This window comes from Halanaeroarchaeum sp. HSR-CO, from assembly GCF_024972755.1.
Lineage (GTDB): Archaea > Halobacteriota > Halobacteria > Halobacteriales > Halobacteriaceae > Halanaeroarchaeum.
The window spans coordinates 113714-556742 of the sequence record NZ_CP087724.1 but is presented as its reverse complement, the minus strand read 5'-3'; the positions used below and the strand labels follow the sequence as shown (position 1 = coordinate 556742).

General features: G+C 65.7%; 476 protein-coding genes, 7 tRNA genes, 1 other RNA gene and 2 pseudogenes (2 of these 486 cut by a window edge). 244 read left to right on the top strand and 242 right to left on the bottom strand.

The genetic code is table 11. The features are described from left to right. Positions 1–786 carry the 5' portion of an NUDIX domain-containing protein gene (locus HSRCO_RS02980; RefSeq protein WP_259518916.1) on the bottom strand. The gene continues 483 nt to the left of window position 1, outside the view, so the window shows 786 of its 1269 coding nt (coding positions 1–786); the start codon lies at positions 784–786; its stop codon lies off the left edge, out of view. A 180-nt stretch (positions 787–966) separates the two neighbouring features. On the opposite strand from HSRCO_RS02980, the gene HSRCO_RS02975 reads away from it, so the two are divergent. Both HSRCO_RS02975 and HSRCO_RS02970 read left to right on the top strand, forming a co-directional pair. Beyond that, entirely contained in the window at positions 967–1728 is a 762-nt protein-coding gene (locus HSRCO_RS02975) for a coenzyme F420-0:L-glutamate ligase (protein ID WP_259518915.1), read from the top strand. Next, on the top strand, positions 1715–2698 hold the full coding sequence (locus HSRCO_RS02970) for a 5,10-methylenetetrahydromethanopterin reductase (RefSeq protein ID WP_259518914.1): 984 nt from the start codon (positions 1715–1717) through the stop codon (positions 2696–2698). Before HSRCO_RS02975 ends, HSRCO_RS02970 begins: the two co-directional genes overlap by 14 nt. On the opposite strand, the gene HSRCO_RS02965 is transcribed toward HSRCO_RS02970, so the two are convergent. Then, on the bottom strand, positions 2695–2871 hold the full coding sequence (locus tag HSRCO_RS02965) for a hypothetical protein (RefSeq protein WP_259518913.1): 177 nt from the start codon (positions 2869–2871) through the stop codon (positions 2695–2697). The two genes, HSRCO_RS02970 and HSRCO_RS02965, sit on opposite strands and share 4 nt — an antisense overlap. Before the next feature lie 72 nt (positions 2872–2943). Between HSRCO_RS02965 and HSRCO_RS02960 the strand changes: the two genes are divergently transcribed. Further along, positions 2944–3219 (top strand): hypothetical protein, encoded by a 276-nt coding sequence (locus HSRCO_RS02960; protein ID WP_259518912.1) that lies wholly within the window; start codon positions 2944–2946, stop codon positions 3217–3219. Between the two features lie 142 nt (positions 3220–3361). Next, on the top strand, positions 3362–3655 hold the full coding sequence (yciH, locus tag HSRCO_RS02955) for a stress response translation initiation inhibitor YciH (RefSeq protein WP_259518911.1): 294 nt from the start codon (positions 3362–3364) through the stop codon (positions 3653–3655). A 48-nt stretch (positions 3656–3703) separates the two neighbouring features. Here yciH and HSRCO_RS02950 read toward each other — a convergent pair whose 3' ends face one another. From HSRCO_RS02950 to HSRCO_RS02930, 5 genes are all read right to left on the bottom strand, one after another. Beyond that, positions 3704–4027, bottom strand: a complete 324-nt coding sequence (locus tag HSRCO_RS02950) for a rhodanese-like domain-containing protein (RefSeq protein ID WP_259518910.1) — start codon at positions 4025–4027, stop codon at positions 3704–3706. 90 nt (positions 4028–4117) lie between these two features. Further along, positions 4118–4651, bottom strand: a complete 534-nt coding sequence (locus tag HSRCO_RS02945; RefSeq protein ID WP_259518909.1) for an NUDIX hydrolase — start codon at positions 4649–4651, stop codon at positions 4118–4120. A 32-nt stretch (positions 4652–4683) separates the two neighbouring features. Continuing rightward, positions 4684–5118, bottom strand: a complete 435-nt coding sequence (locus HSRCO_RS02940) for a DUF5809 family protein (RefSeq protein ID WP_259518908.1) — start codon at positions 5116–5118, stop codon at positions 4684–4686. Positions 5119–5142: 24 nt separating this feature from the next. After that, a complete protein-coding gene (locus tag HSRCO_RS02935) occupies positions 5143–5493 on the bottom strand; it encodes a DUF5810 domain-containing protein (protein ID WP_259518907.1) in 351 nt (116 codons plus the stop codon). 32 nt (positions 5494–5525) lie between these two features. Next, positions 5526–6053: a GNAT family N-acetyltransferase gene (locus HSRCO_RS02930; protein ID WP_259518906.1), complete on the bottom strand. Its 528-nt coding sequence runs from the start codon at positions 6051–6053 to the stop codon at positions 5526–5528. 238 nt (positions 6054–6291) lie between these two features. Here HSRCO_RS02930 and HSRCO_RS02925 point away from each other — a divergent pair, with 238 nt between their 5' ends. The 6 genes from HSRCO_RS02925 to HSRCO_RS02900 all read left to right on the top strand — a co-directional run bounded on the left by HSRCO_RS02925 (position 6292) and on the right by HSRCO_RS02900 (position 10831). Then, positions 6292–7737: a methyl-accepting chemotaxis protein gene (locus HSRCO_RS02925; protein ID WP_259518905.1), complete on the top strand. Its 1446-nt coding sequence runs from the start codon at positions 6292–6294 to the stop codon at positions 7735–7737. Next, positions 7730–8932, top strand: a complete 1203-nt coding sequence (locus tag HSRCO_RS02920) for a GAF domain-containing sensor histidine kinase (protein ID WP_259518904.1) — start codon at positions 7730–7732, stop codon at positions 8930–8932. Before HSRCO_RS02925 ends, HSRCO_RS02920 begins: the two co-directional genes overlap by 8 nt. Next, entirely contained in the window at positions 8929–9438 is a 510-nt protein-coding gene (locus HSRCO_RS02915; RefSeq protein WP_259519766.1) for a deoxyuridine 5'-triphosphate nucleotidohydrolase, read from the top strand. Before HSRCO_RS02920 ends, HSRCO_RS02915 begins: the two co-directional genes overlap by 4 nt. Positions 9439–9492: 54 nt before the next feature. Next, on the top strand, positions 9493–9660 hold the full coding sequence (locus HSRCO_RS02910) for a hypothetical protein (RefSeq protein WP_259518903.1): 168 nt from the start codon (positions 9493–9495) through the stop codon (positions 9658–9660). After that, positions 9657–10640, top strand: a complete 984-nt coding sequence (gene corA / locus HSRCO_RS02905) for a magnesium/cobalt transporter CorA (RefSeq protein WP_259518902.1) — start codon at positions 9657–9659, stop codon at positions 10638–10640. Before HSRCO_RS02910 ends, corA begins: the two co-directional genes overlap by 4 nt. A 68-nt stretch (positions 10641–10708) precedes the next feature. Then, positions 10709–10831 (top strand): hypothetical protein, encoded by a 123-nt coding sequence (locus HSRCO_RS02900; protein WP_259518901.1) that lies wholly within the window; start codon positions 10709–10711, stop codon positions 10829–10831. Here HSRCO_RS02900 and HSRCO_RS02895 read toward each other — a convergent pair whose 3' ends face one another. Together HSRCO_RS02895 and HSRCO_RS02890 are read right to left on the bottom strand one after the other, a co-directional pair. Next, positions 10832–11131 carry a hypothetical protein gene (locus HSRCO_RS02895; protein WP_259518900.1) on the bottom strand — a complete coding sequence of 100 codons (300 nt, stop codon included), beginning with the start codon at positions 11129–11131 and terminating at the stop codon, positions 10832–10834. A 441-nt stretch (positions 11132–11572) separates the two neighbouring features. After that, positions 11573–12151 carry a mechanosensitive ion channel family protein gene (locus HSRCO_RS02890; protein WP_259518899.1) on the bottom strand — a complete coding sequence of 193 codons (579 nt, stop codon included), beginning with the start codon at positions 12149–12151 and terminating at the stop codon, positions 11573–11575. Positions 12152–12303: 152 nt separating this feature from the next. On the opposite strand from HSRCO_RS02890, the gene HSRCO_RS02885 reads away from it, so the two are divergent. The 3 genes from HSRCO_RS02885 (at position 12304) to HSRCO_RS02875 (ending at position 17142) form a co-directional block, all read left to right on the top strand. After that, on the top strand, positions 12304–15429 hold the full coding sequence (locus tag HSRCO_RS02885) for a right-handed parallel beta-helix repeat-containing protein (protein ID WP_259518898.1): 3126 nt from the start codon (positions 12304–12306) through the stop codon (positions 15427–15429). Between the two features lie 395 nt (positions 15430–15824). Continuing rightward, positions 15825–16181, top strand: a complete 357-nt coding sequence (locus HSRCO_RS02880; protein WP_259518896.1) for a nuclear transport factor 2 family protein — start codon at positions 15825–15827, stop codon at positions 16179–16181. An 85-nt stretch (positions 16182–16266) separates the two neighbouring features. Then, a complete protein-coding gene (locus tag HSRCO_RS02875; protein ID WP_259518895.1) occupies positions 16267–17142 on the top strand; it encodes a type II CAAX endopeptidase family protein in 876 nt (291 codons plus the stop codon). Positions 17143–17209: 67 nt separating this feature from the next. Here the strand turns inward: HSRCO_RS02875 and HSRCO_RS02870 are convergent, their stop codons facing one another. The 6 genes from HSRCO_RS02870 to HSRCO_RS02845 form a co-directional block, all read right to left on the bottom strand. Next, positions 17210–17584: an iron-sulfur cluster assembly accessory protein gene (locus tag HSRCO_RS02870; protein ID WP_259518894.1), complete on the bottom strand. Its 375-nt coding sequence runs from the start codon at positions 17582–17584 to the stop codon at positions 17210–17212. Positions 17585–17671: 87 nt separating this feature from the next. Continuing rightward, a complete protein-coding gene (ilvD, locus tag HSRCO_RS02865; RefSeq protein WP_396266407.1) occupies positions 17672–19420 on the bottom strand; it encodes a dihydroxy-acid dehydratase in 1749 nt (582 codons plus the stop codon). Between the two features lie 67 nt (positions 19421–19487). After that, the gene (locus tag HSRCO_RS02860; RefSeq protein ID WP_259518893.1) at positions 19488–20060 is read right to left on the bottom strand and encodes a rhomboid family intramembrane serine protease; all 573 of its coding nucleotides are present in this window, start codon (positions 20058–20060) and stop codon (positions 19488–19490) included. A gap of 72 nt (positions 20061–20132) precedes the next feature. After that, positions 20133–20462: a carboxymuconolactone decarboxylase family protein gene (locus HSRCO_RS02855; RefSeq protein WP_259518892.1), complete on the bottom strand. Its 330-nt coding sequence runs from the start codon at positions 20460–20462 to the stop codon at positions 20133–20135. A 57-nt stretch (positions 20463–20519) separates the two neighbouring features. Beyond that, positions 20520–21509, bottom strand: a complete 990-nt coding sequence (locus HSRCO_RS02850) for a sulfite exporter TauE/SafE family protein (RefSeq protein ID WP_259518891.1) — start codon at positions 21507–21509, stop codon at positions 20520–20522. 2 nt (positions 21510–21511) lie between these two features. Then, complete coding sequence (locus tag HSRCO_RS02845; RefSeq protein WP_259518890.1) at positions 21512–21661, bottom strand: hypothetical protein; 150 nt, start codon at positions 21659–21661, stop codon at positions 21512–21514. Positions 21662–21934: 273 nt separating this feature from the next. Between HSRCO_RS02845 and HSRCO_RS02840 the strand changes: the two genes are divergently transcribed. After that, positions 21935–22243, top strand: coding sequence for a helix-turn-helix transcriptional regulator (locus HSRCO_RS02840; protein ID WP_259518889.1), 309 nt, complete (start codon positions 21935–21937; stop codon positions 22241–22243). A gap of 19 nt (positions 22244–22262) precedes the next feature. On the opposite strand, the gene HSRCO_RS02835 is transcribed toward HSRCO_RS02840, so the two are convergent. Beyond that, on the bottom strand, positions 22263–22826 hold the full coding sequence (locus tag HSRCO_RS02835) for a hypothetical protein (RefSeq protein ID WP_259518888.1): 564 nt from the start codon (positions 22824–22826) through the stop codon (positions 22263–22265). A gap of 175 nt (positions 22827–23001) precedes the next feature. Here HSRCO_RS02835 and HSRCO_RS02830 point away from each other — a divergent pair, with 175 nt between their 5' ends. The 6 genes from HSRCO_RS02830 to HSRCO_RS02805 all read left to right on the top strand — a co-directional run bounded on the left by HSRCO_RS02830 (position 23002) and on the right by HSRCO_RS02805 (position 26907). Continuing rightward, positions 23002–23223 (top strand): hypothetical protein, encoded by a 222-nt coding sequence (locus HSRCO_RS02830; RefSeq protein WP_259518887.1) that lies wholly within the window; start codon positions 23002–23004, stop codon positions 23221–23223. Beyond that, complete coding sequence (locus tag HSRCO_RS02825) at positions 23216–23602, top strand: hypothetical protein (protein WP_259518886.1); 387 nt, start codon at positions 23216–23218, stop codon at positions 23600–23602. The genes HSRCO_RS02830 and HSRCO_RS02825 overlap by 8 nt, the downstream gene beginning before the upstream one ends. Positions 23603–24002: 400 nt before the next feature. Then, a complete protein-coding gene (locus HSRCO_RS02820; RefSeq protein ID WP_259518885.1) occupies positions 24003–24902 on the top strand; it encodes a thiamine pyrophosphate-dependent enzyme in 900 nt (299 codons plus the stop codon). After that, positions 24899–26071, top strand: a complete 1173-nt coding sequence (locus HSRCO_RS02815; RefSeq protein ID WP_259518883.1) for a transketolase C-terminal domain-containing protein — start codon at positions 24899–24901, stop codon at positions 26069–26071. Before HSRCO_RS02820 ends, HSRCO_RS02815 begins: the two co-directional genes overlap by 4 nt. Beyond that, a complete protein-coding gene (locus tag HSRCO_RS02810) occupies positions 26068–26619 on the top strand; it encodes a 2-oxoacid:acceptor oxidoreductase family protein (RefSeq protein WP_259518882.1) in 552 nt (183 codons plus the stop codon). Before HSRCO_RS02815 ends, HSRCO_RS02810 begins: the two co-directional genes overlap by 4 nt. Positions 26620–26622: 3 nt before the next feature. Further along, the gene (locus HSRCO_RS02805; protein WP_259518881.1) at positions 26623–26907 is read left to right on the top strand and encodes a 4Fe-4S binding protein; all 285 of its coding nucleotides are present in this window, start codon (positions 26623–26625) and stop codon (positions 26905–26907) included. Positions 26908–26926: 19 nt separating this feature from the next. On the opposite strand, the gene HSRCO_RS02800 is transcribed toward HSRCO_RS02805, so the two are convergent. From HSRCO_RS02800 to HSRCO_RS02770, 7 genes are all read right to left on the bottom strand, one after another. Next, positions 26927–27169: a hypothetical protein gene (locus HSRCO_RS02800; RefSeq protein ID WP_259518880.1), complete on the bottom strand. Its 243-nt coding sequence runs from the start codon at positions 27167–27169 to the stop codon at positions 26927–26929. 7 nt (positions 27170–27176) lie between these two features. Beyond that, positions 27177–28001, bottom strand: a complete 825-nt coding sequence (locus HSRCO_RS02795) for a M48 family metallopeptidase (protein WP_259518879.1) — start codon at positions 27999–28001, stop codon at positions 27177–27179. A 444-nt stretch (positions 28002–28445) separates the two neighbouring features. Then, positions 28446–28517: transfer RNA gene (locus HSRCO_RS02790), tRNA-Ala, on the bottom strand. A 74-nt stretch (positions 28518–28591) separates the two neighbouring features. Next, on the bottom strand, positions 28592–28900 hold the full coding sequence (rpsJ, locus tag HSRCO_RS02785; RefSeq protein ID WP_259518878.1) for a 30S ribosomal protein S10: 309 nt from the start codon (positions 28898–28900) through the stop codon (positions 28592–28594). Between the two features lie 3 nt (positions 28901–28903). Continuing rightward, on the bottom strand, positions 28904–30169 hold the full coding sequence (tuf, locus tag HSRCO_RS02780; protein ID WP_259518877.1) for a translation elongation factor EF-1 subunit alpha: 1266 nt from the start codon (positions 30167–30169) through the stop codon (positions 28904–28906). Between the two features lie 184 nt (positions 30170–30353). After that, positions 30354–31295: a homoserine dehydrogenase gene (locus HSRCO_RS02775; RefSeq protein ID WP_259518876.1), complete on the bottom strand. Its 942-nt coding sequence runs from the start codon at positions 31293–31295 to the stop codon at positions 30354–30356. Between the two features lie 2 nt (positions 31296–31297). Next, positions 31298–31828: an amino acid-binding protein gene (locus HSRCO_RS02770; RefSeq protein ID WP_259518875.1), complete on the bottom strand. Its 531-nt coding sequence runs from the start codon at positions 31826–31828 to the stop codon at positions 31298–31300. Positions 31829–31974: 146 nt separating this feature from the next. On the opposite strand from HSRCO_RS02770, the gene HSRCO_RS02765 reads away from it, so the two are divergent. Next, on the top strand, positions 31975–32529 hold the full coding sequence (locus HSRCO_RS02765; protein ID WP_259518874.1) for a response regulator: 555 nt from the start codon (positions 31975–31977) through the stop codon (positions 32527–32529). Here the strand turns inward: HSRCO_RS02765 and HSRCO_RS02760 are convergent. Then, positions 32526–32882, bottom strand: coding sequence for a DUF5518 domain-containing protein (locus tag HSRCO_RS02760; protein WP_259518873.1), 357 nt, complete (start codon positions 32880–32882; stop codon positions 32526–32528). The genes HSRCO_RS02765 and HSRCO_RS02760 overlap by 4 nt on opposite strands. 155 nt (positions 32883–33037) lie before the next feature. Between HSRCO_RS02760 and HSRCO_RS02755 the strand changes: the two genes are divergently transcribed. The 4 genes from HSRCO_RS02755 to HSRCO_RS02740 all read left to right on the top strand — a co-directional run bounded on the left by HSRCO_RS02755 (position 33038) and on the right by HSRCO_RS02740 (position 36440). Then, positions 33038–34048, top strand: coding sequence for a thiamine pyrophosphate-dependent dehydrogenase E1 component subunit alpha (locus HSRCO_RS02755; RefSeq protein WP_396266420.1), 1011 nt, complete (start codon positions 33038–33040; stop codon positions 34046–34048). Next, entirely contained in the window at positions 34045–35064 is a 1020-nt protein-coding gene (locus HSRCO_RS02750) for an alpha-ketoacid dehydrogenase subunit beta (RefSeq protein WP_259518871.1), read from the top strand. Before HSRCO_RS02755 ends, HSRCO_RS02750 begins: the two co-directional genes overlap by 4 nt. Next, positions 35061–35315: a lipoyl domain-containing protein gene (locus HSRCO_RS02745; protein WP_259518870.1), complete on the top strand. Its 255-nt coding sequence runs from the start codon at positions 35061–35063 to the stop codon at positions 35313–35315. Before HSRCO_RS02750 ends, HSRCO_RS02745 begins: the two co-directional genes overlap by 4 nt. Before the next feature lie 81 nt (positions 35316–35396). After that, positions 35397–36440: a Cdc6/Cdc18 family protein gene (locus tag HSRCO_RS02740; RefSeq protein WP_259518869.1), complete on the top strand. Its 1044-nt coding sequence runs from the start codon at positions 35397–35399 to the stop codon at positions 36438–36440. 21 nt (positions 36441–36461) lie between these two features. Here HSRCO_RS02740 and HSRCO_RS02735 read toward each other — a convergent pair whose 3' ends face one another. Together HSRCO_RS02735 and HSRCO_RS02730 are read right to left on the bottom strand one after the other, a co-directional pair. After that, the gene (locus HSRCO_RS02735) at positions 36462–37559 is read right to left on the bottom strand and encodes an iron transporter (protein ID WP_259518868.1); all 1098 of its coding nucleotides are present in this window, start codon (positions 37557–37559) and stop codon (positions 36462–36464) included. 52 nt (positions 37560–37611) lie between these two features. Next, a complete protein-coding gene (locus HSRCO_RS02730; protein ID WP_259518867.1) occupies positions 37612–38904 on the bottom strand; it encodes a Tat pathway signal protein in 1293 nt (430 codons plus the stop codon). Positions 38905–39160: 256 nt separating this feature from the next. On the opposite strand from HSRCO_RS02730, the gene HSRCO_RS02725 reads away from it, so the two are divergent. The 3 genes from HSRCO_RS02725 to HSRCO_RS02715 are packed head-to-tail and all read left to right on the top strand — an operon-like array spanning position 39161 to position 41394. Beyond that, positions 39161–40300, top strand: a complete 1140-nt coding sequence (locus HSRCO_RS02725; protein ID WP_259518866.1) for a hypothetical protein — start codon at positions 39161–39163, stop codon at positions 40298–40300. A 60-nt stretch (positions 40301–40360) separates the two neighbouring features. Then, positions 40361–41014 carry an MBL fold metallo-hydrolase gene (locus tag HSRCO_RS02720; protein WP_259518865.1) on the top strand — a complete coding sequence of 218 codons (654 nt, stop codon included), beginning with the start codon at positions 40361–40363 and terminating at the stop codon, positions 41012–41014. Between the two features lie 56 nt (positions 41015–41070). Then, positions 41071–41394 (top strand): DsrE family protein, encoded by a 324-nt coding sequence (locus tag HSRCO_RS02715; RefSeq protein ID WP_259518864.1) that lies wholly within the window; start codon positions 41071–41073, stop codon positions 41392–41394. A gap of 29 nt (positions 41395–41423) precedes the next feature. On the opposite strand, the gene HSRCO_RS02710 is transcribed toward HSRCO_RS02715, so the two are convergent. Next, the gene (locus HSRCO_RS02710; RefSeq protein ID WP_259518863.1) at positions 41424–43589 is read right to left on the bottom strand and encodes a thioredoxin domain-containing protein; all 2166 of its coding nucleotides are present in this window, start codon (positions 43587–43589) and stop codon (positions 41424–41426) included. 131 nt (positions 43590–43720) lie between these two features. Between HSRCO_RS02710 and HSRCO_RS02705 the strand changes: the two genes are divergently transcribed. Together HSRCO_RS02705 and HSRCO_RS02700 are read left to right on the top strand one after the other, a co-directional pair. After that, entirely contained in the window at positions 43721–43945 is a 225-nt protein-coding gene (locus HSRCO_RS02705; RefSeq protein ID WP_259518862.1) for a hypothetical protein, read from the top strand. A gap of 65 nt (positions 43946–44010) precedes the next feature. After that, entirely contained in the window at positions 44011–44664 is a 654-nt protein-coding gene (locus HSRCO_RS02700) for a MarR family transcriptional regulator (protein WP_259518861.1), read from the top strand. Between the two features lie 269 nt (positions 44665–44933). Here the strand turns inward: HSRCO_RS02700 and HSRCO_RS02695 are convergent, their stop codons facing one another. After that, positions 44934–45608, bottom strand: coding sequence for a helix-turn-helix domain-containing protein (locus tag HSRCO_RS02695; RefSeq protein WP_259518860.1), 675 nt, complete (start codon positions 45606–45608; stop codon positions 44934–44936). 168 nt (positions 45609–45776) lie between these two features. On the opposite strand from HSRCO_RS02695, the gene HSRCO_RS02690 reads away from it, so the two are divergent. The 3 genes from HSRCO_RS02690 (at position 45777) to HSRCO_RS02680 (ending at position 47920) form a co-directional block, all read left to right on the top strand. Beyond that, a complete protein-coding gene (locus HSRCO_RS02690; protein ID WP_259518859.1) occupies positions 45777–46751 on the top strand; it encodes a metal-dependent hydrolase in 975 nt (324 codons plus the stop codon). A gap of 96 nt (positions 46752–46847) precedes the next feature. Further along, the gene (locus HSRCO_RS02685) at positions 46848–47414 is read left to right on the top strand and encodes a hypothetical protein (protein WP_259518858.1); all 567 of its coding nucleotides are present in this window, start codon (positions 46848–46850) and stop codon (positions 47412–47414) included. 170 nt (positions 47415–47584) lie between these two features. Continuing rightward, positions 47585–47920 (top strand): SHOCT domain-containing protein, encoded by a 336-nt coding sequence (locus tag HSRCO_RS02680; protein WP_259518857.1) that lies wholly within the window; start codon positions 47585–47587, stop codon positions 47918–47920. 27 nt (positions 47921–47947) lie between these two features. Here the strand turns inward: HSRCO_RS02680 and HSRCO_RS02675 are convergent, their stop codons facing one another. Next, the gene (locus HSRCO_RS02675; RefSeq protein ID WP_259518856.1) at positions 47948–48679 is read right to left on the bottom strand and encodes an NAD(P)/FAD-dependent oxidoreductase; all 732 of its coding nucleotides are present in this window, start codon (positions 48677–48679) and stop codon (positions 47948–47950) included. Between the two features lie 69 nt (positions 48680–48748). Next, complete coding sequence (locus HSRCO_RS02670) at positions 48749–49651, bottom strand: COX15/CtaA family protein (protein WP_259518855.1); 903 nt, start codon at positions 49649–49651, stop codon at positions 48749–48751. A gap of 98 nt (positions 49652–49749) precedes the next feature. Here HSRCO_RS02670 and HSRCO_RS02665 point away from each other — a divergent pair, with 98 nt between their 5' ends. Further along, positions 49750–50301 carry a plastocyanin/azurin family copper-binding protein gene (locus HSRCO_RS02665; RefSeq protein WP_259518854.1) on the top strand — a complete coding sequence of 184 codons (552 nt, stop codon included), beginning with the start codon at positions 49750–49752 and terminating at the stop codon, positions 50299–50301. A 28-nt stretch (positions 50302–50329) separates the two neighbouring features. Here HSRCO_RS02665 and HSRCO_RS02660 read toward each other — a convergent pair whose 3' ends face one another. The 11 genes from HSRCO_RS02660 to HSRCO_RS02610 form a co-directional block, all read right to left on the bottom strand. Then, on the bottom strand, positions 50330–50695 hold the full coding sequence (locus HSRCO_RS02660) for a DUF5518 domain-containing protein (RefSeq protein WP_259518853.1): 366 nt from the start codon (positions 50693–50695) through the stop codon (positions 50330–50332). A 56-nt stretch (positions 50696–50751) separates the two neighbouring features. Then, the gene (locus tag HSRCO_RS02655; RefSeq protein ID WP_259518852.1) at positions 50752–51201 is read right to left on the bottom strand and encodes a universal stress protein; all 450 of its coding nucleotides are present in this window, start codon (positions 51199–51201) and stop codon (positions 50752–50754) included. 68 nt (positions 51202–51269) lie between these two features. Beyond that, positions 51270–52031 carry a ZIP family metal transporter gene (locus tag HSRCO_RS02650; RefSeq protein ID WP_259518851.1) on the bottom strand — a complete coding sequence of 254 codons (762 nt, stop codon included), beginning with the start codon at positions 52029–52031 and terminating at the stop codon, positions 51270–51272. A gap of 125 nt (positions 52032–52156) precedes the next feature. Next, positions 52157–52357 carry a ferredoxin gene (locus HSRCO_RS02645; RefSeq protein WP_259518850.1) on the bottom strand — a complete coding sequence of 67 codons (201 nt, stop codon included), beginning with the start codon at positions 52355–52357 and terminating at the stop codon, positions 52157–52159. 114 nt (positions 52358–52471) lie between these two features. Then, positions 52472–52900 (bottom strand): GtrA family protein, encoded by a 429-nt coding sequence (locus tag HSRCO_RS02640; protein ID WP_259518849.1) that lies wholly within the window; start codon positions 52898–52900, stop codon positions 52472–52474. A 25-nt stretch (positions 52901–52925) separates the two neighbouring features. Then, positions 52926–53177 (bottom strand): hypothetical protein, encoded by a 252-nt coding sequence (locus tag HSRCO_RS02635; RefSeq protein ID WP_259518848.1) that lies wholly within the window; start codon positions 53175–53177, stop codon positions 52926–52928. A gap of 196 nt (positions 53178–53373) precedes the next feature. Then, a complete protein-coding gene (locus HSRCO_RS02630) occupies positions 53374–54126 on the bottom strand; it encodes an energy-coupling factor transporter transmembrane component T (protein ID WP_259518847.1) in 753 nt (250 codons plus the stop codon). Positions 54127–54129: 3 nt separating this feature from the next. Continuing rightward, positions 54130–54888 carry an energy-coupling factor ABC transporter ATP-binding protein gene (locus tag HSRCO_RS02625; RefSeq protein ID WP_259518846.1) on the bottom strand — a complete coding sequence of 253 codons (759 nt, stop codon included), beginning with the start codon at positions 54886–54888 and terminating at the stop codon, positions 54130–54132. Continuing rightward, positions 54885–55649, bottom strand: a complete 765-nt coding sequence (locus HSRCO_RS02620) for an energy-coupling factor ABC transporter ATP-binding protein (RefSeq protein ID WP_259518845.1) — start codon at positions 55647–55649, stop codon at positions 54885–54887. Before HSRCO_RS02620 ends, HSRCO_RS02625 begins: the two co-directional genes overlap by 4 nt. Next, positions 55646–56149 carry an ECF transporter S component gene (locus HSRCO_RS02615; protein WP_259518844.1) on the bottom strand — a complete coding sequence of 168 codons (504 nt, stop codon included), beginning with the start codon at positions 56147–56149 and terminating at the stop codon, positions 55646–55648. The genes HSRCO_RS02620 and HSRCO_RS02615 overlap by 4 nt, the downstream gene beginning before the upstream one ends. Positions 56150–56226: 77 nt before the next feature. Then, entirely contained in the window at positions 56227–57828 is a 1602-nt protein-coding gene (locus HSRCO_RS02610) for an aldehyde dehydrogenase family protein (protein WP_259518843.1), read from the bottom strand. A 78-nt stretch (positions 57829–57906) separates the two neighbouring features. Here HSRCO_RS02610 and HSRCO_RS02605 point away from each other — a divergent pair, with 78 nt between their 5' ends. Continuing rightward, complete coding sequence (locus HSRCO_RS02605; protein WP_259518842.1) at positions 57907–59280, top strand: nicotinate phosphoribosyltransferase; 1374 nt, start codon at positions 57907–57909, stop codon at positions 59278–59280. Between the two features lie 25 nt (positions 59281–59305). Here HSRCO_RS02605 and HSRCO_RS02600 read toward each other — a convergent pair whose 3' ends face one another. Then, positions 59306–60148, bottom strand: a complete 843-nt coding sequence (locus HSRCO_RS02600) for a deoxyribonuclease IV (protein WP_259518841.1) — start codon at positions 60146–60148, stop codon at positions 59306–59308. A gap of 145 nt (positions 60149–60293) precedes the next feature. On the opposite strand from HSRCO_RS02600, the gene HSRCO_RS02595 reads away from it, so the two are divergent. The 11 genes from HSRCO_RS02595 (at position 60294) to HSRCO_RS02545 (ending at position 71736) form a co-directional block, all read left to right on the top strand. Beyond that, positions 60294–60998: a hypothetical protein gene (locus tag HSRCO_RS02595; RefSeq protein WP_259518840.1), complete on the top strand. Its 705-nt coding sequence runs from the start codon at positions 60294–60296 to the stop codon at positions 60996–60998. Between the two features lie 203 nt (positions 60999–61201). Beyond that, positions 61202–62215, top strand: a complete 1014-nt coding sequence (locus HSRCO_RS02590; RefSeq protein ID WP_259518839.1) for a hypothetical protein — start codon at positions 61202–61204, stop codon at positions 62213–62215. Between the two features lie 90 nt (positions 62216–62305). Beyond that, entirely contained in the window at positions 62306–62821 is a 516-nt protein-coding gene (locus HSRCO_RS02585) for a CoxG family protein (protein WP_259518838.1), read from the top strand. Between the two features lie 36 nt (positions 62822–62857). Further along, complete coding sequence (locus tag HSRCO_RS02580) at positions 62858–63835, top strand: 4,5-dihydroxyphthalate decarboxylase (RefSeq protein WP_259518837.1); 978 nt, start codon at positions 62858–62860, stop codon at positions 63833–63835. A gap of 131 nt (positions 63836–63966) precedes the next feature. Then, positions 63967–64743, top strand: a complete 777-nt coding sequence (locus HSRCO_RS02575) for an ABC transporter ATP-binding protein (protein ID WP_259518836.1) — start codon at positions 63967–63969, stop codon at positions 64741–64743. A 15-nt stretch (positions 64744–64758) separates the two neighbouring features. After that, the gene (locus HSRCO_RS02570; protein ID WP_259518835.1) at positions 64759–66195 is read left to right on the top strand and encodes a UbiD family decarboxylase; all 1437 of its coding nucleotides are present in this window, start codon (positions 64759–64761) and stop codon (positions 66193–66195) included. Positions 66196–66271: 76 nt separating this feature from the next. Continuing rightward, positions 66272–67492, top strand: coding sequence for an ABC transporter substrate-binding protein (locus HSRCO_RS02565; RefSeq protein ID WP_259518834.1), 1221 nt, complete (start codon positions 66272–66274; stop codon positions 67490–67492). 74 nt (positions 67493–67566) lie between these two features. Next, entirely contained in the window at positions 67567–68322 is a 756-nt protein-coding gene (locus tag HSRCO_RS02560; protein ID WP_259518833.1) for an ABC transporter permease, read from the top strand. Further along, positions 68319–68855 carry a hypothetical protein gene (locus HSRCO_RS02555; RefSeq protein WP_259518832.1) on the top strand — a complete coding sequence of 179 codons (537 nt, stop codon included), beginning with the start codon at positions 68319–68321 and terminating at the stop codon, positions 68853–68855. Before HSRCO_RS02560 ends, HSRCO_RS02555 begins: the two co-directional genes overlap by 4 nt. 179 nt (positions 68856–69034) lie before the next feature. Then, a complete protein-coding gene (locus HSRCO_RS02550; RefSeq protein ID WP_259518831.1) occupies positions 69035–70729 on the top strand; it encodes a histidine kinase N-terminal 7TM domain-containing protein in 1695 nt (564 codons plus the stop codon). A gap of 227 nt (positions 70730–70956) precedes the next feature. Next, positions 70957–71736 (top strand): SagB/ThcOx family dehydrogenase, encoded by a 780-nt coding sequence (locus HSRCO_RS02545; protein ID WP_259518830.1) that lies wholly within the window; start codon positions 70957–70959, stop codon positions 71734–71736. A gap of 98 nt (positions 71737–71834) precedes the next feature. Here the strand turns inward: HSRCO_RS02545 and HSRCO_RS02540 are convergent, their stop codons facing one another. The 3 genes from HSRCO_RS02540 to HSRCO_RS02530 all read right to left on the bottom strand — a co-directional run bounded on the left by HSRCO_RS02540 (position 71835) and on the right by HSRCO_RS02530 (position 74319). Next, positions 71835–73286 (bottom strand): hypothetical protein, encoded by a 1452-nt coding sequence (locus HSRCO_RS02540; protein ID WP_259518829.1) that lies wholly within the window; start codon positions 73284–73286, stop codon positions 71835–71837. Between the two features lie 110 nt (positions 73287–73396). Continuing rightward, positions 73397–73564 (bottom strand): hypothetical protein, encoded by a 168-nt coding sequence (locus HSRCO_RS02535; protein WP_259518828.1) that lies wholly within the window; start codon positions 73562–73564, stop codon positions 73397–73399. Positions 73565–73695: 131 nt separating this feature from the next. Continuing rightward, the gene (locus tag HSRCO_RS02530) at positions 73696–74319 is read right to left on the bottom strand and encodes a helix-turn-helix domain-containing protein (RefSeq protein ID WP_259518827.1); all 624 of its coding nucleotides are present in this window, start codon (positions 74317–74319) and stop codon (positions 73696–73698) included. Between the two features lie 188 nt (positions 74320–74507). On the opposite strand from HSRCO_RS02530, the gene btuC reads away from it, so the two are divergent. From btuC to HSRCO_RS02470, 12 genes are read left to right on the top strand one after another with little or no spacing between them, the layout of a single operon-like run. Next, a complete protein-coding gene (btuC, locus tag HSRCO_RS02525) occupies positions 74508–75599 on the top strand; it encodes a vitamin B12 ABC transporter permease BtuC (protein ID WP_259518826.1) in 1092 nt (363 codons plus the stop codon). After that, positions 75596–76924, top strand: coding sequence for a heme ABC transporter ATP-binding protein (locus tag HSRCO_RS02520; protein WP_259518825.1), 1329 nt, complete (start codon positions 75596–75598; stop codon positions 76922–76924). Before btuC ends, HSRCO_RS02520 begins: the two co-directional genes overlap by 4 nt. A 53-nt stretch (positions 76925–76977) precedes the next feature. Beyond that, positions 76978–78102: a PGF-CTERM-anchored ABC transporter substrate-binding protein gene (locus HSRCO_RS02515; protein ID WP_259518824.1), complete on the top strand. Its 1125-nt coding sequence runs from the start codon at positions 76978–76980 to the stop codon at positions 78100–78102. Positions 78103–78117: 15 nt separating this feature from the next. Beyond that, complete coding sequence (locus HSRCO_RS02510; RefSeq protein ID WP_259518823.1) at positions 78118–78792, top strand: HAD family hydrolase; 675 nt, start codon at positions 78118–78120, stop codon at positions 78790–78792. Next, entirely contained in the window at positions 78789–79691 is a 903-nt protein-coding gene (gene cbiB / locus HSRCO_RS02505) for an adenosylcobinamide-phosphate synthase CbiB (RefSeq protein WP_259518822.1), read from the top strand. Before HSRCO_RS02510 ends, cbiB begins: the two co-directional genes overlap by 4 nt. Next, positions 79688–80425, top strand: a complete 738-nt coding sequence (cobS, locus tag HSRCO_RS02500; RefSeq protein WP_259518821.1) for an adenosylcobinamide-GDP ribazoletransferase — start codon at positions 79688–79690, stop codon at positions 80423–80425. The genes cbiB and cobS overlap by 4 nt, the downstream gene beginning before the upstream one ends. Beyond that, entirely contained in the window at positions 80410–80958 is a 549-nt protein-coding gene (locus HSRCO_RS02495) for an NTP transferase domain-containing protein (protein WP_259518820.1), read from the top strand. The genes cobS and HSRCO_RS02495 overlap by 16 nt, the downstream gene beginning before the upstream one ends. Beyond that, complete coding sequence (locus tag HSRCO_RS02490) at positions 80955–81956, top strand: nicotinate-nucleotide--dimethylbenzimidazole phosphoribosyltransferase (RefSeq protein ID WP_259518819.1); 1002 nt, start codon at positions 80955–80957, stop codon at positions 81954–81956. Before HSRCO_RS02495 ends, HSRCO_RS02490 begins: the two co-directional genes overlap by 4 nt. Next, entirely contained in the window at positions 81943–82953 is a 1011-nt protein-coding gene (locus HSRCO_RS02485) for an aminotransferase class I/II-fold pyridoxal phosphate-dependent enzyme (RefSeq protein WP_259518818.1), read from the top strand. Before HSRCO_RS02490 ends, HSRCO_RS02485 begins: the two co-directional genes overlap by 14 nt. Then, entirely contained in the window at positions 82946–83653 is a 708-nt protein-coding gene (locus HSRCO_RS02480) for an adenosylcobinamide amidohydrolase (protein WP_259518817.1), read from the top strand. The genes HSRCO_RS02485 and HSRCO_RS02480 overlap by 8 nt, the downstream gene beginning before the upstream one ends. 28 nt (positions 83654–83681) lie before the next feature. Further along, entirely contained in the window at positions 83682–84401 is a 720-nt protein-coding gene (locus HSRCO_RS02475; protein WP_259518816.1) for a cob(I)yrinic acid a,c-diamide adenosyltransferase, read from the top strand. Beyond that, positions 84401–85900 carry a cobyric acid synthase gene (locus HSRCO_RS02470; protein ID WP_259518815.1) on the top strand — a complete coding sequence of 500 codons (1500 nt, stop codon included), beginning with the start codon at positions 84401–84403 and terminating at the stop codon, positions 85898–85900. Before HSRCO_RS02475 ends, HSRCO_RS02470 begins: the two co-directional genes overlap by 1 nt. Positions 85901–85933: 33 nt before the next feature. Here HSRCO_RS02470 and HSRCO_RS02465 read toward each other — a convergent pair whose 3' ends face one another. The 3 genes from HSRCO_RS02465 to HSRCO_RS02455 are packed head-to-tail and all read right to left on the bottom strand — an operon-like array spanning position 85934 to position 89245. Further along, positions 85934–87130 (bottom strand): ABC transporter permease, encoded by a 1197-nt coding sequence (locus HSRCO_RS02465; protein ID WP_259518814.1) that lies wholly within the window; start codon positions 87128–87130, stop codon positions 85934–85936. Beyond that, positions 87123–87809, bottom strand: a complete 687-nt coding sequence (locus HSRCO_RS02460; RefSeq protein ID WP_259518813.1) for an ABC transporter ATP-binding protein — start codon at positions 87807–87809, stop codon at positions 87123–87125. Before HSRCO_RS02460 ends, HSRCO_RS02465 begins: the two co-directional genes overlap by 8 nt. After that, positions 87806–89245 carry a CARDB domain-containing protein gene (locus tag HSRCO_RS02455; RefSeq protein ID WP_259518812.1) on the bottom strand — a complete coding sequence of 480 codons (1440 nt, stop codon included), beginning with the start codon at positions 89243–89245 and terminating at the stop codon, positions 87806–87808. The genes HSRCO_RS02460 and HSRCO_RS02455 overlap by 4 nt, the downstream gene beginning before the upstream one ends. A 102-nt stretch (positions 89246–89347) precedes the next feature. Here HSRCO_RS02455 and HSRCO_RS02450 point away from each other — a divergent pair, with 102 nt between their 5' ends. After that, positions 89348–90127: an HpcH/HpaI aldolase/citrate lyase family protein gene (locus HSRCO_RS02450; protein WP_259518811.1), complete on the top strand. Its 780-nt coding sequence runs from the start codon at positions 89348–89350 to the stop codon at positions 90125–90127. A 28-nt stretch (positions 90128–90155) separates the two neighbouring features. Here HSRCO_RS02450 and HSRCO_RS02445 read toward each other — a convergent pair whose 3' ends face one another. Further along, a complete protein-coding gene (locus HSRCO_RS02445; protein WP_259518810.1) occupies positions 90156–90533 on the bottom strand; it encodes a 4-oxalocrotonate tautomerase family protein in 378 nt (125 codons plus the stop codon). A gap of 588 nt (positions 90534–91121) precedes the next feature. Between HSRCO_RS02445 and HSRCO_RS02440 the strand changes: the two genes are divergently transcribed. Together HSRCO_RS02440 and HSRCO_RS02435 are read left to right on the top strand one after the other, a co-directional pair. After that, positions 91122–91499, top strand: coding sequence for a DUF393 domain-containing protein (locus HSRCO_RS02440; protein WP_259518809.1), 378 nt, complete (start codon positions 91122–91124; stop codon positions 91497–91499). A gap of 97 nt (positions 91500–91596) precedes the next feature. Further along, positions 91597–92295, top strand: coding sequence for a TVP38/TMEM64 family protein (locus HSRCO_RS02435; protein WP_259518807.1), 699 nt, complete (start codon positions 91597–91599; stop codon positions 92293–92295). A gap of 118 nt (positions 92296–92413) precedes the next feature. Here the strand turns inward: HSRCO_RS02435 and HSRCO_RS02430 are convergent, their stop codons facing one another. The 3 genes from HSRCO_RS02430 to HSRCO_RS02420 all read right to left on the bottom strand — a co-directional run bounded on the left by HSRCO_RS02430 (position 92414) and on the right by HSRCO_RS02420 (position 94137). Next, positions 92414–92755 carry a hypothetical protein gene (locus HSRCO_RS02430; protein ID WP_259518806.1) on the bottom strand — a complete coding sequence of 114 codons (342 nt, stop codon included), beginning with the start codon at positions 92753–92755 and terminating at the stop codon, positions 92414–92416. 164 nt (positions 92756–92919) lie between these two features. Beyond that, positions 92920–93198, bottom strand: a complete 279-nt coding sequence (locus tag HSRCO_RS02425) for a hypothetical protein (protein WP_259518805.1) — start codon at positions 93196–93198, stop codon at positions 92920–92922. A gap of 120 nt (positions 93199–93318) precedes the next feature. Next, on the bottom strand, positions 93319–94137 hold the full coding sequence (locus HSRCO_RS02420) for an aldo/keto reductase (RefSeq protein ID WP_259518804.1): 819 nt from the start codon (positions 94135–94137) through the stop codon (positions 93319–93321). A 167-nt stretch (positions 94138–94304) separates the two neighbouring features. On the opposite strand from HSRCO_RS02420, the gene HSRCO_RS02415 reads away from it, so the two are divergent. After that, positions 94305–95273: a D-2-hydroxyacid dehydrogenase gene (locus tag HSRCO_RS02415; RefSeq protein WP_259518803.1), complete on the top strand. Its 969-nt coding sequence runs from the start codon at positions 94305–94307 to the stop codon at positions 95271–95273. Between the two features lie 486 nt (positions 95274–95759). On the opposite strand, the gene HSRCO_RS02410 is transcribed toward HSRCO_RS02415, so the two are convergent. From HSRCO_RS02410 to HSRCO_RS02395, 4 genes are read right to left on the bottom strand one after another with little or no spacing between them, the layout of a single operon-like run. Continuing rightward, positions 95760–96503, bottom strand: a complete 744-nt coding sequence (locus HSRCO_RS02410) for a M48 family metallopeptidase (protein WP_259518802.1) — start codon at positions 96501–96503, stop codon at positions 95760–95762. Further along, a complete protein-coding gene (locus HSRCO_RS02405; protein WP_259518801.1) occupies positions 96500–99469 on the bottom strand; it encodes a type I restriction endonuclease subunit R in 2970 nt (989 codons plus the stop codon). Before HSRCO_RS02405 ends, HSRCO_RS02410 begins: the two co-directional genes overlap by 4 nt. Before the next feature lie 2 nt (positions 99470–99471). Continuing rightward, entirely contained in the window at positions 99472–100797 is a 1326-nt protein-coding gene (locus HSRCO_RS02400; RefSeq protein WP_259518800.1) for a restriction endonuclease subunit S, read from the bottom strand. Continuing rightward, positions 100794–102356, bottom strand: a complete 1563-nt coding sequence (locus HSRCO_RS02395) for a class I SAM-dependent DNA methyltransferase (protein WP_259518799.1) — start codon at positions 102354–102356, stop codon at positions 100794–100796. The genes HSRCO_RS02400 and HSRCO_RS02395 overlap by 4 nt, the downstream gene beginning before the upstream one ends. A gap of 207 nt (positions 102357–102563) precedes the next feature. Between HSRCO_RS02395 and HSRCO_RS02390 the strand changes: the two genes are divergently transcribed. After that, positions 102564–103190: a hypothetical protein gene (locus HSRCO_RS02390; RefSeq protein ID WP_259518798.1), complete on the top strand. Its 627-nt coding sequence runs from the start codon at positions 102564–102566 to the stop codon at positions 103188–103190. A gap of 565 nt (positions 103191–103755) precedes the next feature. Here HSRCO_RS02390 and HSRCO_RS02385 read toward each other — a convergent pair. The 3 genes from HSRCO_RS02385 to HSRCO_RS02375 all read right to left on the bottom strand — a co-directional run bounded on the left by HSRCO_RS02385 (position 103756) and on the right by HSRCO_RS02375 (position 105637). Then, positions 103756–104106, bottom strand: coding sequence for a hypothetical protein (locus HSRCO_RS02385; protein ID WP_259518797.1), 351 nt, complete (start codon positions 104104–104106; stop codon positions 103756–103758). 136 nt (positions 104107–104242) lie between these two features. Beyond that, positions 104243–104662, bottom strand: a complete 420-nt coding sequence (locus HSRCO_RS02380; protein WP_259518796.1) for a hypothetical protein — start codon at positions 104660–104662, stop codon at positions 104243–104245. 147 nt (positions 104663–104809) lie between these two features. After that, positions 104810–105637, bottom strand: coding sequence for a hypothetical protein (locus tag HSRCO_RS02375; RefSeq protein WP_259518795.1), 828 nt, complete (start codon positions 105635–105637; stop codon positions 104810–104812). Positions 105638–105885: 248 nt separating this feature from the next. On the opposite strand from HSRCO_RS02375, the gene HSRCO_RS02370 reads away from it, so the two are divergent. From HSRCO_RS02370 to HSRCO_RS02360, 3 genes are read left to right on the top strand one after another with little or no spacing between them, the layout of a single operon-like run. Beyond that, the gene (locus HSRCO_RS02370; RefSeq protein WP_259518794.1) at positions 105886–106227 is read left to right on the top strand and encodes a winged helix-turn-helix domain-containing protein; all 342 of its coding nucleotides are present in this window, start codon (positions 105886–105888) and stop codon (positions 106225–106227) included. Next, complete coding sequence (locus HSRCO_RS02365) at positions 106224–106553, top strand: hypothetical protein (protein WP_259518793.1); 330 nt, start codon at positions 106224–106226, stop codon at positions 106551–106553. Before HSRCO_RS02370 ends, HSRCO_RS02365 begins: the two co-directional genes overlap by 4 nt. Beyond that, positions 106550–106843: a hypothetical protein gene (locus HSRCO_RS02360; protein WP_259518792.1), complete on the top strand. Its 294-nt coding sequence runs from the start codon at positions 106550–106552 to the stop codon at positions 106841–106843. The genes HSRCO_RS02365 and HSRCO_RS02360 overlap by 4 nt, the downstream gene beginning before the upstream one ends. Here HSRCO_RS02360 and HSRCO_RS02355 read toward each other — a convergent pair. After that, positions 106835–107476, bottom strand: coding sequence for a YIP1 family protein (locus HSRCO_RS02355; RefSeq protein ID WP_259518791.1), 642 nt, complete (start codon positions 107474–107476; stop codon positions 106835–106837). The genes HSRCO_RS02360 and HSRCO_RS02355 overlap by 9 nt on opposite strands. 163 nt (positions 107477–107639) lie before the next feature. Between HSRCO_RS02355 and HSRCO_RS02350 the strand changes: the two genes are divergently transcribed. The 3 genes from HSRCO_RS02350 (at position 107640) to HSRCO_RS02340 (ending at position 110814) form a co-directional block, all read left to right on the top strand. Then, positions 107640–108293, top strand: coding sequence for an AIM24 family protein (locus HSRCO_RS02350; RefSeq protein ID WP_259518790.1), 654 nt, complete (start codon positions 107640–107642; stop codon positions 108291–108293). A gap of 651 nt (positions 108294–108944) precedes the next feature. Further along, positions 108945–109856 (top strand): S49 family peptidase, encoded by a 912-nt coding sequence (locus HSRCO_RS02345; protein WP_259518789.1) that lies wholly within the window; start codon positions 108945–108947, stop codon positions 109854–109856. After that, complete coding sequence (locus HSRCO_RS02340; protein WP_259518788.1) at positions 109843–110814, top strand: DUF4350 domain-containing protein; 972 nt, start codon at positions 109843–109845, stop codon at positions 110812–110814. The genes HSRCO_RS02345 and HSRCO_RS02340 overlap by 14 nt, the downstream gene beginning before the upstream one ends. Positions 110815–110980: 166 nt before the next feature. On the opposite strand, the gene HSRCO_RS02335 is transcribed toward HSRCO_RS02340, so the two are convergent. Further along, positions 110981–112765: a PAS domain S-box protein gene (locus HSRCO_RS02335; RefSeq protein ID WP_259518787.1), complete on the bottom strand. Its 1785-nt coding sequence runs from the start codon at positions 112763–112765 to the stop codon at positions 110981–110983. Positions 112766–113340: 575 nt separating this feature from the next. Continuing rightward, a tRNA-Arg gene (locus HSRCO_RS02330) sits at positions 113341–113413 on the bottom strand. A gap of 860 nt (positions 113414–114273) precedes the next feature. On the opposite strand from HSRCO_RS02330, the gene rdfA (HSRCO_RS02325) reads away from it, so the two are divergent. From rdfA (HSRCO_RS02325) to HSRCO_RS02310, 4 genes are all read left to right on the top strand, one after another. Then, positions 114274–114888, top strand: a complete 615-nt coding sequence (rdfA, locus tag HSRCO_RS02325; protein WP_259518786.1) for a rod-determining factor RdfA — start codon at positions 114274–114276, stop codon at positions 114886–114888. Positions 114889–114956: 68 nt separating this feature from the next. Then, entirely contained in the window at positions 114957–116882 is a 1926-nt protein-coding gene (locus HSRCO_RS02320) for an archaea-specific SMC-related protein (RefSeq protein ID WP_259518784.1), read from the top strand. Positions 116883–117096: 214 nt separating this feature from the next. After that, the gene (locus tag HSRCO_RS02315; protein ID WP_259518783.1) at positions 117097–117867 is read left to right on the top strand and encodes an IclR family transcriptional regulator; all 771 of its coding nucleotides are present in this window, start codon (positions 117097–117099) and stop codon (positions 117865–117867) included. A 68-nt stretch (positions 117868–117935) separates the two neighbouring features. Continuing rightward, positions 117936–119156 carry an acyl-CoA dehydrogenase family protein gene (locus HSRCO_RS02310; protein WP_259518782.1) on the top strand — a complete coding sequence of 407 codons (1221 nt, stop codon included), beginning with the start codon at positions 117936–117938 and terminating at the stop codon, positions 119154–119156. On the opposite strand, the gene HSRCO_RS02305 is transcribed toward HSRCO_RS02310, so the two are convergent. Next, positions 119153–121120: a 3-hydroxyacyl-CoA dehydrogenase/enoyl-CoA hydratase family protein gene (locus HSRCO_RS02305; protein ID WP_259518781.1), complete on the bottom strand. Its 1968-nt coding sequence runs from the start codon at positions 121118–121120 to the stop codon at positions 119153–119155. The genes HSRCO_RS02310 and HSRCO_RS02305 overlap by 4 nt on opposite strands. A 66-nt stretch (positions 121121–121186) precedes the next feature. Continuing rightward, positions 121187–122257, bottom strand: a complete 1071-nt coding sequence (locus HSRCO_RS02300; protein WP_259518780.1) for a phosphotransferase family protein — start codon at positions 122255–122257, stop codon at positions 121187–121189. Between the two features lie 130 nt (positions 122258–122387). Between HSRCO_RS02300 and HSRCO_RS02295 the strand changes: the two genes are divergently transcribed. From HSRCO_RS02295 to HSRCO_RS02275, 5 genes are all read left to right on the top strand, one after another. After that, positions 122388–124040, top strand: coding sequence for a long-chain-fatty-acid--CoA ligase (locus tag HSRCO_RS02295; RefSeq protein WP_259518779.1), 1653 nt, complete (start codon positions 122388–122390; stop codon positions 124038–124040). An 86-nt stretch (positions 124041–124126) separates the two neighbouring features. Continuing rightward, positions 124127–124831 carry an HAD family hydrolase gene (locus HSRCO_RS02290; protein ID WP_259518778.1) on the top strand — a complete coding sequence of 235 codons (705 nt, stop codon included), beginning with the start codon at positions 124127–124129 and terminating at the stop codon, positions 124829–124831. A 49-nt stretch (positions 124832–124880) separates the two neighbouring features. Then, positions 124881–125948: a zinc-dependent alcohol dehydrogenase family protein gene (locus HSRCO_RS02285; RefSeq protein ID WP_259518777.1), complete on the top strand. Its 1068-nt coding sequence runs from the start codon at positions 124881–124883 to the stop codon at positions 125946–125948. A 225-nt stretch (positions 125949–126173) separates the two neighbouring features. Continuing rightward, positions 126174–126509, top strand: a complete 336-nt coding sequence (locus HSRCO_RS02280) for a PaaI family thioesterase (protein WP_259518776.1) — start codon at positions 126174–126176, stop codon at positions 126507–126509. 109 nt (positions 126510–126618) lie between these two features. Then, the gene (locus HSRCO_RS02275; RefSeq protein WP_259518775.1) at positions 126619–127398 is read left to right on the top strand and encodes an SDR family NAD(P)-dependent oxidoreductase; all 780 of its coding nucleotides are present in this window, start codon (positions 126619–126621) and stop codon (positions 127396–127398) included. Positions 127399–127479: 81 nt separating this feature from the next. Here HSRCO_RS02275 and HSRCO_RS02270 read toward each other — a convergent pair whose 3' ends face one another. After that, entirely contained in the window at positions 127480–128007 is a 528-nt protein-coding gene (locus tag HSRCO_RS02270; RefSeq protein WP_310795444.1) for a MaoC/PaaZ C-terminal domain-containing protein, read from the bottom strand. A 436-nt stretch (positions 128008–128443) separates the two neighbouring features. Here HSRCO_RS02270 and HSRCO_RS02265 point away from each other — a divergent pair, with 436 nt between their 5' ends. After that, on the top strand, positions 128444–129373 hold the full coding sequence (locus HSRCO_RS02265; RefSeq protein WP_259518774.1) for a hypothetical protein: 930 nt from the start codon (positions 128444–128446) through the stop codon (positions 129371–129373). On the opposite strand, the gene HSRCO_RS02260 is transcribed toward HSRCO_RS02265, so the two are convergent. Beyond that, the gene (locus tag HSRCO_RS02260; protein WP_259519764.1) at positions 129370–130755 is read right to left on the bottom strand and encodes an MATE family efflux transporter; all 1386 of its coding nucleotides are present in this window, start codon (positions 130753–130755) and stop codon (positions 129370–129372) included. The two genes, HSRCO_RS02265 and HSRCO_RS02260, sit on opposite strands and share 4 nt — an antisense overlap. A gap of 451 nt (positions 130756–131206) precedes the next feature. After that, entirely contained in the window at positions 131207–131449 is a 243-nt protein-coding gene (locus HSRCO_RS02255) for a sulfurtransferase TusA family protein (RefSeq protein ID WP_259518773.1), read from the bottom strand. Between the two features lie 159 nt (positions 131450–131608). On the opposite strand from HSRCO_RS02255, the gene HSRCO_RS02250 reads away from it, so the two are divergent. Further along, on the top strand, positions 131609–132184 hold the full coding sequence (locus HSRCO_RS02250) for a DJ-1/PfpI family protein (protein ID WP_259518772.1): 576 nt from the start codon (positions 131609–131611) through the stop codon (positions 132182–132184). Between the two features lie 34 nt (positions 132185–132218). Here HSRCO_RS02250 and HSRCO_RS02245 read toward each other — a convergent pair whose 3' ends face one another. After that, positions 132219–133412, bottom strand: a complete 1194-nt coding sequence (locus tag HSRCO_RS02245; RefSeq protein ID WP_259518771.1) for an ABC transporter ATP-binding protein — start codon at positions 133410–133412, stop codon at positions 132219–132221. A 261-nt stretch (positions 133413–133673) separates the two neighbouring features. Next, on the bottom strand, positions 133674–134570 hold the full coding sequence (gene gnd / locus HSRCO_RS02240) for a phosphogluconate dehydrogenase (NAD(+)-dependent, decarboxylating) (protein ID WP_259518770.1): 897 nt from the start codon (positions 134568–134570) through the stop codon (positions 133674–133676). A 164-nt stretch (positions 134571–134734) separates the two neighbouring features. Here gnd and HSRCO_RS02235 point away from each other — a divergent pair, with 164 nt between their 5' ends. From HSRCO_RS02235 to rdfA (HSRCO_RS02225), 3 genes are all read left to right on the top strand, one after another. Beyond that, positions 134735–135271: a helix-turn-helix domain-containing protein gene (locus tag HSRCO_RS02235; protein WP_259518769.1), complete on the top strand. Its 537-nt coding sequence runs from the start codon at positions 134735–134737 to the stop codon at positions 135269–135271. Positions 135272–135576: 305 nt separating this feature from the next. Then, entirely contained in the window at positions 135577–137496 is a 1920-nt protein-coding gene (locus HSRCO_RS02230) for an archaea-specific SMC-related protein (RefSeq protein ID WP_259518768.1), read from the top strand. Further along, positions 137493–138092, top strand: coding sequence for a rod-determining factor RdfA (rdfA, locus tag HSRCO_RS02225; protein WP_259518767.1), 600 nt, complete (start codon positions 137493–137495; stop codon positions 138090–138092). The genes HSRCO_RS02230 and rdfA (HSRCO_RS02225) overlap by 4 nt, the downstream gene beginning before the upstream one ends. A 381-nt stretch (positions 138093–138473) precedes the next feature. Here the strand turns inward: rdfA (HSRCO_RS02225) and HSRCO_RS02220 are convergent, their stop codons facing one another. The 9 genes from HSRCO_RS02220 to HSRCO_RS02180 form a co-directional block, all read right to left on the bottom strand. Then, positions 138474–139241: an IclR family transcriptional regulator gene (locus HSRCO_RS02220; protein ID WP_259518766.1), complete on the bottom strand. Its 768-nt coding sequence runs from the start codon at positions 139239–139241 to the stop codon at positions 138474–138476. 129 nt (positions 139242–139370) lie between these two features. Further along, positions 139371–141011 (bottom strand): thiamine pyrophosphate-binding protein, encoded by a 1641-nt coding sequence (locus HSRCO_RS02215; RefSeq protein WP_259518765.1) that lies wholly within the window; start codon positions 141009–141011, stop codon positions 139371–139373. A gap of 71 nt (positions 141012–141082) precedes the next feature. After that, positions 141083–142432 (bottom strand): thiamine pyrophosphate-dependent enzyme, encoded by a 1350-nt coding sequence (locus HSRCO_RS02210; RefSeq protein WP_259518764.1) that lies wholly within the window; start codon positions 142430–142432, stop codon positions 141083–141085. Further along, positions 142432–143583, bottom strand: a complete 1152-nt coding sequence (locus tag HSRCO_RS02205; protein WP_259518763.1) for a 2-oxoacid:acceptor oxidoreductase subunit alpha — start codon at positions 143581–143583, stop codon at positions 142432–142434. The genes HSRCO_RS02210 and HSRCO_RS02205 overlap by 1 nt, the downstream gene beginning before the upstream one ends. Continuing rightward, positions 143576–143809 carry a ferredoxin family protein gene (locus HSRCO_RS02200; RefSeq protein WP_259518762.1) on the bottom strand — a complete coding sequence of 78 codons (234 nt, stop codon included), beginning with the start codon at positions 143807–143809 and terminating at the stop codon, positions 143576–143578. Before HSRCO_RS02200 ends, HSRCO_RS02205 begins: the two co-directional genes overlap by 8 nt. 264 nt (positions 143810–144073) lie before the next feature. Then, positions 144074–144835: an ABC transporter ATP-binding protein gene (locus HSRCO_RS02195; protein ID WP_259518761.1), complete on the bottom strand. Its 762-nt coding sequence runs from the start codon at positions 144833–144835 to the stop codon at positions 144074–144076. A 2-nt stretch (positions 144836–144837) separates the two neighbouring features. Further along, positions 144838–145887, bottom strand: a complete 1050-nt coding sequence (locus tag HSRCO_RS02190; RefSeq protein ID WP_259518760.1) for a branched-chain amino acid ABC transporter permease — start codon at positions 145885–145887, stop codon at positions 144838–144840. After that, positions 145884–146765 carry a branched-chain amino acid ABC transporter permease gene (locus tag HSRCO_RS02185; protein ID WP_259518759.1) on the bottom strand — a complete coding sequence of 294 codons (882 nt, stop codon included), beginning with the start codon at positions 146763–146765 and terminating at the stop codon, positions 145884–145886. Before HSRCO_RS02185 ends, HSRCO_RS02190 begins: the two co-directional genes overlap by 4 nt. Positions 146766–146780: 15 nt before the next feature. Continuing rightward, the gene (locus HSRCO_RS02180) at positions 146781–148157 is read right to left on the bottom strand and encodes an ABC transporter substrate-binding protein (RefSeq protein WP_259518758.1); all 1377 of its coding nucleotides are present in this window, start codon (positions 148155–148157) and stop codon (positions 146781–146783) included. 231 nt (positions 148158–148388) lie between these two features. Here HSRCO_RS02180 and HSRCO_RS02175 point away from each other — a divergent pair, with 231 nt between their 5' ends. Next, the gene (locus tag HSRCO_RS02175) at positions 148389–149090 is read left to right on the top strand and encodes an ABC transporter ATP-binding protein (protein ID WP_259518757.1); all 702 of its coding nucleotides are present in this window, start codon (positions 148389–148391) and stop codon (positions 149088–149090) included. A 7-nt stretch (positions 149091–149097) separates the two neighbouring features. On the opposite strand, the gene HSRCO_RS02170 is transcribed toward HSRCO_RS02175, so the two are convergent. Beyond that, complete coding sequence (locus tag HSRCO_RS02170; protein WP_259518756.1) at positions 149098–150249, bottom strand: FAD-binding oxidoreductase; 1152 nt, start codon at positions 150247–150249, stop codon at positions 149098–149100. 126 nt (positions 150250–150375) lie between these two features. Here HSRCO_RS02170 and HSRCO_RS02165 point away from each other — a divergent pair, with 126 nt between their 5' ends. The 13 genes from HSRCO_RS02165 (at position 150376) to HSRCO_RS02105 (ending at position 167597) form a co-directional block, all read left to right on the top strand. Further along, the gene (locus tag HSRCO_RS02165; RefSeq protein WP_259518755.1) at positions 150376–151359 is read left to right on the top strand and encodes an ornithine cyclodeaminase family protein; all 984 of its coding nucleotides are present in this window, start codon (positions 150376–150378) and stop codon (positions 151357–151359) included. A gap of 164 nt (positions 151360–151523) precedes the next feature. After that, the gene (locus HSRCO_RS02160) at positions 151524–151931 is read left to right on the top strand and encodes a universal stress protein (RefSeq protein ID WP_259518754.1); all 408 of its coding nucleotides are present in this window, start codon (positions 151524–151526) and stop codon (positions 151929–151931) included. Positions 151932–152964: 1033 nt separating this feature from the next. Beyond that, positions 152965–155604: a valine--tRNA ligase gene (locus HSRCO_RS02155; RefSeq protein WP_259518753.1), complete on the top strand. Its 2640-nt coding sequence runs from the start codon at positions 152965–152967 to the stop codon at positions 155602–155604. A 399-nt stretch (positions 155605–156003) separates the two neighbouring features. Then, complete coding sequence (locus tag HSRCO_RS02150) at positions 156004–158955, top strand: molybdopterin-dependent oxidoreductase (RefSeq protein ID WP_259518752.1); 2952 nt, start codon at positions 156004–156006, stop codon at positions 158953–158955. Then, the gene (locus HSRCO_RS02145) at positions 158952–159506 is read left to right on the top strand and encodes a 4Fe-4S dicluster domain-containing protein (RefSeq protein ID WP_259518751.1); all 555 of its coding nucleotides are present in this window, start codon (positions 158952–158954) and stop codon (positions 159504–159506) included. The genes HSRCO_RS02150 and HSRCO_RS02145 overlap by 4 nt, the downstream gene beginning before the upstream one ends. Positions 159507–159529: 23 nt before the next feature. Then, positions 159530–159817: a hypothetical protein gene (locus tag HSRCO_RS02140; protein ID WP_259518750.1), complete on the top strand. Its 288-nt coding sequence runs from the start codon at positions 159530–159532 to the stop codon at positions 159815–159817. Then, positions 159814–160761, top strand: a complete 948-nt coding sequence (locus HSRCO_RS02135; protein ID WP_259518749.1) for a cytochrome b/b6 domain-containing protein — start codon at positions 159814–159816, stop codon at positions 160759–160761. The genes HSRCO_RS02140 and HSRCO_RS02135 overlap by 4 nt, the downstream gene beginning before the upstream one ends. After that, positions 160758–161366, top strand: coding sequence for a molecular chaperone (locus HSRCO_RS02130; protein ID WP_259518748.1), 609 nt, complete (start codon positions 160758–160760; stop codon positions 161364–161366). Before HSRCO_RS02135 ends, HSRCO_RS02130 begins: the two co-directional genes overlap by 4 nt. Continuing rightward, positions 161363–163363, top strand: a complete 2001-nt coding sequence (locus HSRCO_RS02125) for a 4Fe-4S binding protein (protein ID WP_259518747.1) — start codon at positions 161363–161365, stop codon at positions 163361–163363. Before HSRCO_RS02130 ends, HSRCO_RS02125 begins: the two co-directional genes overlap by 4 nt. Continuing rightward, positions 163344–165212 (top strand): aldehyde ferredoxin oxidoreductase family protein, encoded by a 1869-nt coding sequence (locus HSRCO_RS02120; protein WP_259518746.1) that lies wholly within the window; start codon positions 163344–163346, stop codon positions 165210–165212. The genes HSRCO_RS02125 and HSRCO_RS02120 overlap by 20 nt, the downstream gene beginning before the upstream one ends. Next, positions 165205–165825: a molybdenum cofactor guanylyltransferase gene (locus tag HSRCO_RS02115; protein WP_259518745.1), complete on the top strand. Its 621-nt coding sequence runs from the start codon at positions 165205–165207 to the stop codon at positions 165823–165825. The genes HSRCO_RS02120 and HSRCO_RS02115 overlap by 8 nt, the downstream gene beginning before the upstream one ends. 40 nt (positions 165826–165865) lie before the next feature. After that, a complete protein-coding gene (locus tag HSRCO_RS02110) occupies positions 165866–166966 on the top strand; it encodes an aminopeptidase (protein ID WP_259518744.1) in 1101 nt (366 codons plus the stop codon). A gap of 58 nt (positions 166967–167024) precedes the next feature. Then, positions 167025–167597: a hypothetical protein gene (locus tag HSRCO_RS02105; protein ID WP_259518743.1), complete on the top strand. Its 573-nt coding sequence runs from the start codon at positions 167025–167027 to the stop codon at positions 167595–167597. Positions 167598–167963: 366 nt separating this feature from the next. On the opposite strand, the gene rnpB is transcribed toward HSRCO_RS02105, so the two are convergent. Further along, an RNA gene (gene rnpB / locus HSRCO_RS02100) (RNase P RNA component) lies at positions 167964–168291 on the bottom strand. Between the two features lie 166 nt (positions 168292–168457). Between rnpB and HSRCO_RS02095 the strand changes: the two genes are divergently transcribed. From HSRCO_RS02095 to HSRCO_RS02080, 4 genes are all read left to right on the top strand, one after another. Further along, positions 168458–169399, top strand: coding sequence for an extracellular solute-binding protein (locus tag HSRCO_RS02095; protein ID WP_259518742.1), 942 nt, complete (start codon positions 168458–168460; stop codon positions 169397–169399). Beyond that, a complete protein-coding gene (locus HSRCO_RS02090; RefSeq protein ID WP_259518741.1) occupies positions 169396–170229 on the top strand; it encodes an ABC transporter permease in 834 nt (277 codons plus the stop codon). The genes HSRCO_RS02095 and HSRCO_RS02090 overlap by 4 nt, the downstream gene beginning before the upstream one ends. Position 170230: 1 nt before the next feature. Continuing rightward, positions 170231–171262, top strand: a complete 1032-nt coding sequence (locus HSRCO_RS02085) for an ABC transporter ATP-binding protein (RefSeq protein WP_259518740.1) — start codon at positions 170231–170233, stop codon at positions 171260–171262. Positions 171263–171331: 69 nt separating this feature from the next. Then, complete coding sequence (locus HSRCO_RS02080) at positions 171332–171964, top strand: TIGR00296 family protein (RefSeq protein ID WP_259518739.1); 633 nt, start codon at positions 171332–171334, stop codon at positions 171962–171964. 1 nt (position 171965) lies between these two features. On the opposite strand, the gene HSRCO_RS02075 is transcribed toward HSRCO_RS02080, so the two are convergent. Beyond that, the gene (locus HSRCO_RS02075; protein WP_259518738.1) at positions 171966–173120 is read right to left on the bottom strand and encodes a nicotinate phosphoribosyltransferase; all 1155 of its coding nucleotides are present in this window, start codon (positions 173118–173120) and stop codon (positions 171966–171968) included. A gap of 75 nt (positions 173121–173195) precedes the next feature. Continuing rightward, a complete protein-coding gene (locus HSRCO_RS02070) occupies positions 173196–174689 on the bottom strand; it encodes an Hvo_1808 family surface protein (RefSeq protein WP_259518737.1) in 1494 nt (497 codons plus the stop codon). Between the two features lie 79 nt (positions 174690–174768). Between HSRCO_RS02070 and HSRCO_RS02065 the strand changes: the two genes are divergently transcribed. Continuing rightward, positions 174769–175341, top strand: coding sequence for a cysteine hydrolase family protein (locus tag HSRCO_RS02065; protein WP_259518735.1), 573 nt, complete (start codon positions 174769–174771; stop codon positions 175339–175341). A 13-nt stretch (positions 175342–175354) separates the two neighbouring features. Here HSRCO_RS02065 and HSRCO_RS02060 read toward each other — a convergent pair whose 3' ends face one another. Beyond that, positions 175355–176209, bottom strand: a complete 855-nt coding sequence (locus HSRCO_RS02060; RefSeq protein ID WP_259518734.1) for a hypothetical protein — start codon at positions 176207–176209, stop codon at positions 175355–175357. A gap of 53 nt (positions 176210–176262) precedes the next feature. On the opposite strand from HSRCO_RS02060, the gene HSRCO_RS02055 reads away from it, so the two are divergent. Together HSRCO_RS02055 and HSRCO_RS02050 are read left to right on the top strand one after the other, a co-directional pair. Next, the gene (locus HSRCO_RS02055; RefSeq protein ID WP_259518733.1) at positions 176263–176940 is read left to right on the top strand and encodes a lipoyl protein ligase domain-containing protein; all 678 of its coding nucleotides are present in this window, start codon (positions 176263–176265) and stop codon (positions 176938–176940) included. A 24-nt stretch (positions 176941–176964) separates the two neighbouring features. Further along, positions 176965–178260 carry a dihydroorotase gene (locus HSRCO_RS02050; RefSeq protein ID WP_259518732.1) on the top strand — a complete coding sequence of 432 codons (1296 nt, stop codon included), beginning with the start codon at positions 176965–176967 and terminating at the stop codon, positions 178258–178260. 1 nt (position 178261) lies between these two features. Here the strand turns inward: HSRCO_RS02050 and HSRCO_RS02045 are convergent, their stop codons facing one another. Together HSRCO_RS02045 and HSRCO_RS02040 are read right to left on the bottom strand one after the other, a co-directional pair. Continuing rightward, positions 178262–179146 (bottom strand): DUF5806 family protein, encoded by an 885-nt coding sequence (locus HSRCO_RS02045; RefSeq protein ID WP_259518730.1) that lies wholly within the window; start codon positions 179144–179146, stop codon positions 178262–178264. A 43-nt stretch (positions 179147–179189) separates the two neighbouring features. Further along, positions 179190–182303: a PAS domain S-box protein gene (locus tag HSRCO_RS02040; protein WP_259518729.1), complete on the bottom strand. Its 3114-nt coding sequence runs from the start codon at positions 182301–182303 to the stop codon at positions 179190–179192. 194 nt (positions 182304–182497) lie between these two features. Between HSRCO_RS02040 and HSRCO_RS02035 the strand changes: the two genes are divergently transcribed. Both HSRCO_RS02035 and HSRCO_RS02030 read left to right on the top strand, forming a co-directional pair. After that, a complete protein-coding gene (locus HSRCO_RS02035) occupies positions 182498–182866 on the top strand; it encodes a universal stress protein (protein WP_259518728.1) in 369 nt (122 codons plus the stop codon). Beyond that, entirely contained in the window at positions 182863–183399 is a 537-nt protein-coding gene (locus tag HSRCO_RS02030) for a GNAT family N-acetyltransferase (RefSeq protein ID WP_259518727.1), read from the top strand. The genes HSRCO_RS02035 and HSRCO_RS02030 overlap by 4 nt, the downstream gene beginning before the upstream one ends. A 43-nt stretch (positions 183400–183442) precedes the next feature. On the opposite strand, the gene HSRCO_RS02025 is transcribed toward HSRCO_RS02030, so the two are convergent. Further along, entirely contained in the window at positions 183443–183886 is a 444-nt protein-coding gene (locus HSRCO_RS02025; protein ID WP_259518726.1) for a universal stress protein, read from the bottom strand. Positions 183887–183962: 76 nt separating this feature from the next. On the opposite strand from HSRCO_RS02025, the gene HSRCO_RS02020 reads away from it, so the two are divergent. Both HSRCO_RS02020 and HSRCO_RS02015 read left to right on the top strand, forming a co-directional pair. Then, a complete protein-coding gene (locus HSRCO_RS02020; protein ID WP_259518725.1) occupies positions 183963–184400 on the top strand; it encodes a universal stress protein in 438 nt (145 codons plus the stop codon). Positions 184401–184441: 41 nt separating this feature from the next. Next, positions 184442–185512 carry a DHH family phosphoesterase gene (locus HSRCO_RS02015; protein WP_259518724.1) on the top strand — a complete coding sequence of 357 codons (1071 nt, stop codon included), beginning with the start codon at positions 184442–184444 and terminating at the stop codon, positions 185510–185512. A 15-nt stretch (positions 185513–185527) separates the two neighbouring features. On the opposite strand, the gene HSRCO_RS02010 is transcribed toward HSRCO_RS02015, so the two are convergent. Together HSRCO_RS02010 and HSRCO_RS02005 are read right to left on the bottom strand one after the other, a co-directional pair. Beyond that, positions 185528–185974 (bottom strand): DUF5807 family protein, encoded by a 447-nt coding sequence (locus HSRCO_RS02010; protein ID WP_259518723.1) that lies wholly within the window; start codon positions 185972–185974, stop codon positions 185528–185530. A 231-nt stretch (positions 185975–186205) separates the two neighbouring features. Further along, positions 186206–186604: pseudogene (locus HSRCO_RS02005) on the bottom strand (30S ribosomal protein S6e); the annotation flags it as partial. A 293-nt stretch (positions 186605–186897) separates the two neighbouring features. Between HSRCO_RS02005 and HSRCO_RS02000 the strand changes: the two are divergent. Continuing rightward, complete coding sequence (locus HSRCO_RS02000) at positions 186898–188442, top strand: PAS domain-containing sensor histidine kinase (protein WP_259518722.1); 1545 nt, start codon at positions 186898–186900, stop codon at positions 188440–188442. On the opposite strand, the gene msrA is transcribed toward HSRCO_RS02000, so the two are convergent. Then, on the bottom strand, positions 188439–188966 hold the full coding sequence (msrA, locus tag HSRCO_RS01995; protein ID WP_259518721.1) for a peptide-methionine (S)-S-oxide reductase MsrA: 528 nt from the start codon (positions 188964–188966) through the stop codon (positions 188439–188441). The genes HSRCO_RS02000 and msrA overlap by 4 nt on opposite strands. Before the next feature lie 119 nt (positions 188967–189085). Here msrA and acnA point away from each other — a divergent pair, with 119 nt between their 5' ends. Next, positions 189086–191866 (top strand): aconitate hydratase AcnA, encoded by a 2781-nt coding sequence (acnA, locus tag HSRCO_RS01990; RefSeq protein ID WP_259518720.1) that lies wholly within the window; start codon positions 189086–189088, stop codon positions 191864–191866. Between the two features lie 179 nt (positions 191867–192045). Here acnA and HSRCO_RS01985 read toward each other — a convergent pair whose 3' ends face one another. The 3 genes from HSRCO_RS01985 to HSRCO_RS01975 all read right to left on the bottom strand — a co-directional run bounded on the left by HSRCO_RS01985 (position 192046) and on the right by HSRCO_RS01975 (position 196779). Continuing rightward, positions 192046–194505 carry an RND family transporter gene (locus HSRCO_RS01985; protein WP_259518719.1) on the bottom strand — a complete coding sequence of 820 codons (2460 nt, stop codon included), beginning with the start codon at positions 194503–194505 and terminating at the stop codon, positions 192046–192048. A 4-nt stretch (positions 194506–194509) separates the two neighbouring features. After that, entirely contained in the window at positions 194510–196186 is a 1677-nt protein-coding gene (locus HSRCO_RS01980) for a COG1361 S-layer family protein (protein ID WP_259518718.1), read from the bottom strand. 296 nt (positions 196187–196482) lie between these two features. Next, positions 196483–196779 (bottom strand): hypothetical protein, encoded by a 297-nt coding sequence (locus HSRCO_RS01975; protein WP_259518717.1) that lies wholly within the window; start codon positions 196777–196779, stop codon positions 196483–196485. Between the two features lie 112 nt (positions 196780–196891). Here HSRCO_RS01975 and HSRCO_RS01970 point away from each other — a divergent pair, with 112 nt between their 5' ends. The 3 genes from HSRCO_RS01970 (at position 196892) to HSRCO_RS01960 (ending at position 199223) form a co-directional block, all read left to right on the top strand. Beyond that, positions 196892–198121, top strand: coding sequence for an MBL fold metallo-hydrolase (locus HSRCO_RS01970; protein WP_259518716.1), 1230 nt, complete (start codon positions 196892–196894; stop codon positions 198119–198121). 66 nt (positions 198122–198187) lie between these two features. Beyond that, positions 198188–199093 (top strand): alpha/beta hydrolase, encoded by a 906-nt coding sequence (locus HSRCO_RS01965; RefSeq protein WP_259518715.1) that lies wholly within the window; start codon positions 198188–198190, stop codon positions 199091–199093. 56 nt (positions 199094–199149) lie between these two features. After that, positions 199150–199223, top strand: a tRNA-Lys gene (locus HSRCO_RS01960). 752 nt (positions 199224–199975) lie between these two features. Here HSRCO_RS01960 and HSRCO_RS01955 read toward each other — a convergent pair. From HSRCO_RS01955 to HSRCO_RS01945, 3 genes are all read right to left on the bottom strand, one after another. Continuing rightward, complete coding sequence (locus HSRCO_RS01955) at positions 199976–201637, bottom strand: ATP-binding protein (protein ID WP_259518714.1); 1662 nt, start codon at positions 201635–201637, stop codon at positions 199976–199978. 132 nt (positions 201638–201769) lie between these two features. After that, positions 201770–204013, bottom strand: coding sequence for a PAS domain S-box protein (locus tag HSRCO_RS01950; RefSeq protein ID WP_259518713.1), 2244 nt, complete (start codon positions 204011–204013; stop codon positions 201770–201772). A gap of 247 nt (positions 204014–204260) precedes the next feature. Beyond that, a complete protein-coding gene (locus tag HSRCO_RS01945; RefSeq protein WP_259518712.1) occupies positions 204261–204953 on the bottom strand; it encodes a DUF4013 domain-containing protein in 693 nt (230 codons plus the stop codon). A 667-nt stretch (positions 204954–205620) separates the two neighbouring features. Here HSRCO_RS01945 and HSRCO_RS01940 point away from each other — a divergent pair. Both HSRCO_RS01940 and HSRCO_RS01935 read left to right on the top strand, forming a co-directional pair. Beyond that, positions 205621–206082 (top strand): hypothetical protein, encoded by a 462-nt coding sequence (locus HSRCO_RS01940; RefSeq protein ID WP_259518711.1) that lies wholly within the window; start codon positions 205621–205623, stop codon positions 206080–206082. 43 nt (positions 206083–206125) lie between these two features. After that, positions 206126–207385, top strand: coding sequence for a PQQ-binding-like beta-propeller repeat protein (locus HSRCO_RS01935; RefSeq protein ID WP_259518710.1), 1260 nt, complete (start codon positions 206126–206128; stop codon positions 207383–207385). Positions 207386–207429: 44 nt separating this feature from the next. On the opposite strand, the gene HSRCO_RS01930 is transcribed toward HSRCO_RS01935, so the two are convergent. Continuing rightward, entirely contained in the window at positions 207430–207633 is a 204-nt protein-coding gene (locus tag HSRCO_RS01930; protein ID WP_259518709.1) for a hypothetical protein, read from the bottom strand. 161 nt (positions 207634–207794) lie between these two features. Between HSRCO_RS01930 and HSRCO_RS01925 the strand changes: the two genes are divergently transcribed. Then, positions 207795–209129 carry an MFS transporter gene (locus HSRCO_RS01925; RefSeq protein ID WP_259518708.1) on the top strand — a complete coding sequence of 445 codons (1335 nt, stop codon included), beginning with the start codon at positions 207795–207797 and terminating at the stop codon, positions 209127–209129. Positions 209130–209143: 14 nt separating this feature from the next. Here the strand turns inward: HSRCO_RS01925 and HSRCO_RS01920 are convergent, their stop codons facing one another. Next, positions 209144–209311, bottom strand: coding sequence for a hypothetical protein (locus HSRCO_RS01920; RefSeq protein WP_259518707.1), 168 nt, complete (start codon positions 209309–209311; stop codon positions 209144–209146). 118 nt (positions 209312–209429) lie between these two features. Between HSRCO_RS01920 and HSRCO_RS01915 the strand changes: the two genes are divergently transcribed. Genes HSRCO_RS01915 through cruF form a run of 5 tightly spaced genes read left to right on the top strand, consistent with a single transcriptional unit; the run spans position 209430 to position 215129 of the window. After that, on the top strand, positions 209430–210830 hold the full coding sequence (locus tag HSRCO_RS01915) for an NAD(P)/FAD-dependent oxidoreductase (protein ID WP_259518706.1): 1401 nt from the start codon (positions 209430–209432) through the stop codon (positions 210828–210830). 55 nt (positions 210831–210885) lie between these two features. After that, positions 210886–211893, top strand: coding sequence for a phytoene/squalene synthase family protein (locus tag HSRCO_RS01910; RefSeq protein WP_259518705.1), 1008 nt, complete (start codon positions 210886–210888; stop codon positions 211891–211893). Continuing rightward, complete coding sequence (locus HSRCO_RS01905; RefSeq protein ID WP_259518704.1) at positions 211890–213422, top strand: NAD(P)/FAD-dependent oxidoreductase; 1533 nt, start codon at positions 211890–211892, stop codon at positions 213420–213422. Before HSRCO_RS01910 ends, HSRCO_RS01905 begins: the two co-directional genes overlap by 4 nt. A 2-nt stretch (positions 213423–213424) precedes the next feature. Further along, the gene (locus tag HSRCO_RS01900; RefSeq protein WP_396266438.1) at positions 213425–214255 is read left to right on the top strand and encodes a prenyltransferase; all 831 of its coding nucleotides are present in this window, start codon (positions 213425–213427) and stop codon (positions 214253–214255) included. Then, a complete protein-coding gene (cruF, locus tag HSRCO_RS01895; RefSeq protein WP_259518702.1) occupies positions 214248–215129 on the top strand; it encodes a bisanhydrobacterioruberin hydratase in 882 nt (293 codons plus the stop codon). Before HSRCO_RS01900 ends, cruF begins: the two co-directional genes overlap by 8 nt. A gap of 35 nt (positions 215130–215164) precedes the next feature. Here the strand turns inward: cruF and HSRCO_RS01890 are convergent. The 5 genes from HSRCO_RS01890 to citZ form a co-directional block, all read right to left on the bottom strand. Then, a tRNA-Ser gene (locus tag HSRCO_RS01890) sits at positions 215165–215246 on the bottom strand. Positions 215247–215273: 27 nt separating this feature from the next. Beyond that, a complete protein-coding gene (locus HSRCO_RS01885) occupies positions 215274–215477 on the bottom strand; it encodes a hypothetical protein (RefSeq protein WP_259518701.1) in 204 nt (67 codons plus the stop codon). A 4-nt stretch (positions 215478–215481) separates the two neighbouring features. After that, complete coding sequence (locus HSRCO_RS01880) at positions 215482–215865, bottom strand: Rid family detoxifying hydrolase (RefSeq protein ID WP_259518700.1); 384 nt, start codon at positions 215863–215865, stop codon at positions 215482–215484. 39 nt (positions 215866–215904) lie between these two features. Next, the gene (gene ilvA / locus HSRCO_RS01875; protein ID WP_259518699.1) at positions 215905–217116 is read right to left on the bottom strand and encodes a threonine ammonia-lyase; all 1212 of its coding nucleotides are present in this window, start codon (positions 217114–217116) and stop codon (positions 215905–215907) included. Between the two features lie 218 nt (positions 217117–217334). Beyond that, positions 217335–218486 (bottom strand): citrate synthase, encoded by a 1152-nt coding sequence (gene citZ / locus HSRCO_RS01870; protein WP_259518698.1) that lies wholly within the window; start codon positions 218484–218486, stop codon positions 217335–217337. Positions 218487–218724: 238 nt separating this feature from the next. Here citZ and HSRCO_RS01865 point away from each other — a divergent pair, with 238 nt between their 5' ends. The 4 genes from HSRCO_RS01865 to HSRCO_RS01850 are packed head-to-tail and all read left to right on the top strand — an operon-like array spanning position 218725 to position 223251. Next, positions 218725–219882, top strand: coding sequence for a citrate/2-methylcitrate synthase (locus tag HSRCO_RS01865; protein ID WP_259518697.1), 1158 nt, complete (start codon positions 218725–218727; stop codon positions 219880–219882). A gap of 60 nt (positions 219883–219942) precedes the next feature. Next, positions 219943–221154: a potassium channel family protein gene (locus HSRCO_RS01860; RefSeq protein ID WP_259518696.1), complete on the top strand. Its 1212-nt coding sequence runs from the start codon at positions 219943–219945 to the stop codon at positions 221152–221154. 58 nt (positions 221155–221212) lie between these two features. After that, on the top strand, positions 221213–222169 hold the full coding sequence (locus HSRCO_RS01855; protein ID WP_259518695.1) for a succinylglutamate desuccinylase/aspartoacylase family protein: 957 nt from the start codon (positions 221213–221215) through the stop codon (positions 222167–222169). After that, entirely contained in the window at positions 222169–223251 is a 1083-nt protein-coding gene (locus HSRCO_RS01850; protein WP_259518694.1) for a pyridoxal-phosphate dependent enzyme, read from the top strand. The genes HSRCO_RS01855 and HSRCO_RS01850 overlap by 1 nt, the downstream gene beginning before the upstream one ends. 12 nt (positions 223252–223263) lie before the next feature. On the opposite strand, the gene HSRCO_RS01845 is transcribed toward HSRCO_RS01850, so the two are convergent. Beyond that, on the bottom strand, positions 223264–224523 hold the full coding sequence (locus tag HSRCO_RS01845) for a tRNA(Ile)(2)-agmatinylcytidine synthase (protein ID WP_396266406.1): 1260 nt from the start codon (positions 224521–224523) through the stop codon (positions 223264–223266). 252 nt (positions 224524–224775) lie between these two features. Beyond that, a complete protein-coding gene (locus tag HSRCO_RS01840) occupies positions 224776–225645 on the bottom strand; it encodes a ZIP family metal transporter (RefSeq protein WP_259518693.1) in 870 nt (289 codons plus the stop codon). 236 nt (positions 225646–225881) lie between these two features. On the opposite strand from HSRCO_RS01840, the gene HSRCO_RS01835 reads away from it, so the two are divergent. Beyond that, positions 225882–226844 carry a transcriptional regulator gene (locus HSRCO_RS01835; RefSeq protein ID WP_259518692.1) on the top strand — a complete coding sequence of 321 codons (963 nt, stop codon included), beginning with the start codon at positions 225882–225884 and terminating at the stop codon, positions 226842–226844. Here the strand turns inward: HSRCO_RS01835 and HSRCO_RS01830 are convergent. The 5 genes from HSRCO_RS01830 to HSRCO_RS01810 form a co-directional block, all read right to left on the bottom strand. After that, positions 226841–227092, bottom strand: a complete 252-nt coding sequence (locus HSRCO_RS01830; RefSeq protein ID WP_259518691.1) for a glutathione S-transferase N-terminal domain-containing protein — start codon at positions 227090–227092, stop codon at positions 226841–226843. The two genes, HSRCO_RS01835 and HSRCO_RS01830, sit on opposite strands and share 4 nt — an antisense overlap. 71 nt (positions 227093–227163) lie before the next feature. Continuing rightward, the gene (locus HSRCO_RS01825) at positions 227164–228609 is read right to left on the bottom strand and encodes an NCS2 family permease (protein WP_259518690.1); all 1446 of its coding nucleotides are present in this window, start codon (positions 228607–228609) and stop codon (positions 227164–227166) included. A gap of 102 nt (positions 228610–228711) precedes the next feature. Continuing rightward, the gene (locus HSRCO_RS01820) at positions 228712–229425 is read right to left on the bottom strand and encodes a phosphoribosyltransferase family protein (RefSeq protein ID WP_259518689.1); all 714 of its coding nucleotides are present in this window, start codon (positions 229423–229425) and stop codon (positions 228712–228714) included. Between the two features lie 104 nt (positions 229426–229529). After that, positions 229530–230057, bottom strand: a complete 528-nt coding sequence (pyrE, locus tag HSRCO_RS01815) for an orotate phosphoribosyltransferase (protein ID WP_259518688.1) — start codon at positions 230055–230057, stop codon at positions 229530–229532. 45 nt (positions 230058–230102) lie between these two features. Then, a complete protein-coding gene (locus tag HSRCO_RS01810; protein WP_259518687.1) occupies positions 230103–230648 on the bottom strand; it encodes a CDP-2,3-bis-(O-geranylgeranyl)-sn-glycerol synthase in 546 nt (181 codons plus the stop codon). 104 nt (positions 230649–230752) lie between these two features. Between HSRCO_RS01810 and HSRCO_RS01805 the strand changes: the two genes are divergently transcribed. Further along, entirely contained in the window at positions 230753–231340 is a 588-nt protein-coding gene (locus HSRCO_RS01805; protein WP_259518686.1) for a DUF502 domain-containing protein, read from the top strand. Here the strand turns inward: HSRCO_RS01805 and HSRCO_RS01800 are convergent, their stop codons facing one another. Further along, complete coding sequence (locus HSRCO_RS01800; protein ID WP_259518685.1) at positions 231341–232270, bottom strand: branched-chain amino acid transaminase; 930 nt, start codon at positions 232268–232270, stop codon at positions 231341–231343. Positions 232271–232431: 161 nt separating this feature from the next. Here HSRCO_RS01800 and HSRCO_RS01795 point away from each other — a divergent pair, with 161 nt between their 5' ends. After that, positions 232432–232854, top strand: coding sequence for an OsmC family protein (locus HSRCO_RS01795; RefSeq protein ID WP_259518684.1), 423 nt, complete (start codon positions 232432–232434; stop codon positions 232852–232854). Between the two features lie 11 nt (positions 232855–232865). Here HSRCO_RS01795 and ribB read toward each other — a convergent pair whose 3' ends face one another. The 3 genes from ribB to twy1 all read right to left on the bottom strand — a co-directional run bounded on the left by ribB (position 232866) and on the right by twy1 (position 235254). After that, the gene (ribB, locus tag HSRCO_RS01790) at positions 232866–233537 is read right to left on the bottom strand and encodes a 3,4-dihydroxy-2-butanone-4-phosphate synthase (RefSeq protein ID WP_259518683.1); all 672 of its coding nucleotides are present in this window, start codon (positions 233535–233537) and stop codon (positions 232866–232868) included. After that, positions 233521–234228, bottom strand: a complete 708-nt coding sequence (locus HSRCO_RS01785) for a CTP-dependent riboflavin kinase (protein WP_259518682.1) — start codon at positions 234226–234228, stop codon at positions 233521–233523. Before HSRCO_RS01785 ends, ribB begins: the two co-directional genes overlap by 17 nt. Before the next feature lie 81 nt (positions 234229–234309). Next, a complete protein-coding gene (twy1, locus tag HSRCO_RS01780; RefSeq protein ID WP_259518681.1) occupies positions 234310–235254 on the bottom strand; it encodes a 4-demethylwyosine synthase TYW1 in 945 nt (314 codons plus the stop codon). A 135-nt stretch (positions 235255–235389) separates the two neighbouring features. Between twy1 and HSRCO_RS01775 the strand changes: the two genes are divergently transcribed. Continuing rightward, positions 235390–235821, top strand: a complete 432-nt coding sequence (locus tag HSRCO_RS01775) for a universal stress protein (RefSeq protein WP_259518680.1) — start codon at positions 235390–235392, stop codon at positions 235819–235821. A gap of 93 nt (positions 235822–235914) precedes the next feature. Further along, positions 235915–237675 carry an arginine--tRNA ligase gene (gene argS, locus HSRCO_RS01770; protein WP_259518679.1) on the top strand — a complete coding sequence of 587 codons (1761 nt, stop codon included), beginning with the start codon at positions 235915–235917 and terminating at the stop codon, positions 237673–237675. A gap of 16 nt (positions 237676–237691) precedes the next feature. Here argS and HSRCO_RS01765 read toward each other — a convergent pair whose 3' ends face one another. Then, the gene (locus HSRCO_RS01765) at positions 237692–238972 is read right to left on the bottom strand and encodes a P-loop NTPase (RefSeq protein ID WP_259518678.1); all 1281 of its coding nucleotides are present in this window, start codon (positions 238970–238972) and stop codon (positions 237692–237694) included. A 76-nt stretch (positions 238973–239048) separates the two neighbouring features. Next, positions 239049–240203, bottom strand: a complete 1155-nt coding sequence (locus tag HSRCO_RS01760) for an acyl-CoA dehydrogenase family protein (protein WP_259518677.1) — start codon at positions 240201–240203, stop codon at positions 239049–239051. A 121-nt stretch (positions 240204–240324) separates the two neighbouring features. Between HSRCO_RS01760 and prf1 the strand changes: the two genes are divergently transcribed. Further along, positions 240325–241572, top strand: a complete 1248-nt coding sequence (gene prf1, locus HSRCO_RS01755) for a peptide chain release factor aRF-1 (protein WP_259518676.1) — start codon at positions 240325–240327, stop codon at positions 241570–241572. Positions 241573–241750: 178 nt separating this feature from the next. On the opposite strand, the gene HSRCO_RS01750 is transcribed toward prf1, so the two are convergent. From HSRCO_RS01750 to ahaH, 10 genes are read right to left on the bottom strand one after another with little or no spacing between them, the layout of a single operon-like run. Continuing rightward, positions 241751–242143 carry a DUF6276 family protein gene (locus HSRCO_RS01750; protein WP_259518675.1) on the bottom strand — a complete coding sequence of 131 codons (393 nt, stop codon included), beginning with the start codon at positions 242141–242143 and terminating at the stop codon, positions 241751–241753. Positions 242144–242173: 30 nt separating this feature from the next. Next, on the bottom strand, positions 242174–242860 hold the full coding sequence (locus tag HSRCO_RS01745; protein ID WP_259518674.1) for a V-type ATP synthase subunit D: 687 nt from the start codon (positions 242858–242860) through the stop codon (positions 242174–242176). Between the two features lie 10 nt (positions 242861–242870). Further along, positions 242871–244292 carry an ATP synthase subunit B gene (locus HSRCO_RS01740; protein ID WP_259518673.1) on the bottom strand — a complete coding sequence of 474 codons (1422 nt, stop codon included), beginning with the start codon at positions 244290–244292 and terminating at the stop codon, positions 242871–242873. Then, positions 244289–246040: an ATP synthase subunit A gene (locus HSRCO_RS01735; RefSeq protein ID WP_259518671.1), complete on the bottom strand. Its 1752-nt coding sequence runs from the start codon at positions 246038–246040 to the stop codon at positions 244289–244291. Before HSRCO_RS01735 ends, HSRCO_RS01740 begins: the two co-directional genes overlap by 4 nt. Beyond that, positions 246037–246375 (bottom strand): V-type ATP synthase subunit F, encoded by a 339-nt coding sequence (locus tag HSRCO_RS01730; protein ID WP_259518670.1) that lies wholly within the window; start codon positions 246373–246375, stop codon positions 246037–246039. Before HSRCO_RS01730 ends, HSRCO_RS01735 begins: the two co-directional genes overlap by 4 nt. Next, entirely contained in the window at positions 246372–247421 is a 1050-nt protein-coding gene (locus HSRCO_RS01725; protein ID WP_259518669.1) for a V-type ATP synthase subunit C, read from the bottom strand. Before HSRCO_RS01725 ends, HSRCO_RS01730 begins: the two co-directional genes overlap by 4 nt. Further along, on the bottom strand, positions 247418–248002 hold the full coding sequence (locus HSRCO_RS01720; protein ID WP_259518668.1) for a V-type ATP synthase subunit E: 585 nt from the start codon (positions 248000–248002) through the stop codon (positions 247418–247420). The genes HSRCO_RS01725 and HSRCO_RS01720 overlap by 4 nt, the downstream gene beginning before the upstream one ends. Positions 248003–248020: 18 nt before the next feature. Continuing rightward, positions 248021–248269, bottom strand: coding sequence for a hypothetical protein (locus tag HSRCO_RS01715; protein ID WP_259518667.1), 249 nt, complete (start codon positions 248267–248269; stop codon positions 248021–248023). Positions 248270–248275: 6 nt separating this feature from the next. Further along, positions 248276–250432, bottom strand: coding sequence for a V-type ATP synthase subunit I (locus HSRCO_RS01710; protein ID WP_259518666.1), 2157 nt, complete (start codon positions 250430–250432; stop codon positions 248276–248278). Next, positions 250419–250751 (bottom strand): ATP synthase archaeal subunit H, encoded by a 333-nt coding sequence (gene ahaH, locus HSRCO_RS01705; RefSeq protein WP_259518665.1) that lies wholly within the window; start codon positions 250749–250751, stop codon positions 250419–250421. Before ahaH ends, HSRCO_RS01710 begins: the two co-directional genes overlap by 14 nt. 102 nt (positions 250752–250853) lie before the next feature. Here ahaH and HSRCO_RS01700 point away from each other — a divergent pair, with 102 nt between their 5' ends. Further along, positions 250854–251474: a methyltransferase domain-containing protein gene (locus HSRCO_RS01700; RefSeq protein ID WP_259518664.1), complete on the top strand. Its 621-nt coding sequence runs from the start codon at positions 250854–250856 to the stop codon at positions 251472–251474. Here HSRCO_RS01700 and HSRCO_RS01695 read toward each other — a convergent pair. Then, the gene (locus HSRCO_RS01695; protein ID WP_259518663.1) at positions 251436–251945 is read right to left on the bottom strand and encodes a type IV pilin; all 510 of its coding nucleotides are present in this window, start codon (positions 251943–251945) and stop codon (positions 251436–251438) included. The genes HSRCO_RS01700 and HSRCO_RS01695 overlap by 39 nt on opposite strands. Positions 251946–251972: 27 nt before the next feature. Next, a complete protein-coding gene (locus tag HSRCO_RS01690) occupies positions 251973–253193 on the bottom strand; it encodes a hypothetical protein (RefSeq protein ID WP_259518661.1) in 1221 nt (406 codons plus the stop codon). A gap of 118 nt (positions 253194–253311) precedes the next feature. Here HSRCO_RS01690 and HSRCO_RS01685 point away from each other — a divergent pair, with 118 nt between their 5' ends. The 4 genes from HSRCO_RS01685 (at position 253312) to HSRCO_RS01670 (ending at position 257204) form a co-directional block, all read left to right on the top strand. Next, positions 253312–254385 (top strand): hypothetical protein, encoded by a 1074-nt coding sequence (locus tag HSRCO_RS01685; RefSeq protein ID WP_259518660.1) that lies wholly within the window; start codon positions 253312–253314, stop codon positions 254383–254385. Positions 254386–254490: 105 nt separating this feature from the next. Next, positions 254491–255285 carry an electron transfer flavoprotein subunit beta/FixA family protein gene (locus HSRCO_RS01680; protein WP_259519813.1) on the top strand — a complete coding sequence of 265 codons (795 nt, stop codon included), beginning with the start codon at positions 254491–254493 and terminating at the stop codon, positions 255283–255285. Then, a complete protein-coding gene (locus HSRCO_RS01675) occupies positions 255282–256232 on the top strand; it encodes an electron transfer flavoprotein subunit alpha/FixB family protein (protein WP_259518659.1) in 951 nt (316 codons plus the stop codon). Before HSRCO_RS01680 ends, HSRCO_RS01675 begins: the two co-directional genes overlap by 4 nt. Positions 256233–256310: 78 nt before the next feature. Continuing rightward, positions 256311–257204, top strand: coding sequence for a polyprenyl synthetase family protein (locus tag HSRCO_RS01670; RefSeq protein WP_259518658.1), 894 nt, complete (start codon positions 256311–256313; stop codon positions 257202–257204). Here HSRCO_RS01670 and HSRCO_RS01665 read toward each other — a convergent pair whose 3' ends face one another. Beyond that, positions 257205–258278, bottom strand: coding sequence for a DUF373 family protein (locus HSRCO_RS01665; RefSeq protein ID WP_259518657.1), 1074 nt, complete (start codon positions 258276–258278; stop codon positions 257205–257207). A gap of 503 nt (positions 258279–258781) precedes the next feature. On the opposite strand from HSRCO_RS01665, the gene HSRCO_RS01660 reads away from it, so the two are divergent. Then, the gene (locus HSRCO_RS01660) at positions 258782–259777 is read left to right on the top strand and encodes a radical SAM protein (protein WP_259518656.1); all 996 of its coding nucleotides are present in this window, start codon (positions 258782–258784) and stop codon (positions 259775–259777) included. A 198-nt stretch (positions 259778–259975) separates the two neighbouring features. Here HSRCO_RS01660 and HSRCO_RS01655 read toward each other — a convergent pair whose 3' ends face one another. Continuing rightward, positions 259976–260431, bottom strand: coding sequence for a 30S ribosomal protein S19e (locus tag HSRCO_RS01655; RefSeq protein ID WP_259518655.1), 456 nt, complete (start codon positions 260429–260431; stop codon positions 259976–259978). 157 nt (positions 260432–260588) lie between these two features. Here HSRCO_RS01655 and thiL point away from each other — a divergent pair, with 157 nt between their 5' ends. Further along, the gene (gene thiL / locus HSRCO_RS01650; RefSeq protein ID WP_259518654.1) at positions 260589–261470 is read left to right on the top strand and encodes a thiamine-phosphate kinase; all 882 of its coding nucleotides are present in this window, start codon (positions 260589–260591) and stop codon (positions 261468–261470) included. Between the two features lie 28 nt (positions 261471–261498). Here the strand turns inward: thiL and HSRCO_RS01645 are convergent, their stop codons facing one another. The 16 genes from HSRCO_RS01645 to HSRCO_RS01570 form a co-directional block, all read right to left on the bottom strand. Next, entirely contained in the window at positions 261499–262614 is a 1116-nt protein-coding gene (locus HSRCO_RS01645; protein ID WP_259518653.1) for a site-2 protease family protein, read from the bottom strand. A 94-nt stretch (positions 262615–262708) separates the two neighbouring features. Further along, positions 262709–263065: a hypothetical protein gene (locus tag HSRCO_RS01640; RefSeq protein ID WP_259518652.1), complete on the bottom strand. Its 357-nt coding sequence runs from the start codon at positions 263063–263065 to the stop codon at positions 262709–262711. Next, positions 263065–263613, bottom strand: coding sequence for a molecular chaperone (locus HSRCO_RS01635; protein ID WP_259518651.1), 549 nt, complete (start codon positions 263611–263613; stop codon positions 263065–263067). The genes HSRCO_RS01640 and HSRCO_RS01635 overlap by 1 nt, the downstream gene beginning before the upstream one ends. After that, on the bottom strand, positions 263613–264899 hold the full coding sequence (gene nrfD, locus HSRCO_RS01630; RefSeq protein WP_259518650.1) for an NrfD/PsrC family molybdoenzyme membrane anchor subunit: 1287 nt from the start codon (positions 264897–264899) through the stop codon (positions 263613–263615). The genes HSRCO_RS01635 and nrfD (HSRCO_RS01630) overlap by 1 nt, the downstream gene beginning before the upstream one ends. Beyond that, positions 264899–265657 (bottom strand): sulfate reduction electron transfer complex DsrMKJOP subunit DsrO, encoded by a 759-nt coding sequence (gene dsrO / locus HSRCO_RS01625; RefSeq protein WP_259518649.1) that lies wholly within the window; start codon positions 265655–265657, stop codon positions 264899–264901. The genes nrfD (HSRCO_RS01630) and dsrO overlap by 1 nt, the downstream gene beginning before the upstream one ends. Beyond that, entirely contained in the window at positions 265654–268137 is a 2484-nt protein-coding gene (locus HSRCO_RS01620; RefSeq protein WP_259518648.1) for a molybdopterin-dependent oxidoreductase, read from the bottom strand. Before HSRCO_RS01620 ends, dsrO begins: the two co-directional genes overlap by 4 nt. Continuing rightward, positions 268134–268397 (bottom strand): 4Fe-4S ferredoxin N-terminal domain-containing protein, encoded by a 264-nt coding sequence (locus tag HSRCO_RS01615; RefSeq protein WP_396266437.1) that lies wholly within the window; start codon positions 268395–268397, stop codon positions 268134–268136. The genes HSRCO_RS01620 and HSRCO_RS01615 overlap by 4 nt, the downstream gene beginning before the upstream one ends. A gap of 15 nt (positions 268398–268412) precedes the next feature. Further along, positions 268413–268676: a 4Fe-4S ferredoxin N-terminal domain-containing protein gene (locus HSRCO_RS01610; RefSeq protein ID WP_259518645.1), complete on the bottom strand. Its 264-nt coding sequence runs from the start codon at positions 268674–268676 to the stop codon at positions 268413–268415. Between the two features lie 161 nt (positions 268677–268837). Further along, complete coding sequence (locus HSRCO_RS01605) at positions 268838–269485, bottom strand: helix-turn-helix domain-containing protein (protein ID WP_259518644.1); 648 nt, start codon at positions 269483–269485, stop codon at positions 268838–268840. Between the two features lie 224 nt (positions 269486–269709). After that, entirely contained in the window at positions 269710–270096 is a 387-nt protein-coding gene (locus HSRCO_RS01600) for a hypothetical protein (RefSeq protein ID WP_259518642.1), read from the bottom strand. Positions 270097–270101: 5 nt separating this feature from the next. Next, positions 270102–270647 carry a molecular chaperone gene (locus tag HSRCO_RS01595; RefSeq protein WP_259518641.1) on the bottom strand — a complete coding sequence of 182 codons (546 nt, stop codon included), beginning with the start codon at positions 270645–270647 and terminating at the stop codon, positions 270102–270104. Then, positions 270644–271990 carry an NrfD/PsrC family molybdoenzyme membrane anchor subunit gene (nrfD, locus tag HSRCO_RS01590; protein ID WP_259518640.1) on the bottom strand — a complete coding sequence of 449 codons (1347 nt, stop codon included), beginning with the start codon at positions 271988–271990 and terminating at the stop codon, positions 270644–270646. The genes HSRCO_RS01595 and nrfD (HSRCO_RS01590) overlap by 4 nt, the downstream gene beginning before the upstream one ends. Next, positions 271987–272715 carry a 4Fe-4S dicluster domain-containing protein gene (locus HSRCO_RS01585; protein WP_259518639.1) on the bottom strand — a complete coding sequence of 243 codons (729 nt, stop codon included), beginning with the start codon at positions 272713–272715 and terminating at the stop codon, positions 271987–271989. Before HSRCO_RS01585 ends, nrfD (HSRCO_RS01590) begins: the two co-directional genes overlap by 4 nt. After that, positions 272712–275180, bottom strand: coding sequence for a molybdopterin-dependent oxidoreductase (locus tag HSRCO_RS01580; RefSeq protein WP_259518638.1), 2469 nt, complete (start codon positions 275178–275180; stop codon positions 272712–272714). Before HSRCO_RS01580 ends, HSRCO_RS01585 begins: the two co-directional genes overlap by 4 nt. Next, a complete protein-coding gene (locus HSRCO_RS01575; RefSeq protein ID WP_259518637.1) occupies positions 275173–275433 on the bottom strand; it encodes a 4Fe-4S ferredoxin N-terminal domain-containing protein in 261 nt (86 codons plus the stop codon). The genes HSRCO_RS01580 and HSRCO_RS01575 overlap by 8 nt, the downstream gene beginning before the upstream one ends. Before the next feature lie 128 nt (positions 275434–275561). Continuing rightward, positions 275562–276197, bottom strand: a complete 636-nt coding sequence (locus HSRCO_RS01570; RefSeq protein WP_259518636.1) for a helix-turn-helix domain-containing protein — start codon at positions 276195–276197, stop codon at positions 275562–275564. Positions 276198–276620: 423 nt separating this feature from the next. On the opposite strand from HSRCO_RS01570, the gene katG reads away from it, so the two are divergent. Continuing rightward, positions 276621–278765, top strand: a complete 2145-nt coding sequence (gene katG, locus HSRCO_RS01565; RefSeq protein WP_259518635.1) for a catalase/peroxidase HPI — start codon at positions 276621–276623, stop codon at positions 278763–278765. Between the two features lie 49 nt (positions 278766–278814). Here the strand turns inward: katG and tsaA (HSRCO_RS01560) are convergent, their stop codons facing one another. The 5 genes from tsaA (HSRCO_RS01560) to HSRCO_RS01540 form a co-directional block, all read right to left on the bottom strand. Next, a complete protein-coding gene (gene tsaA / locus HSRCO_RS01560; RefSeq protein ID WP_259518634.1) occupies positions 278815–279258 on the bottom strand; it encodes a tRNA (N6-threonylcarbamoyladenosine(37)-N6)-methyltransferase TrmO in 444 nt (147 codons plus the stop codon). Positions 279259–279405: 147 nt separating this feature from the next. Then, complete coding sequence (locus HSRCO_RS01555) at positions 279406–279546, bottom strand: hypothetical protein (RefSeq protein WP_259518633.1); 141 nt, start codon at positions 279544–279546, stop codon at positions 279406–279408. 75 nt (positions 279547–279621) lie between these two features. Then, a complete protein-coding gene (locus tag HSRCO_RS01550) occupies positions 279622–280413 on the bottom strand; it encodes a phosphatase PAP2 family protein (RefSeq protein ID WP_259518632.1) in 792 nt (263 codons plus the stop codon). Next, complete coding sequence (locus HSRCO_RS01545; protein WP_259518631.1) at positions 280410–282143, bottom strand: ABC transporter substrate-binding protein; 1734 nt, start codon at positions 282141–282143, stop codon at positions 280410–280412. Before HSRCO_RS01545 ends, HSRCO_RS01550 begins: the two co-directional genes overlap by 4 nt. Positions 282144–282179: 36 nt before the next feature. After that, positions 282180–283274, bottom strand: coding sequence for a hypothetical protein (locus tag HSRCO_RS01540; RefSeq protein WP_259518630.1), 1095 nt, complete (start codon positions 283272–283274; stop codon positions 282180–282182). A gap of 101 nt (positions 283275–283375) precedes the next feature. On the opposite strand from HSRCO_RS01540, the gene HSRCO_RS01535 reads away from it, so the two are divergent. The 3 genes from HSRCO_RS01535 to HSRCO_RS01525 all read left to right on the top strand — a co-directional run bounded on the left by HSRCO_RS01535 (position 283376) and on the right by HSRCO_RS01525 (position 286348). Beyond that, entirely contained in the window at positions 283376–283999 is a 624-nt protein-coding gene (locus HSRCO_RS01535) for a hypothetical protein (protein ID WP_259518629.1), read from the top strand. Further along, the gene (locus HSRCO_RS01530) at positions 283996–285297 is read left to right on the top strand and encodes a hypothetical protein (protein ID WP_259518628.1); all 1302 of its coding nucleotides are present in this window, start codon (positions 283996–283998) and stop codon (positions 285295–285297) included. Before HSRCO_RS01535 ends, HSRCO_RS01530 begins: the two co-directional genes overlap by 4 nt. A 163-nt stretch (positions 285298–285460) precedes the next feature. Further along, positions 285461–286348: a sulfurtransferase gene (locus HSRCO_RS01525; protein ID WP_259518627.1), complete on the top strand. Its 888-nt coding sequence runs from the start codon at positions 285461–285463 to the stop codon at positions 286346–286348. 34 nt (positions 286349–286382) lie between these two features. Here HSRCO_RS01525 and HSRCO_RS01520 read toward each other — a convergent pair whose 3' ends face one another. From HSRCO_RS01520 to HSRCO_RS01510, 3 genes are all read right to left on the bottom strand, one after another. Beyond that, positions 286383–287456, bottom strand: coding sequence for a sensor histidine kinase KdpD (locus HSRCO_RS01520; RefSeq protein WP_259518626.1), 1074 nt, complete (start codon positions 287454–287456; stop codon positions 286383–286385). 123 nt (positions 287457–287579) lie between these two features. Beyond that, positions 287580–288590 (bottom strand): arsenic resistance protein, encoded by a 1011-nt coding sequence (locus HSRCO_RS01515; RefSeq protein ID WP_259518625.1) that lies wholly within the window; start codon positions 288588–288590, stop codon positions 287580–287582. A gap of 347 nt (positions 288591–288937) precedes the next feature. Then, positions 288938–289138 carry a hypothetical protein gene (locus tag HSRCO_RS01510; RefSeq protein ID WP_259518624.1) on the bottom strand — a complete coding sequence of 67 codons (201 nt, stop codon included), beginning with the start codon at positions 289136–289138 and terminating at the stop codon, positions 288938–288940. Between the two features lie 48 nt (positions 289139–289186). Between HSRCO_RS01510 and HSRCO_RS01505 the strand changes: the two genes are divergently transcribed. Further along, positions 289187–291235: an IucA/IucC family siderophore biosynthesis protein gene (locus HSRCO_RS01505; protein WP_259518623.1), complete on the top strand. Its 2049-nt coding sequence runs from the start codon at positions 289187–289189 to the stop codon at positions 291233–291235. A gap of 539 nt (positions 291236–291774) precedes the next feature. On the opposite strand, the gene HSRCO_RS01500 is transcribed toward HSRCO_RS01505, so the two are convergent. The 4 genes from HSRCO_RS01500 to HSRCO_RS01485 all read right to left on the bottom strand — a co-directional run bounded on the left by HSRCO_RS01500 (position 291775) and on the right by HSRCO_RS01485 (position 293580). Further along, the gene (locus HSRCO_RS01500; RefSeq protein ID WP_396266405.1) at positions 291775–292836 is read right to left on the bottom strand and encodes a tyrosine-type recombinase/integrase; all 1062 of its coding nucleotides are present in this window, start codon (positions 292834–292836) and stop codon (positions 291775–291777) included. Next, positions 292833–293069, bottom strand: a complete 237-nt coding sequence (locus tag HSRCO_RS01495) for a hypothetical protein (protein ID WP_259518621.1) — start codon at positions 293067–293069, stop codon at positions 292833–292835. Before HSRCO_RS01495 ends, HSRCO_RS01500 begins: the two co-directional genes overlap by 4 nt. 93 nt (positions 293070–293162) lie before the next feature. Continuing rightward, positions 293163–293351 carry a hypothetical protein gene (locus HSRCO_RS01490; protein WP_259518620.1) on the bottom strand — a complete coding sequence of 63 codons (189 nt, stop codon included), beginning with the start codon at positions 293349–293351 and terminating at the stop codon, positions 293163–293165. An 88-nt stretch (positions 293352–293439) separates the two neighbouring features. Beyond that, positions 293440–293580 (bottom strand): hypothetical protein, encoded by a 141-nt coding sequence (locus tag HSRCO_RS01485; protein ID WP_259518619.1) that lies wholly within the window; start codon positions 293578–293580, stop codon positions 293440–293442. Between the two features lie 124 nt (positions 293581–293704). Between HSRCO_RS01485 and HSRCO_RS01480 the strand changes: the two genes are divergently transcribed. The 3 genes from HSRCO_RS01480 (at position 293705) to HSRCO_RS01470 (ending at position 294647) form a co-directional block, all read left to right on the top strand. After that, positions 293705–293845, top strand: a complete 141-nt coding sequence (locus HSRCO_RS01480; protein WP_259518618.1) for a hypothetical protein — start codon at positions 293705–293707, stop codon at positions 293843–293845. A gap of 218 nt (positions 293846–294063) precedes the next feature. Continuing rightward, entirely contained in the window at positions 294064–294351 is a 288-nt protein-coding gene (locus HSRCO_RS01475) for a PhiH1 repressor (RefSeq protein ID WP_259518617.1), read from the top strand. 32 nt (positions 294352–294383) lie between these two features. Continuing rightward, entirely contained in the window at positions 294384–294647 is a 264-nt protein-coding gene (locus HSRCO_RS01470; RefSeq protein WP_259518616.1) for a hypothetical protein, read from the top strand. A 5-nt stretch (positions 294648–294652) separates the two neighbouring features. Here HSRCO_RS01470 and HSRCO_RS01465 read toward each other — a convergent pair whose 3' ends face one another. The 4 genes from HSRCO_RS01465 to HSRCO_RS01450 all read right to left on the bottom strand — a co-directional run bounded on the left by HSRCO_RS01465 (position 294653) and on the right by HSRCO_RS01450 (position 296106). After that, the gene (locus tag HSRCO_RS01465) at positions 294653–295132 is read right to left on the bottom strand and encodes a hypothetical protein (RefSeq protein WP_259518615.1); all 480 of its coding nucleotides are present in this window, start codon (positions 295130–295132) and stop codon (positions 294653–294655) included. Positions 295133–295138: 6 nt separating this feature from the next. After that, entirely contained in the window at positions 295139–295462 is a 324-nt protein-coding gene (locus tag HSRCO_RS01460) for a hypothetical protein (protein WP_259518614.1), read from the bottom strand. 14 nt (positions 295463–295476) lie between these two features. Continuing rightward, a complete protein-coding gene (locus HSRCO_RS01455) occupies positions 295477–295815 on the bottom strand; it encodes a hypothetical protein (RefSeq protein ID WP_259518612.1) in 339 nt (112 codons plus the stop codon). A 78-nt stretch (positions 295816–295893) separates the two neighbouring features. Next, on the bottom strand, positions 295894–296106 hold the full coding sequence (locus tag HSRCO_RS01450) for a hypothetical protein (RefSeq protein WP_259518611.1): 213 nt from the start codon (positions 296104–296106) through the stop codon (positions 295894–295896). A gap of 189 nt (positions 296107–296295) precedes the next feature. On the opposite strand from HSRCO_RS01450, the gene HSRCO_RS01445 reads away from it, so the two are divergent. The 22 genes from HSRCO_RS01445 to HSRCO_RS01340 all read left to right on the top strand — a co-directional run bounded on the left by HSRCO_RS01445 (position 296296) and on the right by HSRCO_RS01340 (position 306895). Continuing rightward, the gene (locus HSRCO_RS01445; RefSeq protein WP_259518609.1) at positions 296296–296496 is read left to right on the top strand and encodes a hypothetical protein; all 201 of its coding nucleotides are present in this window, start codon (positions 296296–296298) and stop codon (positions 296494–296496) included. Between the two features lie 451 nt (positions 296497–296947). Beyond that, positions 296948–297322, top strand: a complete 375-nt coding sequence (locus HSRCO_RS01440; protein ID WP_259518608.1) for a hypothetical protein — start codon at positions 296948–296950, stop codon at positions 297320–297322. Positions 297323–297449: 127 nt separating this feature from the next. Next, positions 297450–298208, top strand: a complete 759-nt coding sequence (locus HSRCO_RS01435; RefSeq protein WP_259518607.1) for a hypothetical protein — start codon at positions 297450–297452, stop codon at positions 298206–298208. Next, positions 298205–298414, top strand: coding sequence for a hypothetical protein (locus HSRCO_RS01430; RefSeq protein ID WP_259518606.1), 210 nt, complete (start codon positions 298205–298207; stop codon positions 298412–298414). The genes HSRCO_RS01435 and HSRCO_RS01430 overlap by 4 nt, the downstream gene beginning before the upstream one ends. Continuing rightward, entirely contained in the window at positions 298411–299202 is a 792-nt protein-coding gene (locus HSRCO_RS01425) for a hypothetical protein (RefSeq protein WP_259518604.1), read from the top strand. The genes HSRCO_RS01430 and HSRCO_RS01425 overlap by 4 nt, the downstream gene beginning before the upstream one ends. Continuing rightward, positions 299199–299714, top strand: coding sequence for a hypothetical protein (locus HSRCO_RS01420; protein ID WP_259518603.1), 516 nt, complete (start codon positions 299199–299201; stop codon positions 299712–299714). Before HSRCO_RS01425 ends, HSRCO_RS01420 begins: the two co-directional genes overlap by 4 nt. Then, positions 299707–300276, top strand: a complete 570-nt coding sequence (locus tag HSRCO_RS01415) for a hypothetical protein (RefSeq protein WP_259518602.1) — start codon at positions 299707–299709, stop codon at positions 300274–300276. Before HSRCO_RS01420 ends, HSRCO_RS01415 begins: the two co-directional genes overlap by 8 nt. A 1-nt stretch (position 300277) precedes the next feature. Beyond that, positions 300278–301051: an ATP-binding protein gene (locus tag HSRCO_RS01410; RefSeq protein WP_259518601.1), complete on the top strand. Its 774-nt coding sequence runs from the start codon at positions 300278–300280 to the stop codon at positions 301049–301051. Next, the gene (locus HSRCO_RS01405; protein ID WP_259518600.1) at positions 301051–301185 is read left to right on the top strand and encodes a hypothetical protein; all 135 of its coding nucleotides are present in this window, start codon (positions 301051–301053) and stop codon (positions 301183–301185) included. The genes HSRCO_RS01410 and HSRCO_RS01405 overlap by 1 nt, the downstream gene beginning before the upstream one ends. 85 nt (positions 301186–301270) lie before the next feature. Then, entirely contained in the window at positions 301271–301561 is a 291-nt protein-coding gene (locus HSRCO_RS01400; protein WP_259518599.1) for a hypothetical protein, read from the top strand. 2 nt (positions 301562–301563) lie between these two features. Continuing rightward, on the top strand, positions 301564–302067 hold the full coding sequence (locus tag HSRCO_RS01395; RefSeq protein WP_259518598.1) for a hypothetical protein: 504 nt from the start codon (positions 301564–301566) through the stop codon (positions 302065–302067). 3 nt (positions 302068–302070) lie between these two features. Next, positions 302071–302790, top strand: a complete 720-nt coding sequence (locus tag HSRCO_RS01390) for a hypothetical protein (protein WP_259518597.1) — start codon at positions 302071–302073, stop codon at positions 302788–302790. A gap of 3 nt (positions 302791–302793) precedes the next feature. After that, positions 302794–303006 carry a hypothetical protein gene (locus tag HSRCO_RS01385; RefSeq protein ID WP_259518596.1) on the top strand — a complete coding sequence of 71 codons (213 nt, stop codon included), beginning with the start codon at positions 302794–302796 and terminating at the stop codon, positions 303004–303006. A 79-nt stretch (positions 303007–303085) separates the two neighbouring features. After that, on the top strand, positions 303086–303451 hold the full coding sequence (locus HSRCO_RS01380) for a hypothetical protein (protein ID WP_259518594.1): 366 nt from the start codon (positions 303086–303088) through the stop codon (positions 303449–303451). Continuing rightward, positions 303452–303805: a hypothetical protein gene (locus HSRCO_RS01375; RefSeq protein WP_259518593.1), complete on the top strand. Its 354-nt coding sequence runs from the start codon at positions 303452–303454 to the stop codon at positions 303803–303805. It begins immediately after the preceding gene. A gap of 60 nt (positions 303806–303865) precedes the next feature. Continuing rightward, the gene (locus HSRCO_RS01370; RefSeq protein WP_259518592.1) at positions 303866–304132 is read left to right on the top strand and encodes a hypothetical protein; all 267 of its coding nucleotides are present in this window, start codon (positions 303866–303868) and stop codon (positions 304130–304132) included. A 2-nt stretch (positions 304133–304134) separates the two neighbouring features. Then, a complete protein-coding gene (locus HSRCO_RS01365) occupies positions 304135–304734 on the top strand; it encodes a hypothetical protein (protein WP_259518590.1) in 600 nt (199 codons plus the stop codon). Beyond that, positions 304731–304979 (top strand): hypothetical protein, encoded by a 249-nt coding sequence (locus HSRCO_RS01360; protein ID WP_259518589.1) that lies wholly within the window; start codon positions 304731–304733, stop codon positions 304977–304979. The genes HSRCO_RS01365 and HSRCO_RS01360 overlap by 4 nt, the downstream gene beginning before the upstream one ends. A 6-nt stretch (positions 304980–304985) precedes the next feature. Next, positions 304986–305198, top strand: a complete 213-nt coding sequence (locus tag HSRCO_RS01355; RefSeq protein WP_259518588.1) for a hypothetical protein — start codon at positions 304986–304988, stop codon at positions 305196–305198. Then, positions 305198–306157: a hypothetical protein gene (locus HSRCO_RS01350; RefSeq protein ID WP_259518587.1), complete on the top strand. Its 960-nt coding sequence runs from the start codon at positions 305198–305200 to the stop codon at positions 306155–306157. The genes HSRCO_RS01355 and HSRCO_RS01350 overlap by 1 nt, the downstream gene beginning before the upstream one ends. 2 nt (positions 306158–306159) lie before the next feature. Beyond that, entirely contained in the window at positions 306160–306636 is a 477-nt protein-coding gene (locus tag HSRCO_RS01345) for a hypothetical protein (RefSeq protein ID WP_259518586.1), read from the top strand. 1 nt (position 306637) lies between these two features. Next, positions 306638–306895 carry a hypothetical protein gene (locus HSRCO_RS01340; protein WP_259518585.1) on the top strand — a complete coding sequence of 86 codons (258 nt, stop codon included), beginning with the start codon at positions 306638–306640 and terminating at the stop codon, positions 306893–306895. A gap of 268 nt (positions 306896–307163) precedes the next feature. On the opposite strand, the gene HSRCO_RS01335 is transcribed toward HSRCO_RS01340, so the two are convergent. The 11 genes from HSRCO_RS01335 to HSRCO_RS01285 all read right to left on the bottom strand — a co-directional run bounded on the left by HSRCO_RS01335 (position 307164) and on the right by HSRCO_RS01285 (position 313417). Next, positions 307164–307760, bottom strand: coding sequence for a tyrosine-type recombinase/integrase (locus HSRCO_RS01335; protein ID WP_259518584.1), 597 nt, complete (start codon positions 307758–307760; stop codon positions 307164–307166). Next, positions 307757–307990, bottom strand: a complete 234-nt coding sequence (locus HSRCO_RS01330) for a hypothetical protein (protein WP_259518583.1) — start codon at positions 307988–307990, stop codon at positions 307757–307759. Before HSRCO_RS01330 ends, HSRCO_RS01335 begins: the two co-directional genes overlap by 4 nt. After that, positions 307987–308439, bottom strand: coding sequence for a DUF6884 domain-containing protein (locus tag HSRCO_RS01325; RefSeq protein ID WP_259518582.1), 453 nt, complete (start codon positions 308437–308439; stop codon positions 307987–307989). Before HSRCO_RS01325 ends, HSRCO_RS01330 begins: the two co-directional genes overlap by 4 nt. After that, on the bottom strand, positions 308432–309346 hold the full coding sequence (locus HSRCO_RS01320) for a hypothetical protein (RefSeq protein WP_259518581.1): 915 nt from the start codon (positions 309344–309346) through the stop codon (positions 308432–308434). The genes HSRCO_RS01325 and HSRCO_RS01320 overlap by 8 nt, the downstream gene beginning before the upstream one ends. Beyond that, entirely contained in the window at positions 309339–309668 is a 330-nt protein-coding gene (locus tag HSRCO_RS01315; protein ID WP_259518580.1) for a hypothetical protein, read from the bottom strand. The genes HSRCO_RS01320 and HSRCO_RS01315 overlap by 8 nt, the downstream gene beginning before the upstream one ends. Further along, positions 309665–309922, bottom strand: coding sequence for a hypothetical protein (locus HSRCO_RS01310; protein ID WP_259518579.1), 258 nt, complete (start codon positions 309920–309922; stop codon positions 309665–309667). The genes HSRCO_RS01315 and HSRCO_RS01310 overlap by 4 nt, the downstream gene beginning before the upstream one ends. Then, entirely contained in the window at positions 309915–310766 is an 852-nt protein-coding gene (locus HSRCO_RS01305) for an SWIM zinc finger family protein (RefSeq protein WP_259518578.1), read from the bottom strand. Before HSRCO_RS01305 ends, HSRCO_RS01310 begins: the two co-directional genes overlap by 8 nt. Further along, a complete protein-coding gene (locus HSRCO_RS01300) occupies positions 310763–311197 on the bottom strand; it encodes a ribbon-helix-helix domain-containing protein (RefSeq protein ID WP_259518577.1) in 435 nt (144 codons plus the stop codon). The genes HSRCO_RS01305 and HSRCO_RS01300 overlap by 4 nt, the downstream gene beginning before the upstream one ends. 452 nt (positions 311198–311649) lie before the next feature. Continuing rightward, positions 311650–311722, bottom strand: a tRNA-Pro gene (locus tag HSRCO_RS01295). Between the two features lie 49 nt (positions 311723–311771). Beyond that, the gene (gene trmY / locus HSRCO_RS01290; protein ID WP_259518576.1) at positions 311772–312368 is read right to left on the bottom strand and encodes a tRNA (pseudouridine(54)-N(1))-methyltransferase TrmY; all 597 of its coding nucleotides are present in this window, start codon (positions 312366–312368) and stop codon (positions 311772–311774) included. A 38-nt stretch (positions 312369–312406) separates the two neighbouring features. Further along, on the bottom strand, positions 312407–313417 hold the full coding sequence (locus HSRCO_RS01285) for a hypothetical protein (RefSeq protein ID WP_259518575.1): 1011 nt from the start codon (positions 313415–313417) through the stop codon (positions 312407–312409). A 91-nt stretch (positions 313418–313508) separates the two neighbouring features. On the opposite strand from HSRCO_RS01285, the gene HSRCO_RS01280 reads away from it, so the two are divergent. Beyond that, positions 313509–314789, top strand: coding sequence for a tRNA pseudouridine(54/55) synthase Pus10 (locus HSRCO_RS01280; RefSeq protein WP_259518574.1), 1281 nt, complete (start codon positions 313509–313511; stop codon positions 314787–314789). Positions 314790–314869: 80 nt separating this feature from the next. Then, entirely contained in the window at positions 314870–315511 is a 642-nt protein-coding gene (gene rnhB / locus HSRCO_RS01275) for a ribonuclease HII (protein ID WP_259518573.1), read from the top strand. Here the strand turns inward: rnhB and HSRCO_RS01270 are convergent. From HSRCO_RS01270 to HSRCO_RS01255, 4 genes are all read right to left on the bottom strand, one after another. Beyond that, positions 315508–315897, bottom strand: a complete 390-nt coding sequence (locus tag HSRCO_RS01270) for a methylated-DNA--[protein]-cysteine S-methyltransferase (RefSeq protein ID WP_259518572.1) — start codon at positions 315895–315897, stop codon at positions 315508–315510. The two genes, rnhB and HSRCO_RS01270, sit on opposite strands and share 4 nt — an antisense overlap. A gap of 209 nt (positions 315898–316106) precedes the next feature. Next, positions 316107–317660 (bottom strand): preprotein translocase subunit SecD, encoded by a 1554-nt coding sequence (locus tag HSRCO_RS01265; RefSeq protein ID WP_259518571.1) that lies wholly within the window; start codon positions 317658–317660, stop codon positions 316107–316109. Further along, on the bottom strand, positions 317657–318520 hold the full coding sequence (secF, locus tag HSRCO_RS01260) for a protein translocase subunit SecF (protein WP_259518570.1): 864 nt from the start codon (positions 318518–318520) through the stop codon (positions 317657–317659). Before secF ends, HSRCO_RS01265 begins: the two co-directional genes overlap by 4 nt. Before the next feature lie 138 nt (positions 318521–318658). Further along, positions 318659–319270, bottom strand: a complete 612-nt coding sequence (locus HSRCO_RS01255; RefSeq protein WP_259518569.1) for a metal-dependent hydrolase — start codon at positions 319268–319270, stop codon at positions 318659–318661. A 166-nt stretch (positions 319271–319436) separates the two neighbouring features. Here HSRCO_RS01255 and HSRCO_RS01250 point away from each other — a divergent pair, with 166 nt between their 5' ends. Continuing rightward, positions 319437–320018 (top strand): hypothetical protein, encoded by a 582-nt coding sequence (locus HSRCO_RS01250; RefSeq protein WP_396266436.1) that lies wholly within the window; start codon positions 319437–319439, stop codon positions 320016–320018. Here HSRCO_RS01250 and HSRCO_RS01245 read toward each other — a convergent pair. Beyond that, positions 320015–320479, bottom strand: coding sequence for a DUF5812 family protein (locus HSRCO_RS01245; RefSeq protein WP_259518567.1), 465 nt, complete (start codon positions 320477–320479; stop codon positions 320015–320017). The genes HSRCO_RS01250 and HSRCO_RS01245 overlap by 4 nt on opposite strands. An 84-nt stretch (positions 320480–320563) precedes the next feature. On the opposite strand from HSRCO_RS01245, the gene HSRCO_RS01240 reads away from it, so the two are divergent. From HSRCO_RS01240 to HSRCO_RS01230, 3 genes are read left to right on the top strand one after another with little or no spacing between them, the layout of a single operon-like run. Next, a complete protein-coding gene (locus HSRCO_RS01240) occupies positions 320564–321838 on the top strand; it encodes a glucose-6-phosphate isomerase (RefSeq protein WP_259518566.1) in 1275 nt (424 codons plus the stop codon). 48 nt (positions 321839–321886) lie between these two features. Next, on the top strand, positions 321887–322960 hold the full coding sequence (locus HSRCO_RS01235; protein WP_259518565.1) for a CPBP family intramembrane glutamic endopeptidase: 1074 nt from the start codon (positions 321887–321889) through the stop codon (positions 322958–322960). 47 nt (positions 322961–323007) lie between these two features. Then, positions 323008–323142 carry a CopG family transcriptional regulator gene (locus HSRCO_RS01230; protein ID WP_259518564.1) on the top strand — a complete coding sequence of 45 codons (135 nt, stop codon included), beginning with the start codon at positions 323008–323010 and terminating at the stop codon, positions 323140–323142. Here the strand turns inward: HSRCO_RS01230 and HSRCO_RS01225 are convergent. From HSRCO_RS01225 to HSRCO_RS01215, 3 genes are all read right to left on the bottom strand, one after another. Further along, entirely contained in the window at positions 323139–323597 is a 459-nt protein-coding gene (locus HSRCO_RS01225; protein WP_259518563.1) for an NOB1 family endonuclease, read from the bottom strand. The two genes, HSRCO_RS01230 and HSRCO_RS01225, sit on opposite strands and share 4 nt — an antisense overlap. Next, positions 323598–323840 (bottom strand): PRC-barrel domain-containing protein, encoded by a 243-nt coding sequence (locus HSRCO_RS01220; protein ID WP_259518562.1) that lies wholly within the window; start codon positions 323838–323840, stop codon positions 323598–323600. A gap of 118 nt (positions 323841–323958) precedes the next feature. Further along, a complete protein-coding gene (locus tag HSRCO_RS01215) occupies positions 323959–324876 on the bottom strand; it encodes a hypothetical protein (protein ID WP_259518561.1) in 918 nt (305 codons plus the stop codon). A gap of 307 nt (positions 324877–325183) precedes the next feature. Between HSRCO_RS01215 and infB the strand changes: the two genes are divergently transcribed. The 3 genes from infB (at position 325184) to HSRCO_RS01200 (ending at position 328841) form a co-directional block, all read left to right on the top strand. Further along, positions 325184–326986 (top strand): translation initiation factor IF-2, encoded by a 1803-nt coding sequence (gene infB, locus HSRCO_RS01210; protein ID WP_259518560.1) that lies wholly within the window; start codon positions 325184–325186, stop codon positions 326984–326986. Between the two features lie 219 nt (positions 326987–327205). Then, positions 327206–328504, top strand: coding sequence for an O-acetylhomoserine aminocarboxypropyltransferase/cysteine synthase family protein (locus HSRCO_RS01205; RefSeq protein ID WP_259518559.1), 1299 nt, complete (start codon positions 327206–327208; stop codon positions 328502–328504). Positions 328505–328586: 82 nt separating this feature from the next. Beyond that, positions 328587–328841, top strand: a complete 255-nt coding sequence (locus HSRCO_RS01200; RefSeq protein ID WP_259518558.1) for a hypothetical protein — start codon at positions 328587–328589, stop codon at positions 328839–328841. A gap of 100 nt (positions 328842–328941) precedes the next feature. On the opposite strand, the gene HSRCO_RS01195 is transcribed toward HSRCO_RS01200, so the two are convergent. The 3 genes from HSRCO_RS01195 to HSRCO_RS01185 all read right to left on the bottom strand — a co-directional run bounded on the left by HSRCO_RS01195 (position 328942) and on the right by HSRCO_RS01185 (position 331129). Further along, positions 328942–329310: a DUF5811 family protein gene (locus HSRCO_RS01195; protein ID WP_259518557.1), complete on the bottom strand. Its 369-nt coding sequence runs from the start codon at positions 329308–329310 to the stop codon at positions 328942–328944. A gap of 42 nt (positions 329311–329352) precedes the next feature. Continuing rightward, positions 329353–329826 (bottom strand): pyruvoyl-dependent arginine decarboxylase, encoded by a 474-nt coding sequence (locus tag HSRCO_RS01190; protein ID WP_259518556.1) that lies wholly within the window; start codon positions 329824–329826, stop codon positions 329353–329355. Positions 329827–329899: 73 nt separating this feature from the next. Then, on the bottom strand, positions 329900–331129 hold the full coding sequence (locus HSRCO_RS01185) for a proteasome-activating nucleotidase Pan2 (RefSeq protein ID WP_259518555.1): 1230 nt from the start codon (positions 331127–331129) through the stop codon (positions 329900–329902). 183 nt (positions 331130–331312) lie between these two features. On the opposite strand from HSRCO_RS01185, the gene HSRCO_RS01180 reads away from it, so the two are divergent. Then, positions 331313–332404 (top strand): radical SAM protein, encoded by a 1092-nt coding sequence (locus HSRCO_RS01180; protein WP_259518554.1) that lies wholly within the window; start codon positions 331313–331315, stop codon positions 332402–332404. A 23-nt stretch (positions 332405–332427) separates the two neighbouring features. Here the strand turns inward: HSRCO_RS01180 and pepF are convergent, their stop codons facing one another. Genes pepF through HSRCO_RS01155 form a run of 5 tightly spaced genes read right to left on the bottom strand, consistent with a single transcriptional unit; the run spans position 332428 to position 337413 of the window. Then, complete coding sequence (gene pepF, locus HSRCO_RS01175) at positions 332428–334242, bottom strand: oligoendopeptidase F (RefSeq protein WP_259518553.1); 1815 nt, start codon at positions 334240–334242, stop codon at positions 332428–332430. 37 nt (positions 334243–334279) lie between these two features. Further along, entirely contained in the window at positions 334280–335095 is an 816-nt protein-coding gene (truA, locus tag HSRCO_RS01170) for a tRNA pseudouridine(38-40) synthase TruA (protein ID WP_259518552.1), read from the bottom strand. Positions 335096–335111: 16 nt separating this feature from the next. After that, complete coding sequence (gene hisS, locus HSRCO_RS01165; protein WP_259518551.1) at positions 335112–336410, bottom strand: histidine--tRNA ligase; 1299 nt, start codon at positions 336408–336410, stop codon at positions 335112–335114. A 44-nt stretch (positions 336411–336454) separates the two neighbouring features. Continuing rightward, the gene (locus HSRCO_RS01160; protein ID WP_259518550.1) at positions 336455–337057 is read right to left on the bottom strand and encodes an asparagine synthase-related protein; all 603 of its coding nucleotides are present in this window, start codon (positions 337055–337057) and stop codon (positions 336455–336457) included. 5 nt (positions 337058–337062) lie between these two features. Beyond that, on the bottom strand, positions 337063–337413 hold the full coding sequence (locus HSRCO_RS01155) for a DNA-binding protein (RefSeq protein WP_259518549.1): 351 nt from the start codon (positions 337411–337413) through the stop codon (positions 337063–337065). A 599-nt stretch (positions 337414–338012) separates the two neighbouring features. On the opposite strand from HSRCO_RS01155, the gene HSRCO_RS01150 reads away from it, so the two are divergent. Further along, positions 338013–338483 (top strand): TRAM domain-containing protein, encoded by a 471-nt coding sequence (locus tag HSRCO_RS01150; protein WP_259518548.1) that lies wholly within the window; start codon positions 338013–338015, stop codon positions 338481–338483. Positions 338484–338541: 58 nt separating this feature from the next. Continuing rightward, positions 338542–339015 (top strand): Tfx family DNA-binding protein, encoded by a 474-nt coding sequence (locus HSRCO_RS01145; protein ID WP_259518547.1) that lies wholly within the window; start codon positions 338542–338544, stop codon positions 339013–339015. On the opposite strand, the gene HSRCO_RS01140 is transcribed toward HSRCO_RS01145, so the two are convergent. From HSRCO_RS01140 to HSRCO_RS01130, 3 genes are read right to left on the bottom strand one after another with little or no spacing between them, the layout of a single operon-like run. Continuing rightward, positions 339012–340154 carry an FAD-binding oxidoreductase gene (locus HSRCO_RS01140; RefSeq protein ID WP_259518546.1) on the bottom strand — a complete coding sequence of 381 codons (1143 nt, stop codon included), beginning with the start codon at positions 340152–340154 and terminating at the stop codon, positions 339012–339014. The genes HSRCO_RS01145 and HSRCO_RS01140 overlap by 4 nt on opposite strands. A gap of 47 nt (positions 340155–340201) precedes the next feature. Then, the gene (locus HSRCO_RS01135; protein WP_259518545.1) at positions 340202–341188 is read right to left on the bottom strand and encodes a mannose-1-phosphate guanylyltransferase; all 987 of its coding nucleotides are present in this window, start codon (positions 341186–341188) and stop codon (positions 340202–340204) included. Beyond that, positions 341182–341454, bottom strand: coding sequence for a hypothetical protein (locus HSRCO_RS01130; protein ID WP_259518544.1), 273 nt, complete (start codon positions 341452–341454; stop codon positions 341182–341184). The genes HSRCO_RS01135 and HSRCO_RS01130 overlap by 7 nt, the downstream gene beginning before the upstream one ends. Before the next feature lie 129 nt (positions 341455–341583). Between HSRCO_RS01130 and HSRCO_RS01125 the strand changes: the two genes are divergently transcribed. The 3 genes from HSRCO_RS01125 to HSRCO_RS01115 are packed head-to-tail and all read left to right on the top strand — an operon-like array spanning position 341584 to position 343587. Then, complete coding sequence (locus HSRCO_RS01125; protein WP_259518543.1) at positions 341584–342513, top strand: replication factor A; 930 nt, start codon at positions 341584–341586, stop codon at positions 342511–342513. Continuing rightward, positions 342514–343122 (top strand): RPA family protein, encoded by a 609-nt coding sequence (locus tag HSRCO_RS01120; protein ID WP_259518542.1) that lies wholly within the window; start codon positions 342514–342516, stop codon positions 343120–343122. It begins immediately after the preceding gene. Positions 343123–343170: 48 nt separating this feature from the next. Continuing rightward, complete coding sequence (locus HSRCO_RS01115; protein WP_259518541.1) at positions 343171–343587, top strand: CopG family transcriptional regulator; 417 nt, start codon at positions 343171–343173, stop codon at positions 343585–343587. Between the two features lies 1 nt (position 343588). Here HSRCO_RS01115 and HSRCO_RS01110 read toward each other — a convergent pair whose 3' ends face one another. Continuing rightward, on the bottom strand, positions 343589–344041 hold the full coding sequence (locus tag HSRCO_RS01110; protein WP_259518540.1) for a DUF5814 domain-containing protein: 453 nt from the start codon (positions 344039–344041) through the stop codon (positions 343589–343591). A 123-nt stretch (positions 344042–344164) separates the two neighbouring features. Between HSRCO_RS01110 and HSRCO_RS01105 the strand changes: the two genes are divergently transcribed. From HSRCO_RS01105 to HSRCO_RS01095, 3 genes are all read left to right on the top strand, one after another. Then, positions 344165–344237 (top strand) — tRNA-His (locus HSRCO_RS01105). A 250-nt stretch (positions 344238–344487) separates the two neighbouring features. Then, positions 344488–344739: a hypothetical protein gene (locus HSRCO_RS01100; protein WP_259518539.1), complete on the top strand. Its 252-nt coding sequence runs from the start codon at positions 344488–344490 to the stop codon at positions 344737–344739. 83 nt (positions 344740–344822) lie between these two features. After that, positions 344823–345623 carry an HpcH/HpaI aldolase/citrate lyase family protein gene (locus tag HSRCO_RS01095; RefSeq protein WP_259518538.1) on the top strand — a complete coding sequence of 267 codons (801 nt, stop codon included), beginning with the start codon at positions 344823–344825 and terminating at the stop codon, positions 345621–345623. Here the strand turns inward: HSRCO_RS01095 and HSRCO_RS01090 are convergent. Then, the gene (locus HSRCO_RS01090; protein WP_259518537.1) at positions 345615–346793 is read right to left on the bottom strand and encodes a site-2 protease family protein; all 1179 of its coding nucleotides are present in this window, start codon (positions 346791–346793) and stop codon (positions 345615–345617) included. The two genes, HSRCO_RS01095 and HSRCO_RS01090, sit on opposite strands and share 9 nt — an antisense overlap. Positions 346794–346869: 76 nt before the next feature. Between HSRCO_RS01090 and HSRCO_RS01085 the strand changes: the two genes are divergently transcribed. Both HSRCO_RS01085 and HSRCO_RS01080 read left to right on the top strand, forming a co-directional pair. After that, on the top strand, positions 346870–347238 hold the full coding sequence (locus HSRCO_RS01085) for a cupin domain-containing protein (RefSeq protein ID WP_259518536.1): 369 nt from the start codon (positions 346870–346872) through the stop codon (positions 347236–347238). Between the two features lie 42 nt (positions 347239–347280). Further along, positions 347281–349335: a DEAD/DEAH box helicase gene (locus HSRCO_RS01080; protein ID WP_259518535.1), complete on the top strand. Its 2055-nt coding sequence runs from the start codon at positions 347281–347283 to the stop codon at positions 349333–349335. Here the strand turns inward: HSRCO_RS01080 and HSRCO_RS01075 are convergent. After that, positions 349332–349607 carry a pro-sigmaK processing inhibitor BofA family protein gene (locus tag HSRCO_RS01075; protein ID WP_259518534.1) on the bottom strand — a complete coding sequence of 92 codons (276 nt, stop codon included), beginning with the start codon at positions 349605–349607 and terminating at the stop codon, positions 349332–349334. The genes HSRCO_RS01080 and HSRCO_RS01075 overlap by 4 nt on opposite strands. A 202-nt stretch (positions 349608–349809) precedes the next feature. Next, positions 349810–350754: a malate dehydrogenase gene (locus tag HSRCO_RS01070; RefSeq protein ID WP_259518533.1), complete on the bottom strand. Its 945-nt coding sequence runs from the start codon at positions 350752–350754 to the stop codon at positions 349810–349812. 126 nt (positions 350755–350880) lie between these two features. On the opposite strand from HSRCO_RS01070, the gene HSRCO_RS01065 reads away from it, so the two are divergent. Together HSRCO_RS01065 and HSRCO_RS01060 are read left to right on the top strand one after the other, a co-directional pair. Further along, positions 350881–350953, top strand: a tRNA-Pro gene (locus HSRCO_RS01065). An 82-nt stretch (positions 350954–351035) separates the two neighbouring features. Next, on the top strand, positions 351036–351281 hold the full coding sequence (locus tag HSRCO_RS01060) for a hypothetical protein (RefSeq protein WP_259518532.1): 246 nt from the start codon (positions 351036–351038) through the stop codon (positions 351279–351281). 426 nt (positions 351282–351707) lie between these two features. Here HSRCO_RS01060 and HSRCO_RS01055 read toward each other — a convergent pair whose 3' ends face one another. Continuing rightward, on the bottom strand, positions 351708–354284 hold the full coding sequence (locus HSRCO_RS01055; protein WP_259518531.1) for a BGTF surface domain-containing protein: 2577 nt from the start codon (positions 354282–354284) through the stop codon (positions 351708–351710). Between the two features lie 943 nt (positions 354285–355227). On the opposite strand from HSRCO_RS01055, the gene HSRCO_RS01050 reads away from it, so the two are divergent. After that, a complete protein-coding gene (locus HSRCO_RS01050; protein WP_259518530.1) occupies positions 355228–355488 on the top strand; it encodes a hypothetical protein in 261 nt (86 codons plus the stop codon). 243 nt (positions 355489–355731) lie between these two features. Then, positions 355732–357609, top strand: coding sequence for a PAS domain-containing sensor histidine kinase (locus tag HSRCO_RS01045; RefSeq protein ID WP_259518529.1), 1878 nt, complete (start codon positions 355732–355734; stop codon positions 357607–357609). A 13-nt stretch (positions 357610–357622) separates the two neighbouring features. On the opposite strand, the gene HSRCO_RS01040 is transcribed toward HSRCO_RS01045, so the two are convergent. After that, positions 357623–357826, bottom strand: coding sequence for a hypothetical protein (locus tag HSRCO_RS01040; RefSeq protein ID WP_259518528.1), 204 nt, complete (start codon positions 357824–357826; stop codon positions 357623–357625). 318 nt (positions 357827–358144) lie between these two features. On the opposite strand from HSRCO_RS01040, the gene HSRCO_RS01035 reads away from it, so the two are divergent. Next, the gene (locus HSRCO_RS01035) at positions 358145–358828 is read left to right on the top strand and encodes a TIGR00266 family protein (RefSeq protein WP_259518527.1); all 684 of its coding nucleotides are present in this window, start codon (positions 358145–358147) and stop codon (positions 358826–358828) included. Positions 358829–358984: 156 nt separating this feature from the next. Here HSRCO_RS01035 and HSRCO_RS01030 read toward each other — a convergent pair whose 3' ends face one another. After that, the gene (locus tag HSRCO_RS01030; RefSeq protein WP_259518526.1) at positions 358985–359209 is read right to left on the bottom strand and encodes a hypothetical protein; all 225 of its coding nucleotides are present in this window, start codon (positions 359207–359209) and stop codon (positions 358985–358987) included. Between the two features lie 108 nt (positions 359210–359317). Here HSRCO_RS01030 and HSRCO_RS01025 point away from each other — a divergent pair, with 108 nt between their 5' ends. From HSRCO_RS01025 to HSRCO_RS01015, 3 genes are all read left to right on the top strand, one after another. Further along, a complete protein-coding gene (locus HSRCO_RS01025) occupies positions 359318–360988 on the top strand; it encodes a PAS domain-containing protein (protein WP_259518525.1) in 1671 nt (556 codons plus the stop codon). Between the two features lie 176 nt (positions 360989–361164). Continuing rightward, entirely contained in the window at positions 361165–362004 is an 840-nt protein-coding gene (locus tag HSRCO_RS01020) for a hypothetical protein (RefSeq protein WP_259518524.1), read from the top strand. A 45-nt stretch (positions 362005–362049) separates the two neighbouring features. Then, positions 362050–362727: a PGF-CTERM sorting domain-containing protein gene (locus HSRCO_RS01015; RefSeq protein WP_259518523.1), complete on the top strand. Its 678-nt coding sequence runs from the start codon at positions 362050–362052 to the stop codon at positions 362725–362727. Between the two features lie 33 nt (positions 362728–362760). Here HSRCO_RS01015 and glmM read toward each other — a convergent pair whose 3' ends face one another. Beyond that, on the bottom strand, positions 362761–364137 hold the full coding sequence (gene glmM, locus HSRCO_RS01010; protein ID WP_259518522.1) for a phosphoglucosamine mutase: 1377 nt from the start codon (positions 364135–364137) through the stop codon (positions 362761–362763). Between the two features lie 76 nt (positions 364138–364213). On the opposite strand from glmM, the gene prs reads away from it, so the two are divergent. Then, positions 364214–365062 carry a ribose-phosphate diphosphokinase gene (gene prs, locus HSRCO_RS01005; RefSeq protein WP_259518521.1) on the top strand — a complete coding sequence of 283 codons (849 nt, stop codon included), beginning with the start codon at positions 364214–364216 and terminating at the stop codon, positions 365060–365062. 2 nt (positions 365063–365064) lie between these two features. Continuing rightward, the gene (locus HSRCO_RS01000) at positions 365065–365223 is read left to right on the top strand and encodes a hypothetical protein (protein ID WP_259518520.1); all 159 of its coding nucleotides are present in this window, start codon (positions 365065–365067) and stop codon (positions 365221–365223) included. Positions 365224–365252: 29 nt separating this feature from the next. On the opposite strand, the gene ileS is transcribed toward HSRCO_RS01000, so the two are convergent. After that, positions 365253–368501, bottom strand: coding sequence for an isoleucine--tRNA ligase (ileS, locus tag HSRCO_RS00995; protein WP_259518519.1), 3249 nt, complete (start codon positions 368499–368501; stop codon positions 365253–365255). Positions 368502–368600: 99 nt separating this feature from the next. Between ileS and HSRCO_RS00990 the strand changes: the two genes are divergently transcribed. From HSRCO_RS00990 to HSRCO_RS00980, 3 genes are read left to right on the top strand one after another with little or no spacing between them, the layout of a single operon-like run. Beyond that, positions 368601–368822, top strand: a complete 222-nt coding sequence (locus HSRCO_RS00990; RefSeq protein ID WP_259518518.1) for a hypothetical protein — start codon at positions 368601–368603, stop codon at positions 368820–368822. 57 nt (positions 368823–368879) lie between these two features. Beyond that, the gene (locus HSRCO_RS00985; protein WP_259518517.1) at positions 368880–369410 is read left to right on the top strand and encodes an HIT family protein; all 531 of its coding nucleotides are present in this window, start codon (positions 368880–368882) and stop codon (positions 369408–369410) included. Between the two features lie 46 nt (positions 369411–369456). Beyond that, positions 369457–370212: a ParA family protein gene (locus HSRCO_RS00980; protein WP_259518516.1), complete on the top strand. Its 756-nt coding sequence runs from the start codon at positions 369457–369459 to the stop codon at positions 370210–370212. 4 nt (positions 370213–370216) lie between these two features. Here the strand turns inward: HSRCO_RS00980 and HSRCO_RS00975 are convergent, their stop codons facing one another. Continuing rightward, on the bottom strand, positions 370217–370732 hold the full coding sequence (locus tag HSRCO_RS00975; protein WP_259518515.1) for a hypothetical protein: 516 nt from the start codon (positions 370730–370732) through the stop codon (positions 370217–370219). A gap of 173 nt (positions 370733–370905) precedes the next feature. Between HSRCO_RS00975 and HSRCO_RS00970 the strand changes: the two genes are divergently transcribed. Continuing rightward, the gene (locus HSRCO_RS00970) at positions 370906–371760 is read left to right on the top strand and encodes a transcription initiation factor IIB family protein (RefSeq protein WP_259518514.1); all 855 of its coding nucleotides are present in this window, start codon (positions 370906–370908) and stop codon (positions 371758–371760) included. Here the strand turns inward: HSRCO_RS00970 and HSRCO_RS00965 are convergent. From HSRCO_RS00965 to HSRCO_RS00940, 6 genes are read right to left on the bottom strand one after another with little or no spacing between them, the layout of a single operon-like run. Next, the gene (locus tag HSRCO_RS00965) at positions 371723–372397 is read right to left on the bottom strand and encodes a P-loop NTPase (protein ID WP_259518513.1); all 675 of its coding nucleotides are present in this window, start codon (positions 372395–372397) and stop codon (positions 371723–371725) included. The two genes, HSRCO_RS00970 and HSRCO_RS00965, sit on opposite strands and share 38 nt — an antisense overlap. After that, positions 372394–372804: a hypothetical protein gene (locus tag HSRCO_RS00960; RefSeq protein ID WP_259518512.1), complete on the bottom strand. Its 411-nt coding sequence runs from the start codon at positions 372802–372804 to the stop codon at positions 372394–372396. The genes HSRCO_RS00965 and HSRCO_RS00960 overlap by 4 nt, the downstream gene beginning before the upstream one ends. 34 nt (positions 372805–372838) lie before the next feature. Beyond that, complete coding sequence (locus HSRCO_RS00955; RefSeq protein WP_259518511.1) at positions 372839–373663, bottom strand: hypothetical protein; 825 nt, start codon at positions 373661–373663, stop codon at positions 372839–372841. Beyond that, positions 373660–373998: a hypothetical protein gene (locus tag HSRCO_RS00950; RefSeq protein WP_259518510.1), complete on the bottom strand. Its 339-nt coding sequence runs from the start codon at positions 373996–373998 to the stop codon at positions 373660–373662. The genes HSRCO_RS00955 and HSRCO_RS00950 overlap by 4 nt, the downstream gene beginning before the upstream one ends. Positions 373999–374049: 51 nt before the next feature. Next, positions 374050–374325, bottom strand: a complete 276-nt coding sequence (locus HSRCO_RS00945) for a hypothetical protein (protein ID WP_259518509.1) — start codon at positions 374323–374325, stop codon at positions 374050–374052. 54 nt (positions 374326–374379) lie between these two features. Beyond that, positions 374380–378621, bottom strand: coding sequence for an LAGLIDADG family homing endonuclease (locus tag HSRCO_RS00940; protein WP_259518508.1), 4242 nt, complete (start codon positions 378619–378621; stop codon positions 374380–374382). Between the two features lie 89 nt (positions 378622–378710). Between HSRCO_RS00940 and HSRCO_RS00935 the strand changes: the two genes are divergently transcribed. Beyond that, complete coding sequence (locus tag HSRCO_RS00935) at positions 378711–379403, top strand: ATPase domain-containing protein (protein WP_259518507.1); 693 nt, start codon at positions 378711–378713, stop codon at positions 379401–379403. After that, on the top strand, positions 379404–379832 hold the full coding sequence (locus HSRCO_RS00930; protein ID WP_259518506.1) for a hypothetical protein: 429 nt from the start codon (positions 379404–379406) through the stop codon (positions 379830–379832). Between the two features lie 28 nt (positions 379833–379860). Here the strand turns inward: HSRCO_RS00930 and HSRCO_RS00925 are convergent, their stop codons facing one another. The 3 genes from HSRCO_RS00925 to HSRCO_RS00915 are packed head-to-tail and all read right to left on the bottom strand — an operon-like array spanning position 379861 to position 382304. After that, positions 379861–380973, bottom strand: coding sequence for a hypothetical protein (locus tag HSRCO_RS00925; protein WP_259518505.1), 1113 nt, complete (start codon positions 380971–380973; stop codon positions 379861–379863). Continuing rightward, positions 380963–381331 carry a phosphoribosyl-AMP cyclohydrolase gene (gene hisI / locus HSRCO_RS00920; RefSeq protein WP_259518504.1) on the bottom strand — a complete coding sequence of 123 codons (369 nt, stop codon included), beginning with the start codon at positions 381329–381331 and terminating at the stop codon, positions 380963–380965. The genes HSRCO_RS00925 and hisI overlap by 11 nt, the downstream gene beginning before the upstream one ends. Positions 381332–381377: 46 nt before the next feature. After that, positions 381378–382304, bottom strand: coding sequence for a prepilin peptidase (locus HSRCO_RS00915; RefSeq protein WP_259518503.1), 927 nt, complete (start codon positions 382302–382304; stop codon positions 381378–381380). Between the two features lie 115 nt (positions 382305–382419). Here HSRCO_RS00915 and HSRCO_RS00910 point away from each other — a divergent pair, with 115 nt between their 5' ends. After that, positions 382420–384354: an ABC transporter ATP-binding protein gene (locus HSRCO_RS00910; protein ID WP_259518502.1), complete on the top strand. Its 1935-nt coding sequence runs from the start codon at positions 382420–382422 to the stop codon at positions 384352–384354. A gap of 32 nt (positions 384355–384386) precedes the next feature. Here the strand turns inward: HSRCO_RS00910 and HSRCO_RS00905 are convergent, their stop codons facing one another. After that, on the bottom strand, positions 384387–385145 hold the full coding sequence (locus tag HSRCO_RS00905) for a proteasome assembly chaperone family protein (RefSeq protein ID WP_259518501.1): 759 nt from the start codon (positions 385143–385145) through the stop codon (positions 384387–384389). 141 nt (positions 385146–385286) lie between these two features. Next, positions 385287–385676, bottom strand: a complete 390-nt coding sequence (gene fer, locus HSRCO_RS00900) for a ferredoxin Fer (protein WP_259518500.1) — start codon at positions 385674–385676, stop codon at positions 385287–385289. Between the two features lie 174 nt (positions 385677–385850). On the opposite strand from fer, the gene hisA reads away from it, so the two are divergent. The 3 genes from hisA (at position 385851) to HSRCO_RS00885 (ending at position 387742) form a co-directional block, all read left to right on the top strand. Then, complete coding sequence (hisA, locus tag HSRCO_RS00895; protein WP_259518499.1) at positions 385851–386588, top strand: 1-(5-phosphoribosyl)-5-[(5-phosphoribosylamino)methylideneamino]imidazole-4-carboxamide isomerase; 738 nt, start codon at positions 385851–385853, stop codon at positions 386586–386588. 63 nt (positions 386589–386651) lie between these two features. Further along, positions 386652–387239 (top strand): imidazoleglycerol-phosphate dehydratase HisB, encoded by a 588-nt coding sequence (gene hisB, locus HSRCO_RS00890; RefSeq protein ID WP_259518498.1) that lies wholly within the window; start codon positions 386652–386654, stop codon positions 387237–387239. After that, positions 387239–387742 carry an amino acid-binding protein gene (locus HSRCO_RS00885; protein WP_259518497.1) on the top strand — a complete coding sequence of 168 codons (504 nt, stop codon included), beginning with the start codon at positions 387239–387241 and terminating at the stop codon, positions 387740–387742. The genes hisB and HSRCO_RS00885 overlap by 1 nt, the downstream gene beginning before the upstream one ends. Here HSRCO_RS00885 and HSRCO_RS00880 read toward each other — a convergent pair whose 3' ends face one another. After that, complete coding sequence (locus tag HSRCO_RS00880) at positions 387743–388030, bottom strand: hypothetical protein (protein WP_259518496.1); 288 nt, start codon at positions 388028–388030, stop codon at positions 387743–387745. Between the two features lie 150 nt (positions 388031–388180). Between HSRCO_RS00880 and HSRCO_RS00875 the strand changes: the two genes are divergently transcribed. Beyond that, positions 388181–388801, top strand: coding sequence for a YigZ family protein (locus tag HSRCO_RS00875; protein WP_259518495.1), 621 nt, complete (start codon positions 388181–388183; stop codon positions 388799–388801). A gap of 270 nt (positions 388802–389071) precedes the next feature. Here the strand turns inward: HSRCO_RS00875 and HSRCO_RS00870 are convergent, their stop codons facing one another. Together HSRCO_RS00870 and upp are read right to left on the bottom strand one after the other, a co-directional pair. Continuing rightward, on the bottom strand, positions 389072–389293 hold the full coding sequence (locus HSRCO_RS00870; RefSeq protein ID WP_259518494.1) for a hypothetical protein: 222 nt from the start codon (positions 389291–389293) through the stop codon (positions 389072–389074). A 61-nt stretch (positions 389294–389354) separates the two neighbouring features. After that, entirely contained in the window at positions 389355–390032 is a 678-nt protein-coding gene (upp, locus tag HSRCO_RS00865) for a uracil phosphoribosyltransferase (protein WP_259518493.1), read from the bottom strand. Between the two features lie 109 nt (positions 390033–390141). On the opposite strand from upp, the gene HSRCO_RS00860 reads away from it, so the two are divergent. The 6 genes from HSRCO_RS00860 to HSRCO_RS00835 all read left to right on the top strand — a co-directional run bounded on the left by HSRCO_RS00860 (position 390142) and on the right by HSRCO_RS00835 (position 394681). Then, positions 390142–390468, top strand: a complete 327-nt coding sequence (locus tag HSRCO_RS00860) for a hypothetical protein (protein WP_259518492.1) — start codon at positions 390142–390144, stop codon at positions 390466–390468. A gap of 25 nt (positions 390469–390493) precedes the next feature. After that, a complete protein-coding gene (locus tag HSRCO_RS00855) occupies positions 390494–390901 on the top strand; it encodes an SRPBCC family protein (protein WP_259518491.1) in 408 nt (135 codons plus the stop codon). A 64-nt stretch (positions 390902–390965) separates the two neighbouring features. Continuing rightward, positions 390966–391184, top strand: a complete 219-nt coding sequence (locus tag HSRCO_RS00850) for a hypothetical protein (RefSeq protein WP_259518490.1) — start codon at positions 390966–390968, stop codon at positions 391182–391184. A 132-nt stretch (positions 391185–391316) separates the two neighbouring features. After that, the gene (locus HSRCO_RS00845) at positions 391317–391613 is read left to right on the top strand and encodes a hypothetical protein (protein ID WP_259518489.1); all 297 of its coding nucleotides are present in this window, start codon (positions 391317–391319) and stop codon (positions 391611–391613) included. Position 391614: 1 nt separating this feature from the next. Beyond that, on the top strand, positions 391615–392589 hold the full coding sequence (locus HSRCO_RS00840; protein ID WP_259518488.1) for an ArsA family ATPase: 975 nt from the start codon (positions 391615–391617) through the stop codon (positions 392587–392589). 313 nt (positions 392590–392902) lie between these two features. After that, the gene (locus HSRCO_RS00835) at positions 392903–394681 is read left to right on the top strand and encodes a carbon starvation protein A (protein WP_259518487.1); all 1779 of its coding nucleotides are present in this window, start codon (positions 392903–392905) and stop codon (positions 394679–394681) included. Between the two features lie 125 nt (positions 394682–394806). Here HSRCO_RS00835 and HSRCO_RS00830 read toward each other — a convergent pair whose 3' ends face one another. Then, a complete protein-coding gene (locus HSRCO_RS00830) occupies positions 394807–395388 on the bottom strand; it encodes a hypothetical protein (RefSeq protein WP_259518486.1) in 582 nt (193 codons plus the stop codon). A gap of 192 nt (positions 395389–395580) precedes the next feature. Here HSRCO_RS00830 and HSRCO_RS00825 point away from each other — a divergent pair, with 192 nt between their 5' ends. From HSRCO_RS00825 to HSRCO_RS00810, 4 genes are all read left to right on the top strand, one after another. Continuing rightward, positions 395581–395751, top strand: a complete 171-nt coding sequence (locus HSRCO_RS00825) for a hypothetical protein (protein WP_259518485.1) — start codon at positions 395581–395583, stop codon at positions 395749–395751. 41 nt (positions 395752–395792) lie between these two features. Further along, positions 395793–396494 carry a DUF5828 family protein gene (locus tag HSRCO_RS00820; protein ID WP_259518484.1) on the top strand — a complete coding sequence of 234 codons (702 nt, stop codon included), beginning with the start codon at positions 395793–395795 and terminating at the stop codon, positions 396492–396494. Between the two features lie 46 nt (positions 396495–396540). Continuing rightward, positions 396541–397713, top strand: coding sequence for an inorganic phosphate transporter (locus tag HSRCO_RS00815; protein WP_259518483.1), 1173 nt, complete (start codon positions 396541–396543; stop codon positions 397711–397713). Between the two features lie 133 nt (positions 397714–397846). Next, entirely contained in the window at positions 397847–398269 is a 423-nt protein-coding gene (locus HSRCO_RS00810; RefSeq protein WP_259518482.1) for an ester cyclase, read from the top strand. Positions 398270–398319: 50 nt separating this feature from the next. Here HSRCO_RS00810 and HSRCO_RS14565 read toward each other — a convergent pair. Then, positions 398320–398610, bottom strand: a pseudogene (locus tag HSRCO_RS14565) (hypothetical protein); the annotation flags it as partial. 182 nt (positions 398611–398792) lie between these two features. Next, entirely contained in the window at positions 398793–400145 is a 1353-nt protein-coding gene (locus HSRCO_RS00800; protein WP_259518481.1) for a hemolysin family protein, read from the bottom strand. A 181-nt stretch (positions 400146–400326) separates the two neighbouring features. Between HSRCO_RS00800 and HSRCO_RS00795 the strand changes: the two genes are divergently transcribed. Next, complete coding sequence (locus tag HSRCO_RS00795; RefSeq protein WP_259518480.1) at positions 400327–400911, top strand: L-threonylcarbamoyladenylate synthase; 585 nt, start codon at positions 400327–400329, stop codon at positions 400909–400911. Here HSRCO_RS00795 and HSRCO_RS00790 read toward each other — a convergent pair. From HSRCO_RS00790 to HSRCO_RS00775, 4 genes are all read right to left on the bottom strand, one after another. Continuing rightward, positions 400895–401569, bottom strand: coding sequence for a hypothetical protein (locus tag HSRCO_RS00790; protein ID WP_259518479.1), 675 nt, complete (start codon positions 401567–401569; stop codon positions 400895–400897). The two genes, HSRCO_RS00795 and HSRCO_RS00790, sit on opposite strands and share 17 nt — an antisense overlap. 54 nt (positions 401570–401623) lie before the next feature. Beyond that, positions 401624–402226 carry a conditioned medium-induced protein 4 gene (locus HSRCO_RS00785; RefSeq protein WP_259518478.1) on the bottom strand — a complete coding sequence of 201 codons (603 nt, stop codon included), beginning with the start codon at positions 402224–402226 and terminating at the stop codon, positions 401624–401626. Between the two features lie 108 nt (positions 402227–402334). Next, positions 402335–403108: a hypothetical protein gene (locus HSRCO_RS00780; protein WP_259518477.1), complete on the bottom strand. Its 774-nt coding sequence runs from the start codon at positions 403106–403108 to the stop codon at positions 402335–402337. Positions 403109–403111: 3 nt separating this feature from the next. Beyond that, positions 403112–403690 (bottom strand): hypothetical protein, encoded by a 579-nt coding sequence (locus HSRCO_RS00775; protein ID WP_259518476.1) that lies wholly within the window; start codon positions 403688–403690, stop codon positions 403112–403114. 245 nt (positions 403691–403935) lie between these two features. Between HSRCO_RS00775 and HSRCO_RS00770 the strand changes: the two genes are divergently transcribed. The 7 genes from HSRCO_RS00770 (at position 403936) to HSRCO_RS00740 (ending at position 410605) form a co-directional block, all read left to right on the top strand. Beyond that, positions 403936–404595, top strand: coding sequence for a hypothetical protein (locus HSRCO_RS00770; RefSeq protein WP_259518475.1), 660 nt, complete (start codon positions 403936–403938; stop codon positions 404593–404595). Positions 404596–404821: 226 nt separating this feature from the next. Then, a complete protein-coding gene (locus HSRCO_RS00765) occupies positions 404822–405502 on the top strand; it encodes a hypothetical protein (protein WP_259518474.1) in 681 nt (226 codons plus the stop codon). A 220-nt stretch (positions 405503–405722) separates the two neighbouring features. Then, complete coding sequence (locus HSRCO_RS00760) at positions 405723–406370, top strand: hypothetical protein (protein WP_259518473.1); 648 nt, start codon at positions 405723–405725, stop codon at positions 406368–406370. A gap of 231 nt (positions 406371–406601) precedes the next feature. After that, entirely contained in the window at positions 406602–407162 is a 561-nt protein-coding gene (locus HSRCO_RS00755; protein ID WP_259518472.1) for a hypothetical protein, read from the top strand. A gap of 197 nt (positions 407163–407359) precedes the next feature. Beyond that, complete coding sequence (locus HSRCO_RS00750) at positions 407360–408226, top strand: DUF1102 domain-containing protein (protein ID WP_259518471.1); 867 nt, start codon at positions 407360–407362, stop codon at positions 408224–408226. Positions 408227–408289: 63 nt separating this feature from the next. Further along, positions 408290–409480: a S26 family signal peptidase gene (locus HSRCO_RS00745; protein WP_259518470.1), complete on the top strand. Its 1191-nt coding sequence runs from the start codon at positions 408290–408292 to the stop codon at positions 409478–409480. Positions 409481–409510: 30 nt separating this feature from the next. Next, a complete protein-coding gene (locus tag HSRCO_RS00740; RefSeq protein ID WP_259518469.1) occupies positions 409511–410605 on the top strand; it encodes a DUF5305 domain-containing protein in 1095 nt (364 codons plus the stop codon). Here the strand turns inward: HSRCO_RS00740 and HSRCO_RS00735 are convergent. Continuing rightward, a complete protein-coding gene (locus tag HSRCO_RS00735) occupies positions 410602–410997 on the bottom strand; it encodes a hypothetical protein (RefSeq protein ID WP_259518468.1) in 396 nt (131 codons plus the stop codon). The two genes, HSRCO_RS00740 and HSRCO_RS00735, sit on opposite strands and share 4 nt — an antisense overlap. A gap of 153 nt (positions 410998–411150) precedes the next feature. Between HSRCO_RS00735 and HSRCO_RS00730 the strand changes: the two genes are divergently transcribed. From HSRCO_RS00730 to HSRCO_RS00715, 4 genes are all read left to right on the top strand, one after another. Then, positions 411151–411732, top strand: a complete 582-nt coding sequence (locus tag HSRCO_RS00730; RefSeq protein ID WP_259518467.1) for a biotin transporter BioY — start codon at positions 411151–411153, stop codon at positions 411730–411732. Next, positions 411729–412430 (top strand): energy-coupling factor ABC transporter ATP-binding protein, encoded by a 702-nt coding sequence (locus HSRCO_RS00725; RefSeq protein ID WP_259518466.1) that lies wholly within the window; start codon positions 411729–411731, stop codon positions 412428–412430. The genes HSRCO_RS00730 and HSRCO_RS00725 overlap by 4 nt, the downstream gene beginning before the upstream one ends. Further along, positions 412424–413128, top strand: coding sequence for an energy-coupling factor transporter transmembrane protein EcfT (locus HSRCO_RS00720; protein ID WP_259518465.1), 705 nt, complete (start codon positions 412424–412426; stop codon positions 413126–413128). Before HSRCO_RS00725 ends, HSRCO_RS00720 begins: the two co-directional genes overlap by 7 nt. 113 nt (positions 413129–413241) lie before the next feature. Beyond that, positions 413242–415356 (top strand): 4Fe-4S dicluster domain-containing protein, encoded by a 2115-nt coding sequence (locus HSRCO_RS00715; protein WP_259518464.1) that lies wholly within the window; start codon positions 413242–413244, stop codon positions 415354–415356. Positions 415357–415386: 30 nt separating this feature from the next. On the opposite strand, the gene HSRCO_RS00710 is transcribed toward HSRCO_RS00715, so the two are convergent. The 3 genes from HSRCO_RS00710 to HSRCO_RS00700 form a co-directional block, all read right to left on the bottom strand. Further along, positions 415387–415602: a hypothetical protein gene (locus tag HSRCO_RS00710; protein ID WP_259518463.1), complete on the bottom strand. Its 216-nt coding sequence runs from the start codon at positions 415600–415602 to the stop codon at positions 415387–415389. Between the two features lie 129 nt (positions 415603–415731). After that, a complete protein-coding gene (locus HSRCO_RS00705; RefSeq protein ID WP_259518462.1) occupies positions 415732–415902 on the bottom strand; it encodes a hypothetical protein in 171 nt (56 codons plus the stop codon). A gap of 106 nt (positions 415903–416008) precedes the next feature. Beyond that, positions 416009–416539, bottom strand: coding sequence for a GNAT family N-acetyltransferase (locus HSRCO_RS00700; RefSeq protein WP_259518461.1), 531 nt, complete (start codon positions 416537–416539; stop codon positions 416009–416011). A gap of 92 nt (positions 416540–416631) precedes the next feature. On the opposite strand from HSRCO_RS00700, the gene hemB reads away from it, so the two are divergent. Further along, positions 416632–417615, top strand: a complete 984-nt coding sequence (hemB, locus tag HSRCO_RS00695) for a porphobilinogen synthase (protein WP_259518460.1) — start codon at positions 416632–416634, stop codon at positions 417613–417615. On the opposite strand, the gene HSRCO_RS00690 is transcribed toward hemB, so the two are convergent. Then, a complete protein-coding gene (locus tag HSRCO_RS00690; protein ID WP_259518459.1) occupies positions 417604–418089 on the bottom strand; it encodes an SRPBCC family protein in 486 nt (161 codons plus the stop codon). The genes hemB and HSRCO_RS00690 overlap by 12 nt on opposite strands. A 106-nt stretch (positions 418090–418195) precedes the next feature. Here HSRCO_RS00690 and HSRCO_RS00685 point away from each other — a divergent pair, with 106 nt between their 5' ends. Both HSRCO_RS00685 and HSRCO_RS00680 read left to right on the top strand, forming a co-directional pair. Continuing rightward, entirely contained in the window at positions 418196–419521 is a 1326-nt protein-coding gene (locus HSRCO_RS00685) for an MFS transporter (protein ID WP_259518458.1), read from the top strand. Between the two features lie 281 nt (positions 419522–419802). Further along, complete coding sequence (locus tag HSRCO_RS00680) at positions 419803–421470, top strand: ammonium transporter (RefSeq protein ID WP_259518457.1); 1668 nt, start codon at positions 419803–419805, stop codon at positions 421468–421470. A gap of 191 nt (positions 421471–421661) precedes the next feature. Here HSRCO_RS00680 and HSRCO_RS00675 read toward each other — a convergent pair whose 3' ends face one another. After that, entirely contained in the window at positions 421662–422642 is a 981-nt protein-coding gene (locus HSRCO_RS00675; RefSeq protein WP_259518456.1) for a transcription initiation factor IIB family protein, read from the bottom strand. A 211-nt stretch (positions 422643–422853) separates the two neighbouring features. Between HSRCO_RS00675 and hemC the strand changes: the two genes are divergently transcribed. Genes hemC through HSRCO_RS00655 form a run of 4 tightly spaced genes read left to right on the top strand, consistent with a single transcriptional unit; the run spans position 422854 to position 426984 of the window. Next, on the top strand, positions 422854–423975 hold the full coding sequence (gene hemC / locus HSRCO_RS00670) for a hydroxymethylbilane synthase (RefSeq protein ID WP_259518455.1): 1122 nt from the start codon (positions 422854–422856) through the stop codon (positions 423973–423975). Continuing rightward, the gene (locus HSRCO_RS00665) at positions 423972–424697 is read left to right on the top strand and encodes a uroporphyrinogen-III synthase (RefSeq protein ID WP_259518454.1); all 726 of its coding nucleotides are present in this window, start codon (positions 423972–423974) and stop codon (positions 424695–424697) included. The genes hemC and HSRCO_RS00665 overlap by 4 nt, the downstream gene beginning before the upstream one ends. 52 nt (positions 424698–424749) lie before the next feature. Then, positions 424750–425520 (top strand): enoyl-CoA hydratase/isomerase family protein, encoded by a 771-nt coding sequence (locus HSRCO_RS00660; protein ID WP_259518453.1) that lies wholly within the window; start codon positions 424750–424752, stop codon positions 425518–425520. 27 nt (positions 425521–425547) lie between these two features. Next, positions 425548–426984, top strand: coding sequence for a DHH family phosphoesterase (locus HSRCO_RS00655; RefSeq protein WP_259518452.1), 1437 nt, complete (start codon positions 425548–425550; stop codon positions 426982–426984). Here the strand turns inward: HSRCO_RS00655 and HSRCO_RS00650 are convergent. Next, positions 426976–427143, bottom strand: a complete 168-nt coding sequence (locus HSRCO_RS00650; protein ID WP_259518451.1) for a hypothetical protein — start codon at positions 427141–427143, stop codon at positions 426976–426978. The genes HSRCO_RS00655 and HSRCO_RS00650 overlap by 9 nt on opposite strands. Before the next feature lie 60 nt (positions 427144–427203). Then, positions 427204–427851, bottom strand: coding sequence for a helix-turn-helix domain-containing protein (locus HSRCO_RS00645; RefSeq protein WP_259518450.1), 648 nt, complete (start codon positions 427849–427851; stop codon positions 427204–427206). Between the two features lie 390 nt (positions 427852–428241). Here HSRCO_RS00645 and HSRCO_RS00640 point away from each other — a divergent pair, with 390 nt between their 5' ends. The 4 genes from HSRCO_RS00640 to HSRCO_RS00625 all read left to right on the top strand — a co-directional run bounded on the left by HSRCO_RS00640 (position 428242) and on the right by HSRCO_RS00625 (position 432114). Continuing rightward, entirely contained in the window at positions 428242–428913 is a 672-nt protein-coding gene (locus HSRCO_RS00640; RefSeq protein ID WP_259518449.1) for a helix-turn-helix domain-containing protein, read from the top strand. A 983-nt stretch (positions 428914–429896) separates the two neighbouring features. Further along, entirely contained in the window at positions 429897–430181 is a 285-nt protein-coding gene (locus HSRCO_RS00635) for a NifU family protein (RefSeq protein ID WP_396266404.1), read from the top strand. 222 nt (positions 430182–430403) lie between these two features. After that, positions 430404–430904 (top strand): cation:proton antiporter regulatory subunit, encoded by a 501-nt coding sequence (locus HSRCO_RS00630; protein ID WP_259518448.1) that lies wholly within the window; start codon positions 430404–430406, stop codon positions 430902–430904. Position 430905: 1 nt separating this feature from the next. Beyond that, positions 430906–432114, top strand: a complete 1209-nt coding sequence (locus HSRCO_RS00625; RefSeq protein WP_259518447.1) for a cation:proton antiporter — start codon at positions 430906–430908, stop codon at positions 432112–432114. Between the two features lie 14 nt (positions 432115–432128). Here HSRCO_RS00625 and HSRCO_RS00620 read toward each other — a convergent pair whose 3' ends face one another. Further along, the gene (locus HSRCO_RS00620) at positions 432129–432827 is read right to left on the bottom strand and encodes a type 1 glutamine amidotransferase (RefSeq protein WP_259518446.1); all 699 of its coding nucleotides are present in this window, start codon (positions 432825–432827) and stop codon (positions 432129–432131) included. A 181-nt stretch (positions 432828–433008) separates the two neighbouring features. On the opposite strand from HSRCO_RS00620, the gene HSRCO_RS00615 reads away from it, so the two are divergent. Together HSRCO_RS00615 and HSRCO_RS00610 are read left to right on the top strand one after the other, a co-directional pair. Then, entirely contained in the window at positions 433009–433449 is a 441-nt protein-coding gene (locus HSRCO_RS00615) for a helix-turn-helix domain-containing protein (protein WP_259518445.1), read from the top strand. A 268-nt stretch (positions 433450–433717) separates the two neighbouring features. Next, positions 433718–435598, top strand: coding sequence for an FAD-dependent oxidoreductase (locus tag HSRCO_RS00610; RefSeq protein WP_259518444.1), 1881 nt, complete (start codon positions 433718–433720; stop codon positions 435596–435598). A gap of 104 nt (positions 435599–435702) precedes the next feature. Here HSRCO_RS00610 and HSRCO_RS00605 read toward each other — a convergent pair whose 3' ends face one another. The 11 genes from HSRCO_RS00605 to HSRCO_RS00555 all read right to left on the bottom strand — a co-directional run. Continuing rightward, positions 435703–436173 carry a NifB/NifX family molybdenum-iron cluster-binding protein gene (locus HSRCO_RS00605; RefSeq protein WP_259518443.1) on the bottom strand — a complete coding sequence of 157 codons (471 nt, stop codon included), beginning with the start codon at positions 436171–436173 and terminating at the stop codon, positions 435703–435705. A 143-nt stretch (positions 436174–436316) separates the two neighbouring features. Continuing rightward, the gene (locus tag HSRCO_RS00600) at positions 436317–436487 is read right to left on the bottom strand and encodes a hypothetical protein (protein ID WP_259518442.1); all 171 of its coding nucleotides are present in this window, start codon (positions 436485–436487) and stop codon (positions 436317–436319) included. Positions 436488–436572: 85 nt separating this feature from the next. Continuing rightward, positions 436573–436896 carry a hypothetical protein gene (locus HSRCO_RS00595; protein WP_259518441.1) on the bottom strand — a complete coding sequence of 108 codons (324 nt, stop codon included), beginning with the start codon at positions 436894–436896 and terminating at the stop codon, positions 436573–436575. Further along, the gene (locus HSRCO_RS00590) at positions 436893–437348 is read right to left on the bottom strand and encodes a hypothetical protein (RefSeq protein ID WP_259518440.1); all 456 of its coding nucleotides are present in this window, start codon (positions 437346–437348) and stop codon (positions 436893–436895) included. The genes HSRCO_RS00595 and HSRCO_RS00590 overlap by 4 nt, the downstream gene beginning before the upstream one ends. A gap of 1 nt (position 437349) precedes the next feature. Continuing rightward, positions 437350–438585, bottom strand: coding sequence for a nucleoside recognition domain-containing protein (locus HSRCO_RS00585; protein ID WP_259518439.1), 1236 nt, complete (start codon positions 438583–438585; stop codon positions 437350–437352). After that, positions 438582–439163, bottom strand: coding sequence for a FeoB small GTPase domain-containing protein (locus tag HSRCO_RS00580; RefSeq protein ID WP_259518438.1), 582 nt, complete (start codon positions 439161–439163; stop codon positions 438582–438584). The genes HSRCO_RS00585 and HSRCO_RS00580 overlap by 4 nt, the downstream gene beginning before the upstream one ends. Beyond that, positions 439126–439425: a FeoA family protein gene (locus HSRCO_RS00575; RefSeq protein WP_259518437.1), complete on the bottom strand. Its 300-nt coding sequence runs from the start codon at positions 439423–439425 to the stop codon at positions 439126–439128. The genes HSRCO_RS00580 and HSRCO_RS00575 overlap by 38 nt, the downstream gene beginning before the upstream one ends. A gap of 125 nt (positions 439426–439550) precedes the next feature. Beyond that, positions 439551–440336: an MBL fold metallo-hydrolase gene (locus tag HSRCO_RS00570; RefSeq protein WP_259518436.1), complete on the bottom strand. Its 786-nt coding sequence runs from the start codon at positions 440334–440336 to the stop codon at positions 439551–439553. Between the two features lie 40 nt (positions 440337–440376). After that, positions 440377–441375 (bottom strand): tRNA (N6-threonylcarbamoyladenosine(37)-N6)-methyltransferase TrmO, encoded by a 999-nt coding sequence (gene tsaA / locus HSRCO_RS00565; protein ID WP_259518435.1) that lies wholly within the window; start codon positions 441373–441375, stop codon positions 440377–440379. Continuing rightward, complete coding sequence (locus HSRCO_RS00560; RefSeq protein WP_259518434.1) at positions 441372–442250, bottom strand: ABC transporter ATP-binding protein; 879 nt, start codon at positions 442248–442250, stop codon at positions 441372–441374. Before HSRCO_RS00560 ends, tsaA (HSRCO_RS00565) begins: the two co-directional genes overlap by 4 nt. Continuing rightward, positions 442247–443029, bottom strand: partial view of an ABC transporter permease gene (locus tag HSRCO_RS00555; protein ID WP_259518433.1) — the 3' portion only. 63 nt of this gene lie beyond the right edge of the window; only the last 783 of its 846 coding nucleotides appear in the window; its start codon lies off the right edge, out of view; the stop codon is at positions 442247–442249. Before HSRCO_RS00555 ends, HSRCO_RS00560 begins: the two co-directional genes overlap by 4 nt.

The following is a 443029-nucleotide window of genomic DNA, read 5'->3' as shown; positions in this document are numbered from 1 at the left end:
CGTCTCTGGAGCCCCGGCACGGAACGCCTCCAGGACCGTCCCCGACCGGGAGAGCGTGACGACGCGTTCGCCCGCGACGTGTTCACACGCCGTCTCCGCGGCCCGCCGGTCAGCGGCCAGCGCCGCCTCGATGGCATCGCCGGCCGCTCGTTCGACCGCCTCCGGGGACCTGTCGGCGCTCGCGACGGCCATGACGCGGTTGACCCGATTGCGGACGGCCGCCATCGTCGGCCGCGCGTCCAGGAGGCCCTGCGCGGTCTTCGCCAGGTGGTCCCAGTCCGCCCCGCTCCCCTCGACACCGAGGGCGGCGGCATCGCGAAGGACCTCCAGCGACCGCAACGAGACGTACGCCGACCCGTGCTCGTCGTCGGCGCGAACCGTCTCGACCGTCGGGGCGACGCGCCAGTAGGATTCCCACAGGTCGGGCACCGTTTCGCGGCGCAAGATCGCCGTCGGCGGCGCCCACTCCACCGCCGTCGTCTCCTCGTTCGGAACCACGTCGCGGTGCGCCGCGTCGAACAGGTAGGGGGTGACGATCCAGCGCGTTCCGCGGGACTCGTCCTCGACCGAGAAGCGTTCGCCGCGGCGGACGAACGAGACCTCGGCCGGTTCGAGGCCCGTCTCTTCTTCGATCTCTTCGAGCGCTTTCGCATCCGGTGATCCCTCGGCGTGGCCGGCGACCGCGCCCCAGCGACCGGAGTAGGAGCCGACGGCGTCGCTTCGCCGGAACAGGAGGACGTCGGCCTCGTGCCGCAAGAAGACCGTGACGACCCGCGTTTCGTCCATGGGGACACTGACTGGGGCGGAGGATTTGCTTCTTTGGGATGGGCGGGTGGTGGGAACCGGTCGTACGGTGGTACCGCCAGCAATCGTCGCAGGACGACGTCCGTCCCCGACACTCCACCACCGGGACACCCATCTCCGGTACCGGTCGACCTTTTAGGCGACCGACGACAACTGGTGAGCATGCAGGCCTTCGCAGTCCCGGACCTCCCCGAGATACGACCGGGTGACGACCTAGGCGCCCTCCTCGCCGAGCGCGCCGACCTGTCCGATGGCGACGTCGTACTCGTCGCCAGCACGATCGTCTCGAAGGCGGAGGGGCGGACGGCCGACCTCGCCGACTTCGACCCGGGCGAGCGAGCCGTCGAGATCGCCGACGGAATCGCGGCCGCCACCGACGAACAGAAGGACCCGCGGTTCGCCCAGGCGATACTCGAGGAGTCCGCGGACCTCCTGCTGACGAGTCCGTTCGTCCTGGCCGTGACGCAGTTCGGCCACGTCGGGGTCAATGCGGGCATCGACCGGTCGAACACGGGCGGTGCCGAACTCCTTTTGCTGCCCGAAGACCCCCAGGCGAGCGCTGCGCGACTCCGCGAGGCCGTCGATGCGGAGGTCGCAGTCGTCGTGACCGATACCTCGGGACGACCGTTCCGGATCGGGCAACGTGGCGTCGCCATCGGCTGGTCGGGACTGCCCGCGACCCGCGATTGGCGGGGCGAGACCGACCGCGACGGTCGCGAACTCGAAGCGACGGTCGAGGCCATCGTCGACGAACTCGCCGCCACCGCGAACCTCGTCACGGGCGAGGGCGACGGGGGGAATCCCGTCGCCGTCGTGCGGGGATTCGATTTCGACGGGTTCGATGGGTCGGCGACGCTGTTTCGAGAACCGGAGACCGACTTCGTCCGCCAGGCCCTCGAGGAGTGGTCGTATGCAGGGCATTGAACTGACGCCCGAGATTCCCGTCGACGAGGTGGTCGAGCTCGGCCGTCGCGCGGAGGGCGAGGGGTTCGACACCGTGTTCGTCTCCTCGCATTACAACAACCGGGACCCGTTCCAGACGCTGGCGCGCCTCGCCGCGGAGACGGACCGGGTTCGTCTCGGCCCCGGCGTCGCGAACCCCTACGAGACCCACCCGGTGAAACTGACCTCGCAGGTCGCGACGCTCGCCGAGTCGAGCGACGATCGGGCCGTCTTCGGCGTGGGCGCCGGCGACCGGTCGACCCTGCGGAACCTCGGGATCGACCGAGAGCGACCGCTCCGGCGGGTCCTCGAGACGATGCGAGTCGCTCGGCGCCTCTTCGCTGGCGAGCGCGTGGACCACGACGGCACGTTCACCGTCCGGGACGCCGGGTTGAACTACGACGTGGGCGACGTCCCGGTCTACGTCGGCGCCCAGGGCCCACACATGCTTCGGATGGCCGGCAAGTACGCCGATGGAGTCCTGGTCAACGCCTCACACCCCACGGACGTCGCCTGGTCGAGCGATCGGGTGGCGGAGGGCGCCGACGACCGCGATCCATCGCTCGCCGACCCGGACGTCGCGGTGTACGCGAGCGTCAGCGTCGCGGAAGACGAGGCGGCGGCACGTGAAGCAGCGCGTCCCCCGGTCGCCTTCATCGCCGGTGGTGCGGACGAACGCGTCCTCGATCGGCACGGCATCGAGGTGGAGGCGGCGACGGCCATCGGCGAGGCCGTCGAAGCCGGCCGCTTCGATGCGGCCTTCGAGGCCGTGACGGACCCGATGCTCGACGCCTTCAGTGTGGCCGGTCGCGTCGAGACGGTCGCGAATCGGTTCGAGGCGCTCCTGGAACACGCGGATAGCATCGTCGTCGGCGCGCCGCTGGGCCCCGACAGGGCGGCCGCTATCGAATTGGCCGCCGACGCGTTCGACCGCGTCGCGGAGAATCGTTAGTTACCGGCGAGCACCGAGAGGATACCGCCGGCCGCTGACACACCGAACACGCCCAGGGCGACCGTCAGGACGCCGACTGAAGCGAGCAGCAGGAGCGGCGCGACGGGGTCGTTTCCGGCGACGCCGATGAAGAGGCTCACGACCTCTACCAGGTTGTCGATGATCCAGACCATGCCTGACAGTGTTTCCTGAGGTACCTTAGACCCTCCGGGACGATTATGAGCCCCGGGGTGCAATCGGCGTCCGTGACACGGGACGCGAGACTCGACGCTTTCGCCGCGAGAGGGGCGGCCACCGAGGATACGGACGGTGAGGGGGCGACCGAAGATGCTGCCGAGGACGGTGAAACCGAGGTGAGCGACGAGCGGGTAGCAGGCGAGGACCCTCCGTCACTCGTCACCACGAGTGAGTGGACGCCGGATGGGGAGGAGTGCCCCACGTGCGGGGAGGTCGTGGAACGTCGGTGGCGACAGAACGGGGCGCTCGTCTGCCCGGAATGTAAAAATTGGAGCGAACTGTGACAGAACCGTGCGAGCGCGGCCCGAAACCCACTGTCAGCGGGACGAGCGCAGCGATGGGGCTCGCTCTCGGCGAGGGCGACGACGGCGCTCGATTCGGGGTTGCGACAGTGTTTAATAGATTGCTTTCGTAGCACTCGGCGTAATGTCGGAAGTCTGCTCGACGTGCGGATTGCCCGAGGAACTCTGCGTCTGTGAAGACGTCGCCAAAGAGTCCCAGGAGATCACGATCCGCATCGACGAGCGCCGCTACGGAAAAGAGGTCACCGTCATCGAGGGGTTCGATCCGGACGACGTCGATCTGAGTTCGCTGTCCTCGGATCTGAAATCGAAACTCGCCTGCGGAGGAACCGTCGACGACGGCGAGATCGAACTCCAGGGGAACCATCTCGGCCGCGTGGAGGATTTCCTCCGCGATCGCGGGTTCAACGTCGCCTGACCGATTTTCCACCGACGCGATTGCGACGCACGATCACCGTCTCGTCGGTCACTCGCTTGGCTCGAGGTCGCCGTCCCACGCCTCCAGGCCACCCTCGAGCGAGGCCACGCGCGTCTCGGCGTCGATCCCTTCGTAGGAGACGATGAGGCGGACTGCCTGCTTGCTGGCCTGTCCGTGTGGACAGACCGTAACGACGGTCTCGGCCCCGTCGAGCTCCGGGACGTACTCGCTCAGCGAGTGCATCGGCATGTGCTCGCTGCCCGGGATGTGGCCCCGGTCGAAGGCCGGCTTCGTTCGAATGTCGACGATCCGCAGGTCCGCTCCCGACTCGCGTAGCGACGCGAGCTCCCCGGGAGAGATCTCCTCGACCATGGCCGCACTCGGTGGGCCGCGGACTAAAGCACCCCGACCGCGGGGGTCGCTGTCGGCGCGTGACCCGCGCGGGACGGTCCAATCGTCGACTCAGAGGTAGCCATCGGTCGCGGCGACGAGCAGACCCTCGAGGGTGGCGTCGTTCGCCGGCTCCGTGCGGGCGACCTCCACGGCGTCCGCCCTGGGAACCCGCGTGACGGAGAGGAACTCGTTTCGGTCCAGGTCGCGCTCGCCGGGCCGCAGGTCCGTCGCGACGACGTAGCCCCGCTCGTGTCGCAGCACGCCCGTCGCGACGTCGACCGTCTGGAGGTGCGTGACCGAGTCGGCCGTAAAGCCCGTCTCCTCGCGGAGTTCGCGGGCGCCGGCGGTCTCGTAGTCCTCGCCGTCCTCGACGATCCCCGCGGGCAGTTCGAGACAGTGGTCACGGATCGTCGGTCGGTACTGCTCGACGAACAGGACCTCGTCGCCGTCGATGGCCACGACCACGACCGCCGCCGGGAGATCGGCCCAGTAGTAGCGCTTGGTGGAGCCGTCGGGCTGTTCGACCAGGTCGTACCCGCCGTCGTACCAGCCGGTCTCGTACTCGGTCACCGATTCGCGGACCGACCACGCCGTATCCGTCATGGCTGGACGATGGACCGTCGAGTACTATGGCCTTATCCCTCGCCGTTGTCGCTAAAAAGGGTGCGGTAGTGCCGGCCGAATGCCTGGCGCTGGAGCGTGCCGACGGCCGCATCCGGTTCCTGCTGATAGGTCACGGCGGCGACGACCCCCTCGAAGGGGACCGGATGCCAGGCGACGCGGTCGACGTTCTCGTTGCCCTCCTCGTGGGCGTCGAGGTCGGGGTGGTCGTCGAGCCACGCCTCGTACTCCTCGCGCGTGCCGAGGGTGACTTCGAGCAACGAGGCGAAGAGGGCGTCGCGTGCGGTACCGACGACGTCGGTCGTGACGCGCTCCCGGTACTCCTCCCGGTCGAAGTCCATCGACTTCGCGACCTCCTTGGTCACGGTCTGGGCGGCCGGACCGAGCGTCTCGTACTGCTCGCGGGCCGCCGCTGCCGTCTCTGGGTCCAGCAATCCCCGGGTCTCCATATGCAGTCGTCGGTGTCGGGGGTTCTACTCGCTTTCGGAGTCCTCGAGCATCTGTCGGGTCAACTCGCGAGCCTCCTCCAGGACCGCGCGGTCGTCGGCGGACATGGCGTCGAGGTTCGTCCGTTGCTCGATGGCGGCCGAGCCACGGGTGCCGTGATCGTGTTCCGGCTCGGGCGCGTCGACGTCGACCGTCTCGGCGTGCTCGGCGACGAGCGGTCCGAGCGTCTCCGGGTTCATCGCACCCCAGTCCTCGACGCGCTCGTCGAGCCAGGATTCGTGGCCGTCGCCGTGAATCATGGCCGTGAACGCGAGGTGGTTCGCCAGGTGTTCGGCGTCGACCTGTGGTTCCTCGCAGACCGGACAGGCGTATCCCATGCCGTCAGGAAGGCGCGCCGCGGTAAAACGTATCACGGTCCACGGCGAGCGTGGAGGATCAACGCGTCCTCGCCGTCGGGGTAGTAGCCGGGATAGGTCCGTACCGGGGAGAAGTCGTGTCGTTCGTAGAGTGCGATGGCTCGTTCGTTGCTCTCCCTGACCTCGAGACGAACCGTGAAGAGGCCGTGCTCTTCGAGGACCGACAGCGCCCCTTCGAGCAGTTCGGACCCGATGCCCTCACCCTCTCGGTCGGGCGCCACCGCGAGGTCCTTCACGTGGCCCATCGGCTGTCCGTTCACCCGGACGCCAGTCGCGACGACGTGGCCGACGACCTCGGCGTCGAGCAGGTCGTCGTCGGTTCGCGCCTCGGCGACCAAAAAGCCCGGCTGGCCGAGGAACTGCTCGAATGCCTCCGTCCCCCAGGGGTGGGCGAACGCCGCTCGCTCGACGCGGAGGATCTCCAGCATGTCCGCACGGGCCGCCTGTCTGATCGCGATGGCGTCCGCGGGAGAGACGGTCGTCACGGTCCTGTCTTCGGTCGGGGCGGACAAGAGGGTCACGGACGAACCCCACGAAGCTACGACGTGGTATCGAGGGTCATACAGCCCGATGACCTGGAGTATCGGAGGGAAAATCGGAGGCGAACGAAGCGCCGACTGCGGCGAGAGTCTTGTACTGGCGTGGGGATATGGGTAAAACTTTTGAAGGTAACTGTACCCATCAGGCGATAATGTGTGATCGAACGAGCACGATCCAGCGAGTGACGGGCGATTTCGAGCGCTCGGACGGTGATTCCAGATGAGTACGGGGTCGGTCAGCGACTCGCTCGCGCAGTCGATCAGCACCCAGGGCGAGTACTCGGAGGCCGAACTCCGGGCATTCCTCGAAGAGAACGTCGAGAAGGTGATCGAATCCGCCGGGATCCCGATGCGCGTACTCAGTCCGGATTTCGAGGTGCTGATGGAGAACTCCCGGATGGAAGAGATGGGTGGAATCGACGCGGAGACGATGAACAACCAGGGGCTCCACTGCTACGACCAGTTTTCGAACGACGACGTCTGTGGCACCGAAAATTGCACGCTCAAGCAACTCGTCGACGATGACGCTGATAGCGTCACGGTGGAAGTCCCGAAAGAAGCCTACGACGGCGAGGTCTACCAGGTAGAGGTCATCGCCGAGCCAATCGAGGACGACTCGGGCAACGTCGTCGCCATCAGCGAGAGCTTCCGGGATTACACGGAGATCAAGCGTATCGTCACGGACGCGGAAGGGCTCTCCGAACGGATCCAGGACGGTGACCTCGACGCCAGGATGGACGTCGCCGACCTGGAGGACTACTATCTGGAGATGGGCGAATCGCTGAACGACCTGGTCGCGACGATCCAGGACGTCGTCGGGGACATCGAGGCGTCGGTGGCCGAACTCGTCGAGGTCTCCTCGGCGGTCGTGGAGAGCACCCAAGAGATTTCCGAACTGTCGGACGAACAGTCCCACGAGATCTCGACCGTCGCCGACGAGATCTCGGGGCTCTCCGCGACGGTCGAAGAAGTCGCCGCGAGCACCCAGGACGTCAACGACCGCGTGTCGACGATCGCCGAGCGCGCGAGCGAGGGACAGGGAGACGCCGAGGAGGCGCTCGAGATGATGGACGCCGTCGCCACGTCGATCGACGACGTCAACCAGCAGATCGCCGCCCTCCACGATGCGATCGGAGAGATCGGGGAGTTCGTCGAGCTCATCGACGACATCGCCGATCAGACGAACCTGCTGGCGCTGAACGCGAACATCGAAGCCGCGCGGGTGGACGAAGACGGTGGCGGGTTCGAAGTCGTCGCGAACGAAGTCAAACAGCTCGCCGAACAGACCCAGGACAACGCGGCGGAGATCGAATCGCGGATCGGCGAGATCCAACGACAGTCGGCGGAGACGACCGAGAGCATCGAATCGATGACCCACACCTTCGATCGAAGCCGCGAGCAGATCACCGGTTCGTTGGACACCCTCGAAGCGATCGCAGCAGACGTCGCCGAGGTCGCCAACAGCGTCGAAGAACTCTCGGACGCCGCCGACGACCAGGCCGCGAGCACCGAGGAGATCGCGGCGACGATCGACCAGTCCGCGGAGAAAGCCGCGGAGATCGCCGAGGAAGCCGAACAGATCGCCGGGATGAACGAGGAGGAGTCCGCGATGATCCAGCGGATCGATACCGCACTCGACCAGTTCTCGACGGACGACGATGGATGAACAGCGCACGCTCGAAGATCGAGAGTGTCCCCGTCTCCACGGGAACTGGAGCGCTGCGATGGAACTCGTGGACGTCAAATCCTCCCCCGAGTACGGATTCGAATCGGGAATCCGGCGGGGCCTGGAGATCCTGACCGATCGGTCGGGATTCCCGCTCGCCTACCTTGCACACATCGACGATGGACGACAGCAGTTCCGAGTCGTCAACGACGAACTCGGGGTCGAAGCGGTCGACGAAGGGCGAACCGACTCGTTATCGAATTCGTACTGCCGGTTCACGGTGGCTGGAGAACCGGGACTGACCGTTATCCGGGCCGGTCACGACGTGGGCCGTGATGACCCCGCTTACCAGGCATTTGGCTTCGAGGTGTACGTCGGAGTCCCGGTTCGCGTCGACGGCAACCTCTACGGGACGCTGTGTCTTGGCGACGTGGATCCCGATCGCGAGTCGCCGTCGACGGAACTCCGGTCGTTCGTCCAATTCGTCGCCGCGTGGATGGGCGCCCAGATTCAGCGACTCGAGCAGGCACGCCACACGGCGGTCCTCCAACGCGTCCTCCGCCACAATCTCCGCAACTCCCTCAACATCATCAGCGGCTACGCGGACACCCTGCCCGATATAGAACGGTGCTATCCCGCACTCGATATCATCCAGGAGGAGGCGTCCTCACTCGTCCGGTTGAGCCGAGAGGCACAACGCATGGAGGCGATCCTGCACGGGCACACCCAGCTCCAGCGAATCGACCTCGGATCAGCGCTTGCAACGCTCGTCGCGGACGTTCGTCGGAGCCACCCGAACGCCACTATCGAGCTGAACGGCACCGAACCGATCACCGTGTCGGCAATTTCACACCTACGATTCGCCCTGGAGGAACTCGTCCGAAATGCGATCGAACACGCCGATCGGCCGGATCCGACGGTCACGGTGACAGTCGACGAGGACGACGACAACGTCGGCGTCCGGGTCGCCGACGACGGCCCAGGCATTCCGGAAACGGAAGCGGAACCGCTCCGGGGACCGGACGACGTCGATCCCGTCAACCACGGTTCCGGACTGGGTCTCTGGCTCGTCCGACTGATCGTCCAGCAGTCGAACGGGTCGATATCGATCCGGACCGGCGACCCACGAGGAACGGTCGTCGTCGTCCGGCTACACCGATCCAATACGGGATCCGCCTCGAATGAAAACGCATAGGACCGTCGGTCACCGCCCATCAATCGATGTTCAGAAGCGGGGCATTCGTCGCCGACCACCTCGACGGCGTCGGCGAACAACAAATACAGCCCAACGGCGTCGACCTCACGCTCGACTGGATCCTCGAACAGCGCGAACCGGGCTACATCTCCCGGGACGGGACCGCCATCGGGGAACGACAGACCGTCAATCTGGACGAGCGCGACGACGAGCGCGAGACCTACTACCTCACCCCGGGGGGCTACGTCCTCCAGTACGCGGAGACGGTGTCAATCCCCGAGGAGCACGTGGGCTTCATCCTCCCGCGCTCCTCGTTGATGCGTAACTCGGCGATGCTCAACACCGCCGTCTGGGACGCCGGCTACACCGGTCGCGGCGAAGGGTTACTCCAGGTCCACCACGACATCGAACTGGAGCGGGGAGCGAGGGTGGCCCAGCTGGTCCTCGCCGCCGCGGACCACGAGGGGCTGTACGACGGGTCCTACCAGGGCGAACGGGTCGACTGACGGGACTGCTGTCCTGGGGGGACGATTTTTGGGAGTGGGCCGCGAGACGGTGGTATGCACGGTCGCCCGATGCGCCTCGGTCTGGTCAGCACGCTCGTCGGCATCGGTGGCTACGTTCTCGGCCTCGTCGTCGACTACCCGGGGCGAGCCTTCTCGGTCACGCTCGCGATGGTGGGGATCACGTTGCTCGTCATCGGTGACGACTGGGGTGATCGTGGATGACAATCCAGACGGTGGTGTACAGAGACGACGGGACGGCGTCCTTCGACGACCCACTCGCGGCCAAACGGGCGGACGGTACCACCTGGGTCCGCGTGGTCGATCCGACACCGGACGAGCGGGCGACCCTCGAATCGGCGTTCGGCCTCCATCCGCTGTCCCTCGAGGACGTCACCGAGGGTGACGGGCGCCCCAAGGTCGAGGAGTTCGACGATCACACCGTCATCCTGGTCAAGACCGCGCGGCTCCGGGGTGGCGACGTGAGCTTCGTGGAGGAACTCCGCGTCGGCGCGGTGGGACTGTTCGTAGGGGCGGACTGGCTCGTGACCATCGGCGAGCGCGAATCGACCGCCGTCCAGCGGATCTGGGACCGGGTCGTCCAGGGCGAACGACGCCTCCTGACCAGGGGGCCGGATTTCACCGCCTCGCGCGTCGTCGACGCCATCGTCGACGAGTACTTCGATATCCTCGACGAAATCGAATCCCAGATAGAGGTCGTCGAGGAGCAGGCCATCGCCTCACCCGATTCGACGACGCTCGAGCAGATCAACGAACTCCGCCGCGACCTGCTCTCGGTGCGCCGGCTGCTCTGGCCGACCCGGGACGCGCTCTCCACGCTGGCCCGCGGCGACCCGGAGTTCGTCCAGGCGGAGACGGAGAAGTATTTCCGGGACGTCGCCGACCACCTGATCCAGCTCGTCGAACTGGTCGAGACCTACCGCGACCTCGTCACCGGCACGCGGGACATCTACCTCAACTCCCTGTCGACGTCCACCAACGAGGTGATGAAGACGCTCACCGTCGTGGCGACCATCGTCCTCCCTCTGACCTTCGTCGCGGGCCTCTACGGGATGAACTTCGAGGCGAGTCCCTACAACATGCCCGAACTGACGTGGACGTTCGGCTATCCGGCGGCCCTCCTCGGGATGGCGGGAATCGCGGGCGTCATGATCGCGTACTTCCACCGCAAGGACTGGCTCTGAGCGGGGCTGGTCGGTCGAGGGGCCCGATACCCCGCGATTGAAATAGCGTTCGACCGTAGCCCCCGTCGATGACAGACGACGAACCATCCCTCCGAGAGCAGGCGAACGAACTGGCGGAGAACCTCGCGGAGAACGTCGAGGGCCCCGCCGACCGCGAATCGGGTGTCGGTTCAGCAGACGACGAGGAGTGATCAGACCGCGCGGAGACGCAGGAGTCGCGGTTCGTAACCAGCCGGATGGTCCGACAGCGGGAGCACCCGGGGTTCACCTCGGAGCGCGATGAACTTCGCCAGGTCGTCGTCGCCCACCCGGCGCGGCCGCACGATGTTGTACGACAGATAGCGCAGTTCGCCGTCCACCTCGGCGACGACCGGCATCCCCTCGCCCTCGAAGGCCAGGACCAACGGGTCCGTGTCAGCCCACGTGTCGGCGATGCGATCACGATAGCTGCCGACGCTGCTACTTCCTTCGACGTCCGTCTGTTCGTCCATATCCAGGGACACGGACTGCGACCGAAAAGACCCGAGCCAGACGCGGAGTGAAAGTGAAAGTGCGGGCACAGCGTACGGCCCGCGCTGGGACGTGAAAAAGCGGAAGTGGACCGGGTGACTGGCGGCCCGGTCCGCACGAGGTGACTACTGGTTCAGTGGCGCCAGTCAGTGGGATTCGGGTGCGGACTGGCCGCACTCCGGACACATGGATTGGCTCTGGATCGGTACCATCGTCGCGCCGCAGCGGTTGCAGTTCATGACACCTGATGCTGCGAGGCCCTAAAATAAATGTCTTTCTGTATAAGCCGTCATGGTTTGATACACTATGTCCTATTATGGATGCCCAATTCCTTGTATGCCGCGGGACGCGCTCACGCACCACTGACTGAGCGGCCGAGAGGCACGGGACGGGGGACGAGGATTTCGACGGAATCGTCGTCGTCAGTCCATCTCGTCGACGATCGGGGCGGAGTCCAGCCGACGCCACTTCTCGTCGACGTCGGCGTTCGCCAGAACGACCCGTTCCCCGTCGTCGGTCTCCAGGCGCGTCTTCCGCAGGCCGATGCTGGCGACGGTGCCGGTCACCGAGGCCGTCGTCACCTGATCGCCGACCTCGAAATCCGGGTCGCGCAGGAGGTAGACACCGGACACCGTGTCGGCGACGACGTTCGAGAGGGCGTAGGAGATACCCAGCGCGATGAACCCAGTCGCGGTCCCCAGACTCGCGGCGATCTCGCCCATCCCGAGGATGTCGAGGACGACGAGCACCGCGCCGAACCAGAGGAAGATCGTGACGACGAGGACCCCGAGATCCACGACGAGGTCCTCCTCGGACGGGAGGGTCGCGTCGATGGCCCGCCGGGTGAGCGCCCGAATGCCGGTGATTCCCACGGCTGCGACCAGCAGGAACGCGACCGCCGCCATGATCGATGGGAGCGCCTCGAGGACCGAAGCGACGAAGGTATCGACGGCCCGGACGACGCCAGCCACCAGAGCAAACGGTCCGACTGTCGCGATCATGTCAGAAACTCGTCTGAACGGTGGATAAACGTGTCGGCTACTGGACGGTATCGGACCGAATCGGGCCGGCGAGTGCCGGACGCGGAGACGGTCGCTACCTTTTTGATGAGTGCGGTCGGTCGTTAGGTATCTACAGCCAGGTAGCTACCCGTATGCAACCGGTTAACCGTCGTCTCCTCACGGTCGTCCTCCTCGTCGGTGTGGTGACCGCTGCAGCGGCCGGTATGACCGCCGTCGCGGGTGCCGACGATGGTGCCGACGTGACCTTCATCGAGGGGGACGTCACGGGAGACACCACCTGGACGCCCGAAGCAGGCCCCTATCGAGTGATTCGAGACGTCGACGTACAGGACGGCGCAACCCTCACGGTCGAACCGGGGACCGAGGTGCAGGTCGCCGACGGCCGAACGATAACCGTCGCGGGATCGCTCGTCGCGAACGGAACGGTCGCTTCGCCAGTCACGATACGCATGACCCCCGGAGCGTCCACGGCCGCGCGATGGTCGACGCTCCGCTACGAGGGGGCGGCGGACTCGACGCTCTCGCTCTCGAACACGACCGTCCAGGACGCTCGCGTCGGTATCACCGTCGCGAGCGACGCCGGCGACCTCTCGATACACGACGTGACCGTCCGAAACGTCGCAAACCACGGTCTCGCCGTCACTGACGTGACGAGCATCCCCGAGGTCGACGTCGAGGACTCGACGTTCGCGAACGTCGGCGGGCACGGGATCGCCGCGACCCCGGCGTCCGGGTCCCTGGAAGCCATCTCGCTCGGGACGAGTTCGAACGTGGTCGGCGAACGGGCCCGGCATACCCTGACGCTGGAACCCGGCGTCGAGGTGACCACGAACGAACTCCGACTCTCCTACGGCGAGCACGGTGACGTCTCGAGCGTCGATGCGGGCGCCATCCAGCGGTTCGGCGTCGATACCGACGAGGATGGCGCCATCGAGCGGTCGCTGACCCAGCACGTCGGGGCCGTCACTGCCACCGACGGCAGGATAGCCATCGACCTGTCACGCGCAGTCACGATCGAGGGTGACGAACGGCTGGTTCTCGCGGTCGACGGAGTCGGGAATCCCGAGACGCGAGGGATCTACCGGGTCGACGTCGCCGCCGACAGGGACGGCGTCTCACAACTCGCGGACGGCGTCCACGCGCCGCTCACTATCGGCGGTATCTCGAGTGACCACGCCGATACCGACGTAGTGACGCCGACGGCCGTCGAGTCGCTGTCGGTCCGGGAGACGACCTTCGAGGGGATCGGCGGTGCGGGCGTCCGCGTGGACGCGGACGAGCTCTCCCGCCTCCGGCTGGCGAACAACCGTTTCGACGCGGTCGACGGGGCGGGCGTCCACCTCCGAGGCCGGACCATCGACGCTCGCCTCCACGGAAACCAGATCAGTGCCGGGGACGCCGGCATCCGCGTGGCGGTGCGCGACCGGCTTGGCCACCTGACGGTTGCGAGCAACGCCGTCACCGAGAGCGAGAGCGGTCTCGCCATCCGCCAGTCGGGCTCCAGGGCACGCGCCTCGCTCGGTATGACGGTCGAGCGCAACGAGTTCGCGGACAACGACCGGTACGGCATCGACGTCGACGCAGACCGAGGTCGACTGAGTGGCGGGTCGGTGTCCTCGAACGAACTCGTGACGAACGGCGAGGGAGGGATCCGACTGGCGACGGACGGGATCCACGGCGTCACGGTCGCAGACAACCGGATCGCCGACAACGACGGCGACGGACTGTGGGTCCGTACCCGGCGACTCGAGTCGGTCTCCATCGCCGAGACCGCCGTTAGCGGGAACGCCGGCGATGGCCTGGCTATCCGGACGTACGCCTCCGCCAGGGACCTCTCGATCCGGAACACTACCGTCGTGGATAACGGCGGTCACGGCGTGTCGGTCCGGACCGACCTCGTCGCCCATGGCCTGACGGTCGCCGATAGTCAGTTCGCGAACAACGCCGGGGCGGGTATCGCCGTCACCAGCCCGCTGACACACGGCGGATCGGTCGACGTCACGGAGAGCGTCGTGGCCGCGAACAACTACGGGATACACGTTGCGGGGGCACTCCGGGCGAACGTCTCCGAGAACGACATCGTGTACAATACGAACGCCCACGCGAGTGCGGTCCCACTGGACGACGTCGAACCCGGAACCGCGATCAGCGTCACCGAGGGGTCGGCGGGCGTGGTCGTCGACCGCGGCGGCAGCCACGTCTCCCTGGACGACCTCGTCTCGGACCCCCGTATCGACGTGCAACTGGCCAGCGTCGGCCCGAACCCCGAGATAGCGGTGGTCCTCCGGACCGACGGCCAGGGGCACACCCGGTACCAGGAGGCGGCCGCCCTGCCGGTGGCGTCCATCCTCGGTGACATCCCGACGGGCGTCGCGCTGTCGACCCGCGAAACCGCGGGCGTGACCCTCGCCGAGAACGACGTGTACGACCACCCGCGCGGCCTGACGGTCGACGTGGCGCCGCTCATCGACACCAACACGACCGCGCGATTGCTGGTCGAGAACGTCCGGACGGTCTCCGCCGAGCGAACGTACTGGGGTGCTGAGACCGGTCCGTTCCACGACTCGATACTGCCGTCGGGGACCGGCGATCCGATCGTGACGCGAGCGGGCTGGGTCGACTTCGTCCCGTACGCCACCGAGGCGAACGGCGACCGGTACGAACGGCCCCAGCCCGCGCTCTCGGCGCCCGCCGAGGCGGTCCCGAACGAGACCGTCACCCTCGACGGCAGCCGATCGACCGCCCCGAACGGGACGATCGCTCGATATCACTTCGTCGTCGATGGAACGGCCCGGTCGAGACCGGCCGCCACCCACTCGTTCACCATGCCCGAATCGGCGGTGACGACCCGACTCGCCGTCGAGGACGAACTGGGCATCGATAGCGAGGGGGCAGCGACCGTGACCGTCGAACCCGTGGAGCCGGAGGAGACCACCACGGCGACGACGGCACCGGTCACCACGACGGGGCAACCGGAACCGGAAGACTCGGGGCTGCTCGGAACCGTCCTCGCCGTCCTCGGCGGCCTCTCCTATCTGGTGGGGGTGGTGCTCGGGACCTACGGCATGTGGTTGACACTTCGGCAGCGTAATCCCCCCTACGACGGACGGATCGTCCACGGGTTCGCTATCGGGGGTGTCGTGATCTGGGCCGTCGGTGGACTGATCGTCGGGGACGGTCTCTGGCGGCTGGCCGTCGCTGCCGGAGCGTTCTGGACACTCGCCACAGCCATCGCCTACGTACTCGCGAGTCGCTGATAGAGCGGAGACAGTCGCAGTTGCCGTCCGGGAAGTCCACACCCAGGGGGAGGAGAGAACGGATGTGGACCATGGCCCTTGCGGGCCATTTGACCTCTAGGCGAACGACGTTAGTATGTATTCCGGTTCGGAAGACGAGACACTAACTGGTAGCCGTCCGGCATAGCAAGCGGTGCCGTAGACCGATGGACGACGGGGTGGTGTGAACCCGCGAAGTGGAATCGGCCACGGCGTTTCACTGTATCTGCCCAGAATACTCAGTGTTCTGGAACGCCCAGCGGATTGAATCGCGTTGATCGACCGCACCGTCCAACGGGGTCGCCGGTGGTTGGTCGACCGCACCGTGCAACGGGGTCGCCGGTGCAATTTTCCGCGGGCACGGTGAAGCCATTTCCATGCCCGAAACACCAGCCGACGTGGTTCGATCGTACTACGACCGCGTCGACGCGGAGGATATCGACGGCCTGGTGGCACTGTTCGCCCCGGACGCGGTCTACGAGCGGCCGGGACAGAACCGACTCGAGGGTCGCGAGGAACTCGATCGGTTCTACCGCGATGAGCGACCACTCACGGAGGGCAACCACGAACTCCACGCTCTCGTGCACGACGAATCGGGGGTCGCGACCCGAGGGACGTTCACCGGACGCCAGGACGGCGAGGGCGTCAGCCTGGGCTTCGCGGATTTTTTCACCTTCGACGAGGCGGGGTTGATCGAGACGCGGCACACCTACACCGACCGCGATACCGTCTGAGACGAACCGGACAGCGTGGCGCCACGGGTGCCGGCCCGGAAATTGTCACAGAGATATTATTATCACTCACGACGTAGGTGGACGTATGCCGAACGGGACCGTCACGACCTGGATCGACCGGCACCGGATCGCTGGCTTTCTTATCGTGACGTACGCGTTCACCTGGACGATACAGGGACTCCTCGCCGTCTCCGGGATGGAGGCGTCGTGGACGCACTCTATCCTGATCGGATTCGGCGCGTTCGGGCCGCCCGTCGGGGCGGCGGTCGTCGTCTGGGCCAGTGGCGGGTCGCTCCGGACGTGGATATCGCAGATTTTCGCGTGGCGTATCGGTACACGGTGGTGGCTGGTGGCGTTCGGCCTCCCGGTCGTCATCCTCGCGGTTGGAAGTGCCATCTACGTGCTCGCCGGTGGGCCGGTCGACTTTGGAACGTTTCCCTCACCGCTCGTCCTGCTGTTCGTACTGGCCTGGGGCACCGTGTGGGGTGGCGGTCAGGAGGAACTCGGGTGGCGCGGGTTCATGCTCCCCGTCCTCCAGGAGAGATACAGCGCGCTCGCCGCCAGTTTCGCGGTTGGAGGTGCCTGGGCGCTGTGGCACCTCCCGCTCCTGTTGAACGCCACGACGACCCACGGTGGCTGGTCGCTCTCCCAGCAGCTCCTCTGGGGAGTCACCATCTTCGCGGGATCGATCCTCTGGACGTGGATGTACAACAGCAGTGGCGGGAGCGTCCTGGCGGTCGCCGTCTTCCACGCCGGCATCAACGCGATGGGGCTCTATCACCCCGCGGACCTCGCCACGCTCACCCAGGACGGGATTCCGGACCCGTGGCTCACCTTCCTCGCCGAGGCGACCGGTGCCATCCCGCTGGTGGCCACGGCCGTCCTCCTGGTCGTCGTCTACGGTGCCGACCGGTTGGCCAACCGCGAGGTGCCGGGTCCCGAGCACGTGGGACTCGACTGAACGACAGTGGTGTCCGTGGCGGTGACCGGAATGACCCGAAAACTGTGGGATGGTATCGACGGCTCGATCAGTGGTGATGGCCGCCGCAGCCACAGCCACCGCCGGTCTTGGCGACTGGTGGATCGACGGTGAAGCCCGCGCGACCTGTCTCAGAGACGTAGTCCACCGTCGCCCCCTCCACGTACTCGTAGCTCTCGGGGTCGACGAACACCTGAAGCCCATCGTAGCTACTCACCCGGTCCTCTTCGGCGGGTTCGGACTCGAAGCGCATCCCGTAGGACAGCGAGCCACAGTCGCAGTTCTTCTCCCGTGCCATGACGCGCAGACCGTTCTCCTCGGGGTCGAGGGACGCCGCCGCCATCGCCGCCCGTGCCTCCGCGAGTGCCGTCTCGGTGAACTCGATGGGGTTCGTCTCGGACCCGGACTCCGGTTTGCTACTCATACCCACTATATTTTGGATGGAGCCCCTTCACTGTATGGGACACACGTGAACAGAAGGAGTTACATCAGCGCGGCGGAGGCCGTCGAATCACTCGTCTCGTTTCACTGCTGGATTCGTGACGGCGCCGTTCGCTGCTGAGTCGAAGGCGTCCCCGTACTTGCGGAGGACGCCGCCGTCGTAGGGTGGTTCGAAGTCGGGGGCATCGGCGAGGCGGGCGTCGATTTCCGCGTCGTCGAGTGCAACCGAGAGTTCGCGGTTCGGGACGTCCACGGTGATACGATCGCCGTCTTCGAGCGCGGCGATGGGGCCGCCAGTGGCGGCCTCCGGCGCGACGTGGCCGATCATGGGGCCGCGAGTCGCCCCGGAGAAGCGACCGTCGGTTATGAGCGCCACGTCGTCCTCGTGGCCCTGGCCGACGACCGCCGCCGTGACGCCCAGCATCTCGCGCATGCCCGGCCCGCCTCGGGGGCCCTCGTTGCGGATGACGATGACGTCCCCGGACTCGATGTCGCCAGCCTGAACGTACGCCATGGCGTCCGCCTCGTTCTCGAAGATGCGGGCCGGCCCCTCGTGGAAGAGTTCGTCGTCGGCCGTTACCTTCAGGACCGAGCCGTCGGGAGCGAGATTCCCGGAGAGGATCTTGATCGCGCCCTCCTCGTGGAGCGGGTCGTCGACGTCGTAGAGATACTCGACGTCGATTGCCTCGTCGGCGGGGAGGTCGAGTCGTGCCAGTTCTTCGGCGATGGTGCGGCCGGTGACGGTCATGGCGTCGCCGTGGACGTAGCCGCCCTCGAGGAGGCGTCGAAGGACGACCGGCACGCCGCCGACCTCGTGGAGGTCGTTCATCACGCGGTAGCCGCCTGGTTGGAGATTCGCGATCTTCGGGGTTCGATTCGAGATGCGATCGAAGTCCGCCAAATCGAGGGCTACGTCTGCCTCCGCGGCAAGCGCTAACACGTGCAGGACGCCGTTCGTCGACCCGCCGAGTGCGACCTGAACTGCGATGGCGTTCTCGAAGGATTCCTTCGAGAGGATATCGGAGGGACGGCGGTCCGCCCCGACCACCTCGACGGCGAGTTCGCCAGCACGTCTCGCCACGTCGTAGCGCCCCTCGGACTCCGCGGGCGGGCTCGCACTCCCCAGGGGCGCCAGCCCGATGGCCTCGCTGATCGACGCCATCGTGTTGGCGGTGAACATCCCGCCGCAGGCGCCCGCGCCCGGACAGGCGGTCCGCTCCATCTCGCCGAGTTCGTCCACGCTCATGTCGCCCGAGGCGACCGCGCCGACCCCCTCGAAGACGTTCTGGATGGTGACCTCTCGGCCGTCGTGCCGTCCGGGCATGATGGACCCGCCATAGAGGAACACCGAGGGGAGGTCGGTCCGGATGGCGGCCATCATCATCCCGGGCAAGTTCTTATCGCACCCACCGATGGTGACCAGCCCGTCCATCCGTTCGCCGAAGGAGACCAGCTCGACGGAGTCCGCGATCACTTCCCGGGAGATGAGCGAGGCCTTCATCCCCTCGGTCCCCATCGAGATGGCGTCGGAAATGGTGATGGTGCCGAATTCGATTGGCATGCCCTCGGCCTCGTCGATGCCGTCGTAAGCCGATTCGGCCACCTGGTCGAGGTGGACGTTGCACGGGGTGATGTCGGCCGCGGGGTTCGCGATGCCGATCATCGGCGCGGCGAAGTCCTCGTCGTCGTAGCCCATCGCGCGGAACATCGCCCGGTGTGGGGCGCGTTCGACGCCCTCGGTGACGTCGTTCGAGGGGAGACTGGGGTCCTTGTCGTGGTGCATCCGCCCCTCGGCGTCGTTCGGGGACTGCTGGTTCATGGGTCGGACCTCGGTGCGGGGCCGTATAACTCCTTCAGATGTGGTAGCAACCCCCGCTTGTGTCGACTCAGTCGACCCGGAGCAAGCGATACCGTCCGGCGACGATGCCCATCGCGAAGCCGGTGGAGTGGGCGATCAGTGCCACGCCGCGCTCGGCCGTGGCGAGGGTCACGACCACTGCTGCAGCGACGATTAGTGCGAGTTTCGTCCGGTGGCCGAGGTGGAGCCGGGAAAAGAGTCCGTCGACGAGACGGTTGCCCGTGAGCACGTAGCCGAAGAGAGCGAGGATGGCCCCGCTCGCGCCGAGGACCGCGACGGTCCGACCGAGGACGCCAGCGACGAGAACTTCCGCGAGGGCCGCGAGACTGCCGGTGGCGAGGACGAAAGCGTGAAAGCGGAATCGTGTAGTGAATCGTTCGAGGGCGAACCCGACGAGGGCGAGGGAGACGGCGTTGGTCACGAGGTGCTGGATGCTGGCGTGGGCGTAGACGGTGGTGACGAGGGTCCAGGGGCGGACGAGCGGGGTGGCGAGGGCGAACCAGACCGACCCGATGCCGAACGCACCCGCGATCAGCTGGATCGCGTAGACCACGCCGAAGACGAGGAGGAGGTCGATCGTCGGACTGGTGGGGCGATCCATATCGTGGCGTCGGGGCCGCGTGGGCAAGACGTTCTCGGCCGCGGAACGGGCTATCCGCCGGGCCCGTAGTCGTTACTCGGCCAGGTCGTCGATCCAGCTCAGCGCGGCCATCGCCGCCGGAAACCCGATGGTCGGGATCGCGAGGATCGCGACCTGTCGGAGCGCCTCGGGGGAAATCCCTTCGTCAAGTGCGCGACGCACGTGCGAATGGACCGCACCCTCCGATTCGGCGGCGACCGCCAGCGCGAGCTTGACGAGCCGTTTTTCCTCCCCGTCGATCGGGCCCGCGTCCGCGGTCGCCCTGCCGAGGTCGGTGTACGCCGCCCACACGTCCGGGTGAGTGTCGGCGAGGTCACGGGGCGTCGACGGTAGTTCGTCGATGTCGGTGATTTCGTCGGCCATACCACCCACACGGCGCCCACCCGATTAATTGTTTTGAGAGTGACACCTATCGCCGGTTCACTCCGCCGACGGTGACACCTCCGGAGGCTGGCGCACCGCTTGAATCCCCGAATAGAGCACCGTTCCCGTGACAACGGCCGCGGAGCCGACGATCAACGCGACGCCCAGCACCCTGAGTGCTGGCACGTCGAGTCGGATCCCGACCTGTCGCACCGCGACGGCGACCGCGCCGAACAACAACATGACCCCGAAGTACAGCCGACCGGTCTCGGCGTCGACGAGGTCCGTCACGGCCGACCCCAGCCGCGCGCCGAACGCACTCCCGAGCAGCAGGGGCGCGACGACCGCGAGTTCGACGCCGCCGGCCTGCGCCCAGGAGAGACTCCCGATGCCGCCGGAGACCATGATGGCGAAGACGCTCGTGCCGACGGCGATCGGCATGGTCACGCCGACCAGATAGGTCAACGCCGGCACCCGGATGAATCCGCCACCGATCCCGAGAAGCCCGGCGGGCAACCCGGTCAGAAACGTCAGGGGAACGAGTGTCCACGCGGAGATGTTCACGCCGCCGCGCAGCGACAGACAGGGCCGCATCCCGAGCGTGGGGACCCATGGCAACCGCCCCGTACCGTCGCCGTCGTCGCCCGAGGAACCCTCGCCCAGCGCCTCCAGGATGACCATCGCCCCCACGCCCCCGAGTAACAGGACGTACGCAGCCGTCACGATTCCGTCGGCGAGGCCGATCGACCGGAAGTAAAGCAGCCCCCGTTTGCCGACCTCAATGCCGATCGTCGTTCCGACGATCGTGACGATCCCGAGCGTGTAATCGACCTGGCCCATCTCCCGGTGTTTCAGCGTCGCGATGACGGCCGTACCGAAGACGAAGGCGAGTCCACTCCCGACGGCGACTGTCGCGTCGTAGCCGAACACCAGCAGCGTCGGCGTCACCATGAACGATCCCATGCCGAAGTATCCGAAGATGACGCCCACGAGCACGCCGAAGAGACCAAAGCCCACGATGGAGAGCGTAGAGACCCCGCCGACCATCGTCACTCCGCTTTGATCGCGGCTTTGACGGTGGACCCGGTCCGATCGAAGAGGACGCCGGTCACGCCGTAGAGGACGAGCGCCTCGCCGAGAACGAAGGCGACTGGAGACACCGATCGGAGGAATTCGATCGTCGATGCGAGGTCGATCATTCGCGAGCGGCCCCGCAGTGAAGTCGACTCGTGGTCATGTTCTACTGATACCTCGGTATCCGACCACGGCAGATAACACTTTTGGGAATACTGCACAATACCATATCGTCGGTACCACCGGATAACCTATCCATAAGCAGGAGGAAGGTACGGGGTGAAATCCGGGTCGAATTCGGCGGTCGAGAGGGACGACGGCGGGTCCACCGCGACGGTGGGCGGCGTCCGTGCAGTAGCGAGCGAATCTTCTTTACAGCGAGTGATCCTAGGACCGCCATGAGCGAACTCGAAAGCGACGCGTTCTACGAGGCTCACGCAGAGTACTGTGGCATCTGTGCGAACGCGAATCGGCTGAAGATCCTGGACCTGCTCAAGTCCGGGGAGGCATACTCGGTCTCGACGATCGAAGAGAAGACCGACATCCCCCAGTCGACACTCTCCCAGCACCTGAAGATCATGCGTGATCAGGGGATGCTCACCCGCGAACGGGACGGTGTGCGGAACTTCTACTCCATCGCCGACGACAGGATCATCGACGGCATCGAAGTCATCCAGGGCGTCATCCGCGATCAGATGGACGAGTAGAACGGAACGGTGCGGCCGGTTACGCTGCGGTCCCCGCTCCGGGGCGCTCCCAGACGTTTGCCCCACGCCACTTCGAGATCGACCGGGCGAGGAAGATAACGGCCAGCAACGCTACGCCAGCCCCGCCCACGACGGCCCCGAGAGTGGCACCGATTACCGAGAGAATCATTCCCAGCCCGCCGACAGTAAGCAGGCACCCGGCGTATGTTCCCGGCCCACAGAGACAGATCCCATACTGGCCCAAGCCCAGACGCGTGCACGAGTTCTCCAGATCCGTCGCCGCGAGGACCGCGTTGCGAAAGGCGAGTTCGTCCAGTTCGTCGGTCGGAATTCGGACTTCTTCGCTCTCCGTTTCCAGGGAGACGGTACGACAGAGCAGTCCCTCACACCGTAAGGCGGTGACCTCCGCGAGCGAAATCGAGAAGTCCAGGGCGGAGTCGCTATCCACTCCCTCGAGCGGACGAGCGCGAACGCAGTCCCTGGTCACGACGAGTTCGGTATCGACCGTCGAGACGTCGTCGCTACTCCTGGTCCGTCCGGAAAACTGTACCTCCGTGTCGGCTGCGTGGTTGGATGGCGGCATCAGTGTTCGGCTCTAGACGATATTAGTATATCCAAATATTTGAATCTATGGTTGTTTTCCTCCGGGCGCGATCCCTTCGAGGACCTGACCGACCAAGGTCTGGCCCATCGCGCGATGACAGATTTGTTGGATATCCAAGGAGTCATATGACTGCAGGCCCTACGTTACGAAGACTATGTCCGAAACAACGGCCGAAGCGGAGAAAATCGAAGAACCATCTGAATGGTCTGACCTGGCGATGGGACTCTACGAACGGCTAACGGGCCGCCATGCAGAGATCGTTTACGAGTTCGAAGACATGGAGATTCAAGTACCCAATAAAGTCGGCGAGGACGCAGAACACACCCCCTGGCAAATCGACGGGACTGTCAGTATCACGACTCGCGAGCGTGACTGAAACACCGAAGCCTCGCGCGCCGCTGACGGTGACGACGGACCTCGAAATCACGGTCGGAACGGCTCGCATCGACGTGCGATCGACCGGCGATCGGCTATTCGTCGATTTCCCCTCGCTCGGGGCCCTCTCCCGAGCGAAGGGTGGGCTCTCCCGAAGAAGGGTCGAAGGGATATCCGCGCTGTTGGCCACGAGTGATCTTACCGTCGAAATTCGGGCTCGCGATCGGACGGTGTTCGCAGTCGGCGCAGACGCTCCGGCCGGTCCGGTGTCGCGTTGGGCGGGAACCGCTCCGGCGCAGGTTCGAGTTCTCGGCCTTCTCGCGGCTGTCGGTCAGGAACTCGCGAGCGGGGTTCGAGTCATTCGAGACCTGCTCAGATGAACAGCGACGCCACAGGTGCCAGGTTCTCGAACGCATCGCGCCAATCGATTCACCGCTGAACCGACGAAACCGAATTGGGCAGTAGCGACGATTCGGCGTATCGTCGAGGTCTTCGGGGCTCACGTCGGCGAGCCGCGCACACGCTCGTTGCATGGATTGACCGTCGGTGACGTTCGGGACCGTCCCGGCGGCCCATCGGACTGGATGACCTCGAGGTTCTCCTCCGCAACCGCCCCGCCAGTTCATCCCACCCACTGACCGACGGAAAATCGGTAAGTTTTACCACAAATTATGCAAAAGGGTGTACGTACGTAGGAGATGACGGCAAACAGTGGGCCGTCTGTAAGACAGTACGGCTGAGAGATTGACGACGACAAACAGGGAGACGTTACACAATATCATGTCATGGACTGGCGAAGACACCGGCCAGCAGATCAACGACGGGCACCCCGCCTGTTCGGGATGCGGGATGATTCTCGGCGTCCGACACCTCCTCGAGGAGGCGGGTGAGGACAGCACGCTCGTTATCCCGGCCTCCTGTGCGAGCGTCGTCCAGGGCGTGTATCCGTACACGGCCTTCGACGTCCCCGTCGTGAACACGGCGTTTGCGGCGTCCGCGAGCACCGCGAGTGGCCTTAGACAGGCGTACGAACAGCAAGACGAGGACACCAACGTCATCGTCGTTGCGGGTGACGGTGGGTCGACCGACATCGGCCTGGCGTCGCTGTCGGGCGCACTCGATCGCGACGATGACATCCTGTACGTCCTCTACGACAACGAGGCGTACTCGAACACCGGCTTCCAGAAGTCCGGGCGGACGCCCGGCGGCGCACAGACCACGACGACGCCGACCGGTCGCATCGGTCGACAGAAGGACATCGACGAGATCGTCTCTGCACACGACCCCGCGTACATGGCGACCGCGTCGCCCGGCTTCGTGCCGGGCCTCCGTCGCAAGGCCGAGAAGGGGCTGGCGGCCGACGGCATCTCGTTTCTGCACCTGCACGCGCCCTGTCCGCCCGGGTGGCGCATCGACACCGACGAGACGGTCGAGGTAGCGCGCACTGCCGTCTCGAGTGCCCTGTGGGTGCTGTTCGAGCGCGAACGCGGGGGTGAGTACACGCTCAACAACCCGAGCGTCTCCGCCTTCCGAAACCCCGATCCCGTCGCCGAGTACGTCGAAGGACAGGGACGGTTCGACACCGCGACGGACGCGGACGTCGAGGCGCTCGAAGAGCAAGCAGCGCAGAACATCGAGTACTTCGGTCAGTTCACCGATCGGGAGGTATCGCCACGATGAGCGCCGACCTCGACCGACCTGCCGAGCGGCCCGCGGGGACCGAGATCCTCTCCGGAACGGGAGCGGTCGCCCGGGCCGTCCGCGACGCGGGCGTGGACGTCGTGTCTGCCTACCCCATCACGCCACAGACCGAGATCGTCGAATCCATCGCCGAGTACGTCGAGACGGGCGAACTCGACGCGTCGTTCTCGCGCGTCGAGAGCGAGCACTCAGCGCTCTCGGCGGTCATGGGTGCGGCACAGGCCGGCAGTCGGACGTTCACCGCGACCGCCAGCCAGGGCCTCCTCTACATGAGCGAGATGGTGTGGTGGACGGCCGGTGCCCGCCTCCCGGTCGTCATGGCCATCGCCAACCGGGCGCTCGGGCCGCCCTGGAACATCTGGGGGTCGCACACGGACGCGTTGTCCCAGCGCGACGCCGGCTGGTCGCAGGTGTTCGCGGCGAGCGTCCAGGAGGCCTACGACCTCACGCTCGCCGCCTACCGGATCGCCGAGAACGAGGACGTCATGTTGCCGGCGATGGTGAACCTCGACGGGTTCACGCTCGCACACACGATGCAGCCACTCGAACTCGTCTCGGAGACCGCGGCCCACGAGTACCTCGGCGAGATATCGATTCCTCACGAACTCGACGTCGAGAATCCGCGCGGCTACGGGGCGATGACCGGCGGCGAGGATTTCTGGCGGTTCCGCAGACGGATGATGGACGCCATGGCGGCCGTCCCGGACGCCACCCGGGGCGCCCTCGACGACCTGGCCGACGTCACCGGGCGCGAGTACGACCTCGTGTACACCTACCGCACCGACGATGCCGACGTCGTCATCGTCGGTCTCGGAACGATGGCACGCGAGGCCGAGGTGGCCGCGGACCTCCTCCGCGAGGAGGACGGCGTCGACGCCGGGGTCGTCCGGCCAATACTGTACACGCCGTTCCCCGAGGACGAGTTCGCCGCCGCCGTCGGCGACGCGACCCCGGTCGTCCTCGACAGATCGACGTCCTTCGGCCGGGGCGGCATTTTGACCCGGGACGTCGTGATGGCGCTCGACCGCCCTGTCGCCTCGGTCATCGCCGGTATCGGTGGCCAGAGCGTCGACTACGAGGACATGGCCCGCATCGTTCGGCAGGCCGAACCCGGCGAGACCGCGTGGTTCGGAGGTGAGATCCAATGAGCACCGACGCACTCGACGTCACGGAGATTCGCTGGCACAGCCGCGGCGGCCAGGGCGGCATGACCGCGAGTCAACTGCTCGCGGCGGCCGCCTTCCGCGACGGGAAGGAGGCGACCGCCTTCAGTTTCTACGGGGCCGAGCGGCGTGGCGCACCAGTCACCTCGTACAATCGCCTCTCCACGGAGCCGATCAAACTGTACAGCCAGGTCGCCCGGCCCGACGTCGTCATCGTCCTCGACGACTCGCTGGTCGACGTCGAGTCGGTCACCGAGGGGCTCGCCGAAGACGGTGTCGTCGTCGCGAACACCACCGATCCCGAGCAGTTCGACGTCCCCGGACGACTGGTCAGGGTGGACGCGACGACGATCGCCCAGGACCACGGTCTCCAGGCCGACGGGTCGGCCATCGTCAACACGCCGATCCTCGGCGCGGTCGCTCGCACCGACCTGGTGACCCTGGAGACGCTCACGGACGTCATCGGCGAAGCATTCGGTTCGACGAACGCCTCGGCCGCACGTGCGGCCTACGACGACGCCACGGAGGAGTAATATATGGGAGCATTCGACACCGACATCGACACCGAGGTCGACGAACTGCTGGTCGCGGCCAGCCAACCGACCGAGGCGGCCGCGGGCAAAACCGGCGCGTGGCGCACCCACCGCCCCGAACTCGACCACGACGCCTGCATCGAGTGCGGTGAGTGTTACACGTACTGCCCGGACAGCGCCTTCGACACCGACCTGAACATAGACTTCGACTACTGCAAGGGGTGTGGCGTCTGCGCGAATATCTGCCCCGTCGACGCCATCGAGATGGTGCGCGAAGGGGCCGTCTGAGAGCGACGGCTCCGTCGACTCACGCGACGCCGACGGCGACCGCACCGAAGTAGACGCCGGCAATCAGCGCGCCGACGCCCAACAGTCGGATCGCCCATCGGACGCGGTTCGACGACCGCGAATCGGTCCCGTAGTCGCTGCCTCGATCGTGTGGGAGTTTACCGGCGGTCTGGATCCGCACGATGGCCTCGGGATAGACGACGAACAGCGCACCGAGACCGACACCGAGGACGGCCGCGAGAAGGGTTCGAAACTCGGCCATCGGCTGGCTAGCTCCGGAGGCGTTCGATGCGCTTCTCGACCGGCGGATGGGTCGCGAACAGTCGAGCCAGCCCGCGTTCCTCGCCGAAGATACATAGCGCGTTGACCTGCGCGTCGACCGCCGAGTCGCGGGCCCGCTCGGACCCGTGGCTGATCTTCTCGAGGGCTGACGCGAGGGGTTCGCCGCCACCAATCACGGCCGCGGCGTCGCGGTCGGCGACGTACTCCCGGTACCGCGAGATGGCGAAGACGAACACCATCACGAGCAACTGGACGACCTGGCCGACGACCAGCGCGAGGAAGAAGTCCGCGAGGTCGTTGTCGCCGGTCAGCAAGACCGCCCACTGGGCGACGATGGCGACGATGGAGGCCACGCCCTGGCCCAGCACCATCATCACGACGTCGCGATTGCGGACGTGCGCCAGTTCGTGGGCGAGTACGCCCTCGACCTCCTGGAGCGTGAGCGTCTGCAGGAGTTCCTCGGAGACGACGACCGTGCCGGCACCCTTGCGACCGACGGCGAACGCGTTGGGGACGCCCATCCGCGCGATCATGAGACGGGGTTTCTCGATGCCCATGTCCGCGGCGAGCGACTCGACGCGGTCGTGGAGTTCCGGGTGTTGCGTCTCGGACAGGTCCTCGGCGCCCACGCTCCGGAGTGCAGCCCACTTGCCGACCTTGTACTGCACGCCGACGAACGCGACGCTTCCGAGCAGCACGAGCCAGAGCGGCCAGCCGAACACGCCCATGACGACCACGGCGGCGATAGCGTAGAAGGCGAACAGGATCGACCCGACGAGCGCCATTCGGGCCTTCAGGCCTACGTGTCGCATGTCACGCCATATCCTCTGACGACACAAAACGTTGGTGAACCGGGCGATGGCGTCGGGGCCGTGGATCGTCGCCAGCATGAAATCACGGCGAGGAGCGACACGTCCGTTCTCATCCACGCACGATACCGACGATCGACCGGATCGAGTAGCATCGCCAGCGTCTGATTTACGCCAGCTTCTCCGCTGCTTCCTCAATGACGGCCTACCGATGCGCATAGTCGCCGTCAGTTCGGATTCGCATCGTTCACACGACCTCCAAAACGGGCCGATTCCCGCGGTACGAAGACGAAATTTCGAGGCCACGTTACGGAGCGGTACGCACTAGACGGTGCGCGGCCCGCGAGCCGCAGGCTCGCGGCTGCGGGTTTTTAGTGGAGGTTTTTGCGAGGAGGGTTCCCGCAGCGAACGAAGTGAGCGAGGAAACCCGACGAGTAAAAAAGTCCATGGACTCGCTGGGATTTGAACCCAGGGCCTCTTCCTTGCGAAGGAAGCGATCTGCCACTGATCTACGAGCCCGCATCAGGCACTATCTGCCTGCTGTATTTGTGTGTTCTGTTTCGGTCGAAAGACGGGGAGCGTCGAGCGCGTTGCTAGTCCTCGAGGACGATCTCGATGGAGACGTCGTTCGGGACCTGAATTCGCATGAGCTGGCGGAGGGCGCGTTCGTCGGCGTCGATGTCGATCAGACGCTTGTGGACGCGCATCTCCCAGTGTTCCCACGTGGCGGTTCCCTCGCCGTCCGGCGACTTGCGGGCCGGGACCTCGAGGGTCTTCGTCGGGAGCGGGACCGGCCCGCTCATGTTGACGCCCGTCTTCTCGGCGATCTCCCGGACGTCCGCGGTGATATCGTCGAGGTCTCCGGGGCTCACGCCGGCGAGCCGAACACGTGCTTGTTGCATGGATTAGGCTTCGGTGACGTCCAGGACCTTCCCGGCGGCGATGGTCTGGCCCATGTCACGCACCGCGAAGGAGCCGAGTTCGGGGATCTCCGAGGACGGCTCGATGGAGAGGGGCTTCTGCGGGCGCACGGTGACGACGGCGGCGTCACCGGACTGGATGAAGTCGGGGTTCTCCTCCTCGACCTCGCCAGTGGACGGGTTGATCTTCTGGTCGATGGCCTCGATGGTACACGCGACCTGTGCCGTGTGGGCGTGGAAGACCGGCGTGTAGCCAGCGGTGATAACCGAGGGGTGCTGCATGACGACCATCTGGGCCGTGAACGTCTCGGCGACCTTGGGCGGGTCGTCGGCGGGGCCGACGACGTCGCCGCGGCGGATGTCGTCCTTGCCGATGCCGCGGACGTTGAACCCGACGTTGTCGCCGGGGCCGGCCTCGGGGACCTCCTCGTGGTGCATTTCGATCGTCTTCACTTCGCCACCCACGTCGGAGGGCTGGAAGGAGACGTTGTCACCCGGGTGCATCATGCCCGTCTCGATACGTCCGACCGGGACCGTCCCGATGCCGGAGATGGTGTAGACGTCCTGGATCGGGAGGCGCAACGGTGCGTCGGTCGGCGGCGAGACCTCGGGCAGGCTGTTGAGTGCCTCGAGGACCGTCTCGCCGTCGTACCAGGGCGTGTTCTCCGAGTGGTCGGAGACGTTGTCGCCCTCGAACGCGGAGATGGGGATGAAGCTGGCGTCGTCCGTGTTGAACGCGACCTGCTTGAACAGGCCCTTTACCTCTTCGACGACTTCGTCGTAGGTGTTCTGCTCGTAGTCGACGAGGTCCATCTTGTTGACGCCGACGATGAGTTCCTCGATACCGAGGGTGCGAGCGAGGAAGACGTGCTCACGGGTCTGCGGCTGGACGCCGTCGTCCGCCGCGACGACGAGTACGGCGTTGTCAGCCTGCGACGCGCCCGTGATCATGTTCTTCACGAAGTCGCGGTGGCCCGGAGTGTCGACGATGGTGAAGTAGTAGGTGTCCGTCTCGAACTCCTGGTGGGCGATGTCGATGGTGACACCGCGCTCGCGCTCTTCGGCCAGGTTGTCCATGACGTAGGCGAACTCGAAGCCGCCCTTACCCTTCTCTTCGGCTTCTTCGCGATACTGTTCGATGACGTGCTCGGGGACGCTCCCCGTCTCGAAGAGGAGTCGACCCACGAGCGTACTCTTTCCGTGGTCGACGTGGCCGATAATGGCCAAGTTCTGGTGCGGTTTGTCGCTCATGGTGTGATATTCGCGCTGTAGACGCGCTCTGTGGGTTTCCTTCGGCAGTTAGTATTAAAACCATTTCGAAACCCGCTGAGAGCGAACCCGACGCCGTCTTGCGGTTTGTGAGAGAGGCTCGTGCGAACCGGCCCGGGCGAGCGCGGGCGGTCCGAACAGGTGTCAGTCGTGGCGGCGTACCGGGTCAGTCCAGGCGGTCGACGTCGGCAAGCACGGCGCTCGCCGTCTCGGGCCCGCCGGCCCCTCGACCGCTGATGTTGAGGCGGCCAGCGTGTTCGGTCTCGAGCTGGACGATGTTCATCGTTCCAGAGACGGCCAGGGTGTCGTGTTCGGGGACGAGACGGGGGCCGACGTGGACGCCGTCATCGGTGACCTCGACGATGAGGCGAACGGTGCGCCCGTCCTCCGCAGCCAAATCGAGCGCACTCGTCGGCAACTCGGTGATGCCCTCGACCGTCGCGTCCTCCAGCGTGTAATCGCCGCCGTCGAGGACGTTCGCCACGATGACTCCCTTGAGTGCGGCATCGGTCCCCTCGACGTCGAAGGACGGATCGGCCTCCGCCACGCCGAGGTCCTGGGCCTCCGCGAGAACGTGTTCGTAGGAGAGCCCCTCCTTCGCCATGCGCGTGAGGATGAAGTTCGCGGTTCCATTCAGGACGCCCCGAACCGCGGTCACCCGTGACGGGCCGACACCTTCGATGGTGGCAATGGCTGGAATGGCACCGCCGACCGTCGCCTCGAATCGGACCTCGCCCGCCGACTCGGCGGCGAGAGCCATCACCTCGTCGTACCGTTCGGCGACGGGGCCCTTGTTGGCGAGGACGACGTGCCGATCACGGTCGAGTGCAGTGACGAGGTTGCCAAAGCCTGGCTCGGCGTCGCCGAGGGTCGTCGGCGTCGCCTCGACCAGCACGTCGTAATCGGCCTGGAGGACGGCTGCAGAATCGGCCGTCCCGACCGTTCCGGTCTCGTCTTTGGTCGCGAAGACGTCGCCGATGGAGAGTCCGTTCTCGTCGACCACGCTACCACCGGAGTCGGCGATGCCGACGACGTCGTGACCGTACTCGGGGGCGAGTTCGGCGACCGAGCGGCCGACCGCGCCGGCACCCATGATTGCGAGCCGCATCGTCAGGCCTCCCCCACGAGCGGTTCGATGACCCGAAGGTCCTTCGCGGCAGCGACCCCCCGGACGTTCCCGATGGCATCCTCGATCCGGCCGGCCTCGGTGGCGAGTCGAATCCGGGCAGTACTCACGTGGTCGGTTCCCACCTCGCCCGACAGGGAGAGGTCGATCACCGAGACGTGGGCGTTCTCCTCGATGCGCTCGATGGTGTCGGAGAGGTCCGTATCGATGAGGTGGCCGACCAGGAGAAGCGTCACCTCCTCGGCGTAGCGTTCAGTACCCGCCTGGATGACGTTGACCCCCTGGTCGCGGAGTGCGTCGATGATCGTCTCGAACTGGTGAGCTGTCGCCTCCAGGTCGATCTCGACGGGAATCCGTCCCCGTGGCGTGAGCGATCCGCGCTCGTGGAAGATGCTGAGCAGGTTCCCCCCTCGGTCGGCGATCGGTTCGAGCGCCCGCAGGAGTTCGCCCGGCTCGTCGGTGAGTTCGAGCCGGACCGTGTGGGCCTGCCGTGGCCCTCCGGGTTCGTCGTCCATACCCATTCGTCGGTGGTCGCGGCGCTATAAGCCTTCGGCGCCGGAAATACTGTCCAAGAGAGCACGTAGGAGGTTTTATAATGGATACACGAAAAGCACCGCACAGCAGATGGTGCGAAGGGACCGCGGCAACGGGGTAATTTAGCATGTCCGATACGAAGGACACCGTGCTGCTCGTCGACGACGAGACCAACATCACCGCGCTGTTCGAGGCGTGGCTCGAGGGCAGTTACGAGGTTCGAACGGCCAACTCGGGGGCAGAGGCGCTCGAACAACTGGACGATTCGGTCGACGTGGCCCTCCTCGACAGGCGGATGCCCAACCTCTCCGGCGACGAACTCCTCCAGGAGATGCGAGAGCGGGGATTCGGGATCCGGGTGGCGATGGTGACTGCGATCGATCCCGACTTCGACGTCCTCGAGATGGGCTTCGACGACTACCTCACGAAACCGGTGTCGCGCGAGGACCTCGAGGCCATCGTCGACGACCTCCTGAACCGGAAACAGTACGACGAAGACGTTCAGCACTACTACTCGCTCGCCGCGAAGAAGGCGGCTCTCGAGACGTCGAAACCCGCCTCCGAACTCACGGAGAGCGAGGAGTACGAAACGCTCCTCGAGGAACTCGACGCGGTCGAAGAGCAGATGGACGAGCAGTTGACCGTCGACGAGGACTTCATCTCGGCGTTCAAGAACCTCTAACGGTACTCTTCTGCGATGTACGCGCCCAGATAGCCGCCGATCGCACTCAATCCTACGGTGTACACCAGGCCGACCCCCAGAGCGAAGAAGACGAACACGAACCCGAGGGCGGCGCTCGGTTCGAAGAGGGCGCCGAGGAAGAAGATACCGCCGAAGAGTACCATCCCGATGAGCAACGGTATCGCCGCGATGGCACCGGCGTACGCGCCGATCCGGAGTCCTTCCGAGCGGTCCCCACCCTGGAGATAGCCCGCGACACCGCCACCGAGGACGGTCGAGAAGGGCAGGAAGGCGAGGACCACGCTGACGATGGCACCGATCAGGGCGTTGAGGAGGGTGTCGTCTCGTGCCATGGTCCGTGATTCGTCCCGGATTCGGATGAACGTTCGGGCCAGGTTCGTTTCATTGTCAGAACAGTAAGATGGTAGACTGATTGATACGTTTATGGTGTCAGCTTATCAACTATTGGGCGTGGGTTGCGATGCCAACAGAACGACAGCTACGACAGATGTACGAGTGGATGGTAACGGCCAGATACTACGAGGAACGACTCCAGGAGGAGTATCTCGAGGGCAAACAGCCGGCGTTCGATATCTCGGCCGGCCCGATCCCCGGCGAGTTGCACCTCGCAGCGGGGCACGAATCGTCGGCTGCCGGCGTCGTGTCACATCTTCGCGACAGTGACACGGTCACCGCACCGCACCGGCCCCATCACGTGGCCATCGCGAAGGGCGTCGACCTGGATCGGATGACGGCGGAGATATTCGGGCGAGAGACCGGCCTCGGAAAGGGGAAAGGCGGGCACATGCACCTGTTCGACCCCGACGTGAACTTCGCCTGCAGTGGGATCATCGCACAGGGTGTCCCACCTGCCGTCGGGGCTGCGCTGGCAGCGAAGAAGCGGAACACGGACGACATCGCCGTTGCCTTCCTCGGGGAGGGCGCCATCGACCAGGGTGCCTTCCTCGAATCGCTCAACCTCGCGAAGGTCCAGGACCTGCCCGTGGTCTTCGTCATCGAAGACAACGACTGGGCGATAAGCATGCCGAAAGAGCGCATCACCGACGTCCAGGACGGCTCCCGGCGTGGAGAGGGTCACGACATCCCCCACGAACGCGTGGGACACGACGACGCCGTCGAAGTGTTCGAGGCCGCACGGGAAGCCATCGGACGTGCCCGTGACGACAACGGACCGAGCATCCTGGAGGTACAGGTGCACCGCCGGATGGGTCATTTCATGGGCGACGCGGAGGCGTACCGCCCCGAAGAGGATAAAGAGGCCGCACAAATGCGCGATTCGATCGAACGACTCGAGGCGACCATGGAGGACGCCGGAATTACCGCCGACGAACGGGACTCGATCAGGACCGACGCCCAGGAGCGCGTCGACGACGCTATCGCCTGGGCGAAAGATCAGCCCGAACCCGAACCCGACGCTGCCTACGAGGACGTCTTCACCAACCCGCCGTCCGGGGTCACGGACGCCGAACCGGCGACCGACGGAGGTGAAACCCAATGACCGATCGCGAACGCACGATGAGCAGAGCGATGGTCGACGCCATCGCCCACGAGATGCGCGAAAACGAGGAGGTCTTCGTGATGGGCGAGGACGTCGCCGATTACGAGGGCATCTTCGACAGCACGACCGGCCTCCGCGAGGAGTTCGGTTACGATCGGGTCATGGACGTCCCCATCTCGGAGACGGCGTTCATCGGGGCCGGCGTGGGTGCCGCTCAGTCCGGCATGCGGCCCATCGTCGAGTTGATGTTCGCCGACTTCTTCGGCGTCGCGATGGATCAGATCTACAACAACATGGCGAAGAACACCTACATGAGCGGCGGAAACGTCTCCGTCCCGATGACGCTCATGACCGCCGTCGGGGGGACCTACAACGACGCGGCCCAGCACTCCCAGACCCTCTACGGCACCTTCGCCCACCTGCCCGGCATGAAGGTCGTCGTACCGAGCACGGCCTACGACGCGAAGGGCCTCATGCACAACGCCATCCGCGACGACGACCCCGTCGTGTACATGTTCCACAAACGGCTCATGGGACTCGGCTGGATGCCGGCCCCCGACGGCCCGAAGACGCCGGTCCCCGAGGAGGACTACACCATCCCGTTCGGCAGCGCCGATGTGAAACGCGAGGGCGACGACGTGACCGTGGTCACCCTCGGTCTGCACGTCCACCGGGCACTGGAGGCGGCGGAAGAACTGGCCGACGAGGTCGACGTCGAGGTCATCGACCTGCGGACGCTCGTCCCCCTCGACACGGAGACGATCCTGGAGTCGGTCAGGAAGACCGGCAACCTGGTCGTCGTCGACGAGGACTACCAGTCGTTCGGAGTCACCGGCGAGATCACCGCGCGAGTCGCCGAGGCCGCACTCGAGGACCTCGAGGGCGTCAAACGACTGGCGATACCAGACGTTCCGATCCCGTACGCCCGGCCGCTGGAGAACGAGGTGCTGCCGGGAACCGACGACATCGTTCAGACGATCCGGTCGCTCGATCCGGTCCGCTCGCTGTCGCCATGAGCGGCGAACGGACCGCCGTCACCCCGGATGCCGTCTGGCCCGAGGACACCGACGAGGCCGAAGCAGTCCTCGTCGACTGGTTCGTCACCGAAGGGGCATCGGTCACCGAGGGCGAGACGCTCTGCACCATCCAGGTGGAGAAAGTAGATATCGACGTCCCCGCTCCGGCAGACGGCACCCTCGTCGAGATCGGGATCAGCGAGGACCAGGTCTGCGCGCCCGGCGACACGCTCGGCTGGATCGAGGGGTGAGGCCCGGTCGCCAGCAGCGGACCCTGCCCCAAAGCGCCGACCCGCCACAACCGCTTTCATCGCTCGGGACGAAACCCGGCCGTGATCGGAGACGGAACCCGCGGAGCCGTCGTCGCCGACGCGCGCGTCTTCCAGGAGGACTGGGTCCCGGGCGACATGCACCACCGGGACGCGGAGCTCAACCTGATGGCCTCGGCGCTCAAGCCGGTGGTCGAGGGCGACCCGGGCACCGAACTGCTCCTCACCGGACCGAGCGGGACGGGCAAGACGTGCAGCGCGAAGTACCTCCTCGGAAAACTGCGCGAGCGGGTCCTCGACATCGAGACGCAGTACGTCAACTGCTGGTCGGATTACACGCGGTACCGCGTGCTCTTCCGGATCCTCGACGGCCTGGACAGCGCGGAGGCCATCCGCAACCGGTCGTCGGCGAGCGACCTGCTGGAACGACTTCGCGAGGTCGATATCCCGGTTGTCGTCATCCTGGACGAGGTGGACCAGCTCGCTGAATCGGCCGTCCTCTACGAACTCTACGAACTCCCACACGTCGAGATGGTGCTCATCTCGAACGGGGAGGCCGAAGTCCTCGCCGGCATCGACGATCGACTTCAGAGTCGTCTCCGGACCGCGACCCGCGTGTCCTTCGACCGCTACGGGACCGACGCGCTCGTCTCGATCCTCGAACAACGCGCGCAGAAGGGGCTGCAACCCGACGTCGTCGGTCGGTCGGAACTCGAGGCTATCGCCAGGGCGGCCGACGGCAACGCCCGCAACGCCATCGCCGTCCTCCGGTCGGCGGCCCAGTTGGCCGAGAGCCGTGATCTAGACGGGATCGCCGAGGCGATCGTCGACGACGCGGTCAGCGATGCGCAGACACGGGTCAGGCGGACACTGCTCGAGAAACTCAACGACCACCAGCGCGTCCTCTACGACGTCATCGCGAGCGACGAACCGATCGCACCGGGCGACCTCTACGACGCCTACGAGGAGACCGTCGAGGAGCCTCGAACGAAGCGGACGCTCCGAACCTACCTGACCAAGATGGAACAGTACTCGCTGGTTGTCGCCGAGGGGTCTGCCCAGGGCCGGCGATATCGGACTGGCGACCCGGGGCCCGACGACCGATAGCCGCCTGTCGGTCGTGGCGGCCTACAGCGTGAACTCCACCGGCGGCATCTCCAGGAATGCCGTCTCGTATCCCTCGTGGCGGGATACCTGTGGTGGCGTCTCCACGGTGACCGTCAGGTCGGTGCCAGTCACCGGTTCGGCGACGACCGCACCGTAATGGAGGGAGAGCGCCGGGTCGAGGGCCGCGTCGAGGGAGACGTCTGTGGCGGAGCCGTCGCGGTCCAGAGACGCCGAGAGCGACATGAACGGGAGTCCGAACCGATTGTGTGGCGTCCGCGGCGACACCGACAGATAGGACTGGTCCGCCGACGCACCGAATCGGGCGGCGTCGTCGACGATCGTTACGGTGAAGGCGGCGTCCCCGCTCGTGGCCGACCCGAGCGTCCGCCCGGGGAGGTCTCCCATGGTTGGCACCGTCGACGTCGGCGTCATCGACATGTCCATCGCGGGCACCGCACCTGGGTCGCCCTGTCTGTCCGGGAACTCCGTGACCGATAGTTCGTCGCGTTCGGCCCGGGAGAACTCGAAGTCGACCGAGCAGGTCGTCCGCTCGTCGGGAGCGTCGGGCATGGACTCGGATCGGGGGAGCGAGGGCGGTGCGATCCCGATTTCGACGTCGTAGGACCCATCGCCTGGGAGAGTGACGTTGTCACCGAAGTGAAAGCCCATCTGCTGGGAGAGCATGGACCAGGGGTTGAGGGATGTGACCGTCTCTTCGCCGACGGATATCTCCACGTCGGGACTCGCGTCGGGCAGGACGATCCCGGACGCCCGGTCCCAGATCGTGGCCATCAGGTGGACCGAATCGTCCTCCCGGATCGAGACGCGTTCCGTGCGCGTCCCGGTCACCAGCCAGAACCGGTGTGGATACCCGTACGAGAGCGCACAGCCGTACGGTCCCGCCTTCTTCATCCCCGCCATCACCATCTCCTCGGTGTGCGTGGGATGATAGACGGCATCGGGTCGATCCTCGACGACCGGCGGTGCATATGGCGACTGCCACTGGAGGAGGTCCGAACAGCCGGCGAGGCTGGCGGTCCCGACTGCCCCGACCGTGCCGAGAAACGTTCGTCTATTCGTCGTCGGTTCGGACCGGCTGGGGTCGCTGTCTCGTGTCATTGGTTCGGATCCGGCTTCATCGCGTGGATGGCTCGGTTCGTCCTCCCTCGCGTCACTGGCTCACTTCCGTCCCCGGGTTCGCCGGTGGGAGCGCGCGCAAGGAGCGCGGTGGGACGAGGTAGTTCCCTCGGTGGTGGACCGCGATGTACTGGAGGAGGCCGTTGTTCGTGCGCGTCCCGACCGCCGTCTCGGCGGCGACGTCGGTCCCGTTCATCGCCGCCCGGGTCCTGACGAAGTCGTCGATGGTCTCCTGGAGGGCGAGAAAGTGCAGGCCGGGGCGGTCGCCGTCCGTCGAGTCGAAGTCGCGCCGGAGGATGATGGGCGAATCGTCCTCGCGAACCGAGAGCATCTTCTGGGAGTGGCCGGCGATTCCGTACTCCCGGGCGGCCGCTTTCGGATCGGCGCAGTCGTCCATCTTACTCGACGTGCCGAGGTTCTCGCCGACGCCCTCGACCGTCCCTGCTTCGGCGTGCCCCGGGCAGAACATCTTGGCCACCCGCTGGTATCGGTCGTCCTGTTCGTACCACTGTTCGAGGTCGATGGACATGGTCGAGAGGTGTTCGGTCGCCCCGCCGGCGAACGGTCCGGACTCGATGGTCACCCGGTCCTCGCTGGCCTGGTTCTTCTCGAACCCGGACTTGAATCCCATGAAGAACGGCGCCTCCTCGGGAATGGCTCCCTCGGAGACGTCGGCGACGTCCGTGTGTTCTGCGGGCAATCCAGCCCCCACGAAACCGGTTCGCCGGTCGACGGACTGGAGAACGTCTGTCACGCCCGCAGTCACCTCGACGCCGTTGATCCGTCGACTGTTCCCGCGGAGCGCCTGCTCGGCCCGCAACACGACCTCTGGCAGGTCGCTCGCGAGGTGCACGAGAACGTCCGCGTCGTCCATCTCCGGGTTCTCGAACGGCGCGAGGGGTTCGGGGTGGGGCAGGTCGACGCTTTCGGGGAGGGGATCGTCGAACCGGTCGAAATACGAACGGGAGTACCCGACCGTGAAGAGGAGTCCCCGGTTGCTCCTGGCGTACGCACGTTCCAGACTCCCAAACGCCGACGCGACGGTGGACCGCATCTCCTCGGTCGGTGGCCCGGGCTCGGGAAGGGAGAGCAGGACGAGGACGTGGTGGCGCGCGTTCAGGACGTTCCCCGCGTCGTCGGTCGCCAGCACGTCGTTCCAGGCGTGCTGACGCGCCGGCAGCGACGAGCGGTCCTCGGGACCACGAGGGACGTCGACCGTCCCCTCCTGTTCGACGCACGCCGAGAGCCCCACGGCACCGCCCACCGCGACGGCACGCTTGAGGAACGAGCGGCGGGAGACCCCATCGACGCTGTCGCCGGTCGTCATCTACACGTACTGGGAGCGGACGAGAAAAGGGGGTTCTGGTGCGAGTCTCGATACTGGCTTCGCGGTCCCGTCGCCGAGCGTCGTCCGATCCGGCGCACGGGCCCTTTACCGACACCCGACCAGAGCGAAAGCGCGCGAGAAGCAGCGACGATTGCCGAGAACTGGTCGTGGCGGTCCTGGAGCGCGTTCGGCACTTCGAACCGCACACCAGAACGCCGTTACCGTGACCGGTCGAAGTGACGGCCGAGCCGACCCCATGCACAGCGAATCGAGCCATTCCGTGATCGCACTCACCGGCGCCGTGAGTGTGGTAAGCCTCGCACTCGTCCCCGCCGCGTCGGCACACACGGGGACGACCCACGCGGGGACGCCGCACTGGCTGCTCCTCGGGCTCTTCGCCCTGGGGCTTCTCCTGCTCGCCGGTTCTCCGCTCGCTATCGCACGCGGGATGCTTTCAACACGGTGGGGTGCCCCAGCGATGCTGGTGGGCTTCGTCGTGGCCGGCCTCGGTGCCATCGGCCTGGTCGAGATCCAGGTCGTGGCGACCGTCGGCCCGTCGTTGAACCACCTCTATCCGCTCGCGAGTCTCCTCGTCGGCACCACCGTCATGATCGCCAGTCTCCTCGTCACCCGACGCTACTGGCCGGACCGCCCCCGATATGCCGCGCTGGGGACACTCCTCGGCGCCTGGATCGTCTATCCAGTCACCTTCGCGAACGACGGCATCACGAATCCACTGGGCTACGTCATCGTGGTGAGCCTCCCGCTGCTCGTCGGCTACGTCGTCTGGCGAGACGCCAAGCCGGTCCTCCGGTCGGCCTTCGACAGTTCGTTCTCGCGCCGCGTTGGCGTGGGTACCGCCATCTTCACGACCGTCGTCGTCGCGTTCTCCGCCGGCACGGTGACCGTGAACCCCGACCCGGGCGTCAACACCCCGACTGAGGGATTCGTCAAAGCGTTCCCCGTCGCCGACCCGCTGGTAACCTGGCCGGCAATCGAGTTCTTCGTCCCGGCGATTCCCCTGGCGGGGATGGTCTCGGTCGGGACGGTCATCCTCTTCGGGGTGCTCGGCGGGCTCGTCGGCCTGAACGCCGCCGTCATCACCGACCAGTGGCAGGCGGGCCGCGACCTCTCTCTACGGGGGTCGCTCGTCGGCTCGCTCACGACGACCGGCGCGACCGCCTGTTGTTGCTGTGCCCCGGCGATGTACGGCGTCGTCAGCGCCGTCTTCGGTACGGCGGCGACGCCAGTGTACTGGGCGTTCATGGACACCGCCTCGCCACTGAGTTCCGCGTTCCTCACCGCGAGCGTCATCCTCTTGACCGCCAGCCTGATCCACGCGGCGAGCGGCCCTGCCGGGACCGAAGACGACCTCGCAGCCAGCGTCTCGCTGTGAACGGTGAGCGTGGACGTCCCGTCACCGAACGAGGGTCGTTAAGTGTCGGTGGGACAATGTATGGACATGGACATTCGAGACGGCGTGTACGCGTACGACCTGCCGTGGGGATGGGGAGACATCGAGGAGCCACTCTCGGTCGCGATCGTCGAGACCGACGAGGCGACGGTGCTCTTCGGGACTGGCGACGACTCGACGGCCGACGACCTGCGAGCGGTGCTCGAAGACCACGACGTGGACGTCGCCGTCGCCGAGCACGGCGATATCGACCACTTCGGTGGGATCCCGGCCCTCAGGGAGCAGTTCGACCTGACGGTCGCGATTCCGGCCGGCGATACCCAGTTCCTCGACGACGCGGGGGTCCACTACGACGTCGAAATGGCGGCGGGCGAGACCTACTGGGGGTTCGAGACGATCGGGGTTCCGGGCCACACCCCCGACAACCTGGCCTACCTGTACGAGGACGTCCTCCTGGCGGGTGACGCGGTCTGTGGGAGCGACTCCGCGTTCGCCATGGACGGGGACTGGCCCGGTGCACTGGCGCCACTGGCAGACGAGTTGAACGCCGACACGGCCCAGACTCTCGAGAGCGTCTCCCTGCTCAGCGGCCACGACGTCGAGACGGTACTGACGGCTCACGGGCAGAACGTTCTCGAGGACGGCGAGGCGGAGATAGCGACGCTCGTCGAGGCCATCGACGCGATGGATAGATAGGAGAGGGGTCCGCCACGACCGATACACCTTCCAGGGACGTCCCCGTTCGGCCCAGCATGGAGATCGGCATCATCGTGGAGACGAACGACCCCGGAACGATCTGGAACGGGTTCCGCTTCGCGAACACCGCACTGGACGCTGGCCACGACGTGCGGACCTTCCTGCTGGGAGATGGCGTCGAGGCCCCCGACCTGCGAGGAGACGGCGTCAACGTTCACGGAGCCATGATCAAGTACCAGCGCAACGGTGGCGAACTCGACGCGTGCGGGACGTGCATGGACTCCCGCGACCTCGAACCGACCGACCTCAGACCACACTCGACGATGGACGACCTGCTCGACATCGTCGAATCGTCGACGAAGACGGTCACGTTCGGGTAGGAGCGTCGGCAGTCGGCCGGCCGTCCCCGTCAGCCGACCGGTCGGAACTCGTCGATCCACTCTTGGATATGGGCCACCTCCTGGAGCGGCGGTGAACAGGCCTGCCGGCAGACGAACGCGGTCGGGCCGTCTCGGGCCGCACGACCCGCCCAGATCGGCGGTGCCTCGTCGAGTGAGAGTGCTTCGAGCCACTCGGCGAGCGTCTCGTCGTCCGGGGGCCGCCGGGTGAGCAAGCGGGCCTGGACGTACTGCTCGCCAAGCATCTGCCGCCACCCGCGGGGGATGGTTTCGGCGGCAATCGTCACCTCGAGGTGGCCCAGTGCGTGGTCGTCCGCTGCGAGTGCCAGCGTCGAATACTGACCCGGGGCCTCCCGTATCGATTCGGCGTGTGTCCTGAGCACGCGCTCGGCCACCGAGGCGAAGCCGCCGTCGGGGTCGAAGGCGTCGAGCGCCGAGAGCACCGCGACCGCGACCCCGGTACTCGAGGGCGTCGACTGATCCGAGACCTCCTGGGGCCGAACCGGGAGCCCATCACCCTGCTCGGTCGTGAAGAAGAGCGTCTCCTGGGCATCGTCCCAGAAGCGGTCCCGAATGGCTCGGCCCAGGTCGAGCGCGAAGGCGAGCGGCTCGAGGTCCCCGGTCGCACCGTGGAGTGCGAGGGCGCCGCGGGCGAGGAAGGCGTAGTCCTCGAGGTAGCCCTCTCCCGTGACGTCGCCGTCCTTGTAGCGGTGCGCGAGCGTCTCGCCGTCCCAGAGGTGGTCGCGGACGAATGCGAGTGCCTGGGTCCCCATCCTCGCGTATCGCTCGTCGTCGAGTGTGAGTGCGGCCTCGGCGAGCGTGGTGATCAGCAGGCCGTTCCAGCCGGCCAGCACCTTCTCGTCGCGGGGTGGCCGTGGGCGGTCGTCCCGTGCGGCGCGGGCCCGCCCCGCCGCCACCGCCAGCAGTGACTCGACCGTCTCCTCGTCGCGGTCGAAGTCGTCCGCCAGTTCCGCGACGGACGTCGACTGCGTGAGAACCGACTGCCCCTCGAAGTTCCCCGTCTCGGTCACGCCAAAGCGTGCCGAGAACAGGTCGGCGAGCACTCCGGCCGCGGCGTCTGAATCGTCGATTGCGGCCTTCTCGTCCATCGCTACCGTGACCGACTGGGGCGTCCACGTGTAGAACACCCCTTCCTCGCCACGTCCCTCGGTTTCCCGGTCGCCCGGTGGGGGACTCCTGGCGTCGAGGGTGCTGTAGAAGCCACCGTCGGGGTGCCGGAGTTCGCGGTCGACGAAGTCCACGGTCTCCGCGACGACGTCGGCGTAGCGCTCCTCGCCGGTCAACTGATAACCGGCGAGGAAGGCCCGCGGAATCTCGGCGTTGTCGTAGAGCATCTTCTCGAAGTGCGGGACCGTCCAGTTCCGATCGACGCAGTAGCGGTGGAAGCCGCCCCCGAGCTGGTCGCGGAGTCCGCCCTCGGCCATGGCATCGAGGGATTCCGTTAGGACCGCTCGCGCCTCCTCGTCACCGGTCCGGTCGGCGACCCGCGCCAGGGCGAGGAGTCGGCCGACCTGGGGGAATTTCTGCCCCCGGCCGAATCCGCCGTAGGTTCGGTCGGCTTGCTGGACGAACGAATCGGCGGCTCGTTCGAGGAGGTCGCTGCCGGGCGTCTTCTCCGAGGGAATCGGCACGTCTTCGAGTTCACCCTTCGCTGCCGCCAGCCACTGCTCCGCCCGGGCTTCGAGGTCGTCACGGTCGGTCTCCCAGGACGCCGAGATATCGTCGAGGAGGTCACCGAATGCCGGACGGCCGTGTTGTGCCTCGTTCGGGAAGTACGTCCCGACGAAAAAGGGGCGGCCATCTGGGGTGAGCCAGACCGACAGCGGCCAGCCACAGCCACCCTGGGAGACCAGCCGACAGACGGTCATGTAGATGCTGTCGATATCCGGTCGCTCCTCGCGGTCGACCTTGATGGGCACGAACTCCCGGTTCAACCGTTCGGCGACGGCGGGGTCCTCGAAGGACTCCTCGGCCATGACGTGACACCAGTGACACGACGAGTAGCCGATGCTGAGAAAGATGGGAACATCCCGTTCGCGTGCGGCCTCGAGAGCCGCGTCGTCCCAGGGCTGCCAGTTGACGGGATTGTCGGCGTGGGCCTGGAGGTACGGGCTCTCCTCGTCCTCGAGGCGGTTCCGCTCCGTTGGATCGGTCATGGACCATCCTACGATCGCATGGGGTGAAACGGCTGGCCTGCCCGCGGGATTCGCCCCTTCGCGGGCGCCCGCTTGCGGCGGAAACCGAGGCGGTGGCAATCGGTATGTGGGCGGAGCGCGTAGCTGTCAGTATGCCAGAACATGCGCTCACCGCCGGCGACGAACTGTTCGACAAGACCGACGCGACGTTCACGGTCAGCGAGGTCCACGAGGACGGCAGCGTCACCCTCGAGATCGACGACGGCGATCGGATCCAGCGCACCGCCACCTGGGACGAGACGGAGATCACGACCGCCCTTCAGGAAGGGCTCCTGGAGACCAGCGATGGAAAGAGCGCCGAACTCGTTACCGCCTGAACGACGCCAGACCGACACATTGTAACCGCGGGACGGCCTACTGAAGGAGAACGAGGTAGCACACAGTGAAACGACGGACGGCCGACGTCGTCGTCGGTGGCGCCATCGCCCTGGTCGTCATCGCCGGTCTCATCGCCTCCTGGCAGGCCTGGCAGGCGTCCCAACGGGCCAGTTCGGGGATGATGATGAACGGCATGATGACCACCTCGATGTCCACCGGTCCCTCCCCCATCTGGATCCTCTTCGGGACCGTCGCGGTCGTCGCGATCATCGGGGTCGGGTACGTCGTCGTTCGCGAGGAGAGGACGCGACAGACCGCCCCGCGGTTCGAACGGTCACCGTCGGCGGCACACACCGCAACCGATGGCGTGGTGGATGGTGCCGAGAACGTCGCTGGAACAGGGTCCGAGACCGCCACGACCGAGGAGCAGGATGACGGTGCCGACTCCGAATCGACAGCGAATGGGCAGGAGTCGGCCGGGGTGTCGTCCCGGCCGTCGGTGCTGGACGTCCTCCCCGAGGACGAACGACGGATCCTCGAACCGGTGATCGAATCGCCCGGGGTGACCCAGATCGCACTCCGCGACCGCGCCGACTTCTCGAAGAGCAAGGTGAGCCAGACCGTGAGCGACCTGGAGAAGCGCGGCCTCCTCAGCCGCGAACGACAGGGACGGACCTATCGCATCTACCCGACCGACGAACTCACCAACCAGGGGTGAGGAGGCCACTCGACACGACCGGCGGGAAAATTGTCGCGGTTCCGTGATCGGCCGGCGAAACACGACCGTCGGCGGTGGGACGTACCCAATAGAGTCCACCGTCGGTCGTCACTGACGTAAACACCCTCGTGATTCAAGCAACCGCTTGTTGTGGCTGTACCCGAAATCCACGCTGGGGGAGCGCGGGAGGAGAGGATGCTCGCGAGACGAACCGACCGGTACCGGCCCCGTGTCGGCCCCACCGGTTCGGATTCTCATCGTTTTCCGGGTCATTGCCCCGATAGCTCGTCCGCTGACTCGATATCCGGAAGCACGACGTTGGTGATGAGCGACCGGGTCCCGCGTCGGATCCGCTCGGACGCCGCCGTGTCGGAGATATCGAGTTTTTCGCCCAGCGTCTCGAGTCCCTCCGTTCGCGGCACCTCGAAATACCCCAGTTCCAGCGCGGTGACGAGCGCCTCGCGCTGGGCAGCCGTCAGTCCAGTATCGAAGTCGTCGCTCCGCCGCGGTTCGTACACCCGGTCGATCTCGAAGTCGATCCCCTGCTCCCGAGCCGTATCGAAAAACCGGGCGATGGCTGCCGAATCGGCGAATCCGAAGTGACAGTCCCACCCATCGACGGTAACGGTGGCATCACGTACCACACTCGCGGTGTCGAGGAGGATGGGATAGAGGTCGGTGTCGGTACCCGACTCGGTCAGTTCGACCTGGCAGAGGTAGCGGTCGTCGACCGGAATCGTACGTACTACCTCCTCGACAGTCGGATCGTCGGCCACGGCCCGGCGGAAGGCGTCACCGTCCTCGACGGACGCCCAGAACAGGAGTCGAGACCCCGTAGACGTGGGAGTGTTTCGCACCCACTGGAGTTCCGCCTCGGGAACCTGTCGGAGGGTCTCCCGGAAGATGGGATGGTCGAGGCGGAATCTGACGTACACCATGCTCATCTATGGTACACACTCCGCTAGCCTGTATGCCAACAATCATGAAGGTTCTCCCCCGGTATCGGGGCTACCAGAGGTAATCTCCTGCACTCCCCTGGCCCCACCCCCCACCCCGACGAGTTGGACGGTACCCACAACACACACGTCGTCGCCCCGCGAAGGGGGGCATAGATGTTCGTCGGTCACGAGTTCGCCGCGTTCGCCATCGGGGTCGTGGTGGCCCGCCGTCTCGGCGCGAACGACGCGACCGCCCTCGCTATCGGTGTCGTGGCCGGTGCAAGCGCGATACTACCGGATCTCGACCTGCTCGTGGCGGCGGTCGCCTACGCCGACAGCCTCGGGGGACCGGCGACCGCCTCCTGGGACGGCCTGTGGAGCGCCTCGACCGCCATCCACCGTGGTCTCTCGCACACGCTCGTCGGTGGAGTGGGCGTCGCCGTCGTTCTCACGGCCGTCGTCCACGCTCGACGGACGGCGGGGGCTGGATCGAAGACGGGATCACTCGGGGCTATCGGAATCGGTCTCGTGGCGACGGTCGGCCTCGTCTCGGTGGCGCGAGTCGTCGGCGCAGCGAGCGAGATGCTCGCCATCGGGCTGGTCCTGCTGGGGGCCACCGTCCTCGGCCTCGTCGTCGCGGGTCGCACGTCGCTCGGAGTGCGAGCGATCCTCGGTGGAGCGCTCGTCGGCCTCCTCACGCACCCGTTCGGAGACGTCTTCATGGCGACGCCACCCGCCGTGTTCTACCCCTTCGAGGTCACCTTCCTGGCCGATAGTGTTCGCTTCGCCGCCGACCCGACGATGAACCTCGTGGGTATCGCGTTCGTGGAACTGGTGACGGTGTGGGCCGGGGTGGCTGCGTTCGCGAGCGTGACCAGCGTCTCGCTCCGACGGGCAGTCGACCCGCTGGCGGCACTCGGTCTCGCCTACCCACTCGTCATGGTGTTCGTCCCCCGCCCCACGATGGTCGATGCCCACTGGCTGGGGTTCACGCTCGCGCCGTTCGGCATCGTGGGAACCCTCACGCTCCTCGGGAGACACCACCGGCGCCGGGACAGGCTGCTGCGCGCGCTCGTCACCGGACTCGCGACGGTAACGCTCGCCGCCGGCTCGTACTCCTTCGCGTACCTGCTGTTCTTTCGCCCGTAGCCCTGGGCCGGACCCACCACCCGACCCCGTCCGGACGCCGCCGACCGGACGACCGGCCCACAAGGAATTTACCGGATTGTGGCCTTCCAACCTATCGTGCCCTCCACTCCGCACCTCTCCGCACATCTCGCCGTCCTCGTCGTCTCCCTGGTCCTGACGGTCGTCGCCACGGTGTGGGCGATGACCGAGCGGGGATTTCCGGGTGCGCCACTCCGCTGGCCGGTGGTATTCCTCCGCCGGGTCGCCGACGGGTTCCGGGCCGGTGGCCGTGAGACGGTCTACTGGGCCGGAATCGGCCTCTACGCCGTCATCGTGTCCGTCATGCACTTCGGCGGCATCCAGTACGACGTCTACACCACCCTCCACTGGTGGGACCTGCTCACCCACGCCCTGAGTGGCTTCGGCGTCGCCGTACTGTTGTACCTGACCTTCCATCAGCCAGCAACGGAAACGCACGCCCTCCGATGGCTCGTCCCGGCGGTGCTCGCGTTCGGGAGTGGCTTCGAGGTGTACGAGTTCGTGTTCAAGGACTTCTGGTACCGGTGGACGGTCGAGTTCTACCTCGTAGATACCCTCGTCGACCTCGTCGCCGGTGTCGCCGGGGCCGTCGTGTTCGTCGGCCTCGTCGCCGGCTATCGATTTCTCTCGCTCGAGCGGCGCTGAACGGCGGCCGAATGACCGGCGAATCCGGCGGCTCGCCCGAATCCGGGACGTGTGAACGGTCCGAGCGCTCGTGAACGATTAGAGCCGATTAGAAACCGTTTCGGGCAACCTCACCCGTTCGTTTACGCCCAAGGGAGTAATTCCTCCCCGGGCCAAACCCCGGCTGTACTATGAGCGCAGCCCAGATCGGAACGCTCGTCTTCCTCGCACTCGCGGGACTCCCCGTCCTCGCCGTCAGAACGGTGGCCGCCTACGGTAGCCCCGGCATGCCGGGTGGCGGGGGATACGGCATGACTGGAGGCACAATGTTCGGCGGGTTCCTCTGGCCGCTACTCCTGATCGGGGGCGTCCTCGCCCTGCTCTACTGGGCCGGCGATCGCGGTGGCGCGGACCACCACGGCGACGATCGCACGGATTCCGCGATGGAGACGCTCCGGCAGCGGTACGCCCGTGGCGAACTGACCGAAGAAGAGTTCGAAGAGCGCCGGCGTCGGCTGGAACGCTGAGCTTGCAACGAGCCGCGACGTCGACGACTAGTTTTCGACGCTCGGATGCTGGTCCGGTGTCTCCGAGTGCGGTTCCCTGGACGCCTCGGCCATCCACTCCAGCGACTCTCGTTCGCGGTCCAGCCGTTCGGAGTCGTCGATCTCCTCGACGCCCGGCGGGACGTCCCGACCGCGACCGGTGAAGTAGCCTTCCGGGGCGACCCAGTCGTGATAGAACGGCACGTCGGCCGCCTCGAGCAGCGTCACCGCGACCTCGGCGCCGTGGCCCGCCGCGACGACGGTCTGGTGCGGTTTTCCAGCGAGCCGACCGGCGGCGTAGAGGCCCTCGACACCGGTCCGTCCCCGTTCGTCGACAGCGACGAAAGACTTCCCCCGCTCGACGATCTCGACGCCCTCGATCCCCGACAGGTAGCCGGTCTCGGTCTTCGTCGCCGCGATGGCCCGCCGCGCGCGGAACTCCTCGCCCGCCGCGGTCTCGATGGCGAACCCGTCCTCGGTCTCTCGAAGATCGGTCACGGTCGCCTCGCGAAGCGTCGCACCGGCCCGTTCGGCCTGGTCGGCCATCGAATCGAGCAGGAGTCGGGCGTTGACGCCGGCCGGGAAGCCGGGATAGTTCTCGAGGTGGGCGTTGCGCCGGAGCAGCGGGGCACCCGCGTCGAGAACGATGGTCTCGAGGTCGTGACGAGCGGTGAAGATGCTGGCCGATCGGCCGGCGACGCCGCCGCCGACGATAGCGACGTCGTACTGTGGTTCGGTCATGACGGTGGGAACTGATCGGGCCGGAATCATAAACGCCGAGAAAGCGACCGCCGTCGCTGGTATCGACGGTTACAGTCGGGCTGCTGGCTGCCGGCGAGATGCGCGGGAGGCGACCCACACGAGCCACCCGAACGCGACGAGCTGGACGAACAACAGGACGTAGGTCACGACCTCGATAGAGGGGGTGATGATGAAGATGCCGATGACGAAGAGCGCGTTGCCCGTCCCGATGGTCGCGCCGAGGGTCCCGACGATGGCGGCATCGATAGTATCGAGTTCGCGGGCCCAGAGCGCCGCGGCGAGGAATCCGGCGACGGCGAGGTGACCCAGGAAGTGATAGACTGCCTGGACCGAGGGCCAGAACGTGAACACCAGGTCGCGGGCGAACACCGCCTGGATACCGGTGATCCCCACCCCCGCGACGGCGAGGAGATACAGCCGTTCGGTGCTCGCGCCGCGTCCTGTGCGCTGGTCCACCCAGACGAGTGCCGCCACGAGCGAGAGGAAGATGGCGAAGGCCACGACGAAGTGGAGCAACTGGACCGGCGGCGAGTATCCGCCCGGAAACAGCGTCGCGAAGGTGACCGTCACGCCGCCGACGACGACCTGGAACGGGAGCAACAGGGCGGCGAGCCAGGCGGCACGGGAGATACGCGTCCCGGGGTACGCCCGCCAGAGGACGAGAGCGTTCCCCAGGATGACGTACCCGGTGAACATCGCCACGAACCGGTGGAACCACTCGATGAACTGCGGGATGGACAAGCCGATGGGCGAGAGCTGTCCGGCACACCCGGGATAGGTGTAGTTACAGGTAGCGCCTGACCCGGTCGCGGCCGTGAACTCGCCCAGCAGGACGAGGAAGAAGGTGAGCCCGGCCGTGAAGAGGGCGACGCCCCTGGCGTGGTCGATCAGGTAGCCACCCACCCGGTCGAGGAGCGTCCAGCGCGGCAGGCGGTTCGCAAACGAGACCATCGTGACTCGATAGCAACCCACCCTACTTAGGCTCACGTGAAAGGGGCACCCGTCACGCCGAACCGAAGGGCTTTGTCACGGTGGAACCTGCCACTGGTATGGATCGCCGTACGTTCCTGGCGACGGGTGCCGCCACGATGGGGACGGCTCTCGCCGGGTGCCTGGGCCGGGCGGACGTCGGCTACGACGTCGCGATGGTCTCGAACGGCTTCGTCCCGGCGTCGGCCATCGAGGTACCCGACGACGCACCGGATTGGGTCCCCCCGGACGTGCCGACCGTCGAAGTCCGCGTTGGCGAACCACTCGTCTGGGAGAACACGGGGTCTCGCATCCACACGGTGACGGCCGCGACGCGGGCCCACCCCCACGCCCAGGACATGCTCGGAGCGGGCGGCCACGACGGCGGCGATGCCGCCAGCCACGCCGGTGGGGTGCCACGACTCCCCGACGGCGCGACCTTCTTCGCCTCCGGCCAGTTCGACGACGAACTCACCGCCGTGCAGTCGTTCATCGACGAACTCAACGGGGGTGGCGCCATCGCCCCCGGCGAGCGATACGCGCACTCTTTTCACACGCCTGGCTGGTACCACTACTACTGCATCCCGCACGAACCGGCCGGGATGGCGGGGAACGTCTACGTGAGAGAGTAGTCCGGGCGTCGTCCGAGACGACTGATTCTCAGGCCGATTTGATTGCCGCGCCCACGAGGCCGCCGATGGCGCTGTCCAGGGCGAACAGGACCGCGACCGCGAGCGCGACGAGGAACGTCGCACCGCCCAGGAGCGGGCCGAGTGGACCGGCGCCGATGCTGCCCACGAGCGTGACCGCGATTGCCAGGAACACCGAGATCACGATGCCGCCCAGGGCCCCTGCCAGGAGCCCGTGCCAGGCCCCCGTCCCGAGCGACCCGCCGGCGATGTATCCAGCGACGAACCCGCCGATGAGACCCGCGGCCGCGTGGCCGATACCGGGGGCGACCGTGGCGAGGAGGCCGAGGAGGACCTCGACGCCGAAGCCGATGAGGACTGCACGCCAGTTTGTCATACGACGGAATTCGCGCTCACGGCCGAAAAGCCCGCCGCATCGGCGCCACTGGACGCTCAGTGCACGACCGTGACCGGCACCGTCGCCCGCTCGACGACGGTCTTGGCGACGCTCCCGAGCAGCCCCTCCAGCCGGTCCGACATCCCCCGATGGCCGATGTAGATACCGTCCACGTCGTGGTCCTCGGCATACGTCACGATCTGTTCTGCGGGGGGACCGTAGAGGAGGTCGGCGTCCACGTCGACGCCGTGATCGGTTGCCACGTCCATGGCCTCCTCCAGGATCTCCGCGCCACGATCCTCGGCGGACTCGACGCTCTCGACGAGCAATCGATCGTCGGCGTCGCCGGGGCCCGCGAGGGGCTCCATGCCCCCGATCTCGTAGACGTCGGGGTTGACCGCGTGGACGAGGGTGATGGACGCACCGACCGGTTCGGCCACCTCGATGGCCCGTTCGAGCGCCTCCACCGACTCCTCTGACCCGTCGACGGCAACAAGGTACTGCATACGAGAACCTTCGGCCCGGAGCCGCTTAAATGTCAACGGCGGGATGTCACCTGGTCGGGTGGTGTCGGTCATCCGACCGAGTGGCGGAGAAGTTTGATCCCGAGCATGAGCGCGATACCGAGGACGAAGACGGCGAAGTACAGGGCGGCCTTGCCAGTGTCCTCCTCGTGTTTGATCTCCGGGATCAGGTCCGAACTCGCGATGTAAATGAAGTTCCCCGAGGCGAACGCCAGCAGGATGGGGGCCACGTCGGTGACGATGCCACCGAGGACGAATCCCACGACGCCACCGACGACGACACTGACCTGAGAGAGGTAGTTCAACACGAGCGCCCGAACGCGTCCGAATCCACCGTAGACGAGCACGCCGAAGTCGCCGATCTCCTGGGGAATCTCGTGGAGCGCGATGGCCGCGGTCGTCACGAGCCCGAGAGGGACGTCCACGAGGAACGCACCGGCGATGACGAGACCGTCGATGAAGTTGTGCAGGGTATCCGAGACCAGGACCAGGTAGGAGAACGGTTCGTGGTCGTGAGTCGTCCCGTGGTGGTGGTGCCAGTGGATGAACTGCTCGAGGACGTAGAACAGACAGAAGCCGCCGATGACCCAGAGAAACAGCGGGAGCAGCGACGCCTCCGGCCCGACCTCCTCGATGGCTCGGGGCAGGAGGTGCAAGAAGGCGCCGCCGATGAGACTCCCCGCCGCGAGCGCGACCAGAACGAGAAGGAGGCGGTCGAGCAGTGACTCGCGAACGAACAGCACGAGGACGCCGACCCAGGCCGTGAGACTGATACCGATCGTGGTGAGGAGAATCCAGGCCAGCGTGTTCATACCGTTATTGTCGATACGCTGTCATCCGATGTGAAGGTTTGCCTCCAGGGAGCCCCAGGACTGCTGGAGGTGAAGAACGCGGACAGCAGATGCCGACAGGCTGCCCGCTCGAGACGAACTGACGATTATTCGTCGATGGAGATGGCGTCGACGGGGCACGCGGCCGCGGCTTCGCGGGCCATCTCGAGGTCCGCGCCCTCGACCTCTTCCATGCCGTCGACGACGTATGCCTTGCCGTCGGCACCCATCTCGAAGACGTCCGGGGCCGTGGCCGCACACACTTGATCGGAGATACACGTATCCTGGTCGACTTCGACGTGAGCCATTGCAGTTCGTCGTTTTCGAACGATCACACATAAGGGGAACTATTCGCCGGTACTCCTGTACACTGGTAGCACGTGACGAGCCGGTGGGTCGGCGACGATCGGCCCGAGGACCGGTCAAGTCCCGCCCCACGTCCACCGTGCATCGAAGACGAACCGATAGATGCCGGTGAGGATGATAGCGATGGCGTTCGCGTACAGATACGGGACTGACCCCCAGGAGACCAGCGCGAAGAGGATGGCGAGCTGGATGGGGATGGCGCTGCCCCGGACGACGTTCGTCTTGACGAGCCCCGAGAGGAAGTCGGTGCGGCCGACGTTCTTCATCGCGGCGAAGGTCCAGCGGTTGTTGAGGACGTACTGAAGGAGGATGGTGATCTCGATGGAGATGGCCGCCGCGAGGAGGTAGTTCAGGCCCCCGTACTCGACGAACAACCACAGGAACACCAGCTGGACGCCGGACGCGACCGTCCCGACGACGACGAACTTCCTGAGTTGCGGGGCGATGGGGCCCTCGACCAGATTGCGGAGATAGGACCGTATCACGTTTACGTCACCCCACGTTTCGCGATTACGCCGAACCGTTCCCGACGGCACGAATCCGCGGCACCACTCGGCCATAGCCGACCAGATACAGGCCGACGAACAACGCCACGCCGCCCATCCAGACCTCCCACAGACCGATAGCCGCCTGTCCGGCGACCAGGTTCTGGACGCCTGCCCACTCGGCGAGCAGGCCCGCGACCGTGAGTGCACCCGACGCGAGGAGCGAGACGAACGCATCGAAGATGGCGAGGAGGTGCGAGGAGAGGTGGCCGTTCATGGCACGGTTGAGGGGGAAGCCACCCAAATCTCTTACGAACTGCCGATACCCTCGATATAGACTGTTTCAGGGCGTCGTTCATGGAACGAGTTGTCCGAGCCCGAGGTGGTTCGAGATAGTCCCCGTGTCCCCATAAACATTCGTTCGCTGATATGACTGGTCGCGTGGGAGTCGTCCCTGGTCGCGGCGCCGACCGTCAGGAGACGGTCGTCACGAACAGCCCCACCAGGACGACGCCGATGGCGAGCAGATACACGAGATAATCCGCCGAGCCGTGCTCCACGGAGACGAGCGACGTCCGACGGTCGATGCGGTCGAATCCTCTGGCAGTCAGGGCGTCGGAGAGTTCGTAGCCGTACCGGATGATAGCCGAGAGGAAGGGGACGAACATCGGGATACGGTCTCGCGCGTCGTCGACGACGCCACCGTCGAGGGTCAACCCCCGCGAGCGCTGGGCCTCCTCGATGACGGTGAACCGGTGACGCATCGTCGGCACCAGTCGCATCGAGAGCGAGAGCAGGAAGGCCATCGACCAGGGGACCCCGAGATGGACGAGGCCAGCTTCGAACCGCTCGGCGTCCGTCGTGGCGGCGAACCAGGCCGCGACCCCCGCGATGACGAGGAGCCGCAATGCGATGAGACCGGACGTCGCCACCCCGCCCGTGGTGACCCCGACCGTATAGCCGGCGACGGGCACGGTCCAGATGGACTCGCCCCCGGCGTAGAAGAGCGTGTTCAACACGAGCAACACGGGGAGCAAGTAGAGGATCGGGCCGATGGACCGGACCCACGCCACCGGGCCGTATCCCCGACCGAGCGCGACGAAGCCGAGGACGAACGCCAGCAGGCCCACGAGCGGGAGCCAGGTCCTCGCCGCCACCGCGACGACGATGACGGCCATCGTCAGCGCGAGTTTCGAGCGCGGGTCGAGTGCGTCGTGGGCGAACATCGGTCAGTCCTCCCGCTCCTCGGCGTCGAGTCGCGCTGCGGCCGCCGTGACCGTCAGCGCTGGATCGTCCCATCCGCGACCCCGTGCGAATCGAATCGCGCCAGGGGGCCGGATGCCGACGGCCTCGAAGTCGAAGGCGGGATCGGCGAGGATGTCGGACACGGCCCCGGTCTGAGCGATCCGTCCGTCATCGACGATGGCGACGCGGTCCGCGTGGTGCATCGCGAAATCAGCGTCGTGAGTCGCCAGGACGACCGTCCTGTCGAGGCGACCGATCGAATTGCCCAGGGCGTCGACGTGGTGGGAATCGAGCCCGCTCGTCGGTTCGTCGAGGGCGACGACGGCCGGGTTCCCGGCGAGGACGGCGGCCAGCGAGACCCGGCGCTTCTCGCCCGCCGAAAGGGTCTGTGGAACCCGCTCGCGGAGGGGTTCGACGTCCATCTCGGCGAGCGCAGCCTCGACACGGGTCGCGACGTCGAGTTCACGATTCTTCGGAAAGAACGCCACCTCCTTCGCGACCGATTCGGCGAAGAGACCGTCGTCGGGATTCTCGGGGGCGAAGCCCACGGCGTCACCCGCGATGTCGACGGCGCCGGCGTCGGGTTCGTACAGCCCCGCGATGCACTTCAACAGCGTCGTCTTCCCCGCACCGTTCGGCCCCATCAGCGCGAGGGTCTCGTCGTCGCCGACGTGCAGGTCGATCCCGTCGAGTGCAGGCGGCCCGTCGTCGTACGAGAAGACGAGCTTCCGGACGTCGATCATCGGTCCCTCGCGGATACTGTCGAAAGCGGAAGGCGTTCGGGCGATTGGCCCCGTTCGAGACCGACCCGGGTCGCGAAGGGGAGGGTGATCCCCAGGTCGGCCAGCCGCGCCAACTGTGTCGACGGCGACCCACCAGAGGTCACGCGCCCCTCTTCGAGGACGAGCACCCGGTCGGCGAGCGGGAGGACGTCGCGAAGGTCGTGTTCGGTCACGAGCAGCGTACTGCCGTGGTCTCGCAGGGTCTCGATGGCGTCGAGCACGAGTCTCCGGTTTCGGTCATCGAGCGGGGCCAGGGGCTCGTCGAGCACGACGAGGTCGGGTTCCGTGACGAGCGCACCCAGCAGGGCCACGACCGCAGTCTCGCCCCGTGACAGAGCGTCGACCTCGCGGTCGAGAAAGGGTGTCGCGTCGAGTCGCTCGGCCCACTGTTCGATACGGCGTTCCATCTCGTCCCGAGGGACGCCCTGGTTCTCGAGGTCGAAGGCGACGTCGTGGCGGACCGAACGGCGGACGAGCTGGGTGCGCGGGTTCTGGAAGAGAAACCCCACGTTTTCGGGACCGGACACCGTGCCCGCCGTTTCGATGTTGGGACGGCTATCGAGCAACCCGCCGATTGCCTTCGTCAGGGTCGTCTTCCCGCTGCCGGAACGGCCGGCCACCACGACCATCTCGTCGCGCTCGACCGAGAGGTCGACGCCATCGAGCAGCACGGCGCCGGTGGTCGTGCGGACCGAGAGAGCATCGGTGGCCAACAGGCTCATTGGAGTTCGGGGAGACGCGACTGAAGCGCCTGCGAGAGCGGCAGGGCGATGAGCAGCCCGACCACGGCCTGGAGGATGTCGATGGGGAGTTCCTGGAAGATAGCCGCCGGAATCCCCTCGAAGTAGGCGCGTGCCAACACGTACGCGACGATCATGAAGGGGGCGCCAGCTGCAACCGCGATCACCTTGCTCCGTGTCGACGCGCCGGCGAGGCGGCCCACCACGAAGCCCTCGGTCCCCTTCGCGACCAGGGTGATGGGAGCGTACATCGCGTAACCGAGGATGACGTCGGCCGCCGCGGCGCCGATGCCCCCGCCCAGCGCGCCCACGAGGTCCCCGAAGAGGAAAGCAGCAGTGTAGATGACGATCTCGCCGAAATTGAGGTAGCCGATCCCGACCGGAATCGATACCGCCATCGTGGCGACCGCAACGGCGGCGGCGACCACGGCACTCATCGCGACCACGGTTGCGTCGAGTCTGGGTCCGTCAGCGTTCGTCATTCGGCACTATATTGTGCCCCCCGGATACACTAGGTTTCGAAATCGGCACCGTTTGTCCGCGTCGAGCGAGCGCCGTGCTACGCTGTCGGGTCGCCGACGTCACCGACGACGGTCCGGGTCTGTTCACGCATGAACTGCGGCAGGTACCAGTAGCCGCCGGCGAACTTCCCGGTCGTGCCGGAGAACTTCCAGCCACCGAACGGCTGGGCCTGGACGAGTGCACCCGTCGTCGCGCTCTGCGACCGATTGACGTAGCACATGCCGGCCTCGATGCCGTCGAACCAGTCCTCGACCTCGCTCCCGTCCTCCGAGAACAATCCGGCACAGAGGCCGTAGTCGCTGTCGTTGGACTTCTCGAGGGCCTCCTCGAAGTCGGAGACCTCGTGGACGGTGACGAAAGGGAGGAAATGTTCCTCCCGGGCCAGTTCGTGCTCGTGTGGGACGTCGGTCACGACGGTCGGTTCGACGTAACGACCGTCGGGGAGATCCTCGCGTTCGACCTCGGTTCCACCGGTGCGGACGGTTCCGACCGATCGCGCTTGGTCCGTGATCTCCCGGTATCGCTCGAGGGCGCCGTCGTCGATGATCGGCGAGACGTCCGTCTCGCGGTCCCGGGGCCGGCCGATCTCGAGGTCCTCGGTCGCCTCGACGAGGGCCGTTACGAACCGGTCGTACAGCGACGCGTCGACGTAGACGCGCGAGGTCGCCGAACACTTCTGGCCGCTGAAGGAGAAGGCACCCCACAGCACCCCCGAGACCGCCTTCTCGAGGTCGGCGTTCTCGCTCACGATCACCGGGTTCTTCCCGCCGAGTTCGGCGATGACGGGGCCCCGCTTGCCCAACTCGAAGAACGTCTCCTGGATCCCCAGGCCGACCGCACGCGACCCGGTGAAGGCGACGCCAGCGACGTCTTCGTGCTCGACGAGTGGCTGGCCGACGTCGCGACCACCGCCGGTGACGAGGTTGACGACGCCGTCCGGAATACCGGCCTCTTCCAGGATGTCCACGAACTGATGGGCGATGAGCGGGGTGGTGCTCGCCGGCTTGACGACGACGGTGTTCCCCGCGAGCAACGCCCCGGAGGTCATGCCCGTCAGGATGGCCAGCGGGAAGTTGAACGGAGAGACCACGGCGAAGACGCCGTACGGGACGAGTCGGTTGCCGGTGTGCTGGTCCGGCGTCGGTTCGCCGGTGTCGTAGACGTAGCCCTCGTTGCGCTCGAGTTCGCGGCTGTAAAAGCGGAGGAAGTCGATAGCCTCGTCGACGTCAGCGAGGGCCTCGGTCCGGTTTTTACCGTTCTCTACCGTCATCGTCGCCGCGAGGTCGTACTTCCGGTCGCGCATGATCCCCGCAGCGGACCGGAAGATCTCCACGCGGCGCTCCCAGTCCCCGCGCCAGTCGTCGAAGGCAGCGCTCGCGGCGTCGACGGCCGATTCGACCGCGTCGGCGTCGCCGGCAGCGAACTCGCCGACGAGCTCGTCGTGGTCGCCGGGGCTGGTGACGGTGAACGTCTTTTCGCGCTCGACCGCCTCGCCACCGATGCGGAGCGGGTGGCTGTCACCGAGGTCGTACAGAAGCGACTCGACGGCGGATTCGTACCGGTCGTGGACCGACTCCTCGGCACCCTCGGCGCGGTGCGTCTGGAACGTGAGTTCGTTCTCGAAGGGGGCGGGCTCCATGCTACCACGGACGGTCGCCAGGCGGTTATACGTTGGTAAATGGGTAGAATTACAACATTTCTTCGAGACGTGTACCATATGGTAACGACGCCCACGTTCGGTCACCTTACGGACGAAACACTGGCACTGTTCACCGACCGCTACGAGATCCGGATGATGGAGGGGTACCTGGCCGCCGATCACACCCCCGAGGCGACGTTCAGCCTGTTCTTCCGGACCCTCCCACCGAACCGGGGGTACGTCGTCGCCGCCGGTCTCGAACAGGTCGTCGCGTATCTCGAGACGCTGTCGTTCGAGGAACGGGCGCTGTCCTATCTCGCCGACCTGGACGTCAGCGACGACCTCCTCGAGTTCCTCGCCGATTTCTCGTTCTCCGGCGAGGTCCGAGCGGTCCCCGAGGGAACTGTCGTCTTCCCCAACGAGCCACTGCTGGAGGTGACCGCTCCCATCGAGGAGGCACAACTCTTCGAGACCGTCGTCATCAACCAGATCGCCTACCAGAGTCTCATCGCGACGAAGGCCGCTCGCATGCGCGACGTCGTCGACCGAGAGGGAGAGGATCAGTCGCTCGTCGACTTCGGTTCCCGACGCGCTCACGGGACCGACGCCGGGATGAAAGCCGGGCGGGCGGCCTACCTCGGCGGCTTCGACGGTACCTCGAATCTCGCCGCCGGCGAGGCCTTCGACGTCCCGGTGTACGGGACGATGGCGCATTCCTGGGTCCAGAGCTTTCCGACGGAGGACGAGTCATTCGAGGCCTTCGTCGAGGTCGTCGGCGACGACGCCGTCCTCCTCGTCGACACGTACGACACGGTCAACGGGACGAAGACGGCGGTCACCGTCGCCGAGGAAGCCGGGGTCGACCTCGACGGCGTCCGCCTCGATTCCGGTGACCTCGCCGCGCTGTCGAAGGAGGTCGCCCCCATCGTCGGCGACACGGACGTCTTCATCTCATCGGGCATGGACGAGTACGCCATCGCCGAGTTCTTCGAGGACGGCGGCATCGGCGACGGCTTCGGTCCGGGGACCGCGCTCGTGACGAGTACCGACGCGCCGAAACTGGAGGGGGTGTACAAACTCGTCGCCGTCGAGGAGAACGGAGAGATCGTCCCATCGATGAAGCTCTCCACGGGGAAGGTGTCCTACCCCGGACAGAAGAGCGTGCGCCGCGTCGAATCCGACGACGGGTTCGAGCGAGACGTGCTCGCCGCTCGCGGGGAGCCGGGACCGGGCGAGGAGCAACTCGTCACCGTGTTCGAGGACGGCGAGCGTGTCCACTCGCTCCCGGACCTTGACGAAATCCGGGCACGCCGGGCCGAGCAGGTCGCGGCGCTGCCGCTGGGGGTCCGGGCGCTCAGGGACCCGACCGAGTACCCCGTCGCGGTGAGCGACGGGCTCGCGGAGACGACCGAATCGCTCAGGGCCGACCTGGAGGACCGCTATCTCCGGTAGGACGGCCCAACGGACGGTCGGCCGCTCACTCCTCGTCGCGGAGTTCGCGGGCCTTCTCGACGTTCCACGCGTACCCCTTCTCGTCCTCGGGCGTCTCGAGGACCATCGGTTTCTCGCGGAGCGCCGCGTGGTTGATGAACCGCCGGAAGCCCTCCTCGCCGATCTCGCCCTCGCCGAGGTGCTCGTGTTCGTCCTTCTCCGAACCGAGCGGGTGTTTGGAGTCGTTGAGGTGCAGGTAGTGGACGTTCTCGACGCCGATCGTCGCGTCGAGGTCCTCGATCATCTCGGCCATGCCGGCCTCGGTGGTGAAGTCGTAGCCGGCGGCGTAGAGGTGGCAGGTGTCCAGGCAGACGCCGAGGTCGTCGTAGTCGTGCGCGGAGACCGCGACCATCTGGTCCAGGTCCGCAAAGTGGGTGCCGACCGTCGTTCCCTTCCCCGCCGTGTTCTCCAGCAGGAGCGTGACGCCCGCCGGGACGTCGAGTTCGGAGAGTCGCTCGCCGACGTTCTGGATGCCGGTCTCCTCGCCGGCGCCGGTGTGGGCCCCGGGGTGAAAGACGTAGTAGGGAATGTCGAGCGCGGCGGCAGCGTCGAGTTCCGCCTGCACGGTATCGAGGGACTTCGCCGCGAGGTCGTCTTTCGGCGTCGCCAGGTTCACCAGGTACGTCCCGTGGACGATCCAGGGGCCGACGTCCTGCGCACCGGCGGCCTCGACGAAGGCATCGGCGTCGTCCTCGTCGACCTCGCTGACCGCCCAGCCACGGGGCGACCCGACGAATATCTGTCCACAGTTACCACCGACCTCCCGCTCGCGGTCGACCGCCTTCGCGACGCCCCCGCTGATCGAGACGTGGGCTCCGATTCGGAACATGGTCCGAAGTGTGACGCTCTCGTATATAAGAGTGGGCTCCAGGCCAGAACGGACGGGTGCGGCGATGGAGAAGCCGACTCCTTATAAATGACTGTATTTCTGAGGAACGAGTATACGGACTCCCGGACCCGATGAGCAGACGAGAATGAGTAACGAACACGAGCAGACGGCGGCAGATCGACCTTCGACCGAATCGGCGGATCGGGGTGCCAGGGACGAAGGGGCCGGGATGTCCCGTCGTCGAATGATGGCCGCAGGTGCCGCCGGCTGGGCGACCGTCGGCCTCGCGGGGTGTGCGTCGGTCAGCCCCGACTGCGATGCAGCAAACGACGGCGACGGAGCCGGTTCGAACGACGGATCGGATTCCGACGGCGGAGACGGTGACGACGGAGACGGTGATGGCGGCGACGGTGACGGTGGAGCGAACGTCACTGTGACCAGTCAGACGACGACCACCGAAGGCGACACCCCGACCGAAGACGGTGACGGGGGCGACGGCGGTGACGGGGCGACGACGACGGAGTGCGAACAGGCCAGCGTCTTCGCCCCCGGGATGGACGTCGGGTTCCTCGTCAGCGTCTACGACAACCTCACGGGAGACCTGCTGGACGACGAACGACTCTCGAAGGTCCAGATCAGCTTCCCGGAGACGGACCTCGATCCAATCGAACTCACGCCCTCCGGTCCCCACGAGCGACACGTCCGCGACAAGTGGGGCGGCAAGGCCAGTTTCGCCGCGGACGCCGAACCCGGGACCTACCGATACGAGATCGAAGTCGAGCGGGCGTCCGACAACGAGCCACGGGCGGTCGTCGTCGACGAACTGAAACTGGTCGAACCGCGGTACTGACCGACGGCGTTTCCGTTCAATCTTTCGTTATAAATTTACTGGTCACGCGGCGGGCGTCGTGCTCGTCCGAGCGGGGGATACTCGGTATCGATACAGCCCACACTGCGTCTGGGCATGAGAGGGCCTGACACGAGCCCCTATATAAACAACTGTATATCTTACAGGTGCTTTTAGTGTGCTATCCGCTCTGCCTTTGCTCGTAGATGAGTTCCGAGAAAATCGATTCAGAGGACGACACGGGCCCTGGAGCAAACACGACCCGACGCAAACTGATGGCTGCGGGTGCCGCGAGCTGGGCGACGGTCGGCCTCGCGGGCTGCTCCGGTAACGGCGGCGACCCGACGGAAGAACCGACCGACGAACCGACGACGGCCGAACCGCAGCCGGAGGACTTCGTCGTCACCGAGGACATGCAGACGGGCTCCGACGGCATCCCCGCGACCGCCGGCTTCGTCTCCGCGTGCTCGCCGACCCGCACCTTCTCCCCCGGCATGCTCGCGGTCTGGAACGTCGGTATCTACGACCCGGAGACGGGCGACGTCGTCGACGACGCGGAGATCGAGAGCGTGCAGGTGACGATGTCCAGCAGCGACGTCGCCGCAGCGGACGGTGAGAGCGTGGAGATCACCTGGGCGGGCGACGAAGACGAGAACCCACACGACTGGTGGAACGGCGCCTGGACGGTCCCGGAAGACGCCGCCGCGGGGACGGTCGAGTACACCGTCGAGATATCCACCACGGGTGCGGGGACGAACCTCGTCGGTGTCTCGGCAAACAGCTTCGAAATCGTCGAATTCCAGGACAACTACGTCGTCTCGGCGTACCCGAAATCCGTCTCGGACAACTCCACCGACGGCTATCAGAACGGCTGTGGCCCCGAGTGGCAGTTCGCCCCGGGGGAAACCGTCCACTTCGTCGCGGAGGTATTCAACCCGCGCGAGGGGGGGACCCACCTCGGTCCGGACAGTATCGAGAGCGCGACGCTCTCGTTCCCCGACGGCGAGTTCGACGACATCGAGATGGGGTGGCCGATCGAGGAAGATGCCGAAGACGTCGAGGAAGGAGACAGGGTCTGGGAGGCAGCACTCCAGCTCCCCGAGGACACCGAGGCCGGCTCCTACGACTTCGAGGTCACGGTCGAGCCCGCCGAGGGTGGAGCAGACGGCCTGCTCGAAACCACCAGCACCATCTCCAACTTCAACGTCATCGAAGTCTAAGCCCCCGAACTACCGGTTCACGCCACCCTCCACCGCCGCGCCGGTTCCCGCCGGTTCGCGTTGACCATCACTCGACATGGAACTACCAAAATGAGCGACGTCGACCCCACCACAGCGGATGACGCCAGCGACGATTTCGACGGCAAGCGACTCGAGTTCGCCGACACCGTCGCCATCGATACCACCAAGGACGCCCTCTGGGCGGCCATCTCGGACCCCGAGGTCCTGACGGTCGCCGTCCCGGGCGCCGAGAGCATCGAACGCGTCTCGAAGACCGAGTACACCGTCGACATCCGGATCGGCGTCAGCCACCTGAACGTCGCACTGGACGGCGACGTCGAGTTCGTCGAGATGAACGAACCCGACTGGATCGTCGCCAGCGGGTCGGCGTTCGACTCCACGACCGGCAGCGACTTCGACATCCTCGCCGCGATGGAGATGGCGGAGAACGGCGCGGGGACCGACCTCTCCTACACGGCCGAGGTCACCTACACGGGTGGGGTGGCCTCGCTCAGCCAGCGCCTCCTCCGCCCCATCGTCGAGAAGAACGTCAACGCGTACTTCGACAACATCCGTGACGAGGTCGAGTCGCGCGAGGCCGAGTAACGCACTCGACGTCGTGTTCCGCCCCGCACGCACGTCATGACACTCGACCTGACCTACGCCGGGTACGAGTACGAGTGGACCCGCCCACTCCGGGACGGCCGGGTCGCCCCACAGGGCGTCGACCTCACGACCGTCGACTACCCGAATCCCGAGCGATTCACCCGGATGGTCGACCTCGGGGAGTTCGACGCCTGCGAGCTCTCGACGGGAACCTATCTCGCCACGCGCGCGAGTCCGGACCGGTACCCGTTCACCGCCATCCCCGTCTTCCCCTACCGGAAACTCCGTCACTCCTACGTCTTCACCCGCCGAGACGGGGACGTCGAAACGGTGGACGACCTGAACGGGGGTCGCGTTGGCCTGATCAACTGGCAGACGACGACCGGCATCTGGCAACGTGGCATCCTCGCCGACCGCCACGGCCTCGACCTCGAATCCGTCGAGTGGGTCGTCGCTGGGACGGAGATCGTCGACGTCGACCCGGATGGCTACACCGTCACCGACCTGGACGGCGGAACCGGTTCGCCGGTTCCCGAACTCGCGGCCGGACTCGAATCGGACGATCTCGACGCGCTCTTCCTGCCGGTGGTGCCCGAATCCGACGGGGTAGTACGTCTGTTCGACGATGCGCTCGCGGTCGAGCGCGCCTACGTTCGCGAGACGGGCATCTTCCCGATCATGCACACCGTGGTGGTCCAGGATTCGCTGCTCGAGGCGAAGCCCTGGGTCGTCCAGAGCCTCTTCGACGCCTTCGAATCGGCGAAATCCCTCGCACTGAACGCACTCGAGGAGCCGCGCTGGATGCCCCTCGCACAGTCCCGGTTGCTCGTCGAACGCCAGCGCGAGTTCCTCGGCGAGGACCCCTGGCAGTACGGGCTCACCGACGGGAACCGACGCGTGCTCGACCAACTGCTCGAGTACGCGGTCGACCAGGGCGTGGCCGCCGAACGATACGACCTCGAGGAACTGTTCGCGACCGAGCACCTGAACGCCGACTGGTTCGGATCACCGTGACCGCGAACACCGACGCGGACGGAACCGAGACGGACCGTCGAACCAACGATTTGGCGCCAGAGGCCACCGAAAACACCAGTACTGGCGCCCGGTCGGGGCGTTTAGGTACCTCCACGGCGATTGCGGAGACGATGAAACGGTGCATCGACGTCATGAACGTCTCGAAGCAGTACGGGGAGCCACCCGATGGGGTCTCCGTCTTCGAGAACCTCTCCTTCTCCGTCGCCGACGAGGAGTTCGTGGTCATCGTGGGTCCCTCTGGCTGTGGGAAGACCACCCTCCTCGAGATGGTCGCGGGCATCACGTCGCCGTCCGCCGGAACCATCACCGTCGAGAGCACGCCCATCGACCGTCCCTCCCCCGAGGTCGCGATGGTGTTCCAGAACTTCGTACTGCTCCCCTGGAAGTCGGTCCTCGAGAACGTCGCGATGGGGCTCAAGGTCCAGGAGGGCATGGCGAAAGAGCCACGAGAGCGGATCGCCCGCGAGTGGATCGAGAAGGTCGGCCTCGCCGGCTACGAGGACAACCAGCCCGCCGAGCTCTCGGGCGGGATGCAACAGCGCGTCGGCCTGGCCAGGGCATTGGCGGTCGACCCGAAGATACTGCTCATGGATGAACCGTTCGGCGCGCTCGACGCCCAGACCCGCGACGGCCTCCAGAGCGAACTGCTCGAACTCTGGTCGAACGAGCAGAAGACGGTCCTGTTCGTCACCCACGACATCGAGGAGGCCATCTACCTCGCCGATCGCATCCTCGTCCTCTCGGAGAAACCCGCGACCATCGTCGACGAGATGACCGTCGACATCGACCGACCGCGCTGGGGCCGCCGTCTCGAGATCGAGTCGAGCCAGGAGTTCGAGCGGGTCAAGGCACGACTCCGCGAGGACCTGGGCCTCAGCCGGACGTAAGCACCATCACCGACCATGTACGACCTCCGCGACTACCTCGACCGACTGCGCGAGTACGACCAGCTGACCGAACTCCACGGCGCCCACTGGGACCTCGAGATCGGGGGCGTCTCCGACCTGGTCCGCCGGGACGGCCTCGAGACCGCCGTCCTCTTCGACGACGTCGTCGGCTACGAAACGGGGCTACGAGTCCTAACCAACGGGTTCGATACCCCACTCCAGGCCTCGCTCGCACTGGGGTACGACCCGACGACCAGCCTGCGCGAGGCGGTAAGCGCCCACAAGGAGCAAGGCACGTTGACGAAGGCGCTGGAACCCCGAACCGTCGACGCGGGGCCGGTCACCGACACCGTCATCGCGGGCGACGACGTGAACCTGCTCGACTTTCCCGTCCCCAAGTGGCACGCCGACGACGGCGGGCGATACATCGGGACCGCAGACGTGGTCGTCACCCGCAATGCCGAGACGGGCGCGCTCAACGCCGGCACCTACCGCGTCCAGATCCACGGTCCCGACGAAGCGACCGTGTACATCTCGCCGGGGAAGGATGGGCGACGTAACAGGGACTCGTATCTCGACGAGGACGAACCGTTCCCCGTCGTCGTCTCCGTCGGGCACGCACCGGACCTGTTCGCCGCCGCGAACGAGCGCCTCCCGGAGGACGTCGACGAACTCGAGTACGCCGGCGGGCGCCGCGGCGAGGCACTCGAGGTCGTCGAGGGACAGATGACTGGCCTCCCGATACCGAGCGCTGCGGAACTGGTCCTCGAGGGACACGTCTACCCGGAGACCGAACCGGTCGAAGAGGGACCGTTCGGCGAGTGGACGGGCTATTACGGGAGCGGAACGCAGTCGGTCCGCCCGATGACCGTGGAGCGAATCTACCATCGGCCCGACCCGATCATCTTCGGCTACAACGTCTCCATCGCCCCCTCGGCGCTCTCGGTCATCCGCTCGGCAGCACGCCTGTGGGACGAACTCGACCAGGCCGGAATCCCGGGGATCGAGGCCGTCAACGCGTTCATGCCGGGCCCGTACTTCCAGGTCGTCGCGGTCGACCAGCAGTACGCGGGCCACAGCACCCAGGTCGGGATGCAGGCCATCTCGCTACCAGCGGGGGCGTATCACGGCCGCTTCACGGTGGTCGTCGACGCCGACGTCGACGTCTTCGACTGGCAAGAGGTGCTCTGGGCGATCACGAGTCGGTGTGACCCCGAGGAGGACATCCAGATCGTCGCCGACACCTGGAGCACCCCGCTCGACCCCCGGATTCCGCCCGAGCGAAAGCAATCTGGAGACCTGACGAACAGTCGAGCGATCATCGACGCCACGCGACCGTACCACTGGCGCGAGTCGTTCCCCGAGGATTCGCGGATCACCGACGAACTGGCGGCGGCCCTCCGGGAGAAGTTCGGCGATGCGTTGTCCGGCGGAGACGGCGGCGTCCAGTGATACCGGCCCGCGAGCGCTCTTAAAGCCCTCAACATACTCGAAACGGGTGTAAGGTCTATCGGACCCGGTATACCGTATGGAGCGAGAGGATGGTTCGAAATGCCCGTCGGCGCGGGACGCGCCGATCTCGGAAGCCAGCGCAAGCAATCACTCGCGGTCGCGTCGGGCCGTTCTCGCCGCCGCAGGAGCCGGTCTGACGGGAGCGCTCGCGGGCTGTATCGGCGAATCTGCATCGGGTGACCCGACCACCACCGATGGCTCGACGACCACCCAGGACGACGAGCCAACGACGACGACCGAAGCGGACCGGCCCGACATCACGTACCGAGGCCGTTTCGACCGGGTCGGTCTTGCCCCGGCGGTCAACGACGCCGGCGTGGAGACCGGCACCTGGCGGGAAGAGGGGCTGGATGTCTCCTACGAGACGGCATCCGGCGGTCAGGCCGCCGCGAAGTCGGTCGCGAGTGGCAAAGACGAGTTCGGGAACGCCGACGTCGCCGCCGTTCTCCAGCTCATGGAGCAGGACGCCCCCCTCACTATCATCGGCAACATCGCGGGGCCGATGGACGGCATCGTCTCCCTCGAAGAGACGGAGATCACGTCCTGGACGGACCTCGAAGGGGCGGTCGTCGGGATGTACCCCTTCGGGAGCACCGGCCCGGCCGCCAAGGCCGCCATGCGCGAGAAGGACGTCGACGTCGACGCCGTGGAGTTCCGGAACATCCAGCCCGGTTCGGGGCAGAAACTCCTCCTCGACGGGTCCATCGACGCGGTCATTCGCTACTTCCCCCAGATGGTGACCCGCCTCGACGCGCAGGGCGAGTCGACGAACGTCCTGCGGACACAGGACGTCCTCGGTCACCTCGGCATCATGCTGTACGCCCACGACGACCTCGTCGAGAATCACCCCGACCGGGTGAACGGCTTCGTCCGCGGGTGGTTGAAGGCGTTCCAGGTCTGGGCGACCGACGTCGATCGCGTCATCGAACTGTACGAACCGCTCGCCGTCGGCGAGTTCGACGAGGAGCTCGAACGCCAGACGCTGCCCGCACTCTACGCCTCGCAGGCCCCCTCCCGGGACGTCGGCGAAGAGTACGGGAAGGGCTGGATCCGCACCGAGGACATGACCCGGACCATCGATGCCTTCGCGAAGACCGAGCTACTCTCGGGTGACCTCGACGCCGAGTCGACGTACACGATGGAGTTCATCGAAGCGAACCGGGACCTCGCCATCGAGACGGCCGAGGCGCTTTATGGGGCACTCGAGGACTACGACGTCGGTCCCGACTACCTCTGACGGTCTGGCGCCGACCGCCCGTTCGCCAACGACTACACTGATAATCCCCGACTGACTACCTCGACGCAGGATATATGGACGGATCCCCGATGTTCCCGCGAGAGTACGCCCTCCCTGCGGGCGTCTTCGTCGTCACCCTCCTCGCGTGGGAGTTTCTCGTTCCCTTCTTCGGCATCCAGTCGTATATCCTCCCTACGCCCTCGGCCATCGTCGCGGCGTTCGTCGACAGTCGGACGATCATCTTCGAACAACTCCAGATCACGATGATCGAGTTTCTCATCGGCTTCAGCCTCACCGTCCTCACGGGCTATCTCATCGCGCTCGCGATGTCGTACTGGCGGATGGTGGAGGTTACCTTCTACCCCTACGTGGTGATCGTCCGATCGATCCCGGTCGTCACCCTGCTGCCCCTGTTCATCATCTGGTTCGGGTTCGGGTTCAACTCCATCGTGATCATCAGCTACGTGATCAGCCTGTTCCCGATGGTCGTCAACTCGCTATCGGGGTTCAAGTCGACGGACCAGGAGACGATCGACATGCTCCGCAGTTTCTCGGCCAACAAGCGACAGCTCTACTGGAACGTCTACCGCTACTCCTCGCTTCCCTCGGTGTTCGCCGCGCTCAAGATCTGCATCATCCTCGCGTTCACGGGGGCCATCGTCGGCGAGTTCCTCGTCGGCAACCAGGGCATCGGCTACCTGATCCTCTCGTATAACTCCACGCTCGAGACGGCCAAGATGTTCGCGGCGATCTTGACGGTCTCGGTGACCGAACTGCTCATCTTCGGGGCCGTCTCCCGCCTCGAGACCACCATCGTCACCTGGCAATGACCGAGAACACTCACCCCTGGCCCGGGACCGACACACCACCCGCGACGGTCCGCGACGAGATGGTCTTGACGTACTATTCGCGGACGGGCACGACCGCGACCGTGGCGGCGAACCTCGCCGAGCGGTTCGAGGTCCCGACCGTCCAGCGGATCCGCCCGGACCGGGAGCGGCGGTACTGGAACTGGCTGGCGCGCTCGTTCGTTCCTGGGTCGACGGTCCCCATCGAGGGCGTCGAGACCGACCTCCGGGACGTGAACGCACTCGTCCTCGGGACGCCGAAGTGGACGCTCTCCTGCCCACCGGTCACCGGATTCGTGGAACGGGCACGCCTCGACGGCGTCCCGACGGGGCTGTTTCTCACCTACGGTGGCTTCGACGAGCGGCGGTACCTGCACCGCCTCGTTGAGCGAGTGGCGGACGCCGGGGCCGACGTCGTGGCGACCCTCCTCGTGAAACGCGACCGTGTGGGGTCACCGGCGTACCACGAGGCACTCGATGCGTTCGCCGCGGCTGTGCTGGACGAACGCCGCTAGGGACGCTACTCGTCGCGTCGAGGGCCGCGATGCGTTCGGAGTGATGCCGAATCGCGAGACGGTCTGCAGCCCAGGTCGACGACCACGCACAGGTCGTGTCGAAAGAATTTATACAGAATCCGAGAATTACCAACTCGATGTATGGTTTTCAGTTTCATCTACCACTAATCCTCATTCTGTTGGCAACTCTGGTGGGAATGCTGACGACGGTGTACGGGCTGTACTATCTGAGCAAATTCGGACGGACCCTGCAGGTGACGACCTTTACCATCCTGGCCACGACAATTACACTCTGGACGTTTTTCGCGATGGTACAGTTGACGGCGACGGGATTCACTCGGTCGTTCTGGGCGTACAAAATGCTGCACTTCGGCTCGTTCACGACGGCGCCAGCGGTATTCTTCTACGGGCTCTCGATGGGGACGGCTCGTCGCTGGGTGAACTGGAAGACTGGCACGGCGATCGTTCTGTGGTTGGTACCGGTGTTCGTCTGGCTGTTCACCGACCCGATTCCCGTGCTCCTCGAAGACCCACATCTCGTCTCGGTCGGTTCGTTCTCGGTCATCGCTCACGGCAATAGCCCGATCTACGTCGCATACCTCTCTGCGTTCTACGTCCTCGCCACGATAGGACTGTTCTACATCGTCTACCAGACGTGGTCGAATCGGAGTCTCAGCCGGAGCCAGGCGGTGATTCTCGTCCCAGCTATCTTTGCCCCGATGCTGTTGTCCGTCGCACAGACCTTCCAGTTGCTCCCCTTCGAGACGCCAGGCACGATCTTCACACCCGTCTCGTTTTCCGTCGGTATGGCCGGAATTGGCTACGCAGCGTTTCGCTACGAGACCTTCGACACGAAGGCACTCGCCCGTTCCAGGACGATCGAGTACATGCGGGAAGGGTACCTGCTTGCCGGAACTGACGGGGCAATCGTGGATGTGAACGATAGTGCTCGGTCGTTGTTAGCCACCGAATCCCGACTCGTTGGCGAAGGGGTCACAACCGTCTTTCCGTCCATAGCGACCGAACGACTAGACGATGGGGCGACGGTCCCACCGTTCGAGAAGACGATCGAATCGGACGATGAAACGCGGACACTCGAGGTCTCTCCTACGAATTTCACCGCTGGCACGGATCACAGGCTCGGAACGCTGTTCGTCATCCGTGATATCACGCCACGGAAAGCGGCCCAACAACAGATAGAAAGCCAGCGCGACGACATAGCACTCCTGGACCAGATGGTCCGCCACGACATCCGAAATCAGTTACAGGCCGTCATCGGCTGGGCGGACCTCCTCGAAGATGACGGCGAATTGTCGACAGCCGAACTCGAATACGTACACCGGATCACCGAAAACGCAGAACGGGCAGTCGAACTCACGAAATCGGCACGGGACCTCGCAAACGTGATGCTCGATTCGGAGTCCGAATACGAGTCCGTCGATCTGCGACGGATTCTTCTAAACGAGGTGGAGACCGTCCGAGGCTCCTTCGCCGATGCCTCAGTCACGATTGCGGGCCCCCTGCCAGACGTGTCGGTGATAGCGGATGAGATGCTCGGGTCCGTTTTTCGAAATCTGCTGAAAAACGCGATCCAGCACAATGACCTCGACCATCCCGAAGTAGCAGTCTCGGCGACGGTAGACGATGGCCAGGTACACGTCTCGATTGCGGACGACGGGCCTGGGATCCCCGACACCCTGAAAGAGCAGATGTTTTCGAAAGGAGAAACCGGACTGGACAGCAACGGCACCGGGATCGGCTTGTATCTCGTCGAGACCCTCGTCGAGAACTACGGCGGCTCGGTGGTGGTCGAGGATAACGAACCACGAGGATCGATATTCACGGTCTCGCTTCCACGAGCGGACTCGTCCTGATTCCATCAGCGACAACCGGGTTCGGTCGCTCCACACGGTCAGTGCCGTCTGGAGAACCGGTGTGTCTTTCGGATCGAAGGGTGGGAGCGGTGCCAACCGCGAGGTCGCTATCAAGGAGGGCGACACCACGACGTACTATGACTCGATTGCGTGTTGGGGCGGCAGAGAGCTCGTGGACCGTTGCCAAATGCCAAACATTCTATATGATTCGTGGAAATAATACCACTATGGAACGACGGCGCTGGTTACGGGCGATCGGTGCATTCGGCATCTGGGGTTCTGCGGGCTGTCTCCGGAGCGACGACGTCGACGGCACCACGCCTCCCACGTCCGAGGAGGCGGCCGACGGGGACGGGAACGGAGCCTCAGCGACCGAACGACGAGCGGCGCCGTCGGCGCTTCCGCGTCCAGGAACTGTCGAGGGAGATGCGTCCGTCTCGGCGGCTATTGCGGATCGACGTTCGCGACGCAGCTACGGGACCGAGCCGGTTACCGCCGCAGAACTGGGCCAACTCCTCTGGGCCGCGCAGGGAACCACGAAACGGCGTACGGGCAGACGGGATCTGCGCGCCGCGCCGAGTGCAGGAGCCACCTATCCGCTCGAACTGTTCGTCGTCATCGGCGACCCGGGCGTCGTGGAGTTCGACGTGGGCATCTATCACTATGAGAGAACGGATCACGCACTCGAACTGGTCGAGGGTGGAAACCACCAGACCGAGTTGCAGGAGATCGCCGTCGATCAGGACCACGTCGGTGACGCAGCACTCGACGTCGTCATCACCGGTGTCGACGAACGAACCACCCAGAAGTACGGCGAACGGGGACGGCGACGATACGTCCCGATCGAAGTCGGCCACGCCGGTCAGAACATCTACCTGCAGGCCGAATCACTGGGCCTGTCGACGGTCGCCATCGGGGCGTTCCGGGATGACGACCTTCGGACTCTCCTGAACGTGTCGGATTCCCATCGGCCACTCTGCATCTATCCGGTAGGACGGCGGTGGTAATTGGCGTCAGCGGTCGGTGCACTCTCCCATCGCGGTGGTCCAGGCGTCACAGAACGCAGTCGAAGCGCCGATATCGGTTCGCTCGGAACCGGTGCCGTCTACTCCTCGGTGACCTCGAACGCGAAGTGGAAGGCCGGCAGCGGCCGCATCGGGTGGTTGTCCAGGTACGAGAGGTGCGGTTTGATCTCGAAGTTGGGTTCGTCGTTACGCGTCTCGAAGATGCTGGGGTAGGCGTCGATGAAGTGCAGTCCCGGTTCCCCGGTGGCCTCGATCTTGATGTGCGTGACGCCATTGGCATCGTCGTCGTCCACGCCGCAGACGTACCCGAGCGGTTTGTTATCGTAGACGAAGTACGGCGCGTTCTCGTAGATCGTCCAGCCGACACCAGAGAGCTTGATGTCGATCTCCGTCCCGACCGGACCGCTCGTCGGGGAGAACTCGAGGATGTCCGGCTGCATCATGAAGCCCGTGACGGCGACCGATTCGCCGTCGACCTCCGCCGTGATCGGCCGCGTCGATCCCACGTCCGAGGGGACCTCGAACTCGTACTGGAAGTTCCCGTCCTCGTCGGTCTCGACGGTCGGCAGGACGTCCGGTTTGGGGACCGGCACGATCTCGATGCCCTTCACGCGGTGGCCCTGGTGTCGGTGCCAGATGAGGTCGACCGCCGTCTCCGGCGGGAAGTCGCGGCCACGAATGAACGCCGTCGTCCCGGCCTGGCCCGAGGACGGCGTGATCTCCATCGAAGCGTCGGTGTCCCGGTCGATGTCGGGGTAGTGCACCGCGAGCGGCGACTCGTCGAGTTGCGGGTCGACCCACGCCGAGGACGGTTCGGATTCGAGTTCGGTCACGTCGACGGTCCACACGGATTCCCGGCCGCCGGCGACCGGCCCGTACGGCGACTGGGTGTTGTTCTGGAGGAAGGGGACCCCACGGTAGTTCCGCCAGATCTGGATGCCGTGTTTGCCCACGTGACCGGTGGCCCGTATCTGTGCGGTGGCCGTCCCGTTGTTCAACACGCCGGTCACGAACCCGACCATCCCGTTGTCGTAGGTGACCTGGTAGTTGTTGGTGATCGGGTTCGGACCGAGGCCGTAGCCCTTGATGGTGAACGTCTCGCCCAGCGGGGCACTCTCGTTTACGAGTTCGAACCACGGGATGATCTCGAACTCCGTCCGGGCGAGTCGCCCGCCGTCCGGTTTCTGGACCTCGATCGTGTGCGATCCGCCGTAATCCTCGGGGATCTCGTACGTGAAGTCGAACTGGCCGGACCCGTCGGTCTCGACGGTCCCGAGGGTCTCGACGCGGGACTGGTACTGGGCCCCCATGATCTCGTTGCCCTGCAGGACGCCCCAGTTGCCGCTGGTGGTGTGCCACGTGAGTTCCACCGTCAGATTCTCGGGCAGATTGCGCCCGAGAATCATGATCTCGTCCCCGACGTAGCCCTCGTCGTCGCTCAACACGAGTGTCCCACCGCTGCCCTGCTGGGTGCTCCGGTGTCGTTGTAACGTGTCGGCGAGGTCTGCGGAGATGTTGCCTTCGGACTCCATGAATCTATGGCTATACGTGGGAGTCACGGGCACTTACTGCCGTCCCGAGCATATGAAGTCATTTAAGAGAGGGTAGATACATCGATTCGACAGGCTCGTTCAGCTACCGACTACGCGGACTGGCTCTCTTCGGTCGCTTCCAGGAGGTAGAAATCGGACCGGCGGGCGGACCCCCCACAGATCGGACAGCCGTTCTCGAGGAAGTCGGATCGCACTCCCGAGTCGACGACGATATCGATCTCACAGTTCGGGCAATCGAACCGGTAGCGCTCCATCATTGATACGCATCCTTTGGTGGACCGGACACTATCAGTTACCCTGTTATCTTGAAGGCTATAAGCTTGGAGCCGGCACGACGGGCGGAGAACGACGCCCGGAGACGTCACCGACGACGTCCCGGGCCCGTCGTCTACTCGGACAGTTCCGCGTCGTACCGTCTGGCGTACTTCCTGGCGAGTCGGCGTTTGACTGCCGTCAATCGCTGCGACACCGCGGAGGACGTGATGCCGAGTTCCTCGGCGATGTCGTCGAGGGTCGCCCCCCGCGGTCGCTCGTAGTATCCCCGTTCGACCGCGATAAGAAACGCCTCGCGTTGTTTCTCGGTGATGTCGGGGGTCATCTCGCCCTCCTCGCCCGCGGTGAGGATCCGATTCACGGAGACGCTGGCGTCCGTCTCGCGAAGTCCCTCTATAAGAGGGGCGAGTACGGAGCGGTCGGGTATCGTGACCGAGAACAGCAGGCTGTCGTCCTGGACCTCGAGCAACTGGTTCACACACTCGTAATCCTCGAAGGTGGGACACGGACAGAACTGACACGTCGAGATCTCCTCGTAACACGCCCCGCTCCCCTCATCGATGACGAGTCGACAGCGCCCAGTCTTGTCGTCGGCGACCGACAGTGATTGCTGGACCGACTCCGCGTCACAGCGTTTCAGCGGACAACAGCACTCCTCGTCCGGCGTGACTGAGAGCCGGATATCGAGTGGGCCGGCGGTCGTCTCGGGTGACTGGTCGAGCGGAGCGGTACCCTGCATAATGAGGGGTATGTCTCGGAAGGATAAAAATGCCGCTGTGGAATCCAAGGGGTTGAGAACGTGATAGTTATTTGTGGGATACCACTTCCACGTTGGTCGATGTCGCACAGCCAAACGTCGGGCCGTCCGCGTCATCTTTCGGCACCGAGTACAATACATATTTACCTAATGCAATTGGAATAGTAATCATGCACGGCGCGGTGCGCGGCGCAGGGTGGGTGGGGGCCCTCGTCGCCCTCCTCGTCGGAACGGTCGTCGCCAGCGCGGCGGTCGGGTCGGTCACCATTCCGCCGCTCACCACCGCGAAGGTCCTGCTCGAGGCCGTCGTCGTTCCCACCTCCATCGACCTGGCGTGGTCCGCCGCCCAGGGAGGACTCACCAGCATGGTTCCGGCCATCCAGGTCGGCTATTCGCCCGTCGCGACGTTCGCCGTCCCGGAGACGAGCCGGACGATCATCCTCGGCATCCGATTGCCCCGCATCGTCCTCGGCAGCCTCGTCGGGTTCGCGCTGGCCGGAGCGGGCGCGGTGATGCAGGGATTCTTCCGGAATCCGATGGCCGATCCGTCGATCATCGGCGTCTCCTCCGGAGCGGCCGTGGGTGCGGTGGCGGCCATCACGCTCCCGCTCGGCCTGCGCCTCCACACCGCCGCCTTCCTGACGGGGCTGGCGACCGCCTTCGCGGTCTACCTCATCGCGACCGAGGGGGGTCGAACGCCGGTCGCGACGTTGCTCCTCGCGGGCGTCGCGGTCCAGACGTTCCTCGGCGCGGTCATCTCCTACATGCTCGTCCACAGCGGCGAGAGTCTCCAGCAGGCGGTCTTCTGGTTGATGGGGCATCTCCACAACGCGACCTGGGCCGACGTCAGGATCACGCTGGTCACCGTCCCACCGCTGTTCGTCGCGCTGTTGTGGTACGCCCGCGACCTCAACGTCCTGTTGCTCGGCGAGGAGGACGCGCGCACCCTCGGCATCGAGGTCGAGCGGACGAAGCGAATGCTCCTCGGACTCTCGAGTCTGCTGACGGCGACGGCGGTGGCGGTGGCCGGGGTCATCGGCTTCGTGGGACTCATCGTCCCGCACGTCATGCGGTTGCTCGTCGGCCCCGACCATCGACTCCTCCTCCCCACGAGCGCGCTCGCCGGGGCGGCCTTCCTCGTCGCGACCGACACCGTCGCCCGGACCGGGACGGCCGAACTCCCCGTGGGTATCGTCACGGCAGCCCTCGGCGCCCCCTTCTTCCTCTACCTGCTCCGACGACGGGAGGTGCACGCGCTGTGATCCCCGACAGCCTATTCGACTTCCTGGCCACCGTCCGCGCCCAGCCCCCCGACCCCCGAGGCGGTCCCGATTCCGGCGCGGTCGACGTCGAAGGCGTCTCGGTCACCCTCGGCGGCCAGTCGATACTCGACGCCGTCTCACTCGCCATCGAGGAGGGGGAGTTCATCGGACTCATCGGTCCAAACGGATCCGGGAAGACGACCCTCCTCCGTACGATGAGTGGGGTTATCGTCCCCGAATCGGGGCGCGTCCGTATCGGAGGGACCGAGGTGCGAGGGCTCTCCTCGCGAGCGGTCAGCCGACGGGTCGCGGTGGTCCCCCAGGACACGCACCTCGCGTTCGACTTCGACGTTCGAGACGTCGTCGCGATGGGGCGGACGCCTTACCGGTCCCGGATCTCCTTCGGCCAGCGCCCAGACGAGGCGACCATCGACGATGCCATGGAACGGGCGCAGGTCGATCACCTCGCCGACCGATCGGTCGATGCGGTCAGCGGTGGGGAACGCCAGCGCGTGCTGCTGGCCAGGGCGCTCGCCCAGGATACCCCGGTGCTCGTCCTCGACGAGCCGACCGCGAGCCTGGACATCAACCACCAGATCCGCACCCTCGAGATCGTTCGGTCGCTGGTCGACGAGGGGAAGACCGTGATCGCGGCCATCCACGACCTCAACCTCGCCGCGCACTACTGCGACGGCCTCGTCCTGCTCGGCGACGGCGAGGTTCTCGCGGACGGGACGCCGACCGACGTCCTCACCGAATCGCACCTCGAGAGTGCCTTCGGGACGCAGGCCGTGGTCACGAGCCACCCCGTCACGGGGTCGGTCTACGTCATGGCGTTACCCGAGGGCGCGACCGAAGAGACCCGCGAACGCGTCCACGTCATCGGTGGCGGCGCGACGGGCGCACGCCTGCTCTATCTGCTCTCGGCCGCGGGGTTCGCGGTGACGACCGGGGCGCTCAACGAGGGCGACTCCGACCTGGAGACCGCCCGGCACCTGGGCATCGAGGCCGTCACGCTCCCACCGGGAGCCCCCATGGACGAAGCGGCGACGGCGGCAGTACGAGACCACGTGCGCGACGCTGCAGTGACCGTCGTCGCCGACGTAGAGATCGGCGTCGGGAACCTCCCGAACCTCGAGGCCGCAGCGGAAGCCGAGAACCTGATCGTCGTCGAGAAGCGCCCCTTCGCGGACCGCAACTTCGTCGGCCCCGAGGCACGAGCGCGCTACGAGGAACGCAGGCGTGAGGCGACCGTCGTCGGCGAAACAGACGTCATCTCGACCGTCGAGGACGTCCTCGAGGATCGCTCGCCCCGGCCCGACTGAAATCGTAGTTGGATTAGGTAAACTTATGTTGATGAAGCCAGTCCCCTCGTGCAATGACAGCACGGTCGCGGTTGCGAACCATACTGGTACTCGGACTGGTGGTAGCACTGGTCGGCGCCGGCGCTGGACCCGCCCTCGCAGCGGGCGCGGTCACCGACCAGGCCTCGGCGAACCAACTCGACGACTGCTCGTTCCCGGTCGAGACGACCGACGCGACCGGGGAGACGGTGACCATCGATGCGGAGCCCGAGACGGTCGTCACGCTCGGACCGAGCGCCGCTCAGACGATGTGGGAGATCGGTGCCGAAGAGAAGGTCGTCGGCGTCTCGCAGTACGCCTCGTACCTCGAGGGCGCCGAGTCGCGGACGAACGTCTCCGGCGCGAGCCAGTCGTTCGTCGACAGCGAACGGGTCGTGGACCTGGACCCCGACCTGGTGCTCGCCCCCAACATTATCCCGGTCGAAACCGTCCAGAAACTCCGTGATTCCGGACTGACGGTCTACTCGTACGAGCGGGCCACGTCACTCGCCGACGTCGAGGAGAAGACGCGACTGACGGGCCACCTGGTCGGCGCCTGTGAGGGGGCCGAGAAGCGAGCGACCGAGATGAACGAGTCCCTCGAGACCGTTCGCGACCGCGTCGACGGCGAGGACCGCCCGCGCGTGCTCTACTACATGGGTGGCGGCCACACGGCGGGCGAGGGAACCTTCATCGACGGGATCATCGAGGCGGCCGGGGGCACGAACGTCGCCGCCGAGGCCGGGATGGAGGGGTACGGCCAGATGAACGAAGAAGACGTCGTCGAACAAAATCCCGAGTGGATCGTGACCAACACCGACATCGGGGCGATTCCCGAATCGGCCGGCTACGACGCCACGACGGCCGTCCAGGAGGAACAGATCCTGCTGGTCGACGCCAACTACGTGAGCCAGCCCGCGCCACGGACCGTCGAGATCGTCGAGGAACTGGCCGCCGCCTTCCACCCCGCCTCGGAGGACGCGGCGGTCGAGGCGACGGAGACGACGGCGACGGAGACGACCGCCGACTCCGCGACGACCGCCACGACGGCAGCGGCCGACGGGACGACACGGACCACGACCGCGACGACGCCCGGAATGGGTATCCCGGTCGCGCTGCTCGCCATCTCCCTGGTCGGTCTCTCGCTCCGGCGGGAGTGAGCCCCAGACGAGTCCATGCCCCGCGCCGACCGTACCACGGGGGCCGACCCCATTCGCGCCGTCTCGTTCGACCTCTTCGGCACCCTCGTCGCAGCGACTCCTCCGACGAACCCCGCCGATGCGGTAGCGACGGCGCTCCGGGAACGGGACGTGTCGGTCCCGGACGACTGGCGGACGCGATACGAGACAGCGTACGGTCGGTCCGAACCGGGGGCAGAACGGTCGTTGTACGATCACGTCGAATCGGCGCTGGCAGCGGACGCCCCGAACGGGAAGCAGGCCGTTTCCCGACGGACCATCGAATCGGCCGTCGACGCCGCCTTCGACCCGACAGTGGAGACCGTGTCGGGGGCCGAGAGCGTCGTTCGAGCGGTCGGTGACCGATTTCCGATCGCCATCCTCTCGAACAGTTCGGTCCCGGGACTCGCCGCGCGCGCCATCGAGCGGTCGGGACTCCGCAGTGCGGATTTCGACGCCGTGGTCACGAGCGTGGACTGTGGCTGGCGCAAACCCGACCCGCGGGCCTTCGAGACGGTCGCGGGAGCCCTCGACGTGTCCGTCGACCAACTTGCCCACGTCGGCGACGATCCCGAGACGGACGGCGCAATTGCCGCGGCTGGCGGTCGGTACGTCTCCGTCCAGCAGGAATCACTCGAATCGGTGGTAGCGCTACTCGGGGTGGAGCCGTGACCGCGATAGCGACGGCGGCCATCGGCGTCGCACTCCTCCTCGATCGGGTGGGTGGCGAACCGCCCGAACGACTCCATCCGGTCGTCTGGCTCGGAACCATCATCGACTGGTGCGACAGGGAGTGGTCGAGCCCCGGGGCGGTCGGCATTCTCGTCGCTCTATTCGTGCCCCTGGTGGCCGGGCTGATTGCGGCCACCGTGATCGGCTGGGCACTGACACTCGGGCACCTGCCGGGCGTCGTCGTGGCGGGGACCGTCCTGTTCACGACGGTCAGCCTGCGGTCGCTCGTCGGTGCGGGCACCGACGTGATCGCCGCGACCGGCGAAGACGTCGCCGCTGCGGCCAGCGAAGCGCGATCCCTCGTCGGTCGGGAGACGACGAGCCTCGGTCCGGCAGCGCTCCGGAGTGCGGCCGTCGAGAGCGTGGCCGAGAACCTCGCCGACGGTCTGGTCGGCCCGCTGGTCGCGTTCGCGCTCGGCGCGCTCGTTTCGCTGCCGGTCGCCGTCGGTGCGGCGGTCTGGGTGAAGGGCGTCAACACCCTCGACTCGATGCTCGGCTACCGCACCCACCCCATGGGCTGGGCGAGTGCGCGTCTCGACGACGTCGTCGCCTGGGTCCCGGCGCGACTGAGTGCCGTCCTGCTCGCGGTCGCCGCGGGGCGACCGGGCGCGATCGGAACGGCCCGTGGATACGCGAGGGAGCCAGCCTCGCCGAATTCCGGGTGGCCGATGGCGACGATGGCCGCGCTCCTCGACGTGTCCCTCGTCAAGCCGGGCGCGTACGCCCTGAACCCGGGTCGGGGGCTGCCGACAGCGGAGCAGGCCCGCGCGGGCGTGACCCTCGTCCACCGCGCGGGACTGCTCGCATTCTTGCTTGCGGGGGTGGTGGCGTGGTTGTGAGGAGACTCGCGGGCGCCCTCGGCTTTCTCACCACGATCCCACTCCAGATGACCGAGGACGCCTGGGAGGGGTTTCGCCGCGAGCCAGCGGTCATGCCGGCCGTCGGCTACCTCGTCGGTGCGCTGGTGGCCATCCCGGTCGTCGTCTCTCCGATACCCGCTCTCGGTGGGTTCGCCTTGGTCCTCGCGGTCTACGTCCTGACCGGCATCAACCACTTCGACGGGCTGACCGACCTCGCCGACGGGCTGGCCGTCCACGGCTCCGAAGCCGAACGCGTCGGGGCGATGCGCGACAGTGCCCTCGGCGTCGGTGGCCTACTCGTGGGTGCCATCGTCGTCATCGGCCTGTTCGCCGTCGGCCAGGTGCTGACGGGGCGGGGACGCACGGCCTTCGGCGTCGTCGTCGCCGCAGAGGTCGCCGCCAAACTGGCCATGCTCGTGGTCCTCGTCCGGGGCACGCCACGACACGAGGGACTCGGGTCGGCCCTCGCCGAATTCGCGACCCACCGATCGCTCGCCGTCGGCGGCCTGCTCGCCGTCCCCGCGATGGTCCTTTCCTGGCCCTCGCCGGCGAGTGCGGTCGCGCTCGCCGGCGGACTCCTCGTCGCCCTCGTCATGGGCTGGGTAGCGAGGAGCCGTCTCGGCGGGATCAGCGGCGACGTCGTGGGAGCGACCAACGAGGTCGCCCGTCTCAGCGGCCTGCTCCTGGGGGTGATCGCGTGGACGCTCTGGTGATGGCCGGCGGGCAGGGGACGCGACTCGGCCGCGGGGAGAAACCACTCTGCGAGATCGGCGGCGTCCCGATGGTCGATCGAGTGCTCCGGGCGCTCGAAGACAGCGAGATCGACCGGGCACTCGTCGTGACCTCGCCGCAGACGCCGGCGACGGCAGCACACGTCAGCGCCCCGGTCGTCGAGACGCCGGGAGACGGCTACGTCGCCGACCTCGGGGTCGCCCTCGAACGGGTCTCGCTCCCCGTACTGACGGTCGTCGCGGACCTCCCGCTGCTGTCCGGGGCGGTCGTAGACCGGATCCTCGACGCGACCGGGACGGATTCCACCACCGTCTGTGTGCCCGCCGACCTGCCGCACCGACTCGGAGCGACCGTCGATCGGACGACGACGGTCGACGGGCGGACCGCCGTCCCGACCGGCGTCAACGTCGTCGGTGCCACCGATCGAACGGAGACACTCATCATGCACGAACCGACACTCGCCGTCAACGTGAACCGACCGAGAGACGCCCGCGTCGCGGAGGCCCTTGCGTGATCGCCGCGTTCGTCGTCGGGACGACCGCCACCGGCCGCATCGACGGGCTCAGCGCCGCCGGTGCCTCGCCCGCGGTGATGCGTCACACCCCGGCCGCCGACGCCGAGATCGTCACCTACGGGCGACCGGTCTTCGCGCCGTCCGTCCCGGTCAGTCCCGAGGGGTGTCCGACGCCCTCGCTCGTGACCCGGGCCGCACTCGACCGCCTGTCCGTCGAGACGATGGTCCTCGACGCCGGTCTCGCCACTCGGACCGCCGCACCGACGGTGGAGGTCGGGGTCTCGCCGGGCGACGATCTCCGCGCCGAACGTCCCGTTCCGAACGCCGACGCCGCCTTCGAGGCCGGCGCGCGTGTCGGACGGGCCATCACCCACGACGAGATGCTCGTCGCCGAGAGCATCCCCGGTGGCACCACGACCGCGATGGGCGTGCTGACCGCGCTCGGGGAGCCCAACGGCGTCTCCTCGTCGCTGCCCGAGAACCCCCTCGAACGAAAGCGATCGGTGGTCGACGCGGGCCTCGCGGCCAGCGAGGTCGGCCCCGGCGAACTGGCCGGCCAGCCGATCGAGGCGGTCGAGCGGATGGGCGACCCGGTCCTCGCGACCATCGCTGGGCTCGTCACGGGCGCGGCCGCCGAGGGGGTCGCCGTGACGCTCGCCGGTGGGTCACAGATGGTGGCTGCCGCCGCCCTCGCTCGACACGGGGGCGTCGACGCACCGCTCTCGATCGCCACGACCGCGTTCGTCGAGTGGGACGACTCGTTCGATCTCCACGGGGCGGCCGACGCCCTCGACCTCTCGACCCGGGTGACCGACCCCGGCTTCGAGGCCGTCGACCACGTCGCCTTCGAGCGCTATCGCCTGGGCGAGGCGAAAGAGGGCGTCGGGATGGGTGGGGCGCTCTGGCTCGCCGACCGCGAGGGCGTGCCGATGGCCGCCGTCAGGGACCGGATCGTGGACTACTACGACCGCCTGGTGGGAGAGGATGGACCCCGATAGCGTCGACTCGGTGGACCGCGTGCCACACGGCGGTCACGCGGCGGCCTCCCAGATCGAGTTCAGCGCGAACGTGAATCCAGCGGTTCCCGAAGGGGCCAGAGACGTCTATCGAGCGGCCGTCGATGCACTCGGAGCGTACCCACCAGAGCCACCTGCTGATTTCGTGGCGGCGGCTGCCGAGTACGTGGCCGTCGACCCCGAAACGGTGGTGCCGACGCCCGGTGGACTGGCCGCGATCCGCCTCGCGATCGAGACGACGGTCGACCGGGGTGACTCCGTGCTCGTTCCGACCCCGAGTTTCGGCGAGTACGCACGGGAGGTCCGGTTGCAGGGCGGGACAGCGACGACGGTCCCAGAGAGTGAAATCCTCGCTGCCGATCCCACCGACCACGCCCTCGCCATCGTCTGCAATCCCAACAACCCGACCGGTCGGGTCTACGACCGCGATCGACTGCTCGCCTTCGTTCGACGGAGTCGGGACGGTGGGACGCCGGTTCTGATCGACGAGGCGTTCCTGGGCTTTACCGACCGGGAGTCGCTCGCGGGAACCGACGGCGTAATCGTCGCCCGGTCTCTGACGAAGCTCTTCGGTATGCCGGGGCTCAGAGCCGGCTTCGCGGTCGCTACCGGTCGCCAACGGGACCGACTCCAGCGCGCCAGGCGGGCCTGGAACCTGGGAACGCCGGCGCTGCAGGTCGGCGCGTATTGCATGCGACAGACCGCGTTCGTCGACGCGACACGGGAGCGTATCGAGCGGGAACGGAACAAGATGACCGCGGCGCTGGAAGAACGTTACGAGGTGACCCCCTCGGCGGCCCCGTTCTTGCTCCTCGAGGTCACCGAAGAACCGGTCGACGCGGTCATCGAGCGATGCGACCGACGGGGACTGGCCATCAGGGACGCGCGGACCTTCGACACGCTGGATTCACACGTCAGGGTGGCCATCCGGCGGCCCGAAGAGAATCGCCAGCTCGAGGAGGCACTCCTGGATGTTTGACCCGACCGTTCGCGAGGGCGTTCTCCAGGTCCGTCGGTCCGGAACCCGATGGCTCTCGACCGGGTGGGCGGGCGGGTTCGAGACCGCGGGAGCGGCCTACAACGTCTCCGTTCCCGAGGGATGGGAGCGGACCGACCTCGGGGCGTACGTCGACGAGCGCCGCGAGCGGGCGGCGTTCGACGTGGCGGGGCCCGCACTCCTGACGGGGGTCGACCTGACACACCTCAGGGGCGCCCGGAGCGGCCCCGTCGAGGTCTTCGCCACCGCTGGCGTCTCGAATCCGGCCGCACTGCCGATGGCGCCCGAGGAGGGGGCGGCGCCAGCCACCGACGCCGCTCCAACCGGCGACCACGCGGGAACGGTGAACCTCATCGTCGGGACCACACGCGCCCTCGACGATGCGGCGGTCGCGAACCTCCTCTCGGTCGCGGTCGAGGCGAAGACCGCCACGCTGCTGGCGACGACCGGCTACCCGGGAACGACGACCGACGCGGTGATCGTCGGAACGGACCCGGCCGGGGAGCCGGCACCGTTCTCGGGGAGCGCGACCGAGGTCGGCGCCGCGGCCCGCGCCTGCGTCAGGGACGCGATCCGAGCGAGTCTCGACTCGCGGTACGAGGGGGGCGAACTGCCGGCGTCGGTGGCCGAGGCCGACCACGGCGTCGAAACCACGCGACGGGCGAGCGTGTTCGTGCCCTGACTGATTGCATCGACGAGGTTCGATACCAATGGCAAAAGAGACACAGAAAACCGACGGCGGATCGCCGACCGAGGAACCGAACGACGACGAACGAGCCACCGGGACACCGCGAGCGGAGCAGGCCCCGACCGCTCGCGACATCGACGCGAGCGCGCCTCCCACGTTCGGCCTGGTCCAGGTCTGGTGGGGCGACGGGAAGGGGAAGACCACGGCGGCGCTCGGCATGGGTTTCCGGGCCGCGGGCCACGGCTATCGGGTCCACCTCCTCCAGTTCATGAAAGGGGGCACGGCGAGCGTCGAGGACGTCCGGGGCGAGTACAACGCCATCGCGGCCGTCCCCGGCATCTCCGTCGAGAACAGGGGTCAGTACGGCTGGCACGGTCTCGGCAACGGCTCCGACGACGAGGAGCACACGGCCAGTGCGCGGGCGGGCCTCGAGCGAGCGAAAACGTTGCTCGACGCCTCGAGTGACGTCGACGGCCCGGTCGCACTCGACGGCGCCCCGACAGCTGGCGTTCACATGCTCGTCCTCGACGAGGTTCTCTACGCAGTCGAACAGGGCCTCCTCGACCCCGAGGCGGTCGTCGACCTCGTCGAGCGCAAGCCCGAGGACCTCGAGCTGGTCCTCACGGGCGGCCACGAGCGACCGACCTACCTCGACGGGCACGTCGACCTCCAGTCCCACGTCCAGAAGGAACGCCATCCGATCGACGACGGACAGCCTGCCCGAAAGGGGACCGAGTACTGATGGCCACCATCCTCGTCGCCGGGACGGGGAGTCACGTCGGGAAGTCGACCGTCGTCGCCGGCCTCCTGCGGGCGCTCGCCCGGCGCGGGGTCGACGCCGTCCCGTTCAAGGCCCAGAACATGAGCAACAACGCCCAGGTCGCGGTGGTCCCCGGCGAGGGGGGCGACGCCTACGGCGAAATCGGCGTCTCGCAGTTCGTCCAGGCGCGAGCGGCCGGGGTGACCGCGACGACCGACCACAATCCCGTCCTCCTCAAACCCAGCGGCGACGGCGAGAGTCAGATCGTCGTCCACGGTCGGGCGGTCGACACGGTCGCCGCCGGCACGTTCTACGAGTCGCACTGGGAGGCGGCGCGGTCGGCCGCGGTCGAATCCTACGAGCGACTCGCGGCCGAACACGACGTGATCGTCGCGGAGGGCGCTGGGAGCATCGCCGAGATCAACCTCGCCGACCGGGACCTGGCGAACCTGGAGACCGCCCGGTTCGCCGATGCGAGCATCGTTTTGGTCGGGGACATCGAGCGCGGCGGCGTGTTCGCGAGCCTCTACGGCACGCTCGAACTCCTGCCCGATGACGTCCGGGATCGGGTCGTCGGTCTCGTCGTCAACAAGTTCCGCGGTGACCGCTCCATCCTCGAGTCGGGCCTCGATACCCTGGAATCGAAGACCGGGGTGCCGGTGCTCGGCGTCCTGCCCCACGACGACCCCGGCCTCCCCGAGGAGGACAGTCTCTCCGCACCCGACGTCGGAGAGCGAGCCGTCATCGGGACCGAAGATGGGGTTCCAGCATCCCAGCGCGTGACCGTCGCGGTCACCCGGTGGCCGCACCTGTCGAATGCGACCGACGTCGAACCGCTGGCGGCGGTCCCCGGGGTCCGTGTCGCGTTCGTCCCCCTGGACGCCGACCTCGACGGCGCCGACGCCGTGGTCCTCCCGGGAACGAAGAACACGGTCGACGACCTGCTCGCGGCCCGGGCCGCGGGCCTGGGCACAGCACTCCGGTCGTTCGACGGCCCAGTCCTCGGCATCTGCGGCGGCTATCAGATGCTCGGCGAGCGCATCGAGAACGCCGCCGTCGAGGGGACCGGCGACCGGGACGCTGTCGAGGGATTTGGACTCCTCCCGGTAACCACGACGTTCGCGCGGGAGAAACGGGTGACGCGTCGAAGCATCGCTGTCGACGGCGCCGGACCACTGGCGGGTGCGAGCGGGTCGGTCACCGGGTACGAGATCCACATGGGGACGTCGACGATTGACGGCGAGGCGCCCGAACCGCTCGAACCGGGGAGTATCGCGCTGGACGGCGTCGTCGGCACGTATCTCCACGGTCTGTTCGAAAACGATGCGGTCAGATCGGTGTTCGTCGACCATCTGTTCGGGGCGGCCGGCATCGACCATCCCGAGGGATCGAGGGCAAAAGCGAGCGTCTCGCCGTACGCGGCCGCCGCCGATCTTGTCGAAGAACACCTCGAGGGCGTGTGTCCGACGTATCTGGACTGACCGCTGGCGACAACCGAGGAGCCGATCCGGTCGTCACTTCCTGAGTGCCTCGACCGGCGGTTCGTTGGCCGCCTTCCAGGCCGGGTAGAGTCCCGAGAGGAGACTCGTCCCGAGCGCAAAGCCGAACGCCAGCACGAGATAGCGGGCGTTGCGCGCCGTGAACGTGGCGAGCGGGTCGCCGCTGACGTACTGGTTGAGCGCCATGCCGACGCCGAGAGCGAGGACGGTTCCGAGTACACCGCCCACGACTCCGAGAAGGGCCGCCTCCGCGAGAATCGTGCGCATGACCTGGCGCCGATGGACGCCGACCGCTCGGAGGACCCCGATCTCCTGTCGGCGCTCGATGGTGCTCATCAGCATCACGTTCAGAATGCTCACGCCGGCGACGATCAGCGAGATGGAGCCGACACCGACGAGGAACGCGTTGATGAGGCCGAACACCTGGTCGATGCTCTCCGTGATGGTGCCGAGTTCGAAGATGGAGACGCGCTCGGTCCGGCGGTTGAGTTCCTCGCGAATGGCCACCGCGCTCCGGTTGGCTGCCGCACCGCTGTCGGCGGTGACGACGACCTGCGAGTAGGTGTCACCGGCGATCGCCGTCGGTGGGACGACGACCGCCGCGTTCGGGTTCAACAGCGTGATGCCGCCCTGCTCTTCGAGGACGGCGATGACCCGGTAGGTCGTGTCGTCGACCACGATTGCGTTGCCGGCGGCGAGGTCGAAGCGCTCGGCGACCGTCGCGCCGACGAGGACGCCGCGCTGGAAGCGGTCGGGGACACGCCCGTCCGACGCGGCGTAGAGTGCCGCGGGGTTCGCGATACCGTATGCGGTGGCGATCGACTGGGTCTGCCCTCGAGAGAGCCTGACCGTCGTGGACTCGACGGGAACCACGGTCCCCTCGGCCACGCGGCGCATCTCGGTGACGTCGCGGTCAGTGAGGCCCTCGACGCCGGCCTCCCGGTTCGGCGTGACGCTGATCTCGTTGCCGATGTCGCCCAGTTGTTCAGCGGTCCCGGTCTGCAGCGTCGTCCCGAAGATCCCCAGCGCGGCAATGGCCAGGACGCCGATGACGATACCCAGTGCCGCAAGCACCGAGCGGATTCGGTTTCGCCCGAGATTCCGCCGCGCCATCAGGATCGAGGGGAAGGCGTGATACACTCGCGAGACGAGGCCCGGAGACGGGTCGACTGGTGCCTGCTGGCCCTCGTCCCCGCCCGACCGCTCAGTCATCGGTCCACGCCCCCTCGGGAGCGACCTGGCCGTCGACGAGGTTCACCGTCCGGTCGGCGAATCGGCTGACCTGCGGGTCGTGCGTCACGGCGACGACGGCGACCCCCTCGGTGGTGAACCGTTCGAACTCGGTGAGAATCTCCCTGCCGGTCTCCCGGTCGAGGTTCCCGGTCGGTTCGTCGGCGAGGAGGAGCCGGGGCTCGTTGACCAGCGCCCTGGCGATGGCGACGCGCTGTTTTTGCCCCCCGGAGAGCTGGTCGGGCCGGTGGGTGAGGCGATCACCGAGACCGACGCGTTCCAGGAGGTCGATCGCTCGCGCTCGCCCCGCGGGGTCCCGGTCGAACAGCGTCGGCAATTCGACGTTCTCCAGGGCCGACAGCGACGAGATGAGGTAGAAACTCTGGAAGACGAAGCCGATAGAGCGTTTGCGCTCGTCGGTCATCTCCACGTCGGTGAGATCGGTCACGTCGCGGCCGTCGAGACGGACGGTCCCCCGCGTGGGCGCGTCGAGGAGCCCGATGACGTTGAGCATCGTGGACTTGCCGCTGCCACTCGGTCCCATCACGGCGACGAACTCCCCCGCCTCGACCGCGAAGTCGACGTCGCGGAGCGCTTCGACGCGCTCGCCACCGCCACCCTCGTAGACCTTCCAGACGCCCTCGAGTTCGACGATGGTCATCGGCGGCGGTAGCGATACACGGCGGCGATCACGACCGCGAGGGCGATCACCGCACCGCCGACGAGGACGAGCGTCGGCGGACCGCCGCCATCCTCGGGGGCCGGGGCGGGTCTGTCCGCGACCGAGACGTTCGTGGTCGCGGTCCGCCGTTCGCCCCGGACGAGATAGCGCACCTCGATGGGGACGGTGTCGACGTCCTCGTCGACCACGACCGAGAGGTCGAAGGTCGCGAAGTCACTCGCCGGGATCGATCCCACGAAGTAATCGGGGGCGGGCCGTACCGGGTCGATGCCGGGCGCCGAGACGACCCGGACGACGACGCCGTTAACCTCGGTAAGACCGACGTTCGCCACGCTTCCGCTGACGAACACCGTTCCGTCGTCGACCTCGTAATCCACCCCGGTCACCGCGACGCTACCGGGATTCGAGCGGTACTGGACGGTCGTCTCCTCGCTCCCCTGCGTGCCAGCGGTCTCGTACGCGACCCGCACGTCGACCGGTCCCGTCGGGACGTCGGAGACGTTGACACGGAGGTCGCGTTCCGCGTCGGCCGCCACGTCGGGCGCCGGGCGCCTGGTGACGACGGTGCCGTCGACGAGAATGGCGACGGTGACGTCGTCGAGGGGCGCGTTCCCGAAGTTCCGGATGGTGACGCCGATGGGTGGGTCGGCGACCGCCGACAGTCGTCGGGCTTCGAGGGTCACGTCGCGCTCCAGGGGGGCCGGTGCGAGGGGGGTCGTCGACCTGACCGTGCGCTCGTTCCCAGCCTCGGTCGTGTACGTGAGCACCGTCTGTAGGGTCGCGCTGGTGTCCGTCGGCGTCACGGGAACGCCGAGGGTCCGCTGTTCGCCGGCTGCCAGCCCGGTGAGGATGCGGTTCGGCGAGTCCACCGTCACGTTCTGGCCACCGACGGCCAGTCGCACCGTCGAGACCGGCGTCTGCCCCGCGTTGACGACGGTCACGCTGGCTGTGGACTGCGCCCCCACGACCGTCTCGTTGGTCTCGACGAGCAGTTGGGGGCCGCTCTCGCGGACCGAAACCAAAAGTGGATACTGCAGTCGCGTCCGAGTGCCGTTCAGTTCGCCGACGACGTAGACGCGCAGATCGTACGTCCCGGTGTCCTCGAGAGTCATCGGCAGCGGGACCGAAAGTGAACCGCCGGGCTGGACGCCACCCACGTCCTCGACGCGAGCGAAAGAGCGTGCACTCCCCGCTCGCCGCACGTATACGTCCGTGATATCGAAGGCCCCGGGCGCGGACTCGCCGTTCGTGACCGTCGTCCTCACGCGGAACGTCTCACCGGGATTGGGCCGTTCCGGGGCCGTCGTGACGTCGGTGATGGCAACGGTCGCCTGCTGGCCGTCGGCGAGAAGCGATATCCCGGGAGCGAGGACCGAGACCACGAGCAGGACGGCGAGCAAGAGCGAACGGTTCATTACTGGAACAACGGTGACGACGAAGATAAAACCTGTCACAGAGTCTAAACTTGGTGGGCCGACGGCCGAACCGATATGGTGGTCGCCAGCGATGGCCCGTCCATGGACAGTCCGACGCTTGCGAGCGCATTCCGCGAAGGCACGCCGCTGCTCGGCGCCTGGTCGATGACCGCACAGCCAGTCGTCCTCGAGGTACTGGCCGGCGAGGGCTTCGACTTCCTCGTCGTCGACGGCGAACACTCCGAGAACACCATCGCGGATCTCGCGATGGGCGTCCGCACCATCGACGCCGTCGATACGGCGACCGACTCGGTGGTCCGGGTGAGCGGCCCCGACCGCGCCGAGATCCGGCGAGTCCTGGACTTCGGCCCCGCGGGCATCGTAATCCCCCAGATCGAATCTGCCGAAGCGGCACAGCGGGCCGTCGAGGCGACTGCCTATCCGCCAGACGGCGTCCGGGGTGTGGCCGGCGGGCGGGCCTCGGGGTACGGCACCGACCTTTCGAAAGCGGTCGCGACCGCCAACGAGTCGGTGGCGACCATCCTGCAGATCGAGACCGAGGGCGCACTCGAGGACGTGGAGACGATCGTCGAGATCGATGGGCTCGACGCGGTGTTCGTCGGACCGGCCGATCTCTCTGCCCGCCTGGGCGCGTTCGGCGACTTCGACGCCGAACCGTTTCGCGAGGCGATCGACCGGATCGTGGCCGCGGCCCGCGGCGCCGACGTCCCCGTGGGAACGCTCGCGACGGGCATCGATACCATCGAAGCCCGATGGAACGAGTGGGACGTCGACTTCCTGGTCGCCGGGACGGACGTCGGGTACCTCCGGCGCGGGGCAGCGGCGTACCTGGACCGCTTCGATCGGTCGAAAACCCGGTGAGCGTCGGCGTTGGCCCCGCGTTCGTGGCCTACTCGGCCGCCGATTCCGACCAGTCGTCGCCGACCCGGTCGGCGCCCATCATCTGGTGGCCGTCGTGTTCGGTCACGACGACCTTCTGGTTCTCGGTGGGAACGTCGAAGGTCTCGTGGACGAGGTCGATGATCTCGAGCGCGAGCTCGCGCTTTCGGTTCTCGGTGCGACCCCGTCGGATGTCGGCCTTCAAGACCACCCGACGCTCGCCCTCCGCCCGCCCGAGAAAGAGCGAGACGTCGTCGCGCACCGCCACCGCGGTGTAGCTGGTGTCGGCGTCCATCCGGTCGGCGTACACCTCGGCGACGCGCCGTTCGAACGCGGCGGCGTCGTCCGCGGCGATGGGGAAGTCGGCGTCGAACTGGAGATATGGCATGGCTACGCTCTCGAATAGCGGGCGCCCCGATTAAGAAGATGTAGCCTGGTCGGCTGCGTCGGGAGCTGCCGTCGATTCGGTCGCCGCGGTGCAGTCCGCGCACGGTCGCCGCTCTACAGTCACTCGACGGTGGTCATCGGGACAGACGTCCCCTCGGTGAAACGGATGGGATGATGAGCACGAGGTTCCGCCATCCGTCGTCGCAGGTACCCGGATGGGCACGGCGGTGCCGCCGGGTCGTCGGTGGGACAGACCGACGTTGGCTGGACAGGGCGGGACCGAGGCAGTAGTCCGCACCCCCACGCTGGCACCGTGGGCCTGGGCAACGGGCACCACGTCGGCACCAGCACTCGATAGCAGTGGCAGGAAATACATATGTCTTGTGTATAGCGAATACCAACGTCATTTAAGCATATTACGTCCCCAGGGGATGAACTCCTTCGTTGTTTCGTGGTGTTTGTGGACGTATGGTCTATTTCGTCCTCGGTGCCGGTCGATGCGTGCCCGTTCGTGATAAACCGCTGTGAAGGCCCGTCCGCACGGTGTACGAGCGTGAGACCCATACGCCAGCAGCCCCAATCCCGAACGATGACGAACGCGACGCTCGTCTACGATGACGACTGCGGGTTCTGTACGTGGTGGGCGGACTTCTTCGCGGCCAATTCCACGGTCCGAATCGTCGGGTTCTCTCGGCTGACACCCGAACTCGAGGAGCGACTCCCGGTGGACTACGAGCGATGTGCGCACGTCGTCACCGCGGACGCCGTCTACTCGTGCGGCGAGGCGGTGGAAGTGGCGCTCCGTCGGGCGAACCTGGTCCCCGAGTGGATTCCGTGGACGGGCCTCGACCAGTTCGGGCCGTACGTCTGGGTTCGCGAGCGGGGCTATCGGTGGATCGCCGACAACCGCGGGCGCCTGGGGAAGATCGTCTCGAAGCGGCCGCCGGCGAGACGGACGGATCGGTGAGGGCGGGCCCACATTCAAATAGTCGGGGTTCGTTCCGTCGGGACACGTTGATCCGTTCCACGACGAGCGACACCCGCCTGCGTGGTCCCTTTTAACCATGGACCGTGAGTCCAGCCCGAGGATATTCGTCTCCAGGGCCGCGAGAAATCGGTTCATCCTCCACGCCATCGTGGTGACCGTCGTCTTCGTCGCCCTCGTCGTGCTCTTCAGAGCCCGTCTGGGGGTACTGACCGACTCGCGGGCCATCCGGACGACCGTCACCGAATTCGGGCGACTGGCGCCGCTCGTCCTCATCGCATTGCAGGCGATCCAGGTCGTGGTCGCCCCGATCCCCGCCCAGGCACTCGCCGCCGTCGCGGGGTATCTCTTCGGCCCCTGGTGCGGGACGCTGTACAACATGATCGGCATCACCATCGGGAGTACCGCTGCTTTCTGGCTCTCCCGTCGGTTCGGGCGGTCGTACGTCGAAGGCGTGATCGACGAGACCACGCTCGCCGCAGTCGACGACTACGTCGAGCGACACGGCCTCGTGAGCCTGTTCGTCCTCTTTTTGATACCGGGGCTGCCGGACGACGCGCTGTGTTTCGTCGGCGGACTCACACAGATTCCGCTGTGGAAACTCGTGGTCATCGCCACCGTTGGCCGGGCGCCGGCGTTCTTCCTCGTGAACGTCTTCGGCGATATGGTCGCGCAGGGGAACGGCCACTCGGCCGTCGCCCTCCTGGCCGTCATCGTGGGACTCTCGGTGGCCGGGTATCTCGGTCGCGACCGGATCATCCGGTTCTTCGGCGAGTGACCGACGAGCAACGGGCCGACGTGGCGACGTCCGTGGCCGGCCGACGGGGTGGCGCCGTGACCACGCGACTCCGTGAGGGGATCCGGACGAGGACCGAGCCCCGAAAGCGACGTGTCGTTCAGCGCCCGAGGAGTTTCGAGACGAGCGACGCCACCGTTCCGGTGGTCGACCCCGAGGAGGACCGGTCGGCAGGGGCTGCCTGTCGCTCCGCGAGGAGGCGTTCGTAGTGGTCGACGATGGACTGGCGGCGACGGTCCTTCCGCTCGAGGTCGGCCTCGAGTTCGTCGACTCGTTGCTGTAGTGCGGCGATTCGTTCCCGATTTCGTGGCGCGCGTTCCCTGGGCGGGCGGTGGGTGGAACCACCGGTCGACGTCCCACGGGACCGGACGTCGGCCTGCCATCGATTCCACTCCCACTCCTGCTCGCCAGAGACGCTCGCGACTGGGCGGTCGGTTTGCATGGGACCAGGTAACACGTATCAGGCGAAAGCGCATAACTGTACGTCAGACGGATGACATTCCATCGGGCCGGCATCGCGCCCTCGACAACGAAAGTGTGCCGACAGGACGGCGTCGATGGCGACGGTCTCGAGCGCGATTGGCAAAAGCGAGAGCAGCCGTCCCGTCAGTCGGCGTCGAGTGCGGCGGCGATCGATTCGAGTTCGTCTTTGCGGAACGGGCGACCGGTATCGTCGGGCGAATCGTCGTCGGCGCGACCGATCTTCCACAGGATACCGGCTCGCATCCGGGGTTTCGACGGGAGTTGATTCGGATCGATGTCGTACTCCACCGCCTCGCAGATCGCCGCGAGTGACTCTTTGGTGAAAGCCGTCGATTCGATCCGCTCGTACCGTCCCACCGCGAGACGGATCTCGTTTCTGAGGTCGTCGACCGTGTGGCCCATACGGAGCGCGAGGAGTGGGCCCACCCTCATCATTTCGGTCCATCTCACCCCTGCCTCCGGGTTCTCGGCGAGTGAGAGCAACCGGCGACGAGTGACTGGCCGAGCCCCGCGACCAGCGGCTCAGAGGCCGAATTGTCCGCGCACCATCGCGATGCCCGCCTTGAGAACCGACGGGTTCGTGATTCGGTCGTGCTCCTCGCGTGTCAGTCGGAAGTCGAAGACGTCGATGTTCTCCGCGAGATGGGCGCTCGTCGTCGACATCGGGATGGTCATGACGTTCTCGTGCTGGGTGGCCCAGCGGATGGCCACCTGTGCGCTCGTCTTGTCGTACCGGCGACCGATCTCAGCGAGTCGAGGGTTGCCGACGAGCCCGCCGTTAGCCAGCGGACTGTACCCGGTGAGCAGGACGTCCTCGGTCTGGCAGTAGCGCAGGAGGTCGCGCTGTGGCCACCAGGGATGGAACAGGACCTGGTCGGTGACGATCGGTGCCGCGGAGAGCTCCCGCGCGCGGTCGAGGCGGTCGCGCCCGAAGTTGCTCACGCCGATGTGTCGGGTGTAGCCCCGTTCGCGGGCGCGGTTCAGCCCGTCCATCACGGTCTCGAGGTCGGCGAGGGGGTGGGGCCAGTGGATGAGGAGGAGGTCGACCCGATCGACGCCGAGTCGCTCCAGGCTCTCGGCGGTCGACGCGACGATGGCGTCGACCGATCGGTTCGACGGGTGGACCTTCGTCGTGAGAAAAATTTCGTCGCGGTCGACGGCCGACGCCGCGATGGCCCGCCCCACCCCTCGTTCGTTCTCGTATGCCTGGGCCGTGTCGATATGTCGATAGCCGAGGTCGAGCGCCGTCGACACCGCATCCTGGGCCGTCTCGGTCTCCATCTGCCAGGTGCCGAGGCCGACCGCCGGGACCGACTCGCCCGCGTGGGTGACGTACTCCATCGTCCCGTGTCGACGTGTCCGAGCGTTGAATATTCTTCGTGTGTCCAACCGGTCCGGGCGGCGCGATTCGGGACCGGCACACAAGGACTAAGGTGGGGTCTTTCGTCCTGCAATCCATCCGGCCAGCCCGCAGTCGTCGACCTCGATCGCGGTCCCACCCACCACTCATGCCCGAAACCGACATCCTCGTCCTGCGAGAGGGAACGGAAGGCCTCTCGATGGAATCGTACGCCGAGACGCTCCGCGAAACGCTCCCCGACCGGACCGTACGGCTCGCGCGGACGCCACAGCAAGAACGGGCGTTCATCCCCGACGCGCGGGTCGTCACCGGGATCACGCTCGACGACGCCCTGCTAGACCGCGCGGCGAACCTGGAACTGTTCGCCTGCACCTTCGCCGGAACCGACCACGTCCCCGTGGACGCGTTCGCCGCGCGGGGGGTCGCCGTCACGAACGCGGGCGGCATCCACGCCCCCGGCATCGCCGAACAGGCCATCGCGAACATGCTCGTGTTCGCCCGCCGCCTCCACGAGGGGTGGCGCCGCAAACAGCGCGCCGAGTGGCGCCACTTCCAGTCCGGCGAGTTCACCGGGAGTACCGTCACCATCGTCGGTCTCGGGTCGATCGGCCAGGCGATCGCCCAGCGATTGGAGGGCTTCGAGGTCGAGACCATCGGCATCCGGTACACGCCGTCGAAGGGCGGGCCGACCGACGAGGACGCCGGCTTCGAGGAGGACGCGATCCACGACGCACTCTCTCGCAGCGAGTACGTGGTCCTGGCCTGCCCGCTGAACGATCTCACCCGGGGATTGCTCGGCCCCGAGGCGTTCGCGACGATGAAGACCGACGCCGTCCTCGTCAACACGGCCCGCGGTGGCATCGTCGACACCGACGCGCTCGTCGACGCGCTCCAGACCAACTCGATCCGCGGGGCGGCACTCGACGTGACCGACCCCGAGCCGCTGCCCGCCGACCACCCGCTCTGGACCCTGGAGAACTGTCTCATCACGCCACACACGGGCGGGCACACGCCCAGACACTGGGATCGCCTCGCCGACATCCTCGCCGAGAACGTACGGCGACTGGAGTCGGGCGAGGCCCTCCAGAATCGGGTCCGCGCCCCCGATTCGGACTGACGGTCGGCCCCGTTCGGAAGGTCCGGCGCTCGAAGAGCGTTTGTTGATCGTCACGTCAGCGAATCTCGAGTATTAGAGACTCGCGTCTGAGGTTCTTTCATGCTCCCAGCACTGGAGGCCGTTCCAATGGCGTTTGAGATGGTTTCCAAGATGGTCAGTACGGTCGATAACTTCGAGGAAGGAGGATCTGTCTTCGGTTTTTGGGTGGGAGGGGTTCAGCCTATCAGGCCAACTTTGCGGTGATCTCTGGCGAGTACACAGATGAGCGTCGGATCGATAAGGACCCTCAGAACAATACTGCTATCCAAGAAGTCCGCCGCATCGAATCCGAGCTTTGCTACCCATTTTGGAGTACCGGCTACGCCAGCTCCCATTCGATCTCTGCCCGGTAATATCGGCAGGTCTGGTATTCAGTAATTCTTTACGGAAAGCAGGGTTCTCACCGCCACGGATGTCCCTAGGGAACTCGGAAAATCCCATTAGCACTCAAACCGCCAGAGTGTTCCCGTTCACCCTGAGCCATTCTCTGCGATCCTCGTAATCAGGAATGAGCGCGCCAACGGTGTTCCAGAACGAGTCGGAATGCTCATTGTGTACTGCGTGGGCCATCTCGTGAGCGATGACATAGTTCTGGATTCGCACAGGTGCCTGCACGATTCGCCAATTGAGCCAAACCGTTCCATCAGCAAACTCCCCCCACCGGCCATCTATTTCTCCCACCTCTACGGGCACGTTTTCGAGTCCCAACCGTGACTCGAAACGCACTGCTCGTTTGGGAAGTTCCTCTTTGGCACGGTTGATGTACCAGTCCACGACCGCCTGACGTTTTCGTCGGATACTGATATCGTCCGCCTCGGCATCCAAGCGGTGGACTCGAAGTGTAAACGTCTGGTCGTCGAACGCCAACTCTGGTTGGTCGACATCTGCCTCGATGACTTCTAAGGGATACTGTCGACCTCGATATTGAAGCTTCTCGCCAGTCAGGTACTCTTTCGGATACGGTGGCCCTTCCTGCTCTTTCAATCCGTAGAGTTTCTCAAGCAACCAATCATGTCGCGATTCAAGCACCTCCTCGACATCATCCACCGTTGCCGTCATCGGTGCAGTCACCGTCAGCTCCAGCGAATCATCGATCGAGAGGCTCATCGTCTCCCGATTTTCGGACCAATCGATCGTATATGGGATGACCGTCTGGCCGATATGGTGGCGGCGTTGCAGTCGTCCACTCATTGATAGTGAGCCCTCGCGAGTTCGACGACGCGGTTAGTCATCTCCTTGCGTTCATCAGCCGTGAGATCGATTTGGGAGCGGTACAGTTCACGCGTCACTTCCTTCCGCATTTTATTCTGGAGGTGAGTCCGTTCCTTCCATTCTACCTTCGTCACGAATTCTTCAACAGTTCCGACCAAATCCGCAGTGAGCTCAACGAGATCTTCTTCCCCTGCATCGTGTTCCTCCAGAACCTCTTCAACTGCATGGTAGAACGAGAGGTCGGTCTCGTCTCGGAGTCCCTTCCGTCGAGCAACTTTATCCCGCGACCGAATTTCGTCCATCAGTTCCCGAAGCTCCTCGATGGTTTCCCGCTCGCTGAACCGGCCCTCTCGGTACTTCTCGATGAGCTCCTCCAGCCGTTCACGAAGCGACCCGTATTGGACTGGATCCTCGTCGAACCGGACGTTGATCTCGTGCTTGATGGCATTCTGCATCTCACTCGCCCTGGCTTGGTCGTCCTCTAGGTCTTCAAGTTTCGCGTCGTATTCCACCTCGTCCATTATCGAGACAGGCTCGTCGTTCAATATCTCGATGCCCTGTGAGGTGATGTGGTCTTGGATGAGCTTTCGTACCTTGGCTCCTGCACCGTCCAGGTTCATCGTCTCATCGCGGTAGCGTTCCTTTGCTTTCCCGAATATGGTACTCAGTTGTTCCAAGTCGTCGCGGTAGGGATTCGCCATCGGGTCCGGGAGGACGATATCCATCAGTTTCGAGAAGCGCTTGAACGCGTTCTTGAACTCGATGCGGCGATCCTCGGGTTCGAGTGACTGGACACATGCCTCCACGTCGTCGAGGTCGTCGAAGAACGAGACCGCCTTGCTGTGGGCCGCCTCAAGATCCGGTTGTTTGTCCTCGACTGGGACCATCGCTCGCTCGACGTCTTTCGAACTGAACATCGCGAGCGCTTCTTTCAGTTCGTCCGAGACGCCGTAGTAGTCGATGATGAGCCCGTGGGTCTTCTCCTCGAACGGTCGGTTCACTCGAGCGATCGCCTGCAAGAGACTGTGCTCACGGAGGGGCTTGTCCAGGTACATCACCTGTGCCACCGGCGCGTCGAAGCCCGTCAGAAGCATGTCGCAGACGATGAGTAACTCGACTTCCCCGTTCGGGTCGACGAACGACTCCTTGTACTGGCTCTTCTCGGAGTCGCTGGGCGTCCACTGCTTGATGTGTTCCGGGTCGTTGTGACCCTCAGAAATGACGACCCGCGACTCCGGCCCGTTCAGGTCGTCAAGTGTCTCCTTGTAACGGATCGCCGCCTCCTTGCTGGTGGTGACGACCATCCCCTTGAACGGCGGCGGAACGTCGTCCTCGAAATGCTCGACGATGTCCAAGGCAACCCGATCGACGCGCGGTTGCGCCTCGGCGAGGTCCTGCGTGCGGGCGTAGCGCTTCTGAATCTCTGCTTTTTCCTCCTCGGTTTTTTCCGAGAAGATCCGGTCGAATAGCCGATCCAGCGTCTCACCTTCGAGGTGGATATCGGCGAGACGGCCCTGGTAGAGGATTTCGACCGTCGCGCCGTCCTTTAGCGATTGGTCGATGGTGTACGTGTCGATGTAGTTGCCGAACGTCCGGCGGGTGTTGCGCTCGTCCTTCTCGATGGGCGTCCCAGTGAACCCGACGTAGAATGCATTGGGGAGTGCGGTCCGCATGTTGTTCGCGAGTTCTTTGTCCTGCGTCCGGTGGGCCTCGTCGGCCATTACGTAGATATTCTCGTTCCGCGAAAGCACAGGAAACTCGTCTTCATCGTCCTCGTCGTCGGTGGCCTGGAATTTGTGGATGAGCGTGGTGATCGTCTCGCCGGCATCGTACCTGAGGCGCTCACGGAGATCTGGGATATTTTGGGCCTTCTTTGGATTCGGGAAGCCACAGCGTTCAAACGTCGCGTGAATCTGGTCGTTGAGCGCCCGCCGATCGGTGACGAGCACGAGCGTCGGATCATCCTTGAGACGGCGGAGCTTCAGCGCGAGGAACAGCATCGTGAGCGACTTTCCCGATCCCTGGGTGTGCCAGACGACGCCACCATTGGCCTCCCGCTGCCCTCGTTTGTCGATCCGTTCGAGAGCCTTCCGGACCGCCCGGTATTGCTGGTAGCGAGCGACCATCTTCGTCGTCCCGCTCTGGCGTTCCTCGAACACCGTATAGTGTCGCAGTAGATCGAGCAGGCGCTCAGGTTCGAACAACGCATAGAGCATCCGGTACTGATCGGGGAGGTACCCATCGAGGTCGTACAATTCGATGAGTTCGTCGTCCTCCAGCGGGTAGGCGTCACGCCAGGGCTTGTACTGGTCCTTCGGTGTCCCATAGGTACCCATCACCGCCCCCTCCATCCAGATGGCGACCGAGAACAGATTGTACCGGAAGAGTTCTTCTGCGCCTTCCGCCTCGCCATCGCGCTCGTTCTGATAACGGGTGAGCTGGTCGAGTGCTTCGGACTTCGGTTCGGGTATCTGTGGGCTCTTGGCCTCGACAACACCCAGCGGGATGCCATTGACGAATAGCACGATATCGGGCTTGACGATTTCGATAGGGCCTTCGACACGGAACTGGTTGAGCGCGAAGAAGTCGTTGTTCTCGGGGTTCTCGAAGTCGATGTACTGGACCGTCTGGTGTTGCTTGCCGTGTCCGAGATCCTGTTCGACGGAGATGTGACGGATGAGTTTCTCGTGGATCTGCTCGTTCTCATCCATCGTGCTCGTGGCGGCGACCTGCTGGATCTCGCGGACGGCTTTATTCAGGTTGTTCTCGTTGAGCCACGGATTCAGACGTTTGACGGCGTCGCGTAGTCGTGGTTCGAGTACAGCCGAGGACTGGGTCTCGCGGGGGTCAATCCAAGTAGTCCGTTGTTGGTCGACGACCTCCCAACCGAGTTGCTGGAGTGCGTCGAGGGCAGGACGCTCGGACTCGGCGTACTCGTTGGCCATAGTTAGTCGGTATTGACCCGGACTTTCCCAGTAAGGAGGTCTTGCATAAGGCCTCGTTTGAGTTCTTTGAGATTCTGTTTTGTATCCCGTTCTTGGCTGATTTTCTGATCGACAATTTCCAGTATTGATACGATTTTCTGTTGTTCGGCAATTGGGGGGAGCGGAAGAAGAATGCTGGCATACTCGCCGGTGTTGATGTTCTCTTGTGCTCCTTGTCGCGTTATTCGAGATACCCAGCGGTCATAGTTGTCTGTTTGCGTGAAATAAAAAACAAACTTTGGAAGAATACGTTCCTGATCTAGTTGGAACCGAATCAGATACCCCGCATATGCCGCTTCAGGATAGTCTTCCTGATACAATAGCGTCTTCCCGACTGTAGCCCCTGTCCTCGCAAATAGCAGATCGCCGTTTTGTAGTTCGTATCCCTCAGATTGTAGCCGTGAGATGCTTTTTGGGTCATCTTGCTTTAGATGACCATCATCAGCGATATCTGTAATTCGAATGTATCGAGGCTTTTCAGAATCGAAGTCCTCGGCGCTGGCATTTACTCCGTATGCCGAAGCCACAGTAAGTTCACCTAGTCGTTCAGCTTCCCACCTTTCCGGAATCTGTCCGACAGTCGTCTGATCTAAACCGGTGTTGACACCACCTGGCTTGTCGGCCAGCTCTTCTGGACCGAGTATTCGATCATGTTTGACCGCACCGCGATGGAAGAGATCATGAAGCAATCCTTCACGAAGTTCCCTATGTTTCTCAATAATCTCGTCTGTCTGCTGAATCTGCTCGTCTACCCTAGAGAAGATATTGGCAATTCGATGTTGTTCGGAGAGTGGGGGGAGTGGAACGAAGGTATCCTCAAATGTAGACTTCCGGATGTGTTTCATCGTACTCCCCTGAACCCGCATTTCAAGAAGGTCTAAGTTATGATCTAAGAGGTAGTATAGAAAGTCTTCAGAAACCCTCTCCGACGGTGCTACCTTGAAGATATGCTGATTTAGGAGCGCTTCAGGCCCATCCCAGATAAACACGCCTAACGTTGCAGACCATGAAACCAATAGATCGCCCTCATGGACAATATATCGGTCTTTTATCTCACCTTTATAGTAATTCGTTTCTTCACCTGCAGAATTTGTTAAATTCTGGATGCGGATAATTGGCCTTCCCTCATTAGACCAGTCAGATGATTTAAATCCATATCCATTTAAATACTCTCCAAGCTCACCAAGTTGAGTTTTCTCCCAAGCTTCGGGGATTTCTACTTTCCGAGGCCCCAAGTGAACCTGTTTATAGCCCTCAGCAGCACCTTCCTCAGATATCGCTTCATTCATCGGTATTCCAACTCCTCCATGTACTGCTGCAATTCCTCGTCTGTCTTCGCACGCTCCTCGGCCAGCCGGTCCAACTCACGGAGCTTCTGACTCACGTCGATAGGCTCCTCGGGTTCGGTCGTGTCGACGTAGCGAGGCACGTTCAGGTTCCAATCGTTCTCCTCAATTTCTTCAAGATCAACAAGTCGACTGTGATGGTCCTCCTCGCGCCCAGTCTGGTACGTCTCCGCAAGGTACTCGACCCCTTCGTCGGTCAATTGATTCTGGTTCGAGAGTTCCTCGAACACCTGCACGTCCGACTCACGAAGCGTCTGATCCTCGGCGTAAATGAAGTGGACCGTGCCCTCGCGTTCCTCGGGCTTGTCCTTGTTCAGGATAAGGATACAGCCAGGCGACGACGTGTTGTAGAACAGGTTCTCCGGTAAGGCGATTACCGCTTCAACTAGGTCATTCTCCAAGATCGGTTTCCGTATCTTCTTCTCCGAGCGCGATCGGAACAGCACGCCGTTGTCCATGACGACGCCCGCTTTTCCGGTCTCGTTAAGCGAGGCGATCATGAGCTGAATCCACGCCCAGTCACCACGGTTCGACGGCGGCAGTCCGTACGGGAACCGATTATACGGCTCATTCTCCTCGACCCAGTCTTTGTTCCACTCCTTCTGGTTCCACATCGGGTTCGCGATGACCCGATCGAACACCTCCAGTTCGTCGTGCTTGGTGACGAGTTTGGGGTCGGTGATAGTGTCGCCCTTCTTGATCTGGGCGTCGTAGAGCTCGTGCAACAGAACGTTCATCTGCCCGATGGCCCACGTGTTCAGGTTTTTCTCCTGGCCATAGAGCGAGATGTCCTCCATATCGCCGCCCTGCTCACGGATGTGCTCGGCCGAATAGATGAGCATCCCGCCAGAGCCAACACAGGGGTCGTAGACCCGGTCTCCCGGCTCCGGGTTTACGCACTTGACGATGAGGCGAACCACTTCCCGCGGCGTGTAGAACTCGCCACCCTTCTTCCCGGCGTCGTCGGCGAACTCGCGGATGAGGTACTCGTAGGCACGCCCGAAGATGTCGGGGTCTTCGAGATCTTCGTTCCGGTAACGGTGCTTCGAGAAGTGTGAGACGAGATCCGAGAGGAGAGAGTCTGGCAGTCGCTCCTTATCGTTGAAGTCGACTGTCGTGAGCACGCGGTCAGCGATTGCGTCGTTCTCGTCCTCGATCGCGGCGAGGGCCTTGTTCAGTGCCGCCCCAATGTCCGTCTCCTGGCCCTTGATGTGGTCCCAGCGTGCGCGCTCGGGAATCCAGAATTCCTCGTGGAGGTCCCGGTCCTCTCGAGCAGTCGCTTCCGCTATCCCGAGTTCTTCGGCGACCTCTTCGGTTTCCTCGTCGAAGCGGTCGTTGGCCCGTTTGAGAAAGAGGAGTCCGAAAATGTAGTTTTTGTAGTCAGCTGAATCAATACTCCCCCGTAGTTTGTCCGCAGCGGCCCAGAGATGCTTTTCGAGCGTAGCGAGTTCGAGTAGATCGTCGTCCGTTCCAGGCAACGTTGCCTGGTCCCTTCCAGCCATGGGTCAGGGAACACGGTCCGGGGTAATAACACCAACGTCGCAACCCATCAGGAGAAGTCGGATCTATAGGGTCATCGATCAGCCGTGTGCCCACTTCAATCGTGACTGGAACGATGAGGTACGCAGGAGTATGGAATACGGCGATGTCGGTCAGAACGCCCCGGTATAGAATTCATTACATAATACCCGGAGGCCGTATTCAAAAGCATGGCTGAGGAGTGGTTCCAAAGTGGCGATACGGTCGAGGTCGAACTCGCTTTCCGGGACGGGACGTGGTATCTCGATGACTCCGAGGTGAATGGGGAGACGGTTTGTCTATTCACGGACGGAGATGGCCCGGATGAACGAAGTCCGCAAACAGTCTCGGCCCGTGTGAAGAAGTATCGCCAAGGAGTGAGCAGCGACACGAACTACCTAACCCTTCGACGGTTAGAGGAGGACCATGCACCGACTTCCACGAAAGTGCATCCGTCTTCAAAACCAAAACCCAGCAAAGTGAGAAATGAACCGAACGGCGGAGTAGAGGGTTCGTATCCAGAACGACGACTAACCCAGTTCCGTGGAAACGGTGACGCTGTAACTGTCGAAGGAAACATCGAGGGCATCGAATTCGTCAATCAGAATCACTCCAAAATGCCAGCCTTAAAGGGAGTTCTCGGAGAACGCGGATCTGCGAAAAAAGTGCCGTTCGTCGTAGAGAACGGTGTTTCCCATCCGTATTTTGATCCAGGTGGCCGATTTCGTTTCGTTGGTGTCATCGACCACAAGTACAAGCGGGATGGTGAGATTCAGGCACTAATAACGGATACCACGGAAATCCTCGAAATGGATTGATCGCGAATCCGACGTTGGCTACCTTTGGCAAATATGTGTGATGACGGTGTTCGAGAGGAGGTTCGCGGTCAGCGGGCATCAATCGGCAGGAATTTGTTAGTAAATCGACTAAATCGTTTTCTCGGAAGTCCCGAGGAAGGAAGGCCCTGGTCGGATTTCGCACGGATTCAACAAACTGGGCCAAAGGTGATTCCTTCTACCATTAGACAGATGCGATGAAGCAGGCAACCCAACTCATTGTTCAAGGGATAGGGGAATATTGGACTGGAATTGTCACAATTTCACCATCAAATTACCGGTCAAAATTCTATAAGCGATTCGAGTAAACCACCCAATCAGCTCTCGCATCTGGTCCACATCGTGTTCATTGACTATCGCAAATTCCGGTGGTCCCCAACGGAATACGCCCACTCGACCGGTCAGGGCGGGTTGAAAGTACCGCAGTGCTATCTCGTGTTCCCCAATACGATTTGAACTAGCGGAAGACTTCCAAAATTCAAATCCCCGTCCGCTTTGCTGTCCACGGTACGGTCACAGCAAAAGCGGCCCCAAAGAACAGCCCCGATCACCCAATATGGCTCCCCAGAACGGCGCCCCCGACGAGACACCCGAGCAGGGCCCCGTACAGGAGCAGATGCACCGGACTCTCCGGCCGGACCACCACCTCGATCGCGAGCATCCCGCTCCCGTAGGCGAGGAGGGCGCCGGCGACGAACGGCCGAATCGCGACACCGCGCAGGACGCCGACCGCGAATCCCAGGCCGACGGCGAGCGCCCCCACCAGGACCAGCGTGAGCGGCGCGCCGACGATCTCGGCGAGGGCGCTCCAGTAGACCGCGCGGGGCGGCCAGAGGACCCACCCGGCGAGGAGAACGAAGGCCCAGCCGAATCCAGTCTCCCTGAGCGTCCGGTGCATACGGTGACCAAGGAGCGCCATCGTGGTAAACGGTTCGAGCGGGTAGTGGTGCCGATCGTCGAGGCGAGACCCACCGACCGGTGTCGATAGGGGTGGACCCGTCTCGTTCCGCCCCCACGCCGACACCAGACCGAGACTACCGGCGCACCCAATGCTCGACCAGTCCCGCGGCCGTCGCCACGACCGCGATGCCGACCCAGAGCAGGACGTACCACCCGAAGGGCGTGGGATCGACCGGCGTCAGCCCGTCGCGGACGACGGCCCAGGTCCCAGCGGCCGAAAGGCACAGGGAGCCACCGATCAGGAGTGCCGGGGCGACCGACCGCCATGTCGCGTAGCAGACGCCGGGGATGGCGCCCAGGAGGATCATCCCCGAGAGGACGTACGCGAGGAATGCCGGTTCGGTCGCGAGCAGCCGCCCGAACCCTTCGAAGCCGAAGCCCGTCCAGAGGGACGCGGCGATGACCGCGTGGACCGCTCCCGTCGCCACCCCGGCGCGGATCGGACGATCGAGCAGGGAGACCGCCGATTCGCCCGCGATCAGTCGGTCGTCCATACTGGCCCTACAGAGCGGCGGTGGATACCGATTGGGGTCGTTGGAAGCGGGGCGGGATCGACGACGATCGACGGGCCGCGAACGCGGGGGCCACGGTCGACCGCGTTGTGACGGGCCGGCGGCCGTCGGCCACTCGTCCACCCGCCGTCATAGTTCGGGAGCGGGTCGTTGCTGGGGGGCGCTCTCGGCGGCGATCTCCCGGTAGAACGCGACGGCGAAGACCGCCAGGAAGGTCCCGAGGACCACCGTGAGCAGGCCGCCGACGAGGCCGACCCCGGCGAACCAGGCCAGCGGTGGCGTTTCGGTGGTCAGCGTCGCCATCGAGGTGGGCGAGGCGAATACCGAGAGGACGGCGACGAAGAGGCCGAATCCGATCGCGATGGCACCCGCGAGGAGTGAATACCCGAGCGTCGCGAGGAGATTCCGCCGGACGACGCCGAAACTTTGTTTGAGGCCGCCGATGGCCCCGTGCGCGTCGACGACGATGGCCTGCGAGTAGAACTGGACGAAGAAGTTGAACAGGAGATACCCCACCAGCGCGAGCAGGCCGATCGCGGCGACGGCGACCGACGCGCCGCCACCACCGCCGTCGCCACCGACGTAGGCCGCCCCGACTCCGAGGAAGAACGCGAAGAAGACGGCGATGCCGAAGACGACGTTCGCCGCGAGCAGGAGGAGGTAGGCGCCGAAGATCGAGAGATAATTCGATTTGCCGGCCGACAGGAAGGTTCCGAGCGACGTCGATCCGTCCAGCGCTTCGTCGGCCATCCCGATGATGCCACCCTGGAAGAACGGGATGAGGAAGACGAAGACGGCCGTGAGGCCCAGGGAGAGAACGACCGCGAGGAGCGGGTCGAGGAGTTCGGCGGCGAACGACGGCGCCTGCAGGAGGACCAGGGCGATCAGCGGGAGGGCGATGCCGGGATTTCGCCACACGGCACCGGGAGTCTGTCTGAGGGCGGTCAGGACGGCCATGGTGTGTCCGAATCGTCGGCCGTGGATCGCATATAGCCCGAGGACCTGTTTCAGATCGAGAAACCGCCCGCGAGCACCCGACGTGTTTCTGGCTCTGAAACGCTACATCCCCTAATTTATGGGATGGGGACGTACGTTCGATCGCCGGTTCCGCTGACCCGGCCCTCCACCCCCTGCTGTCGGCCCGGTTCGCCCGCCCACGAACGCACCCAAATTCATTTTACGACCGGACGATGAACGGACTCGTAATGGACGACGACGAGGCAGCGATACTCGACGTCGTCCACGACGAATACGCACGGGAGATCCTGCAACTCGTCTCCGAAGAGCCCCAGTCCGGCCCGGAACTCATCGAGACCATCGAGGCGTCCAAACCCACCATCTATCGACGGCTATCCCGGCTGGAAGACCTCGAACTCGTCGCGGCACAGGTCCGGCCACGCGAGGACGGTCATCAACGGAAGGTGTTCGTTGCAGACGTCGACGCAGTCCACGTTCAATTCGACGACGGTCGCGTCTCAGTCGACGTCGATCGGTCCCCGGACGACGCTGTCGACCGCTTCACGAAACTCGTGAGTGAGCTCTCATGATAGCTGCCAGCACCCTCGCCACCGCGTCAGCAACGTCACTCCCGATAGCGATCCTGGCGTTGTTCGTGCTGGGTGGTGCAGTCCTGTACTCGATTCGCATCGCGTCCACGCTGGTGGCGCGGTATCGAGCCGCGGAATCCAGCGAAACCGGATACGTGGCCTTCGGCTTGCTCTTCCTCACGACGGTGCCGATCGTCCTCCGATTCGTGCTGGCGAGCGTGGGTGGAATCCCCGGCGACGTCATCGACATCGTGACGGCACTGAGCGAACTGGCCGGCTTGACGGCGATCCTCGTCGCGATCTACGAACCGGGAGGAAACCGATGATCGAGACCGCACTCACGACCACGCTGGCAGCGATACTCAAGACACTCGTCGTCCTGCTGGGCGCGTTCCTCTCGCTGCAGGCCTACCGCGGCTATCGGCGGCACGGAACACCCGCGATGCGGTACCTGTCGATCGGGATATTTCTGTTGACCGTGATCCCGGCGGCACTCATCTTCGGACTGCAGTGGCTGGCCGTCGCGTCGGACGCGGAGACGCTGTTGCTGGTGGCGGTAACGTACGTTCTCGGTCTCGCTGCGATCGACGCCGCGTTCGATCGCGGTTCACAGTAACACGAGCTTCGCGAATTCGAAGACGGCGACCGGCAGGACTGCGAGAGCGGCCTGTGGCCACGTCACGTCACGGACCGCCCGGAGCATACTCCCCCAGAGCCAGAGCGACCAGACCATCCCCACGGAGTCGACCATCCGGGCCCCGCGAACGAGTGTGGTCTCCTGGACCTGACGGACGAAGATGTCGCTCTCGGCGGGCGTCGTCGGCGCCGGCGTGATCTGGGCGCTCCCGATCATCGCAACGAGCCACACCAGTCCGGTCAAAAACCACGGGAGAAAGCCCCAGCCCGTCAGGAGAAACACGTCTCGGAATTGCCCGTCGTTCGAGAACGGCCAGGTCCCACCGTGGAAAATCGCGGCGTAGCCGACCCAGTAGACGAAGACGTGACCGAAACTGACGAGCGCACCAGCGACGGTGATGGCCGGGAGTTCGACCCGCAGAATCGAGGTGACGTACGCGAGCGTCGAGGAATCACCGATAACGCTCATCGAGACGAGGAGCAACTGCCCGCCGAGCGTGATCGATCCCGTCGCTATCAGGACCAGGAACGGACCGAGAACGCCAAGATCAGCCCGTTCCCGCTCGAAAAAGCGCCGGGGGGCGAACAGGAGCGAAGAGACCCGAAAGACCATGCAGATTTTTTCACGGTTGCTCTCCCTTAGCAATTACTACTCCCGCGACGAATTCCCAGGAGGCCCGCAGTCGTTTTCTGCTCGTGAAACAGCACGCGACACTTCATACCTGAAGACGATGAAGCCTGACGTAGAGTCACCGTGAAACGGGCTCTGTGAAATCATGGATTTCGAACGATTCAAACGAACCCACGCCCCGACGGACAGTCAGGACACGTTCCAACTCGAGAACAGTTACACCCTCGACGTCGCCGTCGACGGCACCATCATGGCCAAAGTCGGGTCGATGATCGCGTACACCGGGGATCTCTCGTTCACCGGCAAGGCGTCGGCCGAAGGAGGAATACGTGGCTTCCTCAAGCAAGCAGCGACGAACGAGGGCACGCCGATCATGGCCGTCGAGGGGCACGGCCACGTGTACCTCGCCGACCACCAGAAGAAAGTCCAGATCCTCGAACTCGGGCCCGACGACTCGGTGTCCGTGAACGGCGAGGACGTCCTCGCGTTCGAATCGGGGCTCTCCTACGAGATCGACACCATCGACAGTCTCGCCGGCGCGTTCGCCGGGGGACTCACGAACGTCTACCTCGAGGGGCCCGGTCGGCTGGCGATCACGACCCACGGGGACCCGCTGGTCGTCGAACCGCCGGTCTCGACGGACCCGAGCGCGACCGTCGCGTGGAGTGGGACCACACCAGCTGTCGAGGTCAACAAGAATCTCTCGGATATGATTGGCCAGGAATCCGGCGAACGCTTCCAGATGAACTTCACCGGTGGTGACGGCTTCGTGGTCGTCCAGCCCTACGAGGAGCGCTGACCGGCCTCGTCAGTCGCGTCCGGCCCCGATCGCTCGGCGACGCTCGGCGACGATATCGACGTCTCCGTTCGTGTCACCGAGAGCCAGCACCACGGGCTAGCTGGCCGAACGAATGAATCGACCTCGAGTAGCAGAGATAATTTATGGGGTGCTCCGACCCAACTTTTCGCGATTCGACCAGAGAGAACGAGCAATATCGGGTCGTGTGGAGAGCCATCAGTGCAGACACGTGCTCACTCGGGCCAAAACGACAGTTGGCACGCGGTACCAGGATCGAGAGACGAGATCGAGAACTCGGTCGGTGCGCTCGAGGGATTCTCTCGCGGCCACCGATTTGATCGTCGCCCGCCGGGAGCCACCCCTCGATGGGCGTGTGAACGGACGACCCACGCGACCGTGAACGAAAAGTAGCGCCCGAAACCGGACGACGGTTGCCGGGCGTTCGAAGCGCGGCCGGCTCTGCCCGATAGCTGACCGCAGGCCATCGAGTGACGTGCAAATGGCACAGACGCACCCGGTCGGGTCGCCGGGAGGGCGAAACCCAATCATCGGCGACCGGTGATCGATTGCCAGCACTACCGAGCACTGTTTCACCGTTTGAAACTGCGGGGGCCATTATAGGTGGCCCTGACCGGATCCGTGATATGCGGAATGAGCAATCGAATCGACACGTATCTTCGGAAGGCACTGTCCTCGTACGCGGTCCTCGCCGTGATAGCCATCGTCCTCGGCGCGATGGTCGTCCCTCCAGCAATCAACGCGGCTGCCGGCCCGGACGGCACCGTGGCAGTAGTCACCATCGACGAACCCATCACCGGTGGGACTGCTGACCAAACCGTCCAGGAACTACGAGAAATACGTCAGAACGATTCCATCGATGCCGTCGTCCTCCGCGTCGATAGCGGTGGCGGTGGCGTCACTGGAAGTGAAGCCCAGTACAGAGCCGTAAAACGCCTCGCCGCCGAGAAACCAGTCGTGACGAGCGTTCGGTCGATGGCTGCCTCGGGGGCGTATTACACGATACTCCCGAGTGACGAGATCTACGCCCAGCCCAGTTCGATGGTCGGCCACGTGGGCGTCATCGCCTCCTTCGGCGGAACCGAGGGCGTCCCGGCGTCGATGACCTCTGGTCCCGACAAGGCATCCGGTGCGACCGCCGACGAATATCGGGCCCAACTGGAGACGCTCAAACAGTCCTTCGTCGGGACGGTCGTCGAGGAGCGTGGCGAGGAGATAACGCTCTCGCGAACCGAGATCTCGCAGGCGAAAATCTACACCGGTGCCGAGGCAGCGACCAACGGCTACGTAGACGAAGTCGGCGGCATCGAGATGGCAACCAACGAAGCGGCCTCCCAGGCCGGACTCGACAGCTACGAGACGACCCATCGTGATCCAGCCTCGATGACTGGATTGCTGTCGCTGCTCGGCGCCGAGGATCCGTCAGAGCGGTCGACATCGCTGTTCGCGACCCCTGGCGTCGATCGGGTCCGGTACCTCGCGATCTGGGGAACGCCGACGACCACCGATAGTTCGACGGAGGTGCTCACGAATGCGAGCCAGTGAAATCGGCAAACGCCTGGGCGTCGTCGTGGTCATCGCCCTCCTCGTCGGGGCTGGACTGTCCATGCCGCTGCACGGTGGACAGCTGACGACGAGCGACGACTCGTTCTCGGTGCCGACTCATCAACCCGATGCGATTCTCGCCACCGAACCAGCTGAAACCGGTTCCATAGCGGTCGACGCCGACGGCGAATCGAAACACGTCGTCGTCGACGTAGGGCACGCAAACGACATCGAACGGGCGTCACTCGCCCCGATGATCGAGGCACTCACCTCGAGTGACCACTCCGTGTCGTTCTATCGAGGTGAGCGCCAAGCGACGCTCAACGACACGCTGCGGACGGCCGATGCGTTCGTCGTCGTCTCCCCCGAAGAGCCGTACACCGCAGCACAACGAGCGGGACTCGAAGCGTTCGCCGACGCAGGTGGGCGGGTGCTGTTGGCTGGGGAACCGCCGAGCCAGGGAAGCGCGTTGAGTTCACTACTGGGGATGTCGAGCATGCAGTCCTCGCCGGCACCGATGACTGGTCTGGCGTCGTCGTTCGGATTCGCGTTCGGTGACGCCTACGTCTACAACCTCGAGTCCTACGACGTCAATTACCGAAACGTCTTCGCGACGCCCACTGACACGGCCGCCATCGGAACCGAGGCCGGACAGGTGACCGTCCACGAGGCGACGACGGTCCAGGGCGGAACACCGCTGTTGACGACCAGTGACTCGACGAAACTCTCGAGCACGCGGGCCGCCGACACCTACCCGGTGGCCGCGCGAAACGACTCCGTCGTCACGCTGGGCGACGCGTCGCTGTTGGACCGGGAGTGGGTGCAGCGGGGTGACAACGAAGTCTTCGTCTCGGCCGTCCTGGAATTCCTCGTCAGCGGCGACAAGGACCCGGGTGCCCCGACTAGCCCCGATTCGCCGTCGTCGTCCGGACCCTCGTCGCCGACTCGAACGCCGTAGGCCGCTCGGCGGTTCCGGCTGAGACACTCGGCCACCGAATCGATAGTCGGGTTCAGCCACTATCGGAGTGAACGATCCCTCGATCCTCCACGGCCCTCCCGGGACAGACGAGTCACTCTGATGAGACAGTGTTCTATCGTGATGACGAACGGCCCGTCGCGACCCCTCAACGCCGTGGCAAGGTGATCGTCACGACACTGCCACGCGGGTCCTTTTCGTCGAAGGTCAACGCACCGTCCGCCCGGTCGACGATGAGTTTTACCAGCCAGAGACCGAGACCACTGCCGTGATACAGCGGTTCGATGTCCTGGTCGATCCGGAGGATATTCTGATCCATGGCCGGGATACCCGGCCCGTCATCGGCCACGCTGACTGCTACCGTCTCGGGCTCGCAGTCGACGCCGACCACGACTTCTGGCTGGTCCCGGTCACAATGTGTTACCGCATTTGTGATCAGTTCCTCGATTGCCCGGATGAGTCTCGTCGTGGTCGTCACCGTACAGTCCGCTGGGGAATCGACCTCGATGGTCACCGCCGGATGCTCCGCGGTGATCGACGAGACAGTGGCCTCGATCAGATCCGTGAGATTGGTCGGCCTGCGGCGGGGGGTTTTCGACAGGATTCGAGTGATTTCCCGCTCTTTACGAGCCGTCGACACGAGGTCTTCACCACGATCCAGGATCGCGTTTGCGTACTGGCAGACGCGGTCATCGGTCGTGTGTTCCCGGATCGTTTCGGCGTACCCGAGGACGACGTTCATGCTGTTGTTTACGTTGTGACGGAGGACGCGGTCGACGACCTGTAATTGCTGGTCGCGGGCCCGAACCTCACTGATATCGCGAATCGCGGCCACGACGCCGATAATCTCGCCTCCAGGGTCCTCCAGCGGGAAGACGATGCTTCGCACCGGGACGGCGGCGCCATCGATCGGCGTCGTCTGGTGTTCGAAGGTGACGGAGTCCCCGTTCAGCGCCCGTTGGATCCAGGGCTGAATCTCCTCGATCGTGCTCGGATCGAGGATCGCGTCCAACGTCATCCCCTTGACGTCGTCGGGCAGTCCGTGGTGCTCGCGAAACCCCTCGTTCGCGAAGACAAGGCTCCCTTCCGCATCCACGGCCACGATCCATTCGCCTGCGTTCTCGATGGTGTACTCGTACTGCTCGAGTTTGCGCTGACGGTCTTTCCGCGTCGTAATGTCACGCTGGTTCACGACGATGCCCTGCACGCTGGGGTTATCGAGACGGTTGCTGCCGACACTCTCGAGCCAGACCCAGGACCCGTCAGCGTGGTGGAAACGGAACTCGACTCTCGGTCCAGGGCCGGACTCCGCGACCAATGCCGCCATCTGGGCCGCCACCTCCTCACGGTCGTCGGGGTGGACGTACTGCAGTGGATCTTCGCCGACGAGTTCCCCCTGTTCGTACCCCAGCATCGCTTCGACGGTCGAGTTATTGTACTGAATGTGCCCGTTCTCGTCGATGACCGTTATCAGATCCCGAGACTGCTCGACGAACGCGTGGAACCGTTCTAGCTCGCGTTTGCGTTCGGTCCGCTCGGTGACATCCCGGACGATAGCGACCGCGTATCGGTCCCCGTCGTCCTCGTAGGCGTTGACCGAGAGTTCGACCGGAATCCGACTCCCGTCGCGGTGGGTGGCGCGGAGTTCCAGCGTCCGTCCAAGTGCCCGCCCAGTCCCCGTTTCGACGAACGTCTCGAAGCCGTCCTCGATCCGGTCTTCGTACTCCGCCGGGGCGAGCAGGTCGTGGACGTCGGTCCCGATGGCGGCCGATTTACTGTGGCCGAAAATGTGCTGGGCACCCTCGTTCCAGAAGCGAATTCGCCCTTCGAGGTCGATCACGACGATGGCGTCCCACGCGTTTTCCGCGACGGCCTGAAGACCGCCCCGGAGCGGTTCCACGCTTGGCGTGTTCTGGGACGCGTCTTGCTCCATCCTATACCGCTCGGGAGGGAGGAACGCAGCCTATATCTTTCCATTGTTCGCGGGCACGACACCGCAGTCCGACCCGAGGGGGCCGCTGCCCGGTGCTACGGTAGTCGACTACGTACCCGACGCGTGGCCGGCCGACCGTTGCCACCCGGGTTCCGGAGCCCGTTCGAAGCTGTTCGAGAGCGGCGCTCTCTCCGCGACCGAGGTCCCACGAGGTGTGTCGTCGCCCACCCAGATAGCGGTCGGCCCGTCCGATCGATTGCCCGTCGGGGCCGGGGCCTCACGTTCTGATTCCCCTGGACGGGACGGTGAGGACCTGGTTTCGAGTCCGTTTCGTTGCACTTCTTGATTCACATCCCCGTTCGCTTCGCTGCTCATGGTGTGTTCACAGCAGAAGCGAACGAACTGACAGGATTTGAACCACGGTCGGAGCAAAGCTCCTCCCTGATTCAAATCCCGCGCGTTGCGAAATTCCGCTCGTCGTAAACCCCTCGCAGAATTACGGACCCGACGGGACTCCCGCGAGTGAAACGAGCGGGAGGTCGTCGGGGAGTGAGCGATTTCGCAGAAATCGCGAACGGACCCGACGGGATTTGAACCCGCGACATCTTGGTCCGGAACCAAGCACTCTGTCCACTGAGCTACGGGCCCTCACCTGTCCTTCCACGGCGGACGCGTTTAACCGTTCTGACTGAGGGGCAGCAGAGAAGTCTGTTGAGAGAACTCACGGACCCGACGGGACTCCCGTGAGCGGCGAGGGCGACCAGCGGGAGCCCTCGAAATGGACGAACGGTGAGCGGAGCGAGCCGTGAGCGCCAGCGAGCGGGAGGTTGTCAGGAGGTGAGCGAAGCGAACGAACTGACAGGATTTGAACCACGGTCGGAGCAAAGCTCCTCCCCTGATTCAAATCCCGCGACATCCTGGTCCGGATCCAAGCACGCTGTCCACTGAGCTACGGGCCCTCACCTGTTCTTCCACGGTGGATGGGGCTCACCGTTCCGACTGAGGGACAGCGGTGAATCGATCGACCAGGCATTGCTGCTTCCGTCGCCGACAGGTGCCGATCCGTGACTGGTCGATTGAACAGAATATACAAAAATATGATACTACAACGGCCGTAATTGGAAATACGCGTTTCAACCGCTAAAGCCGTGATTCTCTTCGCCGATGATTTCGAAGAATTTCCATACGATATCGTAGATCATTCGGCTAGAAGGAATAAATTACGGGCACACCTGATACTTCTCGAGTCGATATCCAGATCGGTAGCAAAGATACGCGTAGGCGCGCGGATCAATATAATACTACCAGCGTACGGATGAATTCAAAAATATACCAATTTTTGGATATAGCTACCGAACCCCCGTCGGCGAGTAGCAGTCCGGGGACGACGAGCGGTGGCGCGCCAATATCCATTACAACCATGACGAGGTAAGTGCCAGCACCGCGGTCATCGTTCCAAGTCCACCCGCAACGCGTATGTATCCGGGCGCGCCCTCTCTATCCAGGCGATGAGCGACGAGCGCACCGAAACGGTCACGAGAAGCAAGGTCGCACGCGTCATCGGGACGTACGACCTCGGCGACGTCGGCGCCGACCTCGAGCGCAAGTGGACCCGCGACGACGATCGATACAGCCTCCGCGATCTGGCCGACGAGTTCAACCGGAAGGTCCTCGCCGCGGCCCTCGACTCGGCCGGCCAGAGAGCGAGCCAGTACGACGTCGCCCACGCGTACTCGGTGCTCACTGGCGACGACGTGACCGAGGGGGCCCGGGTGCAGAAACGCCGGGAACTCGAACGCGAAGGCGTCGACGTCGAAGTCGTGGACTCGGACTTCGTCACCCACCAGGCGATGCACACCTACCTCCGCGACGTCCGCGGGGCGACCCTCGAACGCGAGGGGAGGGACCCGGTCGAGAGCGGGGCGGAGACCCTGGAACGACTTCGCGGGCGCACGGCGGCGGTGACACGCGAGACGGTCGAGCGTCTCCGCGACAGGGGCGACGTCGATGCCGGCGACCTGGACGTCTACGTGGAGATCCGAATCCACTGCGAGGCGTGTGGGACCGAGATGGACGTCGCCGAGTTCCTCGAGGCCGAAGGATGCGAGTGTGGCGGGGGCTGATGCCCTCCCGAACCGGCGGAGTGCTGGAGTGACAACGTTTACCCGTCGGCGGGGCCAGGAGACGGAATATGACGAGCGAACCGGCGACCCTCGAGGGGCCGGTACGGGTCTCGGCCCGGAACGTCGGCGGCATCGACGAGACGGTCGTCGAACTCGAACCGGGACTCACCGTATTGGCGGGACGAAACGCCACGAACCGGACGTCGTTCCTGCGAGCGCTCATCGGCGCGCTGGGCGGGTCCGCCGTCTCGCTGAAGGCCGATGCCGACGAAGGAGTGGCGTCGATCATCATCGGCGACGAGGAGTTCCGACGAACGCTCACCCGTCAGGACGGCCGCGTCCACCGCGGCGGCGAGCCGTTCGACCCGGAGAGCGACGTGGGCGACCTGTTCGCGTACCTCCTCGAGGACAACGAGGCACGGCAGGCCGTCGTGCGGGGCGACGACCTGCGGGAGGTCATCATGCGACCCGTCGACGACGACGCCATCCGCGCCGAGATCGCGTCGCAGACCCAGCGGCGAACCGAGATCGATCGCCGACTCGAAAATTTACGAAATCGACAGGATCGGCGGCCGGGGCTCGTCGAGAAACGCGAGGGACTCCTCGAGCGACGCGAACAACTGGACGCCGAACTCGCGGAGAAGAGAGACGAACTCGACGCCATCGACCGCTCGGTCGCAGAATCCAGGGAGATCGAAGACGAACTCGACCGGGCGGTCACCGAGCGCTCGAACGTCCGATCGGAGCTAGACGACGTCGAGTTTCGGCTGGAGACCGAACGCGACAGCCTGGCGGCCCTCGAAGACGAGCGTGCGGAACTCCGCGAGGAACTCGACGCGCTCGAGGCTGACGACGACGCCGACGTCGAGTCACTCGAGGCCGAGATCGACCGGCTCCGAGACCACAAGCGCTCACTCGACACGACGGTGAACCAGCTCCAGCGCATCGTCCAGTTCAACCGCGAGATGGTCGACGGTGAACACGGCGAGCTACGGGATGCCCTGGGGACCACCCCCGATGCCGTCACGGACCGGCTGGTCGCGGATGCCACCGTCTGCTGGACCTGTGGTAGCGAGGTACCACGATCGAGGATCGAGGAGACCGTCGAATCGATCCAGGACCTCCGGCGCGAGACGGTCGCCGAGCGGCAGGAGATCGAATCGACCCTCGAAGCGCGGGTCGAACGGCGAAAGACCGTCGAGGCCGAGCGCGAGCGCAGAGCGGATCTGGAGCGGCGATTGGAGAACGTCGAATCGGAGATCGAATCGCGGGAGGCCAGCATCGAGGATCTCGCAGACCGACGCGAGGAACTCGACGCCCGCGTCGAGCACCTCGACGACCGGATCGCGGAACTCGAGGCGGCCGACCGGAGCGAGGTACTCACCCTCCAGCGGGCGGTCACCGAACTCGAGTTCGAACGCGACCAGGTCGAATCCACAATCGAGGGCATCGACGAGCAACTCGGGACCCTCGACGAGGAGCGCGACCGCATCGCGGCCCTCGAGGCCGAACGCGACGCGATCGCCGAGGCGTTGACCGAGCTCCGAACCCGCATCGAACGCCTCGAAGACGGCGCAGTCGAGGCGTTCAACGAGCACATGGCGACGGTCCTCGACGTCCTCGAGTACGAGAACCTCGACCGAATCTGGATCGAGCGGACCACCGGCGAGGGACCGAACGGCGAGAAGCGCTTCGACCTGCACGTTGTCCGGTCGTCCGACGACGGCGTCAGCTACGAGGATACCGTCGACCACCTCTCGGAGAGCGAGCGGGAGGTCACCGGCCTGGTGTTCGCCCTGGCCGGCTACCTCGTCCACGAGGTGTACGAGCGCCTGCCGTTCATGGTCCTCGACTCCCTGGAGGCCATCGATTCGGATCGGATCGCCCGACTGGTGGCGTACTTCGAGGAGTACCCCACCTACCTCGTCGTGGCACTCCTCCCGGAAGACGCCGAGGCCGTCGACGTCGCCCACGACTGCGTGACCGATATCTGAGGACCCGGCCGCAATGGTCCCTGCGGGGTTCGCCAGGAATGATGGCACGACCCTGGCGATGGGATGCGACCACTGCCGTGTTTCCGGTCCACAGGAACGGGGCCTGGCGATGGCTGAGGGCGATCGCTTCGACTCGCCGACCGCTATTTCACCTCGTCGAACGGATCGGTCGACTATACAAAACGTTGATGCGAATCGACCCGAACGAACGAGTATGACAGACCAGGCCGACCGGACCGCAGGGGTGTCGACGACCCGTACGTCCTTCGAGATCCTGGAGTTGCTCCGGGATGCAGACGGACGGTCGCTCGCCGACATCCGCGATGAGATCGGGGTGGCCAAGAGTACGGCCTACCGGCATCTCGAGACCCTGTACCGCATGGGCTATCTCGTCGAGGAGGACGGCGAATATCGGCTCTCCCTGCGATTTTTACAACTGAGCGAGCCGCCACGCCTGCGCAAGCAGGGCTACCTCGTGGCGAGACAGAAGGTGATCGAACTCGCTCAGGCCACCGGCGAACGGGCACTGTTCCTGGTTCCAGAACGGTTCGAGGGTGTCTACGTCCACCGGGCCGGTGGTCGTCACCCCCTGCAGAGCGACACGATGATCGGAACGCGCCGTCCGTTGCACGTCCTCGCGGCCGGCAAGGCAATCCTCGCGGAGTGGTCCGAGGCCCGTCTGGAGGAATACGTCGCGGCTGTCGACCTCGATAGCTATACGGACAACTCGATAACCGATCCGGACCGCCTACGGGAGACCCTCGCGGCCGCTCGGAGCCGAGGATACGCGACGAACGTCGGAGAACACATGGAGGGGCTCCGCGCGGCGGGGGTGCCGGTCTACGACCAGCACGACGACTTGCTGGGTGGCCTGAGTGTCTTCGGCCCGGCGGCACGCGTCGAGACCGAGGACCTCGAATCCACGTATCCCGCCCTGCTCGAGGACGCCGTCCAGGAGTTACGGATCGACCTGACCTACGACTGACCGCGGTCGATCGGAGCCCGATCCCATATAGAGGTACAACTATATGCCAGCCCCGAGATGATGCAGGCATGTTATCATTTACCGACTCCGCCGAAGCGGAAGCGCTCGCCGACCGCGCCCGACGGCTGATGGACGAGGTCGTCATCCCGGCCGAACGCGAGCTCTCGGGGGGGACGACCGTCTCTGAAGGGACGGTCCGGGAACTCCGCGAGGCGGCTCGCGAGTACGAGGTCTACGCCCCGCAGATCGGGACCGAACACGGCGGGATGGGCTACGACTTCCGGGACGTCCTCCCAACCTTCGAACAGGCCGGGCGCAGCGCGCTGGGACCGATGGCGATGCGCGTCGACGCCCCCGACGAGGGGAACATGCATCTCCTCGAGATGCACGGCACAGACCTGCAAAAAGAGCAGTACCTGGAACCGCTCGTCGAGGGACGGATGAAATCCGGCTTCGCCATGACCGAACCGATGCAGGGCGGCGGGTCGGACCCGAAGATGTTGCAGACGACGGCCGAACGCGACGGGGACGACTGGATCATCGACGGCCACAAGTGGTGGACCACGCAGGGCATCGACGCGGACGTCCTTCTCGTCTTCGCGCGTTCCGACGCGGACGCCCACCCCTACGAGGGAAGTTCCGTCTTCCTCGTCCCGGCGGACGCGCCGGGTGTCGAGATCGTCCGAAACATCCCACACATGGGCGGGGAGACCACCGGGAAGGGTCACGCAGAGGTCGTCTTCGACGGGGTCCGCGTCCCGGACGAACATATCCTCGGCGAAGAGGGCGAGGGCTTCGCTCACGTCCAGGAGCGACTCGGCCCGGCGCGATTGACCCACTGCATGCGCTTTTCGGGCATGGGCGAACGCGCACTCTCCATCGCGAAGGCCTACCTCTCCGAGCGCGAGGGCTTCGGGGGACCGCTCTCCGAGCGACAGAGTCCCCGTTTCGAGATCGCGGAGATGGAGACGAAACTGCAGGCTGCCCGCGCCCTCAACCGACAGGCCGCCGCCGAGATCGCCGCCGGCGAGGAGGCACGCGTCGCCGTCTCGATGAGCAAGGTGTTCACTGCGAACGTCGTACAGGACGTGGTCGACACGGCCGTCCAGTACACCGGGGGGAACGGTATCGCGAAGGACCTGCCGCTCGCGGAGTTCTACCAGAACGTTCGGCAGTTCAGGATCATCGACGGTGCGGACGAGGTCCACAAGCGAACCATCGCCAGGGAGGCGTTCGCCGACGTCGACCCAGCCGAACTCGAACAGATCTCCCGATTCGGCGACCCCTAGGAGCCCTCGAACTCGGGGTCCCGGTCCTCGTTGAACGCGGCCGCACCTTCCACGAAGTCGTCTGTGGTCAGCAAGAGACTGAACGCCTGACTCTCCATCTCGAGGCCGGCATCGAGGTTCTCGTCGGCGCCACCGTTCATCACGCGTTTGGCCCGCCGTAACGCGATCGGCGGGCCCGCCAGGAGGTCGTCGACGTACGCATCGACGACGTCCTCGAACGCCTCGGGGACGACCGACCGATTGATCAGCCCCCAGTCGGCCGCCCGCTCCGCGTCGATCTGCGTGCCGCGGAAGACGAGTTCCTTCGCCCGCCCCTCGCCGAGTATCCGCATCGCACGCTGTGTCCCGCCCCCACCGGGGAACAATCCGAGATCGATCTCCGGGAAGCCGAAGGTCGAGTCGTCGGTCGCCACGCGCAAGTCACAGGCCAGCGCGAGTTCCAGACCGCCACCCAGACAGTAGCCGTCGATGGCCGCCACCGTCGGTGCAGGGAATTCGTCGACGAGGGTGAATACCTCGGTTGGTTCGGCATACTTTGCCGGGTGGATGTCGCTGAAGCCGCTGATGTCCGCCCCCGCACAGAACGCCCGGTCGCCCGCGCCCCGGAAGACCACCGCCCGGACCGCGTCCTCGTCGACGCTCTCCAGGAGGTCGACGATACTCTCGGTCATCGCGTCGTTGAGGGCGTTGAGCCGTTCCGGCCGGTCGAGTTCGATCTCCAGCAGGCCGTCGTCGGACAGTTCGTAGTCGATTGCCTGGTACTCGCCAGGGTCGTCGTCCGAGGACGCGTAGTCGTAGAATCCTCGGCCGGCCGTCTTCCCGGTGTGCCCCGACTGTACGAGACCGACGAGGTACGGCGCGGGTTCGAACCGCTCCTCGCCGGTCTCCTCGTGGAGCGCACGGAGTTTCTCCAGGATCGTCCCGAGGCCGATGTCGTCGCCGCGACGGCAGGGACCCTCGGGAAAGCCCGTCCCGAGTCGCATCCCGGTGTCGACGGCGTCGGGCGTCGCGACGCCGCCACCGACGAGTGTGGCCGCCTCGTTCACCATCCGCGCCTCGACCCGCAGGTGGTCGAAGTCACCGGCGTCGTCGACGGTGTAATCCGCGCCGTCGCCGTCCTCGTACTCGTAGTAGCCACGGCCCGTCTTTCGGCCGAGCTCCTCGGCGTCGACTTTCTCCTGGACGATCGGTGCGATTGGCTTCCCGGCCTCGTTGCGAACGTGGTAGCCCACGTCGATACCAGTCAGGTCGCTCAGTTCGAAAGGCCCCATCGGATACCCCCGCTCGTGGACCATCGTCGCGTCGGCCTCCCGTATCGTCGCCGCCCCGTCCGAGACCATCCAGGCAGGTTCGTCGACGTAGGGGGCGAGGACGCTGTTGACGACGAATCCGTTGACGTCCTTGCGGACGTAGATGGGGGTCTTGCCCATGGTCTCGACGAGGTCGGAGATCGTCTCGGCGGTCTCGTCGGCGGTCTCCGCCCCGTAGATGACCTCGACGAGGTCCATCTTCACCGGCGGGTTGAAAAAGTGCATGCCGACGACGCGCTCGGGCCGATCGGTCGCCGCCGCGATCTGCGTGATCGAGATCGAGGAGGTGTTCGTCGCGAGGATGGCCTCGTCGTCGGTCAACTCGTCGAGGTCGGTGAAGATGTCTCGTTTGAGGTCGAGTCGCTCCGGTGCCGCCTCGATCACCACGTCGGCATCCGTCACGGCGGCCGCCAGGTCGGTCGTCGTCTCGATGCGGGCCATGATCGTCGCCGGGTCCTCGTCGACGACGCCCTTCTCCACCAGTTTCTCGACGGACCACTCGATGTCCGCGTACCCGTCGTCGACGAGGTCCCGTTCGATGTCGCGCATGACGACGTCGTACCCCGTCAGGGCCGCGACCTCGGCGATGCCGTGCCCCATGTTTCCCGCCCCGAGGACCGCTATCTGGTCGATGTCCGCGAGCTCGACTACCATGGACGAAATCCACCCGGAACCCTCATCAATCTTCGTGATGTCGGAGCAGCGGGCGACGATCGACGCCTACAGCGGGTCCTTGCCGTCCCGGATCGCCAGCGCCCGCTCGGCCAGGGCGGGGACCCGCGTTTCCATCTCGGGGTAGAGCGCGTCGTCGGCGTTCCCCTCGAGGTGGCGCCGGTAGAACATCTCGCCGAGCCCCGCCAACTTGTACACCGCGAGCACGCGATAGAACCGTTCGTGTTCGAAGGTGAATCCGGTCCGCGCCTCCCACCGTTCGACGAGGTCGCGGCGGGACGGATACCCCTCGGCCGCGGTGAACGCGGGGGCGTGAACGGCGTCCCGAACCGCCGGTTCGGTGTCGTCCCGCCAGTACGCCAGCAGCCACCCGAGGTCGGCCCGCGGGTCGCCGAGCGTCGCCATCTCCCAGTCGAAGATGGCGGCGACGGACGGGGGCGTCCCGGGAGCGTAGAGCACGTTATCCAGTTTGTAGTCCCCGTGAACGAGCGATCGCGGGTGGTCGGTCGGGGCGTTCTCGGCGAGCCACGCACCAACCTCCTCGAGTTCGGGAATCGCCCGGACCGCCTCGGTCCGCTCGAACGCCCAGGCCAACTGTCGCTGCCAGCGCTCGACCTGACGTGCCGTGTAGCCCTCGGGCCGGCCGAAATCCGCCAGGCCGACGGCATCGTAGTCGACCGCGTGGATGCTCGCGAGCGTGTCGACGAGGGTCTCGCCCACCTGCTCGCGCAGCGACGGCGTGGCGAACCGCTCCGGTTCGTCGTCACGGAGGACGTCGCCATCGACGCGCTCCATCACGTAGAACTCGCTGCCGATGATGGACTCGTCCTCGCAGGCGAGGACGGTCGGGGGCACCGGGACGGGCGTCTCCTGGAGCGCGTCCATGACCCGATACTCCCTGAGTACCTGGTGGGCGGTGTCGGCGGTCTCCCCCGGCGGCGGTCGTCGAACGACGAGGTCCCGCTCGCCCCACGTCACGAACAACGTCTCGTTGGAGTGGCCCTCGTCGTGCCGGTCGACGCCGAAGGTCGCTGCCGGGCCGAGTTCCGCGGTCAGATACGACGACAGCGACTGCTCGTCGACCAGTCGTTCGAAGTACTCCTCGCGGTCTTCTGTCATGGAGGGCCCTCGACGGCCCACCCAGGAATAGATTTCGGCCAGATCGTAGCGATGCCGATCCATCCGCGTTCCACCGAGTGAGCCACGAAGTGGCATACATTTATGTATAATTCCATAATGATTGTTGAACATGCCAGGTGGCGCAACCCTCAACCTGCGTTCGTTCCTGTGGCGTGCGGAAAACGTCTATCCGAATCAGGAGATCGTCTCCCGAACCCACGAAGGGATCCAGCGGTTCACCTTCGCGGAGTACGGCGAACGAGTACGAAAGCTCGCGTCGGCCCTCGAGGACTTCGGCATCGAACGGGGCGACCGGGTCGCTACCTTCGCGTGGAACAACCACTGGCACCAGGAGGCCTACTACGGCGTCGCCTCGATGGGTGCCCAGGTTCACATGATCAATCTGCTGTTACCCGATGGGCACATCCAGCACATCGTCGACGACGCCCAGGACAGGGTCGTGATCGTCGACCCTGTCATGCTGGAGAAACTCGAGGGTGCCTACGACGAGGGGGCGTTCTCCTCCGTCGAGCTATTCGTCGTCATGGGCGACGCCGTCCCCGAGACCGACCTCGAGCCGGTCGTCGATTACGAGTCCTTCATCGCCGACGGCGATCCGACCTACGAGTTCCCGGTGTTACCCGAAGACCAGCCCGCGGGGATGTGTTACACCTCCGGGACGACGGGCAAACCGAAGGGTGTCGAGTACACACAGAAGATGTACTGGACCCAGGTGATGGCGCTGCTCACCAGCGATGTCGGACTCGACGCCGGCTCGGTCGAGATGCCCATCGTTCCGATGTTCCACGTGAGCGGGTGGAGTCTCCCCTTCGGGACGATCGCCGCGGGGGCGAAGACGGTCCTTCCAGGCCCGCAACCGGACGCAGAAGTGCTCGCCACCCTCATCGAGGAGGAGGGCGTGACCCACAGCGCAGGCGTCCCGACGGTGTGGATGGACCTACTGGAGTATGCGACCGAAAACGACGTCGACTTCTCCAGTGTCGACGTCCTGGTCAGCGGCGGCGCGGCGACCCCCCAGGGCCTCATTCGCGATTACCGCGAGCAACTCGGCCTGGAGTTGCTCTCCGGGTACGGGATGACCGAGACCAGCCCGGTCACGCATCTCGCCGAGACGAAACCCGAATTCGAGGGGCTGGCTGGCGAGGAGCTGGACGCGCTCCGAGCGCACTCCGCGGGCATCTCGCTGCCCGGCCTCGAATTCAAGGTCGTCGACGACGACGGCGAGGAGGTTCCCTGGGACGACGAGAACCTCGGCGAGCTCTGGGTTCGCGGCCCGTGGGTCACGACCGAGTACTACAACGCCCCCGAGAAGACCCGCGAGGTGGTGACCGAGGACGACTGGTTGAAGACCGGCGACGTCGCCCGGGTCAACGAGGACGGCTACGTTGACATCGTCGATCGCGAAGACGACCTCGTGAAAAGCGGTGGCGAGTGGATCGCCAGCGCGGAGGTCGAGAACGTGATCATGGGCGACGACGACGTCGCGGAGGCGGCCGTCGTCGGAGTGCCCCACGATCGGTGGAACGAACGACCGGTCGCGTTCGTCGCCTACCGCGGTGAGGTCGACGAAGAATCGAAGGCCCAGGAGCTCCGCGAGCGAGTCGCCGAGTCCTACCCCAAGTGGTGGGCACCGGATGCGGTGATCCCCGTCAAGGAGATTCCCAAGGGGTCGACCGGCAAGTTCTCGAAGACGACCCTCCGCGAGGAGTACGTCACGGAGGACGTCGAAGCGGAGGTCGCCGAGAACGCCCCGGCCAGGTGAGCGGGACCGGGGCCACGGACCCGTAGCTAGCGGGGAGCAGAACGATCCGACGATACTTTCAAGCAGTGCCGTCCGCCAGAACAGCTATGAACGACGATCCGGGCTGGCAGGCCGTCTTCTGGGACATCGGGGGCGTCATCCTCTCCCTCGAATCCGTCCAGCACGCCCACGCGACCTTCGTCGAGGAACTGTGCGATCGGTATCCCTGTCGTGGGGACGCCGACGACGCACTCGAACGGTGGCGAACGGTGGTCGGCGAGTACTTCGCCGAACGGGACGAACTGACCTTTCGACCGGCACGCGACGGATACGACCGGGCCGTCGCGGCCATCCTCGAGACGAGCGTACAACGCGAGGAGTGGCGACCGCTGTTCCACGACGTGATGGACCGGCTGATACGGCCGAACCCGGAGGCGGTCGAGACCGTGCGAACCCTCCAGGCGTCAGACCGTCACGTCGGCGTCATCAGCGACGTCGATCACGAGGAGGGCGAGTGGATCCTCGAGCGGTTCGGCCTCCTGGCTGGCTTCGACTCCTACACCTCCTCGGAGGCGGTCGGGTGGACCAAACCGCACCCGGCGATGTTCGAGACCGCGCTGTCGACGGCGGGTGTCCCAGCCGAACGCTCGCTGATGATCGGCGACCGGTACAGAAACGACATGAAGGGTGCAACGGACGTGGGGATGGCGACGGTGGCGTTCGGGGCCGAGGACGGCCCCGCCGTCGACTACCGGATATCCAGGCTCTCGGCGGTCCTCGACGTCGTGGACGGCGAACGCCCGGAACCGTGAGGCCGACCGACGGGAAAGGTTCATGCCCGATCCATCAGAACACAGTAATATGCGAGCGGTTGTCTTTCAGGGCGTCGGGGAACCGATGACCGTCGAGGCGGTCGACCGGCCCGACCCAGGGCCCGACGGCGTGGTCGTGCAGACCGAAGCCTGTGGCGTCTGTCGGAGCGACTGGCACACGTGGCGTGGGGACTGGGAGTGGTTGGGCGTCCAGACCCAGAAGGGACAGATCCTCGGCCACGAGCCGGCCGGGCGAGTGGTCGAGGTCGGCGAGGACGTGACGCAGTTCGAGACAGGAGACCTGGTGACCAACCCGTTCAACCTCTCCGATGGGACGTGTCGACACTGTCGGGCGGGCCGGTCGAACATCTGCGAGTCCGCCGTCCCGATGGGGTTGGTCCCCTTCCAGCAGGGCGCGTTCGCCGAGTACTACCCCGTCCCGAACGCCGACCACAACCTGGTCGCGCTCCCGGAGGGCGTCGACCCCGTCGCCGTCGCTGGACTCGGGTGTCGATTCGCCACCGCCTTCCACGGCATCGTCCACCGCGTCGACCTCACCGCCGGCGACTGGGTGGCCGTGCACGGCTGTGGCGGCGTGGGCCTCTCCGCGATCCACGTCGCCGACGCCCTCGGGGGGAACGTCGTCGCCGTTGACCTGAACGAGGAGAACCTCGAGAAGGCCCGCGACCTCGGCGCGGACCGCACGGTACAGGTCCCGGAAGTCGACGACGTGGCCGCAGCGGTCCGATCCGAGACGCCCGACGGACGCGGGGTCGACATCGCCGTCGACGCCCTGGGCATCGCGGAGACGACTCGCAACTCCCTCGCCTCGCTCGACAAGGGTGGCCAGCACCTCCAGATCGGGCTGACCACGGCCGAGGAGGGTGGGACGGTCTCGATACCAGTCGATCAGATGGTCGCCGACGAGGTGGACTTCTACGGCTCCTACGGGATGCCCACCCACGAGTACGAGGAGATCTTTCAGATGATGGCCGAGGACAAGATCGATCCCGGCGCGGTCGTCACCGACCGTATCGCCCTGGACGACGTCCCCGAGACCATCGAGAAACTCGACGAGTTCTCCACGGTCGGCATCCCGGTCGTCACCGACTTCTAGGGTGGCCGGGAATGGGCGTTTGCTCCGGCCCCCATTGCTCGCGGGGATGGAACGGAGCCGTTCGGCCACGGAAATTTCGCCGACAGACCCACTGTGGCCGACGGGGCAGTAACGATGGCGGAACGTGGCGACGACGTCGAAGCACCGTCGAATCGTTCGTCAGCCAGCACGGCTTCCGCTCCATGCTCGGCGTCGAGTGCGAGTCTATCGATCCGGGACGTCACGGTGTGCGTTCCGCATGACGAAACGCTTACGAACCCCGCCCGGAACGGCTGCAACTCGGCCCACGGCGACGTGGCGTCCACCCTCGTCGACACCGCGAGCGCGTTCGCCGTCCGGACGGCGTCCGAGAAATCGGACGCGGTCGGCCTCGCCACCATCCAGAACTCGGTCGCCTCTCTCGGATCCGGTGTCGGCGACCTCATCGGCATCGCCACGGTGATCCGGGCTGGCGGACACGTTGGCGTTACCCGTGTCCCTGTCGAGAGCGAGACGCCGACCGGCGAGGGCCACCCCGTCGCCACCGGGATGACCAACGCCCGGCTGTTCCGCGACGGCTGACACCGGGGGTGTGGAACCGTTCCTGTCGGCCTGGCCCCGCTGGCCGGCCCTCAACCGGTCAAGGTTTATCACGGGCCCGGGCGAACGGTTCCGACACCAGTCACCGACAATGACGACCGACCAATTCTCAGTCGCAGGCCGCACCGCCATCGTTACCGGTGCGTCGAGTGGCATCGGACGGACCATCGCCGAGCAGTTCGCCGCGGACGGGGCGAACGTCGTGGTCTGCTCCCGCGAACAGGAGAACGTCGACCCCGTGGCCGAGGACATCGCCGAGAGCGATCGACCGGGGGAGGCCGTCGCGGTCGAGTGCGACGTCATGGACCGTACCGCCGTGGAAGCCCTCGTCGAGACGACCGTCGACGCGTTCGGCGGCCTCGATATCCTGGTGAACAACGCGGGTGCGAGTTTCATGGCACCGTTCGAGGACATCAGCGAGAACGGCTGGAAGACCATCGTGGACATCAACCTCCACGGGACCTTCCACGCCAGCCAGGTCGCCGGCGAGTACATGCGGGACGCCGGCGGTGGCGCAATCATCAACGTGGCGAGCGTGGCCGGCCAGCAAGGAGCGCCCTACATGAGCCACTACGCCGCCGCCAAGGCGGGGGTCATCAATCTCACGACCACCCTCGCCAACGAGTGGGCCGACGCAGACGTCCGGGTCAACTGCATCGCCCCCGGCTTCGTCGCCACGCCAGGCGTCGAATCACAGATGGGGGTCTCCGCCTCGGCTATCGACAGATCGTCCGTCGATCGACAGATCGGAACGAGCGAGGAGATCGCGGACATCGCGCAGTTCCTCGCGAGCGACGCCAGCTCCTACGTCGTGGGAGAGACGATCACCGCCGAGGGCGTTCCGTCGGTCATGGAAGAACTTCCATCCTGAGGTCGGCCGTCCGTTCCGCTATGTGAAACTCGAGTAGCGGACCGGCTGTCGACGCTGGCGAACCCCACCACCATTACACGGTTAGTTCTGTAATGAAGGGGGACGTTTCGGATGTGGGAACGGCGACGGTACCCGCTTCGGCCCATCGCGACACGCACACTCGAACAGCACGATCGGATCGCAGTACAGGACGGTCTCGTCGTCCTGGTCGACGACCTCGGTCTCGTATCGAACGATCCCGGCGGCGTCTTCGCGGTCGGCGGGCGTCTTCGCAGCGACCGTCGACTCGACGTGGATGGTGTTGCCGACGAACGTATGGCCGGTGAATCGGAGCGAGTCGACACCGTAGAACGCGACGATCGCGTCGCGTTCCTCGCTGGGACGGCGCCCCCACGGCAACCCCGTCGTCATCGAGAAGACGAGCGGCCCGAGGGCGATGCGCTCGCCGAAGGTCGAATCGGCCATGGACGTGGCGTCCGTGTGGAGGCGATTGTCGTCGCCACTCACGCCCGCGAAGGAGCCGACGTCCGCCTCGGTCACCGTCCGCCCCGCCGTCACGAGAGTGTCACCGACGTCGATCGTGTGGTAGTAGCTCACGTCCCACGACATCGAGTGACGAAACCGTACACACATCGGTCCGGGAATCGAGGACGCAAACGTTCGGTACCGTCGGGATAACATATCGGCTATCGAGGATAGTCAATTTCCAATGATAAATTCGCTGTGCTGCCGCTGGTGCTCCGGGCGGTCCGCCGTGAACGCAAAGCGAAAGGAGTTATCTACCCTGTCGAGTCTGCTTCGTTGAACGTCGAATAGAGGCGAGGGCTGCCGAGACGATCCGACGGATCCACTCGAATACGTCGAATTCTGGGCTATCGTCCGAACACACTCGGCGGTCATCGGTAGTCATTCACGCCGACACGAGTGATCAAAGAAAAGAGTAGAATGGAAAATGACCATTATTTTGAAATATTTTCCGGCATCGTGAACGCCTATCGAGTCATAGTGCCAACAATAAAGCGGGACCGCCCCGTATCCTCCGACGATGAACGTCCACGGATCAATCGACGACCTGACCGTCAGGCTGGCCGGGGCTCTTCTCGGGGACGAACGGTTCTTTCGGGACAGTCTCGAGAGCCCCCCGCTCGTCGATGCCGCCGCGGATGCGGCCGTCGACGGGATGGAATTCGACGGCGCGGCCAGGGCGGTGACGGGGGCCGCGACGATCCAGACCGTCGACGCCCAGACGCCGACCGGGGAGTACCAGGCCTGGTACCGGTTCGAGGAGTGGAAGGGCGTCGGCCACCCGACAGTGATCTTCCACCACGGGAGCGGCGAAGACCCGTTCGCGTCAGGGATGTTCGGCGGGACGTCCGTCGATCGTCTCTTCGGTGACGGGGAGGAGCTGCGGGCCAACGTCGTGGTCGTTCGGGCGCCGTTCCACGACCGAACGGCGGGGGAATACGTCCGCCGCATGGGCGACCTCGCGGACTTCGTGGGGCTACTGGCGTCGTCGACCGCGGTCATCGAGGCACTCGTCGCGAGGCTTCACGAGATGGGGACACCAGCGGTGGTGGTCTCGGGTATCAGTCTCGGCGGTTGGGTGACGAACCTCCACCGGGCCGTTCACGGGACCGCAGAGCGGTATGCGCCCATCTTCGCCGGTGCCCGGCTCGGCGAGGTGTTCACATCGTCCGCGTATCGCCACATGACGGCGCCGAACGCCCGGGAGAGCCCCGATCGACTCGAAGCAGTTCTGGACTTCGATGGGGCATTCGACCGGGCGGACGCACAGGTCAAGGGGTTGCTCGCCCGCCACGACCGCATCGTCGAGTACGCCGTGCAGAAGGACGCCTACGCACCGGACGAACTGGTGACGATGAATTACGGGCACGTCACCGGGTCGCTCTCGTCGGAGTGGCACCGGGTCCATCTCGAGAAGGCGCTTCGCGAGGCGCCGGGGTACGAGGGTTAATCTTCGGTCGAGGAGTCCAGTACGTCGACGACCCCCTCAGGACCGTCCTCTTCGATGACCGTCTGTCGCCACGTGCCACGCATGAACCAGCCGACGGCGACGATGGCCCCGAGGATGTTCCCGAGGGCCATCCCGATCCAGATGCCGGTCGGTCCGAGATCCATCACGAACGCCAGGACGTAGACCGTCGGGACGCGACCGATCCAGAGGGCGACGACCGAGAGCACCATCGCGGTCGAGGTCTTCCCCGACCCCCGGAATGCGCCGAGCAAGACCTGCAGGATGCCGATGAACACGAACTCCGTGGTCCGGATGCGCAGGTACTCCGCGCCGAGCGCGATGGTCTCGATGGCGTCGGCGGTGTCCCCGCGCATGAAGACCGCGATGATCGGTTCGGGGAACAGCGCGGCCACGATGGCGATGACGAAGAGGACGAAAGCGGCAGCGCTCGCGGCCAGTTGTACCGCCTTGGCGGCCCGGTCGAACTGCTTCGCGCCCAGGTTCTGGCCGACCATCGTGTTCGTCGCCCGGCCGAGTCCCATCGCGGGGAGGAAGACGAGCGAGATGAGTCGATTGCCCAGGCCGTAGGCGGCGACGACTGGCGGGGAGAAGGAGACGACCATGGCGGTGAGCGTGATCATCGCCATGGCGCTCATGGACTGCTCGGTGGCGCTCGGGACGCCGATTCGGACAATCTTGGTGATCAGATCGAAGTCGGGCGAGAGGTCCGGTATCGAGACGTCGGGACCGACGCCCGAGCGGAACAGGATGTACACGCCGATGACGGTCGCGACCCCCCGCGAGAAGATGGTCGCGACGGCGGCCCCTTCGATGCCCATCGCGGGGAAGACCGACCAGCCGAAGATCAAGAACGGGTCGAGGACCACGTTGATGGCCACGCTGATCACCATAACGCGCATCGGGGTGCGGGTGTTCCCGTACCCACGCATGAGCGAGGAGAACACGAAAAAGCCGAAGAGGAACGGCTGGCCGACGAAGAAGATCTTCATGTAATCGGCCGCGAGCGGGACGACGTTCGCCGCCGTCTCCGGGCCGGCCGGGAGTAGCCCGAGCATCGCGTCGGTCGAGAGGTAGCCCACCACTCCGAGGACGATGGCGAGGAACGTCACGAACGAGAGGGTCTGCCCGGCGACCAGTCCGGCGGATCGCTCACTCTCCGCACCGGTGTACTGGGCGACGAGGATGCTCCCCGCGGTCGTGAATCCGCCCCCGACGGAGATGAGCAAGAAGATGAGTGGAAACGCGAGGCTCAGCGCGCCGACGGCGTTCGCCGACAGGCGACCCAGCCAGAAGGTGTCGGCCAGGTTGTACGCGACCTGCAGCAACTGGATGACGACCATCGGCCACGCGAGTTCCAGCATCGGGCGGACGAGCCCACCCTCGGTGATGGTGCTCTCGACACGCGTCTCCGTCACTGTACGGACCGTGTTCTCCCGACGCTTTGAACGTGTTGCATCGTCGATGTGGGTCGATTGTCAGGTGAACGCATACCAGGTGGCCGGTAACGGAACGCAGATATCCGTCGATACCCTCTCTATCGGTGGCGAGAGCGGAAGCCTGCCCGGTATGGAACCTGCACTCCCGCTCGTTCGCCATCGCGCGTGTTGGACAATTACGTGTCAACGAACAACATTGGCCCCGGTGAAGCTACCAAGTATTACCGCAACCAGTCGTCACGGAAGGTTCACGGCTGAACCCCGGCGTCGATGAGATGTCACTGTCCAGTACCGAAACGATCCAGAAGACCGAGCGACGCGACCGCTTCGCGTTGCAGTCGCGTCGCAGTCGCACCGATCTGTGGGGACGGACGGATTACGTCTTCTTGACGTAGATGGCGTAGTAGTCGCCCTCGTCGACGGTACCGAGGAGTTCGTGACCGGCCTCCTCGACCCACTCGGGGACGTCGTTTTTCGAGCCCTCGTCGCCCGTGAGCAACTCGACGACCGTTCCCTCGTCCACGTTCTTGATCTTGCCGATGAGGTCCATCAGGGGACCTGGGCAGGCGGATCCACGTGCGTCGACGGTCTCGTCGGCTTCGAATTCGCTTTCACTCATTTTCTGTCTCCTGTCATCTCGTATGCACTGGAGGATATTGTAATGTTTCGCCTTTCCAATATTGTGAAAATCCGTCCGTAAACCGTAAGATTTACGTATAAATCCTGGTTTGCCGGCCCAGCGTGTCGAATTAAGAGCCCCCCGCTACTACCACCATCCATGAACGAATCGCGTTCAATCGGCATTCTCGCCTACGACGGTGTCGACGCCCGCTCGCTCGTGGGCGTTCACGACACCCTGACGACGGCGGCGAGGAACGGCTGTGCGATCGAATCGACGGTGTTCAGTCTCGTCCCGAGTGACGGGGTCACCGCAGACGCCGGGATCGTTCTCGTCCCCGACGACGTTCTGATCGGCACGCCCGACGTCGTCGTGGTCCCGGGAGGACGGTCCGCGGCGGACGGCGACCCGACGCCCACCTATCCGACCGAGCTCCCCGAGCGTCTCGGGCAACTGGCCGACGCCGGCGCCACTGTCGTCGGCATCGGAACCGGCGCGCTTGCCCTCGGCGCGGGCGGTCTCCTGACCGAACGGGTGGCGACGACCGCGGAACCGTTCCGCGAGGAACTCGCGAGGCACGCCGCGTCGGTCGTCGAGGAGCCCGTCGTCCCCGCCGACGACGTCGTCACCGCCGCGGGTCCCGAGGCCGCACTGGCGGTGGCACGTCTGCTCCTCGAGGAAACCTGCGACGGCGAACCGGCCGAGCGGCTCGCAGATGGCTCGACGGTCGACTGAGCCCCCATCGGGCCAGTGTTTCCACCGCCCGCAGTCAGCCCTGCGATGACGACGTGCCGACCGAAGAGACGGGAGCGGCGTCCCCATCCGCGGGGAACCAGGCGAGTTCGTGGTCGGCGGTCACCGACACGTCGACACGTTCGCCGAGGGCGAGCGACGACGCGTGATTGTGGATGGTCTCCACCGTCGGGCCGGCGTCGAGTTCCACCCGGTAGAGGACCGACGGGCCGAGATACCGCCGATAGACCACCTCACCGTTCCCCTCGTCCTCGGCCCGACGGGCACCCACGTCGTCGGGGCGGACGAGGACGTCGACCTCGGTGCCCTCGTAGGCCGACGAGAGACCGGTCACCTGTCCCCGGTCGATCTGCCCGATGACCGTCTCGACCGCCTGCTCTTGGACCGCCGCCGGGAGGAAACTCGCCTGTCCGAGGAACTCGGCGGCGAAGCGCGATTCCGGATGCTGGAAGACACGCTCCGGCGGGCCGACCTGGGCCAGCGTCCCGTCGGTCATGACGCCGATACGGTCGCTGATGGACAGCGCCTCCTCCTGGTCGTGGGTGACCGAGATGGCGGTGACGCCGGTCTCGTCGAGGATCCGTCTGACCTCCTCGCGCATCTCGACGCGGAGGGCGACGTCGAGGTTCGAAAACGGTTCGTCGAGCAGGAGTATCTCCGGTTCCGGCACGAGCGAACGAGCCAGCGCGATGCGCTGTCGTTGTCCGCCCGAGAGGGCGTCCACCGTGGAATCGGCCTGGTCGGCCAGGCCCACCAGTTCGAGCATCTCCCGAACACGCTCCCGGCGACAGTCCTCGGGGAGGTCATCGATGCCGAACGCGACGTTCTCGGCGGCGCTGAGATGCGGGAACAGCGCGAACTCCTGAAAGACCACGCCAACGTCACGTTCCTCTGGCGGGACGAACCCGGCGCCCTCGCCCGACGCGACCACCGATCCGTCGATGGTCACGGTTCCGTCGTCTGGCCGTTCGAGCCCAGCGATGAGCCGCAGCGTCGTGGTCTTGCCACACCCGGAGGGGCCGACGAGCGTGACGAGTTCGCCGTCGTAGACCGAGAGCGAGAGGTCACGGACCGCCCGCTCCTCGCCGAACTGCTTGGAGACACCACTGAGTTCGAGGACCGGGTCACCCCGGGGGGCCGGGCTCGTCTCGGTTCGTCGGTCCTGCTGTAAGTCACCGTGTCTCGGCGTCCCAGCGTGATTGACGGTCATAGCAGTCCTCCTGGGGCGGGACGACCGGCGTCGATAGACCGACCGGCACGACGGGGAGGCACAACGCCGATAACCGAGAGCATGTAGCTTCGTTTAGGCCCGCCTAAAACAAATGGGTTCCGCTCCACGACCCGGGAATCCGCGATACCCGTGGACCCTCGCCGGGGTCGGTGTCCGTTCATACTGCGTTACCAGGATTGAAATTAGGTGACGCTAAATACCTGGCGGTACCGGCGGGTCAATCGGCGTCTGCGGCGGTTTTCAGTCCTCTCGGACGACTTCGTGGCGACCGAACCCGTACCGGAGGCGGTTGGCCAGGCGCCGCGAGAAGCGTGCCGCATCGCGGGAGCCAAAGCGCTCGGCGAGCGCCTGGTAGATGAGCGGAAGGGGGACCTCCTGTTCGAGGGACTCCTGTACCGTCCAGGTGCCCGTGGACCCGCCGGCGACGTGGTCGGCGACGTCACCGAGGTCGTTGCCCTCCTCGCGGAACGACTCCTCGGCGAGTTCGAGCAGCCACGAGCGGATCACCGCGCCGTTGTTCCAGGTCCGTGAGACGGTCTCCAGATCCAGGTCGTACCGGCCATTGGCGAGCAACTCGAAGCCCTCGCCGTAGGCCTGCATCAGCGCGTACTCGACCCCGTTGTGGACCATCTTCACGTAGTGACCCGATCCGGTGGGCCCCATGCGTGCGTGCCCGTCGGGGCCGGTGGCCACCGCGTCGAAGACGGGGACCAGTTCCTCGTAGGCCCACTCGGGCCCGCCGACCATGAGCGAGAACCCGAGAGCCGCGCCGGCGGGACCCCCGCTCGTCCCACAGTCGAGGTACGCGACGTCGGTCTCCTCGGCCCGACGGACGGAGTCCTTGAAATAGGAGTTCCCACCGTCGACGACCACGTCGCCCTCGTCGAGGTGAGGTTCGAGTTCCGCGAGAGCCGCGTCGACGGGGTCTCCCGCCGGCACCATGAGCCAGATGCGGCGGTCCTCGCCCAATTGGGCGGCTACGTCGGGTATCGATTCGGCCGGGGTGGCACCCGCCTCCGCGGCCGCCGCCACTGCTTCCTCGTCGATGTCGAAGGCGACGACGTCGTGACCGGCGTCGAGCGTTCGGTCGACCACGATACGTCCCATGCGTCCGAGTCCGATGACGCCGAGTTCCATGGGTGACCCACCAGTGGCGGTCACCTGAGCGTTGCGATGTGTCCGACAGCTGTGGCCGTCAACCGAGCCCCGCCGATCGGCCGACGTTCCAGGGCGGCGGGCGTTCGTCAAATTGCGCACAATGTGTCGAAACTATTGAATAGTTAGAGCCACGAGAGCAGCGCATGCCTGGACCCCGGCGCGACGTCGAACGACGACTGGACGACCCGGAGATCGACGCGGCGATCGACGCGGCCCAGCGCTCGGGAGACGCCTACCTCGTCCGCCGGCTCTGCTTCGTCAAAAACCTCTACGCCGGCGATACGCTCACCGAGGCGGCCGGCCGGGTCGGAATCTCGCAGCCGACGGCCAGTCGATGGACTGCGGCCTGGAACGAAGCTGGCGTGACCGGACTCGAACCGGCGTTCGGCGGGGGACGACCGCCGAAACTGTCTACGGACCAGCGAGAGCGGCTCGCACATCTGCTCGACACCCATCGACCGCTCACTATGGGACAGATCGCCACGCTCGTCGAGGAGGGGTTCGGCGTCGCCTACTCGCAGCGACACCTCGCCCGAATCATCGACGACCTGGTCGATGAATACGGTATCGACCGGCCAGTGCGAGCGGAACGGGCACCAGCCGGGAGCGAATCCCCCGCGGACAATCTCCGAGCGGCACTCGACGACCTCGGGATCGAGGACGCAGAAGGTACCCACTGAACCAGTCGTCGATTCCCCGATAGGCCGAGGGGCCGGTGGCTCGATACGGGCCGACGGATCGAGAGTGCTGGCGAAGCGTCGGTCGGTTGCGAGCGGTGGCGGATGGGGGCCGTCGGCACATCTCCCCAGTCGGAGTATTCATTTATAATGTCTCAGATTGGCGAAAACGTCCACGCTGGACCTCGTAGATTGGACCCCGCGCATCGATCAGTCGGTCCGATCGCTACAGAGTTTTCCACTGTAACGTTGGATAGGGAAGGTGGGTACGCCCAAACCTTTTTTACTGCCCACGGGTTCGTTCGGCTATGACCGTCCCAGCCGGGACTCCAGCGACCGTGGCGATATCCAATCTCGGGGGCATCGAGACGCTCGAGACGACGATCCCGCCCGGGGTGACGATCCTCTCCGGGGAGAATGCGACGAACCGGACGTCCTTTCTGCGGTCGATCGCAGCTGCCCTCGGTGCCGATCGCGCCGCGGCGACCCTGAAATCCGACACGGAGGCGGGCGAGGTGACGGTGACGATGGGGGAGACCATCGCCACGCGGACGTACTCGAGCACCGACGGCGCCGTCGTTCGTGGCGGCGACCCCATGTCCGACCGGGCAGAACTGGTCGATACCTACGCCGCACTCTTCGCGACCAATCCGGCCCGCACGGCGGTCCGGAACGGCGGCGACGGACTCCGCGAGATACTGATGCGCGGGGTCGACACGGCCGCGATCAACGCGGAGATCCGGTCGCTCAAACAAGAGCGGTCCTCACTCGAGGGGGAACTCGACCGGATCGAAGCCGTCCAGCAGGACCTCCCGGACCGTCGCGAACGGGAGCGAGCGCTGGAATCGGACCTCGCAGCGGTCGAGGCGGACGTCGAGGCGGTGCAGGCGGAGATCGACGAGTACGAGACGACCAGCGAGCAGATCAGGGACGCCGAACGCCGACTCGAGGAACTCGAGGAACTGCGCGAGCGGCGACGGCGCACGGAGGCGGAGATCGACGAGACCGAGTCGTCGATCGAGACGTACGAGGACGAACTGGCCGAAATCGAGGCCGAACTGGCGGAACTATCGGTCGCCGAACGGCAAATCGAGGAGTTGAACGCGGAACAACGACGAGTGGCGACCGACATCAGCGCGCTCCAGTCGACGATCGCGGACCTGAACGACATCATCGCCAACAACCGGTCGATTCTCGAGGGGGAGGACGTCATCGGCGTCTTCGATAGCGACGAGGACGTGACCGCCGACCTGCATCCGGAGACGAGTACGGTCCGATGCTGGACGTGTGGCAGCGAGGTCGAACGGTCCCGGATCGAAGGGCGAATCGAGACCCTGGAGACGGTTCGGGCGGAGAAAAACGACCAGCTACAGGAACTCCGAGCCAAAAAGGCCGACCTGACGGCGGAACTCCGGTCCATCGAGGACGAGAAGGAACGACGGGAGCGCCTGGAGGCCGAGCGCCGAGAGACGGCGACCACGATCGAGGCCGAACGATCGGCGCTGGAGTCGCTCCAGGCCGACCTGCAGGACGTAGAACAGGACATCGAAACAGCAGAAGATCGGGTCGCCGAGACCGAGGCGCTCCGGGATAGCGACCTCCCGGAGGCCTACCAGCGGCTCAGCCGACTCCAGCACCGCCGCGGCCAACTCGAGACGCGACTGGCGTCCGTCAGAGAGGAGATCGCAGACATCGAGGAGCAGATCGCACGGAAGGAGTCGATCGAGGAGCAACTGGCGACGGTCACCGCGGACCTCGAGACCGCTCGCAGTACGATCGAGCGGACCGAACGGGAGATCGTCGAGAAGTTCAACGCCCAGATGGCGGACGTGATCGATCGACTCGGGTACGACAACATCACTCGGGTCTGGATCGAACGGATCGCCTCGGAGGGGTCGACGGCCACGGTATTCGACATCCATCTGGTCCGGGAATCGGCCGAGGGGACGGTCTACGAGGACACCCTCGAAAGCCTCTCCGAGTCCGAACGCGAGGTCATCGGGATCGTCCTCTCCCTCTCGGGCTATCTCGTCCACGACCTCGACGAGACGGTGCCGATGGTCCTGTTCGATTCCGTCGAATCGATCGATGCCACCCGGCTCGAACGGCTCTTCGAGTACATCAACGAGTACGCACCGTTTCTGATCACCGCCCTCCTCCCCGAGGAGGCGAGCGCGATCGACCGGCCGACGATCGCGGCCCCCGACTTCGAACGCCAGAGCGCATGACCGACGACGCCTCCCGATTGAAGGTCGCCCGGCTGGTCGACCGGTACGACCTCGACGATCTCGATTCGCGGTTGCAGCGCCGGTACGACGTCGAGGGCGACTCGCTCCGCGATCTGGCGGCTTTCGTCAACGTCGAGGTGACCAAGGCGTTCCTGGGGGAGCGACCGTTCGCCCCGGAATCCGTCTATCGGATCCTCGGCGACCCAGACGGCTCCGCGTCGAAAAGCGACCAGTCCGACCTGCGGCGGCGACTGCGGACCAACGGGGTCGACGTCGAGGCCCTGGAACACGAGTGGGTCACGCACATGACCGTTCGGTCCTACCTGCGGCGCCACCTCGACGTGAACACCGAACGGGACACCCAGACACCCCTCGATCCGGCCGTCACGCTCGAACGCGTCCACGGGCTGCTCGATCGCGAAGAGAACATCCTCCGGCGTAGCGTCGACGCGACCGCGACCGTCGACGGCGACCGCTGGGACGTCCACCAGGAGGTCCGACTGATCGACCGAGAGACGGGCGAGTCCCACGACCTCCGGGCGTTCCTACAGGACCGCGCGGACGACTGGGAGGCGGAGCGCGACGAAGAGCGGTAGGTCCCCCGGACCGTCACCGAGGCGGTACCGTCCGTTCCCCAGGACCGACGCGAGGGCGGACCGAGACGCGTCCGACTCGTTCGTTCTTCCGGAACGGATCGACGGACTGGTCATCTCCCCCAGCATTACGTGGATGGTACGGCCGATCCGCGGAATTCGTCCCGGAACAGCCATTGTTCTATGGTGTTCTGGTGCCCGGTACCGTCGGACAGCGGAGACGACCGATCGAGAACAGCACCGATTCGAGGGCTGGTTATCCAACACTACACTGGAAAGATAGAGGAGGATCCGGTCGACGCCGTGTGGATATCGTCGCGGCGACGCTCGAGGGTCACGGTCGGGACGTGATACGGCCGATTGTGTTCCGTATTGCAGAACAGATCAGGCGTACTTCGCGTTCATCTCGATGACGCGTGCCGCGTCCCGGACGATACCCCCCATCCGTTCCGTGTATGCGTCGTCGAACCGACGCGTGGGTCCGGAGATGCTGATCGCGCCGAGGACGTCGCCGTCCCGGATCACCGGCGCCCCGACACAGCGGAGCCCACGAATCCGCTCTTCGTCGTCGATCGCGTAGCCACGCTCCCTGACCGCCCGGAGGTCTTCGCGGAGGGCCGCCTCGGTCGTGATGGTCCGGTCGGTCCAGGTCGGCAAGCCGTGTTCGGCGACGATCGCGTCGATGCGCTCGCGCGGGAGGTGCGCGAGGATCGCCTTGCCGACGCTCGTCGAATGGAGGTACACCCGGGTCCCGGCGTGTGAATGGGTCCGAACGGCGTTCTCCCCGCGGGATTTGTAGAGATAGATCCCGCGACCGTTCTCCTCGACGGCGATCTTGGCCGATTCCCCCGTCTCCGCGACGAGGTCGTCGACTTCGCCCTTGCCGAACTCGTAGAGGTCCTCGTGACGTCGCGCGTGCCCGCCGAGGGTAAGAAAGTACAAGCCGACCCGATAACGGTCGTCCTCGCGACGGACGTAGTTGGCCTCGCGGAGCGTGCTGAGGTGGTCGTGGATCGTACTCTTCGAGTACCCCAGCGCGTCAGCGAGTTCGGTCACGCCGGCCCCGTCCCGCCGCATGATCTCCTCGACGATCTCGAACGAGCGCGTCGTCGCCTTGATCGGCGCGTCGATCGTCGACGGTCCGTTTGGCATGCCGGCACGTACTCCCCGACCACACATAATCGTTCCCCATAGCCAAACGCCCCCTCCTGTGACCGATGCCGGAACCGGTACGTCCCCTCGGCCGGTCCGGTCGGCCACGAGGCGCCGACGATCGACACCTCACTGGGTCATATAGGTGCCTGCTTGCGGTTCGACGGGGTCGGTCGGGATGCTCACGACCCTCGGCACATCGTCGGTGACCGTCCGGGCGACGTCGTCGAGGTCCGCGATCGTCTCCACGCGGACGGCCTCGAGACCCATTCCCTCCGCGATCGCGACGATATCGAGGGGTGCGTTCCCCCAGCCGTAGGCCCCCTCGCCGAGCGCGTACTCGCGCTCGGCTTCCTCGCTAATGACCGCGTAATCGTCGTTCGTGAACACGAACACCGTAATCGAGAGGTCCTCGGCTGCGACGGTGTGAAGCTCCTCGAGACACATCAACAGCCCACCTTCGCCGGTGAAGACGGCGACCGGGGCGTCCGGATTGGCGAGTGTCGCCCCGATACCGGCCGGAAGGCCGACCCCCATCGTGGCCCAGGAACCCGGGTTGACGTACGCCCTGGCCGCGTACGTGGGGAACGCGACCTGCGTCCAGATCCGGGAGCCGCCCGCGTCCGCGGCCACGACAGTCTCCCGCGGGAGGGCATCGCGCAGTGTGCGGAGCGCGCTAACGGTGGTGAACGGGGCCGTCTCCACCGCCGCGAGTGGGGCCAGGCGTTCCCTCCTGGCCTCGCGAACGGTCGCGGCCCGATCGGCCCCGGTTCTCGACGCCTCGGGTGCAGCCCCGACCGCGGATTCGAGGGCCCGGAGCGTTCGTCCTGCGTCACCGACGATGCCCACGCTGGGATCGTAGCCGCGACCGACGTGCGCCGGGTCCAGGGTCACGTGGATCAGTTCCGTCGGCAGGTCGTAGGACCACTCCCGCGTCCAGACGGCGTCGAAGTCGGTCCCGACCGCGAGCACCACGTCGGCGGCCTCGAGGGCAGTTCGAAGTTCGGTGCTCGTCCCGCCGCCGATGACGCCGGCGAACAGCCGATGATCCTCGGGAACGGTCGCCTTCCCCTTGTAGGTCGTCGCCACGGGCGCGTCGATACGCTCTGCGACCGCCAGAAGGAGGTCAGTGGCGTCGGCGGACCGGACGCCGCCACCGGCGATGACGAAGGGGGCGTCCGCCCCGTCGAGGGCGGCGGCGGCCCGTTCGATGGCGTCCGCCGACGGGCCGACGGGTTTCGGCTCCACCGGTGACGGGACGTCGGCGATGTCGACGTCCATCGGAACGAAATTCTTGGGGATACCGACGCGTACCGGTCCTTTCGGAGGGGTGCGGGCGATCGTGATAGCGCGCTGGAGTGCTGGGATGGTTGCCTGGGGCGATTCGACGAGCACGTTCTCCTTGACGACGGTGTCGTAGGTCTCCGGCGGCGTCTCGTGAATCCCGTCCCCGCCGCGGACGTGCGGCTCGGTCTCGACGGCGATGTGCACGAGTGGCGTGTTGTCATTGAGCGCGTTCTTCAGGCCGTTCATCGCGTTCATATCGCCCGGCCCGGGGATCACCACGGTCGCCGCCATTCGACCGCTGGTCTCCGCGTATCCCCACGCCTGATGGGAGACGTTCGTCTCGTGTCTGGCCATGACATAGCGAACGTCCGGGCGCTGGCCGATGCTCTCGTTCAGCGGAAGGGTCTGCTTGCCCGGAATGCCGAAGATCGTGTCGATATCGTTAGCCCGCAGGGTATCGATCACTGCGTCGCTGATCTGCATACTCCGAGTTCAGTCCACCGCGGATAAAGCGGTTCGAAAGGGGCAGCCACCACGGGAACCCCAGCCGGCGTTTACGAATCGGCGTCCGTCGGTTCGTCGGTGGCCCGGCGATAGACGGCCAGATTGTCCTCGATCGACGCGTCGAGATTGCTCTCGATCGATTCCTCGACGACGGAATCGTCGGCGATGTCGAGGGCCGCATTGAGATAGCCCAGCACGGCCATGTTCGTCGACCGTTCGGTAGCCACGTCGGTGGCGATACCGGTGAAGGGGACCCGCTCCGCGGCCGCTGGCGGCTCCGTGACGCGGTCGGCGTCGACGATCAGTCGGCCGCCCTCGCGCAAGACCGAACGGTGGTCCGCGAGTGATGCGTCCGTCAGGGCGACGAGCACGTCCGCGGCACCCTCGGGGACCTTGGCTTCGTGAATGCGGGTATCGGAGATGATGAGATCGGAACTGGCGACGCCGCCCCGGGCGCGCGAGCCGTACTCTTCGGTCTTGAAGACGTTGCGACCGTTGATCGCGGCGGCCTCGCCGATGATCGTCCCGGCGACGACGGTTCCCTGGCCCCCTTCGCCGGCGATCCGCAACAGCAGGTCGTCGCCGGTTTTCGTCGGTGCAGCCCGATCTTCGGTGACGTGCTCGCGGATCGCCCGTTGCTCGACCGCCTCGCTCGCGGCGACGAACTCGCTTCGGTCCCGCTGGGCGATCGGCCCCACCTCGAGGTCACCGGCTTGCACCTGCGCTTCCATCCAGTCCAGCATCTCGGGGGCGCTGGCCATCTCGTTTCGCCGACCGTAGACGGTCGGACACTGCGAGATCACCTCGACGAGGGAGAACCCGTCGTTCTCGATCGCGCGGGTGAGGGTGCCGATGAGTTGCTGCGGTCGGGAGGTGACCTGACGGGCGACGAAGGACGCGCCGGCCGAGTCCGCGACGGCGGCGATGTCGATGGCGTCCTCGGGATTGCCGTAGGGAGAGGTCGTCGTCATCGATTCGTGGGGGGTCGTCGGTGCCACCTGTCCCCCGGTCATGCCGTACGTGAAGTTGTTGACCAGAATCACCGTGATGTCGACGTTCCGGCGGGCGGCGTGCAGGAGATGGTTGCCGCCGATACCGGCGAGGTCGCCGTCGCCCGAGATCACGACCGTCTCGAGGGCCGGATTGCCGACCTTGGCTCCCGTCGCGAACGCGATCGCCCGCCCGTGGGTCGTATGCAGCGTGTCCGCCTCGAAGTTGGGGCTGGGGATCCAGGCCGAACAGCCGATCCCCGAGACGAGCAACAGGTCGTCCCGGTCGATACCCATCCGGTCGATCGTGGCGGCGAACGTGTTCAGGACCGTTCCGCCGCCACATCCCGGACACATCGTGTGTGGAAGCTGGTCCTCCCGGAGGTACTCGAGGAGGTCGTACGTCGACATCACCGGTCACCCCCGATCTCGGCGACGAGTTCGTCGACCGTCCACGGCTCCCCGCCGATCCGGTCGAGTCCGGTCACCGGCCGATCGGTCACGCGCTCGACCTCCCGCGTTATCTGTCCCAGATTCAGCTCGGGGACGTATATCTCGGTCGCCCCCGCCGCCGCGGCCTCGACGTGGTCTTCGGGGAACGGCCAGAGGGTCTTCAGCGTGAGCTGTCCCACGTCCATGCCGTCGTCCCGCAGTCGTTCCACGGCGCCCGCCGCCGTCCGCGCCGTGATCCCGTAGGCGACGACCACGGTGTCCGCGTCCTCGGCGTGCCAGGCGTCGACCTCGACGATGTCATCGGCGTTTTGCTCGATCTTCTCGTGCATCCCCCTGATCAGATCGTCGTGAACCGCCTGGGTGTTGACGTCCCGCATCCCGTCGGGTTCGTGGGTGGAGCCGGTCACGTGTGCCCGCAATCCCTCGCCGAACTGGGGCATCGGCGCGACATCCTCGTCGCCGAACACCCGCTCGTCGTCAGCCGTGGCGACCGTCCGACTCGCCGTCGACACCGACTCTGGGACGGTGAAACTCTCCCGGGCGTGGCCGATGATCCCGTCGGCGAGCAACACGACCGGCGTGCGATAGCGCTCGGCGATGTCGAAGGCCCGCACCGTCATGTCGAACGCTTCCTGGACGGAGGCGGGGGTGAGCGCCACGATCGGGTGGTCGCCGTGCGTTCCCCACCGGGCCTGCTGGACGTCCCCCTGGGCCGGCAGGGTGGCCTGCCCGGTCGAGGGACCACTTCGTTGCACGTCCACGAGCACCAGTGGCGTCTCGGTCATGATGGCGTAGCCCAGGTTCTCCTGCATCAACGAGAATCCGGGGCCGGATGTCGCCGTCATCGCCTTCCGACCGCTCCAGGAGGCGCCGACGACCGCGGCGATCGACCCCAGTTCGTCTTCCATCTGTACGTACCGCCCGCCGACCTTCGGAAGCTCGGCGGACATCGTCTCGGCGACTTCGCTCGCCGGCGTGATCGGATAGCCCGCGAAGAACCGACAGCCGGCGTAGATGGCTCCGTAGGCGATCGCCTCGTCGCCGGTCATGAACCGATTGCCGGGGGGCAACACGTCGGTCGCCCCCAGCGGAGTGGCGGCGTCACTCATCGACGCCCTCCACCGACAGCGCGAAATCCGGACAGATGAGTTCGCAGATGCCACAGTCCACGCAGTCGTCGACGGCCTCGACGACCGGATATCGCTCCGGTGGCGAGCCAGCCATCCCGAAGACGTCCGTCGGACACTGCGAGACGCAGATCTCACACCCTTTACAGAGTTGCTTGTCGAGCGAGATACGGACGGCCTCACCCGTCGTCGCCTCGAGTACAGCCATACGTTTCGGTTCGTAATACGGGGGCATACATCTTACTGCATGCTGCCCACCAACCGACGGCGGTGGAACTGACGGACCAGGTGCCCAGAACCGAAGCCGCCAGGCAACCGAAGAGCCGAGACACGGACCGGTGGCGTCGAGAACGCCGCGAGCAGACACAGCGTCACACTGCCGGGAGCAGACGCAGCGTCACACTGCCGCGAGCAGACACAGCGTCACACTGCCGGGAGCAGACGCAGCGTCTCACGACCGGGAGTCGACCGCTCACTCCCGGCTGCCCAGGTACACCTCGACGACCTGGGGGTCCCGAATGACGGAGTCGGGGTCGCCGTCGGCGATGACGGCGCCGTCGTGAAGTACCACGAGCCGCTCGACCAGTTCGACGAGGGCCTCGAGGCCGTGTTCGATCACGATGAAGGTCACGCCTTCCTCGTTGAGCTCCCGGACGTAGTCGGCGATGGTCTGCATCGACTTCTCGTCGATGCCGGCGTAGGGCTCGTCGAGCAACAACAGCTCCGGATCGGTAATCAGCGATCGGGCGATCTCGAGGAGTTTCCGTTCACCACCCGAGAGCTGGGCTGCGTACTGGTCTTCTTTCTCCAGGAGGCCGAACCGATCCATCAGTTCGGTGGCTCGCTCGTCGATTTCCGCCTCCCGGTCGTTCATTGCGTCCGTCTGTAACAGTGCGTGTTTCGCCCGTTCTCCCGGATGGTCGAGCGCGGGGAGTTTGACGTTCTCGCGAACCGTCATCGTCCCGTGCGCGCGAGAGTGCTGGAAGGTCCGCACCATACCGCGGTGAGGGAGTTCGTGGGCCGGCAGCCCCGTCACCTCCTCGTCGCGGAAGGAGACGGTCCCGGCGGTCGGCTCCAGGAACCCGGTGACGCAGTTGAAGAACGTCGTCTTCCCGGCACCGTTCGGGCCGATCAGACCGACCAGTTCGCCCCGATCTATCGATACCGAGACGGAGTCGAGGGCGCGGAGCCCGCCGAACTCCTTGGCCAGATCACTGGTTTCGAAGATCGCCATGATTAGCTCACCTCCATCTCCTCGGGGTTACCCCAGAGTCCTTCGGGCCTGTAGCGGATGATGACGATGAGCAAGAGCCCCAGCATCATCAGGCGCAACGAGGCGAACTCCGTCTGTGAGACCGGGAAGGCCTGGTTGAAAAAGCGAGTGAGCAGCCGGAACCCCATCACGATCACCAGCCCGCCGATCACGCCACGATGGTTGCCGGCACCGCCGATCAACATGGCGACCCAGACGGTCACCGTGAGGTCGATCGTGACGAACCCGGGAGCCATGGCCCCGTTGTACAGGGCGAGCAGGCCGCCGGCCAGTCCCATGAGTGCGGCACCGTAGACCATCACCCAGAGTTTGTAATCGAAGGTCGGTTTGCCGAGCGCTTCGGTCGCGTCCTCGTCGCTGCGAATCGCCCGCAATACCCTGCCGTAAGGCGATTCAGTGAGGCGATTGATCACGCCGTATGACGCGAGCAGGAGGCCGCCGAGGACGAGGATCACCACGATTGCGGAGGCCTCGTTCGTCGACGCGTCGAAGATCGTTGGCACCTGTCCGATGCCGTTCTGGCCACCGGTAATGTTTTGCAAGCTGTAGGCCACCCCGTGGAAGATCTCGGCGGCCGCCAGCGTGACGATCGCGAGGTAATCTCCACGGAGTTCCAGTGTCGTCACGCCAAGGAGGCCACCGACGATCCCCGCGAGGACCACGCCAGCGATCAGCGCGACCCCCCACGGCAATCCGAAGGTGATCGCCGAGGTAGCGGTACCGGCTGTCGAGGCGAGCATGGCCGTCGTGTACGCCCCCACAGCGAAGAACAGGACCGGGCCGAAGTTGACCAGCCCCGTGTAGCCGAACTGGACGTTCAGGCCGAGAATCACCAGACCGTACAGGAGCAGGAACGAGAGGACTTCGAGGACGACGAGGCCCTGACTGGGGAAGGCCACACCGACGCCTGCCACTTTGATCGCGATCCCCGCGACCGCCATAAGAGCCGCCAGGACGTAGAGGTGACCGTCACCATCCCGTCCGACGGTCGGAATCGACGGAACGGTCGTCATACGTCACCCTCCGCTACGTCGGCGATTCCCGTTGGTCTGACGAGCAACATGATTATCAGGAGCAGGAAGGCAAACACGGTCCCGAGATTAGAGATGGCTCCGGGAAGATAGGACGATGAGAAAATCATCACGAAGCCGATCACGTACGCACCGATGACCGCGCCATAGACGCTCCCGACCCCGCCCAGAATCGCGGCGGCGATGACGAGCAACACCTCGTCGAAGCCCATCAGTGGGGCGATCGAAGAGGTGAGGCCGAGGAGGAACCCCGAGAAGCCAGCCAGCCCGGAGGACATCAACCAGACGTTCCGCCGGACGCGGTCCGTGTTGATGCCGGAGGCCCGAGCGAGCAGTTCGCTGTGGCTGGTCGCTCGCATGGCGATCCCGGCGTTCGTTCGCGTCATCAGGACGTGGATGAGGACGAACACCACGAACGCACTCCCGATGACCAGCCCGTGGCGGGTGTTGATGAAGAATCCACCGAGCGCCTCGGTCCGGTACACCTGCACGCGAAAGTCGATGAACCGGATGTTGGCACCGCCGACGAGTCGATACCCGTTGCGCAACAACATCCCCAGGCCGATCGAAGCGAGCAACAACGGAACTGCTCCGGCACCCCGCATCGGCACGAAGGTAACACGTGAAATCGCGTAGCCCGCGACCATCGAGACGACGATAACGATCGGGATCGTCAGTAACACGCCGACGTCGAAGAGTTGCATCGAAATGAACGCGGTATAGGCGCCGATCGTCATGTACTCTCCGTACGCGAAGTTGATCATGTTCACGACGCCGTAGATCAGGGTGAACCCGACCGTGGCGACCGCGAGGTACGATCCCGCTTCCAGCGCGAAAATGACCGATTGAGCCAACGCCATCGTTTCGCTCTTGGATTACGACCCGTATTCCGAATCGGTGAGGATCGCCTGGATGTCGTCGGCGTTGACGGTCCCCGTCTGGGTGAAGCCGTCTGGGGTGACGTCGTAGACGCTCGCGTCACCGACCACGTCGCCCTTGTCGGTGAACTCGACGGCAGAGACGGCGCCCTTGAAGTTGATGTCCTCGCCGTTGTCGAGCGCTTCTTTGCCGTCCGCGAAATTCGTCACCTCCGTCCCCGGCGGGCGCGAGACCGGACCGATGTTCTTCTCTACCTCGGTCGGATCCGTCGACCCCGCCCGGTGGATCGCCAGCGCACCCACCGTGATCGCGTCGTACATCGCGATTCCCCAGGGATGAGTGTCCTGATCGGGGTATTCCTCGGTGAACTGGTCCAGCACGGTTTCGGCCGCGGGTCCGGACGTCGAACCGGCCGTCACAAACACGTCATCGCCCTCCAGACGACTGCCGAGCGTGTTGACGAGTTCCGATTGCTGGAGTCCGTCCTCGATCATCACGGGTTTCCCGTAGCCACCTTGTGACCACTCCCGCAGCAGCGTGATGGCGTCCTGGAGCCCAAGCGAGAAGGCCCACCCGTCGAACTCGTTACCGAAGAGCCGAGAGAGGTCACTCTGGTAGGAGTTCTTCCCCTCTTCTACCTCCAGTTGAGTGACGACTTCCAGGTCGTCGATAACGGCAGCGGCGCCCATGAACGCTTCCGCCCACGACCGTTCACCTGCGCTCGTGCCGTTCAATACCGCTACCGTGTCCACTTCTTCGGCCATTTTCAGTGCGGCGCCGGCAGTGTGGACCGAGTCGCTGATGATCGTCCGCCACACCCACTCGTCGTCGCTGAGGTCCCCGGGCGTCCCGTTGTCGCCGCCGAAATCGTCGAGGTCGCGGCTCCCCGGCCACGGGGTGATGACCGGTACCTCGTTGTCGATGAGGAAGTCCTGCAGGGGGGCGATCTCACTCGAGAAGAGTCCGTTGATGACCGAGGCTCCGTCGACGTTCGTCAGTTGCTCGACGACCGTTCTGGCTTCCTGAGGGTCGACGCCGGTGTCCCGGCGACTGACTTCGACCTGCCGACCCAGTGGACCGCCGGCGTCGTTGATCTGTGCGAGGGTCATCTCGGTCATCGCGGTCGCGGCCTTCTGGAGGAAGTCCCACTTGCCGGTCAGACTCGCCGGCTGGCCGATAACGATGCTGTCCTCGCTTACGTCGGTATCTCCCTCGACGGTGGTCCCGTCGTCGGACCCGCCATCACCGCCGTCGCCGCCGTCACCACCGTCGCCGCCCGAACAACCCGCGAGGCCGACCATCGCTCCCGCGCCGACGAGGTGTTTAAGGTACCGGCGCCGATCCAGATCTAGCTGCTTGCCAGGCTGTGGCATGACAACCGGAGATATACCACCCATTGGTTATAAAACTACCCGGTATATCATGAAATATCATTAACTGAAACAGGACGTAGCCCCAGTCGAGATTTTGATAGATTTGCAGTATATTCGACGAGGAACGGTGCCCCGGAGGGCAAGATTCACTATGGCGGCCCTGATTTGGAGTGGCATGGGTAAACATTCACCGCGATTGGGAGTACATCCCACGAACGGAGGGCGGCACTGATGCTACTCGACGTCGAAGATCTGACGGCGGGGTACGGTGATCTGGAGATCGTACACGACGTGAGCGTGACCGTCGACGAGGGGGAGTACGTCGCGCTCATCGGCCCCAACGGAGCCGGAAAGACGACGCTGTTGAAGTCGATCTTCGGATTCGCCGATCGGCTGTCCGGATCGGTCCGGTTACGGGGCGAGGACATCTTCCAGACGGATCCGGAGGAGATCATTCGTCGCGGCGTGAGTTTCGTTCCCCAGGAGGAGAACGTCTTCGCCCCGCTCTCCGTCAAGGAGAACCTCCGCATGGGCGCATACACACGGGACGAGATTCCCGAGGAGATTCTCGCGGAGATCTACGAGCGGTTCCCCCGTCTCGAGGAACGGACCGAACAGAAAGCCGGGACACTCTCGGGCGGGGAACGGAAGATGCTCGCGGTCGCGCGAGCACTGATCACCGAACCCGATCTACTCGTCCTCGACGAGCCCAGTTCCGGCCTCGCGCCCAACCTCGTCACGGAGCTCTTCGACGAGATCGATGCGATCAATGCCGAGGGGACGGCGATCTTCGTCGTCGAGCAGAACGCCGAGGAGGTACTCAAGCGGGGCGACCGAGGCTACGTGCTGACGCAGGGGAAAATACAGATGGAAGACGACTGTGCCGCCTTGCTGGACGCCCCCGAGGTCCAGGAGAACTACCTGGGCGGGTAGGGCCCGTTCAGGCCACGTTCCGTTCGTCGATCAGGTCCCCCGTCTCGAACCGATCGCTGGTCAGCTGTGAGACGTCGACGAGCGACGGCTCGCCGTCGAAGATCAGTTCCGTGACGATCTGGCCCGTCGCCGGCGCCTGCTGGAAGCCGTGACCGGAGAAGCCGATCGCCGAGACCAATCCCGGGATGGTCTCCTCGAGAATAGGATGATGGTCGGGCGTCACGGCGTACAGTCCCGCCCAGCCCCGACGGATTCGGGCGTCCGGGCCGAAGTACCCCGCCACGTCCGTCGCCAGTTCGAGGGCCTCGATCTGCCAGTCCATGTCGGGGCGCTGTGAGTAGTGATCCGGGTCCCGGTCCGGATCGTCTTCGTCGTCGAAGTGCCCGCCGACCAGTGCGGTCCCCTCCCGCTCGGGGCGGAAGTATACGCCCGTCTCCAGATCGATCGTCAGCGGCACCGATTCGGGGAGTTCTCGCTGGGGCTCGACGACGAGCACCTGCCGCCGCTTGGGACGGACGGGCACCGAGACCTCGGCCATCTCGGCCACCCGGTGTGCCCAGGGACCGGCGGCGTTGACGACGAAGTCGGTCTCGACACGCTCGCCCTCGACCTCGACGCCCGTCACGGCGCCATCCGTCGTGAGGACGTCGGTCACCGCCGTCTTCGTCTCGACGGCGCCGCCGACCGCGGGAACGGCCTGGGCGAACCCCTGCAAGGCCAGGTGGGGGTCGGCGAACCCGTCCGTGTCGAGGTACATCCCCACGCGGAACTTCGCCGCGTCGAGTTCCGGGACGATATCTGCCGCCCGTTCCGGGTCGACGAGTTCGGTCGGGACGCCCAGGTCGTTTTGCATCGCCACCGTCTCGCGAAACTGCTCGGCCACGTCCGCCGAGCGGGCGAGAAAGAGATAGCCGGATCGGCGGTAGTCGATGTCCTCGCCGAACTCCTCCTCGAAGCGATCCCAGACTTCGATACTCCGATCGGAGAGTTTCACGTTCACGGGCGTGGAGAACTGTCGTCGAATCCCGCCAGCCGACCGCTCCGTGCTCCCGTTCCCGATGCCCCCCTGCTCGTAGACGGTAACGTCGGCGCCACGGCGTGCGAGATAGTACCCGCTGGCCATCCCGATAATTCCGCCACCGATAACTGCCACTCGCATACTCCACCGTCGATAGTGCAGGACCTTAATTCACTACGCTCCCGGCGACCCCGCGGTAAGAGACCGATCTCGATCGCTCGAAGGGTAAACGATAAGGACCGGAACGGAGAGAGTAGTGTGTAAACGATGCGCATACTCACCGCCTCCGACGTCCGGTCAGTCCTGGAGATGGATACGGTACTTGACGTCATCGAGGACGCCTTCGAGAAGCAACGGACTGGCGATGTCGAACGGCCGGACCGACCACACTATCCGGTCGGCATCGGTCGCAACCAAGCGGCGCCCGACGAGCCGTACGGAACCGGGCTGGTCATGCCGGCGTACATCCACGGCGCCCCGTACTTCGCGACGAAACTGGTGAGCGTCCACGATGGCAATCCCGACCGGGGCCTCCCGACGGTCAACGCACAGATCGCGGTGAACGACGCGGAAACCGGGCTTCCTGTCGCTCTGATGGACGGGACCCACGTGACGAGCGCTCGCACCGGCGCGATCGGCGGGCTGGCCGCTCGGCATCTGACGACGGGCGATCTCGCGATCGGCGTCGTGGGAGCGGGGACACAGGCGCGATGGCAGATCCGCGCGATCGACGCCGCCACCACCATCGAATCGGTGACGTTCTTCGACCTCGACGGGGAGATCCTCGACGCGGCGGTCGCCGAACTCGACGACGAAATCGAGGCGCCGGTGACGGCCGCCGACAGCGCAGCCACGGCTGTCGCGGGGGCGGACCTCGTCGTCACGGCGACGACCAGCCCAGCACCGGTGTTCGACGGGAAGGAACTCGGCGACGACACCGTCGTGGTCGCGATCGGCGCCTACACGCCGGAGATGCAGGAGATCGGGCCGACGACCTTCGAACGCGCCGCAGCCGTCTTCGCCGACGTCCCCGAGGAAGTCGCCGACATCGGCGACGTCCGCGAGGCCCCGATCGACGAAGACGACCTGCTACCGTACGGCGATCTTCTCGCCGGCGCGGTCGACCCCCCAGACGGCATCGTGGTCGTCGACAGCGTCGGGTCGGCCGTCATGGACGCCGCCACCGCCGAGTACGTCTACGACCTGGCGGACGAACGGGACCTGGGGACCGTCGTCGACCTGGCCGATTGAACGGGCGAGGACCTCGGTCGAATGACGGGTTCGAAACGTGGCCGAATCCGGTCGGAGCAGCAACCGACGTGCGCTGCGAACGCCGAATTCGGCGGGCGAGCGGCGGTCGCCGGTTTCAACAGTAAATATAAATATATCTATCTTAAACGACAGAAGTGGTTGCAATGTACACCGTCCTTTTGCCACTGGACAGCGACGAGGCGCGGGCACGGCGTCAGGCCGAATACGTACGGAAATTGCCCTGTTCGGCGGAGGAAGTCCACGCGATCCTCGTCCATACGATGACCGGGGAGGAGCGATCGACACCCGCCGAAATGCAGCGCGCGGACCGAATCGGGACCGTACGGACGGCCAAGCGACTCCTCGAAGACGCCGGGATCGAGACGGAAGCCCGGGACATTTCCCATCCGCCGAGCGAGGGGATCCTCGAGATCGCAGCAGCCGAGGACGTCGACGAGATCGTCATGGGCGGCCGGAAACGAAGTCCCGCGGAGAAGGCGATTCTGGGCAGTATCACACAATCGGTGATCCTCAACGCGGACGTCCCGGTCACCGTCACCGGGAGTGGGTGAACCGATCGGCCACGTCGTCCGTCGCCGACAGTACTGAATCGTGCTCGATCCCGGATGTTCCGCGTCGGTCGTAATTATTTAGTAACTGATTGTTTTTCATTGCTACCAGAATTTATACGATTTACAGCGGGCGTCGACACTTCGATCCAGCGAGTTCCCGTACCGGCGCCAGCACCCAATCTCCCGGCAGTGAAGGTTAACCGGCGCTTCGATGGGGCCGCCAGGTCTCGCCGTCCAGACCCGGCAGTACCCTCGCCAGAAACGACAGCATGCGCCGCCGCGGGCGACTCGAAAGGGCACCACCACGACCAGTTTCCCCGTTAGCGGCCTCGGGCGGAGAGATCGACGGGTTCGGCCGCCGATAGACGCCATTTCGGCCCTTCCTGTCCGGTCGCACCGATCCGCGAAACGAGAGTGTCGGTGGAGTCGGACATCGCGGCGTACTCCGGAACGAGAGGTCGGCTGTCCTCGATGGCGATCACTCGATCCGACCCCTTCTCCGTGTATTTACCAATTCTATGATTGTAATCGTTTTCCGATACGTTTGGCCGACTCCTGGCCGGACGGGGTGCTGACCTGATTCGAACCGTCGGACTGCACCGTCGGTGACGACGGTGCTCTCGGCAGGGGCAACACTGGTGGTCTGTTCGCGTTCAGTCGTCGTGGCTGCCCACTGTCGTCGGAACACGTACCCCCGACAACCAGCCCGACGAGCACGGTCCTGGTCGCCGTCTTGATGAGTCGGCCGCATCGTATACTCATGACCACCCGCAACTGGAGAACGGGGGTCCAGTTTCGGGCAGCCGTGAATCTGGACTGTCCGCGAGGGTCGGTCACGCATGCTGTCCGAACGGGGCCACACCGAGGGCCACGCCTGTCCGAGACGGCAATCTTTATCAGCGGGCGCGCGTGTGATGCGAGTATGCGCGTCGTTGCATCCGCCGTAGTACGTCGATAGGCTCGCGCAGTCAACGGTGACGCGCGATTCTCTCGGGCACTCCACGGGCAGCGACGAATCCGGACCCCTCAATCCATGACTGACGACATTCCAGCCGAGTACGAACCGAACGAGATCGAGCCGAAGTGGCAACGGGCGTGGCAGGACTCCGACGTCTACGAGTACACCGACACGGGCGCGACCGACTACATCGTCGACACGCCCCCGCCCTACCCGACCGGCGACCTCCACATCGGCCACGGGCTGAACTGGTCGTACATGGACTTCGCCGCCCGGTATCACCGCCTCAAGGGCGAGGACGTGCTCTTCCCGCAGGGATGGGACTGCCACGGCCTCCCCACCGAGGTCAAAGTCGAGGAGATCCACGACATCCACCGGACGGACGTTCCCCGAGAGGAGTTTCGGGAGATGTGCGTCGAGCAGACGGAGACCCAGATCGACTCGATGAAGGAGACGATGATCGAACTGGGGTTCTCCCAGGACTGGTCGGCGGAGTTCCGTACGATGGACGACTCCTACTGGGAGAAGACCCAGCGGTCGTTCGTCGCCATGGCCGACGACGAGTACGTCTACCGCGACGAACACCCCGTCAACTGGTGTCCGCGGTGTCAGACCGCCATCGCCGACGCCGAGGTGGAAAACGAGGACCGTGAGGGCACACTCTACGACATCACGTTCCCCGGCGTCGACGGCGAGGACGTCGTCATCGCCACGACCCGCCCGGAACTGCTCGCCGCGACCGGGGCCGTCGCCGTCCATCCCGACGACGAACGCTACGACGGACGGGTGGGCGACACCGTCGAGGTACCCCTGTTCGGCCAGGAGATCGAGATCATCGAGGACGAAGAGGTCGACCCGGACTTCGGATCCGGCGCCGTGATGATCTCGACGTTCGGGGACAAACAGGACGTCACCTGGTGGGCCGAGTACGACCTCGAACTCCGTTCGGTGCTGACCGAAGACGGCACCCTCTCCGCCGAGGCGGGCGAGTACGAAGGGCTGACCATCGACGAAGCCAAAGCACAGATTCCGAAAGACCTCGACGCAGCGGGCGTGCTCGAGGGCAGCGAACCGGTCGAGCAGTCCGTCGGCACCTGCTGGCGGTGTGATACGCCAATCGAGATCCTCTCGAAAGACCAGTGGTTCGTCGAGGTGCGCAAAGAGGAGATCCTCGAGAAGGCCCGGGAGGTCGAGTGGATCCCCGAGCACATGTACGCCCGCCTCGAGGAGTGGACCGAGGGGATGGACTGGGACTGGGTCATCTCCCGCCAGCGCGTGTTCGCGACGCCGATCCCCGCCTGGCAGTGCGAGGAGTGTGGCCACTGGCACATCGCGGACGGGGACGAACTCCCGGTCGACCCGACCGATGCCGAACCCGCGATCGACGCCTGCCCAGAGTGCGGCGGCGAGTCCTGGGCCGGCGAGAGCGACGTGATGGACACCTGGATGGACTCCTCGATCACGCCGCTGCACGTCTCCGGGTGGCCGGACGACCTCGGTCTCGATGAGTTCGAACCGGTCTCCCTGCGCCCACAGGGACACGACATCATTCGCACCTGGGCGTTCTACACCCTCCTGCGGACCGGCGGCCTGACGGGCGAGAAGCCCTGGGAGACCATCCTGATCAATGGGATGGTCTTCGGGCCGGACGGGAACAAGATGAGCAAGTCGCGGGGCAACGTCGTCCAGCCCGACGAGGCCATCGAGGAGCACTCCGCGGACGCCGTCCGCCAGGCGCTCGCCCTGGGCGGCCAGCCAGGGAGCGACGTGCAGTTCCAGTGGAAGGAAGTCACCGCCGCCTCGCGGTTCCTTACGAAACTCTGGAACATCGTCCGCTTCGCCAACGGCCACTTCGATGCGGACACCGCCGACATCCAGGACCCGGCCTACCGCGACGCGGACCGCTGGATCCTCTCGAAGGCGACCCAGGTCGCCGCGGACGTCGAAGCGCAGATGGAGGAGTACCGCTACGACGCGGCCCTCCAGCAGGTCCGAGAGTTCGTCTGGAGCGACCTCGCCGACGACTACGTCGAGCTCGTGAAGGGACGACTGTACGGCGGGCGACCCGGCGAGCGCGACGCGGCACGCAAGGCCCTCTACACCGTCATCTCGGCCGCACTCCGCATGCTCTCGCCGTTCAGCCCACACATCACCGACGAGCTCTGGCACCACCTGCCGGGCACCGAGGGAAGCGTCCATGCCGCGACGTGGCCACAGATCGACGTCACCGACGAGGACGCAGAGGAAGCCGGGGCGATCATCGCGGAGACCGCCCGCGAGATCCGCGCCTGGAAATCCGAACAAGGGTTGCCCCTCAACGCCGACCTCGAACGGGTCGAGGTCTACTTCGACGAACCGCGCGAGCGGGGCGTCGACACCTACGACCTGAGCGAGACGGTCAACGCCCCGATCCGGATGATGGAGGGGCGCCCGGACGTCGAGTTGACGCCGGTCGAGGTCGACCCCGACGAATCGAAGATCGGTCCCGAGTTCCGGTCGAAGGCCGGCGACGTCATGGCGGCGTTACAGGCGGCGGATCCGGCCGAGGTCCAGGCCAGCCTCGATAGCGGCGGTGCCTTCGAGGTCGACATCGGCGACGAGGTCGTCGAACTCGACCGGGATATGGTCGCCGTCGAAGAGGAGTTCCGGGCCGGGAGCGGCGAGGAGGTCGCGGTCATCGACGTCGCCTTCGGGACCGTCCTCGTCTTCCCCTAGTCTGGCCGGTCGCCGACGTTCACCGCTGCCCGCTCACTCTTGTCGTACGGAATCGGATCGCATCGCGATTGAATATCACGAATATTCTATCGAGAATCGCGGCAGAGACGCCGATGTCGCCCCCAGGTCTCGTACAAGACCACAACACCGACGAGCGCCCACGTCCCGGCGTAACGATAAATGGACACGTTTTCGCCGCACTCGACGCATCGTAACTGGATTCGAATGAAACCTCCATTATGATTGGGAGTATTGTACAATATTAACGGGCCGTAGAAGGTGGTGAATCGGAATCGTGCCGCTGTATGGTATTTTCTGCCGAATTTCGTACCGCATATTAAATGACCATTGTATATTGGACTCAATACTATGGGGCGTTAGGCAAAACTAATGCACTGTATGTCGAGTCTCGAACTCGAACGCCGGAACTTCCTCAAAGCGGCTAGCGGTACGGCGCTGGCCGCTGCCGCGGGTAGCGGACGAGTTCTGGCCGAAAGTGGCACCGAAGACGACGACGCGGGCGAGACGGGGTCCGCCGACCCCGAAACCGTCAAGACCATCTGTACGCACTGCGCGGTCGGCTGCGGTCTCAAGATGGAGGTCGAAGAGGACGCGGTCGTGGGCCAGCAAACCTGGAACGACCACCCGATCAACCAGGGCGGACTCTGTGCGAAGGGCGCGAGCCTCGTGGACACCGTCAACTCCGAGACCCGGCTCAAAGAGCCGATGAAAAAGGAGAACGGCGAGTGGGTCCCGGTCAGCTGGGAGGAGGCCCTCGACGACATCGCCAGCGAACTCTCGCGGGTGCGTGAAGAGTACGGTCCGGACAGCACCTTCTGGATGGGGTCGGCGAAGGTCAGCAACGAAGAGGCCTACATGTTCCGCAAGTTCGCGGCCTTCTACGGGACGAACAACGTGGACCATCAGGCCCGTATCTGTCACTCTACCACCGTCGCCGGTCTCGCGAACACCTGGGGCTTTGGCGCCCAGACCAACCCGATCAACGACTTCCAGCACCAGGACGCCACCCTCATCATCGGGCACAACACCACCGAGTCACACCCGGTGATGATGCAGTACGTGCAGGCGGCCCAGCGCAACGGCGGCACCGTCATCAATGCGGAGCCCCGCTTTACGAAGACGTCCGCGCAGTCCGACGAGTTCGTCCGGTTCCGCCCTGGCACGGACGTCCCCTTCATCTACGGCCTGCTCTATCACATCGTCTTCAACCTCGAGGCCCACGACGAGGCGTTCATCCGCGACCGGGTCTACGGGTGGAAAGACGTCAAGGAGACCATTCGCGAGTACGACCTGGAGACCGTCTCCGACATCACCTGGGTCGACGTCGCGGACCTCAAATCCGTCGCCGAGACGCTGGCGAACGCCGAATCGAGTACCGTCGACTGGGCGATGGGCGCGACCCAGCACACCAATGGCACCCAGAACATCCGCGTCTACGCCATCCTCAACCTCGCGCTGGGACACGCCGCGCAGTCGGGCGGCGGGGCGAACCCGCTCCGTGGGCACGACAACGTCCAGGGCGCGACGGACACGTGTATCCTCTCGCATACGCTCCCCGGGTATTACGGGCTCGGGGCGGGCGCCTGGGACCACTGGTCGTCGGTCTGGGACCAGACGCCGAGCACCAGCGGGTCGACGTCCTACGAGGACATGCGCTCGCGGTTCCACAGCACCGATCTGATGGAGAAAAACGGCCTCACGGTCTCGCGGTGGTACGAGGCCGCCCACCCCGACGCCGAGGCGGGTACCGACTTCCACCAGCCGAACCCGCTGAAGGCCGCCGTCATCTGGGGGCACTCGCTGAACTCCATCAGCGAGATGAAACGCATGAAGGAGGCCATGGAGAACATGGATATCATCGTGGGCGTCGATCCCTACCCCGCGTTGACCTCCTCGCTGCCGGACCGGGACGACGGCATCTACCTGTTGCCCGCCGCGACCCAGCTCGAGGCCGAGGGCAGCGTTACGAACTCCAACCGGTCGATCCAGTGGCGCTCGCGGGCGGTCACCCCGCGACACAACTCCCGGACGGACTTCGAGATCATGCAGGATCTCGCCGACCGACTGGGCTTCGGCGAGCACTTCGATTACGAGGAGGTCGAAGACGTCACCCGCGAGTGGAACCTCGGCATGCGGACGATCGGCATGATCGGACAGACGCCCGAGCGGATCAAGGCCCATATGGAGAACGCGGGCGTATTCAGCTCGGACGACCTCAAGGCAGAGGTCACCGACGACCACCCGCTGGCCGGCGATTACTTCGGGCTGCCATGGCCCTCGTGGCACGACGAGCACCCGGGCACGCCCATCCTCTACGACGACAGCAAACCGCCCGCCGAAGGTGGCCTCGACTTCCGTGCCCGCTGGGGAACGGAGGGACCCGCCGGGACGCTGCTCCGCGAGCCCTACGAACCGGACTGGTACGACGGCACCGTCGAGGGCGTTCCGCAGTACCCGATGTGGCATACCGTCCTGCCGGACCCGGAGACGCCGGCGGCCAAGACCATCCCGATCGAGTACGCCGAACGCGAGGACATGTCGGTCTACGACGCCGCGAAGGCCCTCGCCGAAGCGGGCCACGACGTCGACCCCGAGGAGTACAGCGAGTTCGACGCCGAACAGCCCGATCCCCCGACCGGTCGTGGACGGGCCCGAATGACGGCGGAGAACCTCCACGATCCGGTCCCCATCCACCGCGAACCCGTCGAGACCCCCCGCCCCGACCTGGCCGAGGAGTATCCCAACTACGACCGCCTGGAGGACCTCTATCGGGTCAACCTCGACAACGCGGGCAACCAGCGCGAGCGGCTGAACATGGTCGACGAGCGACCGCTGATCATGACGACCGGCCGGCAGGTCGAGCACACCGGCGGCGGCGCGGAGACCCGAAACAACCCGTACACCGCCGAGCGTGCACCGATGATGTACGCCGAGCTCAACCCGGCGGTCGCCAACGAGATCGGCGTGGAGACCGGCGAGTGGATCACGGTCGGCACCGACCGCGGAACGATCGTCGTCCAGGCGAAGGTCACCGAGCGGGTCAACCAGGAGGAGATCTTCCTCCCGTTCCACTGGGGCGGCGTCTTCGAAGGCGAATCGCTCGCCGATCGGTATCCCGACGGTCTCGAGCCGCTGGCCATCGGGGACTCGGCCAACATCGGCACCTCCGACGGCTACGACCCACAGACGATGATGCAAGAGACGAAAGCGAACCTCGCGCTCGTCGAGAAGGCGAGCGCGGACCAGATCCCCGACCTCCCGGACGAACAGCTCGCCTTCCAGCAGGAGAAGGGATACGTCCGCACCCCGCTCGGAGGTGATGGCGAATGACGCTGCGCGTCGTTCCCGACGGCGACCGCTGTATCGACTGCGGCGGCTGTGAGGTCGCCTGCAAGGTCGAGTGGGACGTCCCCCACTCGGCCGAGCGTATCGAGGTCGTGACCCACAACGAGGGCGAGGAGGGGACCCGCTATTCGGGCGGCGAGTCCCACACGCCGATGCAGTGCTATAACTGCGAGGAGGCGCCCTGTATCGACGTGTGTCCGACCGACGCCCTCCACCGCGACGAGCACGGTCTCGTGCAGGTCGACCAGGACACCTGTATCGGCTGTTCGTACTGTTCGTGGGCCTGTCCGTTCGGCGCCCCCCAGTACCCCGAGGAATCGGCCACTACCGGCGGGGCCGGGACCATGGACAAGTGTACGACCTGTGTCGATCGCCTCGAAGACGGCGAGGAGCCGGCCTGCGTGGAGACCTGTCCGACGGACGCCCTGGTCTTCGGGACGCCGGGGGAGATCGCCTCCGAGCTCCGCAGTCGCGGGAGCGAGACCGCCTTCAGCGCCGCGGAGTCCGAGGTCGTCTTCGGCGTGGGAAGTGACTGACTCGACTCTCCCATTACCGAACGATGAACACCAAGACACTCAGACACGCCGTGGCGGCCTCCGGAGCGGTCATCGTCGCCGGCGTGGTGTTGTTCGCCCTGGACGCCGCCGCACCCGGTCTCACGACCGGCGTCTGGATGCGTGATACGCTCGCGACCGTCGCCGGCCAGCCCGCCCAGTACGAGGCGTACACTGGCACGTGGCTGCTCGCGCGGGGAATCGTCGGGCTGTACGTGACCGGCGTGGTCGCCGGAGTGTCCGTCCTCCTGCTCCTCGGCCTCAAACGGTCCGACACGGAGGCGATCGCATGAGCGACGGCCACGCGGATACCGGCGGATTGGTGCGGTTCACCGGCGTCCAGGTGTACGTCCACCTCCTGCTGGCGGCCTCGATCCTATCCCTGCTGCTGACGGGACTGGGCATCACCTTCGGGAGCCACGTCGGGTGGATCGCGGCGCTCGTCGGGAGCGACAATCTGATCCTGGTCCACGTGCTGGTGGGGGTTCTCCTCTTCGTCGTCCTCCTCTACTACGCGTTTTACGTCCTGCTGGGGCTTTTTACCGGCGACGTTCCCACCGCCTGGCTCCCGGACGGCGAGACCGTTCGCGAAGCCATCGCCTACGCGAAGTGGGCCGTCGGCGTGGGCCCCAAACCGACCGCGGGGAAGTACACCTGGATCCAGAAATCGGAGATCCTGATCATCGCCGCGGAGTCCCTCGTCCTGGTCGCCACCGGACTGGTGTTGACCTTCCCTGGATTGCTACTGGCCTACAAGCCGTCGTTTTTGATCGTCAGCGACGTGCACGCAGTGGTCGCCTACACGCTGCTGATGGGCGTGACCTACCATCTCTGGGACACCCACATGGTCGAATTCCCCCTGGACGAGTCCATGTTCACGGGCCGCGTTTCGGTCGAACGCGCCCGCAAGGAGTGGGCCGACTGGGTCGGTGACGGCCGCGTCGCCGCCGACGGCGGGTCCACGGCTCGTCGGACACCAGAGGTCGCCGGCGCCATCGGCGTCCTCGTCGTCTTCGCCGTCGTCTACTCCGGGATCGTTCTGGACCGCGTGCTGGCACCCCTGCCAGGCACCGGGGAGACGCTGCTATTCGACCTCGAACCCGGCGCACTCATGGGCGGCAGCCTCGGGTTCGTCTGGACGATCGGATTGAATCTGGTGGCGATCGTCCTCCTGGCCGGACTGCTCGCCCTGTTCTACGGCCTCTCCCTGCGACTCACCGGAGACACTGACCTATGACTCCCACAACTGACCCCGACGCGGAATCGACGCTCGCCCAGCTATACGACTTCGCCGCCACCGCCTTCGCGGATCCACCGACGGAGGCGTGGGTCCGTACGCTGCACGACGGTGCACTCCCGGACCCGGCCGTCGCGCCGGACGATCGACTCGCTGCCGGCCTCGAGGCGCTTCGGACGTGGGCCGACGGGGTCGAGGACCCCGCCGAGGAGGCAGATCGCCTGGCGACCGAGTACACGCGCCTGTTCGTGGGCCCGCGACCGCAACTCCAGATCCACGAATCCTGGTACGCCGGCGACTTCCTCGGCGAACCACTCGCAGCGGTGTCCCGGGACTACGACGCACTGGGTATCGAACCGGCGGCCGACCTCAAAGAGGAAGCCGACCACGCGGCCGTAGAACTCGCCGCGCTCCGGGAACTCTCCAACCGAGCGGCGAGCGATCCCGACGCGAAAGTTCGGTTCCTCGCGGCACACGGTGACTGGTTCGACGCGCTGGCCGCGGACGTCCGGGAAACGGCCGACGGCCCGTTCTACCCAGCCGTGGCCGACGTCGCGGCGGGACTGGTCGCCGTCGACATGGACAGGCTGGAGGTCGATCGATGAGCCACGTCGTCGCCGTCGTGAGTGACTGCCGGGGCACCGCGGCTATCGATAGAGAGGCGGTCGCCGGGGCCCTGACCGCGGCCGAGACGGTGACGACCCCATCACTATCGGCCCACGCGGCGGACCTCAGGGACCGAGTCCTCGACGCCGATCCGGATGCGGTGCTCCTGATCGCTGGCGACGATCCGATCCGCGAGTCGTTCCGCGCGGCGCTCGAGGACGCCGACATTCAGACGGCGACGATCAGCCCGTACCTGGGTGCCGGCCAGCAAGAACCACAGGCGACCGCGATCGTCGCCGGCGCGGGTAATGCCGAGCTCGCGGCGATGCCCGACCGCGCCGACTTCGTTCACGAGACGGCCGACGAACGCGACGACGTCGTGGTGGTCGGCGATCCGACGGCGGCCACCGATCTGGCCGCGGTCGCCGACGTCACGCTACTCGCCGACGGTCGGGAACTCTCCGCAGCGTCGATGCCGAACGACGTTGCGGTTCGACCCGGAACGGTCGTCGACGTCACCCAGGCCGAAAGCGGGTACGAACTCACCGTCTCCAGTCGCGTGACGCCGGACTGCACCGGCTGTGGGCGCTGTCTCAGACAGTATCCCGAGGCCACCACGAACGTCCCGGTCGCCGTCGAAACCGACGAACCGATCGGCGGAGTCTGTCCCGTCGACGCGATCCGCCCGGCCGACGACCCGTACACGGACACGCTCGCCGCCGACCAGATCGTGTGGCCGGAGTACGACGGCGATCTGGCGGACACCATCTGGATGCACACCGAGAGCGCCGGCGTCACGGCGGCGGTGCGCGAGGCGGCCGACCGTCGACACGCCGAACCGGTCACCGTCGACGCCGAGACCTGTGCGGTCGGTCGGAACGGCCAGGCCGGCTGTTCAGCCTGCGAGGCGGCCTGTCCGAACGACGCAATCGAGGTCTCGATCGCCGGCGATGGCGGCGTACGGATCAGGCCGGACCGCTGTGTCGCCTGTGGCACCTGCGTGTCTGTCTGTCCCACCGATTCGATCGAGCCCACCCGGACATTCGACGTCGCCACCCACGCGAGGATGGTCCGCGACGCCGTCGGGCCGCTCCTCGAGACACACGAGATCGGTGGGGGGTTGCTGTCGCGCGGCACCGAACCGGTTCCCTTCGCCGTCGCCTTCGTCAGTGACGGCGTTCGGCCGGCGTTCGAGGCGGCGCTAACCGGACGGCCGACCCCACCGGTGATTCCGATCACGGTGCCGAACGTGCTGGCCGTTCCCGACGCAGTCGCCGAGTACGTGGTCGCACTCGGTGCCGACGGCGTATTGTTGGCGAGCGACCCCGAACGGCCCCTCGACCCCGTGACGGAAACCGCCCGGTCGGCGAACCGCGCGCTCGCGGATATCGGCGTCGGCGAACGCGTCCACGTCGCCGATACCGCCTCGCCGGCCGGCCTCGCCGAGACGCTGTCCACGATGCTGCCGTCCGACGCCCGCGAAGCGGCCGAGACCGGTGCCGTCTCCCTCGACTCCCGACACGCGCTCGGCCGGGATGCCACCGTGGCGATGGTCGCCGACCAGGGCGGTGGGACGGTGACCGTGACTGCACCGGGAGTGGGAGAGGTGGCCGTCGAGGAGTCGGCGTGCACGCTCTGTGATACCTGTGACAACCTCTGTCCGACCGGTGCACTCACCCAGTCCGACGGCACGCTGTCCTTCGATCCGGCGGCCTGTGTCGGCTGTGGGCTCTGCGAGACCGGCTGTCCGGAAGACGCCATCACGGTCACGGAGACGATCACCGTCGAAGCGGGATCGCTCGGAGACACTCGGACGGTCGTCGAGCAGGACCGCGTGGAGTGTCGAGTGTGTGGGGAACCGTTCGCATCGCAGTCCGGACTGGACGCGATGCGCGACCGACTCGACGATGCGAGCCTCGAGGCGCTCGACCTCGAGGTGTGCCCGTCATGTAGAACGATGGAGGGACGCCCAACCGATGGACGGATTCCACGGTAACCTCCTGGCAGTCGACCTCGACGACCGCACCGTCGAGACCGTCGGGATTCCGGACCGCTGGCTCAGCGACCACCTGGGTGGCCGCGGCCTCGGAATTCGGCTCCTGCTCGAGCGGCAGTCGGCGGACGTCGATCCACTGGGTCCCGAGAACACGCTGGTCTTCACCACCGGGCCGCTGACCGGAACGGGGGTCCCTGGGGCGTCCCGGGTCTGGGTCGGAAGTAAATCGCCACTCACCGGCAGTCTCGGCGAGTCCTTCGCTGGCGGCCGGTTCGGACGGCAGCTCGCGCTCTCCGGGTTCGACGGCGTGGTTATCCGGGGTACCGCGGACGAACCGGTCGTCCTCGAAGTGACCGATGGCGACCCCGCGTTGCGTCCCGCGGCGGACCAGTGGGGTCGGCGGGTGGACGACTGTACCGGCGACCTCGCTCCGGGCGCCCGATCGGCCGCCTGCATCGGACCGGCCGGCGAGCGACAGGTTCGCATCGCCGCCATCATCACGGACGACGCCCGGGCCGCCGCCGGGCGGGGGCTGGCGGCCGTCATGGGTGCCAAACGGCTCAAAGGCGTCGTGGTCGGGGGTTCGACGCCGCCACCGATCGCGGATCCCGACCGCCTGCAGGAAGAGCGGACCGCGTTCATGCGGTCGCTCCGGGAGAACGACCGCCTGATGGCCTGGGGCGAGTTCGGGACGACGACCAACGTCGAGATCCTGAACGAGCGAGGAATGCTCCCGACGAAGAACTTCGCGGACGGCTCGTTCGAGGGAGCGGCCGAGATCGGCGGTGCAGCCCTCGATGGGCTCACCGTCGACCAACACGGCTGTGTCAACTGCCCGGTGAAGTGCAAGAACACGGTCTCGACGACGATCGACGAGGAGACCGTGCGAACCGGCGGCCCGGAGTACGAGACTATCGTCTCCTTCGGCAGCCTCGTGATGAACGACGACCTCGCGACGATCACCGAGGCGAATCGCCGCTGTAACGCCTACGGCCTGGATACGATCGGTACGGGTCACGCCATCGCGGCGGCCATGGAGGCCACGGAGCGCTACGAGTGGGGCGATTCCCGGGCGATCCTCGAACTGATCGAGAAGATCGCCCACCGCGAGGGGATCGGCGTGGTCCTGGCTGACGGCCCGAAGGCGACCGAGGACGCCCTCGAACTGGACGGCGGCGTCGCTCATATCAAGGGCGCGCCGGCGAGTATGCACGATCCCCGGGGCAAGAAGGGGGTTGGACTCTCGGCGGCGGTCTCGCCGCGCGGCGGTACCCACACCGAGGGGTTCGACGACGCACTGCTGGAGCGGGCGGCCGTGGAGACGGCGCTCCCCGTCGACACCGGCCTGGCCATGGCCGAGACGACGGGGAAACCGGAAGCGGTGATCGTCTTCGAGAACGCCCAGAGCTTCGTGAACTCGCTCGTGTTCTGTTCACACCTCGTGACCACGGTCGGGCGCGACCGGAACTACCGGGACATCGTCAGTCTCGTCGCGGCCACCACCGGGCTAGACCTGGACGTCGATGCCTCCCTGCGCATCGGCGAGCGAAACTTCACACTCGGGAAGATTTTCGCGGCCCGGGAAGGGTTCACGGTCGATCACGACGACCTGCCCGACCGACTCCGCCAGCCGATCCAGGGGTCGCCGGCCGGCACCGACTTGCCGGAGCTATCGTTCTCCGCAGACGAACTCGCGACGATGCGAGAACGCTACTACGATCTGCGCGGGTGGACCGACGAGGGTATCGAGCCGGGAACCCTCGAACGGCTGGGTCTCGGCGACCTGATCGACGACCGAGGGGCAGTCAGTCGGTCGCACCCGCGAACGGCCACCCCAACCGATGTCTGAGACGGTCGCCCGCACCGCGGTCGTCGTCTGTGGCGGTGCCTCGAAGCGGTTCGGCGACCAGGATAAAGTGTTCGCCGACCTCGCCGGCCGCCCGCTCGTCCGGCACGTGACCGACCGCGTCGATCCGGTCGTCGACGAGGTCGTCGTCAACTGTCACCCACGCCAGCGATCACAGCTGGACGCCGTCTTCGAGGACACGGCCGTCACCGTTGCCCCCGACGAGCGGCCGAACGCGGGACCGCTGGCCGGAATGCGGCGCGGACTCGACGCCGCGAACGGGCGGTACGCGGTGGTTCTGGCCTGCGATATGCCCTTCGTCGACCGGGACTTCCTCGCCTTTCTCTTCGATCGGGCCGCGCAGGTCGAGGCGGCGCTCCCGCGACAGGACGAGGGGTGGTATCAGCCGCTGCAGGCAGTCTACGCCGTCGAGCCGTTCGTCGACGCGCTCGACGACGCGCTCGAAGGCGGCGTCGAACGCCCGATCGAACCCGCCTTCGAGCTCAATCACGTCGTCGTCTGGAATCCGGACGCCGTGGCGTCCACCGACACGTTCTTCAACGTCAATACGCCGGAAGACTTGCGGACTGCCGCGACCCGGATCGACCGGTCGTAGGTCCGGGAGGCCTTTCTCGGCGCCAGCGTAAGCAGCCGGTATGGACGAACGAGTCAGGGAGCACGCGACCGTCCTCGTCGACTGGAGCGCCCGTATCGACGCCGGCGACGACGTCGTCGTGTCGGTCGGGCCGGCGGCTCACGACCTCGGGGTCGCCGTCCTCGAGGTGCTCGGGGAACGGGGAGCGAACCCGGTGATTATCAACGCCGCTACCGAACTGCAGAGCGCCTACCTCGACGCCCGCGAGAGGGAGTTCGACGAGGATCCGGCCCACGAACTCGCGCTGTATCGAAACGCGGACAGCGTCCTGCTCCTCGGCGGTGGCCGGAACACCGCCGAGCTGGCCGACGTTCCCGGAGAGACCAGACAGGAGTACCGCCGGTCCCGGGCGGGGATCCGCGAAGCCCGGATGGACACCGACTGGGTATCGACCCAGCATCCGACGCGGTCGCTCGCCCAGCAGGCCGGGATGTCCTACCGGGCCTACCAGGACTTCGTCTACGGCGCGGTCCTCCGCGACTGGGAGGCACTCGCCGGGGAGATGGACCGACTGAAAGACGTCCTCGACGACGGCAGCGAAGTCAGACTGATCAAAGCGGAGACGGATCTGACGATGGCCATCGAGGGACGGACTGCGGTCAACAGCGCCGCCTCCGTCGCCTACGACTCGCACAATCTCCCGAGCGGCGAGGTGTTCACCGCGCCGTACGCCACCGAGGGGACGGTCCTGTTCGACGTGCCGATGACCATCGACGGTCGGCGCGTCCAAGACGTCCGGCTCACCTTCGAGGACGGCGAGGTGGTCGACTGGTCGGCCGCACAGGGAGAGGCAGTCGTCACCGAAACCGTCGAGACCGACGCGGGAGCGCGACGGCTCGGCGAGCTCGGCATCGGGATGAACCGCGGTATCGACCGGGTCACCGACAACATCCTCTTCGACGAGAAGATGGGCGAGACCGTCCACCTCGCGCTGGGACGGGCCTACGACGCCACCCTGCCCGAGGGGGAGACGGGCAACCAGAGTGCCGTCCACGTCGACATGATCACGGACACGTCCGAGGACGCCCGGATGCTCGTCGACGACGAGGTCGTCCAGCGCAACGGCCGGTTCCGCTGGGAGGACGGGTTCGAGGACGCGTAACTCAAACGCCGATCGTAGTCACCGGGGAGATTATCGGTCAGCGGCCGGACCGTCCGGTATGGAGCGACGAACGTATCTCGCGGCCTTCGGAACCGCGGGCGTCGGCGCGCTCGCCGGCTGTTCGGTCCCATCGACGACCACTCGGATGACGGATCCAACGGTCAAGGATGCGGACACCGAGACCCACCTCGTCTATCGGGACGACGACGGCCGCGTCGCAGTCACCTCTGTGCAGTATGGCCCCGTCACCGACCAGGGGCTCATCCGGATGCAGCTGTCCATCTGGCACCGGGCGAAGACGACCGTGGAGGACCTCTCGGTGACCGTTCGGACGCGAGAGCCCGCCGTACCCGCGCCAGAAGTGTACCTCGCGGCACCGTCGAGAGATTTCCCTGCCGTCCACTTCTCCCGCGACGAGAACAGCGACGGCAGGCAGTTCGCCGTGCCGGATATCGAGGAGGTGGGCCGCGGAACCGTGACCATCGAGTGGTTCCTCCGGTCGTTCGACGACGAGTGGCCGGTCGAACTCGCCGTCGACGTCGACTACGACCTGGACGGTGGGACCTTCACCACGTACACCGTCGACGGGACGGTGGAGTTCGAACTGGAACAGAACGTGACCTTTGCATAGTGGCGAACAGGCGGTGTGTCGATACTCGGGGTGGGACACCGCGCTCCCGCCTCGTCCACACCCGAGCCAGTCCTTACAGCATGGCCCAGGGTGGCCCGATGTTGGTATAAGAAGTTTTGGCGTCGAGAGTGTGTCACAGTGGGAAAAGCATTCGGCGACCGAGTGGTCCGTCAGGACCCGGTATCGCGCGAGAGCAACGCTCTCGCTGAGTCACACTCGCTTCCCCCGGTCGCTCGTGTGACGGCCGCCGATTCCCCGAGCGCTTCGCGCTCGGCCCGACGAACCCCCGAAGGGGGTGAGGACGGGTTTTTCCCCAAGTTTTTCCCAGCGAGCAACGCAGCCGCTCGCGCAGGAAAAAGTGGGTCTGGCTGCGGGTCGTAAGCCCCCTTCTGTTTCGACCCGGCATTCGGCTCAGCATCCGCGCGCTCGTCGGGCTACCTTGTCCGCGCGGACTTGCACCGGCGAGGGATGGCCGTTCCATCGATCCTCCGTCGTCGGCCCTCGGTGGGTTAACTGTCCGATCCTCGTCGAAACTCGGACCGGAGTCGCACACCGCATCGGTCGGACGGAGACGTGTCGTTTCTGTTCCAGGGCCCCGCGGTCTCCCGCCCCGGGTTTGCACCCGGTCGCCTGCCCGACGGTGGGGGGACTTTCCTCATGCGCCAGCGCGCACGGGGGCCGGGCGCCCGCTGCCGTCGAGACGAAGGCGGCCACGACACCTAAGCGGTTCGGTCGGTCAGACACCCCTATATACCGGTGGGGTGGCCGATTCACGTTACGTGGACCGGGGCGCCTCGAACGAAGTGAGTGAGAATGGGTTCTGGAAAGGGATAAATAAACCACAACCATTCACTTCAGGTATGAACGGAACGGACACCGTGACGAGACGCGAGGTGCTCGCGGCGGGCGGTGCCCTCGGCATCGGCACGCTAGCCGGCTGTGCGGGGTCCGGGGCGAGTGAGCGGGTGTCGGTCCTCTCTGCGGGGTCACTGGCAGTCGTGTTCAACGACGTCGTCGGACCGCGGTTCGCGGAGGCAACGGGGTACGAGTACCGCGGGGAGTTTCACGGCTCGAACGCCGTCATGCGGATGGTCCTGGAGGGACAGAAACGACCCGACGTCATCGTGAGTGCGGACCACCGACTGTTGCGCGATAAACTCCAGAAGGGCGAGACGCCCAAAAGCGAGTGGGACGTGGTGTTCGCGTCCAACAGCGTCGGCCTCACCTACGCGGCGGACACCGACCTCGCGGCCCGCATCGAAGACGGCCAGCCGTGGTATCGGGCGCTGGTGGAGACCGACGCGACCATCGCCCGGTCGGACCCGGACCTCGACCCGCTTGGCTACCGGACCGTGATGCTGTTCAGGCTGGCCGAGCAGTACTACGACGAACCCGGACTGGCCGATGCGCTCATCGAGGGGCTCCAGGTCGACCCGGAGGAGGCTCACATGCTCGCGGCCGTCGAGACGGGCGACCGGGTAGCCGCCATCACCTACAGGAACATGGCCATCGACCACGGGCTCCAGTTCCACCCGCTCCCGGACGAGCTCAATTTCTCGAATCCGGCGCTGGCGGACCAGTACGGCTCGGTCAGTTACGAGATGGACGATGGGCACACAGTCCAGGGGAAACCGATTCTCTTCAACGCCACAGTCTCCACGGAAGCCAACAACCCAGCGGCGGGCCGGGCGTTCGTCCGGTACCTGCTGGAAAACGCCCACCTGCTCGCCGAGAACGGCCTCATCGTCGACGACTCCTTCCCGGTTCCCAACGGGCCGGTCCCCGACGAGGTGCTCCCATGAGCGTCGCCACCCGTATCGGCCGACTGTCCCGTGGGGAGTACGGCACGGGGACGCAGTTCCTGCGGGAACGCGGCCTCTTCGTCCTGCTCGGGGCCGTCCTGCTGATCTACCTGGCGTATCCGTTCGTCTCGTTTTTCACCTGGGCGGATACCCTCCAGCCCGCGGCGTTCGCCGAGCCAGCGGTCCTCGACGCCGTCAAGTACTCCGTGCTGACGGCGCCGGTCTCGACGGTCATCGCGACCGTCTTCGGCGTCCCCCTGGCGTACGTGCTCGCCCGGACCTCCTTCCCGGGGAAGCTGTTCGTGGACGCACTGGTCGTGTTACCGCTGGTGATGCCACCCGTCGTCGGCGGGGTGATGTTGTTGAGCGGGTTCGGTCAGCTGACGCCGCTCGGAAGCCTGGCCAACGCGTTCGGCATCTCGCTCACCGGCAGTTACCTCGGTATCATCCTCGCCCAGACCTTCGTGGCCTCGCCGTTCGTCATCATCACGGCCCGTTCTGGCTTCGAAGGGATCGATCGCGAGATCGAACAGGCGGCCCGGAGCCTCGGCAAGGGGCCGATCGAGACGTTCCGCCGGGTTTCGCTCCCGCTGGCCAGGGGGAGTATCCTCGCCGGCGTCGTATTGACTTTCGCGCGGGCCATCGGCGAGTTCGGCGCGACGATGATGACCGCCTATCACCCACATACGATGCCCACCCAGATCTGGGTGACCTTCATCTCCGACGGCGTCGCGGCGACGGCGCCACTGGTGGTCATCCTGCTCGGGACGGGCTTTACGGTGGTCCTCGCCCTCCAGTACGTCGGCCAGCGGATCACGCTGAGTTCATGAGATGAGTCTCTCACTGCAGGACGTCTCCATCGCGTACGGGTCGTTCACGCTGGGCCCCATCGACGGTACCTTCGAGCCGGGAGTCACCGCCGTCATCGGCCCGAGCGGGAGCGGAAAGTCGACGCTCCTCCAGTTGATCGCCGGCTTCGAGCGGCCGGACACGGGAGTGATCACCCTCGACGGTCGGCGCATCGACCGACTCCCACCGGAGGACCGCCAGGTGGGGATGGTGTTCCAGAACTACGCGCTGTTCCCGCATCTCACGGTCGAGGAGAACCTGGCGTTCGGAGCGGCGCCGACCGCGGACGTCACCGAGACGACCGAGATGCTGGCCATCACGGACCTGCTCGAGCGGCGGCCGGAGACACTCTCCGGCGGGGAGAAACAGCGGGTCGCCCTGGCCCGGGCGCTGGTCTCGGAGCCCGCCGTCCTGTTGCTCGACGAACCGCTGGCGAGTCTCGACGCCCCGATCCGCCGACGGCTCAGACTGGAACTCAGAGACGTCCTCGCGGATCTGGACGTCCCGGTCGTCTACGTCACCCACGATCAGGACGAGGCGGCCGTGGTGGGTGATCGACTCGCCATCGTCCACGACGGAAGCATCGTCCAGGCCGGTCGGTTCGAGGACGTCTTCGAAGCCCCGAACAGCGCCTTCGTGGCGGACTTCCTCGGGATGGAGAACATCTTCTACGGGACGGTCGTGGCCACCGACGGCGAGACGACGACCGTGGACGTCGGCCCGACCATCGTCGAAGCGGTGGGATTGATCGACCGCTCCGAGGTCGCAGTGGCCGTCCGCCCCGACGACGTCACACTCCACCGTCGAGGACAGACGACGGGGCCGAACGCGGTGCCCTGTTCGGTGCGTCGGGTCATCGGCCACCACGCCGGCGGAACGGCCATCGTCGACTGTGACGGCCTGGGACAGGTGACGGTCGGTCTCTCCGCGGCGGACGCCGCAGACCTCAGAGCCGGAATGACCCGCGTCCTCACCTTCGAACCGGGTGCGGCACGGGTGACGTCGCCGGAGTAGGCACACCATAACGAACAATAATGGAAATAAAAGGGTTGAAGTCGGTACCGTCCCTACGACGTTCCATTCATGGCCAGGTCACAGGGACGGCCGGACGGACTGACCCACGAGGATGGGACACGTGCGGTCGAACTGGCGCGGGACTCGGTCCGCGCGTTCGTGGAAAACGGTCGTCGGGAAGACCCCGGGAGTATGCGGGACGCCTTCTACGACCGCTCCGGGGCGTTCGTCAGACTCGAGACGCAGACACCGCGAGGGCAACTCAGGGGGTGTGCCGGGGCCTACGACACGCCGAAGGCACTCGAGGCGGGATCGCGACGACTCGGAATGGCGATCGTCGATGCCGCCATCGAAGCGGCGAGCGAGGACTCCCGAACGGCAGTGACGGGGCCGGAACTGGATTCGATTACGGTGACCGTCTTCGTGGCGGAGCGCATCGTCGAGACGAGCGACCCGACCGAAGATATCGTGGTAGGAAGGGACGGCGTCGCCGTCGAGGGGCAGGGGAAAGCGGGGTGGATGTTCCCCACAGTCCCGGTCGATAACGACTGGGGCGTCTACGAGTATCTCGACCGGACGGCCCGGAAGGCGGGCCTCCCGAACGACGCCTGGATGGACGACGACGTTGGAGTCTACAGGATCGGGGGGCCGGTCTTCGCGGAGAACGACCCGGGCGGTAGCGTGATGCGCCGCTTCGACTGAACTAGTCGTCCGGGTCCGCGGCGAAGCCGACGCGGTCGGCATCCCGGGCCGCGCGATCGGCGGCGTCCTCGAGATCGAACTCGGCCACCACGTCGCCGTCGCGGATCACCGGTTCGAGAAGGGGTTCGCCCGGGGCCTCCTCGCCAGCCAGGGCCACGTGGTGGGCCCCCTCGGGCGTCCGGTACACCTGTTTCGCTCCGGTCAGTTTCCCCCGTTTCGCGGCCGGTTCACCGTCGATCTCCACGATGTCCAGCGCGAAGTCCACCGGGTCGGCGTTGCTGATGTACCCACCGACCCCGAAGCCGTCCACGTACTCCCGAAGGCGCCCCAACTCCGCCGGGCCGAGACCGCCGCTGACGAAGATACCCACGTCCTCGTAGCCGTGGGCGTCGAGTTCCCAGCGCGTCTCGCGAACGATGTGCTCGAAATCCCCACGGCGCGAGGCGGTCGTGTCGAGACGGATGCTGTCGAGGGCTCCCTCGAGGGTCTCGGCCGCCCGGATGGCCTCGTCCTTCTCGTCGGAGTAGGTGTCACAGAGGGCAACGCGTGGGACGTCGTCCTCGACGGCCGCGTCGAACGCCGTCCAGGCGGCCTCCTGGTTCCCGCGGCCGAAACAGATGACCAGCGCGTGGGGCATCGTCCCGCTCGCCTCGTGGCCGAGGATCTCGCCGGCGGCCACGTGCGAGATACCGTCGAGTCCGCCGAGCAGCGCGGAGCGCTCCACGACCGCCGCGATGGCGGGGTGAACGTGTCGGGCACCGAAGCTCAACACCGTCGATTCCGGGGCGGCCCGACGGGCCCGCAGTGCGTGGGTCGTCATCCCGCTCGCGTGAGAGAGAAAGCCGAGCAAGGAGGTCTCGTACCGGGCGAACTCGCGGTATCGACCGGTGATCTGCAGGACCGGCCCGCCGTCGAACAGCGTCCCTTCGGGAATCGCGTCGACGTCGACGGGCACCCCCTCGAGGAGCGAGACCGCGTCCTCGAGTCCCGCGAACACCTCGAAGTCGCCATCTGGGAACTGGTCGGCGGTCACCTCGGCGGTGACCCGTGGGTTCTTTTCGGCGTGCTCTAGCGTCGCCACCGTGCGGTCGAAGTAGGCGTCCGTCGCCCGACCGTCCCGAATCGCGTCCGTGGGGATGATGTCGAAGTCGGTCACCGCTGTTCCCTCCGCGACGTTTGCATACGACCGTGTTACTTGTCGCCGGCGAAAAAGGCTCCTCTCTCGTCGCGCCTACTCGGCCCCGGCACCCTCGCGAACCTCGTCGAGTTCCTCGACGGTGGGCGCGTTCACGATGACCACCGTGTCGCCGGATCGCTCGATGTGGAACGCGTCAGCGAACTCGCCCTCGGGGATGCGGTACGTGTTCGGTCGATCGGGCACCGGCTCGGCGCCGTGATAGTCCAGGAGCTGGTCGTACCCGACGACGAACTCCAGGGCCTGTTCTTCGGAGTCCCAGACCGACTTCCAGACGTAGCCGGTCTCGCCCGTCTCGGCCGACTCGTTCGTCATGTACGGGACCAGCCGGTCCCCGTCCCACCCGGCCGAGTATCGGTGGGCGTAGTTGTACTGGTCGATGCCCGGTTCGTTGCCGGGAGCGAAGAAGTTCGAGTACGGGATGACGACGTCCCGGGCGCTCTGAACCGCCGCGGTCTCGACGTAGCTCGGATACCAGAGCATGACGTACATCCCGGCCTCGCCGAACTGAGCGTGATCGATCGATCCGTTCCCGAGGTCCGGGACCACCCACGCCTCGCTACTCCGGTCCTCGACGGTCACCGCCGTCGGCGCGTCTGAGCGATACTTCTCGGTGTGGATGGTCTGCTCGGTACTCTGTGGCGGGGCGTCGTAGACGGCGTTCACCGCGTCCCAGCCGCCCTCCTCGTACAACTCCTCGACGAAGACCGGGCCGTCGCTGTACGGCTGGAGGCGAAGCGCGAGGAGGCCGACGTGCGTGTCCCCACCCGAACTCGAGTCCCCGCCGCTCGAACTGTCTTCGTAGCACTGCCAACCGTTCTCGCACTCCTGTTCGTAGAGATGGTCGACGTAGTTCCCGTCGCCCTCGATGATACCGGCGCGAGCGTTGTGGGTCTCCTCGGTGTTGCCCTCCATCTCGGAGACGTTGAATCGGTGTTCCTGGAGGGCGTGAAAGAGCTCCTGTGAGAGCGTTATCTCGTCGATCTGTGGGTTCTTTGCGTTTTCGGAGACGATGACGATCTCGTCCTCGCTCGGCGAGTAGTACCCGAGGACGCTCGATGCCCGATTTTCTTCCTGCTGGGCCGTCGCCGACGTCTTCTCGCCCATCAGGAAGGTCGCCTCGAACTTGACGTCCTGGTGGATGGTGCCGTTCGTGGACGTGTTGGCGAAGCTCCCGTTCGTTCGGTTGCGGTGTTCGTCTCGCGAGATGACCTCGACCGGCGGTCGTTCGTCGAACTCCAGCCCGCGGACGTGCTCGACCCTGGCCATGGACCTGGAGACGACGGCATCGCGTTCAGACTCGTTCAACCCATCTGTCTGGTCGACGTCGAGGGTTTCGTTGTACCAGTAGCCGTCCTCCCACCCGAGCCGATCGGTGGGTGGGTCGGGCGGTTCCACCTCGGTGGTCGGTCCGGTATCGGTGGTCGTGGGTGACGTCGTCGTCTCCTGGGCGACCGGCGAGGTCGTCCCGGCACAGCCAGCGATGACGACGAGGAAGACCAGCGCGAAGAGACCGAGCGCTCGCCGCATGTGGAACGGTCGGAGGCCCGGGGACAAAACCCCTCCGGCGGTCGGTACGTCTTTGACCCGGTCGTGTGTACGCACAGACATGAAATTCGATCCTGCCGACACCGCCCTCGTCGTCGTCGACGTCCAGAACGGCTTCTGCCACCCGGATGGTAGTCTGTACGCGCCCGCGAGTGAGGACGTGATCGGCCCGATCGCCGACCTCCTCGAGGAAGTCCGTGCAGCGGGCGCATCGGTGGTATTCACGCGAGACGTTCATCCACCGGCGCAGTTCGAGGACGCCCACTACTACGACGAGTTCGACAGATGGGGCGAACACGTCCTCGAGGGGTCCTGGGAGGCCGAGATCGTCGACGGACTGGACGTTCACGACGAGGACCACGTCGTCGAGAAACACACCTACGACGCGTTCTACCGCACGGATCTGGAGGGGTACCTCGAGACCCACGGTATCCACGACCTGCTCGTCGTCGGGACGCTCGCCAACGTCTGCGTGCTCCACACCGCCGGCAGTGCGGGCCTGCGCGACTACCGGCCCGTCCTCGTCGAGGACGCGATCGGCTACATCGAAGCCGAACACCGGGAGTACGCCCTCGAGCACGCGGCCTGGCTGTTCGGCGAGACGACGATCAGCGACGCGATCCAGTTCGAGTGAGCGAACCCGGTTCTCAGGCCTCGATGTCGACGACCACGTCGGCTCCCACCGAGAACGAGTGGTGCCGGTCGATGAGCTTGGCGTAGAGGGACTCACGACCGAGGAAGAAGGAGAGTCCGTAGATCGGACCACCGTTCGCGAGGACGGTCACGTCGCGCCAGTGGACGACCTCGCCCTGCGCCGTCCCGACCCGTTCGCCCAGGAAGTGAACGGGGTCGGATTCGTCACCGCCGTCGGGGACAGTCCCCCGGGTCGCGGACTCCGTAGCGAGTCGGCCGCCCCACTCGTAGTGAGGGAGCCCACCGTCGAGTACGAACGACCCCGAATCGTCGGCGATACCCGCAAAGACCGCTCCGGGATCCGGGTGTGCCGGGGCGTCCAGGATGGCGTACGTCTCGCCAGTGTCGACGACCGTTCCGGTGCCATCCCAGGGGACGGCTTCGAGCGGGACGTCGACCGAGAGCGGAAGCGACCCCGTCGCGCGGACGGCGTTCGTCCCGTGGTCACGAAACCCGAGGTGAATGTGGTTGTCGACCCACGGTGCGAAATACCCGGACCTGACGAGTCGACCCAGCGAGTCGCCGAGCGACAGCACCTCGCCCGGCTCCACACCGGGGTCGACGTGGAGCACGCGAGCCAGGTGCTCGCCGGTATCGACGACGATGAGGTGGTCGTGGGCCGCCGCGTAGGAGCGGTCGGGACACGTGACGGTCCGCGTCTCGACGACCTCGCCGGCGACGGGACTCGGCGCGTCGTCGCTGTCGGGGTACAGATCGACCGCCGTTCCGGCGTCGTGGGCGGGGTATGGCGAGTTGTATCGCGAGAACCGGGGAAACGAGGAAAGCACCTCGGCGGAGACCGTCACCATACCCGGGTATTGCAACCGGGACCGTTTATCACCTCCGAGCCCTACGGGAACGTATGCGTCTGGTCCGGGGCACCGCGAAGACAGCAGAGACCGACCGGGAGACGTCGCGGCGTATCCTCGAATGGGTTGCCGAGCACGAGGAGACCGCCATCCGGGCCTGGCAGCCACCCCGTCACGTGGCGTTCGGTCGCCGCGACGCGATCGAGTCGGGATACGACGAGGCCGTCCGCAGAGCGAGACGCCACAACTACCCTGCCGTCGAGCGAAGCGTGGGCGGGCGGGCCGTCGCGTACACCGGCACGACGGTGGCGTTCGCCCGGTACGAACCGATCGAGGACGGCAGAGCCGGCATCGACGACCGATACGACGCACTGACGGCCGACGTCGAGCGCGCCCTCCGGGCGGTCGGCGTCGACGCCACCCGCGGGGAGCCACCCAACTCCTTCTGCCCGGGCGATCACTCCCTGCAAGACGGCGGAAAGGTCGTCGGCCTGGCCCAGCGTGTCACCGCCGACGCCGCCATCACCTCGGGCGTCCTGGTGCTCGACGACCACGAGGAGATCGCCACCGTCATCGGCGACGTGTACGACGCACTCGGGGTGCCCTTCGACCCGGACTCGGTCGGAAGCGTCGAACTGGCAGGCGGCGACGTCGAGGGCGTCATCCCCGCGCTCGAGACGGCACTCGCCGGTGACGAATCGCCGACCGCCCTGCCGCTCCGCCAGATTTAGGCGGTCCGCCCGCGGAGAGCGCGTATGCGAGTTATCCGGAACGCTACCCTCGCCGACGGGCGGGTCCGCGACGTCCGCATCGGGGACGACGGTCGTATCGACGCCGTGGGAACGGACCTCGACGGGGAGACCCTTCGCGATGCCACCGGGAAGCGACTGCTCCCCGGCATGATCGACGCGCACGTCCACTTCCGCCAGCCGGGCTACGCGCACAAGGAGACCTGGGCCAGCGGCTCACGCAGCGCGGCGGCCGGTGGCGTGACGACCGTCGTCGACCAGCCGAACACCGACCCACCGACGGTCGACGGTGCGGCCTTCGACGCGAAAGAAGCGTTCGCGCGCGATTCGCTGGTCGATTTCGGCATCAACGGGGGCGTGACCGAGGACTGGGACCCCGACACCCTGTTCGACCGACCGCTGTTCGCCCTGGGCGAGGTGTTCCTCGCCGATTCGACCGGTGACATGGGCATCGATCCGGAGCTCTTCGAGGACGCAGTACGCCGTGCCACCGAGGAGGACGTCGTCGTCACCGTCCACGCGGAGGACGCCTCGTACTTCGACGACGACGCGAGGGATCGGGACGACCCCGACGCCTGGTCGGCCTACCGGACGGCGCAAGCGGAGGCCGTCGCCGTCGCCCGCGCGGTCGAGGTCGGCACGGAGGTCGGCGCGACCCTGCACATCGCCCACACGAGCACGCCCGAGGGCATCGACCAGGCGACCGCGACTGGGGCCACGACGGAGGTTACGCCCCACCACCTCTTCCTCTCGCGCGAGGACCTGTCCGACCTGGGGACCTTCGGTCGGATGAACCCCCCACTCAGGAGCGAGGAGCGCCGCCTCGCAGTCTTCGATCGGGTCGCCGACGGGACCGTCGACATCGTCGCGACGGACCACGCCCCGCACACGCGCGAGGAGAAGGACGCCAGCATCTGGGACGCTCCGAGCGGCGTCCCCGGCGTCGAGACCGCACTCCCGCTGTTGCTCGCCGCTGCGGAGCAGGGCCATCTCGGCTACGAACGCGTGCGCGACCTGACCGCGGCCACCGTCGCGGAGATTTTCTCGGTGCCACACAAGGGGCGCATCGAGGCAGGTCGGGACGCCGACCTCGTGCTGGTCGACCCCGACGCAGTCCGCGAGATCCGGGCCGAGGATCTGCACACGAACTGCGACTGGACGCCGTTCGAAGGGATGGACGGCCTCTTCCCCGAACTGACAGTAGTGGGTGGCACGGTCGTCTGGGAGAACGAACGGCCAGGCGAGGACGGCGACGGAACGTTCGGCGATCACGCGGGGCGGAACGTCAGACGACCCGACTGACTCACTCGCCGGTGTGTGCCTCGTGATCGGCCCCACCGATCTCGTGACCGCAGTTGGGGCAGGTCGTCCCCTCGTAGCGGAGTTCGTCGCTGGCCTGTCGCACCTCTCGCATCACCGAGGAGATGCGCTCCTCGGAGTCGAGTTCCTCGTCGACCGCCAGGTCCACGCCCTCGACCTCGAGGAGGAACTTGGCGACCTCCGTCACCTCGTACATCACCTCGTCGAGTTCGTCGGCCGTGAAGAAGTCGCTCATGGCCCCGTAGAGGAATGTCGCCCCGGCCTTGCGGACCTTCTCCTCGAACGACGATCGGGCCTGATTGACCGCCTGCGGGGTGTAGGTGTCGGTCATGAACGGCACCAGGTAGGGGAGGTTCTCGCCGATCTTGGTCATCTCGACGCCGGTCTCCGTCCGAAAGTCCGAGCACAGACGCGCGATGGCCCACTCCCTGGCGGTGATGTAGGTCCGGTCGCGCAAGAAATCGTTGACGCGGTCGTACTGCGCGCCGTCGACCTTCTTGAATCGATCGTACTTGCGGACGTCGGGTGGGACGTCGCTTTCGACCGCTTCCGCGTCACCGCTTGGTGACGCCGCTGCCTCGTCGGTCGACGCGACCGCCCCGTCGTCGGTCGGTGTGTCGGCCGCCGAATCGACGGCGACCTCCGGTCGACCGGCGGGCGGTTCGGCGACGGCCTGACCGCCCGGGTCGGTGTACTCGTCCGACGCCGTCGCGTCTTCGGCGCCATCCGGGGCCGAATCGGGCGGCGACGCGTCTGCGTCCCCGGGCTCGACGTCCTCCGCAGCGTCGGGCGGTTCGTCTGCCGCCCTACCCGTCGATTCGTCGCCCGGCCCCGCCGGGTCCGCAGCCGGCTGTTCGTCCGCTGGCATGGAGTGGCCTTTCGCCGCCGGGCGCAAAAGAATGTCGGGGCGGTCACTCCGCGAGTGGCAGTTCGACGACGAAGACGGCGCCCTCCGGGTCGTGGTCCTCGACAGTTACCGACCCATCGTAGCGATCGACGAGAGTCGCCACCAGGTAGAGGCCGAGCCCGGTTCCCTCGCTATCCAGGCCGCGTTCGCCCTCCTCGAAGATCGTCGCCTTGCGCTCGTCGGGAATACCCGGGCCGTTGTCCGCGACCCGAACACGGACGCGGTCGTCGTCGACCGCCGCGTCGACGGTCACCGCCGGGACCGGCTTGTCGTTGTGCGTGATGGCGTTGTTCAGGAGGTTGCGGAACACCGAGCCGAGCATGTCGTCCGCCGGTACCGTGACGTCCGGGATCGGTCCGTCGACCCGGAGGAGGGCGTGCTGATTGGTCGATCGCGCGTCGGAGACGGCCTCCTCGAGTGCGTGCTGTAACCGCCGAGGGGATCGGTCGGCCGCGGACTGAAGCATTACGTCGGCGACCTCCCGGGCGGTCGTCGTGATGGTCACGGCGTTGCGGGCGGCCTCGAGGATCTGTACGACGGACTCTTCTTCCTCGCCGTCGACGGTCGACCGAAGCATCTCTCCGTAGGCCAGTACGAGTTGCAGATCGTTGCGGATGTCGTGTCGCACGACCTGGCTCAACACTTCGAGATTGTCTCGCTGGGTCTCGAGTTCGCGCTCGTACTCTTTGAGTTCTGTCACGTCACGAGCGTAGCCGAGTACGGCATCCTCGCCGGTTTGTGAGATCTCGAAGGGGATCTTCGTGGTCTGCAGGATCCGGGTGTCCCCGTCGGCGGTGGTCAACTCCTCCGCCTGGATGGTCGTGGGCTCACCAGATTCGATGACCGCCAGGTCGTCCTCGCGGAACTGACTGGAATCCTCCTCGTTCGGGATGACCGCGGACTCCTGTGTCCCTTCGAGTTCCTCGGGGGTGAGCCCGTAAGCCTCGGCCGTCGCCTCGTTGGCGAACAGGTACTCGCCCTCGCGGTTCTTCGCGAATATCAGGTCCGGCACCAGATCGATGATCGTTCGAAGATCCGCTCTCGTTCGCTCGAGTTCCCGCTCGTACGCCTTGCGCTCGCTGATGTCCTGGGCGACGGCGACGAACTTGACGACCTCGCCGTGCCGGTCGGTGATCGGCGAGATGGTCTGGTTCAGAACGATCCGTTCGTCGTCGGCTCGCTCGTCGATCATCTCGGCCTCCCACCGCTGGCCGTCGAGGATTGCCTCCCAGAACGCCTCGTAATAGTCCATATCATACTCGCCGGACTTGAGGATCCGCGGGGTCCGGCCGACCGCCTCGCGTTCGTCGTAGCCCGTGATGTGCTCGAATGCCGGGTTGACGTACTCGATCCGGCCCTCGTCGTCCGTGATGTAGACCGCGTGGGCCGTCCGCTCGACGATCTCGCGGAACTCGGCGAGTTCGCGTTCGCGTTCCTTGCGCTCGTGGACGTCGAAATGCATCCCGACCGCGCGGACCGGCTCGTCCCCGTCCCGTTCGACGACGCGACCGAGGTCCCTGATCCACCGCCAGTCGCCGTCGGCCGTCCGCATCCGGTGTTCGGTCTCGTAGTAATCGGTTTCTCCCTCGATGTGCGCCTCGAGGGCGGCCATCACCGCGTCCCGGTCCTCCGGATGGAGACGGTCCAACCACGTCGTCAGGGAATCGTCGATCGCCCCGGGGTCGTAGCCGAGCATCGTCGCCCACCGGTCGGTGAACTGGACCTCGTCGGTCCGCATGTCCCAGTCCCAGATCCCGATATCGGCGGCCGCAATCGCGAGTTCCAGACGCTGTTTGACCGTCTCGAGTTCCTGCTCGCGTTCCTTGCGGGCCGTGATGTCCCGGGAACTGAACACGAGCCCGTCGATGAGCGGATCCTCGAGTTTGTTCACGCCCCGTACCTCGAGCCAGCGCCAGTCCCCCTCACTGGTCCGGACGCGCACCTCGGCTGTTACTTCGGCGTTGGGCTTCGTGACGAACGAGCCGAACTCGTTCACGATCGCTTCCCGGTCGTCGGGGTGAACGTGATCGAATCCGGAATCGCCCATCACTTCCGCGGGCGAGAACGCGGTCACGTCTTCGGTCGAACCGCTCTGAAAGCGTACCGTACCGTCGGGGTCCATCACCGAGACGATGTCCCCCGATTCCTGCAGGTACGCCTCGCGGCGCTCCAGTTCACGTCGACGTCGCCGGTGCTCGAGGACACTCGCGAGGAGTTCGCCCACGAGTCGCAACGCGTCGACGAACGAGGGCGGAAACGACGCGCGCGGTTCAGTCCAGTCGAACCCGACGAAGCCGATCAACTCGCCCTCGCGACGAATCGGAGTAACCACCACCGAACCGACGTCCTGTTCGGCGAGCAGTTCCCGCTCGGCGTCGGCGTCACCGGGGAGGGCCGCGACGTCGGGGATCGCGATTTTGTCAGCGGTTTCCAGGCGGTCGATCCACCAGGGAAACGTATCGACCGACAGGTCCTGCAACCGGTCGATCTGGGGCTCGACGTCCGGTGCTGCCCACTCGTGGGTGTTCGAGAGCGTCTCACTGTCGGGGTCGATCCGGAACAGGTAGCTCCGGTCGGCACCGGCTGCCGAGCCGATGCGGGCGAGTGCCGCGTCGATCCGGTCGTCGACGTCCTCGTCCGTGCGGCCGAGCAACTCGACCGATAGCGCCGCCAGTTCCGACTCGAGCCCGGCCGCCCGGGCATCGTTTTCGCTGGGTTCGCTCCCGTTCGTCTCTTCGACGGCCGCGATCACCCTGCTGGCGAGTCGATCGAAAGACGCCGAATCAGGAGTTCGTGGAGCGTACCCCACTGCACCGGCCGCGACGACGTCCCCGGCGAGTTCCGCCGAGCCGTCCTCCGGAAAGACGACGACTGGGAGATCCGGGTGCGTCCCACGCAGGTCTTCCAGGAACCCGAGCGCGTCGAACGCAGGCGGGTCGTGCCCCGAGACGACGCAATCGACAGTCGTTTGCCGGAGGCGTTCCCTGGCGGCGTCCATGCCCTTCACGGCTGTAACGTCGAGGCGAGCGTCCTGGTCCCGTAACCGGGCAGCCGTCGATTCAGCGATGTCACGGTCGGCCGTCGCGACGAGGACCCGAAATACGTCCTGGGGCTCCATGTCCGTTACCCACCATTACCATCCGAAGTGTATAGTTGCACCGTGACTCGGGTCGGGCGCTGGAACGGGTCGAACTCGACTGCACGATGCGACGCCACGCCGACCGAGATGAGGGGACCCCCGAACCCCGTCAGTTCGGGGCGGAAACGTCGACGGCCCGTAATCCTTTTGCAACGGAACGTCGATGTCCGCCTATGAAAGTGTTGCTCGGTATCGGGGGAAGCGACGACTCGCTCGCGGCACTCCGACAGACGGTGGAACGAGCCCAGCGAGCCGGTGACGATCTGACCGTTGCCATCGTCGACAATCCGGAGAGCGACCGGTCCTTCGACGAGATAGAAGCCGAGGCCCAGCAGGCCCTCGACGAGGCGGACTGCGACGCCGAGATCCGCCACCTCGAGGGCGACCCCGGCAGCGAACTCGTCCGGACCGCAGAAGCGGAAGGATACGGACAGGTGGTCATCGGCGGCGGCGAGCAGAGTTCGATGGGGAAGATCCGGCTCGGGCCCATCGCGGAGTTCGTCCTGCTCAACTCACACGTTACGGTCACCCTGGTCAGATGACGTCCCAGCGCACCTACCCCGAGACGGCGGCCGGCTCGTTCCCCGTGCCACCGGTTACGTTCACCGATCGAGAGGATCGCTCGATCACGGTGCGAGCCTTCGAGTCCGAGGACCTCCCGGCGCTGGTCGAGATGTACGACGGCTTCGACCCGGCCGACAGGGCACAGGGCATCCCGCCCATCGGCGAGGACCGGATCCGGAACTGGCTGGACCACCTGCTCGAGGAGGGGAGCAAGAACGTGGTCGCCGTGTCCGACGAAGCGGTCGTGGGTCACGCCACCCTCGTCGAAGACGACGACGACGGCTACGAACTGGCCATCTTCGTCCACCAGGACTTTCAGGGAGCGGGCATCGGCACCCGGTTGCTCCGGACGCTCCTCGGCTACGGTCAATCGGAGGGCGTCGAGAAAGTCTGGCTCACCGTCGAGCGCTGGAACCGGCCGGCGGTCAAACTCTACGAGAAGGTGGGCTTCGAGACGACCGAGGCGGAGAGCTTCGAACTGGAGATGGCCATCAGACTCTCCCCCGAGTGACCGCCCGCCAGGGCGAATCGAATCGAGGACGGCACATCGCGGGTCAAACGGACAACACCGGCTGGCTGGCGTAGAGCAACACGTATTCTGCGGCCTTCTCCAGGGCGTCACCGTGTTCGCCCGCCAGGGACTCCCTGGGGATGACGATGAAATCTACCGAGAGTTCCTCGGCCGTGTCGAGCACCACACTTCCCGGGTGGCGGGTCTTCCTGACTGTGGAGAAGCCGTAGGCCATCGAGGACTCCACACGGGTCGGATCTTCGGCCATCGCGGCCACGTCCTCGACGAATAGCTGGCTCTCGTCCGCGACGTCGGTCCGGTCGATGTCGCCGGCCTCCATCCCGCGCGCGACCGTCTCGCCCAGGACGTAGAGGACGTGGAGGTCCGCGTCGTATCGCTCCGCGATGGCCACCGCGTACTCCGCGGCGTCGGCGGCGGCCTCGCTACCGTCGACGGGGACCAGCACCGTGTCCACAGCAAGTGTCATTGGTGCAGGTTGGTCGTGGCGGTACTAAAAACGCACCGCGGCACCTTTTAAGACCGCGGCGGCGGTAGGCTCCGTCATGATAGATACGGTGGTCATCGCGACCGACGGCTCGGAGAGCGTCCGCCGGGCGGTGGCGGTCGCCCTCGACCTCGCCGACCGCTTCGACGCCGACGTGCACGCCCTCTCGGTGGTCGAGGAGAGCGAGGTCTCTTCCGCCCCCGAGGAGGTTCGCGACCGGTTACAGGAAGCCCTCGAGGACCACGGCGAGGAGGCGGTCGATGCAGTGGCGGCGGAGGCGTCCGTGCCAGTGACCACGGCCGTTCGCATGGGACGACCCCCCGCTGAAATCAGTGCGTACGCGCGGGACATCGACGCCGACGTCGTCGCGACCGGGACCCGAGGCCGGCACGGCGAGAACCGCTTTCTCATCGGGAGCGTCGCCGAACGCGTCGTCAGAACCTGTCCGGTCCCCGTGCTCACCGTCCGACAACTGACCGACGAAGCCGAGTCCTGACCAACCGGGTCATTCTTGGCCCGCCGGCCCGACCAGTCGGTATGCAAGACTGGGTCATCGACGACGAGGACCTCTCGCTCGAACGGAAATCGCTCATCCCCGGCACCGGCTTCTTCGTCCCCGACGACGTCGCCGAGGAGCGCAAGGACGAGGAGATAGCGGAGCGAGCGAGCGGGGCCGACGTCCTCGTCCTCGCCGACCCCGACGCCGATGGGCTGGCCTGCGTCGCGATCATCCGCGAGGTGTTCGGCGAGGGGGCCCTCCTGCCGACCAGTCCCCACGAACTCGAGGAGAGCCTCGAACGCGCGGCGGAGTACGGCGAACCCGGCGCGACGGTCTTCGTCTGTGACCTCGCCCCGGACGACCCGAAGTATATCGAGGAGCCACTCGCCGACCTGGTCGAGCACGCGCGCACCGTCTCGTGGTTCGATCACCACCAGTGGACCGACGAGGCCACGACCGCCGTCGATGAGAGCGGCGTCCGACTGGTCGTGGGCGACTCCGAAGAGGAGTGCACCGCCGACGTCGCGGTCCGCGCTCTGGATGCCGACGTTCCGGACTACCTGGTCGAATTGGCCGTCGTGACCCGGGACCACGACCTCTGGCTCCGCGAGGACGAACGGAGCGACGATCTCGCCGACTACGCCTACTGGACCGACCCGGAGGAGTACGTCGAGGTCGTCCAGGAACACGGCGTCGACCTCCCCGAGGCGGTCCAGGAGTTCCTGGCAGAGAAACGCGTCGAGAAGGAAGCACTCATCGAGCGAGCCGTCGCCCGGGCCGACATGCGCGAGGTGAACGGCTGGACCGTGGGCGTGACCTACGGCCGCTGCTCCCAGAACGAAGTCGCCGAGGAGCTAAGGGTGCAGGGCGCCGACGCGGCGGTCATCGTCAAGCCCGCCGGCAGCGCCAGCATCCGCGGCAGTGACACCTTCGAACGGGCCCACGAGGTCGCCCGCCAGGTCAGCGGGGGCGGACATCCCCGTGCGGCGGGCTGTAAACCCCGTATCTACGAGGACATGCTCGATTACGCGCACCACTGGACGACCCAGGGGGCGACGGCGAAACAGGTCATCCTCAACGCCTTCGGAACGCTCGAGCGCGAAGAGTAGTCGCTTCTCGCGGCGTCACCCGTCCCGCTCGTCGACGACCCACTTATCCGAGTACGCCGTCCCACACGAACACTGCGCGTACGCGTGGACGACGTCACCTCGTTCGTACAGGCCGCCGACCTCCTCGTTCTGCGCCTCCGAGAAGGCAAAGACGAAGGCCGGTTCGTGGGGCTGGTCGTCGCCCGACTCGGGGCACTCACCACCAGCGAGGTCGGCGTCGACGTGTCCCTCGCGTTGCATCGCCACCCCCGTGAAGTCCATGGCGTCCTGGCCGGTGAACCGCTCGAACACGGAACGGCCCGTGTCGCCGTCCACGACGAGGAGGACACCGTCACCGACGGCTTCCGCCGACGATCGGTCGAGCAAGGCCTCCACGTTCGAGATGCGGTCTGCTGTCAGGTAGAGCGCGACGTCGTCCGGGCGGTCGCCGGCGAGGAACGCCGCGACCCGGTCGCCAGTCATCGCCGTCGCTACGAAACGTGTCGGGAAAAGGCCGTTGACACGGAGTCGCGAGTCGGCGCCAGTCCCGGGGAGTGATTACTCCTCGTCGTCTTCGGCGGCCGATTCGTCCTCGGCGTCCTCGTCGTTTTCTTCGTCGGCGTCGGCTTCTTCGGCTTCTTCCTCGGCGTCTGCCGCTTCGGCTTCTTCCTCGGCGTCTGCCGCTTCGGCTTCTTCCTCGGCCGCTTCGTCAGCTTCGGGCGCTTCTTCGGGTTCCTTGACGCCCATCGCGACGAGCGGGTCGCCGTCGCCACCCGTGATCTTGACGTTCAGCTGCGAGACGGCTTCGGATACCTCGCGGCCGCGGACGGTCACGCGACGGCGCTCGCCCTCGCGGTCCGGGTTGTAGCCGGTGCCGCCGGTGAGCAGGATCTCCTTGAGCGCGGAACCGCGGATGTCCGATCGGAGGGGGCGGCCGGCGGCGTCCGAGCCGCCGGTGATCTCGACGGTGAATCCGTCGAGGCCGACGGCGCTCCCGTCGACCTCGTCACCGAGTTCGCGTCCCATGAATCGATTCGCGTCCTGGCCCTCGACCTCGCGGGTCTCCGAATGCCCGGAGCCGGGGTCCGAGACGACGACGTTGAACGTAGCCATGGGTGAACGGACAGTTCCGCGGGCAAAAAGGCCATCGAACCGACGTCGGCCGAACGCGGCTCGAGGACGACTGGTGGGACCGACGAGACGCCGGTGCCGTGGTGGCGTCTCCGCCGGAGCGAATCGTCCGGGGGAATCGCGTGGACAGCGACTCCCGGACCAATTTCGCCCCCGCCCAAACGTTTTAGATATGGTACGGCTTGTATACCACATACTCCGGCACAGCGGTTCCCCCTCCGCCCCCACAGTGAGGGGCACATCATGGTCGTGGCACAACACCCCGTACTCGTACAATGAAGAGTCTGAAACGGCGCCAGATCGGCTGGAAAGCCACAGGCAATCTGCTCGTCGTCTTCGCGTTACTCACACTCAGCGTCGGGAGCTCGCTCTGGATGCTCAGTGGTCGCGGCGGTGTGACCGGCTGGCTCCAGCAGTTCCTCGTGGCCGTCGAGTTGATCGGTCTGGTCGCCATCGCCGGGATGGCCTACTACTTCCACGTGCAGGTGCTTCGCCCGCTCGACGAACTCACCACCGACGCTGCCGCCGTCGCCGAGGGCGACCTCCATCGCGATATCGTGGCAGTGGATCGCAACGACGAGGTCGGCTCGCTCACCCGGTCGGTCCGGGAGATGCGCGATCAACTGCTCGACCTCGTCGAGGAAGCGCGGACCTTCCAGCGAGCGGTCGAAGAGACGGGCCACTCGGTCATCATCACCGATAGTGACGAGACCATCCAGTACGTCAACCCGGCCTTCGAGCAGAACAGCGGCTTCACCGAAGCGGAGGCGCTGGGCCGCACGCCACGCATCGTGAAATCCGGTGCGACGGACGACGCCGTCTACGCGGAGATGTGGGAGACGCTCGAACGGGGCGAGACCTGGCGCGGCGAACTGATCAACCAGAACAAGGCCGGCGAACGGCGGTACATCCGGATGACCATCTCGCCCATCGAGGGAGCCGACGGTAGCATCGACCACTACGTCTCGATCGGCGCGGACGTGACCACCCACCGACTCCGAAATCAGGTCCTCGAGGTCTACAACCGGGTCCTCAGGCACAACCTCCGCAACCGGCTGAACGTCGTCGTGGGAAACGCCGAACTCGTCAAAGATACGTACGCTAAGGAGGTCGGGGCCCTCGCCGACGCTGTCGCCGAGTGGCAAGACCGAGACCGCTCGGCCACGAACCCGGAACCGGAGACCGACAGAACGCTCCAGGACATCGCGGCCCGTCTCGAGGACCTCGCGGAGCGAATCCGCGATCACACCAGCACGGTCGCCGAATCTGCGAGTCGTCTCGAGGCCGTCAACGAGAAGGCTGGCAAGGCCGAGCAGATCACCCAGGTCACCGAGGGGACGAATCGCCACAAGCCCCTCGACGAACATCTCGAGCAGAAATGCGGGATGATCGCGCGGGCCTACCCTGAAGTCGACGTATCGATCTCGGTGCCGGATTCGACGACTGTCCCGGCGCCACAGTCGCTCCGGACGGCCATCTCCGAGTTGATCGAGAACGCGATCGAGCACAACGACTCGGCCCAGCCACACGTGGCCATCTCGTTGTCGGTCGGAGCCGATCGCACCGTGATCCGTGTCGAAGACGACGGTCCCGGCATTCCGGACCACGAGAAGGCGGTCCTCCGCGAGGGCGAAGAGACGCCACTCGCCCACGGGAGCGGTCTCGGTCTCTGGCTCGTCTACTGGATCGTCACGATGAACGGCGGTCGGCTCGAGATCAGCGACAGCGAACCGCGAGGGACCGTGGTCGAAATCGACCTGCCGAAATTCACCGACGCGTCCAGGAAGGGCGACATGGCGCCCGTACCGGCGAACGACTAAGCAGTCGCGAACTGCTCGCGTACCTTCTGAACCTTGGGTTCGGCGTACACCGAACAGTAGCGGTCGTTCGGGTTCTTCTCGTAGTAGTCCTGATGGTACGCCTCGGCCTCGTAGAACTCCTCGAGCGGTTCGACCTCGGTCACGATGGAGTCGCCACCGTACGCCTCCTCGGCCACCAGATCCGCGATGAATCGCTCGGCTGCCTCGCGTTGCGCTTCGTCGTGGGTGAAGATGGCCGAGCGATACTGGCTCCCGACGTCGGGTCCCTGTCGGTTCAGCGTCGTCGGGTCGTGGATGGTGAAAAAGACCGCGAGGAGGTCCTCGTAGGAGACGACAGCGGGGTCGTACTCGATCTGGACGGCTTCCGCATGGCCCGTCTCTCCGGTGCAGACCGCGTCGTATGTTGGGTCGGCGACAGAGCCACCGCAGTATCCCGAGGTGGCCGACAGAACGCCGTCGAGTTCCGTCATCGCGGCCTCGATACACCAGAAACAGCCACCGGCGAGCGTCGCAGTTCGAGTCATTACCTCCAAATACGGGGGCGACGGCAAAAGGGCTACCGACGACGCCCGCGGCGACCCTCGGTCGATTCTCCAGGATAAATTAGCATCATTCAAGGGGACGTGGTGACCTAGGAACAGTAATGCCAGAACCGAACCCGTTTGGTGCAATCCGCGACATCGAGATCGACGGATCGACCTACAAGATGGCGGACCTCTCCGCCCTCGAGGAGGAAGGCATCATCGACGATGCCGACAAGCTCCCCGTGAGCATCCGCATCCTCATCGAATCCGTCATCCGCAACGCGGACGGCGACATGATCACCGAAGAAGACGTCGCGAACGCCGCCTCCTGGCAGCCCGACGTCCCCGACCACGAGGTACCCTTCACCCCATCGCGTATCGTCCTGCAGGACCTCACCGGGGTTCCGGCCGTCGTCGACCTCGCCGCCCTCCGCTCGGCCGCCGACCGCAAGGGCGTCGACCCGAACGTCGTCGAACCCGAGATCCCCGCCGACCTCGTTATCGACCACTCCGTCCAGGTCGACTACTACGGCTCCGAGGACGCCTACCAGAAGAACGTCGAGATCGAATACGAGCGTAACGCCGAACGCTACAAGGCGATCAAGTGGGCCAACGAGGCCTTCGACGACTTCAGCGTCGTCCCGCCGGGAACCGGTATCGTCCACCAGGTCAACCTGGAGTATCTCGGCCAGGTCGTCCACGAGCGCGAGGACGGCGGCGACGAGTGGCTCCTCCCCGACACCCTCGTCGGCACCGACAGCCACACCCCGATGATCGGCGGCATCGGCGTCGTCGGCTGGGGCGTCGGTGGCATCGAGGCCGAAGCCGCACTGCTCGGCCAGCCCATCACCATGAAACTGCCCGAGGTCGTCGGCGTCAAGCTGACCGGCGAGATGCCCGAGGGCGCCACCGCGACCGACCTCGTCCTCCACGTCACCGAGAAGCTTCGCCAGGTCGGCGTCGTCGACCGTTTCGTCGAGTTCTACGGCCCCGGCGTCTCCGAGTTGACCGTCGCCGACCGGGCCACCATCTCGAACATGGCCCCCGAACAGGGCTCGACCATCAGCATGTTCCCGGTCGACGAGGCCACCCTCGACTACCTCGAACTCACCGGGCGCGACCCCGACCACATCGACGTCGTCCAGGAGTACCTGGAGGCCCAGGGCCTCTTCGGCGAACAGAATCCCGAGTACACCGAGGAGGTCGAACTCGACCTCTCAACCATCGAGCCCAGCCTGGCCGGCCCGAGCGAACCCGACCAGCGCATCCCGATGGGCGACATGCGCACCCACTTCCGGGGGCTCGTCGAGGAGGAGACCGACTACGGCGAGGCCGACCCCGAAGCGCTCAACCGCTGGCTCGAGAACGGCGGTGCCGCCCCCGACGTCGAGGAGGCCGACGAACTGCCAGTCGGCGACCTCAACGAGAAGTACGAGATCGAGATGCCCAACGGTCGGACGACCGAGTTCGGCCACGGCTCCATCGCCGTCAGCGCCATCACCTCCTGTACCAACACCTCCAACCCCTCGGTGATGATCGCTGCGGGCCTGCTCGCCCGTAACGCCGTCGAGGCCGGCATCGACGTCCCGCCACACGTCAAGACCAGCCTCGCGCCGGGCAGCCAGGTCGTCACGGAGTATTTGAAGGAGTCCGAACTCCTCGACGACCTCGAAGCACTCGGCTACCACGTCGTCGGCTACGGCTGTACGACCTGTATCGGGAACGCCGGACCGCTGCCGGACCCCGTAGAGGACGTCATCGACGAACACGACCTCTGGGCCACCAGCGTCCTCTCGGGCAACCGTAACTTCGAGGCGCGCATCCACCCGAAGATCCGCGCGAACTACCTCGCCAGCCCACCGCTGGTCGTCGCCTACGGTCTCGCCGGGCGGATGGACATCGATCTCGAAGAAGACCCGCTGGGCTACAACCCCAACGGCGAACCCGTCTACCTCGAGGACATCTGGCCGGACCAGGACGAGGTCCACGAGATCATGACCGACTCCGTCCACAAGGAGATGTTCCAGGAGAAGTACGACTCCGTCCACGAGGGCGACGAGAACTGGAACGCACTCGACGCGCCGACCGGCGACGTCTACGAGTGGGACGAGGAGTCCACGTACATCCGCGAGCCGCCATTCTTCAAGGACTTCCCCGTCGAGAAGCCCGGCGTCCAGAATATCGAGGACGCGCGCTGTCTCATGACCCTCGGCGACACGGTCACGACCGACCACATCAGCCCGGCCGGACCGTTCAGTACTGAAGTTCCCGCCGGCGAGTGGCTCCAGGAGCAGGGCGTCGACCCCGCCGACTTCAACACCTACGGCTCGCGCCGTGGCAACCACGAGGTCATGATGCGCGGGACCTTCGCCAACGTCCGCATCGAGAACGAGATGCTCGACGGCGTCGAGGGCGGCTACACCGTCCACCAGCCGACCGGCGAGGAGACCACCGTCTTCGAGGCCTCGGAACGCTACCGCGACGATGGGACGCCGCTTGTGGTCCTCTCGGGCACCGAGTTCGGGACCGGCTCCAGCCGCGACTGGGCCGCGAAGGGCACCGACCTCCTCGGCGTCCGTGCCACCATCGCCGAGAGCTACGAGCGCATCTACCGCGACAACCTCATCGGCATGGGCGTCCTCCCGCTGCAGTTCGAGGACGGCGACTCCTGGGAGTCCCTCGGACTCGACGGCGACGAGGAGTTCGCCATCCACGGCCTCGAGGACGGCCTCGACGTCGAAGACGAGCTTCACGTCGAAGCCGTCGACGACGACGGCGAGGTCATCGAGTTCGACGTGACCGCACAGGTTGGCACGCCCGCCGGCGTCCAGTACATCGAGAACGGCGGCGTCCTCCACCTCGTGCTCCGCCGGATGCTCCAGGAAGAACTCGACGCGTAATCGCGTTTTACCCGCTACGACAGCCCGACTCCGTTCGGTCGGTTGTGGCCGTTCACCGGCCGTCCCAGTCGGTATTCTTTCGTTCGATGGCAGTCAGTCTCCGGTTTCTCGACTGCGAAGGGGATCGTCCGCCGTCGCGGTGTCGGTCCGAACGGTCGCGGCGGCCCCGGCACCCCACCTTAGATTCCCAGCCCTGGCGGGGCGTATCGGTCCCAGACGACGATGAGCGACGGGACGAAGAAGATGGCCGAGAGGTAGGCGTACAGGACGCCGAGCGCGAGCAGGATACCGAAGTCCTGGATGAGCGGGATGAGCGCGAGATAGAGGACGCCGAGCCCGGTCACCGTCGTCAGCATACTTCCGGTGAGCGCCCCACCGGTACCGCGGACGGTGACCCGCAGGGCCTCCGCGAGGGGCGTCCCGCGCTGATACTCGTCGACGAACCGATGGGTGAAGTGGACCGTGTAATCCACGCCCAGCCCGATGGAGACCGAGAGGATCGGCGCGTTGATCGGCGTCAGCGGAATGTCCATGAGTCGCATCGTCCCGACGAGGACGCCGACGGTCACGAGCACGGGAAGGAGGTTGATCATCCCGTACGCGAGCCGTCCTTCGAGGAGCCGGTAGGTGACCACCAGGAAGACGGCCGTGAGGAGGATGGCCGCGAACAGGCTGCGGATCGCCGACTCGAGGAGGGCGTCGATGACGGCCTCGTTGACCGCGAGCTGACCAGTGACGACGGCGTCCAGGGGGCTGCGGTCGGCGATGGCCTGCGCGTCGGCGACCGCGGTTCCCCCGTCCACATCGGCACCCTCGATGGTGAACTCGACGATGGCGCTGCCGCGGTCGGCCGCCAGATAGTTGCGCGCCTGGTCACTCCGTGGAGAGTCCAGGAGGGCGTCGTAGACGGCGTCGACGTCGCGGTCGGGCACGCCAGTCCCGAGCCGATCGCTGGTAGCGACGAGCCGGCCGAACTCCTCGTCCGCCGTGGCGTACTCCTCGATGACCGTCACGACGCTGGACGCACGCGCGGTCCCGTCCGGTGCGCGGGCGAAGCTATCCGGTGGGTTGTGCGTCGTCCGGTCCAGCAGTTCGAGGGCGTCGTCGTCCCGGACGGATTGATCGACGTACAGCGTCACCGAGTTGAACTGCCCCTGGTCGAAGTCATCCGCGAAGATGTCCAGAATCTCGATGAAGGTGTAGTCGGTCGGCGAGAACGGTGCCGGGAACGACTCGTAGAGTTCGATCCGGTCCTCGGTGGGGAAGAAGGCCTCCTGGGAGAACTCCGTGTCCACCCCTGTTCCGTAGCCGCCCGCCACGCCACCGCCCACCAGGACGACGATGACGACGATGACGGGGGCGATCCGGGCGAGGTCGACACCGACGAGCTGGATCCGCCCCAGCAGGGAGCCGCCTTCCCCTAGCGGGGTGGTATCGAAGCTCGGGATCGGCAGTCGCTCGCGCCAGCGGTCGACCAACACCTTCCCGGCGGGGAGAAAGCCCCCGAAGATGACGAACGTGAAGACCATCCCCATCGCGGCGACCAGCCCGAAGTTCCGCGTCGAGGAGAGGGTGCTCGTCAGGTTCGCGAGGAGACTCACCACCGTCGTGACCATCACGAGGAAGAATGCCACGAGCAACTGGTCGGTCGTCGTCCGCATCGCCGTGTCGATGTCGCTCCCCTCGAGGCGTTCCTCGCGGTAGCGGTTGATCGTATGGATGCCGAAGTCGATACCGACCGCGAGCAGGAGCGGGAACACCGTCACGAGCGAATCCGAGAAGGGGATATCGGCGTACCCCATGAAGCCAAAAGTCCAGAGCATCGTCATGACCAGCGCCACCAACCCGAGACCCATGTCGATGGGGTCGCGATAGGCGATCAGCAAGAAGACGAGGATGAACGCGAGCGCCGCGGGGAATACCACGATCGACGTGTCGGTGAGCAAGGCCGTGATCTCCTGCTCCAGGATGCCCTGGCCGAAGAGATACGCCGTCTCGCCCATCTCGTTGCCCGGCACGCCGTCGAGCACCGTAACCGAGCGCTGTTGCAGCGGGGTGACTTCCGCGGTCCCGGCGCTTTCCGGGAGGTCGTAGGAGACGACCACGAGGGCGGTCCCGGCCCGCTGGGCAACGGGGCGGTAGTCGGTCGAGAGCTGTCCGGCGAGTCGCCCGCTCTCGTCGGCCCGTTCGATGGCGGCGGCGAGCTGTGAGGGAGTCGCGGACGCGACGGCCCGACGCTGCTCGGCTGGCGTCTTCGCGGTGGGATCCAGTTCGCTGGCCACCACGTTGGCGTGGCTCCGGGTCGATTCTACGCGGAGTCCCGCCCGCGTCTCCAGTCGGTGCTGTGACTCGAGGATTCGTTCGAGCGCGGGGCGGGACAGCACGTTATCCCCCTCCACGAGCAGCTGGGCGGTGCGCGGGGTCTCGCCAACGCTGGCGCCGAACTCCTCGTCGATGTCCTCGAGGGCCTGCTGGGCGGGCACGTCCTCCTGGAACTGGTCGCCGCCGGCCTGGGTCTCGATCCCGCCGAGGCCGCCGGCGGCGACGGCACTCACGAGCAGGAACGCGACGACGACCAGCAGCGGTCGCTCCGTCACCCGATCGTCCACCCAGTCGATGGCGCCGTCGAGACCACTCATCGGGTCACCGGCGCCGGTACCAGACCGCGCCCCCGATTGCCAGCGCCACGACGAGAGCAGCGCCGATGACGATCATCGTCGTCGATGGTCCCTCCGACTCGACCGGTTCGGTCACGTCGAGCGGGTAGTCGTAGGCGTCTGAGATCCGGTCGTTCCGTCCCTCGTCTTCGTACCGGAAGTCGAGTTCGAGCGGATAGGTCTTCTGCGTCGCGGAACCAGCCGCCTGGACCTCGAGGATCACCTCCCTGCTCTCGCCAGGTTCGAGTTCGTCGATGTACGCCTCTTCGTCGACGACCGTGATCGGGCTATCGGCGTAGAGATTCGCCCGAATCGAGGAGAGAGTCTCCGGTCGCTGGTTCGTCACGGTGAAGACGAGCTGTTTCGATTCGCCCGCGGAGACTGTCGCGTTCTCGGCCTCGACGGCGAACTCCGGAGTCCGGGGTTCGATCGTGACTCGGTCACGCAGATCTGCGGTGCGGACCCCGTCCCCGGCATCGTACTCGACGGTGAGCGCGACCTGTCGTGGGCCGGCGTCGGCCTGCCCGCCGACGTCACCCGTAAAGGAGATTTCGGCCGTCTCGTTCGGGGCGAGGTCGGGAAGTGCGTACCGGCGCTCGTCGATACTGACCCGATCGCTGATCGGTTCGATGACGACGACCGCAGCCGTCACCGGCAGTGGACCCTCGTTGCGGACCGAGCCGGTGATCGCTCCCTCGTAGCCAACCTCGAGCGAGCCCGAGACGTTCTCGAGAGCGAAGGACTGCTCGGAAAGGGGGAAGACACCGGTTCGGGCCGTCGGCGCGGTCTGCTCGAAGCCGTCTACGTCGGTGTACTCGACCGTCGTCTCGAGGACGTACCCACCCGCCGCGAACTGCTCGCTCACCGAGGAATCGAAGGTAACAGTTCGGTTCTCGCCAGGATCCCAGTCGCCGACGTAGCCGATGGCCGCCTCTCCGGTGCCGATCGTTACCCCACCGCCGACGCCACTCGCGGTGACCGACGCCGAGCGTGCCACCTCGTCACCGGTGTTCTTCAGCGTGGCCGTCACCTCGCCGCTGTCGCCGATCTGGGCGTCCGTCTCGGCGTCCACGATCTCGAAGCGGGGTCCGTCGTCCACGACGATCGTCACCGACAGCTCCTCGTCAGTCGTCCGCTCGTCGACGACGTTGCCGTTCGGCGAGACGAAGGTCGTGTAGGTGTACTCGACCTCGAGATCGACCTCGTACTCGCCGGGTTCCACGTCGTCGGGTATCGAGAGACTGACCGGGACGGTCGCCGCTTGCTGGGTCGAGACAGTCCCGACCGGGACCGTTCCGGACTCGACCTCGATGGCGTCGTCCGACGCCTCGGCCTCGACCGACACCGCTCGGGCGTTCGTCACCCGCGGTTGGGGGGAGGACCCGCCGAGATCATAGCCGCCCTCGTTGAGGAGGCCGACCTCGATGGTCGGTGTCGTTCCGGGGCGGACGACCGGGTCGGCGAGGACGGCCACGAGATCCGGTGACCCCCTCGCGTACGAGCCGGTCTGCGCGACCACGTCGCTTTCGAGAGCGGCCGTTTGCGTGGAACTATCTGGAGGTGACGGTGCCGCGAGACCGACCCCCACGGCGAACTGCGCACCCACGACGGAGAGAGCCACGACGGCGATCAGTCCGAGCGCCGAACCTTTCGGGGCACTCACGAATGATCACCCCGCGTTCGGACGATCGATGCCACGGCAGATCGGAGATGACGGGGAACCATACCGAATTGCTCCGCATCCATGGCCAAATAAGTGCGCCATTCGGCGAATCGATTGGGCAACCGCAGCGAGCGGATCGTACGACTGATTGGAGGGCAGGTCCCAGCCGCACGCAGTAACAGAACCTGCGTACCCCCGAACTCGGTCTCCGATCATCGCGGTTTCACGCACGAGCACCACGAATCGGCGGGGAGCGGTCGGCCGACCACCCACCCATCGGTGTCCGGATCCGCCGCTCAGAAGGACACGTCGTCCTTGGATTCGGTGCCGGCTTCTGCCAGTTCGCCGCCCCGGTCGTCGTAGAATTTGCGTCCGATGTACTGGTCGCCGAGGTTCCCGATGATGGTCGTGAACAACTGATCGGCGGAGTCGTATTCATCGTGTCCCACGTCGTCGATGGTGGTGGCGATCGTGATAGAATCCTCGTCGTCCGGGGCGTCGATCTCGATCGAACCGACCTGCGCGAGGACCGCATCGCTGTCTATCGGATACGGCAGTTCTTCGAGGGCCTCCGGGAGCGCTTCAAGTTCCATGATAGATATTGTCAATCAAACACCGTAACCTTGGCGGTCACTGGCTCGTCTCGTCCGACGAAGGCGACGTGAAGCGGGAGACACAAACCGGGTGGCGAACAATGGCGGGTAGATGGAGGTACGGTTCCTCGGCGGGGCACGAGAGATCGGGCGCAGTGCAATCCTCGTCGACGATTCGCTGCTCCTGGATTACGGCATGAGCGGCGGCAACCCTCCGACCTACCCGCCCGACGTCGACCCCGACGCCGCCGTCGTCTCCCACGGTCACCTCGACCATGCCGGCATGGTGCCGGCGTTGCTCAAGGGAACGCGTCGACCGCCGGTCCACTGGACGGCCGCGACGCGGGACCTCACTTACCTCCTCGCGGAGGACACGTTGTCGATCCAGGGCGACCGCTTCGATCAGCCCTTCACCCGGGCCGAGATCGGCGCGATCGGCGAGGTCTCGGTCACCCACGCCTACGGCGAACCGTTCAAGGCCGCCGGCTACGAGGTCACGCTGTACGACGCGGGCCACATCCCCGGGAGCGCCCACGTCCTGGTCGACGATGGTGCCACCCGTCTGTTCTACACGGGGGATTTCAACACCGAAGCCCAGCGTCTCGTCGAACCGTCGAGGGACCGACCGGCGGCCGACGCGGTCATCGTCGAGAGCACCTACGCCGACGTGACCCGTCCGTCGCGGGCGTCGATCGAGGAGTCGTTCGTCCGCGCGGTCTCGGAGACGATCCACCGCGGCGGCACCGTGGTGGTTCCGGCGTTCGCCATCGGTCGCACGCAGGAGATGATGCTCCTCTGTGAAGCGAACGACCTCGAGTGCTACGTCGACGGCATGGGGATCCGGGTGACGGAGCGGCTGCGACACGCCCCCGAATCCCTCCGGGATCCAGCGGCGTTTCGGCGGGCCAGCGGCCACGCCCGGTTCGTGACGGGTCGAGACGGCCAACGCCGGCGAATCGCCGACCAGAACACCGTCATCGTGACGACCGCCGGGATGCTCGCCGGCGGGCCGGCGATGACCTACGTCCCAGCGGTCGCTGGAAACCCGACCAACCTGATCGCGATGACGGGCTACCAGGTCGAAGGGACGCCTGGCAGGGACCTCCTCGACACCGGGAGCGCCGAGATCGATGGGCGACGGATGCCCGTCAGCGCTCGCGTCGAGCAGTTCGACTTCTCCGCTCACGCCGATAGGGATGGTCTGCTGGAACTGCTCGAATCGTATCCTGGGGCGACGATCCTCGTCAACCACGGCGACCAGTGCGAGCGCTTCGCCGCGGCCCTTCGCGAGTCGGGGTACGGGGCGGGTGCACCTGCCCGCGGTGAGGTCGTCTCGCTATGACCACCGAATTCACCGCGGCCGAGGAGCGCCGGAGCGTTTACCGCCCCGGCGCCCGAACTGTCAGGTATGACACGGATAGAGACGGTAGCGTTCACGTCCGGCCGCTCGGAGGTGGCCGGGACGCTCTTTCACCCCGAGGACACAGAACACCCGCCGGTCGTCGTGATGGCCCACGGCTTCGCCGCCCGGAGAACCTGGGGACTGCCGGCCTTCGCCGAGCGGTTCGCCGACGCGGGAATCGCCGCACTCGCGTTCGACTACCGCGGGTTCGGCGACAGCGGCGGTGGGCCCCGTCGTGTGGTCTCCGCCCGGAAACAGCGCGCCGATTACCGCGCTGCCCTCGAGTACGTCCGCTCCCGGGACGACGTCGACGGAGACACCACCGCACTCTGGGGGATGTCCTACAGCGGAGGGCACGTCCTCGCCCTCGCCGCCACCGAAGACGTCGAAACGGTCGTCGCGACGGTCCCGTTCACCGACGGACTCCACGTCGCCGGTCACGCGATCCAGCACGGTGGCTGGGAGTACGTCAGGGGCATGACGGCAGCCATCGCGAACGACGCCAGGCAGATCCTGTTTCGACGCGACCCACACTACGTTCGGGTCGTCGGCGAGAGCGATCGGGACGACTTCGCCGTCCTCGCCACTCCCGGATCGCTCGAGGGGTACGAGACGATGATTCCCGAGGCGGAGCGGGCGGAGTGGCCGAACCGGACCGCCGCCCGCGTCCTCGTTGAGATTCCGTTCAACCGACCGGTCTCCCGAGCCCCGAGCGTCGACGTCCCGGTCTTCGTCCTCGAGGCGACCGACGACCAGATCGTTCCGGGAGCGGCCATCGACCGCCTGGTGGACGCTCTCGACGACGTCCACCGGGTTCGGCTGCCGGCCGGCCACTTCGAGTCGCTGGTCGGGGCGGTCTCGCCGGAGGTCGCGGCCAAACAGGCGCGATTCCTCCGCGAGCACCTGCAGTGAGTCTGGTGACTCGGAAGGAAAGCGTTTAACCTCAGTCGTCCGGTGTTTACACGTACGGGCCGGTAGCTCAGTTCGGCAGAGCGTCTGGCTTTTAACCAGACGGACGGGGGTTCAAGTCCCTCCCGGCCCGCTTTGCTCCGAGCACTTCCGCGAGGAGCGACGCGGCCAGGGACTTGAGCCCGACGAGACGCAGCGCGAACGGGGTGAGCGACCGTCTCGGCTCGGTTCAAGTCCCTCCCGGCCCGCTTATCTCCCACTTTTTTACTTGCTACGAGAGGCGCTTTGCGCCTCTCGGCATGACGAAAGCCGCTTTGCGGCTTACGAACCACCTCGGGTGCGCTTCGCGAACCACTCGTCGCAAAAACCTGGACTAAAAACGTCCCGCGACCGCGGTGCGGTCGCGGTGAGTCCATCCCCCCCCCCCCAAAAGGCGAAGCGGCCAAGGACTTGAGCCCGACGAGACGCAGCGCGAACGGGGTGAGCGACCGTCTCGGCTCGGTTCAAGTCCCTCCCGGCCCGCTTCTCCTCCACTTTTTTACTTGTTACGAGAGGCGCTTTGCGCCTCTCGGCAGTGCGGAAAATCGAAGATTTTCCGCGTGCAGTCGGAAACACACGGTTTCCGACGACATGACGAAAGCCGCGGAGCGGCTTTCGAACCACCTCGGGTGCGCTTCGCGAACCGCGTTCTGCTCACGGCGACGACCCCGCCGTTCGCACATCCCGAGGGACCGCCGGTCCCTCGCGACTCGGAAAAAACCTGGACGAAAAACGTCCCGCGACCGCGGTGCGGTCGCCGTAGGCATACCGGCGGACAACCCATCGAACAGCCACCACGTGAGGCTATTCCGAACGGGCCCACCCCGCACGGTGAACCGCTGGGTCTCAGTCGTCCGCCAGCGGCAATCTGATGACGAACACCGCACCACGCGGTTCGTTATCCGCTATCCACACCTCGCCACCGTACTGCTCGACCAACTGAACGACGAGATAGAGCCCGATCCCGGTCCCCGAACTGTCGAGACCCATCTCTCCTTTGCCGAATACCTCCGTTTTGCGACCGTCGGGGATTCCCGGACCGTCGTCGGCAATACGAACGGTCGCCGTCTCCCCGTCGACGCTCGCCGACACGGTGATCGTGGGCTCATCGTGATCGTTGTGCTGAACGGCGTTGTGAAGGACGTTCTGAAACACCGAAGAGAGCATCTCGTTGGCCTGGACTGACACGGACCGGTCCGGCAGCGTTACGTCGACCTCGACTTCGGGATACGACTCGCGGAGAGACTCGATTTCGACGGTCAGTGACTGCTGCAGATCGACCGGACGAAGGTCTGGCTCGTCGGCGTTCGTCAGTGCCTCGACGAAATCGCGTGCGACGGTGGTGATCTGAACGACGTGTCTCGCGGTCTCGCGAATGCGTTCGAGCGCGTCCCGGCCGTCCGCATCCACGTGGTCTCTCACCTGTTCAGACCACCCGAGGATCACGTTCATGTCGTTGCGGATGTCGTGGCGAACCACGCGATTCAAGACGGCGAGTTGCTCGCTGATACGCTCGAGTTCGGCCTGGTGACGTCGAGTGTCGGTGACGTCGTTCAGGACGACGAGCCGACTGGTCACGGTCTCGTCCGTCCCGAACGGCATCGTCGAGACGTGATAGTACTCAGTTTGACTGTTTCGATCGAGGGTTACGGTGTCAGTACCATCATCGAGGGCGGCTGCGAGTGCCGGGGCGGCGGTCTCGAGCGGGTCGCCAACGCCAGACGCCACCGCCGGGAAGAGGTCCCTGGCGGCCTGATTGTAATCGCGAACGCAGCCGTCGAGATCGACGAAGAGCACGGGATCGTCGATGTCGCCAGCGAGCTGTACCGCCTGGAAACGCTCGAAGTAGAAAAAGAGGACCCCGATCGCGAAGGCTGCGACGCCGATCGGCTCGTAGGTGACCGCCAGCAGTGACGGGTGGACGATCGCGATCAGGTCCATGGAGACGGGGAGGGCGGTCAGGGCTACGAGGATCGCCAGCGGCCGAGTGTTGGTGCCGGCGTGGTGGAACATCTCGAGAAGCATGAAAAAGCCGATCGCCGCCAGTACGTACGATAGTCCCAGGACCACCCAGTAAAGCGGACCGTACTGAACGGCGAGATGCTGGAAGGGCGTCGAGGCTGGCGCTGCGGTGAAATACAGATTGTGGATTGGATTGGTGAGTTTCGAACCGACGACGGCGAGATAGACCGCAACCGCGACCCAGCGAAACGGTGCGCGTCGCGGGGGCCTGGCAGTGTAGGCCGCGGCAAAGTAGACCCACGCTCCCACGGCGGTGAATGCCCCCACCAGCCCGAAGACGTAGATCCACTCGGCAATTCTCGGATTCGGTACGAGGAAGTATCCGGCGGTTGCGGCGGCCCACAGCCCGGTCGAAACGAGTAATCCGGTCATCCCGATACGAGTGTCCTCGTGTTCGATCTGTCGTGCGCGAGGCACGCTCGCGAAACTCGCCAAGGCGGCGGCGACGAACAGTCCGACGTGTGCGAGATAGAGCAGGCTCGACATCCTCGTCTCAGACCCTCCGCTTACCGCGGTCCATCACGGTGTCCGAAAGCGGCGCGATCGTCCTCCAGACAGCGGGTCGACACATATCCCGGCGATTCGAATGCGTCCCGAGAAAGCCTTTCCCTCCGATATTCACGACTGAGAATCCGATTCGTCGAACGCTACCCCGCTGATGTCCACACGCGCGCCGCCGGTTGCACTCTCGCCCACCGAGACGGTCCAGTCGTGAGCCGAGGCGAGCAGCTTTACGATCCAGAGGCCGAGACCGGTACCATCGTCACTGGTCGTGACGCCACTATCGAGGACGCTTTTTCCCGACAGCGCCTCGAATCCCGGTCCGTCGTCGGCGACGTAGAACCCGTCCGCGGTCGCCCCGACAGTGACGGTGACCGACTCGTGACCGTGTTCGCCGGCGTCATCGCGAACCTGCGAGTGAGGGTTCGTGGGGCCATGCTCTACGGTGCCTTCGGGAGGTGACGACGCTTGGGTCGCCGAACCGTGTTCGACTGCGTTCCGGAACAGGTTCTCGAGGATCTGTTGGAGCGTGGATTCGTCGGCCAGGATTCGTCGAGATACTCCGACCGAGAGGGACGCGTCGGCCGTCTCGACGGTCTCCCAGCCCCGGTTCGCGGCGGTCGCGAGTGAGACCGGCGTGGGATCGACCGCGCGGTCGCCCTCCCGGGTCACCAACAGCAGGTCCTCGATCAGCGACCCCATGCGATCGAGGGCGCGACTCGCCGGTGCGAGATGATCGCAGTCCTCCGTCCGCCGTGCGAGTTCCACACGGCCGTCCGCAACCGTCAGGGGATTGCGCAGGTCGTGGCTGACGACGCTCGCGAACCGATCGAGGCGGTCGGTCTTCCGTTCGAGTTCGCGCTCGTACGCCTTGCGGTCGGTCACGTCGCGCTGGATCGCGACGAACTTCTCGACGGTCCCGTCGGCATCCGTGATCGGAGCGATCGTCTGGACGGCGTGATAGCGCTCCCCCGTCGCGGTCTCGTTGACGACCGACTCCTCCCAGGTCTCGCCCGCAGTGACGGACGCCCACAGGCTGTCGTAGTACGCCGCGTCCTGAACGCCCGATTTGAGGATGCGTGGCGTGCGGCCCACCGCGTCTGCCGCCGCGTAGCCAGTCAGAGATTCGAAGGCCGGATTGACGTACTCGATCGTTCCGTCGGCGTCGGTCACGTAGATAGCGTGGCCCGCCACCTCGACGGCGAGCTTGAACTGCCGGAGTTCCCGCTCCCGCTCGATGCGGTCGGTGACGTCCCGCTGCGTGCCGAGATAGCGGACCAGTTCCCCCTCGGTATCGTAGACGGGGGTGACCGTGAGTTCGTTCCAGAAGGGGGTCCCGTCGGCCCGGTAGTTACGGATCTCGACCGTGACCGATTCCTCCGCGTCGATCGCCGAACGGAGCGTCGCGACGGTCTCGGAATCCGTCTCCGCACCCTGGAGGAACCGGCAGTTGCGGCCCTCGGCCGTCTCCGCGTCGTAGCCGGTCAGTTCCTCGAAGGCATCGTTGACGTAGACGATCGGATTGTCGGGGGCCCGCGGATCCGTCAGGACGAGCGCCGTGTGCGCCTTGTCGATGGCCCGCCGGAGGAGGGCCCGCTCGCGCTGTTCGGCCTGCCGTCGGGATCGATCCGCGTTGACGGCGACGAACCCCGTGATCGCCCCCGCGTCGTCCGTAATCGGAGCGATCGTCTGGTCGACCGGGTAGCGCTCACCCGACTTGCGCCGGTTGGTCAGTTCGTGTTCGACGATCTCGCCGTCGAGGATCGTCTCCCAGAGGCCCTCGTAGAACGGTGTGTCGTGTTCGCCCGACTTGAGGATCCGGGGTGTTCGGCCGATCGCCTCGTCGGCCGCGTACCCAGTGATCTCCTCGAAGGCGGGGTTGACGTATTCGATGGTCCCATCGCGATCGGTGACGAGAATGGCGTGGCCCGAGGCCTCCATCGCGCGCTCGTACCGGCGTCGCTGGCGCTGCGCCGCTGCGGCGTCGATGGCATTTGCGAGTCGATTGGCCAGCACCTGGTACTGGTCGGTGCCGACCCCCTTCTGGAGATAGTCGGTCACGCCTGCCGCGAAGGCATCGCTGGCGACCTCCTCGCTGCCTTTGCCGGTGAAGAGGACGACGGGGAGAACAGGCCACCGTTCTCGGATCGCCTCGGTAACGGCGATTCCGTTCATCTCGGGCATGTCGTAATCGGTGAGGACGGCGTCGAAATCGGTCGTGGAGAGGCGCTCGAGCGCCCGGTCCGGGTTCGTCTCGGTCGTCACGGAAAACCGGGTATCGATACGCTCGAGGTGTGTCCCGGTGAGTTCCGAGAGACGGGGGTCGTCGTCCACGTGCAAGACCCGAAGAGAACCCTTCATTCGACACTGATTTCGTGTCTATCACAAAATGTATTTCGATAATAGAAATTATTGCTACCAATACACAAGAAATATTCGGGGTGCTGGAGGGCACACCCTGAACGGCCCGAATGCCCCGAACAAGCCGAAGGCTCGAGCCCGACGAGGCGAAATCGGCGGCAGTGAACGACCGTCCCGACTCGGCCCTCCCGCCGAGCGGCAATTCCGGGTGACCGTGACGAACGCGTAGAATGGGAGAGGAGGGGGCTCAGACGGCGACGTCCTCGTCCCGCGGTCGAGTGATCGCACCCGTCGATTCGAGGGCCTGGGCGAAGCCGCCGGCCCAGAGATCCGCAGCGACCACGGCGGCGTAGAAGCTGACGAACGGCGTCAGTATCCAGCCGACCAGCGGGATCGCGCTGACGATCCCCGCGACGACGAAGATCACCACGGAGACGAGCCAGGCGAGAGCGTACTCCCGGTCGACGGCGACCGTCCTGATGACGTCGAAGTCGAATCCTGCGCCGAACACCCCCTCCCGTGCGAAGTTGACGATCGCAATGACCGTGAGATACCCGAACACCAGCGCGAGGAGCGCCGACAGGGAAAATCCCAGCCACAGCCCACCCGCCCCGGCGGCCGCGCCAGCCTCCGTCCCTGTTGCGAAGGCCAAAATCGAGCCGCCCACGGTGAATCCCGCGACGAGCAACGGGACGAGCATGTAGACGAGACTGATGATCCACGCCTTCACGCCGTCGACGAGGAGGTCGCCCCAATCGTCGAAGGTCGGCGGCTCGGTGGCCTCCGAGAGCGTTCCACGGATGACCCGCACGAGGTAGCCGTAGACGATGAGCAGTGGGACGATCAACACGCCCAAGAATGTCAAGACCCCGCCGATGAGAATGGTCTTCAGCCAGTTCTCGGCCTCCATCGGGGAGGTGATAGATCGTTGGATGTCCATGGTATATGTTCGGGGCCCAGTACCGTTGTAATGCGTCCTGTGTCGAAAATAAGAACGACTTACCCGAGTGCAGCATCCAGCAACCGTCCTGAAATGGGACACGTTGCCCCGACACAATCATCTCGACTATTCGTTCGATATTGGCACGAAACAGTGAATGTAACGGAATATTATTTCCGATAGTGGAGTACATACGTCAGATTATTCTCGTCAATTGGTCCAGATACTGCACGTCTCTCCCCTAGAGGGCATTATACGTACGGAAACAGACTCAATGCATTACAACACCTAGCTCAAAGCGCTTATTACTGACCGTTCACAGCGATAAATTGCAATGAAGTCAACGAACGTATGGCCTTTGGCCGGAAAAGTGAAACGCAAGCGCGCGTCGATCGAAGAGGACGGAGAGGGGGTCTGACCGAAAACAATATCCACGGCCAGTTCCCTCGAAGATAGCCAGAGCGGTCGACGGTACCGTAGACCGACCAGCCATATGGGACCTCACCACCCCGGAACCCGCCGGTTTCGGGGTATTCTCCGAGAGTCGCCAGACGAGTAGCGGAACGATCGACGGGACCAGGGGCGGCGTTGGGCAGGTGCGGCCGTGCCGATCTCGGCCAGGCAATTGCGCCGAGAGACTGATACGGCAGCAGGTCGACCGGCCCACATGGGCACCTGGCCGTCCCTCCGCCACGTCCTGCTCGGTCGGGACGTCGCGGTCGGCTTCGCCGTCGTCCTCGCCTTCTACGGCCTCCGATACGTCGGGTTCCCGCCCGTCCAGATCCCCGCCTATCTCATCATCGTCGCATACGACGTCGTCGAGAGACTGCTCCCGTTCCTGACGCCGTACCACCCCGTCGGTTTCCCGCTCTTCATGTACCTCCTCGCCGTGGCCGGTGCCAGTGCTGGGCGGGTGGTCCGGTCGGATGAGGAGGGAGGCGATGCCGTGGTTCGTGCAGTCGGCAGGGTCTTTTTCGTCCTCGCAGCGCTCTCCTTGCTGTTCGGCGCCTCCGTCGGCGGTCCGGTCCTCGTACCGGGCGGGAGGCCCACACCACTGGCGGTCACGGGAGCAACGGGCATCGCGTTGGTCGTAGCTGGCTGGTGGCTGCTCGCGAGGGTCGGTTCCTGAGGCGAGCCAAACTCTATACTGCTCCGGTGCGGACTGACGAGGCATGACCGAACGGCTCTCGCGTCGAGACCTCCTCGCGACCGTCGGCGTCGCCGCGACCGGCGGGGTCGCCGGCTGTCTCTCGCGTGTCCCGTTCACCGGTCGCTCGATCGACGAGGATGGGCTGCCGGCGTCGACGACCGCCACGACGGAGTTCCGCGGGGACCTCCACCGTCGAGGGGTCTACCCCGACGCCACGATTCCGGAGGACCCAACCATCGAGTGGGCGATCCGGGACGTGAACACCGGGGACCACACCGCCGCGAAGGCCAGTCCCGTGGCGATCCCCGGTGGGGACGTCCTGATCGCCGGCGACACCGGAGAGATCCGACGCGTCACGCCGGACGGCGAGGTCCGCTGGACCGCCGCCGTCGACCCGACGAGTCGAGGCATTCACGGCACACCAGCCATCGCGAACGGGACCGTGTACGTCGGCGCCTACGACGGCGCCCTCTACGCGTTCGACCTCGACTCCGGCGATCGGTTCTGGCGCCAGAAACTCGGCGACGCCATCGGCTCCAGTCCGGGCTACCACGACGGCGTCGTCTACATCGCCGTCGAGTACGCCGTGCCGAGCGGCGCGATGTTCGGGGTGGACGCCGTCACGGGCGAGGTCGTCTGGGACGACCATCGACCGACCGACCACCCCCACTCGACGGCCGCCATCGACCTGGACGCGGGCCGGCTGGTCGTGGGATCGAACGACGGCGACCTCTACGCGTGGACGTACCCCGCCCGCACGTTCGACTGGCGATTCTCGACTGACGGGGCGATCAAAGGCCCCATCGCGACCGTCGACGGGAGCGCCATCTTCGGGTCGTGGGACGAGCGGGTCTATCGAGTCGACCTGACCGATGGGGCCGAGGTGTGGTCGGTCGACACCGGTGGCATGGTGATGTCCGGCCCGGCTATTGAACCCGCGACCGAGACCGTCTACGTCGGCAGTCACGACGGGAATCTCTATGCACTGGATCTCGCCACCGGCGACGAACGGTGGCGATTCGACGCCCAGGGGCGGATCATCGGCTGCCCGACGGTCACGGCCGAGCACGTTCTGGTAGGGTCCTACGACCGGCACTGCTACGCGGTGGACAAGAAGCGCGGCGAGGAGACCTGGCGGGTCCAGGGAGTGGGACGGGTATCGAGCACGCCGCTCGTGGCCGACGGCGCCGTCTACTTCGCCGACCGGGCATCACCGGCATTTCTCGATGACGGTTCGGGACGGAGCGGCGGCCTGTACAAAGTCGGTCCCATCGCCGACTGACTGCGGGAGAACCGGCTCTCTCGGCGAGGAACGGCAGACCGGCGTTACTCGACGAAGTGTGAGAGGTAGAGCAGTCCGACCCCGATGCCAATGGCGGCGAGGGTCCCGAGAATCTGGAGGGCCATCACGGCACCCCCACCGGTGTACTGCCAGGGTTGCGTGAGGAGGGTCGCCAGCGAGAGCAACACGACGAACGCGCCCGCCACCGTGCCGACGCCGTCGAGACGGTCGCGAATCGGGAGTTCCATACGCCAGTGCTGGACCAGGGCGCTACTAAGTGTGGCGGAACGGGGCCGGGGATGGGCGTCGGAGGATCGGGGTCGGGGATGGGCGTCGGAGGACCGGGGTCGGAGGATTCGCGTCGCCGGTGGGGCAACCGTTTTGCCACCGTCTGTCAAATGCTCCCACGATGGAGGACGGCCGGTTCCGGGACCTCGTCAGACGGGCGCTCGCCCTGGAGCGGGACGTGCTGGTCCTTTCCGTCGCGATGTTGTTGTTCAGCCTCTCCTTCCAGATGACGAGCCGCTACATTCCCCGGTACATGCAGGTCCTCGGCGCTGGAGCGGGTGCCATCGGGCTGTTCGGCAGCGCGACGAATCTTCTGAGCGCGTTGTATCCGTATCCGGGCGGGGCCGTCTCGGATCGGATCGGGTCGCGGGCCGCCCTGACGGGGTTCGGCCTCGCCTCGACCATCGGGTTCGTGGTGTGGCTCGTCGCCGAGTGGTTCGGCACCGTCACGATCCGGCCGCCCTCGCTCCCCACGGTCGACGTCTTCGGCGTGCCACTCGGTGGCACTGCGAGTGAACCGATCGTGCTCCCCATCGGCATCTTCCTCGGTCTGGTGCTCACCCAGGCCTGGAAGTCGCTGGGACTCGGCGCGACGTTCGCCATCGTCAAACAGAGTGCGGGTCGCGAGGCACTCGCGACGGGGTTTGCCAGCACGGAGACCTTTCGCCGACTGGGGTTCCTCCTCGGGCCGTTGCTCGCCGCAGGCGTGCTGGCCATCGTTGCCGACTTCCCCACGGGCTTCGGCGTCATCCTGGCCATCGCCGCAGGATTCGCTCTGGTCGGGACGATCACCCAGCACGTCCGCTACGACCCGAGCGCGGACACCGTCGGCGCATCGTTCGAGGGGCTCTCCACCATCCTCGCGGACCTCCGGTCGATGCCCGCGCCGCTACGACCGCTGCTGGTCGGCGATACGCTCGTCCGATTTGCCAACGGGATGGTCTACGTGTTCTTCGTCATCGTCGTCACGGACTACCTGGCGGTCGGATTCAGCCTCTTCGGGCGGACGTACTCCCCGGAAGCCTTCTTCGGGGTCCTGCTCGCGGTGGAGATGGTGGTCGCCCTGCTCACGATGATCCCGGTCGGTCGACTCGCGGACCGATACGGGCACAAACCCGTCGTCGCCCTCGGGTTCGCCGTCTATGCACTGTTCCCGGTGTTGCTGATCCTGGCCCCGGCGAACGCCGCGGTCATGGTCGTCCTCTTCGCCTTCTCGGGGCTGCGGTTCGCCGGGCTTCCGGCGCACAAGGCCCTGATCGTCGGGCCCGCGGCGGCGGGCGCGGGCGGGCGCGTGACCGGAACCTACTATCTGCTCAGAAACACCATCGTGATTCCGAGTGCGGCTATCGGTGGATTCCTGTACGCACAGAGCCCGACGGTCGCCTTCGCCACGGCCTCGGTCGTCGGCCTCCTCGGAACGGGGTACTTCCTGGTGTTCGGGACGGAGATGGCGTAGGTTCGGTGGGCGGCCTACGTGCTCGACGTCAGCCCCTCGGCCCATCCCTCCGCGCCGCAGTCGACACACCGGACGAAGGTCCCCTCGTCGTAGTGGTCCAGTTCGACGCGGTCGGACCCGCAGTTGGGACACCGCAAGAACGCCGCCCAGTCGTAGTAGCCACCGCGAGTTCGGTTACCCATGTGAGAAGCTACCGGCGCGCGGACCAAACGTGTTGTGTGGGCCCGACGGGTCGCGGCTATCCCGGCAGCGGCGGTCCGGTATCGAAGGGTGTTTGTTCGTGCTCGGCGCAATACTGGTATGACCCACGTTGCGGTTATCGGTGCGTACGGCAGTGCAGGTGTGGTCGTCGCCCAGCAACTCGCGGACGACCCGACGATGGAGATAACGATGATCGACGACGGCGACCCGGGCGGCGGGCTCTGCATCCTCCGCGGGTGCATGCCGTCGAAGGAGGTACTCTCGGCCGCCGAACATCGTTTCGCCGCCAGACACGACGAGCGACTCACCGGCGAGGTCCCCGACGTGGATCTCGAGCAGGTCGTCGAACGGAAGAACGAGCATACGTCGAACTGGGCCGGTCACCGCCGCTCGGCCACCGAAGCACTCGCCGAGCGGGAGAACGTCGAGTTCCTGCAGGAGACCGCTCGTTTCGTCGACGACCGGGTCCTCGAGGTTGGCGACCGGGTTCTGGAGCCGGATTACGTCGTCATCGCGACCGGATCGACGGTCAACGTGCCCCCCATCCCGGGCATCGAGGACGTCCCGTTGCAGACCAGTGCGGACGTCCTCGATTCGACGAGTTTCGGCGACACCGGCCTCGTCATCGGGATGGGCGTCATCGGACTGGAACTCGTCCCGTACCTCAGTGAGGCGGCAGACATGGACCTGACCGTCGTGGAGATGCTTCCGGGGCTCCTCGGCCAGGCCGACGACGAATACGGCGAGGAACTCCTCGCGTTCTATCGGGACGCCTTCGACATCGACGTCTTGCTCGACGCCGAGACGAACGAGATAGAGACCACGGCCGCCGGCGGGGTCCGGATGACGGTCACCCACGAGGGAGCGACCCACGAGCTCGAGGCCGACGACGTGTTCGCATTTACCGGGCGCAAACCCGCCCTCGACGGTGTGGGCATCGAGGAGACGGCCATCGAACCGGGGCCCGGCTGGGTCGACGACACGCTCCGAGCCGTCGACGACGAGCGCGTCTACGTCGTGGGGGACGCCAACGGCCGCCAGCCCATCCTCCACGTCGCCAAAGAAGAGGGCGCTCACGCCGCGGCGAACATCCAGCGTGACGTCGCCGGCGAACCGCTGACCGAGTACGACCCGACCCATCACTACGTGATCTTCTCCGGCCTCGGTGTCCTCCCGTTCGCGCGGGTCGGTCACACCGGCGAGTCGGCTCGCGAGGCCGGCTACGACCCCGTCGTCGTCTCTACGGATGCGGCAGACGACGGCGTGTTCAAGGCCAAGAACGTCCCGGAAGGGTTGGCCACACTGGTCGTCGCCCGAGACGGGACCGTCCTGGGCTACCAGGGGCTCCATTACCACGCGGACGCGATGGCCAAGACTATGCAGATCGTCGTCGAGATGGGCCTCGACGTCCGCGATCTGCCCGACCGGGCGTACCACCCCACGACACCCGAAATCCTCGATGGCCTGTTCAAAGACGCCGCGGCACACCTGGACCACTGAGGTCCCCGCCTCAACCCAAACACTCATATTTTTTGCTACCGTTTGATATGTCAACGTGAATCAGCCACGGCCAACGAAGAGTCACGTCGCCAGGAGCCGGGCGATCCAGCAACAAACGGGCGCCACGTTCCACGTCGCGACGCGCGTACTTCCCGACCGGGCGCGTCATCCGACGTACGTTCTCTACGCGTTCTTCCGGATCGCAGACGAGGTGGTCGACGACCCGGGGGATGCCACGCCCGCGGAGCAACGCGACCGTCTCGAGACGATACGGGCGACGGCGAAGGGCGAACGCGACACCGACGATCCCGTCCTGCTCGCCACGAACCGCCTCCGCGAGGAGTACGGCATGGACGACGCGGAGATCGACGTCTTCATCGACAGTATGCTCACCGACGTCGAGACCAACCGGTACGAGACCTACGAGGACCTCGAGGCGTACCTTCGGGGCTCCTCTGTCGCCGTCGCCGAGATGCTGATCGACGTCATGGCGCCGGAGCTTCCGGCGGCTGCGCGACCGCACGCGAAGGCCCTCGCCGAGGCCTTCCAGTTGACGAACTTCATCCGGGACGTCAGCGAGGATATCGATCGGTACGATCGAATCTATCTCCCGATTGCCACGTTCGAGCAGTACGGCGCCTCCGAGCGTGAGGTCCGCGAGAAGGTGTTCACCCCCGGGGTCGCCGCGGCGGTCCTCCACGAACTCGAACGCGCGGAAGAACGATACCGGACCGGCGTCGAGGGGATCCCGTACCTGCCCGAGGACGTCCAGTTCGGCGTCCTCCTCTCGGCGGTCCTCTACGCCGAACACCACCGGTTGATCCGGCGCCACGGCTACGACGTCCTCTCGAACCATCCGGAACTCTCGTGGCGCGACCGACTGCGTGCCGTCGCGAGGACGGCGCTCCACTGGCAGATTACGAAGGATCCGATAGTGACGTTCGAACGGGCGAGTGCCATCCCGAAGGAAGGGAAGCCAGCGGGGAGCTCTTCGACGACCAGCGGGCCGCTGGGACCCGTTTCGAAGTCGGTCGCCGATACGCTCCTGCGGTGGTCGCCGTGACCGACGCCAGCGGCACCGATATCGTCGTCGTGGGCGGCGGGTTCGGCGGGCTCTCGACCGCGAGCTATCTCGCCGACGCCGGGGCCGACGTGACGGTCCTCGAGAAGAACGGGCAACTCGGCGGCCGTGCGGGAACCATCGAGGCCGACGGGTTCCGATTCGACACCGGGCCGTCCTGGTATCTGATGCCGGACGTCTTCGAGCGCTTTTTCGGCCACTTCGACCGGGCACCCTCCCAGTACTACGGGCTGAAACGCCTGAATCCGCACTATCGCATCTTCTTCAAGGAGGACGTCGGCCCGGACCCCCGTGGCGACCCGCCGGGGCTGTCCGCGGGGCCATCCGGCGACGTCGTCGACGTCACCAGCGACCTCGACCAGCTAGAAACGCTCTTCGAGGCCTACGAACCCGGCGCTGGCGAGACCTTCCGGGAGTATCTGGCGACCTCGAAGGAGAACTACGAGGTGGGGATGGAGCATTTCGTCTACGAGGACCGCTCCAGGCTCCGGGACTTCCTCGACCCCCGGCTAGCGGTGTACGCCCGCGGGCTCAGCCTGCTCGGCTCCATGCAAGACCACGTCGAGTCGTACTTCGATCACCCGAAACTCCAGCAGATACTGCAGTACACGCTCGTCTTCCTGGGCGGGAGCCCGAAGAACACGCCGGCGCTGTACAACCTGATGAGCCACGTCGATTTCAACCTCGGCGTCTTCTACCCCGAGGGCGGAATGCACAGCGTCGTCGACGGGATCGCCGCGCTCGGCGAGGAACACGGCGTCACCTACCACACCGGTGAGCCGGTGACCGCCATCGAGGGAGCCCGTGGCGGGTTCTCCGTCCGGACGGAGTCCGGTGCGTACCCGGCCGATGTCGTCGTCTCCGACGCCGATTACGCACACACCGAACGCGACCTCCTCCCCCCGGAGAAGCGACAGTACGCCGATTCGTACTGGGAGTCGCGGACCTACGCCCCCTCCGCGTTCATGCTGTATCTGGGCGTCGAGGGCGAGGTCCCGGATCTCGAGCACCACACGCTCGTGTTGCCGGGCGACTGGGACCCACACTTCGAGACGATCTTCGAGGACCCGGCCTGGCCGGCGGACCCGGCGTACTACGTCTCGGTCACCTCCCAGACGGACGACACCGTCGCCCCGGAGGGTCACAGCGCCGTGGTGATACTGGTCCCCATCGCTGCCGACCTCGAGGACGGTCCGGAACAGCGGGCGGCCTATCGGGAGCAGATCCTCGCAGACCTCGCCGAACACACCGGCACCGACCTCCGCGACCGCATCGTCCTGGAGCGGACGACGAGCGTCGAGGACTACCGCTCGCAGTTCAACAGCGAGGCCGGCAGCGCGCTCGGGCTGGCCCATACGCTCCGCCAGACCGCCGTCTTCCGCCCCTCGCACCGATCGTCGGCGGTCGACGGGCTGTACTTCACCGGTTCGTACACCACGCCCGGCATCGGCGTCCCGATGACGCTCATCAGCGGCGAACACACGGCCGAGTACGTCCTCGACGACCTGTGACCGTGCCCGCCGGCTACCTCCTCAGACAGTCCCGCCCCCGCTTCTGGCTGTACCTCGCCGGTCCCGTGCTGGTGGGGCTGGCGTTTGGCGCCGACCGCCCGACCGACCTCCTCGCCATCCTCCCGGTCGCCCTGTTCGCGTACTTCCTCGTCCCCGCGAACGTCTTCCTGTACGGCGTCAACGACGTCTTCGACCGGGAGATCGACCGGCGGAATCCGAAGAAAGCGGACCGGGAGGTTCGCTACGAGGGCGAACGGGCGACCGTGATCGCAGTGCTCGCCAGTCTGGCGCTCGGGCTCGCACTCCTCTCGCTCGTCCCGCGGCCCGCCGCGCCGTGGATCGCGGGCTTTCTGGTGCTCGGCGCCGCCTACAGCGTGCCCCCGGTTCGGTTGAAGGTGCGGCCGCCACTCGATTCGGTCTCCAACGGCCTCTACATCCTTCCCGGCGGCGCGGCCTACGCCGCCATCGCAGGCAGTCAGCCACCGCTGCTCGCGGTCGTCGGGGGATGGCTCTGGGCCATGGCGATGCACACCTTCTCCGCGGTCCCCGACGTCGAACCCGACCGGCAGGGCGGTATTCGAACGACCGCGACCGTGCTGGGCGAACGCGGTGCCCTCCTGTACTGCGTCTTTACGTGGGGACTCGCCGCCGTCGCCTTCGGCGCGCTGGACTGGCGGGCGGGAGCGTTGCTGGCCGTCTATCCGATGGTCGCGCTGTGGGTCGCCGGTCGTGACGTCGACGTCGGCACCGCGTACTGGTACTTCCCCGCGATCAACACGGTCGTCGGCGGGCTGCTGACCGCGGCAGGACTGTGGAGGCTCGCCTATGCGTGAGGGCCGTCGGCGCGACCTGGATGGGGATCGTCGGCACGAACTGGAAGACAGATTCGACGATTTCGTCCGGCGGAATCGGTTCACCATCGCGGTCACCTTCCCCGTCGTCGGTGTCGTCCTGCTCGTCGCGAGTGCCGAGGGCGTGATTCCCGAACCGTACGCCTACCAGCCCATGTTGCTCCTCTTCGGGACCGCCGTCATGCGGCTCCCGCTCGTGGCGGCCATCGTCCCGCTCCTCGACCGCCGCGCGAGTGTCATGGTGGGTGGGCTCATGGGCTACGCCTACGCCATCGAGTTCGTCGGCATCACGACTGGCTGGCCGTACGGCGAGTTCGCCTACCAGATCTCTCTCGGGCCGATGGTCGGCGGCATCCCCATCGGTCTCCCGGTCTTTTTCATCCCCCTCGTGGTCAACGCCTACCTGCTGACCGTGCTGTTGCTGGGCCCTCGTGCGGAGTCGCGGTTCGTCCGGTTGCCCGCCACCCTCGCGACGATCATGGTCATCGACCTGGTCCTGGACCCCGGGGCGGTCGCGCTGCAGTTCTGGTCGTTCGGCGGTGGCGCGTTCTACGGCGTCCCGTTCTCGAACTACGCCGGCTGGCTCCTCAGCGGAACGGTCGCCGTATTCGCGCTGGACGCGGCCTTCGCCCGGACCGAGCTGCTGGATCGACTCGAGACCACCGAGTTCGCCCTCGACGACATGGTGAGTTTCGTCCTGCTCTGGGGCGGCGTCAACGTCTTCTACGGCAACTGGTTCTCGGCGGCGCTGGCGGTCGCGCTCCTCGGCGGCCTCGTCGCCACGGATCGCTTCGACGTGGTCTTCCAGGGGACCGCCACCGCAGAGCGCGTGGAGAAGTGGGTGCGGCGGGGCTAGGCGAGGTGCTCGTCACAGATGAGTCGTCGAAGAAGCGCCGGGACTGGGATTTGAACCCAGAACCCCGAAAGGGGACACGCTTTCCAGGCGTGCGCTTTGCCATTCGGCCATCCCGGCCCATTCCATCGTACCCGTGTCCGGCGTTTAAACCCTTCTCTTCCCGGCCAGCCACGACTCGAGCAGCGCGCTACCGACGGCGGCACCGATCCAGACGATCACGGCGACTGCCAGCAGGGACAACAGGGACGGGCCCCGGTCCCAGAGGAGTCGATACCCCTGTGCCAGGACGAGAAACGAGAGTGCGCCGACGAGTCCCCAGAGGACGTGTTCTCGTCGTCGCCCGGTCATCGGTTTAGTCGCGCTGGGCCGCGATGGCCTCTATCTCGACGTCGACACCCTTCGGGAGGGCACCGACCTGCACCGCACTGCGGGCGGGCGGGTTGTCCCTGAAGTACTCGCCGTAGGCATCGTTCATGACGTCGAAGTCCTCGATATCGGCGAGATAGACGGTCACCTTCAGGACGTCCTGCATGTTCAGGCCCTCCGCCTCGAGGATTGCCTTGATATTCTCCAGACTCTGCCGGGTCTGGACGTCGACGCCCTCGTCGTCGAGCAGGTCGCCGTCGGGGGTGAGAGGGATCTGCCCGGCGGTGAAGAGAAGCGACCCGTCCGTGGTCGCCTGGCTGTACGCCCCGACGGCGGCGGGGGCCTCGGCCGAGTCGATGACGCGTTTCATGTACGACCGTTCGGACGGTCCCCACTTAAGTACTCGTCACTACACCAGGACCTCGACGTCGAAGCCCTCCCCCCGCAGTCGCTCGAGAAGGCCTTCGACGTGATCGTCGCCGCGGGTCTCGAGGTCGATCTCGACCTCCGTGTCGCTCATCGCGATGTCGCGGCTGGTCCGGTCGTGCTGGATGGCGTAGATGTTCGCCCGCTCGTCGGCGAGGACGTCGAGGACCTGCCGGAGCGACCCCGGCCGGTCCTTGATCACGGTCCGGATCTTGAGATAGCGGCCCTGGTCGACCAACCCACGCATGATGACCGTCGTGAGCATGTTCATGTCGATGTTGCCACCGCTCAGAACCGGGACGATCACTTCCTCCGCTTCGTAATCGAATTTCTCCTCGAGGAGGGCGGCGAGAGGCACCGCGCCGGCCCCCTCCACGAGGGTCTTGCCGCGCTCGAGCAGCAGGGTGACCGCGAAAGCGATCTCGTCGTCGGAGACGGTCACGACCTCGTCGACGCGCTCCTGGATGATCGGGAAGGTCAGCTCGCCGACCGCCCGGGTGGCGATGCCGTCCGCGATGGTGTTCACCGCGTCCAGTTCGTGGACGGTGCCCTTCTCGAGCGACGTCGCCACCGAAGAGGCCCCCGCTGCCTGGACACCGACGACGCGGATCTCGCGGTCGGCAGCCTCGAGCGCCGTCGCGATACCCGAGATGAGACCGCCGCCACCGATGGGGACGACCACGGTGTCGACCGATGGGAGGTCCGCGAGAATCTCGAGGCCGATGGTCCCCTGCCCGGCCATGACGTACTCGTCGTCGAAGGCGTGGACGTAGGTCCGACGTTCCTCGGCCGCTATCTCGTGGGCCTTCGCCTGGGCGTCGTTGTAGTCCTCGCCGTGGAGCACGACCTCGGCACCGTAACTCCGCGTGGCGGCGACCTTCGCGTGAGGGGCGTGCTCGGGCATGACCACCTTCGCATCCACGTCGCTGCGGGTTGCCGCGAGCGCCACTCCCTGCGCGTGGTTACCGGCGCTCGCGGTGACCACGCCAGCGTCCTGTTCGGCGGTCGAGAGCGTCCGGATGCGATTGGCCGCTCCACGGATCTTGAACGACCCCGTCCGCTGGAACGTCTCGAGTTTGGCGTGGACGTCGGCACCGGTCAGTGCCGAGAGTGTATGCGAGTGATCGAGTGGCGTGTGCCTCGCGACCGCACTGACGCGTTCGCGTGCCTCGAGGACGTCCTGCACTGCGAGCATGCCCACCGGTTGGCGATACCGATTGTTAACGATTTGTTTCTCGAAAGGGGGGAGAAATGGGATGGGGGAACGGGGTACAGATGGGGGAAGGGGGATGTACCCAGCGTGTGACCCGCATGTGGAGTGACACGGGGATGGATAGTAAAACCGACGAAAGCGCAGTGAAAGTGAAAGTATAGCGCTGAATCGCCGATACGGCGGCCCGAGGGACTGTCCCCCTATCGATCGTCGATGGGGACGAACTCCTCGGACGTGGACCCGACGTAGCGGGCCCGCGGTCGGATGAGTCGGTTGTCCTCCTGGTACTCGAGGATGTGCCCGATCCAGCCGCCGGCGCGACTCATCGCGAAGATGGGGGTGTACATGTCGATCGGGATGCCGAGCTGGTAGTACACCGATCCGGAGTAGAAGTCGACGTTCGGGGCGATGTCCTTCTCGGGGAGGCCGATTTCCTCCGTGAGGTACGTCTCGATGGTCGTGGTGTACTCGTACCACTTGCGCTCGCCCGAACTCTCGCTCAGGTCGTCGAGTTTGGACTGGAGGATCTTCGCTCGCGGGTCCTTGACGTTGTAGACGCGGTGGCCCCACCCGGGAATGCGTCGCCCCTGGTCGATGGCGTCGACGACCCAGTCACGCGGGTCCATGTGGCTCTCGTCGATCTCCATCAGGGTCTCCATCACGTCCTGGTTGGCACCGCCGTGCAGTGGGCCCGAGAGCGCGCCGATACCGCCGGTTACCGCGCTGTAGACGTCGGCCAGCGTACTGGAGATGACCATCCCGGTGAACGTGGAGGCGTTGAACCCGTGGTCGGCGTGCAGGATGAGCGCCATGTCGAAGGTCTCGGCGGCCACCGGGTCCGGTTTTTCGCCGGTGAGCATGTACAGGAAGTTGGCCGCGAGCGAGAGGTCCTCGCGTGGCTCGACCGGGTCCTGCCCGTTACGAAGTCGATCGAAGGCCGCGAGCACGGTGGGGATCTTCGCCGTGATACGACGCCCCTTCCGGGTGGCGGCTTCGAGGTCCTCCGGCTCGGCGTCGCCTTCCGGTTCCTCGGTGGAGAGCATCGAGGTCGCCGTCCGGAGGGCGGCCATCGGTTCCTCGTCGGCGGCCGCGAGGGTCTCGAGCGTGTCGTAAATGCCGTCGTCGACGGCGCGCTCGGCAGCCATCGATTCCTCGAACGCCTCGAGTTCCGCGCGCGTCGGAAGCGATCCGTTCCAGAGGAGATACAGGACCTCCTCGTAGCTCGCGCCCTCGGCGAGGTCTTCGATCGAATAGCCGCGGTAGAGTAGCGTCCCCTCGTCCCCGTCGATGTAGCTGAGTTCGGACTCGGCGACGAGCACGCCCTCGAGTCCCTTGTGGAGCTGGTCTGTCATGGTATCTCTTACAACAGTGACCTTCGACGGTTAACGACGTATGCTTTACTACCGGCAGACCCGGCGATCGACGTCCGGTCACGAACCGGGCTGAGAGGCCCGTCTCGGGAGACGAGTGAGCGGTTTCGCGATATCGGTGGTATCGAAAGAACCATTCGTCATCTGTCGTAAAATCCCGGTCGATCCGGCCACGAAACAGTAAGGCTGATACCGGACACTATTCAATAAATAATTTGGTATGACTTCCGAGCAGATTCACAAGGGGCTCGACGGCGTGGTCATCGACGAGTCCGAACTCAGTCGCGTCTTCGGCGACGAGGGCCGCCTCGTCTTCCGCGGGTACGATATCGACGAGATCGCGGAGAACGGCGACTTCGAGGAGACGCTGTACCTGATGTGGTACGGCGAGTTGCCGACCGAATCGGAGTATAGCGCGTTCGCCAGCTCGCTCGCCGAACAGCGTACGGTCCCCGACGAGATCATGGAGATGCTCGCGGACCTGGCGGCCGCCGACCAGCATCCGATGGGCGCGCTCCAGGCCGCCGTGGCGGCCCTCGCCGGCTACGACGACAACGTCGAGGTCGACCCCGAGAACGACCTCGACGGGGTCGTCGAGATGGGCCAATCCATCGCCGCGAAGCTCGCGACCATCACCGCCGCGTACAACCGGCTCCGCGAGGGCAAAGAGCCCGTCGAACCACGCGAGGACCTCTCGCACGCGGCCAACTTCCTCTACATGCTCCACGGCGAGGAACCGGATCAGGCCCACGTCGAGGCGATGGACACCGCCCTCCAGATCCACATGGAACACGGGACCAACGCGTCGACGTTCACGACGCGGGTCATCGCGAGTACTCTCGCGAACCCCTACGAGGCCGTCGCGGGCGGTATCGGGGCGCTCTCGGGCCCGCTGCACGGCGGCGCCAACGAGGACGTCCTCAACATGCTCGGGGAGATCGACGAGAGCGGGGCAGACGTCGGTGACTGGATCGACAGCCGCCTCGACGAGGGTGGTGTCGTCTACGGGTACGGCCACCGCGTCTACAACGTCAAAGACCCCCGTGCGTACATCCTCCAGGAACACGCCGAGACGCTCATCGGCGAGGACGGCGGCGACGACAAGTGGTACAAGCTGGCCCGCGAGGTCGAATCGCACATGGACTCCCTCGGCCTCGAGGAGAAGGGCATCGCGCCCAACGTCGACTTCTTCTCGGGCACCGTCTACAAGCAGATGCAGATCCCGACGGACATCTACACTAACCTGTTCACGATGAGCCGCATCGGCGGCTGGATCGGCCACATCATCGAACAGTACGAGGACAACCGCATCATTCGGCCGCGGGCCCGCTACGTCGGCGACGTCGACAACGACTGGACGCCGCTGGACGCGCGGTGAGGACCGGGCCGCTCGGCTGACGGGGGTACGTTTTTGCTCGCCGGGGGCGAACGGCGAGACATGGCTGGTCGCGTCGAGTACGAACCCGCGAGCGTCAAAGACCTCCTCGCGGAGATGAAAGACACCGCCGAACTCCTCATCGACCTCTCGTATTCGGCGGTGCTCCACCGGAGCGACGCCGTCGCCGAAGAGGTGCTGGCCCTCGAAGAGCGCATGGACGTCCTGCAGTTGCGCGCCCGGATGAGTCTGTTACTCGCGGCGCGCAACCCGGAGGACGCGGAGACGCTCGCGCCCGTCCTGGGGATCATCGGGGCGGCGGAGAAGGTGAGCGACGCGGCAGGCGACATCGCCAAGGTCGTCCTCGAGGACATCGGCGTCCCCGACGACATCCGCTCGGCACTGCCCGAGGCGGTCGAGAGTCTGGTGCGTGGGCAACTCGTCGAATCCTCCGCTTACGCGGACCGCACGCTCGGCGACAGCAACATGGAGACGGAGACCGGCGTCCGCGTGCTCGCCATCCGTCGCGGCGGTGACTGGGTGATGAACCCCGATCAGGCCACCACCCTACGCGCCGGTGACGCCCTCCTGCTCCGAGGCCCCGAAGCTGGTATAGAGACCGTCTACGAGGCTGTCACGGGGAGTTCCTACGAACGCCTCGAACCGCTGGAGCCGAAGGTCGAGGATCTCGAACGGGCCGTCGACTCGCTGGTGTTGATGAAGAACATGAGCGAGCTCGCGGTCGACCTGGCTTACGGCAGCGTTCTCTTTCACAGCACCGACCTCGCCGAAGAGGTCGTCGAGCTCGAAGCCGAGGTCGACGCGTTGAAATCGAGGTTCGAGGCGTGGACGCTGCGGGCCGCCGGTCGCGTCGACGATCCCGTCTCGCTCCGAGGCCTCATGCAGATCGCGACCTCGACGGAGGTTATCAGCGACGCGGCCCTGGAGATCTCCGAGGGCGTCCTCAGGGGACTCGACACCCACGTCGTGGTTCAGGAGGCCGTCGAGGAGTCGGACGAGATCATCGCCCGGACGACGGTCGCCCAGGGGAGCGTCCTCGACGGGACCACGATCGGCGAACGGGCCGTCAAAACCGAGACGGGGATGCGAGTCATCGCAGTCCGGCGGCCGGGAACGGGCGGCGACGAGTGGGTCGTCCAGCCCGGTCCCACGACGGCCCTCGAGGCCGGTGACATCCTCATCGCCAAGGGGACTCGTGCCGGGGCGGATCGACTTCGCGACCTCGCCGGCCGGGACCCCATCCACGACGAATAGGCGGCGAGGCCCGGGACAACCGAATCGCTCAAGGTGATAGCGGCGGCCATCAGACACAATGAGAAGGCTCGGCTCTGCGAGCGCTGCGCCGGGGGAGGTCGACACTGGTCGACTGGTCGTCGGGGAGACCAGAGACGGAGCGGAGTTCGGCCTGCCAGTGGCGGTCGTCAACGGGGACCGTGCGGGGAAGACACTCTACATCCAGGCGGTCAGCGATGGCGACGAACTCAACGGCCTCGGGGTGGTGAGCCGCGTCGTCCCCCAGATCGACCCGGGCGACCTCGCGGGCGAGGTGCTGGTGGTCGGCATCGCGAACTATCACGCCTACCAGGTCGCCGAGCACCGCAACCCCATCGACGACACCAAACTCAACCGGGCCTACCCCGGCGACCCGAACGGGAGCTCCTCGGAACGCATCGCCAGTGCCACCTTCGAGGTGGCGACGGAGGCCGACATCATCCTCGACCTCCACCAGGGCTCGACCTCGCAGATGATCGACGAGGCGCGGGTCCGCTGTGGGCGTCATCACCGACTCCACGACGAGTGCCTCGAACTCGCCCGCACCTTCGGCGCCGGCCACATCCTGGATCAGCGCGGTCCGGAGGGACAACTGGCGCGGGTCGCCCCCGACGAGGGTATCCCGACCATCGACCCGGAACTCGGCGGGACGGTCGGGTGGGACGAGGAGAGCATCGAGACCGGCGTCCAGGGCGTCTTCAACGTCCTCGAACACTACGGATTCCTCGACGGCGATCCCACACCGGGTGTGCAGGTGAGAGCGAGGGATTTCGACCGATACGGCGCTCCGTCGGGCGGGTTGGTCCGCTTCCACGTCGATCTGGGTGCGGGGGTCACCCGCGGCGACGTCCTCTTCGAGATCACCGACGTCTTCGGGTCGCTGAAGGCGCGCATCACGGCGGACCGCGACGGGGTGTTCTGGCGGGCCCGCCGACTCCCGCAGGTCGCGACGGGCGAGTACGTCTGTTCGGTCGGTACCGAGGTGGACTCGGTCTGATGGCCGCCTCGCTCGTCTGCCCAGATTGCGGCGAGACCTACGACGCGGGGCCCGGAGAGCCCTGGCAGTGCACCTGCGGCCACCCACTGGACTTCGCGGAGCGACCGCTCCCCGACGGTCCGCCGGAGACGCTCGGCGTCGCCCGCGGCCTCTGGGCGTTCGAGGACTTCCTGCCGATCGAACCGCACGTCACGCTCGGCGAGGGGTGGACGCCGCTGGCCGACGCACCAGCCTGGGACGCGACGTTCAAACTCGAGTACGTCTTGCCCTCCGGGAGTTTCAAGGACCGGGGCGCGACGGCCACCCTCTCCCGCGCGGTCGAACTCGGCGTCGACCGCGTCGTCGAGGACTCTTCCGGTAACGCAGGGGCCGCCATCGCCCAGTACGCCGCGCGTGCGGGCGTCGAAGCCGACATCTACGTCCCCGCCGGGGCCAAGGAATCGAAACTGAAGGCCATCAGGCGGGTCGGCGCGACGCCGGTCCCCATCGAGGGCACACGGCAGGACGTGACCGACGCCTGCGTCGCCGCCGTCGAGGCGGGTGACGCCTGGTACGCGAGCCACGCCTGGAACCCGGCCTTTTTCGCAGGGACCGCGACGTTCGCCGTCGAACTGGCCGCCCAGCGTGACTGGTCGGTCCCGGACGCGGTCGTCGTCCCCCTCGGGCACGGCACCCTCTTCCTGGGTGCCTACCGGGGCTTCACGGCCCTCCGGGACGCCGGGTGGACTGACTCCGTCCCGCGACTGCTGGGAGTGCAGGCGGCCGGCGTCGCACCCATCGCGGCTGCACTCAATGAGGACGCCGATGGACCGATCAACGACGTGGCGGACGGCATCCAGATCACCGACCCCGTTCGCCAGAAGCAGATCCTCGACGCCGTCGACGACACGGGCGGCGACGCCATCGCCATCGGCGAGGCGGCGACCGAAGCTGCACTGACCGCGCTCCACGAGCGTGGGTTCTACGTCGAGCCGACGAGCGCGATCGCCGTGGCCGGGCTCGAAGCCTACCGAGAGCGGGGCGTCCTGTCGACGGACGACGACGTCGTGGTGCCCCTCACCGGTAGCGGACTGAAGTACTGAGACCGGCGTTGCTCACCGCTCGGGATGTGTCGGCGCGTCGAACCCACCCCTGATCAGTGGTTTCGCGACGTGGCGTCTCGCGACCGGCGGAACCTCGTACCAGCCCGCCTCGAGGTCCCGCGAGACGGGCACTTCGACCCGTCCGGGCGCGCTCGTCCCACAGTCCCGACACCGGTACCCCTGGTCGGCACCGGCACTCTCCATCGACCGGCCACAGGTTGGGCAGGTGGGCGTAGCGAGCGTCGTCTCCTGCAGGTCGCGGACGGCGAACTTCTCGAGTTTGAGCGTCCCGTCGGTCACCTCGCCGACCACCGTCACCCGGTCGCCGACCCGCAGGTCCCGCACCCGGTCCCGGAACCGCTTGGTCGGTTCGAACGCGACACAGGCCAGCCGTTCGTCGCCGTCGCCGACGGCGAAGAAGACGTGGCCACCCGGCCCGGTCTCGGGAGCCTCGACCACGTCCGCGGTGAGTCGGTAGGCCCGACCCTCGGACAGGTCGCCGAGTTTCCCCGGCTGAACGTGGACGTCGGTGCCCTGGTTCGTGACGAAGAGTGCCCGATCGTGAACGGGTTCGGATTCGACCCCGGCAGCCACCCGCGCGAGCGCTACCGGGTCGTCGCCCCGGATGCCGTAGAGGATGGGGCCGGGGGCGTTCGGGACACAGACCGGGGCACCCTCGCCGCGGTCGACGGTATCCCAGGCGCCGGGATACGCCGCGTCCGCGGCCGCGAACAGCGAGTCCACGTCGACGTCCCGGGGCGTCCCCCAGCGGTCGGGGTCGCGATAGGCGATGTACTCGTAGGTCCAATCGTCGAAGGCCGCGTGGGCGCCGACGGCGGCGAGGGCACCGATCTTCCCCCGGCCGACGCCCCACCCCGCACTCCGGTAGTCACGCTCGGCGACGAGTCGGTCGGCGTCCTCGATGGTGTGGAACGTGGAGACGGCGTCGGCCGCGAACGCGACGACCGGTTCGTCGACCGCGGTGGCGACGACGACCCCCGGGTTGGTCCGCTCGTCGTCCGTCTCGGCGGTCTCGTTCACCACGCCGGTGGCGGCGTCGAAGGCGACTGCTGGTGGTGCCGCGGTGTGGATGGCGAGGGCCGCATTGCCCCGGGTCTTGTGCTCGACGGCGGGGTTGAGTCGGACGAGACGGATCTCCGACACCCGGTGGCCCCGTTCGCGGAGGCGGCGGGCGACCAGGCGGGCGGCGTAGGTCGTACACATGCCGCGCTCGCGAGAGTCCGTGTCGTCGATGCCGATGACGGTCTGCACGCTCACCGATAGCGGGCGGACCTACTAAACGGCAGTGTCGCGGTTGCACTGGGCACCGTAACGGATGCGGTGGCGTAGCGCGCAAAGAGAACAATCCGGCTGGCGTGCGAGACAGCGATGCCGTCGTTCGAGAGAGCGGAGCTCGCTGCTGTTCGCGAGAGAGACGTCCCGTCGCGTGGATTTCCGAACGACCGCCACGCCGGTGGGCGCCAGTGCCCGTCAAGCCGGTAGCGTCGGTGGAGCGACCCCCACTCAGCCCATGCTGAGGAACTGCCAGAAGACGAAGATGGCTCCCGCGCCGAGGAAGGTGCTCAGCACGGCGTACTGGCGCAGCCGGTCGGCTTCTGTCGAACACTGGACCGCGCCGTGACCGGTCGCGTCCGCGTGGGAACCGACGTGAGAGCACTCGGGGAGCATGTCGATCCCGACGTGAGCGAAGACACCAGTCGAGACGCCGAAGAAGATGGCCTTGACGATCGGCGAGAGCGTCGGAGTGAGAATCGACAGCGGAATCGCCGAAATCGCGACGGCGGCCGCCGGCAAGAACATCACGCTCACGGGGAGGTTGGCCTGTTTGACTGCCTCCGTCCCGGTGAACCCGGCCGGGAACTTGTGAGCGACGATCCCGTAGCCGAACAGCGCCGTCAGCGAGGGGAGTGCACCGTAGGCCACGCCCATAATGGATCCCGCCGCGAGGGCGTGGAGCGTGAGTTCCGACGTCGCGGCGTTGACCGGGAGCTCGTAGTGGGTGACGAGGTGGCCGAGTTCGTGACCGCCGTAGCCGATCAGGTAGCCGAGGGCGATGGCGAAGCCGCCGTACTCCGGGTGCTGGGTGATCGCTTTCGGGGCGATCAGGGCCGCCGCACTGGCGAGCATCGCGCCGCTCGCGAGACCGTACGCCCAGACCTGTCGGCCCGGGGTGGCGAAGTTGCCCAGCCGGCTGACGAGGACGCCCAGCATCATCGCGATGAAGCCGAAGACGACGATCCCGACGAGTTTGGTGCGACCGTAGGCCAGTCCCAGCGAGATGGCGCCGAGCAGCCCTACAATGCCCAACGCGGCGATACCGTAGGCGAGCCGGGTGCGAGTCCGTGAAACCGGGCGGGCCGTTTCCGTCTCCATCAGCGACCCCCCGTTCGGTGCGATCGTTCCATGGTTGTTTAACAAATTACGCCCTCTAATTAATAACTTTTGCGTCGAAGGCCCGTACCAGGTGACTGAACCGACCGCGGGGTCGATTGGAATATCCGCTCCGGTGCTCGGCGGAACCACTCGACTACCGAAATCGGCAAATCACCCGACAGAAGGCCCCTCGACGGCACAACGCATATATGCCGTGAGTGCTGTATTCAACGTGAATGACGCGTACCGCGCTCATCGAGAACCTCACGGCGATGCTGGAGGATGCGGGTTTCATGGTGAGCGACCGCTGTTCGACGCGTCCCAAGAGCTTCGATATCGCGGCCCGCCGCCGAGAGGACCTGCTCCTGGTCAAAGTGCTTGCCAACGTGGATGCCTTCGACGGCCCGACCGGCCGGGAGATGCGTCGGCTGGGAACCTACCTGGCGGGAACGCCGCTGCTCATCGGTCTCCGCTCACGCGACGAGGACCTCAAGCCCGGCGTCGTCTACTTCAGACACGGTGTCCCGGTGGTCAACCCCGACACGGCCCTCGACCTGTTCGTCCACGGCGTCCCCCCACTCATCTACGCGGCGCCGGGCGGTCTCTACGTCAACATCGACGGCGACGTTCTGGCCGACGAGCGCGAACAGCGTGGCTGGAGTCTTGGCCGTCTCGCGACAGAACTCGGCGTCTCGCGACGGACCGTCTCCAAGTACGAGGACGGCATGAACGCGAGCGTCGAGGTCGCCGCGCAGCTCGAGGACATGTTCGACGGGGGGCTGACCAGTCCCGTCAGCGTCCTCGACGGTGCCGAGGACATCCGCGAGGCGGAGCCGACGCCCGATGACCCAGAGGTGACCCCCGAGGACGAACCGATCGTGGCCGTCCTCACCCGTATCGGCTTCGACGTCCATCCGACCGAACGAGCCCCGTTCAACGCGGTCAGCGAGGACACCCGCCGAGCCGACAACCTGCTCACGGGCCACTCCGCGTTCACCGAGGCGGCGGTCAAGCGGGCCCGGATCATGAGTTCGCTCGGGCACATCACGCGTACGCGTGCGGTCTACTTCGTCGACGACGCGTCTCGCGAATCGATCGACGACACCGCGATCATCGAGCGCGACGAGATAGCGGACGTCGACGACCCCGACGAGTTCCGCGATATGATCGGCGAGCGCAGTCGACCGCCGGACCCCTAGTTCGCTCCGTAGGTTCGCTCGAGAAATTCGACGATATCGTCGCTCTCGGCCATCCCCTCGACGCCGTGTTCCGGATCGACGAGCACGGGGACGCCCTTCTGTCCGCTTACTGCCTCGACCTCGTCGCGGCGGAAGCGAAGTCGCGAGACGGTGTGTTCCTCGTAGTCCAGCCCGAGTTCCTCGAGTTTCCGCTCGACCTTCTCGCAGTACGGACAGCCCGGCTGCACGTAGAGTTCGATACCGGTCATGGGATCGGTTTCGATTCCGCCACGGTTAGTTGCGACGAAACCAGCGCAAACGGCCAGAACGGGCCGGCGGGTCAGATACCGGTCAGCACGCCACCGGTGCGGACGAAGAAGTAGAGCACGAAGGCCGCAGCGAGGATCCACTGGCCGACGTGGACCTCGTCGAACTCGCCGACGGCGGTCTTGACGATCGGATAGGAGATGAGCCCCGCCGCGATACCGTAGGCGATGGAGAAGGTAAAGGGCATCACGAAGATGGTCAGCGCGGCCGGGATGGTGAACGTGATGTCGTCCCACGCGATCTCGGCGACGTTCGAGAGCATGATGATGCCCACGACGACGAGCACGAGGTGGGAGGCGTAGGACGGGACCGCGACCGCGAGGGGGACGACGGCGAGCGTTGCCACGAAGAGGAGCGCGACGACGAGGGCCGTCATGCCGGTGCGCCCGCCCTCTTCGACGCCGGTCGCCGACTCGATGTAGGTCGTCACGGTGGAGGTCCCGAGGATGCCACCGACGGTGGTGCCGACCGCGTCCGCCATTAGGGGCCGCTCGATCTGGGGGAGGTTACCGTCCTCGTCGAGGAATCCGGCGGCCTGTGAGACGCCGGTGAGCGTCCCGGCGGTGTCGAAGAAGTCCACGAAGAAGAACGTGAAGACGATGAGGGCGAAAGAGAACGCCTCGATGTTCTGCAGTCCGGAGACGAACGCACCAGCCAGCGGTGCGATGTTGTAGCTCGCGGCGTCGTAGACGATGGGGGCGTTCGGCGCGAGAGCGACGTCGGCCAGGGTGACCCCCATTGCCTTCAGTGCCTCCGAATCGGCGGGATAGGCCGCGTAACCCATCGCCGAGGCGGCGTACCCGATCAGGGTAGTGACGACGATCCCCAGGATAATCGACCCACGTACCCCACGCGCATACAGCGCCAGGGTCAAAAAGAGGCCGACGACGGAGATGATGGCCACCGGGTCAGACCCGAAGACCGGGCTGAAGGTGACGAACGTCGCCGCATCGCCCGCCACGAGTCGCATCTCCTCCAGACCGATGATGGCGAGGAACAGGCCGATACCCGCCCCGACGGAGAGTTTGACCGGTTCGGGAAACAGTTCGATGATGTACCGGCGGGCGCCGACGGCGGTGAGAGCGATGAAGACGACCCCTTCGACCACGACGGCGGCCAGCGCGGTCTGCCAGGGGATGCCGAGACCCAGGACGACGGTGAACGCGAAGAAGGCGTTCAGTCCAAGTCCCGGCGCCTGGGCGAACGGACGATTGGCGTACAGCGCCATCACCAGCGTCGCCGTCGCGGCGGCGATGATGGTGACGACCGCGATCATCTGGAAGGTGCGTTCCGGGCTGATTCCCTCCGGCTGGATCGCCGCCGAGAGGATGGCGGGATTGACCACAACGATGTAGGACATCGTGAGGAACGTGGTTATCCCCGCGAGGATCTCCGTCCGATGGTTCGTATCGTGCTCGTCGTAACCGAAGTAGTCGGCCAGCGTTTCACTGAATCCCATACACGGTCGAGCATATTATTACGTACCACTTAACCGTTGTTATGCACGTTCCGGCATACATCTGAGAGGAATCGACACCGCTCGCGATCCAGCCCCGTCGGCTTACTCGAGTTCGACCAGGGCCCCGACCGGGGCGTCGGTGAGCGCTTCGGCCCGTTCGATACCGTCACGACCGACGGCGATGAGGGCGAAGACGCCCGCGACCCGCGCCTCGGCCGCCGCGGCGATGTCGAGGAGGAGTTCCTGGGTCTCGCCGGAGCGGATGAGGTCGTCGACGACGAGGACCGTGTCACCAGCTTCGAGCGCGGCGGCCGGGAGGTAGTAGGTGAGTTCGATACCGGAGTCGAGGCGCTGTCTCGCCTCGATGAAGTCCTCGACGGCCGTCTCCTTTGCCTTCTTCGCGTAGGCACACCGGGCGTCGTAGTACCGGGCGAGGGCGGCGGCCAGGGTGATGCCGTCCGTCGCCGCGGTCAATACGACGTCCGGCCGCTCGAAGGCGTACGTCTCGGCCGCGACGGGGGCGACGAGGTCGAGCAGTGACTGATCGAAGACGATGCCGGAGTTGTCGACGTAGCCCTCGTCGTCGAGACGCACACGGTCCCGGATCTCGGTTCGAAGGGTTCCCCCACCGATGTCGCGGACGACCGCCTGGGCCCGGTCGGCGCTCGGGAGGACGTGCCCGTTGACGTAGCGGTTGAGGTCGCCAGCGGGAAGATCGGTCTCCGCCGCGAGTTCGTCGTACGTGCGCGTCTCCTTGAGCGTCCGAAGGACGGAGACCGCCCGCAACTGCAGGGTGGCCTTCTCGGCGCGGTTCATAACGATACACACGATTCCACAACTATGAATATCCCGGAATCGTTCCCAGCGATTCAGAGCACGTCCGTCCACATCCACCGGCCCTCACCCGGACGGTGGACCGGTCAGTCCTCGGCGGCTGCGAGCAGGTCCTCGGCGGTCACCAACGATTCGAGTTCGACGTCGTGCTCGGCGAGTAGCTCGCCGGCACCCTCCTGTCGGTCGACGACCACGATGACGCGTTCGACCACCGCGCCGGCCTCGCGGAGTGCCTCGACGGCGTCGAGGGCGCTCTTGCCAGTGGTAGCGATGTCCTCGAGGACGACGACCGTCTCGCCCTCGTCCAGTCGTCCCTCGATCAGGTTCGCCGTCCCGTAGTCCTTCTTTCGTTTCCTGGCGATGACGTAGGGGTTCCCCGTCGCGACGCTCGTGGCAGCCACGAGGGGGACGGCGCCGAGGGCGACGCCGGCCAGCGTGGTCTCGCCCACCCGCTCGGCGAACGCGTCGGCGATGAGTTCGAGGCAGTGCGGGTCGGTCTCGAAGAGGTACTTGTCGACGTAGTAGTCGCTCGTCCCGCCGTGAGAGAGTTCGAAGGTGCCGTATTCGACGGCATCGGCGTCCCGGAGCGCCTGGATGAGTTCCGCGTCGGCCATGTGCGAGTTGTGGAGAACGCCGAAGATAAACGTTCGTAGATGGACTCACCAGGGCTCGTCTTTGAGTCCGAGCAGGTACGCGATGCCGTTCGTCAGCAGGTGGAGCGCCGGGGTGAGGACCAGGACGGCCACGATGACTGGCACCGTGAAGACCGACACGAACCACGCCGGGGCGGCGAGGGAGGTCGCCAGGAGGGCGACCACGACGAAGTCGAGCTGGTCGACGACGGGGAAGGCAGCACCCCGTTCCCGACCGGTGCGGCGTTTGAGAAAGGAAGCCAGGATATCGCCCAGCATGGCACCCGCCGCGAGCGCCAGCGCGACCGCGGCCGGGAATCGGGGAACGCCGACGCCGAGGGCCCCCGAGACGCTCGGTTCGAGGACGTTCAACACGCCCGCCACCACGAGGCCGGCGGTGACCCCGACGGCCGTTCCCCGCCAGGTCTTCCCGTCGCCCAGCACGCGGCGGCCGTCCCAGGTCCGCCCTCCGTCGATGGGGCGCCCCCCACCGGCGAGGACGGCGGCGTTGTTGGGGATGTAGGCGGGCAGCATCGCCCAGATGGCGACGGCCACCACGGAGAGCACGTTCATGGTTCCCGGTGTGACCGCCCATCGCATAAAGCCGGCCGGTTCGAGACGGGGCGAGTCGGCCGCCGAGAACAAGGCTGATGATACCCCCCGCCCTGACTTCGGACATGGCATCCTGGAAACGGGACCTCGTCTCCGGCCTCGTCGTCCTCCTGCCCATCATGGTGACCCTCTACGTGGTGTGGTGGCTATTCACGAAGCTGGCCGCCATCGCGTTGCTCTCTTCGCTGGTCACGAACCCGGTCGTCGGCGTGCTCCTGACGCTGGCGCTGTTCTTGCTCGTGGTCTTCTCGGTCGGCTACATGATGCGCACGGCGCTCGGTGGACTCGTCGAGGAGCTCATCGACGAAGTGTTCAATCGCTTGCCGGGCCTGCGGATCGTCTACAACGCCTCGAAGATGGCCGTGGAGACGGCGCTGACCGGGACGAGCGACCTCCAGAAACCAGTCAAGGTCACCCTCTGGAACGACATGCGGATGACCGCGTTCAAGACGGGCCAGAAGACACACGACGGTCGCGACGTGCTGTTCTTGCCGACGGCGCCGAACATCACCACCGGGTTCGTCATCGAGGTCGAACCCCACAAGTACGAGGAGACGGGCGAACGCGTCGAGGAAGCGCTGACCCGCGTCCTCAGCGCCGGGTTCGGCGAGACCGAAGAGGTCAATCGACAGGAAGTCTTCGCGGACGACTGATCAGACGTCGGTGAACCACTCGTCGTGATCACCGCGGTGTTCGACCAGGTCGAAGAAGGCCGACTGCAGTTCCTCGGTCACCGGTCCGCGTGACCCGTTGCCGATTTCGACGTTGTCTACCTGCCGGATGGGCGTGACCTCGGCCGCCGAGCCGGTGAAGAAGAGTTCGTCGGCGGTGTTCAACTCGCCCCGACTGATGGCCACGTTGTCGTGGACGGTGTAGCCCCGCTCGCGCGCGAGTTTGATGACGGTGTCCCGGGTGATGCCGTCGAGGATGCTCTCCGAGAGCCCCGGGGTGAATAGCTCGCCGTCGCGGACCAGAAAGAGGTTCTCGCCCGGTCCTTCGGCAACGTTGCCCTCCTTGTTCAAGACGATCGCTTCGACGAAGCCGTTGCGGCGGGCCTCCTCGCCGGCGAGCATGCTGTTGACGTAGAGGCCGGTCGTCTTCGCGTTGGTCGGCACCTGACTGGAGGCGTGTTTGCGCCACGAGGAGACCATCACCTTCACGCCGTTCTCGAGTGCCTCGTCGCCGAGGTAGGCGCCCCACGGCCAGGCGGCGATGGCGGTCTCGGTCGGCACGTCGACCGGACTGACCCCCAGCGAGTGATAGCCGTAGTAGACGATGGGTCGGATGTACGCCGATTCCAGGTCCTCCCGGCGGAGCAACTCGAGGGTCACCTCCGTCAACTCTTCACGCGAGTAGCCGATGTCGAGGTCGTAGGGCTTCGCCGAGGCGAAGAGCCGGTCGAGGTGTTCGTCCCAGCGGAAGATCGCCGTCCCCTCGTCGGTGTCGTAGGCCCGAACCCCTTCGAAGATCCCCGATCCGTAGTGGAGGGCGTGGGTCAACACGTGGGTCGTCGCGTCGTCCCAGTCTTTGAACTCGCCGTTCTGCCAGATCGTCTCGACGTCCATGTCCGCGAATCCAGGCATGATACACGATTGCGCCGGCGACACTATAAAACCATTACAGTTACGTCCCCCGTCGCGGGCCGGCGGTTTGTCCGCCATCGGCCGGGCTCGATACATCCCCAGCGGCAGTACCCACCCCCGTGAATACACTGAAGGTGTCGGAAGACGAACACCAGTCTGCAATGCCACAACGTACAGCAAATGCAGTCTGGAACGGGACGCTCAAACGCGGCGACGGACAGATGGCCTTCGGTAGCGGTGCCTTCGAAGGCGCGTTCTCCTTCGCCTCGCGCTTCGAGGAGGGAGATGGGACGAACCCGGAGGAACTGATCGGCGCCGCCCACGCCGGATGTTTCTCGATGGCCTTCGCCAACGAACTCGACGACGCGGGCTACGACCCGGTTTCCGTGGAGACGGAGGCGACGATCACGCTCTCGATGGAGGACGGACCGCAGATTACCACGAGCCACCTCGAGACGACCGCCGAGGTCGAGGGTATCGACGAGGAGACCTTCCAGGAGATCGCCGAGGGGGCCAAAGAGGGCTGTCCCGTCTCGCAGGCGCTCGCCAGCATCGACATCACGCTCGACGCGACGCTCGTCTGAGAAGAGACGTGTTATTCGAGCGCCGCCACGAGGTCCCGCCCCTCCACGAACGGGATGTCGTACCGGTCGGCGTAGGCCCGTGCGTCCGTCGTCGAGAGCGCCTCGCCCGTCTCGTCGTCGAGCATCTCGCAGACGACGGCGGCGGATTCGCGACTGGCCGCCTCGGCGAGCGCGATGCCCATCTCGGTGTGTCCCTTCCGCCCCGAGAGCCCGTCCCGGGCCGCTCTGAGCACGTGAACGTGGCCGGGCGCGCGGAACGAGGCGGCGAAGTCGGTCGTCTCGGGAGTCGCGGCGGCGTCGCCGAGTCGCGAGATGGTGAGTGCGCGGTCGCTATCCGTGATCCCGGTGTACGTCTCGCGGTGGTTTACCGAGAGGGAAAACGAGGAGCGCTCGTCGTACCCGAGGTGCTCGCTCTCGGCGGCCGGGTGGCCGATCTCGTCCGCCAGGAAGGGCAACTCGAAGGCGTCGGCGACCTCTGGCCCGAGGGCGACACAGACCAGGCCGCCGGCATCGTTTCGCATGGTCGCGACGTCGGTCGGCGTGACCGACCGCGCCGGGTAGACCATGTCGACTTCACCCTCGCGGTCCGCGAAGTCGTGGACGAGGACCGGGTCGCCGGCGGCGAAGGCCGCGACCGCCTCGTCGACGTCGGCGGCCTGTGTCGCCTTACTCGGCGGCGACATGCACGATCACCTCGTCGCCGTCGAGAACGCCCAGTTCCTCGCGCAGGTGCTCGGGCGCGATGAGCTCTACCTGATCGTCGTCATGATGGGTCCGGTCCGGGACGATGACGTGTGCCGGCGACGCCGCCGGCCCGCCGGGGACCTCGATCGTGGCGGCATAACAGTACGCCGGCCCGTAGGTCCGTTCTTCGTCCTCCCAGCCCTCGATGGGGACCGGCTCGAAGGACTCCATCGCCGATCGTTCACGCCGGGACTGGCGTGTCAGGTCGACGTTGAACGTGCCGGGATACGGGTCGTAGCCCAGTTTCTCCTCGAACTGTCGGTTGTAGCCCGGCAGGGAGATGTAGTGGCGGCCCTCGCCCATGCCGGAGGTCACCGTCCCGTGCAGGGCGAGGTCCGCCTGGTCCTCGAAGATGGCACGGTAATCCTCGTACTCGCGTTTGAGGGCCCGTTCGCCGGCGGCAGTGAGCGAGACGAACTGTCCGTCGCTGACGGTCTCGCGTTCGACGAGTTCGGCGTCTTCGAGCGCCTGCAGCCGCCGGGAGGCGGTCTGCGTCGAGACGTCGTGGTGGTCGGCGAGTCGGCTGCACGAGATTTTGATCTCGCCGCGTCTGGCACCCCCGAGGGCCAGACGCTTGAGTACGGCCAGCTCGTCGAAGCCGACCACGCGCGTCCCCGCTTGCGTAGCCATAGTTGTCCATAGCGAGTCGCGGCCCTAAACAGTATCGGATTTGGAACGCATCTCAAATCTGAGATGGTGTCGCCGTGACCCCTACTGACCGGACGGCTTCAGTTCCTCGACCCAGGTGTCCTCGTCTTTCGCCAGCAGTACGACGTTCGAGGGCGAGGATTCGCGTTTGACGTCGTATTCTGGGAGGTACTCGCGTATCCGGTCGGCGAAGGCCGAGACGGCCTCGTGGGTCGGCATCGCGTCGCGGTCGAGACGCGCTCGAGAGTGACCGACGTGCATGTAGGCCTTTAACTCTACGAAATCCGGGTCGGCCCGTTCGTAGAGCGCGGCGTACCCCTCGGGGTCGGTCATGTTCTCCCCGTCGACGAGCGTCGTCCGGATGGTGGTCCGCCCCGCTTTCTCCGAGAGGACGTCGATCGAACGACGGAGGTTCTCCCAGGCATCCGCTTCCATCGCGCCGACGACGTCGTCGAATATCGGCTCGGTCGGTGCGTCCACGCTGAGGTACAGTTGCGTGGGCGCCGCCTCGGCGAGCACGTCGGGCCGGGTCCCGTTGCTCACCAAAAACGTCGTGATCCCCCGGTCGTGGTAGGCCTCGATCAGTTCCGGAAGGTAGGGGTAGAGCGTCGGTTCACCGTCGAGGCTGATGGCCACGTGCTGGGGGTCCATCGCCGCCTCGAAGCGCTCTTCTGGCACGTCGGGGTTCCCGCCGAACCCGGCGAGGATGGTCCGCTGAAGGTCGATCGAGGCGTCGACGACCGCCTCGGGGTCGTCCCACTCGACGCCGTCGAGTTCGTAGGCGTGGCCGCCGTGGTCGCGCCAGCAGAACACGCAACGCTCGTTGCAGCGGACGACCGGCGTCATCTGAATGCACCGGTGAGAGCGGATGCCGTAGAAGGCGTGCTTGTAGCAGGTCCCCTCTCCCCGAAGGGCGTTCTTGGTCCACCCGCAGGTCTGTACCGCGGTGTGGTTCTCGCTGTGGTAGTCGGGGTCCGCGAGTTGACCGCTCCCCGATCCGCTGTCCATACCTTCGGGGACTCGCCGGAAGGCCAAAAGGGATTCGCCAGCGGGGTGGTGTCACGGATTCGCCCGCCGCCACACGATGTCGCCGGGTGGTGGGTGAACATTCATGTGTCAGGCGGACTGATGTTCGGCCGTTCCATGGTCGAAACCATTCTGGTCCCGGTCGACGATTCGGAGATGTCCTGTAACGCACTCGATTACGCTATCTCGGAGTGTGAGGACGCCGAGATCACGGCACTACACGTCCTCGATCGAAAGGAAATCCACACACCCATCGGGATCGAGGCTCCGACCGTCGACAGGGAAGATATCGTCGAAACGTACCGGCAGAAAGCCCGCGTCGTCCTCGAAGATGCCGAGGAGACGGCCGACGAACACGGGGTCGAGATCGAGACCGAGATGGTCGAAGGGGACGTCACCAAATCGATTCTCTCCTACGCAGCGGACAACGACGTCGATCACATCGTGATCGGAAGCCACGGTCGAACCGGCGCCGGCCGGATCCTCCTGGGGAGCGTCGCCGAGTCGGTCACGCGACGCTCGCCCGTCCCGGTGACGGTCGTCCGGTAACGGCACCGCGGGGCGCGGGTCGATGGGGCACAGGGGCACCCCCGAGAGCCCCCATTCAGAACGCCTTTAGGCCGCGCCATCGACCGAACGAGTATGCTGCTATCCTTCCGCCAGGAGGTCGAGACGGTGCTCGCCGCCGCGCTCGAGTCCCTCGATCTCCCGACCGACGACCTGGGTATCGAGGAGCCGCCCGAGGACGTCCCGGCGGTCCTCGCATCCAGTGCCGCGTTCCGGCTCGCGTCGGTCGTCGGGGCGCCGCCCCCGGAGATCGCCGCCGACGTCGCCGCCGCGATCGACGCCTCGGCAACCGACTACGTCGGAGACGTCTCCGTGCAGGGACCGTACGTCAACTTCCAGCCGAACCGTGCGTATCTGGCCGATACCCTCGAGACAGCCCAGGCCGACGACTACGGGGCGCTCCCCTCGAAGGACACTTCGGTCGTGGTCGAACACACGAGTGCGAACCCGACCGGCCCGGTCCACGTCGGTCGGGCCCGCAACCCGATCCTGGGCGATGCCGTGGCCCGCGTGATGGACTACGCCGGCTACGACGTCGACGTCCACTATTACGTGAACGACGCGGGCCGCCAGATGGCCGTCTTCACCTGGGCCTACGAGACGTTCGACGAAGCGGACCTCGATGAACCGCCGGAACGTGACCGCATCGAGTACGACCTGGTGCGCTACTACCGGACGGGCAACGAGTTCCTGGAAACCGCCGACGATGACGCCGTCGAGGCCGCCGAAGCCGAGATACAGGCCATCATGCAGGGCCTGGAATCGGGTGACGAGGCGACCTTCGAGCGGGTCAGCGAGGTCGTCGACCAGGTCCTCGAGGGGATGACCGACTGTCTCTCGCGGCTTCCCGCCGAGTTCGACGAGTTCGTCAAGGAGACCCGGTTCATCCGCGACGGGAGCACCGACCGGATCGCCGAACGCCTGATCGACACCGACCTGGCCTACGAGGACGAGGGTGCCTGGCACCTCGACCTCTCGGATCGGGGCTTCGAGAAGGACCTCGTCTTCCTCCGCTCGGACGGGACCAGCCTCTACACGACCCGCGACCTGGCTCACCACGAGTGGAAGTTCGAGGAGTACGACAGGGCCGTGACGGTCCTGGGCGAGGACCACAAGCTCCAGGCCGCACAGCTCCAGGCCGCCCTCGATATCCTCGGCAACGACACCGGCCGCCTCCGCGACGTCATCTACTCCTACGTCAACCTCCCCGAGGGGAAGATGAGCACCCGGGCGGGGACCGGCGTGGACCTCGACGACCTCCTCGACGAGGCCATCGAACGGGCCCGCGAGGCGGTCGAGAGTCGCCTCGATACCCGCATCCGCGACGACGAACTCACGGACGCGGACGTCGACCGCATCGCCCACCAGGTGGGTATCGGCGCCGTCCGCTACGACATCGTCTCCAAACAGCCGACCAAACCGATCACCTTCGACTGGGACGACGCCCTCGACTTCGAGGGGCAGAGCGCACCCTACGTCCAGTACGCCCACGCTCGCTCCTGTGGGATCCTCGCGGAGGCCGGATCGGCGGTCGACGGGACCGCCATCGACACGGGCGTCCTGACCCACGACGCCGAGGAGGACCTCCTGCGGACGCTCGCCCGGTTCCCCTGGGTCGTCGAGGAGAGCGCCGACGAACTCGAACCACACTCGGTCGCGACCTACACCCGTGACCTGGCGGACGCGTTCAACGGCTTCTACCGGCAGTGCCCGGTCCTCGCCGAGGACGTGGCCGAAGAACGCCGTAACGCCCGGTTGGCGCTGGTCGTCGCCGCGCGCAATGCGATGGCCAACGCCCTGGACATCCTGGGCGTGGCTGCACCGGACTCGATGTAGGAACAGCCGTCCCCACTCAGCCGAACCGGCCGCCGGTCAGTTTCGAGAGTAGCGAGCGTGACTCCGCTGCCGTTTCGTCTCCATCCGTGGCCGCCGGGCCGGCCCCCTCTTCGTCCACGGTCTCGACGAGCGCGTCGGCCTCGGCGGTCTCCGGGTCCGACTCCGCAGTCTCGATGGCGTCCGCGATTCCCGGTCCACCGGATTCCCCGTCGTCGGTCTCCACAGTCTGGTCCGGTTCGACGCCGGTCGCCGTCGTGGCTTCTGCGTTCGATTCGTCGCCCGCTGCCTGATCCGCCGCCGTCTCCTCCTCGGTCTCACCCGTCGGGCCGGTCGCCGCCTCGATGATGTCCTCGTCGGTCGGGTCGATCACGTCGTCGACGGCCGACTCATCCGGTTCCGCCGCGGGGCGATCGCCGGTTTCGGTCTCGCCCGCCGGGGGAGTCGCATCGGCCCCCGTGGCTGGAGCGTCGGACTCGCCCTCGGTACCACCAGTATCCGCGACGATGATGTCCCCGTCGTCCCCATCCGCGTCGTCGGACGCCGAGTCCGGACCGACTTCCTCGTCGTCCATCCAGTCCCTCGGGAGCGGTTCCTCGAGGATGCCATACGCGATCTCGCGGAACGACTGGGCCGCCGGACTGGTGTGATCCGCGACGGTCAGCGGGATGCCCGTCTCGGCGCTCTCGGCGACCGCACTGTCCTCGGGGACCGATCCCAGGACGGAGACTCCCAGCCGGGACGCGATGGCCGAGGGCGACTCGCCGGTCGATCCTCCCATCCGATTGACGACGACGCCCGTCACCGTCCCACCGATGCGGTCGACGATATCGCCGGTCATCTCGGCGTTGTGCAGGGCGGCGTCGTCGGGAGTCGTGACGAGGATCACGCCGTCCGCGAGGCCCAGCGGGAGGGCCGCGTCGTAGCTCAGTCCGGCGCCCGTGTCCAGCACGACGACGTCGTACCGCTCGCGGAGGTCGTCGACGACCGCCCGCAGACCGGCGGGGTCGGCTCGGCCGAAGGCTTCGACGCCACGACTCCCGAGGACGGCGTCGAACTCGCCCGGCGCGGCCTGGAGTGTCTCCTCGATGGCGGCGTCACCGGACAGGGCGTCGTGGAGGGTCGGGGACGCCGTCTCGACGTCCAGCATGTCCCCCATGTTCGCCATCCCGAGGTCGACGTCCACGACGACGACGGTCCGTCCCGCTTCCGCGAAGGCGGCACCCAGGTTGACGGCAGTGGTGGTCTTGCCCACTCCACCCTTGCCGCTCGCCACTGCGTACACACGCGAAGTAGCCATTGATACCGGTTCTACGACGGTTGGGACATAAAGGATTGTGCAGGCCCGACCCCGAAACGTCCCCGTTCGATGACAGTTAGAATCCTTTGCCGAGGAGTTCGCGGGCGACGATGTTCTTCTGGATCTCGGAGGTCCCCTCGTAGATCTGGGTGATCTTGGCGTCGCGGTAGAACCGCTCGACCGGGAAGTCGTTGACGTAGCCCGAGCCACCGTGGATCTGAACGGCCTCGTTGGCGACCTCGACCGCGATTCGCGATGCGTACTCCTTGGCCATCGAGGCCAGCATCGTCAGGTCGTCGCGGTCCTCGTCGACGGCCCACGCCGACTTGTAGGTCAGCTGGCGAGCGGCCTCGGTCTTGGAGTACATGTCCGCGAGCTTGTGCTGGATGGCCTGGAACTCGCTGATGGACCGGCCGAACTGTTCGCGTTCCTGTGCGTACTCGAGGGCTGCCTCCGAAGCCCCCTTGGCGATCCCGACGGCCTGGGCGGCCACCATCGTTCGGGTCTCGTCGAAGAACTGCATGAGCTGGAGAAAGCCCATCCCGCGGGACCCGATGAGGTTCTCCTCTGGAATGCGGACGTCGTCGAGGATGATCTCCGCCGTGTCGCTGCCGCGGACGCCCAGCTTCCCCGTAATCTTGTCGGCCTTGAAGCCGTCCCGGTCGGACTCGACGACGAACTGGGAGAACCCGGAGTAGCGGTCCTCGACGTCCGGGTCGGTCTCCGCGATGACGACGAAGAAGTCGCCGACCGACCCGTTGGTGATCCACATCTTGTTCCCGTTGAGGACCCACTCGTCGCCGTCCTTCTCGGCGCTGGTGGACACGGAGGAGACGTCGGAGCCGGTGTCGGGCTCCGAGATAGCCGACCCCATGATGGCGTCGCCCTCGGCGACCGGGGGCAGAAAGCGCTCTTTCTGGTCCTCGGTTCCAAATCCCATGATGGCATCGGCCCCGAACGAGGCCGCGACGATCGATAGCGCGATGCCGGGGTCGACGGCGAACAGCTCCTCGCTGATGATGGCGACGTCGAGGGCGGAATAGCCCGCTCCCCCGTACTCCATCGGGATGTTCGCGCCGGTCAGGCCCATCTCGGCGGCTTTCTCGACGACGTCGTAGGGATATTTCTCCTCGACGTCGAACTCGGTGGCGACCGGTTCGATCTCGTTTTCGGCGAACCGACGCACTTCGTCGCGAATCGCAACCTGCTCCTCGGAGAGTTCGAAGTCCATACTACCCCGTTCTCGGCTATCCGGCTTCAAATCATTGGAACTGCTGACAACTACCACACGGTTCAACCGGGCACCCCGAGTGTCAAAGCATACTTACCCGCCGACCGGCTAGAATCGTCCAATGAGCGGCACGCAGGCGGAGGAGTCCGAAGACCGACGGAAATACGAGTTTCGGAAGGTCATCGAGGACCTCCAGGAGCGCCGGGGCAGCGGCACCCAGCTCGTCACCATCTACGTCCCCCCGGACAAGCAGATTTCGGACGTCGTCGCCCACGTCACCCAGGAGCACAGCGAGGCGGCCAACATCAAGTCCAAGGACACCCGGACGAACGTCCAGGACGCCCTCTCGTCTATCAAGGCCCGACTGAAGTACTACGACACCCCGCCGGAGAACGGCATGGTGCTGTTCTCGGGCGCGATCGACGCCGGCGGCGGGCAGACGGACATGGTCACCGAGGTGCTGGAGAACCCGCCCCAGGAGATCCAGTCGTTTCGGTACCACTGCGATTCGGAGTTCCTGACCGAGCCACTCGAGGGGATGCTCACGGACAAGGGCCTCTACGGCCTCATCGTCCTCGACAGACGCGAGGCGAACGTCGGCTGGCTCAAAGGCAAGCGCGTCGACCCGGTGAAATCGGCCACCTCGCTGGTCCCCGGCAAGCAGCGGAAAGGTGGCCAGTCAGCCCAGCGGTTCGCCCGCCTCCGGCTGGAGGCCATCGACAACTTCTACCAGGAGGTCGCGGAGATGGCCAACGAACTGTTCGTCGCCGAACGCCACGAACTCGACGGCATCCTGGTCGGCGGTCCCTCGCCGACGAAAGACGAGTTCCTCGACGGCGACTACCTCCACCACGAGCTCCAGGACAAGGTCCTCGGGAAGTTCGACGTGGCCTACACCGACGAATCCGGGCTTTACGACCTCGTCGACGCCGGCAGCGCCGCCCTCGCGGACGCGGAGCTCATGCAAGACAAAGACGACATGGAGACCTTCTTCAAGGAGCTCCACGGCGGCGACCTCGCCACCTACGGGTTCGAGCCGACCCGTCGCAACCTGGTGATGGGCTCGGTGGAGACGTTGCTCATCAGCGAGGACCTCCGCCAGGACGTCGTCACCTACGAGTGCCCCAACGGCCACGAGGAACGCGAACTCGTGGATTCGAGACACTCGACACCCGAGTACGAATGCGAGGAGTGCGGCGAATCCGCGGCGGAGGCCGACCGCGAGGACGCCATCGAGCACCTCATGAACATCGCCGACGACCGGGGAACCGAGACCCACTTCATCTCGACGGACTTCGAGAAGGGCGAGCAGTTGCTCACCGCCTTCGGCGGCGTCGCCGGCATCCTCCGATACTCGACAGGCGTCTAAGGCGTCGAGCGGTCAGCCTGCTACGTGGATTGGCGAACAGCCGACACGGGTTTGCTCACCAGCAATTCTCCCCGAAGCTGGCGAATCCGCGGGCCGGTGTGTCGGACTCCCGCCTCGGCCTGACCCGCGCATGGCAGCGAGCGATACCATCGGGTGGGCCGGTCCGAGTACAAGAAGTCTAGGCCAGTAGCTGCTCGAGCTGTGCCCGCCGTCGGTCGATGTCGAAGTGCGGGTCGATGGCGTCGTCGCGGGCCAGTCGGTCCAGAACCAGCATGACGTCGACGCCGAGGGACTCAGCGTGGCGAGCCACCGCGTCTATCTCCGCCCGGTAGAGGGCGAGCGAATCCACGAGCGCCAGGAGCGTGGCCATGGTCGCACCGGCCTCCCCGGTGGGGAAGGCCTCGTGGACGGCCGACCAGTCGGGCGCCTCGCTGGGCGGGTCGTCGAGTGGCGTGACGGTGAGACAGTGTGTACAGAGCGCGCCAGCCGGACGGGCTTCCGGCATCGCGTCCTGGACGGCCTCGGGGATGGCGAACGCGACGGTCGTGGCGTCACAGTTCGGACAACGCATACCGGGTCGACGGGAGGGATCGAGAAAAGCTTACTCGCTCGCGGCGGCCTCGGCGTCCTGGGCTGCCTTCTCCTCGCGTTCTTCTTTCTCCTCGCGTTCCTTCTTGGCCTTGACCTTCTTCATCCGGAAGATCTCTTCGCGCTCCTGTTCTTCGAGTTTCTGCTGGATGTACTCCTGGTTCTCGTAGAGGTCCGGAAGGAGTTTGAACTCCAGGGCGTTGACGCGCCGCTTGGTCGTCTCGATCTCCGAGAGCATCTTCTTCATCGCCGTCTCCACCTCGGCGGCGAGCACGATGGACTCGAGGAGGTCCTCGTAGGCTTCGGCCGCCTCGTCGATGTGGGCGCTCGTTCCGAGGACGCCGTAGCCGCGCTGATCGAGGGTCTTCTTGACTTTGCTCGACTCGATCTGGGGCACGACGACGCCCATTATGTTCTTCGACTCGACCGTGATCTCCGGGTGCTCTTTGAGCGCGGCGGCGGCACCGCGGACCGCGACGTCGCCCTCGATGGCCCGGGCGGAGTCGATGGCCTGCTGGGCGCGGTCGTAGTCGGCCTCCATCTCCTCGCGGACGTCCTGGGCCTGGTCGAGAATGTCCATGAACTCCATGATGAGGCCGTCACGCTTCTGTTCGAGCGTGTCGTGGCCTCGCTCGGAGAGCTGGATGCGATCCTCGATCTCCATCAGGTTCTTTCGCGTCGGCTTGACGTCTTCTGCCATGGTGGAGTGTCTAGGCCTCGGCTTCGGCCGCCTCGGAGTCCTCCTCGGCGTCTTCGACGTAGTACGATTCGATGAGCTCCTCGTCGATCCGGTTGAGCTCCGACTTGGGGAGATCGGAGAGCAGTTCCCAGCCGATGTCGAGGGTCTCCTCGATGGTTCGGGCCGTCTCGAAGCTCTGCTGGACGAACTCGTTCTCGAAGCGATCCGCGAAGTCGAGGTACTTGTTGTCACGCTCCGAGAGGGCCTCGCGACCGACGATGTTCACGAGGTCGCGCAGGTCCTCACCCTCCGCGTACGCCGCGTAGAGCTGGTCGGAGACGTCGCCGTGGTCCTCGCGGGTGAGGCCCTCACCGATCCCCTCGTCCATCAGGCGAGAGAGCGACGGCAGGACGTTGATCGGGGGTTCGATCCCCTGGGAGTTGAGACTCCGGTCGACGTAGATCTGTCCCTCCGTGATGTAGCCGGTCAGGTCCGGAATCGGATGGGTGTCGTCGTCGCCGGGCATCGTCAGGATGGGAATCTGGGTGATGGAGCCCTCGACGCCCTCGATGCGACCCGCCCGCTCGTAGAGCTGGGCCAGGTCGGTGTACATGTACCCGGGGTAGCCACGACGGCCCGGGACCTCCTCGCGAGCCGCACCGATCTCGCGCAGCGCCTCGCAGTAGTTGGTCATGTCCGTCATGATGACGAGGACGTGATAGCCCTTGTCGAAGGCCAGGTACTCCGCGGTGGTGAGCGCGAGTCGCGGCGTGATGGTCCGCTCGACGGCCGGGTCGTCGGCCAGGTTGAGGAAGACGACCGAGCGCTCGAGCGCCCCGGTCCGTTCGAAGTCCTCCATGAACTCGTTTGCCTCCTCGGCCGTGATCCCCATCGCGGCGAAGACGACGGCGAACTCGGAACCCTCCTCGCCGTCTGTCTCCTCTTCGGGCACGGTCGCCTGGCGTGCGATCTGGAGGGCCAGATCGTTGTGTGGCAACCCGGACGCGGAAAAGAGCGGGAGCTTCTGGCCACGAACGAGCGTGTTCATGCCGTCGATACCGCTCACGCCGGTCTGGATGAACTCGGCGGGGAACTCGCGAGCCGTCGGGTTGATCGCGGCGCCGACGATCTCGCGGCGGTCCTCGGGGACGATGTCCGGCCCGCCGTCGATCGGCTGGCCGGAGCCGTCGAGCGAGCGACCGAGGAGGTCCTCGGTGACGGGCATCTTGAGGGTCTCGCCCAGGAAGCGCACGGACGCGTCCCGGCCGATCCCCTCGGTCCCCTCGAAGACCTGGATGGCGACGACGTCGCCGGCAGTCTCGAGGACCTGACCACGCTTGACCGTCCCGTCGGGCGTCTCGATCTCGACGATCTCGTCGTAGCCGATGGGCTCGTCGGTCTCGACGTGCACCAGCGGACCGCTGATCTCGGTGATTGTCTGGTACTCTTTCATTCGTAGGCCTCCCGGAGTTGGTCGGTGATTTCCTGCTCGACCTCGTCGATGAACGCTTCGTAGTCCTCGGTCGTGCCGATGCGGTTCAGCCGCGGCGCGGCCTCGATGGACGTGATCTCCTCGATGGGGACGCCGGCGTCGAGCGCCTCGAACGCCTCGTCGTGGTAGGTCTCGATGGCACCCAGGATCTCGTAGGTCTTCGCCGGTTCGCAGTAGGTGTCGACGTCGTGGAGGGCGTTCTGCTGGAGGAACGCCTCGCGGATGTAGCGGGCGATTTCGAGCGTGAGCTGCTGGTCCTCCGGCAATGCGTCTTTGCCGACCAGCTGGACGATCTCCTGCAGTTCGGTCTCCTCGTCGAGGACGTCGACCGCCCACTGGCGTGTTTCGGGCCAGTCGTCGGCGACGTTGTCCTCCCACCACGGATCCAGCTGGTCCTTGTACAGCGAGTAGGACTCGTTCCAGTTGATGGCCGGGAAGTGTCGCCGTTCGGCGAGGTCCGCGTCCAGCGCCCAGAACGTCTTCACGATACGCAACGTATTCTGCGTGACCGGTTCGGAGAAGTCACCGCCGGGCGGCGAGACCGCGCCGACGACGGAGACCGACCCCTCGGACCCGTTCAGGTTCTCGAACAGGCCGGCACGCTCGTAGAACTCCGAGAGTCGCGCGGAGAGGTAGGCCGGATAGCCCTCTTCGCCCGGCATCTCCTCGAGCCGCGAGGAGATCTCGCGCATGGCCTCGGCCCACCGCGAGGTGGAGTCGGCCATCAGCGCCACGTTGTAGCCCATGTCGCGGTAGTACTCAGCGAGCGTGATCCCCGTGTAGATGGAGGATTCGCGGGCCGCGACCGGCATGTTGGACGTGTTCGCGATGAGCGACGTCCGGGACATGAGCGGATGGCCCGTCTTCGGGTCCTCGAGTTCGGGGAAGTCCTCGATGACCTCCGTCATCTCGTTTCCCCGCTCGCCACAGCCGATGTAGACGACGATGTCCGCGTCGGACCACTTCGCGAGTTGCTGCTGGGTGACGGTCTTCCCGGAGCCGAAGGGGCCCGGGATGGCCGCCGTCCCGCCCTTCGCGATGGGGAACAGCCCGTCCTGGACGCGCTGGCCCGTCACGAGGGGTTCGCGGGGAGTGCGCTTGTCCGCGGCCGGTCGTGCCTGGCGGACCGGCCACTCCTGGTGCATGGTGACCGTCTCGCCGGAGTCGAGTTCGACGATGGGGTCGGTGACGCCGTGGGTCCCCGACTCGACGGCGGTGACTTCGCCGCCCTCGTAGTCCGGGGGCACCATGACCCGGTGTTCGATGCTCACCGTCTCCTGGACGGTCCCGACGACGTCGCCAGGGGCGACCTCGTCGCCCGCCTCGACGGACGGTTCGAACTCCCAGGTCGCGTCCATGTCGATACCGGGGGCGTCGACCCCACGGTCGATGAACGCGCCCATCTGCTCTTCGAGGACCTCCAGTGGGCGCTGGACGCCGTCGTAGATGGAGTCCAGGATGCCCGGACCGAGGTCGACCGTCAGCGGTTCGCCGGTGTTTTCGACTGGTTCGCCCGGTCGGACCCCGGAGGTCTCCTCGTACACCTGGATGGTGGTGATGTCCCCTTCGATTTCGATGACCTCGCCCATCAGCCCTTCGTCACCGACGTACACGACGTCGTTCATCTGGGCGTCGAGGTCCGTGGCGGTCACGACGGGACCGCTCACGCTTTCGATCCGTCCGCGTGTTGCTCGTTGTGTCTGACTCATTCGCTGTCTCCTTCCTCCGCCATCAGGTCGATACCGATGGCACGTTTGATCTGTTCGCGGAGTCCGCTGCCGCCGGCCGCGCCGCTGCCGAGCGTGACGAAGACGGGTTCGACGCTGGTGTCGACCGCGTTCCTCGTGTCTCGGGAGAGGTACTCGAGGTCGTCGTCGTGCATGACGACGATCCCGATCCCCTCGTCCGCGAGGACGCGTTCGACGGCGGCGTCGAGGTCCTCGTCTTTGTCCGCTACTGCGACGTTCTCGAAGCGACGGACGCCGGCGAGCCGGAACCCGGTCGTGAACTCGGGACTTCCGATAACCGCTATCTCCTGACTCATAGGGTGACCAGCTCCGCTTCGATCTGTTCTCGCTCGAGACCGGCCTCGAGACCGCGGGCGATGGCGCGGATGTTGTTCACCTCGCGCTCCTTCGCTACCACGTACGCGAGGACCGGACACACCGAGAGGGGATAGACGTGAGAGAGGTAGTCCGCATAGGACACGATGGCCCCGTCGAGTGCGTGTTCGAAGTCGATCAGGCTCTCGGCGGACTCGAGGTCGTCGATGGCCTCGGAGAGGTCCTCACCGTACCGGCTCTCACGGATCCGGGCGAGCAGTTCGTCCCGATTTCCGGCGAGCGACCGGATCTCCCCGGCATCGAAGAGCGATCCGCCCTCGATGAAGTACTCCGCCGGATCGATGTCCGCGCCGGAGCGCTCGATGCGCAAGGCGTTGCGCATGTTGCGGAAGTCGATCTCCGCCTCGAGGAACTGTTCGTAGAGCTCTATCGCGCGGCCCCCGTGCAGCGTCTCGCCGGCCAGTCGTTCGTAGTACGCCCGGTCGATGGCGTTCTCGAGTGGGACGAGCAGTTCGGTCTCCTCGTACTCGGCGTACGCGTCCTCGATACCGTGCCCAATGGTGGTGTCCGCGAGGAGGTCGGTGACCGCCTCGATGGAGTCGGCGGCGACGAGGGAGTCGAGAAACGTTTCGTCGAACTCACCGGCGTCGATGAGGTCGGCCCTGATCTCCTCCTCGGTGGCCTCACTGTAGATACCACGGAGCACGGTCTTCGCGTTCCAGGCGTCGAACTTGCGGAGGTACCTGGCGACGAGGTCGTACAGCCGACCGTTCGACCACCGGAGCAGGTCGTCGAAGTGCTTCGCGATGTTCGCGTTGAGGGCGTACTCGATGAGGTCGACGCCGTCGTAGCGAGCACCGAGGTCGGTGATCTCCGCGCCGTACTCGGTGTCCTCCATGAATCGGGCGATGCCGCCGGGCCCCATCCGGAGGAGTTTGCGGTACTCCTCCTCGCCGAAGAGCGCCGACCGGCGGTGTCGCACCCTCGCGACCACGTACGCGTAGTTGGCCGTGCCGATAGCCCTCATTTTTCCTCGAAGATTCGTGCGCTGACCGCCTTGAGGTTGTCCTCCCAGACGTCCTCTAGCAGCGAATCGAAGGTGTTGTTCACGCGCACACGCGACTGATCGCTCTCGACCACGACGCCGCCGAGGCAGTCGATATCGCCGGCGAGTTCGAAGCGATCGTAGTCCTCGAGGACGGTCTCGAGCAGGTCGGTGTCTGCCGCTCGCGTGTACACCTCGAGCGTCGCGTCCTCGTCGAACTCTTCGTCGGCGGCGTCGAGCAGGACGCGGACGAGTTGTTCGCGGTCCTCGTCAGGGAGCGTCTCGATGCGATTTTCGAGTTCCTCGCGGACCGACGAGAGCACCTCGCGGCGGGCCTCGAGCCGTTCCTGTTTGGCCTCGAGGTTCGCGCTCGCGATACGCTGGTCGCGCTTGCGCTCGATCTCCCGTTCGACCTCGCGTTCTGCCGCTTCGCGGATCTCCGCGGCCTCCGCCTCGGCGTCGGCGACGATGGCCTCGGCGCGCTCCTCGGCGTCCGCTTCTATCTCCTCGACGCGTGCACGGGCTTCCTCTCGAATGTCCTCAACTACCGTATCCAGACTCATTGTGATAGAAAGAGGGTATCAGACCAGGAAGATGGTCACCAGCGCGAGAATGACGAGCGTTTCCGGCAGAACCGTGAAGATCAGCCCGGTCCCGAAGAGGGACTCGTCCTCCGCGATGGCCCCCATCGAGGCCGCGCCGATGCTGCTCTCCGCGATACCGGCACCGAGGGCGGCGAGGCCGACCGCGAGTGCGGCGGCGGCCGACGGGGGGATGGCTGCTGCTTCTGCCTGTGCGATCAATCCGAGGTTCGTGAGTGTACCAATCATGCGTTATCAGTCCTCTGTCGTGTAGTTTCGCTGGTGTCCGAACGGGTGGTATTTCGCCCCACCGCCATCATAAAACTTCCCAAAGAACTCCACGTATTCCAGGCGTACAGCCTGTAAACCGGCGCTCGTGATGCCCAGGCCGAGCACGATGATGTGCCCGACGACCAGGACGACGACGCCGCCCAGGATGCCGATGGCACCCATGTGGATGAGTCCGGGAAACATGATCGCCGCTTCGCCGAATTCGGCGATGGCGTGGTGGGGGGTCTCGTTGATGAGGAAGTGGAACTCCCCATCGTGTGTGTATGCGCCGAAGAAGAGCAGGTTGACGACGAGCGCCATTCCCGCCTTCGCCAGCAGTACGGCCGCGATACGCGTGTACGATAGGATGTTGACGAGTACGTTCAGGCTCTCGAGGGCGCCGACGATGCCCTCACCGAGCAACAGGAGGCCGAGGCCGATGGCCGCGACCGCCAGTCCCAGGACGCCGACGCTCTCGGGCAGCCCCGCGAATCCGAGCGCGTAGGCGACGTTCTCGGCCGGAATCTCGGCCGTCGGCTGGTTGAAGACCTCGTAGATGAACGCCGGCTTGCCCGCCATGCCGTGGCGGCTGAAGATCCAGGCCCACACGCCGAGCATCAACAGCGCCCACGAGCCGGACTCGTAGACGGCATCCGTCAGGCCGTGTTTCATGTCCTTCAGGAAGGACAGGACGTACCCGCCGGTGACGTGGGCCAGCCCGGCGGCCAGCGTGAGCAGGAGCCAGGCGCGAGCGTAGGCGATGTAGTGGGGCTGGAAGCCCTTGTGCATCGGTGCGCTGCCGCCCCAGAGCACGTCGGCGACGAAGTGCAAGCCGAAGAACTCGCCGTAGAGGACGCCGAACAGGACGGTGAAAACGCCGGACCAGATGGCGACGCCGCCGAGGCTCCGCACCGCTTCGCTGTCGGTGCGTGAGGCGATGGCGTACCCGAGTGTCACGTAGATGAGTCCGTACCCGATGTCCCCGATCATGAACCCGAAGAACAGGGGGAACGTGAACAGGACGAGCAGGGTGGGATCGTACTCGGAGTATCGTGGGCGGTTGATCGCCTCGACGATGACCTCGAAGGGTTTGGCCAGACCCGGGTTGTCCTGGATGACCGGCGGTTCGTCGTCCGCCTCGAACACCACGCCACCGTCCGCGGCCGCCTCCGTCTCCTCGGCAGGAGCGTGGTGGCCGTTGTCGTACTCGCGGTACTCGGCGACCTCGAGTTCTTCCAGTTCGATCTTCTCGTCGGCGGCCGCCTCGACCGCCGATTCGAGTTCTTCGTATCGGTCGGTCGGAATCCACCCCTCCGCGACGAAGGCGTGGTCCGTGGTCGCGAACTGGAGTGGAATCTCCGTCTGCTGGACCTCGATGCTCAGTTTCTCCTCCGCCGCGAGCAGAAATCCGGCGTACTCCAGGCGGAGTTCGTCGAGTTCGTTCTCCACGCGGTCGAGCCGGGATTCGAGCTGTTCCCGGCGGTGTTCGAGTTCCGATACGTACGACGCCGGATCGCCGGTGGCGTCCGGGACCTCCAGTCGTTCGAACTCGACGCCGACGATGGCGTCGTCCAGGACGCCCGATGCCCCCGACGCCGGGTACACGAACGCGGCGACGATGCCGTTCGACGATTCCAGGCCGTAGGCATCGCAGTCGTCGTGATCGGCGAGAGCGGCCGAGAGTTCCTCGGCGTCACCCTCGCCGACCGCGACCTCCAGCGTCTCGTAGCCGCCGAGCAACTCCAGGTCGAGACCCAGGTGGACGAAGGGTTCCGCCGTCTCGATGGCGTCCTCGACCGAGCGGAGTTCGTCACGGATCTCCGCCCGGCGGTCGTCGAATTCGTTCACCGCTTCGCGGACCGTTGGCAGTTCCTCGTCGATGTCCGCCGCCGTGACGATTCGTGTCGGGCCCGCGTCCTCCTCGGTGACCCCGAGGGTATTTTTCAGCGAACGGACCGTAACCAGTCGGTCGGCCGCGTCTTCGGCACCGGACAGCGGCGTCCCGGTGTCGAATCCCTCGATCGTGCCGTCGTAGTCCGAGAAGTGGACCAGCCGGAGTTCGTGGATCGCTTCGATGACGTCCCGTATCACGGTGCGGGACCCCGCCATCGAGACCTTGCTCATTTGCTCAGGTCTGAGCATGCACCGCCTCCTCGAACTGGCTGAGCGCGAACGCGACCGCGTCGTCGATGCGCTCCGCTGCGTCCTCGACGATGGCTTCCCGCTCCTCGTTGCCGGCCTCGAGGATCCGTTCTCGCTCAGCCTCGATATCTTCGAGCGCGGACTCCAGGCGCTCTTCTTTCAATGCTTCGGCGTCCTCCCGGGCCGCTTCGATGATGTCGTCGGCCCGCTCTCGGGCCTCGGCGATGCGCTCGTCGCGGGCGCTCTCCGCCTCGGCCACCATCTCGTCGGCCTCGGATTCCGCATCCCGTATTGCTTGTAGAACCTCTGCACTCGGCATACGCGTTTCCCGGTCGCACCTTGCAGGACGGCGTATATGGGAGTTGCGAAACCCCACGGCGGAACGCAACCCCTATGTGGCCGTTCTCCCACCGTTTCTACAATGGGCATCCTCGAAGACAAGGCCCGGGCACGCCGGTTCTACAAGTACCTCTCGAAGGTATACGACCGGGTCAACCCCTACATCTGGAACGAGGAGATGCGCTCGCGGGCGCTCGATATGCTCGACATCGACCACGACGACCGCGTCCTCGACGTGGGCTGTGGCACCGGCTTCGGGACCGCGGGACTGCTGGAGTACGCAGACCAGGTCACGGGACTCGACCAGAGCATCCACCAGCTCGAGAAGGCCCGCGCCAAATTCGACGGGGACTCGGTCAGGTTCACCCGCGGCGACGCCGAGCGCCTACCGTTCGCGGACGACTCCTTCGACGTGCTCTGGTCCTCGGGATCGATCGAATACTGGCCGAACCCGGTTCGGGCCCTCCAGGAGTTCCGCCGGGTCGTCGAGCCAGGTGGGCAGATCCTCGTCGTCGGGCCGAACTACCCGCCCTGGCCCGTCATCCAGCAGTTCATGGACGCGATCATGCTCTTCTACGACGAGGAAGAGGCCCAGCGGATGTTCGAGCAGGCGGGCCTCGAGGACATCCGCCACCGGGCGATGGGGCCCGCGCACTTCGGGGACCTAGCCCTCGTCACCGTCGCCCGGTCGCCGGTCGACTGAGGTCTCCGCGCTCGCCAGGACCCGGTCGTCCCGGAGCACCTGCACTTCTACCGTGGACCCCACCGTTACCGCGGGCGCGTTCGTTCCGGCGACCGTGAAACTCGCCGTGTCGCCGACCCGCAACCGCGGATCGCTCGCCGAATTGAACGCACCGGTCGGCCCTGGCTCGAAGCCGCTCGTCGAGAAGAAGGGGACCGGGGGCTGTGTCGCCAGCGGTCGGCCGTCGACCGAGACGTGAAGCGTCGTCGATTCGACGTCTATCGGCGGCCCGCCCCGATGAGAGACGGTTATCCTACCGGTGTCGTCGGCCGTCGCCGATATCGCGACGGACTGCGGCGGCGAGGCCGTGTCCAACGGTGTCGAACCCACGACCGACGTCCCAACGGCCGCGAGCAGTATCGTCAGGAGAACGAGCGTGATCGTGCCGATGGCCGGTGAGACGCCGCGGTCGGTGGCCGGTGATGCGGTCATGGCGACGGGTTGTCCGGTCTCGGTATTTTAACGCTGGGTGAGCGTCCCGTCGACGGGTTCCAGGTCGTTACTGGCGGGATCGACCAGCACCTCGACGCTTTCGTCCTCGGTCGTCACCGTGACGGTGTACTCCGTGGCGGGACTGAGCGCCCAGACGATGCTGTCCCGATCGGAACTCTCGCCAACCGCGGTCCCGTTGACAGAGACGTCCGCGGCGACGGGTGCGCCGGTCGCGTTCGTCACGTTCACGCGGACTGGACCGCCCGGATACGTGTCCGAGACCCCGACGACGAGGTCCCCGGTCTCGATCCACTGCGAGTCCGCAGCCTGGGTGTCGGCGAGATTCTTCGTCTGTTCTTCCCTGAATGTCTCACCGGTCGAGGCGTCCAGCGAGGAGTGGATCGTCCCGTGGTCGTGGGTGTACTCGACGACGTAGACATCCGACCCGAGCGCCCCCATGCTGATCCGCTGTTTGTTCTCCGAGGCCCACGGGTACAGTTCGGCGAAGCGCCCTTCCGCCTCGTCGAAGGTCAGCCGGCCGATGTCGTCGTCACGGTTGTCGGTCCGGACCGTCTCGCGCACGTACTCGTTCCCGGCGAGGGTCGCGAGCGTCACGCCGTTGGCGGAGACCCCCACGAAGGTCCGTTTCGACGGCCCATCGCCCTGGATCGCCGCCGCGAGTTCGGCCCGTACCGGTCCTTGCAGTGTCGATAGTTCGGCTCGGATCTGGGCGCGACGTTCGTCGCCGACCGACAGTTGATCGAGGTCCTCGATCGTCTGGACGGTCGCCTCGAGCGACGACGCACGAGCGTGAATCCGGCCCAGCGTCACGAGATACGACTCTGCGCTCATCTCGCCCGCCATGAACGCGTCTCGCGCGGTCCGTTCGTCCGCCACGAGGGCCCGTGTGCGACGGTCGACCTCGTCTGTCGCGTTCCGGATGGCCGCGCGCGCTTCCTCGTCCGATGCCGCCCGTGTCACGGCCTCGGTCACGCGTTGCTGTTCGAACGACTCGACGAGCCCACTCGACTGGGCGTCGACCGCCCGGGTGACGACGAGATCCGCGCGGTCGAACGCCGCGGTGTCGATCGACTCGAGGACCAGCACGTCAGTCGTGTTCGCCGAGATGCCGTCGACGGTACCGGCCGCACGCTGGTCAGACGTCCCGGGCGGGGAGACGCCGACCACGGCGCCGGCACTCGCCAGTACAACAAGGGCGGCCAGGAGGGCGGGGACCGCTCTGTTCATGCGAGTCTCTTTCGCGGCGATTGATAAAAGGAATGCGGAGGCCCGGTATCCCCTCGTGGAGATGGGAGAACCGTTACAATAGAAACTACTTTCACCCAGCGGCGGTGACCACCTACAAATGCGCCGGGTAGCCCTCCTCCTGGTGGTCCTGAGCGTTCTCGTGTCCCCGATGGCCGGGACCGCTCAGGCCCAGTCCCCGCCCCCCGCCCCCGATACCCAGTTCCACATCACGGTCCAGGAAGACGGTGATGCACGCTGGGACGTCACGGTCAGGATCCCCCTCGAGAACGAGACCGACGAGCGCGCGTTCGAGACGCTCCGGGCCGAGTTCGAATCGGGAACGGCCGACGACACCCTCTCGGTGGACCCCTTCCGCGAAGCCGCCGCCCGCGTCTCCGAGCGGACGGGACAGTCGATGACGATCACCCGTATCGACCGTACCACCAACGTCGGGACCGTAAACGGCACGCCAGTCGGTCATCTCACCCTCTCGTTCACCTGGACCAACTTCGCCGAAATCGGCGAGGACGAGGTGCAGGTGGGAGCGGCCTTCGCAGGCGGCTGGTTCGGCGACCTGGGTCCCAACCAGACCCTCAGCATCGAACCGCCAGCGGGGTACAAGGTCCACACGGTCGAACCGCTCCAGGCAATCACGAACGGAACACTCCAGTGGGACGGCCCCCAGGCGTTCGGACCGGGCCAACCAGTCGTGACGTTCGAACCGATACCGCCCGGCCCCCTGCCGGTCTCGCTCCCGGTCGCCGCCTCGATGGCACTGATCGCCGGCGTGGTCGTCGGGGGTCTCGTCCTCCTGGGCTGGCGACGGGGCTGGGTGCAGACCGTCGCGGGTGATGGCTCTTCGGCCGAAACCGACGACGCCCCGACGGAACCCGGACCGGCTGCCGGAACGGGACAGGAAACAGGACCTGAAAAAACACCGGTAGGGACACCACCGACAACCGACGAAGGCGACGAAGCGGCGGACCTGGAACTTCTCAGCGACGAGGAGCGGGTCGAACGATTGCTCGAGAAGCACGGCGGCCGGATGAAACAGGCACGCATCGTCGAGGAGACCCGGTGGTCGAACGCGAAGGTCTCCCAGTTACTGTCATCGATGGCCGAGGAAGGCCGCGTCGAGAAACTTCGACTCGGTCGGGAGAACCTCATCTCCCTGCCCGACGAAGACATCTGAGGCAGTGTCGCCTGGTCGAACGCTCGCTCTCGGTACCGACAACCCCCAGCACGCGGTGGGCGGTTTCACAAACGTTTACGTCCTGCCGTCACAACCCAATCGATGATGAAGATCCTCGTCACCGTCAAAGAGATCGCCGAAGTCGCCGACGACTTCCAGATCGCCGACAACGAAATCGAGGAGACCTACCTCGAGTACGACCTCAACGAGTGGGACGACTACGCCGTCGAAGAGGGCGTCCAACTCGTCGAGGAGGGGCTCGCCGACGAGGTCGTCGCCGCGACCATCGGCCCCGAGCGCGCAGAAGAAACGATCCGCATGGCCCTCGCGAAGGGTGCCGACCGCGCCGTCCGCGTCTGGGACGACGCACTCGAGGCCCAGGACCTCCTCGACGTCGAGACAAAGGCCGATATCTTCGCCGCAATCGTCGAGGAAGAACAACCGGACATCGTCCTGACGGGCGTCCAGGCCAACGACGATAGCTTCGGCGCGACCGGCGTCGCCCTCGCCGAACGCATCGACTACGAGTGGGCCGCCGTCGTCAACAACCTCGATCTCGACCTCGACGAGGGCGTCGCCCACGTCCGCCGCGAACTCGAGGGCGGGCTCGAGGAACTCACCGACGTCGACGTTCCGGCCGTATTCACCATCCAGACGGGTATCAACGAGCCCCGCTACGCCAGTCTGCGTGGGATTCGCCAGGCCCAGTCCAAGGAGATCGCCCCGAAGACCCTCGCCGATCTGGGCCTCGAGGAGTCGGACGCCGACTCCGTCCTCCAGGTCGCCGAGATGTTCGAACCCGAAGCGGAGGGCGAAGCCGAATTCCTCGAAGGTGACGCCGGCGACCAGGCTGGCCAACTTGCTGACGTCCTCGCGGACGTGGGGGTGCTCGGCGAATGAGCGACGTACTCGTCGTCGCCGAACACCGCCGGGGCGAACTGCGCGAGGTCAGCTACGAACTCCTCACGGCCGGGCGACGCCTCGCCGACGCCGCCGAGGGTGACCTCCACGTCGCCGTCATCAGCGGTGACGTCGAGGAGTACGCCGAGGACCTCTCCCGCGAGGGCGTCGACGCCATCCACACCGTCGCGGATGGCGAGGAGTTCAACCACGACCGCTACGTGGCAGCCCTCGTGGCGCTGGCGGGCGACCTCGACCCCGAGTTCGTCATCACACCGAACAGCGTCAACGGCCTCGACTACGCCCCGGCGCTCGCCGGCCGCCTCGGCCGCCCGCTCGTGACCGACGCCGTCGCCGTCGACGTCGACGGTGAAGGACTCGTCGTCAACCGCGAGATGTACGGCTCCAAGGTCGAGACCGTCATCGAGGTGGCCGAGGGGCCCTTCGTCGTGACCGTCCGCGGCGGCGAGTTCCCGCCCGCCGAGGCGGTGGCCGAACCCGAAATCACCGCCCACGACCTCGACATCGGCGACCTCGGCTCCACTGTCACCGGCTACGAGGAAGTCGGTGCCGGCGACGTCGACATCTCCGAGGCGGACTTCCTGGTCTCCGTCGGCCGCGGCATCGAGGAAGAAGAGAACCTCTCGCTCATCGAGGACCTCGCGGAGGTTACGGGCGCGACCATCTCCTCCTCGCGCCCCATCGTCGACAACGGCTGGCTGCCCAAGAACCGCCAGGTCGGTCAGTCCGGCAAGACCGTCACGCCCACGGTCTACCTCGCCATCGGCATCTCCGGTGCCGTCCAGCACGTCGCCGGCATGAAAGGCGCAGAAACGATCATCGCGGTCAACAAGGACCCCAACGCGCCAATCTTCGACATCGCCGATTACGGTATCGTCGGCGACCTCTTCGACGTCGTCCCCGAACTCATCGACGAGCTGAACTGACCGCCTGGACGCAGTCAGCGTTCGCACGGGCGCACGGCTTCGTTATGTATTTCCGCGGCAGTCACCTACCGGTCTACGATGGAGTACGTGGAGGCTCGTCGCGACGCTGTCGAAGGGCGTCTCCGGGATGTGGTGGCGGCGGTGGACCCGCCACGACTCCGGGAGGAGCTCGAGCACGTCGTCCTCGCCGGCGGCAAGCGCGTCCGCCCGACGTTGACGATTCTCTCCTGCGAGGCCGCCGGCGGTGACGTCTGGGCCACGGATGCGGGTCCCGAGAACCCCCTGCAGGTCGGTCCAGATGGCGACCTGGCGCTTGACTTTGCAGTCGGTATCGAGCTCGTCCACAACGCGTCGCTCGTCGTGGACGATATCATCGACCGATCGACACTCCGACGCGGGACGAAGAGCGCGTGGTCCCAGTACGGCCACGGCCCCGCCATCGTGGCCAGCGATGGGCTGCTCGGCGAGGCCTTTCACCTGTTCTCCGCCGATCCACGTGCGCTCGAATCGGTCTCGAAGGCCCTGGTCGAACTCGGCGAGGGCGAGGCGACCGAACTGGTCGACCAGCCGACGACCGAAGGGGAGTACATGGAGCTGGCGCGCAGAAAGACGGGTGCCCTGTTCAGGGCCGCCGCCGAACTCGGCGCCATCGCCGCCGACGCGAACGGCCCCACCATCGATGCCTTCGGCGAGTACGCCGAACGGGTCGGTATCGCCTTCCAGATCAGAGACGACGTCCTCGACACGACGAGCGACGCCGAATCGCTCGGCAAGCCCGTCGGCCACGACGACCAGATGGAACGACCCTCAATCGTCAGGGTCACCGGACAGTCGCCCGAGACGCTGACAGAACAGGCTCGCGAGGAGTCACGACAGGCACTCGCCGCCCTCGACAGCATCGATCCGGCCGACGGACAGGCACAGGCCTACCTCGAAGACCTCGCCGTCTTCGTCGCCGAACGCGATAGCTGATCAGGCCGCTTCGGCCCGTCGGGATTCCACCACGGCGAACGCCAATGTGCTCAACACGCTCACTAGCGTCCCCACCGTGAGGACCGCCGCCAGTTCGGCGAGCGTGACGTACCCGAGGAAGAACGCCGAGACGGTGTGCAACACCGCGGCGATGGCCGCGACGTAGAACGGGGCGTTGAGGTATCGCCAGCGGAACCGCCCCGAGAGGTACTCGTCGGTGATCTGTCCGAGACTCGTGGTGAGCGCTGCCGCGGCGAACCAGCGCACGGAGCCGTAGAAGAGTGCCGAGACCACCTGGCCGGCGCCCGGTTCCCCGCTCGCCTGTAGCGCCTGGAGGTGAGCGAGCCCCTCCACGCCGCCGACGACGAGCAACGCCGCCGCCACGACGTAGGTGATGAGCGTGACCCGGCCGGTGTAGAGACTGTCACGGACGCGCGAGACGAAGTCGTCCACGCTGTCTTCGAGGCCGAGTCCACGGAAGAGCGCGTACAGCCCCACCATCGCGGACGAGATGCCGAGGACGGCACCCGGGAGACCCAGGAATTCGGCGAGCACCGCCAGCGGATAGATGAGGAGGAGGACGCCAAGCGGCACCAGGATCGTCCCCCGCGTCTCCGGATCGTTCATCACCTGCTTGAGGGTGTAGTACATCGACTCGAGGTCCTGGGCCTGCCTGACGACCACTCGACGGACCGAGTCGATGGGTGCTCGCGATCGGATGACCGGAACGACGCTCTCGTCCTGTGCGCCGTCGGTGACGACCACGATGCGCACCTGGTCGGTCGACTGGATGGTCGCCAGCACCTCGTCGACCTCCCGACCGACCTTCCGGTTGGCTGCGACGTCCCCCCGGTCGGTGCCGGTGACCGCTGCCACCTCGACCCGCTCCTCGCCGCCGAGCGTGTCGTGCAGTCGGACGCCCTCGAAGAGGACGTTCACGTCGCTGTCCTCGGGGTCGGCCTCGGCGAGCGAGACCGCGGCGTGTTCGACCTCGTTCCGCCCGATGACTGGCGTCGGGACGCCGGTCTTGCGACCGAGGTCGTCGTCTAAGTCCACACAGAGGACCAACAGCATCGACTCGGAGTTGTGCGGTGACCGCTAAATGTGTTCGGGCGATGGGCCGTGCCTGCAGTGGGTCTCGGGCTCGCGGCTTCGCTACACTCCCCGCCCGCATGTTCGAGGGGGCTCCCATCGGTCGCGGCTCGCGGCTTCGCCGCTCACACTTCCGAGGCCTCCCTTCGATCGGCCGCGCGGCTCGCGGCTTCGCCGCTCACACTTCCGAGGCCTCCCTTCGATCGGCCGCGCGGCTCGCGGCTTCGCCGCTCGCAATTCCGAGGCCCTCGCTGGGCTCGGGCCTCGCGGCTCGCAGTTCGCGGTTCGTTCCTCCCCGCTCACAATTCCGAGGAGCCTCCCTTCGGTCGGCCCCTCGCACTCCCGGCGAGTCCACTCGTCTCACTTCGTTCGACTCCTTCCCTCGCCGTAGTCCCCCTCGCTCGTTAGCACTCGCTCGCGGGACTCCCGGCGAGGACGGCACAAGCCGCACACCTTTTGCCTCCCGGCCGGCTACACGCTCCCAGATGATCTCCAAGGGGTGCGAACAGTGTGCGCTGGGCGGCAAGATGGTGCTGTTCGTCTACGGCTACTGCGACGAGCGCGATTGCTTTTACTGCCCCCTGGGAGAGAACCGCAAGAACGTCGAACACGTCTACGCGAACGAACGGCCGGTCGAGTCGGACGAGGACGTCCTCGAGGAGGCCCGAAAGATGGACGCCCTGGGCGCCTCCATCACGGGTGGCGAACCACAGGAGGTCATGGACCGGACGACCCACTACATCTCCCTGCTCAAAGCGGAGTTCGGCGAGGACTATCACGTCCACCTCTACACCGGTATCACGGGCGGTCGCGAGAACATGCGTGCGCTCGCCGAAGCGGGCCTGGACGAGATCCGCTTTCACCCGCCGCTCGAACTGTGGGGCGACCTCCACGGTACCGAGTGGGAGGACATCCTCTACGTGGCCCGCGAGGAGGGGCTCGATCCCGCCTTCGAGATTCCCGGCATCGAGGCGGAACCCGAATTCGTCGAATTCGTCGAAGAGGGGGCCGCCGAGTTCGTCAACGTCAACGAGTTCGAGATGAGCCACGGCAACTACCGGCGGATGCAGGCCGAGGGCTACGAACTCCAGGAGGGCCATATGAGTGCCGTCGACGGCTCGAAGGCCGAGATCTTAGAGGAGATGGGCCAGCATCCGAAGGTCTACTTCTGTACGAGCGTCTTCAAGGACGCCGCACAGCACCGCAACCGTCTCAAACGCATGGCCGAGACCGAACAGCGGGCCTTCGACGAGGTGACCGACGACGGCACCCTCGTCTACGGCGTCACCGACGAACGCCAGGACCGACTGGCGGAACTCGGCGTCCCCGAGGAATACTACGAGCCAGTCGACGGCCACGTGGAGGTCGCGTGGTGGTTGCTCGAGGAGATGATCGAGGAAGGGGACGTCGCGTCGGGCGAGATCGTCGAGCGGTATCCGACCTACGACGAGCAGGTCGTCGAACGGACGCCGCTGGCGTGAGTGGGCTGTGGAACCCGAGCGTGGGCTAACAGGCGGTCGAGAGTCGTCTCCCGGAGCGGGTGACCACGCAACCGCCTCGTGCGCTCCGGGTCGACACCTACGTCACAGCCACCGCTGGGCCGGTCTCGGTATATGAAGGTGTGGACCAACTGCTGGGCTGGCTGTCGAAACGACCGGCGGTCGAAGAAGACGAAAGCTCTAGACGTAGCGCTCGAGTTCGGGGTTGTCGAGCTCCTCGATGACCTCGCCGGCGGTCTCGTCGAGCAGGCTCCGGCCCGCGGGCGTGGCGATCCGGCCGGCACTGCCCTCCTGGGACACCAGGTCCTCGTCCTCGAGTTGCTGGAGGATGGTCCGAATGACCTTCTTCGAGGCGTCGGTCTTGTGCGCGGGGGCGACCGAGTACCGGTTGCTCCCGCGTTTGGTGTTGCCGTACGCGGTCGAGAGGGCCTCCACGCCGACGGGGCCGTCCATGGCGACCTTCCGGAGGATACTTGCCGCTCGTCGGAACCAGAAGTCTTCCTGCTCTGGCGGGAGCTCGCGGTCGGTACCGGTCTTCGTGAAGGAGGCCCACTCGGGCTCCTCGAGCCGTTCGGCGAGGGTCGCGGCGAGCGCGTCGATGAGCTCGTCCGCGGGGGCGTCATAGAGGGTTACCATGCTCGCGGATTCTCGTCGGCGCTGTTTAAAGTCATCGTTAGGGACCCGTGCGGGCCTGCGGGCGGATATCCAGCGGTCGACCTGGGCGGACTCGACACCCAGGCCGACCGACCGAGCGGAACCGTATCCTTTTGCCGGCGGGCGGAGAGGGTGAAATATGGACGAACGGGCGGCCCTGGACCTCGTCGGCAGCCTCGTCGATGCCGCAGGCGACGACGCGGCCGTGGTGGGCGACACCGTGCTGACTATCGACATGCTCCACGAGGAGACCGACTTCCCGGCGGGAACGACGCCGTACACGATGGGCTGGCGGTCCGTCGGCGCCTCGCTCTCGGACGTGGCGGCGATGGGGGCGAGGGCGACGGGAACCGTCGCCGTCTACGGAAGTCCCACCTTCGAGGCGGACCCCCTCGAGGGGTTCGTCACCGGAGCACTGGACGTCTCGCAGTCGGTCGGTGCCGAGTACGTCGGCGGCGACCTCGATGGTCACCAGGAGGTCACCGTCGCCACGACGGCCATCGGAACCACGCACGACCCGGTGTTGCGGAGTACCGCGTCCCCCGGCGAGGTCGTCTGCGTCACGGGCACCCTCGGTCGGTCTGCAGCGGCCGTGCGGTTCTTCGAAGCGGGGGACACCCAGCGAGCGAACGAGCACTTCCGGTTCCTGCCGCGTGTAGACGCCGGCCTGACCCTCGCTGCGACGGTCACGTCGATGATGGACTCGAGCGACGGTCTCGCCCGGTCGCTGTACCAGCTCGCCGAGGCGAGTGACGTCGGATTCGCCATCGAAGGGGATCGGGTGCCCGTGGACGGCGCCCTCGAAGCGATGGGCGATGGCACCGACGTGCTCCACGAGGCGATGACGTACGGGGAGGATTTCGAACTCGTCGCCACGATGCCCGAGCGGGCCGTCGAGTCGGTTCGGGACTCCCTCGACGTGGATCTGACTGTCGTAGGCCAGGTCACCGACCCGGAAGACGGTATCCTGCTGGACGGCGAGCCGCTGGCCGACGAGGGATGGACCCACGGCCGGGCCTGACGGGAGAGCAGGCAGTGGGGTCGACCGCTCAGGCGCCAACGATCTGTATCGGGACCGGTGTGAAACAGAGCGCTCCCAGGACGAACGTGGCGATACCGATAGCGATTCGCCGGCGGTCCAATGGCGAGTCATCGATCGGCTGTGCAGAGCCGAACGCGGCTGCCAGCGTCGCCATGATCCCCCAGAGGACCCAGATCCCGACCACCTGCGTCGTCTCTGTGAACAGGTAGAGATAGGCCGCCAGGCCGAACAGGGCGGTCGGCACGAAGGGGACGATGCGTTCCTGTGCTGGGCCGACGATGGCGCGGAGGATGTGGCCGCCGTCCAGTTGCCCCACCGGGATCAGATTGAGGAACGTGACGAACATCCCGACCCAGCCGCCGATGACCACGGGATTGATGACCGTCGTCGGGTCGTCGTAGGTGAGCGGCGCGTCGAGGACCCAGGCGATGGCGTGGAGCAACGGCGGGTAGCCGAACTCGATCTCGACGGCCGATTCGGCGGCGAACACCCACTCGGGAACGGTGACTGGTGGCAGGAGTAAGCCGATGGCAGACACGACCACGGTCGCGACCAGTCCGGCGAGTGGGCCAGCAACCCCGATGTCGAAGAGCGCCTTTCGGTCCGGTATCTGTCCCCGCATCCTGATGACCGCCCCCATCGTCCCCACGATGGTCGGGAACGGGATGAAGTAGGGGAGCGTGGCGTCGACGTCGTGGTACCGGCTCATCACGTAGTGGCCGAGTTCGTGGGTGCCGAGGACGCCCATCACCGCCAGCGAGAACGGGATGGCAGAGACGATAGCGGGCGAGAGGGGGTCCTGGACGTAGTACCACTGGGCCCCCACGAAGAGCGTGGAGAGGATGGTCGCGACGGCCAGTGCCACGTTGGTCCAGGGGATGGAGTCCTCGCCGATCGAGCGGGGCTCTGCCACGAGGACGAACTCGCCAGTCTGTCGCGTGAGTTGTACCTCGTACCCTGCCTCGTGGAACCGAGGCCAGACGGTCTTCATGATGGTCTGGCGATTCGCCAGCGGCTCCCCGAAGTACACGAGTTGGTCGCCGTTCTGGCGGATCTCGTAGACGTGGAACACCGAGGAGAACGAATCGGGTGACGGGTGGTCCTCCGGCGACGTGGCCGTCATCACTCGAACGTTACGATGCCAGGCGGTTAAACCCTCGTCGGACGTCTCCCGGAGACGTCGACGAAACGGGGCCGAGGGGGCGCTGCCCGACGGGTTACCGATCCTCGGCGGCGGCTGTCACCGCGGCCGTCGACCGTGTCAGCCGCCCCGCCCGTCTCGGCCGCCACAACCGCGTCCGTATCTCGGTCGCCAGCTCGCGCAACTCGGAGACGTTCTCCGTGTGCGTCTGGCTTTCGACGAAGCCCGCCCACTCATGCACGCTCTCGAATTCGAACACCAGGCGTTCGTAGGGCGTAAACCTCGTGTCCGTCTCCTGGTGGCTCAGACTCCGAACCCGCGCGTCCATTCCCCAACTCACCGTCGCGCGCGTCAACCAATCTTCGTAGGCCGACCGCGAGGTACCCGGCACCGCGTACTCCAGTTCGTATTCGTAGCACGCGGCCGAGTCCATTACGGCTCCTCCTCGCCGATCAGTTCGCGCGTCGCGTCCGCCAGTACCGCGTAGAACGGTTCTGTCGTGGCCGATTCCACGCCGTCCAGGAACGCCGGCATCCACTCGCGGGGATGTTCGTCCAGGAACCGTTCCATGGCCTGGGTCTCGCCGTGGGCCGACAGCCACCCGGCGAACTCCAGTTCCGCAGCGACGTGATCGGGGAGGTCGCTCCAGGACTCCGCCGACAGCCCGTACTCCGCGTACCACCGCGTTACCGCCTCCGTCGAGGGGCCCATGACCGGACCGAGCTCCTCGTCCGGTTCGGCGTCGCGATAGACGCTCTCGTACGGCGGACATGGGTGCTCACCCGGACCGTCGAAGAGTCGCATATGCTCGACGCGTAACCGTTTCAGCGGTGGCCGCTCGGACAGCGACGCCTCGAACAGCCCCGACTCCAGGGCAGCCCGTAACTGCTCGTCCGGCCGACGCCAACAGGACGCAACCACGCCCCATCGCTCGTCGACCCGGGGCGAGGGCCGGTCGCCGTCCGCGCTCTCCGCCGACATCACTCACGGCCCCCGTCCGTCACGGCGGGTGCCTCGGCCTGGATCGGAACGAACCGCAGCCCCACCGTCAGGATCAACGCGCCGATAGCGATGATGCCCAGGGAGATGGCGACCTCGATGAGCGTCGGCGTATAGACGCCGGTCTGTGCCCAGATGGTCGATCCGAGGCCGCCGTATTCGCCGACGGAGACGCCCGGTGCCAGGTCGATGTTCACGCTCTCGTAGCCGACGAAGATGAGCCGAACGCCCTCGAAGACCACGCCGAAGACCGCGAGCGCCCCCGCGGTGAAGACGGCCCAGGCCGTCTCGCGCACTGTCGGGATGGCGAGCAGGGCGATCGGGATGGCCCCACCGACGACGGTCCAGAGCCAGAAGTACGAGGTTTCGCCGACGAGGAAGCCGCTCGTGATGGCCCAGAACTCGAAGTTCGCCGCCCACGCGTGTGGGAGGCGTTCGGCGGCAACGAGGTAGACGACGTGGACCGCGAGGAAGACGCCGAGGAACTTCCCCAGGCGGGTGCGTAGCTCCGCCTCGAACTCGAAGTTTGTCAGTCGGTCGGCGAGAATCGCCGCCACCAACAGCAGTCCGAGCCCGGAGACCAGCGCCTTCGCGATGAACGTCGGCGCGACGAGCGGGCTGAACCAGTCGCCACGACCGACCTGGGTCGCGAAGATCCAGCCGGTCACCGAGTGGAGCATGACCGCCAGCGGGAGCGCGATGGCCGCACTCCAGAACGCCAGACGGCGGTCGCGGTCGCGTCCCGCGGCCGTGTCGTCGGTGCCAAGCGCCAGCGCCGACCCGCGCGCTGCGAGATCACGACGGGTGAGCAGCCACAGGTACCAGACGTTGAACAGCCCGTAGAGCACGACGATGGCGAAGTCCCACACCATCGGCGACCGCAGATCCGGCGAGGTGATGAACTGGTAGATCCGGCCCGGACGACCGATGTCCGGGAGGATGAGCAGGCCCGCGACGACGATCGCCGCCAGGCTCAACAGCACGCCAAAGCGCGCCAGACTCTCGTACTCGTCGGAGTGGAAGAACTTCGGCGCACTCGAGATGATCAAACCGCCGGCCGAGAGGCCGACGAACAGCACGAACAGCATGATGTACAGCCCCCACGAGAACACGTTGCGCATGCCCGTGGCCGCCAGACCCAGCTGTAACTGCTGATACCAGGCGAACAGGCCGCCCAGGATCAGCAGACCCAGCAGCCCCAGCCAGGCCTTCCCCATCGGGCCGAACCGCTCGATGGCGACCACGCCACCGTCTCGTTCGGCCGCCATCAGTCACCACCCTCCGCTGCCGTCTCCGGCACGTGGGGCGACGGCGACAGGCCGGCGTCCTCGCGCTCTTCGGCCGTCAGCTCCGACTCCATCTTGGGCGAGGTCTGCGGTCGCCCCGGGCTCATCTCCCCACGGATGTAGTAGGTCTTCGGGTCCGTCTCCCGGTCTTCCAGCAGGCGATGGGTCTCGTACTTCCGGATGTACTTCGAGACCGTACTGTTCGGGTCGTCGAGGTCGCCGAATATCCTGGCGTCGGCCACGCAGTTCGCCACGCACGCCGGGTCCAGTCCCTCTTCGACGCGGTGCGAGCAGAACGTACACTTCTCGACGACGCCCTTCGGTCGCTCCGCGACGTCGCCGGTACCCGCCTCGGGCAGGTGCTCGGGCTCGTCCCAGTTGAACACGCGTGCGTTGTACGGACACGCCGCCATGCAGTACCGACAGCCGATACACTTGTCGTAGTCGATCTCGACGATGCCGTCCTCGCGGGTGTAGGTGGCGTTGACCGGACAGACCTTCACACACGGGGCGTTGTCACAGTGCTGACACGCCGTCGGCTGGTAGGCCATGTCCATCGTCCCGTCCTGGCCATGCTCCGGATAGGTCCCCGCCGGCTCGTCCATCTTCTCGCCGCCTTCGGTCAGAATCCGGTTCCAGAACTGTCCGTGGGGGACGTTGTTCTCCTGCTTGCAACTGACCGCACAGGCGTGACAGCCGATACACCGTTCCTGGTCGATCACCAGTCCGTATCTCGTCATTGGATCTCACCACCCATCTCCGGAACGCTCTCGTCCGCATCCGTGTACATGCTCGTGTCGATGTCGTCGGGTGCCGGTTCGACCGCGACCCGCACGTCGTAGAAGGACATCGTCTTCCCGACCTCGCTGACCTCATTGTGACAGAGGTCGTTGAGGTGGCCTTTGACGAAGTCGCGGTCCCACCAGCCCTGGTCGGTGTTGACCAGTCCAGGCTGCATGGCCTCGTTGTACTTCGCCTTGACGACCATCTCGCCGCGGTCGTTGTAGACGCGGACGTACTCGCCGTCCTCGATGCCGTACTCCGCCCCGTCCTCCGGGTGGATGTCCAGCTGCGGTTCGGGGTTGATCTCCCGGACCCACCGCACCATCTCGTACTGGGAGTGGATCCGGAAGCGGCTGTGTTTCTGCATGAACATCAGGGGGTACTCGTCGGCCTTCTCGTGGTCCTCGGCCGTCCGGTCCTCGAGCGGCCGGGGGACCTCGAAGGACGTGCCCTTCTCGCTCGGGGCGTCGTCGTCGTAGACCTCGATACGGCCGGTCTCCGTGGGGAACTCGCCTTTGTACTTGACGACGTCCACGCTCTCCTTGCGCTGGGTACCCTGCTCGAAGATCGTCTCGAAGTCGATATCGTCGTCACGGCTCGCCAGCTCCTGGAGGAGGGCCCGCTTACTGTCCGGGAAGCGGTCTCCGTACCCGAGCCGCTGGGCGAGCTCGCGGATGGCGAAGTAGTCGTTCTTGGACTCCCAGAGGGGTTCCTGGACCTTGTGCCTGTAGCTCAAGAACGGAACCGAACCCCAGCCCGAGGAGATGTCCTCCTGCTCGAACCAGTGGGGTACCGGCAACACGATGTCGGCGTGCTGGACCGTATCGGTGTAGTGCATGTCCGCGACGACGTACATCTCCAGGCTGCGGATTGCCTCCCTGTAGAGCTGTCTGTCGGGGAACTGGTTCCCCATCATGTTGGACTCGATCGAGTAGACGGCTTTGATGGGGTACGGGTCGTCGTTGAGCATCGCGTCCGGGTAGTCGGGGAAGAAGATCGAGGGGCCCGGATCCGAATCCGCCGGTGCAGCGAAGTCGCCGGCGGCCAGCGTCGTGCCGGCCGCGTGGTGGGCGTGAATGTTCCCGTGCTTGCCGTAATCGCCGGTCATCGCCAGCATGATAGCGTAGGCCTGACCGAAGATGTGGCCGTGGGTGTACCGACCGATGGCGTAACTCGGCGCGATACCGCCGGCGCCACGCGTGGCGAGCCACTCCGCTGCCTGGCGGATGTTCTTGGCCTCGACGCCGGTCTTCTCGGCCATCTCCTCGGCCGGGTAGTCGGCGGCGTGATCGCGAAGTTTCGACAGTGCGGTCTCGCACTCGATGCCGGCGACCGTGTGCTCGCCGAAGAGTGCATACGAGCCGGGCGTCTCGGGTTCGAGGGCGACCGGCTCGCCGGTCTCCTCGTCGATCGCGACGACCTGATCCTCCGCACCGTCTTCGAAGACGTCGGCCGCACGAAGCGCCTCACCCGTGTCCTCGCGGATCAGCGCAGGCGCAGTCGTTCGCTCCTGGAGGAACTCGGCGTCGTAGTTCTCCTCCTCGAAGACGTTGTTCATCATCGCGAGGATGAGATAGACGTCCTTGCCGGGCTTGACCGGCAACCAGAGGTCGGCCTTCGCCGCCGTCGTCGTGTAGACCGGGTCGACGACGACGAGTTTCGCCCCATTCTCGACGGCGTCGAGCACCTTCGAGGCGTCCATCTGGAACTGACTGGAGAGGATGTCCGAACCCCAGACGATGATCGTGTTCGCGTTCTCCCAGTCCTCGGACTCGTTGGTCGGCGGGAGGAAAAAGCCGTGGCCGGTGACGCGGTTGAAGCCGCGACCGACGTTGGCGTCGATCCCCCACGCTGACTTGGAGGCGCCCAGATAGGAGGCCAGGCGGTTGAACGCTTTCCCGCCCTGTCCGTAGTTACCCGAGCCCTCGTGGAAGAGGAGACTTTCCTTCCCGTACTCCGACTGGACGGACTCCATCTTCTCGGCCATGAGATCGAGTGCCTCGTCCCACTCGATACGCTCGAACTCGGCGTCGGGCCCGCGCCCCTGCGGGTTCGGTTCGTCCGGCGACCAGTCCGCCCGCTTCATCGGGAACTTCAGACGAGTCGGATCGTAGGCGCGCTGGGTGTGCGAGAGGCCGAGCACGCAGGCCCGCTTGTACTGCGGGTCGTCGGGAATCTGTGGTTCTATCTTCCGGATCGTGCCGTCCCGGACGTGAACCTTCAGGGGACACTTGCCACGGCAGTTCGGCGAACAGACCGTGTCGACGGTCTTGTTCTCGCCGACGAAACTCTCCCCGATCGCGCTCCGCGCCTCGGAGGTGTCGCTCAGGGCCGCCAGGCCACTCCCGCCACCGATCCCGAACGCGGCCGCGGCCGCTCCGGTCGATCGGAGGACCGACCGTCGCGTGACGCCGTCGTCGGAGACGTCTTGACTCATGCGTTCTCACCCTGGTTCGTCGGTCGATCGTCGACGCCGAATTCGGCGACGACGGCGTCGTGGTATCGCTCCTGGAAGGTCTCCTCGTCGAGGTCGCCGTTCGCAACCTGGACGGCATCACGAGCCATCTCGAAGCCGAGATCGGCGTCGTACTCGCTGCCCTCCAGAATGCGCTTTGCTTCCTCGCTGTTCAAATCGTATCGTCCGTCGTCGGATCCGTCATCCGATGGTTCAGTTGGTGGTGTCATAGGTGAATTGATCGTTCAGTAGAATCGTTACTCCTCGTCCGCAGCGTCCGAATTGAAATCGGCAGGTTCGGTTCCGAAGACCCGCTGGACTTTCTCCTCGTACATCGCATTGAACTCCTCATCGCTGAGTTCGCCCTTCGACACGCGGAGGGCGTCGCGAGCCATCTCCCGACCCAGCGCCACGGCCTCCTCGTTCGAGTCCTCTCCGTCCAGAATCGCAGTGATGCGATCCTCCCAATCCGTCGCTTCCGGCAACAGCGGTTCGTCGTCGAGATTTGGTGGATCGGACACGGTTCATGACCCAGTTGATGGTATTGGACTGGCGTCCAACTCCCTTGGGCTCAATAATTGCTAGATTATATGGGGGTGGCTATTCTCCGAGGGGTGAGCGTGCGCTACAGACCCACACGTGCGTTTCGTGGGCGGCGGACCCCCACCGTCGACGACTGCCGCTAGTCCGAGATGATGGTCGTCAAAATAGTGGCCTCGATGCTCGAGAGTCGGCGCGAGACACCCGATTTCGAGATGTTGAGTTCGTCGGCGAGTTCCTCCAGCGAGATGCCCTTCGGCTCGTCGTAATACCCCTCGGTGACCGCCAACTCCAGGGTGTCCCGCTGGGTCGTGGTCAGATCGGTGAGGTCGAAGGTGATCCCCTGTCCGTTGTCGTCCCGGTCACAGTCCACGATGCGAAGGAGGCTCGCGTTTCGTGAATGGGCCCGAAGTTCCGCGATCAGATCGCTGAGTACCGAACGGTCCGGCAGGTAGGTGGATATCTTCGAGCGGTCGTCGGTCGTCGAATCGATCGTCGGAACGCAGCCGTGAGCGGCAAATATCGAACACGCACAGGAATTCTCGATCGGTCGGCTCACGTGAAGCGGGGCACAGTCGGCTCCATCCTCGTGGAGGATATCACACTGACACCGCCCATCGGGCCCCAGGAACACGCGGGTCTCGGCGACGGAGTCGGAAAGCCCGTACACGGGACAGTCCTCGTCCATCGACACCTCGATCTCGACGTAGAGGCGGCGGTGCTCCCGGGTATCGGCGGCCTCTATCCCCATATCGTTCGTCGCGTGGACGTCGTCGTCGAGGTCAGTCATGGGAGTGTCGCGGGAATGGCGACAGTGCTTATATACGCCTTGGTAAATCAAGGTGAACGGGGATATAAGAGCGCTGGCCCGATTCCCACGATTATGAAATACCCCACGACTGGAGAGCACGAAGACCCCCGTTCGTCGGAATGGTCACCTGCCCACCCATCGAACGCGACACCGACTTCGCCAGTGAAAACCCCGAAACGAAAACCGACCTGGAGCGGTCCCCGTCAGGACCGGTTCGGCTGGCGACGATAGCGGTGGGGACCCCACCGGTCGGCGACGGGTCTGGCGTCGCGCACCGCTCCCACCTCGGTACCGACCCGTTTGGGATTCCAGAGCGTCGCCCGCAGATCCGTCACCAGTCCGCGGAGGCGGTCGACGTTCTTCCGATGGCCAGCCCCCTCGACGAACGCCGCCCAGTCCCGGAGGCTGTCGAACTCGAAGACGAACCGTTCACCTGGGTCCAGGCCAGTGTCGTTTACCTGATGGAAGAACGCGGTGACGCGCTCGTCCATGCCCCAGGTGACGGTAGCATCCGCCAGCCAGGTCTCGTACGCCTCGCGCTTCCCGCCCGGGACGTCGTATTCGAGGTCGTACTCGTAACGCGACACCATCGTCGTCAGGCCATTTCGTCGACGCCGTCGAGGAGGTCCCGGGTCGCCGCCGCGAGCGCCCGGTAAAAGGGCACCCGAGTGGCGGTCTCGACGCCGTCGAGGAACGCCGGGAACCATCGCCGCGGATGCTCCGCCACGAAGCGGTCCAGCGCCGCGATATCGCCCCGTCGCTGGAGGTGACCCATGAACTCCAGTTCCACAGCGATGTGGTCCGGGAGGTCGCTGACCTCTGGGTCCAGGCCGACACCGATGGTCCGGTACCAGGCGACGACGGCCGCCGTCGACGGCCCGAGCACCTGTCCATCCTCGTCCCGATACACGCTCTCGTACGGCGGACACGGGAGCGCGCCGGGACCGACGAACAACCGGGTGTGTTCGGCTCGAAGCGCTTCGAGAGAGACGGCCTCGACGCCGGGGACGACGTCTTCGAGCGATCCATCCTCGATGGCCTGGACGAGTGCCACATCGGGTTCGCGCCAGCAACGTGCCAACACGTCGTACCCCGCGGCGAGGTCCCGGTCTGCGACACTCGCCATCGCGGTGTCGCTCATCGGCCCTCGTCTCCGGATTCCGCGTCGGCGACGGCACCGCCATCGGTGACCGCCGCGTCGGTGGCCGGCGATTGCCGTTCGACCGTCTCGCGTTCGACCCGGGGGAACACCGGCAGGTACCGGATCCCCAGCGTGACGATCAACGCCCCGACGGCGATGATCCCCACAGAGATCGCGAGTTCGACGACGGTCGGGGTGTACGTCCCCGAGGTCGCCCAGATGTCGGCACCGAAGCCGGTGTACTCCCGACCGGTCGTGACGCCGGGGGCATCGGCGATGGGCACCTCGTCGTAGCCGACGAACACGAGGTTCACGCCCTCGAAGAGGATTCCCACGATGGCGAAGACGCTCGCAGTGACGACCGCCCAGACCTGCCGTCGCAACGACGGGAAGACGAGGAGGGCGATCGGAATCGCCCCGCCGACGATCGTCCACAGCCAGAAGTACGGCGTGTCCCCGATCAGGAACGCGGACGTGATCGACCAGAAGTCGAAGTTCGCGGCCCAGGCGTGGGGGAGCCGTTCGGCGGCCAGCAGGTAGACGATGTGCACCGCGACGAAGACCCCGAGGATCTTCCCGAGTTCGGGGACGAGGTCCCGGGACAGTTCGAATCGCGTGTACCGGTCGGCCAGGACGGCCGTGACGATCACGAGCGCGAGCCCGGAGACCAGCGCCTTCATGATGAACATTGGCGCCACCAGCGGACTGAACCAGTCGCCGCGTCCGATCTGCAGCGCGAAGATCCACCCGGTGACCGAGTGGAGCGCGACCGCCAGCGGGATGGCGACGGCGGCAGCCCAGAAGGCTAGCTTCTTGTCCCGGGCGCGGCCGCTCTCGGTGTCCGCCACACCGAGGGCCAGCGGCGACCCGCGGGCCGCGAGGTTCCGGCGAGTTAACAGCCAGAGGTACCCCAGCGTGAACAGCCCGTACACGACGACGACCGCGAAGTCCCAGACCATCGGGGAGCGGAAGTCCGGCGTGGTGAGGAACTGGTACATGCGGACGGGTCGACCGATGTCGGGAACGATCAGCAGTCCCGCGACGACGATGCAGGCGAAACTGACCAGGACGCCCAGCGCCGCGATCGAGTCGTAGCGATCGGAGTGGAAGAACTTCGGGACGCTGGAGATGATGAGCCCGCCGGCCGAGAGGCCGACGAAGAACACGAACAGCATGATGTACAGCGCCCACGAGAAGACGTTGTCCATCCCCGTGACGACCAGTCCTTCGCGTAGCTGGTAGAGCCAGGCGGCGAATCCGACGCCGATGAGGAGGACCAGGACACCGACGAGGGCCTTTCCTCGCGTTCCGAATCCCTCGGGTTCGACGACTGCGCCGCTCATTTGCCGTCACCCCCATCGGGCGTGGCCATGAGTTTGCGGGCAGTCCCCTCCAGTTCCTTGCCGATCCGGTTACGGCCGGGCGTCATCTGGCCGCGGACGTAGTACGTGTTCGGGTAGGTCTCGAGGTCCTCGAGCAATACCTCGGTCTCGTACTTCCGAACGTACCTGGAGACCGTGCTGTCGGGATCGTCGAGGTCGCCGAAGATCCGCGCGTCGGCGGGACAGGCGTCGACGCAGGCGGGATCGATGCCCTGCTCGACGCGGTGGGTACAGAACGTACACTTCTCCACGACGCCCTGCGGTCGTTCGGGAACGTTCCCGAATCCATCTTCGGTGAGGTTCTCGGGGGCATCGTAGTTGAACACGCGTGCGTTGTACGGACACGCGGCCATGCAGTACCGGCAGCCCATGCACTTGTCGTAGTCGATTTCGACGATGCCGTCCTCGCGGGTGTAGGTCGCGTTGACCGGGCAGACCTTCACACAGGGGGCGTTCTGGCAGTGCTGGCACGCGGTCGGCTGGAACTCCATGGACATACTCCCGGTCCCGTCGCTCCCGTCGAGGGGGTACTGTCCCGCCGGCGTCTCGATGTCCTCACCACCTTCCGTGAGCACCCGGTTCCAGATGTGCCCGAACCCGAGGTTGTTCTCCTCTATGCAGGCCGTCGAACAGGCGTGACAGCCGATACACCGCTCTTGGTCGATTACCATTCCGTAACTGGTCATTGGTCACCACCGCCGTTGCCGGAGGCCGCGAGCCAGGGGTCGCGGTCGGGGTCGGTGTACTGGCTCGTATCCAGGTCGTCGGGTGCCGGTTCCACGTCGACGCGGACGTCGTAGAACGCGAAGTTCTCGATGGCGTCGCTCACGTCGGTGTGGGTCAGGTCGTTGTGGTGGCCCCCGACGAAGTCGTCTTCCCACCAGCCCTGATTGATGTTCACCATGCCGGGTCGGTACCCCTCGTTGAGGCGGGCCTTCACGAAGACCTCGCCGCGCTGGTTGTGGACGCGGACGTACTCACCGTTCTCGATGCCCCGGTCGGCGGCGTCGGACGGGTGGATGTCCACGACGGGTTCGGTCTCGATCTGTCGGAGCGACGGCATCCGACCGAACTGCGAGTGGATCCGCCACCGGCTGTGCTTCTGCAGGAAGGTCAGCGGATACTCGTCGGCGGTCTCCCAGTCGTCGGCCGTCCGGCTCTCCAGCGGGACCGGTACCTCGAGGGAGACGTCGCCCTCGGAGGGTGCGTCCTCGTCGTAGATCTCGAGGCGGCCACTCGGCGTGGCGAACTCGCCCTGCCAGATCACCTCGGGAGTGTCGATGTAGATGCTCCCCTGCTCGCGGAGGTCGTCGAGGGTGAACCGATCTTCCGCCGCGAGGATCTGCCGGAGGGTCGTCTCGCGGTCCCGCTCGAAGTACTCGCCGTAGCCGAGGCGCTCGGCCAGGCGAACGAGCATCCAGTGGTCGCTTTTCGCCTCCCACAGCGGTTCGTGGGCCGCCGCCCGGTATCGCGCGTGCGGGTTCGTCCATGTACCGGTGATGTCCTCGCGTTCCATCCAGTGCGAGGCCGGCAGGATGATGTCCGCCCGCTGGACGTTCGGCGTGTGCTGGAAGTCGGCGACGGCGACCATGTCGACGTTCTCGAGGGCGGCGAGCCACCGTTTCCGGTCGGGCATCTGGTTGGCGATGAAGTTCGAGGACATCGCGTACATCGCCTTGATCGGCTGTTCGTCGTCGCCTTCGAGGGCCGCCAGGATCCCCTTCTGCTGGAGGGATCTGGACCCGGGGGCCCCCTCGGGGACGCCGTAATCGCTGTTGTAGCCGTTGCCCTGCGTGATGCCGCCGGTCACACAGCCGCTCATTCCGTACTGTCCCAGAAGCGCGAGCAGGATGGCGTAGGCCTGCCCGAAGATGTGGCCGTAGACGTAGCGGTCGACGCCGAGTCCGGTCAGAATCCCGCCGGGGCCGCGCGTTCCCAGCCAGCGGACGGTCTGCCTGACGTTCGCCGCGTCGACGCCGATCAGTTCCTCGATCTCCTCGGGTGCGTACGGTGCCGCGGCCTCGCGGACCTTCGTGAGGCCGGTCGTCACCGTCTCGCCAGCTACCTCGAACTCGCCGAAGAGGGCGTACTCGCCGAAGGTCTCGGGTTCGAGCGCGACGGGTTCGCCCGTCACCTCGTCGAGGGCGACCGGCGTCTCCTCGTCGCCGTCGTCGAAGACGTCGGCGGTCTTGAGCAGCGACCCGTCTTCGCGGACGAGCGCGGGACCCAGGGTCCGCTCCCGGAGGAACGTCTCGTCGAGGAGGTCCTCTTCGAAGGCGACCTGGATCATCGCCATGGCGAGGTGGCCGTCCTTCCCCGGCTTGATCGGCAGCCACATGTCGGCCTTCGCGGTCGTCGTGTTGTAGACCGGGTCGACCACGACGATCTTCGCGCCGTTCTCCTTGGCGTCGAGGATCTTCGAGGCGTCCATCTGGAAGCGGCTCTCGAAGATGTTGCCACCCCAGATGACGATGGTGTTCGCGTTCTCGATGTCGGTCGCCTGGTTCGTCGGGGTGTTGAAGTAGCCGGCCCCGGTGATCCGCCGGAAGCCCAGCCCCACGTTGATGTCGATCGACCAGGCTTTCATCGTCCCGCCGAAGAGGCCGGACAGTCGGGAGTAGATCGTCCCGTTGATGCCGCCGCCGCCGGAGCCGAGCTCGAAGTAGACGCTCTCGGGCCCGTACTCCTCGCGGACGCGGAGCATCTCGTCACCGACGTAATCCAGCGCCTCGTCCCAGCTGATCCGCTCGAACGTGGCGTCCGGCCCCCGGCCGGTCGGATTCGGGTTGCCGGGCGACCAGTCGGTGCGCTTCATCGGGTACTTGACCCGAGTGGGGTTGTAGACGCGCTGGGCGTGTGACTGCCCGAGCGTGCACGCCCGCTTGTACGCCTCGTTGCCCTGGATCTTCGGTTCGACCTTCCGGATCTGGCCGTTCCGGACGTGGACGTCCAGTGCACACTTCCCCCGGCAGTTGGGCTCGCAATAGCCGTGGAGTACCGCGTTCCGGTCGAGGAACTGCTCGACGGCGTGTGGCTCGTCGAGACCGTCGAGCAACCACTGCCGACCCCCACCACCGACGCCGAGTGCGCCCGCGGCCGCACCGGCGCCGAGCAACACCGAGCGGCGGGAGACGCCCTCACCCTCACTCATCGGTGGGGCCCTCCATCGGTACCGGTCGGTCGTCGACGCCGAACTCCGCGAGAACCGCCTCGTGGTGGCGGTCGTGGAACGTGGCCTCGTCGAGGTCGCCGTTCGCGACCCGGATCGCGTCCCGGGCCAACCGAAGGCCGAGATCCGTATCGTGGTCGCTATCGGCGAGGATAGCGGTAGCGTCCGTCCGGTTCAACTCGTATTGCTGGTCGGCGTCTGGCGGTCCGTCGACCGGCCGGTGTTGATTGGTCATAGCACTCACAAGTAATGGGTACGGCGGGCGCGCGGAACCCCGACCCGGCTGATAATCAGTTCCTTTATAATGGGTCGGATAATCTGCCGGCAGAAGACCGGTACAGCTCACCAGAGAAGTGAAACGGATCAGGGAGAACCGATGAGGGACTTCGCCATCTTCGCCTCCGCCGAGTTGAGACAGGTAGACAGGGTCTGTTTCGTCACGTCGAACTCCGCCGCGAGTTCGCCGAGGTGGACACGACGGGGCGTATCGTAGTATCCCCGGGCGACCGCGGTCTCCATCACGGCGCGTTCCCGTTCGGTCAGTACGTCGAGTTCGAACGTGCGGATGGTGTCAGCATCGGTTTCCGTCGAGAGACTGGTAAGTTTCTGCACCGTCGCAGACCCGCCCACCGACCTGATGTCGGCGACCAGGTCCCGAAGCGTCTCCCGGTCCGGGAGCGTCGTCGACACGACCCCCTCGGGACCCCGACTCGAGACGATCCGCGGCGAACACCCGTGCTGGAGGAACAGCCGACACAGACAGCTCTCGTCCATGGTATGTGTCAATCGGCGCTTGCCGCTCGGCGACTGCGCTTTCTCTCGGACGTCGATGTCCATGGTACAGACACCGCCAAAGTGGTCCCGCTCCGCCGTCTCGACCTGGTCCTCGAGGGCGATCAGCGGACAGGTGGTATCGGCTGGTGCCACGACCCGTAGCTCGACCCACAGCTGAAGGTCCCGGGCGTTCGTCGGTTCGGCCGATGGTGGTGAAGTCGTCATGGAGTCCCATCCACTACGATACAGGGATGGGGTTCGTCTCGACCTACGCGGGCCGTGGTGATGAGTCTTGAGTCGTTTGCCATCCGGTGAGAATTACCGAGGCCGGTGGCGCCCGTGCGGTCACCACGCGACACTGGTCACCGCCGGTCCACGGGTCGCCCATTCGTCTCGCGTCCGCAGCCGGAACTGTCCCACAGCCAAACTGTCAGTGTCGACGGAACTACCGGCAGGATTCACGGAAAAGCCGAATATCCAGTGCGGGAAACGCAATAAATTATTTGTTTTGGTGAATGATTTTACTCGAATACGGAAATGCATCGCCATCTTTATGCACCGCCCCACCGCAGCATCGAAGCGTGATACAATGACTGACACCGTCGCGACCCACGCCCGTCCGAGCGACCGCCCGGAGGGACGCCGACGATGAACAGACCGAACCAGAACTGGTGGCCGAACCAGTTGAACCTCGACAGTCTGGACCAGAACGCACAGCGACTCGATCCCCGTGGCGAGGACTTCGATTACGCCGAAGCGTTCGAAGACCTCGACTACGAGGCCGTAAAAGAGGACATCGAGGACACACTGAAAACCTCTCAGGACTGGTGGCCGGCCGATTACGGGCACTACGGCCCACTCATGATTCGGATGGCCTGGCACAGCGCCGGCACCTACCGCACCCACGACGGCCGCGGTGGCGCGGCCGGTGGACGACAGCGGCTGCCACCCCTCAACAGCTGGCCGGACAACGCGAACCTCGACAAGGCGCGACGCCTGCTCTGGCCGGTCAAACAGAAGTACGGCAACAACCTCTCGTGGGCCGACCTGATCGTCCTCGCCGGGAACGTCGCCCTCGAATCGATGGGCTTCGAGACGTTCGGCTTCGCCGGCGGCCGCGAAGACGACTTCGCCCCCGACGACGCCATCGACTGGGGGCCCGAAGCCGAGATGGAAGCAGCCTCCGACGAGCGGTTCGACGAGGAAGGGGCCCTGAAGTGGCCGTACGGCAACACCGTGATGGGGCTCATCTACGTGAATCCCGAGGGCCCGGACGGCGAACCCGACCCCGAGGCGTCGGCGGCGAACATCCGCGAGTCGTTCGCCCGGATGGCCATGGACGACGAAGAGACGGCCGCGCTCATCGCCGGGGGCCACACGTTCGGGAAGGTCCACGGTGCCGACGACCCCGACGAGCACGTCGGTCCCGAGCCGGAGGCGGCCCCAATGGAAGAGCGAGGTCTCGGCTGGAAGAACGAGTTCGGCGCCGGGAAGGGCGCCGACACCATCACCAGCGGCATCGAAGGACCGTGGAACACCACGCCGACACAGTGGGACACCAGCTACATCGACAACCTCCTCGAGCACAAATGGTGGCCCGAGAAGGGGCCCGGTGGCGCGTGGCAGTGGACCACACAGAACGGCGAACTGGACGATGCCGCCCCCGGCGTCGAGGACCCCGCGGACAAAGAGGACGTGATGATGCTGACGACGGACGTCGCGCTCAAGCGCGACCCGGACTACCGGGAGATCCTCGAACGCTTCCAGGAGGATCCACGGGCGTTCCAGCAGGCATTCGCGAGAGCCTGGTACAAGCTGATCCATCGCGACATGGGCCCGCCGGAGCGATTCCTCGGTCCGGAGGTCCCCGACGAGGTGATGGTCTGGCAGGACCCGCTCCCTGACGTCGACCACGACCTCGTCGGCGAGGCGGAGATCGACGAGCTCAAAGCGACGCTCCTCGCCTCCGATCTGTCCGTCTCCCAGCTGGCGAAGACCGCGTGGGCCGCGGCCTCGACGTACCGCGACAGCGACAAGCGCGGCGGCGCGAACGGCGCTCGCATCCGTCTCGAGCCCCAGCAAAGCTGGGAAGTCAACGAACCGGCGGAACTCCAGACGGTCCTCGAGACCCTCGAAGCGATTCAGGCCGAGTTCAACGACGGCCGCACCGACGACGTGCGCGTCTCGCTCGCCGACCTCATCGTGCTGGGTGGCAACGCCGCCGTCGAGCAGGCGGCAGCGGACGCGGGATACGACGTCACCGTCCCGTTCGAACCGGGACGGACCGACGCCTCGCCCGAACAGACCGACGTCGAGTCCTTCGAGGCGCTCAAACCGCAAGCCGACGGGTTCCGTAACTACCGCAGCGACGACGCCGAGCGCCGGGCCGAAGACCTGCTGGTCGACCGGGCGGACCTGTTGAACCTGACACCCGACGAGATGACCGTCCTGGTCGGTGGGATGCGGGCGCTCGGCGCCACGTACCAGTCAGACCGAGGCGTGTTCACCGACCGTCCGGGTACACTGACCAACGACTTCTTCGTGAACCTGCTCGACATGGATTACGAGTGGGAACCGGTCACGGCGGACGAGTACGTCTTCGAGGTCCGCGACCGCGCCACCGGTGACGTCGAGTGGGAGGCCACCCGCTTCGACCTCGTCTTCGGGTCGAACGCCCGCCTTCGCGCCATTGCCGAGGTCTACGGCGCCGATGACGGCGAGGAGGAGTTCGTGCAGGACTTCGTCGACGCGTGGCAGAAGGTGATGCAACTGGATCGCTTCGACCTCGAGTGATCGGCGGGCCAGGCAGTACCGAGGCGGCGATCAGTTTCGTTTTCTCGCCTTACGTTGGGCCGGCCATCCACCCACGGCGCAGACCGGACAGGTGGTCGTCTTTGGGTGCGTACGGTTTGACGTCGAGGACCGGGGTCCCATCCACGAGGTCGAGTTCCGAGACCGCCAGCCGCAGCCCGGTGACGCCGTCCAGAGAGAGGACGGACACGCCGATCGGATTGGGCCGAGCCGGGCCAGACGTCGCGAAGATGCCGACCTCGCCGGTCGCGCCGCCCGGTCGGACCCGAAGTCGGGTCGTCGACGACTCGTGGAGGTGGGCGATCACCATCACGTGTGAGAACTCTTCGAGGCGGTAGAGACCCGGTTCGAACCGATCGTCGAGGACGACGGTGCCGCTGGCCTCGACCGGATCGTCGGTCGGACGGGGAACGTCCTCGGGAGCGTCGAACGGTGACTCGACGTAGCCGATCGGCTCGTATTCGATGGTTTCCATACAGAAGGTTCTGTCACGGTGTGGGAAAACGGTTCGTCTCGAGACCAGCCGGCTGGGTCCATCGGAGAGACGACGGTGGATCGAGCGGCCAGACGACCGTCAGTGTCTGGAGCATATCGCCCGGACCGACGAGACGCCCGCTGCCGGCTATCGGCGACGGTCCTCGTTGGAAGACTGACGGTCGATATCGAGGTGCTGGAGTGCCGACCGCAGGTGATACCGTAGATCGTCGTTCTCCGTCGAATCGAGTTTTCGTCGTAACCGTTCGCGGATGCCGTCCTCGCCCATGGAACAGACGGGAGTACACCCGGACGTTGATATAATCGTTATGGTACGTGCTACCGGTAGGTCGTCACCGCCCGATCAGCCTTCGACGCGGCGGACGACGGCCCCGGCCGCGACGACACTGAACGCTGCGAGGGCAATACCCGCGATCACGTCGGTCGCCCAGTGGATTCCGAGGTACATGGTCGAGACGACGACGCCGACCGCGAGCGGGATAGCGATGGGGGGCCACCGTGGAAGTCGGTCGCGGGTGATCCAGGCGAGCAGCGCCACGGTGGTCGCAAGGGAGGTGTGAAGGGACGGGAAGACGTTCGTGTAGGAGTTGACCTGCCAGGTGACCAACATCGCCTCCGGATACTCGGTGAACAGGAGTCCGGTGACGAGATCGACGTTGCGCGGGCCGAAGGAGACGAACAGCGTGTATATGACGACGCCGACGGCGTAGTTGAGCGTATAGGCCACGACCGTCTGCTTGAACGCCCGCGAGTCGTTGAGGAGGAAGTACCCGAGTAGCGGAAATATGAGCAAGTACGCGTAGCCGTAGAGATAGACGAACCCGAGGGCGGCCGTCAGCGAGGGCGAAGCGAACGATTGTACCCAGACCACGAACTCCCCCTCCAGACGGTAGATGTACGGGGTGAGATTCCAGTCCAGCAGCCACGAGATGCGGGGGCCGTACACGCGTGCGAACTTGTTCACCCCCAGAACGACGGCCAGGACGGCGACGTACCGCCAGGTCTCGCGGACCTGCGTTCGCCACTGACCGATCCCCGACCGGATGCGATCGCGACCGACGGCGGCGTACGCGGTGACCGCCAGCATCCCGCCAACGACGAGCACCATGCTGGCGATGACCCGAAATAGAATCATCCGTCCGCGATCATCGCTCCGTCGTGGACCCGATACCCGGCGTCCCGAAATGCAGCCACCGCCGCTTCGCGGTCGAGCTCCCCTGGTTGTCCCGGGAAGGTTTCGGTCGGGCTAGCCGCCTCGTCTTCGACACCATCTGGTTTCCACTGGCCGTCGACGGGGACGATGGCTGGCGAGGCGAACCCGTCGAAGATGCGGCTGACGACGTCGCGTCGGTCGAGGAGAGTCCCCACACCCCGCCGGAATCGGGGGGCGTCGAGTGGGGGTTCTCGGACGTTGAAACCCACGTGATAAAACGACCTGGCTGGGCCGGCGATCATCGTCGCCTCGCCCGAGCGGGCGATGTTCGAGACGAGCGACGCGTCGATGGGGCCGGTCGCGTCCACCTCGTCGGCGAGCACGAGTTCGATGGCGGCCGCGTCGGACGGCGCGACGCGAAACGTCAGCCCCTCGAACGCCGGGCCTTCGGTGAAGTGATCGTCGAACCGGGTCAGTTCCAACCGTTGTTCGTTTTCGGCGGCTTCGAAGGCAAACGGACCGCTCCCGACGGGGTTCGGATTAGCCCAACGGAGTGCTTCGGTCGAGGCTCCGAAAACCTGTATCCCCGCGACCGCTGCCGGGTTCGCTTTCGGCTCCCACACGTGTTTCGGGAGGATCGGTAGTGTGAGAGCGCGGAAGGCGACCTCCCGAGAAGCATCGAAGTCGATCGAGACCGTGCGGTCGTCGAGTGCACTGACAGTATCGACGAGTTCCGACCGCCCCCGGAACATCGGGGCTGGAACCGGGTCCTCCATCGACCCCATGGCGGTGTCCGCGACGAACCGATAGGTGAACGCGACGTCGGCGGCGGTCACCGGTGTCCCGTCGTGCCAGACGGCATCCTCCAGCGTGATGGACAGGCGGTCGCCGACCTCGGTCTCGGTCCACCCGAACCCGCTGGCCAGTCGGAGTTCTACCCCCGACGACCGCTCGCGGACCAGTGGTTCGTAGAGGAGCTCCGTGATCAGGCCCCGGTCTCTGAAGGAGAACGCGAGGGGGTTCTGATTCCGAGTCGGGCGATCGTCGATGATCGCGATGCGGACCGTCTCGACGTCGGCCTCCGCTGCAGGACGGAGTTCCAGCAGGTCATCGGCGGTCTGCAGGCCGCGGCTCGGCCACTCCACGATCCGGTCGTTGCGGATCGCGTGGACACTGTCCGGATGAGCGAGGACCATCATCGGGACGTGGTCCCTGACGGTGGTGAGAAGGTCGTGCACCGTCGCCGTTCGCTCGTCGCCGCGTTGGAGCCGCTGTCGTTCGAGCAGGTCGGTCACCGAGGAATCGACATAGCCGAAGGGATTTCGCCAGCCGGCCTCGTCGCCGTTGTCGGCGTGTAGCAGTGAACGGAGGTAATCCGGGTCCTGGCCGCCCGGATGACGAGCGACGTAGAGATCGAACGCCTGGTCGACGAGGACCGACTCGAGCAACTCCTTGATGGCCATCGGGACGATATCGGTCCTGACGCCGACGGCGTTCAGGTTCTCGGAGAGCGTTCGGGCGATGCGCATCGCGTACGGGTCGTCGTCGGAGGGGGTCGTCTTGATGGTGAGAGACACCGGATCGGGGCCCGATTCCGGTGGCTGCCCGGTGGTCGGGTCGTCGTCCGTTCCGCCCGCCCCGATACACCCGGCCAGGGCCGTGGCCACCCCGCCGACGAACGCGCGCCGACCGACACGGCCACCGTGTCTCATGATAACGAAAGTATGAAGTCCTGAGTGATAAGCCCATCACACCAGCCCGACGAGGGGGAGGGCGATGGCGACGAACCACAGGGTCGCCCCCGGCCCAACAGTGGGTCCGTCGGTCGTCCCCGCGGCGGCGATGAGACCGAGGGCGGTGGCGGCCGCCATCCGAACCGCGACGAGCTGCAGCGAGGGGTCGTAGATCCCCATCGCCATTCCGTCGATGACCAGTGCGAGAGCGAAGCCGAGCGACGGCAGAACGGCCGCGGTGACGGGCGATATGTCGGTCTCGACCCGTCGAGTCCAGTAGTAGGCGACGGTCGGCACCCCCACCAGGAAGAACGGATAGAGGATCCCCACGATGGCCTTGGGCGGCGCGATGGCCAGCAGGCCCTCGAGGGCGATCCCCGTCGATCTGACGCCGAGGTAGACCGCACCAGGCCCGAACGCCGCCAGATGGTTGCGAGAGACGCGTCTCCAACCGGCCACCACGGCAAGGGCGGCCCCGACGAGCACGACACGCTCCGGCGGGCTGTCGCGTTCGATCACGGTCACGTCGTCGCCAGTGCTGAGATCCCGGACCACCCCGTTCCTGGCCCGATCGAGGTCCACGACGGTGTGTCGGAGTCGGAACCAGTCCCAGTACTCGCCGTGGGCCTGAATCGCCGACCACGAGCCGTCGAACCGACCGTAGATTCGGACGTGTTCGCGGGTCCCGAGGTAGCGACCGTCCTCGAGCTGGAACTCCTCGCCCAGCCAGACGGAGCCACTTCCGTCGGCGTAGACCGCCGCATACCGGTCCGCGCCCGAGGCAGCCCCCCATCGAGCGATCGAGTACGATTCGCCAGCATCGGCCCGTTCGGCGCCGACCTCGTCCCAGTGCTGGGCGTCGCCCACGAGGATATCGCGCGTCGCTGCCGGGCTCTTGTTCACGTAGACGTTGATCGGGAGCGTGCGCGTCTCGACGTCGTGGGCGGTGCTGGTGTACGGCCAGAGCTGTGTTCCATTCGAGACGTTGTACAGGCCACTCACCTCGACTTCCCCTCGACCGGCTCCCGACTGGTCGCCGGGGATCCCACCCGAGAGAACCAGCAGGGCGACCAGCGCCACGGCGACGAGCAACCACCACCCCCGTTCCATAGCGAATCATATCGTCGGGAACTGATAAATCGTCTGACCCCCACCCCCTCCCCTCGAAAGTAGCAAAACTATGTTATTACGTCCCCACGAACTGGCTATCGATGCCCTCCATCACCCGCCGCGAGGCCCTCGCCGCCGCCACGACGGGGCTCGCGATGCTGGCAGGCTGTACCGGTTCCGAGACGTCAGAAACGCGACGTGCGCCCGCCCCCCGCGAAGATCCGATAGCCCACGAGTTCGTCCACGTCCGGGAACCGACCGCCACGCCGCTGTTCGTCCGAAGGGACCGGACGACGACACGGGACGAGCGACCCGAACCACGGGGTGGCGGCGACTACCTCGTGACGGCCGAGGAGGTCGAGCAGTGGGAGTTCGCCGCCACGGACGCTGGCGAACGGCTCCGGACGTTCACGGCGGAGACGGACTTCGAGACCGAGTCCGTGTTCCTCTATGCGACCCCGGTCGGCGAATGTCGCGAGATCCACCTACAGCAAGTGGCCGTCGACCCCGACGGGAACCCGCAGGTTGATTTCTGCCGGTCCACCAGGCCGGCCGACGTCGCCTGTTCGGCGGAGTCGCGCCAGATGGTCGGGTTCGCCATCCGGTTGCCCATCACGGGTGAGGGGTCGAGCGGTTTCGGGACCGGGATGGGCAGTCACTGTAACCGGCCGGAGCGACCGCCGGCCTTCGACGCGACGGTGACGGTCGAGGGGGGAGCCGAATGACCACGCGCCGCAGCTTTCTGGCCGGCGCCGGTGCTGTCGCCGTGACCGGACTCGCCGGGTGCGGGGCACTCGATGGGCCTCGCGGCGAGGACACCCCCTCGATCGATTCGAGCGAATTCCAGGACGGACTCCCTCCCCTCCCGACGACCGCCGCACCACTACCGATCACCATTCCCGCCTCACTCGTCGACCCCCACCGGAGACGGGCCCGGGAGCTCGTCGAATCGGTGCCCGCCGATCCCTCGATTCCGAACGGGGTCGTCGCCCGCGAAATCGACAGAGACCAGGACCGCGTCCAGCAACGCCTCGAATCGGGCAGTGACGCGACGTTCGAAATCGACGTCCTCCGGGACTGGCGACACACCCGGGGGAATGCGGCGAACCTGCTCGGAAGCTATCGCGCGGCCACCGGCAACGACGACGGCGAAGCGGTCAGCGAACGCCGCACGGCCGTCAGGGAGGACCTCGGCGCGTTCACCGCCGACCTCGAGTACCGGGCGAGCGACCCAGTCGAGGCCGTCCTCGTCTACGCTACCCTCGAGAACCTCCTCGAGGACGTCCGCCGTCAGGCCCGTCCAGAGCGTCCCTACCCCGAGTCGCCGATCGACGCCGTCGAACAGGCCGGGCGGGCGGTCGAGGAGACCGAGGACGCGGAGTCGAGTCTCGCCGACGCACGTGCCATCCACCAGCAGTACCTGGACCGGCGGGACACGACGGAATCGCAGTGGTCGACGCTCATCGAGGGGACGCGGGTACTGTCGATCGCGACCGACACCACACGCCAGACGCTGGACGGCTATCAGGAATACGAGGCCGAGACGGTCTTCGACCGCGACGTCGGCCGCGTCGCCGCTCGGCTCTTCCGTGACGCGAGTCGACGTGTGCAATCCGGCGAGGGGGCCATCGGAGAGTATCGTCGACGTGGCGACGGAGCGTTCGCCAGTGCCCTCCTGGAAGCCGGACGGGACCTGGCCGCGATGGCCGTCTATCGAAGCGTCTACCGTGCCATCGAGGACGACGACGTCAACGAGGACGTGACCGCGTCATCGATCCGGTCCAGCGCCGCCGATGCCCGGTCCGCCATCGCGGCCCTCGAGGAGGCGGACTACCCCCACCTGAGTGTCGCCATCGCCCGGGCGGGCATGGGGGGCTACGATGATGCGAGGCGATCCCTCGACGAGCGCTACTTCGACGCCGAGGACGCCGAAGCGTCGCTGCGCTACGCTACGATGTACGCACGGGTCGCGCCCGAGGCGGCGACGTATCTCGTGGAGCGGCTCCGAACTGTGACGGAGTGAACCGCGACGCCAGGGTCGTGACCGGACCGAGGCCACGTCCTCACCCACCCCATCCCCGACCAAACGAATCCGCCGAACGAACGGTCTCCGCCGTACACGATACCGGCCTGAATCGCCGTGAAGGGATGTGATAAAATGAAGTATTGTCAACAATATAATCGCCATGACCCAGGCATCCGAACCGGCAGCTCCACTGGTGACCGCGGAGTGGGTATCGAACACTCTCGACGCGTTCCAGGACGACGACCCGGCCTATCGGCTCGTCGAGGTGAACAGCCCCGAATCCCCGGACTCGGATTTCCCGTCCCGGTACGACGACGGCCACATCCCGGGCGCCATCGGCTTCCAGTGGGACGAGGACCTCTCGGAAGCGACCGAGCGCGATATCCTCTCGAAGGAGGCCTTTGCCGACCTCGTCGGTGGTGCTGGCATCACCGAGGACTCGACGGTCGTCTTCTACGGCGACGGCTGGATCGCGAACTGGTTCGCCCTCTTCGCGTATTGGGAGTTTACGTACTACGGCCACGAGGACGCACGGGTCCTCGACGGCGGCAAGGAGTACTGGGTGGAAAACGACTACCCGCTCACGACCGACGCCCCCGGGTTCACCGCGCGTGAGTACACGCCACGCGGCCCCTTCGAACACATCCGGGCCTATCGCGACGACATCGAACACGCCATCGAGAACGGCCTCCCGATGGTCGACGTCCGCTCACCGGAGGAGTTCTCTGGAGAACTCATCGCCCCCGAAGCCCTCGACGAGACCGCACAGCGTGGTGGCCACATCCCCGGTGCCACCAATGTCCCCGTCGCGACGGTCCTGAACGACGATGGCACCTTCAAGGGCGAAGACGAGCTTCGAGCCCGCTACGCCGAGGCTGGCGTGACCGGCGGCGAATCGACGATCACCTACTGCCGGGTGGGTGAGCGAGCCGCCATCGAGTGGTTCGTGCTCTCGGAACTCCTCGGCTTCGAGGACGTCCGCAACTACGACGGCTCGTGGACCGAGTGGGGGAACCTCATCGGCGCTCCCATCGAGACGGGCGAGTAAGCGACGTGCCACCAGGCACAGTTCTCATCACTGTTCAATCGGGCGACGCGGACGGGAGTCGGACCCGCACCGTCGCCCCGCCATCCTCGTGGTTGCCGATGGATAGCGTTCCGTCGAACGATTCGACGATCCACCGCGTGAGCCAGAGCCCCACCCCGTCGCTGTGTTGCAGTTGCGTCTCGGTCGCTCGGTCGTGGACGGCGATCTCGTCCTCCGGAAACCCCGGACCGTCGTCACGAACGCAGAGTTCGACGTCCCTCGGCCCCTCGGCCGAGCGGTCCACTCGCACCCGGACCTCCACCGACCCGTCGTGGTGGACCGCGGGGTTCGTGAGTAGGTTGTCCACGGCGGTCTCGAGCAGGTCGTTTCCAGGGACGTACGTCTCCGAATCGAGGTCCGTCTCGAAGACGACGTCGGGATGATCGCGACGAACCACCGCGAGACGATCCTCGACCAGCGACGAGAGGTCGATGGGACGCGTCTCTTCGGTCGCATCGAGTTCGTCGAGTCGATGCGCGGCGGTGCCCAGTCTGAGGATGTGGTCCAGCTGCTCGTCGATCACGCCGACGGAGGCCCGCGGGAGGTCGTGATCGCTGGTGAGGAGGTCGACGTGCCCCTGGATGAGGTTGACACTATTGCGGATATCGTGGCGGAACAGTCGGAGGAAGACGGTGTTGCGCTGGTAGAGCGTCTGCTTGCGGGCGTATTCGGTCCGCAGACCGACGAGCGCTCCCGAGAGGATGCCGATGATTCCACCGAAGGCGATGTTCATCGTGGCGAGACTCCGCCAGTCGAGCCCGCGGAGTGCCGAGGGGTCCCAGAAGTACAGGACGAACAGGACGACGGTGGGAACGCCCAGGCCGATGGCGGCCCAGGAGGCCACGCGCCAGCCCATCTCGTCCTCGAGGTCGCTCTGCCGCAACCAGAGGCCGGTCGTCGTGAACACGACGGCGATGGTGAACCCGGAGACCGCGGGAACGAGGGACTGGTGGGCCACGGCGATGTCGCTCACGAAGCGGGGGACCGTCACGCCGGTGCTGAGGGTCGCAAACAGCACGACCCCGACGGCGATGAGATAGCTGATGCCCAGATCCCCCTTCGAGACCATATAACAGGAAACGCACAGATTGGGGATATAAATCCACTGGAGCGATTATCACCGGTGATTCTGTGTGTCAGTCGCGGAGAGCGAACCGACAGGACGGGAGTGGCTGCCGATACAGCCCCCCTTTCAGGTCGGCCGGACGGAGCGAACGAACTCGGTGACGCTCAGATTCTCCTCGACGATGTCGCGGCGGTAGTGCATATAGATGGCGCCGAGTGGCGCCTGCAAGAGATACGCGAGTGCGATCGGCAACACGGCCTCGGTCGGCGGGAACCCAGGGGCGGCGGCGATGGCGAGGGCGACCGAGAGGTTGCGCATACTCGTTGCGTACACGAGCGCGACCGACTGTTCGGTTCGCAGGAAGGTCCGCCCGATGATCACGCCGGCGCCGACCACCAGCACGTAGAACAACACGAGCGGCACCACGGTCAAGGCCGAATCGATCGGCGCAGCGAGAATGCTCCGTGACCGCATCGCCATCGCGATGAACACGATCAGCATCACGCCGATGGAGCTGACGCCACCGAACGTCGGTTTCAAGCGCTTGAATCCGGTCGTGTCGTACCGACCGATGAGCCACCGTCGCGTGAGGGTGCCGGCGATCATCGGCACCACGACGACGATTCCCAGTTGTCGGTAGAGTTCCGTCGGATCGAACTGTATCGATCCCCCGACGAGGACGGAGAGGTACAGCGGCAAGACGAACACCGCTGCGAGCAGGTTCACGGCGATGGCGACGAGGGCGTTTTCGAGGTCGCCGCCAGCGAGCCCGGTCCAGGCGGCGGTCATGCCGGACGTGGGAATCAGCGCGATCAGATAGAGGCCGATGGCGGAGGACGGATTGCCGGAGAAGAACACGCTCACCAGCCCGACGGCGATTGCCGGAACGATGGCGAAATTGACGACGAGGCTCAGGAGGATAGCCCGGTAATGTTGGCGGACGCGAAGAATCTCGCGCATGTCGAGGTTGATCATCATCGGATAGATCATCACGAACAACGCCGGGACGACCGCCATCCGCAACAGGTCCCGGGTGCCCTCGCCGACGAACTGGCCGACGACCAGCCCGGCGAGAAGCGACCCCAGGACGACGTAGAGGAGATTGTCCTTGACCGATTTCAGTACGCCACCAATCATCGGTTGGTCCCTCCCGGGCTACCGGCGCGAACTCGTCCCGATTGGTGGCCGGCACGGGTGTCATCTGACCGGCGCATATACCGGCAGAGTATTGGCTCGATAATACAAAACCGTTCCTAATTAATATCGTCCGAACGGCGAGCTGACGGCGATGGGAACACCCACGTCCGGGAATCGGGACGGTGAGTTCGGTCGTACGACGAATTTATAGTATCCAGCGGGCCAACGACGCGTGTGGAAGAGATATTCCTGCTGATGGGCCTCGGCGCCGTCGTACTCGTCGCGATAGCGGCCATCATGCGACAGTTGCTGGGCTGGTGAAATCGCCTCGGTGGCCGCGAGCGGGGTCAATCGGGCGTGTTATGCACGCTCGCCAGGAGTGTGGGGCTCGCGGCGACGCCCGGGTTGTGTACCCACGCGTGGCGGGCCATCTGTACGGATTTCTTGACCGCCGCGGACGGCGCCTCGCCGAGAACTGTCGAGTGGCGAGACCGGGCGGTGAACAGACCGGAGTGCAGGTGCCCAGCGATGGCGGACTCCGGCGGCAAAGGGTAGAGTTATCGCCATCAAGCCGCGAGGTGCGCACGAACGCGGATATGACGGCACACGAGAACGGGGGCCCGTCGTCACCCACCACGGCGGTCGAGTGGGAGGCGCTCCCCCTGGCGGTTCACTACGCGAACGCGAACGACCTGCCGGGGCCGGCGGACGCACGGTTCTTCGGCGCCCTCGACGCGGCACGAACCGACATCGTCGAACGGCTTGTCCGCGGGGTGGTGCGCGGCGCACCGGCGGGACTCGAAACTCCCGTGCGCACGAGTCCCTCGGCACCGACGATCCCCGATCGGGTTGCACCGGCAGACGTCGAGGTCCTCGCGACGGTGGTAAGAGCGCTCGAGCCCAGCGAGGAGGTGGTGCTCGTTCCCTTCCCGGCGAGTGACGGCGTCCTCGTGGCGCCAGTGGCGGCCGTCCACGGCTTCGATCGATATCGGTTCGCCGGCCCTATCCGCCACTGGACACCCGGCGACGGCCACGACCCGCCCACCGTCGATCGGCCAGCGGCGGTGATCGACCTCCTGGAGCGCGAGGGTGCCTTCATCGATGACGAGCAGGTGGCGACGATGCGAGCGGAGGTCGCGGAGAGCGTTGCCAACCTGGCGCTCGCTCACCTGGCCGCGACCGTGCAGGGGCGGACCGTCACCGCCACCGAACCGGGCGCTGGCGCCGCGGCGATCGCAGACGGTATCCACGCGGCCAGCAGATCGGCCGCCTTCGAGCGGATCGTCACCGACGGCCACCCCTTCCACCCGAGCGCGAAGATCCGTCACGGCATGAGCGCCGCCGACGGGCTGGCCTACGCCGCCGAGTTCACGGGCCAGATAGACGTCCGTTTCGTGGGGATTCGCCGTGACGTCGCCCGAGAGACCCGAGCCACCGGCGCCAGGCGCTTCACCGAGCGACTCTTCGAGACGTTCGACGGGCTCCGCGACGCGCTCGCAGCCGCCGTCCCCGGATCGGCTGCCGACTACGCAGTCGTGCCGGTCCACCCCTGGCAGTACTATCACACCGTCCAAGAGCGGTACGCAGACCAGCGGCGAGACGGCCGGGTGGTGGTACTCCCGGAGTACAGCCGACCGGCCACCCCACAGCTCAACCTCCGTACCGTCGTCCCCTTCGAGGCCGACGACCAGACCGGCACGCCGCCCCACGTCAAACTCGCCATCGACGTCCAGACGACCAACGTGGTCCGCACCCTCTCACCGAACGCCGTGACCAACGGGCCACAGATCACCGACCTCCTGCGGGCGGTCGTCGACCGGGCGTCATTCGAGCGGCTGGGACTGCTCGACGAGCCCGCTGCGACGGGCTACTTCGCCCCGGGCGGCCCCCACCGTGAGGGACCCGATTACGACGACGCCCGTCACCTCGCCGGACTCCTGCGCGAGAGTCCAGAGAGCCACCCCCTCGTGACGACGGGCACCACCCCGATCGTGGCCGCCAGCCTGCCCGCGACTGTCCCCGGAACCGACCGGCCCCTGGTCGTCTCGCTCGTCGACCGCCTGGCACGGGCGACGGAGACGACCAGCCGGGCCGACGCAGCGCGGGCCTTCCTCACGGCGTACGCCGACGTGGTTATCCCGGACCAGCTCGAGTTGCTCACCCGGTACGGGATCGCCCTGGAGAGCCACCTCCAGAACAGCCTGATCGTCGTAGACGAGGGTCGACCGATCGCGACGCTCGTCAGGGACTTCGGCGGGATTCGCGTCCACGCCGACCGTCTGGCCGACCACGGGCTGGGGATCGACCCCTACCCGGACTCGGACGTCGACGCCGACGACGAGGCCGACCTCCACCGGAAGCTGTACTATGCACTCTACCAGAACCACCTCGCCGAAGTGATCGCCACGCTGGCCCACGAGACGGACGTCGAGGAGGCCACGCTCTGGGAGATCGTGCGCGAGCGCACCGAGCGGACCTTCGCCGCCCTGCGGACTGCAGGGGTCCCGACGGCACGGGTCGACCGCGACGAGGCCGCGCTGTTCGCCGAGGAGTCCGTGCACAAAGCGCTGACGGCCATGCGTCTGCAAGGGAAGCGCCACGAGTACGTCACGAGTCGGGTCGCGAATCCACTTGCCGAGCGGTGAGTGCCGTCGCCGTTTCGATCCAGCCCGGTTCCAGTGTGTAACTTCGCAGGCCAGTCCCCACTATCGGACGTCTCGCGGCGCTACAGGCCGGAGCGCCGCTCGTCTCGCTGGCTCTCGTTCGGTTCGCTCGCGAGAACACGGTTACGGTCACCCGCCGAGCACGCTCGCCGAGCGCGTAGCGCTCGGGCCGAGGAACCCCCGAAGGGGGTGACGGCGGCTTTTGGTCTGTTCACGAAGCAGAGCTTCATGGCAGTGCCAGACCGCTCTGCGGTCTGGCTTGCAGTCAGAAGCGAGGCTTCTGACGACATCCAGCAGGAGCGTTGCTCCTGCGCGACAGCTTTTGCAAGCGAGGTTGCTCCGCGACCGAGCGCAGTAAAAGGTGGGGGATGAATGGGCCACCGGAAGACTTCGTCTTCCGAGACCCATGTTCACATCGTCGGACGACTCGCGTTGCTCGTCGTCGCGGCGGAGGATGAACATGGGCCGGCGCGATGCTGGTTTATCCGGTTTTCTGTACTTCTCAGTAGGGGTTGTTCCCATCATGATTGTGTCACCTTAAGTGATTCGACGAGATCGCGACGCGTCTCCATTCGGTCCTGTTGCCGGCGGCGACGCTCGTCCAGGTCGGCCTTGTCGTAGTGCGATTCGATCGTTTTGACGGATGCATTTACCCGCTCGGCCACGTCCTCGGGATTCCACCCTCGATTGAGAAGCCAGGTGATAGCACCCGTCCGTATCTGGTGTGGACTCCGGGACGACGGGCATTTGCTTGCATGGGCGTATTCCGTCCACTGACAGGCCTGTCGGTCTTTTCCGTGTGGGCAGGGCCCGTATTGACAGGGCAACGTCGCCATATACGTCCAGATTCGGAACGTGTTGGGCGTGGGACGGCCCTGAGCGCTCGCAAAGAGTGGTTGCCTACCGTGGTCGTCATGGACATCGTAGCGATACCTGTCGATGTATCTCTCCAGTACGGCCGCGGTCTCTTCGTTGATTCCGACGGGTCGCTCGCCCGAGAGTTTGTTTTTCAGCGGGCTACCGGTGTCTGGCCGGTGGTAGAACCAGACATATGGCTCATCATCGAAGTGGACGTCGCGGATATCGAGGGCGCGGAGCCCACCCTGTCGAGCGCCTGTAAACCACGCGAGTTCGAGAATCGCATGCCGGCGGGTGCCGTAGGCGTCCGAGTTGCGATAGTGCCGAAGCAGCGCCATCGCTTGATCGGTCCCGAGTTTCGTATCGCTCGATCGATCCGATGGGTCGAGATCGGGAATTCGAACCGCGTCTGCGAGGTCGTCCTCGACGGCACCGAGGTCGTCGAGGAACTCGACGTACATCTTGAGCGTCCACATTTCGCCCTCCAGCGTGGCCGGGGCGACCTCTGCGCTCCGCAGTTCGTAGTACTCGTCGAGGTCGTAGGGCTCCAGCTCGCCGACAGTCTCGATACCGACCGACTGACACCACTCGACGAAGAGTTTGAGCCGGTACTCCCATCCGTAAATGCTCTGTTCGGTCGCATCCGGTGCTCGCCGTCTCAAGTAACGCTCGACCGCCTTGGCTGGTGAAAGATCGGTCGGATCCTCTCTGCGGCGTCGGCTCACGGCTTGGCCTCCCCGAGTTCGGACTGGTCCTCGGTGATCCGGTGGCGGTTCTCGGTCGGCTGGATCTCGCGGTAGTCCGCGGCCCAGGCTTCGAGTTCGTCTCGGGCGTTCTCGACTTTCTCCCGAAGGCCCTCAATTGTCTCCGCGGAGACCTTGACCTTCTGCTCGTCGCGATCGTCCTTGCCATTCCCTCGGGAGAGTTTAACCTCGTACTGGTAGGCGGCGTCAGACATCGTAACCGACCTTCGATACGATGACAGTCCCGCACATCTGGCAGACGCGGCGGCCCCGCTCGTCGGCGTCGACGACGTAGTGGTCGCACATCGTCAGACGACCTCCCACTCGGCGGCGCCGCAGTCGCCGCACCACGCCATGATGACGACCTCGACCTCGGCGCCCTGTTCGGTCTGAGGGTTAGGGACGACGACCGGACGGGCGGTCGAATACTCCTTGCCGTCGCACCCGTCGGCGTGCAAGCCGTGGAGCAGACCGAGGGCGTTCCCTGGTCGGCTCATCTGTCGCCACCCCCCATGTGAACGCAGTTGAGGCGGTAGCGCTGGCAGTCGGAACACCACTCCGCGGTGTCGAAGTGATCGAAGGCGCTCATCGGTCGTTCCCCCGGCAGTACGGGCACGCCAACTTCGAGACGTACACCGTGCTCCCGACCTCGCGGCAGTAGTGCGATTGGGCGCGGCGTGATCGGCGCTCGGGCTTCTCGTGGCCCCAGGGGGTGCCGCGGGTCATTGTTGCCCGCCTCCGTTCGCGGTCGTTGGTCGTGGTTGTGTCGCGGGCCGCCCAGTTGGCCGGGTAGTCCGCTTGGCAGTGGACTTCATGGCCCTGTGTCCCCCGTCACGATGGCGGGCTTCGCGTGTCTCTCGCACTTCGGGCGGCCGTCGCGGGCATCGAGTCCGTCGGCGGACTGACCGCAGACGGCGCAGTCGCCGGCGAAAGAGTGTTCTGGGTTCGGTACGTGGTCGGTCGTGCGGGGTTGATTCCCCGTGGCGATTAGCTCGCTCATGCCAACTCTGCGAGCACCTTATCGGGCGGTGTGTCTGCACCGCCCGTCGCCTACAGCCAACAAGAGTCTTCTACGTACCGAGTGGGTGCTTCGCAATTACGGATTTACACGGGGTGAACATAAATGTACGCATTAATGCTTTCTGCCCGGTAGGGGCCGATTTACAATATCAATGAGCCATATGCCCCGATAAGGTGTATTCTCCCAGTATGCGTAGAAGCGCATCGTGGATGACGATTTGGGATGATCGAATTCTCGAAACTCTACGGAACGAGGGACCGCTGTCAGTGGGTGAATTAGCCGATTTTGACCACGTTCGTGTGTCGAGGGCCCATGTCGGTCGTCGCTGCCAACGGCTGTCGAAATACGGGCTGCTCGACGCCTTCGCGAACGGTGTTTACTCGATCACCGAAGAAGGAGAGAAGTATCTTGACGGAGAGGTCGATGCAGGAGAACTTGAGGACCTCACTGAGAGTAAAAACGGCGTCCAGGCCTGACCATGGGAGGGTATCGGAGTGCGGGTACCTGGATGCAGCAGCTTGACGAGCGTATCCTCGAACATCTCTCAGAAGAAGGGTGGTCGACGCCACATATCATGGCCAAAGAGCCAGCTTTTCACGACCTCGAAGCCTCTAAGGCGAGAATCGGGGAGCGGTGTCGGGCGCTCGCCGACGTGGATTTCATCGCCCCGATCCACGGCGACATGTACGAGATCACGACCTGGGGCCAGTTGTATCTCGACGGTGACCTCGATGCCGACAATCAGGCTCCTCGGCGGTCAGTACTTGGCTAACTCTGTTAACTATGCCAAGTATGGCGCATTTGTTGGACTCTATGAAAGACTGGCAAGCCTCCAATAACGAAAAGTCCCAATGCGACAAGCACCATTAATATATAATCTCCTTTTTGGAGGTTAAGATTCCATTGATTTAGAATAATCCCCGCTGTAAGGGTTCTACTTGCTGAAATTACTAAGAGTACTTGTAATAATTCACCTACTAAATCACCCAATGGGCCTAATCCTCTGCTAAAAAGAATTCCAAGCGGACTATCGGGTTCAGCATGAGACATTGGGGTTCCAGAGACGAGATCGACCACAGCAACGAGGTAGACCGCAATAATGAGAGCTACAATTAAAATATAGATGTGATAAATTTGTTCTATAATCATACCCCTTAAATCCGTGATGCTTGAAAGAAAAACTAGACCGAATATTATGATAAAGCTAACAAAAATATATAATACTGGTTCATTGTTCGGGTGAGTGGTTCCATCCATAATATTTCACCAATCTGGGTACTTTTCGTTGAAGTTTCTCACCTTTTCTCCATCTTCCTGATCCTGGTTTTGGCCTAATATGCTGCCTAATCCAGCGCCAAGCGCGACACCCAAGGGTCCCCCGAGTGCTCCAGCAGCCCCTCCTAAGACGGCGCCAGCCAACGAAGAATTTACACCAGTTTCAGCGATTAAATCGGGTCTACCGAATGTATTAATATGGCCATTTTCACACTCTAATTCAAAATCTTCGGGGTATTTGTCCGGGGATTCGTATACATCTTCTAGATATATTTTTGTCTGGCATTGTGGGCATTCGACAAAGACTCTCATATTTTATGAATAAATTAGGCTATTTGGGTGCGATCATTGGAGCTCAAATTTTCGATATATGAATATATATTATCGGCTGTTTTTTCCGACTGACCCCAATCAATCCACTGATTGGGCGATTCGCTTCTGATAACTATTCTCGCCGGTGTAATTTTTATGTTGATTTCTTGTCCCCAAGTCAAAAGTGTCGATTTGGTATTGGCGTCGATATAGATTTCCCCTGGTCGTTCAGTTTTTTCCACTTCTAAAATGTCTTCAGACTCATGGAGGATTCTGGTTATCGTATCTGCAAGACGTGAAATGTCTACGTCTTCGTCCAATTCAATCGTTTTTTCCGCAGATGCCAATGCCATACGAGTTAATTCAGTGATTGTGGGTTCTATCTCCTCAACTTTATAGCTGTTGTCGGTGGCTCATGTTAGCCCGGTCACTCACTTTGGTATCACGACAAGTGCCCCGGTCGGACTGTGGAGGTAGGTTTTGACCGTACTCGACTGGCGGAGCCCCTGGTTTCGGGCGTGGGGCTGAGGATACGGGACGTAGATCGCACCCTCCGACTCCTGCGCTTTCTTCTCCCCGAGCGGCACAAGATCGTCGTCCTCGATGGCCTGCGCAATCATCTCCGTCTGACTCGTCGCACTCATCACAATTCGGTGTTAGCGGCCTTCCTAGTAAAGTATGTGGCTATCTCGGTAGTAGACTCCCCTGTATTCTTATCGGTGCGGAGAGGGGTTACGGTATTCTATCGGTGATGTGAGGAGTATGCCATCCAGGCATACCATTTTGACCGAGCATCGACCCAGAAAATCGAGATTCGAGGGTGGTGAGTAGGGATGACGACCCTGCTACGGATCACCCGTGAGGAGGCGATTCTGGCCGGGCTGTGGATGGCCGCCGGGTTCGCATATCTCGCTTACCGGGAGTCCGCATCCGCAAGACGGGAGGCGGCCGCAGCCAAACGCACGTCGGAGTCTGCTATGTTCTCCGTCGAGCAGCACCGGGGCGAGGTCGAAGGAGTGGAAGAGGACGAATGACCCGGGAGAAGTGTTCGTCCTGCTGCAAGCCTCTCGGCGCGACCACCGGGAAGTGTTTCGACTGCGGCGGTACCGCCAGCGTTCCCTCCCCCATCGGGACCGTCGCTGAAGAGTTGCGTGCCGCCCTTGGGAGGCGATGATGGCGACCGCGACGAGTGACCGCCCGGTCCCTTGTCCCGTGCCGGGCTGCCAGGGTCACTACCACCAGATCGCGAAGGAAATCCACATGGTGAACGCGGGGATTGGACCGTGAATCAAGAGGTTACAGAGGAGTTCTTGCTGGTTCTGAACGGTATCGTGGCCGTGTTGGGGACCGGGTTAATGGCGGCTGTAGGTTGGGAGCTACTGACCTCCGCCCCACTGTGGGTGTGGGCTATAGCAGGCATCATCGGCACAGGGTTGTCTGCGGGCACCGTTCTCTTTGCAGCCACCCACGACTGGAGGCTGGATCATGGGCCGTAGCCCCCTGGAGGCCATCGCCGAGGGCGCTGCTCGCGGCGCCGTCGAAGAGATCGCGTCCACGGCGGGCATGACCAACGAGTGGGCGAGGGCCTACCAGGACCGCAACCGGCTCGCCGTCGCGTTCGCTGCCCTGGTCGGCGGATTCTACGGCCACCACCATGTAGGGGTGTATGATAATTCCGAATCGGACGACGAGTCTCAGACGCTCATCGTTGAGCTTCCAAACGGGACAGTCGGATGGGAGATTCCCAAAGGCATGTTACCGGAGTGGATACCCGAACGGATTGGGGAGGAGGAGGTCCCCGACCGTGAGGGCCGGAACGACCGACTCGACCAGTTCGCCGCGGAGATCGGTGACCGATGATTTCGACGGGATGCGAGAGTGAATATCTGCGGGTGTATTGTGCGATTCATGAAGATGTTAGCCAGTTGGTGCATGTTGGTGATGGGGAATGGCTCCCGTGGTGCTGCGTCAAACAGGAGGCCGATCAATGAGCACGGTCGAGTTCCCCACCAAGAGCGGGGCTGACCTCATTCGCCTTCAGTATCCCGACGCGCTCTGTCCGGACGACGACAAGCGACTGAAAACAGTTCGATTCCGGAGTGACGCCCCCGAGAGTGTCGTCGAGGCCGCCGAACTCGCCGCCGAGGACGAACGCGGCGAGCACGCCGCTGGCAGCGGCCAGGTGACGGTCACCGAACCCGAGCGCGACCATATCGACTTCACCGAGACGACGGTCCCGCATGCCCGGGCCGTGAAGGCCCTGGCCCTCGATCGGGGCGTCTCGAACTGGCTGGACTACTACAACACCACCTTGACCGTCGACGAACACCGCGACGTCTACGAGCGGGCGGATGGCGACAAACGCCTCGACGCCGACCGGAGCGCGGTCGAGAAGGCCGGAAAGGCCGCCCGACACGCCGAGGGAGAGCAGTGCGACCACGCCGAGGGCCACTGCATGCACGGCGATCCGGAGGCCTGCGAGTTCCTGACCGACCGGTGTGGCTTCTCCGACGACCAGGTGAACAAGATTCTCGACGACACCGAGGGCGACCCGTCTACGGGCGACCTCCCGGGACCGGTCTACCAGGGCCTGAGCAGCCAGTGGACGAAGTACAAGGCCGGACTCGCCCAGGCACGGGAGGCGGCAGCCGCTATCAACGAAATCCGCGACCAGTACGGACAGGACCCCCTCGAATTCGACGAACTCGGGGGCGAGGTAGTCACGAAAGCGGACCTGAACACATGAGCGGCAAGCACATTTCCCTCTCAGATGGGCGTCAGACCGAGGCCTTCGAGGATGCGAAAGAGCAGATCGCCGAGGACGTCGAGGCCATCGAGGGCGACGTCCGACTCTGGGGCGACGACCCGACCGACGGCGAAGTAATCCGGGTGCTGTCCGAGGCCTATCTCGGCCGGCTCTCCATCGAACCGAACTACATAGTTATCGAATGAGTGATACAGCCATCGAGTGTCCGGAGTGCGGTCGCAACTTCCCAGCCGCGAGCAATCTCCAGGGGCACGTGAACGCCAGCAACGACCACCCCTCTTGGGCCGCTATCAGAGGCCGCCTCGACGAAGAGGCACCCGAAGACCCGCCCGAGGGAGGCAAAGCCAGCGACGGCAGCGACCCGGAGAGCGCCGACGAGGGCCCCGAGGGAGGGGCGGAAGCGGCAAAAAGCCCCGCTACCGAGGGCGATAGCGATGGGTCGTCAGAATCGACCGACGAACAGACCGACGACGAAGGGGGCAAAGCCGGGGACGGCAGCGAGTCGGAGACCGCCCCCGAGGGCCCCGAGGAGGGCCCTGAAAGCGCACCCGACGAGGACGACATGCCAACCGAGGACGAGATCGAGCGCCAACGAGCGCAGTACGAGGGCGGTAGTGAGGGCGGTCGTTCCCCCTCCGACGAGGAGAGCGACGACGAGGGAGGCAAAGCCAGCGACGGCAGCGACCCGAAGGGCGACGACGAGGGCCCTTCCGAGGGCGCTCAAGGGCCCCTTTCAGGGGCGGTCGGGGCGCTCGTTCCATCGGTCGATAAAACGACCATCGCCCTCCTGGTCAGTCTGGCGGTGGTCCTGGCCCTGCTCTACCGCTACATGGGAGACGACGAGGGCGAGACATCTCAAGAATCCGAGGGAGCGCCAGCGGTAACCGGTGAGGACGTCGACGACGGCCAGGACGCTGGCGACGTCGCGACCGGCGGTGCCGGGCTCATTGCTGCCGAGGGGGTGGGTGCATGAGCGCCGCCGAGACCGAGGACGTCGACGCTCCGGAGCCCGAGCCCGACACCGAGGACGAGGATGTCCCGGAGATCGAGAGCGACGAAATGGCCGACCTCTCGACGGTCGCTGACGAGATCGAGGCGGCCGCCGGGGCCGGCTCCGACGACCAGGACGAAGAAACCGACGAGAGCGATAATCAGAACGACGAGGAGGCGGCACAGCCCGCCAGTCCGACGGGTGGCGTCGGTTGGGGCGAGATGTACGTCCGGACCCTGGATACCTCCCTGTCGACGGTCGTCCGGCACCAGGGCGGGGAGATCGAGGGCACCGACCCCGAAGCGATGGCCCGCGACCTGGGTCTCGACGAGGCGGTCGACGAGTGGGCCGCCGAGCGCGACATGGGCGAGATGGATCCCGGACAGCAGATCCTCTTTGGGTCGCTCGTCATCGCCGGCACGGTCCTGGTTACCGAAACCGACTTCCTCGAGAGAGTGGCCGACGACGTCGCCGGAGGTGAGGGCGATGCGTAATCCGTTCAGCGCGGCGAAAGAGCAAGCAGTCATGCAGATGGCCCAGCAGGTCAACGTGCCGGAGATGCCCCAGGCCGTCGCTGCAACCCGGATTCTCGCCGAGCACGAGGCCGCCCTCGTCGATCTGGTGAACCGAGTGGCCGACGCTCACGATCAGGACGTCGCCCTCGATCCGGTGCCGGTCGAAGTCCGCCAGGACATGCTTCTCGGGTTCGTCGACGCGGCGACGAAGATGCGACTCGCTGAGTGGTGGGCGGAGGTCGTCGTCGGGGCTCACGTCGACGAGTCTGAGCCCCTGGTCGAGTATCTTCGAATGGATGGCGAAGAGTGGGGCGAGCAGGTCCGTTCCTGGGCGGAGATGTACCGCGAATCCGTCCCCGAGGAGGTCGAGGGCATGACCGACGCCGAGATCGCCGACTTCCACGTGAGAGAGCAGTTCGACGTCGACCTATGGACCTTCGTCGCGGAGGTCATCGCCTGGGACCGCGCGACGGCCATTAGCCAGGTATTCGAATCGAATTTCCAGGCCGTCGAGGACGCCCTCGACGAACTCGCGGAGTAACATGCGTCAGCTCATCGCCGCGCAATCGGGCTGGGGGAAATCGTACGTCGGCCAGGCGACCGTCGAGAACAACCTCGAAGACGTCGAGTACACCGCCATCCTGGATTACAAGGACGAGTTCAAAGGGTTGGTCAAGAGCGGGCTGGCTTCCTACGTGGCCGTGGGCGACCGTGAGGCGGCGCTATCGCCCCAGGCCTGGGCCCAGGTCTTCCAGCGAAATCGGACGGTCGTGCTCGCCCGAGCGGTCGACCAGGACACCTGGCGGCAAGTCGTCGCCCGAGTTGCTGCGTCGATGCGGCTGCTCGACGGTCAGGGCCTGGTCGTCGTCGACGAAGCGCACTCGGTCGCTGACCAGCAAAGCAAACTCCTGGAGGCCATCAAGCTGCTCGCGACGACCGGTCGGGGCGGCGTCTCCTCGATCTGGATCACCCAGCGCCTCCAGGAGTTGCACAACACGGTCATCTCGCAGACGAACGCCGCTCTCTTTGGTGGCTTCAAGTCCCAGAGCGACCGTAACCGCCTCGGTGCCGAGTACAACGAGGCCGTGCACAACCCGCTCGCCGACGGGCCGATCTACGACCTTCCCGAAGCGCTGCATCACCCCGAAGACGGTCCCGTACCCCTCCGAAAGCGGGAGGAAGCCGGCCAGGTTGTCATGTCCGAATGGATTTACAGCGACGACTCGGGAACGATGCACCGGAAGAACTCGGCGAATATCGACATGCAGAGCCCCCATTACGGCGGTTCAGACCACGAACTGCGGCAGCCGTTCTGATGACCCGAGAACGAATCACCCTGTCCGGCGACCGTGCCGATCGATTTCGAGAAATTCAGCAAGAACTCACCGAGCGAAAGGGCTACGAACCCTCGAAACCGGAGGTCATCGGCCGCCTGCTCGAACGGTGGTGAGTAAGGTTACGTAATCTGACGCGAATCGGGGCAATCTCCCGGTTGCTCGCCTTTTACGGGCCGTCTGTAAGGGTCTGGCTGTAGCATGCCAGAACTACAACCCCAATTCGAGACCCTCCTCGACACCGAGGAGTGGATGCAGATTCTCGCGGTCTTCGCGGCCTTCATGGCTGGGACCGTCGCTCGCAACGTGATCGAACCGAACTCGCCCTACGACCTCCCCGACGAGGTGTATGGCCTCCTCGTCATGCTCGGGGCCAGCTACTCGCCGGCATACACCCGGGAGATCCAGATCGGCGGTGGCCTCTACACCGCGGACAAGTTCGCCGAGCGGGTCGGCGTGAAATCCACCGTCCGGAACTTCGGAGGTGACTGAACATGACGAAGCAAATTTCCAACGCTCACGAGTACGCCGACGAGCGCACCAACGTCACGGGCCAGATGACTCCCATTCTCGGCGTCTCGCCCGACGAGGGCCTGGCGCTCATCATCCGGGGCATGGTCGCTGCCGGCTCCGACCGGGGCATCCCGATCTTCGCCGACCTTCAGGATTCGAACGGCGACCCCCTTCCCGAAGACACCGAGATCGCGCTCCGGTACGACGCGCCCGGCCTCGATCAGCCGCAGGTCGTGTCGTTCATCTGGGACCACATTCGTCCATACCGCTCGCTCTCGATCAACGAGCAGATGGACGAGGACAAGTATCTCGACCAGACCAAGCACGTCCTCAAGAACACCGACCAGGCGCTCCGCAAGGGCGAGGTCCCCCAGGTCAACGTCCGAGACATCGACGAGTTGCAGGTCGCCATCAACTCGTCTGTCCAGATCGACTGGTCGAACTCGAAGCTCTACTTCGACCGCAACGCCGTCCGGGAGGTCTGATCGATGCCTGGTAGCGAACAGGTGAAACGGGCACTCGCGTCGGTGCCGCGGTCGCCGGACAAGCTGAGCGGGAAGACCATGGCCCTCCAGGCCAACGAGACCGGCACGGACTCGGTCGTCGCTTCGCTCAAGGCCGAGCGCCCGATAGCGCTCCGTGAGGTGTCCTACGACGTCGATCTACCGGCATACGAGTCGTTCACCTCGGACGGTACGGGCGGCAATACGGAGACGTTCAACCTCAATTACGACGCGGTCGATTCTGACACCATCGCCAACGACGTGCTCGTGTATGTCACCGGAACCGGGTACGTCGAGCCGGACGCTGTGGACTACGCGGCGGATACGGTGGACGTGACCGACCCCGGGACCGACAACGCGGTTCACGTCTGGTACTTCAGCGCCGACCAGGCCACCATGCGGGTCCGGAAGGTGGCCCCCTCGAACACCTGGGAGGACGTCGACGAGGACGACATGGGACTTCGCAACCTCCGTGATCAGCTTGCGGACCCCCTCGAATTCGACTTCGACCATCCTTTCCAGGGCGTCGTCCCGACCGACTGGGACCTGGAAGTGCGCATCGACGCGCCCTATCCGATCTCGTGGTCTGAGGAGGGCGGAGACGCCACGCCGACGAACGCCCGTATCTCCCTGCCCATTTACCGGGCCAGGGACGAGATTCCCGGCCTTGGCCGGTTCATCGCCCAGAAAGCGGCGACTCGATAACCCATGATCGGTGCCGAATCCCCGGAACAGGGGTATGGTCTGACGGCCACCGGCACCACCAACGAGGTCGATTCTTTTTCGTCCGGTGACGGCGAGTCCCATCTCGACAGTTTCATCGACGGGTCGGGATGGACACGGGACGACCTACTGGTGGTGCTGACGGCTGCTGAGGTATTGCTGGTGCTGGTGCTGCTGTACCTGGAGGTGAGCGAATGAAGGCAAACACCGAGGTCGAGGAGATGGACGAACGGGAGCGCAAACGCGCCGAACAGGTCGTTTCTGGGGGTGGCGACGAGTGATTACCTCACGGTTCCCCCCGGATGACGCCACGAGCGTCACGAAACCGCAGTCGGCTACGCTCGACGGCAATCAGAAGGCGACGATGACCTGGGAGCGGGAGCGGTCGGGTACGACGTTCTACCTGCCGATGCTGGCGGCCTCGAAAGAGGGAGATACGACCTACGAGGTCAAGATGGACGGCTCGACCATCTTCGGCCCTGCAGCCATCCCGCCCACCGATATCGACGACAAGGTGGCGATCTGGGACCCGCCGAAGACCTTCGACAGCAAGCTGACGGTCATCATCAGGAACCTGGGCACGGCGTCGAGGACGTATCACGTTCAGCCGGTCGGCTTCGAGACGGCGGAGGAGGTCGTATAGATGGCGCTGAAAACCAGCACCGTCATCGAGGAACTGAGTTCTCGGGCCTCCAGCAAGTCCGACGTATCGGCGTCGGAGGACCTGAGCGGCGGGAAAGAGGTTCCGGTGGGAGACGTAACCAAGTTCACGGTCTTTCTGAAGGTCGAGGGAGCGGTGGACGTAGATATTGAACTCTCGCCGGACGGGGAGAACTGGTATCGACCGGGCGAAGCCGACAACACGCCCGACGAGTCCCCAATCAAGTTTACGTCTGCCGGGACCGAGATCGTGGCGCTCGGCTACGCCGCTGATTACGTCCGGGTGACGGCCACGAACGATACGCCGGTCTCGGTCCAGGTCAAGGAGGTGGTCTAAGTGGTCAGTTGGCCGCCTTCGAGTATCGGAGAACACGATAACGAACACCACAAGCCGGACATGCGGACGGCGGACACGCCGCTGGAGGACATACCGCCGGGAGACGGGGGCGTGGACGGCCAGTTTATCGTGCAGGATAACGGCAGCCTGGTGTGGGCTGATGGCCCGGTGGATTCGACCCTCCGAATCTCTCCCGAGACCTACGTGGGTGATGATGACTACATCGTCCCCGAGGGAGAGGGCCACGTTATTCTCGACGCGATTCACGTGGATGGGGCCGGGAAACTGGAAGTCAACGGTGCAGACAACGGGATAAAGGTGCTATAAACATGGTTACAATCTGGAACGACGAGATCGAACTGGCCGGAACAGACGCATTTGTCGTAGACGGCGAAACAGTACCCGCCAGCGACTTCTTAAATACATATACAAGCGGTGCCGACGCTCCGACTGTAATTTATACGGACAGCAACGACGACGGTAATTTTGAAACTTCTAATTATTCCGATTATGGTCATGGAACTGGTTCGGTAACATTTAACACCGATTCGTTTACCGTGAGTGTAGAAATGGATGCCGTTGCGGAATACCAAAATGTGAGGGCGAGGGCTTTCACTATTGACACTTATTATCTGGACCAATATTCACAAATAAAAGTGGACTGGAAAGCCTCATTTTCTAGCGCTGCAACGCTTAACGATACCCGCGCCATCTCGTTAGGATACACACCTTATAGTACCGGAGAAAGTATTAGTGGGTTGAATAAAACCGGGGTGGGGGGATGGAATCGCCGGATTGAGGAAACGGATATATCCAGCACAGACACGGAACGGTATATTTCTCTGGAAGCAGAGCTGGAATCTGACGACACGTTTGATAATGGAGCAACGTTGGAAGCAACAATTTACGAAATAAAATTACTCCCATGACGAGGTACGCCAGGCTTCTTTCCATTTCGGTGATGGTCGTCGTTATCTCGGGGTTCATCGTCCTGTGGGCGCTGTTCGGGACGATGTACCTATCCGGCCAGCGGAGCCTAACGATCTACGCCAACGAGTTCGGAGAGTTCTGGATAGAGTTCGTCGTGTTCACCCTGGCCGTGGTGTTCCTGCCGGTGCTGGTCTACGAACTAGATCGAGGACTGGCCGGGAGCAACCAGGGAGGGGGTGGATAGATCGCCATGAGCGGCCTGGCAATCAGCGAAGCGAACCACCGCGAACTCGTCACGGGTGGCGATGCCTACGGTCGGGAGAACGTGGCGGAAATCGTCACCGAGTCGGACCTGGAGGCCGCACAGGAGACGACCGACGACACCGAGGGAACGAATCGGCAGATAATCGGGGCCGTGGGCCTGCTCGCCCTGGCCCTGCTCATCGCAGGAGGTACACAGTAATGGGATACATGGACAGCGGCGGAACGGGGTACAGCTACGACTACGATACCGGCTACTCGTCGGAGGACTGGGGCCTGACGGACTCCGGGAGTGACGACGACAGCACCGACGACAGCACCGACGACTGGGAAACCGACTCGTCGGGCGATGACTACGCCTGGAGTGACGACGGGGAGATGATCGACAGCGACGACTCGGACACGTCGAGTTCCGACGACAGCGACGACTCGACGAGTTACGACGGCGGTCTGGTCGGGGATGTGGAGGACACCGACCAGTACGACACTGGCGATACCGACGACTCGGACACGTCGATGGACTCGGATACCGGGTACACGTCGGAGGACTGGGGTCTGACGGACTCCGGGAGTGACGACAGCGACACCAACGACAGCGATCTGGCCGAGCAGTCGGACGGCTACGGTGGCTCCCTCGATGACGCCGAGGAAACGGACGACACCAACGACAGCGACCTGGCCGAGCAGTCGGACGGCTACGGTGGCTCCCTCGATGACGCCGAGGAAACGGACGACACCAGCGACGGCGGGGGACTCACCGACACCGGGAGCGATGACAGTACCGACGACACGGACCCTGCCGACGAGATCGACGACGCCACCGAGGACGGCCACGGCGTGCCCGGGGCGAGCGACGACCCGGCTGAGGATTACGGTGTCATCTCCCCGGACATATCGGATGATGGGGACTGGAATTTCGAGGGTGCGGTGGAAATGGCCTCGTCGCAACTCGGAGAGAACGCGCAGGAATCGGCTCAGAACGCCGCCGAGCAGGTCGAAGAACAGGCGCAGGTAACACAGGAGGACCTGACGGCGCTGTACGAAGCCCTCCAGCAAGGCGACCAGCCGGACATTGAGGGCATGGCAGATACGACCAAAGCAACCCTGGCGGTCGGTGGCCTGGGAGCCGTCTACTGGGCGCACACCGCTGGATACCTCTAATCATGTCGGGGACCTACTCGGACGACTGGGACGGGGGACTGGTCGGCAACCTTCCCGAGGAGAATACCGACAACGATAGCGATCTGGCCGAGGAGTCTGACGGTTACGGTGGTTCGCTCGAAGACGCCGAGGAAAGCGAAGGTAGTGGGTGGTTTGATGGGTGGGGGACCGCAATCGACCCGGAGACCGGTTGTGGAGGGTACGCCGGCTGCGGACTCATCGCGGAGCCGGGTGAGGAGCAAACGAGTGGGGGAGCGAGTGAGGAAGCCGTCGAAGATACCCAGGACGTCATCAGCGATTACCAGGACGATGCAGACCACGTCGCCGAGCAGACCGACCCGGAGGCCATTCGGGTGTTCGTCGACGAAACGGTACCCGATATTCGGTCAATGCCGTGGTGGGTGTACGTCGGCCTTCTGCTGATTCTGCTCATCGCCCTTCGACCGTACGCTTCACTCGGTGCGGAGGTGGCCGGGTAACATGGACATGCTCGCCATCCTCGGCCCGGCGCTCGGTGGCTTCGGCGCTGGAGCGGCGGGGACCCTCGTCACGGTCGGTAAGTGGGTGTACGACGCTCGGCAGGCCGCCAACGAAAGCCTTCGATTGCTCAAGGGGTCCGACGAGATCGACGGCGACGGCGTAATCGAGATCGTGGAGGATAATCGTCGCATCGCCCGAGCAAACCGGAAGGCGATACGGCAGGCGGAGGGAGCGCCGGACCCTCGGCGGTTCGAATGATGCCCGCTGAAGCCCTTTCACAGACGGTCGAGGTACCGTTGTGGATGCTTGTCGTCTTCATGGCTTATTCAGAGCGCCGGCTCGTTCAGTTGCTCGGCCCGGTTCGCGAACGTCTGCGGTTGTAGCCTTTTCATTTGCCGACGTTCTCGTAGAGGGACACCAGCGGAGCGTGGAGAGAGCGCGACGGTGCGACCGATTGGACATGGGTAAAGCGAAATCGCTCAGACGGCGGTCTGAAGCGAATTCGAGAATGGAATCGGAAGTTCGATCAGACGGTATCTAAATGAGCGTACTTCCGGTCGGTCGTCGAGAGAGAAGCGTGTCGAAGCCGGCCCTTGACGGCGTAGATGTCCTTGCCCTCGATCCGGAGCATCCGGTAGGCGACCGAGTGGCGTAGCGTGTGTGCCGAGACGTCGTCGGGCTCGCCCTGGCCGACCTGGAGGTGCGGCCGAACGTCGGCCCGCTCTGCCAGTCGCTTCACCACGTTGTTGATGGCCTTCGGCGATAGACGGTCAGTCGAGCGCCCCGGCCACAGCGCGATACTGGTGTCGGTTCTCGACGAGATGAACGCCCGTAGTGAGCGAACCGTCCGGAGATCGCCGGACTGGTCGAGTTCCATCGTCACCGGCGGTGGTGAGTTGTCGTTGGGGTAGTCCTTCTGGATCGGACCCGGGACGAAGAGGGTCCCGTCGTCGAGGTCGAGCATGTCCCTGTCGATGGCTGCGGCCTCGGCTCGACGAAGGCCCGTGTCGTAGAGCAGAGTGACGAGCGCCTCGTCGCGGTGACCATTTCGTCCCTGGTGTGCGACGTCGCGCATCGCCTCGACCTGGTCAGGCTTGAGCCACGCAACTTCCGAATTCGTCATTTGGGCACCTCACCCCCGACACCGTTTATATACTTCCGGTCGGTTTTGGCCTCCGAACTTCCGTTTCCGTATATAGAATCGGAAGGTGTGTTTTCGTTCTTCCAGGGGATGTCCCCGCACTCGTGACACCGCTCGAACTGGAAGGTCGTCGCTTCGCACTCGGGACACTCGCGAGAGTATCGGATGTCGTCGCGTTCAACTCCGCGGGCAAGTTGTTCGTTTTTAGTCATGCCTCAACCTCCGTGAGAGTGCCCTGTTTTCCGGGCTGATTCGCTTCCTTCAACGCGGCTTTTCTCTCACCGGGTCGGAGACCTCGGTTGTAATCCAGAACGTCGTAACCCTCCGCTTCCAACTCCGCGAGAAGCGGGTCGACGTACGCCTTTCCGGCGAGAATCGTTACCCTGTCGGCGCCCCAGTAATCCAGGTCGGGGAGGAGATCTCGGAGGACGAAAGCCGCCCACACGTCAGACCGTTCGCTCCGGTGCATCTCGTAATCAGGGACAGCTTCCCAGGGGCGGAGATAGCCGTATTTCCCGGAAAGAACGCCCCAGTAATCGCCTTCCCGACGTGAGAACGTCCTCCGTTTTTGGAAGATGTCACTCGGCCCGTAGAGGTCGGCCGCTCTGTGGACGCCCTCACGCTTCGACTTCGAGCAGGACACGAGAACCACCTCAGTCATCGGCCTGAACACCCCCGAAATCAGCGACCGTCGATTGACTTTTCACTCCGAATTCCTCGTTGAACCGCGTCATGCGATGGGTCGCCTGAACCAAACAGGCGAACTCGAACGCTCCCATCGTGGTGTTCTGATATTGCCCCTCGTCGACGACGCCGAACGGTCTCGCCTGCCAGCGTTTATCGACGATTCTCCCGTTTCGAAGTGCCTGGGATAGGGTGCTGTTGTCCACCGAATCGAGAAGTGTCGGTTCCTCCCTGACGGCACTCACAAGCTCGTCGTCGAGTCCCCAGCCGAGACCGTGAACCTCCGGTTCAGCCCCGACCGCTTCGCGAAATTCGAGTAGGGAATCGACGCGTTGGCTCGTCGGCGCGTCTTTGAGACCGCCAAGCATGTATCGGTGATCGAGGTGAGACTCCTCGATTATCGGGTAGACGTCTGCGACATGTTCGTCGTATGGTGGTTGAAGCGGAATGTACGCCCTCGGGTGTTTCTCCGGGTGGTGGACATCGACGAACTCGCGGATACTCTCGGTGGTGGCGTCGCGATCGTGCAGGTGATCCTTCGCCACGACCGCCGTTGCGTGGCGATCGACGGCGTGTTCGAGGACCTCCGCATTCGTCAGATCCTTCGATATCGCCGAGTCCATGATCCGGTCTTGTGACCGCCAGAACGAAGCAGGATAGGACTCTGCGGCGTTCTGGAGTCGGTACGGCCAAGGGTGCTTGAGCGACGAGGCGGCGTAGATGCGGACCGGACTCGCTTCGAGAAGGACCTCCAGCCGGCGGAAGTACCCCAGTGCGAGACCCGGGTCAAACGTGTCCAATTCGTCGGCGGTGGCACGGAACTCATCGGGGTGGTTTGCGACCCTCCCGTGATGATCAACTCCCGCATCTAATTTGTCACTCATCGTCATTCTCCTCGAATGCGGGATACCGGACTGCGTGCGGAAGCGCGGTCTCGTCGTGGATTACTCGGCAAGTCGCTCCAGAAAGCATGTTTTCGACGACGTCGGGGGCCAATATTCGAGCCATGTAGAGTCCTCCACCTGACCCGTATCCGACCACGTAGAGGCCTGCGTCAGTGCCTCGGACATAGACCTCACGATTGGTTTCGAAGGTTGCTTGGAGCGTTTCTGCCAGGTCGGCGTTGAGGACCTTCTTGGCCTTCGTCCGGGTCGTTAGTGACGACAGCGGAACCGACGAGTCTGGCGACTTTGTCTGTCCGCTCACGCCGACCCCTCCCGGATGGCCGCTCTGCGCTCGTTCAGCGCGGCGAGCACGTCCTCACGGGGCCCGAGGTCCTCCTCGACGGCAAACCAACAGTCCAGGCGTGTCCCGTCGGTGATGCCCCGGATGACCGCGTAGGTAGTCTTGTCCGGCTCGGCGAGATATCGGGCGGGATCCTCGCCGATCCGCTTTGCGATGGCCGGGTAGCGGGGGCGCTCGTCGTCCTCGACGTCCAGCCGTCGACCGGCCTTAGACATCGGGATCGGCCCCCAGCACCTTTTTCCAGGCCAATTTTGCACGCTCGCCCTTGCTCGGCCGGTGGGCGTCGTGCCACGGGTCGGCGTCGGCGTCGTTCGATTGGACCGCCGTCTCGATCTGGTCGGGAGTTAGCACTCGGAACTTGTCGATAAATCCGGGATCAGAGGGGTCGCGGTCGTCGGCGTAGACCGCGACGACGTACCGACCGCCGTCCATGAGTAGGTGCAGGAGTTCCTCGCGCCAGATCGTGAGCCGGCCAGCGGTGTACTTCTGGTTCCCGTTGCGGTCGGTCCCGTTCTTGATTCGTTCCTGAGCACCCTTGATTTGGATAGGCGTGCCCGGCTCGATGGGGCCCGGCGTCTTCTTCGTGGCTCTCGCGTCGTAGAAGGGCGCATCGATCAACTCGAGGGCGACGTACTCGGCGACGGCCTGCTCGACGAGGTCGCCGTAGCTGGGTGCCCGACCGTTCGACGTCGTCGACGTCGTCGCGACGGCGGTGCCACCGTCGGTCATGGCACGACGAGCGGGCGGTGTGCGGCCGTCCGACTCGTCGACGACCGGTGAGTCGGGGTCGGCGAAGACCGCCCACATGTGCTTGCAGACGGTCGAGCGGAACTCGAAGTCCGGACAGGTGCAGGTGCCCTGGTAGCCCTCAGGAGTAGCCTCCAGGTCGACGACGTGGCCCTCGTCGCTGTCCGGGAATCGGACGGCGAAGCGGTTGACGCCATCCTGGACGATCTCGACGTCTGCCAGGTGGCGGTCGTTGTAGCGGCTGCCGCGGTCGTACCGGTCGGCGTGCTCGAATCGGGCTTCGGCGCGAGAAAAGCGAAGCGGGTCGGTCATGCCGAACCGACCTCCGGCGAGAGTGGGCGGACGTGGTAGGCGACGTGGTCGATCCCCTGGATGACGTCGACGAGACCGGCATTCACGAGCGGGTTGAGAACGGCGACCTCCAGGGCCGACCGACCCGGCCCCTGGTTCGTCTCGGCCTTCGCCTTCGACTTGCTCGTCGCCTCGGCGAGCGCCGGGTCGGCGGCCAACTTGTCGATGCGACCTCCGCCGTTGGTAAGGTCGAGAAGCTCTCGGTAGCCACGACGTGCCGTGTCCGGGAGTTCGTCGAGGTCGCCGTCGAGATCGGCCGGTTCGGTCGCCTCGATGAAGCGCTCGACCGCGGCGGCGACGGCTTCCGACCGCGTCATGTGCTCCGGAATGACGTCGTCGAGAGTGGCGGCCAGGTCCTCGTCGACCCGTGCCGTGATTGGCGTGGTGCTCACGCCGACCACCTCCGACCGCCGGCCTCGCGTGTGTGCGCACCCGCCCGCTGCCGGCTTCGCCGGCAATATGCCGCGCGGCCATGTACGCCCCCGGGGGCGCTTGAGCGAGTCTCGCGTTCCGGGGAGGGGGAGGGGTGTATACACCCGAATATTCTGGCGGTAGTGCCCTCGTAGCCCCGGCGAATAGGTGTATACAGGGGTGGGCCGATTGTATACACCCCTGGGGGTGACGCCCGGATCATGGCCGGCACGCCCCCTTGTCGAGCGCCGGACAATTCTGGCCGACCTGCTCGATGTACTCACCGCAATAGTTGCAGATCGGAAGTTCTCGGCCTGGATCATCCTCGGCCGTGTAAGAGTCGTCGAGACGAGGGGCACCACCCCTCATTGACGACACCCCCGAAAACCCGCTAAACCTGTCAGTGAAGGCTGGAAAAGGGGTATATAGGTAGTGGGCCGGCGCGAATTTGAATCGCGGTTACGGCCACCCGAAGGCCGAAGGATACCAAGCTACCCCACCGGCCCGCACGGGGAAATAGGTCCGTGAGTGCCTTTAACGCTTCCGAAAGCGCGGCTAATACCGGGCGAAGCCGTCGGTGTCGAGCCAGTTGTGGACCACCGTCACGGCGTGGTCCGCGTGCAGGATCTCCGGGCCGAGACGCACGCGATGCTCGGCGTACTCCTCGAGCAGCGCGGTCTCCTCCTCGGTGAAATCGCGATGATCCGAGAGGACGAACGCGGGGTCTGCGGGCGGTTCGACCGTCGCGATGGCGTCGCCGTCCTCGTGCAACTGGAGGATGGTCGCGTCGCGGGCCACCGTTTCCAGCACCGGCTCGAACCCGCGCTTCGAGATGTGGATACCGGGCGTGCTCTCGGCCTCCTGGTGGCCGATGGCATCGCCTTTCACCTCCAGCGCGGACCGCAGGAGGGAAGCGACATTGCGCTCGTCGGGGTTCATGTAGCGGAGTTCGCTGCCCTCGATGCGGACGGTGAGGCTGTCGTCGAGGACGAGATACACCCGGACGTCCTCGCGGATATCGTGGGATAGGAAGACGGCCGAGGAGACGACTCTGCAGAGGACGTCGAGTCGACCGGCACCCCCGGCGAGGTCGTCGAGGGCGAAATCGGGGTCCGTCGGGGCGTCGTGCCCGAGGACGATGAACTGACGCATACGGGAGCGAGGCGGGCCAGCGGAAAAGGTCGACCGATTCACTCGCGGATGGCCGCGCGCTGGTCGGGGACGAGGTCGAGGTCGGGGTCGACGTCACCGAGGACCAGCAGGGCCCAGTAGCGGAGGTAGGTCTGGACGGGGACCTGGACGAAGGCGACCACCGCGAGCATGAGGAGAGCGAAGGGGATGCCGAGGACCGCGAACACCACCACGTTCAATGCGGGGATGCCGACGGCCACCGCGCCGAAGAAGAGGAGCGCGAAGGGGATGGCGACGACGATGGCGAGGACGGCCATCGCGATGCCGACCACGATGCCGACGGCGATCATCACGAACAGGCCGACGAGGACGAAGACGCCGAACTGCAGCCAGTTGCCGCGCATGACGCCCCAGAGGCGCCGCCAGCCGGAGACGACGCCGCGGTCTTCGAGGAGCATGATCGGTGCCACGAACGCGGTAGTGAACACGTAGACGATGCTCCCGAGGACCGAACCGAGGATGAAGACCGGTATCAGCAGGGCGAAGAGGACGAGATAGCTCGGGTCGAAACCGAGCAGGGCGGGACCGACGGCCAACAGCGCCACCGACCCGACCACGAGGACGCCGAGGAATCCGAAGATCAGCCGGAACGCGAAGAGTCGGGTGCCGGCACCGGTGTACCGCGAGGAGTACTCGCGAATGCGGACCTCGTCGTTGCGTATCGACTCGAGGAACGTGAACTCGAATATCGAGGCGATCCACGCCAGGAGTGCGCCCAGGAGGACGAACACGAGGACGACGGCGACGATGGCCAGGAGATTGGTCTCGAAAAACCGTGCCAGGTCGGCTCCCGTGCCACCCATCCACCGGTCGACGGGGACGGTCCCGCCGTCGGGGGTGTACTGGACGGTGTTGCCCGGCGCACCGCCACCACCGCCGCCACCGCCGGTTCCCGCGACGAACAGCGAGAGGAGGGCGAGACGGGCCCAGCGACCGAACTCGAACGGCCAGAGGAACGACCGGGTGGCTTCGAATGCGTCCGTGAGATCGTCGACTGCGTGGAGGGCCATATCGCATACGTGTCGCTCATCCCACATAGTGGTACTGTGCCAACCGGGCGCAATCGAAGGATACGTGGCCGTCGGCCGGATAGAGGGCGCCATGAGCCTGCTGGACGACGCGCGTGCGGTCCTCGCCGAGGGACCGGTCTGCGACGCCTGCCTGGGACGGCCCTTCGCGGACCGGAGTTTCGGCCTGACGAATGCCGAACGGGGCCGGGCACTCCGCGTCGCGGTCGCGATGGCCGTCGACGAGCCCTACGAGACTCCCGACGAGCAATGCTGGGTCTGTGAGGGATTGTGCGAGACGTTCGACGACTGGGCCGACCGCGTGGTCGACGCCATCGGCGACGTCGAGTTCGAGACCTACCAGGTCGGCACGCGTCCGCCACCGCTCGTCGAGGAGAACGAGGCGATGCTCCGGGATCTGGCAGGACTGTCGGACGACGCCGGCGAACCGTTCAAATCCGAGTTCAACCGCGAGGTGGGAAAGCGCGTCGGGCAGGAGACGGGCGCCGAGGTGGATTTCAACCGGCCTGACGTCCAGGCCACCATCGACGTCGAGGGCGACGCGGTCGAGGTGCACGTCAACTCGGCGTTCGTCTACGGCCGCTATCGAAAGCTCGAACGCGGCATCCCCCAGACCGAGTGGCCCTGCCGAGAGTGTGGCGGCAGTGGAGAGCGGGCCGGTGAGCCCTGTCTGTACTGCGAGGGGACGGGCTACCAGTACCCCGAAAGCGTCGAGCAGTTGACCACCCCTCCCGTCGTCGAGGCGATGGACGGCGATTCCGCGACGTTCCACGGCGCCGGCAGAGAGGACATCGACGCCCGGATGCTCGGAACGGGCCGTCCCTTCGTCATCGAAGTCGAGACGCCCCGCAAGCGGTCCCCCGACGTGACCGTCCTCGAAGAAGCCATCAACGACTTCGCCGAGGGAGCCGTCGAAGTCGAGGACATCCATCTCGCGACCTACGAGATGGTCGAACGCGTGAAGGAACTCGACGCGTCGAAGACCTACCGTGCCGAGGTCGAGTTCGGGGCGTCAGTGGATCCCGACGCCCTCGACGAGGCGATGGCGACACTCGAGGGGGAGACGATCGAACAGTCGACGCCCGAGCGTGTGGACCATCGGCGGGCGAGCAAGGTCCGGAAGCGCCAGGTCTACGAGGCCGCTGGTACGATGTCGGACGACACCCACGCGACCGTCGAGATCCACGGCGAGGGCGGTCTCTACATCAAGGAGTTGATCAGCAGCGACAACGGTCGGACGGAGCCGAGCCTGGCCGGCCTCCTCGACGTCGACGCGATGGTCACCCACCTCGACGTACTGGCCGTCGAGGGCGAGTCGGAACCGTTCGAGGACGACGACTTCTTCAGGGACTGAGCGTGCCGCGGGCGGGGCGACTCGGCTCTACCGGGCGTCGGGACGAAACGACTAACCTGCCGGCGGTCGAGTGCCGAAGCATGCGATTTGGGGTCGACGAAGCCGGGAAGGGGCCCGTTCTGGGATCGATGTTCGCAGCCGCGGTGCTCGCCGACCCCGACACCATCCCCGACGGGGTCGCCGACTCGAAACGGCTCAGTCCCGCTCGCCGCGAGGCCCTGGCCGCGACGCTCCGCGAGGACCCGGACGTCCACGTCGGCGTCGCGGAGATCACCACCTCCGTCATCGACGACCCACAGACCGACATGAACACGTTGACCGTTCGCGCCCAGGCCGAGGCGCTCTCCCAGGTCGCCAGGGACGGCGTCCACGGCCTCCTCGACGCTGGCGATACCGACGAAGTGCGGTTCGCCCACCGGGTCCGCGAGCGGGTCGGGGCGGACCTCGACATCACTGCAGAACACGGTGCCGACGACAGCGACGACCTCGTCGCCGCCGCGAGCATCATCGCGAAGGTCGAACGCGACGCCCACGTCGAATCGCTGGCGGCGGGGTACGAGGCCGACCTGGGCAGCGGGTACCCGAGCGACGAGACGACGATCTCCTTTCTCACCGACTATCTGGCGACGGCGGGACAGCTCCCCGACTGTGCGAGAACCTCGTGGTCGACCTGCCAGCGTCTCGTCTCGGACGCCGAGCAGGCCGACCTCGACCAGTTCTAGTCGAGCACGCCCTCGTGGGCGAGCAGTCGCTCCTTGAGCGAGACGCCGCCGGGTGCCGAGTACCCCCCGAGTGAATCCGCCGCGACGACGCGGTGACAGGGGACGATGAGCGGCACGGGATTCCGGCCGGCACCCTGCCCCACGGCGACTGGTGCCGTGTCCAGCGTTTCTGCCAGATCGCCGTAGGTCCTGGTCTCGCCGTACGGAATCTCGGCCATCGCCCGCATGACTCGCCCGACAAACGAGTCGGGATAGGTGACCGAGAGGTCGAACGCCTGCCGGTCGCCAGCGGCGTACTCGTCGAGCTGGCGGACCATGGCGGTCCGGTCGGCGGCGACCAGGTCCGCGTCGATGGTCACGCCACCGCCGAGCAGGGTGTACTCCATGCGGCGAGGAGTGCTTACACGGGCAAAACGGTTCGGCTATCGTGGCGAACAGGCGACACGTGGGGCAATCGGAAGGCTCGGTCATCTACCGAGCGCGAATCCACGAACACCGGGCGGTGTGTCGCACTCCCGCGTGGCCGACCCGGTGGTGACGATCAGCGCATGGCGACCGGTGGCCCGGTCCCGGTACAAGAAGGTTCGGTGGCCGGTCAGCGATCCATCGTGAGCAACCGCCGGAGGATGTCACCGTACGCGGGCCGGGTGACCACCACACCCACGATGACGCCGAGGATGGTGATGATGGCGAACCCACGGAGGTCGCCGAGGCTGAGCACGGCGAGCGGGCTCATCGCGATGATGGTCGTCGCGGCTGCTGCGCCGATGACCCAGAGCGCCTTGCGGAATCGGCTCTGGAAGACCCGCCGCGAGGACACCTGCTCGGCCATCACCTCGTCGGCGATGATGACCAGGTCGTCCACCCCCGTCCCGACCACGGCGATCAGCCCGGCGATATGCGAGAGGTCCAGCGCCAGATTGACCGTCGCCGCGAAGCCGAGGAGGATGTACACCTCGGAGAGGGCAGTGACGATCATCGGCAGCGCGATCCGCGGCTCACGGTACCGGAAGAACACGGCCCCGCTGACCGCGAAGACCGCCAGGATGCCCGTGATCAATGAGTAGGTCTTGAACTGCGATCCCATGCTGGGCGCCATGAAGAACGTGTCCTCGACCGACAGCGGGGCGGGCAGCGACCCGGCACGAAGGTCGACGTTCAGCTGTCGCGCCTCCTCCATGCTCGTCGCGGTGATGACGAAGGACGGGTCCTTGACGAACTCCCCATTGGCGAAGGATCTACCGAGTTCCTCGACCACACTTGCACTGTAGACGACCTCGCCGTCACGGACCGTCAGGAGGCAGTAGTCCCCCTCGTTTGCGGAGCCGTTCTCGAACTCACAGGTTCCCCCGGCGCCCTCGTCGGCGAATCCGTACTCGGTCATGTCCGCCGCATACTGCGACGCGACGTCGTCGGAGAGCGTCACGGGGACGGCGGGTTGCCCACCCCTGACGGTCGTGGGGACGCCTATCTGGCCTTCCTGGAGTTGCTCCTGGGAGAGGACGGTCTCGTTGACCTGTTCGCCGTCACGCGGGAAGTTGGCGTAGATGGTGACGACCCCGCGACTGGTCATGAGGTCGGTGACCTCCGAGACGTTGCGGTTCGCGGCCTCCACGACTATGTAGTGCGTTCCCTGGCCGGTCTGTGCCTGGACGTCCTGGACGTTGGCGGCCGCGAAGCCGCTCGCGTCGATCTTTGCCTGGAGCGTCTCGACGATGTCCGTTCTTGTCGCCTCGGTCACACCGGGGTCGACCGAATCGTACTCGTACCCGCTGTTGTCGAGGGCGGTCTGAAGCTCCGATTCGCTCACCTCGCCGAACGCCTCCACCGTCCCGCCGTTTTGTCCTGGGCGGGCCCGAACGTCGGCCAGCCGAAGGTCTAACTCGTCCGCGACCGTCTGCGTAATTTCGTTCTGGTTGTCCTGGGTGACGTTCACACCGGTCGCGGTGACGCCGTCGACGGTCGCCCGGACGCGGGCGCCACCGGAGAGGTCGAGCCCGTACTGGAGGTTCGTCGCGCTGGATTGTTGTGCCACCGTGCCGTCCTCTGCTGCCGGCTCCGCGAGCCCCGGGGCGAACAGCGCCACCGAACTCAACAGGAGGAGGACCACGAGGGCGGTCACCCGCCAGTACTCCCGGATCGCGCTCATCGGGTCACCCCCTCGAACTTGTACCAGCGAAGGAGCGTCACGTTCATCATGTAGGTGTTCACCAGGTCGGTCACGAGGCCGAACACGAGGATGAGACCGATGGAGGTCAGCAGTTGGATGCCGAAGAGGTAGGCGACGACGGCCATCACGATCATCGCGGCGATGGAGGTCACCGTCATCGTGACACCGGTGCGCATGGCACGCCTGACGCTCTCGTAGAAATCACCCGAGCGCCGGAGGACGTGGTTGTTGAGGAGGATGTCGGAGTCGACGCTATACCCGATCAACATCAGGAGTGCCGCCACGGTACCGAGCGAGAGCTTTATCCCGAAGATGTTCATGAGCGCTATCGGCACGACGATGTCGCCGAACGCCGAGACGACCACGGCGATGCTCGGCACGAAGGTCCGAAAGAGGGCGAAGACGACGAGACTCATCCCGAGGAAGGCCACGCCCACCCCAATGAGCGCCATCCGCTGGGTGCTCTCACCGAACGTTGGGGAGGTACTCGAGGACATCGGCACCTCGAAGCCGGCGTCCTCGGCGAGTTGCTGTTGTTGTTCCGGGTCCGCTGACGGATCGAACGAGACGATGAAGGTGTTCTCCTCCGTCTGGACCGGTTGGACGCTCTGGACCTCCGCGCTGAACGGTTGGGTGACGTCCGTCTGTCCGTCTGGCGCGACGACCCGAAGTTCCGTCCCGCCGGTGAACTCGGTGTCGAGGGCGACCGGCGTCCCCGTCATCGCGAACGTCGCCCCGATGACGACGAGCGCGAGCAGCATGACGGCGACGGGAGGGCCCACCAACTGACGGTTCGAGTACCGGCTGAAGTCGATCTCCGGGACCTCGAGCTGGGGCATAGTTCCGGGTGTGGGATGCCGGAGGATAAGGTTTCTTATGTCCATGCATCACCGCCGGCTACCCGCCAACAGCCGATGGGCCAGCGTGCGCTACGGCTCGGGCACACTGCGAGGAAGACCAGTCGCGCCGTGTCGGACTCAGTGCAGGTCTTCGACGAACCTGGCGGGGACGTGGGTCAGAGCCGCCTCCGGCAACCGACCGACGAGCCATTCGGAGAGCCGGACCATCGGTTTGCGGATCAGGACGTACGTCGCAGAGATGGCGAGAAGCGCGACCACCCCGAGCGTCAGGGGACCCTCGAAGACGGCCAGCGCCGGCAGGGCCATCATGGTGGCCAGGCCCAGATCCTCCGGGGACCCGTCGTACCGGATCCAGCGTCGAGGGACGATCCACTGCCGGTGGAAGTGGCTGTAGACGGCCCGGTCGGAGGTCCCGCGCCACGGGCGAAGTTCGAGGCCACCACCGAAGGCGTCCATCACCGAGTGAACCGCCGCGGCAACGAGGAACAGCGCCCCCGCGACGGTGAGGGTCGTCGGACCCAGGGCTGCGATACCGACCGCGATCGCAGCAGCGACGCTGAAATAGACCGGGTAGTGGAGTGTCTTCCGGTGGCCAGCGTAGAGGTCGAGGTCGGGGAACAGACCCCCGACGGCCGCCGCTGCCACTGCAACGACCGATACCTCGGGAGACACGGCTGCGGCGGCCGCGGCGATCGCGACCCCGGTCAGCACGTGCGTTGTGGCCATCATCGTTGGCGACCATAGGTCGATGTTCAATAAAAATATGTCGGCCATCGACGGTCAGAAAGCTGCGATCACCGATCAGTAGCGGACCCGGGGCATTATCCACCCCGGGCGTGTACCCCCGTTCGTGACGCCTCGTGCCGCCAGACTGGGTCTGTGGGCCGTCCGTGCCATGCAGGCTACCATCGCCGTCATCCTCGGCTGGGGGCTGTGGACGGCGAACGTCAGCGTCGCCATCAACGGCTTCCTGGGACTGACCGTCACGGCGCTCCCGGGCCTCCTCGAACGCGACTTCCAGATAACCATCGGCCCGTGGCTCGCGTCGCTTCTCACACTCGCCATCCTGTTACACACCGTCGGCATGACCGGTCCGTACGAGGCCGTCTGGTGGTGGGACCACCTCACGCATACCTTCTCGGCGAGCATCGTCGCCGTGGTCGGCTACGCCACCACCAGAGCCGTCGACGAACACGTCGACGACATCTACCTCCCCCCGGATTTCATGTACGTGTTCATCGTGCTGTTCACCCTCGCCACCGGCGTTCTCTGGGAAGTCCTCGAGTTCCTCGCCCGAGAACTGGCGCTCGCCACCGGTCAGCAGGCGGTGCTCGTCCAGTACGGTGTCGAGGATACCATCAGGGACCTCATCTTCGACGGGGTCGGGGCGGCCATCGCGGCGGTGTTCGGTATCCCCCGCGCACAGGACCTGGTCGACTCGATCGAACGGGCTCTCGACGTCGATAACGGCGGTTAGGGAAGATATCGCACCGTCACGACGCCCGGCGAGGCGCGGATCTCGACCCGGTCGACCCCGAGCCTGGCGGCCATCCGGAGCGTCGACTCGTCCTCGCGAACGTCGTCGACTGCCGCGTCGGTGAGGTCCGTCGGCACCGTGATGACGTGGATGGCGCCCGTTCCAGCCCGTTCGCGGGTCTCGAGGTCCCCCTCGTCCATGGTCGCGGCCAGGTCGCGACTGGTCTTCGTCGGCCGTTCGTCGCTCACCTCGACGGCGATACTGCGGGTCTCCCGGAGGTCCTCGACGGTCCAGACCGCCTCCATCGGCGGGACCGGGGCGATCGTGGCATCCACGACCTCGTCGACCGATAGTCCCGGATTCTCCCCGAGGGTATGAACCTGGCTGTCAGTCACGTCGGCAAGGACGACGCTGTCCGCGTCCGCGGCGGTCACCAGGAACGTCCCCGACTTGCTGGGCATCGAATCTGGATAGACCGCTCTGGCATTTGCGCGTTACGGAACCGAAGCGCAACACCCTATACCCGCGCGGCCCGCGGTACCTCTATGCGCGTCGATATCGCCAACGCTCTCGCCGAGACGTCGCCCATCGGCGTCCCGCGCGAGGCCCTCGACCGGCTCGACGACCGTGTCGCCAGCGCCCACGAGACCATCCAGCACGGTCGCGACGCCGATTCGTTCGGGTACGCTTCGCTGAACCTCCCGGAGACCACGGACCCGGAGGCCATCCACGATGCCGTCGCGCCATTCGAGGACGTCAGTGCCGTGCTCACCGTGGGTATCGGCGGGAGTGCCCTGGGCGCGAAGACGCTCACGGCGGCACTCGGCGACGGGACGCGAGCGTACTTCCTCGACAACGTGGATCCGGCCCACGTGGAATCCCTGCTCGACGACCTCCCGCTGTCCGAGACCGTCGTCAACGTGGTCTCGAAGTCGGGTACCACCGCCGAGACGCTGGCCAACTTCCTGGTCGTCCGGGAGGCGATGGTCGATGCGGGCGTCGATTGGCGGGAGCGGACACTCGTCACGACGGGGCCCGATGGAAATCTGCGCGACCTCGCAGCGGAACACGATCTGCCGGCACTCGAGGTGCCGGACGGGGTTCCCGGCCGGTTCTCGGTGCTCTCGACGGTCGGGCTGGCCGTCCCGGCGATCGCGGGTGTCGACATCGAGGGAGTACTCGCTGGGGCCAGATCGGTGGCCGCCGACCTGACCGGGTCACTGTTCGAGACGCCCGCGTACGCCTACGGCGCGACGCTGTACGCCCTCGACCGGCGGGGGGCGTCGATGGTGGCGATGATGCCCTACGCAGAGGCCCTCGACCCGTTCGCGGAGTGGTTCGCCCAGCTGTGGGCCGAGAGCCTGGGCAAGGACGGTCTGGGCCAGACGCCGATCCGGGCCCTCGGCGCGACCGACCAGCACTCCCAGTTACAGCTCTACCGCGCGGGTCCGCTCGACAAGGTCGTCACCCTCCTCCAGGTCGGCGAGGGCCCCGACGCGACCATCCCGCCGGCCGATCTCACCGGCCTGGATTACCTCGGCGGCCACTCGCTTCGAGACCTCCTCGACGCCGAGTTCGCAGCCACGGAAGCCAGCCTGGCCAGATCCGGCCAACCGAACGTCAGGGTATCGATCGACCGGGTCGACGCCGAATCGCTCGGATCGTTGCTCTACGAGATGGAGGCCGCCTGCATCCTCGCCGGCGAACTCTACGAGGTGGAGACGTTCACCCAGCCCGCCGTGGAGTGGGGCAAAGAGCGGGCTCGTGAGCTGCTCCGTGGCGAGACGCTCCCGGAGACAGATCGCCTGCTCGTGGAGTGACGTTCCGGAAAACCAGACGCTTTTAGCGCGGCGCCCGTTCGTCGGGCCATGGGTCGATTCGTCCCGTCCGTCGGGTTCGTGCTCGCCGGTCTCGGCGTGGCGGCCAGTCTCGTCGAGTGGAACGGCGTCTTCGCGGCCGACGGTGTGGGGAGCGTCCCGGGGCTGGTGGCCGCACTCGTCGCGATCGTCGCGTTCGGCGCCCGTCGATACGGGGTCGAGGATCGGCGACTCGCTATCCTGGCCGGTGTCGGTACCGGCGGTCTCGCCATCGCCGCGGCGGTGACGCTGCTGTATCCGGTCGAGGCCGCCGATTCGCTCTCGGTCGGGGCCGGACTGCCGGTCGCGTTCGTCCTCGGCATCGTCGGGGTGGGGGTCGCGTACGCGGACTGGCTGGGGCTGGATCGGCAGACGTTCGTGCGGAAGGGGGTCAGTTCTTTCACCGCACTCGCCATCGGGGTGACGGGACTCCTCGTGGGATTCGTCGTGGCAATCGCCGGCCTCACGCTCCTGCCGATAGAGGGACTGGTGCTCCAGCAGGGCGTGAGTACCGTCCTGTTCAGCCTGGGATTGGGCCTGGTCGCGTTCGGGTTCCTCCGGATGCGTGACCTCGGCCTGGACTACATCGACGTTCGATGGCCGGACCGACGGGGCTGGCTGTACGTGATCGGTGGCGTGATCGGCATGTTCGCCGTGCTCGCCGCCGTGAGCTATCTGAGCGCCCTCCTCGGGGTTCCCTCGACCGAACACAGCCTCATCGAGGCGGCCCGTGGAAATCCCGCCATCCTGCTCTGGTTCATCCCCCTCTCGTGGCTCGCCATCGGCCCCGGCGAGGAGTTGCTCTCGCGGAACATCGTCCAGAAGTACCTCTACGAGGGGTTCTCTCGCCGGTCGGCGGTACTGGTCGGGACGCTCGTATTCACCGCCATCCACCTGCCAACCTACGCCACCGGGAGCGCGGCGGCCATCTTCGCCACGCTACTCCGGCTGTTCGCCATCTCACTCGTCCTGGGGGTCGTCTACGAGCGGACCGACAACGTAGTCGTCGCCGCACTGGTCCACGGCACGTACAACGCAATCCAGTTCGGACTGGCGTACCTGGCGCTCACGACCGGCGTGATGTGACGGACGTCTGACGTAGCTTTACGGGGTCTGAAGCGGTACCACAGCACATGCAGCGACAGTTCACGGTCGTCTGTGACGACCGGCTGGGGAGGCGGGTCGCGGCTCTCGCGAGGAAGTACGACACGACGGAGGAGGAGGTCGCCCGGCAGTTGATCGAGTACGGTATCGAGTGCCTCGACTAATTGGGGTTCTTTCTCGCGAGTTGACTGCCACAGATGGGACAGCGCTCGCGGTGTTCGTCGAACTCCCGGCCACAGCCCTGGCACTGGAACCGCCAGTCGCGGCGCTCGGCGATGCCCTCCTGGGCGATGACCTCGACGGCCAGGTCGAGGTCGTCCGCCACGTTCTGCATGGCGTAGTCGTCGGTCACGAGGGTCGCATCGAGTTCGAGTGCAGCGGCGAGGAGTCGGACGTCGGTCTCGGAGAGGACGGTCGCGTCACCGGTTCGTTTCGCGGCCTGTCGGACCGTCTGGAGGGTGTTCTCGTCGGGGATCTGGATGTGCATCCCCGCCCCCTCCATGGCGTCGTATCGGTACGCCTGTGCATCGTCGAGTTCGTCTCTGACCGCCGGGATGGTCGCGACGGACTCGTCGGTGTCGAACTCGTGGATGAACGCGGACGTATCGAGGACGTACATCTAGCGTTCGATGACGATGTAATCTTTCACTGCCTGGACGCGACCCACGGGGATGCGAAAGTGCCCCTCGTCGTCCATCGGAAAATCGAGCTGGACGTCGGAGTCCTCGAGCGGTTCGACGAGCAGGTCGTGGAGTTTGCCGCTCTTGAGGTCCATCGAGATGTTGTACAGCCGGCCGAGCTCCGTGCCGTCGGAGCCCATCACGGCCTTTCCAGAGAGGTTCTCGGCGAGTATGTCGGCCATGTCCCGACCATTATCCGGAGAGATTAGTAAACTTTCGCACCGCGTGACACGGACGGCTGACGCTTCGACGGGAGCCACCCGTTTCGTCGATCGGTCGCACGGACTCGATAGCGTCAACTCATCGGTCCAACAGGCCTCGGCCGAGCCGACGCACCCGTCTCCAGATCGATGCCCCCAGTGAGACGAGTCGACCGGGCAGCCACGCCCATACCTCGGTGACCACACCGACGAACCACCCCATCACGAGCACCACCCCGACCCAGAACCCACCATATGCGACCGTGGTCGGGATGAGATGGTCGACGAAGAACCCGACGTGGAATCCCGCAACCAGCCCGCTCTCGAGAAGTGGCCTCGCCAAAACGCCGCTCACCCGCACGAAGAGGGGCCTGGCCGACGGCGAGACGATTCCCACGACCACACTCGGGAGGACGACGAGCGCGACCGTCAGCGGGTACCAGAGGGCGATCCGGGCCAGGACGTGGTCCGCCGACTCGATGTATCCCCAGACGGTCACCAGGGCCACCAGCACCACCAGCCAGAGCGAGACCGTCAGCAAGACCTCCAGCCCGAGCCGGACCGTCGCCGGATACACGATGGTGAGACCGATCACCGTATAGGCCCCGGCCAGAATCTGGATGATACGAAGGCCGAGAGCGCGTCTGACGGTCCTCGCTATCTCGCGTCGATCCGAAATTCCGAGTGCCCCGGCCACAGCGAAACCGGTACCGAGCACGGCTGTGAACAGGACGAGGTAGTAGACGACGGCGAAGACCACGCCCAGGAAGTCAGCGAGCAATCCCCAGAGCCAGCGAGTGACGTCGAACCCCGCTTCGCTCAGGCGTGGAAACAGGTCGAAGGGCTGCTCGATCGGGGGGAGGGGAACCATGCCCACCCACGTCGGGGCGGTGGGGGAGATAGCACGGCTCAGCAGGACGGCCAGTGGCGCCGAAACGACGATCATGAACAGTCCAGCGATCAGGACCCACTGGGCAACCTTCGAGGGGGCAGAGCGGCCTTTTCGCGATCGAGTCATGACTCGACCCTCCTGTCGATGGCAGGCGTCGTGCTTCGAAAGATAGCGGCGTTGGGCACCATTCCTCTACGAATCGTCTCCGGTTGCAGCCTCCCCGACGAATCGCCCTCGACAGCTTCCGTCGGCGATCCCCTGGGGCGACGTGTCTCGAGTGATGGATTCGCGTGTGTGGCGGATATAGCTTTATCAACGGAGAGATATCCGTGAATGGACCGCACACCACACGACAACTCGCCGTCCCAGGGCGATGGAACTAAATTCCCCGACGCCGCGTGTTCGAGTATCGACGGTTCTCCTCGCCATACCCATGTCTGACGCTCCATCTCCCACCCCATCGGACCTTCGAACACCGATCGTCGCCGTCCTCGGCCACGTCGATCACGGAAAGACGAGTCTGCTCGACAAGATCCGCGGCTCGACCGTCATCGAGGGCGAGGCGGGCGCCATCACCCAGCACATCGGCGCGACTGCCGTTCCCCTCGACGTCGTCTCCAGCGTCGCCGGCAGTCTCGTCGACCCCACCGAGTTCGATCTCCCCGGGCTCCTGTTCATCGACACGCCGGGCCACCACGCGTTCACCACCTTGCGCGCCCGCGGCGGGGCTCTGGCCGACATCGCCATCCTCGTGGTCGACGTCAACGACGGCTTCCAGCCACAGACCGAGGAGGCGGTCGCGATCCTCCAGGACAGCCAGACGCCCTTCGTCGTCGCGGCGAACAAGGTCGACACCGTCCCCGGCTGGAATCCCCAGCCCGATTCGCCCATCAAACCGAGCTACGACAGTCAGTCCGACCGAGTCAGAAGCCACCTCGACGAGCGCCTGTACGACATCATCGGGGAACTCTCCGATGCCGGCTTCTCCTCAGATCTCTACTGGCGGGTGCAGAACTTCCGCAAGAACATCGGCGTCATCCCGGTCTCCGCCGAGACGGGCGAGGGCGTCCCGGACCTGCTCACCGTACTCATGGGCCTCTCCCAGCGGTACATGAAAGAGGAGATGGAAGTCGACGTGACCGGCCCGGGCGCCGGCACCGTCCTCGAGGTCAAAGAAGAACAGGGCTTCGGGACCACCCTCGACGTTATCCTCTACGACGGCACCATCGCCGAGGACGACACCATCGTCGTCGGCGCGAAAAACGACCCCATCGTCACCACCGTCCGGGCTCTCCTCAAACCGCGCGAACTGGCCGAGATCCGGACGGAGAAACGCTTCGAGCAAGTCGAGTCCATCGCCGCCGCCTCTGGCGTGAAAATTGCCGCCCCCACTCTCGACGACGCCATGGCGGGGGCGCCGGTCCGCGTCGTCGGCGACCGCGACCTCGAAGCGGTCATCGAAGAGGTGACCGCCGAACTCGCCGAGGTCGCCGTGGAGACCGCCGAAGACGGCATCGTCGTCAAGGCCGACACCCTGGGCAGCCTCGAGGCGTTGGTCAACTCCCTGGAGGAGGCCGAGATACCGGTCATGCGTGCCGAGGTCGGGGACATCGCCCCGCGGGACGTGAGCGTGGCGACGACCGTCGAGGACGACACCTATCGCGCCATCCTCGGGTTCAACGTGGAGATGCTGGGCGATTCGGCCGACCGCGCCGACCAGCAGGACGTCGAGGTCTTCCGCAACGACGTCATCTATCAGCTCATCGAGGAGTACGAGGGCCACGTCGAGGCCATCGAGACGGCCCAGCGCGAGGCGGTCTTCGAGAACGTCATCCGCCCGGCCCGCTTCAGGATCCTCAAAGACCACGTGTTCCGGCAGAACGACCCCGCCGTCGTCGGCGTCGAGATATCCTCCGGCACGCTCAAACGCAACGTCCCGGTCGGCTACTTCACCGACGATAACGACTTCACGCGCGTGGGCGTGCTGAAGGGCCTTCAGGACCAGGGCGAAGACGTCGACGAAGCCCGCGCCGGCGAGCAACTCGCCGCCTCCATCGACGGTCCGACCGTGGGACGAGACATCGACGAGGGCGACGTCCTGTGGGTGGACCTCCCGGAGAAGCACGCGAAGGTGCTGGAACAGGAGTTGCGGGAAGACCTGCCGGCCGACGAGCGCGAGGCGTTGAGTCAGTACCTGGAAACGCGGCGGAAGCGGGACCCGTTCTGGGGGAAATAACGATTCAGGCCGGCGGTCGTGCTGACTTCCGGAAGAGACGGACACCCGTAGTCCGAGGGGGTTCTTCGAACGAATTCTACCCGTCGATCTGAGCCCGTGAGTGCCCGCCATCGACGTCTGGAGAGACCGCCGTCCCACCCTATTGGATATTACCATTGGACATTTATTTTGTGAAGTAAATCCGCCACAGTTATTTACTCCGGGCCGTTCTGTCGCGATATGGCCGACGACCACGACCCCGAACGGCGCGGCCTCGCCACCGAGAGCGTCCACGCCGGGCAGACGGTCGACCCCACGACCAAATCACGCGCACCGCCCATCTATCAGACGAGTTCATACGTCTTCGACGACGCCGAACACGCCGCCAGCCTGTTCGCGCTCGAAGAGGCCGGCAACATCTACAGCCGACTCGGCAACCCGACCAGCGCGATGCTCGAGGAGCGTATCGCCACGCTGGAGGGTGGGGCGGCTGCGGTCGCCACGAACAGCGGAATGGCCGCCTTCGACACCATTACCCTCCTCCTCGCGGAGGCCGGTGACAACATCGTCACCGCCTCGGCCATCTACGGCGGGACCCACACCTACCTCTCGCACACTGCTTCCAGACGGGGTATCGAAGCCCGGTTCGTCGACACACTCGACCCACAGGCCTACGCGGAGGCCATCGACGAGGACACCGCGTTCGTCCACCTGGAGACTATCGGCAATCCGGCGCTCGTGACACCGGATATCGAGGCCGTCGCCGACGTGGCCCACGAGCACGAAGCACCCCTGGTCGTGGACAACACCTTCGCGACGCCCGTGCTGGCCAATCCAATCGAGCACGGCGCGGACATCGTCTGGCACTCCACGACGAAGTGGATCACCGGCAGCGGGTCGACCATCGGCGGGGTCATCGTCGACGGCGGCACCTTCCCCTGGGAGGCGGCCGACTATCCCGAGATATCGGGCGAGAACCCCGCCTATCACGGCGTCGACTTCCAAGAGCGGTTCGGCGAGGTCGCCTTCGCGACGGCGGCCCGCGCCCGGGCACTGCGCGACCTGGGCAACCAGCAGTCGCCGTTCGACGCCTGGGTCACGCTCCAGAAACTGGAGACGCTCCCGATTCGAATCCGCCAGCACGTCGAGAACGCCCAGACGGTCGCGGAGTACCTCGAGGACCACGAGGCTGTCTCCTGGGTGAACTACCCCGGCCTCGAGAGCCACGAGACCCACGAGGCCGCGTCGCGGTACCTCGACGGTGGCTACGGTGGCATGATCACCTTCGGCCTGGCGGACGGCTACGAGGCGGGCAAACGGGTCACCGAGGAAGTCGAACTCGCGAGTTTGCTCGCCAACGTCGGGGACGCGAAGACGTTGATCATCCACCCCGCCTCGACGACCCACCAGCAACTCACCGACGCGGAGAAACGCGCGGGTGGCGTCACCGACGACCTGGTCCGCCTCTCGGTCGGTATCGAGGATGCGGAGGACATCGTCGCGGACCTCTCGCAGGCCATCGACGCCGCGACCAGATGAGAACGACATAACCTATCGCCACCCTACATCAGGGTTTTGAAAATAGTTTTAAGTATTCCGAATTGTTCTAGAGACAACTGAGGTGAGTTTCATGGTCGCGCGAGACGCACCACGGATCGCACCGTTTGGCGGACGACCGATCCTCTCCCTGTACGACCTGCTCCTGCTCGCCATCCCGTTCGCCTTCTTCGTCGGCGCGGTGGGTGCAGGACTGCTGGGCTATCCCCTCGCCACCGGATTCAAGGCAGGTGGCCTCCTCGCGGTCGTTCCGACCGTCTACGCGCTCTTCGGTGCACCGCCGACCGGCGGGAGAACGCAGTCAGGGAGCGCCCAGTAACCACGGCTCTACGGACTCGTTCTCGCTCAGAAACCGGTGGTCCTATCGAGCGTGCTGTGAGCGCGGCCGTCCCATAGCGCAGTCCGTGAAAACGATCGTCTCATCGCGCCGTCTGTGAGACGTCGTCGCCCATCGCTCGTTTCACCTGGAGGGCAGCACTCGCCGCGAGGCCACGGGCCACCTCGTCGACGTCCTCGTCGGTGATGAGTTCCTCTGCATCGAGGTCCGGGTCGAAACCCGCGCTGACGGGGTTCCCGACTGGCGGGTGGACCGAGACCGTAACCCGTACGCCGCCGGAGCCGGTGCCCACGTTGGACCCGACGACGTACTCGTCGGGGAGGAAGGTCCGGGTCCGGGCGGCAACGCTCGAGACGCGGGCCTCGAGACTCCGACGCTGGGCGGTCGTCAGGTCGACGGACTCCGTCGTGTCATCGCCCGGTTGCCCCACGTAGGGGGTGTTCGCATTCATCTCGCTTCACTACTGGCCCACCACTGAAAACGTTTTCCGGTCTCAGACAATGCTGCGACTTTCCCCGTAGACGCCCAGAACGGCCGCCGCGGCGTACTCCCCCGAGTCGGCGGTTCTGCTCACGGATCGGACCGATCGATCGGTCACCGACCAGTCACGGAGCGCCTCCCCCGCAGACAATCCCTCGCGAACCCGAGTCTCGACGTCCGAGGCGTCGGTCTCGCCGGCGGCCTCGTAAAAGAGACCAGGGCCCGGCCCGGTCGCCCACCCGAGCGCGGCCGAGACGGTCTGCGGTCCCGCCGCGGTGGCGTGGGCCTGCACGACGGTGAGACGATTCCCCGCCGGGCCGAGGTCGGATGCGGTCCCGACGGCCTCGACCGTCGCCTCGGCCGGGACGACGGAGGAGACGCCGATAAGGTTGTAGTTGTGGACGTTCGCATCGGCGAGCGCGGCGTCGTAGGCGGCCATCTCGGTCGGACCGGTACCGGTCCCCCAGACGACCCGGATCGTGGTCATGACTGTGTGATTGCGCCAGGCGTCGAAAAGCGGTGTCGGTTCGGTGGTCCCGGCGTCCTTCTGCAGTCCCAGTTCAGTGAATGTAGGTCGTGTAGGCCGGCGAGTCCGAGTTCGCGTCGTCGACGAGTTTCTCCCGGGCCGCACGGAAGTCGTCCATGGTGACCGTCGCGCGGTCGTCGCGGATGGCGAACATCCCGGCTTCGGTTGTCAGACTCTGGAGTTGTGCCCCGTTGAAGCCTTCCGTCTGGCGGGCCAACGCCTCGTAGTCTATCTCGTCGGCGAGCGCCATCCGTTCGGTGTGGATTCTGAGTATCTCGGCGCGGGCCTCCTGGTCCGGTTCTGGCACCTCGATGAGGCGGTCGAACCGACCCGGGCGGAGGATGGCGCGGTCGAGCATGTCGAAGCGGTTGGTAGCCGCCATGATGCGCACCTCGCCGCGCTCGTCGAAGCCGTCCATCTCCGAGAGCAGTTGCATCATCGTCCGCTGGACCTCCGCGTCCCCCGAGGTCTTCGAATCGGTCCGCTTCGAGGCCACCGCGTCGATCTCGTCGATGAAGATGATGGCGGGTTCTCGCTGTTCGGCGAGTTCGAAGAGGTCCCTGACGAGTCGAGAGCCCTCGCCGATGAACTTGCGGACGAGTTCGGACCCGGCCATCTTGATGAAGGTCGCGTCGGTCTGGTTCGCGACGGCCTTCGCGAGCATGGTCTTGCCCGTGCCCGGCGGGCCGTGCAGGAGGACGCCGCTCGGCGGTTCGACGCCGACGGCCGAGAACTTCTCGGGGTTGTTGAGCGGGTCCTCGACGGCCTCCTGGACCTCGCGCATCTCCTCGGCCAGGCCACCGATGTCCTCGTACGTGACGTCTGGAGAGGCCTCGACCTCCATGGCCTGGGCTCTCGCGTCGGTCTCGTCGTCGAGCACCTCCTGGATGGCGAAGGAGTCGTTGATGGCGACCCGGTCGCCCATATCGACTGTCTCGTGTATCTCCTGGGAGACCTCGGTGAGGACCTCCTGATTGTTCCCGTGTTGTTTGATGACGGCCTCACCCTCGTCGAAGACGTCTTCGACGGTCGCGAGGTACAGCGACGCCGTCTTCAGCGTCTCGTTCTCGCGCTGGAGGCGGTCCACCTCCTCTCTGAGATGATCGCGCTGCTCCTCGATACGGTCGAGTTGCGTCTCGAGTTGCTGCTGGACATTCACAATGTCCCGGTAATGCGACGTCAGTGCGGCCAGGCGCTCCTCCGGCGTTAGCTCTGGGTCGAGGTCGAGCGTCGGCCGGTCCGGCAGAATGGGACTGCGGGACATCCGCTCGGACCTATGGCCGCGAGAAAGAAGTTCCTTTGGGTGTGCGAACGCCGATTCGCCCTCGGTCGCCGCCGGACGGCAGCCATCCGTCCGACGCGATCGAAGAACACTGGGACGAACGCATTCCCAGTGAGCGACCATCGGCTATGTTCATTTATACGCACCGGCGAGTACGCAGTAAACATGCCCGACGGGGACCACCCTGGCGGCCATCCCGGCGGACACCCGGGCGGCCGCGATTACAGCGACACACCGCTCATCGTCACCTGGGAGGTAACGCAAGCCTGCGACCTCGAGTGCGACCACTGCCGTGCGTCGGCCCAGCCGGACCGCGATCCAGCGGAGCTCTCGACCGAGCAGGGAAAGGCACTCGTCGACTCGGTCGCGCAGTTCGGCCATCCCTCGCCCATCTTCGTCATCTCCGGCGGCGACCCGCTCAAGCGCCCCGACCTCTTCGAGTTGATCGAGTACGCCACCGACAGGGGCGTTCCCACCGCCGCGACGCCGGCCCCGACCGAGAACTTGACCAGGGAGACCATCGAGCGCTTCGCGGACAGTGGCGTCAAACGCATCGCCCTCTCGCTCGACGGTGCCACCCCCGAAGCCCACGACGAGTTCCGGGGCGAGGAGGGCTCGTTCGACACCATCACGCGCGCGGCCAGGCAGGCGACCGACGCGGGTCTCGGTATCCAGATCAACACCACCGTGACGGCGAACACGGTCGACGACCTGCCAGCGATAGCCGACCGCATGGAGGACCTCGGAGCAGCGATGTGGGAGGTCTTCTTCCTCGTCCCCATCGGCCGGGGCGAGGACCTCGCGCAGATCAGTCCCGAGCGGTCGCTAGAGGTGATGGAGTGGCTCTATCGGCGCCAGCGAGACGCCCCCTATCGCGTCATCACGGTCGAAGCCCCACACTACCGTCGCGTGGCCGACCGGGTCGAACGAACGGACTCGGGGCGAGGGGTTCGGGTCGGTTCGACGCGGGCCGGTGAGGGCTTCGTCTTCGTCAGTTACGAGGGCGAGGTCTATCCGTCGGGCTTTCTCCCCCAATCCGGCGGCAACGTGACCGATCGCGACCTCGTCGACATCTACCGGAACAGTGCGCTCTTCGAGCAGATCCGCGACGTCGACGAACTCCTCGGCTCCTGTCGCACCTGCGAGTTCCGCGACCTCTGTGGCGGGTCGCGCTCGCGGGCACACGCCGTGACCGGGAGCCCCTTCGCCAGCGATCCGCTCTGTCCCTGGGTCGATGACCTCGGCGTCGACGCGTAGGTCGAAGGGGGCGGGCGACCCTGCTACGTCTCGAGTTCGCCTTCCTCCTCGAGGAGCGCCGCCATCTCGTCGAGTTGCTCGTCGTAGACGTCGAGTGCCGTCTGAATCGGCTCCGGAGAGGTCATGTCGACCCCGGCGGTCTCCAGCACCGAGATGGGATACTCGCTCCCGCCGAGTCTGAGCGCGTCCAGGTAGTCCTCGGCCGCCGACTCCCCTTCCGAGCGGATGCGGTCCGCGATGGCGACCGCCGCGGACATGCCCGTGCTGTACTGGAAGACGTAGTAATCGTAGAAGAAGTGGGGGACCCGCATCCACTCCCGGTCGATGTGGTCGTCGAGTACGGCGGGTTCGTAGTACGCTGCCTTGCGCTCGCCGTAGACCTCGTCGAGTCGGTCGGGCGTGAGTGCCTCGCCCGACTCGGCGAGCGTGTGGATCCGGTGTTCGAAGTCGGCGAACATGGTCTGGCGGAACAGGGTCGAGCGGAACCGCTCCAGGTACTCGTTGAGCACGTGGGCCCTGACTGCCGGGTCCTCGACGGTCTCCAGGAGGTGGGCCGTGAGCAGCGCCTCGTTCACCGTCGAGGCGACCTCGGCGACGAATATCTCGTAGTCGGCGTAGACGTAGGGCTGGTGCTCGCTCGCGAGCTCGGAGTGCAGCGAGTGGCCCAGTTCGTGGGCCAGCGTGTACATCGAGGAGATGTCGTCCTGGTAGTTGAGGAGGATGTACGGCTGGGTGTCGTAGGTCCCGCCGGAGTACGCCCCGGCGCGCTTGCCCCGGTTCTCGAAGGCGTCCACCCAGCGAGAATCGAGTCCGTCCGCGACGCGCGCCTGGTAGTCCTCGCCGAGCGGTGCGACGGCCTCGACGACGTGTTCGCGTGCCTCCTCGTACTCGAATTCGGGCGATTCGCCCGGTGCGACGGGCATGTAGAGGTCCCACGATCGGAGGTCGTCGACCCCGAGCGACCGGCGTTTGAGGTCGGCGTGGCGGTGGAGACGGCCGAGGTTCGCCTCGACGGTCTCCACGAGTGCGTCGTACACCTCGACTGGGATGTTCGGATCGTCGAGTGCCGCCTCGCGGGCCGTCTCGTAGTCCCGGATCCTGGCGGTCTTCACGTCGGTCTTGACCTGGTACTTGAGCGCCGATCCGATGGTGTTACGAACGCCCGAGAACTCCTCGAAGAACGTCTCGTGGACGGTCTGGCGGAACTCGCGGTCGGGTTCTTTGAGCAGGACGGTGAAATTCGACTGGGAGAGTTCGACCTCGGTGCCATCGGGCCTCTCGACGGTCGGGAAGGTGAGGTCGGCGTTCGTCAGCATGCCGTAGATGTCGCTGGGGGCGCCGAGCACCTCACCGATCTCCGAGAGAACTTCCTCGACCGCCGCCGATCTGGTGTGCGGTTTGCGTCGGAGCACGTCGTCGAGATAATGCTCGTAGGTCTCGAGGCCGGGTGTCGCGTCGATCATCGACGCGATCTCGTCGGGGTCCGCGGACTGGATCTCCGGGCCGAAGAAGGAGACCGCACTCGACGCCTCCGAGCCGAGGGTCTGCGCACGGGCGGAGAGTGCCTGGTACTGCTGATCGCGGGTGTCCTCGTCGGACCGCATCCGGGCGTACGCGGCAACGGTCTGCAGGGTCCGCATCACCGAGTCGCGGAGTTCGAGAGCCGAGAGTAGCGTCTCACCGTCTCGGGTGAGTCGCCCCTCGTAGTCCGACAGGTCGGCGAGGCGTTCCTGGACCGACTCGAAGTCATCCTCCCACTCTTCTTCGGTTTCGTAGATGGCCTCGAGGTCCCACGTGTATCGGTCGTCGATCTCGTCGCGCTCGGGGACACGTGACATACCACGTCCGTAGGGGCGGCCCCCGGTATGTAATTGGCTATCGTGGCGACTCGGTCGCGGTATCGATCCCCGCGGCGATGGCGTCGGCGACTTTCGAGCGAGTGCGACTCTCGACCGCCGCCCCGTGGAACCGTGACCTGGCCGCCCGGGCCGCCTCCTCGTCGACGTGGAAGGAGACATCGTACGCGACGCGCCGAAGGACGAGTGGAGAGGCCGGCGCGGGTGGGACGCCCTCGGGACCGTCGATCGGTTCCGTCCCGAGCACCGTCGCCACCTTCGAGACCGGGGCGGCGCCGGACCCGACGGCCCGAACGAGCGAGACGACGCGCCTGACGAGTTCGCGGGCGAAACCGCTCGAGCGAAGCGTCACGACGAGATACGAGCCATCGCGGACGATCTCACCCCGCAGCCGTCTGACCGTGTTCTCGTCGTCCGGAGTCAAGTTGTGGAAATCGTGTTCGCCACGGAGTGCAGCGAGCGCATCCCGAGCGCGCTCGTCGTCGATATCGGGGGCATAGAGGAAGTAGCGGTACTCCCGCCACTGCGCGTCGTAGGTCGCGTGAAAATCGTCTGGTGCGTCCGCCGACGCCCACGCCCACACGGAATCGGGGAGTTCGCCGTTCAGGGCACGGGGCGAGAGCCAGTCGGGCGAGCGAATGGCGACCGTCTGTGCGCGTGCGGAGACGCCGGCGTCCGTCCGCCCGGCCGCGCTGTAGCCTGGCGGTTTGTCGTCCTCGAAGATTTCCAGTGCGCGGAGCGCGTCGAAGATGGCGTCCTCGACGGTGGGGACCGAGGGCTGACGCTGGAACCCGTGGAACGGGCGACCGTCGTAGGCGATTCTGAACGCTCGCATGGGAGGATAGCCCGGCCTACACGAAGTCCCCGTATCGTGGCGCGGTCTTTTCGCCCGGGAACTCCTCGACCGGGACGGCGACCTGGTCGCCCGAGACCATGTCCTTAACCGTGATCTCGCCGTTCTCGAGGTCGCGTTCCCCGACGATGACGGTCGTCTCGGCGTTGATGGCGTCTGCGTACTGGAGTTGCGACCCGAACGAGCGAGCGGAGACGTCCGTCTCGACCACGTGGCCCCGAGAGCGGAGGTCGCGGGCGATCGCTGCCGCCACCGCTCGCGTGTCGCCGACCTGGAGGACGTAGTAGTCCGTCGTCGGCGTCTCCTCGGGCCAGACCCCGGCGCGCTGGAGGAGCAACGAGAGCGGGGCGAGGCCCGGGGCGACGCCGACCGCGGGGGTCGACTGGCCGCCGAAGCTCTCGATGAGGTCGTCGTATCGTCCACCGCCGAAGACCGCCCGGGAGACCTCGCCGGTGGAGTCGAAACACTCGAAGACCACACCGGTGTAGTAATCGAGCCCGCGGGCCGTCTCCAGCGAGAGGGTGGCGTACTCGCGGACGCCGAGGTCCTCGGCCGCCTCGAGGACCGCCTGCAGGTTCTCGACCGCAGTGCGAACGCGGTCGGTACCAGCGAAGTCGGTGAGGTCGTCGAGGTCGTCGGTCCCGAGGAGCTCGTCGACCGTCTCGGCTTCGTCGTAGGTGAGCCCCGCTTCGTGGAGCAGGTCGTAGTACTCCGCGGTCTCGACCTTGGCGCTCTTGTCGACTGCCCGGATGGCCGCCCGCAGGTCGACGTCCGAGTCGACGGCCTCCAGGAGACCCCCGAGGATGTCGCGGTGGGAGACGCGGAACTCGAAGTCCGCTGCGTCGAGACCCAGGTCCGTCATGGCGTCGGCGGCGTACGCCAGTATCTCCGCATCCGCCGCCGGTTCGGCGGACCCGAAGATGTCGACGTTCGTCTGGTAGAACTCGCGAAAGCGTCCCTGCTGAGGCTCCTCGTAGCGCCAGAACGGGCGCGTCGAGAACCACTTGATGGGTTTCGAGAGTTCCTGCCCTTTCGCCACGACCATCCGTGCGACCGTCGGGGTGAGTTCCGGCGTGAGCGCGACGTCTCGCCCTCCCTGGTCGGTGAACGTATAGAGTTCGTCGACGATCTCCTCGCCGCTCTTGTCCACGTACATCCGTGTCCGTTCCAGGGCCGGCGTCCCCACCTCGCGGAAGCCGTAGCCCCGGGCGGTCGCCTCGAGCGAGTCGATGACCGCTCGCCGGGCACTCATCTCACCGGGATAGAAGTCGCGAAATCCCTTGAGCCGGTCGTACATGTACCCGGTTTCGACCACGCCGCGCTTGAATCTGTCCGTTGACCTCAGCCCGAGTTGCTGAGCCCCTTCACCACGGTCTGGGTGTGATCGGGGAAGACGTCGGCGACGGCCGACTCGCCGTACTCCTCGGCGATGAGGGCACGGAGTTCGCTCTCGTAATCCGCCTTGCTGATCTCCTCGCTCGGCCCCACCGTGACGTCGAGTTCCGCGTCGACGAGTCGGTCGACGGCGTGGCGACCGAACCCCGAGAGCGGCGCGATGTAATCGACGTCGTAGCGGTCCTCCAGGCTCTGTGCCTGCGCCCTCGAGACGGTGGGGACGCGGTCGTCACGACGGGTCCCGTCCGCGATAGCGTCGAAGGCCGGGACCTGGGCGATGGTCTCCAGGGCGTGCTGGTGGACCGTCTGGATGCCGTTGCGCGGATAGCCATCCTCGAGCATCCGCTCGATGGCGTCCTGGGCGACGTCCGATTCCATCACGACCGTCTCGAAGTCGAATCCAACGGCGTCCGCGGCCTCGCGAGCGAATCGCCAGTCCTCGGTGACGTCGAAGTGGGCGGTGACGAGCGTGACGTCGTAAAAGCGGTCGAGGACGAGCGCCGCGAGCGACGAATCCTTGCCGCCGGAGTAGAGGAGGCCGAGTTGCATCCGCGTTACCGCCGCTCGATGTTGAAGCTCGTCGAGTCGGGTTTGAGCTCGTTGAGCAACTCCTTCATCTTCGCCTCGTCGATCTTATCGCGGAGTCGCCCCGACTGGGCGAGCGCGACCACCTGCTGTTCGACCTGTTCGCCGAAGTCCGGGCGACTCATCTTCACCGTGTTGAGGCGTTTTCGGGCGCCGTCGGTGAGGTGCTGTTTGAGCAGGGCGTTCTTCTGGGCCTCGGCCTGTTCGCGTTGGGCCTGGACGGCCTCCTCCTGGCCCTCACCCCCCTGCTGTTGCTGTAGCTCCTGCAGCTTTTCCTCGCGAAGCTGTTCGAGGCGGTCGTCGTCGGGCCCCTGGCTCATAGTGATATACCGTAGCCGGTGTGGAACAAAAACGCTTACGCAGTAGGACCTTTTGCAGCGGGCCGCGCGAAGCGCGGCCCTGGCAAAAGCTCCGCCAAAAGCCGTCCTCACCCCCTTCGGGGGTTCGTCGGCCCGCGCCTGCGGCGCGGTGAATCGCGCACCTCCCGGGCTCTTCGAGCCCCTCGGTGCGCGAATGCTTGTGGAGAAAATTGAAAATGTATCGCATTTGCGAAGGTTCAAATACCGAAATCGAACCAACTGCGGCTATGCTGTAACACACGGCCCGGAGCGAACTCGGCGGGAGCGTGGTCGCCCGCTCCGGGACTGAACGTGTTCGGGGCGCCTGCCGGCGCCACCCTGCTCGCGGCTTCGCCACTCGCACACAAGGAGGTGACCGGTGGCCACCTCCCTGCTCACGGCTCACTGCGTTCGCCGTTCGCATATAGGTGGCTCCCTTCGGTCGCCACCCTGACCACCTGTTCGCACGATCTTCCATACGATACCGGCGAGAAACGAGTGGAGACGGCCTCAAACGTCCTATCGATGGCGGCAGCTCTATTCTCGTAAGGGATTTGAGTCGTGGGCCGCTACCCGATGGTATGCCCGACTGTCCGCTCGCCGACGACTGCCCCAACTTCTCCGAGCAGATCGCTGGGATGGGGTGCCAGCACTTCGGAGACCGTAGTGGCATGGACTGGTGTAACCACTACGGCCAGCCCATCGAGGACCTCAAGACGGCACCGGTGGTGCCCGGCCAGGAGGTCGAGATCGAGGTCACCGACATGCACGAGAGCGGTGCCGGCGTCGGCCACCAGGCCGAGAGTGGCTTCGTCATCATGGTCGACGGCGTCCTGCCGGTCGCCCGGGTCAAGGCCGAGGTGACGACGGTCAAGTCGAACTACGCGCGAGCGGACCTCATCGAGAAGCTTCCCGACGAACCCGAGGCGGACGAGGAGGGCGAAGACGGCGCAGAATCCGAATCGACGGACGAGGAGGGAGACGAACAGCGCCGACCGAAGAAGAAGGACAACCCCCGCCTGGGCAGTCGCGAGAACTTCTGGGGCAGCTAGCGCGTCGATCCGGGCCGGGGTCAGCACCTTTTTTCTGGTCGGGTTCGAAGGACTGGGCATGACTGCGGACGTTCCCGACGTCGATGTGATCCTCGCCACGGCGGGATTCGACCCCGATACGAGCGTGTTGACCCGTCGCCAGGCCGAGGTACTGGCTCTTAGGGAACGGGACATCTCCCAGGCGGACATCGCCGAGGTGCTCGGAACCTCCCGGGCGAACGTCTCGAAGGTCGAATCGAGCGCCCGCGACAACATCGCCCGGGCGAAAGAGACGGTCGCATTCGCGGAGACGCTCAAGGCCCCGGTCCAGATCGACATCGAACCGGGGACGGACCTCTACGAGGTGCCGGACCGCGTCTACGACGCGTGCGACGAGAACGGCGTGAAGGTACCGTACTCCGCACCCGAGGTGATGAAACTCGTGAGCGACAACGCCGGGGACGCCATCGCCGGTCGCGAGATCCGATCTCACCTCCTCGTCGGCGTCACGAGCGACGGCACGATGCGGGTGCGGTCACGACCGGAAGCCTAATCGATATACGACGACCCGAAGGTCGTCGACCGATCGTCGAATCGCGAGACTCGATAGGGGTCGATGTCGAACGGCACCGACTCACCAGTGACGAGCGAGCGTACCGCTCCGCCGGCCAGCGGGGCGAGCATGATGCCGAAACCGTGCATCCCGGTCGCGACGACGAGGCCATCCGGCCCGTCCGCGGGTGCGTCGACGATGGGCCTGCCGTCCGGTGTCGCGGCGTCGCCGATCGGGCAGGTGTCCTCGGCGACGACACGAGCGGTGTCAACCGCGGGGAGGTACCGCGGTAGGTCCTGGGCGAGTGCCTCCATGAACGAGGGGCGGACCTGCGTTCGGAGCGAGCCAGGGTCGTCGACGAAGTAGGGCTGCCCACCGACGTGGAGGTCGCCGTTCAGATCGCGGCGCCAGTAGAGCAACGTCTCGTGCTCCCACGCGACCGGGAAGTCAGAGACGTCGACGTCTACCTCGAGCGTCGCCGTCTGGTACCGAAACGGCCGGACCGGAATCGCCACGTGCTCGGCGATCAGATCACGCGTGCGCCACCCGGCCGCGACGACGACGTGGTCCGCAGCGACGTGCCCGTCGACGGTATCGACGCCAGTCACCGCCCCGTCGGCCGTGACACCCTCGACGCGAACGCCGGTCCGAAACTCGGCACCGTCCGCCTCGGCCTCGCCCTGGAGTGTCCTCGCATACGTATAGGGGTCGACGAAGCCGACGTCTTCGTAGATTCCCACTGCCGCGAACGACCCGAGGTCGAACGCGTCCGGAAGCCGATCTGCCACCTCGTCGACCTCGTGAAAGGAGGCATCGAATCCGGCGGCCTGGGCACGCTCGACCCTGTCGCGGTCGGTTTCGACCTCGTCTGCCCTCACGAGCGAGAGGCCTGGCCCCTCGGAGACCGTGAAGTGCCCCGTCCCATCGAGATTCCAGATGCGTTCGGAAGCGTATTTTGCGGCATCGAGATGGCCGTTCAGGTCGTATTCCGGAGAGACGAGACCGGATGCCCTGGCCGTCGTTCCCGCGGCGACCTGGTCCTCGTCGATGACCAGCACGTCGTGGTCGGACGCGAGGTGGCGAGCGACCGAGCAACCGACGATACCGGCACCGACGATGACGACGTCGTACGAATCCATCGATGCGCCAGGTTCGCCCGGGGCTGGCAAAACGGTTCCGGCGCCGGTCAGAACGCGTCCCGTTCCCGAAGTACCGAGACGACTTCGCGGACCCGCTGGGCCTCGGCCTTGGGGACGACGAGGACCCGATCGTCGTACGCCGCCACGACGAGGTCGTCGACGCCGACGACGCTGACGTGCTTGCCGTCGCTGGCGACGACGTTCCCCGCCGCGTCGATCGACAGTGCGTCCCCGAGTACCGCCCCGTCGTCGAGGACGCGCTCGAGTGCATCCCACGAGCCGAGGTCGTCCCAGACGAAGTCGGCCGACACGACGAACACGTCCTCGGCGCTCTCGAGGACCGCGTAATCGATGCTCGTCGATTCGACCGCGTCGAACCCGCTATCGGGGCGACCATCGCGGAGGGCATCGACCAGCGGCGCGAGTGACGAATCGTTCGCCTCGTCGATGAGGGCGTCCGGTCGAAAGGCGAACATCCCGGCATTCCACCGATAGCCCCGTTCGACGAACTGCTGGGCCGTCTCGGCGTCCGGTTTCTCGCGAAACTCGATCACTGGCGCATACTCATCGACGACGGCTCCTGGCTGAATGTACCCGTACTCGGTCGCGGGGCGAGTAGGTTCGACCCCGAGTGTCACGAGACCGCCGGTCGTCTCGGCGACCGAGAGCGCGTGGGTGGCGGTCGGCACAAATCCCGACCCGACGACGTGATCGCTGGGCAGGGCGAACACGACGGGGTCCTCGACGACCTCCCGTACACGATGGGCGGCGAACACGAGAGCAGGGCCCGTGTTCTTCGGTTCGGGTTCGACGAGGACGGTCGCGTCAGGGACGTGCTCCGCCACGCGCCCCGCGTACGCGTCACGGGTTACGACGAACGTCTCGTCGGCGAACCCGGCGCGGTCGGCGGCCTGCTGGAGCAGTGACCGCTCGCCACCGAACGACAGGAACTGCTTCGGGCGATCCGATCGACTGGCCGGGTAGAGACGGGTCCCCGTTCCCCCCGCGAGGATGACGGCGACGGTCGTCACCACGTTTCGATCACGCCCTCGGCGATGTCCTCCACGCAACTCTCGCAGGCGGGGTGTTCGTCGTCGTAACACTCCGGATGGCCGTCCTCGAGTTCGACGGCGCGCTCCTCGGCGTACCGACGACAGACGATCCGCACGTTCCCCGCCGAATCGGTCGGCAACGAGCCCTCGATACGTCCCTGCTGGTACTCCCGCCTGACGTTGGCGACCTGCCGGCCAGCGCGCCTGGCGGCCCGGCGGAGCCGTTCGAGGACGTCCGACTCTGGCATACCTGTCCATTCGGGGGCCAGCGACATAGGCCTTGTACAGCACCAGCCAGTTCGGCCAGGCAGAGTTTATAACCGAAGCCACCCAATCTCGGGCTGTCTCCCATCGAAAACAAGCGGAGACGAACACCCATGAGCGACGTACACGACACCGCCGAATCCATCTACGAGCAATTTTCAGACCACCTCGAGGTCTCCGTCGAGGACGTCGAAGGCCGTCTCGAACGACTGGTGACCGACTACAAGGTACCGCTCTCCGAAGCGCGCCGAAGCGTCGAGAACCACTACCTCGATGAGGCCGGCCTCGACCGCGACGACCTCGGACGAGGGAGCGACACTGACGTGACCGTCGAGGAGATCGACCAAGAAGAACAGTGGGTCAACGTGACCGTGAAGGTCGTCGACCTCTGGGACGCGCGCAGCGACGCGGTCGGACAGGTCGGCCTCGTCGGCGACGAGACCGGGACCATCAAGTTCACCGCGTGGGCCAAATCCGACCTTCCGAGCCTCGAGGACGGTGCCGTCTACCGGCTCGAGAACGTCGTCACCGACGAGTACCAGGGCCGGTACTCCATCAAACTCAACCGGACGACGACGATCACCGAACTCGAGGAGGACATCGAGGTCGGCGACAACGAATCGGAGATCGAGGGCGCCCTCGTCGACATCCAGTCGGGGAGCGGCCTCATCAAGCGCTGTCCGGAGGAGGGCTGCACCCGCGTCCTCCAGAACGGCCGGTGTTCCGAACACGGCGAGGTCGACGGCGAATTCGACCTCCGCATCAAGGCCGTCGTCGACGACGGCCAGTCCGTTCAGGAGGTCATCTTCGACCGCGAGGCCACCGAGGATTTGACCGACATCGAACTCGAATCGGCCAAGGACATGGCCAAGGACGCACTCGACACGACGGTCGTCGTCGACGAGATGGCCGAGGCCATCCTGGGTCGGTACTATCGCATTCAGGGGCCGACCATGGGGCGGTACGTCCTCGCCAACGAAGTCGAGGAGATCGGGGTCGAGGCCGACCCGGAAGCCGTCCTCATCAAAGCGAGGTCGATGTAGATGAGCGAGAGCCAGACCCCGACGCGCGAGGTCGCCCGCCGCGTCTTCGCCGCCGAATTCAACGACGCCACGCACACCTTCAAGGAATCCGACGACGAGCGTGCACCGCTGTACGCGCTGTTACCCACTGGCGAGCGCGTCAACCGCGTGTTCCTCGTCGGGACCCTCACCGAGACCGAGGACATCGGCAACGAGAACGAGTACTGGCGCGGTCGGGTCGTCGACCCGACGGGCACGTTCTTCGTGTACGCGGGCCAGTACCAGCCGGAAGCCGCGACCGCACTGCGCGAACTCGAGACGCCGACCTACGTCGCCGTCGTAGGAAAACCCCGGACCTACGAGACCGACGACGGGTCCGTCAACGTCTCCGTGCGGCCGGAGTCCATCACGGCGGTCGGGGAGGCGACCCGCAACCGCTGGGTCGTCGAGACCGCCGAGCGGACACTCGACCGGCTCGGCCGCTTCGACGAGGAGGGCAACGAGTACGCCGAGATGGCCCGTCGCGAGTACGAGACCGACGTGAACGGGTACCGCGACGCCGTCGTCGAGGCACTCGAGAGCCTCGAGGCGGAACCCGGCGAGGACGCCGCCGCAGAGACCGTGTCCTGAGCGTCTGACGAACGCTTAAGTTCGTCAGGGGCCGACTAGCAAGACATAATGGGGAACAAGAACAAGACCATCTCCTTCCGGGTGAACGAGGACGCCTTCGAGGCGCTCCGTGACATCGCCGAGGAGCGCGACCTCTCGCTCTCTGCGGTCTTCCGCGACTACGTGGATTCGCTGATCACCCACGACGGGAAGATTCGGGTCGTGCCACAGGATCAGGCCGAGGCGGTCGACTCGGAGTTCCCGCCGAAGGTCATGGTCCCGAAGAGCTTCGTCCGGGAGCACGAGCGACTGGAACTGGAGGCCAAACACCTGCGCGCACAGCTCGACGAGCACAAGGCGTACATCAACGCCCTCCGGGAACGCCTCGATTCGGACGACGACGTCGAGGAGGTCATCCACCTCGACGAACTCGACGACGAACTCGAGACGAACGACCCGCTCGACGAACAGTTCACGATCGGCTGACTCAGCGAAGCAACTCCCGTTTGCGTTCCCCTGCCCGTCTGGCGGCACCGGCTTCTCCTTCGACGTCCGCCAGTTCTTCGACCGCCTCGAGCGTGCGGACCGCGTCGTCGAGGAACGAGTAGAGGTCCCCCGGATACGCGTACAGCATGTAGTCCTCTGACATCACGTCCACGATGGACTCGGGATCGAGGCCCTGGGCGCGCAGGTCGAGGAGATAGGCGATGAACTTGCGCTCCGGGTGCCCACAGTAGGGGTTCGAATCGCAGGTGCAATCCAGGAAGTCCTGGTTGAAATCGAGGACGCGTTCGCGGGACGCCTCGTCGAGTTTCTCGAGGTCGCCTTGGAAGAGGATGTCGAGAGTGGCGCCGTTGAAGGCGCTCTTGGGGAAGGACACCTCGAGTTGGGAGGCCAACTGCCGGTGGTTCTTGACGTAGATCTTGTCGGTGATGGCCACGCGTGGAGAGCGATAGCCGTCTCGGGCGGAAAAGCGTATCGAGGGGGAGTGCGCGAGTGGCACTCGGAGAGCCCCGATGTCGTAACGTATTTTACTTCGAGCGACTGTAGACCCTATTGCGTGTCCGGGTTGGGGTAGTGGACTATCCTTCAGCCTTGTGGAGGCTGAGACGCGGGTTCAATTCTCGCACCTGGACCTTCTCTCCGAACATCCCAGGGGAGCGGTCGCGCTGACCTGCGCGACCGCGAGACGTCTCGTGAGGAGAGAAGGGACTGCGAGAATTGAATCAGGGAGGGCGGGCGCAGCGAGCGGAGTAAGCGAGCACGCCCGACTGAGGTTCAATTCTCGCACCTGGACCTTCACTGCGAACAACTCCTGAGAGCGGGTGCGCTACCCTGCGCACCCGCGACGGAAAGACATAGACGACCGGACGACCTGGAGGAACCATGGAACGGTTGGGGATCGTCGACCTCATCACGCTTGGCACGACCCTCGTCTTCGCCCTGCCCATCGGGATCTACGGCCTGCAACTCCTACTGGACGGGCGAACTGCCCTCGGCCTCACCGGCATCAGCGTCGCCGTTGGACTGGTCCTCGTCGAACGGCTACTGTGGACCCCAGGCGACGTCCCCGTAACTGTCGGGAAGCGCCTCGTGAACTGGGTCATCGATCGGCCTATCGAAGACACTGAACGATAACAGTGGGGTCGAACCCACCCCCGATTCACACGGACCAACCGACGAACCGCGGAACTTATTGTCAATATGTCTGAATTTGATGTATGGACGCAACCGTCGACGGAAACGGCCTCGCGACTGCTTTCGACGGCGAGACGGTCGCACTCGGGCTTCTCGACAACACGTACAACCCGACGCTCGTCGAGTTCTACGGCGAACTCGGCCTCGACTTCGTCTGGATCGACCTCGAACACGGTGGGCCGGATCCCTGGGACGGCCCCACGATAGCGAACCTGCTCCGGGCCGCGGAACGGAGTGGCATCGAGGTGCTCCTTCGATTACCCGATACGGACCCGACGCTGGTGCGAAAGGCCCTGGACCTGGGGGTCAGGAACGTCTTCCTCCCGCGGGTCGAGACCGCGAGCGAGGTCGAGGCCGCGGTTCGGTCGGCCCGGTTTCGGTACGAGAAGGGCCCGGGGGACCGAGGACTGGCCGCACCGCGGGCCCGGCGGTGGGGGCAGGTCGAGGGGTACGTCGAAACCGAAGACGCCGAGACGGTGGTGGGGACGACTATCGAGACTGTGGCGGCCGTCGAGAACATCGATGACATCCTCGCCGTCCCCGAACTCGGGTTCGTCTTCATCGGGCCGCTCGACCTCTCGGTCGCCCTCGGACAGCCGAACGAACTCGACCATCCCGACGTCGCTGCGGCGGTAGAGACGGTCCGAGAGGCCGCGATCGACGCTGGCGTCCCGGTCGGCGGCCTCGGGTTCGGGATGGACGACGTGAACGAGAAGGCGGCGAACGGATATTCGCTCCTGAACGTGGGCAGTACGACCGGGGCACTAAAGCAGACCGTCACGGGGTGGCTCGAGGCGTTCGACGAACGCCCTCGATCAGAGTGACTGTCCACCGGCGTCTTCGTCGACGCTGGGCCTGGCGAGTGAGTTCCCGCTCGAGGTGATGACGTTGAAGGCGGTCATGACGTCGGTCCGCGAGATGAGGCCGACCACGGCGCCGTTCTCGTCGACGACGAGCAGCCGTCCGACGCCGTTGCTCTGCATCGTGTCCAGGGCGTCCATGGCGTTGCTGTAGCGGGGGATGGTGTAGAGTTCGGTCGACATCACGTCCTCGACGCGATAGGCGTCGCGCTCGACCGGCGTGATCTGGCGGGCGTCGTCGAGGGTCACCATGCCGACGATCCTGTCGTCGCGTTCGACCGGGAAGCCGGTGTGGCGGTGGCGGAACATCTCCTCGACCAGTTCGGCTACCGACTGGTCCGCGAAGACCGTATCGAGGTCCGCGGCGGCCGTCATGACCTCCGAGACGGTGACGCCCTGGAACGCGGCGTTCATCACCGTTCGCCGGCTCTCGCCGGAGGCCCCAATGTAGATGAAAAAGGCGATGGCGATGAGGATGAGGTTGCCGCCGAACAGCCCCACGAGCCCCATGAGGATGGCGACCGCCTTGCCCACCTCGGCGGCGAGTTGCGTCGCGCGGGCGAAGGGGCGATTCCGGGCGAGGAGGGCCCGGAGCACCCGACCGCCGTCCATCGGGAACCCCGGTAACAGGTTGAACACTGCGAGGGTCAGGTTGACGAGAGCGAGGTAGCCGAGCAGGAACCGAACGGTGTCGATCCCGGCCGGGACCACGAAGACGAAGGCGAAGGATAGAATGCCCAGCAGAACGCTCACCGCCGGGCCGGCGATAGCGATGAGCAACTCGTGGCGCCAGTCCTCCGGCTGCTCGGAGAGCTGGGCGATGCCGCCCAGGATCCAGAGGGTGATCGAATCGATGGGATAGCCGTACCGGATGGCCACCAGCGAGTGGCCGAGTTCGTGGAGGACCACCCCGACGAAGAGGCCGATGGCGGCGATGGCACCCAGAATCCAGGGGAGCGTCCCGACGGTCAGCGCGGCCCCGTCCAGGCCAAGGCTCCAGATGCCGTTGAGAATGTCCGCCCACTGCCCGACCTGCGAACCGATGATCCAGGCGAAGACGGGGAGGATCAGCAGAAATGTAATATCGAGTTTGATGGGGATGCCGAACGCGCTCCCGATCCGGAAACTTCGCATAGCCAATAGTACCGGACGCGCGAGCATAAAGGGCGGTGGCGATAGCGTTAGGTGGCCGCCCCGAGTGCATGCAGGTATGTCAGCCCCCGAACCGCTGCTCCGACGAGGCGAGGACGTGGCGTACGAAGAACAGGACGCTGCCGATGGGATGTACAAGGGTGTCCTGATCGGCCCGGATGACGCACCGAACTACGCGATGCGCCGCTTCCGGCTCGATCCCGGTACCGAAGTCCCCAGACACACGAACCGGGTCGAACACGAGCAGTACGTCATCTCCGGGCCCTACGTCGTGGGTATCGAGGACGAAGAGCACGTCGTCGAGACTGGCGATTCGCTGTTCGTCCCCGGGGGGACCGTCCATTGGTATCGCAACGAGGGCGACGAACCGGTCTCGTTCATCTGTGTGGTCCCGAACGAGGACGACGAAATCGAGATGGTCGAGTAGCACAGCGAACCGCTGAAATACCGTGATTCCGTAGCGGGCATCGTGTCACAGCAGCTCCAGCGGGTGGATACGCTCTTCGTCCACGGTCTCGGAGACGAATTTCTCGTCGTCCCGATGCGCGATGGCGACCGGCTCTTCCGTGCCCGCGTGGAACTGTCCGAAACGAGTGCCGGTCCACGACCGGCGAAATTCCGCATCCAGGACGGCAGTAGCGAAGACCCCCGCCAGCCAGACGAATTCGTCGAGATCGCCCGGCGAGCGGGCAGGATCCGCATCTCCCAGCAGACGCCCAAACGGGCCCGTGGGGAGTTCCAGGCGATGCTCGAGGGCTATCAACTCGACGCGAAGGTCGTTCGGACCTGCCGGCTCTGTGCGAACCGGGGTCGGTACTCACCCATCACCGGGGAGACGGCGATCAAAAGCGATCACGAGCACATCTGCCAGGACTGTGCGATCCGCGAACTCGAGCGCGAACTCTCCTTTACGGGACAGCTCACCGGCGCGGCCCAGGAACGCCTCGAGGAACTCCTCCTCGAGGTCCAGGACCTCGACCGCATCACGAACCTCCTCGAGGGAAACCTCGACGCCGACCTCACGAAGTTCGACGAAATATCGGCCACGACCGACGAGGTCGACCCGGTCCCGGTGAGCGACCTCGACCTCCACCCTGGCGTCCAGTCGCTGCTCGAGGACCGCTTCGATACCCTCCTCCCCGTCCAGAGTCTCGCGGTCGAGAACGGCCTCGTCGACGGCGACGACCAGCTGGTCGTGAGCGCGACGGCGACCGGCAAGACGCTCATCGGCGAGATAGCGGGCCTCCACCGCCACCTCTCGGGGAAGGGCAAGATGCTCTTTCTCGTCCCGCTGGTCGCGCTCGCCAACCAGAAACACGAGGACTTCGAGGCCGAATACGGCCACCTCGCCGACGTCACCATCCGGGTCGGAGCGAGTCGTCTCCGCGACGATGGCGGTCGCTTCGACCCCGACGCCGACGTCATCGTCGGTACCTACGAGGGCATCGATCACGCCCTCCGGACCGGCCGTGACCTCGGCGACATCGGCACGGTCGTCATCGACGAAGTCCACACCCTCCAGGACGAGGACCGCGGCCACCGTCTCGACGGCCTCATCTCCCGGCTTCAGTACTACACCGAACAGCGCGCCGACCGCCAGCAGGAATACGGGGGCGCCCAGTGGATCTACCTCTCCGCGACGGTCGGTAACCCCCGACACCTGGCCGAGCACCTCCAGGCGAACCTCGTCGAGTTCGAGGAGCGACCGGTCCCCATCGAGCGACACGTGACCTTCGCCGACGAGGCCGAGAAGGCGCGCATCGAGAACAAACTCGTCCGCAGGGAGTTCGACCGGACATCGTCGAAAGGGTACCGCGGTCAGACCATCATCTTCACCAACTCGCGTCGGCGCTGTCACGAGATCAGTCGCAAACTCGACTATCCCTCCGCCGCCTACCACGCCGGCCTCGACTACGGCAACCGAAAGCAGGTCGAACGGCAGTTCGCAGACCAGGACCTCGCGGCGGTCGTGACGACCGCTGCCCTCGCCGCTGGCGTCGACTTCCCCGCCTCCCAGGTCGTCTTCGACACGCTCGCGATGGGGATCGAGTGGCTCTCCGTCCAGGAGTTCGAGCAGATGCTCGGTCGGGCCGGCCGCCCCGATTATCACGACCGCGGGAAGGTCTACCTGCTGATCGAACCCGACGCGAGTTACCACGGGAGCATGGACGCGACAGAGGACGAGGTCGCGTTCATGCTGCTCAAAGGCGAGATGGAGAACGTCGTCGCCCACTACGACGAAGCGCAGGCGGTCGAGGAAACCCTGGCCAACGTCACGGTCGGCGGATCCGCCGTCAAGACGCTCAACGACCGGATGCTCGGCGACATCCCGACGAAGCAAGCGCTCGGTCGGTTGATCGAATACGAGTTCATCGACGGGCTGTCACCGACGCCAAGAGGGCGTGCGGTGACGCGGCACTTCCTCGATCCGGAGTCGGCGTTCACCATCATCGAAGCGGTGCACCGCGGCGACGACCCCTTCGACGTCGTCGCCGACGTCGAACTTCTCGACGAGCGGGATTAGAGCAGCGGGGCGAGGAGCGCCGGGTCGAAGACCAGTCCCACCTGTGCGAGGATGATTACGAGCAGCGCGCCCGGGATGCCGCCGATGGCGACGACCAGCACGACGACCCAGGTGATGTTGACGCCGAACCCGAAGAATCCGGCGAGGAGGATGACGACCAGGCCGAGGACCGCGTTGACGATGAACGGTTTGACGGCTTTGACCAGGGTGTAGGCGACGAGAAGGGCGACGAGGATGACACCCAGGACGGCCAGTTCTGGTGGGGTGACCATATGCGTACTTGGTGTCAATCATGCAAGTGTCTTGTCCTCGGGGGCTCTGGTGGACAGGATTCGATTGGTGCAACACATCCGCCCCCGAAATCCCCCTCGGCCGTTCGTTCATCGTCGGATCCTCGCCCTGAACTCGGCCGCGGAGACGACGCCGGTTGCGTCGTCGTTCTTTAGACAGTCGGAACGGGAGGCGGCGATTCCGTTAGATGTCCGCCCGAATGGCGTCGGCCGCGGCGTGGAGCCCTTCGAGTTCGTCGGCGGACAGGTCCCACTCGAGTATGCGGCTGACGCCGGATCGGTCGATCTCGACCGGTACGCTCAACGTGGCGCCCTCGATGCCGTATTCACCGTCGAGCGGGACGGAGACCGTGATCGGCCGCCCGTCGACGCCGCCGTCGAGGATCGCGCCGACGAGCCGCGTGATCCCCTGGCCGGTTAGCCAGCGGGTGGAATCCTCGGGGCCCCGGAGTTCGATGACGTCGTACGCGATCTCGCGAACGTACTGCAGGACCGCCGCCTCGTCCGCCTCGGAGAGATCGACCGGGTCGCCGTCGACGGTACACTGTGAGAACATCGGGACGACGTGTTCGCCGTGCTCGCCGCCGACCGGACAGTAGATAGCCGCAGCGGGAACGTCGAGGCGCTCCGAGAGTTTATCCGCCGCGCGGGCGGTTTCGCACAGCGAATACCCCAGGATCCGATGGCGGTCCCAGCCCGTGGCCTCCCAGACCCGGTGGGTGATCCGATCCATCGGATTGCTGACGACCACGACCGGTAACGGGTCGCGTTCGGCGAGCAGTTCGCCGACTTCCCGGGCGATTTCGAGGTTTCCCTCCAGGAACGCCGAGCGGCCGTTCTGCTGGACCGACTCCGGGGGGCGTTCGACGCTGGCGGCGACGACGGCCACGTCCGCGCTCTCGATGGCGCTCGGCTCGGGGCCGGCGTGGGTGATCGAGCCCGTGCTGCCAGCGTTGCCGAACTGTGGGAGGGACGCGAGCAAGCGTCCGTGCCGGGTGTCGATGGCGTGTCCCTCGGCCAGGTCCTCGTCGACGTCGACGAGCGTGATATCGAGGGCTGGCCGTTCCAACGCGAGGGTGTAGGCAGCGGTCGATCCGATGGTGCCGCTGCCGATGATGGCGACTTCCATGGAGGCAACTCTCGGGAGGGTTGCTTAAAGATAGGGAGAACGGTGGTGCTTCGATGGGGAAGGCGGTGCTCGCCCCCGAACGGGCTAGCGAAACGCTTTACGTTCGGGAGTGATAGGTGTGCGTACGGGACCGTAGGGTAGCTTGGTATCCTTCGAGCTTTGGGTGCTCGTGACCCCGGTTCAAATCCGGGCGGTCCCATACCCACCCTAAGCCTTTCTGTGGGCTTTATAGCCGATAAGAGCAGATGTAAATCCGCCATTCTCATGGGGGGTGCGGCGGCATGAGCGCCGACAAAACCCGTCGGGGCTCCATCGAGATCGCGACCTACGAGCGATCCGAGAAACACTTCCGACTTATCGCCTGCCCGTTCTGTGGCCACGAGTTCGACGCCTTCGAACAGCGGTGGGTGCACTTTCTCGACGAACACGGCCCCGAAGACGCCGGACTCTCCCCGAAAGGCGTCCGCGGTGACTCCGGAGAACCGCTGTTCGACGATCCCGCCATCGAGGCAGGTGGTCAGCGATGAGCACCCCGGCAGCCGTCCAGGAAGACGGGGCGCTCGAGCTCGTCGACGTCGGCGATCCACCTATCGTGAATCCGAACAGCAGGGGTTCACTTCCACGTTAGGGGTGTGGCCAAGGCCACTGTCGCAAAACTCGCCGCATCGCCGCGGCACCACCCGATGCAGACGAAACGGGGACAAACGGCCGTCGATGCGGGATCTGAACGCGCAAGTGAGGAACTCGCCGAACACGGATTCCAAGAACGTTCGGGGCCTGGTCGACGGCACCGTCGACGAATACGTCGGGATCGTCGCGCTAAATCGGGTATCGGGTAGAATACGAACGTGGCTGTCGCTGTCCGGTTCGCGTCCGAAAGAAGGGTTGGGTAGGGGTATCGACCCGGTGATGGGTCGGATGGCGGGTTACGCCCGCGAGGCGTGGTTAGCTATTTAGGAGCGACGGCGGAGCGCGACGAGGGCAGCACCGATCAGCGCGAGCATCGCGGCTGCGATGCCGAAGCCGGGCGTCTGCGTGGGCTCCTCAGTCGGTTCCTCGGTTGGCTCCTCTGTGGGTTCCTCGGTCGGTTCCTCAGTAGGCTCCTCCGTGGGTTCCTCAGTCGGCTCTTCAGTCGGCTCCTCGGTCGGCTCTGCCGTCGTGGTGGTCTCCTCGACCGCCTCCACGATTATGCCGTCCGCTTCCTGGTCACTCTGTTCGAGTGCGTTCAGCGTTGCGCCAGTCGCGCGAGCAGTGAATTCCTCGTCGACCGCCCGGTCGCTGAAGTCGAACTCGGCACTAAACGTGCCGTCTTCCTGCACGACGATGTCGTTCTGCTGTTTCACGAAGCGCGCGTCGTCTTCACCGGTGGCGCGAACATCGATCTCGCTACCAGGCGCGATGTTAGTCGTGCCGGAGATGGCTGCGCCATCCGCGGCCTCAACGGTCACGTAGTCGTCACCGTCGACGTCCTCAACATCGTATTCGATTTCAGGCTCCTGGAAGGTAACGTCCGTCGTGGCAGATTCGTAATTGTCCACGTCGTCATCGTCCCAGTCATCCTGATCGTAATCGAGCAGGAATTCATCCTTCACGTCGAAGGAGACTTCGAACTCGTCGTCATCTTCGATTTCGTCCTGGGTTTCGTAGAGACTCTGGGTGTTAACAACCACGTAATAGTTGCCTTCACCGTCGTAGAAGACCTCTTCAATCGCGGTTTCGTTGAGGTCAGCCGTTATCGCGTCTTGGTTCGCCCCAGGGTTGGCCTCTTCCATCCAGAGACTGTATCCAGTTGTGCTATTCACATTGCCGAAGGCGTCACTCGAGCTGTTGTCGTCATACGTCGTGAGCTGGGACTCGAAGGCGGTGCCGATAACGCCATCGTGGTCACCTTCTGCAGTCCGCATCATACCATCGAGGCCAGTCGCACTGACCTGGGTAATGAGCGTGTCACCGGCTGAACCCCCAAGGAGCTCACCCATCGCGACAGTATTCGTTTCAGTTACAGCGCCGTCTTCGACTGCCGCAGTCAATTCTTCGACATCATCGACATCGGCGTTCTCCGACGAGGCAACCCACGTAGTCACTGCATCAGTGGATCGCTCTTCGAGGTATAGCGTGCCGATGTTGTCAGGGGAGTCGACCACATTTTCATATTGCTCCTCACCGTTAACGGTAGCAATTTCGTAGCTACCGGTGTCGAGGATCGATCCAGGAGTAACGTGACCGTCCTCATCAATATGGGTGATCTCGTCGTCCTCATCCTCGGTGTTCACCCACAGGGCATCATCAAGATTATCATCAGCTGCCTGGTAGGAATTCCAGTACACCGTCACTTCATCGTCGCCATCATCTTCGACGGTGAAGTTGAGCTGGTAACCATCATCAGATTCGTCACCGATACGCACGGTGGCGAAGTCTGAATCTTCAAGTTCGATCGTCAGCTCAGCGACATCGCCCTGTGCGACGTCAACGGAGGACTGGGCAAAGTCAGCCGCTCCTTCGGATTCAGTGACCGAGAGGTCGACCGACTCAGTCACACCAGTGTCAACGACTTCGTGCTCGAGCGTGTAGTCACCAGTGTCCACGACATCCGTGGTAGGCGTCAGGTCGTAAGTATCCGCCTGGACATTCGTGACTTTCACGTCGTAGTCATCATCGCTTTCCTCTACAACGTCACTGCCAACGTCCGAGTAAAGATCCTCAAGCTGCTCGACATCAAGGCCACTGGACGTAACATACATGTCCCATGTGCCGCGCTTCGAGGAGTATTCGATCTCTTCGGAGTCGTCTAGGAGAACTTCACCGTCATCGAGTTCTGCGGCGAAGTCCTGAGCCGCGACGGAGAAAAGCGAATTCGAATCATCGTAGCCGTCCCCGCTCAGGTAGTAGTCGCCGGTCTCCAGATTTTCGGTATCGACGGTGATCGTACCATCGTCCCTGACTGGCTCCTCCCGTTCGAGGCTCTGGGAAGTAACCGCGCCAGAATCATTGGTTTCATCGACGCGCATTACGTCGATAGTGGCTGCCGGGTCCAGATCACCGACGATGAACTCCTGACCCTGCCAGAAGCGCTCGCCGTCTAGAGCATCGTACTCAGTTTCACCAGTCGCCTGACCATTGTCGTGGTAGTCAGCGACGTGGACTGTCTGAGTGGCGTCTGCATCTTCCAAGTCGGGGAGGTCAGCCGAGTCAGTTTCGTTACTGAATAGATAGGCTGTATATTCCCCGACATCTTCCCCGGACATATCGAACGATATTGCTCCGGGCGTGTATGCAGTCGTGGTATTTTGGAATTTGTCTTCACCAGAGTCCCAGGAGTCATCAGCTGAGATGACAACTGCGACATCATTGGCGTCGTTTTCTGTAATATCCGTTACATTAAGCGTATTATCGCCTTCATTGACGACCGTGAAGTCATCAGCAGGCGCCGCAGCCGCACTTCCTGCGAACGCTGCAGTCGCTCCGAAGACGGAGACGACCATCAGCGCCGCGAGGAAGAGGGCGCGGAATTTTTCGTTTGTGTCTGTCATGTTTATCGTTAGCTTGCTGGCTTTTTCAGGTCTACCGGGCCTGTGACCCGACCAGCAGCGGGCAGTAGGGGTACATCGGTATCAACAGACGCCTATGGTAAATGCTTTGTGCAACCTGAAACCGTTTGCTACACCACCACATACCCCCAAATTCCGCCGATTATCGTGCCACCCGGGAATCGACGACGTATTTAAACAGCGTCGGCCCCGAGTATGTTCTGGTCGCGGGATTACACATCTCGGACCGGGCAGTAGGGACCCTGTCTCCCTTCGGAGGCGGGATTTTCGCCCCCGATTTTCGACGCAACCAAGAGCCACGGCCGGCAGACTTCATCGTTTTCTCAGCGAGAGTTAGCCATCCCCCAATGGACTCGCAACCCAGCATCTCTCCAGCCGCCTTCGTTCGAACGTATTCACCCAGCGGCTACGGTGACCCGTGGGAACTCATCGAAGAGTATCGTGGCGCCGTCGAATTTCCTGCAGAGAATCCGGCGGCGAGCCCGTACAGAGCGGCCCAGTTCCTGGGCCTCACGAGAGACCAAAGGAAAAGCTGGTCGGAAGGTGGAAACCGCCCGCAGACAAAGCCCTCGAAGTCCGCCGCTTCGAGGGCCGGCGTCGCTCCCCCGGAGCGCGTCGACCGCCTCGACGGAGCCCGATCGCGCGCTCCTCGAGTACTCCGTATAATATCGAAGCAGACGAGTCACAGCCCGAGACGAACGGGAAACGACCGCCCCCTCCCCACCCACCCCCGATCTCGAGCGCACGAGAGTCGCGCGCCGGGCCGTTCCTCCGAGAGATGGCCGATATCCAGACCACCGCCGATACATCCACACACATCCCGGTTAATCGGCCCCAAACCCTACGAAAATCGCGTCGAATCCGCCCGAAATCTGGCTCAGGGTGTCCCCTCCGTATCGGTCCCCGTCGGAGACGCCCAGATGCGATGATCGAAGCAGACCCACTCACGATCGCGACGATCGCGACCGACACAGCACAGACGATCGCCCAGGCCGGCCCGCCCAGCGACCTGCCCGCACAGGTGCCCGACTTCGTCGGCGACCTCCTGGACACGGTCCGGAACGCCGCCGGCGACGGCGGCCTCGGTGAGCAGATCAGCGAACTAACGCCGGGCGGAGATGAGACCGCGGCGGGTGCCAGTAACGGCGCAGGTGCCGGCGCTGGTGCGCAGAACGCGTCCAGCTAGAGCGTACGGCCCCCACAGTCTCCGCTGACGCCCACTGCGCTCCAGGAATCGGTAACCCAATCCGATTTCTCGTGCCTACCTTGCGCCAGGCGGCGGTACCGTCTCGGATCGTCGCGTCGAACCGCCGAGCGAACGCAAGCGACGACCGAACGCTGGGTGGGCGAGCGAGGGCGAATCGGGCCGAGAATCCGTGCCCACAGGCACTAGTCCCTTTTTATGCAATGGCGTACCAAACTGACACGTATGAAACGACCGCCCGACGATGGGGCCGAAACGACGTCGTCTGCGTCTGGTGACGACGTCCTTCGTCGATTCGCGCCACACCCCTACCAGTCGCTCGACGCGGCGGGGAGGATTCGCGTCGTCAACGACGCGTGGCTCGATCGGCTCGGATACGAACGCGAGGCGGTCGTCGGCGAGCCCTTTGCCGATGTTCTCGCCCCGGAATCGAAAGCGGCGGCCGAAGCGCACTTCGAGGCGTTCAAGCGAGAGGGGCAGATCTCCGACGTGGAATTCGAGCTTCGTCGCGCCGACGGAGAGACCATCGCGGTCGCCTTCGACGGCGTGATCGAGTACGACGAGGAGGGGGCATTCCGGCGAACCCACTGTCAGTTCACGGAGATCACGGACCGAAGAGACCGACGGGCGGCACTCGAGCGGACGAACACGGTCCTCACCACCCTGCTGGAGAACCTCCCGTTCGGGGTGCTCATCGAGGATTCGGATCGGGAGATCATCGGCGTGAACGACGCGCTCGTCGAGATCCTGGGAGGACCGGTCGCTGCCGAGGATCTACTCGGCGAGGACTGTGCGCAGGCCGCCGAGGAGGTCAAGGACCGTTTCGAGCGACCCGACGCGTTCATCGACCGGACGGAGACCCTGCTCGAACGGCGGGAACCGGTCCTGAACGAGACCCTCGAACTGGCGAATGGCGACGTGGTCGAGCGCAGTTACGTCCCCTATACCCTCCCCGAGGGGGACGCGAACTTCTGGATCTACCGCGACGTCAGCGACCGGGTCGAGCGCGAACGGGCGCTCGAGTCTCTCCACCACTCGACCCGGGACCTGCTGGACGCCGACGACCGGACGGATCTCGCCGAGCGAACCGTCGCCGCCGCCAAAGAGACGCTCGGCTATCCGATCAGTGTCGTCCGACTCCGCTCGAAGGAACGCGCAATCCTCGAACCGGTCGCCGTCACCGACGAAGCCCGATCGATGCTCGGCGAGCGCCCCGCCTACCCCGTCGGCGAGGGGACCGCAGGCACTGCCTACGAGCGTGGCGAGTCCCTCGTCATCGACGACCTCGAGGAGTGGGACGACGGCTACGACCGCAACCGCGTCCGCTCGGCGATGTACCTCCCGATCGGCGAGTACGGCGTCCTCGGTATCGGTGACGCGGCGGTCGACGCCTTCGATCGCTCCGACGTCCAGTTGGCGTCGATCCTGGCGATGAACGCCGAAGCCGCGCTCCGTCGGATGGATCGAGAACGTGATCTGCACTATCAGAACGAGCGCCTGGAGGAGTTCGCCAGCATCGTCAGCCACGACCTTCGCAGCCCGCTGAACGTGGCGAGCGGGAGACTCGAGTTGGTGCGCGAAGACTGCGACAGCGACCACCTCGACCACGTGGCGGCGGCACTCTCCCGGATGGAGGAAATCACCGAGAACACGCTGACCCTGGCTCGGCAGGGGAAAACCGTCGGCGAGACCGAACCCGTCGCGGCCGATGCGTTGGTCGAGGAGTGCTGGACGATGGTCGACACCGGTGCCGCGACGCTCGCAGTCGACGACGCGTTCACACTGGAAGCGGATCCGGACCGGGTGCGCCAGCTATTCGAGAACCTGTTCCGCAACGCGGTCGAACACGCCGGAGAGTCGGTGACCGTGCGCATCGGCCGCCTCGGTGATCACGGGTTCTACGTCGAAGACGATGGACCAGGGATTCCAGCAGAGGATCGTGAATCGGTGTTCGAGGCCGGCGTGAGCGGGTCGACCGACGGGACCGGGTTCGGCCTCGCCATCGTTCGACGGATCGCCGAGGCACACGGATGGGACGTCGACGTGACCGATAGCGAGTCAGGAGGGGCCAGATTCGAGTTCTCCGGCGTCGAGGTCGACTGAACGGGACGCTGGGCTACCGCTCTTCCCACGCGGTCGGCGCGACGCCCAGCCGGATGACGATCGGGCGGTAGGCGAACGCGATGATGATGACCACGACGAGTTCGAACCAGAATCCCATATCGCCGAGGGCCGCACGCATCACGGCCAGTGCCCCGAAGACCAACAGCAACATCACGAAGTAGTGTGCCAGCAGTTCGAGGATACGAGTGGTGTCCATCGGTGGCAGTTGAGCCGCCGAGGGCAAAAAACTACCTCGAATACCCGGATCGGTACGGGAAGGTCGGATCCAATCGCCGGCACGTCCCGGATAGTTCGTCCGTCGAAATCGGGGGCCGAAGACACAGCATTTGCCGAGTGCGACAATCAGCCTCGTGCAACACTCGGCGGTCGCCTCGCTCTCGGCCGCGCGACGACCCGTCGCGACGGGCAACGCAACCCCACGCGATCCGTCCGTCGCTACGGTACCGCACAGATCCCCGGGGCGCCAAAGGATTACGTGCGATCCAGTAGATAGTCCAAGAGAGCCCTGATCCCCATGGACTACGCATTCACCCACCAGCCCTCGTACACCCACCTCGTCGTCGACCTCGACCCGGGCGAGACCGTCCGGGCCGAACCCGGCGCGATGGTCAGTCACTCCGCCGCAATCGACGTCTCGGCGTCGACGAGTCGCGACGGCATCCTCAAATCCGCGAAATCCCTCTTCGGTGGCGAGTCCGTCTTCGCCGCCGAGTTCACCGCCGAAGACGAACCGGGGCGTGTGACCCTCGCACCTGGCGTCCCCGGCGACGTCCAGCACCACGACCTCGCCGGCGGGAAACTCTACGCGGTCGACGGCGCGTTCCTGGCCTCCGGCCCCGATATCGACATCGACGCCGAGTTCGGCGGTCTCAAGTCCGTCCTGGCCGGCGCGAGTGTCACGCCACTCGCCCTCTCCGGCACCGGCCCGGTGTTCCTCGACGCCTTCGGCGGCATCGAACAGGTCGACCTGGCCGACGGGGAGCGCTACATCGTCGACAACGACCACGTGGTCGCCTGGGAGGAGACGGTCGATTTCGACGCAACCCTGGCCGGCGGCATCACCGCGGCGGCCCTCAGCGGCGAAGGGCTCGTGATGGAGTTCTCGGGCCCGGGGTCAGTATGGTATCAGACGCGCGGGCGCGAGGCGTTCGTCGAGGCCATCGCCGACCTGTTGCCCGACCGGAACGGTGGAGAGTAGGCGAGCGGGGCTATAGCGGTTCGCTGGCAGGGGCGAGCCTCGCTGTTCGCGGTTCCCTTCGGTCACCGCTCTCCGTTCCGAGGTCTTCCCTACGGTCAGACCTCGCTGTTCGCGGGTCGTTCCTCCCCGCTCGCGTTTTCGAGGTCTTCCTTACGGTCAGACCTCGCTGTCCTCCCAGATCCCCATCTCCTCCGCCAGAATATCCGCCAACCGATCCGCCACGACCGGATCCAGTCGCGCCACGTCCGCTCCGTCGTGAACGCGTTCGTTGTGAGTATCGAGCCGTTCCGCGGCATCCGAAAGCGGCACCTTCGACGTCGTCCCGCACTCCGGGCATTCGATGGTAACGCTCGGCGATGGGTCCTCGGAGTCACCCGACATGAACTGACGATAGAGGTCACCATACTTGACGTTCACGCTGTGACGTATCCTGACCCGCGGTCACTCTCCCAAAGTGGTATGTATCGTACGTGTGAGGTTTTACAGGCCATGGAGTCACCGTCCCCGGAGGGGCAGAACCGTCGCTCGCCCCAGGGCATCACGGCACTCTACGTGATCTTCGGCGTGACGTGGATTCTCGTCACTGACGTCCTGCTCTCCGCGGTCTTCGCAAGCAGCGACCTGACCGCGACTGCACAGATGCTCAAAGGACTGTTCTTCGTCGGCGGTACGGGGCTGGTCCTCTTCGCACTCCTCCAGCGACGTGATCGCCGCATCCGCGCGAACAGACAGACGCTCTCGATCCGCGAACGGACCATCGAGAACGCCGTCGACCCCATCGCCGCCATCGACCGAGCGGAGCGATATCTCTTCGCCAACGAGGCGTACCGCGAGTTACACGGTCTGTCGGAGGGCGACGTGGTCGGTCGGACCCTGGAGTCGGTACTGGGCGAAACGACGTACAGACGCGTCTCACCCCACGTCGAGACCGCCCTGGAGGGCGGGGTCGCCACGATTGAAGCGGAACGAACGCATCCGAGGAGCGGGACCCGCGTGCTGGAGACGAGGGTTTTCCCGCTGACGAACGACGACGGCGAAGTCGCAGGGGTGGGAGCCACGATGCGGGACATCACGGAACAACAAGACCTCGAACGCGAATTACGCACCACCGCTACGCGATACCGAACGCTCTTCGACAGTATCCGTGACGCTATCCTCGTCGCGGACACCGACCGCCGGATCGTCGACTGCAACCAGGCGTTTACGGACGTCTTCGGCTACGACCGCGCGGAGATCGAGGGGGAGCCGACCGACCTGATCTACGCCGACAGCACGGCGTTCGAGGGGATGGGTGCCGCCATCGAGGCCCACGAAGATGACCCGAGCGTCTTTCAGACGGTACAGTACGAGACGAAGGCCGGTCGAACCTTCCCGGGGGAGACCTCCGTGTTCTACCACCGAGACGAGACCGGCGAGATAACGGGCTTCATCGGGATGATACGGGACGTCAGCGACCGGCGCCACCAGCTTCGGCAGGTGAAACTCCTCGACACGATGTTGCGACACACCGTCAACAACGACATGAACGTCGTGATGGGCTACGCCGACCTCGTCGACCGCGAGGTGCAGGCGATCGCGGACGGCGACGCAATCGACACGGAGACGGTCGAAACGGTCTCCGAGGCGTCCGAGATCATCCGCGACCGCTGTGACCGACTCGTCGACGCCGTCGAGGACCAGCGCTCCATCACCCGACTCCTGTCCGATCCACCGACGACGACCGAGGTGGACCTGGTTCCGCGACTCCAAGCCGTGGTCGACCGGGCCCGGGACCAGTATCCAGACGCATCGATACAATTCGAGGCCCAAGCCACACCGACCGTCTCTGCCGTGCAGACCGTCGATCAGGCGCTCCAGGAACTCGTCGAGAACGCCATCGAGCACGCAACGGACGCGAACCCCGCCGTCGACGTCGTCGTCGATGTCCACGGGGACGTCGCCAGCGTCGCCGTCGCCGACGAAGGGCCCCCGATCCCCGCGATGGAACGACACGTCCTGACCGGCGAGCGGGACATAACCCAGCTCTATCACGGGAGTGGGCTCGGCCTCTGGCAGGTCCTGTTGCTGGTCGAACAGTCCGACGGCACACTCGAGTTCGGCGAGAACGACCCGCGGGGGAACGAGGTGTCGATCATTCTGCCCCTGGCCGACGACCAGTGAGTCGGGTGGCCCACCGCGCCCGTCCGCGAAGGCACCGTCGCGACTATCGGCGGATGAAACCCTGGATGATCGGTGGATAAATGATCCCCTATCATGCTTAATTCGTCTGAATTCGGCGGTATCGGGCGCCAGCATCTCGCCCTGCTAAGTGGCCGGACCGCGTGGTACCGAGTACGATGAAACGAACCCTGACGGTCCTCCTGGCGGTGGCGATGCTCGTCGCCGCGGCCGCACCCGCGGTGGCGATGACAGCGCCGACCGCCGCGGATGCGACCGGCGACACCCTCGCCGACACGACGACGGTCCCAGATGAATCGGCCGAGAACGCAACCGGTGACACGCCCCCGGGCGCGATGCTCGCCGGGAGCATCGGCGTCCACGAATCCGAGATGAAGGGCGCGATCGAACAGCGAGCCTTCGGCCACCAGATCGCGGCCGCCGCATCGAACGAGTCCAAAGCCCAGGTCCTCAAACAGACCCAGGACCGGACAGGGGAACGACTGACCGACCTCGAGGAGCGCAAGACACGCCTGGAACAAGCCCGTGAGAACGGGACCATCGCCGAGTCGCAGTACCGCGCTCAGGTGAGCGTCGTCGCCGCCGAGTCGGCCAGGATCCAGGCCATGGCGAACACGACCGAGCGCACGGCACAGGGTATCCCCAACGAGACCCTGCGGGCGAACGGTGTCAATGTCACCGCGCTTCACCAGATGCGTGACCGAGCCCACGATATGACCGGTCCCGAGGTCGCCGAGATCGCTCGGCAGATCGCCGGTGACGACGTCGGCGCGCCGATGGGGCCTCCAGAACACGTTCCGGGCCCCCAATCAGGCCCGCAGGCGGGGATGGGTAATTCGACTGGCCCCACCGACGACAGACCCGGTACCGCCGGGAACGGAATGATGAACGGCTCCAGGGGAGACGCACCCACAAACGGCGGATCTGCTAACGGACCGATGACTGACGAGACGGCCGACGAACCGACGAACGAAACCACGACCACCGAAGCGACCTGAGACAGCGTGAATTCTTCTTCATTCCACCCGACGGGGTGGCATCGATTGGCGAATGCATCCCTCGCCCTCGTCGTCGTCACGGTCCTGATCGCCGGAGTCGGCCCGGTCGCAGCGCAGGACCGACAGACGGACCCCGCCGTCGTCGTCGACCTCGACGAGAGCGGAACCGCTGACGTGACCGTCGTGATGACATTCGACCTCACCGCGGACGCCGAACGCGAGGCCTTCGCGACGCTCCGGACGGACGAGGCGGCACTCGCCGACCTCGAGACGCGCTTTGCAGACCGGATGGACGCCACCGCCAGCGCGACCGCTGACCGGGTTGACCGCGACGTCGTCGCCCGCGACGCCAGCGTCACGCTCGACACCGTCGACGGGGGCGACACCGGCATCGCCACCCTCTCGGTCACCATGGAGAATCTCGCGGGAGTCGACGACGGGCAACTCACCCTGACCGAACCGTTCGCCAGCGGGTTCACAGCGGACCGGCCCCTCGTCGTCCACCCACCGAATGGGTACACCCTCGGGAGCGGGGACCCCGCCCCGACGGGCCAGAGCACCGACACGCTGACCTGGGGTGCGGACACGACGTTCGATGGGTTCGAACTCGTGCTCGAGGCCGAGGATGGCGAGACCGCAACCGCGACGCCGGGCTTCGGTATCCTCGCGGGGGCCGTTGCACTGACCGGCACCGCGCTGCTGGGCCGCCAGCGCCGCCACTGAGAGGCCGATAATCGGGTGGGCGGCCGGATTCGGCTACAGTTCTCCCGCACTCGCGAGCGCGTTCTGGAGACGGTCCTCGAACTCGCCGACGAGTGTCTCCGCCCGCGCACGGTCGGTCGCCTCGGCGTAGATACGGACCACCGGTTCGGTACCGCTGGGCCGCGCCAGCACCCAGGCGTCGCCGTAATCGAGACGGTAGCCGTCGATGGTCGTGACCTCGGCGTCGGTGGCCGACTCGGCGTAGTCCGCCGCGGCCGCCACCAGCCGATCGCGTTCGCGAGTGGTATCGTACTCCACGTTCACGCGAACGTTGTCGTACCCTCCGTAGGGGGCGACCACCGCACTCGCGGGGTCTTCGGCGAGCAGTTCCAGGAACCTGGCGGCCGTGTACGCACCGTCACGGTTCACCCGATACGACGGGAAGATGACCCCGCCGTTGCCCTCGCCAGCCACGGGAACGCTCTCGCCAGCCTCGCGCAGTTCCCGGATGCGAGTCATGATCCGGGTGCTCCCGATCGGCGTCAACTCGAGGTCGGCCCCGACGCGGTCGGCCACGTCGACCAGCCGCTGGGAGACGTTGACCGCGGAGACGGTGGTGTCGCCTGGGGAGAGTCCCGCCTCCGCCAGGGCCGCCAGAGTGGCGTCGCCCTCGATGTAGGTGCCGGTCTCGTCGAAGAAGATGGCACGGTCGGCGTCGCCGTCGTGGGCGATACCGACGTCGGCGTCGGCTGCCCGGACCAAGCGGCCCAGATCCTCGAGGTTCTCGGCGACTGGTTCGGGATCGCGACCCGGGAAGTGACCGTCGGCCTGTGCGTTGACGGTGACCACGTCGCAGCCCAGGCGGCGGAAGAACTCGGGACTCGTCAGCGCGCCGGCGCCGTGGCCGGGGTCGAGGGCGACGGTCAACTCGGCATCGGCGATGCGCTCTCGGTCGACCGATTCGAGGAGGTCGGCGATGTAGCGTCGGTTGGCTCCCTGTACCTCGAGGTCCGTCCCCGTCGCCGCCCACGAAACGGCTTCGGCGGACTCCGAGAGGAACGGCTCCTCGACGCGTTCGATGGCCGCGACCGAGAGTTCGACGCCGTCGGCGCCGATCAGCTTCACGCCGTTGTATTCGGGCGGGTTGTGCGAGGCGGTGATCATGACGCCGGGCACGCCCTCGGCCTCGCAGTACGACTGCAGTCCCGGCGTCGGGACGACGCCCAGGCGGTCGACGTCCATCCCCACGCTCTGCAGGCCGCTGGTGGCGGCGTTCGACAGCATCCGCCCCGTCGTCCGGGTGTCGCGAGCGACGGCGACGCGGTCCGCGTCCCAGACGGTCCCCGCAGCCAGTGCCACGCGCAGGACGAACGAGGGCGTCAACTCCTCGTTCGCCACGCCCCGGGTGCCGCTCGACCCGAATACTTTCATCGCGTTATCCTGTGCGAGCGACCGGCAAATGGGTTCCGAAGGAAACGCGTAAGCCGTCGGCAGGCAATCTCGAAGCATGATCGTCAGCACGAGCGACTCCCAGGCCGTGGCCGCCGCGCTCGCCGAGGCGACCGGCGACTCGCTGGCCGAGACCGCCTACGAGCGATTCCCGGACGGCGAACTGCTGGTCGAGGTCCCCCCGGTCGACGGACGGGCCGTCGTCGTGGGGTCGACCATCTCCAGCGACGCCCACCTGGAACTACTGCTCCTGCAGGACGCCGTCCGCGAGGCGGGCGCCGACGAGGTCGTCACCGTCCTGCCTTACATGGGCTACGCTCGCCAGGACGAGGCCTTCAGCGAGGGACAACCCGTATCCGCCCGGGCGGTCGCTCGCGCTATCTCTCCCACCACGGACCGCGTCGTCGCGGTGAACCTCCACGAACCAGCCATCGCCGACTTCTTCGACGTCCCCGTCGACGCGGTCGACGCCGCCGGGGTGCTCGCCGACCCGCTCCCGTCGGCACTCGAATCGCCCGTGTTCCTCTCGCCCGACGAGGGAGCCATCGACCTCGCCGAGACTGTCAGGGACGCCCGCGGCGAGGGTGCGGTCGACTACTTCGAGAAGGACCGGGATTACGACACCGGCGCGGTCACCATCACCCCGAGCGAGGTCGACGTGTCGGACCGCGACGTGGTCGTCGTCGACGACATCGTCGCCACCGGGTCGACGATGAGCGAGGCCATCGCCATCCTCCAGGAGCGCGGCCCGAACCGTGTGTTCGTCGCCACCGTCCACCCGCTGTTCGTGGGCAACGCCAGAAGTAAACTGGCGAACGCCGGGGTCGAAGCCGTCCTGGGCACCGACACCATCGAGCGCGCCGTCTCGCGGACCTCCGTCGCGCCAGTCATCGCCGAGGTACTCTGAGGATGGGGTGGGTCGCGAAAGCGGTCGGCGCCGCCATCGTGGCCTCGGTGCTGGCGGTCCTGGTCTCCATGTTCGCCTTCGGTCGACCGCTCTCCTCGTCGTACGCCGCGGCCGCCATCTCGGCCGCCGTCGCTATCGTGGTCGTCTTCTTGAACCGGTAGGACCGCCCCGGTCGAGCGCGGAGACCGCGTCAGTCGACCGGTTCGATCGCGAGTTCGACGTCGACGCCCTCGATCTCGTACTGTTCGCGGCGGCCGTCGTCGAGGTCTCGAAGTTCGTCGGCCCGGACCTCCTCCGTGATGAGGTCCTCGTGTTCGGCGACGAGTTTCCCGACGCGTTCGTCGTAGACGACGATCTCGAGGTCGATCTCGGCGTCGAGGTCCAGGTCGAGGTCCTTGCGCAGCTCCTGGACGCGGCGGATGACTTCCCGTGCGTAGCCCTCGCTCTCGACGACGTCGGTCAGGGTGGCATCGACGTAGATGGTGCCACCCTCGAACTCCGAGCCAGCGACGTTCTCAGGCGTGACGGCCTCGAACTCGATCATGTCGCCCGACAGTTCGACGGCCTCGCCGAGTGCCGCGCCGACGGCCTCCTGGAAGGTGGCGAGGTTACGCTCGTCGACGACGGTCTCGTTGATGGCGTTCATGACGTCCTGGGCGTCGGCGCCGAACGCGGGGCCCAGGACGCCCATGTCGGCGGTCGCGGTGTACTGGAGTTCCCCCCAGGTCCCGTCGGGGTCGATCAGTTCGACCTTGCGGGCATTGAGTCGCTCCGCGAGCAGGTCGCCGTGGCGCTCCAGGGCGGTCACGACCTGCTCGTCGTCGGCGTCGACGACGACGCGGGTGACGGGCCAGCGGAGTTTGCGGCCGGCCAGTTGCCGGGCGTGTGAACCCGCCTCCTCGATGTCGCGCAGGGTGTCGATGTCGTCCTCGAGAGCGGGGTCCCGGAGGGTCTCCGCAGGCGTCGGCCAGTCGGACATGTGGACCGTCGGATGGCCCTCGTCGCGGGTCAGTCGCTGGTAGATCTCCTCGCTGACGAACGGTGCGTAGGGCGCCAGCAGGACGACTGCCTCGCGGAGCGCGTGGACGAGGGTGGCGTAGGCGGCGAGTTTCGAGTCGGTGGCCGCCTCGTCCCACATTCGTTCGCGCACGACCTGAATGTAGTACCTGGAGACGTCCTCGACGAGGAATTCGAGGAGGGCTTCGAGGGCCCGGTGCTGTTCGAAATCGTCCCATCCTTCGTTCGCGTCGTGGACGACGGCCTGGAGGCGCGAGAGGAGCCACCGATCGACGCGTTCGAGGGGCATCTCGCGGACGGAGCCGTCCGCCTGCGTCCAGGTGGCGATGCCGTCCTCGATGGAGAGCGCGTTCGGGTCGACGCCGTCCATCTCCATGTACGGCAGCGGGAAGCGGAACGCGTTCCAGAGGATGTTCAGGTCACGCTGCATCGTGGCCATCTCGTCCCACGAGAAGCGCATGTCGTCGCCCTGCGGGGTGACCGAGAGCAAGAACAGGCGCATGACGTCTCTGCCGTACCGATCGATGGCCTCGCTCGGCTCGACGATGTTGCCGACCGACTTGGACATCTTCCGGCCGTCCTCCGCGAGGGCGTGGCCGTGCATGAGCACCTGTTCGTAGGGGACCTCCCCGAGCGCTGCGCTGCCCATGCCCAACTGGGACCAGAACCACCCGCGGGTCTGGTCGTGGGCCTCCATGATGAGGTCCGCCGGCCAGAGGTCCTCGAATGCCTCGTCGTCACTCGGGTAGCCGAGGGTGCCCCAGCTGGCGACCGAGGAGTCCAGCCAGACGTCGAAGACGTCCTCGACGCGGGTGTACGTCGTCCCCTCGCGGGTGATGGTGAGGTCGTCGACGGTCGGCTTGTGGAGGTCGACCTGCTCCGGGTCGACGTCCTGGTCGACCAGGTCGGCGAGTTCCTCGCGGGTCCCGACCGCGATGACCTCGTCCATGTCGCCATCCCAGCCTCCGGCGGTTTCATCGCCTCCGTTCGCGGACGAGTCCGCGCTCGGCGTCCAGATCGGAATCGGGATGCCCCAGTACCGCTGGCGGGAGACGTTCCAGTCCGGGGCCTCCTCGACGAAGTCGCGAAAGCGGTTGTCACGGGCCCACTGCGGGTACCACTCGCTGTCCTCGATGTTCTCGAGCAGTTCGTCTTTGATGTCCGTGATGGTGATGAACCACTGATCGGTGGCCAGCTGGATGACGGGCGTATCACAGCGCCAGCAGTGTCCGTAGGAGTGCTGGACTGTCCCGCGTGCAAGTAGCAGGCCCTTCTCTTCGAGATCGTCCATGATGGCCTCGTTCGCGTCCCGGACGTACTCGCCGGCGTACTCGCCCGCCGCCTCGGTGTAGACGCCGTCGCCGGCCACCGGGCTGAAGATCTCGAGCCCGAGTTCCTGACCACGCTCGAAGTCGACCTCACCGTGGCCCGGCGCGGAGTGGACGAGTCCCGTCCGGTCGGCCTCCACGTAGTCGGCCGTGTAGACCTGTTTCGCACCGTCGAAGGCCGGGTGGTCGGGGACCTCCGCCGCGAGCGGATGGTCGTAGGTCCAGCCCACCATCTCCTCGCCCGCGACCGTCTCCAGGACCTCGTAATCGTCGTAACGACCCTCCTTCAGAACGTCCTCGACGAGCGTCTCCTCGACGTAGAGGACCTCCGTCTCGCCGTCTTTCTCCGCCTCCACGGCGGCGTACGTCGCCTCGCCGTCGACCGCCACGAAGGTATTGCCCGGGATGGTCCAGGGCGTGGTGGTCCAGATGACCAGGTAGCCATCCCGCTCCGCCAATGGGAACTTGACGTAGATAGAGGGGTCAGAGACGTCCTCGTACTCGACCTCGTTGTTGGCGATAGCCGTCTCACAGCGCGGACACTGGTTGATAGAGCGTTTGCCCTGGTCGACGAGCCCTCGTTCGTGGGCCCGTTTGAAGCCCCACCAGGCGGCCTCCATGTACTCCGGATCGACCGTCTTGTACGGGTCGTCCCAGTCCATCCACACCCCGAAGGATTTGAAGTCCGCCTGCAGTCCGTCGAGTTGCTCGTCGGCGAAGGCCTTGCACTCCTCGATGAAGTTCTCCTCGCCGAACTCCTGGATGTCCTTCTTGTTCTCGAAGCCGAGTTGCTCCTCGACCTTCGTCTCGATGGGGAGCCCGTGCATGTCGTAGCCGGGTCGGTCGGTCACGTCGTACCCGGACATCCGCAGATACCGGATGTAGGCGTCCTTGAGCGCCTTGTTCCAGGTCGTCCCCATGTGTGCCGCACCGGAGGTGTACGGCGGGCCGTCCACGAAGAAGTAGTCCTCGCCGTCCTCGCGGTGGGCTTTCGTCTTCTCGTAGGCGTCGACCGCGTCCCAGTACGCGAACACGCGATCCTCGACCGCGTGCGGGTCGTACTGGTCCGGGACGTCGCCGTCGAATTGAGTCATACGGGGAGGGTCTCGCTCCCGGCTAAAAGGATAATCGGTCCTACGGTTCGCCCCGAACGACTCGAAAGTGCTTTCCTGTGGTGCCGGTCAGTTCGACTCATGACGCGAACCGGCCACGTGGATCGCTCGACCGTGCTGAAGGTAGGGATGCTCGTCAGCTTCGCTCTCGTCGTCGGCGGCTTCGTCGGCTCCTGGGCCGTCGCCGGGACCGGTGCCCCCGCCTGGGAACAGACGCTCTTCCTGGATGCGGAGATCGTCGGCACGCTCGGTCTGCTCTTCTTCCCGCTGACATTCGGTATCGTCCTCCCGCTGGTGGAGTGACGGTTCGCTCCCCGACAGCGGGCAATGTTCTTCACGCCGCCGCCGGTAGCGACGACCATGTCGAAGTGCATCTTCTGTGCCATCGCCGACGGTGAGGCGGACGCACGCATCGTCGCAGAGACCAGCGAGGCGCCACGCGCCTCGAATCGGAGTAGCGCGGAGCGAAGCTCCGCGAACCATTCGAGCGGGCAAAGCCCGCGAGAAGACGGCGAAGTCGCGGAGACGAACGACGCCATCGCGTTCCTCGACGCAAATCCACTCGCGCCCGGGCACACGCTCGTCATCCCGAAGGACCACCACGAGACGCTGGGCGACCTCCCCCCAGAAGCGGGCGAGGCCGTCTTCTCGCTCCTCCACGAACTGGTCCCGGTAATCGAGGAGGCCGTCGACGCGGACGCGTCGACCGTCGCGTTCAACAACGGTCGCGCCGCCGGCCAGGAGGTCGACCACGTCCACGGCCACATCGTTCCACGGTTCGAGGGGGACGGTGGCGGACCGATCCACGGCGTCGTCGGGTCGCGACCCGACCTGAACGAGTCGGCGATGGACGACATCGCAGCGCGTATCGCTGGTCGCGTCGACGAGTAGCGCGCTGTCGGGTGATTTTTGAGCCCCACCCCCCTCGGTGAGAGCGATGCACGTACGCACTGCCGCGCTCGTCGGCGCCGCCGGCGGCGCCGGGACGACGCGGACTGCCGTCGAGCTGGCGGGTACACTCGCCCGCGCCGACCGCTCGGTCCTCGTCTTCGACCTGGACTTCGCCACGCAGGGGCTCTCGCAGTCTGTCGGTGGTCGCATCGACCCCGACGTCACCGCGGTCCTCACCGAGGACGAGACGTCCGTCACCGACGCAGCGATATCGTGGACGGTGCCGGGCGACGGTCAACTCCACGTGCTGCCGGCGTTCGCACCGTTCGTCGACGTCGCCACCGCGAAGACTCCGGAGGTCGCGGAGGGGGTAGGCGACGTCCTCCGGGAGGCGACGGCCACGTACGACCATATCCTCCTCGACGTGCCCCCGGTCGTCTCGAATCAGGCCATCGCCGGGGTCGACGTTGCCGACCGGGTGGCTGCCGTGTTTCCACCGACGGACCGGGGGATCGACTCGCTCCAGCGGACGAAGGGGCGCCTCGAAGACGTCGGATCGCCCCTGGATCTGGCCATCGCCGCCCGGACCGCCGAGTCGGCCGCGCCGGCAGACGCGGACGCGATCATCCCCGAACTGCCACCGAAACCGGCACCAGACCGGCCGACGACGATCGGTGGCGGTGACGACGCCGTCGCGAGGGTCGCCGAGACGGCCGCTCGACTCTTCGATATCGATCTCGAGATCGGGGCCGATGGAGACGGTCCCTCGATCGTCGACCGGGCGCTCGAGAAGGTATCCTGACGCCTCAACGGAGGTCGCCGACGCCGCTCATCGTGTCCGCGAGGGCGTCGCGCTTCGCGACCGATGGGTTGGCGTCGGACTGGAGCGCCGTGGAGATGCGTTCGTCCGCGTCCGGGAGGGGGTCGTGTGTTTCGAGGAACGTGGCCAGGGCGAACTCCGCATCGCTCGCGTCCGTCAACGCCTTCGCGTCGGTTCGGCCGATGTCGCCGGCGAGCCAGTCGCCGAGGATCTCGCGGCCGAGCGGTGAGAGCGGCGAGAGCCCTTCGAATCCGAGCAGGAAGAGTGTCTTCGCGCCCGTTACGGCGGGGAGTCCCGCGCTCGCGGCGGCCGCGCCGACGCTCGCACCGCCGACGAACTCGTCGACGAGGATGGCAGCGTCCGCCACGTCACACGGCAGGTCGTCCTCGAAGGGGGCGATCGCCGCGTTCACCGTGGGGTCGGTCCGGTCGACGGTGGCCACGCCGCGCTCTCGCTGTCGCTCCGTGACCGCGATGCCTTCGGCGATGTCCGAGAGCCCCATTCGACTCGACCGAGCGGCGCGGACAGGATAAGTGTTCGGGGACGAAATCGACAGACTGCGCGGCGTTCGGCGGCGGGTACCGGTTACCGGTAGGCGTCGACGCGGCGTTCCGGGTCGAATCGGCCGATCCGGCCGTCTATTAAATACTCGATCGGGCCGAAGCTCGAAGTGTGATGAGTGCGACCAACGCGAACTCGTGCCCGGAGTGCTCCGGGCCGTTGCAGACGGACCAGACCGAGACGGTGTGCAAGCAGTGCGGCCTCGTCGTGGCGGAGGACCGCATCGACCACGGCCCGGAGTGGCGAAGTTTCTCTGACGGTCCGAACCGCGAACGGACCGGAGCGCCGCTGACCCGGTCCCGTCACGACCGCGGCCTGTCCACGGAGATCGGCCGATCGAGTCGGCTGAAGGGACGCAAACGGCGACGGGTCGCCCGGATGCGGACCCAGCACGACCGCTCTCGGGTCTCTTCGACCGCCGAGCGCAACCAGATATACGCCTTCACCGAGATTCGTCGGTTGACCGGAGCGCTCTCGCTCCCGCGAAGCGTCCGCGATCAGGCCTGTGTCCTCTTCGACTCGGCACAGGACGACGACCTCCTGCGAGGGCGGTCCCTCGAGGGGTTCGCCGCGGCGACCGTCTACGCGGTCTGCCGGACGAACGGGCTGGCGCGAACGATGGGTGAGATAGCGGACGCCGCCCGCGCGGCGGAGCGGGAACTCCAGATCGCCTACGACGCGATGAACCGGGAGCTCGGGCTGCAGACCGGACCGATCCGGCCGCGTACGTACCTCCCCCGGTTCGCCTCCGACCTCGACCTCTCGGCCGCCGTCGAACGCGACGCTCGGTCGATTCTCGAGGCTGGCAGTAGGGCAGTCGGCGGCCGAAATCCCGGCGGCGTCGCTGCAGCGGGCCTCTACCTGGCAGCCGAAGACACGGACGAACAGATCACACAGGCTGCAGCGGCCGATGCGGCCGGCGTGAGCGCAGTCACCGTTCGAAGCGCGATCGACGCGTTACGCGACTGACGCGGCGACCGAGCGATCGGATCCGTTCTGCTGGGGTACTCTCGGGAGCGGCCAGCGTCAGCGGGAGTCCCCGGGTCGTCGCCCTCGCGACGGCCGTCGATTCGGGGATGGACACGACCGGACCGCCCAGGCGTTTCTCGACCGGCGGCCGACGCTCCCGGACCCGATTGAGCACCACGGCGCCGACGCCGGCCTCGAGTTCGCGGGCCAGCGCCCGCGTCCGGACCGCGTCCGCGATGGCCGCCGTCGCCGGCGTCGTGACGAGCACGGCGGCGTCGGCGACCGTCATCGGCAGGGCAGCGTCCGCTCCCAGCCCGGCGGGGCCGTCGACGACGACCGTCCCGTACTCCTCGTCGAGGCGCGTGATGACGTCGGTAAGTGCCGCCATATCGATCGCTCGCGCACTCGCGAGCGAGCGACCGGCGGGGAGGACCGAGACGGCCCAGTCATCGCGAACCGCCTCGGCGGGTCGCACACTCCCGGCGAGCACGTCCGTGAGCGTCGGCCCGGCACCGGCGGGCAGGTCGGCCATGGTGACGTCGCCGTCGACGACCACCGCGTCGAGGACGTCGCCCAGCGCGAGCGAGACGGTGGACTTCCCCACGCCACCCTTCCCGCTGCTGACGCTGAGGATCACGGCGTCTCCCCGTCCTCGGCCCCCTGGTCCTCGTCGGCGAGATAGTCCGGAACGACGACGTCGGCGGGTGGCCGAGGATCCCCGAACGAGCGAAGAATCGCTTCGGGACTCGTTTCCGCCGGTTCGGACTCGCCGGCCGGTTCCGACCACACCAGTTCGGCGGGCGGATCGACAGGCGATCCCGTGGTGGCGAATCCGAGGGGGCGCGTCCCGCCCGCGGCCAGGACGCCCTCGTATCCCGCCTCGTCCCATCCCGGCGCCGTGATACCGTGGACGCGAGGGGGCCAGACTGGACCGTTCAGCCTGTTCGCCACGCGGAATCGGCGTGGCTCGGCCGCGTCGTTGCGTACCACGAGCGAGACGAGGATGATTCCAGCCACCTCGTGGGTCGTTGCGCGCAGTTGCATACCCCAGGATGGGTCCGTTCCGGACTATAAACGCTCACACGAGCACGACCGGCGCGTCCAGGGCCGCCCGTGCGGCGACGGCGGTGGCGAACGGGCCGTCGACGAGGACGAGAGGGGCGCGGATGGCGGCGATACGGGCGGCGGCCAGTGCGGCGGACGACTGATCGCCAGCGTAGTCGGCCGGTCGCTCACCCGCGCTAGATGCGACCGGAAGGGAATCGAGTGCGCGACGGAACTGCGGGTAGAGCTTGGTCGCGAGTTCGGTTCGGGCGCGGCGGGCCAGATTGTCCCGCTCGTCGACCAGTCGGAGTCGACGGTCCCGTCGGTCACGAACGGCACGGGCGTCGCGTTCAGCGTCGGCGAGGGCCTGTTGGGCGGCCAGTTCCTCCGTCTCGGCCTCGGAGAGGGCGGTGATCGCCTCGCGCAGGGCGGCCCGTGATCGTTCGGTCGCCCCGCCCGCCTCCCGTTCCGCATCGAGTCGGCCACGCAGGTGCGCGACACGTTCCCGGAGTGCCGCGACGTCGGCCCCCGCCTCGGCTGCTCGTCTGCGGACGGGAACGAGGTCGATCGGCTCGACCTCGATCTCCTCGATGGACCGGTCGAGTGCGGCGATCCGTTCGGCGAACGACGACGCCATGCCCCGCGAGCGGGCGGCGGCCGCCAGCGCTGATCGGAGTGAAAGGTGCATGCCGGTCTCGATACGGCCGACGAACGAGTGGATCCTTCTCGGTCGTGGACAGGACACGACCGAGGAACCGGCCTCGTTGATCGCGTCGAGAATCCACCTCGGATCGACAGGTTCGCCCCGGAGATCCAGGGCGCGACCGCGGAGGGTTCGCTCACCGAGTGTTACCTTCATAACTCGACGTCGTGGAGCGCTTCGGCCGACGGGTGGTCGGTCCCGGCGACGAAGTTCGCATACGAGGTACTCGGGTGGTCACGCGCCTCGTACGCCTGCGCCGCGTCCCGCACCCGTGCGGGGACGTCCGCGAACTCGTTCAGCGGCTCCGTGCGTTCGAGTTGGACGTCGTCGCCGTGTTTCGCACGCAACCGCAGGGCCAGCAAGGCGCCGAGTTCCGTCTCCCGGAACAACGCCACCCGACCGAACCGACGGACCACGGCCGACGGCTCTGCCCGACAGCTATTCCGGAGACTCCCCCGAGCCCCCGTCGAGTACGTGACCACGAGCAGCACTACTTCGATTCGGGTGCGACGTTGATAAAAACAATTCGGTTTTCTCGAAAATTATTCGAGGGGAGCTACCTCGAAATCCAGGTCGTCGTCGAGGAGCGCACCGACACGTTCCCTGGCTTCGCTCCGCCCGGCTGCGAGCACGACGATACCGTCCGCCCGGGGGGCACCGCTCGCCCGATACGCCTGGCTGTCGTCCGCCGGGTACTCCGTCGCGAAGGTGCGCAGGACCCCCTGGACGCGGTCTTCCATCGTCGCCAGATCGATCTCGCCCCGTTCGAAGTCCGCGAGTGCGTCCTCGACGTTCCGGATAGCGGCGATGCGGTCCATCTACCGGTGGTGGGCGGAGCGGGAAGTTGAGCGTTCCGACATCCCGTCGGCGTCTCAGGTCGTCCGCAGGTGGTCGGTGCTGGGTTCGTAGACCTCGCCGCGCTGTTTCAGCTTCTCGATCTCGTGTTCGGCTTTGCTGCGTTCCATACCGACCTCCTCGGCCCGGGCGAGCACCTCGTCGACCGGCGCCCCCTCGTCGAACTCGGATTCGATGTCCTCGATGAGGTGTTTGATGTTCTTGATGCGGTCGCGCTGTGATTTCGAGGTCCCCGTCTCGATGACGTCCGCGTCGTACTGGTCGGTCTCGGGGTCGACGCCCACCGCCTGCAGGGAGGTGCGGACGATCTCGATGACCCGCTCGGCGTCGGCCTTCTCGACCGTATCGGAGAGGCGAACCCGCGCGCTCGCCTCGGCCAACCGCACCAGCGCCTCGAGTTTCCGGGCGGTGACCGGGACCGGTGCGTCCTCGTCCTGGCCCTTCGAGCGCAGGTCGACGTAGAAGTCCTCGATGGTCGAGCGCGCCTCCGGCGTCATCGTCGGGAAGGTGGTGCGCCGGGAGTAGGCGACGTACTTCCGGAGGAGTTCGGCGTCGATGGCCGGTTCGACCTCCTCGGTCGCCCCCTCCACCTCCTCGTCGGAGACGTTCGAGGTCGTCACGTTCGAGCGGTGGGTGTTCAACTCGCCGGCGTAGTTGGTCTGCAGGATGTGGTTGGCCAGTTCGGCGTCGCGTTCGGCGTCAGGCTGGTCGGTGATGGTGAAGATGAGGTCGAACCGCGAGATGAGCGCCGGTTCGAGGTCGATCTGCTCGCCGATCGACTCGTACTGATCGAAACGGCCGTACTTCGGGTTCGCGGCGCCAAGGAGCGAACAGCGTGCTTTCAGGGTGGCGTTGATGCCGGCCTTGCTGATGCTGATGGAGTTGTGGAGAACGACGCCCTGGCTCACGAACGTATTCGTCGGTTCCACAGTGACGTCGTACACCCAGTCAGTCTCGTACTCGCCTTCGTTCGGTACCGTTTCTACGTCCGTTACGCGATAGTACCTGAGATCGGTCTTTGCCTGGAGAACGGCGGCCCGCGATTCGAACTCGGAAAGGGCGTCCCGAATCGCACTTTTTGCCCGTGCGATTAGCCGGTTTCGATGGTCGACATCGTAGCCTCCCTCTTCGGCGTAGTGAATCGCGCTCGTCGTCACTCCATCGAGCCGGTCCGCGAGCGCACGACCAGACCACCCAATAACCGAGCGGACCTCGGACAGAGTGGTAGTGTCTTCGAGTGTGTCACGAACCTCTGTAGCCCTCGACCATAACGCGTCTAGCTCGGCCTCTATAGTCTCGATTCGTACGCCGTAATCGTTGTCAAGATGCGGTCGGAATTTCCCGGTCAAACTGACGCCCAACAATCGCTTTAACGAGCGAAGTTCTCTCGCCGCACTCGTTGGAAGAACGTCGTGGTGTCGCTTCGTTTCGAGACTACGGTCGACGAACGCTCGTGCCTTTTCGAAACGATCATCGGTTGGTTCCACTACGTGTTCGACGAATCGTTCAGTGGAGTCGCCCATAACGTACGTCTTCCACGAATCTTCGGTCTTGCTGTAATGAATCCGCGAGGCTACACCGATTTTGGCTAGGGCATCTGCATAATCCTCTGCGAGATCCGGAGAAGCAGTCGAAAATGCCATTGCCTCGCTTTCGACACCCCCGTCACCCGCGAACGCACCGACGAGGAAACGGCGGATTTCCTCTTCGGACCCACCGAGAATAGCGTCGGGAATGCGCTTTTTCCGAGCCTTCTCCATCAATTTCGGGAAATTCTGCTCGAACCAGCGATAGAGCTTGGTAGAGACCCACCGTTGGGTGACAGTCCCTGCACTGTTCGTCGTATTCGTGCTCTCCATCCCGAAGACCGTGTGGAATAGCGAGTCCATCCGGGCCAAAAGCCGCTCATCCTGGTTAGAGAAACCAATCTCGTGAGACGAACCGGCGTACGAGTGTCCTTCTGCCACGAGGAATCCCAGAATCTCTGCCAGGTCGTCTGACATTTCGTGGGGCAGGTCGATGTCCTTCTCTTTACCAATGTGTGGCTCGCCGTCCAGCGATATGGGGACCGATGAGTTGGGAAGTTTCCTTGGGGCAGGGACGAACGCCCCCGTACCTAAGGAGCGCGCTTCGACTGTTCCAACGCCCTCCTCGCCAGCGACGAACATCGGATGTTCGGGAGTGACGAGGACGCTTCGCCCATTCGAGAACGTCACCCGAACGAACTGGTCCGGTGCATCGTGTCGGCTGACGCGGTCCACTGGAACCTTCGAGACGTCGTTCGTCTCCATGTCGACGGAGTGAACCCGAACGTCATCGACGGGAAGAATCTCACAGTCCACGCCATCGACGACCTCGTTTGGCGACGCAGCCATCCGCTCGTCGACGAGTGAGCCGATTTCCACACGCCTCCCATCGGCCAGCAATATCTCCGAATTAGGGTGATAGGACTGCTGTTCTAGCGCTTCGTGCATTGCCGACCGATCTTCCGGCCGCATCTTATCCAATTCGTCGACAGCCGCGATGCCCTGGTCGGCGAGGACGAGCGCCCCCGCTTCGAGGGTCCACTGCTGCCCGTCGCCGAAGTCGTCGCGGACCGCCGCGGCCGTCAACCCGGCCGAACTGCTGCCCTTGCCGGAGGTGTACACCGAACGGGGCGCGATGTTTCGGATGTACTGAAGTAGCTGTGAGTTGTGCGAGACGACGTGTTCCGTGAGGTAGTTGTGCGTACCCTCGACCTCCAGGTCGTACACCCACTCGTTCTCTGGGGCGACGGTCTCGATGTCGTCAATTTTCGTCCAACCGACGGACGTTGGTAGTCCGGCCACTTCGCGTGACCGTTTCGACGCAGTTCGTCGCAGTTGACCGTTATCATTCTCCTGCACCGGATCGGCAACCATTGATCCACCGTCGACCGCGACAGGGTTCGCAGTCGCAACGACGATACCCTCTGACAGATTTTCGGCTTTGGCGGCCTCCGGGCCACCATTCCGCCTGACGAACAGCGGATGAGACGGAGTGACCTCTAGCGAGGTCCCGTCGGCAAGATGGATACGATACAGCTGGTCGGGTGCCTCCCGCTTCCAGACCTTCGTCGCTCGGCCGATGCGCAGGTCACCCGTGGCATCCATCGTCGGAAGTGGGATGTCCACCTCCTGATAGACGCCGTCGTCGACCGGTTTCGGATCGTCCAGTTCAGCTTCTACAATATCACGAATCGGTCGCCGGGTTCCGTCGGCGAGAGTTACGTTCGTGTTCCCAGCGACACACTTCCCCGTACCAGGGTCCCCGATCAAGAGCATGTGTAGGTCGCCACGGATCCGGGAGCCGTCGGGGAGGTGCTTGGTGACTCCGGAGAACAGCTGCAGGGCCATCGCGAGTTTGGCCTGCTCGTAGCCGTAGATGGCGGGGGCCAGGGAGTCGACGATCTGTTCGTAGAGGTCCTCGGTCTCGGAGAGCTCGATGATCTCGCGCTTGTCGGCCTCCGTGATGTCCATCTCCTCGAACTCCTCGTCCTCGACGTCGAGGGAGACGCCCTCGAGGTAGACGTCGAAGATGGGGGAGTCGGAGTTCTCCTTGCCCTGGTCGAGACGGAGGATGCCCGTCGCGACGACGTGGTCGCCGGGCGTGACCTCGCCCGTGAGGTCGTCCTCGACGTTCATGTCCACGGCCTGGGGCGTCTCGCCGCCGCCCAGTCCCTCGGGACTCTCCTGGACCCGGAGTTTCTGCGCGTCGACGAACTCGGAATCCTCGGCGTCGAGCTGGAAAGGGCCCTGGCGCTCGCAGGACTCGCACTGGTAGGGGTCCTGGAAGCCGGCGTCGGTCTGGGGGACGATCGTCTCCGCGCCACAGCGCTGGCAGACGAACGTCGCCTCCTGGATCTTCGGGCGGACGTTGGTGGCCTTGCGGACGATACCACGGACGCTCACGAGCGTGTTGATGTGATCCGAGCGGATCTCCCGGATCTCGGTTACCTCGCCGAGGTTCTGGATGCGGACGTGTGCCTGCGCGAGCGAGACGTCCACGGGGAGGTCGTAGAGACGGAGGGCCTCCTCGGCGGCGTCGCGGAACCGGTCGGGATAGCTGACGACGTCGTCCGCGAAGTCCGGGTCGAACCGGAAGAGGTCCTCCCAGTCGATCTCCAGGGACTTGCGCTCGCGTGGGTAGCCCCGCGCGAGTTCGGCGATCTCGTCGGCGTAGTACCGCCGATAGAACGTCTCGAATCGGTCGACGAGTTCCTGGTCGCGAACCTCGGCCATTCGCACCCAGATAGACCGCCCATGGCCTATAAACTCTCGTGTCCGGAAATCCCGGAAGCCTATAGTCCAGCGTCGCCATCGTCGTGCCAATGCGCGTGCCAACGGGGTGTCGAGGGATGGACCGGTTGCTGGATGGAGGGGTGCCCGCGAACCGACTGTACGTCATCAGCGGGCCGCCGGGAAGCGGCAAGACGACGTTCGCCTCGCAGTTCATCACCGAAGGGGCCCGCAACGACGAGACGAGCCTCTACATCACGATGCACGAGACGCGCGAGGAGTTGATCCAGGACATGGCCTCCTTCGAGTTCGGCTTCGAGCAGGCCATCACGGCGAAGAACGCGCGCTTTCTCAACCTCACCTCGGAGAAGGCGCGGATGTCGCTCACCAAGTACGGGACCGAGGGGGGCCTGACGAACCGCGTCGCCGCGATGATCGAGGAGATCGGTGTGGATCGGGCCGTCATCGACTCGACGATGTTGCTCACCCACTTCGTCGAGGATCCGGACAACGCCCTCACCGAGTTCGCCACCCGCCTGAAACAGACCGACGCCACCATCATCCTGATCTCCGAGATGACCGACCCCTCGGCGTACTCGGCCGAGCACTTCCTCGCCCACGGCGTCATCTTCTTCCACAACTTCATGGAGGCTGGGGGGATGCAACGTGCAGTCCAGGTCATCAAGATGCGAGGAACCGACATCGACTGCGACATGCACGCCGTCTCCTTCTCGTCGGGTGGTATCGCCGTCCACCCCGATCAGAAGGTCGACCAGGTGCGGTAGATGTACGAGAAAGCATTCGACGTGGACTGGGTGAGCCTCTCTCGTGAAGACGCGATGTTCCGGGCGTACGCCCTCGGTGTCGACGCGGCACTCGGCAACGACCACCCCGAAGAGGTCGAGCGCCTCGCCCGGGAGGCGAGTCGGCCACTCGTCCAACTCGCCTACGACGAGGGCAAGAGCATCGCCGAGGAGGAGGTACGCACCGGAGAGGAGGTGACGGGACCGGAGGCCAACGAGGGAACCGACGGTGAGTGGCGACTCTGGAAGGAACTCGTCGAACGGCGACGTGAGAACCCGGAGTCCCTCGAGTTGGTCCGCGTCCCGACGAGCCGAACCGACCGTCCGGACGCACTCTCGCGGCCCAGCTTCCTCGATCCACACGATCGGGACGTCGATGCAGTCAGGTTGCCACGGTTTCTGCTGGAGTAGGACAGGTGAGAACGGTCAGGCCACGGCGTCAGTACTCCTCGAGGGCCGTGGTGAGGCGTTCGCGTTCGGACTCGAGGGCCTCGATGTCGTCACCCACCGCCCCGGCAGCCACCCGTTCGCGTTCCGCCTGAGAGAGTTCCTCGCGTGCGCGGGCCGTCAGCCGAAGGTGTTCGTAGTGGGGTTCGTCGCGCGCGAGAGCGTGGACACGCTCCAGTTGTTCGACGACCGAATCCGGGGCGAAGCGGTTCACGACCGAGACGAGTTCGTCGGCCCGCCAGCGCACCTCGTCCGCCGGGGCGGGCGGCCACTCGAACTGGAGCGGTTCGGCGTCGAGGCGATCGAAGTAGGTTCGGTTGCCACCGACGACACGCATGAACGTCTGGGGCTGGTCGACGTAGTGTTCGAGTTTCGAGCGCGAGTAGTCGGCGTACTCCAGGAGCGTCGGGATCGGTTCGGTACCCACCGACGCATCGGCGAGGAACGCCGCCAGGTCGTCCGGCGGGTCGGGGTACCGGGCCAGCGGGAACGACCGCGTCGCTTCGACGAACGCAAGCACGTCCCTGGCGGGGTCGTCCCGTTTGAACGACGTGAATGCGTCCGCGACCGAGTCGTTGTACGACGTCATCGGCTCGCGGAGTTCGTCGACGGGGGCGTCGAGGTCGGCGTCGGCCAGCGTCGCGACGCGCTCGAGACGGTCGATCTCCTCGTCGATCTCGCGCAGTCGCGACTCGACGTCTCGACGGGTGGCCCGGTACCGTTCGTGGGCCTGCTCGCGCTGGCCGAGTCTGTCGACGAGGTCGTCGACGGGGCCGAGTGCGTCGCGGGCGGCGTCGAAGTCGCTCTCGGAGAGGCGCCGCTTCTCGAAGCTTTCGTCGATCGCCTCGAATACCTCGCGTTCGGGAAGGTCCTCGGGGAGGTCTTCGACGTGGTCCGCCACCGCCTCCTGGAACTCGAGATACGCCTGGAAATCACCCGAACCGGTCGCTCGGCCCTCGTAGCTGTCGAGCAGCGAGAGCAGATCATCTCGAGCAGACCGAAGCCGTTCGAGCTGGTCCTCGCCGATTGCTGCGACGGCGGCCTCTGCGTCCTCGAGTGCTTGCCGGGCACTCCGGAGGTCGTCGACGAGTGACTCAGTAGACATCGTCTGGGTCGAAGACGAGTTCGCCGACGTTCTCACCGTCGAGGGTGCGGTAGAAACACGAGCGGTGGCCGGTGTGACAGGCGCCGCCCTCCTGGTGGACGCGGTAGAGAAGCGTATCGCCGTCGCAATCGACCCGAATCTCGTCAACCGCCTGGCTGTTCCCGCTGGTCGCCCCCTTCTCCCAGAGTTCCTGTCTGCTCCGGGAGTAGTAGTGGGCTCGACCAGTCTCCTGCGTGCGTTCCACCGCCTCGCGGGTGGCGTACGCGACCATCAACACCTCCTCGGTGTCGACGTCCTGGGCGACGACCGGTACCAGGCCGTCCTCGTCGAACTCGATATCGACCGCGAACGCGGACATACTGGCGCGAACGGCGCCGGCCCGGATAGCCGTTTCGTCCCTGGCCTCACACGAGGCCGACGGCGGCGAGGGCGACGTACAGCAGGTCGCCGACGGTCAAGCCGACCAGCAGACCGACGAACGTGGGGACGATGAAGGGGATACCGGGCGTGATCCACACTTCGTCGGCCTCGGACAGGAGATCCAGCCCAGCCCGGAGCTTCTCGGGCGACGTCCCGTAGGCACTCGAGTCGATGTCCTCGAGGAACGCAGCCGCGCCCCAGGGGTCACCACTCCCGTCGGTGACGACCGCCCCGTCGGTCGGGTCGTTCGGCTCGTCGGGGAGGGTCGCTGGATCGCGAAGCGACGGGTTCTCCCGGAGGTCGGCGAGCGAGATGCCCCGCCACCGGAGGTACATCCGGAGCGCGTCGAGATCGAGGCCGTTTCGGGTGCGGCCCGTCGGCGTCTCGAGGAGGCTCCCGTGGAGGGTCGGCAACGCGTCGACGGCGACCGGCCGGCCCAGGAACATCACCCAGGACAGTTCGCCCCGCAGGAGGTTTCGCACCGCCAGCGCGAGGGGGTAGCCCAGGGCCACGAGCACCGTGTTCGTGAGCACCGAGAGCGAGAAGATGCCCACGTCGGTCGTCACGAGCGGGAACAGGGTCGTGCCGATCTGGTACGTGGGGAACGTTGGCAGCAGGACGGCCAGAACCATGAACGCCTTCGCGTCGGCCCCGCCGAACCCCCCGACGTACCAGAAGCCGTACGCCAGCGGCACCACGATACCGATGCTCAACGCGACCCGGAGCGCCCAGAGTCGCCAGAACGGACTGCCGGCGAGTTGCAGGCCCTCCCAGGCGAGCAGCAGGAGACCAAGGAGCGTCAGTGGCCCCCAGAGAGCGTTCGGCACCCGCCGGGTACGGAGGTCGCGATAGGCCGCCCACCCGATGACCGGGACGGCGACTAGCCGGAGGAGGTCGGGAAGCGTGGACACTACTGTGACATCCCGGCGCGGGCGATTTAGCTGTTGTTGAAATCGATGACGCCATCGGCCCCGCTCGAGTGGGCGTCGCCACAGAGTGAAGCCCGTCGACGCCGAAACGGGACCTATGGTGGCTGGGGAGGACACCGAGAGGACCAGTACTCGGGTGACCGGGCCGGTCTGGTCCATCTTTGCGAGGTACGGCCGGGAGAACCTGCACTACGCGTCCCTCGGGGCGATCAACACTGTCGTCGGGCGAGCGGTCGCGCTAATTCCAGCGTTCGTGATCGGCCTCGCCGTCGACGCCATCTTCCTGGACCAGCGGTCGTTCGCCCTCCCGCTGGTGCCGCCGGCCTGGATTCCGGGGACCGACGTGGGACAGGTGTGGTTCGCCATCGGGGTGTTACTGATCGCGACCGTCGTCGGGGCCGTGGCCTCGTGGTTCGAGGACTGGGGGTGGAACGTCTTCGCCCAGCGCATCCAGCATCACCTCCGGGTCGACACCTACACGAAGTTACAACGACAGGACCTGGCGTACTTCACCGGCCAGCGGACCGGCGAACTGATGAGCATCCTCAACAACGACGTCAACGCCCTGGAGACGTTCCTCGAGGACGGATTGAATGCCATCTTCTGGATCGTCGCGACCTTCGTCGGTATCGGGGCGATTCTGCTGTCGCTGAACGCACCGCTGGCCCTGGTGACACTCCTCCCGGTCCCCCTCCTCGCGTTGTTCACACTGGCGTTCACGCGCATCATCGAACCGAGATATCTCGCCATCCGGGGGGAGATCGGCGATTTGAACGCACGACTGCAAAACAACCTCAGCGGGATCGAGGTGATCAAGACCGAGCACGCGTCGGCGTACGAGCGAGAGCGGGTCGCCGAGGCGTCCGCCGAGTACCTCCGGGCGAACCTCGACGCGGTCAAGGTGCAGATCACCTACTTTCCGGGGCTGACCCTCATCGCCGGCGTCGGGTTCGCCGTCACCTTCCTCGTCGGTGGCTACTGGGTCCTCACGGGCCCGCCGCTCGATCTGACGGCGACGCTCTCGCCCGGCGAGTTCGTCACCTTCGTGATCTACGCCCAGCAGTATCTCTGGCCTATCGTCCAGTTCGGTGCGGTGGTCGACGACTACGAGCGGGCGAAGGCCGCCGGAACGCGGGTACAGACGCTGCTCCGACGCGAGGAATCGATCGAAGAACCGAGTGACGCCGACCCACTCTCCGTCCAGGCGGGACGGGTGGAGTACGAGGACGTCAGGTTCGCCTACACCGACGACCGGGTCATCTCCGGCGTCTCCTTCGACGTGGATGGTGGCCACACCGTCGGCATCGTGGGGCCGACCGGCGCGGGGAAGTCGACGCTCCTGCAGTTGCTCCCCCGCCTCTACGACGTGGACGCGGGCGCCGTTCGCATCGACGGACAGGACGTGCGTGAGGTCTCCCTCGCGAGCCTCCGGCAGTCCATCGGCTACGTCAGTCAGGACCCGTTCCTGTTCTACGGAACCGTCGGGGAGAACATCCGGTACGGGAGGTTCGAGGCCTCTGACGCCGCCGTCGAACGGGCGGCGAAACGGGCCCAGGCCCACGAATTCGTCCAGAATCTCCCGCGAGGCTACGAGACCCTCGTCGGCGAACGGGGCGTCAGACTCTCGGGTGGGCAACGCCAGCGCCTCGCCCTCGCCCGAACCGTGCTCAAGGACCCCGAGATACTGGTCCTCGACGAGGCGACCAGCCACGTCGACACCGAGACGGAAGCGCTTATCCAGGAGAGCATCGACAAATTCGCCCGCGACCGGACCACCTTCGTCATCGCCCACCGACTCTCGACGGTCCGCCGGGCCGACCAAATCCTCGTCCTCGACGACGGGGAAATCGTCGAACGGGGGACCCACGACGAACTCCTCGAGACGGCGGGACTGTACGCGAACCTCTGGCGAGTACAGGTCGGTGACATCGACGGCCTCCCGCCGGCGTTTCTCGAGCGGGCGCGACGGCGACAGGCCGAGATAGAGCGGGCGGACGACGCTACCGAGGAACCGGCCTGGAAGGACTGGTAGCCCACGTGCGACGAGGGCCCTCGACCGCAGCCCTACTGGTACATCGAGTCGTAGGTCGACTCGACGAAGCCCGTGCCGTCCGAGAGGTGTTTGAGTTGCGTGGCCATGGACTGCATGTCCGCGCGAATCGCCTCGGCACGGGCGGCGAGCGGCGTCGTGTCGATGGCAAAATCGACGAGCGGTTCGAGTGCTTCGTCGATGAGCGTCTTCGCTCCACCCGGGTCCGGAACGAAGGGATCAAGACCGGTTTTGACGAGGAGAACGACAGTCGGGACCCCCGCGTGATAAAAAGCGCTGGCCAACGCCCCGGTGGGGCCGATGAGCAACCCTTCTTCGCGTTCGATGGTGATCGAGGCGTCCAGCAACGACGACCGAAGGTCGTCTGTCGAACCCACGGCCGTGACGACGCCGTCCTCGGTACCTCGTTCGGTGGGTACTTCGACCAGAAAGATCGCCCGCGAGAGTCGGGTGGCCAGTTCACCGACCAGCGTTTCGCCGAGGGCGGGGAACGCGTCCGGTGGGATCGCCGTATCGCTCATCAGCGCGAGAAGGGACGCGTCAGCGTGTGCGTACACCCGTACTGCGTCCTGAAGGCCACCGTCGCGGTACGTGAGTATCGGGAAGTAGGCATCCGATTCAACGCTCGCGGCGTGCGTCATGTCCAGTTGATCAACGATCTGTTCGACGGCAATCGACGCGACCATCCCGTGACCCGGCAGTCCCTCGATGAGGGTCGCGCCCTCCGTGGGAAGATTCGCGTGTGTTTCGAACCGCATCGTCGCTGGCGCCATAGATCACCTACGGGCCCAGCAGTGAATTACTTCACTTCGAGACCGAAAACCGAGACTCGTCGAAGAGACCAGGAGTGAGATCTGACGAGCGGCACGGCCGCTCCCGGATCGCTGCGCGAAAGAACGTGGAAGGTCGGGCCTTCAGATGACGCGGTCCTGGAGGTAGTCCAGGTGCTTGGCGTTGTAGACGATCTTGACTTCTTCTTCGGCAGCGGAGCCGATGCAGGTCAGGCGAACGCCCTTGTCTTCGACTTCCTCGTCGGAGAGGATCTGCTGCATGTCCATGTCGATCTCGCCCTCCTTGAGGATCGCTGCACAGTTCGCACAGGCGCCCGCGCGGCACGAGAACGGCCAATCGTAGCCCTGGGCTTCGGCTGCTTCGAGGATATACTCCCCTTCGGCGACGTCGAGGGTCCCGTAATCCTCCTCGTCGAGGCCAGCACCGTCGGCCTTCTCGAACACATCGTCGTCGTCCAGGTCCCATCCCTGGTCGTCCAGCGTCTCGTAATTGAGGTATTCTACTGTCGGCATCACTAGCCTCGTTCGGCGGCTTCCGGGATAGTATTTTCCTTTTTGTACTTTAGGTGTACCAAAGAGTCGCCAGACGGGCGTTCCTCGGGATTTTGATGTGTCTGGCACGTTTCGAATGTGGTTCGCTCAGGCGGACCCACGTCGTTTAAGCGCGGGCGGGAGGTACCGATTGGCATGACCTTCGAGTCCTTCGCGGTGATCCCCGCCGTCGACGTCAAAGACGGCGAGGCGGTCCAGCTCGTCCAGGGCGAACGCGGGACCGGCACTCGCTACGGTGACCCGGTCGCGGCGGCACAGCGATGGGTCGACCAGGGAGCGACCGCGCTCCACCTGGTCGATCTCGACGGCGCCTTCGACGGGGAACGGGCGAACGCCGCGGCGATCGAGGCCATCGTCGACGCGGTGTCCGTCCCGGTCCAACTCGGCGGGGGGATCCGGACGGCCGAAGACGCCAGATCACTGCTCGACAGCGGTGTCGAGCACGTCATCCTCGGGACGGCCGCCGTCGAGGACCCCGACATCGTGGCCGCGATCAGCGAGACGCATCCGGGAACTGTCGTCGTGAGCCTCGATGCGAAAGACGGCGAGGTCGTCGTGTCCGGGTGGACGGAGGGGACTGGTCTCGACCCCGCCGCGGCGGCGACCCGCTACGAGGACCTCGGTGCAGCGGCCATCCTCTTCACCGACGTCGACGTCGAAGGACGCCAGACCGGGGTCCGCACCGGTCCGGTCGAGGCGGTGGTCGACGCGGTCGATATCCCGGTGATCGCCAGCGGCGGCGTCGCCACCGTCGACGACGTCCGCGCACTCGCGGCTGCGGGCGCAGGCGCGGTCGTCGTCGGGACGGCGCTCTACGAGGGGACGTTCACCCTCGCGGAGGCGCAGGCGGCGGTCGGCGGAGACGGGTCCTGACGAGTTCGCCGTCGGCCTGAGCGAGCGCAACGGCCTTGTACCCGGCGTGCAGAGAACGAGTGTATGAGCGAGCGGAGCGCCGCGATACGCCGGGAGACGGCCGAGACGACGGTCGAGGTTACCCTCGAGCTAGACGGTGACGGGTCGTCGTCGATAGAGACGGGCATCGGCTTCTTCGACCACATGCTCACGGCCTTCGCCACGCACGGCCTCTTCGATCTGACCGTGCAGTGCGACGGCGACCTGGCGATCGACGACCACCACACCGTCGAGGACGTCGGCATCGTCGTCGGCGAGGCCGTCGCCGAAGCGCTAGGCGAGAAACGCGGTATCGTCCGGTACGCTGACCGGCGGGTCCCCCTCGACGAGGCGATGGCGAGCGTCGTCGTGGACGTGAGCGGGCGGCCTTACTTCGCCTTCGAGGGAGGGTTCTCACAAGAGACCGTCGGCGAGATGGAAAGCGTCATGGCGAAACACTTCGTCCGGTCGCTGGCGACGAACGCCGGCCTCACCCTTCACGCGGGCGTCGAGGGGGAGAACGCCCACCACGAGGTCGAGGCCCTGTTCAAGGCGCTGGCGCGAGCGCTGGACGACGCGACACGCATCGACGAACGTCGAGCCGAGACGCCGTCCACCAAGGGAGCGCTGTGATGTTCGACGCCATCATGGAGAAGTTCGAGGGCAGCCCCGGCCAGCAGGCCGTCATCAGGTTGCTCCTCGAACGGGGCTTCTCGGTCAACGACGACGGACGGGTCGTCTCCGGGTCGATCGAGATACCCGACACCCAGGTGGCCAAGGAGGCGGGCGTCGACCGCCGCGTGGTGGATTCGACGACGAGCGCCATCCTCGAGGACGACGAACTCCGTCGCATCTTCCAGAACATCTCCCAGATCCCGAGCCTGATGGACCTCGCCCCGGTCCTCGATCTCACCGTCCTGACCATCGCCGTCCACGACGCCGACGAACCGGGGATCGTCTCCACGGTGACCGGGCTGTTGGCGGACAACGGTATCACCATCCGCCAGACGATCAGCGAGGACCCCGAGTTCACCGACGAGCCCAGACTCTACCTGGTCACCGCCGATCCCATCCCCGGCGAGCTGCTCACCGAGCTCACGGACCTCCCGTTCGTCCGCTCCATCGAACTGTCCTGATCAGCGGCCGATGACGCTGTAGATGACGAACGCGTAGCCCAGCGATGCGATGGCGTTGTGGACGGTCAACAGGCCGACCGTGTTCTGGAAGTCGTTCAGGAACGCCGATACCGTGGTGGCGATCGCGGCAGCGACCACCAGCGAGAACCCGAGGGCGAGGAACAGCATCTCCCGACGTTCGGTCGTCGCGTACGCGTGCGTGGCGAGGGCGACCATCGTGATGCCGGCCAGTGCCAACACGAGAGAGGTCGCGGCATAGGCGAATTCGACGCCCCACAGCGCTGCCATGGTCAGGGGTACGACGGACAGTACCTAAAACCCCCACGCCATCGGGGACGTCGGCATCGTCAGCGCAGCGGCCGACGGCGAACCGGTCACGGGCCGCGGTCGGGCGCGCGAATCGAAACACCGTTCAGGTGTGCGAACGGACTCCCCACGATGACCGACGAGGACGTCTTTCGGACCCTCGCGGACCGGGGCGAGACCCGATTCGAGATCCGGGGCTCGACGTTCATCGGCCACGCCACCCCGGTCGACAGCCGCGAGGGAGCGGAGTCCTTCGTCGATGCCATCGCCGAGGAGTACGACGACGCGACCCACAACGTGCCCGCGTATCGCGTCCGCGTCGACTCCGGTCGGTCGGGACATCTCCTGCGCGAATATCAGAGCGACGACGGCGAACCGACCGGTTCGTCCGGCAAACCCGCCCTGAACGTTCTCCAGCAACGCGACCTCGAGAACGTCGCCGTCGTCGTCACGCGGTACTACGGCGGGACGAATCTCGGCGTCGGTGGGCTGGCGCGAGCGTATTCCCGGGCGGTGAAAGAGGCCATCGAGGACGCCGACGTCGTGGAACGTCGGCCCCACGAACGATTCGTCGTCGCGGTGGAGTACGACGACTCGGGGACGGTCAGGGGTATCCTCGAGTCGAGCGACGTCGACTTCGATGCCGAGTACGAGACGGCCGTCCGGTTCACGGTCTCGGCCCCGGTCGACGTGGCCCCGGGGGTCAGAGACCACATCCGCAGTGCGACCAGCGGTCGGGCGACGATCGAGTGAGACGGGAGCATCGTCGGGTGCCACGAAATCTGGCGAATCTCTGCGAGTCGGGAGCCACATCGCCCGATTATCAGTCTTAAGGACGGTTTCGACAGCGGTTCTCAACGGAGATAATCGACAGAATGCGGCGAGTTCCGCACCCGAAACAGAGGGGTTCGGGAGGAAGCGGGCCTCACGCGACGATTTCGGTGAGAATTACCCGGTTACGGGGAGGGACGTGCGGCTTTCGAGGGGCGGCTCCGACCGTGGTCGGCGAGGACCTCGCTGGCTTCAATCGACGATGATGTCGTCGCCCCCGCTCTCGCTCTCGACGAACTCCTGTGGGCGCTGGTCCGGTTCCATCTCCGATTTGTACCGATGGATCCACTCGGCGAAACACTCGGGGCACAGTCGCTGGGCGTCGATCTGGGAGCGATCGACCGAGAGTCGTACCGTCCTGGCGAGCGCCTCGCTGACAGGGTCGCCACAGGCGTCACAGGGATCGTCGGTCATGACTGCGAATACGGGCGCAAGGACAAATATCTTGGTCCGTTCGGGACGGGCGTCGACGGCCTCAGGTGGTCCGGAAGGCCCGGTCGCCCGCGTCGCCGAGGCCGGGGACGATGTACCCGTGCTCGTCGATGTGATCGTCGATGCTCACCGTGAGGAGGGTCGCCGCCGGCACCGCCGACTGGACGCGGAGGAGGCCGTCCGGTGCGCTGACCGCCGAGAGAACGAACAGGTCGGCGGGGTCCGGCCCCGAGTCGAGGACCGCCTCGAGGACCGCGACCATGGTCGATCCGGTGGCGAGCATCGGGTCCGCGACGATCACCGTGTCGTCGGCGGAGATGTCGGGCAGTTTGACGTAATCGATGCTGATGGGGAACGTCCCGTCGTCGCTCATGCCGGCCGCCTCGTCCCGGCCGGCGCTGATGACGCCCTGTTTCGCCCGCGGGAAAGCCTTGAGGAGTCCCTCGACGAACGGCGTCGCGGCTCGCAGGACGTTGATGATGACGACGTCGTCCAGGCCCCGGACCCGCTCGCCCATCGTCTCGGTGAGCGGGGTCTCGATGGAGACGTACTCCGTCTCCATGGCCCCGTCGATGATCTCGTACCCACAGATCCGGCCGAGTTTCACCAGCCCCTTGCGGAAGGCGACCTGTTCGGTCTCCACCGAGCGGAGCCGCGAGAGGGTGTCCTTCGCGAGCGCGTGCGTAATGACCGATGCGTCCCCGCGGTCCTCGATTGCCATATGCGCCGAATGACCGGGCGGTCAAATTAAACGTATGGACTGTCACCGTGGATATCGCTCGCTCTGCCGGCCGCGAAACGGCTTTGCCTATTGGACGAGTATCATATCTATGCCGGTCAGGAATCGCGACGGAGATCCGGTCGACCCGTTTCCATGGGTCGTCACGGCCGCCCTGGCGTTCATGCTCCTGTTCTCCATCGGCCCCATCTACTTGCAGGAGTACGGGCTGTCCCTGGTCCCCTCCATCGTCGTGTTGTCGATCGGCTTCCTCGGGGTGGTCGTGGCTGGGTACTGGCGACTCGTCCACACCGTTCGGCCCGACCTCAGAGCAGAGATCTCACCCGAGTTGCGTATCCAGCGTCTGTTCTATGCCATCCTTGCGGGCATCCTGTTGCTCCTCGCCGTGAGCATCCCCATCGCCACCCAACAGGGATAAGTGGTCGCTCCTGGAGGATGTTGGTATGCGAACCGTGTCGGCGACCCGGCGGGTCGGGGACCCGCCGGCGTCCGTCCTCGATACGCTGGACCCGATGACCATCATCGACGCAGAGGGCACGTTCTCGGCCCTCGACATCGAGGAAACTGGCGACGAAACCAGGGTCTTCGCCCGGGGTGGCGGAATGGAGGTGGTCTTCACGTTCAACAAGACGGACGATGGCTACGAGTACGAACAGCTCGGCGATGCCGGTCCCTTCGAGACCATGGAGACGACGCTCGTGGTGACGCCGGCGGACGAGGGGTCGCTCCTGACGATGGACTCGACGGTCAGCCTCGGGCTCCCGTTCGCGTCGGTGACCGACCGCATCGCCGCGTGGAAGCGTCGGGGAGAGCTGAAACGCGCCTTGCGGGCCATCGACGAGGAGGTGTAAGCGTTGGCCGCGGGACCCGCCGATACCCGAGCGGATTTATTCTTTCGGGACGTTACCATTCGTCATGGGACTGCTTGACACAGTATCGGACGTCGTTTCCGAGATGGGGCCGGACCGGGAGGCGTCCCAGCGCCCCCAGTCGAAGGGGGCCTACTGGTGTGACGACTGTTCCGTTCGCATCAGGGACGTCGAGTACGACGGCGAGGGGACACCGACCTGTCCGGAGTGCGGCCAAGAGATGCGGTTCGAGCGGCGTCCGGATTCGGGCGGTTGTGCCTGCTAAAGAAGCGCGAATCGACGACCGGACGGCCGATGGAGCCGGTCGGTGTGACCGAGGCGTCCTCCCCTGGCGATATTGTGTCCCATGCCGACCCGACCCACGCATTTATGCGCGTTTGTACCAATACTCCCCAGTATGACCATCCACGAACAGTTCGCGAAGGCACGCGAGGTCGCGAGGGAGTGGGCCCACGGCCTCTGGCACGGGATGATCGAGCATCCGGCAACGGAGAAAATAGAGAAGGAGGCAGAAGACATCGAAGACGAACTCTTCTTCGGGATGTTCGCCGACGCCTTCGGCATCCCGAGTCCGGTCTCCTACTACACGGTCGAGTTGCTCCCGTACATCGGCGAGGACTTCGAGAAGTTCGAACGCCGCATGTGGGACCGCGAATCGATGATCGAACGCGCCGGACAACAGTACCACTTCTAAAATGGAGAAATTCGTCTTCTTCGGCGGCAAGGGAGGAGTGGGCAAGACGACCGTCTCGAGTGCGTACGGGTTGAAGAACGCCCGTGCGGGCCTCCGAACCCTGCTCGTCTCGACGGACCCGGCGCACAGCACCTCGGACGTCTTCGGTCAGCAGTTCGACGACGAACCGTCGTCCGTCCAGGGCGTCGAGAACCTCTACGCGATGGAGATCGATCCCGAGGACGAGGTGCAAGCCCACCTCATGGAGATCAAACAGCGGATGGCCGACCAGGTCAGCCCGTCCATCGTGAACGCGATCAACAGTCAGATCGAACTCGCGCACAAGACGCCCGGTGCGTACGAGGCAGCCCTCTTCGACCGGTTCATCCAGGTGATGCGCGAGGCCGACGACTTCGACCGGGTCGTCTTCGACACCTCACCGACCGGTGGAACGTTGCGTCTGCTCTCGTTGCCCGCGTTCCTCGAGGACTGGATCGACCGCCTCATCGACAAGCGAGCGAAGAGCATCGACCTCTTCGAGAAGGCCGCCATCGGCGAGAAGAAGGCGCGCCAACGAGCCGAGACGGACCCGATCATCGCCCATCTCAAGGAGCGCAAGGAGAAGTTCGAGTTCGCCGGCGAGAAGCTGCGAAACCAGTCCGCGTTCTACCTCGTCATGAATCCAGACGACCTGTCCATGCGGGAGACCGAACGGGCCATCGAACAACTGGACGAGTACGGTATCGCGGTCGATGGACTGGTCATCAACAAGATCACCCCGGCACCGGACGAGGACGAGACGGGCGTCGGCGCCCGATATCTCCGCGACCGTGTGGCTACGGAGCGAGAACGTATCGGACGGATTCGAGCCGACTTCGACCGACCGGTGGTCGCGACCATCGAATCGAGGGTCGAGGAGATCAGAGACGAACTCCTCGACGACGTGGCCGCCGAACTCGACATCGGCGTCGGGGTCGAAACGGCAGCGGAACCGTAATCCCCAGCGACCCGGGTCCGTCCGCCACCGAAATACCCAAAGCATTATGGCCGTCACTCCATGACACAGAGACGCCAGACCGCGAGTGCCACCACGTCGATAGACGGACGGTAGCTGGACCGGCCGGCAACAGTACATCGCACTGATAGGTTCCGACCGCAGTCGGGACCGTCCCGTGCAATATCGGACGACGGTACTGCGCCGATGGTGTGTCCGATGAGCGGTGCGACACCACTGAATTCGGACAGTAATTATTGTTGTCTACAAATCTTTAAGTGAAGCTGGTACTTAGCCCGGCGTGAGGTTCCATACCATGCAGGCAATATGGCTGGTGCTCATAGTGCTCGCGATCTTCACGGTCGCGTATCTCGGATACTCGAGATACCTTGCGCGTTTCGTCGAGCTCGACGACGCCCAGGAGACACCCGCACACAAGTACGAAGACGGACAAGAGTATGTACCCGCAAAGAAACCAGTATTGCTCGGACACCACTATTCGAGTATCGCCGGTGGAGCCCCCATCGTGGGGCCGATCACGGCGGCCGCCTGGTGGGGATGGCTCCCCGCCCTGCTGTGGATCGGCATCGGTAATCCGTTGATGGGATCGGTCCACGACTTCGTCTCCCTGTCGGGCAGCATCCGACACGAGGGGAAGTCGATCGGCTACATCATCGGCGAATACGTCGGTGATCGCGGCAAGAACATGTTGCTCTGGTTCGCGTTCCTGACCATTATCCTCGTGGTGGCGGTCTTCGCCTTCGTGGTCGGCGTGGTCTTCGACGCGTACCCGAGCGCCGCGACGGCCAGCCTGATCTACATCGCCCTGGCGCTGGTGTTCGGCGTCTACCTGTACCAGTTGAACCTGCCGTTCATCCCCGGTACGGTGGCATTCGTCGCGGCCGTGTTCGTCGGCGTCTGGGTCGGCATCCAGAACCCGATCGTCCTCTCCACCGCCGAGACCGCACCCGCGTTCCTCCCGACGATCGTCAACGGGAACGTCTCGCTGTGGGTCCCCATCATCATCGTCTACGCGTTCATCGCGTCGGTGTTGCCGGTGTGGATGTTGCTTCAACCACGTGACTACCTCTCGTCGTTCCTGTTGTACACCGGTGTTGGCGGGACCCTCCTCGCGGTCATCGTCGGGACGTTCCTCGTCGCCGAACCCGCCACGCTGGAGATGCAAATCTCCATGTACACCGGCTTCATGGCCGGCGAGTACGCTCAGCCACTGTTCCCGATCCTCTTCGTGACCATCGCGTGTGGGACCATCTCCGGGTTCCACTCGCTGGTCTCCTCGGGGACCACGGCCAAACAGCTCAACCGCGAGACCGACGCCCGACTCATCGGCTACGGTGGGATGCTCGGTGAGGGGCTCCTCGCCACCACGGCGCTCATCACCCTCGGTGTCGCCGGTCTGGCCGGAACCGCCGCTGGTGGCGGTGTCGGCGGTGCGCTGCCCAACTTCGCGACGGGTGGCGGCATCATCCTGAGCACGGTGGGTATCCCCCAGAGCTTCGGTGCCCCGTTCATGGCGCTGGTCATGGTGAGCTTCCTGCTCACGTCGACGGACACCGCGTTGCGTCTCGGTCGCTACATGCTCGAGGAGGTCGTCGGGACGCCCACGACCTCGACCCAGCAGACCGTGACCAACAAGTACGTCAGCTCAGGCGTCCAGAGCGTCGCCGCATTCTTGCTCGTCGCGAGTGGGACCTGGAGCACGCTCTGGCCGCTGTTCGGCGGGGCGAACCAGATGCTCGCTGCGCTGGCGCTGCTCACGGCCACCGTCTGGCTGGCGAACTGGGACCGCTCGAAGCAGTTGATGAGCACCGGTGTTCCGATGGCCGTGATGTTCGTCATCACGGTGAGCGCGTTGCTGTACCTCTCGCTGTACACGAACCTCTATCAAGGGTTCATCCAGGGCGGCCTCGCGGGGCAGGGACTGTTCGCCCAGGTGTCGATCGCGGTGCAGATCGGCATCGCGCTGGTCCTGGTCGTACTGGGACTCTCGCTGCTTCGCATCGGGTACCGTAATCTCGATTCGGTTCGTTCCGGGGCCGTCGCCGCGGACGGCGGCGCAGAAGACGCGGACTAACTGACGCGTTCGCTTTTCTTTTATCCGCTTCGCTAGCCACTGCACTACCAGGAGACAGCGGCCCTAGCACCTCGAGAGCGATCGTCGGCCGGAAACCGACGGGAAAAGCGGCGAGTTCGTCCCGTTCAGATCTGTAGCCGTCGGGTGATCAACTGGAAGAGGCCTGGTTCTTCGGTCTCGATGGGTTCCCAGGTCTGGAACGCCTGCCAGACGTCCGCGTTCTCGCTCGCGGTGATCTCCCGCCGATCCGGCGCGGCGACCACGAGATTGATCTCGTAGTGGCCATTGAACCCGAATTTGAGGAGGGTCCGATCCGAAAAGCCGGAGACGAACTCGTCGACGTCGGGGTCGAGTGCCGGCACGACGAGGACGACGGTGACGTCGGTACTGAAGTGCGTGTCCGTGTGTTCGACTCGCTCCTCGGCGATATCGTGGGCCACCTCGACGAGGGCCTCGAGGTCGGCGACCGAGACGGATTCCTGTCGACGGGCATAGAGGTACTCCCGGGACTCGTGGTTTGCGTAGTTGAGCGCGGGGTGAAAGAAGTGCTTCTCGCTCTCGATGCGCATCGATCCCGCGAGGTCGAACGACTCGCCGTGAACGGCCACGTCCTTCTCCAGGTCGTAGTTGTACATGATCCGGTCGGAGACACGGTCCAGGTATTCGTCCTCCCAGTCCGGGATGTCCGCCGGCAGTTGCTCGCTCATCGGGCACTCACCCGCCGTGGGCCGAGGGCCGGCGATCTATCGTGATAATTCATACCATTCGCAAGGGTGGCCCGAGATAAATATCCGTTGGAGCCCGGAACCCGCGAAACCGTTATCCGACCGGCGCTCGAAAGAACGATAGAAGATACCATGGGAACTAATGACGATGTCGAACACTGCGGACGCTGTTCGATGAGCACCGCGGTCGATATCTCGAGTGGTCGCGGCACCAATCCGTGGGACGGCGACCGTATCGAGGTCGACGAACGGGACCTCAAGGCCGTCTCACACCACGTCGTCGCCCTCGGCAAGATCAAATCCCGCCTGGACGAATGGGCCACTGCACTCACGTACGGTCGCTGAGTCGGAAAGACGTAAATTCCCTGCCGAGATAGGCACCCACGATGGAGGAACGGCTATCCGGGTTCGTCGCCCGAGGGACGTGGGAGGACGTCGTCGAGCACGGCGAGCGCATCACGAAGGCGCTCAGAGAGACGGGTGCCCACGAGGCGTCTCCCGACCAGTTCGACGCGTGGACCGAGTGGCGGCCCAAGATGCACGAGCGCATCGAAGCCGAAGTCAGCGAGAAGACCGCCGAACAGGCCTCCGTGACCGAGGGGGAGGGAGAACAGGCGGGGAAGACGGCCGACGAGGACCTCCAGACGGCGGGTGAGCGATTGTCGGAGTCCTACGAGCATCTGGAAGAAGACGACACGGAGAGCGCCGTCGAGAAGTGGCAGGATTCCCTCGATTACGTCGCCCGGGCGGCCGACACGGCAAGCAGGAAGGCCCTCCGTAAGGTCGAGGACACGGTCTACCGGAAGGTCATGACCCAGGTCGCCCCGTACTACTTCGACAACGAGTTGATCTCGGCGAACATCCAGCGTGTCCGCAGCCAGGAGGAGTTCGTCTTCGAAGTGAACATCAACGACGAGGAGTGCAAAGACTCGGTCAGAGACCACCTCTACTCCTACGAGGAGGACTTCGATCGCTGGCACGTCGACACCGAGAAGGTGGTCGAGAACGTCGAAGCCGCGGAGGGAGCGGAGGTCTCGGAGGGGGAAATCGAACAGGACGACGCCGATCCGACGGCGACGCGTAACTGAACGCGGTCCGCCAGGCTCTTTATCGACGGGGGCAAGGCCGATTGTAATGATCAGCACCGGACTCGTGACGATTCTCGTCGCCGCCTCAGCGAGCCTGTTCATGGCCTGGGCCATCGGTGCTGGCTCCTCCGGGTCGACGCCGTTCGCTCCGGCGGTGGGGGCGAACGCCATCTCGGTGATGCGAGCGGGCTTTTACGTGGGTATCCTCGGTTTCGCGGGAGCCGTGTTACAGGGCGCCAACGTCTCCGAGGCCATCGGTGCCGAGTTGATCCACAACGTGACCCTGTCGCCGCTCGCGGCGACGGTCGCGCTCATCACCGGCGCCACCCTGGTCGCCATCGGCGTCTTCGCGGGCTATCCAATCGCCACGGCGTTCACCGTCACGGGCGCCGTCGTCGGCGTCGGACTGGCGATGGGCGGAGACCCCGCCTGGGCGAAGTATCGTCAGATCCTCGCGCTGTGGGTCGGCACCCCCTTCCTGGGCGGTGGCGTGGCGTTCGCCACGGCGCGGCTCCTCCGACGGACGACCCGGGACCGCGTGACGATCCCGGCGCTCGCTGGCGTCGTCGGACTGGTCCTCGCGAACGTTCGCTTCGTGGTGCTCGGACCGCCCGCGGGAGAACGGTCCATCGCGGCCGCGATCGCACAGGCGCTGGTCGGCGGCGCCCCCCTCGTCGAGGCCGTCGCCGGCGTCGTGTTCGCGCTGCTGGTGGCCGCGGTGGTCCGGTGGGACGTCGGCAGGGGTGTCGCGGCGGCCCAGCGGCGGTTCCTCGTCGGTCTCGGGTCGCTAGTCGCGTTCTCCGCAGGTGGGAGCCAGGTCGGCCTGGCCGTCGGCCCCCTCTTGCCATTGCTGGGAGAGGCGATCCGGATCGAGTTCGTCCTCGTCGGTGGCGGGATCGGGCTCCTCGCGGGCTCCTGGACCGGCGCCCCCCGGATGATCAAGGCGGTCGCACAGGACTACTCCTCGCTGGGACCGAACCGTTCCATCGCCGCGCTGATCCCGGCGTTCGTCATCGCACAGGTGGCGGTCTTCTTCGGCATCCCCGTCTCGTTCAACGAGATCATCGTGAGCGCCATCGTGGGGAGTGGTCTCGCCGTCGGGTCGGGCGGGGTCAGCCGGTCGAAGATGGGATACACCGTGTTGGCCTGGGTCGGCTCGCTCGCCCTCTCGCTCGCCGTCGGGTACGGGGCGTATCTCGGCGTCGAGACGGTGCTCTGAGGGGGTCTGTTACAGTTCGTCGGTACGTGTTCGCGTGCAAAATGCCGGGTCAGACCCCCGACGTCCGTCGGTCGTCGGTCCCGGGAAAGTATTATCTACGTGTCAATTAGACGTACACGTGGGGAGTTATCCAATGGACATCGATACACGGGAGGGAATCATCGACGCCACGGACCGGATCTTCAACCAGAACGAGTTCGACTACATCGACGAGATATACGCCGAGGACGTGGTGATGCACCTGATCCCGGAAGGACGTGACTACGAGGGACGGGAAGCGTTCAAACAGTGGCGGCGAGCCCACCACGAGGCATTTCCCAATTTCGAGGTCACACACGAAGACGTCATCATCGGCGACGAGAAGTTCGTCATGCAGTGGACGGCCCGCGCCACCCACGAGGGGCCATTGCCCGGTCTCGGAACGCCGGCGACGAACAAGACGATCCAGTACAGGGGGGCGACCATCCACCGGATGGGCGAGGAGAAACTGACGGAGGCGTGGTGGTACTTCGACCAATTCGGCATCCTCGTGCAACTCGGCCTCGTTCCGGAGTGACATCCTCCTCGCCGTAAACGGCGAGGCTTCCCACGCATGGGGAATACCAGTCAGTCGTCGTCACCAGAACCAAGGGTTCTGGTTGGCTCACGAGACATCGTCTCGTGAACGCTGGCAGAGGGTTTCGACTCTTCGTAGGCCGTGAGCGTCATCTGCGCTGGTACGCTCTTCTCACGGTGTCGTTCGAGAGACGCAGAGCGTCTCTCGTGACCACAAGACGACGGAGTCGTCTCGGTCGGAGTCGTGGCAGTGTCACAACCGCTCCCATCCCGTGGCGAGTCATCGCGTTCCGCCTTGTCAAGCGGGACGCTCTCTCCCCACGGGTCAACCCGTTGTGCGATAGTCCGTTCGTTGCTGGGAGTGTGCCCACCCACGTCTGGCGGCCGGACGCAGGTACTGCCGCCGTTGGTTCATCTCGTTCGTGCCCGTAGAGAACGCATCGTTGCACGAACCCCCTTCACCGGACTGCACACTGGCAAGAAGTATCACTCGCCGCCGACAGCGGAGCCGCCGTTTCGACCGATCACTCCAGGTCCTCGACGTCGGGGTTGCCCGCTGCTTCGGGGACCTCCTCCGGCGGATGGCGGATGACACGTGCCTTCATGATGCGGGTGTTCTCCACCTGCTCGACGCGCAACTCGACGTTCTCGAAGGTGAAGGATTCGCCCTCCTCGACGAGGCGACCCGCCCGGTTGAAGATGAAGCCGGCGATGGTCTCGAACTCCTCGCCCTCCGGGAGTTCGATGTCGAGGGCCTCGTTGACCTCGTCGATGTTGACCTCGCCACGAACGAGGACCGTCCCCTCCTCGACGACGTCGATGGGCCGTTCCTCTTCGCCCTCCAGGATCTCGCCGACGATCTCCTCGATGAGGTCCTCGGTCGTGATCAATCCCTCCGTGGTCCCGAACTCGTCGATGACGATCACCATCTGGACGCGTTCCTCTTGCATCTCCTGGAGCAGATCGTCGACGTTCTTGCTCTCCGGGACGTGGAGGGTGGGTTCGAGCAGGTCGTCGAGGTCCACGCCGTCCGACTCGCCGTAGAGATACTCGCGAACCAGGTCGCGCAACTGGACGATGCCGATGACGTTGTCCAGGTCGTTCTCGTAGACGGGGACCCGCTCGTGGCCGGACTGCGTACACGTCTGGATCGCCTCCTCGATTTCGGCCTCGTTCGAGACGGCGGTCATGTCCAGGCGTGGGGTCATGACCTCCTTGGCGATGGTGTTGTTGAACCGGAAGATACGCTGGAGCATCTCCCGTTCGTCCTCCTCGATGACGCCCTCGCGTTCGCCCGTCTCGATCATGTCCTGGATCTCAGAGCGGGTAACGTAGGAGCTCTCGATGGCGGCCCGACCGCCCGTCACCTGGTTGACGACGCGAGTGAGGTAATCGAAGGTGATCACCAGTGGGTAGAGGAGTTTCTCCGAGAGAGCGAGTGCGGGGGCGATGCGGAGCGCCCACGATTCGGAGTTCTCGACAGCGTAGGATTTCGGCGCGCTCTCGCCGAACAGCAACACGAGCGTCGTGATCCCGAAAGTCGCGGCGATGACCGCCTCACCCTGGGACAGATAGAACCCCAACAGCCCCGTCGCGATCGAGGACATCGCGATGTTGACGAGGTTGTTCCCCACGAGAATCGTCACGAGTAGCCGGTGTGGGTCGCTTTTCAGATGTGCCACCGTCTCACTGCCCGGAAGCCCCTCCTCTCGGAGGGCCTCCACCCGGTGTTGGGCGAGCGAGAACATCGCGATCTCCGACGAAGAGAAGAACGCGGAGAGGACCATCAACACGAGGACCGCCAGGCCACCGCCGACGAGGACGATGTCCTGGTCGATTGCGACAGCCCCGACCGTCTGAAGCAGAGATATACCCATTCAGTATCGCACCTTCCGCGCCCGGCGAATTAAGCGTTTCCTCCCCGAGGGGAACGATGGGCGACTATCGGGGTGATACGGCCGTCGGTCGGCCGAAAGGCGGGACCGAACCGCCCACCACCGCGGATTCCCGCTCGGCCACCGGCGCGAGACTTTTCCCCTACGCGGCCGGACCACGCGTATGCACGACGTGGAGCAAGCCGCCGACGCCATCCGGTCGGGGCGGCTGGTCGTCTATCCGACCGAAACGGTCTACGGCCTCGGCGCCGACGCCCTCGACGAGGCGGCCATCGAGCGGGTGTTCGCCGCGAAGCGGCGGGTCCGTGAGGAACCGATATCGCTCGCCGTCCCGACCGTCGATCGGGCGTTCGAGTACGTCGACGCGACGGACCGGGAATCGACGTTCATGCGCGAGTTCCTGCCCGGCCCCGTGACCGTCGTCGTGGCCAAACGAGCCGCGGTGCCGGACGTGCTCACTGGTGGCCGCCAGCGAGTGGGCGTGCGGGTCCCCGACCACGACCTGGCGCGGTCGCTGCTCCACGCCGCCGCCCCCATCACCGCCACCAGCGCGAACGTGAGCGGCAACCCGAGCGTCACCGCCCCCGACGACCTGGACCCCGCCATCCGATCGGCGGCAGCCGTGGTGCTCGACGGCGGGGAGACGGCAGGGACGGCCAGCACCGTCGTCGACGTGTCGGCGGACGAGGTGCTCCGGGAGGGACGGGACGCCGACGCGGTGCGGGCGTGGCTCACCGACCACCGCTGAGCGAGAGGAGCGACCGCAGCGAGCGGGTCTGCACGCCGCACTGCTCGGCGTACTCGCAGGCCCCACACCGGGACTCGTCGTGGAGTCGCGGTGGCGGACCGTCGAGGGCTCGAACGGCGCGAAGCGTGCGACGGTACTCGGCCGTTCGACGGGTCGTCAGCGTAATCTTCCGGACGACCCCGTGGAACGGATACTCGACGAACGCCGTCTCGACCGGCGTGGATTCCCGCCAGGAGAGCGCCTTCGCCGAGCCGACCGCCCGGACCGACTGCGGGTGCCAGACGCCGGTCTCCGGCGGACGACCGGGGGAGACGAGCACCGGGGCGAGGGGATCGTCGAGGACCTTCGCGAGTCGCCCGTGTGCGTCCTTTCCCCGGACGAAGACGTCGGTCTCCGCCGGCGCGACGAGGGCGTCCCACGCGTCGAGGGTCTCGCGAACGCGGTCGAGCGATTCCCGGAACGCACTCGGCGAGACGTCCAGGCCAATCGAGGAGAGGGCGACGTCGCTCGCGATGCGAAGATCGGGATACGAGCGAGAGAGACGGCGAGCCTGCTCGGCCGATTCCGGTGGCGAACGGTCGTCCTGGCGGGCGTAATGGAGTTTTCGCGGACAGTAGGCCGCGATAGCGAGGTCGGAGAGGGCGATGGTATCGGTCACGCCGCGAGGTTGACTGGTCTTCCCTGATAAACCCGACCGGCTACCGGCGATCCGTCACAGCTGGGTGTCCGTCTCCTGGCCCTCGATGGCACCCTCGAGACCCGTCTCGAGTACGTCGCGGGTCATCTGCTCCGCGAGACCGCGGTCCTCGAGGAGGTCCTCGAAGTCGTCACGGTATCGGTCGTTCACCTGACGAATCTCCCGTTTCGCCTCGAGAACTCGTCGGTACCGGCGCACCGTCGATTCGCTGACGCCCAGTTCCGCTGCTGTCTCCGAAACCGAGGAACCGGAATCGAGTGCGTCTTCGAGTTCCTCGAGGGCGAATGGGGCCTCCTCGTCCCGATCCCGGAGAAGATGGAGGTCGATGCGAGCGCGACCGACCGTCTTCGCCACCGTCTCCTCGTCCAGTTCCCTGGCGATCTCGGCGTCGGAATCGCCCTCGTAGAACCCCCGGACCACGGTCACCAGGGCCTCGTCATCGAGGGTCGTATCGAACCCGAGGTCGGCCCGCATGCGCCCGATGATCTCGACCAGCCGCTCCGCGACGTCCACGTCGTCGACGAGCGATCCTCGGGACTCGGACTGTCGCTCGGTGACCTCGGCGTCGTCGCTCACCTGCATGAAGATGTCGCGGAGTTCCTCGGTCTTCTCGTCCATCGATGGCCTGCAACTGAACGCTACGGAGATATAGGTGTTTGCCTCGTTCGGGACGCTGGTTCGCAAGCGGGCCGGCCACGCCCGCGCGGGGTCGTCGGCGGTCCCCCGTCAGGAGCCGAGGTCGAGCTCGCCGTCGACGACCTGCGCGTCACCGCCCTCCCACGAGTCGATAGTCTCGTTCTCGCGGTCGAACTCGGGGTGGACGTAGGTCACGTCGACGGCGGGCACGTACAGCGCCACGGCGCTCGGACTACCCTGGACCTGGGACTGGAGTGTCTGGTTCGTCTGGAATCCGGTCAGGGACTGCTCGGTGAACGGCCGCTCGTCCTGGGTGTCGTTCGTGCTGGTCGTCCAGTAGGTGACGTCGGTCTCCGCGACTGGCGAATCGTCCAATTCGACGTCGCCGTCGGTCAGGTACGTCGCGGACGGGGTCGTGTCCGCACAGGAGACCGCGAATTCGCGCGTCACCGTGTCGCCGTAGATGGCCGCGGTCACGCCCTCCCCTTCGAGCGTGACCGTGACCTCGACGGTCTCGGCGTCACCCGGCGAACAGTCGACCGTTCCCTCGATGGCCGCCGCCTCGCCCGGCGCCAGCGTGGGTTCGCTCAGGTCCGCGAACGTGACCGACTCGGACTCGACGGAGACGTTCGTCACCGAGACGTCGTCGAACAGTCGGTTCGTGACGGTGACGACGGCGACCCGGTCCCCATCGGCGACGGTCGTATCGCTCGATTCATACCCGACGTACGCGCTGTCGTCGTCGACGACCGCGACCGACACCCCACGCTCGGCGGCCACGCTCCCGAACCCGATCGACCCGACGAGCAATCCCGTCACCGCCACGACGGCCAGCGCGAAACTGAGGGTCTTCAGTGCACTCATGGCTTACCTCCTGAGCCGTTCCGGAGGCGCGCCCGGGGCCCCGAGCCGCGACGTCCGATCGAAGTAGGCGTGAATCGCCGCCGAGACGCCGAACGAGACTGTGATGGCCGCCATCCACCCGATTTCGGGAATCGCCTCGAGCGGCCAGAGCCCGGCCCCCACCGCGGCGACGAGGGCCAGCGCCAGCCCGGCGAGCCCCAGGTAGTACTGGCTCCAGGGGATCTCCCGGCCCGACACCACGTCTATGTAGACGTCGACCTCCGCAAGCCCCGGTTGTGGCTCGATCGTCCCCCGATTCTTGTCGTACTCCACGATACCGATATCGTCCATCTTCGGGAGGTGGCTCTGCTGGAGGGCCGTATAGACCCGCTTTCGCTCGTCGTAGGAGAGTTCAGACTCGTCGACGTCGTACTCCCACGCCGCCACCCGCTCGGCGACCTCCCCGATCTGCATCGGCTCGTCGGCCTGCTCCAGCGCGTGGACCACGTAGCGACGACGCCGGTTCGAGAGGATCTCGAACAGGTCGTCCTCGGACGGCCCTTCCTGAACCGCACCCCCCGGTGCACCCGTTGTGGTAGACACGTCACGAGATAGTTACGAGGTAGGGCACATTGCTATGGAGGGGCTTCGATCAGGTATGTGGTAGCCTGATGTCGTCAAATAGTTGCTAACAAGTGGTAAGCCGTATATATGACACCGTTGCAGGTCGGCAATATACCGTCAAGCCTCGCTTACTCTACCCGCAATCGTATCAATACTACTGTCGACCATCCCCAGCGATTTGGGTGTGTCCAGGACGGTCGGGCACGTGAATGGGGAGAACACCAATGCAACGACGGAAATTCCTCGCGACTGTTGGATCGCTCACCGCCGGATCGGCGGCTGCAATGAGTACGGGTGCGTTCACACAAGCTACCGCACGGCGCGATGTGTCGGTCGGCGTGACGGGTGACGCTGCCGCGTACCTCGAATTGAATGACTACAGTGAGTATGCGTACTACGACGGTGGGCAGTTGAAACTCGATTTCGGTGAACTGAACCAGGATGCTGACTTCCGGTTCTACGACGTTTTCCAGATCAGAAATCCCACTGACGAACCCATCGCTATCCTGCTTGATGCTGGTGGGCAAGTACCCGACGAAGTCGGCCAATACTTCAAGGGAACGCTCTTTGATAATCTCAAGGCGAACGGGATGCACAGTGGGTGGTATGACGATTACACGAACGCTGATCCCACGAGCTTCCCCAACATCAACGGAGCGGCGAGCGCACCATCTGCGTACAACGGAGAGCTTTCAAATCCGGCACATCCTCGGACGTGGTCCACGAATAATGAACACGTCATCACAACTGGCGAGGCGCTCGAACCAGATTTCTACATCTTCGGCACCCCGGACGATTCAAGTATCGATGTGAGCGGAAAGATCCGAATTATCGCGTACACCGCTGGATTCGTCCAGGCCGACAAAACCCTGGCCGACCTCTGATCGAAATTCGCCATTTTTCCGTTTTGGTCGATGGTTCGATAGGAATGCTCGTTCCGTACCGTTTTCCCAATCCGACGTTCGCGAAATCCTCGGTAATAGAGAGAGACGATAACTGCGAAGGACCTTGTTGAACCGACGGCAATCGTGTCAATACTACGTCGTATTCGCCTGATTGGAATTACGTGTGCTCCCGGATGACTGGGCGCACCAATAAGGTCGAAAACCAATGCAACGACGCAAATTCCTCGCGACGGTCGGATCGCTGACCGCCGCGTCCGCAGCAGCAATCGGAACCGGCGCGTTCACCACTGCCTCGGCGGGCCGAACGGTCACCGTGGAAGTCGAAAACGATCTGAATGCGAAAATCGGGCTCGTCCCTGGCAGTCACGAAGACGTCGAGATCAACGGCGACGGTGAACTCGAACTGGACCTGACCGGAACCAACGGTGAAGGAGTGAACATCAACTCCACGTACACCTGGGGCGATCCGAACGACCCCGCCGCCGACCACGCGTTCAAGATCGTCAACAACGACGAGGAGTCGCTGGTGATGAAGATGAACTACTTCTTCACCAACACCGGCTGGCTCACCAACCACGGCAACGGGCAGTCGTTCATCCGCTTCCAGCTATTCGACACCGGCGACGGGCCGACGGGTTCCTCCGCCGAGAACTACCCACACCAGAGTTACAACAAGGACTACTCTCTGGGGGGACCGACCGGCGATTGGGCGCCGGGCGGTGGCTACCGGTTCAACTCGGGTGAGGAATATTATATGGTCGTGACCGTCGACACCACGGGTCCGAACGCCTCGACGGACGACGACCTCTCGGGGACGGCTTCGTTCGAGTTCACCTCGGACGCGAGCATCAGTCAGGATAGCTGGTACCCGGAGAGTCCACCCTGATAGGACGGGCCCGTTCGCAGCAGACCCGTCGTCACGTGCAAATTACGTCATTTCTTCGGCCGCCGTCGATACGGTCACCGTACCGAGCGTTCAGAGAATGCCCAAACCGGGGTAAGGTGGACGCTGAACCGATGGTAATCGTATCAATACTACGTGGTATTCAAATGATAGTTTAGCCGTGTGCTCCCGACGAACGGAGCGCACAAACGGAGAGTTACCAATGCAACGACGCAAATTCCTCGCGACGGTTGGATCGCTCGCCGCCGGGTCGGCGGCCGCAATCGGCACGGGAGCGTTCACGACGGCCTCCGCGGACCGCAGCGTAACTGTCGAAGTGGAAAACGACCTGAATAGCAAGATCGCCCTGGTTCCAGGCGGGCACTCGGGGATCGAGATCAACGACGACGGCGAACTCGAGATCGACCTGATGGCGCCCGGCGACAATGGTGTGAATATCAACTCCACCTACACGTGGGGTGATCCGGACGACCCCGCCGCCGATCACGCGTTCAAGATCGTCAACAACGACGGACAGGATTACGACGACCTGATCCTGGGGTACGACCTGGACGACGATAGCTGGGTCGACCACAGCACCACGTACTCCAACGAGTCGTTCATCCGGTTCGACGCCTTCGGCGAGGGTGACCCAGACGGGTACTGGGCGTCGTTGAAGGCACCCAACAACGAGCTGGGAACCCCGATCCCGGTGTCGCGTAGCATGCCCACGTCGGACCCCGTCGACTTCGAGGCGGGACAGGAAATCTACGTCGTCATCGACGTCGACACCACCGGCTCGCTGGCGACGCTCGACGACGACCTGACCGGAACCCTCACCGTTACGGTCGAGGGACCGGGCGGGAACTGACCCACACCACTCAGACGGCATCGATTTTTCCGAGACAATGGGACAGACAACCTGTTCGGAACGTACTCGCAGTCCTACTCACCGATATCGAAAGAAATCGGAGGCAGGGGGTCTCAACGGGGACCGCAGGCAATAGCTGAATGGTCGGCAATCGTATCAATACTACGTAGTTTTCTGTGGATTGCTCACCAGTGTGCCCTCTCGAGCGGGTACGCGAACGAGGCCAAACCAATGCAACGACGCAAATTCCTCGCGACGGTTGGATCACTCGCCGCCGGGTCGGCGGCTGCAATCGGCACGGGCGCCTTCGAATCGGCGTCTGCGACGCGGAACGTGACCGTAGAGGTCGAAGAAGACGCGAGTGCGTGGATCGCACTGAACCCACTCAGCGACTACGCCTCCTACAACGAAGACGGATTACTCGAGCTCAACTTCGGCGAGTACCCGGGGAACGTCTGGGCGGCCGAGTCTCAGGGGATGAACGGTGAGGCGACGTTCGAGTTCGCCGACGTGTTCGAGGTCTGGGCCGACCTGGGTAGCAGCGCCGGGCAGTACTACTTCTGGATCGAACCGAAGGACTTCGACGTCGACGTCGAGTTAACCGCAGGGGGCGGCCAGAGTGGACACGCGGTGCCGCCGGAGGGCATCGACCTGACCCAGCCCTTCCAGTTCCCGGGCCAACCCGGAAGCGTCTTCGTCGACATGACGATCACGACCGCAGAACCCATCGAAAACGCGGGTGGAACGCTTATCATCCACGCATCGAAAACGAACCCCCAGAACAACGCGTAACGATCCACGCCCGCACCCCACTCCAGATTTTTCGGTGACCTCGACCACCGAGCAACGGTTGCGGCGATGATGAACGCGGGCCACGAGCACCCCCGGTCTCCCTCTCAAGCACCCCCATCCACCGACTAGACGGCCCAATACAATGCGCTTACTCCGTGAAGGCCGAGACAGAGAGAGAGCGCCAGACAGTCCCGGCCATGCCCCGCACCATCCACCGCCTCGCCGTCGGTCTCGCCCTCCTCGCAGCCGTCGCCCTGCTCGTGCCGTCGGCCGCGACGCTGTTCGTCCCGACCCAGCCCGCCGATGACCTCGGCAACCAAGTCCACCTCCAGCCCGCGGCTGGCGAGAACGGCGACTACTCGTACCTCGCTGATGGCGAACTCGTGATCGACGTCTCGTCGTCGAACCCGTCCGGAGACGTCGAGGGCGTCAATCCGGGCACCGTCACGCACCTCGAAGACGTCTTCGTCGTCCACTACAACGGGAGCGAGTACGCGGAGGTCTGGCTGACCCACGAGGGGGAGGGACTGACCTTCACTGCTGCGGGGCAGCCGGTCGACTCGCGTTCGACCGCCATCACCCTCGGCCCGAACGAGACCGCCGCGGTGGGCGTGCTCGTCGATACGACCGACGGGAACGCAGTCGAGCAGGTCGACGAGTTCACCGTCCACGCGCGGGCCGCCGAGCCCGAACCGACGGCTGACGATGTGGACGACGATTCCCCGGGTGACTGGTGGAGCGGGTCCGAGCGTACCACGACGGAATCCTCGGACGACGATGGTGAAGCAACGAGCATAGCGCCGTCGACGACCGCCGATTCGTCGGGCGCGTCACCCGCGGACGCGCCAGCAGACGCACCACCGCAGGGGTCAGCCACGACCACCGGCGAGAGTACCGGGGGCGAAGTGGCGACGGTGACGACGACCCAGCCGGACGAGCGGTCGCCGACCATCGCGCTCGTCACCGAGCGCGCGGCCGGCCTCACCGGAGGGGCCCTGGCAATGGGCATCGTCGGCCTCCTTGCAGCGCTGGCGGTGGTCCTCGTCGGCCGTCGTCGCCCCTGAGCACCCGGTAAGTCGGTCGCTAACTAATTGCCACGAACGTGTCAGACACTTCCAGAACTCCCTATGGACGCACGGCGACTCGTCTGGAACGGCCTGGAGGTGCTGGTCATCGTGCTCGTCGCCGGTCTGGTCGTCGGGCAGGTACTCGGGACGCCGATACTTTTCGGGTACGTCGAGACCGGGAGTATGGCGCCGACCATGGAGGCAGGTGACGGGTTCGTCGCCGTGCCCGCCGCGCTGGCGGGTTCGCCGGAGACGGGCGACGTCGTCACGTTCCGGGCCGAAAAACTCCACGAGGGAGGTCTCACGACGCACCGTATCGTCGGCACGACCGACCGCGGCTATCTGACCCAGGGTGACGCGAACCCGTTCACCGACCAGGATGGGGATGAGCCACCGGTGAAAGACGCTCAGATCGTCGCCGTGGCGCTGCAGGTCGGCGGCCAGACGGTCGTTCTCCCCCACCTCGGGACAGGTGTTACCGCGGTCCAGGGGGCGTTCGAGGCGGTGCAACGACAGGTCGTGGCCCTGACCGGGATGCGGTCGCTGGCGGGTGGGCAAGGGCTCGCCTACGTCGTCCTCGGCCTCTCCATCGCGTTGTACCTGGTGGACCTGCTATTGAGCAGGGGGCCATCCCGGGAACGCGATCGGACCGTCGGCCACGACGACGGCGTCGACGGGAGACTAATCGTGGTGGGCCTGGCGGCGATGCTGGTCCTCTCGGCGACGGCCGCCATGGTGGCGCCCGCCGGCGCCCAGTCGATCGGCGTCGTCAGCGCCGAATTCGAATCCGAACGGCCGACGGTCATCCCGACGGGCGAGTCAAAGACCCTGGACTATCGGATTCCAAACGGCGGGCTCGTACCGGTCCACGTCTATCTGGAACCAGGGAGTGAGGGGGTGGCCGTCGATCCGGGCCACCAGTACGTCGGGGGCCGGAGTGCCGGGACGGCCGCGGTGACGTTGACGGCACCCGAGGAGACGGGGTACTACCAGAATTACCTCGTGGAGCACCGCTACCTGGCGGTGCTGCCGGCATCGCTCATCGACGGCCTCTACCGCGTCCACCCGTGGGCACCGATCCTGGCGATCGACGCGGTGCTGGCCGGGGTGATACTGGGGCTCGGATTCGCTGCGCTCGGCGGCCAGCGCGTCCGTCTCCGCCGCCGGAAATCGAGACACAGCCGATCGGTGGGGCGCCGACTCCTCGCGTTCCTGACGCCATCCGGCGACCGGCGGGAATCGAACTCGTGACCAACGGGACAATCGACACCAATCAGTGATATGAAATCGGACAACTTCGGTACGGGGGAGGGCACGCAGCAATTACGAGTACGGGCGATACTCGCGTCCTGGTTCGCGGTGCTGGCGGTCGTTGCAGTGATCGCGGTACTGGCAGGTGGGTGGGCCACCTACACGGCGCACGCCGACCCGGGCACCGTCGAATCGACGGCAACGGAGACCGCCTGGGCGGTCGACGGGTCGTTCGACCACTCGGCGACGGTGACCCGCCCGAATCCGGTGTTCCAGACCGGTGCGACCCTGGAGAACCGCTCGACGTACTTCCTGGCGGCTTCGCCGATCCTCGACGGCGATTTCACGGCCCAGTATCGACCGACCGGTGACGAACCAGCGGCGGTGCAACTGGACGCCGACCTCGTCCACCGGGCCGCCGACGAGGAGACTGTCTTCTGGTCGGATCGAACCGACCTCGCCGCGACCGAGGCCCAGTCCGTCGCCGCCGGAGAGACGGAGTCCCTCGAATTCTCCGTCAACGCCAGCCGCGCGATGGAGCGCCGAGAGAACATCACGGCCGCGCTCGGGAGCACGCCCGGCGAACTCAGTACCGTCATCGTCGTCGACGTTACGGCGACCGCGCCGGCAAACGGTGAGCCGGCCGAGCTGACCTACTCCGCAGAACTCCCCGTCACCCTGGCGGACGGCACTTACTCGATTGGGTCTCCCGATGGGGCCTCCGAGCAGGTGACCGACACGACGACGGAAACGGTCCCACGTGCGTACGGACCCGCCATGAGCTATGGCGGGCCGCTCGTGTTGCTCCTCGGGCTCGTGGGCCTCGGCGGTCTCGCCGCGGTGCGGTTCCGTGACGAACCGATCGCGTTGACCCCGGAGGAGCGCGCGCTCCTCGACTACCGCGATCAGCGAGCCGAGTTCGACGAGTGGGTGGTCCGCGCGGAACTGCCCGACAGCGTCCTCGATCGGGAGGCATCGGCGGCCGCGTCCTTCGCCGACCTCGTCGACTTCGCCATCGACGCGAACGTGGCGGTCATTGAGGAACCGAACCGCGAGCGATACTACGCGGTCACGCCGGACCTCCTCGTGACCTACGACCCACCAGAACCCCTCGAAGAGGGCTAGCACTCCTGCATCGACTTCGTCCAGTAATCCACGCTGCCGTTGTCGAGGAGGGTGAAGCGCACGCCCACGCAGTCCGCTTCTCCGTCGACGAAGTCCGTCGTGTCGACCGCTCGGGTCTCCCCGTCCATCGTCGCGCGGACGACGTATCGACCTGGCCCCTCGATTGGACTGGTCGCGCGGACGTCGGTCGTCTCCGACCTACCCGGCGGGAGCTGGAACGTATCGTCGTACACCGTCTGGCCATCGTCTTCGACGGTCACGTCGACTGCATATCGCTGCTCGCGGTCGTTCTGGAGCCATATCCAGGCGAGTCTGGACCGGGGTGGCGCACCGCCACCGAGACACCCGCTGAGGGCGATCGCAAGACTGGAGAGGAGGGCTCGCCGCTCCATGGCAACGAAATGCCATTTGAACGACAAATATCCACCGGCGGTCGCGGGTTCACCCGGGACGTCGGTGGCGGATCGAGGAGTGTGAGGCAGATCGAGCGGTCGACCACCTCGTCAACCGATACAATAAGGAGGGTTGACGAGGCAGTGTGTGCCATGAGCGCCGAAACCGACGCCGTCGAACTCGTCGGGGACGAGACGGTCGAGAACGTCGCTCGCGCCGCCGTCTTCGCTGCCCTCACGGGGGCGTTCGCGTACGTTTCGTTCCCGCACCCGTTGACGACGGTGCCGATCACGCTACAGGTACTCGGCGTCTTCCTCGCGGGCATCTTCCTCGGCCCGATCTGGGGATTCGCCTCCATGGGCGTCTACGTCGCGGCCGGGGCCGTCGGCGCCCCCATCTTCGCGTTCGGTGCCGCCGGTGCCGGGGTCCTCTTCGGGAAACTGGGCGGCTATCTCGTCTCGTATCCGATCGCCGCCGCGGTCGTGGGCGTCGTCGTCCACGGCATCGACGGCCTCGTCGACCCCGCGGACGTCTCGCTCGCCAGATTGCTCGCGGGTATGGGGCTCGCGACCGTCGTCATCTACGCCCTCGGCACGGTCGGGTTCGCCATCGCCGGCGACGTCGGCCTTCTCGAAGCGTTCCTCCTCGCCGGCGCGCCCTTCGTCCCCGTCGAACTCGTGAAGATGGCCGCCGCCGTCGGCGTCGTCAGGAGCGACGCCATCGCCGCCGGATGATCGAGATCACCGACCTCGTGGCACGCTACGGGGACGCGACCGCCCTCGACGGCGTTTCGCTTACGGTCGAGGACGGGGAGTTCGTGGTGCTGACCGGTCCCAACGGCTCCGGGAAGACGACGCTGGTTAGACATTGCAACGCCCTGGAAACGCCGGATTCGGGATCGGTGGTCGTCGAGGGAACCGAGGCGACCGACGACCCGGTCGCCGCTCGAACGGCGGTCGGGATGGTGTTCCAGAACCCCCGCGATCAGTTCGTCGCCGCGACAGTCGGTTCCGACGTCGCGTTCGGACCGGAGAACCTCGGACTCACCAGAGACGAGATAGACGAACGGGTGTCGAACGCCCTCGACGCCGTCGGCATGAACGATCGAGAGGGAGAGCGCATCGACTCGCTCTCCGGCGGCGAACAGGCCCGGGTGGCCATCGCGGGGGCGCTGGCCATGCGCCCGTCGCATCTGGTCCTCGACGAACCGATGAACGGACTGGACGCGGCGGGTCGGCGGTCCGTCTGGGCGCACCTCGACGACCTCCACGCATCGGGAACCAGTCTGATCGTCGTGACCCACGACCTCCGGGACGTCTGGGAGCGGGCCGACCGCCTCGTCGCACTCGCCGACGGACGCGTCGCGGTCGAGGGGCCACCGGCCGAGGTGCTCGACCGCCTCGGCGAGGTCGACGTCAGGCCGCCATGCTGACCTACGAGACGGGTGGCGGACTCGCGCGAGCGCTCGACCCGCGGACGAAACTCCTCGCGCAGGTCGGGTTCGCCGTCGCGGCCTTCGAGTTGACGACCCCGGCCGGTCTGTCTGCCCTCACGCTCGTGGTCGGGGGCGCACTGCTGGCCGCCCGCGTCGGCCCCGTCGAGACGCTCGCGGAGTACGGCCCGCTCGTTCCGTTCCTTCTCGGGGCGCCCCTCGTCGCGGGGCTGACGCTCGGTGCGCCCTGGTTCGTCCCGGCCGATACCGTCGGTCCCGCACTCGCAAGCTACCGGAGCGTCCTCCTGCTGGCGGTCGGGGCGGCCTACGTCAAGACGACGCCGGTCCGCGAATCGCGGGCGGCGGTCGCGTGGCTGGTGCCGGGACGCGTCGGCCGAGGACTCGCCCTCGGCGTCGCGTTCGTCTTTCGGTTGTTGCCGCTACTCCAGACGGACCTCCAGCGCGCGCGTGACGCCTCCCGGGCCCGCCTCGGGGAGCAACGCCCGCTCCACGAGCGGATGCGCATCGTCGCCCTGGATGGGCTACGCCGGGCCACCCGCCGGGCCGACGGCCTTGCGGTCGCCCTGCGCGCCCGCTGTCTCTCGTGGAATCCGACACCGCCGGCGATGGCACTGAGCGGCCGGGATTACGCCGTCCTCGGGGGAACGGTCGGGCTACTCCTGGTGGCGTTCGTCTGAGACGGTCCATCGCGATATCGAAATCGCCGAAACAACCGGGAAGGCGTTTCCCGCCGTTGAATTCGACGGCCCTGTGGTAAGCTTTATGCGGATTCTGACTCGCCTAGTGTGACATGGACACCCTCGCGCAGGTCGCGCCCGACGTCACCCGGCCGACCTTCTGGCAGATCGGCCCCGCCGGCGAGCTCGTCTTCTACTACCTCGCCGCCGTCGCCATCGCCATCTTCCTGTACGGCTCCTACGAACGGGTCCGCTCCTTTGCCGCCGGCCCCGCCGACCCCATCGACCGACTCGACGACCTCGGCCGGCGCGTCCTCGAAGCCACCAGAATCGTCGCCTCCAACGAGAAGCAGTTCGACCGCGACTGGTACGGCGGGCTCATGCACACCCTCATCTTCTGGGGCTTTCTCACCCTCCTCGTCGGCACCACCATCCTCGCCATCGACATGGACATCTGGACGAAGGCCCTCGGCCAGCCCTCCTTCTTCGTCGGCGCCTTCTACGTCTCCTTTTCCTTCGTCATGGACGCGCTGGGCTTCCTCTTCGTCGTCGGCGTCGGGATGGCGCTCTACCGACGGTACTGGATCCGGAATGGGCGACTGTGGGGCAAGCACACCGGCCCCGAAGACGATCTCTTCGTCTGGTCGCTGTTCCTCCTCGGCGTCGGCGGCTTCCTCCAGGAGGGGATCCGTATCCTCGGGATGGGCATGCCCGACTACGAGGTCGTGAGTTTCGTCGGCTGGACCGTCGCGAACTCCCTCGCCGCTGCCGGCGTCTCCGAGGCCGGCGCCACCGCCGCCTACGGCCCACTGTGGTGGTCACACGCCGTCATCGCCCTCCTCTTCGTCGCCGCGGTCCCCTACGCCAAGCCGCTGCACATGCTCACCTCCTTCGCCAACGTCGTCACCCGCGACGAGCAGGCCGGGACTCGCCTGCCCGGCGTCCCCGAAGACGCCAGCCCCGAGGAGATCGGGTTCACCGGCCTCGAGGACATGTCCTGGAAGCAGCGCCTCGACCAGGACGCCTGTACCAAGTGTGGGCGCTGTTCGTCGGTCTGCCCCGCCGCCGAATCCGGCCGCCCGCTCGACCCCCGCGACGTCATCCTCGATCTGAAGGAGTACCGCCACGCCGTCGAGAACGGCGAGGCCGACGAGATGGACATCGTCTCCGCACAAAGCGAGAGCGTCATCGATAGCGAGACGATGGAGGCCTGCATGACCTGTATGGCCTGCATGGACGCCTGTCCCGTCGAGATCGAACACGTCCCGCAGTTCACCGAGATGAACCGCCGCCTCACCGAGACCGGCCAGATGGACGAGAACGTCCAGGAGGCCATGATGAACGTCTTCCAGAACGGCAACTCCTTCGGGGAACCCGAACGCAAACGCCCCGACTGGACCGACGAGCTGGACTTCGAAATCCCCGACGCCCGCGAGGAGTCCGTGGAATATCTCTGGTACGTCGGCGATTACCCCAGCTACGACGACCGCAACAAGACCGTCGCTCGGGCCCTCGCCCGCATCTTCGAGGCCGCGGACGTCTCCTACGGCATCCTCTACGAGGACGAGAAAAACGACGGCAACGACGTCCGCCGCGTCGGCGAAGAGGGGCTCTTCGAGATGCTCGCCGAGGAGAACATCGAGACCCTCGAGGCCGCCGACTTCGAGACGCTCGTCACCACCGACCCGCACTCCTTCAACACCTTCCGCAACGAGTACGAGGACTTCGGCTGGGAGGACGGCGACTCTGTCCATCACTACACGCAGGTCGTCGAGGAGTTGATCCAGGGAGGAAAACTGCCGCTCGACGCGAGTGACCTCGATAGAACGGTGACCTTCCACGACCCCTGTCACCTCGGCCGTTACAACGACGAGTTCGAGGCGCCGCGAGCGGTCCTCGACTCCACCGGTGTCACCGTCGACGAGATGCCACGCAACAGGGCAGATTCCTTTTGCTGTGGCGGTGGCGGCGGCGGTCTCTGGATGGACGCCGACGAGGAAATCAAGCCCTCCGAGGAGCGCATCCGCGAGGCCCTCGAGGACACCCGCGCCGGCGACGACGTCGAACAGTTCGTCGTCTCCTGTCCCATGTGCATGACCATGTACGAGGACGGCCGCAAGACCGGCGGCTACGAGGACGACATCGAGGTGGTCGACCTCGCAGAACTCGTCTGGGAGGCACTCGAGGGCGAACAAGCGGCGGCCGGTGAGCCCGTCGCCGCCGACTGAACGGCGAGTCGTCGTTTCTCGGGGCGTCCGTCACCGCGCCACGGCGACGAGTACCACCGAGACGGCCATCGCGGCCAGCAGTGCGGGGCCGACGGGGGACAACAGGACGACGGCCGCCACGGGGATGGCGGCCGCGAGCGCCAGCGAGTGTGCGGGCGGCGACGAGGGGCGGCGACCGTCGGCGTGGTCAGCGTGGTCGGCGTAGTCGGCGTGCTGTACGGATCGAGAGCGGTCGTGTCGTGACATCGTCTGCTGTGGAGGGGGGGGTCGATCGTCGTGGGATTCGATACGAAGAGTGGTCCGTGCGTCAGCGGGGACTCGGCCGGGCGACCGAGGGGGCGGACCGGACGGGTTGGGCGGGACCTCGGGCGGCCGTCAGGTCTTCAGCGGGCCGCGGTATCCGGTCGCGAGCGACCCGATACCCGGCCAGTCGTCACCCACTCGGCCCGTCGGGCCGTCACACCCGGTGGCCGGGTCCGGTCCCGCCGCCGGGGTTGCGACGCTCCGAAAGAAGGCGAGCGGTCGTCGGGCGAGTGGACATGACATCGTAGTCACCTGATCGACGCGACAGGTCATTTCGGGCGATATGTAATAATTATTGTCCGAAAATGTGTCACAATGGCACGGCGCCGGGCGGCGACCGGCCGTGTGATCAGACGCCGTCCCACTCGGTCCGCAGAAGGCCGTAGATGACCCGGTCGACGTACTCGCCGTCGACGAAGTACGCCTCTCGCTGACGACCCTCCTGCTCGAAGCCGACCGATTCGAGGGTCGCCCGGGACGGCTCGTTCGTCGCCAGGGCGTTGGCCGTGAGCCGGTGGAGTCGGCGTTCGGCGAAGGCGTAGTCGACCATCTGGGCAGTCACCGACCGCCCGTAGCCGTTCCCCTGGTGCTCGGGGTCGATCCAGGCTCCGACCATGGCTCGTCCCGACTCCTCCTCGACGGCGAACATGGAGATCATCCCCACCGGCTCGCCGTCGACGCACCCGAGCAAGCGGACGACGTCGTCCTCGGGCCAGTCCTCGAAATCGGCTTCGAACTGGTGGCCGTTCGTCGGATGGGCGGCGGGCATCCACCGGCGGACCGCGGGGTCGTTGTAGTTGCGCTGGAGGAACGGAACGTCCTCGGCTTCGATCGGACACAGATCGACGGGATCGCCGCGCCGGAATGGAGGGCCGGGCATACCGGCAGCGGACGCCGAGCCACAATCAGTCTTCTGCCCCAGGGGAACCGGTTTCCGGGAGCACTAATGTCCTGGCCCACCCAGGCACCGCCATGGACCGCACCCGACGCCCACGACGGCTACGCCGCGACGGCATCCGCGAGCTGGTTCGCGAGACGTCGCTCTCGGCGCGCGACCTGATCGCCCCCGTGTTCGTCGACGCGACCGCCGACGAACGGGTCGACATCCCCTCGATGCCCGGCCACGAGCGCGTCCCCGTCGACGACGCGGTCGAGCGCGTCGAGGAGGTGCTCGCGACCGGCGTCGAGACCGTGATCCTGTTCGGTATCCCGAGCGAGAAAGACGAGATCGGCTCCCGCGCCGACGCAGCGGATGGCGTGGTCCAGGCGGCGACGCGAGCCATCTCGCGGGAGACCGACGCGACGGTCATCACCGACGTCTGTCTCTGTGAGTACACCGATCACGGCCACTGCGGCGTGCTCGAAGCGTCGGCCCCCGAGACGACCACGCTCACCGTCCAGAACGATCCGACGCTGGACCGTCTCGCCGACGTCGCCGTCTCACACGCCGAGGCGGGAGCGGACATGGTCGCTCCCTCTTCCATGATGGACGGGATGGTCGGGGCCATCCGGCGGGGCCTCGACGACGCCGGTCACGAGGACCTCCCCATCATGAGCTACGCCGTCAAGTACGAGAGCGCCTTCTACGGGCCGTTCCGGGACGCCGCCGACGGTGCGCCGGCCTTCGGCGATCGCCGCCACTACCAGATGGACCCCGGGAACCGTCGCGAGGCGCTCCGCGAGGCCGACCTCGACGTCGAGCAGGGGGCGGACGCACTGATGGTGAAACCCGCCATGCCGTACCTCGACATCGTCCGCGACGTCCGCGAGGAGACGACCCTGCCCGTCGCCGCCTATCAGGTGAGCGGCGAGTACGCCATGCTACAGGCGGCGAGCGAGCAGGGCTGGCTCGACCTGGAGGCGGTCGCCCTCGAGTCGCTCGTCGCCATCGAGCGGGCCGGCGCGGACGTGATCGTCACCTACTTCGCGGAGATGGTGGCCGAGTCACTCGCCTGAGTCGCCCAAAATCGACCGCGTCCGCGCGTGACGGTAGGCGAACAGTCCGGCGAGTCCGAGGTGGACGAACGGCGTGAACAGCGCCAGCGACGGCGCCAGCGCGAACTCGAGGTGGTCGTAGACGAGCGTCTGCGCCCCGACCGCCACGAAGCGGTGGGTGTGCTCCCAGGTCTCGAACGGCCCGCCGTCCATCGTATCGCGAAAGACGGCGCGCTCGTCGTCTCGCTCCCGGAGCGTTATCTCGGAGGTCCAGCCGGGGCCCGGCAGCACGCCCAGCGGGCGAACGCGCATCTCGATGGTCGTCCCGACGGCCAGTGTCTCCGGGTTCCGGGTCCCGTCCGGCCCCACGATCGAATCGATCTCGAGCCCCGACGACGGCGGGGTCAGAGCACGAAGCCCGTCGATGGTGGAGTGGAACGCCCAGACCGCCTCGAGTGGCGCGTCGACGACCGTCGTGCGCTGAAATGTCGGCATATCACCCTCTTCGCTCCGACGGGTCGTAGCCGTTGTGCCGGACGCCCGCGGCAGTCGATGGCCGATTGACGAAGGATTAAATCCACGACTCGAATACGGTCGGTAGATGCCCGACGAGGTCACGGACGGCTGGAGTGGCCCGCCGGTCGAGAACCGCCGGCGCGCGCTCGCCGTCGTGTTCGCCATCGTCTTCGTCGATCTACTGGGTTTCGGGATACTCATCCCCATCGTCCCGCTGTACGCGGAAGCCTTCGGGGCCTCCGAGTTCGTCGTGGGAGTGTTGATCGCGGCCTACTCGATGACCCAGTTCCTCTTCGCGCCCGTCCTGGGACGCCTCTCCGACGAACGAGGGCGCCGACCCATCCTCTTGCTCTCGCTGTTCGGGAGCGTCGTCGCCTGGACGCTGTTCGGCCTCGCGCAGGGACTGTTCGTCCTGTTCGCCGCGCGACTCCTTGCCGGCGCGATGGGCGGGAACATCGCCACCGCTCATGCGTACGTGGCGGACGTGATGCCACCCGAAGACCGGGCGAAGGGACTCGGACTCGTCGGTGCGGCCTTCGGCCTCGGGTTCGTGTTCGGCCCGGCGCTCGGAGGCGTGTTCTCCGCAGATGCGGCGGTCGCCACCGTCAGCGATGTGGTTCCGGCGTTCGTCCCCATCACCCAGTTCACGCTCCCGAGTTTCGTCGCCGCGGCCATCAGCCTCCTCAACCTGCTCGCGGCGGCGGTCGTCCTCCCCGAGACGAACGTGGGCGGCGGGGCCGCCACCGATCGATCCCGGCTGAACCGACTGGTGGGAGCGCTCGAGAACCCGTCGCTTCGCGGCCTCGTCGTCGCCTTCTTCCTCTTCTCCTTTGCGTTCTCGGCCATGGAGAGCATGTTCGTGCTCTTCACGCGGGACGTCTTCGGGTACGGCCCGTCGATGAACGGGTACATCCTCGCGTACCTGGGCGTCGTCATCGCGGTGGTCCAGGGCGGTCTCGTCGGCCGGTTGGCCGACCGGTTCGGCGAACGAACGCTCGCCCTCGTCGGGGTGGCGATCGAACTGGTCACGCTCACGCTCGTGCCCTTCAGCGGAGTAATCGGTGAACTCGTTCCCGCGATCAGTCCCCTCGGGGCCGTCGGGCCGACGATCTCGGGACCCCTCCTGACGTTGCTGGTCGTGTTGACGGGACTCTCGGTCGGCAACGGCTTCACCAACGTCTCGCTCAACACCCTCGTCTCCCAGAGCGCCGCCGAAAACGAGCAGGGCGGGGCCTTCGGCCTGACCCAGTCGGCAGGAAGCATCGCCCGAGCCACCGGTCCAGTACTCGCTGGGCTCCTCTACACCTCCATCGCGTTCTGGACGCCCTTCGTGGTCGGTGGCCTGCTCATGATCCCGATACTGGTGGTGCTGGTCCGATACGTCGGGGTCGCCGATCCCCGTCCCGCCTGACCGCGCGCCCGGAAATCGGGCCGATATCGCCCGAAACCGGGTAGACGTTCGTCGGATTCCGCGTGGACAGTTGCCGGAAAATCGCCCGATGAACGACCTAGTAGTAATAATATCACATAATAAAATGGACGGCCGAATACAATCACGTCGATAAATGCGACATCTTCAAGCAAACCATTATATACGACAGGACTGTCCCGTCTTCCGTAGATGTTCGAAACGAATGCAGTGGTGTCCGAAGAATTGAACGACAAACGTCCAGTTAAACCGGAGGGCGCCTGATGGTCGACGCCGCGACCCTCGCCGAGGGGATCAACCTGCTCTGGGTGCTGGTGGTGACCTTCCTCATCTTCTTCATGCACGCCGGGTTCGCGATGCTCGAGGCGGGCCAGGTGCGCGCGAAGAACGTCGCCAACCAGTTGACGAAGAACCTGCTCACGTGGAGCGTCGGCGTCCTCGTGTTCTTCGGAGTCGGAGCGGCCGTCTCGACCATCGTCGGTGGCCTCACCGGCCCCGCCAGCTACGACGTCCTCGGGGCGTTCACGAGCGTCCTCTCCCCCGACGGCGCGAACGCCTGGGTCAACTGGCTCTTCGGGGCCGTCTTCGCGATGACCGCCGCGACCATCGTCTCGGGGGCCGTGGCCGGTCGGACCCGGCTGCGCGCCTACGTGGCTTACACCGTCGTGCTCGCCGCAGTCATCTACCCGGTCGTGGTCGGCTTGACCTGGTCCGGCGGTCTCCTCGCCCAGCTCGGCTTCCACGACTTCGCGGGCGGCATGATCGTCCACGGGATGGGCGGCATCGCCGGCCTGACCGCTGCGGCGGTCGTCGGACCACGGATGGACCGTTTCAACGACGATGGGACCGCGAACGTCATCCCGGGCCACTCCATCACGTTCGCCGTACTGGGCACTCTCATCCTCGCGTTCGGATGGTACGGTTTCAACGTCGGCACCGCCGCGACGGTCTTCGCAGCGGAAGGCGAGACCATCGCGCTCGGGTCGTTCGCGACCGTCGGCCGGGTGGCACTGGCGACGACCCTCGGCATGGCCACCGGCGCGGTCGGTGCGGGGACGGTGACCCTCATCCGGACCGGGAAGGTCGACACGCTGGCCGTCGCGAACGGCCTGCTCGCGGGCCTGGTCGGCGTGACCGGCATCGCCGACGCGGTCACCTGGCCCGGCGCCGTGGCCGTCGGGCTGCTGGCCGGCGGGCAGATGCCCCTCGTCTTCGAGTTCGTCGAGAAGCGCCTGCGCATCGACGACGTGGTCGCCGTCTTCCCCGTCCACGGTTCGGCCGGGGTGCTCGGCGTGCTCGCCCTGCCGTTCGTCGCGGTGCCCGGCACCGGGGCCACCGTCTTCGGCCAGGTCGCCGGCGTGGTGATCATCGCCGGGTGGACCATCCTGGCGACGGCGTTCGTCTTCGGCGTCTTCCGCCTCCTCGGCCAGGCCCGCGTCTCGGCGAACCACGAGCGGGCGGGTCTCGACATGGCCGAACACGGCGTCGACACCTACCCCGAATTCGGTCGTGGCGACGGTCGGGTGGCCCAGACCGACGGCGGGGGCGTGCTCCGCCCCGACGGCGGCGTCGATCCCGATGACGACGGCGGCGTCTCGATGGTGACCGCCATCATCCGTCCCGACCGCCTCGGGGCAGTCAAGGCCTCCCTCCAAGAGGTCGGCGCGCCGAGTCTCACCGTCACGCAGGTCAGCGGCCGGGGGAGCCAACCCGCGACGACCGGGCAGTGGCGGGGTGAGGAGTACGTGGTGGACCTCCACCAGAAGACCAAAATCGAGACCGTCGTCGCGGACGTCCCGGTCGACGACGTGGTCGAGGCCATTCGCGAGGCCGCCCACACCGGCGAACCCGGTGACGGGAAGATATTCGTCCTCCCGGTCGAGGACGCGATCCAGATCCGGACCGACAGGCGGGGAAGCGAAGCCGTGTAGGATCCGCCTGCCATCGACCGCGCCGCTCGTATTCTCTCCGCGAGCTTCGATGTGATCGATTGGTGCCCGGGATTCGAGGCGTGCCCACGAGTCGCCACCGAGCCCGTGCCCGCTTCGACCGGGCGCTCGAAGCAACCAATTCCCGGCGAGAGTGACGCTCTACGCCACGAAGACCGTGCTATCGATGGCGACTACACGGCGGCACAGGGCGTCTGTTCCATGTCCACGGCCTCCACGAGTTCCGGATAGCGCTTGCGGATGGTCACCTTGGTGACGTCGGTCACCTCGCTGACCTCCTCCTGGGTCACCTTCTCGTTGGTGAGGACGCCGGCGGCGTAGATGGCCGCCGCCACGAGGCTGGTGGGCTTCTTTCCGCTGTGGAGGCCGTCCTCCTTCGCCGCCTCGAGCAACGTCCGGGCGCAGCGCTCGACCTCCGTCGAGAGCCCCAGGTCGGAGATGAATCGGTCGATGTAGGTTCCGGGGTCGACCGGACGGATCTCCAGGCCCAGTTCGCGGTTCAGGTAGCGGTAGGTCCGCTGGAACTCCTTGACGCCGACACGACAGACCCGTTCCATCTCGTCGGTGGTACGAGGGACATTCGCCTGGCGGGCGGCCGCGTAGAGGGCCGCGGTCGAGACGCCCTCGATGGAGCGGCCCCGCACCAGATCCTCGTCGAGTGCCCGCCGGAAGATGACGCTGGCCGTCTCTCTGACGTGTCCGGGAAGGCCCAGTGCCGATCCCATCCGGGAGATCTCCTTGAGCGCCGGTTGGAGGGTGCGCGCCTTGCTGGGATTGGCCTTCGAGGTGTTGTCGAGGTGACGGAGCCGATGCATCTGTTTGCGCTTCCGCGAGGAGAGGACCCGCCCGTTGGTGTCGGTGTCCCGCCAGTCGATGGTCGTCGACAGTCCCTCGTCGTGCATCAACTTGGTCGTCGGTGGGCCGACACGACGTTTCTGTTCGCGTTCCTGGGCGTCGTAGGCCCGCCACTCGGGGCCGGGGTCGATGTGTCCCTCTTCGACGACGAGTCCACAGTCCGCACACACCGTCTCGCCTCGCTCCTCGTCGTGTGTGAGCCTCCCGGAACACTCGGGACACTGGCGAGCGGTTTCGTCCGTTTCGCGTTCGGATTCCGGCGATTCACGCTGCCGTAGAGTCTTGTAGGTAGTGTTCATGTGCCGTCTGCCTCGCGTTGGTGTCTGCCCGAGCGCTACCCCGCCGAATTCGATTACTTCGAGATTTCTTCTCCACCATAATATAAACAGAACCACCATCGTTGGGGACGTCAACTGCTGTACGGTACGACGACAGCTGTACAATATCGACCGCTGACAGACGGGCCGACGTGACGACAGGGATTTTGCAGTCCGGGCCCGAGAAGCGGCCATGAGTACGCCCGAGTCCATCGCGGTCGCCACGAGAGGGTCCGACCTGGCGCTGCGACAGAGCCGGACCATCGTAGAGCGCCTCGAGGACCACCGGATCGAGGCGACGCTGGTCGAAGTGGAGACGACGGGAGACCGGATCGACGACGCCCTCATCCAGGACCTGGGCAAGACGGGAGCGTTCGTCCGCGCCCTCGACGAACGAGTCCTCGACGGCGAGGTCGACGTCGCCGTGCACTCGATGAAAGACCTCCCGACGGAACAGCCAGACGGTCTCGTCGTCGCGGCGGTGCCGCGACGGGCCACCCCCCTCGACGTCGTCGTGACGCCCGACGGGGACCGTCTCACGGCGCTCCCCCGGGGTGCGACCGTCGGGACCTCGAGCCTCCGCAGGAAAGCACAGATCCTCGCCCGTCGGCCGGACCTCGACGTGGAACCGCTTCGGGGCAACGTCGACACGCGGGTACAGAAACTCCTCGCCCCACGGCTCCAGGCCGAGCACGAACGGCGGCTCGAGGCACAGAAGGCCGAGCAGAGCGCCAAGGCGCGCGACCGGAAACGCACCGACGACGAGGACGTCAACTACGACGGGCCGACCTTCGAGCGCGCCGTCGAGGAGTGGTTCGAGGACCTGAGCGAGCTCGAGCGGCAGTCGATGGAGCGGACCGTCGAGACCGAGTACGACGCCATCGTCCTCGCGCGTGCGGGACTGGAGCGCAGTGGGCTCGCCGGAGAGCTAACGATGGTCGACTTGCCCCGGCGCAACCACGTCCCCTCCGCGGGCCAGGGTGCACTCGCAATCACCGCCCGCGCCGACAGCGCTATCGCCGACCGACTGTTCGACCTGCTCGACCATCCGCACTCGCGGGTGGCGGTCACCACCGAACGGATCATCCTCGAGCAACTCGGCGGTGGCTGTGTCGCACCGGTCGGCATCCACGCCCACATCAAGGGTGACGCCGTGGAGACCCGTGTGCAGGTGCTAAGCCAGGACGGCCAGCGAGAGATCGCCGAGTCGCGCGACCTCGATATCGAGAACTACGCCGAAGCGGCCCGGACGTTCGCCGCCGACCTGGCGGACCGTGGGGCGAGCGACCTCATCGAGGAGGCGGCCCGGGAATGAGCCACTCGGTCGCCGTCTTCCGTCCGAACGACGACCGCATCGAGGCGGCCGCCGACCTGCTCGAATCGCTCGGCGTCGAGGCCGTTTCTGACCCGATGCTCGCCGTCGAAGCGACCGGGGCCGTTCCACGGAGCGACGCCGAGTACGTCGTTTTCACGAGCACGACCGGCGTCGAACTCGCCGCGGAGGCGGGGTGGTCCCCGGGTGACCAGGAACTGGTCGCCATCGGGCCGAAGACCGCCGACACGGCCAGCGACGCGGGATTCGCGGTCGACATCGTCCCGGAGGAGTACACGTCGGCGGGGCTGGTCGAGGCGATGACAGACCACGTCGATGGTGCGCGTGTCGAGGTCGCCCGGAGCGACCACGGCAGTCAGGTGCTCCTGGATGGCCTCGAACGTGCAGGCGCCTACCAGCACGAGACCATCCTCTACCAACTCGTCAGACCGCCAGCGGCCGGTATCTCGGTCGAACGCGCGGTCGGCGGGGACCTCGACGCCGCGCTGTTCACCTCCTCGCTCACCGTCGAGCACTTCGTCGAGGCTGCCGAGGAGCAGGGCGTCGCGGCGGAGCTCACCCCTGCGATGGTGGACGTAACGGTCGGATGCATCGGCCCGCCCACCCGCGAGACGGCCGAAGCGGCGGGGTTCGACGTGGACGTCGTCCCCGACGACGCGACCTTCGACGCGCTCGCGCGAGCGGTCGTCGACCGGCTCGAGTGATCAACCCGTCTGCCGGCCGAACCTTCTTCTCGCGGGCCCACCTGCGTGGGATATGATAGCGTACGAACAGCACGACGCGGCCGCGTGGATCACCCTCGACCGACCCGGGAAGAAGAACGCCCTCCACCTCGACGGCTGGCGTGACCTGCGCGAGGCGCTCGAACGCGCGGAAGCCGAGGCGAGCGTGGCCGTACTGACGGGCGTCGCGGACGTCTTCAGCGCCGGCGACGACATCGCCGTCATCGAGGACGCCGAGACGCTCGAGGACCTGGACGAACTGGTCGCGGCCCTCGGCGACGTCCTCTTCGGCATCGAGACCCTCGACGTGCCGGTCGTGGCCGCCGTGAACGGTCTGGCCTACGGCGGTGGCTGCGAACTCGTCGCCGCGGCCGACCTCGCCGTGGCGACACCGGACGCCACCTTCGCCCTGCCGGAGGCGAGTATCGGGGCGTATCCGCCCTACGCGGCCGAGCGCGTGGCCGAGACCGTCGGGAAAAAGCGGTTCATGGAGCTCGCGTTGACCGCCCAGCCCATCGGCGCCGAGCGGGCCGCCGACTGGGGGCTGCTCAACCGAGTGGTGCCATCGGCGGAGCTCGAATCGACCGTCGACGAACTGGTCGCGGCGATGGCGTCCACGCCGGCGGCGTCCATCCGGACGACCAAACGGGTCGTCGCCGCCCGGGCACAGGCGGCCGGGGAACGAGAGCGCGTCAGGGGTGGCTTCGCGCAGGTTCGGGCCGACGAGGAGTGTCGCGCCGCGACAGAGCGGTTCCTCGACGGCGGGTCGGACGGGGACCCAGCCGGTGGTGACCCGGAGGTTTAAACCGGAGACCGGTCCTATCCCGGTTCGATGGACGCACCGGTTCCCGCTCTGGCCACCCGCGCCGAGGCCGCTGCCCGACGGCTCCGCGAAGCGGAGGCGGTACTGCTGGCCTCCCACATCGACGCCGACGGGCTCACCAGTGCCGCCATCGCCACCACGGCGCTCGAACGAGCCGACATCCCGGTGGCGACGACCTTCGAGAAGCAACTCGACGAGGAGGCCATCGCGGCCATCGCCGCGAGCGACTACGAAACCGTCCTGTTCACCGACTTCGGGAGTGGCCAACTCGACGTCGTCGTGGAGTACGCCGATCGGGCCGGCTTCACCCCGATCGTGGCCGACCACCACCAGCCGGCCGACGCCGACGCCGAGTTCCACGTCAACCCGCTACTGGAGGGCATCGACGGCGGCAGCGAACTGTCCGGCGCGGGGGCGGCGTACGTGCTCGCGCGGGCGCTCGCGGACTGCGGCCGCGACCCAGAGGACCACGCGACCGACGGGAACCGCGACCTCGCCGCGCTTGCCGTCGTCGGCGCCGTCGGCGACATGCAGACGGTCGACGGCGAACTCGTCGGCGCGAACGCCCGGATCGTCGAGGAGGGGGTCGCTGCCGGCGTACTGGATACCGCGAAGGACCTGGCGATGTACGGCACCCAGACCCGCCCACTCCCGAAGCTCCTCGAGTACGCGAACGACGTACGGATCCCGGGCATCACGAACGACCAGGCCGGTGCCGTTCGATTCCTGGACGGCCTCGATCTGGACCTCAAAGCTGACGGCGACTGGCGGACGTGGGCCGATCTGACCCACGACGAACGCCAGACAGTGGTCTCCGCGCTGGTCAGACGGGCGGTGCGAAACGGCGTTCCAGCGTCGCGGATCGACGATCTGATCGGTACCAGTTACACCCTGCCCCGGGAGACGGCTGGGACCGTGCTACGGGACGCCTCCGAGTTCTCCACCCTGCTCAACGCGACCGCTCGCTACGACCGGGCCGACGTCGGCCTGGCCGTCTGCCTCGGGGAGCGTGGAGCGGCCTTCGGCGAAGCGGAGCGCCTGTTACGCACCCACCGCCGAAACCTCTCACAGGGTATCGAGTGGGTGGCCGATCACGGCGTCACGCGGGAAGACAACTGCCAGTGGTTCCACGCCGAAGACGAGATCAGAGAGACCATCGTCGGCATTATCGCCGGCATGGCCTTCGGCGCGGACGGGGTGGACCGGTCGGTTCCGATGATCGCCTTCGCCCACGCTGAGGACGGGGAGACGAAGGTTTCCGCGCGGGGGAATGCGAGGCTACTCCGGAAGGGGCTCGACCTCTCGGCGGTCATGCAGCAGGCATCCCGGGCGGTCGGCGGCGACGGCGGGGGGCATGCCGTCGCGGCCGGCGCGACCGTTCCCCGAGGGAAGGAGACGGCGTTCGTCGAGGCCGCCGACCGCATCCTCGGTGAACAGCTACGCTGAGTTCGCGGGGCCGGATGCGAGGACGAAATCCCGCTCGTCGACGCCAGCCCCACAGACGATACACCCGAATTCACAGAGCAGTTCTCGCATCCCGTCGTCGAGGTAGATGGTCTCCTCGCAGTCGGGACAGGCGAACTGCAACACCGCTGAGCTACCCATATTCCCAGCTTCGTCACAATACCGTAAAACGACGGCCCCACAAAAGAGAGGGGGGCGGCCCTATGGCTGCAGAATCGCCGAGAGGAGCTTCGACTGTGCCGCGGCGAGGTGCTCGGTGAACGTCGAGGTCGTGATCCCCAGCGACTCCGCGACGTCGCCGGCATTCGCGCCTTTGGGATGGTCGAAGTATCCCAGTTGATGGGCCGTGTTCAGGACCTCCTCCTGACGGGCGGTCAGTTCGCTCCGGTCGACGAGGACCAGGTCGGCCGCCTCGGTATCGCCGTTCCGTGACCGGAGGAGGCGGTTGACGTTCACCTCGTCGTACTGGCGCCGCAGCGACGTGACCACCTGCTGGAGATGGTCCATATCGTCCGCGTGGAAGGCCATCTCGAGCGACCCCGACTCGGCGGCGACGTCGAGGACCGGCGATCCGTACTCCTCGACGGATTCGCATGGACACGGTCGGTCGACCGATCGCTCGAACCGGTAGACCCGCTCCGATCCGTAGGAGAAGACTTCTTCGACGTCCGGTTCGGCGTCGACGTCGGCCGGCCCGTCGAGAACGAATTCCTCGGTGACGGTCGCGGTATCCGGCGCAGTCGTCTTCGAGATTGACTGCGTCGCGGTCTCCGCATCGTCGGCGATCCGGGCGACTGGACACGACGTCTTCGCGTCGAGAGACAGTTCGGCTCGAATACCCGCACTCATATCCCGTCCGACGAGTCTCCGATAGAAAACGATTCCGACCGACAGCGCCCGAAAGCAGCGATTTTCGCCGATAGAGGAAGGGAGAGAGGATATCGGCGGATCGACGGGCGCGAACGCCCCTCCCCCTGACGGCACCGCCAATCGCGACGCTCCACCCTCGCCGTCCACAATATGAGGGGTTGCAAATCCAACAATAATTCAGCGGGAATGTCTCTAAAGTGCCGATATCGCCACCATTAGACCGTGTAAAACGGTTTTTCAGGCTGTGAGAAACGGGGTGTCTTTTAGGTCGATCTAGCGACGACTACCAAATATCTGCGACGGGTCGGTTCAGTCCCGTCGAAACAGTATCGCGCCCGACTACCCTCCCCCACCCAAACGTACCCCACTATGAGCGCAGGAATCAGAGCACAGATCCGAATCGGCAATGCAACCAGCTGTCCCGTCGCCCAGGCGTCGGACGATGGCGTGGCGTGCTACAACGTCTCCAAGCGCGTCGAACCCGACACCGGCCGCGTCACCGAGGAGTTCGCCACCGACGCGAACGGCGATCTCGAGGACATCGACGGGCTCGAATCGGTGTTCTCCTACGGCCAGAAGTCCGTCTACCGCTTCCAGCGGGACTTCGGGGACGACTGCGCCTGCGAGATGGTCGAGCAGTTCAACGCACCGATCGTCGAGGTGCAGGCCGAGAACGGCGACCTCTCGATGACGTTCCACGCGCAGACGATGGAGGACCTGCGGGACGCCGTGAGCACGCTCCGAGAGAACTACGACGGCGTCGACGTCCAACGGCTCGTCAGCTCGAAGGACGAAGACGGCGCAGACGATCTCGTGTTCGTGGATCGCGGCGAACTCACCGATCGCCAGCGGGAGGTTCTCGAGACGGCCTTCCAGATGGGCTACTTCGAGCACCCGAAGGGAGCCAACGCCGGCGAGGTCGCCGAATCGCTGGGGATCACGACCTCGACGTTCACCGAGCACCTCGCCGCGGCACAGTCGAAGCTCCTGAAGACCATCCTCGACGGCGCGGACGCGGTGAAACCGCGAGCGACGGCCTGATCCCGGGCCGATAGCCCCCCCCCCCCCGGATCTTTTCGGCCGGATGTCGTACCGAGTGGGCTTTTACCGCCCAATTAGCCGGATTTCGCGCTTTGGATACTCGGCTCGACCTCGCAGTATCGACGGGTTCGAGAGAGACGTTCGCCCATCACAATGTCACGATTTCGGAACAGAGAACCGCTCTCGTCGTAATTTTCACCATTCTAGACGTGGATATATAGGTAGTCGTGCGGGAATTTTTGATATCGCATCATACGGTTTATTATAAGAGGAATCGCCGAAACTGAGAGATCGACGGGACCCATCTGCGACGGCCGAACGGCGGCCCCAGTATGCGAACTCACGTCATCGGAGCGACGATGGCGAAAACAATCCGGAGTTCGAGAGAAACCGAGACCGCACCGAGATCGATTCACCCGGAACCCAGACGCCCTTGAGGGGCATCCCTGCTTCCACTCTGGCACAACCATTCGAGACCTCACTATGGCAACAATAAACCCGGTAAACGAGGGGGCTCGCACTGTCGGTTGTCGGCCCTCGCAAATGGACCTGGAGCGACGAGTGAACCCGTATCGACCAGACGATTCGAACTACCAGACGACTGGCTAGGAGGTGCTCGACGCCGAATCGACCCCGGTCATCGAGCGGCCGCTAGTCGGACAGTATTCGATATATCGATATGCAGTACATTATATAAAAGAATGTCCCGAGAACCGTTCGTCGGTATCCGTCGGAGCTGAGCACACCGAACATCCAGCTCGAAACCCGACACACGACGTTATAAACCACATGTCGCAATATCGAATCTCGGTAGCGGTGAGTAACGACCCAGGCCCAGCTAGCGGGACGAAGCTCAGTTCAGCGGGACAGACGGGCACGCCGTCGGAAATTGGAAATGGGAGAGAGAACGGTCGAAAGGCCTCATATCGCCGAAAACCGCGGTTAACCAAAGGCATAAACCCACACATCACTAAATCGGCTCTATGAGCACCGAGAGCGGGGACGTGACCGATCTACGGGAACGAGTTACGGACTTTCTCAGCCGTAACTTCCCGCAGATCCAGATGCACGGGGGGACGGCCGTCATCGAGAGTCTCGACGCCGAGTCCGGAGAGGTCACCCTCCGTCTCGCAGGTGCCTGCAGCGGCTGCGGTATCTCGCCGATGACCGTCCAGGCGATCAAATCACGGATGGCCGCAGAGATCCCGGAGATCGAGACGGTCCACGCGGACGCCGACGGCGACACGGCCGCGGACACCCCGTTCTAATCCAGCTCCTCTCGGCCGGGGATTAGGTCAGTAATCCGATTTTCCCAGTGCGATCGGCACACAGCCGACTCGCTGCCGCTCTCGCCACGGCTCCGTCGCCCACTCGGTAGCGAAACTTTATATACTATATCAAATATCGCTATATGAATAATCGGCGCCGATGGCTCCATCCGACCGAGTCGCCCACCGAGGTTTATAGCCATCCGCCCGCAGGACTACGATATGACCATCTACGAGACCGACGTCCCCGGCGTCGGCCACAAGTTCGAACTCGAACTCGAGGGCGAGGAACGACTCGTCGTTCTGATCCACCACGACGGGAAACGCGAGCTGTATCGCCGGCCGGGGCCGGACCAGGACAGCGAGAAGTTGTTCACGCTGACGGGCAAACGAGCCCGACAGCTCGGTTCGATACTCGAAGGGGCGTACTTCCAGCCGGTCGAACTCGAAGAGACGACGGTCCCGCTCGGCGACGCGATCATCGAATGGGTCGATATCGAGGGGACGACGCCGGTGGTCGGAAACACCCTCCGGGAAGCCAACCTCAGAGAGCGAACTGGCATCTCCGTCATCGCCATCCAGCGCGGCGAGACCACCATCCCGAATCCCGACCCGACGACGGAGATCAGCGCGGACGACATCCTCGTCGCCATCGGAACCAGAGAGCAACACCAGGCGTTCGCCGACCTGCTCACCGACGAAGAAGCGTCGGACGAATCGTGAGATGGCGGCGGTATCGCTCCTCGAGATCGGGATCGCCCTGACGGCCATCGCACTGGCCGGAACACTCGCCCTGCGCGTCGGGCTCTCGGTCATCCCGGCGTACATCCTGGTCGGCATCCTCGTCGGCCCGAACGAGCCGACCGCCATCGGGATGGTGCCATTGACACTCGTCGAGCACAGCGAGTTCGTCGACCTCCTCGCGGAACTCGGGATCGTCTTCCTGTTGTTCTTCCTTGGACTCGAGTTCAGCATCGGACAGTTACTCGACGATCGGGCCCGGATCGCCACCATCGGGTCGCTGGACTTCGTGGTCAACTTCGGTCTGGGCGTCGCACTCGGGGTCGCCTTCGGCTATAGCCTCCTCGAGACGCTGTTCATCGCCGGTATCGTCTACATCTCCTCGAGCGCCGTGATCACGAAGTCGCTCATCGACAACGGGTGGGTCGCCAACCGTGAGAGCAGCCCGATCCTGGGGACTCTCGTCTTCGAGGACGTCCTCATCGCCGTGTATTTGGCACTGCTCTCGGCGGTCGCCCTCGGTGAGGGGTCGACGACGGACGCCGCCATCTCCGTGGGCGTCGCGTTCGTGTTCCTCGGTGCGCTAACACTCGTGGCGTTCTACGGGACCGAGCAGTTAGAGCGAGCGTTCGAGACCGACTCGGACGAGTTGTTCTTGTTGCGCATCCTGAGCATCACGACGCTCGTCGCTGGTGCGGCGCTCGCCGCTGGCCTCAGCGAGGCCGTCGCCGCGTTCTTCGTCGGGACGGCGTTTAGCGCGACCGGACACGTCGGGCGCATCGAAAACGTTGTGACCCCGGCCCGTGACTTCTTCGCCGCCGTGTTCTTTTTCGCCATCGGTCTCACCACCGACGTCACCCTCCTTCCGGAGGTGGCCTGGCTGCTCCTGGCCGCCGTCGTCCTGACGACCGCTGGAAAACTGGTGAGCGGGACCGTCTCGGGGTCGGTCTACGACCTGAGTCGGGTCCGGTCGGTGCGGGTCGGCCTCGGCCTCGTTCCGCGCGGCGAGTTCTCACTCGTCCTCGCGGCGCTCGCGACGAGTGTCGGGACCGGAGCTCTCGGCACCGTCATCCCGGCGTTCGCCGTCGGCTACGTGCTCGTGATGAGCATCCTCGGGACAGTACTGATACAGAACGCCAGTCTGCTCGAGACGGGACTCGCCCGGCTCTGGGCATCCGAAACGAACGAATGACCCCAGTTCGCGCGTCACGTCGACGCGTCGTCGACCATGGCGAGGAAGTTGTCGAACACCCGGGTCGCGGTGCTGGCCTCCTGATACCGGTCTCGCGTGAGATCCTCACGGATTGCCGCCTCACGCTCCGGCTGGAGGTCCTTCCCGTCGACGATCCACCGGGTCGTCTGGAGGTCGTATTCGGGATGGAACTGCACCCCGTAGGCGCTCCCCACTCGGAAAGACTGTATCGTACAGTCGTTGCGCGCGAGTTCGACCGCGTCCTCGGGAAGGGTTGTGACCTCGTCGGAGTGCGTCTCGAAGGCGACGAAATCCGCGGGCATCCCGTCGAAGAGCGGGTCGTCGTCGGTGACCTCGATAGTCCGATACCCGATTTCGTACCGACCGATGGGCTCGACAGTGCCGCCCGTGGCAGCCGCCACGAGCTGATGCCCCCAGCAGACGCCCAACACCGGGATCGATTCCCGGATCGCGGCCCGTGTCCAGTCCGCGACCGCCTCGATCCACGCCTCGTCGTCGTACACCGACGCTTGCGAACCGCTGATGATCGCCCCGTCGTAGGATCGGCCGTCGGACTCCGCGACCGGTGGCGGGTCCGCTCCCTCGCTCACTTTGTACGCCTCGATTTCGGCTTCGACTTCCCGCCGGAAGTTCCGCTCGGCGGGGGTGTCGCCGAGCGAGGCGTCGAGCAGAACGATTCGGGGCGATTGCATACGTATACATAGCCGCTACGAGGTAATGAGAGTTTTGCGTGGTAGTCACACACCCGGACACACCAGCAGGGACACCACGAGGACCTCGAGTGCGTCGGCAGTGCAGACGAAAGCGACCGGTCGGAAATGGCCACTTGGCTACACCAAAATGGTTATGCCCACGCATCGCCTGGTATTGCGTATGCACCGAGACGACGGCTCCGCACCGAACCGACGCCGAAACGAGACGCACACCGGGAAAGCCAGGGGAACGGCACGCGGCGATGGAGCCAAGCGGAACGGCCGCGGTGGCGGCGGCCGCAACGGGAGCGCCCGCGACGGCGACTCGGACGGCAGCCGGAGACGGCGGAGTGGCGGCGGACGGGGTCGCGAAGGACGCGGTCGGCGGCGAAACGACAGGGGGCAGTACGTCGACGCCGTCACCGAGCAGGAGATTCTCGCGCTCTTCGAGGAGACCCCCGGGCCGGTGCTCACCACCAGCGACCTGGCGGAGGTCTACGACATGACGACGGAAGGCGCCCGACGCAAACTCAACGACCTCTGTGACGCCGGGATTCTCGACCGGCGGAAGACGGGACGCACCCGCGTGTACTGGCGGATCGACGACCGCGCGACCGCCTGAGACGGCGCCAGCGATCGGGCGGGGCCGGGCAGCCGTCATTCGATGGGACCACTGTCGGTCGGACACTCTCCCCCCCCCACCCGAACGACGATTTGCACCCCTAGACTACCGAGACGTGACGCGGCGATGTTTTGTGGACCTTGCACGGGCCCAGCGGCCCAGCCGGGACAGACCGTCGCATGCAGTAATGTTCGTTCGTGGTTGTGGGAGAAAGGGACAATAGTCTTCGTGCGAAACGGTGGGATACGGCCCTCCGGAGCTGGTAGCTATGCACATAGGCGACGTCAACCTCCGCAACGAGTTCGTCATGGCACCGATCAAGACCGGCTACAGCGACGGTGACGGTGGCGTCACCGACCGTCACCGACGGTTCTATCGCCGACGCGCCGACCACGTGGGCGCAATCATCCCCGAGCCCCTGTATCTCGACGAGTCCCTCAGGGAGGTGCCGACCCAGATGGGGATCGCGAACGACGATGCCGTCCCGGGCCTTCGGACGCTGACCGAGGCCATCCACGAGGGGGGCGCGAAAGCCATCGCCCACCTCAACCACCCGGGCCGGATGGCCAACCCGGGGATCGAGGGCACCGTCCACCTGTCGGCCTCGGCGACGACCTGCGAGCGGACGGGCGTGACACCCGACCGAATGAGCAAAGAACAGATCGATACGGCGATCGAGCAGTTCGCCGAGGGGGCACGGCGGGCCGAGCAGGCCGGCTTCGACGTGATCGAGTTGCAGTTCGGTCACGGATACCTGGTGGCGCAGTTTTTCTCCCCGGCCGTCAACGACCGGGTCGACGAGTACGGCGGCTCCTTCGAGAACCGGACGCGGTTCGGACGCGAGGTCTTCGACGCGGTACAGGCCGCGGTCGACGTCCCCGTCATGATCCGACTCACGGCCGACGACACGGTCGAGGGCGGGATCGCGTTCCGGGAGGCGAGGGCGTTCTCCCAGGAGCTGGCCGACCGGGGAGCGGCCGCCTTCCACGTGACGATGGGGACGCTGTGTGCCACGCCGCCGTACTTCTTCCAGCACATGTACACGCCGAAAGGCGACCCCTGGGAGTACGCCGACGCCCTCCAGGCGGACCTCGACGTCCCGGTCGCGGCGGTCGGCCGCATCAACGAGTTCGACGACGTCGAGACGGTCCGCGAGGACCTCGACGTCGAGATGATCGCGCTGGGCCGAGCCCTCGTGGCAGACCCGGACTTCCTCGGCAAGTACCTCGGCGAGGTCGACGGACCGGTCAGACCCTGTATGGCCTGCAGCGACGGCTGTCTGGGTGGTGTCAAGTCCGGCGACGGGCTGGGCTGTGTCATCAACCCCTCGGTGGGAGACCCCGACGAACTCCGGTTCGGCACGGCGACGGAGCCTGCCGAGTACGCCGTCGTCGGCGGTGGTCCCGCCGGGATGGCCGCCGCGGAGGTTCTCGCCGAGCGCGGCCACGACGTCGACCTCTACGAGGCCGAGGCCCTGGGCGGCGCGTTCCGCTGGGCACCGCTGCCACCCGGCAAGGACAGCCTCCAGAAGGGCCTCGAGTATTTCACCGAGGTCCTCGAGCGCGCCGACGCCATCGACGTCACCCTGGAGCGGGCGACCGAGGGCGACCTCGAGGACTACGATGGCGCTGTCGTCGCGACTGGCTCGGAGCCCCTCGTGCCCCCCATAGATGGGCTCGAAGCGGCGGGCTACGACGGGGCCGAGATCCTGGACGCGGCTGCCATGCCGACCGACGAGCGGGTGCTCGTGATCGGCGGCGGGTTCGTCGGCCTCGAGACGGCCGACGCGCTCGCCCGGGCCGGAAACGAGGTCGTCGTCGTCGAGTTGCTCCCGGCGGTCGGCGGCAACATGATCGACCTCGAGAAGGGGCCGCTGCTCTCGCGCCTTGAGTCCGAGGCGGCGGTCGAGATCAACCGCGAGACCGACCTCCAGGCGATCGACGGCGACACCGCGATCGGCGAAACCGACGGCCAAGAGCGCACCTGGACGGGCATCGACCGGTACGTCCTCGCGACCGGCGTCCAGTCCTACGATCCCTTCGATCACGAAACGCTCTCGATCCCCACCTGGACGGTCGGCGACGCGGCCGATCCGGGGAAGGCCGAGGACGCGATCGCCTCGGCCTACGAGACGGCACGGTCGCTCTGACGCGGAAAAACCGAACTCAGTCGGGGTCGATAGCAGCACCGGCCGGTGCTGTGGCCCGGTCGCGCCGGTCACACCTGGACGCCGCTCGTTCCGTGTTCAACCGCCTACTCGTGCGCGTGGTGACCGTGACTTTCGCCGTGGTCGTGGCCTTCGCCGTGTCCGTGGTCGTGACCGTGACCGTCGCCGTGTCCGTGGTCGTGGCCGTGACCGTCGCCGTGTCCGTGGTCGTGGCCGCAGTCCTCGCCGGGTTGCGCCTCGTCCAAGTCGCCGGCCGACCACCGTTCGAGCGCCTCGGCCACGGTCCCGTCGGCGCCCCGATAGACGTCGATCCCGAGGTCGTCGAACCGGTCGACTGCCTTCCGGCCGAGGTTCCCACAGACGAGCTCGTCAGCACCGGTATCGGCGATGGCGTCCGGTGGCGAACGGTGTCCGCCGTGGTGGTCGCCGCGGTTCTCGACCACGTGGGCCGTCTCCGCGTCGGTATCGTACACCGTGAACGTCGGGGCTCGGCCGAAGTGGGGAGAGACCTCCGCGTCGAGACCGCCGTCGCCGAGCGTGGGGATACAGACGTACATCGAACGACAACGGGTACGCCCGGGGCGAAGATGTGCGTTCCGGTCCCGCCGGCAGCGAGGAGGCCGGAGCCATCGCTCTCTGGTGATCTATTCACGTGCGGCCGGCCCGGGTCGAGACGCCGGCGCGCGAAAATGGCGGTCCGTTACGGCTTCGACCAGGGACCTTCCTCGTCGGCCACTTCCTCCTCGACGCGCCAGCCGTCCTCCTCGTCTGGATCCGGGTACAGTTTGACGATCGTGTTGTTACACTCGATGTAGTACTCGACGTAATCGAGTTCGCCGTCCTCGTCGGTCACGACGTGGGGATTTGTCATACTATGTATACGTACCACGGGACCACGCATCAGCGTTTCGCCAACTCCTACCGAGTGATAACGGGTCGTTCCGGGCGCCTGTGGGCTATCCGCGAGTCGAGGGTGTTACGGAGGACGTCGTCGCTTCGATATCCGGAACGACGTCGTCGTCGGCCTCAGCCAGCAGCGACCGGCCCGCCGCCGTGACGACGTACTGCGAGGGGGTCGACTGGGAGATCGAACACCCATCGGCCATCGGACACGCCGAGCACGTATCCCCCGTACAGCCGACGTCCCGGAGGTGGCCGGCCCGGACCATCGACTCGACCATGGCGGCAACCCGGTCCTCGCGCAGGGACAGCCGATCGGCGGCGACCGGGAGCTGGATACCGCGGGCGACCAGCGCCAGGACCCGACGGTAGCTGGTCACTCGCCGACACCTCCCTCGGGCGCTTCTGGGGCGTACTGGGTGAACCGGACGACGGGCAGCGCAAGGACCCCAAAGAGGATCGCCGGGGCGTACGGCGGTCCCAGTGAGCCGACGATCGCCGGGGCGCTGGCGACCCAGACGTCCCCGCCGCCGGGAATCGCGCCCAGCACCCGGGCGAGAACGTCCGTCGCGGCCACGATCCAGAGCATGATCCCGGCCAGGAACGCGACGCCCTGGGCGCGCCGGTCGTCGAGACCGTCGACCGCGGCCCGGAGGAAGAAGGCCCCCGCGAAGAAGACGATCAGGCCCCGCCAGAGGAGATACGTCCCCCCGACGGTGAGAGCCGCCACGGTCCGCGAATCGCCGACGACGCCCAGTAACACCGCGACAGCACCGGTCGCGGCCACGACGAGGCCGAGTAGCCCGAAGTAGACTTCGTCGAACCGTGTCATCTCAGGCCACCCCCAGGAGTTTGCCGATCAGGTGGAGCAGCCCGCCCCAGACGAACAGAGTCACGCCGAGAACGGCGATCGCTCCACCCAGGGTTCTGGCCATGCCGCCGCTCGCGCGGCCTTCCTTGAGCAGCATGGCGAACGTCGCCACGCACGGGAAGTAGATGCTCACCATCACCACCGACATCACCAGCTGGAAAGGAGTCATCCCGACGCCGGTGAGCTGGGCCACCGCCAGGTCCTTGCGCAGGAAGCCGGCGATCAGCGCGGGCACGGTCTCCTTCGGTACCCCGAACCAGCCCGTCAGGACGGGTTCGAGGGAGGTGGCCAGCCACTCGATGGCCCCGCCGAGATAGAGGACGTTGATCAGGCCCACGCCCAGCAGGACGAAGGGGACGGCCGTCGTCAGGAATCCGCGCAGGCGAAGCCAGAGTTTGGTCGTCACGTTCGGCAGTTTGGGCTCCCGAAGCGGCGGGATGTCGGTGATCAACTCGGGCGACGATCCCGGCAGGATCCGGTTCAGGACGGCCCCGACGACGAAAAAGCCCACGAGCAGATAGACGAGGATGTAGCCGGTGTACTGCGGGATCAACGCGAGCATGATCCCCAGCTGGGCGCCACACGGGATGAACACCGAGAGCAACGTCATCATCATGAATCGCTGTTTTTCGGACTCGAGGTTCCGCGTCGCCGCGACGCCGGGGACGTTGCAGCCAAAGGAGAGCACCATCGGCACGATCGAGTAGCCGTGGAGCCCGATCCGGTGGAACAGCGTATCCAGCAGGACGGCCAGTCGCGCCATGTACCCCGAGTCCTCCAGGATGACGATGATGAAATACAGCGCGAACACGGCGGGCAACACCACGCCGACGGCCACGAAGAGGCCACTGGTGAACATCCCGAAGGCCTCGAAGCTGTTCGTCGCGGCCGGATCGCCGACGAGGATGAAGTACAGCCAGCTCCCTTCCCACGGGAAGGCGTCCTGGAGGAACGGCAGCCAGTACTCGTCGAAGATCGGGACGAAGTATCCATCGGTGAAAAAGCCCGCCACGGCACCGAAGAACGCCCAGATTCCGTAGAGGACGGTGACCGCGAACGGGAGTCCGATCCAGGGATCGACGGTGAGTTTCCCGAGGACCTCGGGCAACGATTCACGGGTCTCGTCGTAGGCGACGGTCTCATCGACGATGGCGTCGACGAGCTCCCAGCGTTCGGCGGGGTCGAGGTCGGTGCTCACGCCCGTTCGCCCCCGTCGACGGCGAGGCGGTCGTCGATCGCATCGATGGCGGGTGCGGCGGCGCGTCCGAGGCTCTCGACCAGTTCCTGGACGCCGCGGCCGGTCGGAGCGACGGTCGGCACGACGGGGACGCCGAGGACCGACTCGAGTCGGTCGACGTCGACGGCGACCCCGTTCTCGCGCGCCTCGTCCCACATGTTCAACGCCAGGACGACCGCGTACCCGCGTTCGATCACCTCGAGCGCGAGGTGGAGGCCGCGTTCGATGCGCGTGGCGTCGAGCACGCAGATCACCGTCGCCTCGGGGTTGTCTTCGAGGAGGTCGGCCGCGACGGCTTCGGCGCGGTCTTTCGGGTTCAGCGAGAAGGTGCCGGGAACGTCGATGACGGTGAGCGACTCCCCATCGTAGACGAGTTCGCCCTCGGTGTAATCGACGGTCGTCCCCGGATAGTTGGATTCGGTGATGTCGGCGCCGGTGAGCCGGTTGAAGAGCGCACTCTTCCCGACGTTCGGATGGCCGACCAACAGGACACGCGAGCGGTCACTCGACGTCGACGGCGACTTCGATTTGGCGTGCATGTGAGCGACTGAGAGACGTCATGTTCTGGCCGACCGAGACGACGATGGGGCCGTTCAACGGCTGTTTGCTCTGGATGACGAGGCGTTTCCCGGGCCTGACGCCCATGGAGACGACCTGTTCGCGGATCTCCTCGTCGATCTCCTCGATGGTGCCACACTCCCGGCCCCCCATCTCGGCAAGACACTTGCGCTGACACCGGCCTCGACCGCCGCGCCGGGAGGACTGTCGTCGGCAGCCGCCGTGATTTTTGTGACGTGACATTAGGCCCACCTAATTTAGGACATCCAAAAATCTCCTGGCCACGGGGATAAATCTGTCGCGGCTTCCAACAACCCGAAAATCGGCTCTCGGGCCCTGTGAGGCGTTATCACTCCGCTTGCGCCGCGTTACCACTCGATCTCGCTGCCGACGCCGACCTGGGTGAACGGACCTGGTAGGCGATCGGCGAGGATGCGTTCGGCCGCCGGGCCCGTGCAGTGGGAGGGGGCGAGGAGGTCAAGTCGCCCCTCGAGGTAGTCGGCGATCTCCTGGACCGTCGCTGCGTCGACGGCGCCGAGGTGCGTGCCGCCCAGCACGGCCCTGACCGGCGAGTCCAGTGCCGCTTCGGCGTGCTCGATCGTGTTCCGAAGACCGGCGTGACAGCACCCGCAGATCAAAAAGAGGCCCTCGTCGGTCTCGACTGCCAGTGACTGATCGTCGAGGATCCGGTCGGTCACACGCTCGCCGGCCTCGTCGACCGTCTCCCCGGTCGGGTTGTCCGGATACGAGCGAGGAACCTCTCCCAGCGCGTAGACGTCCGGGGCAACCTCGATCGGCTCGGTGTGCGTGATCACTTCGACGTCGGCGGCGATGCGCTCGCGCCGGTAGGGGTTCCCGATGTACTCGCCGTCACGGAACTTCGGCGCGAACGCTTCCGGGTGGGCGTACAGCCGTTCCGCCGCCGGCAGGAACGACGGCAGCCCACCCGTGTGATCGTAGTGACCGTGACTCAGGACGACCGTGTCGTACGCGGTCGGCAGTCCGAGTCGCCGGGCGTTCTCCACGGCGACCCCGGTCTGTCCGGTATCGAAGAGGACGTCGTCGACGACGACCGAAAAGCCGTGTTCGGACTGGAGCCCACGCGGTCGCATCGCCTCGATCCGGTCGTCCATCAGGACGCTGACGCGCACCATACGCCGTGGTTGTGAGGCGTGGCGCTTAAATCGTACTGCGTTAGCTCTCCGAGAGGAATCGATCGTCGGCGACACGGCGGTCCTCGTCGTCGATCGAGCCTTCGAGCCACCCGATCGACGCGTCCTCGACCCCGTTGAACGGCGGGACGAACGGTTTGACGTCGAGCAGTGGCGTCCCGTCGAGGACGTCGATTCCTTCGACGAACAGGAACGAATCCGAGACCGAGTCGAGTTCGACGACGGAGACGCCGATCGGGTTCGGCCGGCGCGGGGCCCGCGTCGCGAAGACGCCGTGGACGTCGTCTTCCATGAAGGGCTGAACCCGGAGATCGTAGCCGTCGGACCGGTGGAACTCGTAGACGAGCAGGAGGTGGGAGAAGCCCTCCAGGTCGAGCAGGCCGTCGGCGAACCGCTCGTCGACCTCGACGACGCCAGAGGCGTCGGAGAAGGCACCCTGAATCGGCATCCCCGCCTCGCTCTCGAAGGGCGACCGGATGACGCCGATGGGGTCGTATCCCCGGGCGGCGTCGTCGTCGAGGTGGGCCAGGAGCGCGGCGAGCCACTCGTGGACGTCCTCGTAATCGCGAGCGGTGACGAGGTTGTCGTCGACGACCGCCGGTTCGTCGACGAACGTGCCTCCGGACCGTTCGATATCGTCCCTGATCGAGGGGTGGCAGGCGAGCCGGCGCCCGTCGACGATCCCCGCGCTATTGAGCAACTGCGCCCCGTGACAGATCGAGGCGATCGGTTTGCCGGCCGCGTCGAAGGCGGCCACGGCCTCGATGGCGTGGGGAGCGCGCATCCGGATGGTCTCCGATGCGTACCCGCCCGGCAGGATCAGAAGGTCGTAGGCGGCCGGGTCGACCGCGTCGAGGGACAGGTCGGCGTCGAAGTCGACCCCGTGGAGGCCGGTTATCGATTCACCGCCTGGCGTGGCGATGGCGACGGAGTGGCCCGCCTCCTGGAGCCGGTAGTAGGGGTAGCTGAGCGAGCGGTCGCCGAAGCGGTTCGCCGCGAAGATGATGGTATCGAGAGTCATGATGTGTGGTACGGGTCGGAGTTTTGGTCCGTCTGTCGGTCGTCGGTCGTCGTGCGGTTCGACTGTCGGTCCTCGGTCGTCGTGCGGTTCGACTGCCGTGAATCTCCGGGGAAGTGCTCGCCCCGGACGAGGTCGACGATCCGCCGCTTGCTGGCCTGGAATTCGGGACTCTCTGGCCGCCGAGGACGCGGAAGGTCGACCTCGACGGTCGACCTGACCCGGCCAGGATCGTCGTCGAAGACGACCACACGGTCGGCGAGTTTGACGGCCTCGCCAGTCGCGTGGGTCACGAAGACGATGGTCTTGCCGGTCCGCTCCCAGATCGAGAGCAGGTCCCGCTGCAGGGTGTCACGGGTGAGCGCGTCGAGGTTGCCGAAGGGCTCGTCCAGGAGGAGGATCGACGGGTCGGGCGCGAGCGCACGGGCGATGCCGACCCGCTTTTTCATGCCGCCGGAGAGTTCCCGCGGGCGGGCCGCCGCTCGGTCGGCCAGCCCGACCATCTCGAGCATCGCCGCGACACGGTCCTCCACGCGGTCGGCGGGCCAGTCGCCGTGTTCGAGGCCGAAACGGACGTTCCCCGCGACCGTTCGCCAGGGGAACGGCGTGGCCTCCTGGAAGACGAGACCGCGGTCCGGGCCGGGGCCGGTGACGCGGTCGCCGGCGACGGTCACCCGCCCGGTCGTCGGACGGGTCAGGCCGGCGGCGATGCGGAGGAGAGTGCTCTTCCCACAGCCGGAGGGCCCGACGATCGCGAGGAATTCGCCCCGCTCGACCGTGAGATCGACCCCCTGCAGTGCGGTCACGCTGCCGTCGGCGCCGTCGAAGCGCCGGGTGACGCCGCGGAGCGCGAGCGCCGGTTGCTCGCCAGCGCTCACCACGGTGTGACCCTCCGTCGGAGGGAGCCGAAGGCGGCGTCCGAGAGGAGGTAGGCCAGGCCCAGCGCCAGCATGTAGGCCATGCTCACGTCCATCGCCAACGACTGGGCGGTGTGGATGATCCGGTAGCCGATTCCCGGCGCGCCGAACAGTTCCGCCGCGACGACGATCATCCAGCTCCGGCCGATACTGGTGCGGACGCCCGTGAGAATCGGCGCGGCCGCCCCCGGCAGGACGATGGCTCGCAGCATCTCGCGATCGGTGTCGACCCCAAGCGATCGACCCGCCTCGAGCAGCTTCGGCGGGAGCTCACGGACCCCGCCGTAGGCAGCGAAGAACGTGATCCAGAGGGAGCCGATAGCCACGATGACCGCCGCGCCGGCGTGGCCGATCCCGACCCAGACGATGACCAGCCCCATCCAGGCCAGCGGCGGGATCGGGCGCAAGAGCCCGACCACCGGCGAGACGTACTGGTCGATTGTCTCCCACCACGCGAGGGCGACGCCGAGGGGCACCCCCACGCCGACCCCGAGGAACAACCCCGGCAGGTAATGGGTGAGACTCTGCAGGAGGACGACGGCAAGACTCGTGAGCGTCAGCTCCGTACCGAGAACTGGCAGCGCGTAGGTCGCGGGCGTGGTCGCCTCCACGACGAACGCCTGGCCGACGGCCAGCGGGGTCGGCAACAGGTAGGTGGGCACCTGGCGGGCCAGCGCGGTCCACAGCAGGACGAACGCGAAGCTCCCGACGAGGCCGCGGCTGATCCGGCGGTCGACCCT

Coding starts and splice junctions, on each gene's coding strand:
- HSRCO_RS00620 (WP_259518446.1), bottom strand. CDS start 432,827: ATGCAATCGCCCCGAATCGTTCTGCTCGACGCCTCGCTCGGCGACACC.
- HSRCO_RS01025 (WP_259518525.1), top strand. CDS start 359,318: ATGGAGTCACCGTCCCCGGAGGGGCAGAACCGTCGCTCGCCCCAGGGC.
- ileS (WP_259518519.1), bottom strand. CDS start 368,501: ATGACTCAATTCGACGGCGACGTCCCGGACCAGTACGACCCGCACGCG.
- HSRCO_RS00765 (WP_259518474.1), top strand. CDS start 404,822: ATGCAACGACGCAAATTCCTCGCGACGGTCGGATCGCTGACCGCCGCG.
- HSRCO_RS02255 (WP_259518773.1), bottom strand. CDS start 131,449: ATGAGTGAAAGCGAATTCGAAGCCGACGAGACCGTCGACGCACGTGGA.
- HSRCO_RS02140 (WP_259518750.1), top strand. CDS start 159,530: ATGAACACCAAGACACTCAGACACGCCGTGGCGGCCTCCGGAGCGGTC.
- HSRCO_RS01475 (WP_259518617.1), top strand. CDS start 294,064: ATGCGTAGAAGCGCATCGTGGATGACGATTTGGGATGATCGAATTCTC.
- HSRCO_RS01945 (WP_259518712.1), bottom strand. CDS start 204,953: ATGGACATCCAACGATCTATCACCTCCCCGATGGAGGCCGAGAACTGG.
- HSRCO_RS02400 (WP_259518800.1), bottom strand. CDS start 100,797: ATGAATGAAGCGATATCTGAGGAAGGTGCTGCTGAGGGCTATAAACAG.
- HSRCO_RS01155 (WP_259518549.1), bottom strand. CDS start 337,413: ATGAGCCAGGGGCCCGACGACGACCGCCTCGAACAGCTTCGCGAGGAA.
- HSRCO_RS02595 (WP_259518840.1), top strand. CDS start 60,294: ATGAGTAACGAACACGAGCAGACGGCGGCAGATCGACCTTCGACCGAA.
- HSRCO_RS00880 (WP_259518496.1), bottom strand. CDS start 388,030: ATGGCAGCGCTGTGGGGCGTCGAATTCGCCTATGCCGCGACCTCTCTC.
- HSRCO_RS00760 (WP_259518473.1), top strand. CDS start 405,723: ATGCAACGACGCAAATTCCTCGCGACGGTTGGATCGCTCGCCGCCGGG.
- HSRCO_RS02750 (WP_259518871.1), top strand. CDS start 34,045: ATGACCGATCGCGAACGCACGATGAGCAGAGCGATGGTCGACGCCATC.
- HSRCO_RS01665 (WP_259518657.1), bottom strand. CDS start 258,278: ATGCTGTTGGTCCTCTGTGTGGACTTAGACGACGACCTCGGTCGCAAG.
- HSRCO_RS01230 (WP_259518564.1), top strand. CDS start 323,008: ATGCAGCGACAGTTCACGGTCGTCTGTGACGACCGGCTGGGGAGGCGG.
- HSRCO_RS02935 (WP_259518907.1), bottom strand. CDS start 5,493: ATGGGATACGCCTGTCCGGTCTGCGAGGAACCACAGGTCGACGCCGAA.
- HSRCO_RS00855 (WP_259518491.1), top strand. CDS start 390,494: ATGCGAACCGTGTCGGCGACCCGGCGGGTCGGGGACCCGCCGGCGTCC.
- HSRCO_RS00930 (WP_259518506.1), top strand. CDS start 379,404: ATGTACGAGAAAGCATTCGACGTGGACTGGGTGAGCCTCTCTCGTGAA.
- HSRCO_RS02260 (WP_259519764.1), bottom strand. CDS start 130,755: ATGCTGGAACTCGCGTGGCCGATGGTCGTCATCCAGTTGCTGCAGGTC.
- HSRCO_RS00750 (WP_259518471.1), top strand. CDS start 407,360: ATGCCCCGCACCATCCACCGCCTCGCCGTCGGTCTCGCCCTCCTCGCA.
- HSRCO_RS02590 (WP_259518839.1), top strand. CDS start 61,202: ATGAGTTCCGAGAAAATCGATTCAGAGGACGACACGGGCCCTGGAGCA.
- HSRCO_RS02390 (WP_259518798.1), top strand. CDS start 102,564: ATGGCTGAGGAGTGGTTCCAAAGTGGCGATACGGTCGAGGTCGAACTC.
- HSRCO_RS02410 (WP_259518802.1), bottom strand. CDS start 96,503: ATGAGTGGACGACTGCAACGCCGCCACCATATCGGCCAGACGGTCATC.
- HSRCO_RS01975 (WP_259518717.1), bottom strand. CDS start 196,779: ATGGAACTTGAAGCGCTCCCGGAGGCCCTCGAAGAACTGCCGTATCCG.
- HSRCO_RS02370 (WP_259518794.1), top strand. CDS start 105,886: ATGGACGACGACGAGGCAGCGATACTCGACGTCGTCCACGACGAATAC.
- HSRCO_RS02965 (WP_259518913.1), bottom strand. CDS start 2,871: ATGGTCTGGATCATCGACAACCTGGTAGAGGTCGTGAGCCTCTTCATC.
- truA (WP_259518552.1), bottom strand. CDS start 335,095: ATGCGAGCGTTCAGAATCGCCTACGACGGTCGCCCGTTCCACGGGTTC.
- HSRCO_RS01130 (WP_259518544.1), bottom strand. CDS start 341,454: ATGCCAGAGTCGGACGTCCTCGAACGGCTCCGCCGGGCCGCCAGGCGC.
- rnhB (WP_259518573.1), top strand. CDS start 314,870: ATGCGATTTGGGGTCGACGAAGCCGGGAAGGGGCCCGTTCTGGGATCG.
- HSRCO_RS02455 (WP_259518812.1), bottom strand. CDS start 89,245: ATGAACCGTTCGCTCTTGCTCGCCGTCCTGCTCGTGGTCTCGGTCCTC.
- corA (WP_259518902.1), top strand. CDS start 9,657: ATGACAATCCAGACGGTGGTGTACAGAGACGACGGGACGGCGTCCTTC.
- HSRCO_RS01965 (WP_259518715.1), top strand. CDS start 198,188: ATGACACGGATAGAGACGGTAGCGTTCACGTCCGGCCGCTCGGAGGTG.
- HSRCO_RS01775 (WP_259518680.1), top strand. CDS start 235,390: ATGGTCGAAACCATTCTGGTCCCGGTCGACGATTCGGAGATGTCCTGT.
- HSRCO_RS01350 (WP_259518587.1), top strand. CDS start 305,198: ATGGGATACATGGACAGCGGCGGAACGGGGTACAGCTACGACTACGAT.
- prs (WP_259518521.1), top strand. CDS start 364,214: ATGATCGTCAGCACGAGCGACTCCCAGGCCGTGGCCGCCGCGCTCGCC.
- HSRCO_RS02735 (WP_259518868.1), bottom strand. CDS start 37,559: ATGACACGAGACAGCGACCCCAGCCGGTCCGAACCGACGACGAATAGA.
- HSRCO_RS01530 (WP_259518628.1), top strand. CDS start 283,996: ATGACCACGCGCCGCAGCTTTCTGGCCGGCGCCGGTGCTGTCGCCGTG.
- cruF (WP_259518702.1), top strand. CDS start 214,248: ATGCGTGAGGGCCGTCGGCGCGACCTGGATGGGGATCGTCGGCACGAA.
- HSRCO_RS02510 (WP_259518823.1), top strand. CDS start 78,118: ATGCCCCGCGCCGACCGTACCACGGGGGCCGACCCCATTCGCGCCGTC.
- HSRCO_RS01515 (WP_259518625.1), bottom strand. CDS start 288,590: ATGATTGGTGGCGTACTGAAATCGGTCAAGGACAATCTCCTCTACGTC.
- HSRCO_RS02600 (WP_259518841.1), bottom strand. CDS start 60,148: ATGTTCCGAATCGGAGCCCACGTCTCGATCAGCGGGGGCGTCGCGAAG.
- HSRCO_RS01180 (WP_259518554.1), top strand. CDS start 331,313: ATGCCCGACGGGGACCACCCTGGCGGCCATCCCGGCGGACACCCGGGC.
- HSRCO_RS02680 (WP_259518857.1), top strand. CDS start 47,585: ATGAGCGCAGCCCAGATCGGAACGCTCGTCTTCCTCGCACTCGCGGGA.
- HSRCO_RS01185 (WP_259518555.1), bottom strand. CDS start 331,129: ATGTCCCGCAGTCCCATTCTGCCGGACCGGCCGACGCTCGACCTCGAC.
- HSRCO_RS01045 (WP_259518529.1), top strand. CDS start 355,732: ATGAAACGACCGCCCGACGATGGGGCCGAAACGACGTCGTCTGCGTCT.
- HSRCO_RS02235 (WP_259518769.1), top strand. CDS start 134,735: ATGCCTGGACCCCGGCGCGACGTCGAACGACGACTGGACGACCCGGAG.
- HSRCO_RS01825 (WP_259518690.1), bottom strand. CDS start 228,609: ATGGGATTCAGTGAAACGCTGGCCGACTACTTCGGTTACGACGAGCAC.
- HSRCO_RS02150 (WP_259518752.1), top strand. CDS start 156,004: ATGTCGAGTCTCGAACTCGAACGCCGGAACTTCCTCAAAGCGGCTAGC.
- HSRCO_RS02035 (WP_259518728.1), top strand. CDS start 182,498: ATGAAAGTGTTGCTCGGTATCGGGGGAAGCGACGACTCGCTCGCGGCA.
- HSRCO_RS00945 (WP_259518509.1), bottom strand. CDS start 374,325: ATGGACCGCATCGCCGCTATCCGGAACGTCGAGGACGCACTCGCGGAC.
- rdfA (WP_259518786.1), top strand. CDS start 114,274: ATGAGCGACGAGCGCACCGAAACGGTCACGAGAAGCAAGGTCGCACGC.
- HSRCO_RS00780 (WP_259518477.1), bottom strand. CDS start 403,108: ATGAGTGCACTGAAGACCCTCAGTTTCGCGCTGGCCGTCGTGGCGGTG.
- HSRCO_RS02245 (WP_259518771.1), bottom strand. CDS start 133,412: ATGACCGTCAATCACGCTGGGACGCCGAGACACGGTGACTTACAGCAG.
- HSRCO_RS01595 (WP_259518641.1), bottom strand. CDS start 270,647: ATGAGCGACACCGCGATGGCGAGTGTCGCAGACCGGGACCTCGCCGCG.
- HSRCO_RS02815 (WP_259518883.1), top strand. CDS start 24,899: ATGAGCGCCGACCTCGACCGACCTGCCGAGCGGCCCGCGGGGACCGAG.
- HSRCO_RS02350 (WP_259518790.1), top strand. CDS start 107,640: ATGGATTTCGAACGATTCAAACGAACCCACGCCCCGACGGACAGTCAG.
- nrfD (WP_259518650.1), bottom strand. CDS start 264,899: ATGGCGGCCGAACGAGACGGTGGCGTGGTCGCCATCGAGCGGTTCGGC.
- HSRCO_RS01655 (WP_259518655.1), bottom strand. CDS start 260,431: ATGGTAACCCTCTATGACGCCCCCGCGGACGAGCTCATCGACGCGCTC.
- HSRCO_RS02565 (WP_259518834.1), top strand. CDS start 66,272: ATGGAGCGAGAGGATGGTTCGAAATGCCCGTCGGCGCGGGACGCGCCG.
- tuf (WP_259518877.1), bottom strand. CDS start 30,169: ATGAGCGACAAACCGCACCAGAACTTGGCCATTATCGGCCACGTCGAC.
- HSRCO_RS01640 (WP_259518652.1), bottom strand. CDS start 263,065: ATGGACTCGGCCGCGTGCTACGAATACGAACTGGAGTACGCGGTGCCG.
- HSRCO_RS01660 (WP_259518656.1), top strand. CDS start 258,782: ATGATCTCCAAGGGGTGCGAACAGTGTGCGCTGGGCGGCAAGATGGTG.
- HSRCO_RS01190 (WP_259518556.1), bottom strand. CDS start 329,826: ATGACCACGATCCGGGTCGTCTGGGGGACCGGTACCGGTCCGACCGAG.
- HSRCO_RS01880 (WP_259518700.1), bottom strand. CDS start 215,865: ATGAAACGCGTCATCGACTCGGCCGAGGCCCCCGCCGCCGTCGGGGCG.
- HSRCO_RS02545 (WP_259518830.1), top strand. CDS start 70,957: ATGGAACGACGGCGCTGGTTACGGGCGATCGGTGCATTCGGCATCTGG.
- HSRCO_RS01195 (WP_259518557.1), bottom strand. CDS start 329,310: ATGAATGCGAACACCCCCTACGTGGGGCAACCGGGCGATGACACGACG.
- HSRCO_RS00835 (WP_259518487.1), top strand. CDS start 392,903: ATGCAGGCAATATGGCTGGTGCTCATAGTGCTCGCGATCTTCACGGTC.
- HSRCO_RS02125 (WP_259518747.1), top strand. CDS start 161,363: ATGAGCCACGTCGTCGCCGTCGTGAGTGACTGCCGGGGCACCGCGGCT.
- HSRCO_RS01460 (WP_259518614.1), bottom strand. CDS start 295,462: ATGAGAGTCTTTGTCGAATGCCCACAATGCCAGACAAAAATATATCTA.
- HSRCO_RS01160 (WP_259518550.1), bottom strand. CDS start 337,057: ATGCAACTCGGCCTCCTCTACTCCGGCGGCAAGGATTCGTCGCTCGCG.
- HSRCO_RS02880 (WP_259518896.1), top strand. CDS start 15,825: ATGCCCGAAACACCAGCCGACGTGGTTCGATCGTACTACGACCGCGTC.
- HSRCO_RS02070 (WP_259518737.1), bottom strand. CDS start 174,689: ATGCGGCGAGCGCTCGGTCTCTTCGCGCTGGTCTTCCTCGTCGTCATC.
- HSRCO_RS00660 (WP_259518453.1), top strand. CDS start 424,750: ATGATAGCGTACGAACAGCACGACGCGGCCGCGTGGATCACCCTCGAC.
- HSRCO_RS01375 (WP_259518593.1), top strand. CDS start 303,452: ATGGCGCTGAAAACCAGCACCGTCATCGAGGAACTGAGTTCTCGGGCC.
- thiL (WP_259518654.1), top strand. CDS start 260,589: ATGGACGAACGGGCGGCCCTGGACCTCGTCGGCAGCCTCGTCGATGCC.
- HSRCO_RS02170 (WP_259518756.1), bottom strand. CDS start 150,249: ATGCGAGTGGCAGTTATCGGTGGCGGAATTATCGGGATGGCCAGCGGG.
- HSRCO_RS02020 (WP_259518725.1), top strand. CDS start 183,963: ATGATAGATACGGTGGTCATCGCGACCGACGGCTCGGAGAGCGTCCGC.
- HSRCO_RS01410 (WP_259518601.1), top strand. CDS start 300,278: ATGCGTCAGCTCATCGCCGCGCAATCGGGCTGGGGGAAATCGTACGTC.
- HSRCO_RS02110 (WP_259518744.1), top strand. CDS start 165,866: ATGGACGAACGAGTCAGGGAGCACGCGACCGTCCTCGTCGACTGGAGC.
- HSRCO_RS01605 (WP_259518644.1), bottom strand. CDS start 269,485: ATGACTGACCTCGACGACGACGTCCACGCGACGAACGATATGGGGATA.
- HSRCO_RS02760 (WP_259518873.1), bottom strand. CDS start 32,882: ATGGCACGAGACGACACCCTCCTCAACGCCCTGATCGGTGCCATCGTC.
- HSRCO_RS02405 (WP_259518801.1), bottom strand. CDS start 99,469: ATGGCCAACGAGTACGCCGAGTCCGAGCGTCCTGCCCTCGACGCACTC.
- HSRCO_RS01830 (WP_259518691.1), bottom strand. CDS start 227,092: ATGACCGGTATCGAACTCTACGTGCAGCCGGGCTGTCCGTACTGCGAG.
- HSRCO_RS02940 (WP_259518908.1), bottom strand. CDS start 5,118: ATGGAGACCCGGGGATTGCTGGACCCAGAGACGGCAGCGGCGGCCCGC.
- HSRCO_RS02535 (WP_259518828.1), bottom strand. CDS start 73,564: ATGATGGAGCGCTACCGGTTCGATTGCCCGAACTGTGAGATCGATATC.
- HSRCO_RS01070 (WP_259518533.1), bottom strand. CDS start 350,754: ATGGAAGTCGCCATCATCGGCAGCGGCACCATCGGATCGACCGCTGCC.
- HSRCO_RS01390 (WP_259518597.1), top strand. CDS start 302,071: ATGCCTGGTAGCGAACAGGTGAAACGGGCACTCGCGTCGGTGCCGCGG.
- HSRCO_RS02385 (WP_259518797.1), bottom strand. CDS start 104,106: ATGCACCGGACGCTCAGGGAGACTGGATTCGGCTGGGCCTTCGTTCTC.
- pyrE (WP_259518688.1), bottom strand. CDS start 230,057: ATGGCCGACGCGGAACTCATCCAGGCGCTCCGGGACGCCGATGCCGTC.
- HSRCO_RS02830 (WP_259518887.1), top strand. CDS start 23,002: ATGTCCGAAACAACGGCCGAAGCGGAGAAAATCGAAGAACCATCTGAA.
- HSRCO_RS02015 (WP_259518724.1), top strand. CDS start 184,442: ATGCAAGACTGGGTCATCGACGACGAGGACCTCTCGCTCGAACGGAAA.
- HSRCO_RS00840 (WP_259518488.1), top strand. CDS start 391,615: ATGGAGAAATTCGTCTTCTTCGGCGGCAAGGGAGGAGTGGGCAAGACG.
- HSRCO_RS02910 (WP_259518903.1), top strand. CDS start 9,493: ATGCACGGTCGCCCGATGCGCCTCGGTCTGGTCAGCACGCTCGTCGGC.
- HSRCO_RS01855 (WP_259518695.1), top strand. CDS start 221,213: ATGAGAAGGCTCGGCTCTGCGAGCGCTGCGCCGGGGGAGGTCGACACT.
- HSRCO_RS01355 (WP_259518588.1), top strand. CDS start 304,986: ATGAGCGGCCTGGCAATCAGCGAAGCGAACCACCGCGAACTCGTCACG.
- HSRCO_RS01140 (WP_259518546.1), bottom strand. CDS start 340,154: ATGGATTCGTACGACGTCGTCATCGTCGGTGCCGGTATCGTCGGTTGC.
- HSRCO_RS02375 (WP_259518795.1), bottom strand. CDS start 105,637: ATGGCCGTCCTGACCGCCCTCAGACAGACTCCCGGTGCCGTGTGGCGA.
- HSRCO_RS01710 (WP_259518666.1), bottom strand. CDS start 250,432: ATGCTCAGACCTGAGCAAATGAGCAAGGTCTCGATGGCGGGGTCCCGC.
- HSRCO_RS01040 (WP_259518528.1), bottom strand. CDS start 357,826: ATGGACACCACTCGTATCCTCGAACTGCTGGCACACTACTTCGTGATG.
- HSRCO_RS02050 (WP_259518732.1), top strand. CDS start 176,965: ATGCGAGTTATCCGGAACGCTACCCTCGCCGACGGGCGGGTCCGCGAC.
- HSRCO_RS00935 (WP_259518507.1), top strand. CDS start 378,711: ATGCGCGTGCCAACGGGGTGTCGAGGGATGGACCGGTTGCTGGATGGA.
- HSRCO_RS02440 (WP_259518809.1), top strand. CDS start 91,122: ATGACGAACGCGACGCTCGTCTACGATGACGACTGCGGGTTCTGTACG.
- HSRCO_RS01425 (WP_259518604.1), top strand. CDS start 298,411: ATGAGTGATACAGCCATCGAGTGTCCGGAGTGCGGTCGCAACTTCCCA.
- HSRCO_RS02160 (WP_259518754.1), top strand. CDS start 151,524: ATGTACACCGTCCTTTTGCCACTGGACAGCGACGAGGCGCGGGCACGG.
- HSRCO_RS00940 (WP_259518508.1), bottom strand. CDS start 378,621: ATGGCCGAGGTTCGCGACCAGGAACTCGTCGACCGATTCGAGACGTTC.
- HSRCO_RS02095 (WP_259518742.1), top strand. CDS start 168,458: ATGAACGGAACGGACACCGTGACGAGACGCGAGGTGCTCGCGGCGGGC.
- HSRCO_RS01950 (WP_259518713.1), bottom strand. CDS start 204,013: ATGAAGGGTTCTCTTCGGGTCTTGCACGTGGACGACGACCCCCGTCTC.
- HSRCO_RS00615 (WP_259518445.1), top strand. CDS start 433,009: ATGCACCGAGACGACGGCTCCGCACCGAACCGACGCCGAAACGAGACG.
- HSRCO_RS01680 (WP_259519813.1), top strand. CDS start 254,491: ATGAAGATCCTCGTCACCGTCAAAGAGATCGCCGAAGTCGCCGACGAC.
- tsaA (WP_259518435.1), bottom strand. CDS start 441,375: ATGACTCTCGATACCATCATCTTCGCGGCGAACCGCTTCGGCGACCGC.
- HSRCO_RS02670 (WP_259518855.1), bottom strand. CDS start 49,651: ATGGTCTCGTTTGCGAACCGCCTGCCGCGCTGGACGCTCCTCGACCGG.
- HSRCO_RS01570 (WP_259518636.1), bottom strand. CDS start 276,197: ATGACGACTTCACCACCATCGGCCGAACCGACGAACGCCCGGGACCTT.
- HSRCO_RS02275 (WP_259518775.1), top strand. CDS start 126,619: ATGACGACCGACCAATTCTCAGTCGCAGGCCGCACCGCCATCGTTACC.
- HSRCO_RS02145 (WP_259518751.1), top strand. CDS start 158,952: ATGACGCTGCGCGTCGTTCCCGACGGCGACCGCTGTATCGACTGCGGC.
- HSRCO_RS00815 (WP_259518483.1), top strand. CDS start 396,541: ATGATCAGCACCGGACTCGTGACGATTCTCGTCGCCGCCTCAGCGAGC.
- HSRCO_RS02010 (WP_259518723.1), bottom strand. CDS start 185,974: ATGACTGGCGACCGGGTCGCGGCGTTCCTCGCCGGCGACCGCCCGGAC.
- HSRCO_RS01265 (WP_259518571.1), bottom strand. CDS start 317,660: ATGAGCGCGATCCGGGAGTACTGGCGGGTGACCGCCCTCGTGGTCCTC.
- HSRCO_RS02945 (WP_259518909.1), bottom strand. CDS start 4,651: ATGACGGATACGGCGTGGTCGGTCCGCGAATCGGTGACCGAGTACGAG.
- HSRCO_RS02305 (WP_259518781.1), bottom strand. CDS start 121,120: ATGGTAGTCGAGCTCGCGGACATCGACCAGATAGCGGTCCTCGGGGCG.
- HSRCO_RS00870 (WP_259518494.1), bottom strand. CDS start 389,293: ATGACCGACGATCCCTGTGACGCCTGTGGCGACCCTGTCAGCGAGGCG.
- HSRCO_RS01325 (WP_259518582.1), bottom strand. CDS start 308,439: ATGACTGAGGTGGTTCTCGTGTCCTGCTCGAAGTCGAAGCGTGAGGGC.
- HSRCO_RS02840 (WP_259518889.1), top strand. CDS start 21,935: ATGAGCGAACTCGAAAGCGACGCGTTCTACGAGGCTCACGCAGAGTAC.
- HSRCO_RS02205 (WP_259518763.1), bottom strand. CDS start 143,583: ATGAGTGACGCCGCCACTCCGCTGGGGGCGACCGACGTGTTGCCCCCC.
- HSRCO_RS02885 (WP_259518898.1), top strand. CDS start 12,304: ATGCAACCGGTTAACCGTCGTCTCCTCACGGTCGTCCTCCTCGTCGGT.
- HSRCO_RS02575 (WP_259518836.1), top strand. CDS start 63,967: ATGAAACGGTGCATCGACGTCATGAACGTCTCGAAGCAGTACGGGGAG.
- HSRCO_RS00905 (WP_259518501.1), bottom strand. CDS start 385,145: ATGGCGCCAGCGACGATGCGGTTCGAAACACACGCGAATCTTCCCACG.
- HSRCO_RS01435 (WP_259518607.1), top strand. CDS start 297,450: ATGAGCACGGTCGAGTTCCCCACCAAGAGCGGGGCTGACCTCATTCGC.
- HSRCO_RS02040 (WP_259518729.1), bottom strand. CDS start 182,303: ATGGAGCCCCAGGACGTATTTCGGGTCCTCGTCGCGACGGCCGACCGT.
- HSRCO_RS02515 (WP_259518824.1), top strand. CDS start 76,978: ATGACAGCACGGTCGCGGTTGCGAACCATACTGGTACTCGGACTGGTG.
- HSRCO_RS02835 (WP_259518888.1), bottom strand. CDS start 22,826: ATGCCGCCATCCAACCACGCAGCCGACACGGAGGTACAGTTTTCCGGA.
- HSRCO_RS01250 (WP_396266436.1), top strand. CDS start 319,437: ATGCAGGCTACCATCGCCGTCATCCTCGGCTGGGGGCTGTGGACGGCG.
- HSRCO_RS02425 (WP_259518805.1), bottom strand. CDS start 93,198: ATGGGCCACACGGTCGACGACCTCAGAAACGAGATCCGTCTCGCGGTG.
- HSRCO_RS00570 (WP_259518436.1), bottom strand. CDS start 440,336: ATGGTGCGCGTCAGCGTCCTGATGGACGACCGGATCGAGGCGATGCGA.
- HSRCO_RS00960 (WP_259518512.1), bottom strand. CDS start 372,804: ATGCAACTGCGCGCAACGACCCACGAGGTGGCTGGAATCATCCTCGTC.
- HSRCO_RS02450 (WP_259518811.1), top strand. CDS start 89,348: ATGGACAGTCCGACGCTTGCGAGCGCATTCCGCGAAGGCACGCCGCTG.
- HSRCO_RS01970 (WP_259518716.1), top strand. CDS start 196,892: ATGGAGGTACGGTTCCTCGGCGGGGCACGAGAGATCGGGCGCAGTGCA.
- HSRCO_RS01915 (WP_259518706.1), top strand. CDS start 209,430: ATGACCCACGTTGCGGTTATCGGTGCGTACGGCAGTGCAGGTGTGGTC.
- HSRCO_RS01055 (WP_259518531.1), bottom strand. CDS start 354,284: ATGACAGACACAAACGAAAAATTCCGCGCCCTCTTCCTCGCGGCGCTG.
- HSRCO_RS00655 (WP_259518452.1), top strand. CDS start 425,548: ATGGACGCACCGGTTCCCGCTCTGGCCACCCGCGCCGAGGCCGCTGCC.
- ribB (WP_259518683.1), bottom strand. CDS start 233,537: ATGTCGCCGCCGAGTAAGGCGACACAGGCCGCCGACGTCGACGAGGCG.
- HSRCO_RS01725 (WP_259518669.1), bottom strand. CDS start 247,421: ATGAGGGCTATCGGCACGGCCAACTACGCGTACGTGGTCGCGAGGGTG.
- HSRCO_RS01985 (WP_259518719.1), bottom strand. CDS start 194,505: ATGAGTGGTCTCGACGGCGCCATCGACTGGGTGGACGATCGGGTGACG.
- HSRCO_RS02155 (WP_259518753.1), top strand. CDS start 152,965: ATGACTGACGACATTCCAGCCGAGTACGAACCGAACGAGATCGAGCCG.
- HSRCO_RS00605 (WP_259518443.1), bottom strand. CDS start 436,173: ATGTACGTCTGTATCCCCACGCTCGGCGACGGCGGTCTCGACGCGGAG.
- HSRCO_RS02345 (WP_259518789.1), top strand. CDS start 108,945: ATGAGCAATCGAATCGACACGTATCTTCGGAAGGCACTGTCCTCGTAC.
- HSRCO_RS02300 (WP_259518780.1), bottom strand. CDS start 122,257: ATGACAGAAGACCGCGAGGAGTACTTCGAACGACTGGTCGACGAGCAG.
- HSRCO_RS00800 (WP_259518481.1), bottom strand. CDS start 400,145: ATGGGTATATCTCTGCTTCAGACGGTCGGGGCTGTCGCAATCGACCAG.
- HSRCO_RS02745 (WP_259518870.1), top strand. CDS start 35,061: ATGAGCGGCGAACGGACCGCCGTCACCCCGGATGCCGTCTGGCCCGAG.
- HSRCO_RS00795 (WP_259518480.1), top strand. CDS start 400,327: ATGCACGACGTGGAGCAAGCCGCCGACGCCATCCGGTCGGGGCGGCTG.
- yciH (WP_259518911.1), top strand. CDS start 3,362: ATGTCGGAAGTCTGCTCGACGTGCGGATTGCCCGAGGAACTCTGCGTC.
- HSRCO_RS01695 (WP_259518663.1), bottom strand. CDS start 251,945: ATGACCGCATCACCGGCCACCGACCGCGGCGTCTCACCGGCCATCGGC.
- HSRCO_RS00700 (WP_259518461.1), bottom strand. CDS start 416,539: ATGCCCGGCCCTCCATTCCGGCGCGGCGATCCCGTCGATCTGTGTCCG.
- HSRCO_RS02890 (WP_259518899.1), bottom strand. CDS start 12,151: ATGATCGCGACAGTCGGACCGTTTGCTCTGGTGGCTGGCGTCGTCCGG.
- HSRCO_RS01495 (WP_259518621.1), bottom strand. CDS start 293,069: ATGTCTGACGCCGCCTACCAGTACGAGGTTAAACTCTCCCGAGGGAAT.
- HSRCO_RS02705 (WP_259518862.1), top strand. CDS start 43,721: ATGCCAGAACATGCGCTCACCGCCGGCGACGAACTGTTCGACAAGACC.
- HSRCO_RS00590 (WP_259518440.1), bottom strand. CDS start 437,348: ATGACACGGTTCGACGAAGTCTACTTCGGGCTACTCGGCCTCGTCGTG.
- hemC (WP_259518455.1), top strand. CDS start 422,854: ATGAGTACGCCCGAGTCCATCGCGGTCGCCACGAGAGGGTCCGACCTG.
- HSRCO_RS02460 (WP_259518813.1), bottom strand. CDS start 87,809: ATGACCATCGTCGAACTCGAGGGCGTCTGGAAGGTCTACGAGGGTGGC.
- HSRCO_RS01715 (WP_259518667.1), bottom strand. CDS start 248,269: ATGATTGGTACACTCACGAACCTCGGATTGATCGCACAGGCAGAAGCA.
- HSRCO_RS01740 (WP_259518673.1), bottom strand. CDS start 244,292: ATGAAAGAGTACCAGACAATCACCGAGATCAGCGGTCCGCTGGTGCAC.
- HSRCO_RS02730 (WP_259518867.1), bottom strand. CDS start 38,904: ATGACGACCGGCGACAGCGTCGATGGGGTCTCCCGCCGCTCGTTCCTC.
- gnd (WP_259518770.1), bottom strand. CDS start 134,570: ATGGAACTCGGCGTCATCGGACTCGGACGCATGGGACGTATCGTGGTC.
- HSRCO_RS01255 (WP_259518569.1), bottom strand. CDS start 319,270: ATGATGGCCACAACGCACGTGCTGACCGGGGTCGCGATCGCCGCGGCC.
- HSRCO_RS01745 (WP_259518674.1), bottom strand. CDS start 242,860: ATGGCAGAAGACGTCAAGCCGACGCGAAAGAACCTGATGGAGATCGAG.
- HSRCO_RS02380 (WP_259518796.1), bottom strand. CDS start 104,662: ATGGACGACCGACTGATCGCGGGCGAATCGGCGGTCTCCCTGCTCGAT.
- HSRCO_RS01600 (WP_259518642.1), bottom strand. CDS start 270,096: ATGGTGTCGCGTTACGAGTACGACCTCGAATACGACGTCCCGGGCGGG.
- HSRCO_RS00830 (WP_259518486.1), bottom strand. CDS start 395,388: ATGAGCGAGCAACTGCCGGCGGACATCCCGGACTGGGAGGACGAATAC.
- HSRCO_RS01940 (WP_259518711.1), top strand. CDS start 205,621: ATGGGCACCTGGCCGTCCCTCCGCCACGTCCTGCTCGGTCGGGACGTC.
- HSRCO_RS01050 (WP_259518530.1), top strand. CDS start 355,228: ATGATCGAAGCAGACCCACTCACGATCGCGACGATCGCGACCGACACA.
- HSRCO_RS02365 (WP_259518793.1), top strand. CDS start 106,224: ATGATAGCTGCCAGCACCCTCGCCACCGCGTCAGCAACGTCACTCCCG.
- dsrO (WP_259518649.1), bottom strand. CDS start 265,657: ATGACGAGATACGGACTGGTGATCGACCAGGAACGGTGTATCGGCTGT.
- HSRCO_RS02610 (WP_259518843.1), bottom strand. CDS start 57,828: ATGGAGCCCGCCCCCTTCGAGAACGAACTCACGTTCCAGACGCACCGC.
- HSRCO_RS01000 (WP_259518520.1), top strand. CDS start 365,065: ATGGGGTGGGTCGCGAAAGCGGTCGGCGCCGCCATCGTGGCCTCGGTG.
- HSRCO_RS01075 (WP_259518534.1), bottom strand. CDS start 349,607: ATGGTCACCCCACCAGAACTGGCCGTCCTGGGTGTCATCCTCGTCGCC.
- HSRCO_RS02620 (WP_259518845.1), bottom strand. CDS start 55,649: ATGAGCCTGTTGGCCACCGATGCTCTCTCGGTCCGCACGACCACCGGC.
- ilvD (WP_396266407.1), bottom strand. CDS start 19,420: ATGAACCAGCAGTCCCCGAACGACGCCGAGGGGCGGATGCACCACGAC.
- HSRCO_RS00885 (WP_259518497.1), top strand. CDS start 387,239: ATGTTCGACGCCATCATGGAGAAGTTCGAGGGCAGCCCCGGCCAGCAG.
- HSRCO_RS01925 (WP_259518708.1), top strand. CDS start 207,795: ATGGAGGACGGCCGGTTCCGGGACCTCGTCAGACGGGCGCTCGCCCTG.
- HSRCO_RS02650 (WP_259518851.1), bottom strand. CDS start 52,031: ATGAACACGCTGGCCTGGATTCTCCTCACCACGATCGGTATCAGTCTC.
- HSRCO_RS00820 (WP_259518484.1), top strand. CDS start 395,793: ATGGAGGAACGGCTATCCGGGTTCGTCGCCCGAGGGACGTGGGAGGAC.
- HSRCO_RS01690 (WP_259518661.1), bottom strand. CDS start 253,193: ATGAACAGAGCGGTCCCCGCCCTCCTGGCCGCCCTTGTTGTACTGGCG.
- HSRCO_RS02900 (WP_259518901.1), top strand. CDS start 10,709: ATGACAGACGACGAACCATCCCTCCGAGAGCAGGCGAACGAACTGGCG.
- HSRCO_RS02635 (WP_259518848.1), bottom strand. CDS start 53,177: ATGAACGGCCACCTCTCCTCGCACCTCCTCGCCATCTTCGATGCGTTC.
- HSRCO_RS01145 (WP_259518547.1), top strand. CDS start 338,542: ATGACTGCGGACGTTCCCGACGTCGATGTGATCCTCGCCACGGCGGGA.
- HSRCO_RS01150 (WP_259518548.1), top strand. CDS start 338,013: ATGCCCGACTGTCCGCTCGCCGACGACTGCCCCAACTTCTCCGAGCAG.
- HSRCO_RS02675 (WP_259518856.1), bottom strand. CDS start 48,679: ATGACCGAACCACAGTACGACGTCGCTATCGTCGGCGGCGGCGTCGCC.
- HSRCO_RS02710 (WP_259518863.1), bottom strand. CDS start 43,589: ATGACCGATCCAACGGAGCGGAACCGCCTCGAGGACGAGGAGAGCCCG.
- HSRCO_RS02295 (WP_259518779.1), top strand. CDS start 122,388: ATGCCAGGTGGCGCAACCCTCAACCTGCGTTCGTTCCTGTGGCGTGCG.
- HSRCO_RS02555 (WP_259518832.1), top strand. CDS start 68,319: ATGACCGAGAACACTCACCCCTGGCCCGGGACCGACACACCACCCGCG.
- hisA (WP_259518499.1), top strand. CDS start 385,851: ATGACCTTCGAGTCCTTCGCGGTGATCCCCGCCGTCGACGTCAAAGAC.
- HSRCO_RS01955 (WP_259518714.1), bottom strand. CDS start 201,637: ATGTCGAGCCTGCTCTATCTCGCACACGTCGGACTGTTCGTCGCCGCC.
- HSRCO_RS01700 (WP_259518664.1), top strand. CDS start 250,854: ATGGGCATCCTCGAAGACAAGGCCCGGGCACGCCGGTTCTACAAGTAC.
- HSRCO_RS01430 (WP_259518606.1), top strand. CDS start 298,205: ATGAGCGGCAAGCACATTTCCCTCTCAGATGGGCGTCAGACCGAGGCC.
- HSRCO_RS01090 (WP_259518537.1), bottom strand. CDS start 346,793: ATGCGAAGTTTCCGGATCGGGAGCGCGTTCGGCATCCCCATCAAACTC.
- HSRCO_RS01305 (WP_259518578.1), bottom strand. CDS start 310,766: ATGACCGACCCGCTTCGCTTTTCTCGCGCCGAAGCCCGATTCGAGCAC.
- HSRCO_RS01585 (WP_259518639.1), bottom strand. CDS start 272,715: ATGACCAGTTACGGAATGGTAATCGACCAAGAGCGGTGTATCGGCTGT.
- HSRCO_RS00640 (WP_259518449.1), top strand. CDS start 428,242: ATGAGCGCAGGAATCAGAGCACAGATCCGAATCGGCAATGCAACCAGC.
- HSRCO_RS02845 (WP_259518890.1), bottom strand. CDS start 21,661: ATGATCGACCTCGCATCGACGATCGAATTCCTCCGATCGGTGTCTCCA.
- HSRCO_RS02190 (WP_259518760.1), bottom strand. CDS start 145,887: ATGACGACCGTTCCGTCGATTCCGACCGTCGGACGGGATGGTGACGGT.
- HSRCO_RS02805 (WP_259518881.1), top strand. CDS start 26,623: ATGGGAGCATTCGACACCGACATCGACACCGAGGTCGACGAACTGCTG.
- HSRCO_RS01020 (WP_259518524.1), top strand. CDS start 361,165: ATGAAACGAACCCTGACGGTCCTCCTGGCGGTGGCGATGCTCGTCGCC.
- HSRCO_RS02060 (WP_259518734.1), bottom strand. CDS start 176,209: ATGGTGACGGTCTCCGCCGAGGTGCTTTCCTCGTTTCCCCGGTTCTCG.
- HSRCO_RS01505 (WP_259518623.1), top strand. CDS start 289,187: ATGACGGCACACGAGAACGGGGGCCCGTCGTCACCCACCACGGCGGTC.
- msrA (WP_259518721.1), bottom strand. CDS start 188,966: ATGACTCGAACTGCGACGCTCGCCGGTGGCTGTTTCTGGTGTATCGAG.
- glmM (WP_259518522.1), bottom strand. CDS start 364,137: ATGAAAGTATTCGGGTCGAGCGGCACCCGGGGCGTGGCGAACGAGGAG.
- HSRCO_RS01365 (WP_259518590.1), top strand. CDS start 304,135: ATGGTTACAATCTGGAACGACGAGATCGAACTGGCCGGAACAGACGCA.
- HSRCO_RS00875 (WP_259518495.1), top strand. CDS start 388,181: ATGACCGACGAGGACGTCTTTCGGACCCTCGCGGACCGGGGCGAGACC.
- HSRCO_RS01225 (WP_259518563.1), bottom strand. CDS start 323,597: ATGTACGTCCTCGATACGTCCGCGTTCATCCACGAGTTCGACACCGAC.
- HSRCO_RS02470 (WP_259518815.1), top strand. CDS start 84,401: ATGGCCACCATCCTCGTCGCCGGGACGGGGAGTCACGTCGGGAAGTCG.
- HSRCO_RS01400 (WP_259518599.1), top strand. CDS start 301,271: ATGCCAGAACTACAACCCCAATTCGAGACCCTCCTCGACACCGAGGAG.
- HSRCO_RS01445 (WP_259518609.1), top strand. CDS start 296,296: ATGACGACCCTGCTACGGATCACCCGTGAGGAGGCGATTCTGGCCGGG.
- upp (WP_259518493.1), bottom strand. CDS start 390,032: ATGGCAATCGAGGACCGCGGGGACGCATCGGTCATTACGCACGCGCTC.
- HSRCO_RS00575 (WP_259518437.1), bottom strand. CDS start 439,425: ATGTCACGTCACAAAAATCACGGCGGCTGCCGACGACAGTCCTCCCGG.
- HSRCO_RS00975 (WP_259518515.1), bottom strand. CDS start 370,732: ATGGGGCTCTCGGACATCGCCGAAGGCATCGCGGTCACGGAGCGACAG.
- trmY (WP_259518576.1), bottom strand. CDS start 312,368: ATGCGTCAGTTCATCGTCCTCGGGCACGACGCCCCGACGGACCCCGAT.
- HSRCO_RS01370 (WP_259518592.1), top strand. CDS start 303,866: ATGCGGACGGCGGACACGCCGCTGGAGGACATACCGCCGGGAGACGGG.
- HSRCO_RS02215 (WP_259518765.1), bottom strand. CDS start 141,011: ATGCAGATCAGCGACGCAGTGATCGATACCCTGCGGGCTAACGATATC.
- HSRCO_RS01220 (WP_259518562.1), bottom strand. CDS start 323,840: ATGGCCGACATACTCGCCGAGAACCTCTCTGGAAAGGCCGTGATGGGC.
- citZ (WP_259518698.1), bottom strand. CDS start 218,486: ATGACAGACCAGCTCCACAAGGGACTCGAGGGCGTGCTCGTCGCCGAG.
- HSRCO_RS02775 (WP_259518876.1), bottom strand. CDS start 31,295: ATGCGGCTCGCAATCATGGGTGCCGGCGCGGTCGGCCGCTCGGTCGCC.
- HSRCO_RS00910 (WP_259518502.1), top strand. CDS start 382,420: ATGGTGGCTGGGGAGGACACCGAGAGGACCAGTACTCGGGTGACCGGG.
- HSRCO_RS01860 (WP_259518696.1), top strand. CDS start 219,943: ATGGCTGGTCGCGTCGAGTACGAACCCGCGAGCGTCAAAGACCTCCTC.
- HSRCO_RS02820 (WP_259518885.1), top strand. CDS start 24,003: ATGTCATGGACTGGCGAAGACACCGGCCAGCAGATCAACGACGGGCAC.
- HSRCO_RS01125 (WP_259518543.1), top strand. CDS start 341,584: ATGAGCGACGTACACGACACCGCCGAATCCATCTACGAGCAATTTTCA.
- HSRCO_RS02430 (WP_259518806.1), bottom strand. CDS start 92,755: ATGCAAACCGACCGCCCAGTCGCGAGCGTCTCTGGCGAGCAGGAGTGG.
- HSRCO_RS01330 (WP_259518583.1), bottom strand. CDS start 307,990: ATGACTAAAAACGAACAACTTGCCCGCGGAGTTGAACGCGACGACATC.
- HSRCO_RS02855 (WP_259518892.1), bottom strand. CDS start 20,462: ATGGCCGACGAAATCACCGACATCGACGAACTACCGTCGACGCCCCGT.
- HSRCO_RS02860 (WP_259518893.1), bottom strand. CDS start 20,060: ATGGATCGCCCCACCAGTCCGACGATCGACCTCCTCCTCGTCTTCGGC.
- HSRCO_RS01345 (WP_259518586.1), top strand. CDS start 306,160: ATGTCGGGGACCTACTCGGACGACTGGGACGGGGGACTGGTCGGCAAC.
- HSRCO_RS02645 (WP_259518850.1), bottom strand. CDS start 52,357: ATGGCTCACGTCGAAGTCGACCAGGATACGTGTATCTCCGATCAAGTG.
- ilvA (WP_259518699.1), bottom strand. CDS start 217,116: ATGCTCGCAGTGCAGGACGTCCTCGAGGCACGCGAACGCGTCAGTGCG.
- HSRCO_RS02435 (WP_259518807.1), top strand. CDS start 91,597: ATGGACCGTGAGTCCAGCCCGAGGATATTCGTCTCCAGGGCCGCGAGA.
- HSRCO_RS00990 (WP_259518518.1), top strand. CDS start 368,601: ATGACGCGAACCGGCCACGTGGATCGCTCGACCGTGCTGAAGGTAGGG.
- HSRCO_RS00850 (WP_259518490.1), top strand. CDS start 390,966: ATGGGACTGCTTGACACAGTATCGGACGTCGTTTCCGAGATGGGGCCG.
- HSRCO_RS01030 (WP_259518526.1), bottom strand. CDS start 359,209: ATGTCGGGTGACTCCGAGGACCCATCGCCGAGCGTTACCATCGAATGC.
- HSRCO_RS02270 (WP_310795444.1), bottom strand. CDS start 128,007: ATGTCGTGGGACGTGAGCTACTACCACACGATCGACGTCGGTGACACT.
- HSRCO_RS02185 (WP_259518759.1), bottom strand. CDS start 146,765: ATGGCGTTGGCTCAATCGGTCATTTTCGCGCTGGAAGCGGGATCGTAC.
- HSRCO_RS02970 (WP_259518914.1), top strand. CDS start 1,715: ATGCAGGGCATTGAACTGACGCCCGAGATTCCCGTCGACGAGGTGGTC.
- HSRCO_RS02625 (WP_259518846.1), bottom strand. CDS start 54,888: ATGATCGACGTCCGGAAGCTCGTCTTCTCGTACGACGACGGGCCGCCT.
- HSRCO_RS01795 (WP_259518684.1), top strand. CDS start 232,432: ATGCCACAACGTACAGCAAATGCAGTCTGGAACGGGACGCTCAAACGC.
- argS (WP_259518679.1), top strand. CDS start 235,915: ATGCTGCTATCCTTCCGCCAGGAGGTCGAGACGGTGCTCGCCGCCGCG.
- HSRCO_RS02560 (WP_259518833.1), top strand. CDS start 67,567: ATGGACGGATCCCCGATGTTCCCGCGAGAGTACGCCCTCCCTGCGGGC.
- HSRCO_RS02030 (WP_259518727.1), top strand. CDS start 182,863: ATGACGTCCCAGCGCACCTACCCCGAGACGGCGGCCGGCTCGTTCCCC.
- HSRCO_RS02920 (WP_259518904.1), top strand. CDS start 7,730: ATGGATGAACAGCGCACGCTCGAAGATCGAGAGTGTCCCCGTCTCCAC.
- HSRCO_RS02715 (WP_259518864.1), top strand. CDS start 41,071: ATGGAGATCGGCATCATCGTGGAGACGAACGACCCCGGAACGATCTGG.
- HSRCO_RS00705 (WP_259518462.1), bottom strand. CDS start 415,902: ATGTCATGTCCACTCGCCCGACGACCGCTCGCCTTCTTTCGGAGCGTC.
- ahaH (WP_259518665.1), bottom strand. CDS start 250,751: ATGCCGAGTGCAGAGGTTCTACAAGCAATACGGGATGCGGAATCCGAG.
- HSRCO_RS00770 (WP_259518475.1), top strand. CDS start 403,936: ATGCAACGACGGAAATTCCTCGCGACTGTTGGATCGCTCACCGCCGGA.
- secF (WP_259518570.1), bottom strand. CDS start 318,520: ATGCCCCAGCTCGAGGTCCCGGAGATCGACTTCAGCCGGTACTCGAAC.
- katG (WP_259518635.1), top strand. CDS start 276,621: ATGAACAGACCGAACCAGAACTGGTGGCCGAACCAGTTGAACCTCGAC.
- HSRCO_RS01440 (WP_259518608.1), top strand. CDS start 296,948: ATGGGCCGTAGCCCCCTGGAGGCCATCGCCGAGGGCGCTGCTCGCGGC.
- HSRCO_RS02720 (WP_259518865.1), top strand. CDS start 40,361: ATGGACATGGACATTCGAGACGGCGTGTACGCGTACGACCTGCCGTGG.
- HSRCO_RS01835 (WP_259518692.1), top strand. CDS start 225,882: ATGACGCGTACCGCGCTCATCGAGAACCTCACGGCGATGCTGGAGGAT.
- HSRCO_RS02770 (WP_259518875.1), bottom strand. CDS start 31,828: ATGGACGACGAACCCGGAGGGCCACGGCAGGCCCACACGGTCCGGCTC.
- HSRCO_RS01215 (WP_259518561.1), bottom strand. CDS start 324,876: ATGACTCGATCGCGAAAAGGCCGCTCTGCCCCCTCGAAGGTTGCCCAG.
- HSRCO_RS02085 (WP_259518740.1), top strand. CDS start 170,231: ATGAGTCTCTCACTGCAGGACGTCTCCATCGCGTACGGGTCGTTCACG.
- HSRCO_RS00650 (WP_259518451.1), bottom strand. CDS start 427,143: ATGGGTAGCTCAGCGGTGTTGCAGTTCGCCTGTCCCGACTGCGAGGAG.
- HSRCO_RS01765 (WP_259518678.1), bottom strand. CDS start 238,972: ATGGCTACTTCGCGTGTGTACGCAGTGGCGAGCGGCAAGGGTGGAGTG.
- HSRCO_RS02115 (WP_259518745.1), top strand. CDS start 165,205: ATGTCTGAGACGGTCGCCCGCACCGCGGTCGTCGTCTGTGGCGGTGCC.
- rpsJ (WP_259518878.1), bottom strand. CDS start 28,900: ATGCAACAAGCACGTGTTCGGCTCGCCGGCGTGAGCCCCGGAGACCTC.
- HSRCO_RS01120 (WP_259518542.1), top strand. CDS start 342,514: ATGAGCGAGAGCCAGACCCCGACGCGCGAGGTCGCCCGCCGCGTCTTC.
- infB (WP_259518560.1), top strand. CDS start 325,184: ATGTCTGACGCTCCATCTCCCACCCCATCGGACCTTCGAACACCGATC.
- hemB (WP_259518460.1), top strand. CDS start 416,632: ATGGACCGCACCCGACGCCCACGACGGCTACGCCGCGACGGCATCCGC.
- HSRCO_RS02465 (WP_259518814.1), bottom strand. CDS start 87,130: ATGACTGAGCGGTCGGGCGGGGACGAGGGCCAGCAGGCACCAGTCGAC.
- HSRCO_RS01735 (WP_259518671.1), bottom strand. CDS start 246,040: ATGAGTCAGACACAACGAGCAACACGCGGACGGATCGAAAGCGTGAGC.
- HSRCO_RS00845 (WP_259518489.1), top strand. CDS start 391,317: ATGACCATCCACGAACAGTTCGCGAAGGCACGCGAGGTCGCGAGGGAG.
- HSRCO_RS00980 (WP_259518516.1), top strand. CDS start 369,457: ATGCACGTACGCACTGCCGCGCTCGTCGGCGCCGCCGGCGGCGCCGGG.
- HSRCO_RS01840 (WP_259518693.1), bottom strand. CDS start 225,645: ATGGAGACGGAAACGGCCCGCCCGGTTTCACGGACTCGCACCCGGCTC.
- HSRCO_RS00625 (WP_259518447.1), top strand. CDS start 430,906: ATGGCGGCGGTATCGCTCCTCGAGATCGGGATCGCCCTGACGGCCATC.
- HSRCO_RS01335 (WP_259518584.1), bottom strand. CDS start 307,760: ATGACGAATTCGGAAGTTGCGTGGCTCAAGCCTGACCAGGTCGAGGCG.
- HSRCO_RS00970 (WP_259518514.1), top strand. CDS start 370,906: ATGAGTGCGACCAACGCGAACTCGTGCCCGGAGTGCTCCGGGCCGTTG.
- HSRCO_RS01310 (WP_259518579.1), bottom strand. CDS start 309,922: ATGTCTAAGGCCGGTCGACGGCTGGACGTCGAGGACGACGAGCGCCCC.
- HSRCO_RS02580 (WP_259518837.1), top strand. CDS start 62,858: ATGACACTCGACCTGACCTACGCCGGGTACGAGTACGAGTGGACCCGC.
- HSRCO_RS01085 (WP_259518536.1), top strand. CDS start 346,870: ATGTCAGCCCCCGAACCGCTGCTCCGACGAGGCGAGGACGTGGCGTAC.
- HSRCO_RS02025 (WP_259518726.1), bottom strand. CDS start 183,886: ATGACACTTGCTGTGGACACGGTGCTGGTCCCCGTCGACGGTAGCGAG.
- HSRCO_RS02480 (WP_259518817.1), top strand. CDS start 82,946: ATGTTTGACCCGACCGTTCGCGAGGGCGTTCTCCAGGTCCGTCGGTCC.
- HSRCO_RS02895 (WP_259518900.1), bottom strand. CDS start 11,131: ATGGACGAACAGACGGACGTCGAAGGAAGTAGCAGCGTCGGCAGCTAT.
- HSRCO_RS01490 (WP_259518620.1), bottom strand. CDS start 293,351: ATGAGCCGACCAGGGAACGCCCTCGGTCTGCTCCACGGCTTGCACGCC.
- fer (WP_259518500.1), bottom strand. CDS start 385,676: ATGCCGACAGTAGAATACCTCAATTACGAGACGCTGGACGACCAGGGA.
- HSRCO_RS02755 (WP_396266420.1), top strand. CDS start 33,038: ATGTACGAGTGGATGGTAACGGCCAGATACTACGAGGAACGACTCCAG.
- HSRCO_RS01060 (WP_259518532.1), top strand. CDS start 351,036: ATGAGCGCCGACAAAACCCGTCGGGGCTCCATCGAGATCGCGACCTAC.
- HSRCO_RS01485 (WP_259518619.1), bottom strand. CDS start 293,580: ATGACCCGCGGCACCCCCTGGGGCCACGAGAAGCCCGAGCGCCGATCA.
- HSRCO_RS02130 (WP_259518748.1), top strand. CDS start 160,758: ATGACTCCCACAACTGACCCCGACGCGGAATCGACGCTCGCCCAGCTA.
- HSRCO_RS02000 (WP_259518722.1), top strand. CDS start 186,898: ATGAAGAGTCTGAAACGGCGCCAGATCGGCTGGAAAGCCACAGGCAAT.
- HSRCO_RS00580 (WP_259518438.1), bottom strand. CDS start 439,163: ATGCACGCCAAATCGAAGTCGCCGTCGACGTCGAGTGACCGCTCGCGT.
- twy1 (WP_259518681.1), bottom strand. CDS start 235,254: ATGGACAGCGGATCGGGGAGCGGTCAACTCGCGGACCCCGACTACCAC.
- HSRCO_RS01280 (WP_259518574.1), top strand. CDS start 313,509: ATGAGCCTGCTGGACGACGCGCGTGCGGTCCTCGCCGAGGGACCGGTC.
- HSRCO_RS02615 (WP_259518844.1), bottom strand. CDS start 56,149: ATGACGAACGCTGACGGACCCAGACTCGACGCAACCGTGGTCGCGATG.
- HSRCO_RS02180 (WP_259518758.1), bottom strand. CDS start 148,157: ATGCCACAGCCTGGCAAGCAGCTAGATCTGGATCGGCGCCGGTACCTT.
- HSRCO_RS00630 (WP_259518448.1), top strand. CDS start 430,404: ATGACCATCTACGAGACCGACGTCCCCGGCGTCGGCCACAAGTTCGAA.
- HSRCO_RS00690 (WP_259518459.1), bottom strand. CDS start 418,089: ATGCCGACATTTCAGCGCACGACGGTCGTCGACGCGCCACTCGAGGCG.
- HSRCO_RS01645 (WP_259518653.1), bottom strand. CDS start 262,614: ATGACGGCCACGTCGCCGGAGGACCACCCGTCACCCGATTCGTTCTCC.
- HSRCO_RS02475 (WP_259518816.1), top strand. CDS start 83,682: ATGGCAAAAGAGACACAGAAAACCGACGGCGGATCGCCGACCGAGGAA.
- HSRCO_RS00745 (WP_259518470.1), top strand. CDS start 408,290: ATGGACGCACGGCGACTCGTCTGGAACGGCCTGGAGGTGCTGGTCATC.
- HSRCO_RS02055 (WP_259518733.1), top strand. CDS start 176,263: ATGCGTCTGGTCCGGGGCACCGCGAAGACAGCAGAGACCGACCGGGAG.
- HSRCO_RS02315 (WP_259518783.1), top strand. CDS start 117,097: ATGACAGACCAGGCCGACCGGACCGCAGGGGTGTCGACGACCCGTACG.
- HSRCO_RS01575 (WP_259518637.1), bottom strand. CDS start 275,433: ATGACCAATCAACACCGGCCGGTCGACGGACCGCCAGACGCCGACCAG.
- HSRCO_RS02045 (WP_259518730.1), bottom strand. CDS start 179,146: ATGCCAGCGGACGAACAGCCGGCTGCGGACCCGGCGGGGCCGGGCGAC.
- nrfD (WP_259518640.1), bottom strand. CDS start 271,990: ATGAGCGGCGCAGTCGTCGAACCCGAGGGATTCGGAACGCGAGGAAAG.
- HSRCO_RS02340 (WP_259518788.1), top strand. CDS start 109,843: ATGCGAGCCAGTGAAATCGGCAAACGCCTGGGCGTCGTCGTGGTCATC.
- HSRCO_RS02540 (WP_259518829.1), bottom strand. CDS start 73,286: ATGGAGTCCGAAGGCAACATCTCCGCAGACCTCGCCGACACGTTACAA.
- HSRCO_RS01635 (WP_259518651.1), bottom strand. CDS start 263,613: ATGTCGGCGGAGAGCGCGGACGGCGACCGGCCCTCGCCCCGGGTCGAC.
- HSRCO_RS02065 (WP_259518735.1), top strand. CDS start 174,769: ATGAAATTCGATCCTGCCGACACCGCCCTCGTCGTCGTCGACGTCCAG.
- HSRCO_RS00665 (WP_259518454.1), top strand. CDS start 423,972: ATGAGCCACTCGGTCGCCGTCTTCCGTCCGAACGACGACCGCATCGAG.
- HSRCO_RS02570 (WP_259518835.1), top strand. CDS start 64,759: ATGTACGACCTCCGCGACTACCTCGACCGACTGCGCGAGTACGACCAG.
- HSRCO_RS02950 (WP_259518910.1), bottom strand. CDS start 4,027: ATGGTCGAGGAGATCTCTCCCGGGGAGCTCGCGTCGCTACGCGAGTCG.
- HSRCO_RS01685 (WP_259518660.1), top strand. CDS start 253,312: ATGCGCCGGGTAGCCCTCCTCCTGGTGGTCCTGAGCGTTCTCGTGTCC.
- HSRCO_RS02165 (WP_259518755.1), top strand. CDS start 150,376: ATGCGCATACTCACCGCCTCCGACGTCCGGTCAGTCCTGGAGATGGAT.
- HSRCO_RS01535 (WP_259518629.1), top strand. CDS start 283,376: ATGCCCTCCATCACCCGCCGCGAGGCCCTCGCCGCCGCCACGACGGGG.
- HSRCO_RS01810 (WP_259518687.1), bottom strand. CDS start 230,648: ATGAACGTGCTCTCCGTGGTGGCCGTCGCCATCTGGGCGATGCTGCCC.
- HSRCO_RS00740 (WP_259518469.1), top strand. CDS start 409,511: ATGAAATCGGACAACTTCGGTACGGGGGAGGGCACGCAGCAATTACGA.
- HSRCO_RS02250 (WP_259518772.1), top strand. CDS start 131,609: ATGAACGAATCGCGTTCAATCGGCATTCTCGCCTACGACGGTGTCGAC.
- HSRCO_RS02285 (WP_259518777.1), top strand. CDS start 124,881: ATGCGAGCGGTTGTCTTTCAGGGCGTCGGGGAACCGATGACCGTCGAG.
- HSRCO_RS01545 (WP_259518631.1), bottom strand. CDS start 282,143: ATGAGACACGGTGGCCGTGTCGGTCGGCGCGCGTTCGTCGGCGGGGTG.
- HSRCO_RS01240 (WP_259518566.1), top strand. CDS start 320,564: ATGCGCGTCGATATCGCCAACGCTCTCGCCGAGACGTCGCCCATCGGC.
- HSRCO_RS01470 (WP_259518616.1), top strand. CDS start 294,384: ATGCAGCAGCTTGACGAGCGTATCCTCGAACATCTCTCAGAAGAAGGG.
- HSRCO_RS01750 (WP_259518675.1), bottom strand. CDS start 242,143: ATGCGTTGTCCGAACTGTGACGCCACGACCGTCGCGTTCGCCATCCCC.
- HSRCO_RS02630 (WP_259518847.1), bottom strand. CDS start 54,126: ATGTTCGCCCACGACGCACTCGACCCGCGCTCGAAACTCGCGCTGACG.
- HSRCO_RS02725 (WP_259518866.1), top strand. CDS start 39,161: ATGCACAGCGAATCGAGCCATTCCGTGATCGCACTCACCGGCGCCGTG.
- hisI (WP_259518504.1), bottom strand. CDS start 381,331: ATGTCCGCGTTCGCGGTCGATATCGAGTTCGACGAGGACGGCCTGGTA.
- HSRCO_RS02175 (WP_259518757.1), top strand. CDS start 148,389: ATGCTACTCGACGTCGAAGATCTGACGGCGGGGTACGGTGATCTGGAG.
- HSRCO_RS02210 (WP_259518764.1), bottom strand. CDS start 142,432: ATGTCGACGTACGACCTCCTCGAGTACCTCCGGGAGGACCAGCTTCCA.
- HSRCO_RS02660 (WP_259518853.1), bottom strand. CDS start 50,695: ATGACAAACTGGCGTGCAGTCCTCATCGGCTTCGGCGTCGAGGTCCTC.
- HSRCO_RS01865 (WP_259518697.1), top strand. CDS start 218,725: ATGACTTCCGAGCAGATTCACAAGGGGCTCGACGGCGTGGTCATCGAC.
- HSRCO_RS01235 (WP_259518565.1), top strand. CDS start 321,887: ATGGGTCGATTCGTCCCGTCCGTCGGGTTCGTGCTCGCCGGTCTCGGC.
- HSRCO_RS02265 (WP_259518774.1), top strand. CDS start 128,444: ATGAACGTCCACGGATCAATCGACGACCTGACCGTCAGGCTGGCCGGG.
- HSRCO_RS00925 (WP_259518505.1), bottom strand. CDS start 380,973: ATGTCTACTGAGTCACTCGTCGACGACCTCCGGAGTGCCCGGCAAGCA.
- HSRCO_RS01205 (WP_259518559.1), top strand. CDS start 327,206: ATGGCCGACGACCACGACCCCGAACGGCGCGGCCTCGCCACCGAGAGC.
- HSRCO_RS00785 (WP_259518478.1), bottom strand. CDS start 402,226: ATGGACGAGAAGACCGAGGAACTCCGCGACATCTTCATGCAGGTGAGC.
- HSRCO_RS01550 (WP_259518632.1), bottom strand. CDS start 280,413: ATGATTCTATTTCGGGTCATCGCCAGCATGGTGCTCGTCGTTGGCGGG.
- HSRCO_RS00825 (WP_259518485.1), top strand. CDS start 395,581: ATGAGCACCGCGGTCGATATCTCGAGTGGTCGCGGCACCAATCCGTGG.
- HSRCO_RS02195 (WP_259518761.1), bottom strand. CDS start 144,835: ATGGCGATCTTCGAAACCAGTGATCTGGCCAAGGAGTTCGGCGGGCTC.
- HSRCO_RS02795 (WP_259518879.1), bottom strand. CDS start 28,001: ATGCGACACGTAGGCCTGAAGGCCCGAATGGCGCTCGTCGGGTCGATC.
- HSRCO_RS01415 (WP_259518602.1), top strand. CDS start 299,707: ATGCGTAATCCGTTCAGCGCGGCGAAAGAGCAAGCAGTCATGCAGATG.
- HSRCO_RS01405 (WP_259518600.1), top strand. CDS start 301,051: ATGACCCGAGAACGAATCACCCTGTCCGGCGACCGTGCCGATCGATTT.
- HSRCO_RS01675 (WP_259518659.1), top strand. CDS start 255,282: ATGAGCGACGTACTCGTCGTCGCCGAACACCGCCGGGGCGAACTGCGC.
- HSRCO_RS01035 (WP_259518527.1), top strand. CDS start 358,145: ATGGACTACGCATTCACCCACCAGCCCTCGTACACCCACCTCGTCGTC.
- HSRCO_RS02800 (WP_259518880.1), bottom strand. CDS start 27,169: ATGGCCGAGTTTCGAACCCTTCTCGCGGCCGTCCTCGGTGTCGGTCTC.
- HSRCO_RS01340 (WP_259518585.1), top strand. CDS start 306,638: ATGGACATGCTCGCCATCCTCGGCCCGGCGCTCGGTGGCTTCGGCGCT.
- btuC (WP_259518826.1), top strand. CDS start 74,508: ATGCACGGCGCGGTGCGCGGCGCAGGGTGGGTGGGGGCCCTCGTCGCC.
- HSRCO_RS02090 (WP_259518741.1), top strand. CDS start 169,396: ATGAGCGTCGCCACCCGTATCGGCCGACTGTCCCGTGGGGAGTACGGC.
- HSRCO_RS02320 (WP_259518784.1), top strand. CDS start 114,957: ATGACGAGCGAACCGGCGACCCTCGAGGGGCCGGTACGGGTCTCGGCC.
- HSRCO_RS02120 (WP_259518746.1), top strand. CDS start 163,344: ATGGACGGATTCCACGGTAACCTCCTGGCAGTCGACCTCGACGACCGC.
- HSRCO_RS01620 (WP_259518648.1), bottom strand. CDS start 268,137: ATGAGTCAAGACGTCTCCGACGACGGCGTCACGCGACGGTCGGTCCTC.
- HSRCO_RS01450 (WP_259518611.1), bottom strand. CDS start 296,106: ATGAGTGCGACGAGTCAGACGGAGATGATTGCGCAGGCCATCGAGGAC.
- HSRCO_RS01935 (WP_259518710.1), top strand. CDS start 206,126: ATGACCGAACGGCTCTCGCGTCGAGACCTCCTCGCGACCGTCGGCGTC.
- HSRCO_RS00685 (WP_259518458.1), top strand. CDS start 418,196: ATGCCCGACGAGGTCACGGACGGCTGGAGTGGCCCGCCGGTCGAGAAC.
- HSRCO_RS00735 (WP_259518468.1), bottom strand. CDS start 410,997: ATGGAGCGGCGAGCCCTCCTCTCCAGTCTTGCGATCGCCCTCAGCGGG.
- HSRCO_RS02355 (WP_259518791.1), bottom strand. CDS start 107,476: ATGGTCTTTCGGGTCTCTTCGCTCCTGTTCGCCCCCCGGCGCTTTTTC.
- pepF (WP_259518553.1), bottom strand. CDS start 334,242: ATGTCACGTGTCCCCGAGCGCGACGAGATCGACGACCGATACACGTGG.
- HSRCO_RS00680 (WP_259518457.1), top strand. CDS start 419,803: ATGGTCGACGCCGCGACCCTCGCCGAGGGGATCAACCTGCTCTGGGTG.
- HSRCO_RS01360 (WP_259518589.1), top strand. CDS start 304,731: ATGACGAGGTACGCCAGGCTTCTTTCCATTTCGGTGATGGTCGTCGTT.
- HSRCO_RS02105 (WP_259518743.1), top strand. CDS start 167,025: ATGGAGCGACGAACGTATCTCGCGGCCTTCGGAACCGCGGGCGTCGGC.
- HSRCO_RS01555 (WP_259518633.1), bottom strand. CDS start 279,546: ATGGGCGAGGACGGCATCCGCGAACGGTTACGACGAAAACTCGATTCG.
- HSRCO_RS00600 (WP_259518442.1), bottom strand. CDS start 436,487: ATGACAAATCCCCACGTCGTGACCGACGAGGACGGCGAACTCGATTAC.
- HSRCO_RS00635 (WP_396266404.1), top strand. CDS start 429,897: ATGAGCACCGAGAGCGGGGACGTGACCGATCTACGGGAACGAGTTACG.
- HSRCO_RS02135 (WP_259518749.1), top strand. CDS start 159,814: ATGAGCGACGGCCACGCGGATACCGGCGGATTGGTGCGGTTCACCGGC.
- HSRCO_RS02310 (WP_259518782.1), top strand. CDS start 117,936: ATGTTATCATTTACCGACTCCGCCGAAGCGGAAGCGCTCGCCGACCGC.
- HSRCO_RS01285 (WP_259518575.1), bottom strand. CDS start 313,417: ATGGCCCTCCACGCAGTCGACGATCTCACGGACGCATTCGAAGCCACC.
- HSRCO_RS02335 (WP_259518787.1), bottom strand. CDS start 112,765: ATGGAGCAAGACGCGTCCCAGAACACGCCAAGCGTGGAACCGCTCCGG.
- HSRCO_RS01805 (WP_259518686.1), top strand. CDS start 230,753: ATGGCATCCTGGAAACGGGACCTCGTCTCCGGCCTCGTCGTCCTCCTG.
- rdfA (WP_259518767.1), top strand. CDS start 137,493: ATGACCGACGACGCCTCCCGATTGAAGGTCGCCCGGCTGGTCGACCGG.
- HSRCO_RS02445 (WP_259518810.1), bottom strand. CDS start 90,533: ATGCCATATCTCCAGTTCGACGCCGACTTCCCCATCGCCGCGGACGAC.
- HSRCO_RS02690 (WP_259518859.1), top strand. CDS start 45,777: ATGTTCGTCGGTCACGAGTTCGCCGCGTTCGCCATCGGGGTCGTGGTG.
- HSRCO_RS00860 (WP_259518492.1), top strand. CDS start 390,142: ATGCCGGTCAGGAATCGCGACGGAGATCCGGTCGACCCGTTTCCATGG.
- HSRCO_RS00720 (WP_259518465.1), top strand. CDS start 412,424: ATGCTGACCTACGAGACGGGTGGCGGACTCGCGCGAGCGCTCGACCCG.
- HSRCO_RS02925 (WP_259518905.1), top strand. CDS start 6,292: ATGAGTACGGGGTCGGTCAGCGACTCGCTCGCGCAGTCGATCAGCACC.
- HSRCO_RS01095 (WP_259518538.1), top strand. CDS start 344,823: ATGGACGCAACCGTCGACGGAAACGGCCTCGCGACTGCTTTCGACGGC.
- HSRCO_RS01930 (WP_259518709.1), bottom strand. CDS start 207,633: ATGGAACTCCCGATTCGCGACCGTCTCGACGGCGTCGGCACGGTGGCG.
- acnA (WP_259518720.1), top strand. CDS start 189,086: ATGCCAGAACCGAACCCGTTTGGTGCAATCCGCGACATCGAGATCGAC.
- HSRCO_RS02220 (WP_259518766.1), bottom strand. CDS start 139,241: ATGCCAAACGGACCGTCGACGATCGACGCGCCGATCAAGGCGACGACG.
- HSRCO_RS00955 (WP_259518511.1), bottom strand. CDS start 373,663: ATGAAGGTAACACTCGGTGAGCGAACCCTCCGCGGTCGCGCCCTGGAT.
- HSRCO_RS00645 (WP_259518450.1), bottom strand. CDS start 427,851: ATGAGTGCGGGTATTCGAGCCGAACTGTCTCTCGACGCGAAGACGTCG.
- HSRCO_RS01580 (WP_259518638.1), bottom strand. CDS start 275,180: ATGAGTGAGGGTGAGGGCGTCTCCCGCCGCTCGGTGTTGCTCGGCGCC.
- HSRCO_RS00710 (WP_259518463.1), bottom strand. CDS start 415,602: ATGTCACGACACGACCGCTCTCGATCCGTACAGCACGCCGACTACGCC.
- HSRCO_RS01520 (WP_259518626.1), bottom strand. CDS start 287,456: ATGGTCTCGAAGGGGGATCTGGGCATCAGCTATCTCATCGCCGTCGGG.
- hisS (WP_259518551.1), bottom strand. CDS start 336,410: ATGTACGACCGGCTCAAGGGATTTCGCGACTTCTATCCCGGTGAGATG.
- HSRCO_RS02810 (WP_259518882.1), top strand. CDS start 26,068: ATGAGCACCGACGCACTCGACGTCACGGAGATTCGCTGGCACAGCCGC.
- HSRCO_RS02200 (WP_259518762.1), bottom strand. CDS start 143,809: ATGGCTGTACTCGAGGCGACGACGGGTGAGGCCGTCCGTATCTCGCTC.
- HSRCO_RS01730 (WP_259518670.1), bottom strand. CDS start 246,375: ATGAGTCAGGAGATAGCGGTTATCGGAAGTCCCGAGTTCACGACCGGG.
- HSRCO_RS01850 (WP_259518694.1), top strand. CDS start 222,169: ATGGCCGCCTCGCTCGTCTGCCCAGATTGCGGCGAGACCTACGACGCG.
- HSRCO_RS02290 (WP_259518778.1), top strand. CDS start 124,127: ATGAACGACGATCCGGGCTGGCAGGCCGTCTTCTGGGACATCGGGGGC.
- HSRCO_RS02850 (WP_259518891.1), bottom strand. CDS start 21,509: ATGGTCGGCGGGGTCTCTACGCTCTCCATCGTGGGCTTTGGTCTCTTC.
- HSRCO_RS00675 (WP_259518456.1), bottom strand. CDS start 422,642: ATGAACACTACCTACAAGACTCTACGGCAGCGTGAATCGCCGGAATCC.
- HSRCO_RS00610 (WP_259518444.1), top strand. CDS start 433,718: ATGCACATAGGCGACGTCAACCTCCGCAACGAGTTCGTCATGGCACCG.
- HSRCO_RS01525 (WP_259518627.1), top strand. CDS start 285,461: ATGACCCAGGCATCCGAACCGGCAGCTCCACTGGTGACCGCGGAGTGG.
- HSRCO_RS01385 (WP_259518596.1), top strand. CDS start 302,794: ATGATCGGTGCCGAATCCCCGGAACAGGGGTATGGTCTGACGGCCACC.
- hisB (WP_259518498.1), top strand. CDS start 386,652: ATGAGCGAGCGGAGCGCCGCGATACGCCGGGAGACGGCCGAGACGACG.
- HSRCO_RS01720 (WP_259518668.1), bottom strand. CDS start 248,002: ATGAGTCTGGATACGGTAGTTGAGGACATTCGAGAGGAAGCCCGTGCA.
- HSRCO_RS01885 (WP_259518701.1), bottom strand. CDS start 215,477: ATGACCGGGCGACGACGAGAACACGTCCTCTGGGGACTCGTCGGCGCA.
- HSRCO_RS01100 (WP_259518539.1), top strand. CDS start 344,488: ATGGAACGGTTGGGGATCGTCGACCTCATCACGCTTGGCACGACCCTC.
- HSRCO_RS00715 (WP_259518464.1), top strand. CDS start 413,242: ATGGACACCCTCGCGCAGGTCGCGCCCGACGTCACCCGGCCGACCTTC.
- tsaA (WP_259518634.1), bottom strand. CDS start 279,258: ATGGAAACCATCGAATACGAGCCGATCGGCTACGTCGAGTCACCGTTC.
- HSRCO_RS01465 (WP_259518615.1), bottom strand. CDS start 295,132: ATGGATGGAACCACTCACCCGAACAATGAACCAGTATTATATATTTTT.
- HSRCO_RS02665 (WP_259518854.1), top strand. CDS start 49,750: ATGGATCGCCGTACGTTCCTGGCGACGGGTGCCGCCACGATGGGGACG.
- HSRCO_RS02655 (WP_259518852.1), bottom strand. CDS start 51,201: ATGCAGTACCTTGTTGCCGTCGACGGGTCAGAGGAGTCGGTGGAGGCG.
- HSRCO_RS01115 (WP_259518541.1), top strand. CDS start 343,171: ATGGGGAACAAGAACAAGACCATCTCCTTCCGGGTGAACGAGGACGCC.
- HSRCO_RS02360 (WP_259518792.1), top strand. CDS start 106,550: ATGATCGAGACCGCACTCACGACCACGCTGGCAGCGATACTCAAGACA.
- HSRCO_RS02585 (WP_259518838.1), top strand. CDS start 62,306: ATGAGCGACGTCGACCCCACCACAGCGGATGACGCCAGCGACGATTTC.
- HSRCO_RS01920 (WP_259518707.1), bottom strand. CDS start 209,311: ATGGGTAACCGAACTCGCGGTGGCTACTACGACTGGGCGGCGTTCTTG.
- HSRCO_RS01245 (WP_259518567.1), bottom strand. CDS start 320,479: ATGCCCAGCAAGTCGGGGACGTTCCTGGTGACCGCCGCGGACGCGGAC.
- HSRCO_RS02415 (WP_259518803.1), top strand. CDS start 94,305: ATGCCCGAAACCGACATCCTCGTCCTGCGAGAGGGAACGGAAGGCCTC.
- HSRCO_RS02395 (WP_259518799.1), bottom strand. CDS start 102,356: ATGGCTGGAAGGGACCAGGCAACGTTGCCTGGAACGGACGACGATCTA.
- HSRCO_RS00755 (WP_259518472.1), top strand. CDS start 406,602: ATGCAACGACGCAAATTCCTCGCGACGGTTGGATCACTCGCCGCCGGG.
- HSRCO_RS01820 (WP_259518689.1), bottom strand. CDS start 229,425: ATGAACCGCGCCGAGAAGGCCACCCTGCAGTTGCGGGCGGTCTCCGTC.
- HSRCO_RS01395 (WP_259518598.1), top strand. CDS start 301,564: ATGACGAAGCAAATTTCCAACGCTCACGAGTACGCCGACGAGCGCACC.
- HSRCO_RS02975 (WP_259518915.1), top strand. CDS start 967: ATGCAGGCCTTCGCAGTCCCGGACCTCCCCGAGATACGACCGGGTGAC.
- HSRCO_RS01420 (WP_259518603.1), top strand. CDS start 299,199: ATGAGCGCCGCCGAGACCGAGGACGTCGACGCTCCGGAGCCCGAGCCC.
- HSRCO_RS01670 (WP_259518658.1), top strand. CDS start 256,311: ATGGAGTACGTGGAGGCTCGTCGCGACGCTGTCGAAGGGCGTCTCCGG.
- HSRCO_RS02080 (WP_259518739.1), top strand. CDS start 171,332: ATGGCCAGGTCACAGGGACGGCCGGACGGACTGACCCACGAGGATGGG.
- HSRCO_RS00985 (WP_259518517.1), top strand. CDS start 368,880: ATGTCGAAGTGCATCTTCTGTGCCATCGCCGACGGTGAGGCGGACGCA.
- HSRCO_RS02875 (WP_259518895.1), top strand. CDS start 16,267: ATGCCGAACGGGACCGTCACGACCTGGATCGACCGGCACCGGATCGCT.
- HSRCO_RS02605 (WP_259518842.1), top strand. CDS start 57,907: ATGGTAACGACGCCCACGTTCGGTCACCTTACGGACGAAACACTGGCA.
- HSRCO_RS01320 (WP_259518581.1), bottom strand. CDS start 309,346: ATGAGTGACAAATTAGATGCGGGAGTTGATCATCACGGGAGGGTCGCA.
- HSRCO_RS02485 (WP_259518818.1), top strand. CDS start 81,943: ATGGACCCCGATAGCGTCGACTCGGTGGACCGCGTGCCACACGGCGGT.
- HSRCO_RS01455 (WP_259518612.1), bottom strand. CDS start 295,815: ATGGCATTGGCATCTGCGGAAAAAACGATTGAATTGGACGAAGACGTA.
- HSRCO_RS01270 (WP_259518572.1), bottom strand. CDS start 315,897: ATGGAGTACACCCTGCTCGGCGGTGGCGTGACCATCGACGCGGACCTG.
- HSRCO_RS02230 (WP_259518768.1), top strand. CDS start 135,577: ATGACCGTCCCAGCCGGGACTCCAGCGACCGTGGCGATATCCAATCTC.
- prf1 (WP_259518676.1), top strand. CDS start 240,325: ATGAGCGGCACGCAGGCGGAGGAGTCCGAAGACCGACGGAAATACGAG.
- HSRCO_RS02530 (WP_259518827.1), bottom strand. CDS start 74,319: ATGCAGGGTACCGCTCCGCTCGACCAGTCACCCGAGACGACCGCCGGC.
- HSRCO_RS02420 (WP_259518804.1), bottom strand. CDS start 94,137: ATGGAGTACGTCACCCACGCGGGCGAGTCGGTCCCGGCGGTCGGCCTC.
- HSRCO_RS00725 (WP_259518466.1), top strand. CDS start 411,729: ATGATCGAGATCACCGACCTCGTGGCACGCTACGGGGACGCGACCGCC.
- HSRCO_RS01540 (WP_259518630.1), bottom strand. CDS start 283,274: ATGGAACGGGGGTGGTGGTTGCTCGTCGCCGTGGCGCTGGTCGCCCTG.
- HSRCO_RS01800 (WP_259518685.1), bottom strand. CDS start 232,270: ATGCCTGGATTCGCGGACATGGACGTCGAGACGATCTGGCAGAACGGC.
- HSRCO_RS02765 (WP_259518874.1), top strand. CDS start 31,975: ATGTCCGATACGAAGGACACCGTGCTGCTCGTCGACGACGAGACCAAC.
- HSRCO_RS01785 (WP_259518682.1), bottom strand. CDS start 234,228: ATGGCTACGCAAGCGGGGACGCGCGTGGTCGGCTTCGACGAGCTGGCC.
- HSRCO_RS01760 (WP_259518677.1), bottom strand. CDS start 240,203: ATGGACTTCGAACTCTCCGAGGAGCAGGTTGCGATTCGCGACGAAGTG.
- HSRCO_RS00730 (WP_259518467.1), top strand. CDS start 411,151: ATGAGCGCCGAAACCGACGCCGTCGAACTCGTCGGGGACGAGACGGTC.
- HSRCO_RS00810 (WP_259518482.1), top strand. CDS start 397,847: ATGGACATCGATACACGGGAGGGAATCATCGACGCCACGGACCGGATC.
- HSRCO_RS02870 (WP_259518894.1), bottom strand. CDS start 17,584: ATGAGTAGCAAACCGGAGTCCGGGTCCGAGACGAACCCCATCGAGTTC.
- HSRCO_RS02695 (WP_259518860.1), bottom strand. CDS start 45,608: ATGAGCATGGTGTACGTCAGATTCCGCCTCGACCATCCCATCTTCCGG.